Source organism: Microbacterium sp. Leaf161, from assembly GCF_001423645.1.
Taxonomy (GTDB): domain Bacteria; phylum Actinomycetota; class Actinomycetes; order Actinomycetales; family Microbacteriaceae; genus Microbacterium; species Microbacterium forte.
On sequence record NZ_LMOW01000001.1, the window covers coordinates 2,079,617 to 2,539,492 of the forward strand.

General features: G+C 67.9%; 414 protein-coding genes, 4 tRNA genes and 3 riboswitches (2 of these 421 only partly in view). Of the genes, 241 read left to right on the forward strand and 177 right to left on the reverse strand.

The features are described from left to right. The 5 genes from ASF87_RS10015 to ASF87_RS10035 form a co-directional block, all read left to right on the forward strand. Positions 1-403: the 3' portion of a response regulator gene (locus ASF87_RS10015; RefSeq protein WP_056375715.1), read on the forward strand. It extends 233 nt beyond the left edge of the window; 403 of the gene's 636 nt are visible here — the last part of the coding sequence; its start codon lies beyond the left edge, outside the window; its stop codon occupies positions 401-403. A gap of 94 nt (positions 404-497) precedes the next feature. Next, positions 498-1,259, forward strand: coding sequence for an ABC transporter ATP-binding protein (locus ASF87_RS10020; RefSeq protein WP_056375716.1), 762 nt, complete (start codon positions 498-500; stop codon positions 1,257-1,259). Beyond that, complete coding sequence (locus ASF87_RS10025) at positions 1,256-2,728, forward strand: ABC transporter permease (protein WP_056375717.1); 1,473 nt, start codon at positions 1,256-1,258, stop codon at positions 2,726-2,728. Before ASF87_RS10020 ends, ASF87_RS10025 begins: the two co-directional genes overlap by 4 nt. Positions 2,729-2,810: 82 nt before the next feature. Beyond that, the gene (locus ASF87_RS10030) at positions 2,811-3,467 is read left to right on the forward strand and encodes a 2-phosphosulfolactate phosphatase (RefSeq protein WP_056375718.1); all 657 of its coding nucleotides are present in this window, start codon (positions 2,811-2,813) and stop codon (positions 3,465-3,467) included. 137 nt (positions 3,468-3,604) lie between these two features. Then, a complete protein-coding gene (locus ASF87_RS10035) occupies positions 3,605-4,126 on the forward strand; it encodes a DUF3054 domain-containing protein (protein ID WP_082508827.1) in 522 nt (173 codons plus the stop codon). Between the two features lie 51 nt (positions 4,127-4,177). Here the strand turns inward: ASF87_RS10035 and ASF87_RS10040 are convergent, their stop codons facing one another. From ASF87_RS10040 to ASF87_RS10055, 4 genes are all read right to left on the reverse strand, one after another. Beyond that, on the reverse strand, positions 4,178-4,666 hold the full coding sequence (locus ASF87_RS10040; protein WP_056375719.1) for a SprT-like domain-containing protein: 489 nt from the start codon (positions 4,664-4,666) through the stop codon (positions 4,178-4,180). Positions 4,667-4,762: 96 nt separating this feature from the next. Next, on the reverse strand, positions 4,763-5,290 hold the full coding sequence (locus ASF87_RS10045) for a hypothetical protein (protein WP_056375720.1): 528 nt from the start codon (positions 5,288-5,290) through the stop codon (positions 4,763-4,765). A 101-nt stretch (positions 5,291-5,391) separates the two neighbouring features. Beyond that, a complete protein-coding gene (locus ASF87_RS10050) occupies positions 5,392-6,252 on the reverse strand; it encodes a spermidine synthase (RefSeq protein ID WP_056375721.1) in 861 nt (286 codons plus the stop codon). A gap of 17 nt (positions 6,253-6,269) precedes the next feature. Further along, entirely contained in the window at positions 6,270-7,520 is a 1,251-nt protein-coding gene (locus ASF87_RS10055) for an LCP family protein (protein WP_056375722.1), read from the reverse strand. A 143-nt stretch (positions 7,521-7,663) separates the two neighbouring features. Here ASF87_RS10055 and ASF87_RS10060 point away from each other — a divergent pair, with 143 nt between their 5' ends. Genes ASF87_RS10060 through ASF87_RS10080 form a run of 5 tightly spaced genes read left to right on the forward strand, consistent with a single transcriptional unit; the run spans position 7,664 to position 13,167 of the window. After that, positions 7,664-8,956 (forward strand): sugar ABC transporter substrate-binding protein, encoded by a 1,293-nt coding sequence (locus ASF87_RS10060; protein WP_056375723.1) that lies wholly within the window; start codon positions 7,664-7,666, stop codon positions 8,954-8,956. 14 nt (positions 8,957-8,970) lie between these two features. After that, entirely contained in the window at positions 8,971-9,948 is a 978-nt protein-coding gene (locus ASF87_RS10065) for a carbohydrate ABC transporter permease (protein WP_056375724.1), read from the forward strand. Continuing rightward, entirely contained in the window at positions 9,945-10,778 is an 834-nt protein-coding gene (locus tag ASF87_RS10070) for a carbohydrate ABC transporter permease (RefSeq protein WP_042539066.1), read from the forward strand. Before ASF87_RS10065 ends, ASF87_RS10070 begins: the two co-directional genes overlap by 4 nt. Beyond that, positions 10,775-12,286 (forward strand): glycoside hydrolase family 3 protein, encoded by a 1,512-nt coding sequence (locus ASF87_RS10075; RefSeq protein WP_056375725.1) that lies wholly within the window; start codon positions 10,775-10,777, stop codon positions 12,284-12,286. The genes ASF87_RS10070 and ASF87_RS10075 overlap by 4 nt, the downstream gene beginning before the upstream one ends. 14 nt (positions 12,287-12,300) lie before the next feature. Next, positions 12,301-13,167, forward strand: coding sequence for a MurR/RpiR family transcriptional regulator (locus ASF87_RS10080; protein ID WP_042539070.1), 867 nt, complete (start codon positions 12,301-12,303; stop codon positions 13,165-13,167). A gap of 7 nt (positions 13,168-13,174) precedes the next feature. On the opposite strand, the gene ASF87_RS10085 is transcribed toward ASF87_RS10080, so the two are convergent. Continuing rightward, complete coding sequence (locus ASF87_RS10085; RefSeq protein WP_056375726.1) at positions 13,175-14,095, reverse strand: sugar kinase; 921 nt, start codon at positions 14,093-14,095, stop codon at positions 13,175-13,177. A 167-nt stretch (positions 14,096-14,262) separates the two neighbouring features. On the opposite strand from ASF87_RS10085, the gene ASF87_RS10090 reads away from it, so the two are divergent. The 7 genes from ASF87_RS10090 to rpoC all read left to right on the forward strand — a co-directional run bounded on the left by ASF87_RS10090 (position 14,263) and on the right by rpoC (position 28,075). Then, a complete protein-coding gene (locus tag ASF87_RS10090) occupies positions 14,263-15,936 on the forward strand; it encodes an ABC transporter substrate-binding protein (RefSeq protein ID WP_042539074.1) in 1,674 nt (557 codons plus the stop codon). 86 nt (positions 15,937-16,022) lie between these two features. Further along, positions 16,023-17,027, forward strand: coding sequence for an ABC transporter permease (locus ASF87_RS10095; RefSeq protein ID WP_056375727.1), 1,005 nt, complete (start codon positions 16,023-16,025; stop codon positions 17,025-17,027). Positions 17,028-17,061: 34 nt separating this feature from the next. After that, positions 17,062-18,027, forward strand: a complete 966-nt coding sequence (locus ASF87_RS10100; RefSeq protein WP_056375728.1) for an ABC transporter permease — start codon at positions 17,062-17,064, stop codon at positions 18,025-18,027. After that, entirely contained in the window at positions 18,024-19,730 is a 1,707-nt protein-coding gene (locus tag ASF87_RS10105; RefSeq protein ID WP_056375729.1) for an ABC transporter ATP-binding protein, read from the forward strand. Before ASF87_RS10100 ends, ASF87_RS10105 begins: the two co-directional genes overlap by 4 nt. 44 nt (positions 19,731-19,774) lie before the next feature. Then, positions 19,775-20,389 carry a hypothetical protein gene (locus ASF87_RS10110; protein ID WP_056375730.1) on the forward strand — a complete coding sequence of 205 codons (615 nt, stop codon included), beginning with the start codon at positions 19,775-19,777 and terminating at the stop codon, positions 20,387-20,389. A 221-nt stretch (positions 20,390-20,610) separates the two neighbouring features. Beyond that, complete coding sequence (gene rpoB / locus ASF87_RS10115) at positions 20,611-24,114, forward strand: DNA-directed RNA polymerase subunit beta (RefSeq protein ID WP_042539084.1); 3,504 nt, start codon at positions 20,611-20,613, stop codon at positions 24,112-24,114. Positions 24,115-24,199: 85 nt separating this feature from the next. Next, positions 24,200-28,075: a DNA-directed RNA polymerase subunit beta' gene (gene rpoC, locus ASF87_RS10120; protein ID WP_042539086.1), complete on the forward strand. Its 3,876-nt coding sequence runs from the start codon at positions 24,200-24,202 to the stop codon at positions 28,073-28,075. A gap of 128 nt (positions 28,076-28,203) precedes the next feature. Here the strand turns inward: rpoC and ASF87_RS10125 are convergent, their stop codons facing one another. After that, complete coding sequence (locus ASF87_RS10125) at positions 28,204-28,794, reverse strand: hypothetical protein (RefSeq protein WP_056375731.1); 591 nt, start codon at positions 28,792-28,794, stop codon at positions 28,204-28,206. 85 nt (positions 28,795-28,879) lie between these two features. On the opposite strand from ASF87_RS10125, the gene ASF87_RS10130 reads away from it, so the two are divergent. Both ASF87_RS10130 and ASF87_RS10135 read left to right on the forward strand, forming a co-directional pair. After that, a complete protein-coding gene (locus ASF87_RS10130) occupies positions 28,880-29,809 on the forward strand; it encodes a PfkB family carbohydrate kinase (protein ID WP_056375732.1) in 930 nt (309 codons plus the stop codon). An 86-nt stretch (positions 29,810-29,895) separates the two neighbouring features. After that, positions 29,896-29,980 (forward strand) — tRNA-Tyr (locus ASF87_RS10135). 226 nt (positions 29,981-30,206) lie between these two features. On the opposite strand, the gene ASF87_RS10140 is transcribed toward ASF87_RS10135, so the two are convergent. Both ASF87_RS10140 and ASF87_RS10145 read right to left on the reverse strand, forming a co-directional pair. Continuing rightward, a complete protein-coding gene (locus tag ASF87_RS10140) occupies positions 30,207-32,030 on the reverse strand; it encodes a hypothetical protein (RefSeq protein WP_056375733.1) in 1,824 nt (607 codons plus the stop codon). Next, the gene (locus ASF87_RS10145; protein ID WP_056375734.1) at positions 32,023-32,931 is read right to left on the reverse strand and encodes a hypothetical protein; all 909 of its coding nucleotides are present in this window, start codon (positions 32,929-32,931) and stop codon (positions 32,023-32,025) included. The genes ASF87_RS10140 and ASF87_RS10145 overlap by 8 nt, the downstream gene beginning before the upstream one ends. A gap of 108 nt (positions 32,932-33,039) precedes the next feature. Here ASF87_RS10145 and ASF87_RS10150 point away from each other — a divergent pair, with 108 nt between their 5' ends. Further along, a complete protein-coding gene (locus ASF87_RS10150; RefSeq protein WP_056375735.1) occupies positions 33,040-33,474 on the forward strand; it encodes a helix-turn-helix domain-containing protein in 435 nt (144 codons plus the stop codon). Positions 33,475-33,492: 18 nt separating this feature from the next. Here ASF87_RS10150 and ASF87_RS10155 read toward each other — a convergent pair whose 3' ends face one another. Beyond that, entirely contained in the window at positions 33,493-34,338 is an 846-nt protein-coding gene (locus ASF87_RS10155) for a hypothetical protein (RefSeq protein ID WP_056375736.1), read from the reverse strand. A gap of 89 nt (positions 34,339-34,427) precedes the next feature. Here ASF87_RS10155 and ASF87_RS10160 point away from each other — a divergent pair, with 89 nt between their 5' ends. Continuing rightward, positions 34,428-34,655, forward strand: a complete 228-nt coding sequence (locus ASF87_RS10160; RefSeq protein ID WP_235558920.1) for a helix-turn-helix transcriptional regulator — start codon at positions 34,428-34,430, stop codon at positions 34,653-34,655. A 73-nt stretch (positions 34,656-34,728) separates the two neighbouring features. Here ASF87_RS10160 and ASF87_RS10165 read toward each other — a convergent pair whose 3' ends face one another. Then, the gene (locus ASF87_RS10165) at positions 34,729-37,512 is read right to left on the reverse strand and encodes a hypothetical protein (RefSeq protein WP_056375737.1); all 2,784 of its coding nucleotides are present in this window, start codon (positions 37,510-37,512) and stop codon (positions 34,729-34,731) included. A gap of 958 nt (positions 37,513-38,470) precedes the next feature. Between ASF87_RS10165 and ASF87_RS10170 the strand changes: the two genes are divergently transcribed. From ASF87_RS10170 to ASF87_RS10180, 3 genes are all read left to right on the forward strand, one after another. Further along, positions 38,471-39,025: a hypothetical protein gene (locus ASF87_RS10170; protein ID WP_157550042.1), complete on the forward strand. Its 555-nt coding sequence runs from the start codon at positions 38,471-38,473 to the stop codon at positions 39,023-39,025. Between the two features lie 47 nt (positions 39,026-39,072). Beyond that, a complete protein-coding gene (locus ASF87_RS10175; protein WP_056375739.1) occupies positions 39,073-40,368 on the forward strand; it encodes a hypothetical protein in 1,296 nt (431 codons plus the stop codon). A gap of 221 nt (positions 40,369-40,589) precedes the next feature. Further along, entirely contained in the window at positions 40,590-40,859 is a 270-nt protein-coding gene (locus ASF87_RS10180; RefSeq protein ID WP_056375740.1) for a hypothetical protein, read from the forward strand. Between the two features lie 94 nt (positions 40,860-40,953). Here ASF87_RS10180 and ASF87_RS10185 read toward each other — a convergent pair whose 3' ends face one another. Then, on the reverse strand, positions 40,954-41,202 hold the full coding sequence (locus tag ASF87_RS10185) for a hypothetical protein (protein WP_056375741.1): 249 nt from the start codon (positions 41,200-41,202) through the stop codon (positions 40,954-40,956). Between the two features lie 894 nt (positions 41,203-42,096). On the opposite strand from ASF87_RS10185, the gene ASF87_RS10190 reads away from it, so the two are divergent. Next, positions 42,097-44,661, forward strand: coding sequence for a helix-turn-helix transcriptional regulator (locus tag ASF87_RS10190; RefSeq protein ID WP_157550043.1), 2,565 nt, complete (start codon positions 42,097-42,099; stop codon positions 44,659-44,661). A gap of 165 nt (positions 44,662-44,826) precedes the next feature. Here the strand turns inward: ASF87_RS10190 and ASF87_RS10195 are convergent, their stop codons facing one another. The 5 genes from ASF87_RS10195 to ASF87_RS17735 all read right to left on the reverse strand — a co-directional run bounded on the left by ASF87_RS10195 (position 44,827) and on the right by ASF87_RS17735 (position 50,418). Beyond that, complete coding sequence (locus tag ASF87_RS10195; protein WP_162238682.1) at positions 44,827-47,286, reverse strand: LuxR C-terminal-related transcriptional regulator; 2,460 nt, start codon at positions 47,284-47,286, stop codon at positions 44,827-44,829. Between the two features lie 729 nt (positions 47,287-48,015). After that, positions 48,016-48,687, reverse strand: a complete 672-nt coding sequence (locus ASF87_RS10200; RefSeq protein WP_056375744.1) for a GAP family protein — start codon at positions 48,685-48,687, stop codon at positions 48,016-48,018. Continuing rightward, positions 48,680-50,047, reverse strand: coding sequence for a hypothetical protein (locus ASF87_RS10205; RefSeq protein WP_056375745.1), 1,368 nt, complete (start codon positions 50,045-50,047; stop codon positions 48,680-48,682). Before ASF87_RS10205 ends, ASF87_RS10200 begins: the two co-directional genes overlap by 8 nt. Beyond that, positions 50,040-50,210 (reverse strand): hypothetical protein, encoded by a 171-nt coding sequence (locus tag ASF87_RS17730; protein WP_157550045.1) that lies wholly within the window; start codon positions 50,208-50,210, stop codon positions 50,040-50,042. Before ASF87_RS17730 ends, ASF87_RS10205 begins: the two co-directional genes overlap by 8 nt. A gap of 1 nt (position 50,211) precedes the next feature. After that, complete coding sequence (locus tag ASF87_RS17735) at positions 50,212-50,418, reverse strand: hypothetical protein (RefSeq protein WP_157550046.1); 207 nt, start codon at positions 50,416-50,418, stop codon at positions 50,212-50,214. 169 nt (positions 50,419-50,587) lie between these two features. On the opposite strand from ASF87_RS17735, the gene ASF87_RS10210 reads away from it, so the two are divergent. Then, positions 50,588-51,694 carry an ATP-binding protein gene (locus ASF87_RS10210; RefSeq protein ID WP_056375746.1) on the forward strand — a complete coding sequence of 369 codons (1,107 nt, stop codon included), beginning with the start codon at positions 50,588-50,590 and terminating at the stop codon, positions 51,692-51,694. A 3-nt stretch (positions 51,695-51,697) separates the two neighbouring features. Here ASF87_RS10210 and ASF87_RS10215 read toward each other — a convergent pair whose 3' ends face one another. After that, positions 51,698-54,292, reverse strand: coding sequence for a LuxR C-terminal-related transcriptional regulator (locus ASF87_RS10215; protein WP_056375747.1), 2,595 nt, complete (start codon positions 54,290-54,292; stop codon positions 51,698-51,700). Between the two features lie 131 nt (positions 54,293-54,423). Between ASF87_RS10215 and ASF87_RS10220 the strand changes: the two genes are divergently transcribed. From ASF87_RS10220 to ASF87_RS10230, 3 genes are all read left to right on the forward strand, one after another. Then, positions 54,424-56,145 carry a SulP family inorganic anion transporter gene (locus tag ASF87_RS10220; RefSeq protein ID WP_235558921.1) on the forward strand — a complete coding sequence of 574 codons (1,722 nt, stop codon included), beginning with the start codon at positions 54,424-54,426 and terminating at the stop codon, positions 56,143-56,145. Between the two features lie 117 nt (positions 56,146-56,262). After that, positions 56,263-56,688 carry a hypothetical protein gene (locus ASF87_RS10225; RefSeq protein WP_056375748.1) on the forward strand — a complete coding sequence of 142 codons (426 nt, stop codon included), beginning with the start codon at positions 56,263-56,265 and terminating at the stop codon, positions 56,686-56,688. A gap of 85 nt (positions 56,689-56,773) precedes the next feature. After that, positions 56,774-57,181 carry an SHOCT domain-containing protein gene (locus tag ASF87_RS10230; protein WP_056375749.1) on the forward strand — a complete coding sequence of 136 codons (408 nt, stop codon included), beginning with the start codon at positions 56,774-56,776 and terminating at the stop codon, positions 57,179-57,181. A 54-nt stretch (positions 57,182-57,235) separates the two neighbouring features. Here ASF87_RS10230 and ASF87_RS10235 read toward each other — a convergent pair whose 3' ends face one another. Beyond that, positions 57,236-57,757, reverse strand: a complete 522-nt coding sequence (locus ASF87_RS10235) for a hypothetical protein (protein WP_157550047.1) — start codon at positions 57,755-57,757, stop codon at positions 57,236-57,238. 608 nt (positions 57,758-58,365) lie between these two features. On the opposite strand from ASF87_RS10235, the gene ASF87_RS17740 reads away from it, so the two are divergent. Both ASF87_RS17740 and ASF87_RS10245 read left to right on the forward strand, forming a co-directional pair. Further along, on the forward strand, positions 58,366-58,776 hold the full coding sequence (locus ASF87_RS17740) for a hypothetical protein (protein WP_157550048.1): 411 nt from the start codon (positions 58,366-58,368) through the stop codon (positions 58,774-58,776). A gap of 958 nt (positions 58,777-59,734) precedes the next feature. Further along, the gene (locus ASF87_RS10245) at positions 59,735-60,139 is read left to right on the forward strand and encodes a DUF1801 domain-containing protein (protein WP_056375752.1); all 405 of its coding nucleotides are present in this window, start codon (positions 59,735-59,737) and stop codon (positions 60,137-60,139) included. A 230-nt stretch (positions 60,140-60,369) separates the two neighbouring features. Here ASF87_RS10245 and ASF87_RS10250 read toward each other — a convergent pair whose 3' ends face one another. Both ASF87_RS10250 and ASF87_RS10255 read right to left on the reverse strand, forming a co-directional pair. Beyond that, positions 60,370-61,242 (reverse strand): formylglycine-generating enzyme family protein, encoded by an 873-nt coding sequence (locus ASF87_RS10250; protein WP_082508829.1) that lies wholly within the window; start codon positions 61,240-61,242, stop codon positions 60,370-60,372. A 31-nt stretch (positions 61,243-61,273) separates the two neighbouring features. Beyond that, entirely contained in the window at positions 61,274-63,613 is a 2,340-nt protein-coding gene (locus tag ASF87_RS10255) for an arylsulfatase (protein ID WP_235558922.1), read from the reverse strand. 79 nt (positions 63,614-63,692) lie between these two features. Here ASF87_RS10255 and ASF87_RS17745 point away from each other — a divergent pair, with 79 nt between their 5' ends. Then, entirely contained in the window at positions 63,693-63,851 is a 159-nt protein-coding gene (locus tag ASF87_RS17745) for a hypothetical protein (protein ID WP_157550049.1), read from the forward strand. Positions 63,852-64,804: 953 nt separating this feature from the next. On the opposite strand, the gene ASF87_RS10265 is transcribed toward ASF87_RS17745, so the two are convergent. Genes ASF87_RS10265 through ASF87_RS10280 form a run of 4 tightly spaced genes read right to left on the reverse strand, consistent with a single transcriptional unit; the run spans position 64,805 to position 67,554 of the window. Continuing rightward, positions 64,805-65,368 carry a signal peptidase I gene (locus ASF87_RS10265; RefSeq protein WP_162238683.1) on the reverse strand — a complete coding sequence of 188 codons (564 nt, stop codon included), beginning with the start codon at positions 65,366-65,368 and terminating at the stop codon, positions 64,805-64,807. Continuing rightward, positions 65,365-66,525, reverse strand: coding sequence for an RCC1 domain-containing protein (locus tag ASF87_RS10270; protein WP_157550050.1), 1,161 nt, complete (start codon positions 66,523-66,525; stop codon positions 65,365-65,367). Before ASF87_RS10270 ends, ASF87_RS10265 begins: the two co-directional genes overlap by 4 nt. A gap of 5 nt (positions 66,526-66,530) precedes the next feature. Then, the gene (locus ASF87_RS10275; protein WP_056375757.1) at positions 66,531-67,040 is read right to left on the reverse strand and encodes a hypothetical protein; all 510 of its coding nucleotides are present in this window, start codon (positions 67,038-67,040) and stop codon (positions 66,531-66,533) included. Between the two features lie 7 nt (positions 67,041-67,047). After that, positions 67,048-67,554 (reverse strand): TasA family protein, encoded by a 507-nt coding sequence (locus ASF87_RS10280; protein ID WP_162238684.1) that lies wholly within the window; start codon positions 67,552-67,554, stop codon positions 67,048-67,050. A 946-nt stretch (positions 67,555-68,500) separates the two neighbouring features. Here ASF87_RS10280 and ASF87_RS10285 point away from each other — a divergent pair. The 6 genes from ASF87_RS10285 (at position 68,501) to ASF87_RS10310 (ending at position 74,040) form a co-directional block, all read left to right on the forward strand. Next, positions 68,501-68,887 carry a hypothetical protein gene (locus ASF87_RS10285; protein ID WP_056375759.1) on the forward strand — a complete coding sequence of 129 codons (387 nt, stop codon included), beginning with the start codon at positions 68,501-68,503 and terminating at the stop codon, positions 68,885-68,887. A 75-nt stretch (positions 68,888-68,962) separates the two neighbouring features. Beyond that, positions 68,963-69,466 carry a hypothetical protein gene (locus tag ASF87_RS10290; RefSeq protein ID WP_056375760.1) on the forward strand — a complete coding sequence of 168 codons (504 nt, stop codon included), beginning with the start codon at positions 68,963-68,965 and terminating at the stop codon, positions 69,464-69,466. 27 nt (positions 69,467-69,493) lie between these two features. After that, positions 69,494-70,234 (forward strand): Ig domain-containing protein, encoded by a 741-nt coding sequence (locus tag ASF87_RS10295; protein ID WP_162238685.1) that lies wholly within the window; start codon positions 69,494-69,496, stop codon positions 70,232-70,234. 556 nt (positions 70,235-70,790) lie between these two features. Then, the gene (locus tag ASF87_RS10300; RefSeq protein WP_056375762.1) at positions 70,791-71,423 is read left to right on the forward strand and encodes a GntR family transcriptional regulator; all 633 of its coding nucleotides are present in this window, start codon (positions 70,791-70,793) and stop codon (positions 71,421-71,423) included. A 337-nt stretch (positions 71,424-71,760) separates the two neighbouring features. Continuing rightward, positions 71,761-73,500, forward strand: a complete 1,740-nt coding sequence (locus ASF87_RS10305) for a putative Ig domain-containing protein (protein WP_162238686.1) — start codon at positions 71,761-71,763, stop codon at positions 73,498-73,500. A gap of 141 nt (positions 73,501-73,641) precedes the next feature. Beyond that, entirely contained in the window at positions 73,642-74,040 is a 399-nt protein-coding gene (locus tag ASF87_RS10310) for a hypothetical protein (protein WP_157550051.1), read from the forward strand. A 488-nt stretch (positions 74,041-74,528) separates the two neighbouring features. Here the strand turns inward: ASF87_RS10310 and ASF87_RS10315 are convergent, their stop codons facing one another. Then, complete coding sequence (locus ASF87_RS10315) at positions 74,529-75,548, reverse strand: metallophosphoesterase (RefSeq protein WP_056376451.1); 1,020 nt, start codon at positions 75,546-75,548, stop codon at positions 74,529-74,531. A 349-nt stretch (positions 75,549-75,897) separates the two neighbouring features. Between ASF87_RS10315 and ASF87_RS10320 the strand changes: the two genes are divergently transcribed. From ASF87_RS10320 to ASF87_RS10335, 4 genes are all read left to right on the forward strand, one after another. Continuing rightward, positions 75,898-76,215: a CU044_2847 family protein gene (locus ASF87_RS10320; protein ID WP_056375765.1), complete on the forward strand. Its 318-nt coding sequence runs from the start codon at positions 75,898-75,900 to the stop codon at positions 76,213-76,215. 93 nt (positions 76,216-76,308) lie between these two features. Continuing rightward, on the forward strand, positions 76,309-77,445 hold the full coding sequence (locus ASF87_RS10325; RefSeq protein ID WP_056375766.1) for an AAA family ATPase: 1,137 nt from the start codon (positions 76,309-76,311) through the stop codon (positions 77,443-77,445). Beyond that, a complete protein-coding gene (locus ASF87_RS10330) occupies positions 77,438-79,774 on the forward strand; it encodes a S8 family peptidase (RefSeq protein WP_056375767.1) in 2,337 nt (778 codons plus the stop codon). Before ASF87_RS10325 ends, ASF87_RS10330 begins: the two co-directional genes overlap by 8 nt. Positions 79,775-80,348: 574 nt before the next feature. Then, positions 80,349-81,590, forward strand: a complete 1,242-nt coding sequence (locus ASF87_RS10335) for a hypothetical protein (protein ID WP_157550052.1) — start codon at positions 80,349-80,351, stop codon at positions 81,588-81,590. Between the two features lie 1,473 nt (positions 81,591-83,063). On the opposite strand, the gene ASF87_RS10340 is transcribed toward ASF87_RS10335, so the two are convergent. Further along, the gene (locus ASF87_RS10340) at positions 83,064-85,181 is read right to left on the reverse strand and encodes an MMPL family transporter (RefSeq protein WP_056375769.1); all 2,118 of its coding nucleotides are present in this window, start codon (positions 85,179-85,181) and stop codon (positions 83,064-83,066) included. A 79-nt stretch (positions 85,182-85,260) separates the two neighbouring features. Here ASF87_RS10340 and ASF87_RS10345 point away from each other — a divergent pair, with 79 nt between their 5' ends. The 4 genes from ASF87_RS10345 to ASF87_RS10360 all read left to right on the forward strand — a co-directional run bounded on the left by ASF87_RS10345 (position 85,261) and on the right by ASF87_RS10360 (position 87,598). Continuing rightward, complete coding sequence (locus ASF87_RS10345) at positions 85,261-85,758, forward strand: MarR family winged helix-turn-helix transcriptional regulator (RefSeq protein WP_082508899.1); 498 nt, start codon at positions 85,261-85,263, stop codon at positions 85,756-85,758. 94 nt (positions 85,759-85,852) lie between these two features. After that, the gene (locus ASF87_RS10350; RefSeq protein WP_056375770.1) at positions 85,853-86,119 is read left to right on the forward strand and encodes a hypothetical protein; all 267 of its coding nucleotides are present in this window, start codon (positions 85,853-85,855) and stop codon (positions 86,117-86,119) included. A 15-nt stretch (positions 86,120-86,134) separates the two neighbouring features. Then, entirely contained in the window at positions 86,135-86,998 is an 864-nt protein-coding gene (locus ASF87_RS10355; RefSeq protein WP_056375771.1) for an FHA domain-containing protein, read from the forward strand. Between the two features lie 126 nt (positions 86,999-87,124). Continuing rightward, entirely contained in the window at positions 87,125-87,598 is a 474-nt protein-coding gene (locus tag ASF87_RS10360) for a heme-binding protein (RefSeq protein WP_056375772.1), read from the forward strand. An 85-nt stretch (positions 87,599-87,683) separates the two neighbouring features. On the opposite strand, the gene ASF87_RS10365 is transcribed toward ASF87_RS10360, so the two are convergent. From ASF87_RS10365 to ASF87_RS10375, 3 genes are all read right to left on the reverse strand, one after another. Beyond that, entirely contained in the window at positions 87,684-87,986 is a 303-nt protein-coding gene (locus ASF87_RS10365; RefSeq protein WP_056375773.1) for a hypothetical protein, read from the reverse strand. Positions 87,987-88,203: 217 nt separating this feature from the next. Then, the gene (locus tag ASF87_RS10370) at positions 88,204-88,719 is read right to left on the reverse strand and encodes a gluconokinase (RefSeq protein ID WP_056376453.1); all 516 of its coding nucleotides are present in this window, start codon (positions 88,717-88,719) and stop codon (positions 88,204-88,206) included. Positions 88,720-88,729: 10 nt separating this feature from the next. Next, positions 88,730-90,139, reverse strand: coding sequence for a GntP family permease (locus ASF87_RS10375; RefSeq protein WP_442922801.1), 1,410 nt, complete (start codon positions 90,137-90,139; stop codon positions 88,730-88,732). A gap of 137 nt (positions 90,140-90,276) precedes the next feature. Here ASF87_RS10375 and ASF87_RS10380 point away from each other — a divergent pair, with 137 nt between their 5' ends. From ASF87_RS10380 to ASF87_RS10415, 8 genes are all read left to right on the forward strand, one after another. After that, positions 90,277-90,984 (forward strand): FadR/GntR family transcriptional regulator, encoded by a 708-nt coding sequence (locus ASF87_RS10380; protein WP_056375774.1) that lies wholly within the window; start codon positions 90,277-90,279, stop codon positions 90,982-90,984. A gap of 178 nt (positions 90,985-91,162) precedes the next feature. Beyond that, complete coding sequence (locus tag ASF87_RS10385) at positions 91,163-91,654, forward strand: FBP domain-containing protein (protein ID WP_056375775.1); 492 nt, start codon at positions 91,163-91,165, stop codon at positions 91,652-91,654. A 46-nt stretch (positions 91,655-91,700) separates the two neighbouring features. Then, positions 91,701-92,495, forward strand: a complete 795-nt coding sequence (locus tag ASF87_RS10390) for an enoyl-CoA hydratase/isomerase family protein (protein WP_056375776.1) — start codon at positions 91,701-91,703, stop codon at positions 92,493-92,495. A 167-nt stretch (positions 92,496-92,662) separates the two neighbouring features. Further along, a complete protein-coding gene (locus ASF87_RS10395) occupies positions 92,663-93,565 on the forward strand; it encodes a hypothetical protein (RefSeq protein ID WP_157550054.1) in 903 nt (300 codons plus the stop codon). Further along, positions 93,562-94,356 (forward strand): inositol monophosphatase family protein, encoded by a 795-nt coding sequence (locus ASF87_RS10400; RefSeq protein ID WP_056375778.1) that lies wholly within the window; start codon positions 93,562-93,564, stop codon positions 94,354-94,356. The genes ASF87_RS10395 and ASF87_RS10400 overlap by 4 nt, the downstream gene beginning before the upstream one ends. 124 nt (positions 94,357-94,480) lie before the next feature. Then, positions 94,481-95,764 carry a M23 family metallopeptidase gene (locus tag ASF87_RS10405; RefSeq protein ID WP_056375779.1) on the forward strand — a complete coding sequence of 428 codons (1,284 nt, stop codon included), beginning with the start codon at positions 94,481-94,483 and terminating at the stop codon, positions 95,762-95,764. A gap of 67 nt (positions 95,765-95,831) precedes the next feature. Further along, positions 95,832-95,903 (forward strand) — tRNA-Thr (locus ASF87_RS10410). Between the two features lie 34 nt (positions 95,904-95,937). Next, positions 95,938-96,011, forward strand: a tRNA-Met gene (locus tag ASF87_RS10415). A 4-nt stretch (positions 96,012-96,015) separates the two neighbouring features. Here ASF87_RS10415 and ASF87_RS10420 read toward each other — a convergent pair. Beyond that, entirely contained in the window at positions 96,016-96,621 is a 606-nt protein-coding gene (locus ASF87_RS10420) for a GNAT family N-acetyltransferase (protein ID WP_082508834.1), read from the reverse strand. Positions 96,622-96,746: 125 nt separating this feature from the next. On the opposite strand from ASF87_RS10420, the gene ASF87_RS10425 reads away from it, so the two are divergent. Then, positions 96,747-96,929, forward strand: coding sequence for a hypothetical protein (locus tag ASF87_RS10425; protein ID WP_056375780.1), 183 nt, complete (start codon positions 96,747-96,749; stop codon positions 96,927-96,929). A gap of 65 nt (positions 96,930-96,994) precedes the next feature. Here ASF87_RS10425 and ASF87_RS10430 read toward each other — a convergent pair whose 3' ends face one another. Next, positions 96,995-98,671, reverse strand: a complete 1,677-nt coding sequence (locus ASF87_RS10430) for an MDR family MFS transporter (RefSeq protein WP_056375781.1) — start codon at positions 98,669-98,671, stop codon at positions 96,995-96,997. Continuing rightward, positions 98,672-99,286 carry a TetR/AcrR family transcriptional regulator gene (locus ASF87_RS10435; protein ID WP_056375782.1) on the reverse strand — a complete coding sequence of 205 codons (615 nt, stop codon included), beginning with the start codon at positions 99,284-99,286 and terminating at the stop codon, positions 98,672-98,674. It abuts the gene before it with no gap. A gap of 106 nt (positions 99,287-99,392) precedes the next feature. On the opposite strand from ASF87_RS10435, the gene ASF87_RS10440 reads away from it, so the two are divergent. From ASF87_RS10440 to ASF87_RS10470, 7 genes are all read left to right on the forward strand, one after another. Next, positions 99,393-100,001 carry a TetR/AcrR family transcriptional regulator gene (locus ASF87_RS10440; protein ID WP_056375783.1) on the forward strand — a complete coding sequence of 203 codons (609 nt, stop codon included), beginning with the start codon at positions 99,393-99,395 and terminating at the stop codon, positions 99,999-100,001. Further along, complete coding sequence (locus ASF87_RS10445) at positions 99,998-101,434, forward strand: MFS transporter (RefSeq protein ID WP_082508835.1); 1,437 nt, start codon at positions 99,998-100,000, stop codon at positions 101,432-101,434. The genes ASF87_RS10440 and ASF87_RS10445 overlap by 4 nt, the downstream gene beginning before the upstream one ends. 3 nt (positions 101,435-101,437) lie before the next feature. Next, positions 101,438-102,631 carry a M20 metallopeptidase family protein gene (locus ASF87_RS10450; protein ID WP_056375785.1) on the forward strand — a complete coding sequence of 398 codons (1,194 nt, stop codon included), beginning with the start codon at positions 101,438-101,440 and terminating at the stop codon, positions 102,629-102,631. 160 nt (positions 102,632-102,791) lie between these two features. Then, a complete protein-coding gene (locus ASF87_RS10455) occupies positions 102,792-103,259 on the forward strand; it encodes an Asp23/Gls24 family envelope stress response protein (RefSeq protein WP_082508900.1) in 468 nt (155 codons plus the stop codon). 123 nt (positions 103,260-103,382) lie between these two features. Then, entirely contained in the window at positions 103,383-103,949 is a 567-nt protein-coding gene (locus ASF87_RS10460; RefSeq protein ID WP_056375787.1) for an RNA polymerase sigma factor, read from the forward strand. After that, the gene (locus tag ASF87_RS10465; RefSeq protein ID WP_042539137.1) at positions 103,946-104,569 is read left to right on the forward strand and encodes an Asp23/Gls24 family envelope stress response protein; all 624 of its coding nucleotides are present in this window, start codon (positions 103,946-103,948) and stop codon (positions 104,567-104,569) included. Before ASF87_RS10460 ends, ASF87_RS10465 begins: the two co-directional genes overlap by 4 nt. Further along, positions 104,566-104,919: a hypothetical protein gene (locus tag ASF87_RS10470; RefSeq protein ID WP_056375788.1), complete on the forward strand. Its 354-nt coding sequence runs from the start codon at positions 104,566-104,568 to the stop codon at positions 104,917-104,919. The genes ASF87_RS10465 and ASF87_RS10470 overlap by 4 nt, the downstream gene beginning before the upstream one ends. A gap of 78 nt (positions 104,920-104,997) precedes the next feature. On the opposite strand, the gene ASF87_RS10475 is transcribed toward ASF87_RS10470, so the two are convergent. Then, positions 104,998-105,843, reverse strand: a complete 846-nt coding sequence (locus ASF87_RS10475; protein WP_056375789.1) for an SDR family oxidoreductase — start codon at positions 105,841-105,843, stop codon at positions 104,998-105,000. A gap of 94 nt (positions 105,844-105,937) precedes the next feature. On the opposite strand from ASF87_RS10475, the gene ASF87_RS10480 reads away from it, so the two are divergent. The 9 genes from ASF87_RS10480 to glmM all read left to right on the forward strand — a co-directional run bounded on the left by ASF87_RS10480 (position 105,938) and on the right by glmM (position 114,449). Then, positions 105,938-106,303 (forward strand): winged helix-turn-helix transcriptional regulator, encoded by a 366-nt coding sequence (locus tag ASF87_RS10480; RefSeq protein WP_056375790.1) that lies wholly within the window; start codon positions 105,938-105,940, stop codon positions 106,301-106,303. A 99-nt stretch (positions 106,304-106,402) separates the two neighbouring features. Continuing rightward, positions 106,403-107,944 (forward strand): APC family permease, encoded by a 1,542-nt coding sequence (locus tag ASF87_RS10485; RefSeq protein WP_056375791.1) that lies wholly within the window; start codon positions 106,403-106,405, stop codon positions 107,942-107,944. A 41-nt stretch (positions 107,945-107,985) separates the two neighbouring features. Next, positions 107,986-108,834 (forward strand): tRNA pseudouridine(38-40) synthase TruA, encoded by an 849-nt coding sequence (gene truA / locus ASF87_RS10490; RefSeq protein WP_056375792.1) that lies wholly within the window; start codon positions 107,986-107,988, stop codon positions 108,832-108,834. Further along, positions 108,831-110,126 (forward strand): hypothetical protein, encoded by a 1,296-nt coding sequence (locus ASF87_RS10495; RefSeq protein WP_056375793.1) that lies wholly within the window; start codon positions 108,831-108,833, stop codon positions 110,124-110,126. The genes truA and ASF87_RS10495 overlap by 4 nt, the downstream gene beginning before the upstream one ends. A gap of 172 nt (positions 110,127-110,298) precedes the next feature. Further along, positions 110,299-111,192, forward strand: coding sequence for a hypothetical protein (locus ASF87_RS10500; RefSeq protein WP_056375794.1), 894 nt, complete (start codon positions 110,299-110,301; stop codon positions 111,190-111,192). Positions 111,193-111,269: 77 nt separating this feature from the next. Next, complete coding sequence (locus ASF87_RS10505) at positions 111,270-111,938, forward strand: endonuclease/exonuclease/phosphatase family protein (protein ID WP_056375795.1); 669 nt, start codon at positions 111,270-111,272, stop codon at positions 111,936-111,938. 178 nt (positions 111,939-112,116) lie between these two features. After that, positions 112,117-112,563: a 50S ribosomal protein L13 gene (gene rplM / locus ASF87_RS10510; protein ID WP_042539156.1), complete on the forward strand. Its 447-nt coding sequence runs from the start codon at positions 112,117-112,119 to the stop codon at positions 112,561-112,563. Positions 112,564-112,590: 27 nt separating this feature from the next. Then, positions 112,591-113,076 carry a 30S ribosomal protein S9 gene (gene rpsI / locus ASF87_RS10515; protein WP_042539158.1) on the forward strand — a complete coding sequence of 162 codons (486 nt, stop codon included), beginning with the start codon at positions 112,591-112,593 and terminating at the stop codon, positions 113,074-113,076. Positions 113,077-113,090: 14 nt separating this feature from the next. Further along, positions 113,091-114,449, forward strand: a complete 1,359-nt coding sequence (gene glmM / locus ASF87_RS10520) for a phosphoglucosamine mutase (RefSeq protein WP_056375796.1) — start codon at positions 113,091-113,093, stop codon at positions 114,447-114,449. Between the two features lie 34 nt (positions 114,450-114,483). Here glmM and ASF87_RS10525 read toward each other — a convergent pair whose 3' ends face one another. Beyond that, positions 114,484-115,428, reverse strand: a complete 945-nt coding sequence (locus tag ASF87_RS10525) for a Ppx/GppA phosphatase family protein (RefSeq protein WP_056375797.1) — start codon at positions 115,426-115,428, stop codon at positions 114,484-114,486. Positions 115,429-115,464: 36 nt separating this feature from the next. On the opposite strand from ASF87_RS10525, the gene coaA reads away from it, so the two are divergent. The 11 genes from coaA to ASF87_RS10580 all read left to right on the forward strand — a co-directional run bounded on the left by coaA (position 115,465) and on the right by ASF87_RS10580 (position 125,336). Then, the gene (gene coaA, locus ASF87_RS10530; protein WP_042539164.1) at positions 115,465-116,409 is read left to right on the forward strand and encodes a type I pantothenate kinase; all 945 of its coding nucleotides are present in this window, start codon (positions 115,465-115,467) and stop codon (positions 116,407-116,409) included. Between the two features lie 57 nt (positions 116,410-116,466). Then, the gene (gene glmS, locus ASF87_RS10535; protein WP_056375798.1) at positions 116,467-118,314 is read left to right on the forward strand and encodes a glutamine--fructose-6-phosphate transaminase (isomerizing); all 1,848 of its coding nucleotides are present in this window, start codon (positions 116,467-116,469) and stop codon (positions 118,312-118,314) included. A gap of 67 nt (positions 118,315-118,381) precedes the next feature. After that, positions 118,382-118,741 (forward strand): holo-ACP synthase, encoded by a 360-nt coding sequence (locus ASF87_RS10540; protein WP_042539168.1) that lies wholly within the window; start codon positions 118,382-118,384, stop codon positions 118,739-118,741. Beyond that, the gene (alr, locus tag ASF87_RS10545; RefSeq protein ID WP_042539170.1) at positions 118,738-119,844 is read left to right on the forward strand and encodes an alanine racemase; all 1,107 of its coding nucleotides are present in this window, start codon (positions 118,738-118,740) and stop codon (positions 119,842-119,844) included. The genes ASF87_RS10540 and alr overlap by 4 nt, the downstream gene beginning before the upstream one ends. After that, positions 119,841-120,338, forward strand: a complete 498-nt coding sequence (tsaE, locus tag ASF87_RS10550) for a tRNA (adenosine(37)-N6)-threonylcarbamoyltransferase complex ATPase subunit type 1 TsaE (RefSeq protein WP_056375799.1) — start codon at positions 119,841-119,843, stop codon at positions 120,336-120,338. The genes alr and tsaE overlap by 4 nt, the downstream gene beginning before the upstream one ends. A gap of 20 nt (positions 120,339-120,358) precedes the next feature. Continuing rightward, a complete protein-coding gene (tsaB, locus tag ASF87_RS10555; RefSeq protein WP_056375800.1) occupies positions 120,359-120,982 on the forward strand; it encodes a tRNA (adenosine(37)-N6)-threonylcarbamoyltransferase complex dimerization subunit type 1 TsaB in 624 nt (207 codons plus the stop codon). Continuing rightward, positions 120,979-121,485: a ribosomal protein S18-alanine N-acetyltransferase gene (gene rimI, locus ASF87_RS10560; RefSeq protein WP_056375801.1), complete on the forward strand. Its 507-nt coding sequence runs from the start codon at positions 120,979-120,981 to the stop codon at positions 121,483-121,485. The genes tsaB and rimI overlap by 4 nt, the downstream gene beginning before the upstream one ends. Continuing rightward, positions 121,482-122,552 (forward strand): tRNA (adenosine(37)-N6)-threonylcarbamoyltransferase complex transferase subunit TsaD, encoded by a 1,071-nt coding sequence (tsaD, locus tag ASF87_RS10565; protein WP_056375802.1) that lies wholly within the window; start codon positions 121,482-121,484, stop codon positions 122,550-122,552. The genes rimI and tsaD overlap by 4 nt, the downstream gene beginning before the upstream one ends. Next, positions 122,552-123,058, forward strand: coding sequence for a hypothetical protein (locus ASF87_RS10570; protein ID WP_056375803.1), 507 nt, complete (start codon positions 122,552-122,554; stop codon positions 123,056-123,058). Before tsaD ends, ASF87_RS10570 begins: the two co-directional genes overlap by 1 nt. 3 nt (positions 123,059-123,061) lie before the next feature. Then, on the forward strand, positions 123,062-124,144 hold the full coding sequence (locus tag ASF87_RS10575) for a hypothetical protein (RefSeq protein ID WP_056375804.1): 1,083 nt from the start codon (positions 123,062-123,064) through the stop codon (positions 124,142-124,144). Continuing rightward, entirely contained in the window at positions 124,128-125,336 is a 1,209-nt protein-coding gene (locus ASF87_RS10580; protein WP_056375805.1) for a hypothetical protein, read from the forward strand. Before ASF87_RS10575 ends, ASF87_RS10580 begins: the two co-directional genes overlap by 17 nt. 17 nt (positions 125,337-125,353) lie before the next feature. On the opposite strand, the gene ASF87_RS10585 is transcribed toward ASF87_RS10580, so the two are convergent. Further along, positions 125,354-126,562: a class I SAM-dependent methyltransferase gene (locus ASF87_RS10585; protein ID WP_056375806.1), complete on the reverse strand. Its 1,209-nt coding sequence runs from the start codon at positions 126,560-126,562 to the stop codon at positions 125,354-125,356. 143 nt (positions 126,563-126,705) lie between these two features. Between ASF87_RS10585 and groES the strand changes: the two genes are divergently transcribed. Further along, positions 126,706-127,002, forward strand: coding sequence for a co-chaperone GroES (gene groES, locus ASF87_RS10590; RefSeq protein ID WP_039394204.1), 297 nt, complete (start codon positions 126,706-126,708; stop codon positions 127,000-127,002). Positions 127,003-127,086: 84 nt separating this feature from the next. Here groES and ASF87_RS10595 read toward each other — a convergent pair whose 3' ends face one another. Then, positions 127,087-127,962, reverse strand: coding sequence for a helix-turn-helix transcriptional regulator (locus ASF87_RS10595; protein WP_056375807.1), 876 nt, complete (start codon positions 127,960-127,962; stop codon positions 127,087-127,089). Positions 127,963-128,064: 102 nt separating this feature from the next. Here ASF87_RS10595 and ASF87_RS10600 point away from each other — a divergent pair, with 102 nt between their 5' ends. The 3 genes from ASF87_RS10600 to ASF87_RS10610 all read left to right on the forward strand — a co-directional run bounded on the left by ASF87_RS10600 (position 128,065) and on the right by ASF87_RS10610 (position 131,937). Continuing rightward, positions 128,065-129,480 carry an MFS transporter gene (locus ASF87_RS10600; RefSeq protein WP_056375808.1) on the forward strand — a complete coding sequence of 472 codons (1,416 nt, stop codon included), beginning with the start codon at positions 128,065-128,067 and terminating at the stop codon, positions 129,478-129,480. Between the two features lie 100 nt (positions 129,481-129,580). Continuing rightward, complete coding sequence (gene rarD / locus ASF87_RS10605) at positions 129,581-130,519, forward strand: EamA family transporter RarD (protein ID WP_056375809.1); 939 nt, start codon at positions 129,581-129,583, stop codon at positions 130,517-130,519. 143 nt (positions 130,520-130,662) lie between these two features. Then, positions 130,663-131,937: an ABC transporter substrate-binding protein gene (locus tag ASF87_RS10610; protein ID WP_042539188.1), complete on the forward strand. Its 1,275-nt coding sequence runs from the start codon at positions 130,663-130,665 to the stop codon at positions 131,935-131,937. 190 nt (positions 131,938-132,127) lie between these two features. Here ASF87_RS10610 and ASF87_RS10615 read toward each other — a convergent pair whose 3' ends face one another. The 4 genes from ASF87_RS10615 to ASF87_RS10630 are packed head-to-tail and all read right to left on the reverse strand — an operon-like array spanning position 132,128 to position 136,203. Continuing rightward, complete coding sequence (locus ASF87_RS10615; protein ID WP_042539190.1) at positions 132,128-132,895, reverse strand: ABC transporter ATP-binding protein; 768 nt, start codon at positions 132,893-132,895, stop codon at positions 132,128-132,130. After that, complete coding sequence (locus ASF87_RS10620; RefSeq protein WP_056376455.1) at positions 132,892-133,857, reverse strand: ABC transporter ATP-binding protein; 966 nt, start codon at positions 133,855-133,857, stop codon at positions 132,892-132,894. Before ASF87_RS10620 ends, ASF87_RS10615 begins: the two co-directional genes overlap by 4 nt. A gap of 46 nt (positions 133,858-133,903) precedes the next feature. After that, positions 133,904-134,881, reverse strand: a complete 978-nt coding sequence (locus ASF87_RS10625) for a branched-chain amino acid ABC transporter permease (protein ID WP_056375810.1) — start codon at positions 134,879-134,881, stop codon at positions 133,904-133,906. A gap of 5 nt (positions 134,882-134,886) precedes the next feature. Further along, positions 134,887-136,203 (reverse strand): branched-chain amino acid ABC transporter permease, encoded by a 1,317-nt coding sequence (locus ASF87_RS10630; protein ID WP_056376456.1) that lies wholly within the window; start codon positions 136,201-136,203, stop codon positions 134,887-134,889. A gap of 299 nt (positions 136,204-136,502) precedes the next feature. Here ASF87_RS10630 and guaB point away from each other — a divergent pair, with 299 nt between their 5' ends. The 9 genes from guaB (at position 136,503) to ASF87_RS10670 (ending at position 146,451) form a co-directional block, all read left to right on the forward strand. Continuing rightward, a complete protein-coding gene (guaB, locus tag ASF87_RS10635) occupies positions 136,503-138,005 on the forward strand; it encodes an IMP dehydrogenase (RefSeq protein ID WP_056375811.1) in 1,503 nt (500 codons plus the stop codon). Positions 138,006-138,183: 178 nt separating this feature from the next. Continuing rightward, a complete protein-coding gene (locus ASF87_RS10640) occupies positions 138,184-139,242 on the forward strand; it encodes a response regulator (protein WP_235558923.1) in 1,059 nt (352 codons plus the stop codon). Next, positions 139,242-140,231 (forward strand): ATP-grasp domain-containing protein, encoded by a 990-nt coding sequence (locus ASF87_RS10645; protein ID WP_056375813.1) that lies wholly within the window; start codon positions 139,242-139,244, stop codon positions 140,229-140,231. Before ASF87_RS10640 ends, ASF87_RS10645 begins: the two co-directional genes overlap by 1 nt. Next, the gene (locus ASF87_RS10650) at positions 140,228-140,941 is read left to right on the forward strand and encodes a PHP domain-containing protein (protein WP_042539200.1); all 714 of its coding nucleotides are present in this window, start codon (positions 140,228-140,230) and stop codon (positions 140,939-140,941) included. Before ASF87_RS10645 ends, ASF87_RS10650 begins: the two co-directional genes overlap by 4 nt. Further along, positions 140,926-142,428 carry a glycosyltransferase family 2 protein gene (locus ASF87_RS10655; protein ID WP_235558924.1) on the forward strand — a complete coding sequence of 501 codons (1,503 nt, stop codon included), beginning with the start codon at positions 140,926-140,928 and terminating at the stop codon, positions 142,426-142,428. Before ASF87_RS10650 ends, ASF87_RS10655 begins: the two co-directional genes overlap by 16 nt. Then, the gene (locus ASF87_RS17840; RefSeq protein WP_164481683.1) at positions 142,425-142,568 is read left to right on the forward strand and encodes a hypothetical protein; all 144 of its coding nucleotides are present in this window, start codon (positions 142,425-142,427) and stop codon (positions 142,566-142,568) included. The genes ASF87_RS10655 and ASF87_RS17840 overlap by 4 nt, the downstream gene beginning before the upstream one ends. Then, entirely contained in the window at positions 142,565-142,912 is a 348-nt protein-coding gene (locus ASF87_RS10660) for a response regulator (protein WP_056375814.1), read from the forward strand. The genes ASF87_RS17840 and ASF87_RS10660 overlap by 4 nt, the downstream gene beginning before the upstream one ends. Further along, on the forward strand, positions 142,909-144,693 hold the full coding sequence (locus ASF87_RS10665; RefSeq protein ID WP_056375815.1) for a PAS domain-containing sensor histidine kinase: 1,785 nt from the start codon (positions 142,909-142,911) through the stop codon (positions 144,691-144,693). Before ASF87_RS10660 ends, ASF87_RS10665 begins: the two co-directional genes overlap by 4 nt. 69 nt (positions 144,694-144,762) lie before the next feature. Beyond that, positions 144,763-146,451: an ABC-F family ATP-binding cassette domain-containing protein gene (locus ASF87_RS10670; RefSeq protein WP_056375816.1), complete on the forward strand. Its 1,689-nt coding sequence runs from the start codon at positions 144,763-144,765 to the stop codon at positions 146,449-146,451. A 1-nt stretch (position 146,452) separates the two neighbouring features. Here the strand turns inward: ASF87_RS10670 and ASF87_RS10675 are convergent, their stop codons facing one another. Further along, the gene (locus tag ASF87_RS10675) at positions 146,453-147,532 is read right to left on the reverse strand and encodes an FAD-dependent oxidoreductase (RefSeq protein ID WP_056375817.1); all 1,080 of its coding nucleotides are present in this window, start codon (positions 147,530-147,532) and stop codon (positions 146,453-146,455) included. A 76-nt stretch (positions 147,533-147,608) separates the two neighbouring features. On the opposite strand from ASF87_RS10675, the gene ASF87_RS10680 reads away from it, so the two are divergent. The 3 genes from ASF87_RS10680 to ASF87_RS10690 all read left to right on the forward strand — a co-directional run bounded on the left by ASF87_RS10680 (position 147,609) and on the right by ASF87_RS10690 (position 154,405). After that, positions 147,609-148,724 carry a GuaB3 family IMP dehydrogenase-related protein gene (locus tag ASF87_RS10680; protein ID WP_042539210.1) on the forward strand — a complete coding sequence of 372 codons (1,116 nt, stop codon included), beginning with the start codon at positions 147,609-147,611 and terminating at the stop codon, positions 148,722-148,724. 57 nt (positions 148,725-148,781) lie between these two features. Continuing rightward, complete coding sequence (locus tag ASF87_RS10685; protein ID WP_082508901.1) at positions 148,782-149,540, forward strand: SURF1 family protein; 759 nt, start codon at positions 148,782-148,784, stop codon at positions 149,538-149,540. Positions 149,541-149,776: 236 nt separating this feature from the next. Then, positions 149,777-154,405, forward strand: coding sequence for an ExeM/NucH family extracellular endonuclease (locus tag ASF87_RS10690; RefSeq protein ID WP_056375819.1), 4,629 nt, complete (start codon positions 149,777-149,779; stop codon positions 154,403-154,405). Between the two features lie 89 nt (positions 154,406-154,494). Here the strand turns inward: ASF87_RS10690 and ASF87_RS10695 are convergent, their stop codons facing one another. Beyond that, a complete protein-coding gene (locus tag ASF87_RS10695; protein WP_042539216.1) occupies positions 154,495-155,298 on the reverse strand; it encodes a DeoR/GlpR family DNA-binding transcription regulator in 804 nt (267 codons plus the stop codon). Between the two features lie 249 nt (positions 155,299-155,547). On the opposite strand from ASF87_RS10695, the gene ASF87_RS10700 reads away from it, so the two are divergent. The 11 genes from ASF87_RS10700 (at position 155,548) to ASF87_RS10750 (ending at position 166,823) form a co-directional block, all read left to right on the forward strand. Further along, positions 155,548-156,843 (forward strand): ABC transporter substrate-binding protein, encoded by a 1,296-nt coding sequence (locus ASF87_RS10700; RefSeq protein ID WP_056375820.1) that lies wholly within the window; start codon positions 155,548-155,550, stop codon positions 156,841-156,843. An 83-nt stretch (positions 156,844-156,926) separates the two neighbouring features. Continuing rightward, entirely contained in the window at positions 156,927-157,850 is a 924-nt protein-coding gene (locus ASF87_RS10705; protein ID WP_056375821.1) for a carbohydrate ABC transporter permease, read from the forward strand. Positions 157,851-157,852: 2 nt separating this feature from the next. Continuing rightward, entirely contained in the window at positions 157,853-158,698 is an 846-nt protein-coding gene (locus tag ASF87_RS10710; protein WP_042539223.1) for a carbohydrate ABC transporter permease, read from the forward strand. A gap of 46 nt (positions 158,699-158,744) precedes the next feature. Further along, positions 158,745-159,608: a ketose-bisphosphate aldolase gene (locus ASF87_RS10715; protein ID WP_042539225.1), complete on the forward strand. Its 864-nt coding sequence runs from the start codon at positions 158,745-158,747 to the stop codon at positions 159,606-159,608. A gap of 30 nt (positions 159,609-159,638) precedes the next feature. After that, complete coding sequence (locus tag ASF87_RS10720; RefSeq protein WP_157550055.1) at positions 159,639-160,835, forward strand: ADP-dependent glucokinase/phosphofructokinase; 1,197 nt, start codon at positions 159,639-159,641, stop codon at positions 160,833-160,835. Beyond that, positions 160,832-161,809, forward strand: a complete 978-nt coding sequence (locus ASF87_RS10725) for a class I mannose-6-phosphate isomerase (RefSeq protein ID WP_056375823.1) — start codon at positions 160,832-160,834, stop codon at positions 161,807-161,809. The genes ASF87_RS10720 and ASF87_RS10725 overlap by 4 nt, the downstream gene beginning before the upstream one ends. A 41-nt stretch (positions 161,810-161,850) precedes the next feature. Beyond that, on the forward strand, positions 161,851-162,321 hold the full coding sequence (locus ASF87_RS10730; protein WP_056375824.1) for a DUF3817 domain-containing protein: 471 nt from the start codon (positions 161,851-161,853) through the stop codon (positions 162,319-162,321). Beyond that, a complete protein-coding gene (gene guaA, locus ASF87_RS10735; RefSeq protein WP_056375825.1) occupies positions 162,318-163,904 on the forward strand; it encodes a glutamine-hydrolyzing GMP synthase in 1,587 nt (528 codons plus the stop codon). The genes ASF87_RS10730 and guaA overlap by 4 nt, the downstream gene beginning before the upstream one ends. Positions 163,905-164,051: 147 nt before the next feature. Continuing rightward, the gene (locus ASF87_RS10740) at positions 164,052-164,990 is read left to right on the forward strand and encodes an L-lactate dehydrogenase (protein ID WP_042539233.1); all 939 of its coding nucleotides are present in this window, start codon (positions 164,052-164,054) and stop codon (positions 164,988-164,990) included. 113 nt (positions 164,991-165,103) lie between these two features. After that, positions 165,104-165,532, forward strand: a complete 429-nt coding sequence (locus ASF87_RS10745) for a YciI family protein (protein ID WP_056375826.1) — start codon at positions 165,104-165,106, stop codon at positions 165,530-165,532. A 1-nt stretch (position 165,533) separates the two neighbouring features. Then, positions 165,534-166,823, forward strand: a complete 1,290-nt coding sequence (locus tag ASF87_RS10750) for an RNA polymerase sigma factor (RefSeq protein WP_056375827.1) — start codon at positions 165,534-165,536, stop codon at positions 166,821-166,823. A gap of 78 nt (positions 166,824-166,901) precedes the next feature. On the opposite strand, the gene ASF87_RS10755 is transcribed toward ASF87_RS10750, so the two are convergent. Beyond that, entirely contained in the window at positions 166,902-167,174 is a 273-nt protein-coding gene (locus tag ASF87_RS10755; protein WP_042539239.1) for a GlsB/YeaQ/YmgE family stress response membrane protein, read from the reverse strand. A gap of 161 nt (positions 167,175-167,335) precedes the next feature. Then, complete coding sequence (locus ASF87_RS10760; RefSeq protein ID WP_056375828.1) at positions 167,336-168,262, reverse strand: Bax inhibitor-1/YccA family protein; 927 nt, start codon at positions 168,260-168,262, stop codon at positions 167,336-167,338. An 87-nt stretch (positions 168,263-168,349) separates the two neighbouring features. Between ASF87_RS10760 and ASF87_RS10765 the strand changes: the two genes are divergently transcribed. Then, entirely contained in the window at positions 168,350-169,336 is a 987-nt protein-coding gene (locus ASF87_RS10765; protein WP_056376458.1) for a glycerophosphodiester phosphodiesterase family protein, read from the forward strand. A 9-nt stretch (positions 169,337-169,345) separates the two neighbouring features. Here the strand turns inward: ASF87_RS10765 and ASF87_RS10770 are convergent, their stop codons facing one another. Beyond that, on the reverse strand, positions 169,346-169,807 hold the full coding sequence (locus ASF87_RS10770) for a hemerythrin domain-containing protein (protein WP_157550056.1): 462 nt from the start codon (positions 169,805-169,807) through the stop codon (positions 169,346-169,348). A 28-nt stretch (positions 169,808-169,835) separates the two neighbouring features. After that, entirely contained in the window at positions 169,836-170,231 is a 396-nt protein-coding gene (locus ASF87_RS10775) for a YccF domain-containing protein (RefSeq protein ID WP_056376459.1), read from the reverse strand. 98 nt (positions 170,232-170,329) lie between these two features. Here ASF87_RS10775 and ASF87_RS10780 point away from each other — a divergent pair, with 98 nt between their 5' ends. From ASF87_RS10780 to ligD, 6 genes are all read left to right on the forward strand, one after another. Continuing rightward, positions 170,330-171,340, forward strand: coding sequence for an ABC transporter ATP-binding protein (locus ASF87_RS10780; protein ID WP_056375830.1), 1,011 nt, complete (start codon positions 170,330-170,332; stop codon positions 171,338-171,340). Then, positions 171,337-172,356, forward strand: a complete 1,020-nt coding sequence (locus tag ASF87_RS10785; RefSeq protein WP_056375831.1) for an ABC transporter permease — start codon at positions 171,337-171,339, stop codon at positions 172,354-172,356. Before ASF87_RS10780 ends, ASF87_RS10785 begins: the two co-directional genes overlap by 4 nt. Positions 172,357-172,483: 127 nt before the next feature. After that, complete coding sequence (locus tag ASF87_RS10790) at positions 172,484-175,339, forward strand: lamin tail domain-containing protein (protein WP_056375832.1); 2,856 nt, start codon at positions 172,484-172,486, stop codon at positions 175,337-175,339. A gap of 157 nt (positions 175,340-175,496) precedes the next feature. Continuing rightward, positions 175,497-177,950 (forward strand): ATP-dependent helicase, encoded by a 2,454-nt coding sequence (locus ASF87_RS10795; protein WP_042539251.1) that lies wholly within the window; start codon positions 175,497-175,499, stop codon positions 177,948-177,950. A gap of 26 nt (positions 177,951-177,976) precedes the next feature. Continuing rightward, positions 177,977-179,101, forward strand: a complete 1,125-nt coding sequence (locus ASF87_RS10800; protein ID WP_056375833.1) for an SseB family protein — start codon at positions 177,977-177,979, stop codon at positions 179,099-179,101. 40 nt (positions 179,102-179,141) lie between these two features. Continuing rightward, entirely contained in the window at positions 179,142-180,194 is a 1,053-nt protein-coding gene (ligD, locus tag ASF87_RS10805; RefSeq protein ID WP_056375834.1) for a non-homologous end-joining DNA ligase, read from the forward strand. Between the two features lie 3 nt (positions 180,195-180,197). Here ligD and ASF87_RS10810 read toward each other — a convergent pair whose 3' ends face one another. Then, complete coding sequence (locus ASF87_RS10810) at positions 180,198-181,241, reverse strand: ATP-dependent DNA ligase (RefSeq protein ID WP_056375835.1); 1,044 nt, start codon at positions 181,239-181,241, stop codon at positions 180,198-180,200. A 51-nt stretch (positions 181,242-181,292) separates the two neighbouring features. After that, a complete protein-coding gene (locus ASF87_RS10815) occupies positions 181,293-182,744 on the reverse strand; it encodes a phytoene desaturase family protein (RefSeq protein WP_056375836.1) in 1,452 nt (483 codons plus the stop codon). A 41-nt stretch (positions 182,745-182,785) separates the two neighbouring features. Between ASF87_RS10815 and ASF87_RS10820 the strand changes: the two genes are divergently transcribed. Then, on the forward strand, positions 182,786-183,271 hold the full coding sequence (locus ASF87_RS10820) for a hypothetical protein (protein ID WP_056375837.1): 486 nt from the start codon (positions 182,786-182,788) through the stop codon (positions 183,269-183,271). Between the two features lie 9 nt (positions 183,272-183,280). Here ASF87_RS10820 and ASF87_RS10825 read toward each other — a convergent pair whose 3' ends face one another. After that, positions 183,281-184,225 carry an SDR family oxidoreductase gene (locus ASF87_RS10825; protein WP_056375838.1) on the reverse strand — a complete coding sequence of 315 codons (945 nt, stop codon included), beginning with the start codon at positions 184,223-184,225 and terminating at the stop codon, positions 183,281-183,283. A 123-nt stretch (positions 184,226-184,348) separates the two neighbouring features. Here ASF87_RS10825 and ASF87_RS10830 point away from each other — a divergent pair, with 123 nt between their 5' ends. Beyond that, positions 184,349-185,233 carry a helix-turn-helix transcriptional regulator gene (locus ASF87_RS10830; protein ID WP_042539264.1) on the forward strand — a complete coding sequence of 295 codons (885 nt, stop codon included), beginning with the start codon at positions 184,349-184,351 and terminating at the stop codon, positions 185,231-185,233. 27 nt (positions 185,234-185,260) lie between these two features. On the opposite strand, the gene ASF87_RS10835 is transcribed toward ASF87_RS10830, so the two are convergent. Together ASF87_RS10835 and ASF87_RS10840 are read right to left on the reverse strand one after the other, a co-directional pair. Then, entirely contained in the window at positions 185,261-186,496 is a 1,236-nt protein-coding gene (locus ASF87_RS10835) for an acyl-CoA dehydrogenase family protein (RefSeq protein ID WP_056375839.1), read from the reverse strand. Positions 186,497-186,574: 78 nt separating this feature from the next. Beyond that, the gene (locus ASF87_RS10840) at positions 186,575-187,237 is read right to left on the reverse strand and encodes a TetR/AcrR family transcriptional regulator (protein ID WP_056375840.1); all 663 of its coding nucleotides are present in this window, start codon (positions 187,235-187,237) and stop codon (positions 186,575-186,577) included. 147 nt (positions 187,238-187,384) lie between these two features. Between ASF87_RS10840 and ASF87_RS10845 the strand changes: the two genes are divergently transcribed. The 5 genes from ASF87_RS10845 to sucD all read left to right on the forward strand — a co-directional run bounded on the left by ASF87_RS10845 (position 187,385) and on the right by sucD (position 192,666). Continuing rightward, positions 187,385-187,807, forward strand: coding sequence for a hypothetical protein (locus ASF87_RS10845; protein ID WP_056375841.1), 423 nt, complete (start codon positions 187,385-187,387; stop codon positions 187,805-187,807). A gap of 29 nt (positions 187,808-187,836) precedes the next feature. After that, positions 187,837-189,021 carry a S8 family peptidase gene (locus ASF87_RS10850; protein ID WP_235558954.1) on the forward strand — a complete coding sequence of 395 codons (1,185 nt, stop codon included), beginning with the start codon at positions 187,837-187,839 and terminating at the stop codon, positions 189,019-189,021. Further along, entirely contained in the window at positions 189,014-190,429 is a 1,416-nt protein-coding gene (locus ASF87_RS18045; RefSeq protein WP_157550057.1) for a hypothetical protein, read from the forward strand. The genes ASF87_RS10850 and ASF87_RS18045 overlap by 8 nt, the downstream gene beginning before the upstream one ends. Before the next feature lie 140 nt (positions 190,430-190,569). After that, positions 190,570-191,736 (forward strand): ADP-forming succinate--CoA ligase subunit beta, encoded by a 1,167-nt coding sequence (sucC, locus tag ASF87_RS10860; RefSeq protein WP_056375844.1) that lies wholly within the window; start codon positions 190,570-190,572, stop codon positions 191,734-191,736. 27 nt (positions 191,737-191,763) lie between these two features. After that, complete coding sequence (gene sucD / locus ASF87_RS10865; protein ID WP_042539277.1) at positions 191,764-192,666, forward strand: succinate--CoA ligase subunit alpha; 903 nt, start codon at positions 191,764-191,766, stop codon at positions 192,664-192,666. 48 nt (positions 192,667-192,714) lie between these two features. Here sucD and ASF87_RS10870 read toward each other — a convergent pair whose 3' ends face one another. Both ASF87_RS10870 and ASF87_RS10875 read right to left on the reverse strand, forming a co-directional pair. Further along, entirely contained in the window at positions 192,715-193,644 is a 930-nt protein-coding gene (locus ASF87_RS10870; RefSeq protein ID WP_056375845.1) for a homocysteine S-methyltransferase family protein, read from the reverse strand. 120 nt (positions 193,645-193,764) lie between these two features. After that, entirely contained in the window at positions 193,765-195,222 is a 1,458-nt protein-coding gene (locus ASF87_RS10875) for an NCS2 family permease (RefSeq protein ID WP_056375846.1), read from the reverse strand. A 91-nt stretch (positions 195,223-195,313) separates the two neighbouring features. On the opposite strand from ASF87_RS10875, the gene ASF87_RS10880 reads away from it, so the two are divergent. The 8 genes from ASF87_RS10880 (at position 195,314) to ASF87_RS10915 (ending at position 206,152) form a co-directional block, all read left to right on the forward strand. Continuing rightward, a complete protein-coding gene (locus tag ASF87_RS10880) occupies positions 195,314-196,699 on the forward strand; it encodes a cell division protein PerM (RefSeq protein WP_056375847.1) in 1,386 nt (461 codons plus the stop codon). Positions 196,700-196,743: 44 nt separating this feature from the next. Next, positions 196,744-197,331, forward strand: coding sequence for a phosphoribosylglycinamide formyltransferase (gene purN, locus ASF87_RS10885; protein ID WP_056375848.1), 588 nt, complete (start codon positions 196,744-196,746; stop codon positions 197,329-197,331). A gap of 40 nt (positions 197,332-197,371) precedes the next feature. Then, complete coding sequence (gene purH / locus ASF87_RS10890) at positions 197,372-198,979, forward strand: bifunctional phosphoribosylaminoimidazolecarboxamide formyltransferase/IMP cyclohydrolase (RefSeq protein ID WP_042539287.1); 1,608 nt, start codon at positions 197,372-197,374, stop codon at positions 198,977-198,979. Between the two features lie 153 nt (positions 198,980-199,132). Then, positions 199,133-200,632 carry a DNA-3-methyladenine glycosylase 2 family protein gene (locus ASF87_RS10895; protein ID WP_056375849.1) on the forward strand — a complete coding sequence of 500 codons (1,500 nt, stop codon included), beginning with the start codon at positions 199,133-199,135 and terminating at the stop codon, positions 200,630-200,632. Beyond that, positions 200,629-201,126, forward strand: a complete 498-nt coding sequence (locus ASF87_RS10900) for a methylated-DNA--[protein]-cysteine S-methyltransferase (RefSeq protein WP_056375850.1) — start codon at positions 200,629-200,631, stop codon at positions 201,124-201,126. The genes ASF87_RS10895 and ASF87_RS10900 overlap by 4 nt, the downstream gene beginning before the upstream one ends. 368 nt (positions 201,127-201,494) lie before the next feature. Then, the gene (locus ASF87_RS10905) at positions 201,495-203,426 is read left to right on the forward strand and encodes an ABC transporter ATP-binding protein (RefSeq protein ID WP_056375851.1); all 1,932 of its coding nucleotides are present in this window, start codon (positions 201,495-201,497) and stop codon (positions 203,424-203,426) included. Further along, positions 203,423-205,237 carry an ABC transporter ATP-binding protein gene (locus ASF87_RS10910; protein WP_056375852.1) on the forward strand — a complete coding sequence of 605 codons (1,815 nt, stop codon included), beginning with the start codon at positions 203,423-203,425 and terminating at the stop codon, positions 205,235-205,237. The genes ASF87_RS10905 and ASF87_RS10910 overlap by 4 nt, the downstream gene beginning before the upstream one ends. Before the next feature lie 111 nt (positions 205,238-205,348). Next, on the forward strand, positions 205,349-206,152 hold the full coding sequence (locus ASF87_RS10915) for a hypothetical protein (protein ID WP_056375853.1): 804 nt from the start codon (positions 205,349-205,351) through the stop codon (positions 206,150-206,152). Positions 206,153-206,203: 51 nt separating this feature from the next. On the opposite strand, the gene ASF87_RS10920 is transcribed toward ASF87_RS10915, so the two are convergent. The 7 genes from ASF87_RS10920 to ASF87_RS10950 form a co-directional block, all read right to left on the reverse strand. Next, a complete protein-coding gene (locus tag ASF87_RS10920) occupies positions 206,204-207,637 on the reverse strand; it encodes a GH1 family beta-glucosidase (RefSeq protein WP_056375854.1) in 1,434 nt (477 codons plus the stop codon). Beyond that, positions 207,634-209,868, reverse strand: coding sequence for an alpha-xylosidase (gene yicI, locus ASF87_RS10925; protein ID WP_056375855.1), 2,235 nt, complete (start codon positions 209,866-209,868; stop codon positions 207,634-207,636). Before yicI ends, ASF87_RS10920 begins: the two co-directional genes overlap by 4 nt. Further along, entirely contained in the window at positions 209,868-210,755 is an 888-nt protein-coding gene (locus ASF87_RS10930) for a carbohydrate ABC transporter permease (protein ID WP_082508837.1), read from the reverse strand. The genes yicI and ASF87_RS10930 overlap by 1 nt, the downstream gene beginning before the upstream one ends. Next, positions 210,755-211,720, reverse strand: coding sequence for a carbohydrate ABC transporter permease (locus ASF87_RS10935; protein ID WP_157550101.1), 966 nt, complete (start codon positions 211,718-211,720; stop codon positions 210,755-210,757). Before ASF87_RS10935 ends, ASF87_RS10930 begins: the two co-directional genes overlap by 1 nt. A 58-nt stretch (positions 211,721-211,778) precedes the next feature. Then, a complete protein-coding gene (locus ASF87_RS10940; protein ID WP_056375857.1) occupies positions 211,779-213,086 on the reverse strand; it encodes an ABC transporter substrate-binding protein in 1,308 nt (435 codons plus the stop codon). Positions 213,087-213,210: 124 nt separating this feature from the next. Continuing rightward, positions 213,211-214,224: a LacI family DNA-binding transcriptional regulator gene (locus ASF87_RS10945; protein ID WP_056375858.1), complete on the reverse strand. Its 1,014-nt coding sequence runs from the start codon at positions 214,222-214,224 to the stop codon at positions 213,211-213,213. Positions 214,225-214,434: 210 nt separating this feature from the next. After that, the gene (locus ASF87_RS10950) at positions 214,435-214,893 is read right to left on the reverse strand and encodes a GNAT family N-acetyltransferase (protein WP_056375859.1); all 459 of its coding nucleotides are present in this window, start codon (positions 214,891-214,893) and stop codon (positions 214,435-214,437) included. A 180-nt stretch (positions 214,894-215,073) separates the two neighbouring features. On the opposite strand from ASF87_RS10950, the gene ASF87_RS10955 reads away from it, so the two are divergent. Then, the gene (locus ASF87_RS10955) at positions 215,074-217,293 is read left to right on the forward strand and encodes an NADP-dependent isocitrate dehydrogenase (protein ID WP_042539464.1); all 2,220 of its coding nucleotides are present in this window, start codon (positions 215,074-215,076) and stop codon (positions 217,291-217,293) included. 154 nt (positions 217,294-217,447) lie between these two features. Here ASF87_RS10955 and ASF87_RS10960 read toward each other — a convergent pair whose 3' ends face one another. Together ASF87_RS10960 and ASF87_RS10965 are read right to left on the reverse strand one after the other, a co-directional pair. Further along, positions 217,448-218,968 (reverse strand): L,D-transpeptidase family protein, encoded by a 1,521-nt coding sequence (locus ASF87_RS10960; RefSeq protein WP_157550102.1) that lies wholly within the window; start codon positions 218,966-218,968, stop codon positions 217,448-217,450. A 96-nt stretch (positions 218,969-219,064) separates the two neighbouring features. Continuing rightward, on the reverse strand, positions 219,065-219,472 hold the full coding sequence (locus tag ASF87_RS10965; RefSeq protein WP_056375862.1) for a RidA family protein: 408 nt from the start codon (positions 219,470-219,472) through the stop codon (positions 219,065-219,067). Between the two features lie 25 nt (positions 219,473-219,497). Here ASF87_RS10965 and ASF87_RS10970 point away from each other — a divergent pair, with 25 nt between their 5' ends. From ASF87_RS10970 to nagB, 5 genes are all read left to right on the forward strand, one after another. Beyond that, entirely contained in the window at positions 219,498-220,715 is a 1,218-nt protein-coding gene (locus tag ASF87_RS10970) for an alanine racemase (RefSeq protein ID WP_082508838.1), read from the forward strand. Next, positions 220,706-223,960 (forward strand): family 20 glycosylhydrolase, encoded by a 3,255-nt coding sequence (locus ASF87_RS10975; protein ID WP_056375865.1) that lies wholly within the window; start codon positions 220,706-220,708, stop codon positions 223,958-223,960. Before ASF87_RS10970 ends, ASF87_RS10975 begins: the two co-directional genes overlap by 10 nt. Positions 223,961-224,039: 79 nt before the next feature. Continuing rightward, positions 224,040-225,227, forward strand: a complete 1,188-nt coding sequence (locus ASF87_RS10980) for an ROK family transcriptional regulator (protein ID WP_042539314.1) — start codon at positions 224,040-224,042, stop codon at positions 225,225-225,227. Between the two features lie 58 nt (positions 225,228-225,285). Further along, positions 225,286-226,251, forward strand: a complete 966-nt coding sequence (locus ASF87_RS10985) for an ROK family protein (RefSeq protein ID WP_200933720.1) — start codon at positions 225,286-225,288, stop codon at positions 226,249-226,251. Further along, entirely contained in the window at positions 226,244-227,023 is a 780-nt protein-coding gene (gene nagB / locus ASF87_RS10990; protein WP_056375867.1) for a glucosamine-6-phosphate deaminase, read from the forward strand. The genes ASF87_RS10985 and nagB overlap by 8 nt, the downstream gene beginning before the upstream one ends. Positions 227,024-227,035: 12 nt before the next feature. On the opposite strand, the gene ASF87_RS10995 is transcribed toward nagB, so the two are convergent. From ASF87_RS10995 to ASF87_RS11020, 6 genes are all read right to left on the reverse strand, one after another. Then, positions 227,036-227,443 (reverse strand): NUDIX hydrolase, encoded by a 408-nt coding sequence (locus ASF87_RS10995; RefSeq protein ID WP_042539321.1) that lies wholly within the window; start codon positions 227,441-227,443, stop codon positions 227,036-227,038. Beyond that, on the reverse strand, positions 227,436-228,800 hold the full coding sequence (locus ASF87_RS11000; RefSeq protein ID WP_056375869.1) for an FAD-binding oxidoreductase: 1,365 nt from the start codon (positions 228,798-228,800) through the stop codon (positions 227,436-227,438). Before ASF87_RS11000 ends, ASF87_RS10995 begins: the two co-directional genes overlap by 8 nt. After that, positions 228,797-229,168 carry a YrdB family protein gene (locus tag ASF87_RS11005; protein WP_056375871.1) on the reverse strand — a complete coding sequence of 124 codons (372 nt, stop codon included), beginning with the start codon at positions 229,166-229,168 and terminating at the stop codon, positions 228,797-228,799. The genes ASF87_RS11000 and ASF87_RS11005 overlap by 4 nt, the downstream gene beginning before the upstream one ends. Before the next feature lie 30 nt (positions 229,169-229,198). Beyond that, positions 229,199-231,364 (reverse strand): sigma-70 family RNA polymerase sigma factor, encoded by a 2,166-nt coding sequence (locus ASF87_RS11010; protein WP_162238688.1) that lies wholly within the window; start codon positions 231,362-231,364, stop codon positions 229,199-229,201. A gap of 526 nt (positions 231,365-231,890) precedes the next feature. Continuing rightward, a complete protein-coding gene (gene nagA / locus ASF87_RS11015) occupies positions 231,891-233,057 on the reverse strand; it encodes an N-acetylglucosamine-6-phosphate deacetylase (RefSeq protein ID WP_056375875.1) in 1,167 nt (388 codons plus the stop codon). Continuing rightward, positions 233,054-234,571, reverse strand: a complete 1,518-nt coding sequence (locus tag ASF87_RS11020; protein WP_082508840.1) for a family 20 glycosylhydrolase — start codon at positions 234,569-234,571, stop codon at positions 233,054-233,056. The genes nagA and ASF87_RS11020 overlap by 4 nt, the downstream gene beginning before the upstream one ends. 52 nt (positions 234,572-234,623) lie before the next feature. Further along, positions 234,624-234,708, forward strand: a riboswitch (ZMP/ZTP riboswitch). A gap of 36 nt (positions 234,709-234,744) precedes the next feature. Between ASF87_RS11020 and glyA the strand changes: the two genes are divergently transcribed. Together glyA and ASF87_RS11030 are read left to right on the forward strand one after the other, a co-directional pair. Beyond that, positions 234,745-236,019, forward strand: coding sequence for a serine hydroxymethyltransferase (gene glyA, locus ASF87_RS11025; RefSeq protein ID WP_056375879.1), 1,275 nt, complete (start codon positions 234,745-234,747; stop codon positions 236,017-236,019). Then, the gene (locus ASF87_RS11030) at positions 236,016-236,894 is read left to right on the forward strand and encodes a bifunctional methylenetetrahydrofolate dehydrogenase/methenyltetrahydrofolate cyclohydrolase (protein ID WP_056375882.1); all 879 of its coding nucleotides are present in this window, start codon (positions 236,016-236,018) and stop codon (positions 236,892-236,894) included. The genes glyA and ASF87_RS11030 overlap by 4 nt, the downstream gene beginning before the upstream one ends. Before the next feature lie 117 nt (positions 236,895-237,011). Here ASF87_RS11030 and ASF87_RS11035 read toward each other — a convergent pair whose 3' ends face one another. Both ASF87_RS11035 and ASF87_RS11040 read right to left on the reverse strand, forming a co-directional pair. Then, complete coding sequence (locus ASF87_RS11035) at positions 237,012-237,572, reverse strand: hypothetical protein (protein ID WP_056375884.1); 561 nt, start codon at positions 237,570-237,572, stop codon at positions 237,012-237,014. A 55-nt stretch (positions 237,573-237,627) separates the two neighbouring features. Then, entirely contained in the window at positions 237,628-238,188 is a 561-nt protein-coding gene (locus ASF87_RS11040) for a TetR/AcrR family transcriptional regulator (RefSeq protein WP_235558926.1), read from the reverse strand. 66 nt (positions 238,189-238,254) lie between these two features. On the opposite strand from ASF87_RS11040, the gene ASF87_RS11045 reads away from it, so the two are divergent. Then, positions 238,255-238,731 (forward strand): DUF4188 domain-containing protein, encoded by a 477-nt coding sequence (locus ASF87_RS11045; RefSeq protein WP_042539338.1) that lies wholly within the window; start codon positions 238,255-238,257, stop codon positions 238,729-238,731. A gap of 20 nt (positions 238,732-238,751) precedes the next feature. Here the strand turns inward: ASF87_RS11045 and ASF87_RS11050 are convergent, their stop codons facing one another. The 8 genes from ASF87_RS11050 to ASF87_RS11085 form a co-directional block, all read right to left on the reverse strand. Then, positions 238,752-239,474: a DUF6882 domain-containing protein gene (locus ASF87_RS11050; protein WP_056376464.1), complete on the reverse strand. Its 723-nt coding sequence runs from the start codon at positions 239,472-239,474 to the stop codon at positions 238,752-238,754. A 22-nt stretch (positions 239,475-239,496) separates the two neighbouring features. Further along, positions 239,497-240,744 carry an MFS transporter gene (locus ASF87_RS11055; RefSeq protein ID WP_056375886.1) on the reverse strand — a complete coding sequence of 416 codons (1,248 nt, stop codon included), beginning with the start codon at positions 240,742-240,744 and terminating at the stop codon, positions 239,497-239,499. A 61-nt stretch (positions 240,745-240,805) separates the two neighbouring features. Beyond that, the gene (locus ASF87_RS11060) at positions 240,806-241,609 is read right to left on the reverse strand and encodes an HpcH/HpaI aldolase family protein (protein WP_042539342.1); all 804 of its coding nucleotides are present in this window, start codon (positions 241,607-241,609) and stop codon (positions 240,806-240,808) included. Beyond that, the gene (locus ASF87_RS11065; RefSeq protein ID WP_056375888.1) at positions 241,594-242,379 is read right to left on the reverse strand and encodes a fumarylacetoacetate hydrolase family protein; all 786 of its coding nucleotides are present in this window, start codon (positions 242,377-242,379) and stop codon (positions 241,594-241,596) included. Before ASF87_RS11065 ends, ASF87_RS11060 begins: the two co-directional genes overlap by 16 nt. A 74-nt stretch (positions 242,380-242,453) precedes the next feature. Continuing rightward, a complete protein-coding gene (gene hpaD, locus ASF87_RS11070) occupies positions 242,454-243,617 on the reverse strand; it encodes a 3,4-dihydroxyphenylacetate 2,3-dioxygenase (RefSeq protein ID WP_056375891.1) in 1,164 nt (387 codons plus the stop codon). 13 nt (positions 243,618-243,630) lie between these two features. Continuing rightward, positions 243,631-245,127 carry a 5-carboxymethyl-2-hydroxymuconate semialdehyde dehydrogenase gene (gene hpaE / locus ASF87_RS11075; RefSeq protein WP_056375893.1) on the reverse strand — a complete coding sequence of 499 codons (1,497 nt, stop codon included), beginning with the start codon at positions 245,125-245,127 and terminating at the stop codon, positions 243,631-243,633. After that, complete coding sequence (locus tag ASF87_RS11080; protein ID WP_056375895.1) at positions 245,124-245,810, reverse strand: GntR family transcriptional regulator; 687 nt, start codon at positions 245,808-245,810, stop codon at positions 245,124-245,126. Before ASF87_RS11080 ends, hpaE begins: the two co-directional genes overlap by 4 nt. After that, on the reverse strand, positions 245,807-247,348 hold the full coding sequence (locus tag ASF87_RS11085; protein ID WP_082508841.1) for a fumarylacetoacetate hydrolase family protein: 1,542 nt from the start codon (positions 247,346-247,348) through the stop codon (positions 245,807-245,809). Before ASF87_RS11085 ends, ASF87_RS11080 begins: the two co-directional genes overlap by 4 nt. Before the next feature lie 79 nt (positions 247,349-247,427). On the opposite strand from ASF87_RS11085, the gene ASF87_RS11090 reads away from it, so the two are divergent. Continuing rightward, positions 247,428-248,807 (forward strand): MFS transporter, encoded by a 1,380-nt coding sequence (locus tag ASF87_RS11090; RefSeq protein ID WP_042539354.1) that lies wholly within the window; start codon positions 247,428-247,430, stop codon positions 248,805-248,807. 114 nt (positions 248,808-248,921) lie between these two features. On the opposite strand, the gene ASF87_RS11095 is transcribed toward ASF87_RS11090, so the two are convergent. Beyond that, the gene (locus ASF87_RS11095) at positions 248,922-249,623 is read right to left on the reverse strand and encodes an IclR family transcriptional regulator (RefSeq protein ID WP_056375901.1); all 702 of its coding nucleotides are present in this window, start codon (positions 249,621-249,623) and stop codon (positions 248,922-248,924) included. A gap of 132 nt (positions 249,624-249,755) precedes the next feature. Here ASF87_RS11095 and ASF87_RS11100 point away from each other — a divergent pair, with 132 nt between their 5' ends. Continuing rightward, positions 249,756-251,627, forward strand: a complete 1,872-nt coding sequence (locus ASF87_RS11100) for an FAD-dependent monooxygenase (RefSeq protein ID WP_056375902.1) — start codon at positions 249,756-249,758, stop codon at positions 251,625-251,627. Between the two features lie 281 nt (positions 251,628-251,908). Then, positions 251,909-252,289 carry a VOC family protein gene (locus tag ASF87_RS11105; protein WP_042539360.1) on the forward strand — a complete coding sequence of 127 codons (381 nt, stop codon included), beginning with the start codon at positions 251,909-251,911 and terminating at the stop codon, positions 252,287-252,289. Between the two features lie 18 nt (positions 252,290-252,307). Here the strand turns inward: ASF87_RS11105 and ASF87_RS11110 are convergent, their stop codons facing one another. Genes ASF87_RS11110 through ASF87_RS11120 form a run of 3 tightly spaced genes read right to left on the reverse strand, consistent with a single transcriptional unit; the run spans position 252,308 to position 255,414 of the window. Next, on the reverse strand, positions 252,308-252,742 hold the full coding sequence (locus ASF87_RS11110) for an NUDIX hydrolase (RefSeq protein WP_042539362.1): 435 nt from the start codon (positions 252,740-252,742) through the stop codon (positions 252,308-252,310). 35 nt (positions 252,743-252,777) lie between these two features. Continuing rightward, complete coding sequence (locus tag ASF87_RS11115; protein ID WP_056375905.1) at positions 252,778-253,632, reverse strand: PhzF family phenazine biosynthesis protein; 855 nt, start codon at positions 253,630-253,632, stop codon at positions 252,778-252,780. A gap of 27 nt (positions 253,633-253,659) precedes the next feature. Then, the gene (locus ASF87_RS11120; RefSeq protein ID WP_056375907.1) at positions 253,660-255,414 is read right to left on the reverse strand and encodes a thiamine pyrophosphate-binding protein; all 1,755 of its coding nucleotides are present in this window, start codon (positions 255,412-255,414) and stop codon (positions 253,660-253,662) included. 204 nt (positions 255,415-255,618) lie between these two features. Between ASF87_RS11120 and ASF87_RS11125 the strand changes: the two genes are divergently transcribed. Genes ASF87_RS11125 through ASF87_RS11140 form a run of 4 tightly spaced genes read left to right on the forward strand, consistent with a single transcriptional unit; the run spans position 255,619 to position 259,630 of the window. Further along, complete coding sequence (locus ASF87_RS11125; protein WP_056375909.1) at positions 255,619-257,310, forward strand: circularly permuted type 2 ATP-grasp protein; 1,692 nt, start codon at positions 255,619-255,621, stop codon at positions 257,308-257,310. Next, positions 257,304-258,230, forward strand: a complete 927-nt coding sequence (locus ASF87_RS11130; RefSeq protein ID WP_042539371.1) for an alpha-E domain-containing protein — start codon at positions 257,304-257,306, stop codon at positions 258,228-258,230. The genes ASF87_RS11125 and ASF87_RS11130 overlap by 7 nt, the downstream gene beginning before the upstream one ends. After that, positions 258,227-259,072, forward strand: coding sequence for a transglutaminase family protein (locus ASF87_RS11135; RefSeq protein WP_056375911.1), 846 nt, complete (start codon positions 258,227-258,229; stop codon positions 259,070-259,072). Before ASF87_RS11130 ends, ASF87_RS11135 begins: the two co-directional genes overlap by 4 nt. A 48-nt stretch (positions 259,073-259,120) precedes the next feature. Then, the gene (locus tag ASF87_RS11140; RefSeq protein ID WP_056375913.1) at positions 259,121-259,630 is read left to right on the forward strand and encodes a phosphoribosyltransferase; all 510 of its coding nucleotides are present in this window, start codon (positions 259,121-259,123) and stop codon (positions 259,628-259,630) included. Positions 259,631-259,635: 5 nt separating this feature from the next. Here ASF87_RS11140 and ASF87_RS11145 read toward each other — a convergent pair whose 3' ends face one another. The 8 genes from ASF87_RS11145 to ASF87_RS11180 form a co-directional block, all read right to left on the reverse strand. Beyond that, positions 259,636-261,159, reverse strand: coding sequence for an ATP-dependent DNA ligase (locus ASF87_RS11145; RefSeq protein ID WP_056375916.1), 1,524 nt, complete (start codon positions 261,157-261,159; stop codon positions 259,636-259,638). A gap of 95 nt (positions 261,160-261,254) precedes the next feature. Next, positions 261,255-262,025, reverse strand: coding sequence for an enoyl-CoA hydratase/isomerase family protein (locus tag ASF87_RS11150; protein ID WP_056375918.1), 771 nt, complete (start codon positions 262,023-262,025; stop codon positions 261,255-261,257). A 10-nt stretch (positions 262,026-262,035) separates the two neighbouring features. After that, positions 262,036-263,217 carry a 1,2-phenylacetyl-CoA epoxidase subunit PaaE gene (gene paaE, locus ASF87_RS11155; protein WP_056375920.1) on the reverse strand — a complete coding sequence of 394 codons (1,182 nt, stop codon included), beginning with the start codon at positions 263,215-263,217 and terminating at the stop codon, positions 262,036-262,038. Further along, on the reverse strand, positions 263,217-263,711 hold the full coding sequence (gene paaD / locus ASF87_RS11160) for a 1,2-phenylacetyl-CoA epoxidase subunit PaaD (protein ID WP_042539382.1): 495 nt from the start codon (positions 263,709-263,711) through the stop codon (positions 263,217-263,219). The genes paaE and paaD overlap by 1 nt, the downstream gene beginning before the upstream one ends. Further along, positions 263,705-264,547 carry a 1,2-phenylacetyl-CoA epoxidase subunit PaaC gene (paaC, locus tag ASF87_RS11165; RefSeq protein ID WP_082508842.1) on the reverse strand — a complete coding sequence of 281 codons (843 nt, stop codon included), beginning with the start codon at positions 264,545-264,547 and terminating at the stop codon, positions 263,705-263,707. The genes paaD and paaC overlap by 7 nt, the downstream gene beginning before the upstream one ends. Further along, positions 264,544-264,849 carry a 1,2-phenylacetyl-CoA epoxidase subunit PaaB gene (gene paaB / locus ASF87_RS11170; protein WP_042539384.1) on the reverse strand — a complete coding sequence of 102 codons (306 nt, stop codon included), beginning with the start codon at positions 264,847-264,849 and terminating at the stop codon, positions 264,544-264,546. Before paaB ends, paaC begins: the two co-directional genes overlap by 4 nt. Continuing rightward, positions 264,849-265,826 (reverse strand): 1,2-phenylacetyl-CoA epoxidase subunit PaaA, encoded by a 978-nt coding sequence (gene paaA, locus ASF87_RS11175; RefSeq protein ID WP_056376466.1) that lies wholly within the window; start codon positions 265,824-265,826, stop codon positions 264,849-264,851. Before paaA ends, paaB begins: the two co-directional genes overlap by 1 nt. A gap of 87 nt (positions 265,827-265,913) precedes the next feature. Further along, on the reverse strand, positions 265,914-266,333 hold the full coding sequence (locus tag ASF87_RS11180) for a hypothetical protein (protein ID WP_042539388.1): 420 nt from the start codon (positions 266,331-266,333) through the stop codon (positions 265,914-265,916). Positions 266,334-266,450: 117 nt separating this feature from the next. On the opposite strand from ASF87_RS11180, the gene ASF87_RS11185 reads away from it, so the two are divergent. Further along, positions 266,451-268,571: a RecQ family ATP-dependent DNA helicase gene (locus tag ASF87_RS11185; protein WP_056375922.1), complete on the forward strand. Its 2,121-nt coding sequence runs from the start codon at positions 266,451-266,453 to the stop codon at positions 268,569-268,571. Between the two features lie 29 nt (positions 268,572-268,600). Here ASF87_RS11185 and paaK read toward each other — a convergent pair whose 3' ends face one another. The 6 genes from paaK to ASF87_RS11215 are packed head-to-tail and all read right to left on the reverse strand — an operon-like array spanning position 268,601 to position 275,252. Further along, positions 268,601-269,899 (reverse strand): phenylacetate--CoA ligase PaaK, encoded by a 1,299-nt coding sequence (gene paaK / locus ASF87_RS11190; RefSeq protein ID WP_056376467.1) that lies wholly within the window; start codon positions 269,897-269,899, stop codon positions 268,601-268,603. A gap of 44 nt (positions 269,900-269,943) precedes the next feature. Then, the gene (gene paaI / locus ASF87_RS11195) at positions 269,944-270,327 is read right to left on the reverse strand and encodes a hydroxyphenylacetyl-CoA thioesterase PaaI (RefSeq protein WP_082508844.1); all 384 of its coding nucleotides are present in this window, start codon (positions 270,325-270,327) and stop codon (positions 269,944-269,946) included. A 5-nt stretch (positions 270,328-270,332) separates the two neighbouring features. Continuing rightward, positions 270,333-272,414: a phenylacetic acid degradation bifunctional protein PaaZ gene (gene paaZ / locus ASF87_RS11200; RefSeq protein ID WP_082508845.1), complete on the reverse strand. Its 2,082-nt coding sequence runs from the start codon at positions 272,412-272,414 to the stop codon at positions 270,333-270,335. Then, entirely contained in the window at positions 272,411-273,340 is a 930-nt protein-coding gene (locus tag ASF87_RS11205) for a 3-hydroxyacyl-CoA dehydrogenase family protein (protein ID WP_082508846.1), read from the reverse strand. Before ASF87_RS11205 ends, paaZ begins: the two co-directional genes overlap by 4 nt. Then, positions 273,337-274,068, reverse strand: a complete 732-nt coding sequence (locus ASF87_RS11210; protein ID WP_056375927.1) for an enoyl-CoA hydratase/isomerase family protein — start codon at positions 274,066-274,068, stop codon at positions 273,337-273,339. The genes ASF87_RS11205 and ASF87_RS11210 overlap by 4 nt, the downstream gene beginning before the upstream one ends. Beyond that, on the reverse strand, positions 274,065-275,252 hold the full coding sequence (locus ASF87_RS11215; protein ID WP_056376470.1) for a thiolase family protein: 1,188 nt from the start codon (positions 275,250-275,252) through the stop codon (positions 274,065-274,067). Before ASF87_RS11215 ends, ASF87_RS11210 begins: the two co-directional genes overlap by 4 nt. 111 nt (positions 275,253-275,363) lie before the next feature. Here ASF87_RS11215 and ASF87_RS11220 point away from each other — a divergent pair, with 111 nt between their 5' ends. Beyond that, positions 275,364-275,975 carry a TetR/AcrR family transcriptional regulator gene (locus ASF87_RS11220; protein ID WP_056375928.1) on the forward strand — a complete coding sequence of 204 codons (612 nt, stop codon included), beginning with the start codon at positions 275,364-275,366 and terminating at the stop codon, positions 275,973-275,975. Between the two features lie 4 nt (positions 275,976-275,979). Here the strand turns inward: ASF87_RS11220 and ASF87_RS11225 are convergent, their stop codons facing one another. Beyond that, entirely contained in the window at positions 275,980-276,747 is a 768-nt protein-coding gene (locus ASF87_RS11225) for an IclR family transcriptional regulator (protein ID WP_056375930.1), read from the reverse strand. A gap of 159 nt (positions 276,748-276,906) precedes the next feature. Here ASF87_RS11225 and dhaK point away from each other — a divergent pair, with 159 nt between their 5' ends. The 4 genes from dhaK to ASF87_RS11245 all read left to right on the forward strand — a co-directional run bounded on the left by dhaK (position 276,907) and on the right by ASF87_RS11245 (position 282,472). After that, positions 276,907-277,899 carry a dihydroxyacetone kinase subunit DhaK gene (gene dhaK, locus ASF87_RS11230; protein WP_056376471.1) on the forward strand — a complete coding sequence of 331 codons (993 nt, stop codon included), beginning with the start codon at positions 276,907-276,909 and terminating at the stop codon, positions 277,897-277,899. After that, a complete protein-coding gene (dhaL, locus tag ASF87_RS11235) occupies positions 277,899-278,540 on the forward strand; it encodes a dihydroxyacetone kinase subunit DhaL (protein WP_157550103.1) in 642 nt (213 codons plus the stop codon). The genes dhaK and dhaL overlap by 1 nt, the downstream gene beginning before the upstream one ends. Next, positions 278,540-281,014, forward strand: coding sequence for a phosphoenolpyruvate--protein phosphotransferase (gene ptsP, locus ASF87_RS11240; protein WP_082508847.1), 2,475 nt, complete (start codon positions 278,540-278,542; stop codon positions 281,012-281,014). The genes dhaL and ptsP overlap by 1 nt, the downstream gene beginning before the upstream one ends. Before the next feature lie 168 nt (positions 281,015-281,182). Further along, entirely contained in the window at positions 281,183-282,472 is a 1,290-nt protein-coding gene (locus ASF87_RS11245) for a hypothetical protein (RefSeq protein ID WP_157550058.1), read from the forward strand. Between the two features lie 56 nt (positions 282,473-282,528). Here the strand turns inward: ASF87_RS11245 and ASF87_RS11250 are convergent, their stop codons facing one another. The 4 genes from ASF87_RS11250 to pdhA form a co-directional block, all read right to left on the reverse strand. Beyond that, positions 282,529-283,848: an MFS transporter gene (locus tag ASF87_RS11250; RefSeq protein WP_056375934.1), complete on the reverse strand. Its 1,320-nt coding sequence runs from the start codon at positions 283,846-283,848 to the stop codon at positions 282,529-282,531. A gap of 158 nt (positions 283,849-284,006) precedes the next feature. Beyond that, entirely contained in the window at positions 284,007-285,416 is a 1,410-nt protein-coding gene (locus ASF87_RS11255; RefSeq protein ID WP_056375936.1) for a dihydrolipoamide acetyltransferase family protein, read from the reverse strand. After that, positions 285,413-286,441: an alpha-ketoacid dehydrogenase subunit beta gene (locus ASF87_RS11260; RefSeq protein ID WP_200933722.1), complete on the reverse strand. Its 1,029-nt coding sequence runs from the start codon at positions 286,439-286,441 to the stop codon at positions 285,413-285,415. Before ASF87_RS11260 ends, ASF87_RS11255 begins: the two co-directional genes overlap by 4 nt. Then, positions 286,438-287,538, reverse strand: coding sequence for a pyruvate dehydrogenase (acetyl-transferring) E1 component subunit alpha (gene pdhA / locus ASF87_RS11265; protein ID WP_056375937.1), 1,101 nt, complete (start codon positions 287,536-287,538; stop codon positions 286,438-286,440). Before pdhA ends, ASF87_RS11260 begins: the two co-directional genes overlap by 4 nt. A gap of 150 nt (positions 287,539-287,688) precedes the next feature. Here pdhA and ASF87_RS11270 point away from each other — a divergent pair, with 150 nt between their 5' ends. The 3 genes from ASF87_RS11270 to ASF87_RS11280 all read left to right on the forward strand — a co-directional run bounded on the left by ASF87_RS11270 (position 287,689) and on the right by ASF87_RS11280 (position 291,181). Further along, on the forward strand, positions 287,689-288,126 hold the full coding sequence (locus ASF87_RS11270) for an Lrp/AsnC family transcriptional regulator (protein WP_042541627.1): 438 nt from the start codon (positions 287,689-287,691) through the stop codon (positions 288,124-288,126). 149 nt (positions 288,127-288,275) lie between these two features. After that, positions 288,276-289,721 carry an aldehyde dehydrogenase family protein gene (locus ASF87_RS11275; RefSeq protein ID WP_056375940.1) on the forward strand — a complete coding sequence of 482 codons (1,446 nt, stop codon included), beginning with the start codon at positions 288,276-288,278 and terminating at the stop codon, positions 289,719-289,721. Then, positions 289,718-291,181, forward strand: a complete 1,464-nt coding sequence (locus tag ASF87_RS11280) for a GMC family oxidoreductase (RefSeq protein WP_056375942.1) — start codon at positions 289,718-289,720, stop codon at positions 291,179-291,181. Before ASF87_RS11275 ends, ASF87_RS11280 begins: the two co-directional genes overlap by 4 nt. A 78-nt stretch (positions 291,182-291,259) precedes the next feature. Here ASF87_RS11280 and ASF87_RS11285 read toward each other — a convergent pair whose 3' ends face one another. The 3 genes from ASF87_RS11285 to ASF87_RS11295 are packed head-to-tail and all read right to left on the reverse strand — an operon-like array spanning position 291,260 to position 295,237. Next, positions 291,260-292,900, reverse strand: coding sequence for an amidohydrolase (locus ASF87_RS11285; protein ID WP_056375945.1), 1,641 nt, complete (start codon positions 292,898-292,900; stop codon positions 291,260-291,262). A 4-nt stretch (positions 292,901-292,904) separates the two neighbouring features. Further along, positions 292,905-293,744, reverse strand: a complete 840-nt coding sequence (locus ASF87_RS11290) for a molybdenum cofactor biosynthesis F family protein (protein WP_056375947.1) — start codon at positions 293,742-293,744, stop codon at positions 292,905-292,907. A gap of 35 nt (positions 293,745-293,779) precedes the next feature. Next, positions 293,780-295,237, reverse strand: a complete 1,458-nt coding sequence (locus ASF87_RS11295) for an APC family permease (protein ID WP_056375949.1) — start codon at positions 295,235-295,237, stop codon at positions 293,780-293,782. Positions 295,238-295,422: 185 nt separating this feature from the next. On the opposite strand from ASF87_RS11295, the gene ASF87_RS11300 reads away from it, so the two are divergent. From ASF87_RS11300 to ASF87_RS11315, 4 genes are all read left to right on the forward strand, one after another. After that, positions 295,423-296,229 carry an SDR family NAD(P)-dependent oxidoreductase gene (locus ASF87_RS11300; protein WP_235558928.1) on the forward strand — a complete coding sequence of 269 codons (807 nt, stop codon included), beginning with the start codon at positions 295,423-295,425 and terminating at the stop codon, positions 296,227-296,229. Positions 296,230-296,320: 91 nt separating this feature from the next. Then, positions 296,321-297,136 carry an SDR family NAD(P)-dependent oxidoreductase gene (locus tag ASF87_RS11305; protein ID WP_056375952.1) on the forward strand — a complete coding sequence of 272 codons (816 nt, stop codon included), beginning with the start codon at positions 296,321-296,323 and terminating at the stop codon, positions 297,134-297,136. A 183-nt stretch (positions 297,137-297,319) separates the two neighbouring features. Further along, the gene (locus tag ASF87_RS11310) at positions 297,320-297,709 is read left to right on the forward strand and encodes a hypothetical protein (RefSeq protein ID WP_056375954.1); all 390 of its coding nucleotides are present in this window, start codon (positions 297,320-297,322) and stop codon (positions 297,707-297,709) included. Positions 297,710-297,726: 17 nt separating this feature from the next. Next, the gene (locus ASF87_RS11315) at positions 297,727-299,025 is read left to right on the forward strand and encodes an HNH endonuclease signature motif containing protein (RefSeq protein WP_157550059.1); all 1,299 of its coding nucleotides are present in this window, start codon (positions 297,727-297,729) and stop codon (positions 299,023-299,025) included. A gap of 293 nt (positions 299,026-299,318) precedes the next feature. Here the strand turns inward: ASF87_RS11315 and ASF87_RS11320 are convergent, their stop codons facing one another. The 7 genes from ASF87_RS11320 to ASF87_RS11350 all read right to left on the reverse strand — a co-directional run bounded on the left by ASF87_RS11320 (position 299,319) and on the right by ASF87_RS11350 (position 305,814). Beyond that, positions 299,319-299,969: an HAD-IA family hydrolase gene (locus ASF87_RS11320; protein WP_056375958.1), complete on the reverse strand. Its 651-nt coding sequence runs from the start codon at positions 299,967-299,969 to the stop codon at positions 299,319-299,321. 48 nt (positions 299,970-300,017) lie between these two features. Next, positions 300,018-300,710 (reverse strand): ABC transporter ATP-binding protein, encoded by a 693-nt coding sequence (locus ASF87_RS11325; protein WP_056375960.1) that lies wholly within the window; start codon positions 300,708-300,710, stop codon positions 300,018-300,020. Then, a complete protein-coding gene (locus ASF87_RS11330; protein WP_056375962.1) occupies positions 300,707-302,479 on the reverse strand; it encodes a branched-chain amino acid ABC transporter ATP-binding protein/permease in 1,773 nt (590 codons plus the stop codon). The genes ASF87_RS11325 and ASF87_RS11330 overlap by 4 nt, the downstream gene beginning before the upstream one ends. After that, positions 302,466-303,326: a branched-chain amino acid ABC transporter permease gene (locus ASF87_RS11335; RefSeq protein ID WP_056375964.1), complete on the reverse strand. Its 861-nt coding sequence runs from the start codon at positions 303,324-303,326 to the stop codon at positions 302,466-302,468. The genes ASF87_RS11330 and ASF87_RS11335 overlap by 14 nt, the downstream gene beginning before the upstream one ends. 73 nt (positions 303,327-303,399) lie before the next feature. After that, positions 303,400-304,569: an ABC transporter substrate-binding protein gene (locus ASF87_RS11340; RefSeq protein WP_056375966.1), complete on the reverse strand. Its 1,170-nt coding sequence runs from the start codon at positions 304,567-304,569 to the stop codon at positions 303,400-303,402. Positions 304,570-304,607: 38 nt separating this feature from the next. Then, positions 304,608-304,997, reverse strand: a complete 390-nt coding sequence (locus tag ASF87_RS11345) for a nuclear transport factor 2 family protein (RefSeq protein ID WP_042542120.1) — start codon at positions 304,995-304,997, stop codon at positions 304,608-304,610. A 25-nt stretch (positions 304,998-305,022) separates the two neighbouring features. Next, the gene (locus tag ASF87_RS11350) at positions 305,023-305,814 is read right to left on the reverse strand and encodes a MoaF C-terminal domain-containing protein (protein WP_056375968.1); all 792 of its coding nucleotides are present in this window, start codon (positions 305,812-305,814) and stop codon (positions 305,023-305,025) included. A 215-nt stretch (positions 305,815-306,029) separates the two neighbouring features. Here ASF87_RS11350 and ASF87_RS11355 point away from each other — a divergent pair, with 215 nt between their 5' ends. Then, positions 306,030-306,422, forward strand: coding sequence for a hypothetical protein (locus tag ASF87_RS11355; protein WP_056375970.1), 393 nt, complete (start codon positions 306,030-306,032; stop codon positions 306,420-306,422). 45 nt (positions 306,423-306,467) lie between these two features. Here ASF87_RS11355 and ASF87_RS11360 read toward each other — a convergent pair whose 3' ends face one another. After that, on the reverse strand, positions 306,468-307,424 hold the full coding sequence (locus ASF87_RS11360) for a helix-turn-helix domain-containing protein (RefSeq protein WP_056375972.1): 957 nt from the start codon (positions 307,422-307,424) through the stop codon (positions 306,468-306,470). A gap of 112 nt (positions 307,425-307,536) precedes the next feature. Between ASF87_RS11360 and ASF87_RS11365 the strand changes: the two genes are divergently transcribed. Next, the gene (locus tag ASF87_RS11365; RefSeq protein ID WP_056375973.1) at positions 307,537-308,643 is read left to right on the forward strand and encodes a DUF998 domain-containing protein; all 1,107 of its coding nucleotides are present in this window, start codon (positions 307,537-307,539) and stop codon (positions 308,641-308,643) included. Positions 308,644-308,654: 11 nt separating this feature from the next. Here ASF87_RS11365 and ASF87_RS11370 read toward each other — a convergent pair whose 3' ends face one another. Continuing rightward, a complete protein-coding gene (locus ASF87_RS11370; protein WP_056375976.1) occupies positions 308,655-309,509 on the reverse strand; it encodes a MurR/RpiR family transcriptional regulator in 855 nt (284 codons plus the stop codon). Between the two features lie 78 nt (positions 309,510-309,587). Between ASF87_RS11370 and ASF87_RS11375 the strand changes: the two genes are divergently transcribed. The 3 genes from ASF87_RS11375 to ASF87_RS11385 are packed head-to-tail and all read left to right on the forward strand — an operon-like array spanning position 309,588 to position 311,627. After that, positions 309,588-310,514, forward strand: a complete 927-nt coding sequence (locus ASF87_RS11375) for a BadF/BadG/BcrA/BcrD ATPase family protein (RefSeq protein ID WP_056375978.1) — start codon at positions 309,588-309,590, stop codon at positions 310,512-310,514. Then, the gene (murQ, locus tag ASF87_RS11380; RefSeq protein WP_056375980.1) at positions 310,504-311,439 is read left to right on the forward strand and encodes an N-acetylmuramic acid 6-phosphate etherase; all 936 of its coding nucleotides are present in this window, start codon (positions 310,504-310,506) and stop codon (positions 311,437-311,439) included. The genes ASF87_RS11375 and murQ overlap by 11 nt, the downstream gene beginning before the upstream one ends. Then, a complete protein-coding gene (locus ASF87_RS11385) occupies positions 311,436-311,627 on the forward strand; it encodes a hypothetical protein (RefSeq protein ID WP_056375981.1) in 192 nt (63 codons plus the stop codon). Before murQ ends, ASF87_RS11385 begins: the two co-directional genes overlap by 4 nt. Here ASF87_RS11385 and ASF87_RS11390 read toward each other — a convergent pair. After that, positions 311,561-313,540, reverse strand: a complete 1,980-nt coding sequence (locus ASF87_RS11390) for a primary-amine oxidase (RefSeq protein ID WP_200933724.1) — start codon at positions 313,538-313,540, stop codon at positions 311,561-311,563. The genes ASF87_RS11385 and ASF87_RS11390 overlap by 67 nt on opposite strands. Positions 313,541-313,710: 170 nt before the next feature. Next, positions 313,711-314,295: a TetR/AcrR family transcriptional regulator gene (locus tag ASF87_RS11395; protein WP_056375983.1), complete on the reverse strand. Its 585-nt coding sequence runs from the start codon at positions 314,293-314,295 to the stop codon at positions 313,711-313,713. A gap of 66 nt (positions 314,296-314,361) precedes the next feature. Here ASF87_RS11395 and ASF87_RS11400 point away from each other — a divergent pair, with 66 nt between their 5' ends. Next, complete coding sequence (locus ASF87_RS11400) at positions 314,362-314,892, forward strand: hypothetical protein (protein WP_056375985.1); 531 nt, start codon at positions 314,362-314,364, stop codon at positions 314,890-314,892. Positions 314,893-315,110: 218 nt separating this feature from the next. Here the strand turns inward: ASF87_RS11400 and ASF87_RS11405 are convergent, their stop codons facing one another. Together ASF87_RS11405 and ASF87_RS11410 are read right to left on the reverse strand one after the other, a co-directional pair. Then, positions 315,111-315,434: a DMT family transporter gene (locus tag ASF87_RS11405; RefSeq protein ID WP_056375987.1), complete on the reverse strand. Its 324-nt coding sequence runs from the start codon at positions 315,432-315,434 to the stop codon at positions 315,111-315,113. After that, the gene (locus ASF87_RS11410; protein WP_056375989.1) at positions 315,431-315,802 is read right to left on the reverse strand and encodes a DMT family transporter; all 372 of its coding nucleotides are present in this window, start codon (positions 315,800-315,802) and stop codon (positions 315,431-315,433) included. Before ASF87_RS11410 ends, ASF87_RS11405 begins: the two co-directional genes overlap by 4 nt. A gap of 202 nt (positions 315,803-316,004) precedes the next feature. Between ASF87_RS11410 and ASF87_RS11415 the strand changes: the two genes are divergently transcribed. Next, positions 316,005-317,453: a glyceraldehyde-3-phosphate dehydrogenase gene (locus ASF87_RS11415; protein ID WP_056375991.1), complete on the forward strand. Its 1,449-nt coding sequence runs from the start codon at positions 316,005-316,007 to the stop codon at positions 317,451-317,453. A gap of 34 nt (positions 317,454-317,487) precedes the next feature. Continuing rightward, positions 317,488-318,534: a winged helix DNA-binding domain-containing protein gene (locus ASF87_RS11420; protein ID WP_056375993.1), complete on the forward strand. Its 1,047-nt coding sequence runs from the start codon at positions 317,488-317,490 to the stop codon at positions 318,532-318,534. 21 nt (positions 318,535-318,555) lie between these two features. Here the strand turns inward: ASF87_RS11420 and ASF87_RS11425 are convergent, their stop codons facing one another. After that, positions 318,556-319,998, reverse strand: a complete 1,443-nt coding sequence (locus ASF87_RS11425) for an XRE family transcriptional regulator (RefSeq protein ID WP_056375995.1) — start codon at positions 319,996-319,998, stop codon at positions 318,556-318,558. 109 nt (positions 319,999-320,107) lie between these two features. Here ASF87_RS11425 and ASF87_RS11430 point away from each other — a divergent pair, with 109 nt between their 5' ends. Further along, on the forward strand, positions 320,108-321,970 hold the full coding sequence (locus ASF87_RS11430; RefSeq protein WP_056375996.1) for a phosphoenolpyruvate carboxykinase (GTP): 1,863 nt from the start codon (positions 320,108-320,110) through the stop codon (positions 321,968-321,970). A gap of 151 nt (positions 321,971-322,121) precedes the next feature. Here the strand turns inward: ASF87_RS11430 and ASF87_RS11435 are convergent, their stop codons facing one another. Together ASF87_RS11435 and ASF87_RS11440 are read right to left on the reverse strand one after the other, a co-directional pair. Further along, a complete protein-coding gene (locus ASF87_RS11435) occupies positions 322,122-324,005 on the reverse strand; it encodes an ABC transporter ATP-binding protein (RefSeq protein WP_056375998.1) in 1,884 nt (627 codons plus the stop codon). A 78-nt stretch (positions 324,006-324,083) separates the two neighbouring features. Beyond that, complete coding sequence (locus tag ASF87_RS11440; protein ID WP_082508849.1) at positions 324,084-324,290, reverse strand: transcriptional regulator; 207 nt, start codon at positions 324,288-324,290, stop codon at positions 324,084-324,086. A 93-nt stretch (positions 324,291-324,383) separates the two neighbouring features. Here ASF87_RS11440 and ASF87_RS11445 point away from each other — a divergent pair, with 93 nt between their 5' ends. Next, positions 324,384-325,415, forward strand: a complete 1,032-nt coding sequence (locus ASF87_RS11445) for a S66 family peptidase (RefSeq protein WP_056376000.1) — start codon at positions 324,384-324,386, stop codon at positions 325,413-325,415. 75 nt (positions 325,416-325,490) lie between these two features. On the opposite strand, the gene ASF87_RS11450 is transcribed toward ASF87_RS11445, so the two are convergent. Then, entirely contained in the window at positions 325,491-326,951 is a 1,461-nt protein-coding gene (locus ASF87_RS11450; protein ID WP_056376002.1) for an MFS transporter, read from the reverse strand. Between the two features lie 148 nt (positions 326,952-327,099). Between ASF87_RS11450 and ASF87_RS11455 the strand changes: the two genes are divergently transcribed. Then, positions 327,100-327,597, forward strand: coding sequence for a metallophosphoesterase family protein (locus ASF87_RS11455; protein WP_056376477.1), 498 nt, complete (start codon positions 327,100-327,102; stop codon positions 327,595-327,597). Further along, positions 327,594-328,211 (forward strand): GAF domain-containing protein, encoded by a 618-nt coding sequence (locus ASF87_RS11460; protein ID WP_200933725.1) that lies wholly within the window; start codon positions 327,594-327,596, stop codon positions 328,209-328,211. Before ASF87_RS11455 ends, ASF87_RS11460 begins: the two co-directional genes overlap by 4 nt. On the opposite strand, the gene ASF87_RS17515 is transcribed toward ASF87_RS11460, so the two are convergent. From ASF87_RS17515 to ASF87_RS11480, 5 genes are all read right to left on the reverse strand, one after another. Further along, positions 328,125-328,490: an HNH endonuclease gene (locus tag ASF87_RS17515; protein ID WP_082508903.1), complete on the reverse strand. Its 366-nt coding sequence runs from the start codon at positions 328,488-328,490 to the stop codon at positions 328,125-328,127. The genes ASF87_RS11460 and ASF87_RS17515 overlap by 87 nt on opposite strands. Before the next feature lie 36 nt (positions 328,491-328,526). Further along, a complete protein-coding gene (locus ASF87_RS11465; RefSeq protein WP_056376004.1) occupies positions 328,527-330,269 on the reverse strand; it encodes a glycoside hydrolase family 35 protein in 1,743 nt (580 codons plus the stop codon). Positions 330,270-330,333: 64 nt separating this feature from the next. Continuing rightward, positions 330,334-331,689, reverse strand: a complete 1,356-nt coding sequence (locus ASF87_RS11470) for an ABC transporter substrate-binding protein (protein WP_056376006.1) — start codon at positions 331,687-331,689, stop codon at positions 330,334-330,336. 67 nt (positions 331,690-331,756) lie between these two features. Then, a complete protein-coding gene (locus ASF87_RS11475) occupies positions 331,757-332,602 on the reverse strand; it encodes a carbohydrate ABC transporter permease (protein WP_056376478.1) in 846 nt (281 codons plus the stop codon). A gap of 46 nt (positions 332,603-332,648) precedes the next feature. Then, positions 332,649-333,566: a carbohydrate ABC transporter permease gene (locus ASF87_RS11480; protein WP_056376008.1), complete on the reverse strand. Its 918-nt coding sequence runs from the start codon at positions 333,564-333,566 to the stop codon at positions 332,649-332,651. Between the two features lie 160 nt (positions 333,567-333,726). Here ASF87_RS11480 and ASF87_RS11485 point away from each other — a divergent pair, with 160 nt between their 5' ends. Beyond that, entirely contained in the window at positions 333,727-334,710 is a 984-nt protein-coding gene (locus tag ASF87_RS11485; RefSeq protein WP_082508904.1) for a LacI family DNA-binding transcriptional regulator, read from the forward strand. A gap of 65 nt (positions 334,711-334,775) precedes the next feature. On the opposite strand, the gene ASF87_RS11490 is transcribed toward ASF87_RS11485, so the two are convergent. The 6 genes from ASF87_RS11490 to ASF87_RS11515 form a co-directional block, all read right to left on the reverse strand. Next, positions 334,776-336,398 (reverse strand): MFS transporter, encoded by a 1,623-nt coding sequence (locus ASF87_RS11490; RefSeq protein ID WP_235558930.1) that lies wholly within the window; start codon positions 336,396-336,398, stop codon positions 334,776-334,778. Further along, entirely contained in the window at positions 336,395-337,171 is a 777-nt protein-coding gene (locus ASF87_RS11495; RefSeq protein ID WP_235558931.1) for an ion channel, read from the reverse strand. The genes ASF87_RS11490 and ASF87_RS11495 overlap by 4 nt, the downstream gene beginning before the upstream one ends. Positions 337,172-337,180: 9 nt before the next feature. Continuing rightward, positions 337,181-338,605 carry a DUF2252 domain-containing protein gene (locus tag ASF87_RS11500; protein WP_056376012.1) on the reverse strand — a complete coding sequence of 475 codons (1,425 nt, stop codon included), beginning with the start codon at positions 338,603-338,605 and terminating at the stop codon, positions 337,181-337,183. Then, positions 338,602-340,068, reverse strand: a complete 1,467-nt coding sequence (locus ASF87_RS11505; RefSeq protein WP_200933726.1) for a hypothetical protein — start codon at positions 340,066-340,068, stop codon at positions 338,602-338,604. Before ASF87_RS11505 ends, ASF87_RS11500 begins: the two co-directional genes overlap by 4 nt. Before the next feature lie 15 nt (positions 340,069-340,083). Beyond that, positions 340,084-341,208 carry an AI-2E family transporter gene (locus ASF87_RS11510; RefSeq protein ID WP_235558933.1) on the reverse strand — a complete coding sequence of 375 codons (1,125 nt, stop codon included), beginning with the start codon at positions 341,206-341,208 and terminating at the stop codon, positions 340,084-340,086. 63 nt (positions 341,209-341,271) lie between these two features. Continuing rightward, a complete protein-coding gene (locus tag ASF87_RS11515) occupies positions 341,272-343,842 on the reverse strand; it encodes a LuxR C-terminal-related transcriptional regulator (protein WP_162238689.1) in 2,571 nt (856 codons plus the stop codon). A gap of 155 nt (positions 343,843-343,997) precedes the next feature. Between ASF87_RS11515 and ASF87_RS11520 the strand changes: the two genes are divergently transcribed. The 3 genes from ASF87_RS11520 (at position 343,998) to ASF87_RS11530 (ending at position 345,900) form a co-directional block, all read left to right on the forward strand. Beyond that, the gene (locus ASF87_RS11520; RefSeq protein WP_056376016.1) at positions 343,998-344,255 is read left to right on the forward strand and encodes a hypothetical protein; all 258 of its coding nucleotides are present in this window, start codon (positions 343,998-344,000) and stop codon (positions 344,253-344,255) included. A 44-nt stretch (positions 344,256-344,299) separates the two neighbouring features. Beyond that, positions 344,300-344,677, forward strand: a complete 378-nt coding sequence (locus ASF87_RS11525) for an SHOCT domain-containing protein (RefSeq protein ID WP_056376018.1) — start codon at positions 344,300-344,302, stop codon at positions 344,675-344,677. Between the two features lie 137 nt (positions 344,678-344,814). Beyond that, positions 344,815-345,900, forward strand: a complete 1,086-nt coding sequence (locus ASF87_RS11530; protein ID WP_056376020.1) for an ATP-binding protein — start codon at positions 344,815-344,817, stop codon at positions 345,898-345,900. A 16-nt stretch (positions 345,901-345,916) separates the two neighbouring features. Here the strand turns inward: ASF87_RS11530 and ASF87_RS11535 are convergent, their stop codons facing one another. The 7 genes from ASF87_RS11535 to ASF87_RS11565 all read right to left on the reverse strand — a co-directional run bounded on the left by ASF87_RS11535 (position 345,917) and on the right by ASF87_RS11565 (position 351,476). Beyond that, the gene (locus ASF87_RS11535) at positions 345,917-346,276 is read right to left on the reverse strand and encodes a hypothetical protein (protein WP_056376022.1); all 360 of its coding nucleotides are present in this window, start codon (positions 346,274-346,276) and stop codon (positions 345,917-345,919) included. 55 nt (positions 346,277-346,331) lie between these two features. Then, the gene (ribH, locus tag ASF87_RS11540; protein ID WP_056376023.1) at positions 346,332-346,805 is read right to left on the reverse strand and encodes a 6,7-dimethyl-8-ribityllumazine synthase; all 474 of its coding nucleotides are present in this window, start codon (positions 346,803-346,805) and stop codon (positions 346,332-346,334) included. Then, positions 346,802-348,070, reverse strand: a complete 1,269-nt coding sequence (locus tag ASF87_RS11545) for a bifunctional 3,4-dihydroxy-2-butanone-4-phosphate synthase/GTP cyclohydrolase II (RefSeq protein ID WP_056376025.1) — start codon at positions 348,068-348,070, stop codon at positions 346,802-346,804. The genes ribH and ASF87_RS11545 overlap by 4 nt, the downstream gene beginning before the upstream one ends. Beyond that, positions 348,067-348,696 (reverse strand): riboflavin synthase, encoded by a 630-nt coding sequence (locus ASF87_RS11550; protein ID WP_056376027.1) that lies wholly within the window; start codon positions 348,694-348,696, stop codon positions 348,067-348,069. The genes ASF87_RS11545 and ASF87_RS11550 overlap by 4 nt, the downstream gene beginning before the upstream one ends. Further along, on the reverse strand, positions 348,696-349,730 hold the full coding sequence (ribD, locus tag ASF87_RS11555; protein ID WP_056376029.1) for a bifunctional diaminohydroxyphosphoribosylaminopyrimidine deaminase/5-amino-6-(5-phosphoribosylamino)uracil reductase RibD: 1,035 nt from the start codon (positions 349,728-349,730) through the stop codon (positions 348,696-348,698). The genes ASF87_RS11550 and ribD overlap by 1 nt, the downstream gene beginning before the upstream one ends. 72 nt (positions 349,731-349,802) lie before the next feature. After that, a riboswitch (FMN riboswitch) is annotated at positions 349,803-349,948 on the reverse strand. Positions 349,949-350,002: 54 nt separating this feature from the next. After that, positions 350,003-350,866 carry an Fpg/Nei family DNA glycosylase gene (locus ASF87_RS11560; protein ID WP_056376031.1) on the reverse strand — a complete coding sequence of 288 codons (864 nt, stop codon included), beginning with the start codon at positions 350,864-350,866 and terminating at the stop codon, positions 350,003-350,005. 46 nt (positions 350,867-350,912) lie between these two features. After that, entirely contained in the window at positions 350,913-351,476 is a 564-nt protein-coding gene (locus ASF87_RS11565; RefSeq protein ID WP_056376032.1) for a GNAT family N-acetyltransferase, read from the reverse strand. Between the two features lie 79 nt (positions 351,477-351,555). Here ASF87_RS11565 and mfd point away from each other — a divergent pair, with 79 nt between their 5' ends. Continuing rightward, entirely contained in the window at positions 351,556-355,119 is a 3,564-nt protein-coding gene (mfd, locus tag ASF87_RS11570) for a transcription-repair coupling factor (RefSeq protein WP_056376034.1), read from the forward strand. A 10-nt stretch (positions 355,120-355,129) separates the two neighbouring features. On the opposite strand, the gene ASF87_RS11575 is transcribed toward mfd, so the two are convergent. After that, positions 355,130-356,011: an SDR family oxidoreductase gene (locus tag ASF87_RS11575; protein ID WP_056376036.1), complete on the reverse strand. Its 882-nt coding sequence runs from the start codon at positions 356,009-356,011 to the stop codon at positions 355,130-355,132. A 154-nt stretch (positions 356,012-356,165) separates the two neighbouring features. Here ASF87_RS11575 and ASF87_RS11580 point away from each other — a divergent pair, with 154 nt between their 5' ends. From ASF87_RS11580 to ASF87_RS11590, 3 genes are all read left to right on the forward strand, one after another. Further along, positions 356,166-356,792 (forward strand): gamma carbonic anhydrase family protein, encoded by a 627-nt coding sequence (locus tag ASF87_RS11580; RefSeq protein ID WP_056376482.1) that lies wholly within the window; start codon positions 356,166-356,168, stop codon positions 356,790-356,792. Continuing rightward, entirely contained in the window at positions 356,789-359,938 is a 3,150-nt protein-coding gene (locus ASF87_RS11585; RefSeq protein ID WP_056376037.1) for an aminotransferase class III-fold pyridoxal phosphate-dependent enzyme, read from the forward strand. The genes ASF87_RS11580 and ASF87_RS11585 overlap by 4 nt, the downstream gene beginning before the upstream one ends. Before the next feature lie 159 nt (positions 359,939-360,097). Then, the gene (locus tag ASF87_RS11590) at positions 360,098-361,531 is read left to right on the forward strand and encodes an APC family permease (protein WP_082508852.1); all 1,434 of its coding nucleotides are present in this window, start codon (positions 360,098-360,100) and stop codon (positions 361,529-361,531) included. A 73-nt stretch (positions 361,532-361,604) separates the two neighbouring features. Here the strand turns inward: ASF87_RS11590 and gdhA are convergent, their stop codons facing one another. Both gdhA and ASF87_RS11600 read right to left on the reverse strand, forming a co-directional pair. Continuing rightward, positions 361,605-362,975, reverse strand: coding sequence for an NADP-specific glutamate dehydrogenase (gdhA, locus tag ASF87_RS11595; protein ID WP_056376039.1), 1,371 nt, complete (start codon positions 362,973-362,975; stop codon positions 361,605-361,607). A gap of 150 nt (positions 362,976-363,125) precedes the next feature. After that, on the reverse strand, positions 363,126-365,813 hold the full coding sequence (locus ASF87_RS11600) for a phosphoenolpyruvate carboxylase (protein ID WP_056376041.1): 2,688 nt from the start codon (positions 365,811-365,813) through the stop codon (positions 363,126-363,128). Between the two features lie 86 nt (positions 365,814-365,899). On the opposite strand from ASF87_RS11600, the gene ASF87_RS11605 reads away from it, so the two are divergent. From ASF87_RS11605 to ASF87_RS11620, 4 genes are all read left to right on the forward strand, one after another. Further along, positions 365,900-367,066, forward strand: coding sequence for a Na+/H+ antiporter NhaA (locus tag ASF87_RS11605; RefSeq protein WP_056376484.1), 1,167 nt, complete (start codon positions 365,900-365,902; stop codon positions 367,064-367,066). A 34-nt stretch (positions 367,067-367,100) separates the two neighbouring features. Beyond that, positions 367,101-367,778, forward strand: a complete 678-nt coding sequence (locus ASF87_RS11610; RefSeq protein WP_056376043.1) for a MazG nucleotide pyrophosphohydrolase domain-containing protein — start codon at positions 367,101-367,103, stop codon at positions 367,776-367,778. Between the two features lie 65 nt (positions 367,779-367,843). Next, complete coding sequence (locus ASF87_RS11615; RefSeq protein ID WP_056376045.1) at positions 367,844-369,094, forward strand: histidine--tRNA ligase; 1,251 nt, start codon at positions 367,844-367,846, stop codon at positions 369,092-369,094. A gap of 181 nt (positions 369,095-369,275) precedes the next feature. Continuing rightward, positions 369,276-370,088, forward strand: coding sequence for an SGNH/GDSL hydrolase family protein (locus ASF87_RS11620; protein ID WP_056376047.1), 813 nt, complete (start codon positions 369,276-369,278; stop codon positions 370,086-370,088). Here ASF87_RS11620 and ASF87_RS11625 read toward each other — a convergent pair. Then, positions 370,057-370,581 (reverse strand): VOC family protein, encoded by a 525-nt coding sequence (locus ASF87_RS11625; protein WP_056376049.1) that lies wholly within the window; start codon positions 370,579-370,581, stop codon positions 370,057-370,059. The two genes, ASF87_RS11620 and ASF87_RS11625, sit on opposite strands and share 32 nt — an antisense overlap. 137 nt (positions 370,582-370,718) lie before the next feature. Between ASF87_RS11625 and ASF87_RS11630 the strand changes: the two genes are divergently transcribed. Then, positions 370,719-371,522, forward strand: a complete 804-nt coding sequence (locus ASF87_RS11630; protein WP_056376051.1) for an AraC family transcriptional regulator — start codon at positions 370,719-370,721, stop codon at positions 371,520-371,522. On the opposite strand, the gene ASF87_RS11635 is transcribed toward ASF87_RS11630, so the two are convergent. Both ASF87_RS11635 and ASF87_RS11640 read right to left on the reverse strand, forming a co-directional pair. Continuing rightward, entirely contained in the window at positions 371,523-372,749 is a 1,227-nt protein-coding gene (locus ASF87_RS11635; protein WP_056376053.1) for an APC family permease, read from the reverse strand. 49 nt (positions 372,750-372,798) lie between these two features. Beyond that, on the reverse strand, positions 372,799-373,269 hold the full coding sequence (locus ASF87_RS11640) for a PaaI family thioesterase (RefSeq protein ID WP_056376055.1): 471 nt from the start codon (positions 373,267-373,269) through the stop codon (positions 372,799-372,801). 99 nt (positions 373,270-373,368) lie between these two features. On the opposite strand from ASF87_RS11640, the gene ASF87_RS11645 reads away from it, so the two are divergent. The 11 genes from ASF87_RS11645 (at position 373,369) to ASF87_RS11695 (ending at position 383,645) form a co-directional block, all read left to right on the forward strand. Beyond that, positions 373,369-373,719: a GntR family transcriptional regulator gene (locus tag ASF87_RS11645; protein WP_056376057.1), complete on the forward strand. Its 351-nt coding sequence runs from the start codon at positions 373,369-373,371 to the stop codon at positions 373,717-373,719. Beyond that, a complete protein-coding gene (locus ASF87_RS11650) occupies positions 373,716-374,735 on the forward strand; it encodes a DUF1648 domain-containing protein (protein ID WP_056376059.1) in 1,020 nt (339 codons plus the stop codon). The genes ASF87_RS11645 and ASF87_RS11650 overlap by 4 nt, the downstream gene beginning before the upstream one ends. A 37-nt stretch (positions 374,736-374,772) precedes the next feature. Next, entirely contained in the window at positions 374,773-375,705 is a 933-nt protein-coding gene (locus ASF87_RS11655) for a CPBP family intramembrane glutamic endopeptidase (protein ID WP_056376062.1), read from the forward strand. 49 nt (positions 375,706-375,754) lie between these two features. Continuing rightward, on the forward strand, positions 375,755-376,414 hold the full coding sequence (locus ASF87_RS11660; protein ID WP_056376064.1) for an O-methyltransferase: 660 nt from the start codon (positions 375,755-375,757) through the stop codon (positions 376,412-376,414). 100 nt (positions 376,415-376,514) lie between these two features. Continuing rightward, positions 376,515-377,795 (forward strand): phosphopyruvate hydratase, encoded by a 1,281-nt coding sequence (eno, locus tag ASF87_RS11665; protein ID WP_042542068.1) that lies wholly within the window; start codon positions 376,515-376,517, stop codon positions 377,793-377,795. 53 nt (positions 377,796-377,848) lie between these two features. Further along, positions 377,849-378,409 (forward strand): FtsB family cell division protein, encoded by a 561-nt coding sequence (locus ASF87_RS11670; protein WP_235558934.1) that lies wholly within the window; start codon positions 377,849-377,851, stop codon positions 378,407-378,409. A 68-nt stretch (positions 378,410-378,477) separates the two neighbouring features. Then, positions 378,478-379,020, forward strand: coding sequence for a DUF501 domain-containing protein (locus tag ASF87_RS11675; RefSeq protein ID WP_056376067.1), 543 nt, complete (start codon positions 378,478-378,480; stop codon positions 379,018-379,020). Positions 379,021-379,031: 11 nt separating this feature from the next. After that, on the forward strand, positions 379,032-380,309 hold the full coding sequence (locus ASF87_RS11680; protein ID WP_056376068.1) for a S8 family serine peptidase: 1,278 nt from the start codon (positions 379,032-379,034) through the stop codon (positions 380,307-380,309). A 39-nt stretch (positions 380,310-380,348) separates the two neighbouring features. Continuing rightward, complete coding sequence (locus ASF87_RS11685; RefSeq protein ID WP_042542206.1) at positions 380,349-381,818, forward strand: NAD(P)/FAD-dependent oxidoreductase; 1,470 nt, start codon at positions 380,349-380,351, stop codon at positions 381,816-381,818. Positions 381,819-382,101: 283 nt separating this feature from the next. Further along, a complete protein-coding gene (locus tag ASF87_RS11690; RefSeq protein WP_056376485.1) occupies positions 382,102-382,926 on the forward strand; it encodes a hypothetical protein in 825 nt (274 codons plus the stop codon). After that, on the forward strand, positions 382,923-383,645 hold the full coding sequence (locus ASF87_RS11695; RefSeq protein ID WP_235558935.1) for a DedA family protein: 723 nt from the start codon (positions 382,923-382,925) through the stop codon (positions 383,643-383,645). The genes ASF87_RS11690 and ASF87_RS11695 overlap by 4 nt, the downstream gene beginning before the upstream one ends. A 13-nt stretch (positions 383,646-383,658) precedes the next feature. Here ASF87_RS11695 and ASF87_RS11700 read toward each other — a convergent pair. Then, positions 383,659-383,731 (reverse strand) — tRNA-Leu (locus ASF87_RS11700). Between the two features lie 350 nt (positions 383,732-384,081). Here ASF87_RS11700 and ASF87_RS11705 point away from each other — a divergent pair. The 3 genes from ASF87_RS11705 to ASF87_RS11715 all read left to right on the forward strand — a co-directional run bounded on the left by ASF87_RS11705 (position 384,082) and on the right by ASF87_RS11715 (position 387,294). Further along, the gene (locus ASF87_RS11705; protein WP_056376071.1) at positions 384,082-385,329 is read left to right on the forward strand and encodes an alanine racemase; all 1,248 of its coding nucleotides are present in this window, start codon (positions 384,082-384,084) and stop codon (positions 385,327-385,329) included. After that, the gene (locus ASF87_RS11710; protein ID WP_056376073.1) at positions 385,326-386,639 is read left to right on the forward strand and encodes a D-arabinono-1,4-lactone oxidase; all 1,314 of its coding nucleotides are present in this window, start codon (positions 385,326-385,328) and stop codon (positions 386,637-386,639) included. Before ASF87_RS11705 ends, ASF87_RS11710 begins: the two co-directional genes overlap by 4 nt. 88 nt (positions 386,640-386,727) lie before the next feature. After that, on the forward strand, positions 386,728-387,294 hold the full coding sequence (locus ASF87_RS11715; protein ID WP_042542063.1) for a LemA family protein: 567 nt from the start codon (positions 386,728-386,730) through the stop codon (positions 387,292-387,294). A gap of 72 nt (positions 387,295-387,366) precedes the next feature. Here ASF87_RS11715 and ASF87_RS11720 read toward each other — a convergent pair whose 3' ends face one another. Beyond that, a complete protein-coding gene (locus ASF87_RS11720) occupies positions 387,367-387,852 on the reverse strand; it encodes a hypothetical protein (RefSeq protein ID WP_056376076.1) in 486 nt (161 codons plus the stop codon). Further along, positions 387,849-389,111: a winged helix-turn-helix domain-containing protein gene (locus ASF87_RS11725; protein ID WP_056376078.1), complete on the reverse strand. Its 1,263-nt coding sequence runs from the start codon at positions 389,109-389,111 to the stop codon at positions 387,849-387,851. The genes ASF87_RS11720 and ASF87_RS11725 overlap by 4 nt, the downstream gene beginning before the upstream one ends. 79 nt (positions 389,112-389,190) lie before the next feature. On the opposite strand from ASF87_RS11725, the gene ASF87_RS11730 reads away from it, so the two are divergent. Continuing rightward, entirely contained in the window at positions 389,191-390,387 is a 1,197-nt protein-coding gene (locus ASF87_RS11730; RefSeq protein ID WP_082508854.1) for an AI-2E family transporter, read from the forward strand. Next, positions 390,384-391,613, forward strand: coding sequence for a threonine ammonia-lyase (gene ilvA / locus ASF87_RS11735; RefSeq protein ID WP_056376080.1), 1,230 nt, complete (start codon positions 390,384-390,386; stop codon positions 391,611-391,613). The genes ASF87_RS11730 and ilvA overlap by 4 nt, the downstream gene beginning before the upstream one ends. A 93-nt stretch (positions 391,614-391,706) precedes the next feature. Here ilvA and greA read toward each other — a convergent pair whose 3' ends face one another. Continuing rightward, positions 391,707-392,195, reverse strand: coding sequence for a transcription elongation factor GreA (gene greA, locus ASF87_RS11740; protein WP_042542059.1), 489 nt, complete (start codon positions 392,193-392,195; stop codon positions 391,707-391,709). A 95-nt stretch (positions 392,196-392,290) separates the two neighbouring features. Continuing rightward, positions 392,291-392,677 carry a DUF4307 domain-containing protein gene (locus ASF87_RS11745; RefSeq protein WP_042542058.1) on the reverse strand — a complete coding sequence of 129 codons (387 nt, stop codon included), beginning with the start codon at positions 392,675-392,677 and terminating at the stop codon, positions 392,291-392,293. 69 nt (positions 392,678-392,746) lie between these two features. Between ASF87_RS11745 and ASF87_RS11750 the strand changes: the two genes are divergently transcribed. Then, the gene (locus ASF87_RS11750; RefSeq protein WP_056376082.1) at positions 392,747-393,031 is read left to right on the forward strand and encodes a hypothetical protein; all 285 of its coding nucleotides are present in this window, start codon (positions 392,747-392,749) and stop codon (positions 393,029-393,031) included. Positions 393,032-393,046: 15 nt separating this feature from the next. On the opposite strand, the gene trhA is transcribed toward ASF87_RS11750, so the two are convergent. After that, a complete protein-coding gene (trhA, locus tag ASF87_RS11755) occupies positions 393,047-393,778 on the reverse strand; it encodes a PAQR family membrane homeostasis protein TrhA (RefSeq protein WP_042542056.1) in 732 nt (243 codons plus the stop codon). A gap of 97 nt (positions 393,779-393,875) precedes the next feature. Between trhA and ASF87_RS11760 the strand changes: the two genes are divergently transcribed. From ASF87_RS11760 to ASF87_RS11775, 4 genes are all read left to right on the forward strand, one after another. Further along, positions 393,876-394,655: an isoprenyl transferase gene (locus ASF87_RS11760; RefSeq protein ID WP_042542055.1), complete on the forward strand. Its 780-nt coding sequence runs from the start codon at positions 393,876-393,878 to the stop codon at positions 394,653-394,655. 204 nt (positions 394,656-394,859) lie between these two features. Continuing rightward, entirely contained in the window at positions 394,860-396,221 is a 1,362-nt protein-coding gene (locus ASF87_RS11765; protein ID WP_056376085.1) for a PhoH family protein, read from the forward strand. A gap of 142 nt (positions 396,222-396,363) precedes the next feature. Next, positions 396,364-398,595 carry a carbon starvation CstA family protein gene (locus ASF87_RS11770; protein ID WP_056376087.1) on the forward strand — a complete coding sequence of 744 codons (2,232 nt, stop codon included), beginning with the start codon at positions 396,364-396,366 and terminating at the stop codon, positions 398,593-398,595. After that, positions 398,595-398,801 (forward strand): YbdD/YjiX family protein, encoded by a 207-nt coding sequence (locus tag ASF87_RS11775; protein ID WP_056376089.1) that lies wholly within the window; start codon positions 398,595-398,597, stop codon positions 398,799-398,801. Before ASF87_RS11770 ends, ASF87_RS11775 begins: the two co-directional genes overlap by 1 nt. A 65-nt stretch (positions 398,802-398,866) precedes the next feature. Here ASF87_RS11775 and ASF87_RS11780 read toward each other — a convergent pair whose 3' ends face one another. The 5 genes from ASF87_RS11780 to xseA are packed head-to-tail and all read right to left on the reverse strand — an operon-like array spanning position 398,867 to position 403,169. Next, complete coding sequence (locus ASF87_RS11780) at positions 398,867-400,282, reverse strand: class II fumarate hydratase (RefSeq protein WP_056376091.1); 1,416 nt, start codon at positions 400,280-400,282, stop codon at positions 398,867-398,869. Next, positions 400,279-400,968, reverse strand: coding sequence for a carbonic anhydrase (locus tag ASF87_RS11785; protein ID WP_056376092.1), 690 nt, complete (start codon positions 400,966-400,968; stop codon positions 400,279-400,281). The genes ASF87_RS11780 and ASF87_RS11785 overlap by 4 nt, the downstream gene beginning before the upstream one ends. A gap of 2 nt (positions 400,969-400,970) precedes the next feature. Then, positions 400,971-401,609, reverse strand: coding sequence for a DUF4245 family protein (locus tag ASF87_RS11790; RefSeq protein WP_082508855.1), 639 nt, complete (start codon positions 401,607-401,609; stop codon positions 400,971-400,973). Continuing rightward, positions 401,606-401,845 carry an exodeoxyribonuclease VII small subunit gene (locus ASF87_RS11795; protein ID WP_042542048.1) on the reverse strand — a complete coding sequence of 80 codons (240 nt, stop codon included), beginning with the start codon at positions 401,843-401,845 and terminating at the stop codon, positions 401,606-401,608. Before ASF87_RS11795 ends, ASF87_RS11790 begins: the two co-directional genes overlap by 4 nt. A gap of 31 nt (positions 401,846-401,876) precedes the next feature. Beyond that, positions 401,877-403,169, reverse strand: a complete 1,293-nt coding sequence (xseA, locus tag ASF87_RS11800) for an exodeoxyribonuclease VII large subunit (protein ID WP_056376094.1) — start codon at positions 403,167-403,169, stop codon at positions 401,877-401,879. Positions 403,170-403,223: 54 nt separating this feature from the next. On the opposite strand from xseA, the gene ASF87_RS11805 reads away from it, so the two are divergent. The 3 genes from ASF87_RS11805 (at position 403,224) to ASF87_RS11815 (ending at position 405,921) form a co-directional block, all read left to right on the forward strand. Further along, the gene (locus ASF87_RS11805; protein WP_200933728.1) at positions 403,224-404,303 is read left to right on the forward strand and encodes a 4-hydroxy-3-methylbut-2-enyl diphosphate reductase; all 1,080 of its coding nucleotides are present in this window, start codon (positions 403,224-403,226) and stop codon (positions 404,301-404,303) included. Continuing rightward, complete coding sequence (locus ASF87_RS11810) at positions 404,296-405,096, forward strand: IclR family transcriptional regulator (protein ID WP_056376490.1); 801 nt, start codon at positions 404,296-404,298, stop codon at positions 405,094-405,096. Before ASF87_RS11805 ends, ASF87_RS11810 begins: the two co-directional genes overlap by 8 nt. A 285-nt stretch (positions 405,097-405,381) precedes the next feature. Next, positions 405,382-405,921 (forward strand): DUF6264 family protein, encoded by a 540-nt coding sequence (locus ASF87_RS11815; RefSeq protein ID WP_056376096.1) that lies wholly within the window; start codon positions 405,382-405,384, stop codon positions 405,919-405,921. 60 nt (positions 405,922-405,981) lie between these two features. Here ASF87_RS11815 and fbaA read toward each other — a convergent pair whose 3' ends face one another. Then, positions 405,982-407,010 carry a class II fructose-bisphosphate aldolase gene (fbaA, locus tag ASF87_RS11820; protein ID WP_056376098.1) on the reverse strand — a complete coding sequence of 343 codons (1,029 nt, stop codon included), beginning with the start codon at positions 407,008-407,010 and terminating at the stop codon, positions 405,982-405,984. 182 nt (positions 407,011-407,192) lie between these two features. Between fbaA and glpX the strand changes: the two genes are divergently transcribed. Together glpX and ASF87_RS11830 are read left to right on the forward strand one after the other, a co-directional pair. Beyond that, positions 407,193-408,179 (forward strand): class II fructose-bisphosphatase, encoded by a 987-nt coding sequence (gene glpX / locus ASF87_RS11825; protein ID WP_042542044.1) that lies wholly within the window; start codon positions 407,193-407,195, stop codon positions 408,177-408,179. Between the two features lie 157 nt (positions 408,180-408,336). Then, positions 408,337-408,633, forward strand: a complete 297-nt coding sequence (locus ASF87_RS11830) for a hypothetical protein (protein WP_042542043.1) — start codon at positions 408,337-408,339, stop codon at positions 408,631-408,633. 2 nt (positions 408,634-408,635) lie between these two features. Here ASF87_RS11830 and rmuC read toward each other — a convergent pair whose 3' ends face one another. Both rmuC and ASF87_RS11840 read right to left on the reverse strand, forming a co-directional pair. Further along, positions 408,636-409,988 carry a DNA recombination protein RmuC gene (gene rmuC / locus ASF87_RS11835; RefSeq protein ID WP_056376491.1) on the reverse strand — a complete coding sequence of 451 codons (1,353 nt, stop codon included), beginning with the start codon at positions 409,986-409,988 and terminating at the stop codon, positions 408,636-408,638. A gap of 44 nt (positions 409,989-410,032) precedes the next feature. After that, on the reverse strand, positions 410,033-410,626 hold the full coding sequence (locus ASF87_RS11840) for an exonuclease domain-containing protein (protein ID WP_056376100.1): 594 nt from the start codon (positions 410,624-410,626) through the stop codon (positions 410,033-410,035). Between the two features lie 59 nt (positions 410,627-410,685). On the opposite strand from ASF87_RS11840, the gene ASF87_RS11845 reads away from it, so the two are divergent. Continuing rightward, positions 410,686-411,435 (forward strand): class I SAM-dependent methyltransferase, encoded by a 750-nt coding sequence (locus tag ASF87_RS11845; protein ID WP_056376103.1) that lies wholly within the window; start codon positions 410,686-410,688, stop codon positions 411,433-411,435. Positions 411,436-411,484: 49 nt separating this feature from the next. Then, positions 411,485-412,558, forward strand: a complete 1,074-nt coding sequence (gene ychF, locus ASF87_RS11850; RefSeq protein ID WP_056376106.1) for a redox-regulated ATPase YchF — start codon at positions 411,485-411,487, stop codon at positions 412,556-412,558. 62 nt (positions 412,559-412,620) lie between these two features. Here the strand turns inward: ychF and ASF87_RS11855 are convergent, their stop codons facing one another. Beyond that, positions 412,621-412,911: a hypothetical protein gene (locus ASF87_RS11855; RefSeq protein ID WP_228385668.1), complete on the reverse strand. Its 291-nt coding sequence runs from the start codon at positions 412,909-412,911 to the stop codon at positions 412,621-412,623. Positions 412,912-412,987: 76 nt separating this feature from the next. Beyond that, on the reverse strand, positions 412,988-413,767 hold the full coding sequence (locus ASF87_RS11860) for an alpha/beta fold hydrolase (protein ID WP_056376108.1): 780 nt from the start codon (positions 413,765-413,767) through the stop codon (positions 412,988-412,990). 84 nt (positions 413,768-413,851) lie between these two features. Here ASF87_RS11860 and ASF87_RS11865 point away from each other — a divergent pair, with 84 nt between their 5' ends. Together ASF87_RS11865 and ASF87_RS17845 are read left to right on the forward strand one after the other, a co-directional pair. After that, positions 413,852-415,618 (forward strand): GNAT family N-acetyltransferase, encoded by a 1,767-nt coding sequence (locus ASF87_RS11865; RefSeq protein ID WP_056376109.1) that lies wholly within the window; start codon positions 413,852-413,854, stop codon positions 415,616-415,618. Between the two features lie 40 nt (positions 415,619-415,658). After that, positions 415,659-415,814, forward strand: coding sequence for a hypothetical protein (locus ASF87_RS17845; protein WP_164481685.1), 156 nt, complete (start codon positions 415,659-415,661; stop codon positions 415,812-415,814). A 138-nt stretch (positions 415,815-415,952) separates the two neighbouring features. On the opposite strand, the gene ASF87_RS11870 is transcribed toward ASF87_RS17845, so the two are convergent. Beyond that, positions 415,953-417,059 carry a N(5)-(carboxyethyl)ornithine synthase gene (locus tag ASF87_RS11870; RefSeq protein ID WP_056376493.1) on the reverse strand — a complete coding sequence of 369 codons (1,107 nt, stop codon included), beginning with the start codon at positions 417,057-417,059 and terminating at the stop codon, positions 415,953-415,955. Between the two features lie 248 nt (positions 417,060-417,307). On the opposite strand from ASF87_RS11870, the gene ASF87_RS11875 reads away from it, so the two are divergent. From ASF87_RS11875 to ASF87_RS11885, 3 genes are read left to right on the forward strand one after another with little or no spacing between them, the layout of a single operon-like run. Continuing rightward, entirely contained in the window at positions 417,308-417,871 is a 564-nt protein-coding gene (locus ASF87_RS11875; RefSeq protein WP_056376111.1) for an alpha/beta fold hydrolase, read from the forward strand. A 5-nt stretch (positions 417,872-417,876) separates the two neighbouring features. Next, positions 417,877-418,413 (forward strand): isochorismatase family protein, encoded by a 537-nt coding sequence (locus tag ASF87_RS11880; protein ID WP_056376113.1) that lies wholly within the window; start codon positions 417,877-417,879, stop codon positions 418,411-418,413. A gap of 49 nt (positions 418,414-418,462) precedes the next feature. Next, complete coding sequence (locus ASF87_RS11885) at positions 418,463-420,127, forward strand: ABC-F family ATP-binding cassette domain-containing protein (RefSeq protein WP_056376115.1); 1,665 nt, start codon at positions 418,463-418,465, stop codon at positions 420,125-420,127. Positions 420,128-420,130: 3 nt separating this feature from the next. Here ASF87_RS11885 and ASF87_RS11890 read toward each other — a convergent pair whose 3' ends face one another. The 3 genes from ASF87_RS11890 to ASF87_RS11900 all read right to left on the reverse strand — a co-directional run bounded on the left by ASF87_RS11890 (position 420,131) and on the right by ASF87_RS11900 (position 421,526). After that, positions 420,131-420,475 carry a LysR family transcriptional regulator gene (locus ASF87_RS11890; RefSeq protein ID WP_056376117.1) on the reverse strand — a complete coding sequence of 115 codons (345 nt, stop codon included), beginning with the start codon at positions 420,473-420,475 and terminating at the stop codon, positions 420,131-420,133. A 134-nt stretch (positions 420,476-420,609) separates the two neighbouring features. Then, positions 420,610-420,909: a hypothetical protein gene (locus tag ASF87_RS11895; protein WP_056376119.1), complete on the reverse strand. Its 300-nt coding sequence runs from the start codon at positions 420,907-420,909 to the stop codon at positions 420,610-420,612. A gap of 77 nt (positions 420,910-420,986) precedes the next feature. Then, positions 420,987-421,526 carry a GNAT family N-acetyltransferase gene (locus ASF87_RS11900; protein WP_228385670.1) on the reverse strand — a complete coding sequence of 180 codons (540 nt, stop codon included), beginning with the start codon at positions 421,524-421,526 and terminating at the stop codon, positions 420,987-420,989. 97 nt (positions 421,527-421,623) lie between these two features. On the opposite strand from ASF87_RS11900, the gene ASF87_RS11905 reads away from it, so the two are divergent. Beyond that, a complete protein-coding gene (locus ASF87_RS11905; RefSeq protein ID WP_042542032.1) occupies positions 421,624-422,166 on the forward strand; it encodes a Dps family protein in 543 nt (180 codons plus the stop codon). A 19-nt stretch (positions 422,167-422,185) separates the two neighbouring features. Here the strand turns inward: ASF87_RS11905 and ASF87_RS11910 are convergent, their stop codons facing one another. Beyond that, the gene (locus ASF87_RS11910) at positions 422,186-422,719 is read right to left on the reverse strand and encodes a DUF6328 family protein (protein ID WP_056376121.1); all 534 of its coding nucleotides are present in this window, start codon (positions 422,717-422,719) and stop codon (positions 422,186-422,188) included. A 69-nt stretch (positions 422,720-422,788) separates the two neighbouring features. Here ASF87_RS11910 and ASF87_RS11915 point away from each other — a divergent pair, with 69 nt between their 5' ends. Beyond that, positions 422,789-423,010 (forward strand): hypothetical protein, encoded by a 222-nt coding sequence (locus ASF87_RS11915; RefSeq protein ID WP_157550060.1) that lies wholly within the window; start codon positions 422,789-422,791, stop codon positions 423,008-423,010. A 10-nt stretch (positions 423,011-423,020) separates the two neighbouring features. Here ASF87_RS11915 and ASF87_RS11920 read toward each other — a convergent pair whose 3' ends face one another. After that, entirely contained in the window at positions 423,021-423,602 is a 582-nt protein-coding gene (locus ASF87_RS11920; RefSeq protein WP_056376126.1) for a 1-acyl-sn-glycerol-3-phosphate acyltransferase, read from the reverse strand. 97 nt (positions 423,603-423,699) lie between these two features. Here ASF87_RS11920 and ASF87_RS17850 point away from each other — a divergent pair, with 97 nt between their 5' ends. Then, positions 423,700-423,843: a hypothetical protein gene (locus ASF87_RS17850; protein ID WP_164481686.1), complete on the forward strand. Its 144-nt coding sequence runs from the start codon at positions 423,700-423,702 to the stop codon at positions 423,841-423,843. A 28-nt stretch (positions 423,844-423,871) separates the two neighbouring features. On the opposite strand, the gene ASF87_RS11925 is transcribed toward ASF87_RS17850, so the two are convergent. After that, the gene (locus ASF87_RS11925; RefSeq protein WP_056376128.1) at positions 423,872-425,350 is read right to left on the reverse strand and encodes an MDR family MFS transporter; all 1,479 of its coding nucleotides are present in this window, start codon (positions 425,348-425,350) and stop codon (positions 423,872-423,874) included. A 171-nt stretch (positions 425,351-425,521) separates the two neighbouring features. Between ASF87_RS11925 and ASF87_RS11930 the strand changes: the two genes are divergently transcribed. Then, on the forward strand, positions 425,522-427,567 hold the full coding sequence (locus ASF87_RS11930) for an ABC transporter ATP-binding protein (protein ID WP_056376130.1): 2,046 nt from the start codon (positions 425,522-425,524) through the stop codon (positions 427,565-427,567). 7 nt (positions 427,568-427,574) lie between these two features. Here the strand turns inward: ASF87_RS11930 and ASF87_RS11935 are convergent, their stop codons facing one another. From ASF87_RS11935 to ASF87_RS11965, 7 genes are read right to left on the reverse strand one after another with little or no spacing between them, the layout of a single operon-like run. Then, a complete protein-coding gene (locus ASF87_RS11935) occupies positions 427,575-428,348 on the reverse strand; it encodes an SDR family NAD(P)-dependent oxidoreductase (protein WP_056376132.1) in 774 nt (257 codons plus the stop codon). Positions 428,349-428,368: 20 nt separating this feature from the next. After that, entirely contained in the window at positions 428,369-429,316 is a 948-nt protein-coding gene (locus tag ASF87_RS11940) for a glycosyltransferase family 2 protein (protein ID WP_056376134.1), read from the reverse strand. A gap of 37 nt (positions 429,317-429,353) precedes the next feature. After that, on the reverse strand, positions 429,354-430,493 hold the full coding sequence (locus tag ASF87_RS11945) for a cysteine desulfurase family protein (protein WP_056376136.1): 1,140 nt from the start codon (positions 430,491-430,493) through the stop codon (positions 429,354-429,356). Between the two features lie 5 nt (positions 430,494-430,498). Further along, positions 430,499-431,350, reverse strand: coding sequence for a carboxylating nicotinate-nucleotide diphosphorylase (gene nadC, locus ASF87_RS11950; RefSeq protein WP_056376139.1), 852 nt, complete (start codon positions 431,348-431,350; stop codon positions 430,499-430,501). Beyond that, on the reverse strand, positions 431,350-432,861 hold the full coding sequence (gene nadB, locus ASF87_RS11955) for an L-aspartate oxidase (RefSeq protein ID WP_056376141.1): 1,512 nt from the start codon (positions 432,859-432,861) through the stop codon (positions 431,350-431,352). The genes nadC and nadB overlap by 1 nt, the downstream gene beginning before the upstream one ends. After that, complete coding sequence (nadA, locus tag ASF87_RS11960; protein ID WP_056376143.1) at positions 432,858-434,195, reverse strand: quinolinate synthase NadA; 1,338 nt, start codon at positions 434,193-434,195, stop codon at positions 432,858-432,860. The genes nadB and nadA overlap by 4 nt, the downstream gene beginning before the upstream one ends. Next, the gene (locus tag ASF87_RS11965) at positions 434,192-434,908 is read right to left on the reverse strand and encodes an NUDIX hydrolase (RefSeq protein WP_056376145.1); all 717 of its coding nucleotides are present in this window, start codon (positions 434,906-434,908) and stop codon (positions 434,192-434,194) included. Before ASF87_RS11965 ends, nadA begins: the two co-directional genes overlap by 4 nt. 247 nt (positions 434,909-435,155) lie before the next feature. On the opposite strand from ASF87_RS11965, the gene ASF87_RS11970 reads away from it, so the two are divergent. The 13 genes from ASF87_RS11970 to ASF87_RS12030 all read left to right on the forward strand — a co-directional run bounded on the left by ASF87_RS11970 (position 435,156) and on the right by ASF87_RS12030 (position 451,560). Further along, entirely contained in the window at positions 435,156-436,847 is a 1,692-nt protein-coding gene (locus ASF87_RS11970) for an ABC transporter substrate-binding protein (RefSeq protein WP_056376147.1), read from the forward strand. Positions 436,848-436,885: 38 nt separating this feature from the next. Beyond that, a complete protein-coding gene (locus tag ASF87_RS11975) occupies positions 436,886-437,881 on the forward strand; it encodes an ABC transporter permease (protein WP_056376149.1) in 996 nt (331 codons plus the stop codon). Further along, positions 437,874-438,854 carry an ABC transporter permease gene (locus tag ASF87_RS11980; RefSeq protein ID WP_056376152.1) on the forward strand — a complete coding sequence of 327 codons (981 nt, stop codon included), beginning with the start codon at positions 437,874-437,876 and terminating at the stop codon, positions 438,852-438,854. Before ASF87_RS11975 ends, ASF87_RS11980 begins: the two co-directional genes overlap by 8 nt. Beyond that, entirely contained in the window at positions 438,851-439,714 is an 864-nt protein-coding gene (locus ASF87_RS11985) for an ABC transporter ATP-binding protein (RefSeq protein WP_056376154.1), read from the forward strand. Before ASF87_RS11980 ends, ASF87_RS11985 begins: the two co-directional genes overlap by 4 nt. Further along, positions 439,711-440,547 carry an ATP-binding cassette domain-containing protein gene (locus ASF87_RS11990; RefSeq protein WP_056376156.1) on the forward strand — a complete coding sequence of 279 codons (837 nt, stop codon included), beginning with the start codon at positions 439,711-439,713 and terminating at the stop codon, positions 440,545-440,547. The genes ASF87_RS11985 and ASF87_RS11990 overlap by 4 nt, the downstream gene beginning before the upstream one ends. A 126-nt stretch (positions 440,548-440,673) precedes the next feature. After that, positions 440,674-440,768, forward strand: a riboswitch (glycine riboswitch). A gap of 235 nt (positions 440,769-441,003) precedes the next feature. Next, on the forward strand, positions 441,004-442,188 hold the full coding sequence (locus tag ASF87_RS11995; RefSeq protein ID WP_056376158.1) for a glycine cleavage system aminomethyltransferase GcvT: 1,185 nt from the start codon (positions 441,004-441,006) through the stop codon (positions 442,186-442,188). Continuing rightward, entirely contained in the window at positions 442,185-442,562 is a 378-nt protein-coding gene (gcvH, locus tag ASF87_RS12000) for a glycine cleavage system protein GcvH (protein ID WP_056376160.1), read from the forward strand. The genes ASF87_RS11995 and gcvH overlap by 4 nt, the downstream gene beginning before the upstream one ends. 61 nt (positions 442,563-442,623) lie before the next feature. Then, positions 442,624-445,455, forward strand: a complete 2,832-nt coding sequence (gene gcvP / locus ASF87_RS12005; protein ID WP_056376494.1) for an aminomethyl-transferring glycine dehydrogenase — start codon at positions 442,624-442,626, stop codon at positions 445,453-445,455. Positions 445,456-445,683: 228 nt separating this feature from the next. After that, a complete protein-coding gene (locus ASF87_RS12010) occupies positions 445,684-447,357 on the forward strand; it encodes a peptide ABC transporter substrate-binding protein (protein ID WP_157550061.1) in 1,674 nt (557 codons plus the stop codon). Between the two features lie 103 nt (positions 447,358-447,460). Further along, positions 447,461-448,387, forward strand: a complete 927-nt coding sequence (locus ASF87_RS12015) for an ABC transporter permease (protein ID WP_042542011.1) — start codon at positions 447,461-447,463, stop codon at positions 448,385-448,387. Beyond that, entirely contained in the window at positions 448,380-449,324 is a 945-nt protein-coding gene (locus tag ASF87_RS12020; protein WP_042542010.1) for an ABC transporter permease, read from the forward strand. The genes ASF87_RS12015 and ASF87_RS12020 overlap by 8 nt, the downstream gene beginning before the upstream one ends. Next, entirely contained in the window at positions 449,321-450,994 is a 1,674-nt protein-coding gene (locus ASF87_RS12025) for a dipeptide ABC transporter ATP-binding protein (RefSeq protein ID WP_056376164.1), read from the forward strand. Before ASF87_RS12020 ends, ASF87_RS12025 begins: the two co-directional genes overlap by 4 nt. A gap of 2 nt (positions 450,995-450,996) precedes the next feature. Continuing rightward, the gene (locus ASF87_RS12030) at positions 450,997-451,560 is read left to right on the forward strand and encodes a hypothetical protein (protein WP_056376166.1); all 564 of its coding nucleotides are present in this window, start codon (positions 450,997-450,999) and stop codon (positions 451,558-451,560) included. Between the two features lie 15 nt (positions 451,561-451,575). Here ASF87_RS12030 and ASF87_RS12035 read toward each other — a convergent pair whose 3' ends face one another. After that, positions 451,576-452,361 (reverse strand): CPBP family intramembrane glutamic endopeptidase, encoded by a 786-nt coding sequence (locus ASF87_RS12035; RefSeq protein WP_235558937.1) that lies wholly within the window; start codon positions 452,359-452,361, stop codon positions 451,576-451,578. Positions 452,362-452,462: 101 nt separating this feature from the next. Between ASF87_RS12035 and typA the strand changes: the two genes are divergently transcribed. The 4 genes from typA to ASF87_RS12055 all read left to right on the forward strand — a co-directional run bounded on the left by typA (position 452,463) and on the right by ASF87_RS12055 (position 458,276). Further along, the gene (typA, locus tag ASF87_RS12040; RefSeq protein ID WP_042542007.1) at positions 452,463-454,376 is read left to right on the forward strand and encodes a translational GTPase TypA; all 1,914 of its coding nucleotides are present in this window, start codon (positions 452,463-452,465) and stop codon (positions 454,374-454,376) included. A 163-nt stretch (positions 454,377-454,539) separates the two neighbouring features. Then, the gene (locus ASF87_RS12045; RefSeq protein ID WP_056376169.1) at positions 454,540-455,424 is read left to right on the forward strand and encodes a hypothetical protein; all 885 of its coding nucleotides are present in this window, start codon (positions 454,540-454,542) and stop codon (positions 455,422-455,424) included. 172 nt (positions 455,425-455,596) lie between these two features. Continuing rightward, entirely contained in the window at positions 455,597-456,610 is a 1,014-nt protein-coding gene (gene glsA, locus ASF87_RS12050) for a glutaminase A (protein WP_042542006.1), read from the forward strand. Positions 456,611-456,638: 28 nt separating this feature from the next. Next, a complete protein-coding gene (locus tag ASF87_RS12055) occupies positions 456,639-458,276 on the forward strand; it encodes an MFS transporter (protein ID WP_056376170.1) in 1,638 nt (545 codons plus the stop codon). Between the two features lie 3 nt (positions 458,277-458,279). Here the strand turns inward: ASF87_RS12055 and ASF87_RS12060 are convergent, their stop codons facing one another. Further along, a complete protein-coding gene (locus ASF87_RS12060; protein WP_042542004.1) occupies positions 458,280-458,828 on the reverse strand; it encodes a helix-turn-helix domain-containing protein in 549 nt (182 codons plus the stop codon). A 93-nt stretch (positions 458,829-458,921) separates the two neighbouring features. On the opposite strand from ASF87_RS12060, the gene ASF87_RS12065 reads away from it, so the two are divergent. After that, positions 458,922-459,632, forward strand: a complete 711-nt coding sequence (locus tag ASF87_RS12065) for an AzlC family ABC transporter permease (protein WP_056376496.1) — start codon at positions 458,922-458,924, stop codon at positions 459,630-459,632. After that, a protein-coding gene (locus ASF87_RS12070) for an AzlD domain-containing protein (protein ID WP_056376172.1) crosses the window boundary here: on the forward strand, positions 459,629-459,876 show its 5' portion. Its footprint extends 67 nt past the window's final position; only the first 248 of its 315 coding nucleotides appear in the window; it begins with the start codon at positions 459,629-459,631; its stop codon lies off the right edge, out of view. Before ASF87_RS12065 ends, ASF87_RS12070 begins: the two co-directional genes overlap by 4 nt.

Genomic DNA, 459,876 nt, shown 5'->3' on the forward strand with positions numbered 1-459,876 from the left:
CGTCATGCTGACCACCTTCGACCTCGATGAGGCGGCCGCGCGCGCCATACGTCAGGGGGCGAGCGGATTCCTGCTCAAGGACGCCGACCCCGAGTTCCTCCTCGCCGCGATCCGCACCGTGCACTCGGGGTCGAGCGTCATCGCCGCGTCTGCGACCCGTGAGCTGTTCGAGCACTTCGCCGAGGAGCCGAAGCCGGTGCCCGCGCAGTTCTCCGCGCTCACCGACCGCGAGCGGGAGATCTTCGCGCTCGCGGCCAGGGGTCTGTCGAACTCTGAGATCGCCGCTCGCGAGTACCTCAGCGAGGCGACCGTGAAGACCCATATCAGTCGCATCCTGACGAAGCTCACCCTGCGGGACCGCGTGCAGCTCGTGGTCTTCGCCTTCGAGCACGGGCTCGCCTGACCGGACGAGCGCCCGCGGGATCATCCTTGCGATGTAGACGGATGCGTCGTCAGGGCGACGCGGCGGGGCACCAGCCGTCCGTAGCGTCGAAGGCATGGAGATCACGACCACCGACCTCGGGCTCGCAGCCCGCGTCCAGCACCTCACGAAGACCTACGGATCCGGCGAGGGCACCGTCCACGCGCTCGACGACGTCAGCGTCGGCATCCGCCGCGGGCAGTTCACCGCCATCATGGGTCCGTCCGGTTCGGGAAAGTCCACGCTCATGCACATCATGGCCGGCCTCGACACCCCGACGCAGGGGAGGAGCTGGATCGGCGACACGGAGATCACCGAGCTCGGAGACCTCGACCTGACGATCCTTCGCCGGCGCCGAGTGGGGTTCATCTTCCAGGCGTTCAACCTCGTGCCGACGCTCACCGCCCTCGGCAACATCATGCTGCCGTTCGAGCTCGACGGACGCCGACCGAGCGCGATCGAGAAGGCGCGCATCGATGGTCTGATCGAGACGCTCGGTCTCGGATCGCGGCTGCATCACCGACCGCATCAGCTGTCGGGCGGTCAGCAGCAACGGGTCGCTATCGCCCGCGCTCTCGCCACCGCGCCCGACCTCGTCTTCGCGGATGAGCCGACCGGCAACCTCGACTCGAAGACCGGACGCGAGGTGCTGCAGCTGCTCGCGACCGCGAGCCGCGAGCACGGGCAGTCGATCGCGATGGTCACGCACGACGCGATCGCGGCGAGCTACGCCGACCGGGTGCTGTTCCTCGGCGACGGGCGGATCGTCGCCGATCATCCGCGTCAGAGCGCTGAGCAGATCTCGGCCTACATGCTCGCCGCCGAGGTCGCGGCATGAGCGCCGTTATCGACTCTCCGGTCCGCACGGTCGTCGCTCAGACGTCTGCGACGGGTCCGCGCCTGGCATGGCTGCGCGACCGTGGCATGGGAGCCAGCATCCTGGTCGCGACGCTCTCGGCCGCCTTCGGTGTGGTGCTGGTCGAGACCACGGCCTATCTCGGAGCGGTGCTGCAGGCCGACCCGTTCATCGGCGACAGCGAGACGCTCGCGTTCGTGGTGGGGCTGCTCTCGGTGCTCCTCACGGGTGTCGCGATGTACGTCGCGGCGATCGTCACGGCGAACACCTTCTCGACGATCATCGCGGGGCGCACTCGTCAGATCGCGCTGATGCGCCTCATCGGCGCGACTGCGCGCTCGCAGCGGGCGCAGGTCGGCAGGCAGGGGTTCGTGGTCGGCGTCATCGGCGCGGCACTGGGTCTGCTCTCGGGCCTCGCGATCGCAGCTGTCGGGGTGCAGATCGGCTCCGGACTGATCGAGAACGTGCCGACCGGCTTCTCCCTCGCGCAGCCGTTCATCGCACTGCCCGTGATCGGCGTCGCCCTCACCACCTGGGCTGCGGCCTGGGCAGGATCCAGACGCGTGCTCGCCGTCACACCGCTGCAGGCGATCGGCGGATCGGTCGAGCGCAGCCACGAGGAGATGTCCCGCCCCGGACGTCACATCGGTGCGTGGGTGCTGCTGGGCGCCGGCAGCGTCCTGCTGGCGGCGGGGGTCGTCGTGGGGCTCGCGCATCCCCTCGGAGTGGTCGTCGCCTTCTTCGGTGGACTGCTGTCCTTCACAGGACTCGCGCTCGGATCGGTGCTGTTCATGCCGCCCGTGCTGCGTCTGGTGGGTCGGATGTTCGGCTCGAGTGCCACCGCACGGCTCGCGGCCCAGAATGCCCTCCGCTATCCGGAGCGCTCCTCACGCATGGTGATCGGCGTGGTGATGGGGGTCACGCTCGTCACGATGTTCGCCGTCGCTCTCGAATCGGTCAAGCAGATGCTGATCGGTCAGGTCGACGGCGAGACACCCGCCGAGTTCTTCACCCCGTTCGATGCCTTCGCGTCGGTGATGATGGTGCTCGTCGCCGTGTCGGCGGTGATCGCCGCGGTCGGCCTGGTCAATCTCCTGACGATCGGCGTCGTGCAGCGTCGCCGCGAACTCGGTCTCCTACGTTCGATCGGTCTGTCCAACGGGCAGGTGCGCCGCATGGTGCTGCTGGAGGCCGCGCACATCACGGTGGCCGCAACGGTGACCGGGTTGATCCTCGGCGTCGCCTACGGATGGATCGCGGCGCAGTCGCTGCTCGGATCGGTGCCGACCCTGCCCGACTTCGAGCCCGCCGGGCTCGTCGCACCTCACGTGCCGTGGCTGCCCGTCGTCATCATCGTCGCGGCGACCGCTGTGCTGACCCTGGTCGCTGCTGCGACGCCGACCCGTCTCGCCACGCGGGTGGCGCCGGTCGACGCGCTCGCTGCAGACTGACGGCAGCCGTGCGCCAGCACGCTCTGTGACCGAATCGGTCATCGGAGCGTTCTGGCGTATCCGGTCGCTCTAGGCTGGACGGATGCCGTCTCCGTTCGACCAGTCCACGTATCAGGTGCGCCTCGACTGGGGCGTCGAAGGGCTCGATCGCCTCGCTCCGGCCGACGTCGTCGTGGTCGTCGACGTGCTCCGCTTCTCCTCCACGGTGGCGGATGCGGTCGCCGCCGGGTCCACGGTCTCGCTCGACGACGCACGTGGGTGGTCTCGTAATGGCGCCGCGGTCGCCACCCGTGCCGGTGATGCCGTGGTGCTGATCGGAAGCCTCCGAAACGCCTCGGCGGTGGCGCGAGCGATCGCCACGCTGCAGGACCGCAATCAGGCGCGCACATCGGTGAGCGTGATCGCGGCGGGCGAGGCCGACGCCGACGGTGCAGTGCGGTTCGCAGTCGAAGACCACCTGGGTGCCGGCGCGATCATCGCTGCACTGACCGATCTGGGCATCGACCACACCGCGCCCGACGCGGCCGTGGCAGCCGAGGGGTTCCGAGCGTTGAAGAGGGCGCTGCGCCATATGGTCAGCGCCAGCGGATCGGCACGCGAACTCGCAGAAGGGGTCGCCGCGACCGATCGGATGCGGGCTTCCGGCGTGGTCCCGACGACGACGTCGAGCGCTGCCGAGCTCGATGCCATCTCTGCCGTGCCCGTGCTGCGCGATGGGGTCTTCGTCGCGTTCGACTGACCGGTTCGTTCCGGCTCGCGACGACGAGATCGCGGGAAGCCCGCGAATGTGTGCTCGCCGGCGTCGCTTCGCAGTGCGGTCGGCAACAGGCCGCGCACTCGGCACGGGTTTCGCCTCGTGCGACATAGGGTCGTGGCATGAGGTTCGTCCCCGCATTCATCGTCGATGCCGTCCTGGTGCTCGTCTTCGCCGTGATCGGCCGTGCCTCGCACGGCGAGAGCCCCGGAGGGTTCCTGATCACCGCCTGGCCCTTCATCGTCGCGCTGCTGGTGGGGCACGTCGTGGCGGCTCTGCTGCCGGCCCGGCCGCGTCGTCCGTGGTCGCTCGGATGGGGTGCCGTCGTCTGGCTCGTCACGGTCGCGGGGGGACTCCTGCTGCGGGTCGCAACGGGAGACACCGCTCAGATCGCGTTCATCATCGTCGCGACACTCGTGCTCGGAGTCTTCCTCCTCGGCTGGCGCGCCGCGGCGGCGCTCCTACGCCGGCGCGCCGGGCGCACGAGCGACAGCGGTGCGTCACCCGAACACTCCGACGACGCGGATCCGGTCGATGGAGTCGTGCACGACGAGATCGCCGAACACGAGGTTCAGGTCGAGGACGGCCCACAGGCAGAGTCAGCGCCCGGGGCCGATCCCGAGACGGGAACTCAACCGCGCTGACGGCATCGGCCTTACGCGACGTGATTCCGACCTCGCAGCGTGTCGACGCTGTCAGCGTGACATCTGGGCGGCGAGCTTCGTGTCGGCCGAGATCTCGCGACGTGTCCAGTCGAAGAGAAAACGGGCGTCGTACGAGCGCGAGCAGCGCGCGCACGACGTGGCGCGTGACGGGCGCCGGTGCCGGTACGTGACATGACCTGCGGGGCATCTGCCCACCCACGGCGCGAGCTCGACAGCGGTCTCGCCGTGATGGGTCGTTCCGCCGACATAACCCAGGTCCCGGGCCACGCGCTTCCAGGTCGCGCCGTGCGCGGCCTCATGACCGGCGAGCGCATGCGCCACCTCGTGCAGCAGCACCTGGTGGATCTCGTCGTCTTCGAACCGGGCTGCCAGATATCGCGACACGGTGATGCGTTTCTTCGTGTAGTCGCACTGCCCCGCCCGGCGCTTGGCGTGGTCGAAACCGAACGACCAGCTGTCGTCGAGGTGCATCGTGATCAGTGCTTCGCCCCAGACGCGCACCCGGTCAAGTTCCGCCATGCGATCAGGCTAAGCCATACCGCCGACATCGCCGCGTCGGACCGCTCAGCGCAGCGTCAGCCGGCTCAGCGCAGCGTCAGCCGGCTCGATGCACCGTCAGCCCGCGACGAGCTGGGTCGTACGCCGCCGCTCGGCGGCTTCGATCGCGAGCAGCACCGTCTCGAGCTCCCCGTCCTGGGCTCCCGCTTCACGACGCAGGAAGAGGGACTGCTTGAAGCTCTCGCGGGCCGTCTCGTAGTCGCCGGCTTCGTAGGCGTTCTTGCCGTGGTGGTGATGGGCGAAAGCCGCGATCGAGACCCAGCGCTGCCCTTCCGCCTCGGCTGCGCACGTGGCGAGCTCCTGTGCGGCGGCGGCGTGCGCGCCGCGGTACTGCAGGATCGTGGCGTGCAGCACCCGGGCACGCAGAACGTCCTTGCGGGTTCCGGCCATGCGAGCCTGTCGCACGGCTTCGTCAGCGAGGGGGAGGGCTTCGTCCAGGCGGTCGAGCACCTTCAGCAGCCAGACGCGCTCGAGCAGGGCCGGAAGGCTGCGCTGACCGTCGATCTCCTCCAGTCGTGCCGCACACTCATCGAGATCGACGCGCTCGCGAAGGCTCTCGTGGTCATAGCCTCTGATGAAACTCATTGCTCTCCTTCCGCAGCGTCCCCCGTCAAGTGTGCCTCGCGACGGCGCCGTCGTCGGGGCGGCACGCCCCGCGTCCTCGCATCCGATCTCGATCGAGGTGCTCAGCGGAGGAACAGCGAGGCATCCGGGCGAGGCGAGGCCACGGCATCCGCATCCGTGACCACGCGTGCACCCTGCACGAACGCGGTCACCTCGGCGCCCTGGGCGATCTTCGCCGGATGCGGTCCGGCGGCCAGCATCCTCGGCAGCCATTCGGTCGGGAGGGGAGCGGCAGACGCCGCGATCACCAGGTTGCCGAACCTGCGGCCCTTGAGCACCTGCGTGTCGGCGAGGACGCCGATCTCGGGAAGCACCTCCGCGATCGTCGCGACCTGACGTCGAGCGAAGGCGAGGCCGGGGCCGTCGGCGACGTTCACGAGCAGCACGCCTCCCGGTGCGAGCAGCTCGGCGAGTTCGCGGTAGAACTCGATGCTGGTGAGGTGGGCAGGCGTCTGGGCGCCCGAGTAGACGTCGGACACGACCAGATCGCAGCTGCCGGCGATGGCCGGCGGAAGACGGCGGACGCCTTCGCGGGCGTCACCGATCCGCAGTCTGATCGACGCGCCTCTCGGCAGCGGAAGATGCTCGCGCACGAGTGCGGCCAACGGAGCCTCGAGCTCGATCACCTGCTGCCGCGAACCGGGCCGTGTGGCCTCGATGTAGCGGGGGATCGTCAGCGCTCCCGCTCCGAGGTGCACCGCGGTGAGGGGGCCGCCCGCGAGCTGGTCGATGACTGCGCCCATGCGCACGATGTACTCGAAGTGCAGGTGCGTGGGGTCATCGAGGTCGACGTGCGACTGCGGGGTGTCGTCGACGATGAGCTCGAACCCGGTGGTGAACTCCGACGGCACGATACGGGCGATGCCTCCGTGGTCGAGGCGGGCCTGCGGGTGTTCGGTGTCCTTCGCGCGCGTCCTGCCCATCCTCCGAGACTACGCGCTCACTCCGCCTGGACGCCGACCGAGCAGGTCTCCTGGTCGAGGGTCTGCCCCGAGATCTCCGGGGGGAGGGTCGCCCGCGCCTCCGGCGCCTCGGTCGCCGTCTCGACCGGCTCGTCGACGGGCGGCGGCGTCGCGAGCTCCACGCTCCGATGCGTCGCGACGTCACCGGCGAGCGTGATGGGCTCTCCTGCGATGAGCGCCGCCCAGAGCGGGGCCGCGGCGTCGTAATCGGGTACGACCTTGTCGCTGTCCTCCGGGTCCGTCAGGTTCGGGTACTGCACGAACACGAAGTCCGAGAACTCGACATCCTTCAGGGCGAGCGCCAGCTGTGTGAGGGTCAGGGCGTTGCTCAGCGACTCGCTCGGCACGATGTTGTCGGCGACCGTGTCCATCAGCCGAAGCACCTTCGACGGGTCGGTCAGCGTCTCGGCGCTCAGGATCTTCTTGGCCAGTCGCGACATGTACTGCTGCTGATTCGAGATGCGGGCGAGGTCGCTCCCGTCGCCGACTCCGTGCCGTGTGCGGATGAATGCGAGGGCGCTGGCGCCCGACACCGTGTGCGTGCCGACCGGCAGGTCGACACCGGCGAGGGTGTCGTGGATGCCTTCACCCGCGACGCACACGTCGACTCCGCCGATCGCATCGGTGATCGCGATCACGCCGTCGAAGCTGATCTTGGCGGCGAACTCGACCGGCAGTCCGCTGAGATCGGTCACGGTCTTCGCGACGCACGAGACACCGGCGTGCTCGAAGACCTCGTTGATCCGGCCCTTCGACATCCCCGACGCGGTCGAACCGTCTTCCCTCTCGCACTCGGGCACCTCCAGCCCGAGGTCGCGGGGGAACGACACGACGGTGACTGCGCGAGGCGCCGCCGAGACGTGGACCAGGAGGGTCACGTCGTTCAGGGCTCCCTGGTCGCTCTGGGCGCATCGATCGCCGAGGATCTTCGTCGAGACCTCTCCGCACTCGTCCGTCCCGACGATGAGAAGATTGAAGGCCTCGTCGCTCGGGTACGCGCCCAGCGACGGAGGAGCCACCTCCACGTCGTCCTCGAGGGTGACCGCACCTTCGCCGACCCGGTTCAGCACGTCCGCGGCGACGAAGCCCGCCACCGCGACGGACGAGACGAGGATCGCTGCCAGGGCGACTCCGAGGAGTCTGAAGAGAGTCGAGAACGCACTGGGCGTAGGAAGATCCGCGTGGCGCGCGACCGTCGAGCGGTTCGCGTCGTCGAGGGCCCCTGACATGCCGAGAGCCTACCCGCGGAGGCCGATGTTACGGCCGCATGACGTTTCCGAGAATAACTTGCAGGGAATTAGTTAGTGATGAATACTTTTTCCTACGTGGTAGGCACCCGATGCCGCCAGGACGTTCAAAGAGGAGATCCCTGATGCACAAGCGCATTCTTCCGGTCATGGCGCTGGGCGCCGTGGCCACACTGGGCCTGGCGGCCTGTGCCGGTGGCGGAGCAGACACCGGCGGAGCCGTCGACGGAGAGGGCCAGGAGCTCACCGTCTGGATCATGAAGGGCACGAACCCCGACGCGACTGCGTTCTACGACGAGGTATCGAGCGCCTTCGAAGACGAGACCGGGGCCACGGTCAAGATCGAGGAGATCCAGTGGGCTGACGCTCACGACCGCTTCGTCACGTCGATCGCCGGCGGCACCACGCCCGACATCGCCGAGACGGGCACCACCTGGACAGCGGAGTTCGCGGACGCAGGTGCCCTGGAGCCGCTCGACGAGTACGTCGACGCTGAGAAGGGCCTGCGCGACGACCTCGTCGAGGGTCTCGCGGTCGCCGGCACCTACGACGAAGAGCTGTACGGCATGCCGTGGTACGCCGGTGTCCGCTCGATCGTCTACCGCACCGACGTGTTCGAGGAGCTCGGTCTCGAGGCTCCGAAGACGTGGGACGACATCGTCGCCGCCGGTGAGGCGATCAAGGCCGCCAAGCCCGACATGCTGCCGTTCCCCGTCGCGGGCGACGCCGAGTTCCAGGTGTACCCCTGGGTCTGGGGCGCGGGCGGCGAGGTCGCGACCCTCGACGGCAAGACCTGGACGAGCGAGCTCGACAGCGAGGAGTCGCAGGCCGGCATCGAGTTCTACACCGGACTCGCGACCGAGCACGGCTTCTCGTCGGCCGGCGCCACCACGTGGAAGGAGACGGACCTCCGTGACTCGTTCACGCAGGGGAACGTCGCCATGATGCTCTCAGGCTCGTGGACCCCGAAGGCGCTGATCGAGGCGAACCCCGAACTCGACGGCAAGATCGGCGCGGCAGTGATCCCGGGCGAGGACGGCGGAATCGCTCCGTCCGTGCTCGGAGGCTCGCACCTGTCGGTCTTCAACACGACGAAGAACGCCGACCTCGCGTGGGAGTTCGTCAAGCTGATGACCACGGGCGAGTTCGCCGAGCAGTGGGCTGATGAGACCGGCTACTTCCCGGGCGTCCAGTCGGCGATGGAAGAGGCCCTCGCCTCGACCGACCCGCTCGTCGCTCCGTTCGCACAGCAGATGGTCGAGGGCGGCGCATCCGTGCCCGTCACCCCGAACTTCGGAGCCGTCCAGGCGAAGAAGACCACCAACTCGATGATCCAGGCGATCCTCGGCGGGCAGAAGGACGTCGCCACGGCGACGAAGGATGCCGCAGCCGAGATGACCGAGCTGCTCAACAAGTAAGGCTGTATCCCTTCATGTCGATGGTGCAAGCGCCACTGCCGGCCACGAAGGCGGAGTCCCCCTCCGCCTCCGTGGCCGGCGGCCAGCCCCGGCGGCGAGGACTCTCGCTGCTCACGGCCCGCCCCTGGCTTCTTCTCGCTCCCGGGCTGGTCATCCTCGCGGTGCTCATGCTCTGGCCGCTCATCCAGGTCTTCATCTTCTCGCTGCAGGACTACGGTCTGCGCGAGATCAACACGGGCGAGAACAACTGGATCGGCGTCGGCAACTACGTCGAGGCGCTCACCAACCCGACGCTGTGGACCGTCGTCCTGCCGAACACCGTCGGCTTCGCCGCTGTCGCCGTGTTCGTCACGGTGGCGGTCGGCACGCTGGTCGCGCTCCTGCTCGCCAAGCTGGGCACGGTCTGGCGCACCATCGTCTCGAGCTGCATCATGGTCGCGTGGGCCATGCCGGCCGTCACCGGCACCTACGTCTGGACGTTCATCTTCGACGCCGACCGGGGCATCTTCAACACCACCCTGCAGAACCTCGGTCTGATGGACGAACCGGTCAACTGGTTCACCAACCAGTGGTCGTTCTACGCGATCGTGCTGCTGAACGTCGTGCACCACGGCTTCCCGTTCGTCGCGATCACGGTGCTCGCCGGTCTCCTCGGCGTCTCGAAGGAGATGCTCGAGGCGGCCGCGCTCGACGGGGCGAACGCCTGGATGCGCTTCTGGAAGATCATCTTCCCGACGCTCAAGCCCGTCTTCTCGGTCGTCATCATCCTGTCGACGATCTGGGACTTCAAGGTCTTCGCGCAGGTCTACCTCATGCCGGGCGGTGGGGGAGGCAACCGGTCGGTGCTCAACCTCGGCGTCTGGTCGTACGTCGAATCCTTCGGCCAGAACCGCTACGGGTTCGGCGCCGCCCTCGCCGTGCTGCTCACCCTCGTGCTGATCGGAATCACGATCGTGTACATCCGCTCCCTGATGAAGGAGGACGAGCTGTGAACCCCCGCCCGTCCGCCATGTCGCGCCTCGGCACCGGCATCGCGATCGCCGCCGTCCTGATCTTCACGCTGTTCCCCGTGTACTGGATGGTCTCCAGCGCGTTCGATGCCAAGGCATCCAGCGGCGGTCAGTCGCTGCTGCCCCAGGAATTCACGTTCGACAACTTCGCCTTCGTCCTCACCGACGGCGGCTTCGGCACCTACCTGCGCAACTCGGCCATCGTGGCCCTGGTGACGGTTCTGGTGAGTGCTCTGGTCTGTCTGCTCGCGGCAGTGGCGGTCGCCCGGTTCAAGTTCAAGTTCCGCACGACCATCCTGATGATGATCCTCGTCGTGCAGATGGTCCCGCTCGAGGCTCTCGTCATCCCGCTCTTCCTTCAGGTCAAGAGCCTCGGACTGCTCAACAGCATCCTCGGTCTGATGGTCGTCTACGTCGCGCTCTCGCTCGCGTTCGGGATCTGGATGCTGCGCGGGTTCGTCGCCGCGGTGCCGGTCGAGCTCGAAGAGGCCGCGTACATCGACGGGGCCAGCTGGTGGCGGATGTTCCGCTCGATCCTGCTGCCTCTCGTGATGCCCGGCCTCGTGGCCACCAGCATCTTCAGCTTCATCACGGCCTGGAACGAGTTCATCTTCGCGATGACGATCCTCGGCAGCGAGACCGACCAGTACACGGTCTCGATCGGTCTGAAGTCCTTCTTCGGTCTGCACTCCAACGACTGGGGCAGCATCATGGCCGCGTCGACGATCATCACGATCCCCGTCATGGTGTTCTTCGTGATCGTGCAGCGTCGCCTCTCGGCAGGCATGGTCGCCGGAGCGGTGAAGGGATGACCGACGAGCTCGTCCGCCTCGCCAACGCGGTGCTCTGGCCGGGGTTCCTGGGCACCGAGGCACCGGACTGGCTTCTCGCCGAACTGCGCGACGGCCTGGCGGGTGCGGTGTACTTCAGCCAGAACGTCGGTGATGGGCTGCCTGCCCTGAGCGACGAGATCCTCCGCGCGAACCCGGACGCCCTGATCGGGGTCGACGAGGAGGGCGGCAACGTCACGCGCCTCGAGTCGGCGACCGGTTCCACCCTCCCGGGGGCCGCCCAGCTCGGCATCGTCGACGATGTCGATGCGACGAGGGACTCCGGTGCGGAGCTTGCCCGACGGGTCGCCTCGGTCGGCGTCAACGTGGTGCTCGGGCCCGTCGCCGATGTGAACACGGATCCACGGAACCCCGTGATAGGGGTCCGGTCCTTCGGCAGCGACGAAGAACTCGTCGCCCGACACGTGCAGGCGGCGGTCGACGGATTGCAGAGCAATGCCGTCGCCGCGTGCGTCAAGCACTTTCCCGGACACGGCGACACGCATCTGGATTCGCACCACGCGCTGCCCGAGATCTCGCTCGGCATCGATGAGTACGAACGCGTGCACCTCGAGCCGTTCCGTGCCGCGATCGCCGCGGGGGTCGACGCCATCATGACCGCGCACATCGTCGTTCCCGCGTGGGGGGAAGAACCGGCGACGCTGAATCCCCGGGTGCTCGGGATGCTGCGCGACTGGGGTTTCGACGGTGTCATCATCTCGGACGCCCTCGACATGGCGGCGATCCGCGAGACCGTCGGCATCGGCCAGGGCGCCGCACGCGCCCTGGCGGCCGGCGTCGATCTGCTGTGCATCGGCAACCCGACGAACCGGGGCGAAGCCACGCTCCCCGATCAGGACAGACGAGACTTCCTCGCCGCTCGCGACGGGATCCTCGCGGCGGTGAGCGACGGCTCGCTGCCGCGCGAGCGACTCGCCGCTGCGGCCCAGCGGGTCGCCCGTCTGGCCGAGACCCTTCGCACTCGTGCCACGACCGCGCCTCCTGTCGACTACGACGGATCGGAGATCGTCCGACGAGCGATCACCGGCGCAACCGCGGATGCCGAGGCGCTCGCCGTCGTCGACGCCCGCCGTCGTTCGACTCTCGCCGTCGACAGCGCGTCCGCGTATGTGGCTCAGACGCTCGCAGCCGGCGGCCACCGCGTTCGTGTCGACGTCGCACGTTCGTCGATCGACGAGCAGGACTCCGCTCTCGAGCGAGCCGTCCTCGCCGAAGGGCTGACGGTCATCCTCCTGGATCGCCCTGACGCCGATGACGCGCAGCGCTCGCTGGTCGAGCGCGCCGCTCTGCGCGACCCCGAAGCCGTTGTGGTCAACGTCGGACTCGCGGCCGGGCGGCCACTGCCTCTTCCCGTCGTGGAGGTCGGATCCGCGAGCAGGATCGGTGCTCAGGCCGCCAGAGATCGACTCACCGGCGGGGCTTCGCGCCGCGCCGATCAGTCGCCCGCCAGCGCAGGCCCGCCTGACTGAGGCAGGATGACACCGTGGACGACGATGTTCTCGCGCTGGTGCGCCGATCCGTTCCTCGACTGAGTGCTGCAGAAGCACGGGTCGCGGAGACGATCCTCGGCGACCCCACGCTCGTCGTCGATCTCGCCATCAACGATCTCGCGCAGCTCTGTCACACGTCTCTGTCGACCGTGGCCCGGTTCGCGCAGTCGCTCGGCTTCAGCGGGTACCGGGAGCTGCGGGTCGCTGTCGCTCGCACGGTCACGCTCGCCCAGGCGCAGCGGGCGCGTTTCGGCCTCGACACCACGGCGATCGACCCGGACGACGAGCCGTCGGCGATCGCCGCGAAGCTCGCAGCTCAAGAGATCGACGCGATCGAGAAGACGGCGCGCGGGCTCGATGCGGACGCACTCGACCGGGTCGCGCGGGCCGTCGTGGCAGCCCGCCACGTCGATCTGTTCGGGCAGGCGGCCTCGTCGTTGACCGCCCAGGACCTTCAGCAGAAGCTCGCGCGCATCGGCTGTTCGGTCGCGCACTCCGCTGATCCGCATCTGGCCCTCACGACGGCATCGCTGCGGACCTCGGACGACGTCGTCATCGCCTTCTCGCACGGCGGCGAGACCCAGGAGGTCGTCCGCGCCGTCGAGATCGCCCGAGACGCGGGCGCGCTGTCCGTGGCGATCACGAGCGCGCCCGACTCGACGCTCGCGCTCGCCGCCGACATCGTGCTGATCACCTACGCGCAGGAGTCGCCGTTCCGGATGGCCGCGATGTCGAGCCGCATCGCGCAGCTGGCGCTGGTCGACATCCTCTTCGTGCGCGTCGTGCAGCACCGGGGCGAACCCGTGGTCATCCCGCTGCAGCTCACGCACGACGCCGCGGCGTCTCGCCGCCGCCGGTAGGGGCCGATCAGTCGATGTGATCGCGGGTGCTGACCAGCGCTCTGGTCGCGATCCTGTGCGCGCGGGCGAGGCTGCCGGTGAGGGAGAGCCCGGTCAGCACGCCGGCGAGGAATCCCGCGGCGAACGCGTCGCCGGCTCCGATGGATTCCACGACGGGGACGTCGAGCGACCTGCTGTCGGTGCGCTCCGCTCCGTCGAACGCGACAGCGCCGTCGGGGCTCGTGACGATCAGATACCTCGGCTCGGGGAACAGCTCGCGCAGTCGATCCGGCTCGGCGGTGCCGAACACCGACTCTGCGTCGGGCCGAGTGCAGAACGCGATGTCGGCGCGACGCACGTACTCCGAGATCACGGCGCGCCCTTCGTCCTGGCGTCCGCGCCAGAGCGCGGGGCGCCAGTTCACGTCGAAGCTGAGCAGCCGACCGTCGCGGGGTGCATCGAACAGCGCGTCCTGCGCAGCACGGGCGGAAGCCGAGAGGGCAGGTGTGATCCCGGAGGTGTGCACCAGTGCCGCCTGAGCGAGAAGGGCGGATGCTGCGGGGGATTCGAGGGTCGCGGGCGACAGCGCCGCGGCTGCTGAGCCCGAGCGGTAGTAGTGCATCGTCCCGTCGACCGAGCCGTCTGGGCGAGGCGACAGCTCTTTCACGTAGAGACCGGTCGGGGCTTCGGCGTCGACGTCGACGGCCGAATCGTCGACCTCGTGTCTGCGCAGCTCGGCCGTGAGGAACCGACCGAAACCGTCGTCGCCCACGCGGGACACGACAGCGGTGCGGATTCCTGCCGATGCCAGTGCGATCGCGGTGTTCCACTCCGCCCCGGCGAGCGATCGGTGAAAGGTGCGCACGTCCTCGAGAGGAGCGGCAGTGGCGGGGACGAAAGAGACGAGGCCCTCGCCGACGCAGACGGCGAGGGGAGATGTGTCGGGCACGTTGTGGACATTACCGGATGGGCACGACCACGTAACTTCCGTAACAGGAATGCAACCTGGAGGTGTTTGCATCGGAATGCGCACTGGGTAGCGTCGAGGCATCACCGTTCCGAAGTCGACGATGTCTTCGGGACGCGCACTGTAGCGCTCGACAGGAAGGTCACACAATGCACCACTCAGTCACGCGTCGGCGAGGACTCCTCGCCGTCACCGGAGCCGCACTGGCGGCGCTGGTCCTCTCGGGATGCGTCGCCAGCGAGCGCAGCGACGACGGCGGAGAGGCTGCGGGCGATGTCGACGGCACGTTCGTGTTCGCCGCATCCTCCGACCCGGCCAGCCTCGACCCGGCATTCGCCCAGGACGGCGAGAGCTTCCGCGTCTCGCGGCAGATGTTCGAGGGCCTCGTGGGCACCGAACCCGGCACGGCCGACCCTGCACCGCTGCTCGCCGAGTCGTGGGAGTCGTCGGAAGACGGCATGAGCCACACATTCACTCTGAAGGAGGACGTCACCTTCCACGACGGCACCCCGTTCAACGCCGAGGCCGTGTGCGCGAACTTCGACCGCTGGTACAACTGGACCGGCCTCGCGGCATCAGAGGCGTTCGGCTACTACTACAACAAGCTCTTCAAGGGCTACGCCGACAGCCCGGCGGACGCCGTCTACAAGTCCTGCACCCCTGACGGCGACTACTCCGTCACGATCGACCTGAACAAGCCGTTCGCCGGATTCGTCGCGTCGCTGTCGCTGCCGTCGTTCTCGATGCAGAGCCCGTCGGCACTCCAGGAGTTCGGCGCCGACGACGTGAGCGGCTCCGCCGAGGCTCCCGTGCTCTCCGAGTACGCGATGGGTCACCCGGTCGGCACCGGCCCGTACCAGTTCGACGAGTGGGCGCCGGGCGAGCAGGTCACGCTCAAGGCCTACGACGACTACTGGGGCGAGGCGGGCCAGATCGACGAGATCATCTTCCGCACGATCGACGACCCGACCGCGCGTCGTCAGGCTCTCGAGTCCGGATCGATCGACGGCTACGACCTCGTGGGTCCTGCCGACACCAAGGCGCTCGAGGACGACGGCTTCACCATGGTGTCGCGCCCTCCCTTCACGATCCTCTACCTCGCCTTCAACCAGGCCATCCCCGAGCTGCAGGACCCGAAGGTCCGTGAGGCGCTCTCGTATGCGGTCGACAAGGATGCGCTGATCAGCCAGGTCCTCCCCGAGGGCACCGAGAAGGCGATCGAGTTCGTTCCTGACACCGTCAACGGATACAACCCCGACGTCACGACCTACGACTACGACCCCGAGAAGGCCAAGTCACTGCTCGCAGAAGCAGGCTATGACGAGGCCAACCCGCTGAAGCTGACCTTCAACTACCCGGTCAACGTCTCGCGTCCGTACATGCCGGACCCCGAGCAGATCTTCACTGTGCTCTCGTCGCAGCTGGCCGAGGTCGGCGTCGAGACCACCCCGGTCTCGGAGGAGTGGGTCGAGTACCTCGACCGCACCACGGGAACGGCCGACCACGGCATCCACCTGCTGGGCTGGACCGGTGACTACAACGACACCGACAACTTCGTCGGCGTCTTCTTCGGTCAGCAGAGCTCGGAGTGGGGCTTCGACAACCCCGAGCTGTTCCAGAAGCTGAACGAGGCTCGCGGTGTCTCCAACCTCGAGGACCAGACGGCCCTCTACGAGGAGATCAACGAGATGGTCGCGCAGTTCATCCCGGGTGTGCCGATCGCGCACCCGGCGCCGACACTGGCGTTCGACCCTCGCGTCGAGAGCTATCCCGCCAGCCCGGTGAACGACGAGGTCTTCACGGACATCGTCCTCACCGAGTAGGTCTGACCGACTGAGATGCCCACCCGGGTCTCCGCGCTCGCCGCGGAGGCCCGGGCCCGGCGTACCTTCTGATCAACGGAGACCTCTTGCTGCGCACCATCGGCAGGCGACTGCTTTTCCTCATTCCCACTCTGATCGGCCTCAGCATCCTGCTGTTCGCCTGGGTCAGGGCCCTGCCAGGCGGCCCGGCCGTCGCTCTTCTCGGCGAGAAGGCGACTCCGGAGGCCGTCGCCAGGGTCAACGAACTCTACGGCTTCAACAAGCCGATCCTGGAGCAGTACTTCATCTGGGTCGGCCGCCTCCTCCAAGGCGACTTCGGAACATCGATCCAGACGAACCGGCCCGTGACGGAGGAGTTCTTCCGTCGCTTCCCCGCGACGCTCGAGCTGAGTGTTCTCGCGCTCATCTTCGCGGTCGGCGTCGGCATCCCGCTCGGCTACTGGGCGGCTCGCCGCCACGGCAAGTTCACCGACCACGCGTCGGTGGTGCTGAGCCTCGTGGGCATCACCATCCCGGTGTTCTTCCTGGCCTTCATCCTGAAATACGTGTTCGCGGTGCAGCTCGGGTGGCTTCCCTCGGACGGCCGTCAGAACCCCCGAATAGATGCCACGCACCCGACGGGGTTCTACGTCTGGGACGGCATCATCACCGGCGAGTTCGACGCGTCCTGGGACGCGCTCATGCACCTCGTCCTCCCGGCGCTGGCGCTCGGCACGATCCCGCTCGCGATCATCGTCCGCATCACCAGGGCGAGTGTCCTGGAGGTGCAGAACGCCGACTACGTGCGCACGGGCCGCGCGAAGGGTGTCGGTTCGCCGACTCTGCGCAGTCGCTTCATCCTGCGCAACGCGATGCTGCCCGTGATCACGACGATCGGTCTGCAGACCGGACTCCTCATCTCGGGGGCGGTGCTCACCGAGACCGTCTTCGCGTTCCCCGGCATCGGATCCTTCCTCGCGAGGGCGATCTTCACGCGGGACTTCCCGGTGCTCCAGGGGTTCATCATCTTCATCGCGATCGCCTACGCGCTGATCAACCTGGCGGTCGACGTGTCGTACAGCTTCATCGATCCGAGAGTGCGGGTGCAGTGATGTCCCGTCTCGTTCTCCGAAAGGGGGTGGCGTCATGACCATCTCGCTCCCACCCGCGCAAGGACCATCCGCAGCGAGCGGCGAGGTCGTCGACACCGTCGCCGTCGGCCGAGCAGGGCTCAGAGAGGGCCCTGGCGGATTCTGGCACGATGTGTTCCGCCGCCTCCGCCGCAACCCCACCGCCTGGATCGGCGCCGGCATCGTCCTGGTGTTCATCCTGGTGTCGGTGCTCGCTCCCGTGCTCGCTCCATATCCCGAGACCGCATTGCCCGGCGCGAAGTTCATCACGCCGACGCACATCCCGGGACCGGGGGAGCTGCCCGAGTTCCCGCTCGGCCTCGACCGCTTCGGCGGCGACGTGCTCTCCAAGCTCATCTGGGGTGCGCAGGCGTCGCTGCTGATCGGTGTCATCTCGACCGCCCTGGGTCTGGTCGGCGGAATGATCCTCGGTCTTCTCGCCGGCACGTTCGGCGGATGGGTCGACACGCTCATCATGCGCATCGTCGACATCATCCTGTCGGTGCCGAACCTGCTGCTGGCCGTCTCGATCGCCGCGATCCTGGGTCAGACGCCCTTCGCGGTGATGATCGCGATCGGTGCGTCGCAGGTTCCGATCTTCGCGCGCCTGCTGCGCGCGTCGATGCTGCAGCAGCGATCGAGCGACTACGTGCTCTCGGCCCAGACGCTGGGCCTCGGACGCGGTCAGATCACCATGTCGCACGTGCTGCCCAACGCGATCGGCCCGGTCATCGTGCAGGGGACGCTCACGCTGGCGACGGCTGTGATCGACGCGGCGGCGCTGTCGTTCCTCGGTCTCGGCGGCGGTCGCCCCGAGACGGCCGAGTGGGGGCGCATGCTCACCTACGCGCAGGCCGAGCTCGCCATCGCGCCGTGGCTGGCATTCCTGCCCGGTATCTGCATCGCGGTCACCGCACTCGGCTTCACCCTGTTCGGTGAGGCGCTGCGCGAGGCCATGGACCCGAGGACGAGAGCACGATGAACGCTGCGAACGAGAACCGGGCGCCGAACGCGCCCCTGCTGTCTGTCGAGGGCCTCGCCGTCGACTTCGCCACCATGGACGGCGTCGTGCACGCGGTCGAGGGTGTCGACCTCGAGATCGCTCCCGGTGAGACCGTCGCGATCGTGGGGGAGTCGGGGTCGGGCAAGTCGACGACCGCGATGGCCATCATCGGGCTGCTCGCCGGGGGCGGCCGCGTCGCCGCTGGCAGCATCCGCCTCGACGGCCGCGACATCACGCGTGCCTCCGAGAACGAGCTGCGCACGATCAGGGGGCGTGACATCGGCCTCGTCCCACAGGACCCGATGTCCAACCTGAATCCGGTCGCCAAGATCGGCACCCAGGTCGCCGAGACCCTCCTCGCGCACGGTCTCGCCACCAGGCAGAACGTGAAGGAGAAGGTCGTCGAGGCGCTCAGCGCCGCGGGCCTGCCCGACCCCGAACGCCGTGCGAAGCAGTATCCGCACGAGTTCTCGGGCGGCATGCGCCAGCGCGCGCTGATCGCGATCGGTCTGGCGTGCAAACCTCGTCTGCTGATCGCCGACGAGCCGACGAGTGCGCTCGACGTCACCGTGCAGCACACGATCCTCGACCAGATCGGTCAGATGACGCGCGAGCTGGGCACGGCCGTGCTGCTCATCACGCACGACCTCGGTCTCGCGGCCGAGCGCGCCGAGCGCGTCGTCGTGATGCACCGGGGCAAGGTCGTCGAGCAGGGGCCGGCCAAGCAGATCCTCGAGGCGCCGCAGCATCCGTACACGCAGTCGCTCGTGGCGGCGGCACCGTCGGTCGCGGCAGCGCGCCTGCGGCCGGAGGCGTTCCGTGTCGAGGATCGGCCCGCTCCGGGGGCGGATGCTCCGGCCCTGGCGGACGAGGTGACGCCCGGGGTTCCGGCCGCCGACCACATCGTCGAGTTCGAACACCTCACCAAGGTGTATCCGGTCCGAGGGCAGAAGGACGACTTCGTCGCCGTGAACGACGTCTCCCTCGCGATCCCTCGGGGTGAGACGGTCGCCATCGTGGGCGAGTCCGGGTCCGGCAAGACCACCACGGCGCGGATGCTGTTGAAGATCATCGAGCCGACGAGCGGCCTCATCCGGTACGGGGGCAAGGACATCGCGTCCCTCGACCGCGCGGAGACGAAGGACTTCCGTCAGCGGGTGCAGCCGATCTTCCAGGACCCGTACTCGAGCCTGAACCCGATGTTCACGATCGAGCGCCTGATCTCTGAGCCGCTCGACTTCTACAAGCGGGGGAGCAGCGCCGACAGGCGCAAGCGCGTTCGCCAGCTGCTCGACGACGTGGCGCTGCCGCAGTCCATGCTGCGGCGGTATCCGTCGGAGCTGTCCGGCGGGCAGCGGCAGCGAGTCGCGATCGCCAGGGCGCTCGCCCTCTCGCCCGATCTGATCGTGTGCGACGAGCCGGTGTCGGCGCTGGACGTGCTCGTGCAGGACCAGATCCTGACACTGCTCGGCGACCTGCAGACCGAGTACGGGCTCAGCTATCTGTTCATCTCGCACGACCTCGCGGTCGTGCGACTGATCAGCGACTACGTGTGCGTGATGAAGGACGGATCTCTCGTCGAGGCGGCTTCGTCGGAGGAGATCTTCACGAACCCGCGCGACCCGTACACGCGCCGCCTGCTGGCGTCGATCCCGGGGAACGAGCTCAACATCGCCTCCTGAGGCGCGGAGAGCGCGCGGTCACAGCCGGTAGATAGGCTGTGGCCATGCGCTCTCCCCTTCCGACCGCCGCAGCGGTCCTCCTCGCTGCATCGCTCGTCTTGACCGGATGCTCCTTCTCGACCACGGAGTCATCGAGCGCGACAGGCGGGGAGTCGGAGGAGTCGAGCGCGCCGAGCACGCAGGAGTCGACGGGTCTCGACGCGGCGCCTGCCACGGGAGAGACGATCACCGGAGACGGGTACACCTATGTCGTCCCCGAGGGGTGGGCCGTGCCCGATCAGGAGATCGCCGGCTTCAGCCCGGACACGCTCGCCGCGGACCGACAGGACACGGACGGGTTCGCCGACAACGTCAACGTCCTCGAGTCGCCTGCGGGCCTCGTCACTCCTGACCTCGTCGAGAGCGCCGGAGTGACCGAGCTCGAGGGAGCCGGCGCGACCGACATCGTCGTGAACGACCGGGTGACGATCGCAGACTCCGAGTCCGCTCACCTGTCGGCGTCGATGACGAGCGAGGGCACGACCTACAGCGTCGAGCAGTACTACGTCAGCACCGACGACCAGACCTACGTCGTCACGTTCTCGTTCAGCGACACGGTGACTCCCGACGAGCGGCAGGCGGTCGCCGAGTCGATCCTCGTCACCTGGACCTGGGTCTGACCGACGTCCGACGAGGCGTCCGGAGGGCGCCAATACCGCAGCATCCGAAGAACGTCAAGGATTGAGCTTGCCATGTCGCAAGTTCGCGCGTATAGTTGGTAGTTGCGCTCGCTTCTCCCTGCCCTCATATGGTGGTCGGCATTTCGTTGAGCATCCGGGCGCACACTCACCTGACGACAAAGGAATCGAGAAGCCCTGCGGGGCTCACGGAGGTTATTCCCTTGGCTGCTGCTCGCAACGCATCCACCACCACCACCACTAAGAACGGACGCGGAGCATCCCGTCTTTCGTTCGCCAAGATCTCCGACACGCTGACGGTCCCTGACCTTCTCGCTCTGCAGACCGAATCCTTCGGCTGGCTCGTCGGCAACGACGCCTGGAAGGCTCGTGTCGCAGAGGCCAAGAAGGCCGGCCGCACAGACGTGAACGAGAACAGCGGCCTCGGCGAGATCTTCGAGGAGATCTCTCCGATCGAGGACCTCGGCGAAACGATGCAGCTGTCGTTCACGAACCCGTACCTCGAGCCGGAGAAGTACTCGATCGAGGAGTGCAAGGAGCGTGGCAAGACCTACGCCGCTCCGCTGTACGTCGAGGCCGAGTTCATGAACCACCTCACGGGCGAGATCAAGACCCAGACGGTCTTCATGGGCGACTTCCCGCTCCAGACCGACAAGGGCACGTTCATCATCAACGGCTCCGAGCGCGTCGTCGTCTCGCAGCTCGTGCGCTCCCCGGGTGTCTACTTCGACAAGACCCCCGACAAGACGTCCGACAAGGACATCGTGTCGGCGCGCGTCATCCCGAGCCGTGGTGCATGGCTCGAGTTCGAGATCGACAAGCGCGACCAGGTCGGCGTCCGCGTCGACCGCAAGCGCAAGCAGTCGGTCACCGTGTTCCTCAAGGCGCTGGGCATGACCAGCGAGGAGATCCTCACGGAGTTCGCCGGCTACACCTCGATCGAGGAGACGCTCGCGAAGGACACCATCGTCACGAAGGAAGATGCGCTCCGCGACATCTACCGCAAGCTGCGTCCGGGCGAGCAGGTCGCTGCCGAGGCCGCGCGTGCGCTTCTCGACAACTTCTACTTCAACCCGAAGCGCTACGACCTGGCGAAGGTGGGTCGTTACAAGATCAACCACAAGCTCGGTCTCGACGCACCGCTGACCGACTCGGTCCTCACGGTTCAGGACATCGTCGCGACGATCAAGTACCTCGTGCGTCTGCACGCAGGCACGGAAGAGACCTTCCCCGGCATCCGCTCGGGCAAGAAGGCCGACATCCGCATCGCGACCGACGACATCGACAACTTCGGCAACCGTCGCATCCGCGCGGTCGGCGAACTGATCCAGAACCAGGTCCGCACCGGTCTCTCCCGCATGGAGCGCGTCGTCCGCGAGCGCATGACCACGCAGGACATCGAGGCGATCACGCCGCAGACCCTGATCAACGTGCGCCCCGTCGTCGCCGCGATCAAGGAGTTCTTCGGAACCTCGCAGCTCTCGCAGTTCATGGACCAGAACAACCCGCTCGCGGGTCTGACCAACAAGCGCCGCCTCTCGGCACTCGGCCCCGGTGGTCTGAGCCGTGACCGCGCAGGTGTCGAGGTCCGTGACGTCCACCCGTCGCACTACGGCCGCATGTGCCCCATCGAGACCCCGGAAGGCCCGAACATCGGTCTGATCGGTGCTCTCGCGACCTTCGCGCGCATCAACTCGTTCGGCTTCATCGAGACCCCGTACCGCAAGGTCACCGGGGGCGTCGTCACCGAGGAGATCGACTACCTGACGGCTTCCGAAGAGGTCGACTTCAACATCGCGCAGGCCAACGCCCCGCTCGACAAGAACGGTCGCTTCATCGAGAGCCACGTCCTGGCCCGCCCCAAGGGCGGCAGCGGCGAGGTCGACATGTTCCTCCCGGAGGACATCGGCTACATCGATGTCTCGCCTCGCCAGATGGTGTCGGTCGCGACCTCGCTCGTGCCGTTCCTCGAGCACGACGACGCGCAGCGCGCGCTCATGGGCGCCAACATGCAGCGTCAGGCTGTGCCGCTGCTGCGCAGCGACTCGCCGCTCGTCGGAACCGGTATGGAGGGCTACACCGCCATCGACGCCGGCGACGTGCTCACGGCTGAGAAGCCGGGTGTCGTCACCGAGGTCTCCGCAGACCGCGTCACCGTCATGCTCGACGAGGGTGGAACGCAGGATTACCACCTTCGCAAGTTCGACCGCTCCAACCAGGGCACGTCGTACAACCAGAAGGTCGTCGTCAACGAGGGCGACCGCGTCGAGGTCGGAGAGGTCATCGCTGATGGCCCCGCCACAGAGAACGGCGAGCTGGCCCTCGGAAAGAACCTCCTCGTCGCGTTCATGACGTGGGAAGGCTACAACTTCGAGGACGCGATCATCCTCAGCCAGGACCTCGTGAAGGACGACACCCTCTCCTCGATCCACATCGAGGAATACGAGGTCGACGCCCGCGACACGAAGCTCGGCAAGGAGGAGATCACCCGTGATCTCCCCAACGTCAGCCCTGAGCTGCTGAAGGATCTCGACGAGCGCGGCATCATCCGCATCGGTGCCGAGGTCCGCCCCGGCGACATCCTCGTCGGCAAGGTCACGCCGAAGGGCGAGACCGAGCTGTCGGCGGAAGAGCGTCTGCTCCGTGCGATCTTCAACGAGAAGAGCCGCGAGGTCCGTGACACCTCTCTGAAGGTGCCCCACGGCGAGCAGGGCACGATCATCGCCGTCAAGGAGTTCAACGCCGAGGACGGCGACGACGAGCTCGGCTCCGGTGTCAACCGCCGAGTCGTGGTCTACATCGCCCAGAAGCGCAAGATCACCGAGGGTGACAAGCTCGCCGGTCGTCACGGCAACAAGGGTGTCATCGCGAAGATCCTCCCGATCGAGGACATGCCGTTCCTCGCGGACGGAACCCCCGTCGACATCGTGCTGAACCCGCTGGGCATCCCGGGTCGAATGAACTTCGGTCAGGTGCTCGAGACCCACCTCGGGTGGATCGCGAAGCAGGGCTGGAAGGTCGAAGGAAACCCGGAGTGGGCTACGAAGCTCCCGAAGGACGCCTTCGAGGCCGCACCCGGCACCAAGGTCGCCACCCCGGTGTTCGACGGAGCGAGCGAGGAGGAGATCGCAGGTCTCCTCGACTCGACCATCCCGACCCGCGACGGTGTGCGCCTGATCGACTCCACCGGAAAGGCCCAGATGTTCGACGGCCGCTCCGGCGAGCCGTTCCCGGCGCCGATCTCGGTGGGCTACATGTACATCCTGAAGCTCCACCACCTGGTCGACGACAAGATCCACGCGCGTTCGACTGGTCCGTACTCGATGATCACCCAGCAGCCGCTCGGTGGTAAGGCGCAGTTCGGTGGCCAGCGATTCGGTGAGATGGAGGTGTGGGCCCTCGAGGCCTACGGTGCCGCATACGCGCTCCAGGAGCTCCTCACGATCAAGTCCGACGACATCCTCGGCCGCGTCAAGGTGTACGAGGCCATCGTCAAGGGCGAGAACATCCAGGAGCCCGGCATCCCCGAGTCCTTCAAGGTGCTCATGAAGGAGATGCAGTCGCTCTGCCTGAACGTCGAGGTCCTCTCGGCAGACGGCACGCTCGTCAACCTGCGTGACACCGACGACGAGGCCTTCCGCGCTGCGGAGGAGCTCGGCATCAACATCTCCAGCCGCTTCGAGGCCGCCTCGATCGACGAGATCTAAGGTTCAGGCCGCCGACTGAGCAGCATGCCCGGTCGGCGGCCCACCTCCCCGATTTCTTCAGAAGAATTCCTACACAGGAGAATTTGTGCTCGAGTCAAACACTTTCGATGAGCTTCGCATCGGCCTGGCCACCGCGGACCACATCCGCGCCTGGTCCTACGGCGAGGTCAAGAAGCCTGAAACCATCAACTACCGCACCCTGAAGCCGGAGAAGGACGGTCTCTTCGGAGAGCAGATCTTCGGCCCGTCCCGCGACTGGGAGTGCGCCTGCGGAAAGTACAAGCGTGTCCGCTTCAAGGGCATCGTCTGCGAGCGCTGCGGCGTCGAGGTCACCAAGTCCTCGGTCCGTCGTGAGCGCATGGGTCACATCGAACTCGCCGCTCCCGTCACCCACATCTGGTACTTCAAGGGTGTCCCTTCGCGTCTGGGCTACCTGCTCGACATGGCGCCGAAGGACCTCGAGAAGGTCATCTACTTCGCCGCCTACATGGTCATCTCGGTCGACGAGGATGCTCGTCACCGTGACCTGGGCACGCAGGAGAACAACATCCGTCTCGAGCTGAAGACGCTCGGAGACCGTCGCGACGCGAAGATCGCCGAGCGCCTGGCACGCCTGGAGGAGGAGCTCGCTTCCCTCGAGGCGGAGGGCGCCAAGGCCGACGCGAAGAAGAAGGTCAAGGACGCCGCCGAGAAGGAGATGTCGCTCATCCGCAAGGGTGCCGACGAGGCGATCGCCAAGCTCGAGCGCGTGTGGGAAGACTTCCGCACCCTCGAGGTCGGCGCACTGCGTCCCGAGGACGACGTCTTCCACGAGCTGCAGGACCGTTTCGGTCAGTACTTCGAGGCCTACATGGGCGCGGAGTCGATCCAGCGTCGCCTCGCGGCGTTCGACCTGGCAGCCGAGGCGGAGAGCCTGCACCTGCAGATCTCCGAGGGCAAGGGCCAGCGCAAGATCCGCGCGATCAAGCGTCTGAAGGTCGTCAACTCGTTCCTGGAGACCGGCATGAGCCCGGCCGCCATGGTGCTGGATGTCGTTCCGGTGATCCCGCCCGAGCTGCGCCCGATGGTGCAGCTCGACGGTGGCCGCTTCGCGACCTCCGACCTCAACGACCTCTACCGTCGTGTGATCAACCGCAACAACCGTCTTCGTCGTCTGATCGACCTCGGTGCCCCCGAGATCATCGTCAACAACGAGAAGCGGATGCTGCAGGAGGCCGTCGACGCACTGTTCGACAACGGTCGCCGTGGTCGTCCCGTCACCGGAACCGGCAACCGCGCCCTGAAGTCCCTCAGCGACATGCTGAAGGGCAAGCAGGGTCGCTTCCGTCAGAACCTGCTCGGAAAGCGTGTCGACTACTCCGGCCGTTCGGTCATCATCGTCGGACCGCAGCTCAAGCTGCACCAGTGCGGTCTGCCCAAGCAGATGGCTCTGGAGCTCTTCAAGCCGTTCGTGATCAAGCGCCTGATCGACCTCGGTCACTCGCAGAACATCAAGGCAGCCAAGCGCGCTGTCGAGCGCACCCGTCCCGAGGTCTGGGACGTGCTCGAGGAGATCATCCGCGAGCGTCCGGTGCTGCTCAACCGTGCACCCACCCTGCACCGTCTGGGCATCCAGGCCTTCGAGCCTCAGCTCGTCGAGGGCAAGGCCATCCAGCTGCACCCGCTCGTCTGCGCGGCGTTCAACGCCGACTTCGACGGTGACCAGATGGCTGTCCACCTGCCGCTGTCGGTCGAGGCTCAGGCCGAGGCCCGCGTGCTGATGCTCGCGTCGAACAACATCCTGAAGCCGTCCGACGGCCGCCCGGTCACCCTGCCTTCGCAGGACATGATCATCGGTCTGCACCACCTGACCACGGTCAAGGCGGGCGCAGCCGGTGAGGGCCGTGCATTCGGTTCGGTGGGCGAGGCGATCCTGGCCAAGGACGAGGGAACCCTCGACCTGCAGGCCAAGGTCCGCATCCGCATCCCGGGTCTGACGTTCCTCGAGGGCGAAGCTCCCGAGGGCTACGAGCGTCACGGTCTCGTCGACGCATCGCTCGGTCAGGCGATCTTCAACGACACGCTTCCCAAGGGATACCCGTTCGTCCGCGAGCAGGCTGACAAGAACAAGCTGTCGCAGATCGTCAACAAGCTGGCCGAGGAGTACCCCAAGGTCGAGACGGCTGCGTCGCTGGACCGCATCAAGGACGCCGGTTTCTACTGGGCGACTCGCTCCGGTGTGACCGTCGCTCTGAGCGACATCCTGACGCCTCCGAACAAGGCGGAGATCGTCGCCGGCTACGAGAAGCAGGCCGCGAAGGTCCAGTCCCAGTACGAGAAGGGCCTGACGACCGACACCGAGCGTCGCCAGGAGCTCATCAAGATCTGGACCGAGGCGACGGACGAGGTTCAGGCCGCGATGCGGGCGAACTTCCCCGAGGACAACACCATCAACCGCATGGTGTCGTCCGGTGCTCGTGGTAACTGGCTGCAGATCCGGAACATCGCCGGTATGCGTGGTCTGGTGAACAACCCCAAGGGTGAGATCATCCCGCGTCCGATCATCTCCTCGTACCGCGAGGGTCTGTCGGTTGCGGAGTACTTCATCGCGACGCACGGTACCCGTAAGGGCCTGGCCGACACCGCTCTGCGTACCGCCGACTCGGGTTACCTGACCCGTCGTCTGGTGGATGTCTCGCAGGACGTCATCATCCGCGAAGAGGACTGCGGCACGTCGAAGGGCCTCGAGCTCCCGATCGCCGCTCCGAACTCGCAGGGCGAGCTGGTGCGCGACGCGAACGTCGAGAACTCGGTGTTCGCTCGTACCCTGGCCTCCGATGTGGTCGACAGCAAGGGCGAGGTTCTCGCTTCTGCCGGTGACGACGTGGGTGACGTTCTCATCGACAAGCTGGTCGCGCTGGGCGTCGAGAGCATCAAGGTGCGCTCGGTTCTCACGTGTGACTCCGCTGTCGGTGTCTGCGCGCAGTGCTACGGCCGTTCGCTCGCGACGGGTAAGACCGTCGACATCGGAGAGGCCGTCGGCATCATCGCGGCCCAGTCGATCGGTGAGCCCGGTACCCAGCTGACGATGCGTACCTTCCACACCGGTGGTTCGGCTTCGGCCGATGACATCACGCAGGGTCTGCCCCGCGTGCAGGAGCTCTTCGAGGCGCGTACCCCCAAGGCTGCGTCGCCGATCGCAGAGGCCGACGGTCGCATCACGATCGACGAGACGGACAAGGCCAAGAGGCTCATCCTGACGCCCGACAACGGTGACGAGGAAGTGATCTACCCGGTTCTGAAGCGTGCGACGCTTCTGGTCGAGGACGGTCAGCACGTCAGCGTCGGTCAGCCGCTGCTGGTCGGAACGCTCGACCCCAAGGAGGTCATGCGTGTCATGGGTGCCCGCGAGGTGCAGCGTTACCTCGTCGGTGGCGTCCAGGGCGTGTACCGCTCGCAGGGTGTGCCGATCCACGACAAGCACATCGAGGTCATCGTCCGTCAGATGCTCCGCAAGGTCACCGTCGTCGATCACGCCGACACGACCCTGCTTCCGGGCGAGATGGTCGACCTCAAGCGCTACCAGGCGATCAACCGCGAGGCTGTGGCAGAGGGCAAGCGCCCGGCGTCCGGCCGTTCGGAGCTGATGGGTATCACGAAGGCGTCGCTCGCGACGGAGTCGTGGCTGTCGGCCGCCTCCTTCCAGGAGACGACCCGCGTGCTCACCGAGGCTGCGATGCAGGGCAAGCGCGACCCGCTGGTCGGTCTCAAGGAGAACGTCATCATCGGTAAGCTCATCCCCGCCGGAACCGGTCTCTCGAAGTACCGCGACGTCACGGTCGAGGCCACCGAGGAAGCCAAGAGCGAGCGCTACCCGAACCGGATCTTCGCATCCGACGGCGCGTACGCTGACGGCGACTTCGGCTACGTCGACTTCGACGCGTTCTCGACGGACGACATCACGCCGGGTACGTACAATTGACCCGCTTGCGGGTCAAGATTGAGCGAGCACGCGCGTAGCGCGAGCGAGTCGAAACACTGACGTACTGAGTGAGTGAGTGAGAAGGCCCCGGGCGATTCGCCCGGGGCCTTCTTCGTGTCCGGACGCCGTCAGTCGAAGAGGTGCGCCACGATGCTCGAGGTGTAGCCCTCGGGGGCCAGGTTGGAGTATTCGGAGTCGATCAGCACGTCGTCACGCCAGAACAGGGTGCGCCCGTCGGTGACCGGGTACTGCGTGTTCGGCCAGGTCTTCTCGCAGCGGGTGCCGCCGTCCGGCGTGAAACACGTGAAGCCCTCGTCGGCGACGAGAGCGTTCAGCATGTCGAGGGCCGGGCCGCGGTTCATCAGAGAGATCGTCGTGACGAGACGGGTGGTGTCGGCCTTCGGGTCCGCCCAGATGCAGGTCAGCGTGCCGTCGTCGCCCACTCCGGAGGGTCCGAAGGCCGCATCGTTGAGCGGGATGTCGTCGAGCTGGGCGAGCACGTCGTCCGACAGGACGGCGCGACAATCGGAGGGCAGAGCGATCGGCGTCTCGGTCGGAGTGGGGGAGGGCGACGGACTTGCAGATCCATCGGGTGAAGAACTCGACGACGGCTCCCCGGATTCGCTCGGGCCGGCGGATCCTGAGCCGGTGGAACCGCAGCCGGTGAGCAGCGTCACGAGCAGGAGAGCCGCAGCTCCGGCGGCGATTCGAGGGTTCATGCGCTCACCGTAGCGCTGATGGGATGCGGTGCAGGGAAGCCGCGCAAGCGGGCCCAGAAGCCGCTCTCGCGGTAGTGTCGGCAGAATGAGTGATGAATCCTCCCGAGCACGCGGTGCAGTCGTCGTCGGAGACGCACTGATCGACGAGATCCACGACGGCGGTGGAGTGCGAGAGCTGGTCGGCGGCGCAGCGCTGAACGTCGCCGTCGGCCTTCGCCGGCTGGGTGTTCCGACGACGCTGATCGCGATGGTCGGAGAGGACGAAGCGGGTGCGCACATCCGCGAGTACCTCGACGATCACGACGTGCGACTGATCGCCAGCGAGGCGCCGCTGGGCTCGTCTCGTGCGATCGTGCAGCGTGCGTCGGACGGCGAGCCCGTCTACGTCTTCAACGAGGCGGCGCAGAGGCGCAGCATCCGGTACTCGGGCGAAGCCGTCCAGGCGATCGCCGACTCGGGTCTCGTGGCTGTCAGCTGCTTCCCCTTCGACGTGCCTGCTGAGGTCGATGCGCTGCTCGAGGCCGTCGGTGATGCTCGACTCGCTGTCGACCCGAACCCGCGTTCGGGGATGCTGAGCGATCGTGCCGAGTTCGTCCGCGGCTTCGAGCGTGCGGCTGCCGGGGCATCGATAGTCAAGGTCGGCGCCGATGATGCGTCGCTTCTCTACGACGGCGATCTCGACGCCCTCCGGGCACGGCTGCGTGCCCTCGGTGTCAGCGCGGTCCTCGCGACCGCTGGTGCTGATGGCGCGGCGCTCGAGTCGGATGCCGGCATCGTGACGGCGCCCATCTCGACGCTGCCAGGACGCGTCGTCGACACCGTCGGAGCGGGCGATGCGACCCTCGCCGCTGTGGCGGCGGGATTGGCGAACGGCACGCCGTCCGACGCTGACGGGTGGCGGCAGCTGCTCGTTCGAGCGATGGATGTGGCCGCCGCGACCTGCCGCGCCGAGGGCGGCCTGCTGCGGACTCCGGAGTCCCTGGCCGACCCCGACCCGGGCGTCTTCGGGAGCTGAGCGCTCGATTTCTCACGCCTGCCCTCGGCAGGTATGATTATCTATCGTGCCCCCGGTTGGCTGTCGAAGTCGGACGGGTGCGCTCTGGCGAGTTACCCAAGCGGCCAAAGGGATCTGACTGTAAATCAGACTGCTCAGCATTCGGGGGTTCGAATCCCTCACTCGCCACCAGGAGTTGTTCGTACTTCTCACGAAAGTTCTCCAGGAAACTCGAAACGCAAAGAAAAACGCCCCCAAACCGGGGGCGTTTTTCGTTTGTCAGCTGCTCACAATCGTTCTGGGAGCTCTCGGCGCGCCTCAAGCACGACCGCAGGGCCCAATCAACCGACTTCCAGGCACACTGAAGCCGTCGGTGTTGCAGTGACCAACGTACTCACCTCAGGGAGAGGACCAACGTCTACGTGCGCGCGGGCCCGCGTCTGCTTCGTCGGGCCAGGCGTGCTTCGCGCAGCATGAGGCGGGTGCGTGCGGAGGTGCGTCGGCTGCGGCGGGTGCGCGCGACGGGCGGTGTGATGCCGTCTTCGATCTCGCCGGCGCGTTCGTCTCGTTCGAGGAGGAAGTCGCGGATTCGCTGCAGGTTGGCGGCGGCGATGGTCATGACTTGCAGGAACGCCTGTGCGGCGCGGCCGCGCATGCGTCGCCGGCCCGGTTGTGCGAGGGCGAAGGTCGCGGAGTCTTTGACGTAGTCGTTCGCGGATTCGACTTGGGAGCGGGCGTAGCCGAACATCGCCTCCCACTCGTCGGTGCCGTACTGGTAGTGCTGGCCGAACTTACCGTCGTCGGTGTAGTCGAAGCTGGTGCTGGTTTTGTTGGTGCAGAGCTTCCCAACGACCTGCGGTCGGTTGAGGATGGGGAGCAGGGTGCGGCCGGGCTGTGCGGCTTTCGGGTTGGGTTTCAGGTCGCAGGATGCGGTGGGGGAGCCGCCTGCGCACGGGCACTTCTTCGCGGTCTTGCCGCGGCTGTCCATCTTCTCCTTATCGGTGACGAGGAACGGTGTGCGCTGGTTGATGAGGTTCTTCCAGCGGACTCTCCTCGCGGCCTCCCGTGACTTTCGCTCCTCAGGGGTGAGGGTCGGGTCCTCCTCGTCCTGTCGGGTTCCCTTGCGGTACTCGGCGGTGGCGTTGATGAGGTCGGGGTGCTCTGCCATGGACGGGCAGTACCAGTTGCCTTCGACCATGATGGCGCCGTGCGCGTGATGCTGCATGCCGAGCGCCCATTCCTTGGTCGGGTACTGCATGACGAGTTTGATACGGAGGGCCCGGAGCGGGTTCTGGAGTTCGTCGGGCTTCCCGCCCGGGAGGTAGGCCTGGTCACTGACGAAGTGGTCGATGGTGTGTCCGCGTTCGATGAGCGAGTTCACCAGGCGCATCGCGGACGGGGCAGGCTCCTCGCCGGGGCGGTGCTGGTCGTATGCGACGATGAGCGAGGGGACGACGTCAGGCTGGGAGGGGTCGTTGGAAGTGATGACGGCGAACTCGGCTTCGAGGGAGTATTCGCGGACGCGTGCCTCTTTGAACACATCGGTAGGTTTGCCGGCTGCGGTGCGGAGGTAGAAGCCGTGGTCGGGCTCGATGGAGACCTTCTCGTGCGGCTTCTTTCGAGCGAGGCGTTCTTTGCCGATGCCGCGGGCGAACGCTTTCAGGCGGGTGGCGTCGACGGCGAGGGATATCTGCGCGGGGCGGTACTGGGCGGGGAGCATCTGGTAGGTGGCTTCGAGCATCTGGTTCGCGAAGATGTGGGCGCGGCGCGCTTTGGTCTTCATTTCTTCGTCGCGGAGCCTGCGGTCCTCCAGCGCGTCACGGTACTCCTGCACGGTCAGTCGTCGCTGGCGGGTGGGGAGCGGGTAGGCGTCGAACAGGTCGATGATGCGGCGTGTGCTGTTTCGAGCGCGCTCGAAGAGCGCTTCAGCGGGAGCGAGAGGGTCGTGTTCGATGCCGAGGATGGCGGCGGTCTTCGGCTTGAGACGGCTTCGGAGGATGTCCTCGACACGGCGGATGTGCATGGGCTGGTGCTCGCAGGCAAGAACCAGCCACAGGATGAGGGTTGCGCGGACCGTCAGATAGGGGCGGCGTCCTCCTTTGTAGGTGCGGTCCTGCTGTTCCCAGAGCAGGACAAGGTCGACGAGTCCGGACGCGTCTATGACCATGGCCGCTTGGCGGATCGTCTGCTTGGGGATGGGCCCGCGGGCGGTCGGATCGTGGCGGAGGAGCTCGTCACGCATGAGCGCCTCCGTTCCGAAGCATCGTTCTCTGTTCGCGCGCGGAGGGCATGTCGATGTAGGGGGCGAGCCGGCGCAGGAACGCGGCGTCGAGGAGGCCGGCGGCGTTCATGAGCACGGAGACGGGGGTTCCGCCGTTGACGTGGGTGACGAGCCACGTGTTTCGCATGCGCTGGGGGACGGGGCGGATGTCACCCCGGAGGTTCCGGCGGATGTCGTTGAGGCTGTGTGAGTCGCGGGCCGTGCGTCCTGGCCCGATGAGCCAATCGCTTCTTTCCGGAGCGGTGGACCTGAGCTCCGCGAGCAGTGGCGCCCACGTGTGCAGCGCGGGGACGGCGCGCGGTCGTGGCCCATGGACGGTGACATCGACGTCGCCGTTGTCCGCGACCGTGACATCGCCGGTTCTGCCAAGCATCATCTCGTTCACCGTGAGGCCACATCCGAGGCCGAGCGCCGCGATGGCTGTGGCGTCGAGGCGCTTGCGAGTGCTGGGCTGGTACGCGGCCCACGAACGGATTGTGGTGATGTCGTCGCCGCTGTACGGGATGTCGGCGGGGGCGGGCGGAGCTTGCGCTCGTCGCGGCAGCGGATCCTCGCTGAACAGGGTGCGGAGGATGGCGCCTTCGCGGGCGGCTCCTTGCGGGCGAATCTGGGTAGAGCGGTGCTGCGTGTACACGTCGATGAAGCGTGGGGTGAGGGCATCGTCCGCCTGGCCGACGAGACCGCGCTCTCGTGTCCACTGGACGTAGCCGGTGAGCGTCGCCAGCGCCTGCCGCGTCGATGCTCCCGATTGGTCTTCGATGTGGGGGCGGACGGACGCGAGGACGCTGTCGCGCATCTGCGCCCAGTCGTCCGCGGGCAGGTACGGGTTGTAGGTGTCGAGAAGGTCGGGAGTCACAGCCATGTGGGGGCTATGCGCTCGATGTGCGCGTTTTTGACACAATGTGCGCCGTGGAGACACAGGAAACCGGTTTGGTGCCGGCGAAACGCACACGGCCTCTAGAATCGAGTGGTGAGTGATGCGCCGCGAGACTGGTTGGTCGACGCAACCACGTTCGGTCGGCCGGGGTTGAGTGACTGGGTGCCGACCGCTACGCGGCGGGGCGAGGCTGAGTGCGCAGCTGCGCGCCTGCAGCACAGTGCGGCGTTCCACGTGCGGGCGTTCCTGCTCGCCGAGGATCGGACGCAGGGGTCGCTGGCCGAGGCTCTGGGGTGGCGGCGCGAACGGCTGTCGCGAGTGCTCGGTGGGCAGGTGTGGGTGACGCTCTCGGATCTCGAGCAGATCCTCCAGGCCTGTCGGTCGAGTGTGGCGGGAGTGAGTTGGGCGAGTACACCGGTGTCGGACCGTGCGACTCCGGCCCGTCAGGTCGTCGCGTCGTTCCTGCGCGAGCAGTTGCAGGCGCTCGAGGCGCCCGCACACCCGCAGGGTGGCGTGCAGCCGCGGTAACCGATGCATGTCCGGCTCTTAGATGTGCGGGAGGAACTTCTCGTAGCGGACGAGAGCGTCCATGGACTTCACCCCGGCCGCATGAAGGAGCGTGTGCATCGGCGTGCCGCGGGTGAGCTGCTCTACAATCCACGTCACCCGCATGCGCTGTGTCGTAGGCCGCACAGAGAGGCCGCTGGAGCGTTCGACGAAAACGGTGACGATGTTCGCGTGCCAGCGGGTGCCGGGTCGGAACAGCGTCGCTGACTGGTCAGTGGTGTGCTGTGCAATCTCGTTGAGCGCAGGTGCCCAGTTCGGGGTGACGGGAACCGTGCGGGGCTGAGCGCCACCGACATGAACATGCTCGCCGCCCGGGCCGACGTCGAATGCGCGGATTCTGCACAGATCGCGTGTCGGGAGTCCCGCGCCGAGGCCCAGGCATAGGAGAGCTCGGGCGGAGGACTGTCGCGCGACGGAATTTTGGAACTCGGCCCACCCGCACAGGTCTTCCACCTCTGCTGGCGTATACGGGGCGCTGGGCTGCGCAGCAGATAGGGGAGTGAGCGGCGGCAGGGCGTCCACAGTTCCGAGGGTTTCGCCGGTGCGCAGCAGGATCGCGCGTTGGCGGCCCCTCGTGGACGGTGAGGAGGTCGGCATGAGATCCACTGCATAGGCGATCACGTCGCGGCGGAACAGTGATTCTTTCGCCATCGGGAAGCCGGCGACGTTCACGCACCAATCCACGTGGTGCGCCACCGCGTTCGTCACGGCGGCGAGCGAGTAGGGCAGGATGCCGGCGACATCGCGGACAATGTCCTTGACGACCTGCTGTACCCGCAGCCAGTCTTCTGTCGGCAGGTTGGGGGTGTACTCGTCGACGTCCACGGCACCACTCCTCCCTCAGTCCAGGATCCTGTGCCGAAAGTACAGGATGCTGTGCTGTAGTTCTAGGGCGGATGCCGTGTTCTTGAGACGTGCCTCTTCCTGAACCCGATCTCACGCGCTTGCGTGCTGTGCTCAATGAGCGGCGTCACGCGGCAGGGTTCACGTTCGAGCAACTTGCTGAGGCGTCAGGCATCAGCCGGCAGACGTTGCTGAATATCTCCTCCGGAAAGTACAACGGCGACCTGCGCACCTGGCTCAAACTCAGCCGCACGTTCGGGGTAAGCATCGACGAGCTGCTCGGCGACGTGTGGCGCTAGCCTGGGGCGCCCCGCACCGAGCCTCTGGGCGCCCCGGGCAGGTGGAGGGTTCCCCGGGGCGCCGGTCTGGTGATTAGGAGCGGGAGCGGCGACGCATCAGGAAGATGCCGAGGCCCGCGAGCAGTGCCGCAGCCGCGCCAGCGACGACGAGAGTTGTGACGTCACCACCGGTCGCAATGAGCTTCTGCCCCTTGAGGTTCAGGGTCTCATCCGGGTCGCCGCAGACTCCGCGGTTCACCTCCCGGTCGAGCTCGTCATAGGTGACGGCGACGAAGTAGAGCGTCGAGTCCACGTCCGGGTCGAAAACGTGAGTCTCGCTCTTGACCTCGAGGGGGTGGTCCTCGTCATAGAAACCGCCGACGAGAGGGACGTCGGCGCTGGTCCACGCGAGGTTGTCTTCCGTGCACGCGGTGGTGCCTGCGGGGACGAGGTAGGCCTCGAAATTCATTCGGCCATTCTCGGGGACGTAGCCGGTGAGGGCCGCGGTGTCCCAGACGTTGACTCCGTGCTCGATACCGGTGGTTGCTCCGGTCTCGCTCATCGCAACCGTCTTCACGTCGAGGGCGAACGACGTCTCCTCGGCGATCCCGCACTCACCGGCGTGGATCAGTTCCCGCTCTCCGACGGGGTTCCCGTCCTCGTCGGTGCCGGGAATCGACCACAGCTTCTCCGACCACAGGTACTTCCCGTTCTCCGTGAGCTCGTGGGTGAACGAGGGGTACTGACCGTTCTCCGTCACGGTCGTGCCAAGGCTGTCCGTGTCGCTGGCCACGAGGTTTTCCGGGGAGCAGACCCAGGACAGGTCGCCGGGTCCGAACGTGACGGGGTTGCCCTCGTTGTCGAGGATCGGGTCACCGTTGGCGTCCGTCGTCGGGTAGTCGATGACCCAGGCGCCGTCCTCCTCCTGCACCATCGGTACCCGGTACAGGTCGAAGGTCAGCTGGGCGCCGTTGGCAGGCAGGTGGCCGTCGATGATGGCGGTGTCGAAGATGCCTTCACCGATGCTGCCGCCGGCCGACGCCTGGGTGGCCACCGTGGGCTGGAGGATGGTGGAGATCTCCGAGGGGACACCGTAGTTGTCCACAACGTCCACGATGTAGCCTGCGGTGTCGTCCTGGTCGACGCGGAGGATGCTGAACACCCAGACGATGCTTCCTTCGCCGGACGCCGGGACGCGAATGGCACCGTCTTCCAGGGTGGTCGGCGTCGAGATGTTCGCGTTGTCGGTGACCGTCTCGGTGTGCGTACCAAGGTGCACGGCCTCGTCGGGGATCTCGGTACCCGGGACCTCGTTGATGTCGGCTGCCGCACGGGGATCGTAGTACGCATCCCAACGGGTGACAACCGGGATGTTCTGCCCGTTCTGCTGCAGCCACAGGCCGTCAGTGGTGACCGCGGCGGTATCGGCGGCCGGGCCCGAGAGCAGGACCTCCTTGTCGACGACGTGTGTGCTCACCGTGAACTGCATTGGGGTGATGCTGGTCTCCACCGTCTGACCAAAGTTGTCGGTGAACGAGTAGTCCTCCGGCAGGTACATGCGCGTGATGGCGGACTGGTTGTCGTAGTCGATGCTCCACACCCAGGTGTAGTAGCCCGCGGCGTCCACCGGCTCCTCGCTCGTGGCCTCGTACGTCACCGTCGGGCCATCTGTGGTGGACGTGGAGACAGCCGCGTGCCCGGCGACGCGCGCGTCGGAAGGAACCGTGTCGGATTCGGCCGGCTGATCCGCGAACGGACCGTAGAGCGTGCCTTCCGCGTTCACGACGCGGTAGCTGCCGTCCGCGGTCTGCGGCCACGGGTTGTTCAGCCCCTGGCTGTCCGCGCGGGTGCGGAACGTCAGGGTGTCGGTGGCGTGCTCGCCCGGCTGCACGTATGCGGTCGCCGTCGTCGACAGGGCGGGGCGGAACAGGACGGACCGGGTGGTGGGGTCGGTGCCTGCGACACTGAACTGGGTGGAGGAGCGGGGGCCGGGGCCCGCCGTCATCTGCTGGTTTCCGGTGTTCCAGACGTGCACCGCGCCCTCCCAGCCGGTACCTGCCACGGTGAACGTGCCGGTGCCGGAAATCTTGTACGGGGCGCCGTCCTCGGTCGGCGGCACACCGGTCACCGGGTACGGGGTGTTCGCATGCATGCCGGAGAGGCTCGCCGATCCGGTCGTGGTGAAGACACCGTTGGTGAGGGTCACGGTGCCCGTGGAGCCGGCGGTGCCAGCCATGGTGATGGTGCCCAGGTAGTTGTTGAAGTTGTCTACCTGAAACGTGAGTGAGCCGGAACCGCCCTCGACAGGGCCGGCCGTCACTGTGGACGCGGCGTCGATGAGAGCCTGGGCGCGGTCAGCGACGGCCGCAGCTTCGGAGCCGCCGACGGTGCTGTACAGAACCCAGTTCACGTAACCGTGAAGATCCCACGAGCCGTTCCAGCTGTGCGAGGTGAACATCGCACCGGGGTTGGCGATGTACTTCACCGCGAAGTTGACCGCCGCCGCCTCCCGGCTGCTCGACGTCTGTCCGAACGTGGTCACCAGGTAGTTGATGCGAGCCAGGTCGTTGCTGCTGAGTGTCCTACTGCCAAAGGGGCTGGTGGAGGTGACGCTGCTCTGGTTCCCGGCGCTGCTGGTGCTTCCGGAAGGGTTGGAGACCCCGGGTTCGATGCAGTACACGATGCTGCCGTCCGGCGCGACGAATCCGCCCTGCCAGCCGATGCGGTCATCCCACGTGCCGTAGCCGGCTCCCTGTGCTGCGGCCTGGGCAGGCTGCCTAGTGGCGACGAGCGCGGTCACCGCCAGCGCGAGTACGAGGAAGGTGATGACTGTCGCCTTCAGCGCGTGGCGCAGGCGTGGTGCATGTGTGATCTCCAAGACGCATCCTTCTGAGCGGCGGACTGCGTGCAGAATCTTTGCATCGCGAGGCGTGCTCAGCCAGTACCCTGCGGCACATAACAATCACGCCGGCCCGTGTCCACGAGAACAGCGTGAACGGGACCGGAATCGCGCACCGCTGTAACGCCCCTGCTGTGGCGTCGACGCTGGCCTAGACGGACGGCCTGATCACTCCTGGATGCTCGTTTCTGCCAAGTCTGGCAAGCTCCTGCCAAGGCGACCTTGGCTGGAGCTTGCCTTACTCCGGACTGGGATCGGGGGGCCCTGGCAAGGTTGCCAAGTAGTAGATAGTTCATATGAGAGATCAAAAGTAAGTAGTAAAGATAGAGGCAACTTCTCTCTTCACATCCCTACAGGGATACCTTCCGCACTTGGTCACCTTGGCTGGAGGTCTCTTTTATAGCGTCTCAACTGGGATAAGGAGAGTTTGACAGCCTTGGCAGCGCCGTGGCACAAGCCAAGTCGCAGAACCACCACCACTGAGCCGACACGACACCGCACGGCGCGGTGCGACGCCTGCCTATCGGTGTTCGCGTCCCACGGGCCTCCGCGGGCTCTGTACTGCACCGGGCAGCGCGGAGTGCGACAGTGCCCCCCGGTACCGCGGAACACGGGAGGTTCGTGCGCTGCGAGCGTGGTCCCGTACGTCGCCTTCCCCGGGTGGCGGTGACCAGCGTGTGTCATCGGGCGGGTGGCGAGAAGGGCGCAGAGGCCTGTCAGCAGGCCCCCGCACGGTGCGTGAACCCAGCCAACGGCGACGCAGGGGCGGCGCACTCCCGGGGCGTCAGGTTCGTCTCCCCGGCCCCTGTGCGTACTCACCGCAAGGGAGAGCGCACGTCACGGTGATGGCACCGCGCACCACTTAACGACGGCGCGGCGCACACCGCACTGCCCTGCACTCGAGCGTGTGGCCGGGCCCATGTCCTCGACACTGGGCATGCCGGGTTCCGCTGCAACAAGGAGGGTTTTCATCATGCCGAGAAAGTCACGCCGCGGCAGCGTCGCGCCCATCGTCGGGTGCGCGGTGGTCGTCGCGGCCGGGCTGAGCCTCCTCGCATGCACCTGGGTGGCACCCACGGACACCGAACGCGTGCTGGGCTCGGTGAAGGTCGCCGTTCAAACAGCCACCCAGAACGCCATCGCCCCGGACCAACCTCCTCAGATCACGCTCGGCGAAGAGGGCGGTGAGCGGGAACTGGACGCCTGCACGGGCGAGTTCATCGAGATGATCGCCTACCGGGACGGCTCCGTGCCCCCGCTGTACGCTGCCCACAACAACTGCGGTGGGGACATCATCCTGGGATGGAAGCAGGGAACCATGGTCCAGATCGCGGGGGCGGACACCGTGTATCAAGTTGTTGATGAACGAGACACTCCGAAAGGCGCACCCGTCGAAGCATTGACTGGCATTGGCGGGGAGCTTGTGGTGCAGACGTGCTTCTACGGGGAGGATCGCATGAGGTTTCTTGCGCTTGCCCCAGCTGCGGCCTGACAGCACGCCAGTTTCACCATCAGACCATCTGGACAGGAAAGCACTACATGACTGACACATCGGATTTCTTCGAGGAACTGATCGACGACGCCCCTCGGGATCCACAGTCTTCTGGGTTCACGGCCTCGTTCCGCGGCTACGACAAGGCCGAGGTCGACTCGGCTCTGAGCGCGCTGCGCAATCAGCTGCAGCAGGCGAAGGCGGACCTCGCCGCCACCGAGGCGCGCCACGAAGACGCCGTCGAGGCGCTCCGCGAAGAAGAGCGCATCGCCCGCGAAGAACTCGAGGCCGAGCTTCTCGCCACCAAGGCGAAGGCCGCGGAGACCGAGCAGCAGGTCGCCACCCTGACCAACGAACTCGTCGACACTCCGCGGGCGGACGGCCAGGAGGCGCCGTCGCGCGAGCAGTTCGAGGCCATCCTCCGCGTCGCCGAAGAGCAGGCGAACGTGCTCATCCAGAACGCCGCGGTGCAGGCGGACCGACTGATGGCCGCAGCTCGCGAAGAGGTCACCACGCAGCGTGCCGAGGCGGATGCCGATGTCACCCGCATCATCGCGCACGCTCAGCACGATGCCGACCAGGTGCGCCTGAAGATCGACACCGAGTACACCGCGCACCAGGCGACTCTCGAGCGCGAGGCCGCGCACGCCGCCGAGCGGGTGCACCAGGCGACGCAGGAAGCCACGGCGATCCGCACCGAGGCCGAGAAGGGCGCTGCGGCGCTTCGCTCGCTCGTCACTCGCGAGACGACCCAGCTGCGTGCCGAGGCGGAGCGCGAGGTGCGCGAGATGAACGCGCGTGTGCTCGAGTTCGAGGAGACGCTCACCCGACGCCAGGACGATGCCCAGCAGGAGTTCCTCGTGCTGCACAACCAGGCCGTCGCCCACGCCGAGCGCATCACGAACGATGCCAACGAGCAGGTCGCCGCGTCGCTCGATCATGCACAGCGCATCTCTGCGAAGGCCGACGACTATGAGCGGCTGATGCGCTCGCAGGCGCAGACCATCGAAGCGGATGCCCAGGTGCGCGCCCGCGACACGCTCGACCGTGCGCGTGTGAAGTCTCAGAAGATCGTCGACTCTGTGACGAGTCACACCTCCGCAGTGCTGCGGGATGCCGAAGACCAGGCGCGCCAGCTGCGCTGGCAGCAGCAGCAGCTCGCCAGCTTCATGGCCGAGGTGCGCGAGCTGATCCGCCCGGACGGCATCTTCAGCGACCAGCAGACGGACGACCTCAGGCCCGCGGAGCTCCTCGGCGACGAGCCTCGGGATGACGAGGGTGATGCGTCTCGTTCTGAGAAGGAGATTGTCGAGATCGTCGACGACCCGATCACCACACTCTGACCCGATCTGCCATCACAGCAGGGGATGCGAGTCGTTGGGCGGGGGATGAGCACATTGGCTTCGAGTGGCAAGCGCAGCGCAGTGCCCACCTCTCGCACTCTCAGCGAGTAGTGCGGGAAGAGGGGGGGGCGACGCGGGCGCACTTCGTGGTGGCCGGTGCGGACGCGGACGGCTCGCACGCCTAGGAGCGTACCCACGGGCGTCCGACGTAGCATGGGGTCATGGTCGGTGTCCCGCGTCTGAGTCCTGCCGAGCTTGTGTCGGGATGGCCGGACGTCGCGACAGATGATCCGGCTGGAGAGGTCGCGCGCTGCGTCGCTCTTGAGTTGCGGTCTGCCATTGCCGTCCATGGGCTGCGCGCCTTCGCCGATCAGGTGGACCTCAACCACTCGACGTTGCTCGGCGTGCTCGCGGGGCGCACGTGGCCGAGCGTGCAGTTGATCGCGCGCATGGAGGCGGTTCTGGCCCGTCCCGTCTGGCCGCCGCGCTGATTCGTCGTCCGTGCCCGTAATTATGGTCGTTCTGTGGAGAGGGTATCCGCAGTTCTCTGTCCGAGATGGGGGTTCGAGCGGGTGGGGCCTTTGCTCAGAGGGGCAGCATCGCTCGTAGTACTGGTGTGTAGTTCGGGGGGAGCGCCCGGACCTCACCTCGCACGTGCTCCAGCTGGCCGGTCTGTGTGTCCCAGCGCACGGCTCCTCCGCCTGCGCTGAGAACGCGAGCGAGCGTGAGGGTCACCAGGTCGAACGCCTCTCCACGGCGTGTGCGGGCGAGGGTGTGATGCCACTCGATGGCAGCGACGCGAACGACGATGGTGTGACGGGGGCGGGGCAGCACTGCAGCCCACGCCAGGGTGGCGTCAAGGGGCGTTTGTTGGCATGCGCCGCACCGCCATGACTCCCGGTGCAGTGCCGCCCACTGCACCGGTTCAGACCGGTGCGGGAAAACAGTGCGAAAGCCGGCGCGCTCTGATCCGTCGAGGGGAATCTGGGTTCGCGCCGGGGGGAACGCTTTCGTGGGGCTCATTTGCAGCCGATGGTCCCGCAAGTGCCTGTGGGGCGGATGAGGAGGAAGCATCGCGGGCATACGACGGGGGGAACGGTGGCAGTGAGGGCGAGGTCCGTGGGGGGTATCGGAACGACGCGGACGGAGGCGAGGGGGGTCATGCAGCGTCCAATCTGACGGGGGCAACGTCGATGTACGGAGAAGGCGCTGCCACGGGGGAGCCGTGGCAGCGCCTGTGAAGCGGTGAGCGCGGGGGGTGTCACCGCTTCCAGGGAAGATTGACAAGAAGCCAACCCACCGGGGAGACGCCAGCTGGGGACTGGCGTCAGACTCAACTCTGCGGGTGATTGCGGCTGTCCGGCGCCCGAAGTGAGTGTTTTACGCGGGCCGTGTGCGTTGGCTAGGTGACCAGGGGCCGAGGTGAAGGGTCAATACTTTCCCTCTTGCGAGCACGGAGGGCGTCGTTCAGTGTGCGGCGGCGCGTCCTTGACGTCGCCCCGGTCGCTGGGAGCCACGTTCGGCCAGGCGTGGTTGTGGATACGCAAGGGGCGAGTTTTCTGCACTGCACTTGCTCGCATTCATACGCACCGATGGTCTTTTGCTCTGTGCGCCCACCGCCGAGTAGCCACGCTGAAAGTTCGCGCGGGCGTGGTGTGTTGGCTCTGGCCGTGCGCGTAGATCAGCGGTACCGTTCCGGAAAGGATCCCTGTGCGGAAGAGGTCGACCATGGTGGTGGGCAGAGAACGCGACCTTGCAATCGCGATGAGCGTCATCCAGGACGGGGGGAGCCTGGATGTTGTTGGTAGCCGCGGTAGCGGGCGCACCACGTTCCTGGAAGCGGTGTGTCTGCGACTCCAAAACGCCGGCTGGGTGATCGTGCGACTACGCGGAGTCGCGTCGTTGCGCCAGCACCCCCTGGCCGCGATGCAACTGGCAGGAATGGTGCGCGTGAATGACTCGCGCCCGTTGACGATTCAGAGCACCGCTGAAGCGCTGGAAGCGCAGATACGTGACAAGAAGGCTGTGATCGTCATCGATGACTGGGACGACCTCGACGAAGCGTCCTGGGGGATCGTGGAGGGAACCCGGCGTTCGCTGGGAGCCCCTGTGGTCATCTCTCGACTGCAGGGTCGGCAGGCTCGCCACACACCCTCTGGGCTTGATGCCTCCACGTTGGAACCCGCGTTCGTCATCGACATCACACCGTTGCGTTTCGACGAGCTTGAATCCGCCGTGGAGACGGTATTCGAAGCGCCTGTGGAGATCAGCACCATGCGCCGGATCTACTCCAAGTCCGGAGGGATCGTGGGGCTTGCAACCAGTGTCGTCGCTGCGGCCATCCGAGAAGGACGCATCCGCAAGACCGACGGAGCGTGGACAGCGACGCGGGATCTCTGGAGCGCGGGGCTTCGGGGGGTGGTCGAAGCGCATATCGAGAACCTCGACGAGGATGCACTGGACGCCCTGGAGGTGATCGCACTTGTCGGGGACGCCGATATCGACACGGTTCGGAAGCTTGTTGCGTGGCCGACGCTGGAGCTTCTGGAACAGCGAGCGATGATCCGAATGGTCGCCTCCGGTAACCGGCACCTCGTTACGGTCGTCCCGCCACTCCTAGTGGAGTTCTTCCGCAATGAGCCTCTTGCCGCGCGCCGGATGCGATTGCAGGCGCTGATCAGTGAACGGTTGGGCGCGGAGGGGGAGCGTGTATCTGGGCCATCTCTCAGTTCCGGAGTGTTCGCCCCGGACACGGATGCCGCGCTCGTGCGGCTCATCCATGAGCGCACCCGTACTCGACAATTGGTGACTCGCGCGGAGTGGGAGGCCCGTCCGGAACCGCATACCGCGTACGAGTACGTCACCGCGCTGATGAACGCCGGAGCACCGGACTCGGCGATCTCTGCGGTGCTGGACTGGCCAGGCGAATCCGCAGGAGACCCGCTCAGTACGGTACGTCTGGCAATACTCCGCGCGCGCTGGACTGCCAGCGTGGGTGACGTGGACGGCGCCTTGCGAGACTTGGAGACTGCCCGCACGACAGCGGGCCCCCTTGCGGGGATGCTCGCGGCCGCGGCAGTGACAGTCGAATGCGAGCATAAAGGAGTGCCGGAGGATTTCGCCGCCCGGTTGGAAGTGGACGACCTCGCCCCGGAGCCGGTACGGGCAGCGTTGTGGGACGCGCAGATCCTTGTTCTTGCCACCCTCGGCAGATTCGTGGATGCGTCCCGTGTCTTCGCGCAATATGAAGCGGACGAACGGGCTGCCGCGCATATGCCGGGAAGCGTCCGAGCGCTGAACGGGCTGGCGTTGTTGGGAGCGGGACGCCTTGAGGACGCGTTGACCTGGTCGATGCGGGGGGTGGACGAATCGTTCGGGCTGTTGGATGTGGATACCGCCCGCGCGCACGGTGCGGTCGGCGTCGCGTGCATGATCATGTCAGGGGATAACGGACCCGTCGAGGACCTGGTGGCGACTCTCGTCGCTGCGGGTCCGTTCCCTCGTATCTCGGCCGGGTACCACCGGATGCTGCTGACGATGGCAGCGGTCGTGGCCGTTCGACGTGGCAACATCGCGTTGGGGGAACGCTATATGGCCGAGATGGCGTCCCTGCCTGGCGCGAACGGTCTGCTTCCCGGCCAGTCAGTGTCGTGGGCCAACGCGCAACTTCTTGCATCCGACGGCGACACCCGTACTGCCGCCACGGTCCTGTGGGAGGCCGGGGAGGACCTGTGGGCTCGGGGCGGGCGCATGTCCGGGATCCTGAGCATGTTGAATGCGTGCGAAGTGACGCCTGAGGCGCATTGGCTGGAGGCGGTGCGCTCGCGGATCACGAAAATGGACAGTCCTTTGCTGTCCGCGCATTACACCTTCGTGGTCGCTGCCGCCGCGCAAGACGGCCCTGCTCTGGAAGCCGCTGTCGACGGGTTGGTCGCGACGGGGCGGATGGGTATGGCGTTGGCGGCGCTGCGTCGCGCGGCGCAGGCGTACCGGTCGACGGGAGATGACGCACGGGCCAGGGACGTTGATGCTCGCGCTAGCGAGTACCTCGAGTCGCTGCCGCTGCGTAGTGTCGACGTTGACCGGTTCGCCGCAACGACGGTGAGGCTGTCGGATCGCGAGGTGGAGATCGCGCGCCTGGTTGCCGAGGGGATGTCGAACCCCGCCATCGCCTCTCAGCTGGTATTGAGTGTGCGGACCGTGGAGAGCCACATGCATCGCATCATGCGTAAACTCGACCTCCCCAATCGGCAGTCCGTCGGTGACTACATACTCAGCCACCAGGGTATGTGACGTCTGCGCGCTGCTGTAACGGGTGGTCGTCACCGTCGCACGGTACCGGCATCGGCCTGCGGACGTTTCCCGCTGTCAACGGAACTGCATGGTCCTGCTGGTCGTGTGTGGCGCTCGTTGCTTCCTGATCCCGCACCGGCGGCACAGACCCCGCCCTCCCACAGCTCACAGGTGTAAACGTACGGCGTCTCGACGACTGGTCACCCCAAGCTTGCGGTAGATGGAGCGTTGGTGCGAGCGGACCGTGTTAGGGGATACGAACAGCGCGGCTGCGATCTCCTCCGCCGTCAGCGGTGTCCCGAGGTACCCGTACACTTCTCGTTCCCGGGCGGATAGCGGTTCGCCGACGACTCCACCCGACGTGTCTAGCAACCGGGTGAGGAGCTGGGCGATGAAGTCGGTGTGCGGGGTGGGGAGCGCGGCGGCCTCGGTGAGGAGCGAGCGGATCTCTTCGCCCCCCGACAGAAAAGGCGAGAGTATGTCTTCAGGGTCGGCGGCCGCGAGGGCCCGACGCAGTCGCAGGTGAGCGCGAGCGGCATCCCCAGCTGCATGGGCGATGAGCGCAGCGGTGGTTTCTGCCGAAGCGGCGACGTAACTGACACGGCGTTCGGCGGCGGTGAGACCGCTAAGCAGCTCCATGGCGAGGTCGCCCCGGCCCGCTTTCCTGGCGATTTCTGCACCGAACGTGCGCACCAGGGGGACACTGCGTTCCGCCCGGAACTTTTCGACGATGGCTATGGCATCCGTGTACTCGCGCAATCCCGCGTGCAGCGCTGCCTGCCCGAGCGCACGGTAGGTCGCCCACGGCACGCCGTGACGGTTCTCGGTGGATATCCCCGTCAACAGGGTACTCGCGGCCCGGATCTCTGCCGGCTGTTGGCCGGCGCTTGTGATCAACACGAGAAACAGGCGTGCCAGGGCCGGGTAGGACTGTTCCCCTGATGCGCTCGCTGACAGCTCGGTGAGGAGCCGTTCGGTGACAGGACGATCTGCGCGCCAGTATGCCAGGAACGCATGCGCGAATATTCCGATGCCCCCGTCAAAGCGATTCCAGTCGTCAACGGTCTCCGGGCTCAGCGGGGGGCCGGCGAGGAGGGGGTCCCCGGCAGCGAGATGCCCACCGTACGCCAATGCGAACAAGAGATTCGACCGCGCGCGATCTCGGAGGACTGACCGCCGTGTCCGGGTTGCCTCGTCAACGGCTGCACGCAACAATCGGACGGCATCCCGCGGACGCCGGCGCGTCCTCATCATGCCCCATCCTGCGATGAACACCTGATACGGATGCAGGATGCTGGTGCTGTCACCGAGCTCAAGCGCTTGCGCGGCTGCCGTCACCGCGGCGAGGAGCTCTTCTTCCCCGTCGGCGAGGAAGATCTGAGCGAACGGATGCGTGTGTCTCCACTGCGAGCTGTCGTCCTCATGGGCGACAGCTCGTGCGGCGAGCAGGCGCGCATTCTCTCGGTCTCCGAATAGGTTGATGCACGTGGCGCGGATGAGCGTGATGGTGGGGTCCTCGCGAAGGACATCGGGAACGGAGACGCAGACCTCGTGCAGTGTTCGTGCGTCGTGTTCGATGAGGAGCTGCAACCAGCTCGCGCAGATCATCTCGCGAATGAGCGTCGCGTCCTCGGTGAGAGACGCGTGAGCGAGCGCCTGAGCGGTGTCGCGGTGAAGAAGATAGCGGGCAGCTCGGCTGTGCAGGCGCTGAGCACGGGCGGGATTGGTGCGGCGGACGAGGGTGTGGCATGCGCGAGCGAAAGATTCATGCCAGCGGTAAATGGTGGTTCCGACATCGTCAACGAAACGGTCGAGGAAGATGCCGTTGGCCGCACATTCTTCGAGCAGGTGCGCAGCCGCGGGCTCGCCGGTGAGTGCCGCAGCCAGGCCGGGACCAAGCGTGAGGCTGGTCGTCGCATCCAGTACGAACTGGCGCACGGGTGGCCGCAAGCTGGGGAGAACAACCTCACGAACATAGTCCGGGAGACGTTCCGCGTGCTGGGCGCGTGCGGACGTCGTTTCGCCGGGAAGGAGTCGTAGCGCGACGGCGGCGGGCCATCCTCCGGTCGCTGCAACGACCTCGGTTGCCATGTGTGCATCGATGCTGTGATCTGCGTCGCGCAGGTGGGCGGTCGAGACGACTTCCGGCACCGTCATCGCGAGCTCCCGGGCATCTAGAAGGATTCCCGGGTGCGCCAGGAGGAGCTTCGAGAATCCGGTTTCATACCCTGCGGTTCCCGCGCAGATCACTCGGAGGCGGCCGGCGGCGACTCGAGTGAGCGCACTGATGACGTCCCCTGCCGCGTGCGGGGCGTGCTGAATATCGTCGATGACCATCGTCACCGGCGACCGCGTGGACGTCAGAAGATCGGCGGCGTTGGTCAACAAAACCGCGACGTCACTCGAGTGCGGAGAGGCCATCCATAGCGCCGACAGGGTGACGACCCGACCCGGTGGTCGCAGTGCGCGCTCCAGCGAAGCGACGATCCCCATCAGCAGCGAGGCCGACTCATCCGGTGGGCCGGGTGTCAGCGTCAACCAGGCGACCGTGGAGGTCGCGTGCGCAGCCCACGAGGCGAGCAGCACCGTCTTGCCGAACCCGGGCGGCGCGACGACGAGGGTCACGTTCGCGATACTCACTGACTCGTCGACCCGGGCGCGCAAGCGCGGACGGTCGATGACGTTTCCGGGCAGGTGAGGTGCTGAGGTCAAGTACCACGGTGTCGGGATCCAACCGCTCGCTGCGCTCGGGGTCAACGCGGGCGCGCTATCAGCCTTGAGGTCAGCGATGACGCCGGTGTGCTGGCCCCCGTCCCCGAGTGCTGTCATCGGTTCCCCGTTCCGCCCTACGACTCCTCTCGACATCGTCGCACGCCCCGCCTCGGAGCGTGTGCGGGCAAGCCAGAAATGGCCGCGGGTGCCTGGGAAGTCATCCACGATTGATGAACGCGACGAGGTGGTCTGTGTGATGTGCGGCCGACGGCCGTACGGTGAAGTGATCCCGGGTCACAGACCGGGGTCACGACGAGATCTCTCCCCGGTCTTGTCGTGAGCGGGCCGACCCGGCCCGTCTCCCGGCCCGGGTGCGACTTCGGGTGGCGCACCCGGGCCCATCCCGGATCCACGGCTCCTTACAAACTGCACACATCGGAACACCATGGCCCTCTCCGCCCAGCGAGGGTCGCGAGGCATGAAGCGGTGAGTTCCGTGAGGGAGGTCATCCTCCCCGCGGGCCGGGCATCTTCTTCCCGATATCCGGTCGGCGTGGTCGATGCGGGCCCATGACTCGGGGTACACGGTGTCACGAGTCACGTCCTGACCCACCCGGGACTTGTTCGTCGGGTGTGCATGGCGTCAGAGCGCGGAGATACCCGTGCCGATGATGTGCGCTCCGACGATCAGGAACAGAGTGGTCATGATCACGGAACTGTTCGCCGTCAACCATTCTCGGATGCGAGTGAGTACGCGCCGGGAGGTGGCGGGCGCGACGACGACCAGCACGACCGGGACGAGAACACTGAGAGATGCCAGCAGCGCGAACACCCCCACTGCCGCCCACAGCTCGGGTGACGTGGTGCCGAGTGTGCCGAGGACAGATCCTGCAGATGCAGCAACGAGCAGATTCTTCGGGTTCACGGCGGACAGCGCGAATGCGAGTGCCCCGGACATCGACGCGGAGAGGGTGTCCAGCTTCGACATCCATGCCGGCAACATCGGCGTTTTCCCGGGGGCGGGGCGGGTTCGCCAATGACGCCATCCCAGCCACAGCAGTCCCGACCCGAGAACGATCTGCACGATGCTGACGATGGTGTGGGCAGCGCTGGAGTCCGTGGCGGGTATCACGTCGGCGAGCAACGCAAACAGTCCCGTCGCCACCACGACCCCGAAGAACCAGCCGATGAGGAACACCACCCCGCGCAGCCGCGACTGCGGGGCCATGAGGATGAGGATCACCGCAACGACGGGCAGGGGGCTGATGGCGATGGCGACCGCGTTCGGGAGCACCATCCCGAGAACGTCAGGCATCAGCCTCCTCTGTGTCGAAAACGTGAGGGGGTACGGATTCTGGTGGACGGGGGAGGAATGTGATGCCGAGAGCGATGACTGCCACCCCGAGGAAGGTCCAGATGATCACGGCCGGGGACAGAGGTCGTGCGAGGACAATGATCCCCGCCCCGGCGACGGCGACGAGAGTGACGATGACGGAGGTGTGCGCGCTCACCCATGCTCCTACGCGCCCCATGTGCAGGCCGCGGGCTTCCAGTCGTCCGCATGTCCGGACCCCCGCGGCAGTGACCGCTGCCCTTAACCTTTTCGGGAAAGACGCCGGCCCGCTGAGCCACGCGACGAGGAACACCATGACGGCAAGAGAGGCGAGCGCAGTGATCATTGAGGAGAGGTTCGAGGAGGCCGCGTCGAACAGACTCTGCGCAGCCTCAGGGGTCATCGGCGTCTTCGCGCCGCTCACCGAAATGGCGAGGACGGTGCGCGCAAGGGCGAGTGCGACAGACAGGACCACCAGGGTCGCGGCGGTCATCGCCGCCGTGACGGCCACAGCCTGTCGGCGGCGCCTGGCGCACAACACGCCCGCCGTGAGGAGGAGCAGCGACACCCACGGCAGCCATGTCCCGACGATGTCAACGAGGAGGTACGCAGTGCGCACCTCCTCGAGGGAAGCGTTCTCCAGCAGAGGGACGGCCCGGTCGACGATGGGGATCGCGTCGGCGAGCCCGATGCCCGCATCCAGCAGCCGGGCGCGCACCTGCTCGACCACAGGGCCCAGTTGCACGCTGAGCGTGCCATCGTTGATGGTGAGGACGGCGTCATCCTCACCGCGCAAGGCGACAAGGAGCTGCGTGTGCGTGACCTCCAGCGTGTTCTCCCACGTGGAGGCGAATGCGTCCGAGCGGACGATGCCGTTCACGGTGGCGTCGATGAGTGACTGGGTGCCTTGCGCGGCTGGTCCTTCCAGCAGAGTCAGGGCGGAGTCCGCGCGCGGGGGGAGGTCGAGGGCGCGGATCCCGTCCATGAGATCTTTCGTGAGCGCGGGCACGTCCACTGCGTCGTTGACGGCAGCCAATGACGCATCGACGAGCACGTCTTGAACGGCGGGATCGTCGGCGAGAGGCGCGAACGTCCCCACGAATTGATCGGTGGTCAGTAGCTGCGTCTTCGCGTACACGGCAACAAGACCTGCGACGCCGGTGACGAGGCCAACGACCACCAGGACAGCGGAGGCGATGCTCCAGCCGATGCCGCGGCGGCGCGGGCTGACCGGCGGTGTCAGCGCGGTACGCAGTTGCTCGTTCTCGGTCTCCAACGTGGAGACGCGGGCGCGCAGGACGCTGATGGATTCGTCGGTGAGAGTGTCGGCGTAGTCACTCATGGAGCAGCGGATTCTTGGCGAAGGTGAAGTCGTCCGCTGTGAGCAGTCTTTGCGGGTGCATCGATCCGAGTTGCTGCAGCCGGTGGGCGACAGCGCTGCTGATGGCTGTGTGCGCAGCCGCGGCGAGTAACCCGGAGGGTCCGACGCGTCTCAGGATTGTCATGTCAGTTCTCCTCGAGGGCGGCTGGCGTGGCGAGACCCGCACGGATGAACGCGCGAACGGTGGGCGCGAGAATGAGCGTGATGTGGCCGCCACTGGCGACGACTGCGGCGGACAGGGCGCTCGCCCATCGCATCTCCAATGCCGCAGCGGAGGTGCGTCGGGGGCTTCCCGGCGACGACAACGACAAGGGCGTGGGGGCGGAGGGCATCACGTGTCCTTTTCGGTGGAGCGGGCGTCCATTGTGCGGCTCCGGGCGGGTGATACGCATCGTCCATCGATGATGATTTCCCGCCGCCATATCCGTAGGATGTGTGCCGACGACGGCGGAACACGATCCAATTGCAGAAACCCCTTCCCGCTTCTCTCCTGGAGGCACTATGCGTGCATTGACCGTAGGGTCCGACGTTCACAACCCGACCATCCCTGCAGTCCTGGACGCGCGGCGCTTCAACCGCCACACTTTTTGGTGCGGCCAGAGCGGCAGCGGTAAGACATACGCGCTGGGGGTGGTCTTGGAACAGTTGCTATTGCGCACCGAGTTGCCGTTGCTGATCCTCGATCCGAATGCGGATTTTGTGCGCATCGATGAGGTGAGAGAATCCGTCAGCTCTCACCTCAGCGAACGGCTCGGGAAGGTGGATGTGCGGGTGTTCCGTTCGGGTGCCAGCGCGACATCCGACGACCGCCTGCATGCGCGGTGGGTAGATCTGTCGACGGCGGCCAAAGCCGCCGTGCTGCAGATGGATCCGATAGGCGACGCGGAAGAATTCAACGTTCTCCTGCACGTCGACACGGTTGCAGACGGGGCGACGTTCGATGCGGGGGCGATGGTGCAGGCGTTGCGGGACAGCGGTGACCCGGCACAGGCGCGGTTGGCAAACCGGATGGAGAACCTGCAGGTACTGGAGTGGGATCTGTGGGCACGAGGTCAGGTGGCGGTCACCGATACCGTGGAGGCGCGGCCGCGGGCGACGGTGCTGGATCTGGGAGGATTCGAACATCCGGAGGAACCGAGGGTCGCGGCGTTGGCGGTGCTGGAGCACCTGTGGGCGCAGCGGGAGTCTCGCAATCCCGTGCTGATCGTCATGGACGAGGCGCACAACATCTGTTCCCCTAATCCGGTCACCGCGGTGGAGCGGGCGTTGACGGATCGGGTCATCCAGATCGCCGCGGAGGGGCGGAAGTTCGGCTTGTGGCTGTTCCTGTCCACGCAACGCCCCACGAAAATTCACCCGAATGTGCTCTCCCAGTGTGACAACCTGGGCGTGATGCGGATGAACTCTCCCCGCGACCTCGCCGAGCTTGCGGACGTTTTCGGGTTCGTGCCCGAGGAGCAGATCCGGTCGTCGCAATCATTCCGCCAGGGGCAGGCGTTGTTTGCCGGGGGGTTCATCACCCAACCGACCGTGGTGCAGATGGGCGACCGGCTGACCCATGAAGCCGGCGGCGACGTCGCTGTGCCGGTGCCCGCGGATGGGCTGTGAGGGTTACAGGGTCACGCGCAGTGCGTCGCGGCGGTTCGTGACGCCGAGCTTGCGGTAAATCGCGCGCTGGTGAGTGCGGACGGTGTTCACAGATACGAACAGGGCGGCGGCGACTTCGCTGGCGGTCATGGAGCTGCGCAAGTACCCGAGGATCTGTAGTTCTCGTGCGGAGAGGACGGTGCCGCGACGGTCGTCGGCTGGTGTCTTCTCCAGCTCGGCTAGGCGTGCGGCAACGAACTCCGGATGTCCTGTGCCTCCTCGGGCGTGGTCGGCGAGGATCTCCCGGACGCGAGGGTCTTTCGTGAGGAATGGGCGGATGATGCCTTCGTGGGTGGCGGCGGTGAGAGCCCTCTCGAGGCGGGCGTGGGCGCGGGCGGTATCCCCGCGTTCGTGGGCGACGAGGGCTGCGGTCGTCTCCGCAGACACCGCAATGTACGACACGCGTCGTTCGGGCTCTGTGAGGCCCGCCAGAAGTTCCATGGCCAATCCCAGTCGGCCGCCGCGGCGGGCGAGATCCGCGCATGACGAACGCACCACCGGGGCGTTGTACTGCGCGGTCAGAGTGTCCACGAGATGCATCGCCCGATCCATGTCGCCGGCTGCCGCGTACAGTTCTGCGCGCGCGATGGCGCGGTACGCCGGCCAGGGCACACCATGAACTTCCGTGCGTCCGATGCCGTTGAGCAGGTGTTTCGCTTCCCGCATACGTTGCTGATCCGCCGACAGGGCGGCGAGGAACGCGAGGTACACCCTGGCAACGGCGGTGTAGGACTCTTCGTGACCGTCGAGGTCGATGAGGATCCTGAAGCGGTTCTCTGCGTCAGCCAGGTTCCCCTGCCAGTAGGCGCGGAAACCGTGAGTGAATGCCCCGATCCCCCCGTCGTAGTGATCCCAGTCGTCGGTGTCACCGGCGGTGGGGGCGGAGGCGTGGGTGGCGCGTTCGGCGGCGGTGAACTGGCCGCTAAATGTCAACGCGAACTGCAGGTTCAGGTCCGCGCGGCGGGCGAGGATGGGGCGGTCGCTGAGGCGTGCTTCCTCTGCGGAAGCGCCCAACAGCCGGATCGCCTCGAGAGGCTGACTGCGCAACCGGAGGCGTGTCCACCCGAGAAGGAACAGCCGGTATGCGTGCACCTCAGGGTCGGGGGTGTCCGCTTCCACCAGTTCCTGGGCCCGGTCGACCGCGGCCTGAAGGTCGTCTTGGGTATCGGTGAGGAACAGCTGCGCAAAGGCGTCGGTGTCCGTGAACATGTCGCCTTCGGCGTGTGGCTGAGCGCGTGCGGCAGCGGCGAGAGCGCGGGCCGCGTCCCGGTCGCCGAGGAGGTTCGCGCAGCACGCCCGGATCAGCAGGATTTCCGCGTCTTCTGCGAGTGTCTTCGGTAGCGCCAGGCAGCTGGTGTGCAACGGGCGGGCGCCGTGATCGACGATGATCCGCAGCCATGACGACCGGATCAGAGCGAGGGTGCGCTGCGGGTCATCGGCGCGGAGGGAGTGACGAAGAGCTTCCACCGGGTATCGGTGGGAGAGCGTGTCCGCAGCGACCGCTTCCAGGGCGCGGCTGCGTTCGCTGTCGGCGCGCAGCACGATCCGTCGGCACGCGTCCGCGAACGCATCATGCCAGCGGTAGACCGCTGTCCCGTCACTGTCCAGGAAACGTTCCAGGAACAAGCCGGAGGCGACACACTGTTCCAGGAGCGACGCGCTGTCCGCCTCGCCGGAGAGCGCGCGGGCGAGAGCGCTGTTCAACCGTGTGCACGTGGTGGTGGTGAGGACGAACTCGCGCGTGCGGGGCGGGAGGGAGGCGAGGACCGTGGACTCGATGTAGTTGACCAGGACCCCCTCCCGCCCAAAGTCGGTGGGACCTTGCCCTCCGCGGCCGTCGAACTGTTGCAGGTGCAACGCAATCGGCCACCCCTGGGTGAGGTGGTGACGGGCGTCCGCGTCGGAGTCGCTGAGCGTCTCACCGCGCTGGCCGGCGTCGGTGACGATCTCATCGGACGTCATGGCCAGGTCGCCGGCGGTGAAGACCGAGTTCGGAGTGGGAATGCGGGGTGCGAACCAGGGCAGGATCTCTGGGGAACCGGCGATGGCGAACGTCAACCGGCCCTGCGTGAGGCGGTGCAGGACGGTGACTACACCGCTTTCCAGGATCGCCCCGGCGTGGTGGGCGTCGTCGATGATGACGGTCAACGGGGAGGGGGAGCCGGCGGCCATGGCGGCGATGCGGCCGATGAGGTCCCGGGCTGTCATGGGTGGTGCGGTCACTCGCAGCGCCCGCACCGAGGGCTGGGGGTCTGGGTCCCCCGCGAGAGCGTCGAGGGCGGAGACCACCCCCATCAGCAGGCGCTCTTCGTTGTCCCGGTCGTGAGCGGTGACCGTCAACCAAGCAGTGCTGGTCCGGTGACGGTGCGTGTAGGACGTCAGTAGGACGGTCTTGCCGTACCCGGACGGAGCAGCAAGAATCGCCACGCCTGTATCGGCGAGGACGTACTCCAGGCGGTCCAAGAGCCGCGGGCGTTCGACGGTGTGAGATGTCACCTCGGGGGCGGAGGTCAGGAACCAGGGCGACCTCACCCACGATGCACCTGGCATCAGATCCATGTGATGATCATAACCACTTCGTGGACGGTCATCAGGTGCGGATGATCTCTTTTCGCGCACCTTCCTCGCCGGGCAGGCAAGGGCGCACAGTGAGATCACGGGATGCTGCTGGTCGAACGAATGAGGTGCGGATGCCGGACAAGCTGCGAGTCGTACTGTCCATGCGTCGGGGTGCCGCACGGTACCTCACCCGATTCGGGACGCGGAAAACGTTTGGGCGGGATGTGCGCGCGGGGATCGTGCTCGGTGTGGAGAGTGTTCCGGATGGTCTGGCCGCGGGTCTGCTTGCGGGATTGAACCCGTTGCACGGGGTGAACGCCTACTTGATGGGCACGCTCGGTGGGGCGTTGGCGACGGGGTCGGTGTTCATGACCGTCCAAGCGACCGGGGCGATGGCGGTTGTCGTGTCCGATGTGGACGCGTCGCTTCCGGGGGGACTCACCGCGGCGGGGCTTTCTACCTTGGGTGTCCTCACGGGGGTGGCGATGCTGGTGCTGGGAATCTTGCGTCTCGGGTCCCTGGTGCGATTCATCCCGACCGCGGTGCTGGTGGGGTTCATCAATGCTGTGGCGGTGAATATCGTGCTTGGGCAGGTCGACAATGCCACAGGCCGGGAAGCGGAAGGGGCGAACAGGGTCCTCCGGGCCGTGGACGCGGTCCTGCACGTGCTGTCGTGGAGTCTTCCGGCGGTGACCGTCGCTGTTGTCACTATCGCCCTCGTTCTCACATTGGAGCGGACCAGGCTGGGGCCGTTGGCGATGGTCGCCGCGGTAGTACTCGGGTCCGGTCTCGCCGCTCTCCTCGTTCTCGTTCCCGGAGTTCACCCCGTCGCCGTGATCGCAGACCTTGTGGACGTCCCTCGGGCGTTACCGGGAGTGAGCGTCCCGGACCTCTCTATGGTCCTCGAGCTGATCTTGCCGGCATGCTCGTTGACCCTCGTCGGGCTTGTGCAAGGTGCGGCGATCAGCGGTTCGATTCCCAACCCTGACGGGAGGTACGCGGACGCGTCGGCGGATTTCCGTGGGCAAGGTGTCGCAAATCTCGCTAGTGGCCTGTTTCAAGGGATGCCCGTCGGCGGGTCGATGTCTGCCACCGCACTGGTGCGTGCGGCGGGCGCCGCCTCGGCGATGGCGAACATCACCGCGGCAGCGGTGATGGCGGCGACGATTCTGCTGCTGGGACCCATGATCGGTTTCGTGGCGATGCCGGCGTTGGCGGGGCTGCTGATCCTCATCGGTGTGCGTACCTTCAAACCCCGGGACGTGCTCCTGGTGTGGCGGACCGGCCCGGTTCAGGCCACGGTGCTCACGGTGACGTTCGTTCTCACTCTGCTTATCCCGTTGCAGTACGCCGCACTCACCGGGGTCGGAGTGGCGGTGCTACTGCACGTGATCCGTCAGTCGAACCGAGTCGTCGTGCGCCGGTGGGTGTTCGACGACTCGTCCGTGCTACCCCGAGAGGTGGATCCTCCGAGGGTGCTACCCGCGGGAGAGACAGTGATCCTGATGCCGTACGGGAGCCTGTTCTTCGCCGCAGCGCCAGTGCTGGAGGCGCAACTCCCCGCGGTTCCCGGGGATGCGACCGGGACGGCGGTGATTCTCCGGTTGCGGGGAACGGAGGAGATCGGCAGTACCTTCTTGCGAGTGGTGGAGGGGTACGCAGCGCGGTTGCAGACGGCAGGTGCGGTCCTGTACATCTCCGGTGTCAGCGACAGTGTCGTGTCTCAGCTGCGGGCGACGGGTGCGTTGAGTCGGGTCGGAGAGGGGCACGTGTTCCCTGCCCGTGACCGGGTGGGTGAGGCGCTATCGGAAGCGAGATTGGCGGTCGACCGATGGCGGGCGGGGCAGGGGTGACCCTCGTCCGTCGCGGATGATTCTCGCGTGCAACGGTGCCCCCTGCGCGCGTGTCCGGGCAGTCTGGTGGCAAGCGAGTGCTGCCGCCAGATCGCGGCCGCGCAGGAAAGGAATCTGATGAACCGGACACGTGTGTTCACGGCTGCTGTCGTGCTCGGTGTGCTCACCACGGTGGGGATCGCAGGGTGCGCGCCCGAGCCGTCTCAGGAGGAGAACATCACTGCCGCGTGCGACGCATTGGAGTCGTTGCGGACGACTATCGACGACGCGTCCACGGATCTGCAAGAGGCGAGCACCGTGGGGGAGGTGCGGGATATTCGGGACCGTGTGGTCGCCGCCTACGACACAGCTGACGCCGCCCTGGATGCTGTCGCATCGGATCGGGCAGACGCCGTCCAGGAGGCAGGGGAGGCGTTCACGGATGCGCTCGGCGATGTCGATGATGAGACCGACATCTCGGACGCCCGGGATGGTCTGGTCGAAGAGGCAAAGTCGTTCCAGGACGCGCGTGCCGCCGCTCTGGCCGACCTGTCCTGCGAATAGCTGACACACATCCAGCGCCGTTTCCTCCGGCGCTGACGACTAGGACGGGAAAAGCCCGTCACTGAAATGTGAAAGGAGCTCGACCGTGAGCTTGTGGGAATCTGTGTGGGATGTTCTCGTCCTGCTGTTTTGGGTGTTCGTGTTCGTGTCGACGTTGTTCGCCGCGCTGATGGTGCTGATGGACCTATTCCGTGATCGGAAACTCAACGGGTGGGCGAAGGCTGCATGGATCGTCTTCCTTGTCTTTGTGCCGCTGCTGACGTCCCTGATCTACCTCATCGCTCGGGGTGGCACGATGCCCGAGCGCATCAATGCGAGTGCCCGGGAAGCACGAGAGGCGACGGATGCATACATCCGGGACGTCGCCGGCTCCAGTCCCGCGGATGAGATCGTGAAGGCTCAGCGTCTGCGGGATGCCGGGACGATCAGCGCTGACGAGTTCGAGACGTTGAAGGCTCGGGCGCTGCGGGGTGAGCATTCCGTCGCGCAATGAGCAGTCGGGAAGAGCCGTCGACATGGGGTCGGCGGCTCTTCCCGTACCCGGCGGTCAGTGCAGGAGTGCGTTGAGGATTACGAAGACAATCCCGAACGACGCGGTCGTGAGCGCCCCGACGATGCGCCCCAGTCCTGTGCTGCCGCGTCGAAGGAACGCGACATAGCCGAGGAACCCGAGGATGAGCGTGCCCGACCATAAGGCGATGTCGTTGGCAATCTCGTCGGGAATCAGTCGGGTTGTTCCGGCGAGAAGGATCAGTGTCGGGATCGCGGAGGACCCCAGTACTCCCAGGGACGAGGGTAGCGCCTTGCGGATCGCGTCACGCACGCCGATAGTGCGGTGCGCCCCCAGTAGCGCGACCGATCCGGCATAGAGGTGCGCCGCCCAGAACACGATGACTGTCACCGCCACCGTGAGGAGGACGGCGACGGACGATTTTCCGTTCGGGGCTGACACAGCGATGAGTCCGCTGACCATGATGGTGCCGGACACGGCCGCTTCTGTCCCGAACCCCGGCCGAAGCGCGCGGTGCACCCGCAGAACCCGGTCATGCGTACTGTGCGGTTCAGCCATGTGGTCAGTGTAGAGCGCCGGTGTCGTTGCAGTGGGCGGCTACCGGCGGATGCACGCGGTACCCGAGCCGCCAGTGCGCACGAGCCGCCAGTACGCGCATGATGACACGCGCACGCCAATCACCCCCGCAACGTTCGCTTCATGTGCCGGGGACGGCGGTCCACCGGTCGAGGAGGCTCGGGGCAGATGCGGCGGGGCGCCCGGCCGTGATGCGTCATGTGGGTGTCTCTGGTCACCCCGGGCCACAGAAGGACCCCACAAGGAGCGGAAGCCGTGCGCGTGCTCGCTTTTCTCGGGGAAGGTGGTGCACCGCAGGGACTACGTGGTGAGCGCCCCCGCGCTGCCTCACTACGGGTATCGGGGTGAGGGTGTACCTAACTACGCGTGGTTGCCACTGCAATAGGACGCGAAACCCCCACGATTCGATGGTGAATCCCTAACGTCTCCTATGCCGCGGGAGCGCCCCGGCGACGGCGGCGACGGCAGATGGAGGAGTGGGAGTGGGTGGATTTCTGCGTGCCCGCACGTCTCGGCTGGCTCCCCGTGCGCTACGGCGCACGCCCAGCGCCCCGTGGGTGCCGTTGATGATTCCAGTTTGTGAACTAGCGATGAAGATCAAGTGCGTAGAAAATTCTCCCTCCAAGCTCGACGCGGCTCAGCTGCTCGTGCCTGCGGAATACCAGTCGATTTATCCATTGACGATAGGGCGGGAATATCCGGTCGTAGGAATGCTGCTCTTTTCATCTCGACTGAATCTGTTGACAGTAGATGATGATGAGTTGCCAATACTGGCGCCCGCAGCAATGTTCGCATCGGAGACCTTAGCTATCCCGGAAGGCTGGCATTTCGCCACGCGTGCGGACCTGGGGCGCCTGGACGCAGCGTGGGGCTACCCGGAGTTGGTTGCCAGCGAGGGTCACTTCGAACACCTAGCTGAGCTCGAACCGGCCGCACTACAGGTGTTTCGACGCTACGTAGACGAGGCGCTAGCCGTCGTCGCTCCGAACGAAGAGCGGTGACTTTGCCTGCTGAACGTGTACGACGGAATCAGTAGACGACGCTCCTTAGCGTAGGTGCGCTCGTGGGGTGGACGTCGGTCGCTCTTAGTGGGCGGCTGGCTGTGGATAACGCGCTGCGAGCTGCAGACGCCGGATTTCGAGCTTTTTGTTGTGTGCAGCGTGACCATCGCGTGTGTGCTGTTTGTGACGATATGGCGCCGGTATCTCTGTTTTCAGGTCGACGCTCAATCGCACGCATCTACAGGGAAACCCCCCGAATCCTGCAGGCCCGCATGGACAAACACGGAGGAGGTCTATCGAAACAGACGGTGAATGATGCGTTGTCCTATGGTCGCGGGCGCCGGCGTTCATGGCCTAGCGTGCGTCCGAGCGTAGGTCGACGTCCGTGCTGTAACCGAAAAGCGAACACCAACTGCGAGTCCCGAAAGTGACCTTGCCGTGACCGAGGAAGACATGGCTGTCGAAGTGCGCCGTGCTGGGTGTGGACTGTTTTGCGTCGGCGCTCGCTCGGCAGCAGCCAGCCGTGCGGCACTGGTGCCCGTCAAGATTCATCCGTGATTGGTGAAACAGGCGTGCTTCAGTAGGAGTCGAGAGGCGGTGAATCGTAACGTGAGGTGTGCGATGAGATGTCGCGCTGAGATTCCCCAGGTCTCATCGGTGAGAGGCCCGGGGCCCCCACGGCTACCGGGCCTCTCCCGTCTTCACCGTTGTCGCGTCCCGCGACAGGACAAAGTCGGCCCGCGCACCACACGTTGCTGATCCACGCGCGGCAGCTCGCTGGTTGGGCACGCAACCCCACCTTCGTATCGGCTCGGATGGGTACCGTGTGGCGGGCAAAGACACCCACGACGCGCGCCCGCCCGCCATGGAGCTCGGAGCATCATGAGTGGCGGGTGCCCTGGATGCGGTGGGGCTACGATTCGGCCGTAGGGCGGGGAGCAGAGCGAAAGGCAGCGGTATGGGCGCGGGACGGGTGGGGTCTTTCGACGACCTGATGCGTGAGGTGGAGTCCTCCAATGTGGTTTCCGTAGCGCGTAATCTGCGTGAGGTGATTCTCGAGGGTCTGCCGGGCGCGGTCGAGGTTGTGAGGCTCGGTGAGGGTGCCGCCTCGTACGGGGTCGGCCCGAAGAAGATGAGCGACTGTCATGTGTACGTCATGCCGCACGCACACTACGTAAACCTGGGGTTCTACTTCGGGGCGAGGCTCCCCGATCCTTACGGCATGCTAGAAGGCAGTGGCAAGAGGCTGCGGCATATTAAGGTCCGCTCTGTCGTCGTGGCACGCAGCAAACCAGTAAAGGCACTGATCGCGGCCGGTCTTGAGGAACGCCGTTTGGCGCTCGGATTCACTTCACCGGGCTGAGCGCGATCCATGGTGGACGATCTTCGACTGCTTCCTCGCGAGCCGCGGGCGGACGACGCCATCGCGGGGACCTTCTCGGTGACGCGCGGGCCGTCACTGAGTCGCGACAGCACGCTGTCGAGAGTCTGAACTGCCGTACGTGTGATCGGGGACAGCGGGATCGGAGACCGGTGACGCCTCGACGAGGTGGGGCCCTTGAAAGCCCGCACCGGATGCGTCCCTGCTTGCTGTTATTTGGGGGTGTCTGCCGCACAGCGGAATCCGATGTGGGACATTGCGGTGTCGTCGGTCTGCGGGGACCGGGCGGCGGGACGGAATCGAAGGCAGTAGTCCGGTGAACAGAGGAACGACCCACCTTTCAGGACGCGGCGTGGCGGGGCAGTGCCGCCGTCACCGACTGTGAGGAGCGGGGGGCGTCCGTCCGGGTCGACGTGCGGAGGCTGATGAAAAGGACGGTAGGCGTCGGTCGTCCATTCCCACACGTTCCCGATCATGTCGAAGAGGCCATCCGCGTTCGCCGGGTAGGCGCCGACCGGGCTGGTTCCCCCGATGCCCTGGTTGTCGTGTGGGAACCGTCCGATCCATGTGTTCGCTCGTGGCCCGTCGGCGGGGTAGGGGTCGTCGCCCCAGGCGAACGCGCGACCGGTGCCGCCGCCGGCGGCGTATTCGAATTCCGCTTCGGTGGGAAGCCGACAGCCCACCCACGCCGCGTACGCTGCGGCGTCCTCGAATGCGACGTGCACGACGGGATGAGTCGAGCGTCCGTTCAGGTCACTGCCGGGGCCTTCCGGGTGTGCCCAGGTGGCGCCCGGAACCCAGGACCACCACGCTCGCCAATCGGACAGATCGACAGGCCGTTCCGGTGCGGTGAACACCATGCTGCCAGGTGGTAGGTCCTTGTCGCCGCCGGTGAGGTGCGCGGGGACAGGGCGTTCTGCGACCGTCACGTACCCGGTCGCGGTGACGAATGCTGCGAACTGTGCGTTCGTCACTGGGGTGCGGTCGAGGTGAAAGGCTTCCACGTGCCGGAGGTGCGCGGGACGTTCGTCAAGGTAGTGACGGTTGGAGCCCATCACGAAGTGAGCTGCCGGGATCGTCACCATGTCGCGACGCACGTGTGGCGCAGTACCAGCGTCAGACATAGGCCATGTGCACGCGGCGGATCTGGCCAGTGAACGGGAACGGGGCCCGGTCGGCGTACGCGAGCGACACCGGCGACCCCAATGCCCGTCCGATGTCCAATCCATCGTTGGCGGAGAACCCGATGTTCGCGAGGAGAGGGACTGTCCCCTCCGCGACTTTCTTCCCGTTGACCTCAATGGTGATATCCATCGCCGAGTCCGGTGCGGCGGTGCGGCGTGTGGAACGGATCGTGATCGTGGCCGGGCCGCCGGGGAGGGGAGGCGTACTGATGTGAGTGCGGGAGATGAGGAACAGGTTGTATTCGTAGTGGACTCGACCCTCATCCATGTACACCGTCATGCCGCCCGCCGCCTGGCCGAGCTTGAACAGCACCCCGGACGCGTCGTGCTCGATGTCGACGTCGAACGTGACGACGCTGCTGCGGTTGCCCAGAGTGGGGGCAGCGGATTCGGGGATGCGGGTGGTGCTGTCGAACATCTCCCACTCGGTATACGGAGATTGGGGGCGGTCTTCGGGGTGCAGTGCCATGATCCACAGCCCTCCGCCGACGGGGAGCACATCGTTGCGAGCCGACTCGACCAGGAACAGTTCCTTCAGGGCAGTGAGACGCTCCGGGTGGACGGTGGCGAGGTCGTGGGCTTGGGACCAGTCGGTGTCGAGGTTGTACAGTTCCCACACGTCCTCGTTCGGGGTCCAGGTGTGGATCCCCGGGGGGAGACCCGGCTTCCACGGCAGGCGCGGTCCCCGCGCGCACGCCATCCACCCGTCGTGGTAGATCGCGCGACTTCCCATCACCTCGAAGTATTGGGTACGCACGCGCCCTGTCGCGTCGGGGTCCTCGAGCGCGTAGACCATGCTGGTGCCGTCCAGCGATTTCTGCGGCACCCCGTTCACCTGAGCGGGCGCGGGTATTCCCGTGATGTCGAGGATGGTGGGGACGATGTCGTTGCAATGGTGGAACTGGGTGCGTGGCCGAGCGTCAGGGGTGATGCGGGACGGCCAACGGATCGCGAGCGGGTTGCGGGTGCCGCCCAGGTGGGATGCGAGCAGCTTCATCCCTTTGTAAGGGGTCGACCCTGCCCACGCCCACCCGGCGTGGTACATATTGTCCACCTTCGGGGACCCCAGCACCGGCAGTCCGCCGAGTTCCTCAAGCGTGTCGATGTGCTGGGCGATGGTGGAGGGGATGCCGTTCTGGGCGAGCAGTTCGCTGATCGTGCCGTTCTGGCCTTCGGCGGAGGAACCGTTGTCTCCCCAGATGTAGAACACGAGCGTGTCATTCGTGTACCCGAGCGTGTCGAGCTCGTCGAGGATCCGGCCGACCTGATGGTCGACGTGCTCGGCGAACCCGGCAGCGACTTCCATCAGTCGGGCTTGGAACGCACGCTCCTCCTCAGGGATGTCCTCCCAGGCCGCCAGCTCCGGGTCGCGAGGGGTGAGTGCTGTGCCTGCGGGGATCCAGCCGCATTCGATGGCCCGCGCGTGCGCGCGTTCCCGGTACGCGTCCCACCCGTCGTCGAATTGGCCAGCGTACTTGTCTGCCCATTCGGAGGCCACGTGGTGGGGGCCGTGGATCGCGCCACTGGCCCAGTACATAAAGAACGGGTCCTTCGCGCGGAGCGTCTTGTGCTGATGGAGCCAGGCGATGGCGTCGTCGGCGAGGTCCTCGGACAGGTGATACCCCTCTTCCGGGGTGCGTGGGGGTAGGACGCTGGTGGTGTTGCGCACCAAGTTCGGCTCGTACTGGGACGCTTCCCCGGCGAGGAAACCGTAGAAGTACTCAAAACCCAGTCCGGTGGGCCAGTTGTCATAGGGGCCGGCCGGGTGGGTTTCGTTGCTGGGCGTGTTGTGCCATTTTCCGAACGCGCTGGTCGCGTACCCGTAGTGGCGGAGGATTTCCGGAAGTGGCGCAGCCTCCCGGGGGATGCGTCCCGAGTACCCGTCCCAGTCGTTGGCGAATTCGGCGATCTGCCCGGCACCGACCCGGTGCTGGTTCCGTCCGGTCAGCAGTGAGGCCCTGGTCGGGGAACACATGGCAGTGGTGTGGAACCGGTTGAATGACACACCTTCTTGGAGGATCCGACCCAGGTTCGGGGTCGCCACCTCGCCGCCGAGCGGTGCAGGTAGTCCCGGACCGGCGTCGTCAATGAGGACGACGAGGATGTTGGGTGCATCGTCCGGTAGGAGCGAAGGTCGCGGCCGGGGCGAGTAGGTGGAGTCTTGCATGGTGATCCCAGCCGTGCTCCCGCTGGGTGTCGGTGCGAACGGCAGGCTCTCCCCGCCGATCAGGGGGGTGCCGGACAGCCGTGTCCCAGTCATGAAGATCTCCACATCTGCAGCCGGGGCGGCCGCGTGCACACCAGCCTGCCAGTGCCTTCCGGCAATGCGCCAGGAATTTCACCACCGGAGGATGAGACCGGACGAGGCCACCACTACTTGCCCTCGCACAGCCGCTCATGCCGAGGAGTCCGTCCCGCCGGCAGTCGTCGCCGAAGGCGGCGTCGAGAGTGGCTTCGAACCGGGCGAGAGCGTGCAGGTGATCGCCGAGTATGAGGGCGTCACCTCCTAAGTCGAGTCGTCCGAGGGTAACGAAGACGGGTAAGTCCTCTTTCTAACTCTGGCTGGAGAGTCCTTAGCTGACGGGGACTCCGGGGCCGGGGGGATGAGAGAGCGGATGGCCGCTCGCCGGGTCGTGTAGGTCGTCATCGCGGAACTCGACGCGAGGTGCGGGAGGGCCGCGAAGCGCCCGGCGGTAGCCCACACCGCCCCCAGGTGGAGACGGCGCCTCAGATGGGCGTGGCCTCCACGTCCCTGTTTTCCGAGGAACACCAGCCCGAGTGCGTCTACGAAGACGTGCCCATACTCCAAGGCAAGCGAGCGGGGCACAGGGACCGTCCTCCCTGCCAGCTCCGGCTCTGGCCAGACTGCCGGGGTGAGATGGTGCCCGGCGGCGCGCAGGACTCTGTTCAGGGCTTCCATGCGGGACGGTGACGGTGTGCCGAGCGCCCAGTTCCCGAAGTCTCGCGCCAGCCACGCTCCCTCGCTTGGTTCGATATATCCGATCCGGTATGCATGATGACCGGGGCCGGCAGGTCGCGCGAATTGAGGGGTGTCAGCGGGGAACGCGTATACCCGCCCACATCCGGTGACGATAACGTCTTGCGGGCGAATGGGAGTGGACGTCGTTCGGTTACGACGGGAGCGGTGCGCGATCATCATGGGTCCTCGGGTGCGGGGATAATCGACGCTACGCCGGGGCCGTCGGGAGAATGCTCGTCCCGCTCACATTCGGTACCGGAGACGGGGGAAGGCAGTGTCGGCAGCGACAGAGACGCTGATTCTCCGGTGGCTCTACGTGCTGTCCGCCGCGGCTTAGCGCGACCGCGGGAGCTTTCGCGGCGGCGTCACAAACAGCTTGGAACGCTCTGCTGTGAGAGCTCAGCGCCCGCGGAGGAAGCGGTCCCAGTGTTTCGTCGCGCGACGTCTCGCCATGATCAGTGGGGAGCCGAACCGCCGACCCATTTAGGGCACGTCGGAGGAGTCGGATGCAGCGGAGGCGTCCGGTCCTCCTGCGCCACTAATCGGAGGGGGCACCGGTCGCCGCGTGGGGATCAACACGAGAATCAGTAGCGCGACGAACGGTGCTAGCAACCATGGAGACTGCATGACCGCCATCAACCTGCCGATGCCCGGCACGCTCCACACGACGCGCTGCACCGGTCCCTGCAGCGCGTACGGGTGAGGGTCGTCGACGGCGTTCGCGTCACCGCGGAGCGTGACGAACGTGACGCTCCGCTGTGAGGTGACTTCCTGCACCCGGTGGGTGACGAGCCTTCCGTCGTCGCGCCGCACAGTAATAACGTCTCCACCCGCGATGCTGTCCGCGGGGGTGGGGGTGGTGATGGCAGCAGACCCGGCGGGTATGGCCGGGGCCATCGACCCGGAGGAAAAAATGATCACTCGTCCACCGACACTCCAGAGAACAGCGGCAGCGACGACGCACACGACCCCGAGTACGGCTGCCACGTTCAGCAAGCAGCGTGCGGCAAGAGCGAGGCGTGCGGGGCGTCCGGAACCGGTGCTCATGGCCATCGTTTCACGATCACCGGCGTGCTGAATGTGTTGCGCGGGGTGAGGGTGCCTGAGCCTAGTTGTCCTGCGTCGTTGGACCCAGCTGCTGAGTATGCCCCGCCGTCGGCGGTGATGAGGGCGTGGTCTCCGCCGGCCGCGACTCCGCGGATGGTAGCGCCCGCGGGGAGGATCACGGGGGCAGGGGAGGGCTTGTCGGTATTGTCCCCGAGTCCGAGCTGTCCCTCCGAGTTCTCCCCCCACGCGAACAACTCGCCGGTGTCTCGCCATGTGTAGAAGGAACTGCCACCGAATGCTTGGATGCTGACCTGAGCCCCTACGTATCCAGCGGGGGCGGTGGGTTGGGTGTACATGCCGGACGTCTCGGCGAAGAGCGCTCCTCCATCGGACCAGGCGAAGGTGAAATTGTTCCCGGCGGACAGGCCAGAGACGACCGTCCCGGACGGCAGTCCAGTGGTGGTCACGCCGGAGGCGCTGCCATGGTCCTGTCCCCATGCGGTCACCCGCGTGCCGTCATCGAGGACCGCGGTGCCGTAGAAACGGCCAGCGTCCGCGGTTGTGACAAACCCCGACGCCGTGCCCTGTGCGGTGACCAATTCTGGTGTGTCGGCGGATCCGCCTCGCCCGAGCCGACCTCCACCGGGGGTCCCCCAGGAGTAGAGCTTCCCGTCAGAAGTCCACGCCAGGTAGAAATAGCCGCCGGAGGCCACACCCACGACGGTCTGCCCCACGAGCGCTGTTACCTTCTGGGGGCTGTTCGTGTTGCCGCCAATGTCGGAGTTCCCCCACGTGTACACCTCCCCGACGGAGGTGAGAGCGATGGACGTGTTGATGCCAGCGTCGGCGTCGGCGATGATCACCGGGTCGGGGAAGAGCACTTGAGAGGGGATCGTGCGTTCCTGTGTATCGCCCGTGCCGAGCTGACCGCGGTCGTTGAAACCCCAGGAGAACAGCTGCCCGTCGGATGTCCACCCCAGCGAGTAATCTTCTCCCGCGGCGAGGTCCACGAAGTCGAGAATGACTGGCTGCACGGTCATGAACGATGCATCCACGGAGCCAGGGTCTGTGAAGGCAGCCTCGGTCGAAGACACTGATCCGACCAGTACCCCGCACACCATCGCGGCCGCGGCCAGGGTGAGCGCGCTGCGTCCCATGCGGTTCACTGTGCCTGCCTTCCGCGTTTACGCGCTCTTCGGGCGAGCATCACGCCAGCGGCGATCAGCGTGCCGGCCACGAGCACGGTGATCGTAGGATCGGCAGCGCCGCCGGTGGACGCGAGTCCGTGTCCGAGGCCCGCGCTCGAGGTTTCGCAGACGGAGGCTTCGGTCGCGGTCGCGGCGACGGTCGCCGTCCCCTCGAGGCCCTGGTACTCGTTTCCGGCCTCTGCAGGAAGAGCTGCGGTCATGGTCAGGTTCACCGTCGCGCCTGGTGGGATCGCGTCCTGGTTCAGGGGGCAGGTGTCATCCATAGACAAGGTGATGTCAACGGTCAGGGGCGTGGGGCCCGCGAACAGGTCACCGTCGCGGAACTCCACGGCGCGAAGCTCGATAGGCACTGGGTTCGTGTTGTGCAAAGAAAACGTCGTGGTGATGCTGTCGCCGGGCTTCAGATCAGTGACTGTGATGCTCGGTGGGATCCAATCGAGGTTTGAGGGCGCGACGGCGGGCATCGGGCGCTCAGCTCTGTGTCGCGGTGAAAGGGAACACCACCGAGATGGACTGCCCGGCGACATCGACGGTCGCTGCCGCATCCAAAGTCACATCAAACAGCAACGTCGCCCCGTTCGCGGAGCCGCCGGAGTCGATGTCCACACCCGTGAGCTCGGCCGCTACGAGTGGGCCCGTGTACAACACCGTGGATGTTGCGGTGTCCGAGATGGTGAGCGTCAGTGCATTCTCCACAGCGGAGGCGGGGGAACCCGCCGCATTCGTGATCTGCGGGGCGGTCATGTCTACGAGCGCGTCCACCGTGCCGGAGTTGTACACCAACACCTCTCGCGTCACCGTGTCACCGGGGGCCATGTTGTCGAAGCCTGCACTGAAATCGACCAGGTACGGGGAGGGATTGCCGTCTTGGGCGTCGTCAAACTTCAAGTCCAGCGTGCCCGTCGCGTAGGTGGTCTGCACGTCCCCGCTATCGGTGAACGCGGCGAGGGTGATGCCGGCGGCGGCAACGAGGAGCACCCCGGACGCGGCGACGATTTTTACTCGGGGTGACAGTGACACACGCATGGCAGAACCCTCTCCTTTACCCGGAACTCCCCGGGGACTCGATGCGCCCATCATCTGCGTGACGCAGGTACGCGTCCAGCAACGGCGACAAGATCATCCACAACGCATGAGGCCCCGCACCCCGCTATCGTGCCGGCGAATCCCTCCCGCGCCACACGCAACGGCGAACTCGCCGACGGTCCTGCTCGGGCTCGCACACATTGCCAGAGGGAGCCGAACCCGGGCGTTCCACCACTCGTACCGTTCGTCCGCGAACCCGACTTTCGTACACGTACCGTCCGGCCCCGCGCACGCAGAAAATGACACCTGGTCTCACAACGATCCCGATACCGGAGACGCAACGCGCCGTCATCGCCCGTCTGCGGCGTTCAGAACCGCGCGGCGGGCCTCGTCAACAACGGATGAGGGATGAGGCTGCGGGGATGTGCTTGCGCGAAAAGTGCAACGCGTCTTGGCTGTTGGTACCGAGCTCGGGCACTTACTCCCTGGCGTATGCGTACCGAAGATGGGTAACGAGGTCACGGTACCTCGAGTGCCGTGCACGCGAGGAAGGGCGGCGTGGTACTGATCGTGACCCGTTCTGCGGCGGCGGGTTCGTGTCTCACCCTAAATTCTTCTACGTTGTCCCACCGATTCTGAGGCGACGCACCGGAGTGAACGTGCTGGAGTGCCGGGCTGACTGGGCGTGTCTATACAACCGGTCTTCACGGGGCTGGGGGTGCAGTTGAGGCGTGCTCAGCTGCACCAAAGCCGCCTCCCGCGCTTCCAGGCGCGCCCACTCGACAGTGAATCAAAGAATCAGCCCTTAGCCGACGGCAGGGGCCCGCTTTAGCGGGTCGTCTGCCGCCCCGAGCTGCCGGCCTCGAACCGACGCTCAAACTGACCACCAAGGAGTTTCATGTCCGTCAAAATCCGACGTCGGCGCAAAACAGCCGCCGTCCTCGCGACCGGGATCGTCGCGACATCAGCCATCGTGCTGATGCCCGGTCCGGCTGCCGCTGCCCCCGGCGATGTGAATGTGGTTCCAGATGTCAACCTGCAGGCCTGCCTGAACGTCGTCGGGCTCGGCCGCGCGGCGGACATCCCCATCACCGTGGCGGAACTCAACGGTCTCACGACTGGGGTCGCCGGTCTGGTGTGCGACGCGGCGTACGCGCCAATCAGCGACCTGGAAGGAATGCAGCACCTTGAGAACGTTGAGGGTGTCAACTTTACATCGAGCCTCCACCTCGGAGACCTCACGTCTGTCGCCGAGATGCCTAGCCTGAAGCGCTTCAGCATTTAGAAGTACCTCAGTGCCCCAGCGGTCATCGATCTCGCCCAGCTCGCGGGCGCGGCTGACACACTCACCCATCTAGCAGTGCTCCCGGCCGACCGTGCGCCCCGTATCCAGCGGCCTGAGATCCAGGGGCTGGCGCTACTTGGCGGCCTTCGGCAGCTGTCAATCCCTTTCGGCGGGCAAGATGAACTGGTCGGAATCTCGTCTCTTACTGCGTTGAACGAGTTGTACGCGACGACGAACATCCTGGACGGGGGTGACCTCGCGGCTCTGCCCCGGCAGTCGTATGCGACAATCAGTATCTCTAGCAACACCATCAACGACTTCTCTGGGCTTCCCGACCAGATCACCCAACTTGTCGCGAGTAGCCAGCGGCATATCAGCGACGAGCTGATCCTGCTGTCGGCCGACGCGGCACCCACCACCGTCGATCCTCTGGACCGCGTAACCCCGTGGGCTGGCGGTACTGCAACCTTTGCGGACGGTGTGACGCCCGACGCGGGTTCCATCACGTTTCCGAGAGACCAGATGCGCTCGGCGGATCAGCTGAAGGCGTCCCTCTGGTTCCCGTATGAAGCCGAGTAGGACATCTACGCCTCCTACGACTGGCGGGTGTCCAGCGGCGGAAAGAGCGCGACAGGCAGGACCTTCTTCCCCGTTGTGGAGGTTGATCAGGTCGACAGCGCAGCTCTCGCGGTAGGAGCATTCGATCATGTCGCGCTTGACTTCGTAGAACTGCAGTACTCCGACGCGGGGGCGGGTGACCTGTACGTGCCTGTCTCGTATGTCCTGTCGGGCACGCTTCCCGAGGGCCTTTCGCTCGACCCGAGCACGGGGCGCATCTCCGGAACCACCACTCAGACCGGTTCTTTCCCGTTAAGCGTCGAGATCGCGGATGCCGCCGGTGTCACGACCACTGGCGCGTACACGCTCACCGTCGCACCACTCGTCGTCGGTGTTCCGTCGGCACCGCCCGTCGATGACCCTGTTGGGCCCGACAATTCCACATGGGTGCCCCCCGCCGACACGGAGTACGTCACCTGGGTGGAAGAGGATGGTGAACTGATTGCCGTCGCTCAGCCCGGTGTGGTTTTCGAGAACGGTGAGACCCGAATCAACTTCGGCATAGCGCCGGACAACCACGTCGAACCCGGTCCTGCACCTGAGCCTGAGCCTGAGCCTGAGTCGGGTGTGGTCGACCCGAGTCCCGCACCGGAGTCGGGCGCTGAGGAGGGGGCGCTGGCGAGCACAGGAGTAGATATCGCTGGCCTTCTCATCCCGGCCGGCATCGGTATCGCCGCTGTCGGCATGGGCACGCTCCTCGCGATGCTGCGCGTGCGGCGCCGCGCCTAGAGTACGCGGGAAGGGGGTGGGCGTTTCACACGTCCACCCCCTTCCCCGCGTTCTTTCACTGAGAGAGACGCCGCCGAGGTCGCAGTCTCTTCTCAGACGCAAGCGTGGAATCATGCCGCGATTGCGGCGTGATGAGTCTCCTCAGCTCGAGTGGTGAGATGTTTTCGATTCCGGAATGGCGACGTTTCGTGCCGTACGCTGCAGCGAACTGCATGGCAGTGCCTATTGGGTACGGTCCCACGGTGCGGACGGCGCAACATAACACCCGCTGTAGCAGGCCGGGCTTCTATCGGCGATGGTGAAGAACGTCGCGTGACGTGCGCTTGCCGCAAGCGCAAGTCGGGGCGCCTCAGCGCGCGAAAGGCCCCTGGCCCCAGACCCAGCTCGGGTGCGTTCATCGTGTGGCGCGGCTACTGCATCCTGGATGATTCGTGCGGACTTGGCACATTCCGGCGGGTTTGCAGCGATACTCTCGTGGTCCGCGCACAGTCATCCTCCCGCACCTTCAGATCTTGTGCGTCGTAGGAGAGGTGCCTTGACTCGGAGTCTATGAATCATGCTCGGCCGTGTCCTCGACCGTACCCCTCTCCCAGACCTCGTATTCGCGCACATCAGCGAGGCGATCCGCGACGGTAAGTATTCCCCGGGGGACGCACTGAACGCCCGGCAGGTTGCGCTCGACTTACGCGTGTCCATGGCCCCGGTGCGCGAGGCGGTCATCCGGCTCCGCGATGTCGGGCTTGTGGACGTGTCTCCCGCTCGGTACACCAAAGTCGCCGATTTCTCGTCTCCGGAATCTCGCGCAGCTGTCAGTTACGCAGGCCGGCTCGCGGGACTTGCACTCAGGTATGCGCTTACCGGTGACAGCAAGGATGCGCGACGTGTGCTCGAATCCACCACGAAGCTTTTCGCTCGTGCGGACTCTCCCTCCACTCGCGCCGACGCGTCGTCGAAATTCCTCGACGCCACCACGGGCCTCATCGACCATCGACGTCAGGCGGTGCACCTCGCTGAAGTTGCGCTCCTGGCCCACTGCGTGTTGCTTAGTGCCGCGAGAACTACCGATCCCGCGTTGAAAACCGATCTCGCCCAACCCGCGATGGCCCTCGCGGCAACATTGCGAGAAGGAACCCCGTCAGATGTTGAGAGTTTGGTATGCGCCCTGTTTTCCCTCCTTGAGCGCGCGTGAGACTCGTGCCGAGTGGGCAATCACGAGGAGCGGAACGGCGTGACTCGCCCTCGTCAACACGGGGTCTAGCCGCCTTCGTCCGCCGGGTACACCACTCATCCATCATGGATGATCTTGACCGCGGAAAGTTACCGCTGAGCCCAGTTCCGGTCAGTCTGGATTCTCCAGCACTGGAACCGCGATTGAGCCGGGCACTCGTTTCGCAATGAGGTTGAGCGCAGCGCGCCTGATGCGGTCACTTAACCGGGACCCGGCAACGCTGAGCGGCACGCATATAAGTACTCAATCGATGCGGACCCGGTCTCCTCGTGTGTCAGCGATCAATACAGTTATTCCCGTGCACCGCCTATCAGGGCAAATCGAACAGAGGAAGAAGAAGATGAAGTTCCCGAAGGTTCCGATGCGACGTATCAGCGCATTAACGGGCAGCGCTCTCGCGTTGTCGGTGGCGCTCGTGGCTGGGGTCGCCCCCGCCGCCCATGCCGCCGTCAGCTATACCCCTGTTGCAGAGATTGAGACCGGCGGCGGCGGCAATAGCAGTATGGCGGTTGACTCCAGCCGGGGGCTCCTATACTCGGCCGACTACCTGCAGGAAAAGGTCACCATCATCGATGCGAACAGCAACGAAGTCGTGGGGTCATTCTCAACCGACAGCCCCCAAGGTATTGCCGTGGACGAAGCCCGAAACATCATCTGGGTTGCCAACACGAACGCGGGCACTGTCACTGCTCACGACGGCGACACCTACGCACCTCTGGTTGCCATCCCCGTGGTCGGCGCGTTCGACCTGGCGTATGACACGAGCAGTGACCGAGTCTTCGTTACCAGTCTGTTCTCCGATGACAACCTCACCGTTATCGATGCCGAGTCGTTCGTCCCGCTGGCTCCTGTCGGACTCGGCGTATGGCCCGAAGCATTGGCCACCGACCCTGTACGAGGCGAGCTGTACGTCACAAATCGTGGCGACTCCACCCTGTCGGTCGTCGACTCTACGGCGTTGAGCATTCTCCACACGGTTGCCCTCCCCGCGGCACCGACCGGCGTGGCTGTCGACACCGCACAGGGGAAGGTATTCGTTCCCCTTGCAGACGGCACTATCGCCGTCATCGACTCTGCAACCGGTGGCATCACGGGATCGATCTCCGCGCCCGGTGCTCTGCGCGGAGCAGTCGTCGACTCAGCGGCTGGCCGGCTGTTTGTCACGTCCACCGACTCGGCTCTACGAGTGTGGGACACGGTAACGAACGATTTCGTCCAGGACGTAGCGGTGTTTCCTACATGGAAGATCGCACTAAACCCGGCGAATGGCGATGTTTTTGCCTCCGGCGTCACCGATCCCGTCCACCGTGTGTCCTTGCTCACGCTGCCGGAGATCGTTTCCGACGCACCGGCGGATGCCATCATCAACGAGTCCTACTCCCACACCATCGAGACCACCGGTTCCCCGGTCATCACGGTGACGGTGACAAGTGGGGCGCTCCCGGACGGCCTCGCGCTGGACCCGGCGACGGGCGCGCTCACCGGTACGCCCACGGCCGAGGGATCCTTCTCGTTCACGGTTACTGCCACAAACCCGGCGGGCTCCGTCTCGGCCACGTACACCCTGAACATTCTCGTGCCGCCTTCGGTGACGTCGGGTGATCCGGCAGGCACCGTGGTCGGGGTCGAGTACGAACACGCCATCACAGTCGTCGGCACTGGTCCGTTCGAGTTCGAAGTTTCCGACGGTGCCCTCCCGGACGGCCTTGCCCTAGATCCGACCACCGGGATCATCAGTGGCACTGCCGGGGAGCCGGGTACTGCAACCTTCACGGTGACCATCACCGGCCCCGGTGGGGCAACCTCTGTGACGTACGACCTCGTGGTGTCCGCAGCTCCGGTTGAGCCCGGCCCCGGACCCGGACCCGGACCCGGACCGGGAACGGGCGCGGGGGAAACTCCAGCGAATGGTGGCGACGGGCTTGCTCAGACGGGTGGTGACGTGCCTCTGGTTGCTGTCGCCGCGGGTGCAGCAGCCATTGGCGCAGGACTGCTCGCGCTCGTCGCTGCGCGCCGTCGCCGGTCCACGGTCGAGTAGAGCGGAACGCCTAGCGACAGGAGGGGCCCGAGGAGCGAATCTCGGGCCCCTCCCGTGCGTAAGCCATCGATTCACGGGGGCACCAATCTGTTGAAGACACGTCTCTGCGTGGGGTGCACGGATGACGGCAGGGAGCGCACGATGAGGGACATCGATACCGCAGGCGATCACATCGGCGACATCTACGTCGCCGAGGGGCGTCACGCCATCCTGCATGCCGAAGCCAGCGACGACCTCCTGGAGGCAGAAGTTGTTCGACTTGGAGGCAGCCTGCGACTGATACGACTCCGTCGCTACGGAGCGTTGAGCGTCGGATACGGGTTTGCGTTCGTCGCGGTAGGTGGAGGGCTGTACTTGATGAACAGCGCCGACAGCTGGGGCGTCGGAGTCATCGTTGTCGTCGCAGGCGTCTTGACCCGCCACATTGCTTTGCAGATGTGGGATGACCCGAATGACGAGGAGGAGAGTCTCGAGTCGCAGATGGACACGATCCGGGAGATCCGTCACTACAGACGTAAGTTCGCGCGGTCCCCCCGCTGACGGCGAAGCGGGAGGCCGGGCCTACTTCGCCCCGCTCTCACGTCGATTGCCTGTGACGGCGACATCCGAGTGCGCTTCGGAGGGTGAAGTCAATCGTGTACGTCGCTAGGGGAGGCGCCGAGCAGGGTCAAAGCCCGCGGCAGTGCTGCAGGCTCTGTCGCCTGGGGGTACCGGCGTGACCTCGTCCGCGAGAATGCGGCCCCCGCACCCTGAGGCGCCGTCTCGCGGTGGCTAGATGAGGCACGTGATGCGCCACGGGTCGCCGCGGCCCCGCGGAGGTCTAGGCCGATCCAATGCGCGCCAGACCCACGTGTCGTGCTAAGCGCCACGGATCGTTTCGTCGAGCCGCTCGTATCATCGGTGGTGTGCGGGCGGAGTAGAGGGAGATCGTCACCGGCGTCCATGACCTCTGCCTCGGCCCAGCCGAACGTGCGGGCCATGATCGCCACCGTGCTGCAGGGGCTGATGATCCGGTTCCTCGTCGTCGGTCACGGATTGCCCGCCGTGTAGCCCTTCGGACGACGCGTGTGGCGGCGACGGACATCTTCGATGATCTCGTCGAGGGTGCGGCGTCCGTCGACATAGTCTTGGGCGTCGCGAGCGGCGGCAGGGCTCGGGGAGAGCCCGTCTAGCACTCCGGAGTGCAGCGCCTCGGCAGCGCCCTTCGCACGCTTCTCGCGAGCGAGGTAGTCGTCCTCCCACCGATCTGCCATCCCGCGGATGATGGCAAGGCTTGGTGTAGCCATTCTCAACGTCTTCATGTCGAGGATCCCGAGGTTCCAGTTCTGACCGTCTCGTCCGAGGCTCGCGACCCGCCGACCGTCCTCGGTCTTGCCCCCACCTGGCGCATGCAGGTGCCCGTGCGCGAGCAGCTCGGGGCGCACAGCATCCCAGACTTTGGAAACCTGCGCTCGAGACGCGGCGGACGCTTCGAGCGCGGCCTTCGGGAAGCCGTGCGGGTTCGTGCGCAGAATCTCCCGGACAGGACGGACAGGAGTGCCCGCCGGCGACTCGTGAGTGAGCATCAGGTCCGCTGGCCCGCCGGCGATGGCCTCCGCTACGTTCTGGTCGCTGACAGCCTCATCCGGCCACCACGTAAGTCCCTCTATCCTCGACTGTCGGTCGACGGACGCGGCGCCGCCGAGAGACAAGACACGGCGACCGCCGATGGTGAGGCGTCCTGGGCGCGGAAGGATCCACGTCAAGTCAGAGACGCGCACGGCGTCCCCTGGGTGCTTGTCGAGAAGCGGGGTGATCTGCCCGAAGTCCTCGTGGTTTCCGACGGTCACGTAGATGTGTTCGATGCTCGTGTCGGCGAAGGCTTCGTCAGTCTCGCCTGGCGGCATCTGCCAGTCGCCGAGGTGCAGGAGCGTCGTCACGTCGGGCGCGAGGCGCGGCAGTACTCGAGCGATCATTCGCGCCCAGCCGACGTTCCCGTGCCAGTCACCGCAGACAGCCACGCGTTGGTCGGGCAGCACAATGCTGGTCGCGTATTCAAGAGCTCTCATCTCCCCGCCTCCGAATCTCATGATCATTGCCGACAGTACAAGATGCTGTGCCGCCGGTCCAGGACTTTCGCCCACCACGAGTGCGACATCGTCGGCCGCGCCCTGAGGGATCGACGCAGTTGCGCCTCCGGAACGATCTCGTCACTCTGCGTGTCATCGGCGTCGATGGGCACCTCGCCAAGGATGGCGCCGTCGCTATCCTGAGTCCGGAAGCGCTGAGTTCTCGAGGCGCCATGACCTCACGGCCGAAATGACCTTCTGTCCGGAGTCGCCCATGAGGTCGGCGACGGCCAGCGGGTGCAGGCATACTGGACCTCAGCGACAGTGCAGATCGACGAAGGGGCACCTGGTGGAGCGGATCATTCTGGATGCAGCAGGCAAGCCGTGGTACGCCGTCGAGGTAGAACCGGATGTCAGCCCTCTCCGCGGTGTCGCACAGACTGCAGAGAACGTCGCAAGGGGGGTCGCAGATGTCGGCGAGGTGATCGCGCAATCCAGTCGTGAGATCCTCGAAGCGATGAGAGAAGGGCTCGGCGATGTTGCGCCCGACGAGATCGAACTCAAGTTCGGAGTGTCACTGCGCGGTGACTTGGGTATCCCGATTATCGCGAAGGCTTCGGGTGAAGCTACCTTCACCGTACGTGTCTGCTGGAAGCCAGGCACCTAAGCGTTGGTAACCTCGCATGCAGGATTTGCGGCGGGGTTACCAAATCGGCTTCTATCCTTGATATTCCGGGAATGATCCTGGTAACCTGAACCTGTGAGCGAGAAGCTTGGTTACCTGGAGCAGGCGTTGGTGGATATCACGCGCGTTGCGCTCGGCGGAGACACTGACGGTGTTCGAATCTTGAGTCGACGGCTCGCTCGACGTCCGCCAGCGGACGCGATCCACCCTCTCGAGCTCAAGGAAGAGCTCTTCGCACTGATGTCGACCGCCCCCGCCCGCCAGGTCTCGCCGCTGCGGGGAGCGGATGAGGTCGACGCGGGCGACGTGAGTTGGGTCCGGTACCCGCATGGTGTGCCCGCCCCGATCCTCAACCCCAGCGTTCGACGCTCAGTGGATCTCATCGTCGCGGAACACGCTACGCCCCAGCGGCTGGAAGAGTTCGGCCTCACACCGTCTCGTGCTGTCCTCTTCGTGGGGCCTCCTGGGGTGGGGAAGACACTCACGGCCCGGTATATCGCCTCGGAGCTGCAGTTGCCGCTCATCACGCTGAACCTCGCCTCCTTGATGTCCAGCCTCATGGGCCAGACCGGCAAAAACCTGCAGGAGGTGTTGTCGCGGGCAGCAACGGAGCCGTGCGTGCTGTTCCTGGACGAGTTCGACGCATTGGCGAAGAGCCGCGTCGACGAGTCGGATGTCGGGGAAGTGAAACGACTGGTCAACGTTGTGTTGCAACAGCTCGACCAGTGGCCGCCCGGGGGATTGCTCCTCGCCGCGACAAACCACGCTCAGCTGCTGGACCCGGCTGTGCACCGCCGGTTCGACACAACACTCGAATTCGTACTCCCTGGGTTCGATGAACGGCTTCAGTTCCTCGGGGAGAGCAGTATCCCCGCGCTCCGAGAGAGCGACGGCACCGCATTGCGGGTTGTGGCACTCGTCAGCGACGGATGGTCACTGGCAGAGCTGGAGAGTTGGACGACGCGCGCTGCACGCGGTGCGGTGCTCGCGAGTGCAGAAGGGCCTGTCGACATCGCGCACGCGATTCTTCTGTCAGCGAAGCAACGTGCCCGGGAGTGGGCATCGGATTCCCCGCAGAAAAGAGCCGAATTTTCACGGCTCGCTACCGAGAAACTCGGATGGACACAGCGGAAACTCGGCGAGTGGTTGGGCGTCAGCCATGTCACTATCGGAAAAGACCTGAAACGCTCCGGAGGGGGAAGCGATGCCTGACAACAATGTCGGTGGAAGGATCTTCGTCAACGGGGAAGAACTCTCCCAGAAGACGATCCGTGCAGCGGGCGGCGGGGAGAAGCATCACCCGCAGTCGTTTGACCAGGCTCAGCAAAGCCTCGCGCCGCAGGTCGCTCAGATTCGCGAAACTCTGGCAGCGCTGCCAGAGCACTTGCGGGCCGAACGCGTCGTCATCGAAGCGGAAGTCTTCGCGAACTACCTGGCGAACTCCTACTTCCCGGAGGACCTCGTCACCCAACTGAAGCTGAGGCCCCTCGGGTCCAAAGTCGTCGAACATGGCATCCAAAGTCTTCCCAGCACCGGTGAGACCGACGCCGTGTCCAAGTCCTTCCTCCTTTCCGCTGACGCTGAGGCAGTCGAATCGATGGAAGCAATCTTGAGCGGTAACGGGGGCACCAAGGGGGCGAAGGACGACCTGCGCCAATTCACCAAGATCGCCGTGTCTTCAGCGCACCGCGCCACCGTCGCGATCCCCGACGACGAACTCGAACCGTTCGAAGCGGTGTTGCACCCCGACCCCGACGACTCCACAGTGTGGGAACGCGCCGCTGCCTCCGAGGCCACGCTCGCGAAGTTCCAGGCGTTGGTCGAATCCGTCGGGGGACGCGTACACCTGGAAGAGAACGACACCGTCGATGGCCTCACATTCGTCGCTTTGGAGCTACCGCCGGCGCGAGTGGACGAGGTCGCGGCGTTCAATCCACTGCGATCCCTCACGCCGGCGCCGAAAGTGGTGCTGGCCAATATAGACGAGTCCGAAGAGGCGGAAAGCACCCTCCCGCTCCCGACCGGTGTGCGAGGGCTGCCCGAGGTGCTGGTCTTCGACGGCGGGGTCGATGAGACCGGACGCGTGTTCGACGGACACGTGACAGCCGTCAACCTCACCGGCAAGTCCCTAGTGCCCGAATACGCCAGGCACGGGAGCGCTGTGACCGGTGCCGTCCTGTTCGGAGACGTCGGGAACACCCGCACACTCCCCGAGCCGGCCGCGCACGTGACCCACTACCAAATCCTCCCCGGACCGGATCAGGACGCGGCCGAGTTCCCGTGGGTGCTGCGTCAGATTCGACAGGTCGTCGACACGACCGACGCCCGCATCGTGAACCTCAGCTTGGGGCCCGAGGCGCCGGTGGAGGACCGGGAACCGCACCGTTGGACGGCCGTGCTCGACAAAATTGCGTACGAGCGTCAGATCCTGTTCGTCACCGCAGCAGGCAACAACGGTGCGGCCGATGCCGCGACCGGCCTGAACCGCGTGCAGTCGCCAGCTGACATGGTCAACGGGCTGTGCGTGGGGGCATCCGATAAGCCCGCGCCGGAGAAGGATTGGGATGCGGCCCCATATTCCGGTCGCGGACCGGGACGTCCGGGCGCCCGGATCCAGCCAGCCGTACTGGCTTTCGGGGGAACACCGACGAGGCGATTCGGGCGGGTCCGTCCCAACGGCGATGTCGTCCGCGACCACGAAGGCACCAGTTACGCTGCCCCGCTGGTCACCAACGCGCTCGCGAAGATCGCCGCGCAACTCGACGGCCGCTCCGACGCGAACACCCTGCGTGCGCTCGCCGTTCACTTCGCCGAGAAGACCGACGACCATCTGCTCGTGGATGTCGGTCATGGCCGACTGACCAGCGACGTCGGTGATGTGCTGGAATGCGCACCGTCTGAGGCGACCGTCATCTACCAAGGAGTACTCAAACGCGACGAAGTGCGGGCGTATCCGCTGCCCGTCCCCAGCACCCTGAATAAAGGTCTTGTCGACATTCGGTGGAGCCTCGCGTTGAGCACTGCCACAGACAGCGCCGAGGCCGGGGAGTACTCGAAAGCCGGACTTGAGCTCGCGTTCCGGCCGCATGCCGACACCTACTCCATGCGTCGCAAGAAGGTGGGTGGCTCGGGGGACGACACGGTCCACGTCCATGTCAGTGACGAAGCGCGGGTCAAACGACTCGTCGCGGAAGGGTGGAAGCTCAGCAAGAACCCCGTCACAAAGCAGCCCAAACGTAGCTCCCGCAACGAGGGCGCCAGACGCGACCAAGGGAAGTGGGAGTCGCTGTGGCGCGCAGACACCTCGATGAGGGCGACCAGTCTTTTCGAACCCCGCATCGACATCAGTCACCTCACCCGGGAGGGCGGGCGCATCACGACGGGCACCGACGACATCGAGTTCAGCCTCGTCGTCACTGTGTCCTCGCGTGCGAAGCTCCCGATCTACACGGACGTGCAAACCGAGTTCTCCGTACTCACCGCTTTGCCGGTCGTGACCCCCATCACCGTGAACGTCGGTGACGTGCATACTCGTGTCTGACGTAACAAGAGGTGCCGCACCGCAACACCCCGTGCGACGGAGGGCGGCGGTCACCGCTGTGGCCGGGCGGGCCGACGAAGGTGGGATCCCCGAAATGTCCAGCGCCGCCCTTCAACTTGATGACGACACAGTATTCACACGGCGATACCTCCCGTCTCCGGCATCGTTCGAGGAGTAGAACGCGTATCCGGGGACTCCTGGCGGAAGATACGCGCGGCACGCTCGCTTTAGGTGGGCCGCACGGCCCTCTCGGCCCGAACGTCGTGACCCGGAAACAGCTGCCTCGAGAGATCTCCGCAGCCTACGAATCGTTGCTGCGTTCTCAGCCGCTCGCACCGCCGAGCGCGCCTTCGAGGTGTGGGGCAAACCGGGAGACTGGCATGAACGCTGTACCTAGCGGCGCAGACTCTATGTCGATGGAGAGTGCGTCCGCTGCAGCTCGGGGTTGTTCCTTTGGGCCGGCGCACCCGCACTGCCACTGGCTGCGGCTCTCGCAGATAAGGCAGTCGCCCGAGTCGTCGCCCGAGTCGTCGACGGAGCGCCGCCGCGGCGGCAAGCGAGGAACGCAAACTACATGAACCGGAAGGAACAGATGTCTGGTCCAACAAGCGCCTCAGCCACGAGCGGTTCGACACGTCAGCGTGACGGAGCGCCGGGTAGCGCCTGGCTTGGCGGTGTCGTGGTCGGGATTGTGCTGCTCGGTGGTTCCATCTGGATACCGCAATCCGACCGTGAAGCAGGTGAGGATTCCTGGTTCTGGTTCAAGCGCACCGTCGAGCAGGTGGCGGCGAACCTCGCGGTCGATGGGTGGCCGATGATCGCTGCCTCGATGGGGGCGCTCGCGCTAGTGGTGACCATCGTCGCGTTCGTGGGGTCATCGAAATGGACAGTCACCTCTGAATCGAAACGCCACACGCTTGCGGAGGCGGCGTGGGCTCTCACCCTTCTCGCGTCAGGCATTGCGACATGGGTGAGTAGTGCGGTATTCCTCATGGCGGTGCCCTTAAGCCAGCTGTCGAAGGCCGCGTCGGGAGCAGGCATGGATGGGGAGTCCTTTGGCTCGTTCCGGGACGCCTTGAGCAGCCAGTCCCGCCTCCTTGTTCTCGGCATGGTGGGTCTCGGCGTGCTGATGTCGTGCAGGTACGCGGATCGAGCGTTGAGAGCCTGGATTCGAGTCGACGACGACGACGCTGTGCAAGAACTGAGCGCGTTGGAACAGCGTCTAAGTGAACGTGTCAGTCTGCGGCAGGTCGCCTGCAGGCGGCGAGGAGAAGAGTGGGTATCCACGCGCCGCACACAAATGCTCGCGACTGCGTTAACCGTTGGCGCAGCGTTTGCGTTCGCTGGGGCCGGCGCCCTCGTGAACACCGGCGTCCGACTGATCGCTGGGCGCCCCGTCAACTTCCTCGGTCAGGTCGTCGGCCTGGCTAGCTTCCTCCTGGTCTACACAGTGATCGTGGGCACTGCGGTGTACGCATGGCGAAAATCACTGTGGACCGCGTCAAGCGATGGACAACGCTCCGCGAAGTTCTGGCAGCGCACCCGCACCCGTCTCTGGGTCGTCTTCGTCGCGGCAGGCGTGATCCCCGCGCTCGTCCTTTGGGCCTTCTTCAGTCTCGATGGGCCGTGGGGATGGGGTCGTGCCGCCTCGGCCGTGATTGTCATGGCTGCATTCGCCGGCGTCGCGGTTGTACTGGCTCGCTACCGCGGGGCGTACTCCTGGGACGATGTCGCAGTGCGGGTGGCCATCGAGGAACTGACGAGCGGCATTGACGCTGACCGGAAGAGGATCGCAGATCTTGAGAGTCGAGCATGAACCATTGGCAGCCGCGCGCTATGGGGAGTGCGGGCTTCGCGTTCACCTTCTGCGACTTCGACTTCAATCGCGCATCCCGGGCTCATGGGAGCGCCGCTGGCAGAGTCATCCCGCCGGAGGGATGGGCAATCGGAAGAGTCGGTCTGATTCATGCCCGCTGGGACGGTCACGGCCTTCGCGTGGAGGCTGATGACCTGCTAGAGGGCGGCTCAGTCGCGAGCGACCTCGTCCGGATGCTCGACGATGGTCGGCTTGTAATCGGTCACGGCATCCTCACGGCCGATTTCCGCGCGCTTGCAATGGTCACGGCGGTACCGGATTCACTTCTCGAGAGAACGGTGGACACGTTGGCGCTTGTCCATCGGCTTAGGGACGGAACATTCCCAGCAGGATGTGGGCTGGGAGACTTGGCCCGTAGCAATCTAGGGCTGCACAGATCGAAGCCCACGATGCATCAGCCAGCACCTTGGGTAAAGCGAGGCCAGCCGAGCCCAGCCTCCACTCGCGGTTCGCACGACCCGCGCGACGACGCATTCCTGGTCGCCCAGCTTTGGCTACACCTTGTCGAGAGTCGGGGGGTGTCGTGGGCCGCAGCTGAACCCGGGTGGGCCTCGAACTGGGGCAACGCATCATGGTCGGGGTCTCCCGCTGGGGAAGCAACTCTGGCATCCGAAGACCTAGACGCCCTGATTGGCCGGAGGAGGCAGATCGAGTCGGTTGAATGGAAAGAGAGGGTCCGCACAGCTGGGCAAGTGCTTCTTCCGACGACCCGCGATCAGGTTGCTGCTGCTTTGGCTGCACGAGGTGCCCGCGACCTCCCCGCCCCGGGCGCACTGGCCGGGTCAGCGACAGGAGCGATTCTCTGGGAAGAGATTGCGCTCAGCCTGCAGGGGGCCGGCGAGTTGCCAGGCGACGAACGATTGTCGGACGAGAAGAGAAGCGCCGGCTTCAACGGCATCAAGTACGAGTCAAAAAGATCCTGCAGGACTAAGCCTGGGAAGGGGCGTCAGCCCCAATGCCTGAGCAGGGGGCGCTGCGGCGGCACCGCACCTTCGAGAGTTGGTGCAGGAAGCGCACTATCTCGACGGACAGGGCGTGGAGATAAGCATCGTCGATGCCTCCTGCTGCAGATGACCTTGGTTCCTGACACTGCGCAGTTGTTGCATGCCACGAGCGGCGCAGAAATGCTGACTTCACGCGAGTGGGACGTACCCAAGCCCTAGACGAGGGGCGACAGAGGATTATCTCGCTCGACCCGGAGGATCGTTGAAAAGAAGGGGGCGCGGGAGGCGCGGAAACACGCGGCTGTACGAGATCCACGAACAACTCACCAGAGAAGTTCCTCGGCCATGCGAGGTCGACGCTGAACAGTTCGCACACGATGAGAAACGCCCCCGCACCGCGGGGGCGTTTCTCGTCTCTGTTCTGGCGGAGTCTTCTTCCGCTGCCCGGTGGCGGCGAGGATCTGCCGTCCTAGCCGACGCTCACGACGTCAGGCCTCTGCTCGGCGGAGAGTGCGTCGGCACCGTTCCGGGTGGCCTCGGCATCGGAAAGCGGCGGACGGCGCGGCCACCAGAAGCTGTCTTTGGTGATGAAGGCGAGCGCCGGGACGATGACGGTTCGCACGAGAAGAGTATCGATCAGCACGCCGATGCAGACGATGATGCCGATCTGCGTCAGCGTGATGAGTGGCAGGACTCCGAGCACGGCGAACACCGCGGCGAGCAGGATGCCGGCGCTGGTGATCACGGCGCCCGTCGCGGCGAGAGCTCGAATCATTCCCTGCGTGGTCCCGAGGTGCGCGGCCTCCTCCTTCGCTCGCGTGACGAGGAAGATGCTGTAGTCGACGCCGAGAGCGACGAGGAACAGGAAACTGAACAGCAGCACGTTCGTGTCGATGGCGGGGAACTCGAAGAGCGGTGACTGGAAGAGCCACCAGCTCAGCCCGATGGCCGAGAAGAAGCTGGCGACGACGGCGATCAGGAGCAGCAACGGGGCGACGAATGCACGAAGGAGAAGGACGAGGACGACGAAGACCAGCGCAAGGATGAGCGGGATGAGGAGCGCCTGGTCGCGAGCCTGCGCATCGGCGACATCGAGCGCCTGAGAGTCGAGGCCACCGACGAGGCCCTCGCCGGATCCGACGTCGTCGAGGGCGTCGCGCATGCGCTCCACCGTCGCGAACGCCGCCTCGGTCTCGGCACTGGCATCGAGGGTGACATCGATCCGTGCCAGCTCATCCGTCGTCTCTCCCATGGTCGCCGAATCGACGCCGTCGAGATCTCCGAGGGCAGAAGTCGCTGCATCGGCATCATCGAGAGGGACGACCACGATCGCGGGGGAGGTGGTTCCGGCCGAGAATGCGTCGGCGAGAACCTCCTGACCCTGCACCGCCTCAGGCTTCTGCAAGAAACGGTCATTCTGCGACAGCCCGGTCTGCACGAACAGCAGGCCGCTGGCCATGGCTCCGAGCGCCACGAAGCCGACGGATGCCACCAGGACCGGCCGCTTGGACACTCCGCGGCCGAGCTTGCCCCAGATGCTGCGCGAGATGGCGTCGGGCGAGTTGAACCGGGGGATGTAGGGCCAGAACAGACCGCGACCGAACAGCACCAGGGCGGCGGGGAGCACGAAGAGCGCGAAGAACATGGCGACGAGGATCCCCACGGCGCACGCCAGCCCCAGCGCACGGTTGCCGGCGATCTCGGCGAGAAGCAGAGTGAGGAGCGCGAGTGCGACGGTCGATCCGCTGGCGATGATGGCGGGACCCGCTCCGCGAAGAGCCTGTTGCATGGCTTCCCTGCGATCCTCGTGCAACCGCAGTTCATCCCGGTATCGGGCGATGAGCAGGAGTGCGTAGTTCGTTCCCGCGCCGAAGACGAGCACCGACAGGATGCCGGTGATCGACGCGTCGAGCTGGATGCCTACGGCGCCGGCCACCTGTCGCGCGACGATCCCGGCAAGGGCGTCTGCCAGCCCGATGACGACCAGTGGGACGATCCACAGCCAGGGGCTCCGGTAGGTGATCAGAAGAAGCACCGCGACGACGATGACGGTGGTGAGCAGCAGGGTGAAGTCCGCTCCGTCGAAGACAGCGGCGATGTCGACTTCGAAACCCTCTGCGCCGGTCAGATAGACGCGTACCCCATCGAGGTCTGTGGCGGAGATGTCGCGGATCTCCTGTGCGCGGTCGGACTGTGCGGCGACGTCGGGCTCCGGCTCGAGGGGCACGATCACCAGTGCGACCGTTCCGTCATCTGAGATCTGCGCGGGTGGGACGGCACCGTCGCGTGAGAGATCCGCCAGATCGCCGAAAGCCTTCTCATTGATCAGAGCGAGGGTGTCAGCGTCCAGCTCGCCATCTTCGGCGGCGAACACGACGAGCGCAGAGGTCGCCTCCGCACTCGTGAACTTCTCCAGAAGCTCATCGACCTTGACCGATTCCGCCGACGAGGGGAGCCCCACGGAAGGGGCGGTTTCGGACTCCTCGCTCCCCGCGAGCGCGAAGAGCGCGGCGGCTGAGACGGCGGTCACGACGAGGATGATCCACGACGTCTTGGCGGACGTCAGGAAACGGGTCAGAGCACTCACGAGAATTCCCCACCTTGGATAGTAGTTCGAAAGTCTAATTATATGACTATCGAAAGAGAGTAGCGATATCGTGGAGGTCATGCAAGCGAGCGAGGGTCCATCACCGGAGGCCGAGAGAGCGGCGTTCGCGCCTGCCCGACCGGCGACGGCGCTGCTGCGGGACTTCCTCGAACTCAGCGAGCTGTTCGAGTCCTCCCTCGCCGACGAGCTGGGCGTCAATCCCACCGACCTCCAGGTCATGGAGCACCTGATCATGAGCGGGCCGCTCGCTCCGACCGAGCTCGCTCGGAGAGTGGGGCTCTCTGCGGGAGCGACCACCACGTCCGTCGATCGACTCGTCGCGCTCGGGCATGTGTCTCGAGAGCCTCGGCCGAACGATCGTCGCGGCATCCTCGTCGCTCCCCGCCCCGAGTCGCGCGACAAAGCGATGGGTCGCCTGATCCCCATGATCATGGGTGTCGATGCGGAGCTGGACTCCTTTACGCCACAGGAACAGGACGTGATCACCAGGTATCTCCGACGGGTCACTGAGTTACTGCGCGCACACGCCGGCGCCGACCCGTCGGGTCCACGCTGAGATTTCTAGACAGTGTTCAGAAATCCCTGGACACCTCGGAACGGCAGGCGCATAATCTGATCCACAGGACATGGTCTTAGCAAAGGAGCACGCCATGAGCGATCCGAATGAACCGACAGAGCTGTTCGACTCGGCGTCGGGGCCGACCGGTGCCTCGATCACCGATTGGACAGACCTCGGGCGGGAGATGTGGGCCTACCTCACCGGTCGAGGAGCCGCCGTCAACTACACGTTCGACGACATGACCGTCGAAGTGCCTCGGGATATCGGGCCTGATGCGCCGCGGGCGACCTGGAAGTTCAACGGCACGCTCCGGGTCACGACCAGCGACAGCGCGTCCGGTGGCGCGGGCTCGATCTGAGCACGAGCTTCTCCGATGATTCGCCTCGATATCGACCTGCAGGTCGAGCAGGCCAGCCCCGACGGCGGCCCTCCGACACGGTTCAGCGTCAGGGCTGAGGGTCAGGAGGTCGTCGTCTCCCTTGAATCCACCCCGGGACTCGGAAGCATGAGCCGTCGAGACCTGACTCAGCTCGTGCCGCTCGCCGATGGGCTCGCGCGACGCGGAATCCGTGTGCGCGTGGAAGGGCCGCGGGGGACTCTCGTTCAGTTCGGGGATGTGAAATCGGGGCCCATGGGCCGGGCGATCGCCGGATCCTCGCACATCAAACTGGGGCATCTCTCGACGCTCCTGTCGGAGGCGCAGCATCGGGAACGCGGCAGCGGCTTCCGGCTTCCCGTCCCTCCCTCGACGCCGTTCCCCCTCGTCCCCACAGTCGCCCGGAGAGTTCGGCGGCGAGTCACGACGACCCATTACATTCCCGGCTCGGGTCGTCCGCGGTTGATCTTCGCGGTCGGCTCAGGCGACTGGAACTCCAGCAGGCCGCGTGAGTTCGCCCTGCTCCCGGGGCGCACCGTCATCGGTTCCGGACCGGACGCCGACCTCCGGTTGGAGGGACTCGAAGCCCGCCACGCCGAAGTCCGTCACAATGAGGACGACGAGTACGTCCTCTACTCGTATGCGGCGACCGGCGGCGGTCGACCGAATCTGCCGCACAGCACGGAGAACGCCAGGATCCTGCGCACCGGATCTCGCATCGAAATAGGGCCATGGCGCCTGGCGTACTACCGCGAGGAGTTCGCCGACCATGGGCGTCCCTTCGGCGGACGGCAGGGAGGCGAGTACGAGTTCCAGAAGCAGCAACCGGTGCGTCCGTACGGATCGGGCGAGCTCGGCTGACTGATTCCGTCCATCGGAGGGGAGCCGCATGGTGTTGGGGTGCTGAGGATGCGGCGCGCGCGTCGTCAGCAGCGTTGTGCGGCGGCTACAGTCTCAGGCGAACCATCTACGAAAGAGGCGCTGCTGATGACTGACCAGACGAGGCTCGCACAGCTGGAGAAGGAGCACGTCGAACTGGTCGTGCGGCGATTCGACCGAGCGGACGCGTGGCGACTCGGGCGCTCCATAGCCGAGCGCGCGCTGGCTCAGGGAGCTCCCGTCGCGGTCGATGTGCGCACTGCGTCGGGCGTCCTGTTCCACGCGTCGCTGCCTGGCGCGACGGCTGACAACGACGCCTGGGTGCAGAAGAAGGCAGCGACTGCCCTGAGGTTCGAGACCAGCACTGCGCTGCTCGAAGCACGCGTCGCCAGCGGCGGGCGTGACATGTTCGAGCCGGGATGGCTCGACGCCGTCACCTATGCCGTCGCCGGCGGCTCTGTGCCTGTCCGTGTCGAAGGGGTGGGCGTCGTCGCCGTCGCGACGGTGTCGGGGCTTCCCTCAGCGGATGATCACGACCTCGTCGTCGAGGGGATCACGGCGCTGGGACTGCTCGTCGGGTGACGGGCGAGTCGGGTGACGCAGTGAGGCTGCCCAACGTCGTCGGTGCGCGAACGCCCGATGACGACTGGGTCCATTCCGCCCGCGGTCAGGGGCCGATCTGGACCTCGACGTATGGATAGTGGCAGTCGCCGGTCGCACCGGCCTGCTCGCAGTCCTGATCGGGCGCGAGCATCAGCAGCGCTGGTCCCGTGAAATCGGGTGGCAGGTCTACCGAGACGGAGGCCGCTCCGATCTCGAGGCGTGAGCCGGTCGTCGTGTCACCACTGGAAGTGCGGACGATCAGTTCGCCCGCCCACTGCTCGTCGATGCTGCACCCGGCAGGATCGACGGATACTGTGACGGTCTGTCCCGCCCGCGGCGACGGGGAGTCGACCGTCAGCAGGATCACCGACTCCTCGCACGCTCGCGAGGAAGCGGAGGGAGCGTGCGCCCCGGTCTCGGTGCCTGGTGCGTCACTGCTCGTACCGTGCTGACTCGGACCTCCGGCGGTCTGCGGTGAACACCCTGCGAGTCCGGTACTGAGCAGGAGTGCCACGAGCAGTGCGTGTAACGGGTGCCGCATCGAGTTCCCCATGACTCTGAGTGTCGCGACCCGAGGGATCGTCTCAGTAGTCGGGGTGCAGGCGCAGCCGCGAGGCGATCTGTGCGGCCTGCTCGGCGGGCGTCAGAGCGATGTCGATCTCGATCGCCCTCTCGTCGTGTTGCAGCGGCTCCAGGGTGGCGAACTGCGAGTCGAGAAGGGTCGTCGGCATGAAGTGGCCTTCCCTGCGCAGCATCCGATCGAGGATCAGCTCGCGCTCGCCCGCGAAGTGCACGAACGTGACCGCGTCTCGGCGCAGGACGTCGCGGTAGCTGCGCTTCAGGGCCGAGCAGGTGACGATGCCGGGCTCGCCGGCCTCGATGCGCTCGTCGATCCATTCGGCGATGAGGTCGAGCCACGGCCAGCGGTCGTCGTCGTCGAGAGCATGGCCAGCGGCCATCTTGGCGACGTTCGCCTCGGGGTGTAGATCGTCGCCCTCTTCGAAGGCCCAGCCGAGGCGTCCGGCGAGCATGGCGGCGACGGTCGATTTTCCGGTGCTGGCGACGCCCATGAAGACGAGGACGGGTGCGTTGACGGACATCATGGTGCGCTCAGACGAAGAGGCTCAGGACGAGGACCCCGGCCAGGCCGGTGACCGAGATGAGGCATTCGAGCACCGTCCACGACTTCAGAGTCTGCGGGATGCTGAGGCCGAAGTACTCCTTGATGAGCCAGAAGCCCGCGTCGTTGACGTGCGACAGGAACACCGATCCCGAGCCGATCGCGAGCACGAGCAGCGCGACCATGGGCGAGTCGAGGGTCTCGGTGAGCGGCTGCAGGATGCCGGCGGCGGTGATCGTCGCGACGGTCGCCGATCCGGTGGCGATGCGGATGACCACGGCCACCAGCCACGCGAGGATCAGCACCGAGACCGAAGACCCGGAGACGAACTCGGCGATCACGTTGCCGATGCCGGTGTCGACCAGCACCTGCTTGAACCCGCCACCGGCGCCGACGATCAGCAGGATGCCGGCGATCGGGCCGAGCGACGACCCCACGATGTCGTTGATCTTCGTGCGGTCGAAGCCGGCGCCGCGTCCGAGGATGAAGAAGCCGGCGAGCACGGCGATGAGCAGTGCGATGACCGGCGTGCCGAGGAAGTCGAGAGCGAGCTTCCAGGGGGCATCCGACCCCGCGGCCGAGATGTCGGCGACAGCCTTCGCGAGCATGAGGAAAACCGGCAGCAGGATGCTGAAGAGCGTGGCGCCGAACGAGGGGCGACGACGCTGCTCGACGCCCTCGTCCTCTTCGGTGACGAACAGCTCGGGCACCGGCACATCGACCCAGCGCTCCGCGAAGCGTGCGAACAGGGGACCCGAGATGATCACGGCCGGGATCGCCACGATCACACCGAAGGCGAGGGTGAGGCCGAGGTTGGCACCGAGCGCGTCGATCGCCGCGAGAGGACCGGGGTGCGGCGGCACGAGGCCGTGCATGGCGGAGAGGCCCGCAAGCGTCGGGATCGCGATGCGCATGAGCGGCGCACCGGAGCGGCGTGCGACGAGGATGATGACCGGCACGAGGAGCACGAGGCCGACCTCGAAGAACATCGGAAGGCCGATGACGGCGCCGATGAGTCCCATCACCCAGGGCAGCGAACGCGCGCTGGCGCGGCTGACGAGCGTGTCGACGATGCGGTCGGCGCCGCCGGAGTCGGCGAGGAGCTTTCCGTAGATCGCGCCGAGTGCGATCAGGATGCCGACTCCGCCCATGGTGGTGCCGAAGCCCGTCGAGAAGCTGGTGACGGACGCGGCGATGTCCATGCCGGCGATCGCACCTGTGGCGAGCGCGCCGATGGTGAGCGACAGGAAGGGATGCAGCTTCACCCAGGTGATGAGGACGATGATGATCGCGATCCCCAGCACGGCGGCGGTGATCAGCTGACCGGCGGGGCGGTCGGGGGCTGCGGTGTCGGCGGCTGCCATCATGAGCGCGTCGGCGGCGGGGGTGAAGAGTGCCATGAGCTTCCTTGATCCGGGCGTGGTTTACGACCTTATGCCGTACATAATAAGCACGCATACCATGTCATGCGCAACATAAACGAAACAATCGTGTGAGACGTCCCACGTCACCGAGTCGCTGCGGGCATACTCGACATATGACCATCGCCGGCCCTGCAAGCCCCGTCCACGACTCGCTCGTCGCGGAGCTCGGTCGCGCGATCGTCGATGGGGAGCACCCCCCGGGCTCGCGCATGCTCACAGTCGAGCTCGCCAGCGAAAGAGGTGTCTCACGCTCCGCGGCGCGGGAAGCAGTGCGGGTCCTCGAGTCCTTCGGCCTTGTCTGGGTGCGTCGCAAGTCGGGGGTCGAGGTGCGGCCCCGTGCCGATTGGAACGTCTATGCCCCTGAGGTGATCGCGTGGCGGCTCGCAGGACCGGGCCGCGACGAACAGCTGCGCGAGCTCAGCCAGCTGCGCTCCGTCATCGAGCCACTCGCTGCCGGCCTCGCTGCAGGCACGGCCACCTCCGAGCAGAAGGTCGACCTCGTGTCGCTCGTCGTCGCGATGGGGCAAGAAGACCACGAGGCCGATCGCGAGCGCTATCTGACAGCCGACATCCGATTCCACAGGCTCCTCCTCGAGGCCTCGGGCAACGGGATGCTCGCCGCGCTCGGCGGCACGGTGGAGGCGGTCCTCCGCGGGCGCACCGCTCATTCCCTCATGCCTCACGTGGCCGACCAGAACGCGGTGCAGTGGCATCGCGATGTCGCGTTCGCGGTGGCGAGCGGCGATGCGGATGCGGCGGCTGTCGCCATGCGCAACATCGTCTCGGAGGCTGACGAGGCCATGCAACGCGCCGCTGAGTAGTCCGACCGACTGCATCGGTGTCTCGGGAGGCGGGGGAGCCGCAGACCGCCTGAGAGTCAGGATCATGAGGGGGGCGCACGCAGCGCGCGCCTGCTCGTGCACTCACCCCGGCCGCTGCGGGGGTCTCGTGATGGCGATGTGCGGACGGAGGCGGCCGAGGGGTTCATAGACTGGTCGGATGCGAGCGCTCACCGAGGCAGACATCCGTGCGTCCTTCGTCAACGCGGATGCGGACGAGCTGAGGGTCATGGAGATGCCCCTCGATTTCGTGCTGATCGACTGGGACTATCTCGACTTCTTCGCATGGCGCGATCCGAGCGCTGGGCGCCGCGGTTACGTCCTCACTCAGCGCGACGGGGAGATCTCCGGAGTCGTCCTCCGAGTCTCCGACCCCGGCCGCGGGCGTTCGGGCATGTGCAACATCTGCCACACGATGCAGCCCGGAAACCAGGTCGCGCTCTTCTCGGCCCGACGAGCCGGCGAAGCCGGGATGCGCGGAGATTCAGTGGGAACCTACATCTGCACTGATCTCTCGTGCCACGAGAACGTGAGGCTCGCACACCCCCTCGCCCCCAGCGAGGTGCTGGCACCCGGACAGGTGGACATGCGCCTTGACGGCACTCGACGGCGTATGGAGGCTTTCACCAAGCGGGTGCGGGACGAGCGCTGATCGCGGTTAGCCTGGTGGCCAACGTCCTGCGCTCGAAGGAGAAGCCATGAACGACGCCATCCTGTTCGCCGTCGATGAGGGACTGGCCAGGCTCACGCTGAACCGCCCCGCGAGGCTCAATGCTTTCAACGCCGATCTCGCGCACGCCTGGCGGGATGCGACGGCAGAGGCCACGTCGCGGTCAGACGTCACGGCGATCCTGATCGACGCGGCGGGTCCCGCGTTCTGCGCGGGTGGCGACGTGATCGACATGGCGACGACGATGGGGTCAGCCGACGACATCATCGCGCTCGCCGAAGTCATCAACACCGGCATCCGCTCCTTGGCGGAGTCCGCAGTGCCCGTGGTCGCCGCAGCGCATGGCACCACGGCGGGCGGTGGACTCGGCATCCTTCTCAGTAGTGACTACGCCGTCGTCGGATCGCGGTCTCGCCTCGGCAGTCTGTATGCGAACATCGGGCTGACCCCCGACCTCTCGGTCTCGGCCCAGCTCGCTCGAGCCGTCGGACAGCGTCGAGCGCTGCAGCTGGTGCTGCAGGACCGCCTGCTGTCCGCCGCTGAGGCCGTGGAGTGGGGCCTCGTCGCAGAGGCCGTCGAGGGGGCCGGCTCCGCGGACGAAGCCGATCTGGTCCGAGTCCGTGCCGAGGAGGTCGCACGCTTCTGGCTTGCCGGGGCGGCGGAGGCCTACGGACACGCGAAGCGACTCGTTCGCTCGCAGCCCGAGCGGACGTTCGCAGAGCAGCTGAGCGAGGAGGCGCGGTCGATCGGGGCCGCCATGGCGACGCCGGACGCCCAGGCCCGGATCGCCGCATTCGCCGCCTCCTCCGCACGCAAGAGCTGATCACTGCACGTGAGCCGGTTCGCCCCGATGTATCCACGGATCGCGCCGCCACTGCTGCCCTCGCGCCGGCGCATGCAAGGATGAACGCAACGCCGCCCAACGAGAGGAACGCGATGACGCAGCCGGAGATCTCCCCGCAGCCCCCTGTGCCGGTCGAGAAGAAGAACATGTCCCTTCTCATCAGGGGGGCGATCTGGATCGCCATCGGCGCGCTCATCGCCGCCGCGCTCGTCTGCGTCGTCTGGGTGCTGGTCGGTGATCAGGACGGATTGATCGGCCGGGCGTTCCTCACCATCCTCCTGCTCGCCGCATTCGCAGGCATCGCGATCCTCGAGGCAGGACTCGCGCCGAACCGTCCCGACTGGCTCGCCCTGTCGAGCATGGTCAGCTGGATCGTCGCTCTGTTGGTCGGAGCCGTCAAGATCTGGCTGCCGGAGGACGATCAGTTCTTCACCGGTGCCGAGCGTTTCTTCCAGCTGCTCCTGGTCGTGGGAATCCTCCAACTCGCGCTGTTGCATGTGCGGCTGTTCACGCCGGCTGCCCAGCGACACGTGACGACGTTCACCCGGATCATCTACATCGCGACGATCGTGTTCCTCGGTGGTCTTGTGGGCATGCTGATCTTCTTCCTCACGTTCCCGAACACGTTCGACTACGGCGAGCTCTACTGGCGCATCGTCGTGGCGCTCACGATCCTCGCGGCGGTGGGGACCACGTTGATTCCCCTGCTGAACGCTCTGTTCGCTCCTCGCAAGCCTGCAGGCCCCCGGGCTGCCGACGCTCACGGCGTCGCTGCCGCCCCCGCATGGCCGACATATGCCGACGGTCGCACCCCACTGCCTGTGCTGCCTGACGGCTCGCCGGACTGGAACGCTTACTACACCGGTCACCCGTCGGCTCAGGCTCCGCAGGCGCCCCGGCAGGCGCTGCCCGCACCCCCCGCCCCGCAGCCGTTCCCGGTCGCACCTTTCCCGACTGCCCCTGAGCCGTACTCGCAGGCGCAGCCCGCGCCTCCGGTGCCGCAGGCGCCCGCTGCCTATCCGCCGGCTCCGCCGTTCCCGCCGCAGTGAGCCTCGAACTCGAGCTCGTCGACCTCGCCTCTCGGATCGCACGCGAGGCCGGCGACCTGGCGCGCTTGCGTCGCGCCGAGGGCGTGCACCTCGCCGCGACGAAGTCGACGCTCGCAGACATCGTGACCGACGCCGACCGCGAGGTCGAGATACTCATCCGTGAACGGCTGCGGGTCGCTCGGCCGGGCGACGGCTTCCTCGGTGAGGAATCCGAGGCCGAGCGGGGCGAGAGCGGAATCACCTGGGTCGTCGATCCGATCGACGGCACGGTGAACTACGCCTACGGGATTCCCTCCTACGCGGTGAGCATCGCGGCGGTGCGCGGCAGCGCTGTCGCGGGGGAGTGGGAGGCGCTCGCCGCGGCCGTCTACGCCCCGGCATCCGCAGAGATGTTCACCGCGGCGACGGGCCACGGCGCATTTCTGGAAGAGACGAGGCTTTCGGTCACGACCGAGACGCCGGCCGGTGCGCTGTTGGCGACCGGCTTCGGCTATGACCCGGCGACGCACGACGGCGACCTCGCCACAGTACGCAGGATCATGCCGATCGCCAGGGATCTCCGACGCGCCGGTTCCGCCGCGCTGGACCTCGCGTTCGTGGCCGCCGGACGCCTGGACGGCTACTTCGAGCGCGGTCTGAAGCCCTGGGATCACGCGGCGGGCGCGCTTCTCGTCGTGGAGGCCGGAGGCAGCGTCTCGCTGATCGACCGGGACTCGATGAGACCCATGCTCATCGCGGGTGGAACCGAGGTCCACCGACGCGTGCTCGATATTCTTCGCGATGAAACGTGAACGATTCATGGCATTCACAGGTGGATCAGGCTAGGGTTTATCCGATCGTTACTTTCATCGGCCCGAATCGGTGAAGGTCGTAAGCGCCCCCGAGCTTGACGTTTTAAACCCGAGAGAATCTGACTTGCCCTTCGAGAATCCCCAGGCTGCCTCTGCGCCCACGCGCCGGTCCAGCCGTCCCCGCACTGCGGCCTTCGAGGCCTCTGCGGCAGGAGTGACGGAAGCCGTCTCCGAAGCTGCACCCGTATCCGAATCCGCGTCCGTCGCATCCGAGACCCCGATGTCGCGCCGCGCCGCCCGCCAACGGCTGAACACCGCAGAGGTGCTCATCACGGCGACCGCCGTCGCCGCAGCGTCAGCAGCATCCGATTCCGCAGACGTCGTCGCGGTGAAGCCGACTGAGGCTCCCGAGGTCGTCGTCGAGCCGGTCGTGGAACCTGTCGTCGAGCCTGCGGCTATGCCCGCGATGGTCGAAGACGCTGATTCAGAGCCTCTGCGCGCCGAGCGCGACGACGCCGGTGACCGCCGTCCGAGCACCGATGACGCGTTCGAGACCGCGGCCCGCGCATTCCGTCGCGTCGCCTCGGAGAGCGCGTCCGAGCCGACAGTCGAGCCTGACGCCCCTGCGGCCGAAGAGACGCCTGTCGAGCACGTCGCCCGTCGTCGTCCATCGGCGCGCAAGTTCCTCACGGTCGGTGCGACCGTCGGTGTCATGAGCCTGGCCGGACTCCTCGCGGTCGGAATGACCCTTCCGGCTGAGGCCGTCGCCGCAGTGCAGGGCTCGCCGTCGCTCGCGGCCACGTCTCTCGTCGCCGCATCGGGCTCCAAGTCGGCGGACAGCGCTGACGATGAGATCCAGGCCTTCGTCACGTCCTCCGACGTGCAGAACGAGTCGCTCGCGCGCTCCGACAGCTTCTCGACGGTCTCCTTGATCCAGGTGGCGTCCGAAGAGGGCATCAACTACTCCAACGAGGTCTTCACCAACGACGCAGAGGCCGCCATCCAGTGGCCCTTCAAGGTCGGCGTGGGGATGAGCTCGGGCTACGGCATGCGTTGGGGCCGCCTTCACGAGGGCATCGACTTCGTCCCCGGCGAAGGTGCGCCCATCCAGGCGATCGCCGACGGTGTCGTGCGCATCGCCACCGAGCAGGGTGCTGCATACGGCGTGACGGTCTACATCGATCACGTGATCGACGGACAGATCGTCACGAGCCACTACTCGCACATGCAGTACGGTTCGCTCCAGGTCAAGGCCGGGCAGACCGTGAAGGTCGGCGACATCGTCGGTCACACCGGAAACACCGGCCGCTCGTACGGCGCGCACCTGCATTTCGAGATCATCATCAACGGCAGCACCATCGACCCGCTGCCGTGGCTGCGAGAGAACGCGGGTCGCACCTCGTATTGACACCTCGATTTCATGAGGACGCCACAGTGATGGTATTCTCGTGTGGTTGCCCCGCGAGGGGCAGCACGCCCCGATAGCTCAGTGGCAGAGCACTTCCATGGTAAGGAAGGGGTCGTCAGTTCAATCCTGACTCGGGGCTCACAGCGTTCGTATCTGCGATGCGGATGCGGTGTGGCAGGGTAGCTCAGCTGGTCAGAGCGCACGACTCATAATCGTGAGGTCGCGGGTTCAAGCCCCGCTCCTGCTACAGATCAAGACCCCCGGTTTTCCGGGGGTTTTGTCGTATCCGGACTCAGGGAGCGGCCTGCCCCGACCCGCGCGCGCTCGGTGAGCTGCGCATACATGTACATGTCCCGTGGTCGCCCGTCGATCCTCTGCCAGGCCTTCAGAAGGCCCTCGCGTTCATAGCCTGCGCTCTCTGCCACGCGCCAGGATCCTTCGTTGGCCGGCTCCACATAGAGCTCGAGACGGTCGAGGCGTTCGAGAGTCGATGCCCACGACGTCAGGGTGGCGAGAGCGTCGGCCGCAAAGCCGCGCCGGCGCTGTGACGCAGCGACCCAATATCCGACGCTCGCGCGCGTGCGACCGACCGGAAAGAGACCGATGTGACCGACCGCGCGATCATCGAGGTCTGCGATCGCGAACGCGTAACCCGCGCCCGACTCGAGCCTCTGATGCTGACGACGGATGAACGCCAGGGCCGCGGTCTCGTCGGGGGTCCGCGGGACCGTGGTCACGAGCGGGATGAGCGTGTCGCGCGACGCCTCCTGCACGAGGGGGACGTCCGTGTCGCGCCATGCACGGAGCCGCACCTGTCTGCCGGAGAGAGTCGGAAGGAGGAGAGGGGCATCGCTCATGATCCGATGGTCGCACGACGGCCATCGGAACGGTTGCTGCACGGCACGACGATGTCAAGGGGATGCCGGCTCGGGGCCCGACCCGGTCACACTGATCGTCCGATACCCCGACGATAGGAGCGATCATGTCAGACCCTCAGGCAGGCCCGGACGAAGGTGCCGAGATCGACGCGACCGGCGTGGACGCCGATTTCGTGACGAACGACCCGGATCCCGAGATCGACCCTGCGACCCCCGGTGAGGATCAGAAGGCTGACGGCGACAACGCCGATCACCCTGACGAGCTCGAGGTCGGCGACCTTCCCTGACACTGCAGACACCACGGGCCCGCTCCTCGATGTGAGGAGCGGGCCCGTGGTCTGTGAGAGAGGCGTCAGCGAGCGGTCGGAGGGGCGTCGCTCTCGGCCGCGACATGCGCCTTGCCATCCGAGCCGGCGGCGGTCCGGACGGGCGTTCCTCGTTGCTCGGCTTCGAGGCGCTCGGCCTCCTCGCCGCTGATGGCCTCGCCTCGGGCGACGAGCCCGGCCTGATCAGACAGCGGGATCTGCTTGAGGAACAGCGACAGCACGAGGGCGAGCACGATGAACGGCACGAGGAACCAGAACACCGGAGCGAGAGCATCCGCGTAGGCCGTGACGATTCCGTCTCGCACCTCATCGGGAAGCACGTTGAGCGTCGCCGGGTCGATGGTCGACGCCGCCTGCGATGCGTCCTCGGGCGATGCCCCGGCGTCGGCGAAGACGCCGAGCAGGTTCTCGGTCAGGCGGGTGGTGAAGATCGTGCCGAACACCGCGGTGCCGAGCGAGGCGCCCACCTCGCGGAAGTAGTTGTTCGTGCTGGTCGCGGTGCCGATCTCGCCGGCGGGGACGGCATTCTGCACGACGAGGACGACGACCTGCATGATCAGGCCGAGCCCTGCGCCGAACACGAAGAGGAACGCGCAGATCAGCCAGATCGGCGTCTCGGCCGAGAGCGTCGTCATCGCCACCATCGCGATGCCGGTCAGGATCGTGCCGACGATCGGGTAGACCTTGTACCTCCCGGTCTTCGAGATCGCGATACCCGAGAAGATGGATGTACCGATCAGTCCGACCATCATCGGGATCATCAGCAGACCAGACGCGGCGGCCGACGTGCCGGACGACATCTGCAGGAACGTGGGCACGAAGCCGATCGCCGCGAACATGCCGATGCCGAGCACGAGTCCGATCGCGGTGGCGTTGACGAAGATCGGGTTGCGGAAGAGGCTCAGCGGGATGATCGGATCCTGCACCTTCGCCTCCGTGATCACGAAGGCTGTCGCGGCCACGACGAGACCCGCGCCCCAGGCCCAGGTCGCGAGCGAATCCCAGCCGAACTCCTTGTCGCCGCCGAAGTCGGTGAAGAAGATCAGGCAGGTGGTCGCGATCGACAGGAAGATCACGCCGAAGATGTCGATCGGCTTCTGAGCCTTCTTGCTCGGCAGCTTCAACGCGACGAGCGCGATGATGAACGCTGCGATGCCGACGGGGATGTTGATGTAGAACGCCCACTGCCACGTCAGGTGGTCGACGAAGAAGCCTCCGAGCAGCGGACCGGCCACCGCAGAGAGACCGAACACGGCGCCGAGCGGACCCATGTACTTTCCGCGTTCGTTCGCGGGGACGATGTCGGCGATGATCGCCTGCGACAGGATCATGAGTCCGCCGCCGCCGAGGCCCTGCAGCGCGCGGAAGGTGACGAACATCCAGAAGTCGGTGGCGAAGGCGCAGCCGACCGACGCGAGCGTGAACAGCGCGATCGCGACGAGGAACAGGTTGCGTCGGCCGAGGACGTCACCGAACTTGCCGTAGATCGGCATGACGATCGTGGTCGCCAGCAGGTAGGCGGTGGTGATCCAGACCTGATGGTCGACGCCGCCGAGCTGTCCGACGATCGTCGGCATGGCGGTCGAGACGATCGTCTGGTCGAGGCTCGAGAGCAGCATCCCGGCGATCAGGGCGCTGAAGATGATCCAGATGCGCCGCTTGGTGAGCAGGAACGGCGCGTCCTTGGTGGCTGTGGCGGACATTCAGTCGGCTTTCTGTGATGGTGCGAACACGGCGCGAGCGATCTCGAGGCGACGCCTGACGAGATCGCTGAAGGAATCGGTCGAGTGATGGTGCAGCAGTTGGTCCATGCACAGGCGCACCAGCGCGCCGACGGTGTGGACCATGACCTCGGCGTGCAACTCGGCATCGGCGGCGCCCTCGCCGCTTCGCCGCACGACGAGCTCCATGTCGCGACGCTCGTTCTTCGCCAGCTGCTCGAACGCGGCCTTGAGCAGCCGAGGCTCCTGCTCGATCACCGCGAACATGGCCGGCGCGTCATCGAGCGGGTTGAAGAGCTCGAATCGGGCGATCGTCAGTCGGATGAAGTCATCGAGCAGCTCGCCGCTCTGGGTGACGAACTCGGCTTCGAGAGCCTCCTGTCGGAAGTCGATCGCGGCGAACCCGAAGACGGCGTTCTCTTTGCTCTCGAAGTAGTTGAAGAACGTGCGCCGCGAGACGCCCACTTCGGTGCAGAGCTCCTCGACGGTGAAGCCGGCGAAGCCGCGTTCCGTCGTCAGGCGGCGCGCCGCATCGGTGAGCGCGCGAGTCGTCTCGCGCCTGCGCTGGTCTCGCAATGACTCTGCACTCTCATTCATAGAGTGCAATATTGCACTCCAAACCTAAGAGTGCACTGTGAGTCACACTTCACATCGTTTCGCATCCGTAATACTTACGAAACACTCCGTATCGTATCGTTGGGCCATGACCTCTGATCCGATCGAGAAGCCCGGCCGTCCCACCGACGAGGACCTCACTCGACGCATCCTCGCGACCGCAGGAGAGATGCTCGGCCGGCACGGCTATCAGGCACTCAGCGTGGAGCAGGTGTCGAAGGCGGTCGGCTGCGGCAAGACCGCGATCTATCGCCGCTACGCAGACAAGGGCGCGCTCGTCGCCGCGGTGCTCCGCTCGCAGGTCGAGATCGGAGCCATGCCCGATCGAGGAGACATCCGTGGCGATCTGCTCGAGCACGTGCTGCAGAACCAGCGCAACCAGGAGCTGTCGCCCGAGCAGAGCCACGGGCTGCGCGCCATGTTCGAGCCCGATGTCTTTCCCACGCTGTGGGACTCCTTCTTCCAGCACCGCCGTCGGCAGGGCGTCGAGATCATCGACCGCGCCATCGCCCGAGGCGAACTCCCGGAGGACGTCCACCACGACATCCTCCTCGACACGATCGCCGGGCTCACCCTGTACCGGCAGTCCGTCAAGCGCATCCACATCGATGAGCGCCACTACGTCGACATCATCGACGCTCTCGTCAGCACCCCGCCGCGTCGCCTTGCAGACGCTGATGAACAGGCTTCCCCTTGACCACTGACACTCCACCCCTCACCCGATCCCTGCCGAACGTGAGCGCTCGCGCGGTCGTCGGCTTCCTCGTCTTCTGCGAACTCGCGAGCGGATTCGTCCAGGGGTTCTACGCCCCTCTGCTCGGCGAGATCGCCGGCCATCTCCAGGTCTCCGACGCCGACATCACCTGGTTCCTCACGGTCCAGACCCTGGCCGCAGCAGTCTGCGTGCCGCTGCTCTCCAAGCTCGGAGACATCTTCGGGCATCGCCGGATGCTCCGGATCGCCGTGGTCGCGGTGCTGATCGGCACTCTCGTCACCGCGTTCCTGCCGAGCTACCCGCTGGTGCTCGCCGCTCGCATCCTCGTGGGGCCACTCGCGGTGTGGTTGCCGCTCGAGATCGCTCTCGTGCACAACCGCATCAAGGGCGAGACGGCTCGCACCTCGATCGGCCTGCTCGTGTCGTGCCTGACGGGCGGCGCCATTCTCGGGACGATCTCGGCCGGCATCTTCTCCGCGATCCTGCCCACACTCACGCTGACACTGCTGGTGCCCGTGCTGTTCGTCGCAGTCAGCGTCTACGCGGTCTTCTTCAAGGTGCCCGAATCCACGTCGCGCACCGGGGCGAAGATCGACGTCGTCGGATTCATCGGCATCGGACTCGCGATGGTCGTGCTGCTGTTCGGTCTGCGCTTGGCGTCGACTGACGGATTCGCCTCGGCCACGACGATCGCCACCCTCGCTGCGGCAGTCGTCATCTTCGTGCTCTGGGTGCTGTGGGAGCTGCGCGTCACGTCACCCGCGATCGATGTGCGGCTGATCGTCTCGCCGCGCCTCGGGCCCGTCTACCTCACGGCATTCCTGTTCGGCATGGTGATGTTCGGTGCGCAGGCTCCCTCGACGACGTTCCTGACGGCCGATCCCGATACCGCGGGCTACGGCTTCGCGGCGTCCGCGGGAACAGCGTCGGCGGTCACGGCGGTGGTGACGATCCTCGCAACCGTGGGGGCAGCGACCTTCGCGCCGATCGCGCGCCGGATCGGCATCCGTGCGGTGCTGGTGACGGGTGCGGTTCTCGCCGCGTCGGGATCTCTCATCCAGATCGCGTTCCACGATGAGCTCTGGCAGATCTTCGTGATCTCGGCGATCAACGGCATCGGCATGGGGTTCCTCCTCGGTGCGCTTCCCGCACTCGTCGCCGAACTGGCGCCGAGCGACTCGACCGGCATCGCGACCGGCGTCTACAACTCGTTGCGCACCCTCGGGGGTTCGGCCGCGGGCGCGGTGTTCGCCGTGCTGCTCGCGGGCTTCACGGCATCCGGATCCCTCAGCTCGTCGATCGGCGGCTACATCACGATCTGGAGCGTCTGCGCCGGGGCATTCATCGTCGCCGCGTTCGCGCTCGCATTCATGCGGATGCCGCACGAGACCGACCCCGCCCTCACGAAAGGCTGACCTTTGACCATCCCCGACTTCGCGGCGGATGCCGTCGCGATCCTGCCCGATCTGGTCGCGCTGCGCCGCGCCCTGCACGCCGACCCCGAGCTCGGACTGGACCTCCCTCGCACGCAGCAGAAGGTGCTCGACGCCCTCGCAGGGCTTCCGCTGGAGATCACCACCGGCACTCGCACCACCTCGGTGGTGGCGGTGCTGCGCGGAGGGCTGCCGGGGCCCGCGGTGCTGCTGCGCGGCGACATGGACGCCCTGCCGATCGAGGAGACGACCGGCCTCGATTTCGCCTCCGTCAACGGCACCATGCACGCGTGCGGCCACGACCTGCACACCGCAGGACTGGTCGGCGCGGCGAAGCTGCTCGCTGCGCGTCGCGACGAGCTGCGCGGCTCGGTGATCTTCATGTTCCAGCCGGGGGAGGAGGGGCATGGCGGAGCGAAGATCATGATCGAGGAGGGGCTGCTCGACGCTGCGGGAGAGCGACCGGTCGCCGCCTACGCGATCCATGTGGCCCCGGGACCCCGAGGCATCTTCGCGACGAGAGGCGGAGCGGTGGCCGCCGGGTCCAATCAGCTCTTCGTCACGGTGAGGGGGCGAGGAGGGCACGGATCGCAGCCGCACCAGACGCTCGACCCGGTGCCCGCGGCGGCCGAGATCGTGCTCGCGCTGCAGAGTTTCGTGACACGGCGGTTCGATGCGTTCGACCCCGTCGTGCTGTCGGTGACCCGACTCTCGGCGGGAGACGGAGCGGTCAACGTCATTCCTGAGCAGGTCGAGCTGGCGGCGACGGTCCGCAACATGTCGCCGGCATCTCTCGCGACGCTGCAGGAGGGACTGCCCCGGGTGATCGAGGGAGTGGCGACCGCCCATGGGCTGTCGGCGGAGGTCCGGTTCGACACGATGTATCCGGTGACAGTGAACGACCCGGAGGAGACGGCCGAGACGGTCGACGTCCTGCGGGGTGCGTTCGGGGAGCAGCGGGTCGTGATGATGCCGACGCCGATGATGGGGTCGGAGGACTTCGCGTTCGTGCTGAACGAGGTTCCCGGCACGTTCATCGCGTTGATGACCTCGCCGCCCGATGCCGATCCGAGCACGATCGAGTGGAACCACTCGCCGCGGGTCGTGTTCGACGACGCGGTGCTCGGCGACCAGTCCGCGGCACTGGCATCCGTCGCATTCGCCCGCACGGCGCGCTGACATCGACTCTGATCTGAGGCCGCTCCCCACTCGGGGGGGCGGCCTCCGTCATGATTCACGACCAATTTGTGACGAATCGTTCGTAGCATCCGTCTTAGTGGTGTCGCTGCACTGCGGCCCTCCCCGCTGGGGATCCCACTCACTGATGAAGGAGCACATGATGGCGAACGTCTCGAACGCACAGCAGCCCAAGGTCCAGGTCGCCCCGGCAGGTTCGACCGTCGCCTCGACCGGCCAGACCATCATCGAGAACGGCGTCGTCGCCAAGATCGCCGGCATCGCAGCTCGTGAGGTTCCCGGCGTCTACGCCCTCGGCGGCGGAGCAGCGCGCGCGGTCGGTGCCATCCGCGACGCCCTCAACTCGACGGACCTCACCCAGGGCGTCAGCGTCGAGGTCGGCGAGACCCAGGTCGCCATCGATGTGACCATCGTCGCCGAGTACCCGGTATCGCTGCAGAAGGTCGCTGATGACGTGCGCGCCGCGATCTCCGTCGCGATGAGCGAGTTCGTCGGCAAGCAGGCGGTCGAGGTCAACGTCACCATCAACGACGTGCACATCCCCTCAGACGACGACGCGAGCGACGACTCGGTCGCCGCCGACGACGGCGCGGAGACACGTGTCCTGTAGTTCCGCGAGTTGCGTGTCAACGATCGGATCAGCATCTCGTGACCACGCCGTCGGATCGTCGATCCGATCCGTCGGCGCGTCTGCTCCGAACATCACACGGGGCATGGAAGAGGGAGTCGACGCATGGCTGGGGAACGATTTCGCTCTGCTCTCGAGCAGGCTGACGACCGGATCGTCGCCGGTCGGGCGATGGACGGCGACGTGGCCGCGTTCGCGGTGCTGGTGCGCAGGTACACGCCGATGATGCGTGCGTACACGCAGCGCATGCTGAATGCCTCGGCCGATGTCGACGACATCGTGCAAGAGACGTTCGTGACCGCATGGCAGCGGTTCTCCGAGCTCGACGACCCGGCGAAGGTCAAGAGCTGGCTGATGCGCATCGTGAGCCGCAAGGCGGTGGACCGCATTCGCGCGCTGCGACCGACGCTCGACGTCGATGACATGGAGCAGGCGGCTCCCGCGCACGACGCGCCCGCGCGTGTGGTGGAGGCACGGGCGGGGATCGAGGCGCTCGGTGCGGCGTTGCAGGAGCTGCCCGCTGCTCAGCGTGAATGCTGGGTGCTGAGAGAGATGGGCGGCTACTCGTACGACGAGATCGCCTCGGAGCTCGACATCTCGGTGTCGACGGCACGGGGCCTTCTCGCTCGAGCCAGAAAGTTCATGATCGCGCGAATGGAGGCCTGGCGATGACTGAAGAGCAGAAGGCTCCCGACGTGCGTCAGCTCGGACTCGAGCCGAGCGATCTCGACGGGCACACCCTCGAAGAGCTGAGTGACTACCTCGAGGCAGGCAGGCTTCCCGTCGACCCGTCGATCGAGGGCTCGCCCGGGTGCCAGCTCGCGCTGGACGCGCTCGAGCGGCTGCAGGGTCTGGGGGGACAGCTGATCGAAGCGGATGCCGCGGCGAGGCCGGAGGTCGACGACAGCTGGGTCGACCGCATCCTCTCGGGGATCGCGCTGGATGCCCGTGCAGGACGCCGCATCCCGTTCGACGAATCCGACCCCTCCGTGGACTTCGGCATCACGGAAGGCGCGGTCCGGGGACTCATCCGCTCGGCGGAGAACGCCGTGCCCGGCATCATGGTCGGTCGGTCGACTCTCGACGGAGACGTCACCGTCGTGGGCGAGCCGATCCGGATCGCGATCGAGGTCAACGCCATCTACGGGGAGTCCATCCCGACCGCGGTCGAGCGGCTTCGCGCCGAGATCGCGGAGCGTCTGCACCGGCAGACGGACCTCACCGTGACCTCGATCGACGTCACGGTGCGAGACATCCAACGGATCAGCAGTGCAGCGGAGGAGACCTCATGAGCACCACAGCCCTACCGGGACTCGCCGAGCGGATCGAGGCGGCGGTGCTGGCGACGCCCGGCGTGCGCAACGTCTACCGAGCGGGCTCGCTGGTGTCGAACATCGTCGGAGAAGGGGCCGTGGCGATCGGCATCAGCCGGAGCGATGAGGCTCTCGTGGCCGTCCGAACGGATGACGACGGCGTCGAGGTCGAGGCATCGCTCGGTGTCGAGTACTCGGCGAACGCCCTCGAGCTGCTCCGAGATGTCCGCGCGGCGATCGACAAGGTCCTCGCGGACGACGGGCTGGGGCCCGTCGAGATCGCGCTCACGATCGCGTACGTCCACCCCCGGGAGGCATCGTCGGACTGAGTGCGCGTGAGCGCGCGGAGGCGCCGATCCTGGGTGAGGATCGGCGCCTCTCGGCTGTGTGAACGGGTGAACGGCTGATCAGGCGATCGCGCGGATGCCGTCGACGAGGGGGGTGGTCGGTCGGCCGATCAGCCGGGCGAGGGTGCCGTCCGTGTCTGCGAGCGCGCCTGCGGCGATGCCGGAGTCGAGAGCGACGACGAATCCTGCGGTGCCCTCGTCGACGCCGGCGGCCTGGAGGCCGGCGAGCTGCTCGTCGGCGGTGAGCGGCTGGTACTCCACCTCGCGGCCCGTGACCTCGGCGATCGCACCGGCGAGTTCGGTGTAGTTCCACGCGACGTCGCCGCCGAGCTCGTACACCTGGCCGATGTGACCGTCCTCGAGCAGCACGACGGCTGCCGCTTCGGCGAAGTCCTTGCGGCTCGCGGAGGCGACTCGTCCGTCACCGGCTCCGGAGGCGAGCACGCCGGTCTCGGCAGCACGGGCGACGTCGGCGGCGTAGTTCTCGGTGTACCAGTTGTTGCGCAGGATCACCGAGGGGAGGTCCGAGGCCGCGATGAGCTCTTCTGTCGCCTTGTGCTCGGGGGCGAGCACGAGATCGCTCGTCGTCGCCTTCGGAGCGCTGGTGTAGACGAACTTCGTCACTCCAGCGGCCTTGGCGGCATCGATGACGGACTGGTGCTGGGCGACGCGCTGGCCGACCTCCGAACCCGAGATGAGCAGGACGCTGTCGACGCCCTCGACGGCTGCAGCGACGGAGGAGGGGTCGGTGTAGTCCAGTCGCGCGACCCGCACGCCAAGATCCTCGGCCTTCGCGACGTCGCGCGCGCCGGCGACGATCGACTGCGGGTCGGCGCCGCGCTCGAGGAGGCTGGCGATGACGAGGCGTCCGAGGTTGCCGGTCGCGCCGGTGACGAGGATGGTCATGGGGTGTCCTTTCGTAGGTGACATGAGCGACAACCGCCCCACCCGCGACGAACATTCCAGCTGATGGGTACCGACTTTGAAGTAAGGTACGTACATGACGGTTAGTTATGCGCAGATCCGGGAGGCGACCCCGCAGATCTTCGAGCCTGGATGCAGCACCCGAGTGATCCTCGACCACGTGATGAGCAAGTGGGGAGTGCTGGTGCTCTCGTCGCTCTCCGACGGAACCCGTCGCTGGGGCGAGTTGCGCCGCGAGGTCGGCGGCATCAGCGAGAAGATGCTCGCCTCCACCCTGCGCACCCTGGCGGACGACGGGCTCGTGCGCCGCGAATCCTTCCCGAGGGTGCCCCCGCACGTCGAGTACAGCCTGACGCCACTCGGCCGCGATCTCATGCAGCGAATGCTGCCGCTCGTCGAGTGGGTCGCCGACCACGCCGATGGAATGATCGAGCGAGATTAGCTCGACGGATTCCGTCGCATCTCAGCGCCGATGACCACTGAATCCGTCGGTGAAAGAAAAGGATTGACGCGATATACGTGGTAGCCGTATGTTCTGAGCATGTCAGCTACGACGCCGATCCATCTGGAACGCCCCGACGGCAAGGGGCTCGCAACCGGTTCGCTCGGGCTGTGGGGGTCCACCGTCATCGGGCTCGCATCCACCGCACCGGTCTACTCGCTGGTGGCCACGCTCGGATTCGTCGTGCTCGCGGTCGGAGCACAGGCACCGATCGCCTTCATCATCGCCTTCGTGCCGATGCTGCTGATCGCCTTCGCCTACCGCGAGCTGAACAACGCCGTTCCCGACTGCGGCACCACGTTCACGTGGGGCACCAAGGCCTTCGGGCCCTGGGTCGGCTGGATGGGCGGCTGGGGAGTCGCGGTCGCCGGAATGGTCGTGCTCGCGAATCTCGCCCAGATCGCCTCGGTCTACTTCTGGTCGCTGATCGGCTTCGACCTCGAGAACAACGACTGGCGCATCATCCTGGTGGCCGTGCTCTTCATCGCCGCCATGACGTGGGTGAGCTGGCGCGGTGTCGAGATCGGCGAGCGCATCCAGAACGTCCTGCTCGGCATCCAGTACCTCGCACTGGCGATCTTCGTGGTGGCCGCCCTGTGGCAGTTCTTCGCAGGAACCGCGCCCGATCCCACCCCGTTCGACATGGAATGGCTCAACCCGTTCGGATTCACCTCGTGGTCGGGCTTCACCGAGTCGATCCTGCTCGCCCTCTTCATCTACTGGGGCTGGGACACCTGCCTCGCGCTCAACGAGGAGACGAAGGACCCCAAGCGCATCCCGGGTCGTGCCGCGCTGCTGACCACCGTCATCCTGCTGTTCACCTACGTCGGCGTCACGATCGCCGCCATGATGTACGCGGGCCTCGGCGACACCGGAACCGGACTCGGCAACGAGGCCAACGCCGACGACTTCTTCCTCGCGATCAAGGACGGACTTCTCGGACCCTTCGGCTGGGTGCTGGTGGTCGCCGTGATCATCTCGGCGATCTCCTCGACGCAGACGACGATCCTGCCCACCGCACGCGGAACACTCGCGATGGGCGTCTACCGCGCTCTGCCCGCGAAGTTCAAGGACGTGCACCCGACCTACAAGACGCCGTCGTTCTCGACGATCGTCATGGGGGTCGTCGCATCGGTGTACTACGTCGGCATGACCCTGATCAGCGACAACATCCTGCAGGACTCGATCCTGTCGCTCGGCCTCGCCATCGCGTTCTACTACGCGATCACCGGCTTCGCCTGCGTCTGGTACTTCCGCAAGGACCTCACGACCTCGGCGCGTGACTTCTTCTTCAAGGGCCTCTTCCCGTTGCTGGGAGGCCTCATGCTGACGGGGGCGTTCGTGCAGTCGGCGATCGACATGTGGGATGTGGACTACGGCTACACCGTGCTCTTCGGCATCGGCGGAACGTTCGTGATCGGCATCGGCTCGCTCGCCTTCGGTCTCGTGCTCATGTTCGCCTGGTACCTGTTCCCGCGTTCGAAGCGGTTCTTCCGAGGCGAGAGCCTGAACCGCGACACCCAGGTCATGGTGCCGGACGAGCCGGGCGAGGTCATCCGCTCGATCGACGGCGGGATCTGAGCGGAGCCGGATCGCGCGCGGGTACGCCCTAGGCTTTATCCGTGCGCATCCGGCTCGACATCGCCTACGACGGCACCCACTTCCGCGGGTGGGCGAAGCAGCCGACCCTGCGCACCGTGCAGGGGACTCTCGAAGCCGCGCTCGCTCGCATCGTCGGCTCCGACGTGCAGTTCGTCGTCGCAGGGCGGACGGATGCCGGAGTGCACGCCGTGGGCCAGGTGGCGCACGTCGACCTCGACGAGGCGCAGTGGTCGCGCATCGAGTCGCGTCAGGGCCGCGCCCCGCAAGACCCCGCGGCGTCGATCGCGAGGCGTATGCGCGGTGTGCTCGGCGCCTACCCCGATGCGACCGTCACCCGATCTTCCATCGCTCCCGACGGATTCGACGCCCGCTTCTCGGCGGTCTGGCGTCGCTACCGATATCGGCTCGCCGACTCGACCGCCGGCTACGACCCCCTTCGACGCCACGACACGACCGCGCACCGGGGTGTTCTGGACGACCAGGCGATGGATGCCGCGGCGCGGACGCTCATCGGGCTCCACGACTTCGCGGCATACTGCAAGCCCCGCGAGGAGGCCACGACCATCCGGACCCTCCTCGACTACCGATGGTCGCGGGACTCCGAGGGCGTGCTCGTCGCCGAGGTGAAGGCCGACGCGTTCTGCCACAGCATGGTGCGGGCGCTGGTGGGCGCATGCGTCGCCGTGGGTGAGGGGCGTCTCGACGTCGACGATCTGGTCGTGCTGCGCGACGCGCTCACCCGCACGAGCGAGTTCAAGGTGCTGGCCGCCAGGGGGCTGACGCTCACCGAGGTCGGATACCCGGCCGACGAGCTCCTGTCGACCAGGGCGGAGCAGACGCGCGCTCGCCGCGACGGCACGAGCGCATGACCCGACGCGCGGCCGTGTTCGTCGAGGTCTCGTCGCCAGGATGGGCGTTCTGGCGGGCGGCACTCGACACCTGTGTCGGTCTGAGCGTCGGCACGCTCTACACGTTCCTCGGCATCGTCGTGGTCGGCATCGTGGGGGAGGAGGCACTGTCCTCCCTGTACTGGCAGATCGACCTCGATCCGCTGTTCCGCGCGAGCATGGGGGTGATCCTGCTCATCGCCGCGGTGCTCGCGATCGTCGTGCCCTTCGTGCTGGTCGCCGAGCGGTTCGCCGCCCTCCGCGCGGTCGAGGCGAGCGCACGGGAGAACCCGGATGCCGTGCCGGAGCGATCACTGAGGACGGAGCTCGCGAAGGCCCCCGCCGCATACCTCCAGACCACGGGAACCGTGCTGTTCTGGTGTCTGGTCGGGCTCGGAGCCCTCTTCGCGCTCGCCGTCGTCTTCACAGAGGACCTGCGCGAAGACGGCGTGGTCTGGGCGGTGCTGCTCGTCTTCGCGGTGCTGGCGCTCGCCGCAGCGATGCTGCGGAGGCTGGGGCGACGACTCGTCGAACGCGACGATGCGCGGATGCGCGACCACTGGTCGCGGTGGAAGCAGCTCGTCCCTCGAGCGGAGGCGTGCGACTCGGATCGTCGCGAGGCGGCGATCCGAGCGGTCGTTCCGCAGTGGCTCTCGACTCCGAGCAGGCGGACTCTCGGTCGCGTGGCCCGGGTGCTGCTCACCGCCACACTCGTCTCCCTGGGCGCTTCCATGATCTCGGTCTTCATGCGTCAGCAGTGTCGCAACTGCGATCCGGTCTACTGGAACGAGCCGATCGAGAACGGCATCGACGTGCTGAGCCTGAGCAGCGGAGCGGCGCTCGCCGTGTGCGCAGCCCTCGGCATCCTCGCCTGGGTCGGAGGAGTGGTCCTGCAGTTCGCCCGCGAGCGCGCTCTGACGAGGTGGGTCTCGGATGGAGCATCCCGCAGTGTCGACGTGAGCCTGGTCGAGCCGCTGCTCTCCGGCACCCGATCGATGGTGCGCCTTCAGCTGGGTCTGACGGCCGTCGGCGCGGGTGCCGCCGTCGTGGGCATGGGGGCGCTCTGGGCGGAGTGGGCCGCCATGGACACGCGCGCCGTGCTTCTCACCGCCGTGGTGCTGATCGCGCTCGGGCTCGCGGTCGGGTGGGCGGATGCACGACGCAGCCGCAGAGAGCGACAGCTCGCGCGTGACGCCCTGTTCCCTGGCGACGTCGGACGCGTGGACGAAGACAAGCCCGCCGCGATCACGCGGGAGCGCCGACGCCGCAGGTGACCCGTTCGTGGCCGCCCTTCCCGGGGGCGGCCACGATGCGGCAGCACCGCCGCGGACGGCGGGCCCCCAGGCCGGGCGCGGCGGTGACGACTCGTGCAGGCCGGAGGGGTGTGACACTGCTGAACCGTATGCTGATCGTACGAAGGGCATCTTCACACTGCGGCGGGGGACTGTGACGGATCGGCTGGAGGATCAGGGCGGCGCATTCGCCGCTGCGCTCCGTGCGGCGATCTCCGACCGGGGAATCACCCTCGCGCGGCTGCGGAGCCAGCTGATCGACGACGGCAACCCGGTATCCATGGCGACGCTGAGCTACTGGCGCTCCGGTGATCGGCAGCCCGAAGGCCCGCAATCGCTGAGCGTCGTCGACGGCATAGAGGATCGCCTCGGTCTGCATCGAGGACACCTCGGGAGCCTGCTGATCCCGACCGCTCGTCTGGGGCCGATCGCACCTCCGCGTCTGCCGTTCGACGAGGAGCGCGAGCAGCGCGAGACCGAGGAGACGTTGCGAGAGCTGCGTGCCGCTCCGCAGGACGCCCTGCGCGACCTCTCGACCCACATGACGGTGTTCGTCGGTGCCGACGGCGCGGTCGAGAGGACGATCATGCGCTCGCTCGTGCAGGCGACGAGAGGCACGATCACCGAGGTGCCCCTCATCGACGTGGCGCCGATCGAGACCGATGTCATGTCGGTGATCTCCGACGTCGTCGGTGGGAGGATCGATCGGGAATACCTGCATCGGGGCCGCCTCGTGTCTGGCGTGGTCATCGCGCTCGACGAGCCGATCACCACCGGCGGAACGACGCTGTTCGAGTTCACCGAGACCTTCCCGCCCGGATATCCGCCGCGGCAGTCGGCCTGGCATGCGACGTCGAGATCGGCTCGCGAGAGCCTCATCTGGGTGCGCTTCCATCCCGACGCCCTCCCCAGCTGGTGCGAGGAGTACATCGAGACCGAGGGGGAGTACATCTCGGTGATGCGCTCGACGAACGGGGGCTCGGTCCATCTCGCTCGGCACGGGTTCGGCCCAGGGATCCTGGGACTCCGATGGGGATACGACGAGTGATGCCGAACGGGTGAACTCCACCGATCGAACGGCGATTTCCACCGGAATCCAAGACTGAGCCACTAGCGTGAGGTGCGATGAAGGTCCTCTCATACAACCTGCAGAAGCACCGCGCCGCAGGAGAACTGGCGGCGCTGGTCTCGGCGCACGATCCTGACATCCTGTGCCTCCAGGAGTGCGATGTCGCGGATCTGCCCGAGGCGATCGGCGACCTCACCATCGCCGACGCGACGCAGGGGAATCGGCTGGGACTCGCGATGTTCTATCGGGCCAGCGAGTTCCATCTCCAGGAGGTCAAGACGATCGAGCTGAAGAAGTCGCTGCACGACCGGATCGCGAAGCCCGCGCATGAGCGGGTTCTGGGTGCGCGGCTGAGAGACATCGACGCGGGGCGCGAGTTCATCGCCGCGTCGTTCCACGCGGCGCCGCTGACAGCGCTGAACTCCCTGCGTCGGCACCAGATCCGGGCGGCCCTCACCGAGCTGGCGACTCTCGGCGAAGAGCTGCCGCAGCTGATGGTCGGGGACTACAACTACCCGGTGTTCAAGGAGAACCTCGGTCAGACGATCCGCGAGCACGGGTACGCGCTGACGCTGAGCGACGACCACACCTACACCCGGTACCGCGTGTTCCGCGGACACTACGACTTCGCGACGTCCGTCGGCTTCGAGATCCAGCGGGTCACCACGCTTCCGCAGGGGATGAGCGACCATCGTCCGATCCTGGTGACGACCCGGTTCGACTGATCGCAGACCGGCTCGGTTTGGGAGAACGCCCGGAATGACGTAGGCTGTCACTTTGGTACTCGACTGCCGAGCACTAACGAACGTGAGCCCTCCACTGGCGTGTTCATCCCTGTAGGGAAGAACCACCCCGGAGTGGGATTCACGAACTTCTCCGTTCGAACAAGAAAGCAGCACTATCGTGACGCGCACTTACTCCCCGAAGGCCGGCGAGGTCCAGCGTGACTGGGTCGTCATCGACGCCACTGACGTCGTTCTCGGCCGCCTGGCCTCGCACGCCGCTACGCTCCTGCGTGGCAAGCACAAGCCCACCTTCGCCAACCACATCGACTCGGGTGACTTCGTCATCATCGTGAACGCCGACAAGGTCGCGCTCACCGGTCAGAAGCTCCAGAAGAAGCTGGCCTACCGCCACTCGGGTTACCCGGGCGGACTGAAGTCGGTCACCTACGCCGAGCTCCTCGAGAAGAACCCGATCCGCGCTGTCGAGAAGGCCATCCGTGGCATGCTCCCCAAGAACAGCCTGGGCCGTCAGCAGCTGTCGAAGCTCAAGGTGTACGTCGGTGCCGAGCACCCGCACGCCGCGCAGCAGCCGCAGACGTACACCCTCGACCAGGTCGCCCAGTAAGCGCCGTAAAGACTTAAGGACATACTCGTGGCTGACATCCAGGACACCACCGAAAACCCCCAGAACTTCTCGACCTCGACTCCCGAGACCGACGCAGTCGAGGCGGCCCCCCGCCCCGTGCTCAGCGTCCCGGGTGCCGCTGTCGGCCGTCGCAAGCAGGCCATCGCCCGCGTGCGTCTCGTCCCCGGCTCGGGAACGATCACGGTCAACGGCCGCACGCTCGAGGACTACTTCCCGAACAAGCTGCACCAGCAGCTGATCAACGACCCGTTCACGATCCTCAACCTCGCCGGCGGCTACGACGTCATCGCGCGCATCTCCGGCGGTGGCCCCTCGGGTCAGGCCGGCGCGCTGCGTCTCGGCATCGCCCGTTCGCTCAACGGCATCGACGAGGAGAACAACCGTCCGACGCTGAAGAAGGCCGGCTTCCTGTCGCGCGACGCTCGCGTCAAGGAGCGCAAGAAGGCTGGACTCAAGAAGGCCCGTAAGGCGCCTCAGTACTCGAAGCGTTAAGGTCAACCGCTCCGATGCCGATCTTTGGCACGGACGGTGTGCGAGGACTCGCCAATGGCATCCTCACCGCCGACCTCGCGCTCACCCTGGCCCAGGCGACTGCTGTCGTCCTGGGCCAGGGCCGTACTGCGGAGGCCCGCAAAGCCGAAGGCAAGCGACTCACCGCAGTGGTGGCCCGTGACCCTCGTGTCTCCGGTCACTTCCTCACGGCGGCGGTCGCCGCAGGGCTCGCCTCCTCCGGCGTCGACGTGCTCGAGGCCGGTGTCATTCCGACTCCTGCGCTCGCGTTCCTCGTCGCCGACCGTGACGCCGATTTCGGTGTGATGATCTCCGCCTCGCACAACGCGGCACCCGACAACGGGATCAAGATCTTCGCCCGCGGCGGTGTGAAGCTGCCCGACGTCGTCGAGCAGCGCATCGAAGAGGCGATGGCGGGCGAGAAGCTGCGCCCCACCGGTGCGGGCGTGGGCAGGATCGATCGATTCTCCGACGCCGAAGACCGCTACGTCGTGCACCTGCTCGGCTCGCTGCCGAACCGGCTGAACGGCATCAAGGTCGTGCTCGACTGCGCCCACGGCGCCGCATCAGGGGTGTCTCCCGAGACCTTCCGCGATGCGGGTGCCGATGTCACCGTGATCGGTGCTGACCCCGACGGCTTGAACATCAACGACGGCGTCGGGTCGACCCACCTCGACCAGCTCGCCGAGGCCGTCGTGCGGCTCGGGGCCGACATCGGGATCGCCCACGACGGCGATGCCGATCGGTGCCTGGCTGTCGATGCGCAGGGCAACGTCATCGACGGCGACCAGATCATGGCCATCCTGGCGGTGTCGATGAAGCAGCGCGGTCACCTGACCGATGACACGCTCGTCGCCACGGTGATGAGCAACCTCGGCCTGCACGTCGCCATGCGCGAGCACGGCATCACCGTGCGCCAGACCGCGGTCGGCGACCGCTATGTCCTCGAGGACATGGACCGTGGCGGCTACGCCCTCGGAGGCGAGCAGTCGGGCCACGTCATCATGAGCGAGTTCGCCACGACGGGCGACGGCCTGCTCACCGGACTGCACCTGGTTGCCGAGATGGCACGTCAGAACAAGACGATCGCCGAACTCGCGAGCGTGATGACCGTGTACCCGCAGGTGCTCATCAACGTGCGCGATGTCGACAAGGACGCGCTCGAGTCCGACGCCGTCGTGCAGGCGGCCGTGCGCGAGGTCGCAGCCGAACTCGGCGAGACCGGTCGCGTGCTGCTCCGCAAGTCCGGAACCGAGGCCCTCGTCAGGGTCATGGTCGAGGCGGCGGATGCCGAATCCGCTCAGGCGTACGCCGACCGGCTGGTCGCCGTCGTGCGGGAGCGACTCTCCCTCTGAACCGTCGAGCGCGCCGCGCGGCACCGACCACAGGTCAGCCGCGCGGCGCGCTCCAGTTCAGCTGCTCGATGTATCGCAGCAGCACCCCCTCGCGCAGCGCCCACGGAGACACCTCGAGCTCGTCGACATCGAGCGCGGTCATGGCCGTGTGCAGCGATACCGCCGCGGCGACGATCTGGAACGTGCGATCCGCAGTGATGCCGGGGAGCTCCTGTCGCGCGGACGCGGGCAGACGGGCCAGCCGCGGGATCCACGATCCCAGCGAAGCCCGCGGAAGCACCATGCGCTGGATTCCCGACCACCCCGGCACCGGGTAGCCCGCGAGTCTGGCGAGCGAGCGGATCGCCTTCGACGAGCCGACGACGTGATCGGGGCGAGGCAGCGCGGCGAACTGAGGGAGCACTTCGGCGAGCGTCGAAGTCGCGTGCTCCCGAAGACGCTCGACGTCGTCTTCACCCGGCGGATCATGCGGGAGGAACTGCACTGTCATCCGGCCGGCTCCGAGGGGGACGGATGCCGCGGCATCCGGCAGCTCATCCCCGCCCGCCGCGACCTCGAGCGACCCGCCGCCGATGTCGAGGAGCAGCAGCTGTCCGGCCGACCAGCCGAACCAGCGCCGCACGGCGAGGAAGGTGAGCTGGGCCTCGGTCTCTCCGTCGAGCACCTGCAACGGCTGGCCGAGGGCAGCCTCGATGCGGGCGATCACGTCGGCCCCGTTCCGGGCGTCGCGCACCGCGCTCGTCGCGGTGGCGAGCAGCTCGTCGACCCGCTCGGCCTCCGCGACGTCTCGCGCCCGAACCACAGCCGCCTCGAGTGCTCGTACGCCCTCTTCGGAGATCGCACCGTCGTCTGTGAGGTACCGCATCAGCCGCAGGACGGTGCGATCGCTGGTCGTCGCCAGAGGCCGACCCCCGGGGCGAACATCGGCGGCGAGCATGTGGACGGTGTTGGAACCGATGTCGAGGACTCCGAGGCGCACGGATAGAGACTACTCGTGCGCCGTTACGATGTATCCGTGACCACCGCCGACCCCACGCTGCCTCTGTCTCCGTATCGCGAGATCGGACGCGACGAATGGGCGCGATTGGCGGCGGGCCTCGATCAGCCGCTCACCGAGACCGAGGTCGTCGAGCTCCGCGGCATCGGAGACCGCCTGGACCTCGCCGAGGTGCGCGAGGTCTATCTGCCCCTGAGTCGGCTGCTCAGCCTCTACGCGACGGCCACGAAGCGTCTGGGAGCCGCGACGAGCTCGTTCCTGCAGGAGGACGATTCGACGACCCCGTTCGTGGTCGGAGTCGCGGGCTCCGTCGCGGTCGGCAAGTCGACGATCGCTCGTCTGCTGCGTGAGCTGATGAGTCGGTGGCCGGGCACCCCGCGCGTCGAGCTCGTCACGACGGACGGGTTCCTGCACTCGAACGCCGAGCTCGAGCGCAGAGGTCTGATGGACCGCAAGGGGTTCCCCGAGTCCTACGACCGGCGGGCGCTGCTCGAATTCCTCACCGAGGTGAAGAGCGGGGCCGCAGAGGTGCGGGCACCGTTCTACTCGCACATGCGCTACGACATCGTCCCCGATGCGCACGTGGTGGTCCGGCGTCCTGACGTCGTGATCGTCGAAGGGTTGAACGTCCTGCAGCCGCCGCCCGCACCGAACGATGTGGCCGTCAGCGATCTCTTCGACTTCTCGATCTTCGTCGACGCCGACACCTCGCACATCGAGAAGTGGTACGTCGACCGCTTCCTCGCCCTGCGCCAGGGAGCTTTCTCGAATCCGTCGTCGTATTTCAACGTCTTCGCGCACCTCACCGACGAGGAGGCGATCACGACCGCACTCGGCTACTGGAACGAGATCAACATGCCGAACCTGGTCGAGAACGTGATGCCGACCAAGCACCGAGCGCGTCTCGTGCTCAACAAAGGCGTCGATCACAGCGTCGAGAGCGTGCTTCTCCGCAAGCTCTGAGCAGGCCCGAGGTTTCGTTCGGAACCTTCGCAAAAGTCCCGCCTTACTCTTGACCACATGTGTGGAATCGTCGGATACGTGGGCCCGCGCCCCAGCCAGGACATCCTGCTCGCAGGGCTCGCCCGTCTCGAGTACCGGGGCTATGACTCCGCAGGCGTCGCGGTCATCGACGGCGAGGGCTCGCTCGGCATGCGCAAGAAGGCGGGAAAGCTCGCGATGCTGCGCGACTCGCTGAAGGATGCGGCCCTCGCCGACGGCAACACGGGCATCGGGCACACCCGCTGGGCCACCCACGGCGGCCCCACCGACGAGAACGCGCACCCGCACCTCGCAGATGACGACAAGCTCGCCGTGATCCACAACGGCATCATCGAGAACTTCGCCTCGTTGCGTGACGAGCTGCTCGCCGACGGCGTGGCGTTCCGCAGCGAGACCGACACCGAGGTCGCAGCAGCGCTGCTCGGTCGTGAGTACCGCAGCAACGGCGGCGACCTGCAGGGTGCGTTCCGCGCCGTGGTCAACCGCCTCGAGGGTGCGTTCACCCTGCTCGCGATGCACCAGGACCACCCCGGACTCGTCGTCGGAGCGCGACGCAACTCGCCGCTCGTGATCGGCCTCGGCGAGGGCGAGAACTTCCTCGGCTCCGACGTCGCCGCATTCATCGAGCACACGCGCAAGGCGCTCGCCATCGGGCAGGATCAGATCGTCTCGATCACGCCGGATGCCGTCACGGTCACCGACTTCGCCGGCACGCCTGTCGAGGCCGAGCCGTTCGACGTCTCCTGGGACGCCGCCGCCGCGGAGAAGGGCGGATGGTCCAGCTTCATGGCCAAGGAGGTCGCCGAGCAGCCCGAGGCGGTCGCCAACACGATCCGCGGTCGCATCAGAGGAGATCAGGTCGTCATCCCCGAGCTCGACGGCCTCGACGAGCTGTTCATCGGCATCAATCGCATCATCATCACCGCGTGCGGTACGGCCGCGTACTCGGCGCTCGTCGGCAAGTACGCGATCGAGCAGTGGGCGCGGATCCCCGTCGATGTCGAGCTGGCGCACGAGTTCCGCTACCGCGACCCGGTGATCGGCGATGACACGCTCGTCATCTCGATCAGCCAGTCCGGCGAGACCATGGACACGCTGATGGCCGTCAAGTACGCGAGAGAGCGCGGAGCGCGCACCCTGTCGATCTGCAACACCCAGGGTGCGACCATCCCGCGAGAGTCCGATGCGGTGGTCTACACGCATGCGGGCCCAGAGGTCGCGGTCGCGTCGACCAAGGCGTTCTCGGCGCAGATCACCGCTCTGCTGCTGCTCGGTCTGCACATGGGGCGCGTGCGCGGATCGGTGCAGGACGCATCCGTCGACGTCGCGGAGCTCACTGCCCTCCCCGAGAAGATCGCCAAGGTCCTCGAGAGCGAGCAGGAGCACGTCACGCAGCTCGCCGGCTGGATGGCCGACACCCGCTCCGTGCTGTTCCTCGGTCGGCACGTCGGCTTCCCGATCGCGCTCGAGGGTGCGCTCAAGCTCAAGGAGATCTCGTACATCCATGCCGAGGGCTTCGCCGCCGGAGAGCTCAAGCACGGTCCGATCGCCCTGATCGAACCAGGGCAGCCGGTCTTCGTCCTGGTGCCGTCTCCGCGCCACTCGGCCGTGGTCCACTCCAAGGTCGTCTCGAACATCCAGGAGATCCGTGCGCGCGGAGCGCGCGTGATCGTGGTCGCCGAAGAAGGCGACGCGGCGGTCCTGCCGTTCGCCGACGAGGTCATCCGGATTCCGCTCGCCGGAGCGATGTTCGAGCCGCTGCTCGCTGTCGTCCCGCTGCAGATCTTCGCCATGGCCCTCGCCACGGCCAAGGGCCTCGACGTCGACCAGCCGCGCAACCTGGCCAAGTCCGTCACCGTCGAGTAGACCCCGTCTCGGGTGTCGGGGCGGGGCAGGAGCCGAACGAAGCGGATGCCGCGACTAGGCTGAACGGGTGATCATCGGGACCGGCATCGACCTCGTGGACATCCCGCGGTTCGAGCGCACGATGGAGCGCACGCCGCGGCTGCTGGAGCGGCTGTTCGCGCCGGGGGAGCGGGCGCTGCGCCTTCCGTCCCTGGCAGCGAGGTATGCCGCCAAGGAGGCCCTGATCAAGACCCTGGGCGGCTCTGACGGGGTGCATTGGATCGAGATCGAGATCGCCTCCGAGGCATCGGGCCGCCCGCACTTCGTGCTGTCGGGCTCGACCGCCGACGTCGTCGCCGAGCGTGGGATCACCCGACTGCATCTGACCCTCACCCATGACGCAGGACTCGCCGCCGCGTTCGTCGTCGCCGAAGGAGAGCCCCTGTGACCGTTCCGTTCCGCGAGGCACGTATCGAGCTCGATGCCATCAGCGACAACGTCCGCCACTTCCGCCGTCTCACCGGCGTGCAGGTCATCGCGGTCGTCAAGGCGAACGCCTACGGTCACGGCGCCGCGGCCGTAGCCGTCGCGGCCCTCGCCGGCGGCGCGACCCGTCTCGGTGTCGCCGAGATCCCCGAGGCTCTCGAGCTCCGCCGCCAGGGCATCACGGCGCCGATCGTCGCGTGGCTGCACGCTCCGGGCGAGCGGTTCGATCAGGCGGCAGCTCATGACGTCGAGGTGGGCATCTCGTCGTTCGACCAGCTCGAGGCTGCCGGTGCCGTCGCGTCGGTCGATCGTCCGGTCGGCGTGCACCTGAAGTTCGAGACGGGGCTCTCGCGCAACGGCATCGCGCCGGCCGACTGGCGGCGCGTGCTCGCCGAGGCCGCGCGTCTCGAGCGCATCGGACGGCTGCGCATCATCGGGCTCTTCAGTCACCTCTCGAACACCTCGCCTCAGGACGACCGCGAGGCCCTGGCGAAGTTCGAGGAGGCGGTCGCCGCGGCGGCCTCGTTCGGCATCCACCCCGAGATCCGGCACATCGCGGCGACCGCGGCCGCGATCGACCTGCCGGAGATGCGACTGGATGCGGTGCGCATCGGCATCGGCATCTACGGCCTCTCGCCCTTCGAGGACCGCTCGTCGGCCGAGCTGGGGCTTCGTCCTGCGATGACCCTGCGAGGCGCGATCGCCGCTGTGCGCCGCGTGCCCGCCGGCGCAGGGGTGTCGTACGGATACGACCACCGCGCCCCGCACGACACGACGTTGGTGCTCGTGCCGCTCGGCTACGCCGACGGGGTGCCTCGCCACGCCTCCGGACGCCTGCCCGTGTCGATCGGCGGTCGTCGGTTCACCAACGTCGGCCGAGTCGCCATGGACCAGTTCGTCGTCGACGTCGGCGATTCCCCGGTGTCGATCGGAGACGAGGTCGTGCTGTTCGGCGACCCGACCCTCGGGGTTCCCTCCGCAGCCGAATGGGCCAACGCCGCGTCGACCATCGACTACGAGATCGTCACGCGCATCGGCCCGCGCGTGCCCCGGCGGTCGGCATGAGCGTCGACCCGGCCCTCCTCGGGCGCATCGAGATCGAGACATCCGATGCCATGGAGCAGCTCGGCTTCCGCATCGGCGAGCGGCTCGAAGCCGGAGATCTGCTTATCCTCACCGGTCCCCTCGGGGCCGGGAAGACGACGTTCACTCGTGGGCTCGCGGAAGGACTCGGAGTACGGGGTCCGGTGCAGAGCCCCACATTCGTGATCGCACGCACGCACCCCTCGCTCGTCGGACGCGCCCCCCTGGTGCATGTGGATGCCTACCGTCTCGGCTCGGGCGCCGAGCTCGACGACCTCGACCTCGACCTCGCACGATCGGTGGTCGTGATCGAGTGGGGACGCGGAATGGCTGAGGACCTGGCTGAGACCTGGTGGGACATCGAGCTCGAGCGCCCGGTCGGCGGCGACGACGATCTCGACCCCTCCGAGCTCGACACGGATGCCCCACGGCATGTGACGATCACGCGCGCAGGGCGCTCAGCGATCACCGGCTGAACGGCGACTACCCTGGAGAGGTGATCCTCGCCGTCGACACCTCCCTGGGCACCGCCGTCGCCCTCATCGACGACGACGGCACCCGTCTGTCCGACGCCTCGGCCGCCGACCCTCTCGGTCACGCGGAGGTCATCGGCGAGCTGCTCGTGCGAGCTCTCGGCGAGACCGGAAGCGGATCGATCGACCACGTGGTGGCGGGCATGGGCCCTGGCCCCTTCACCGGACTCCGCATCGGCATCGCGACCGCCCGCACGTTCGCGATGGGCCGCGGCATCCCGGTCGTCTCCGTGCCGAGCCACTTCGCCGCGGCGCTCACCGCGATCGATCGAGACGCCGTGACCGGGCCGTTCGCCATCGTCACGGACGCCCGCCGTCGAGAGGTGGCCGTCACCGTCTTCGAAGGGACGGATGCCGACGGCATCCCGAACATGGTCGCCGACACGGTGCTGGTCGCGCGGGTCGATGCGGACGAGCACCTCGATGGCATCCGTCGCATCGACGTCGAGACGCTGTCGGCTGTCGACCTCGCTCGCGTGGGCGCCCGAGCGGTGGCGGCGGGGCGCACGCTCGCGGGGGCCGAGCCGCTGTATCTGCGACAGCCCGATGTCACCGTGCCCGGAGCGCCGAAGAAGGTGGGGCGATGACTCTGCGTGCAGCGACGCCCGACGACCTCGACGCCATCATGGCGATAGAGCATCGCTCGTTCCCGACCGACGCGTGGAGCTCCCAGGCCATGGCGCTGGAGCTTGCGAGCCCGCACGGCCGCTATCTGGTCGACGAGCATGACGGCGCCATCATCGGCTACGGCGGAGTCCGCGCGCTGCAGGGGTCGAGTGATGCCGACATCCAGACCATCGCCTTCGACGCCGAGCACCGTGGCGCCGGTCGCGGGCGCGCGCTGCTGCGCTCGCTTCTCGACGCCGCAGCCGAACGCGGCGCCCGAGAGGTCTTCCTCGAGGTGCGCGCCGACAATCCGGGCGCCGAGGGGCTCTACCTCTCCGAGGGGTTCGAGGAGATCGGCCGCCGCCCTCGCTATTACCAGCCCGACGACGTCGATGCGATCGTGATGCGCCTCGTGCTGCAGCATCCGCGTTCCGCGCATCGGGACGAGCCCGCCGAGGATGCCGCGAAGGAGGCCTCCGCATGACCGAGCCACTGGTGCTGGGCATCGAGACGAGCTGCGACGAGACGGGCATCGGTATCGTCCGCGGACGCACGCTGCTGTCGAACACGATCGCGTCGAGCATGGACGAGCACGCCCGCTACGGCGGCGTCGTGCCCGAGGTCGCCGCCCGAGCGCACCTCGAAGCCCTGCAGCCGTCTATCGACGCCGCGTTGGCGGAGGCCGGGGTGCGGCTCGATGACCTCGATGCGGTCGCCGTGACCAGCGGACCGGGCCTCGCAGGGGCGCTCATGGTCGGCGTCGGCGCCGCGAAGGGCCTCGCCGTCTCGCTCGACAAGCCGCTGTACGCGGTCAATCACCTGGTGGGCCACATCGCCGCCGACATCCTCACCCCCGACTCCGAGCCTCTCGAGTACCCGACGATCGCGCTGCTCGTGTCGGGCGGGCACACGTCGCTGCTGCATGTGCGCGACCTCACGACCGACGTCGAGATGCTCGGCGAGACCATGGACGACGCTGCGGGGGAGGCGTTCGACAAGGTCGCCCGGCTTCTGTCGCTGCCGTACCCCGGTGGCCCCGAGATCGACCGAGCGGCGCTCGACGGAGACCCCGACGCGATCCGGTTCCCTCGGGGTCTGTCTCGCGCATCCGACATGGCGAAGCACCGCTACGATTTCTCGTTCTCCGGGCTCAAGACCGCCGTCGCACGCTGGGTCGAACGCTGCGAGGCCGACGGTGTGCCTGTGCCGGTGGCCGACGTCGCCGCGAGCTTCCGCGAGGCGGTCGTCGACGTGCTCGTGTCGAAGGCGCTCGCCGCGTGCGCGGACCTCGGCGTGCCGCGCCTGCTGCTGGGCGGCGGGGTCATCGCCAACCGACGACTTCGCGAGGTCGCGCTCGCGAGGGCCGAGAAGGCGGGCGTGACCGTGCGCATCCCGCCCCTGTCGCTCTGCACCGACAACGGGGCGATGATCGCGGCTCTCGCTGCGGAGCTGATCTCGTCGGGTCGACGCCCGTCGACGCTCGCGTTCGGAGCCGACTCCACTCTTCCGGTCACCGAGATCCAGGTCGACGAGCGCGTCGCGGTGATGTGATGAGCGACGCGCCACGCACGCCCGATCCCGTGGGCGCAGAACCAGGGTCCGATGCCGTGCTGCCTCCGACCAGGATCGAGCGCCCCAGCGGCGAGGTCGAGCATCCGTCCGGTTCGGCGCGGATTCCGGGGTCGCGCCGCGAGGGATACACGAAGCTGCCGACGGGACCGGTCGGAGTCGAACCGGTGGTCGTCAGCGGGCCCGAGGCAGACGACATTGGGCGCGGCACCGACTGGGCGCCGTCGACCGACGCGTCCGTCGTCGACGACACCCGCCTCGCGCCCTGGGCTCTGATGGCCGCCATCGTGGCCCTGGTCTCGTCCTTCTTCGTCGGCTGGGGCATACCGATAGCCATCGTCGCCGTGATCGCGTCGATCATGTCGCTGCGCCGACCGGTCGAGAGCCGCGCCATCGCACGCTGGGCGCTCGTGCTCGGTCTGTGCGCGACCGTCTACAGCCTCGGCTGGCTCGTCTGGGCCGGGATGCAGTTCGAGAGACTCGGATAGCGGATGCTCGACGCGGATGAATCCGTCGAGCTGAGGGCTCTCCAGGCGCGGGCCTACGGTCGAGCCGGTGCGCTGAATGAGGCGGAGGCCGCGCGGCTGCGCGAACTCGAGGCCGGCAAGACCCGCCCGGCGGAGCCGCCCGCACCGAGAGGACCGGAGCCGGCTGCGCCTGCACCCCCACACATCGAGCCCGCACACATCGAGCCCGCCGCGTCGACCGTCGTCGAGGGAGTCGGGACCGCGGTGTCTGAGGACCGCACCACCGCGGCGCCCCACGGCGACTCCGCCCTCGCCGCGCTGCGACGGCACGGGCGTCTTGCCGTCGCGATCACCGCAGCCTTCATCGCGGTGGGCCTCGTGCTCGGCTGGCTGATCTTCGCCGATCGTGGTCCTGCGCCGATGCAGCTCACTGCGCAGCAGGGCGAGTGGCAGAGCGCGATCGTCGCGTCGGGCGACTTCGACCCGGGTTCCGTGCGAGCCGTCGCCCAGGAGGAGGGCGTCGTGATCTGGTTCGCGACGAAGAACGAGAGCGCGGACGTGTGCCTCGTGCTCGGCCACGAGGACGCGACGGCTCCCGCGTGCACGACGCGGGACCAGGCGACGATCCAGGGTGTGAACGCGACGCTCGCGAAGCCCGTGAGCGAGGCCCAGACCTACGACATCCAGGCGCAGATGTACCTCACGCAGGATGGCGAGCCCGCGGTCATCACCCGCAGCTACATCACGTCGTCGCAGTCGACGTCGATGTTCGCCAGCGAGGCGGAGGCGGAGGCCGCGACGACGCTCGCCGCGCAGACCGGATTGGATCGCCGCACGATCCTCGTCGTCGGCTATGACGACGAGGTGCCGATCTGGACCGGGATCGACACGTCCACCCAGCGATACTGTCTCGTCTATGACGGGTCCATGCCCGACCCTCCGATGGTGTGCGACGACAGCCTGATGCTCGCGGATGCGGACCGGACGCTCGTGCTCGACGTCGCAGACGACGGCGAGACGACCCGCTATGAGTACCAGTTCGGCTACGGTCAGCAGTACCTCACCGTGACGAGGGGCTGGGAGAGCGACGATGCTGCAGGAGAGTGAGTCTGCCGAGCTGCGCGCCCTGCAGGGCAAGGCCTATGGTCGCGACGGCGGCCTGACCGAAATCGAGGCGGCCAGGCTGCGCGAACTCGAGTCCATGCGCGTCGAACCGGACGCGACGGTCCTCGCCGCAGCTGCGGCCGGCCCGGGCGCCGACGCGGTCGACGCCCCGCGTCGAGCAGAGGATGCTCCTCTCCCGCATGCCGAGCCGCCCGTCTCCGGTCCGCCGAGCGGGAGTCCCGCCGATGAGGAAGCCGGCGGGCAGCAGCCCCTCGAGGCCGGCGGACTTCGCGCAGCGATCCGACAGCACTGGAAGGCCGCTGTCGCCGCATCCGCCGCGATGCTCGCGATCGGTCTCGGCGTCGGATGGGCGGTCTTCGGGCACACCGGTGACGCCGTGGCGCTGACCTCCGAGCTGCAGCAGCGTCGCGCCGAGCTGCAGGCGGAGGGCGGGTTCGATCCCGGCAGTCTGCGCGCGATCGGACGGGACGAGGACGCCCTCGTCTGGTACGCCACCAAGGAAGACGGCGAGACGATCTGCATCACGCTCGACGCGGCAGGCAAGTCGGCGGATCAGTGTCAGCCGGCTGCGGATCTCGACAACGGGAACGGCATCGGCCTCAGTGCGAGTGTCACCGCACCCGGCGAGGGCGACGAGAGTCCGGAGGAGATCTGGGCATCCGCCGCGCGGGCGATGAACGGCGAGGTCGTCGGGATCATCCAGCGCTGGCGCTCGGACCAGAACTCGTGGCTGTCGCAGTTCCAGGGGGACGAGCGGGAACGGGCCGAGCAGCTGATCGAGGAGGGCTTCGAGGAGTACTCGTTCTCGGTCGTCGGCTACTTCCGCGATGCCCCTGTCTGGCGGGCACAGCGCCTCGAGAGCGACGACATCCAGGACTGTCTGATCATCGACGCCGTCGAGAGCGTCGAATGCCGCGTGTCGGGCGACCAGCAGTTCTCCGGCGACGGCATCGAGACCCGAGGGGTCACCGTCGACGAGACGGGGACCGTCGCCGCGGACTGGAGTGTGCGCCTCGCCTACACGCCGAGCGGTACGCCATACCTCGTCGTCTCCGGCGACAGCGCAGCAGTTGCTGCCGAGCAGACGGCGGAGCCGGGGGAGACGCTCGAGCTCGGCGGCGAGAAGCAGGATCCGATCCAGGTCGAGATCCCGTCTGACGACTCCGAGGGCTAGGGCGGCCTCGCCTGGCGCTATTCGGCGGCAGGCACCCGATCGGCGAGGATCGCGCGGCGCTGATCCCCGATGCGGGTGAGGATCAGCGTCGCCGCCTGATCGCCCCGCAGCGTCAGCTTCTTGCGGAAGGCGGCGGGGTCGATGTCCATGCCGCGCTTCTTGATCTCGAGAGAGCCGACATCGTTCGCCTTGAGGACGGCGCTGATCGCCTTGGGATTGGCAGGCATCGTCTCACGCACCCGGAACGACTGCACGAACGGACTCGTGAGCGCTGTGTCGGAGGTGAGGTACGCGATGCGCTCATCGAGCATCCCCGCGTCGAGACTGCGCGCGACGTCGCCGATCAGGCGCGCACGGATCACCGCGCCGTCCGGCTCGTGGAGGAAGGCGCCGAGCTCACGCACAGGCTCATCCTCCGCATCTGCTCCTGCGGTGAGCTCGTGCGAGCGCTCGCCGCGGATCACGAGAGCGGACCGGCGGATGCCGTCGCGAGCGAGCGCTCTCGTCCACAGCACCAGCTCGACGACGCTGCCCTCTGCGCTCACCCACTGCGCCTCGGCGTCGACGGGGAGCGAGTCCCGGTCGTGGCCGGGGCCGAGCTTGATGCCGGTCGAGGTGCGGGAGGCCACGTCGAATGCCCAGTCGAGCGGGGGAGAGTAGTCATCGGACGACACCCGCCGCGTCTCGCTGTGACCCGCGGTGCGGCGGGCCGGGTCCATCCAGATCGCCTGAGTCTCGTCGCCGTCGGCGGGCACGTGGGCCTCGGCGGTGCCGTGCGTCACGACCGCGCTGTCTCCGAAGGGCGCCAGGTTGTAGGCGGCGATCGCTGCGGTCACCTCGTCGGCATCCACGGCGATGACGTCGAGTCCGGCGCCCGCGAATGCGAGGGCGTCTCCGCCGATGCCGCAGCCCAGATCGGCGACACGGGTGATGCCGACCCGCCGCAGCCGCTGCGCGTGCCGTGCGGCGACGTTCAGCCGGGTGGCCTGCTCGAGCCCGGCGCGGGTGAACAGCATCCGCGCCGCGAAGTCGCCGAACTTGCCCCTCGCCTTGGCGCGGAGACGTGCCTGCCCCACCACGGCGGAGACCAGCTCGGGGGAGTGCCCTGTGGCGCGCAGCCGAGACACGATCCGAGCGACGTCGGCGATCTCATCGACGGGGCCGAGCTCGTCCAGCGCCTTCAGGCCTTCGGGGGTGAGCAGGGCGCGCAGCTCGGAGATCTCCACGCCTCCAGCTTAGGCGGCGGCCAGTTCGTCCGATTGGCACTCGCATTGCGTGAGTGCCAGCGGAGCGCCTAGACTGAATTAGCACTCTCGGGTTGAGAGTGCGAAAAGTCTTCCTGTCAGCGTCAAGAAAGAAGAGGTAGACCGTGTCGGTTTCCATCAAGCCGCTCGAGGATCGCATCGTCATCAAGCAGGTCGAGGCAGAGCAGACCACCGCGAGTGGCCTGGTCATCCCCGACACCGCCAAGGAGAAGCCCCAGGAGGGCGAGGTCGTGGCCGTGGGCCCCGGCCGCATCGATGACAACGGCAACCGCGTTCCGCTCGACGTCGCCGTGGGCGACCGTGTTCTCTACAGCAAGTACGGCGGCACCGAGGTGAAGTTCGGCGCAGACGAGTACCTCGTCCTGTCGGCTCGCGACGTGCTCGCAGTCGTCGTCCGCTGAGACAACGTCTTCGGAAGGCCCGGATGCATCACGCATCCGGGCCTTCCTGCGTGTCCGGACCGTGTCAGACGACCGCGGCCGGATTCAGCGCGACTGGAGCAGATCGACGGCCGCCGCGGCAGCGCTGCCGGGAGCCGCACTGTATGCGAGGATCCGCTGGCCATCTCCCTCGGGTAGGTGAAGGACCTCGTAGCCGAGCGTGAGTTCGCCGACGACAGGATGGCGGAAGCGCTTGCTGCCGCTCGTGCAGAGCTTGACCATGTGTCCGGCCCAGAGCTTCGCGAAGTCGGGACTGCTCAGGCTGAGCTCGCCGATGAGTTCGGCGAGCTGTCGGTCGTCGACGAATCGTGCGGCGACGTAGCGCAGCGATGCCACGGCCACCGCGGCCTCTTCGTTCCAGTCGGCGTACAGGTCTCGTGTGTGCGGATCGAGGAACAGCATCCGGAGGTGATTGGGGCGCCCGGCCGGCCGAGACGGCGCATCGACCTCGATGTGGCCCGCCATCAGAAGGTGGCCGGCGCTGTTCCAGTCGAGGATGTCGTTGAAACGGCCCAGCAGCACAGCAGGAACTCCCATGGCGTGCAGCAGTTGCGAGGCGCCTCGATGCGGCTGCTCGGTCTTTCGGGGACGGCGGGGAGCGGCTGATCGCGGGCGTGCGAGCGCTCGGAGATGCGTATGCTCGTCGGCATCGAGCTGGAGCGCGCGGGCGAGACTGTCGATGACCGCGTCGGATGCGTTCTGCGACTGGCCCTGCTCCAAACGGGTCAGGTAGGTGACCGAGACCCCGGCGAGTCGCGCGAGCTCCTCGCGACGGAGGCCCGGAACCCTGCGCCGGCCGAAGCTGGCAACCCCGACGTCGTCGGGGGTGACGCGATCCCGCCGGGAGCGCAGGAACTCGCCGAGCTCGGTCACCGGCCGTTCTGAGGCGATCGGCCTGGTGAACGCGGGGTGCGGATCCATGGAGCCATTCTCCACGACCGCCGCACGCGCAGCCTGTCCCTGGCGGTGCTAGTCACGAGAGGGGACTGGTTGCCCCGTGCCCCCGGGCGCAGTCTGAGCAGCGTGACTCATTCCGACTCGACTCTCCCCGCCACGGCGCCGCCGGCGACCGATCGCTTTACCCCGTCGCAGGCGCTCGCCATGGGCGTCCTTCTGACGGCGAACTTCACTCTCGCCGTCGACTTCTCGATCCTCAACGTCGCGCTGCCTCCGATCGGGCGGGAACTGGGTTTCGACACCGCGTCGCTCCAGTGGATCGTGACCGCGTTCGCGGTGTGCGCCGCGTCGTTCACCCTGTTCTTCGGGCGGGTGGCCGATCTGCTCGGGCGCAAGCGACTGTTCATCGCCGGGCTCGCGCTGCTCGGTGCGGCGTCGGTCGTCGGCGGACTCGCGACCACACCGGGTGTTCTCCTGGCCGCCCGCGTCGGCCAGGGCGTCGCGACGGCGATGGTCACTCCGGCTGCTCTCGCGCTGATGACCACGATGTTCCCCGAGGGGTGGGCGCGCTCGCGGGCGCTCGGGCTCAACGGCGCGCTCATGGCGGCGGGCTTCACGGCGGGAGCGGTGCTCGGCGGGCTGCTCACCGGAGGCGTCTCGTGGCGCTGGGCGTTCTTCATCAACGTCGCGGTGGCCGCTGCAGCCCTGCTCGTAGGGGCGTTCGTCCTTCACGAGCCGCGTCGCGTCGCACGGGCTCGGCTCGATGTCGTCGGCGCGATCACCGTGACAGCCGCTCTGGTGGCACTCGTCTTCGGCATCGACTCCGCGGGGCGCGTCGGCTGGGGCGAACCGGGCACGTGGATGCCGCTCGGGGTCTCCGCGGTGTTCTTCGTGTTGTTCGCGCTCGCCGAGAAGAGAGCGATCGAACCGCTCGTCGCACCTTCGCTGCTGAGGAGAAGCGAGATCGCCTGGGGCAACCTCGCCGGTCTCCTCGCCTTCGCCACTGAGACGTCACTCGTCTTCCTGCTGACCATCTATCTGCAGGAGATCCTCGGGTACACCCCGATCGCTGCCGGACTGATGCTCGGAGTGCTCGGTATCGGCACCGTGCTCGGTGGCCTTCTCGCGCCCCGCGTCATCGGAAGGGTCGGATCGTCGCGCGCGATCGTCGTCGGGCTGATCGTGCAGGCCGGCGCCACGTTCCCGCTCGCCTTCGCATCGGACGAGCATGCCTGGGCGATTCCGCTCCTCGTTCTGACGTTCCTCGGTGGCGTGGCGAATCTCGTCGCCATCGTCGGCTATGTCGTGACGGCGACGGGGTCGGTTCCCTCTGAACAGCAGGGCCTGGCGACCGGTCTCGTCACGATGAGCCAGCAGGTGGGCATCGCACTGGGCACGCCGGTGATGGCGGCTGTGGTCGCGGCGTTCGCCGCCGCGGGTCTTCTCGCCGGGCTGCAGATGGCGATCGGACTCAATGCGGCGATGGCGCTCTCGACCGCCCTCCTCGTCGCCGTCGTGCTCAGGGGTCGGCGAGGCCGCTGAACGGCCGGGGAGGCGCCACCGTTGCATCGATTCCTGCCAATGTCCGGTCGGCGACGGCTTCGGGTGCGATGCCGCTCATCGACGGGCATAGGGTTGTGCGGTGACCCCGACGAACGCCGCCTCCCGAGCCACTCAGACGGCGGGAGTCGCGTACGCAGGGGGTGCGTATCTGCTCTGGGGCGTGCTGCCCCTCTACTTCCTTCTGCTCGCACCCACGGGGCCGTGGGAGGTCGTCGCGTGGCGGGTGCTGCTGTCGCTCGTCTTCTGTCTGCTGCTTCTCACCGTGATGCGCGGCTGGGCGGCGTTCGGCGCGATCATCCGGCAGCCGAGGCTGCTGGCATGGACTGCTCTCGCCGGCGTCCTGATCTACGTCAACTGGCAGGTGTTCCTCATCGGCACCCTCTCGGAGAACATCGTCGAGACGAGCCTCGGGTATTTCATCAACCCGATCACGACGGTGCTGCTCGGGGTGTTCGTGCTCAAGGAGCGCATCCGCAGGCTGCAGTGGGCCGCGATCGGCATCGCCGCCGTCGCGGTGATCGTGATCGTCCTCTTCTACGGCGAGTTCCCGTGGATCGCCCTCTCGCTGACGGCCTCGTTCGGGGTCTACGGACTCATCAAGAAGAAGATCGGCCCCGCAGTCGACGCGGTCAGCGGACTCACCCTCGAGTCGTTCTGGCTGATCCCGATCGCCGTCGTGCAGCTGATCCTCGTCGCCGCCACACCCGACGGGATCACGATGGGCTCCCACGGCGTCTGGCACGCGGTGCTCCTCGCCTTCGCGGGAGTGGCGACGGCGGTGCCGCTGCTGCTGTTCGCCGCCGGCACCCGACGCATCAACCTGACCGTCATCGGGATGATCCAGTTCATCACGCCGATCATGCAGTTCATCATCGGCGCGGTCGTGCTCGGCGAACCGATGCCGCCCGAGCGGTGGGCGGGGTTCATCATCGTCTGGGTCGCCATCCTGGTGTTCGTGATCGACCTGCTGCTCGCCGCGCGGCGAGGGCGTCGGATCGCTCAGCCGGCACTGGTCTGAACTCCCGGTTCACGCCTGCGGAACTCGGTGTCGGATCGTTAACGCACCGAAACATCGGCGACCCCTACGCGAAGCCTTTCAGTCCTAGTGTTAGAGCACCCGACCGTGGTCACAATCCACGGCCAGTCACGCAAGGGAGCATCATGACCGCATTCACGCGCTCGCGCAGCGCCAAGATTCTCGCAGGAGTCGCGCTGCTGAGCGCCTCGGCGATCGTCGTCGCAGGCTGCAGCAGCACGCCCTCCGAGGAGCCGTCCGACGGCGGAGGCGGCGGATCGACGGCCGACCTCACGCTCGAGCTCGGCTCGCTGCTGCCGCAGACCGGTTCGCTGTCGTTCCTCGGCCCGCCCATGGAATCCGGCGTCGGCCTCGCCGTCAAGGAGGTCAACGACGCTGCGGCAGGTATCACGATCAACCTGACGGCTGAAGACGAGGGCGACACCGACACCAAGGCCTACGAGACGTCGATCAGCAAGCTGCAGAGCGCAGGTGTCACGGCCATCGTCGGTGCCGCGGCGTCCGGCGTCTCGCGTCTGATCCTCGACGGCAACGTCAGCGCAGGCATCCTCCAGATCTCGGCCTCGAACACCGGCCCCGACTTCACGGACTGGGACGACAACGGACTCTACTTCCGCACCGCTCCCAGCGACCTGCTGCAGGGCGAGGTCCTCGGCAACCTGATCGCCGAAGACGGGCACAAGACCCTCGGCGTGATCTACCAGAACGACGCCTACGGCACCGGTCTCTTCGAGAACATCAAGTCGACGTTCGAGAACGCGGGTGGCGAGGTCGTGGCCGACGCGTCGTACAACGTCGGTGACGGTCAGTTCGACGCACAGGTCGAGACCATCAAGGCGCAGAACCCCGACGCCGTCGCGATCGTGTCGTTCGACCAGTTCAAGACGATCGCTCCGCTGCTCGTGAACGCGGGCATCTCGCCGGACAAGTTCTACCTCGTCGACGGAAACCTGTCGGACTACGGCTCGTCGCCCGACACGAACTTCCCGTTCTCGCTCGAGGGCGCACAGGGCACCAAGCCCGGCCCGGCACTCGAGGATGACTTCACCGACCGTCTGCAGGCGTACTGGACCGGCGAGGGCAACCCCGAGGTCAACGACTTCACCTACGCGGCTGAGGCGTACGACGCCGTCGTGCTCGTCTCGCTCGCGTCGCTCGCGGCCGGCTCGACCGAGGGCGCGGACATCGCAGCGAAGATGGCTGAGGTCTCGGGTGGCACCGGCGACGGAGAGAAGTGCACCAGCTTCGCCGACTGCGCCGAGATCATCAACGGAGGCGGCACGGCCGACTACGACGGATACTCGGGCGAGATCACGTTCGACGAGAACGGCGACCCGCAGGGCGCCTCGATCGGCACGTACGTGTACGACGCCGAGAACCTGATCTCCCGCACCAACTGATCACGAGCGAAGGCCCCGGATTCAGCATCCGGGGCCTTCGTCGTGTCCCGAGCACCTGCGAAGGCCACGGGGTCACCGAGCGTGGCCGACCCTCCCCGTCCCGCAGGCCCGGACTGAGACCCGGACAGAGCCGCAGACAGAGAGAAGGGGCGGATGCCGCAGCATCCGCCCCTTCTCTCTGTCTGCCGCCTCAGGCCGCGTCGGTGCCGAGCGTGCCGAGGTAGAGGCCGATGACCTTCGGATCGTTCAGCAGGTCGCGCCCTGTGCCCTCGTACGCGTCCTTGCCCTGGTCGAGCACGTAGCCGCGGTCGCAGATCTGCAGGCAGCGACGTGCGTTCTGCTCGACCATGATCGTGGTCACTCCCGCCTTGTTGATGTCGGAGACGCGGATGAACGCGTCGTCCTGGCGCACGGGGGAGAGGCCGGCGGAGGGCTCGTCGAGCAGCAGCACCGACGGGTCCATCATGAGCGCCCGCGACATCGCCACCATCTGGCGCTCACCGCCCGAGAGCGAGCCCGCGCGCTGCTTGAGGCGCTTGCCGAGCTCGGCGAAGATGCCGGTGACGAACTCGAGGCGCTCTGCGTAGATCTTGGGGTTCTGGTAGAGCCCCATCTGCAGGTTCTCCTCGATCGAGAGCGAGGGGAAGACGTTGTTCGTCTGCGGCACGAAGGCGACGCCGCGTTTGACGAGCTTGTCTGCCTTCAACCCGACGATGCTGTCCCCGTTCAGGGTGACGTCGCCGCCGCGGATGTTGACCATGCCGAAGATCGCCTTCAACAGGGTCGACTTGCCCGCGCCGTTGGGGCCGATGATGCCGATCAGCTCTCCTTGACGTGCGACCAGGTTCGCGCCGTTGAGGATGTTCACTCCGGGGAGGTATCCGGCGTGCACGTCCTTGAGCTCGACGACGATGTCGTCGGGTGACGGCGACGACGCTGCGGGGGTGGCGGCGCTCATGCGGTGCCCTTCTGGTCGGAATCGAGGGTGCTCGTCGCTTCGAGCTCCGCCTCGGCTTCTGCTTCGATCTGCTCTCGGAGTCTGGCTGCTGCGGCATTCTCGATCACGGGGATGCGACCGGTGACGGCACCGAGATCGAGATCCTGGTGCGCGCCGAGGTAGGCGTCGACCACCGCGGGGTCTTCCATGACCTCGTCCGGGGGTCCCTCGGCGACGATGCGACCCTCCGCCATGACCACGACCCAGTCGGCGATGTGGCGGACCATGTGCATGTCGTGCTCGACGAACAGCACGGTCATCCCGAGGCCCTTGAGATCGAGGATGTGGTCGAGCAGCGACTGCGTGAGGGCCGGGTTGACGCCGGCCATCGGCTCGTCGAGCATCACCAGGGTCGGGTCGCTCATCAGAGCGCGGGCCATCTCGAGGAGCTTGCGCTGCCCGCCCGAGAGCGATGCGGCGAAGTCCTTCTCCTTGGCGTCGAGCTTGAAACGGGCGAGCAGCTCGCGCGCCTTGCCCTCGATCTCCTGGTCCTGCTTGCGCCACAGGAACGGGAAGAGGCTCGACCAGAAACCCTCGCCGCGCTGCCCCGGAGCCCCGAGCTTCATGTTCTCGAGCACCGTGAGGAGCGACAGCGACTTGGTCAGCTGGAACGTGCGCACCTGTCCCATGCGCGCCACCTTGAACGACGGGACGCCCGAGAGGCTCACCCCGTCGAACGACCAGGTGCCGCTGTTGGGTTTGTCGAACCCGCACAGCAGGTTGAACAGCGTCGTCTTGCCCGCGCCGTTCGGACCGATCAGCGCGGTGATCGCGCCGCGCGGGATCTCGACGTGATCGACGTCGACGGCGGTCAGGCCGCCGAAGCGTCGCTGCACGGCGTCGGCCACGAGGATCGGGTCGACCTTCGGCACGCCGGGGGCCGCAGGCCCCTTCGCGAGACCGGTGGTCTTGGGGCGTCGGATGCTCCCGGTTGCGGGCGCCGTCTCGGCGCTCTCGTCGGGGGTCAGTTCATTTGACAAAGGTCATCTCCCTCTTGTCTCCGAGGATGCCCTGAGGTCGGAAGATCACGAGCAGCATCAGGGCGATGCCGACGAAGATGAACACCAGGGTCGAGGCCTGGCTGTCGGACATCGGCAGGATTCCCGCCTTCGCCATGGACGGCAGCAGGTTCGCCATGAACGCGAACACGACCCAGAAGAGGATCGCGCCGAGCGTCGGGCCGAACACCGTGGCTGCTCCGCCGAGCAGCAGCGCAGTCCAGAGGAAGAACGTGAGCGAGGTCGTGTAGCTCCCGGGGACCACAGCCGAGGGGAGGACGAACACGATTCCTCCGGCCGCGCCGATCACACCGCCGACCACGAGCGCCTGCATCTTGTAGGCGAAGACGTTCTTGCCGAGCGAGCGCACGGCGTCCTCGTCTTCTCGGATGCCCTTGAGCACGCGCCCCCACGGGCTGCGCATGAGCGACCAGACCAGGAGGATGGCGACGGCGAGGACGATCAGGCCGAATACCCGGTTCCACAGGTCGTTCGCGCTGTAGGTCCACGGCCCGAACCCGTAGGTGCCCGGCGGGAAGGGGTTGGCGTCGCGGAACCCGCCGTTGAACTGCGCGAGACCGTCGGCCGAGTTGGTGTACTCGTCGAAGATCTGGGTGGTGAAGAGCAGTCGCACGATCTCACCGGCCGCGATCGTCGCGATGGCGAGGTAGTCGGCCCGCAGCCGCAGTGTCGGGATACCGAGGAGGACGGCGAACAACGCGCCGCCGACGAGGCCGATCAGCATGCCGATCCACCAGGGGAGACCGAAGGTCAGCACCGAGATGGCGTAGCCGTATCCGCCGATGGCCATGAAGGCGGCCATGCCGAAGTTGAGGAGTCCCGCGTATCCGAAGTGCACGGCCAGACCGGTCGCCGCCAGCGCGTACGCCAGGGTGACGGGGCTGAACAGATAAGCGGCTGTGTTCGAGAAGATGCTTCCGAAGTCCATGGCGATCAGCCCAACCTTTCCCTGCGTCCCAGCAGGCCCTGCGGTCTGACGAGGAGGATCACGATGAGCACGACCAGGGCGCTCGCATACTTCAGATCCGAGGGGATCCAGAGGGTGGAGACCTCGACCGCGATGCCGACGATGAGGGAGCCGACGAGCGCGCCGAACGCGGTGCCGAGGCCGCCGAGGGTGATGGCGGCGAAGATGAGCAGCAGCATCTGCATGCCCATGTCCCACTTCACACCGGGGCGGAAGTACGCCCAGAGGATGCCGGAGATCGCCGCGAGGGTGCCGGACAGGATCCAGACGTAGCGAACGACCTTGTCGACGTCGATGCCCGACGCGGCCGCGAGCTGCGGGTTGTCGGAGATCGCCCTGGTGGCCTTGCCGATGCGGGTGCGTGTGAGGAAGAACGCGACCCCGACGATCACTACGATGCTGACGACGATTCCAATCAGGTCGATGTACGACAGCGAGATCGGACCGAACCGGAAGGGCTCGGGGCTCGCTCCGGGAAGCTGGCGGGTGCCGCCGCCGATCATGTATTGGAAGGCGTAGCGCAGGGCGAGGGACAGGCCGATGCTGACGATCATCAGCTGCACGACCCCGAGCCCTCGTCTTCGCAGCGGACGCCAGATGCCGGCGTCCAGTGCCCAGCCGAAGAGGCCGCCGCCGATGACAGCCGCGATGATCCCGACCCAGAGGTCGAGATGCCAGAAGCTCGTCGTCACGAGGGCGACCAGGCCGCCCCAGGTGACCATCTCGGCGTGCGCGAAGTTCGACAGCCGGGTGGTGCCGTAGATGAGCGCGGCGCCCATCGAGGCGAGTGCGAGCAGCAGACCGAAGTTCAGACCGCCCACGAGACGCGAGAGGAGCTGATCGATGAAGGACGTCGTCATCCTCTCGCCCTCGCCGAGGAAGAGGTTGAGGATCTTGGTGCCGGTCAGACCGAACTCGACCTCGAACGACGCCGTCGTGCCGGCGATGGGCTGAGTGCCCTCCGGTAGCTGCGCCGCGTCGACGATCACACCGTCGGGGAGCGTCTCCTCGTCGACGGTGAGCGTGTAGGTGTCCTTCTCAGGCACGTACAGGCGCCACTTGCCCTCGGCGTCCGTCTCGGTCTCGCCCTCGAAGCCGCCGCCCTCGATCGTCATGACGACGCCTTCGACCGGGTCGTCGTCGAAGGTGATGACGCCGGCGAAGTAGAAGTCGGTGATCTCCTGCCCGTCGTCCGTCTCTTCGGCGGAGGCCGCTGCAGGAGGCTGCAACCACAGGAAAGCGATGGCGAGGAGCGACGCGAGCAGGATGATGACCCACCGCATTCCGCTTCGATTCGCCGAGATCGTCGGACGCACAGAACCTCCAGCCCAGTACACAGGCCATGACGGAGTTGTGCATCGGCCCTGATGTACGACGGTATGAGCGTAATGTGTCGGCTCTGTTTCAACCAAGGCACGATCTGCTCACGGTGAGAACGATCCCATCACGAAGTTGCGAATCCGGAGCGTCTCCGCGTGTCGTGCTGCGCGGGAGCGCGCGACGACCGGGAATTTCCTCAGGCTCCCGACGCTTAGAATTGGTACACCCTCGCCCCCAGATCGCGCCCGCAGGAGGACAATCCATGGACCAGCACGACCCCTTCGGCTTCGTCGGACTCACATACGACGACGTGCTGCTCCTCCCGGGGCACACCGACGTCATCCCCAGCGAGGCCGACACCTCGTCGCGGATCACCCGCCGGATCTCGGTCGCGACACCGCTGCTGTCCAGCGCGATGGACACCGTCACCGAGTCTCGGATGGCCATCGCGATGGCACGAGAGGGCGGCATCGGCATCCTGCACCGCAACCTCTCGATCGCCGATCAGGCCGCGCACGTCGACCGCGTCAAGCGCAGCGAGTCGGGCATGATCACCGACCCGATCACGACGTCGCCGGATGCGACCGTCGAAGAGGTCGACGCGCTCTGCGCCAAGTACCGCATCTCGGGCCTTCCTGTCGTCGACCCCGACGGCCGTCTCGTCGGCATCATCACCAACCGCGACATGCGGTTCGTGTCGGGTTTCGAGCGTCAGACCACCTTCGTGAAGGACGTCATGACGTCGGAGGGCCTCGTCACCGCACCGGTGGGCGTGGCCGCAGGCGAGGTCATCGCGCTCTTCGCGCACCACCGCGTCGAGAAGCTGCCGCTCATCGACGACGACGGCAGGCTCGCCGGCCTCATCACCATCAAGGACTTCGACAAGAGCGAGAAGTACCCGCTGGCGACGAAGGACGACCAGGGTCGCCTGCGCGTCGGCGCGGCCATCGGATTCTTCGGAGACGCCTGGGAGCGCGCGGAGGCGCTGCGCGATGCCGGCGTCGACGTGCTCGTGGTCGACACGGCCAACGGCCAGTCTCAGGGCGTGATCGACCTCGTCAAGCGGCTCAAGGCCGACGAGAGCTTCGCGCACATCGATGTGATCGGCGGAAACGTCGCGACCCGCGAGGGCGCTCAGGCGCTCGTCGACGCGGGCGTCGACGCCGTCAAGGTCGGCGTCGGACCCGGCTCCATCTGCACCACGCGCGTCGTCGCGGGCGTCGGCGTGCCCCAGGTCACCGCCGTGTACGAGGCATCGCTCGCGGCACGCCCCGCCGGTGTGCCCGTGATCGCCGACGGCGGACTGCAGTACTCGGGCGACATCGCCAAGGCCCTCGTCGCCGGTGCTGACGCCGTGATGCTCGGCTCGCTGCTCGCCGGCACCGACGAATCGCCGGGCGAGATCGTGTTCCAGTCGGGCAAGCAGTTCAAGCAGTACCGCGGAATGGGGTCGCTCGGAGCGATGCAGACACGCGGCAAGCAGACCTCGTATTCCAAGGACCGCTACTTCCAGGCCGATGTGCCGAGCGACGACAAGCTCATCCCCGAGGGCATCGAGGGTCAGGTGCCGTATCGCGGTCCTGTCGGGGCCGTCGCGTACCAGCTGGTCGGCGGGCTGCGCCAGTCGATGTTCTACGTCGGTGCGCGCACCATCGAAGAACTCAAGCAGCGCGGCAAGTTCGTGCGCATCACCGCGGCCGGGCTCAAGGAGTCGCACCCGCACGACGTGCAGATCGTGGTCGAGGCGCCGAACTACAAGCGCTGAGACAGAAGAGACAGAGGGCCGGATGCGACAGCATCCGGCCCTCTGTCGTGCGGCGCGGTCGTTGCGGTCTATTGATATGCCAGTATTTAGAGACACCCGCTCGACTTCCCCTCGAGCTCTCGGCGCGAAGGGCGCAGGGAGTGACATGCCGGACGCTGATCGGCAGGGGACTTCCCCAATGAGAGCCGCAGATATGCCCCAGGATGCTCCCCGCGTCCTCGTCGTCGATGACGACCCTGACGTCGCCCTGCTCGTGAAGACCGTGCTCGAGAGGCGGGCCGGCTGTGAGGTCGCGGTCGCGCACGACGGGCAGTCCGCCGTCGAGCGACTCGAGACCTTCACCCCTGACGTCGTCGTCACCGACATCGAGATGCCCGGTCTCGACGGGCTCGAGCTGCTGGCAGAGCTGCGTCGCAATGATCCCCTGCTGCCTGTGATCGTGATGACCGCGCACGTCTCGGTCGAGTACGCGGTGTCGGCCCTGCGCGCGCAGGCCGACGAGTTCCTCACGAAGCCGCTCGACAATCTGAAGCTCGTCGAGGCCGTGCAGCGGCTGGCGACCGAGGGCCGCGCGCGACGTGAAGCCGGCCGCACCAAAGAGGTCGTGCTCGCCATCGGCGCGCACCCCGACGATGTCGAGATCGGCGTGGGCGGGATCCTCGCGGCGCACGCCCAGGCCGGCGACTCGATCACCATCCTCACCCTCTCGCGCGGTGCGCGCGGTGGAGACGCCGACAGTCGGCAGCACGAGTCGCTCGCCTCGGCCGAGATCCTCGACGCGCGCCTGTTCGTCAAAGACCTCGTGGACACCGAGATCTCCGGCGGCGGTGCCACCGTGCGGTTGATCGAGGAGGTCGTTCAGGAGGTGCAGCCGACGATCGTCTACACCCACTCGTCCAACGACCGTCACCAGGATCACCGCGCCGTGAGCGAGGCGACGATCGCCGCGACCCGCAGGGTCGGCACCGTCGCCTGCTACCAGAGCCCCTCGGCCACCATCGACTTCCGTCCGACGCGCTTCGTGCGGATCGATCAGTACATCGCTCAGAAGCTGCGCCTGCTCGAGTGCTTCGGCTCGCAGACGGCGACGCGCGACTACCTGGACCCCGACTTCGTGACGGCCACGGCTCGATACTGGTCGCGTTTCGGCGGCGGAGCGGCCGTGGAGCCGCTCGAGGTCGTGCGCGAGACCGCCGAGTTCGTCGGCGCCCACGAGCTCACTCGAAGGGAGAGCTGATGACCGCGCGCGTGCTGGTGACCGGTGCAGGAGGCCCTGCCGGAGTGGCCGTGATCCGCTCGCTCCTGCGCCGATCCGACCTCGAGGTCTTCGCGGCCGACATGGACGGCTGGGCCAGCGGGATCTACCTCGTCCCGCCGACGCACCGGCGTCTCGTGCCACCGGGGCGCGACGAGGACTTCGTCTCGACGATCGCCCGCATGGTCGAGGAGGATCGACTCGACCTCGTGATCTCCACGGTGGATGTCGAGCTCGCGGCACTCGCCGGCCGACGCGACGAGCTGGCCCCGGCCGTGCTCGCCGCGCCCTCGCAGGACACGCTCTCGGTGGCGCTCGACAAGCTGGCGCTCGCCGAGCGCTGCGAGGCGACGGGGCTCACCCCGCGCACCGTGCTCGCGGGTCCCGACGCCCGGGCGGTCGACTGGGAGTTCCCGGCCTTCGCCAAGCCTCGCCAGGGTGCGGGCAGCCGTGGCGTGCGAGTCGTCCCCGACCGCGCGGCGCTCGACGCGCTGCCCGAGGATGAGGGACTCATCGTGCAGGACTTCCTCCCCGGCGAGGAGTACTCCGTGGATGTGATCGCAGACGCCTCGGGTGCGGTGGTGGCGGCTGTGCCGCGCACCCGCGCCAGGGTCGACTCGGGTGTCGCGATCGCCGGACGCACGGTGCACGACGAAGAGCTCGAGAGCGCCGCGGCGTCGATCGCTCGTGCCATCGGACTCGTGGGCGTCGCCAACGTGCAGCTCCGGCGGGACCGCGCAGGCCGTGCCGTGCTGCTCGAGGTCAATCCGCGGTTCCCGGGTGCTCTTCCGCTCACGATCGCCGCCGGCGTCGACATCCCCTCGCTCGTCGCCGATCTGTTCCTGGGTCGTGAGATCCCGTCGAAGATCCCTTTCCGCGAGGTCGCCTCGGTGCGGTTCCTCAAGGACGTGATCCTCGACGTCGACGAGGTCCTCGTCTCCGCGCACGCGGGGCATCAGGAGGAGCTGTGACTCACGCGCTGCTCCGAGGCGATCATCACGTGCATTCGACGTTCTCGGACGACGCGGTCTCGACTCTCGCCGAGAACGTCGCGGCGGCATCCGCGGCGGGGCTCGCCACCGTGCGCCTGGTCGACCATGTGCGCCGATCCACACCCTGGGTGCCCGACTATCTCGCGGCCGTGCGGTCGCTGCAGGTGCCCGACGGTCTCACCGTGCTGACCGGGGTGGAGGCGAAGATCCTCGATGCCTCGGGTGACCTCGACATCCCCGAGCTGCCCACCGGGATCGACCGCATCCTGATCGCCGATCATCAGTTCCCCGGCGTCGACGGACCGCTCGGTCCGAGCGTCGTCCGAGAGCGGATCGAGGGCGGCTGGGCTCCGGAGGACGCGCTCGATCAGCTGGTCTCCGCGCTGATCTCGGCCATGCGCCGCCACCCGGGGAACCAGCTGGCGCACTGCTTCTCGATCCTGCCCAAGATCGGTCTCTCCGAGAACGACCTCGGTGCCGATCGCATCGCGGCCTGGGCGAAGACGGCGGCCGAGACCGACACGATCGTCGAGGTGAACGAGAAGTGGGGGTGCCCCGGTATCCCGCTTCTCGACGCACTGCACGGCGCCGGCGCCGAGATCGTCGCGTCGACCGACAGCCATGTGGCCTCCGATGTCGGACGCTATTCGCGCGTGGTGGAGATCCTCGACGGATGGAGGGCTCGCTGATGCCCGAGCTGAACTGGGTCGAGACCGTCGTCGTCGTGTTCCTGCTCCTCTGCGTGCTGGTCGGAACGCTGCCTGTCATCAACACGGGCCTGCAGTTCCTCGTGCTCCCGATCCATGCCTTCCGCAACCACTACGGCAAGGCAGCTCCGCACCACCCCCGCATCGCCGTGCTGATCCCCGCCTGGAACGAGGGGCTCGTGCTCGGGCAGGCGATCGAACGCCTCACGCAGCTGGAGTACCCGGCCGACCGGCTGCGGATCTTCGTCATCGACGATGCGTCGACGGATGACACCCCGGAGGTTGTCGCGGCGAAGGCTGCGGCGTACCCCGGACGCGTCGTGCACCTGCGCCGCGACAAGGGCGGCGAGGGCAAGGCGCACACGCTGAATCACGGGCTCGACATCGTGCTCGCGGACGAGTGGACCGAAGCGGTCCTGATCATGGACGCCGACGTGATCTTCGCGCGGGACTCGCTGCGGAAGATGAGCCGGCACCTGGCCGATGAGAAGGTCGGGGCCGTCACGGCCTACATCGCCGAGGGCAGCCGCGACCGCAACTACCTCACCCGGTTCATCGCGATCGAGTATGTCATCGGACAGCTCTCGGCCCGGCGCACCCAGAACGTCGGGGGAGCGATCGCGTGCCTGGCCGGCGGCGCGCAGCTGCATTCGCGGGCGAACCTGGAGGCCATCGGCGGTCGGATCCCGACCGGCACGCTCGCCGAAGACACGATGACGACGTTCGAGGGTCAGCTGGCGGGGCGCCGTATGGTCTTCGAGCCCCACGCGGTCGTGCTCGCCGAGGAGCCCCGCACCATCGACAGTCTCTGGAAGCAGCGCCTGCGGTGGGCGAGAGGCAACGTGCAGCTGACCTCGATCTACCGCCATCTCTGGTTCCGACCCAGCCGCGTGCACAATCTGGGCAGCTTCGCATTCGGTCTCGCGTGGTTCACAATCCTGCTGTTGCCGGCGTTCATGATCCTCGCCGCCACGGCGCTGCTCGTGCTGCTCGTCCTGCACAGCGACATCGCCGAGTTCGTCTTCCGCTTCATGTGGATCTCCGCAGCCTGCATCTATCTGTTCTCGATGCTCTACGCGGTGCAGCTCGACGGGCGGATCGGCCGCCAATCCTGGCGCGAGGCGCTGATGTTCCCCGGACTCGGGGCTCTCATCCTGATGGCGATCGCGCTGTTCCCCTGGCTGTTCGAGGCGGGGCTGAGCGGTCTCGGGATCGCCGTCACGGATGAGACCCGGTTCACCTGGGCGGTCGTCTTCTACCTCTGGGGGCCGATCTCGATGCTCGGCATCTGGCTCGCTCGCGCGGTGGAGCGACTGCCAGGCGGCCGCTTCTTCGCCGGCCTCCTGCTCTACATCTGCGGGTATGGGTCGCTTCTCTGCGCCATCACCGTGGATTCGTACATCAAAGAGTGGCGCCATGCCGACGCCGCATGGATCAAGACCGAGAAGATCGGACGGGTCGACTCATGACCGAAGCACCTTCGAGAAGCGCCGAGGAGGAGGAGATCGCCGCCGATGCGCGTCGCGAGAAGCTCCTGATCCCGCAGGCGCTCCTCGCCATGGGCATCGTCGTCGTCATCGTGATCGTGCGAGAGCTGTTCCTGCGATGACCGCGCGGCCGCTGGCCCTCGTGGTCGAGGACAGCGCAGATCAGACGGCGCTGCTGAAGCGCTACCTCGACCGCGAGGGGTTCGACGTGTACGCGGCGGCGGATGCCGAGACGGCGATCGCTGCGTTCGCGACGATATCTCCGGCCGTCGCCGTGCTCGACCTGCTGCTCCCCGGCATCAGTGGAACGGAGCTGGCGCGTCTCATCAAGGCCCGCTTCCCCGACTGCTTCCTCATCGTGAGCTCGGTGCTCGATGTCGCGGACTACCCCGACGCCGATGCCGCGCTTCCCAAGCCGATCATCGGTGCGGATCTGCGAGCGCTCCTGCGAGAAGCGACACGATGACTCCGACCAGCACCGTGCAGCAGTCGTTGGAGCGCAGCTGGCGCCGCTACTTCGACAACCCGACGCCCCTGATGAAGCAGGGCCCGACGGCGATCGCGGTCGCCGTCGCGGCCGTGCTCATGTGGACCGTCCCGGGGATCCCGGTGACGGACGCGGCTGTCGCGATCTTCGGGCTCGTCACCATCGCCGCCGTCACAGCGCTTGCGGCCGTGCTCTCGGTGCGAGGTGTGTACGAGGGCTGGGTCGTGATGCTCATCCCGATGATCGACATCGTCGCCTTGGGCGCCATCAGGACAGGCACCGGCGGGCCGGCTTCGCTCTTCTCGTCCTTCGTCCTCCTGCCGGTGATCTGGATCGCGGCCGCACCGGGGCGCCGGCAGGTCGTCATCGTGGGGGTCCTGTCGTCCATCGCCCTGGTCATGCCGAACATCATCGACCCGCCCGAGGCCCCGGCCGACTGGCTGCGCGGTGTGATCGGGCCGCTGGTCTTCGCGACGGTGGGGGCCATCGTCAATGAGCTGTCGCGCCAGCAACGTCTTCGCACCACCCAGGCCGAGGCCCATGTCGTCGAGCGCACCGCCGCTCTGGCGGCCAACGAGGAGATCCTCGAGCAGCTGAAGTCGAGCGAGCAGCAGTACCGCGCGCTCTCCGAGTCCTTCACGAGCCTGTGGAACTCGATCACCGGACAGGCCGTCATCGCGACCGACAACCGTGGAACCATCACGGCCTGGAATCCGGGCGCTGTGCGGCTGCTCGGCATGGAGGTGCCCGATGCGCTCGCTGCGGTGCAGGTCGACCGGTTCTTCCCGTCGCATGCGCTCGCCCCGTTCGTCCCCGAGCATGGGCCGACGCCGGGCGATGAGCTCCACCCCGGCCTGCGCGCCCTTTTCGACGACGCTGACGCCGGGCTGCCGGTGGATTCGCACATCGACGTGGCGAGGGAGGGCGGTTCGACGGTCCCCGCCCGCGTCACTGTCACCCCGTACCAGGATTCCGACGGGTCGCGACACGGCTACCTGCTGGTGATCACCGACGAGACCCGGGCGGTCGAGGTCGCACGCATGAAGGACGAGTTCGTCGGGATGATCTCGCACGAGCTGCGCACACCGCTGAGCGCGATCATCGGATTCCTCGACCTTCTGCAGAACGATCCGGCCCAGCCCCTCACGTCGGATCAGCAGGAGTTCGTCGACATCATCGAGCGCAACGCGCAGCGGCTGCTGAATCTCGTCGGCGACCTGCTCTTCACCGCCCAGGTCGAGTCCGGTCGATTCCCGCTCGAACGCCGAGAAGCCGACGTCGCCGAGCTGGTGCGCAGCGCCGTCGCGTCTTCGGGGCCGCACGCGCAGCGGCAGGGCATCGAGATCCTCGCCGAGGTCCCGACGAGTCCGGTGCTGATGACCGTGGATGCGGGACGTATCGGGCAGGCCCTCGACAATCTGCTGTCGAACGCGATCAAGTTCACCGCGGCGGGAGGGCGGGTGACCGCGAGCCTGCGCGAGGTCGACGGAGCCGTCGAGCTCGCCGTGCGCGACACCGGGGTGGGGATCCCCGAAGACGAGCAGGGCATGCTGTTCACCCGGTTCTTCCGCGCGTCGACCGCGACCCGAAACGCGGTGCCCGGTGTCGGGCTGGGGCTCACGATCACTCGGGCGATCGTGCTCGCCCACGGCGGCTCGATGGATGTGACGAGCAGGGAGGGCGTCGGCACCGAGTTCCGGATGCTTCTCCCGGTGGCCCCTCGCACCGAGGCGATCCAGGTGGTCGGCCGTCGATCCTGACCCGCAGTCGGCTCCGGTAGCTGATAGCCTGGTCGGCTCGCCATGCGGGCGGAAGGACGGCCACGCACGGTGGGATACATAGATGTTGGAGGGGTCTCGCTGACCCTTCCTGACGGCAGACCGCTGTTGGACGAGACGACGTTCCGCGTCGGAGCCGGTTCGACGAGCGCGCTCATCGGACCCAACGGGGCAGGCAAGACGACGCTGCTCCGCATCATCCGAGGCGATCAGGCCGCAGACGCCGGGGTCGTGACGATCGACGGCGGGCTCGGTGTGATGGATCAGTTCGTCGGCCACGGTGAGACCGGCCAGACCGTTCACGAGCTGCTCGTGAGAGTGGCGCCTCGGCGCATCCGTCAGGCGGCGGTGGCTCTCGAGGCGGCGGAGGACGCGCTGATCGAACGGGATGAGCACGACACCCAGATGGCCTACGCGACGGCGATCGCGGAGTACGCGGATGCCGGCGGGTACGAGCACGAGACCGTGTGGGATCAGTGCACGGTCGCCGCTCTCGGCGTGCCGTACGAGCGTGCGCGGTACCGTGACCTCACGACGCTGTCGGGCGGCGAGCAGAAGCGGCTCGCTCTGGAGGCGCTGCTGCGCGGACCGGACGAGGTGCTGCTGCTCGACGAGCCCGACAACTACCTCGACGTGCCCACGAAGCGCTGGCTCGAGGAGCAGCTGAGACAGACGCCGAAGACCGTGCTGCTCGTCTCGCACGATCGAGAGCTCCTGGCGCGGGCGGTCGATCGCCTGATCACTCTCGAACCCGGCGGCGCCGGCGCCTCGGCATGGGTGCACGGTGGCGGGTTCGCAACCTACCACCAGGCGCGCAGCGACCGGATGGACAGGCTCGACGAACTCCGCCGTCGGTGGGACGAGCAGCATGAGAAGCTGCGCACCCTCGTCGCGAACCTCAAGGTCAAGGCATCGGCGAACGACGGATTCGCGTCGCGGTATCAGGCAGCGCAGACCCGTCTGCGCAAGTTCGAAGAGGCTGGTCCGCCGGAGGAGCGGCCGCCGGCTCAGGACTTCGACATGCGACTGCGCGGAGCACGCACCGGCAAACGCGCGGTGGTCGCGCAGCGGCTCGAGCTCAGCGGCCTGATGCGGCCGTTCGATGCCGAGGTCTGGTACGGCGATCGGGTGGCCGTGCTCGGGTCGAACGGCTCGGGCAAGTCGCACTTCCTCCGCCTGCTCGCGCGCGGAGGCAGCGACCCGGATCCGTCGCTGGGCCACGTGACCTCCACGGGGGAGCAGCTGGCTCCCGTCGATCACAGCGGGCGGGCCACGCTCGGCGCGCGCGTCGTGCCGGGGCTGTTCGCCCAGACGCATGCGCATCCCGAGTTCGTCGGCCGAACACTGCTCGAGATCCTGCACAGAGGCGACGAGCGGCGGGCGGGGATGCCGAGGGACGCAGCCAGCTCGGCGCTCGACCGGTACGGGCTCGTCCGCCAGGCCCAGCAGCCCTTCGAATCGCTCTCCGGCGGGCAGCAGGCGCGCTTCCAGGTGCTGCTGCTCGAGCTCTCGGGCGCGACGCTGCTGCTGCTCGACGAGCCGACGGACAACCTCGACATCGAGTCGGCAGAGGCCCTTGAGGACGCCCTGAAGCGCTTCGAAGGCACCGTGCTCGCGGTCACCCACGATCGCTGGTTCGCGCGCTCGTTCGACCGGTTCCTCGTGTTCGGGGCAGACGGCGAGGTCTACGAGTCCGATGCTCCGGTGTGGGACGAGCGTCGGGTGGCGCGGGCCCGCTGAGTCAGGGCGGGCGGAAAGGCGCGGACGCGAGGGCGGTCGGGTCGAGCGCGAGGTCCGCGAGGGTGGCCCCCACTCCCGGTGCGAACTTGAACCCGTGCCCCGAGAAGCCTGCACCCACCACGATCCGTCCGCGCCGATCGAGCACGAAGGCGCTGTCATCGGTCGAGGTGTAGGTGCAGCTGACGGGAACCGCGGATGCCGGGTCGAGGCCCGGCATCCACTCGCGCACGTAGTCCGCGAGAGCCCGCGCGTGCGTGACCGCGTGTGGACGGGCATCGGGGTCGACGACGTCGCCCACGCGGTGGAAGCCGACCTTGACCCCCTCGCCGGGCGTCGGCATGCCGTAGACCGTCGCGGGGTGGATGTCGGGGTCGACATAGTGATTGAACGACGGCCACACGTCGTCCCCTGTGGGTCGGAAGTGCGCGGGAAACTCCTCGGTGACCTCCAGCCGAGGCAGGCGGATGCCGGGCAACATCCGCTCGGTCCAGGCGCCGACCGCGACGACGACGACGTCCGTCCGCACCCGCTCTTCGGACAGCACGATGTCGACGCCCTCGTCGGTCTCCTCGATGCGCGCCACGGGGGTCTCCCAGCGCACCTCGCCTCCCGCGGCCACGATGCGTCGCTCGAGCTCACCCATCGCGGCGGATGCTCGGGCGACACCGGCATCGCGGGAGAACAGCACGTCGTCGCCGAACCGCATGCCCGACCATCGCGACGATGCCTCGCCGGCCGTCAGCGTCTCGGCGTGGATGCCGCGCTCGATCAGACGCCGCTGGATCACGGCGAGGTCGACATCGCCGTGGGTCACGAGGCCATGGAGGCGCAGCAGCGGCTCGCCGTCGACCTGCCCCAGGGCATTCCACCCCTCACGCGCGCGCACGAGCAGGTCGAGGTAGTGCTCTTCGTCGTAGGCATTGTTGAAGTTGCGTGTCGCGCCGTGCGAGGCCCCCTGGTGGTGTCCGCGGGCGAAACGGTCGAACACGACAGGCTTCAGCCCTCGCCGGGCGAGCTCCCACGCGGTCGCGAGGCCCATCACGCCGCCGCCGATGACGGCGACCTCCATCGAATCCGACATATTGCCTCCCGAGCTCCTTCTCAGTCTCCCAGCCGTCGGTGTCATCGCGTGCGCCCGGTAGTCTGGGGTGGTGACCATGGAGATCGAGCTCGGCCGAGGCAAGCGTGCGCGTCGCGCGTACACGTTCGACGACATCGCGGTGGTGCCCTCGAGGCGCACCCGCAACCCGGAGGACGTGTCGACGGCCTGGACCATCGACGCCTTCGGATTCGGCATCCCGGTGCTCGGCGCCCCGATGGACTCCGTCGTGAGCCCGCAGACCGCGATCATGCTCGGGCAGCTCGGCGGACTCGGCGTCCTCGACCTCGAGGGCCTGTGGACCCGCTACGAGAACCCTGAGCCGCTTCTCGCCGAGATCGCCGCCCTCGACGAGGGCGAGGCGACCGCGCGCATGCAGCAGCTCTACTCCGAGCCGATCAAGCCGGCGCTCATCACGCAGCGCCTCGCCGAGATCCGCGAGGCCGGCGTGACCGTCGCCGGATCACTGACCCCGCAGCGCACGCAGGAGTTCTACGACACCGTCGCTGCGGCCGGCGTCGACCTGTTCGTCATCCGCGGCACCACGGTGTCGGCCGAGCACGTCTCGAGCGTCGACGAACCGCTCAACCTCAAGAAATTCATCTACGACCTCGACGTGCCCGTCATCGTCGGCGGAGCCGCCACCTACACCGCGGCGCTGCACCTCATGCGCACGGGCGCGGCCGGCGTCCTCGTCGGGTTCGGCGGGGGAGCGGCATCGACCACCCGGGCCACGCTCGGCATCCATGCCCCGATGGCCACGGCCGTCTCGGACGTCGCCGCCGCCCGTCGCGACTACCTCGACGAGTCCGGCGGACGCTACGTGCACGTGATCGCAGACGGCGGCGTCGGCACCTCCGGCGACATCGTCAAGGCGCTCGCGATGGGCGCCGACGCGGTCATGCTCGGCGTCGCACTCGCCCGCGCCACGGACGCACCGGGTCGCGGCTTCCACTGGGGTCCCGAAGCGCACCACCCGAAGCTCCCGCGCGGCCGCCGCGTCGAGGTCGGCGGCATCGGCACGCTGGAGGAGATCCTCTACGGTCCTGCCCCCGTCGCCGACGGCACGTCGAACCTGATCGGGGCGCTGCGCAAGTCGATGGCCACCACCGGATACTCCGACCTCAAGGAGTTCCAGCGGGTCGAGGTCGTCCTCGCGCCCTACGAGGCCTGAGGCGCGCACGACGCTGTGACTTCTGCTGCTCTGTTCCCGCCGACCCTCCGCGAGGTCATGCTCCGGGGACGCTGGATCGGGATGCTCGTGCTGTGCCTGGTCGTCGCCGGCGTGTTCGCGTGGCTCGGCCAATGGCAGCTCGAGCGCGCCATCGAGACCGATCCGCCGCCCGCCGGAGCGACCGAGCAGGTGCGGCCGCTGACCGATGTCGTCGAGCCGGGGCAGTATCTGCCGGAGCCGCTCGTCGGGCAGAAGGTCGAGACGACCGGAACGTGGATCCCCGATGACTTCCTCATCGTGTCGAGCCGATTCAACGACGATGTCGAAGGCTACTGGGTGACCGGTCAGCTGCGAGTCGCGGAGCGCACGTCGATAGCGGTCGCGATCGGCTGGACCGCCGACCGCGCGGTCGCCGATGCGGCCGTGGCGGAGCTGAACGAGGGCGACGCAGAAGCATCGATCATCGGACGCGTCATCTCGGACGAGGGCCCCTCCCTGCCGCCGAAGGACGATCCGCAGCGCATGGACCGGATGTCGACCGCGGCGCTCCTCAGCCACTGGCACGACGTCGACGACCTGGATGTCTATCGGCCGTACTTGGCCTCCGTCACGGCGACGGCGGGTCTCACCGACATCTCGTCACCGGCGCCCGACGAGCAGTCGCCGGTGAACTGGCTGAACATCTTCTACGCGGCGGAATGGGCGATCTTCGCCGGGTTCGCGTTCTACCTCTGGTACCGACTCGCGAAGGACCAGTGGGAGCGCGAGGTCGAGGAGTTCGAGGACGCAGCCGCCGGCACCGGCGGGACTGCCTGAGTCACCGCGCATTCGCGCGATCGGCCGCGCGCATCTGAGCGCTTCTCCACGCGATATTCCACCTTCGTCAGGGGCCCTTTGGGACGTTCGGTGAGGGCTTGGTTACCAATCGGAAAACTCCGTTGAGGATGTCCGAAGGCGTCCGTATGCTCGCTCACATGTGCGTCGGCTGAGAGCTCGCACAGACGCGGTTTCACGAGAGCCGTCGCCAGACCATACCCGAGGAGACAACACAGATGATGTCCGCTCCCGACGCCGCGAACCAGCAGGTTCCCGGGTCAGATCGCAGAAGTCGGGGGCGTCTCGGCGTCCTCGCCGCCACCTGCGTCGCAGCTCTCGGCGCCAGCGCCCTGATCGCCGCGCCAGCCTCCGCAGACGTCTCAGGGACGGGGGTGGTGATCAACGAGGCGTACCTCTCCGGAGGCAGCGCCGGTGCGGCGTTCACGAACAAGTTCATCGAGCTCTACAACCCCACGGCCGCGCCCGTCACCCTCGACGGGCTCTCGCTGCAGTACCGATCGGCGACGGGAACGGGAGGCTCCAACGGCGTCGCACCGCTGACCGGCGCCATCCCCGCCGGGGGCCACTATCTCGTGCAGGCAGGCAGCAACGGGGCCAACGGCGCCGCCCTCCCCGCGGCCGATGCCGTGAGCACCCTCAACCCGAGCGGCACGAACGGCACGCTCGCACTGGTCGAGGGCACGGCGGCGGTCACGCTGACCCCCGGCTCGGTCACCGGGGTCGACGGCGTCATCGACGTGCTCGGCTACGGCACCTCGAACACCTTCGAGACCGCAGCGGCGACGCCGCCCACGGGCAACACCGACGTGAAGTCGCTCAACCGCACCGGAGGCAAGGACACCGACGACAACAAGGCCGACTTCAGCCTGTCGTCGACCATCACGCCGCAGAACGCCGGCACGGTTCCCGATCCCGACCCCGAGCCCGAACCCGAGCCCACCGAGGTGTCCATCGCCGACGTGCAGGGCACGACCGACGTCTCGCCGCTGAACGGCCAGACCGTCACGGTCGAGGGCGTCGTCACGGCCGACTACCGGACGGGCGGCTACAAGGGCGTCGTCATCCAGACCGAGGGATCCGGCGGAGCGACCGACGCCACGCCGGGAGCATCGGACGGCGTCTTCGTCTTCCTCAACGCGCTCGCGCCTACGCTCGCGATCGGCGACCTCGTCTCGATCACCGGCTCGGTCAGCGAGTACTTCGGCCAGACCCAGATCAACCCCGCGTCGCTGAACGGCATCTCGGTGGTGCAGGCAGGCGTGGGCGTTCCCGAGGTCACGCCTCTTCCCGACGCCGCAGTCGGCGCCGCCCGCGAGCAGTACGAGAACATGTACGTGGCGCCCGCAGGCACCTACCGCCTCGCGTCCAGCCACCAGCTCTTCAACTTCGGCACGCTCTGGCTGAACGCCGGAGCTGCCCTGAACGTCAAGAGCACCGAGACCGTGCGCCCCGGCGCCGAGGCTTCCGCGATCGCGGCGGCGAATCGGGCCAACCGCATCCTGCTCGACGACGGATGGTCGATCCAGGTCTCGAACAGCGGGCACCCGAACGACCAGCCGTACTTCACGAAGGACGTCGTCGTCCGCAACGGCGACACCGTCGACTTCAGCGACAGCGGATATGTGCTCCAGTACGGTTTCGACGACTGGCGTCTGCAGCCGGTCGTGCCGATCGACAGCACGTCGTCGGCCGACCTGAAGGCGGGCTTCGAGGCGACGAACCCCCGCACCGACACGGCACCGACCGTGGGCGGAGACGTGCAGGTCGCGTCGTTCAACGTGTTCAACTACTTCACGACGCTCAAGAGCGAGAACTCGAACGCTCGGGGCGCGGCGAACGCGGCCCAGTTCGACATCCAGAAGTCCAAGATCGTCGCGGCCATCAACGGGCTGGACGCAGAGATCGTCTCTCTCATGGAGATCGAGAACTCGATCAAGCTCGGCGGCTCGCTCGACGAGGCGCTCGCCGATCTGGTCGACGGACTCAACGATGCTCTGGGCAGCGAGGAGTGGGACTACGTCCGCACCCCCGACGAGCTGAACGACTCGGCGACCACGGACTTCATCACCAGCGCGATCATCTACAAGAAGGACGACGTCAGCACTGTGGGCGAGAGCCTCACTGTCACGGACGAGACGGTGTGGGGCAACGCCCGCGAGCCGATCGCGCAGGCCTTCGACATCGACGGCCGTGTGGTCACCGTGGTCGCGAACCACTTCAAGTCGAAGTCGGCGCCCGAGGGCGGTGGCGCAGAGCCCGCAGACGGACAGGGCTTCTTCAACGCCGACCGCGTGAAGCAGGCGAACTCGCTCAAGGGGTTCACCACGGAGATCGAGGAGTCCACAGGAAGCAGCGACATATTGCTCATCGGCGACTTCAACGCCTACGCGAAGGAAGACCCGATCGAGGTCTTCACGAGCGAGGGCTGGAGCGATGTCGCGCGCGAGAAGGCACCCGACGAGCACACCTACTCGTTCGACGGCGAGCTCGGCTCGCTCGACCACGTACTCGCATCGCCGTCGCTGGCCGCGTCGATCACGGGCGCGGGGGTGTGGAGCATCAACTCTCCGGAGTGGAGCGATCGCGGCTACGCGTTCGGTGCCACCGAGGCGGGCACGCCGTTCCGCTCCAGCGACCACGACCCGATCATCGTCGGCGTCTCCTCGGAGATCCCGCCGGTGAGCATCGACGTCGTCACGATCAACGACTTCCACGGTCGGATCGAAGCCGACGGCGCTGCCGCCGGTGCCGCAGTGGTCGCGGGCGCCGTCAAGCAGTTCCGTGAGGAGAACCCGAACACGATCTTCGCCGGAGCCGGCGACCTGATCGGCGCGTCGACGTTCACCTCGTTCATCAACGACGACAACCCGACGATCGACGCGCTCAACGCTGCAGGTCTCGACGTCAGCGCGGCGGGCAACCACGAGTTCGACCAGGGCTGGGAGGACCTGCGCGACCGTGTGCAGGACCGCGCGGACTGGGAGTACATCTCGTCGAACGTGTTCGTGACAGAGACCGGCGAGCCCGCGCTCGCCCCGGCCTGGGTCAAGGAACTCGACGGCGTGCGCGTCGGTTTCGTCGGGGCTGTCACGGAGGACCTCGACTCGCTCGTGTCCCCCGAGGGCATCGCCGATCTCGAGGTGCGCAGCATCGTCGACTCGGTGAACGCCGTGGCCGACGACCTGCGTGACGGGGAAGCTTCCAACGGTGAGGCGGATGTCGTCATCCTCCTCGTCCACGAGGGCGCGTCCAGCGTCGAACTGTCGAGCATCACTCCGGATTCGCCGCTGGGCGAGATCGTCTACGGGGTCGATGAGGATGTCGACGCGATCGTGTCGGCGCACACCCACCTCGCGTACAACCACGTCATCGACGGTCGTCCCGTCGTCTCGGCCGGCCAGTACGGCGAGAACCTGGGGCTCATGAACCTCCAGGTCGACCCGAAGACGAAGGACCTGATCTCGATCACGAACGAGATCAAGCCCCTCACCGCCGCCGGCCAGCCGCTCTACCCAGCGGTTCCGGAGGTCGCCGACATCGTGGCGAAGGCGAAGGCCGAGGCGGATGTGCTCGGTGCGGTGAAGGTCGGAGACATCACGGCCGACTTCAACCGGGCTCGCCAGACGAACGGCTCGGAGAACCGCGGTGGCGAGTCCACTATCGGCAACTTCGTCGCCGACGTGCAGAAGTGGTCCACCGGTGCGGACATCGCGCTGATGAACCCGGGTGGCATCCGTGCGAACCTGACATACGCGTCGTCGAATGCGAGCGACCCGAATGGCAACGTCACCTACCGCGAGGCGGCGACGGTGCAGCCGTTCGCCAACACGCTGGTGACGTTGACGCTCACCGGTGTGCAGCTGAAGGGCGTCCTCGAGGAGCAGTGGCAGCCCGCAGGGTCGGCCCGTCCGTTCCTCAAGCTCGGCGTCTCGGAGGGGCTCGTCTACACGTACGACCCGGCCGCGGCCCAGGGCTCGCGCGTCACGTCGATCACCCTCAACGGAACCGCGATCGACCCGGCGGCGAACTACACGGTCGCAGCCAACTCGTTCCTCGCCGCGGGTGGAGACAACTTCTTCACCTTCAGGGAGGGGACGGGCAAGCGCGACACCGGCAAGATCGATCTGCAGTCGATGGTCGACTGGTTCGACGCGAACAAGACGGCGACGCCCGACCTCGCGCAGCGTGCGGTGGGTGTCTCGGTCAGCGCGCCGGATGCCGACGGCTACAGCGCCGGCGACCAGGTGACCGTCGCACTCTCGTCGCTGGCGTTCAGCGCGGGGGAGCAGGCGCCGGGTGAGGTGTCTCTGTCGCTCGGCGGCACTCAGCTCGCCTCGGGTGCAGTCGACCCGACCATCGTCGACACGACCGACGAGGTGGGGCGCGCGTCGCTCAGCTTCGCGGTTCCCTCGGGCGTCTTCGGAGAGCAGCTGCTCACCGTCGCCGTCGCAGGTACGGGGACGACCGTGCAGGTGCCGTTCACGATCGCGGGTGAGGAGCCGGTCGAGTTCGCCGGCTCCATCGACCTCGGATCCTCGAAGGTGGCCGCCGGCAAGAAGCTGAAGATCACCGGTGAGGGCTACGAGCCCGGCGAGACCGTGACCGTCGAGCTGCGACCGAAGAAGGGCTCGGCCGTCGAGGTCGGCACCGTCCAGGTCAGGGCCGATGGCACCTTCTCGACGTCCGTGACAGTGCCGAAGAGCACTCAGCCCGGCAAGTACACGGTCGCCGTGTCGCAGGCGGACGGCGACGAGGCGACAGCCACGGTCACCGTCAACCGTGCGGGCGGCATCATCGGTGGCATCATCGACTGGCTGTGGGATCTCATCAACGGCTGGTTCTGACCTCGATAGGCGGCATGTCCGCCTGACTCACAAGAAGGCCGTCGGGAGCGATCCCGGCGGCCTTCGTCGTGCGTGGGCGCGGTCGCCGTTCAGGCGGAGATGACCTCGACCTCGGCCTGAGCGAGGGCGGTCGCGAACGCCGATTCCGGTGGAGTGTCCGTCACCAGGTAGTCCGCGCGGTCCAGAGTCGTCACCTGGGCGAACAGTCGCCGCCCGAACTTCGACGAGTCCGCGAGGATCGCGGTGCGATCGGCGCGCTGGATCATCTCGGCCATCATGTTCGCGTCGCCCATGTTCGAGGTCGAGAAGCCGGCCTCGTCGATGGCACCCACGGCGATCAGTGCCAGATCGCAGCGGATGTCCACCTCGGGTCCTCCCGGGGTCATCATGAACGTGACGGGCCCGGTGGTGGCCTGGGTGATCGCTCGCACAGCGCCACCGAACACGTAGAGGTCGCGGAAGGCGGAAGGGGAGATCTCGGCGGGGATCCGCAGGTTGTTCGTCGCGATCGTGAGATCCCGGTGGTTGCGGAGCGCCCGCGCGAGGGCCAGGGTGGTCGTGCCGGCGTTGAGCATCACGACTGCTCCATCGTCGATGAGTCCCGCGGCGAGGCGCGCGATCGTCTCCTTCTCCTCGGTCTGCATCCGCAGGCGGACGTCGAGCGCCCGGTCTTTCAGCTGCCCCTCCGCGCTGACAGCTCCTCCGTGTGTGCGGATGACGACGCCTTCACGGTCGAGCTGGTCGAGATCGCGGCGAATCGTGTCGATGGAGACGTGGAAATGTTCGGCGAGGCCGCCGACGGTCACCTCTCCCACCTGCTCGACATACGAGGCGAGATCCGCCTTCCGACCCGCCGGGAGGCGGCGCTTGGGCGACGGTGCGGTTGCTTCCATGCACCCATCTCTAGCACATACGAGCGAGAAATTCGGCAGAGTTCAGCAGAAAACTGCAGATTCGTTGCGGGGCGGATCGTGTCCGCAGCCCGCGCCGTGACGGCGATACGGGAACGAATCTGTGATTACATCCACCGAATAGTGCAAAGAAGTGCTTGACGTTCCGGCAAATGAACGCATAACATTGCTCAAAACCGCATGAACAAGCATCGAAGCGCGTGTGCGGCACGATCTCGAAGAGGAGAAGTGATGATCACAGTGGGACGAGGGCGACGCATTCTCAAGCTCGCCGGCGCCGCGACAGCAGCCGTGACAGTCCTGGCCGTGGCTGGGTGCGCGGCAGGCGACAGCGGAACCGACGGCGGGGATGGCGGAGACGTAACGATCGAATTCGCGCAGTGGTGGGAGCCGGAGCTCCCCGACGGCGAGTTCCGAGCGCTCATCGACGAGTTCGAAGACGCGAACCCCGGCATCACGGTCGAGCTCGTGAGCGGACCGTACGCATCGACCAAGGAGCAGCTCTTCGCCGGCGCGGCATCCGGCACCATGCCCGACGTCGTCGGCCTCGACGGCGCATGGGTCAACGACTTCGCGTCGCAGGGCGTCATCGCCGACCTGACCGCCCTCATGGAGGAGAACGACTACGACGACAGCGAGCTGGCGAGTCAGATCCAGGTCGACGGCAGCACCTACATGATCCCCGTCGTGAACTTCGTCTACCCGATGTTCACGAACGACACCCTGCTCGCCGACGCGGGCGTCACTGCTCCACCCACCACCCGTTCGGAGTTCGCGGACGCAGCCTCGAAGGTCTCGGCCCTCGGTGGCGACGTCTCGGGTTGGGTCCTCCCCCTCTCGTTGGAGGCTCCGAACGGCGTGCAGAACGACGTCATGTCGTGGGTCTGGGCCTCTGGCGGCTCGATGCTCAAGGATGGCCAGCCCGATCTGACGAACGACGACGTGACCTCGGCGGTCGATTTCATCGGCGGCATGTGGGACGACGGCTCGATCGCCTCGGGCTCCTTCACGATGAAGGAGCAGGACAAGGTCGAGGAGTTCACGAACGGCCGCGTCGGAATGATGATCGACTCGCTGGCGCACATCAACCTGATCCGCGAGACCAACCCCGATCTGCAGTTCTCGATCTCGGCGCTTCCGGCTGAAGACGGATACGACGGCGAGCGGGGCATCCCGTACGCATCCTGGGGCATCGGCGTGGCCGAGAACTCGGAGCACAAGGACGCCGCGTTCAAGCTGGTCGAGTTCCTCATGAGCGAGCAGACCAACTCCGAGCTCTCGACGATGGCCAAGGCCTTCCCCGGCAACTCGAAGTCGGTCCCTGACTTCGTGAACGACGACGAGCTGTTCAAGCAGGCGTTCGACATCTACCAGGCGGGCTACCCGGCGAATGAGTTCACCGGACTCCCCGTCGCCGAAGAGCTGATGCGTCTGCTCGGTGAGCAGCTGCAGTCGGCCTTCGACGGGCAGCAGTCGATCGACGACGCGCTCAAGACCGCGCAAGGGGCCTGGGAAGCGGAGTTCTGATCCTCCGCCTCCCCACCTGAACGGGGTGCCGCATCGCGACGAGTCCGGTGCGGCACCCGACCAACCAAGGAGCACCGGTTCCCATGAGCCTGAAGATGTCAGACGACACCGAGGTGATCGTCACAGGGGTCGCGCTGTCGCGGCGACGCCGACAGCTGCGCAAGACTACGGAGTCGTACGGATTCCTCTCGCCGACGATCATCCTGCTGTTCGTGCTGATGATCATCCCGATCGTGATGGTGATCGGGTACTCGTTCCAGGACAACGTGATCCTGAACAAGTCACCGGAGTTCGTCGGAATCGGGAACTATGTCGAGATACTCTCGGATCCCGGCTTCTGGAAGGCGACGGGCAACACCATCCTCTTCACGGTGGCGAGCGTCGCAGCGCACCTCGTGCTGGGTCTCGCGTTCGCGATGATGCTCAACAGCCCCCTGCTCGGTCGGTTCTCGCGTTCGCTCTTCCGGGCTCTCTATGTCTTGCCGTGGCTCTTCACCGTCGCGGTGATCGCCGTGCTCTGGCGCATGCTCCTCGCCCCGAACGGCGTGGTCAACTTCCTGCTCAACACCGACATCGAGTGGCTCGCCTCTCCGCAGCTCGCGCTGGGCACCATCATCTTCATCAACATCTGGGCCGGCTACCCGTTCTTCATGGTGAGTCTGCTCGCGGGCCTCCAGGGAGTTCCGGCCGAACTGCACGAGGCTGCGACCGTCGACGGCGCGAACAGCGTGCAGCGGTTCTGGAACGTCACCATCCCGCAGCTGCGTCCCATCATCATCAGCCTGGTGCTGCTCGACCTGATCTGGACCTCGCAGCAGTTCGCCCTCATCTGGATGACCACGGGTGGCGGACCGATCGATGTCACAGAGGTGCTCAGCACCTTCACCTACAAGCTCGCCTTCGCCAAATACGACTTCTCGCTCGCGGCGACCTCCGCGGTTCTGGTCCTGCTGATGTCGATGGTGCTCGCCGTGTTCTACGTCCGTCACCAGAAAGCGAGGGACTGATCATGGCTCTCACCGCCCTCGCCCAGCGCCGTGTCGCCAAGACGGGCCTGACCATCGGTCTCATCATCGGCGCGGTCTTCGCCGCCGGTCCCGTGCTGTGGATGCTGTCGAGCTCGTTCAAGTCGAACACGCAGATCTTCGAGCTTCCCCCGCGGCTGATCACCGACACGTTCTCGTTCGACGCCTACATCGCGATCTTCACGAACCCCGAGACCATGCGGTTCTTCCTGAACAGCTACATCGTGGCGGGGTCGGTCACGATCCTCACCCTGCTGGTGGCGATCCAGGCGGCCTACGCGTTCAGCCGGTTCGAGTTCCGGGGCAAGCGCATCCTGAACGTGGTGATCGTCAGCGTGCAGGCCGTGCCTCCGATCACGCTGTTGATCCCGTACTTCGGACTCATGGTCGCGCTCGGGCTGTACAACTCGTACCTCGGCCTGATCCTCACCTACATGGTGTTCACGCTGCCCTACGCGATCATCATGATGACCGGCTACTTCAACACCCTGCCGAAGGAGCTCGACGAGGCCGTCCGTGTCGACGGCGCCGGGTCCATGACCGCCCTCTGGCGGATCCTGGTGCCGATCTCGGTTCCCGGCATCGTCTCAGTCGGCATCTACACGTTCATGATCGCGTGGAACGAGTACCTGTTCGCGCTGACGCTGACCCGCACCATCGACATGCGCACGGTTCCCATCGGCATCCAGCTGCTCATGGGCCAGCACTCATACGAGTGGAACCAGATCATGGCGATGAGCGTGCTCGGGTCCATCCCCGTGCTGATCCTCTTCCTCATCTTCCAGCGGTACTTCATCAGCGGTCTCACGGCGGGGTCCGTGAAGAGCTGACGTCGCGCCGACGGACAACCGACCACCACGAAACAGGAGAAAACACGTGCTCTACACCGGCAAATCCATCCTCGATGTCGCCAACGAGAACAACTTCGCCATCCCGGCGTTCAACATCAGCGACTGGGCGATGTTCAACGGGGTCATGGACATCAGCGAGCAGAAGGCCGCCCCGGTCATCATCGCGATCCACCCCGACGAGGTGTCTCACATCACCACCGATCTGATCGCGGCGATGCACTCCCGCGCACACCGATCGAGCGTGCCCGTCGCGATCCACTGGGACCACGGCGGCAGCTACGAGCAGATCATCACCGCGATCAAGGCCGGCTTCACCTCGGTCATGATCGACGCCTCGCTGCTGCCGTTCGACGAGAACGTGGCGCTGACCCGCAAGGTCGTCGATGCGGCTCATGCCGTGGGGATCCAGGTCGAAGGAGAGCTCGGCACGATCGGCGCCAACGACAGCTACGGCGAGTCGGGTGCCGCGGAGATCATCTACACGAACCCGGAAGACGCGGTGCGTTTCGTCGAGGAGACCGGCGTCGACAGCCTCGCCATCGCGATCGGCACCTCGCACGGCCTCTACCCGAGCGACAAGAACCCCGAGCTGCGTCACGATCTGCTCGAGGAGATCAAGGCCGCGGTCGGCATCCCCCTGGTGCTGCACGGCGGTTCCTCGAACCCGGATGCCGAGCTCCGCCGCGCCGTCGAGCTGGGCGTCAACAAGATCAACATCTCGAGCGACATCAAGGTGTCCTACCACAACCGCATGCGCGAGATCCTCGGCACCGATCAGCGTCTGCGCGAACCCAACGCGATCCAGCCGGCGGCCCTCGAGGCCATGAAGGCCACGGCTGCTGAGAAGATCGACCTGTTCGGCGCAGACGGCAAGGCGTCGCTGTACTGAACCTCGGACCTCGGAAGGATGATCGGCGACGTGGACAGAACGCTCGTACTCGGACTCGGCGGGACAGTCGACTACGAGCTCACGTGGGATTCGTCGGTGTTCGACAGGCTGGCGCACGCGCACGGTGTGCGTCGGCATGAACTGACGACCACGGCGCCGATCATCGACGAACGCTCGCTGCTGGTGGCGGTGCTCGCGTTCGTCGCCTCGGGAACCGGGGCGGAGCGGTTTGTCGCCTCGTCCGAGGTGATCGAGGCGTTCGTGTCGCACTTCGCGCACACGATCACGCTCGGAGGCACCGGGGTGCGAGCCGGTCTCGTGCTCGATGCCCTCGGCATCCCGAGCGTGCAGCACCTGGTGAGCATCGACGACAACGTGCGCCGGCTGCTTCCGGAGTCGGTGTCGTACATCTGCTCGGCGACGGAGGACACCCTCGATCCGCACCTCATCGTGCAGTACCCGGTCGGCGCGCACGTGCGGCTCACAGACGGCGACGTCCTGTCGCCCGCGCCCAACCGCCTGATCTTCGCGAACGACCCGCCGAATCGGCGCATGCTGCTGGCGCCCGACCTCGCCGACGCGCTCGCGGGTGCGGGGGTGTTCCTCGTCTCGGGGTTCAACACGATGCAGGATCATGATCTGCTCGAGCTCCGGCTCGCCGAGGTGCGAACGGCGATGCAGAGCCTGCCCGATGACTCCCTCGTCTACTACGAAGACGCGGGCTTCTACACTCGGAGCTTCGCCGAGACGGTCCGGGCTCGCCTGCTGCCGCAGATCGACGTCTACGGCATGAACGAAGACGAGCTGCAGGAGTACGTCGGCCGGTCGGTGAATCTGCTCGACCAGTCCGACGTCATCCGAGCCCTCCACGAAGCGCAGATGATCATCCCTGCGCGCGCCCTGGTCGTGCACACGCGCTACTGGGCGATCGCGACAGGGCCGGATGCCGGTCGGCACCGTGCCGCGCTCGACAGCGCCGTGCGTGTCGCCGCCACCCGCTACCGCATGGGCGACCGGCTGACCGAACGCGACGTCGAGGAGACCTCAGCCCTGCCCCGCCACGAAGGAGGGCAGGCGCTCGTCGCCGCCGTCGAGGATGCGCTGCCCGATGCCGTGGGCGTCGCGGCGTTCTCGCTCGATGTCGCGTCGCCGACCACGGTCGGCCTCGGAGACACGTTCGTCGGGGGATTCCTCGCCGGAGCCGTGCGATCGAGGGAGACCGAGTGAATCCGATCCTGCTGCCGTCGAACCGACCGGCCGAGCGCTTCTACCGCGGGGGAGCGCGCATCAGCGGCTTACGGGGAGAGCGGGCCTCCGCACCCCGCGAACCCGAGGACTGGATCGCGTCGACGACCACGGTCAACGGCGAGGCGCTCGTCGGACTCACCAGACTCCCCGACGGGCGGCTGCTGCGAGAGGCGGTCGCCGACGACCCGATCGCGTGGCTGGGTGAGCGCCACGTCGCACGGTGGGGCGCCGACACGCGCCTGCTGGTCAAGCTCCTCGACGCGGGGCAACGCCTGCCGGTGCATGCGCACCCGCACGACGACTTCGCGGCGACGCACCTCGGTACCGCACACGGCAAGGCGGAGGCCTGGTACATCCTGCAGGGCGGCACGGTGCACGTCGGACTGCGAGACGACGTCGCGGCCGACGTGCTGGCGGACCTCGTCGATCGGCAGGACTCGGCGGCGCTGCTCGGCCTGCTGCACGCGGTGGACGTCCACCCCGGCGACGTCGTCTGGGTTCCCCCGGGTGAGCTGCACGCCATCGGCGCCGGCATCCTGCTGCTCGAACTGCAGCAGCCCGAGGATCTCTCGATCCTCCTCGAGTGGCACGACTACGCGATCGACGGAGCCGCGGTCGGTCACCTCGGACTCGGTTTCGAGGTCGCGCTCGCCGCGGTGAACCGCAGGGGGCGGTCGCGCAGCGACCTCGGAGAGCTCATCGGCCCCGCTCCGGTATCCGACTCGGTCTTCCCTCACCCCGCCGACGAGTACTTCCGTCTCGAGCGTGTCCCCATCGACGGCCCGACCGTCATCGACCGGGGCTTCTCGGTCCTGATCGTGAGCGCGGGCGACGTCGTGATCGGAGGCGTCGAGCACCATACGGGGGCCACTCTCGTCGTTCCGCACGCGGCCGGAGCACTCGACGCGACCGGAGTCGGCGAGCTGCTCGTGGCGCGCCCACCGACGCCCTGACGCCGGAATCGACGCGGATTCCGCCCGGGTAGACTGGAGTCATGCCCGAACCGAAAGTCGCCAGCTTTCCGGCGATCCGTGGTGCGCTGAAGTTCTACCAGATCGCGTCGATCATCACCGGAGTCATGCTGCTCCTGCTTGTCGCCGAGATGGTGCTGAAGTACACGCCGATCCGACTCGAGCTCTTCGCAGGGGGATCCGGCGGTCTGCTGTGGTTCGCACCGGTGGTCGAGGGGCCCGAGGGCCTCGAATCGACCGGCGACGGACTCAACATCTCGCTCTCGATCCTCGTCGCGCACGGCTGGTTCTATGTCGTCTACCTCTTCGCGTGCTTCCGGATGTGGAGCCTCATGCGCTGGCCGTTCCTGCGCTTCATCCTGCTCGCGCTCGGCGGCGTGATCCCGCTGCTGTCGTTCTTCATGGAGGCCATCGTCGCTTGCGACGTCAAGGCCTACCTCGCTTCGAGGGAGGCCGCCTCGGCCCCCGCCCCTGCCACGGAAGGTGTCCGGTGACCGAACAGTCCGAGACCCAGCAGCGCCCCACGCTCGTCGTCGACTTCGGCGCGCAGTACGCGCAGCTGATCGCCCGTCGGGTGCGTGAGGCCGGCGTCTACAGCGAGATCGTGCCGCACACCGCCACGGCCGCCGAGATCGCTGAGAAGAACCCGGTCGCGATCATCCTCTCGGGTGGTCCGTCGTCGGTCTACGAGGAGGGCGCTCCGCGCCTCGACCCCGCGGTCTTCGAGCTCGGCGTGCCCACGCTCGGCATCTGCTACGGCTTCCAGTACATGGCGCAGACCCTCGGCGGCGAGGTCGCGAACACCGGCCTCCGCGAGTACGGCGCGACGGATGCCGTCGTCTCGGGTGACGGCGGCACGCTGCTCGGCGGCCAGCCGGCCGAGCAGAACGTGTGGATGAGCCACGGCGACCAGGTCGCCAAGGCACCGGAGGGCTTCGACGTGCTCGCCACGACCGATGCGACCAAGGTCGCGGCGTTCGCGAACGAGGAGCGCGGCTTCTACGGCGTGCAGTGGCACCCCGAGGTCAAGCACTCCGACCACGGCCAGCGCGTGATCGAGAACTTCCTGCACAAGGGCGCGGGTCTCGCATCCGACTGGAACAGCGGCAACGTGATCGCCGAGCAGGTCGAGCGCATCCGCGAGCAGGTGGGCGACGCCCGCGTCATCTCAGCGCTCTCCGGCGGCGTCGACTCGGCGGTCTCGACCGCCCTCGTGCACAAGGCGATCGGCGACCAGCTGACCGCGGTCTTCGTCGACCACGGCCTCCTGCGCAAGGGCGAGCGCGAGCAGGTCGAGAAGGACTACGTCGAGTCCACTGGCGTGCGTCTGATCACGGTCGATGCGGCAGATGTCTTCCTCGGTCACCTCGCGGGCGTCACCGACCCCGAGGAGAAGCGCAAGATCATCGGTCGCGAGTTCATCCGCGCCTTCGAGAAGGTGCAGCTCGACCTCGTCGCCGAGGCGAAGGCCTCGGGCGGCGCGCCGGTCAAGTTCCTCGTGCAGGGCACGCTGTACCCCGACGTCGTCGAGTCCGGCGGCGGTGCGGGCACGGCCAACATCAAGTCGCACCACAACGTCGGCGGGCTGCCCGACGACCTCGACTTCGAGCTCATCGAGCCGCTGCGGGCCCTGTTCAAGGACGAGGTGCGCGCGATCGGCCGCGAGCTCGGCATCCCCGAGGCGATCGTCGGCCGTCAGCCGTTCCCCGGACCCGGCCTGGGCATCCGTATCATCGGCGAGGTCACACAGGACCGCCTCGAGATCCTCCGCGAGGCCGACGCGATCGCGCGTGAGGAGCTCACCAAGGCCGGCCTCGACCAGGACATCTGGCAGTGCCCCGTCGTGCTGCTCGCCGATGTGCGCTCGGTGGGTGTGCAGGGAGACGGCCGCACCTACGGCCACCCGATCGTGCTGCGCCCGGTGTCGAGCGAAGACGCCATGACGGCCGACTGGACGCGCCTGCCCTACGACGTGCTGTCGAAGATCTCGAACCGCATCACCAACGGCGTCCGCGACGTCAACCGCGTCGTGCTCGACGTGACGTCGAAGCCGCCGGGGACCATCGAGTGGGAGTGACGCAGGAGCTCCCGCTCGCATAGGCGCTGGTGGCACTCGACCGCGCCGGCGGGCGAGTGGGAGTGAGCGCTTCGCTCGCATGACGATGAACGGGCACGGACCATCGCGGTCCGTGCCCGTTCGCGGTATTTCGGGCAGGATGAGCGTATGACCAAGGCACGGACGAAGATCACGGTTATCGGTGCAGGCAGCGTGGGGGTGAGCGTGGCCTATGCCGCATTGATCCGGGGGAGTGCGGCCGAAGTCGCGCTCTACGACATCGCGACGGACAAGGTCGACGCCGAGGTGCTCGACCTGGCGCACGGCACGCAGTTCACGTCGGCGGCGGTGAGCGGCGGTTCTGATCTCGCCGTCGTCGAGGGCAGCGACGTGATCGTGGTGACGGCGGGGGCGAAGCAGCAGCCCGGGCAGACCCGCATGGAGCTCTCGGGCATCAATGCGCGACTGCTCGAGACGCTGATGCCACAGCTGGTCGAGCGCGCTCCGGACGCGGTGTTCATCATCGTCACGAACCCCGCCGACGTGATGACGGTCGTGGCGCAGCGCGTCTCGGGGCTTGAGCCCCACCGGGTGTTCGGCTCGGGCACGGTGCTCGACACCTCGCGTCTGCGCTGGCGTCTCGCGCATCGCGCGAACGTGAGCACCGCGAGCGTGCACGCCGACATCGTGGGGGAGCACGGCGACACCGAGTTCCCGCTGTGGTCGAACGCGACGATCGGGTCGGTGCCGATCCTGGACTGGCCTGCCGACGAGCCGTTCACCACCGAGGAGCTCGACCGCATCGCGATCGAGGTGCGCGACGCGGCGTATGCCGTGATCCGCGGCAAGGGGGCGACCAACCTCGCGATCGGCGTCAGCTGCGCCCGGATCGCCGAGGCCGTGCTGCACGACGAGCGTGCCGTTCTTCCGGTCGCGACGGTGCTCGACGGCGAGTACGGCATCCACGGAGTGGCTCTGTCGGTGCCGTCGGTCGTGGGCGCGGCGGGCGCCGTTCCGCTGGCCGAGACACCGATGAGCGACCACGAGGAAGCCCTTCTGCAGGCCTCGGCCGACGCGATCCGCGTGGCGGTCGAGGAACTCGGCTGATCGGCCTCGAGAGACTCTCGAAGTTTTTTCGGCACGATGTCGACCTGAGGCATCCCCGTTCGACGTCTTCAATGAGAGGGTCGACAGGCGGCCCCACCACCAAGGAGAACACCATGAAGTACATGCTGATCATGCGCTCGAACGACGAAGCGGTCGAGGCGTACAAGGAGATGCCGTTCGAGCAGGTCATCGAGGCCATGGGCAAGTACAACGAGTCGATGATCAGGGCCGGCGTGCTGGCTGCAGGCGAGGGCCTGAGCGACGCCGCTGAGGGATTCGTCGTCGACTTCAGCGCCGAGACGCCGCTGATCACCGACGGGCCCTACGGAGAGACGAAGGAGCTGTTCAACGGCTTCTGGATCCTCGAGGTCTCGAGTCGTGAAGAGGCGGCGGAGTGGGCGAGCAGGGCGCCGCTCGGACCCGGGTCGTTCCTCGAGGTGCGACGCGTGACCGATGAGTCGGACTTCCCGGCCGACAACGAGTGGATCGAGAAGGAGAAGGGCTGGCGCGAAGAGGAGGAGGCGCGTCGCGCACAGCAGTGAGATGACCCACTCCGACCACCGCGAGGCGGCTCGCTCCGCACCTGATGAGGGTGCGCGGCGAGCCGTCGCCGCCGTGTGGCGCATCGAATCGGCGAAGATCGTCGCGACGCTCACGCGCGTGGTGGGTGACTTCGGCCTTGCAGAGGACCTCGCGCAGGAGGCCCTGCTCGATGCTGTGCAGCAGTGGCCCGTCGACGGTGTGCCTCGCAACGGGGCCGCCTGGCTCACGGCGGTCGCGAAGCGCAGGGCGATCGATGGCTGGCGCCGCCGGGAACGGCTGGACGACCGCATGGCCGTGCTCGCCCACGACCTCGAGCGGGAGCAGGCCGAGGCGGCAGACGCACCCCCCTGGGACCCGGATGCCGTCGATGACGACGTGCTCCGGCTGATCTTCATCTCGTGCCACCCGGTGCTCTCGCGCGAAGCTCAGGTGGCGCTGACCCTGCGCGTCGTGGGCGGCCTGTCGAGCGAGGAGATCGCCCGGGCCTTCCTCGTGCCGACGGCGACCGTGCAGCAGCGCATAGTGCGGGCCAAGAAGACCCTCGCGGCGGCGAACGTCCCTTTCGAGATGCCGCCTCGCGAAGAGCACACGGCACGACTGGGAGCGATCCTGGGCGTGCTCTATCTGATCTTCAACGAGGGCCATGCGGCCAGCAGCGGGCCCGACTGGATGCGCCCTGAGCTGAGCCTCGAGGCGATCCGACTCGCACGCGTGCTGGCGGCTCTGATGCCCCGCGAGCGGGACGTTCACAGCCTCGTCGCCCTCATGGAGCTGACCGCGGCCCGATTCCCCGCCCGGGTGGACGCGCACGGCGACCCCGTGCTTCTCGCCGATCAGGATCGTCGTCGCTGGGATCGCGGACGCATCGCCCGCGGGCGCGCAGCCCTGGGTGCTGCGGACGTCCTCGGCGCGGGTCGTGGCCCGTACGGACTTCAGGCCGCCATCGCCGAATGCCATGCGGTCGCCGCATCTATCGACGAGACCGACTGGGATCGCATCGTGGTGCTGTACGAGGCGCTCGGCCGCATCGCTCCGTCGCCCGTGGTCGAACTCAATCGTGCGGCGGCCGTCGCGATGGCGACGGGGCCGGCCTCGGCCCTGCAGATCATCGACCGGCTCGCATCTTCGGGCGCGCTCGCGGGGTACCACCTTCTTCCCGCCACGCGGGCTGAGCTGCTGCTGCGGCTCGGGCGCGACGACGAGGCTCGCCGCGAATTCGCGGTGGCAGCGTCGCTCGCGGGCAACGATCGAGAGCGCGCACTACTGCGGGCCAAGGCCGAACGGCGCTGAGCACAGCCCCCATACGCAGAGAACCGCCCCCTTCTCCAGCGACGCTGGAGAGGAGGGCGGTTCCGGTACTGCGGTGTGTCAGCTGCGGGCCTTGCTGCCGCGGTTGACGACCAGGCCGTAGATCAGCAGCACGATGATCGAGCCGCCGATGGCGAGGAGCCAGGTGCCGAGGTCCCAGAACTCGGTCAGAGGACGGTTCAAGATCAGGCTTCCGAGCCAGCCGCCGAGGAAGGCGCCGACGACGCCGAGCAGCAGCGTGATGAGCCATCCGCCGCCCTGCTTTCCGGGCAGGATCAGCTTTGCGATTGCTCCGGCGATGAGGCCGAGAAGAAGGAATCCGAGAAAGCTCATGTTCAGCTCCTTTATTTCGTGAGCCCCGGGGTGCCAGGGCTCGTGTTACCCATAGTGCCCTCCCAGCTGATTATCAGCCAACCCCTTGCGCTGCGGCCCCCAGATATGCAATAAGGTCCGCCTCCCAGGGGGAGGCGGACCTTACGGCGAAGCGATTCGCGTCAGTTGCTGCCGCGGACGATCGCGATCATGCGCAGGATCTCGACGTAGAGCCAGACGACCGTGACCATGATGCCGAAGGCGCCGAGCCAGCCGTACTTGCGGGGAGCGCCGTTGCGCACGCCCTGCTGGATCTGGTCGAAGTCGAGCACCAGCGAGTAGGCGGCCATGATGACGACCAGGACACCGATGATCAGGCCGAGCGGGATGCCCATGATCTCAGCGCTGTAGAGACCGAAGGCCTGGCCCTGGGGCAGCACGCCCGTCCACATCAGGACGAGGTTGAGCAGCGAGAAGACCAGGTAGCCGACCATGGCGATCATGAAGATCTTGGTGGCCTTCTTCGACGCGCGGATCTTGCCGCTCGCGAAGAGCGCCAGCGTCACGCCGACGACCGAGACCGTGGCGAGCGTCGCCTGGACGACGATGCCGGGCCAGATGACCTCGAAGAACGCCGAGATGCCACCGATGAAGAGGCCCTCGAACGCCGCGTAGGCGAAGATCAGCGCGGGGCGGACCTTCTTGCGGGACGTGAACGAGATCACCATGGCGAGGACGAAGCCGCCGAGCGCGCCTACGATCCAGGGCAGCATGTTCGGCTGGAACCGGTCGTAGGGGTTCTGCTCAGGGGCGACGACGCCGCCGAGCGTCACGAACCAGCCGACGGCGGCGGTGACGAGCAGGATGGCGAAGAGTCCGGCGGTCTTCCAGACGGTGTCCTCGACGGACATGCGGTCGGTCTCGATCGCGCCAGCGGGGGGAGCGGCGTACATGCCCTCCAGCTGCGCGTTGGCGGCGGCATCCATCGCTCCGTGCTGGAGCGACGCGGCCTGCGCACCCTGAGCGCCCTGCGGCGCACCCGGGTAGGTCGCGACGTTGCGCGGATCCTGCTGCTGGAACGCCGGGTTGTTGAAGGCGAAGTTGCTCATGTGGGCCTCACTCCAAAGTGGGTTGTGGGTCGCTTTCCTCCACGATACCCGGAATGCCGGGTCATCAGGGTGTCCTACGCTGAGAGCGTGCCCAGGAAATCGCCTCTCGTGATCGGGCACCGCGGTGCGCCCGGTTACCGTCCCGAACACAGTCGCTCCTCCTACGAGCTCGCCCTCGCGATGGGGGTGGATGCGGTCGAACCCGATGTGGTGGCGACGAAGGACGGCGTGCTCGTCGTGCGGCACGAGAACGAGATCTCGGGGACCACCGACATCGCGGAGCACCCGGAGTTCGCCGACCGCAAGACGACCAAGCGCGTCGACGGTCAGGCGTTGACCGGCTGGTTCACCGAGGACTTCACATGGGAGGAGCTCTCGACGCTGCGCAGCCGCGAACGACTGCCGGAGGTGCGGCTGTCGAGCGCGACCTTCGACGGCTCGCAGGCCATTCTGCGGCTCACCGATGTGCTCGACATCGTGCGCGCCGGGTCGGTCGAGCACGGGCGCGAGATCGGCGTCGTGCTCGAGGTCAAGCACGCCACGTACTTCGCGGGGATCGGCCTCGCCCTCGCGCCGCTCATCGACCGTGATCTGCGCGCCGCGGGGTGGGCGAACGGAGAGCTGCCGCTGATCGTGGAGTCGTTCGAATCCACGGTGCTCGCGCAGCTCAAGGAACGCGGTGTCGCGGCATCCTACGTCTACCTGATCGAGGCCGCGGGGCGACCATACGACCTCTTCGTCGCACACGGGTCGAAGGGGCAGACGTACAAGGACGCCGTCACCGCCCAGGGCCTCGACGGGTGGGCGGGGCTTGTCGACGGCATCAGCGTCGACAAGCGGATGCTCCTCGCGCGGGGCAACACGATCGTCGAAGACGCCCATGCCAGGGGGCTCACGGTCTTCACGTGGACCTGTCGGCCCGAGAACAGGTTCCTGGCGTCGGAGTTCCGTGCAGGTGGGGGCAAGAGCGCGTACGGCGACTACGAGGCCGAGTGGGGAGTCATCGCGCGCACCGGGGTCGACGGGGTGTTCGTCGACCATCCGGATCTCGGTGTCGGGTTCTTCCGAGACTGAGCGGCGTGCTCAGAGCGGGCCGAGCACGTCCGGCACCGCGCGATCGAGATGCAGTGCGCGCAGCGGGGCCAGTATCTCGCGCTCCTCGAATCGGAAGTGCGGCTCCATGATCGCGGCGACACCGCCGAGGTGCCGTTCGATCGTCTCGGCCCTCTCGCCGTCCTCGACGGCGGTCCGCAGCGCGCCGAGCAGGTGCGCGAGCATCGAGTGATCCTGCATGAGCTTGTCGATCACGTCGCCGAGTTCGGGGTGCTCCGCACGCAGGGCCGGGAACAGGGCGCGGTCCTCGCTCAGATGGTGGCCGTCGAGCGCGGAGCAGAAGCCGATGCAGAAGAGGGCGAGATCGGAGGCGGCATCCGGGCGGTCGTCGCCCTCGTCGAGAGCCGCTCGCGTCGCCTCCAGGGCCGCTCGGAGTCGGGTGTGGGCCCGGCGCAGTTCCTCGTCCCAGGCGATCAGGCGATCGGCATCCATCCCGGCCAGTCTAGGACCGGCGTCGACGTCAGAGGGTGCGGTCGAATGCGCCCTTGCGAGACACGATCTCCTTGCCGAGAGGCATGAGCGAGACGGGCACCATCTTGAAGTCGGCGATGCCCATCGGGATTCCGATGATCGTGACGCAGAGCAGCAGACCCGAGACGATGTGGCCGATCGCCAGCCACCAACCCGCGAGGATCACCCACAGCACGTTTCCGAGGAACGAGCAGACTCCCGAGGTCGGCTTGCTGACGATCTCGCGTCCGAACGGCCAGATCGCGTAGCGGGCGATGCGGAAGGAGGCGATGGCCCAGGGGATCGTCACGATCGGGATGCACAGCAGGATGCCCGCCAGCATGTAGCCGAGGAAGAGACCGAATCCGGCGAAGATCAGCCAGATGATGTTGAGGATCGTTCGCACGTCTCGATCCTCGCACCGCAGCCTGAACATCTGCCGATTCGCTGTGTATCCGTTTCGGCCTCCCGTGATCCGGCGAGAACAGATGCGAGACTGCCCCGATGACCGGAATCATCGTCGACAGTGTCAGCAGATCGTTCGGGAGCGTGCGGGCGGTGCGCTCCGCGACATTGCGCGCCGAGCCAGGGCGGGTGACCGGACTCGTCGGCCCCAACGGTGCGGGCAAGACCACGCTGCTGCTGATGCTCGCGTCGCTCCTGGCTCCGGACGCGGGGACGATCCGCATCGCCGGAGTCGACCCGTCGGAGGACGCGCTCGCGGCGAGACGGCTGCTCGGGTGGATGCCGGACGCCCTCGGCGCGTGGCCGTCGCTGACCGCTCGCGAGACGATCACGACGACGGCACGGCTGTATGGCATCCCGGTGCCGGACGCAGCCGCCCGGGCGGCGCAGCTGCTCGAGCTCGTCGGTCTGCGAGATCTCGCCGATTCTCCGGCCAAAGTGCTGTCGCGCGGCCAGAAGCAGAAGCTCGGCCTCGCCCGCGCGCTCGTGCACGATCCGCAGGTGCTGCTGCTCGACGAGCCCGCATCGGGTCTCGATCCGGAGGCGCGCATCCAGCTGAGGACGCTGCTGCGGAGCTTCGCTGCCGAAGGACGCACGGTGCTGATCTCGAGTCACATCCTGTCGGAGCTCGAGGAGGTCGTCGACGACGCCGTGTTCCTCGTCGCGGGCTCGGTGGTCGATGCCGCGCCGGGGCAGTCGACGGGGCGTGCCTGGCGCGTCCGGCTGCTGGGGGCCGATGCCGCACGTCAGAACGCGGACTCCTGGCAGGTGGCTCAGACCCTCGGGCTGCCGATCGAATCGCTCGGAGCCGATCGCGGGGGAGTGCTCGTCGGCTTCGACTCCGAGGAGGCGGCCGCACTGGGCCTGCGCTCCCTGGTGCAGGCGGGTCTCCAGATCTCGGAATTCGCCCCCGCGCAGAGCGCGCTCGAGCACACCTTCCTCACCCTGAACGACCCGGCTGCGGCCGCAGCGCGATCTGCGGCGCAGGCTCCTCCGACGGCGCCGCCCTCCCCACCCGCAGCGACCGACAACGGGGAGGCAGGCGCATGAGCATCTCGAACATCCGCATCATCGCCCGTCTCGAACTGACGCAGAGACTCCGCAGCGTCGGCTGGTACGTGCTCCTCGGAATCTTCGGGGTGCTCCTTCTCGGCGTCACCGTGCTCGCATTCGCGGTCTACTCCTGGGCCGATTTCGTCGGCGCAGGCGTCTTCTCGATCGTCGTGAACATGGTGCTCCTGCTCGTCGTGCTCGTGTCGCCCACGCTCAGCGGCAACGCCATCAACGGGGATCGCGACGCCGCGACCCTGGCGGCCGTCCAGGTGACGGCCGCCTCGACCGGCGACATCATGCTCGGCAAGCTCGCCGCCGCGGTCGCGACGGGATTCGCGTTCCTGATCGTCGCGATTCCCTTCCTGGCGATCTCGCTGCTGGGCGGCGGAGCGAATGCCGTGGTGCTGCTCGTCTCGCTGCTGGTGCTCGTGGTGGAGATCATCGTCGTCGCGGCGATCGGTGTCGGGCTGAGCGGCCTGATCGCCCGCCCGCTCTTCTCCGTCGCGACGACGTACCTCGTGGTCGCCGGGCTCACGATCGGCACTCTGGTCGTGTTCGCGCTCGGCGGCCTGGCGGTGCGGACCGACGTCGAGCAGCAGAGCCGTCCGTACGACGCGAACGGCATCGTGGACTGCGATTCCTGGGAGACCTACACGCAGGAGGTTCCGCGCTTCGACTACGTCTGGTGGGTTCTCGCCGCGAACCCGTTCGTGGTCCTCGCCGACGCCACACCGACCGAGTTCAACGCTGACGGCTACCCCGTCGACATGTTCGGGCAGATCAAGCTCGGGGTCCGCACGGCCCAGCAGCCGCCGGTCGAGCAGAGGTGGGATGAGTGCTCCAACGAGGTGTTCGAGTATCCGACCCCCGAGAAGATCATCGCCAGCACGGTCCCGAGCTGGTTCGTGGGCCTCGGCGTGCAGATCCTCATCGCCGGCGGGCTCTTCGCCGGAGCGTGGTCGCGCACCCGGACGCCGGCCAAGCGGCTGCCTCCGGGAACGCGCATCGCCTGACCGGCGACGCGCTGCTCGGATGTGAACCGCCACCGCTCGTTCACCATCCGTGCACCTGCGGGTCGTCGGGCGGCCATGCGGCATCGCTGATGTGGAGTCATACCCGTCTGATTCCCCCAGGAGCCCCATGTCCCGCTTGAAATCCGCGGCTGCGGTCACGACGGTCTGCGCGCTCAGCGCTGCCGCTCTGCTCGCCGTGCCCCTCGCCGCCACCGGAGCCGAACTCGGCATCCGGATCAACGAAGTCGAATCCAGCGGGGGCGTTCCCGGAGACTGGATCGAGTTCGTCAACACCTCCGACGCCGTCGTCGATCTGAGCGGCTTCGTCGTGAAGGACGACGGCGACGACGAGTCGTATGTGTTCCCCGACGGTTCCCTCGTCGAACCCGGCGCCCACCTCGTGCTCGATGAGGCAGCGGACGGCGTCGGCGGCTTCGCCTTCGGTCTCGGAAAGGACGACCAGGTCCGCCTGTTCGACCCGAGCGCGACCCTCGTCGACGAGACCGCCTGGACCGCTCACGCCGCTGTCACCTGGGGTGCCCGCGAGGTGGCGGGCACGGTCGAGTGGGCCGAGACCACCGAGTCCACGAAGGGCGCAGCCAACGTGTTCGCCCCGGACGCCCCTGTCGGCGGTTCGATCGTCATCAACGAGGTCGATTCGCAACCCGCGGACTGGGTCGAGTTCCACAACTCCGGAGACGCCGCGCTCGACATCTCCGGCTATGAGATCCGCGACAACTCGGACGACCACCGCTGGCAGTTCCTGCCGGGGACGCAGATCGCCGCCGGCGGATTCCTCGTGGTCGAGGAGGGCACGATCGGCCTCGTCGACGGCGCCGAGACCGCGTTCCGCGACCCGATCGGGATCGGCAGCGCCGACCGCATCCGACTGTTCGACGCCGTCGGCGCGCAGATCGACGACACTCTTCCGTGGGAGGGCCACGCGGCGATCGACGGCGACGCCGCTGCCGCGACTCTCGCACGCTGCCCTGACGGCGAGGGCGCCTTCGTGCTGGCCCACCCGACCATGGGCGGCGCGAACTCGTGCGTGATGCCCGATGTGGTCATCAACGAGATCGAGTCCGACGGCGACGCGACCGACTGGGTCGAGGTCGTGAACTCCGGCAGCACTGCGGTCGACCTGTCCGGCTGGACGCTCATGGACGGCGATCCGGTCGGTCACGCCGCGGAGGCGACTCCGCTGCCTGCGGGAACGGTTCTCGAACCGGGCGCGTACTTCGTCTTCGACCAGCCCACGGACTTCGTCTTCGGCCTCGGCAACGGCGACACGGTCACCGTGCGCGACGCGAACCTCAACGTCGTCGACGAGCACGTGTACGACGCGCACGCGGCAGGCGTCCTCGCCCGCTGCGCAGACGGCAGCGGCGACTTCATCGACATCGCGGTCTCGACCAAGGGGCAGCACAACGCGTGCGGCAACGCGGTGCGCATCAACGAGGTCGAGTCCGACGGCGGCTCGCCGGGTGACTGGGTCGAGCTCGTCAACCCGACGGCATCCGACCTCGATGTCTCCGGCATCGTCGTGAAGGACGACGACGACACGCACTCCTACGCGATCCTGGCCGGCACCACCATCAGCGCCGGCGGACACCTCGTCATCGAGGGTGCCGACCTCGGCTTCGGTCTGGGCGACGGCGACACCGTGCGCGTGTTCGACGGCGGTCTTCTCGTCGACTCGACCACCTGGGGTGCGGGGCACGCCGCGACCACCTGGGGGCGCTGCCCTGATGCGACCGGCGCATTCGCCGCCACCGCGGAGAGCACCAAGGGCCAGGCCAACACCTGTGCAGGAGATATCGAGGTCTCTCCCTGGCCGGGTTCTGCCGAGGTCCGGGTGCTCGACACCGCGCCGACCTTCCTCGAGGACAGCTCGGGGCTCGACGTGCAGGAGACCGCCGACGGATCGTTCCTCTGGGCCGTCGACAACGGTGACGGACGCATCTGGAAGCTCGAGGCCCATGCCGACGGCTCGTTCTCGCAGATCCCCGGCTGGGAATCGGGCAAGCGCGTGCGGTTCCAGAAGGATGCCTCGGAGCCGGGCGCCGCAGGCCCCGACACCGAGGGCATCACCGTCGACGGCGACGGGGCGGTCTACGTCGCCTCGGAGCGCGACAACAGTGCCAAGGGCGTGAACCAGAACACCCTCCTCAAGGTCGATCCCGAGGCCTCTGCCGGTGATCTCGTCGCCGAGCAGGAGTGGGATCTGACCGCGCTGCTTCCTGCCGTGGGAGCGAACCTCGGCATGGAGGCGGTGCAGTGGGTGCCTGACAGCGCGCTCGAGGGCGCGCTCTTCGATGTCAACAGCGGCTCGGCCTACGACCCGGCAGACTATGCCGGTCACGGTGACGGTCTGTTCTTCGTAGCGGTGGAGGACAACGGCCACGTCTACGCGTTCGCGCTCGGCGCTGACGGCCAGGCGACCCTCGTCTCGGAGATCGCACCGGGACTCGCCGGCGTCATGGCGCTCGACTACGACAGCGTGCTCGACGTGCTGTGGGCGGTCTGCGATGACGGCTGCCAGGGGCAGTCGGCGCAGATCACGCTGAACGGCACGGCCCAGCCCGGACTCGCGCACTTCGCCCGCCCCGCCGGCATGCCGGACATCAACAACGAGGGCTTCGCGACGGCTCCGGCCTCGCTGTCGGTCGACGGTGAGCGCCCGGTCTGGTGGTTCGCCGACGGCTTCGCCTCGGAGGCGCTGCGCGTCGGCACCCTCCCCGGGGTCACCGGCGAGAACCCTGGCGAGAACCCCGGCGAGAACCCGGGAGGGGACCCGGGAGCGAACCCCGGCGAGAACCCGGGAGAGGACCCGGGTGAGAACTCCGGCGACGACAACCACGTCACCGACCCGAGCGGGCTCGCCGCAACCGGCGTCGAAGTCCCCGTCGCGATGATCTCGCTGGCGCTGATGCTCGTCGTCGCCGGCGCGCTGGTCGCCCGCCGACGTCGTCGTTCGGCCTGAAACGACGCTCCTGCACGACGGACGGCCTGGTGCACGATGACTCGTGCGCCAGGCCGTCTTCGCGCGCACCGTCGGAGAGGGCGTTCCATGCCTCGTCGTCCCTGCGGGACTTCCGCCCGACGGCAGTGTCGGTGGCGCGGCCTAGACTCATAGAGCCATGACCGAAGCCCCCCTCATCGTTCCCGGATCCGTCGGCCCCCGCTCCACGGGAGCGCAGGGACAGGACGACCTCCTCGCCGGCCTCAACCCGCAGCAGCTCGAGGCGGTGACCTATCGCGGACCCGCGCTGCTGATCGTCGCGGGCGCCGGTTCCGGCAAGACCAGCGTTCTCACCCGCCGCATCGCCTCGCTGCTGAGGGCGCGAGAGGCCTGGCCCAGCCAGATCCTCGCGATCACGTTCACGAACAAGGCGGCCGGTGAGATGCGCGAGCGCGTCGAGGCGATCGTCGGCGACGCCGCTCGGGGCATGTGGATCTCGACCTTCCACTCCGCCTGTGTGCGCATCCTCCGCCGAGAGGCCCAGCAGTTCGGGTTCACCAAGTCGTTCACGATCTACGACTCGGGCGACTCACGCGCCCTCATCAAGCGTCTGGTCAAGCAGCACGAGGCCGACGCATACGGGCTCACCCCCGGAGCCGTGCAGTCGCGCATCTCGAAGCTCAAGAACGAGCTGTCGGACGCCGACGCCTACGCACGCCAGGCGAACATGAGCGACCCGGCCGAGCGGATCTTCGTCGAGCTGTTCGCGGATTACCAGCGGCAGCTGCAGAAGGCGAACGCGTTCGACTTCGACGACCTGATCGGGCAGACCGTCCACCTGTTCCGTGCGTTCCCGCAGGTCGCCGACACCTACCGCCGTCGTTTCCGTCATGTGCTCGTCGACGAGTATCAGGACACGAACCACGCCCAGTACGCGCTCATCCACGAGCTGACGCGGCCCGTGACGGGCGAGAGCCCAGACCCGTATGCCTCCAACGGCATGATGATCTTCGAGCCCGAGACCACTCCCGAGCTCGAGGGCGCCTCGCTCACCGTGGTGGGCGACTCCGACCAGTCGATCTACGCCTTCCGCGGTGCCGACATCCGCAACATCAGCGAGTTCGAGCGCGATTTCCCCGGCGCCCGTGTCGTGCTGCTCGAGCAGAACTACCGCTCCACCCAGAACATCCTCTCCGCGGCGAACGCCGTGATCGGCAACAACTTCGACCGCAAGGACAAGAAGCTCTGGAGCGACAAGGGCGACGGCGACATGATCGTCGGCTTCACCGGGTATTCGCAGCACGATGAGGCGCAGTTCGTGGCCGACGAGGTCGAGGTGCTGCACCGGGCCGGAATGCCGTACTCCGAGATGGCGGTCTTCTATCGCACGAACTCGCAGTCGCGCGCCCTGGAAGAGATCTTCATCCGCTCGGCCGTGCCCTACAAAATCATGGGCGGCACGAAGTTCTACGAGCGCGCCGAGATCAAGGACGCGCTCGCCTATCTCGTCGCGGTCGCGAACCCTGCCGACGAGATGGCGGTGCGACGCATCCTCAACAAGCCGCGCCGGGGCATCGGCGACGTCACCGAGACGGCGATCGCCCGCTTCGCCGAAGAGCATGACATCACCTTCCGCCAGGCGCTCTCGGTGCCGGATCAGCTGGGCTTCGGCCCGAAGATCCAGGCCGGCATCGCCCAGCTCGATGCCGTGCTGGCCGAAGCGACCGAGATCATGCTCCCCGCTTCCGGCGAGGTCCCCGCGCCCACCGCCGTCGCCGACGGGCTCAGCGTGCTGCTGTCGAAGAGCGGCTACCTCGACGCGCTGCGTGCGAGCCGCGACCCTCAGGACGAGGCGCGCGTCGAGAACCTCGACGAGTTCGTCGCCGTCGCACGAGACTTCGCCCGCAACAACCCCGACGGGACGATCGTCGACTTCCTCACGGAGGTCGCCCTCGTCTCCGACGCCGACGACCTCGACGACGAGTCGGGCTCGGTGTCCCTGATGACGATGCACACCGCGAAGGGGCTCGAGTACGACGCGGTGTTCGTGACCGGCGTCGAAGAGGACCTCATCCCGCACCGCATCTCGGCCGGTGAGCCGGGCGGCCCGCAGGAGGAACGTCGACTCTTCTACGTCGGCATCACCCGCGCTCGCAAGCGTCTGCACCTGTCGCTGGCGATGACCAGGGCTCAGTTCGGAGAGGTCTCGGTCGCGATGCCCAGCCGATTCCTGCAGGAGATCCCCGCCGGGCTCATCGACTGGCGCCAGTCGCCGGGCGACGTCAACTCCCGCGGGGGCATGCAGTCCCGCGCGCTCAACGCACGCAGGGGAGGCGGATTCGGCGGCTCCGGTTCGGGCGACCGCTTCGGGGTGAAGCAGCTGCCAGGACGCGACTCTCTCAAGCCGCTGTCCACGGCGATGGACAAGTTCCCCAACCGGGTGACGGCGAAGATGCGCGACAACGGCGACCTCGAACTCGCCGCCGGTGACCGCATCCGCCACTCGGACTTCGGCGAGGGGCGAGTCGACGCGGTGACGGGCGAGGGGGCGAAGCGCATCGCTCACGTGCGTTTCGATTCCGCCGGCCAGAAGAAGCTGCTGATCAAGGTCGCGCCGATCGAGAAGATCTAGCCCTGTAGCGGGTTAGGCTGGCTGATATGGCCCTGTTCTCTCGCCGCAAGAAGTCCGCTGACGATGTCGTCGCCGACCACACCGAGACCGAGGAGTCTGTCGTCGACGCTCCGGAGGTCGCGGAGACACCCTCCGAAGCCGCCGAGGTCACGCCCACCATCGGGATCTCCGTGCAGGCGTTCCGCGGTGTCGGCGCGCAGGCCGGACCCGAGGTCGAGCTGCCCGATCCCGACGCGGCTCCCGCGGCATCCGCACCGACTGCGGCGCCTGCTCCCGCGGCGCCCGCTCCTGCGCCCGTGGCCGAGCCCGAGCGCAAGCTCCCGCTGGCACCTGCGCTGCCGCCCGAGCAGACCGAGACCGTCGCGGGCATGAAGGACAACGTCCTGCTGCGCGAATCGCTCAAGGAGGTCGAGCAGGGCGCGACGAACGAGCAGCTTCTCGGAGTTCTCCGCCAGGCGCTGCAGGGCCACATGTACATCCGGGTGAACGGCGATGCTCGGGCACAGATCAGTGAGGGCAAGCCCCTCGCGGTCGCCGTCGTGCGCGATGGTGAACGCCAGTTCATGCTGGCGTTCAGCTCGGCTGCCGCCGTGCGAGACTCCGTGCAGCTCGAGAAGGACCCGACGGCGACATCGGCCGTCGCACAACCGGTCACCTCGGTACTGCAGCAGGTGGTGTCCGGAGATTTCGCCGGCCTCATCGTCGATAACGCCTCGGCACCGCACCGCGTGGTGTTCCCGACCGAGCTGTTGCAGAAGGCTCTCGAGCAGGCGGATGTCGACATGACCGTCAAGTCGCTCATCGCCGCACCGCGCGAGCAGGACTCTGCCTCCAAGGTCGGCGAGGCGCTCGCGACGAAGCGCATGTGGGTGGCCGTCAACGAGGGCAACCCCGGCGGGCAGGTCGGCATCGCCGAAGCGCAGACGCCTGACGGCAAGCGGTTCCTCCAGCTGTTCTCGCACCCGCTCGAGGTGCTCGCGCTCGGGCGCGGCGATCGACCGCTGCCTTTCGAGCCGCTGCAGCTGGCGAAGATCCTGTCCAGCCACGTCGATATGGCCGGTGTCATCATCGACCCGGCCGGGCCCAGCATCGTGGTCGAGCGCGAGGCGCTCACCTCCGTGCTGATCCTGGCGATCGATATCGACGACTGACGGGCTTCCGCGCGTCGCACCTGCCCCCTAGGGTCGGAGCATGGCCTCAGAACGCGTGCCCCTGACCGTCATCGATCCTGATGGGGAGCGCGAGGTCGTGCTCTCCAGCCCGAACAGGGTGGTGTGGCCGAAGGACGGCATCACGAAGGCCGAGCTCGCGGAGTACTTCCAGCTCGTGAGTGCTCCGTTCCTCGAGGCGAACGGCAACCGTCCCGTCTCGCTCGAGCGCTTCCGCGACGGGCTCGGCAGCGACGGCTTCTTCTCGAAGAACCCGCCCAAGGGCACGCCCGACTATGTCGACGCTGTCACGGTGACCTACAACAGCGGGCGACGGCATCCGCAGATCGTGCTCAATCGACCGAGCGCCATCGTCTGGGCGGCGCAGATGAACACGATCGTGTTCCACCCGTGGGCGTCGCTCGCCTCCGACCCCGACAACCCGGTCGAGCTGCGGATCGACCTCGATCCGCAGCCGGGAACCGGGTTCGTCGACGCCGTTCCCGCCGCACACGCGCTGAGAGAGGTGCTCAGCGAGGTCGGTCTCGACGCGTTCGTGAAGACCAGCGGCAACCGCGGGCTGCATGTGTTCGCCCCGATCGAGCCGACGCACGAGTTCCTCGACGTGCGGCACGCCGTGATCGCGGCCGGCCGAGAGCTGGAGCGACGGATGCCCGAGCAGGTGACGATGAGCTGGTGGAAGGAGGAACGAGGGGAACGCGTCTTCATCGACTTCAACCAGGCCAACCGAGACCGCACGATGGCCGGTGCCTACAGCCCTCGCGCTCTTCCCGGAGCCACGGTCTCGACGCCGGTGCACTGGGATGAGCTCGACGGCCTCGACCCCGCCGCGTTCACCGTGCGCAGCATCCCGAAACGACTCGACGAGATCGGTGACCCGTGGGCGGGCAAGCAGAGCAGCCCGGGCCGCATCGACACCCTGCTGGAGTGGTGGGAGCGCGACCTGGAGGCGGGGCTGGGCGAGCTGTCGTTCCCGCCCGAGTTCCCGAAGATGCCGGGGGAGCCGCCGCGTGTGCAGCCCAGCAAGAAGGTCGAGGCGAACTGGGACGCGAACGGCGACCCGATTGACGAATGAGGCTCAGCCGATGACCTCGGCCAGGTCGTATCCGGCCACGGTCTCGAGCTGATCGTAGGTGCAGGAGCGAGGGTCTCGATCGGGGCGCCAGCGCTCGAACTGCACGGTGTGCCGGAACCGCGAACCCTCGAGCTGGTCGTAGCGGACTTCGAGCACGAGCTCGGGTCGCAGCCGAACGAACGACACGTCCTTCGATCCGCTGAAGCGCGAGCGCTCGCCCTCTCCGGTGACGGCATCGCCCGCATCGTCGCGCTCCACCAGCGGGGCGAGCTCCTCGACGAGTTCCCTCCGACGCACATCGCTCCATGCCGCCACGCCGCCGACCTGGCGCAGCGTGCCGTCGGAATCGTAGAGGCCCACGAGCAGCGATCCGACCCCCGATCCGGATCTGTGCACACGGTACCCGAGCGCGACCACGTCGGCCGTGCGGGCGTGTTTGACCTTGACCAGGGTGCGCTTGCCCGGCGCGTACGGCTGATCGAGCGGCTTGGCGACCACTCCGTCGAGGCCTGCGCCTTCGAACTCCGCGAGCCAGCGCACGGCCGCATCACGATCGCGGGTGGTGCGCGTGATGTGCAACGGATGCTCGACCCCGGCCATCAGCGTCTCCAAGCGCTCGCGCCGTTCGGCGAACGGGGTGCTCGACAGGTCTTCATCGTCGACGGCCAGCAGGTCGAACGCGATGAACATCGCGGGCGTCTCTGCGGCCAGCCTGGCGACTCGCGAGGCCGCGGGATGGATGCGCTGGCTCAGCGCTTCCCAGTCGAGCCGCTGCGCGCCCTCAGGCCCCGTGGCGACGACGATCTCGCCGTCGAGCAGGCACGGGCCCGGGAGAAGCCGGGGGATCGCTTCGACGAGCTCGGGGAAGTACCTGGTCAGAGGCTTCGCTCCGCGGGAGCCGATCTCGACGGTCTCGCCGTCCCAGGCGATCAGCCCACGGAATCCGTCCCACTTGGGCTCGAACAGCAGTCCGCCGGTGGTCTTCGCGGGGTCCGGGACGGATGCCGCCGCCTTCGCCAGCATGGGAGAGGGGATTTCGTAGCGCATGGGTCCATCCTGGCGGCGCCGGCGCTGCCGTAGAAGGGGGACTTCGGGATGTCAGCCGAAGAGGTCGCCGAGCGAGACGCGGGCACCCGCATCCTTCAGCGCCGTTCGGGCAGCGTGCCACCCGGCCATGCCGTTGACCCCTGGACCCGGCGGGGTCGATGCCGAAGCGAGATACACGCCGCGCATCGGTGTGCGCCAGGGCGCTGTGCCGAGCACGGGTCTGCGCAGCGCCTGCGGGATGGTGAAGGCGCCGCCCAGGATGTCTCCGCCGATCTCCGACGGGTTGATCGCCTCGCGCGACGACGCGGGCACCGAGTGGTGGGCGAGGATGAGGTCGCGGAAGCCGGGCGCGAACCGTTCGACCTGACGGGTGACGAGCTCGGTGGCGTCGAGGTCGGAGCCCTGCGGCACATGGATGTACGCCCACAGCACCGCCTTGCCCTCGGGCGCACGACTCGGATCGAAGACCGACGGCTGCACGGACAGCACGTAGGGGCGATCGCTGATGCGACCACGGGCGACGGCGTTCTCGCTCCTCCAGATCTCCGCGGCCGATCCTCCGATGTGCACGGTGGGCGACTGCCCGACCTCTGCGTTGGCCCACGGGATGGGACCGTCGAGAGCGAAGTCGACCTTCGCCGCAGCCGGTCCGTAGCGATAGCTGCGGATCGCCCGCGCGTACGACGCGGGGATGTCGGGATGGGTGAGGGTGAGCCGGGGCGACGTGTTCAGCATCAGCAGATCGCCGCGGGCGGGGTCGCCCCAGTCGAGGGATGCCAGGTCGGTGATGTGGGCGCCTGTCTCGACGGATCCGCCATGGGCCTCGATGTCGGCGACCATGCTGTCGGCGATGTTCTGCGCACCGCCTCGCGGGTACATCCATCCCCCCGCGTGCGCCTGCGCGGCCAGCAGCAGTCCGGCGGCTGCGCCGGCGAGGGAGGGGAGGGGAGTGTTCGCATGCGCCAGGACGCCCGCCATCAGGCCGGCGGCCTCTTCGGTGCGGAAGGTGCGGCGGGCCAGGGGCGTGCCCTGATCGAGCATCCGCAGTGCGAACCGGAGAGCCGTGATCGGCTCGCGAGGAACCCGCAGCATCTGATTGCCGGTGAAGTCGACGACACCCTCGACATGTGTGCTGAGCGGGCGCAGAAGCGACAGCCAGGCACGCTCGTCGGCACCGAGCGCCGCGGCGGTGCGCTCTATGTCGCGCCAGGCGATGCCGGCTCTGCCGCCGTCGAGCGGGTGCGCGTAGGAGATGTCGGGAAGGATCCATTCGACCCGTTCGGCGAGGCCGAACGCCTGGAAGAACGTCGACGACAGCGCGGCCGGATGAACCGCGGCGCAGACGTCGTGGCGGAAGCCGGAGAGGGTCGACTCGGCCGTGCGGACGCCGCCGCCGATGGTGTGCGCCGCCTCGAGGACGCGCACCTCGTAGCCCGCGCGGGCGAGGGTCACGGCCGCCGCCAGGCCGTTCGGTCCGGAGCCGATGATCGTCGCTCGTGCCATTCGGCCAGTCTTCCATGCCCGGGCGTGAGATCCTTGAGGAAATGAATGAAGTTCAGGGCCCGACCCCCACAGGCAACTCCCGTCCGTACCGAACCCTCGCGGAGGCGCTCCGAGCGCACCGCATCGCCGAAGAGAACCATGAGTTCATCGCGGCGATCACGGATGCCGTCGGCATCTCGTCCTACATCGACCGAGGCCGCTACATCGAGGCGATCCGCCGCGGCGAGGGCGCCTCGCTGCACATCGGCAAGACCTACACCAATGGCTTCGCCGAAGACGAGGTCGTCGTCGTCGGCTCCACGCCCCTGCGTCTGCGGCCGAGCGAAGGCCGTGCTCCGTACTTCTTCGTGACCCACCCGAGCGAGTTCCGTCCGATCGCTCCGGTCAAGGCGAAGCGCAGCACGACTCCCCGAGTCGCGGCGGCGCCGAAGGCCGAGCGTGCGACGAAGACGAGCGAGCGCGACTACGGCGTGTGCGACGTCTGCTTCATGGTGAAGACGCCGGCCGGGGGTTGCGGCTGCGACTGACGCCCGCGATCACGGTGCCTCGAAGGGCACGCCGGTGAGCTTCTGCGACACGTCCCAGATCCTCCGGGCCGACTCATCGTCCCGGAGACGCGAATAGAGCTTCTGAGGTGCGGGCGGGCCGCCGAGGTGACCGATCCCCGACGGCCCGTAGAACCCTCCGCCGACGGCATCCGCTGAGGTCGCCGCGTAGACCGCAGGAAGTCCCGCGGACTCGGCCGTGCCGACGATCAGGCCTCGGCGCGAGAGCGCGTCGATGATGCGGCGCCCTGACGTCTGCGTCGCGCGGCCGAGATCCGGCTGCGCGGCCAGCAGGTTCGTCGGTGCGACCCCCGGATGCGAGAGCATGCTGGCGATGCCCCATCCCTCGGCCTCGCTGCGTCGCTGGAGCTCGAGCGCGAACATCCCGAACGCGATCTTGGACTGGCTGTTCGCGCGCATCCCGTTGTACGAGCGCTCCCACTGCAGGTCGTCCCAGTTGATGCCTCCGCTGTCGGCCGCGATGCTGATCTGCGACACGACCCTGGCCGCGCCGGCCATGAGCAGGGGGAGCAGCCGTCCGACGAGCGCGAAGTGCCCCAGATGGTTGGCGCCGAACTGCAGCTCGAAGCCGTCCGCCGTGGTTCTGCGGTCAGGGGGCGTCATCACTCCGGCATTGTTGATGAGGATGCTGATCGGCTCTCCCTCATCTCGCAACGTGGCGGCGAGTGCGGCGACCGAGCCGAGCGACGAGAGATCGAGATCCCGTAGCGAGATGCGCGCATTCGGAGCCGTCTCGCGGATCCGTGCGATCGCCACGTCGCCCTTGGCCCGGTTGCGGACGGGCATCACGACCTCCGCGCCTGCGGTGGCGAGACGGGTGGCGATTCCCATCCCGATTCCGTCGCTTGCTCCGGTGATCACTGCGCGCGCGCCGTGCAACGGCGGGATGGTCGGCTCTGCGTTCTTGCGTGGCATGTTCTCTCTTCTTCCTCGTCGGCTCCGATGCTCTCCCGTGTCCGCCGTGCGAACCAGGGATCGTCGATCCGTGGATCGCAGAGGGGCCGGCTGGTAGAACGGAGTCGACGGCGGGAGAAGCGCATGGCGGTGGACCGACGGGGGCTCGCGGAGTTCCTGAGAACGAGGCGCGAGGCGCTGCAACCCGAGGATGTCGGGCTCGCCCGCGGAGAGCGGCGACGCACCGACGGCCTGCGACGGGAGGAAGCCGCTTCGCTGTGTCACATGTCGACCGATTACTACGCGCGGCTCGAACAGGAACGCGGACCTCAGCCCTCCGACCAGATGGTGGCGGCGATCGCCCAGGGACTGCACCTCTCACTGGCAGAGCGAGACCATCTCTTCGCCCTCGCCGGTCACACGCCGCCGGCGCGGGGTGCCGAGAGCGACCATGTGAGCCCGGGGATGCTGCGGATCTTCGATCGACTGCACGACACTCCCGCCGAGGTGGTCACGGAACTCGGTGAGACTCTGCGTCAGAGCCCGTTGGGCAGCGCCCTGGTGGGGGATCTCGTCGGACTCCGCGGACCTTCGCGCAGCATCGGATATCGATGGTTCACCGACCCCTCCGCGCGCTCGATCTACGACCCGGAGGATCACCCGTTCCTCTCTCGGCTGTGGGTGTCGGGGCTGCGAGAGATCGCCGCTCGTCGGGGCCCGGGATCTCGAGCGGCGCGTTATGTGGACCTTCTGACCGATCGGAGCGAGGAGTTCCGACGCATCTGGAAGAAGCACGAGGTGGGTCTCCGCCCCGGCGCCACCAAGCGCTTCATGCACCCCGAGCTCGGGCGGCTGGAGCTCACGTGCCAGACGCTCGTCGATCCGGAGCAGTCGCACTCCCTGCTCGTCTACACCGCAGCGCCGGGCAGCGAGAGCCACGAGAAGCTGCGGCTTCTCTCGGTGATCGGTGGTCAGAGATTCGTCGGCGATCCTTCACCGACCACCTCAGGCGGGAAGTCCGAGGGCTGACTCCCGACAGGAGAGCACCGCGCCGGGTCAGGCGAAGGCGCTCATCCCGGTGATGTCACGGCCGAGCAGCAGCGCCTGCACGCTCTCGGTGCCCTCGTAGGTGTGGATCGCCTCGATGTCGGCCATGTGCTGCATCACGCCGTTCTCGAGCAGGATGCCGTTGCCGCCGAGCAGATCGCGGGCGATGGCGGCCACGCGCCGTGCTGCGCGCGTGTTGTGGAACTTCGCCAGTGACGCCTGCGTGGGCCGCAGCTCGCCGGCGGTCTCGAGGTCTGCGAGGCGACGGCAGTAGAGCTGCATCGCGGTGAGATCCTCGAGCATGTGGGTGAGGCGTTCCTGCACCATCTGGAACTTGGCCAGCGGCTTGCCGAACTGGATGCGCTGGGTCGAGTACGCGAGCGCGGCCTCGTAGCAGGCGGTCGCGTGACCGAGAGCCGACCAGGCGACGCCCGAACGGGTCGCGTAGAGCACGACCGACGCGTCTTTGAAGCTCTTCGTCCCCGGCAGCACGGAGTCGAGCGGCACGCGCACGTCGTCGAGCTCTATGTGCGCCTGGTGGATGGCTCGGAGCGATGCCTTGCCGCGGATCGGCGTCCCGGTGTATCCGGGGGTGTCCTGTTCGACGAGGAAGCACCGGACGGCGCCGTGCTCGGCCGCCGTCTCGTCATCGACGCGGGCCCACACGAACGTGATGCCGCCCGAGGCGCCGTTGCCGATCCACTTCTTCGCACCGCGGATGACCCATTCGTCGCCATCGCGGCGTGCGACGGTCTCGAGCGAGACGGAGTCCGACCCATGGTCGGGCTCGGTGAGCGCGAAGGAGCCGAAGACCGAGCCGTCGGCGAGGGCCGTCAGCCACTTCTGCTGCTGATCGGGTGAGCCGAAGAGTGCGAGAGTGCGCAGCGCGAGCCCGCCCTGCACCGCGAGCACGGTGCCGAGCGATCCGTCGCCGCGGGAGATCTCCATGTTCACGAGCCCGGCGGCGAGCGGGGAGAGGCGGGTGAGCGAAGGATGCTCGATGCCGTCGACGACCAGGTCCATCTCGCCCATGCGGCGAGCGGCGTCGAGCGGGTACTCGGCGCGGTCCCAGGCCTCCGCCATCTGCGGTCCGACCTCGTCGATGTACGCCTTGGCGCGATCCCAGGCCTGGCGATCGGCGTCGGGGATGTCGGCGAAGACGGCGTAGTAGTCGCTGTCCTGGCGTCCGGTGATGTCGTACGACGAGACGCGCTCGCCGGGGAGAGGGGAGGCTGTGGTGCTCATGGTGACTCCTTCGTGACACCAAGTATCGTACTCCTCGATACTCGGTTCCACGACTCCCTCGACGGGAGTCAGGCGGGGTCAGTCGAGCTGCGTGCGCAGGCGCCGGGTGACCTCGGCGATGGGCATCGAACGGGGGAACACGGCGACGACGACATCGTCCGGCGCTTCGGTGACCGCCTCCGATGGCACGCCGTAACGGCGGCGGACGTCGGCGAGCGCCGTCTGCAACGTCGAGAGCGGCACCTTCTTCTTGCCGCGCAGCAGCTGCCGGAGCACATGGTTGTGCACCGCGGTGACGAGGGCGGAGAATCCGACGGCATCCAGAGGGTCGATGCCGGGAAGCGAGCTGCGCAGGTAGTCGTCGAACAGTCGCTCGTAGCGGAACACCGTGATGATCTCGCGTTCACGGAGCACCGGCACCTGACGCACGATCTGATAGCGCCGACGCGCGAGCTCCGGGTCGTGCGCGAAGTGGGCGAAGACCGATTCGGATGCTGCGCACACTGCGCCCCAGGGGTCGTCATGCCCCTCGGAGAGGAAGGTCCGCAGCTGCTCGAGCAGAACCTCGTGGTCGGCGAAGACGACGTCCTCCTTGCCGCCGAACTGGCGGAAGAACGTCGACCGTGAGACCCCTGCTGCCTTCGCGATCTGCTCGACGGAGGTCTGATCGAACCCCTGTGAGGCGAACAGCTCGAGCGCAGCGGCCACGACGCCGGTGCGCAGTTCTGCGGATTCATGCATGGGACGAGCCTAGACCTCGGCTTCACGCGGTGCAGACGCCGGAATACGCCGATCGCGGCGACGCGCTCTGTGCACTGTCGATAGCGTCGACTAACATGGGTCGCCGGAGGGTGGGGCGCGCTCGCGTCCCTGACGGAGGGGAAGATCATGGCAGCGCAGATCGGTGCTGACTTCGAGCAGATGCTCGAGAACATCCATACGCTGGTCAAGAGCATCGAAGCGGCCGGAGTGGGGTCGCGCGGAACGCAGATCGACGGCCTGCGCACCAACACGACCGCGCCCTACATCGATTCCGCGTCCGATTACGCCGCCGGCCTCGAAGGGATGATCGCCGAGCTCAGCGTCAACACCGCGGCCTTCCGGGATGCGCTCAAGGCCGTCGTGGACCAGAAGCAGGAGTCAGAGCAGAACCTCTCCGCGTCTCTCGCTCAGATCGCGCAGGTCGTCGACGACCCGGCACTCACGCCGACCGCTCAACTGACCAGCACCGGTTCTGCTCCGACGGAATCGGATCCGGGGGCATCCTCGGGCACGACGGAGGACGACGGCACCGAGTCGGTCACATACTGATGGGTGTTCGTCGATGGGGTGCCGTGGCGATGGCACTCGCGATCGCAACGGCAACGGCAACGGCACCGAGCGCGGCTGCCGCGCAGGACTTCTCAGCCGACGGACCGCTCTGGTATCTGGACGCGATGAAGATCCAGGCGATCCATGACGCGGGGATCACCGGTGAGGGCGTGACCGTCGCCGTTTTCGACGCAGCCCTCGACCCGGAGGTCTCCACGCTCGAGGGTGCGGACATCGAGGTGAGGCAAGCCGAGGGCTGTCCCGATCCGCTCTCGGGGAATCGCGACGACTTCGAGGGGCTGAAGCATGGGACGTCGGTGACGTCGCTGATCGTCGGAAACGGCACATCGGACTCGGGTGCGGGTCCCGTCGGGATCGCTCCCGGCGTGCGGATCCTCTATTACGGCATCCTGCAGGACTCGTGCGAGGGAGACACGTTCCCTGCTGCCCTCGACGATGCCGTCGCCCAGGGCGCGGACATCGTCACCATGTCTGGTGGGTTGAATCGACTCGCAGATGAGCTTTCGCAGGATTCCGTCGACAGCGTCGCCGCCGCACTGCGCGAGGGCGTGCTCGTCGTAGCCGGACTGCCGAACCGCGACACCGTCTGGGAGTTCGTGACGACCACCGTCAACGGCGTCGTGAACGTCGCGTCCGTCGATGCGTCGGCGCAGGCGGCGACGCAGCTCGACGGTTCCGCAATGGTCAACGAGGACGTGGACATCGTCGCGCCGGGTATCGACGTCGCAGGCCTCGGCTTCGATCAGACGTGGGGGATGTCGGCGTGGTCCGGCAACTCGGCAGCCACTCCGATCGTCGCGAGCCTTCTTGCACTGGCGAAGCAGAAGTGGCCGGATGCCAGCGGGTCGCAGCTGCTGCAGTCGATGATCCGCAACACAGGCTCAACCCCGCATGAGCTGCAGTGGTCGGACACCTTCGGGCACGGGATCATCAATGCGACCCGTCTCGTGCAGGAGGATCCCACGCAGTATCCCGATGAGAACCCTCTCTTCAAGGACGACCAGTCGCCCTCGTTCGAGGAGGTGTTTTCGACGACCGACACCGAGCCGACCGGAGAGCCGAGTGCCGAAGACGGCTCGGGTCCCGGTGTGCTTCCGTGGATGCTGGGCGGCGGAGTGGTCATCGTGATCGCCGTCGCGGCGACTGCAATACTGATCGGCCGCAAGAAGAGTGGAGGACGCGCAGATGTATGACCCCAATGTGTGCACACCGACGATGTTCGAGGATGAGCTCCGGGCGCTGTCATCGATGAGCTCGTTCACGGATCCCGAGATGGAGTCCCGCCTGCAGGCGGTGGCGGAGCTGCGGAGAGCGATCCAGGCCGTGCGGGAGATCCCCGGTTGGACCGGCGACTCGGTGGGCGAGGCGCAGGTTCTCCTGGAGCGTATGGAGAAGAACGCGACCGCCATCGAGACGGCATTGACGGACATGCGATCCGGCCTCCGCAGGGCCGCGGACAGTGCGGCGGGCGCCGCATCCGCTGCGCTGCGGCGCCTGCCGTCAGCATCTGCGGACGGATTCATCGCGGATGCCCAACGCAATCTCGCCGGGATCACCGACGGATGGGGCGCCTTCGATACCGGCGAGGCTGTGGCGCGTGAAGAGGCGCGGCTCGCCGCAGAACGGGAGGCCGCGGCGATCGAGGAGCTCAAGGCCATCCGCGGCTCGCTCACCGGAGAGGCGCGACAGAACTTCCACGATCCCGGCACGGTGACGGTCAACACCTCCTCTGTCCCCCTTCCCGTGATCGACGTAGACGGCATCGACTCCCGTGTTCCCCCGGTCGGCAGCAATGGGCCGTCGGCAGGTGGCGGCTCGCCGCAGGGCGGCACCGGCGGCGGCACCTGGACGGCGCAGCCTGGCGGCGGGTGGGTGCCCGGAGGCGACGGCGGCTCGGGCGTCGGCAATGGCGGCTCCGGCGGTGGCAACGGCGGATCGGTGGGTGACACCGACTTCGGCAACGGTGGCTCCGGAGGTGGCAACGGCGGGGGCGACGTCGGCACCGGCGGCGACGACGGCTGGGGCACCGTCGACCCAGGTGGATCCGGAAGCGGCGGGGCAGGTGACCCCAGCGTGGACTCGCCGATCGGCGGCACCCTGCCCGGGTACCCCGGCGGTGGCGGTGCCAGCGGCGGCGGCGGCGGAGGTCTGCTCACCGGCGGATCCGGTGGTTCGGGCACGCTCGGCGCAGCGGTCGTGGGTGGTGCGGGAGCCGCGGCCCTCCTGGGCACGCGCTCGGCGTCTCTCGGCGGCACGGGCGGCGCGAGCCTCTTCGGCGGGAGTGGAAGCGGCGCAGGAGCCGGTGCTGGTGCGGCCACTGCCGGACGTGGACTGCTCGGCATGAGTGGCGCGACCGGCCCCGGAGGCATCGGGGCGGCGGGATCCGCATCTGGTTCGGCATCAGGTTCTGCCGGCGGTTCGGCCGCCGGCGCGGGTGGTCGTTCGATGGCCCCCGGCATGATGGGCGGAGCAGGCGACGACGAGAAGCGGCGCGAACGCTCGGGTCTCGGCGGCCCGATCGCCCCCAAGCTCGAAGACGAAGAGGAGACAGGGCCCCGCTCGCGTTCGGCCCAGGCCGGCAGTCGCGACACGCTCCGCTGAACCCGATCTCCATACCGGTATGCGCTCCCGGCGGCCTCTTGGCCGCCGGGAGCGTTCAGTTCGAGGTAGTAGGCTGGGCGACTGGTCGATGTCTCGACATCGAGAGAATTACCAGACAGCAGCCCAGTGAAGGAACCACAGTGGATCTGTACGAGTACCAGGCACGAGACGTTTTCGAAAAGTACGAAGTGCCGGTTCTCGCCGGCATCGTCGCCGACACCCCTGAGGAGGTGAAGGCAGCCGCTGAGAAGATCGGCGGAGTCGTCGTCGTCAAGGCCCAGGTGAAGACCGGTGGTCGTGGCAAGGCCGGCGGCGTCAAGGTCGCGAAGACACCCGAAGAGGCATACGAGGCGGCCAAGGCCATCCTCGGACTCGACATCAAGGGCCACGTCGTCAAGCGCGTCATGGTCGCGCAGGGTGCGCGTATCGCCGAGGAGTTCTACTTCTCCGTGCTGCTCGACCGTGCCAACCGCTCCTACCTGAGCCTCTGCTCGGTCGAGGGCGGCATGGAGATCGAGGAGCTCGCGGTCGAGCGCCCCGAGGCGCTCGCACGCGTCGAGGTCAACCCGTTGACCGGCATCGACAAGGCGAAGGCCGTCGAGATCGCCCGTGCAGCCAACTTCCCCGAAGACCTCATCGAGAAGGTGTCCGATGTCTTCGTCAAGCTCTTCGACGTCTACAAGGGCGAGGACGCGACTCTCGTCGAGGTCAACCCGCTGGTCCGCACCGAAGAGGGCGACATCATCGCTCTCGACGGCAAGGTCACACTCGATGACAACGCCTCCGAGATCCGTCACCCCGAGCACGAAGCGCTCGAAGACAAGGACGCAGCCGACCCGCTCGAGGCCAAGGCCAAGAAGAGCGGTCTGAACTACGTGAAGCTCGACGGCGAGGTCGGAATCATCGGCAACGGTGCAGGACTCGTCATGTCGACTCTCGACGTCGTCGCCTACGCCGGTGAGAACCACAACGGCGTCAAGCCCGCAAACTTCCTCGACATCGGCGGTGGCGCCTCGGCTGAGGTCATGGCCGCAGGCCTCGACGTCATCCTCGGCGACCCGCAGGTCAAGAGCGTGTTCGTGAACGTCTTCGGTGGCATCACGGCGTGCGACGCCGTCGCCAACGGCATCAAGGGCGCTCTCGAGACCCTCGGCAGCGCAGCCTCCAAGCCGCTCGTCGTGCGCCTCGACGGCAACCGCGTCGACGAGGGTCGCGCGATCCTCGCCGAGTACGCGCACCCGCTCGTCACGCTCGCCAGCACCATGGACGAGGGCGCCGACAAGGCCGCCGAACTCGCCAACGCCTGATCGCAGAGAGACACAAGGACTAAAGAAATGTCGATCTACCTCAACAAGGATTCCAAGGTCATCGTCCAGGGCATCACCGGCGGCGAGGGCACCAAGCACACGGCGCTCATGCTGAAGGCCGGCACCCAGGTCGTCGGTGGCGTGAACGCCCGCAAGGCCGGCACCACGGTCTCGCACACCGACAAGGACGGCAACGCCGTCGAGCTCCCCGTCTTCGCCTCCGTGGCCGAGGCGATGAAGGAGACCGGCGCCGACGTGTCGATCGCCTTCGTCCCCGGTGCCTTCACGAAGGACGCGATGATCGAGGCCATCGACGCCGAGATCCCGCTGCTCGTCGTGATCACCGAGGGCGTCCCCGTCGGAGACTCGGCCGAGGCCTGGGCCTACGCGCAGAGCAAGGGCAACACGACCCGCATCATCGGCCCGAACTGCCCCGGCATCATCACCCCCGGTGAGGCGCTCGTCGGCATCACGCCCGCGAACATCACCGGCAAGGGCCCGATCGGCCTCGTGTCGAAGTCGGGCACCCTGACCTACCAGATGATGTTCGAGCTGCGCGATCTGGGCTTCTCGACCGCCATCGGCATCGGCGGCGACCCGGTCATCGGCACGACGCACATCGACGCGCTGGCCGCGTTCGAAGCAGACCCCGAGACCAAGGCGATCGTGATGATCGGCGAGATCGGCGGCGACGCGGAAGAGCGTGCGGCCGAGTACATCAAGGCGCACGTCACCAAGCCCGTCGTCGGCTACGTCGCGGGCTTCACGGCCCCCGAGGGCAAGACCATGGGCCACGCAGGCGCCATCGTCTCGGGCTCGGCAGGCACCGCTCAGGCGAAGAAGGAGGCCCTCGAGGCCGCCGGGGTCAAGGTCGGCAAGACGCCGTCCGAGACCGCCGCTCTCATGCGTGAGATCGTCGAGTCGCTCTAAGAGCTATAATCGAGGAGAAGGCCCTGGACTCCACTCCGGGGCCTTCTTCTATGCCCGGACGGGGTCTCTGCCGAGCCGCTCCCAGATCGCCGCGACGTGCCGTGAATCGGTGCCGCAGCATCCTCCGATGACGCGCACCGACGGCATCCGCTCGAGGAGCTGAGCCATGCGGTCGGCCAGTTCGACGGGGTCGCCGTCGTCGAGGATCTCCGACTCGTCGAGCTCGGCGTGCGAGAGGCGTGAGGCGTTGGGGCGGATGCCGACGATACGTGGCGCGGTGTCGGCATCCAGAGCGCGCTCGAAGTGATCCGGGTGCGCGCAGTTGAGGGCGTAACCGTCGGGCGGATCCGACGCCTCCACCTCGGCGATCGTCTCCGCGAGTGTGCGGCCTGACGCGAGCAGTCCGTCGGTCTCGACGGTGAACGAGATCTCGACGGCGATGCCTGCCTCGCGGGCGGCGTGGACGATGCCCTGCGCCTCCGCCGCGTCGTTGAGCGTGTACGCGGCGATCACGTCTGCCCCCGCCTCGACGAGGGCCCGCACCTGGTCGCGGTGATAGCGATAGGCGTCATCCGGTCCGGTCACGGGATCCCACGCCCCCGGTCGGTAGCCGTCTCCTCGGGGGCCGAGCATGCCGACGATCTGCACCTCAGGCAGGCCGGACTCGGCAGCGATCTGCTGCAGCAGCCGCACCGCATCGACGTTGACCCGATGCATGGCGTCGGCGTCGTATCCGAGTCGGGCGCCCCAGTCCGAGCTCGCACGCCAGGTGGGGGTCTCGAGCCGCAGCGGGGCGCCGTGTGCTCGGGCGATCTCGACGTAGCCGCGGTAGTACTCGCCCAGGAGCCGGCGGCCGTCATCATCGTCGAGGAGTACGAAGGCGGCGAAGTCCGGCAGATCGACGCCGTGATGGAAGATCAGATCAGTCTCCAGGCCGCCGTCTGTGACGTGACGGACCGGTACGACGGGTGCGGACATCGGTGCCTGCTCTCCTCGGGTCCTTCCGTTGTAGCACTGCGCACAGGGTGGCGCCACGGGGCCTGCACACGACAGAGGGGCGGATGCCGCAGCATCCGCCCCTCGTTGTTCCTGAGTCGCTCAGGCGACGCCGAACAGTGCCTCGATGGGTCCGCGGGCGAAGAACACGACGAAACCGGCGGCGACCACCCAGAGCAGTGGGCTGATCTTCCTGGCCTTTCCGGAGAGCGCCTGCACGAGGACCCAGCTGACGAAGCCCGCGCCGATGCCGTTGGCGATCGAGTAGGTCAACGGCATCACCGTGACCGTCAGGAACACCGGGAGCAGCACGCTGAACTCGGTCAGATCGATGTACTTGATCTGGGCCATCATCATGGCTCCGACGATCACCAGCGCTGCGGCGGCGATCTCGGTCGGCACGATCGACGTGAGCGGTGTGAGGAACATCGCCAGCAGGAACATGCCACCGGTGATCAGGTTCGCGAAGCCGGTGCGCGCACCCTCTCCGATGCCCGCTCCGGACTCGATGAACACGGTGCTCGACGACGACGACGTGCCACCACCGACGATCGCGCCGACACCTTCGACGACCAGCGCCGACTTGATGCGGGGGAAGTCCCCGTTCTCGTTCGCGAGACCGGCTTCCTTGGCGAGACCGGTCATGGTGCCCATGGCATCGAAGAAGTTCGAAAAGACCAGGGTGAAGACGATCATCACGATCGCGACGAGGCTGACCTTGCTGAAGTCGAAGCCGAAGTCGACCGCGCCGACCAGGCTCAGGTCGGGCAGGCCGAACGGCGAGCCGCTGAGCGTGGGGACCGTGAGGCCCCAGCCTCCGGCGTTGCCGTCTGCCGCGGCGCCGAGGTGCCAGATCGCCTCGACGATCACCGCGAGCACCGTGCCCGAGACGAGGCCGATGAGCAGCCCGCCCTTGACCTTGCGGGCGACCAGGATGCCGGTGACGATGAGCGTGACGATGAAGAGGACGGTCGGGACGGTCGCGACGGAGCCGCCGACTCCCAGACCGACCGGCGGGGACGCGCTGCCGGTGGCGGTCACGAAGCCCGAGTTGACGAAGCCGATGAAGGCGATGAACAGGCCGATTCCGACCGTGATCGCGATCTTGAGCTGGAACGGCACAGCGTCGAAGATCATCTTCCGAAGGCCAGTGGCAGCGAGGAGCACGATCACGAGACCGTTGATCATGACGAGCGCCATGGCCTCGGGCCAGGTGACCTGGCCGACGACCGAGAATGCGACGAAGGCGTTGATGCCGAGACCGGCAGCGAAGCCGAAGGGCAGGCGGGTGATGAGGCCGAACAGGATCGTCATCACGCCGGCGGTCAGCGCGGTCGCGGCGCCGACGGCGCTGAAGTCGAGGGTGTCGCCTGCGACATCGGCCGAGCCGGACAGGATGATCGGGTTGAGGATCACGATGTAGGCCATCGTGACGAAGGTCACCAGACCCCCTCGGATCTCGGTGCCGATCGTGGATCCGCGCTTGCTGATCTCGAAGAAGCGGTCCAGGGCGTTCGTGGGTTCGGCGGTTGAGCGGGTGGGGGACGGGGCAGTTGTCATCGGGAAACCTCCGCAGGAGACGATATCGTGTCGCGCGAGTCGCGCGCGCCCCCAGGCGACGACAGGGTTCTCGTCGTAGTCTCGATTCGATATGCAACGCCTCCTCGTCGCGCTCCTCGCCGCCTTCGATGCCGCTATCGCTGCGGCGGTCGGTCTCGTGGTTCTGCTGGCGCCGCTCACCCTGCTGTGGACGCTCTCGTTCGGGGTGACAGCCGACTGGGGAGCCCTCTGGCCGCTCACCGGGTCACTGTGGCAGTTCGGCCACGGCGTGCCGCTGAGCATCGACGTCTCGACCGAGGTGCTGCGCACCACGGGCATCGCGCCCGACGCTGCCGCTTTCACGCTCTCGGTGACTCCGCTCGCGTTCCTCGTCTTCACTCTGCTGTTCGCGGCTCGCTCCGGCGCCCGTGCCGCCCGCGCGGGGGCATGGCTGCTCGGCACGCTCTCCGGTTCCCTCGCGTTCGCGGCGATCGCGACCGGAGTCGCGCTGACCTCGCATCTCGCCGCGGTCGAGACGCCCGTCGCAGAGGGCATCCTGCTTCCGACCGTGGTCTATCTCGTGGGCGCCGCGTGCGGGGCCGTGCGCATCGCCTGGGAAGACGGCGACGGCGGCGTCCTCGACCGCATCCACGACGTCGTCGACTCCTGGGGAGACTGGGGGCCGGTGCCGAGCGCAGCGGTCCGCGGGGCGGCCTTCGCCGTGGTGGGGGTCACCGCTGTCTCGGCCGTGGCGGTGGCTGTTCTCGTCGCGGCGCGGGGCGGGGAGATGGTCGCGTTGTTCCAGGCAGCTCGCGTCGACGCGCTCGGCGCCGGAGTCATCACGCTCGGGCACCTCGCCTATCTGCCGACGATCATCGTCTGGGCGGCCTCCTGGCTCGCCGGCCCCGGATTCGCGGTGGGCGTCGGCACTGCGGTGTCTCCCGCGGGGACCCAGCTCGGAGTGGTCCCGGGCATCCCCGTGCTCGGTCTTCTTCCCGAGAGCACGTCGATCTGGATGCTCATCGTGATCATCCTCCCGATCGGAGCGGGAGCCTTCGCAGGATGGGCCGTCCGCTCGCGACTCGTGTGGGAGGGAACGCCTCTCGGAATGGCTCCTCGTGCAGTGATCGCCGCGGGCATCGGTGTGCTGACCGCCGCGGTCGCCGGGGTCGCCGCCCTGCTCGCAGGAGGATCGATGGGACCGGGGCGGCTCGCCGAAGCCGGACCGGCGGCGCTGCCCTTCGCCCTCGCTCTGGGCGGCGAGGTCCTGCTCGGTGCGGCGATCCTGCTCCTGTCGCCTCGGAACCGGGATGAGCTCGCGGAGGAGCGCACCGACCGGTGGGTCGCCGAGATGACGGCATCCGATTCCGCCTCGAGTGAGCCCGGCGAGGGGATAGTTCGCTGGCCCGATGCAGCGTCGGACTACGACACCGCGCCGCTGGATGGCGCGGCGGGATTCCGGCTGCCCCAGCGCGACCCCGGGGACCCCGTCGGCTGACACGCGGGGTCGGGCCCCGGCGCCGGCCCCGATAGACTGGGCGCGTGCTCACGGTCGCCGTTCTCATCTCGGGCACCGGCTCGAACCTTCGCGCCCTCCTCGAGGCTGCTCGCCACCCCGATTTTCCTGCGCGGGTGGTGGTCGTCGGCGCCGACCGCGAAGCCGATGGCCTCGCCCACGCCGAGGAGTTCGGCATCCCGAGCTTCACGGTTCCCTGGCACGAGCACGAGTCTCGTGAGGCGTGGGGTGAAGAACTCGGCCGACAGCTCGCGGTCTGGAATGCAGACCTCGTCGTGCTCAGTGGCCTGATGCGCCTGCTTCCCGCTGCGCTCGTCGCGGACCTCGCGCCGCGGCTCATCAACACGCATCCCGCCTACCTGCCTGAGTTCCCCGGTGCACACGGAGTGCGCGATGCGCTCGCCGCGGGCGTCTCGGAGACCGGCGCGAGCGTGATCGTCGTCGACGACGGCGTCGACACCGGGCCGATCCTCGCCCAGGAGCGGGTGCCGATCATCGCAGGCGACACCGAGCACAGCCTGCACGAGCGCATCAAGCCCGTCGAACGCCGACTGCTCATCGACGTGGTGCGCCGCATCGCGACCGGCGAGCTCTCGCTGACCTCCGCATCCTGACCCGATCCACGCACGCCCCCCTCGCACGAAGGAGCCCCTCATGGCCGGACCCCGCCACGATCATTCGCTGTACCGCGACCGCGACACCGTCCCGGTGCGCCGGGCGCTCGTCTCGGTGAGCGACAAGACCGATCTGCTCGTGCTCGCGGCGGCGCTCGCCGATGCCGGTGTGCAGATCGTCTCGACCGGCTCGACCGCCTCCACCATCCGCGAGGCCGGATTCGAGGTGACCGATGTCGCCGCCGTCACCGGCGTCGCCGAGATGCTCGACGGGCGCGTGAAGACGCTGCACCCCAAGATCCACGGCGGCCTGCTCGCCGACCTCCGCCTCGAGGATCACGAGCGTCAGCTCGCCGACCTCGACATCGCGCCGTTCGAGCTCGTCGTCGTGAACCTCTACCCCTTCGTCGAGACTGTCGCCTCGGGCGCCGAGGGCGACGACGTCGTCGAGCAGATCGACATCGGCGGGCCTGCCATGGTCCGCGCCGCGGCCAAGAACCACGCGAACGTCGCGATCGTCGTCTCGCCGCAGTCGTACCCCGGCATCATCAGCGCCATCGAGAACGGCGGCACCACGCTGACGCAGCGCCGCGAGCTCGCGGCCCGCGCCTTCGCGCACACCGCCGCGTACGACACGGCTGTCGCCTCCTGGTTCGCCGAGGGCACGCTCGGTGAGGGCGAGGACCTGCCCACCCACCTCACGATCCAGGCCGAGCTTCTCAACACCCTGCGCTACGGCGAGAACTCGCACCAGCGCGGCGCGATCTACACGCGCGTCGGTGGCCACGGCATCGCGCAGGCGACGCAGCTGCAGGGCAAGGAGATGTCGTACAACAACTACGTCGATGCGGATGCCGCGCTGCGCGCCGCGTACGACATGGTGAAGCCGGCCGTCGCGATCATCAAGCACGCGAACCCGTGCGGCATCGCGACCACCGCGCCCAACGCCCTCGACCCGATCGCGAGCGCGCACATCCGTGCGCATGAGTGCGACCCCGTGTCGGCGTACGGCGGTGTGATCGCCGCGAACGGCACCGTGACGCTCAAGATGGCCGAGAACCTCAAGGACATCTTCACCGAGGTCATCGTCGCTCCGTCGTTCGAGCCCGCAGCGCTCGAGGTGTTCAAGGCGAAGAAGAACCTGCGTCTGCTGCAGCTTCCGCAGGACTGGCAGCAGGAGCGCATGGACGTGCGCCTGGTCTCGGGAGGGCTTCTGCTGCAGGACGCCGACCGCTTCCCCGACGACATCGTGTCGGTCGCGAAGAACTGGGAGCTCGTCTCGGGCGAGCGCCCCAGCGACGAGGAGATGGAGAACCTGATCTTCGCGTGGAAGGCGTGCCGCGCCGTGAAGTCGAACGCCATCGTCCTCGCGAAGGACAACGCCACGGTCGGCGTCGGCATGGGCCAGGTCAATCGTGTCGACTCGTGCCGGCTCGCCGTCGAGCGTGCCGGTGACCGGGCAGCGGGCTCGGTCGCCGCATCCGATGCGTTCTTCCCCTTCGCCGATGGCGCGCAGGTGCTCATCGACGCGGGCGTCACGGCGATCGTCCAGCCCGGCGGCTCGGTGCGCGACGAAGAGGTCGTCGACGCCGCACGCAAGGCCGGAGTCACGATGTTCTTCACCGGAGAGCGTCACTTCTTCCACTGAGGAGTCCGGCCCCAGGGTCGCAGTACCTCCGAGACCCCTCGCGTCGACGTCGGCGCGAGGGGTCTCGCGCTGTCTGCAGGGGGTGAGACCGATGTCCACAGTGATGTCCGATTTCCGCCAGTCGGTGTCGGAGGAGCGTGACAGAGTGGAGCCATGAGCTTCCCGGTGACCGACTTCGACGAGCGATATCGCGCGATCAGCGCAAGAGACACGCGCTTCGATGGTCAGTTCGTGACCGCCGTGAGCTCCACCGGCATCTACTGCCGGCCGAGCTGCCCTGCGCGCACACCCAAGCCGCAGAACGTCACCTTCTACCCGACCAGCGCGGCGGCTCACGAGGCGGGCTTCCGGGCGTGCAAACGATGCCTCCCTGAGGCGGCCCCCGGCTCACCCGCGTGGGATCTGCGCAGCGACGTCGCTGCTCGGGCGATGCGTCTCATCGCCTCGGGCGTGGTCGAGCGCGAGGGGGTCTCCGGGCTCGCCGTGCGTCTCGGATACTCGACGCGGCACCTCACGCGGCTGCTCTCGACCGAGCTCGGTGCGGGTCCTCTCGCCCTCGCGCGGGCGCATCGGGCGCACACGGCGCGGATGCTGCTCGTCGGCACGGACATGCAGATCTCCGACGTCGCGTTCTCCGCGGGCTTCGCGAGCATCCGGCAGTGCAACGACACGATCCGCGAGGTGTTCGGCCTGACGCCGGGCGAGCTCAGGGCCCGTCGGAAGATGCCGGCGTCGGCTGCTCCCGGCGCGATCGACCTCGTGCTCCCGTATCGCGGTCCTCTCGATGCGGCCGGCGTCTTCCACTGGATGGCGGCCCGTGCGGTGTCGGGGGTCGAAGAGGCCACGGCCACGTCGTTCTCGCGTCATCTGCGCATGGCGGGCGGGCCCGCGTGGTTCGAGGTGAGGCAGGATGCGACGGAGCGACTGCACCTGCGTGCTCGCGTCGCGCAGCTCGGCGACCTCGCTCCGCTGGTGTCGACCGTGCGACGGATCTTCGATCTCGACGCCGACCCGCTCGCCGTCGACCAGGCGCTGAGCGCGCATCGGGAGCTCGCTCCGCTCGTCGCGCGCACTCCCGGCATCCGTGTGCCCGGTTCGGCGGATCCGCATGAGATGCTGATCCGCGCGATGATCGGTCAGCAGATCACGGTCGTCGCCGCTCGCACTGCCCTGACGGCCCTGACCGAGGCGCTGGGGGAGCGTACGGAGCAGGGGCTTCTGTTCCCCACGATGTCGGCGATCGCCGAGCGAGGGGCCGAGGTGCTGCGCGGGCCGGGGGCTCGTATCAGGGCGATCGTCGGTGCTGCGGCAGCTCTCGCCGACGGCTCGCTCCCGCTCACGGTCGGAGACGACGGCGTCGAGCAGCGAGCCGCCCTGCTCGCGATGCCGGGCATCGGTCCCTGGACGGCCGACTACGTGCGGATGCGCGTACTCGGCGACCCCGACGTGCTTCTCCCCGGCGATGTCGCACTGCGCGCAGGGGCCGCCGCGTCCGGGCTTCCGGGCGATCCGCGGCCGCTCGTCGCGTGGGCGGAGCGCACCGCCCCGTGGCGCAGCTATCTCAGCGCACATCTCTGGCGCGCAGCACCGGCCCGCCCTGTGCGACGGACGCGCGCGTCCCAGACCACCACCCTTGTGAAGGAGACCCCATGAACGCCATCATCCAGACCATCGAGACCCCGGACGGGCCGTTCACCATCCTCGCCGACGAGCATCAGCGAGTGCTTTCCTCGGGGTGGACTGCCGATCAGGCGACGATCGTCGCCCGCCTCTCGGCCCAGGGGCGACCGACTCAGGTGCGCGAGCGCGACACGGATGCGGCAGCCGCGGCGCTCGCGTTCTACGCCGGAGACCTCTCGGCGATCGACGCGGTCGCGGTGAAGCAGACGGGCACGACGCTGCAGCTGGCCGGATGGTCGGCGCTGCGTGAGATCGAGCCGGGGGAGCCGCTGACCTACACCTCGTTCGCGGCGCGGCTCGGCAACCCTCGGGCGGTGCGGGCCGCTGCCTCGATCTGCGCGCGCAACGCTCCGGCGCTGTTCGTCCCGTGCCATCGCGTGCTGCGCTCCGACGGCACGCTCGGCGGGTTCGCGTGGGGCCTCGACGTCAAGGCGAGTCTGTTGGAGAGGGAAGCCGCGCGGGGGTGAGTCGCAGAATCGTCGGCCGGCGCTGAAGCGCTATCGCCCGTCACCGAGACGGGCATCCCGGCATGCGATGTCGCCAGAGGAAGACGACGTCGAGGAATCGGGAATCTCTCTTGCGCTCAGCTTGTTCACAGGAATAGGCTGGTGGGCTGTCGCACCGACCGGGACGACATCGCCGAGCCTGAGGAGGACACCATGACATCGATCGCCGCTGTGCAGATCGCCGCTCTCGGCTCGACCCCGGTGCGCCCGCTCCGCTAGAGCCACTTTTCCGACGCGCACGACCTCACCGGATGCCGGACTCCGAGAGTCCGTTGCTGCGTCCGCCCCCTTCAGCAACCGCTTCCCCATACGAAACTCGTCTGAGAGACATGTCTTCCTCGCCTTCATCGCAGAACGCTTCCTCCTCCTCGTCCCTCTCCACGCCGGCAGCCCTGTGGCGCCTGAAGCCCTTCGTGAAGCCCGTCATCTGGCGGCTCGCCGGAGGTGCCGCCAGCGCCCTCGTGGCCGCGATCATCGCGCTGATGATTCCGATCGTGCTCGAGCAGATCATGCGCGGACCGGTGCAGACCGGCGCGCTCGACGCCATCGCCTGGGGTGCGCTCGCGGTCTTCGGTCTCGCCCTCGGTGAGGCGCTGATGGTGTGGCTGCGCCGCCAGTTCGTGCTCAACCCGGCGACGCAGGTCGAGTACAAGATGCGCACCGAGCTCTACTCGCGACTCCAGACGCTGCCGGTCTCGTTCCACGACCGCTGGCAGTCGGGGCAGCTGCTGAGCCGCATGATGCAGGACATCGGCCTGATCCGCCGGTGGCTGGCGTTCGGTCTCGTGCTGCTCGTGGTCAACGTGCTGACGATCATCATCGGCTCGGTGCTGCTGTTCCGCTGGCACTGGCTGCTGGGGGTCATCTTCATCGTCACCGCCATTCCGCTGTGGATCCGCGGCTACCTCTTCGAGAAGCGCTACGGTGCGCTCACGCGCCGCAGCCAGGACCAGGCCGGCGACCTCGCGACCAGCGTCGAGGAGAGCGTGCACGGCATCCGCGTGCTCAAGGCCTTCGGTCGCGGCAAGCACGCCCTCGGTCGCTTCAGTCGTCAGGCCGAGACGCTTCGCGAGACCGAGATGAGCAAGGCCGGCGCGATCGCGTCGATCTGGTTCTGGCTCGACCTCATGCCGCAGATCGCCTTCGGCCTCAGCCTGATGTCGGGCATCTGGCTCATCTCGCAGGGCGAGATCGATCAGGCGCAGCTGTTCGCGTTCTTCGCCATGGCCGTGGTGCTCCGCTGGCCCATCGAGTCGATCGGCTTCCTGTTCTCGTTCATGCTCGATGCGCGCACGGCGACCGACCGCGTGTTCGACATCTACTCCGAGACGAATTCCATCACCGACCCCGAGAACCCGGTGCACATCGCGGAACCCCGCGGCGAGCTGGCTTTCGAGGCGGCGCACTTCCGCTACCAGGACGCAGGAGAGCACGAACGCGACCTGCTCGACGGCATCGATCTCGTGCTGCGGCCGGGCGAGACCATGGCGCTCGTCGGACTGACCGGCAGCGGCAAGACCACGCTGACCACGCTGCCGACGCGCCTCTATGACGTCACCGGCGGGCGGGTCACGCTCGACGGCGTCGACGTGCGGGATCTGCCGCTCGCCGAGCTGCGCCAGCACATCGCGATGGCCTTCGAAGACGCCACGCTGTTCTCGGCGACCGTTCGTGAGAACGTGCTGCTGGGGCGCGCCGACCTCGACGTGCACAGCGAGGAGGGCGAGCGTGTGCTGCGCGAGGCTCTCGAGGTCGCCCAGGCGGCCTTCGTGGACTCGTTGCCCGAGGGCGTCGAGACCGTCATCGGCGAGGAGGGGCTGAGCCTCTCCGGTGGGCAGCGTCAGCGTCTGGCACTCGCCAGGGCCGTCGCCGCGAACCCGAAGGTGCTCGTGCTCGACGACCCGCTGTCGGCGCTCGACGTCGACACCGAGGCTCTCGTCGAAGAGGCGCTGCGGCACGTGCTGGCCGACACCACAGCGATGATCGTGGCGCACCGCCCCTCGACCGTGGCCCTCGCCGACCGCGTGGCACTGCTCGAGGCCGGCCGCGTCACCGCCGTCGGAACCCACAGCGAACTGCTGAGGACGAGCCGTCACTACCGGCACGTCATCTCGAGCCTCGAGGCCGAGGAGGCGGCGCGTACGGGCGCCATCCCGATCATCCGCGACGAGCAGGCTGAGATCGACGCCACAGTTCAGGCCGGGATCCGCGAGCATGCCGCCGACCAAGACATCATCACCGAGAAGGAGGTGCAGCGATGAGCACCGCGATCACCGGAACCCAGGACGAAGACCGCTCCAGCTACACCAAGGAGGAGAGCCGGGCCATCCGGCGTCGCTCGCTCCGACTGCTGGGCTCGCTCGTGCGTCCCCTCAAGGCGCAGATCGCGCTCGCGGCGATCGTGCTCGTGATCTCGACGGCGCTCCAGGTCGCCGGTCCGATCCTGATCAGCATCGGACTCGACCGGGCCCTGCCCGCCGTGCTCGAGCGCGCGGACTGGATGCCGACCTTCATGATCGGCGGGATCTACCTCCTCGCCGGGGCGGTCGCGGCGGCGATGATCGCCTGGTACGTCATCATCGCGGCCAAGCTCACGCAGGCGGTGCTGCTGGACCTCCGCAAGCGGATCTTCCTGCACACTCAGCGCCTCAGCCTGGAGTTCCACGAGTCGTACACGTCCGGTCGCATCATCTCGCGCCAGACGAGCGATCTCGACTCGATCAAGGAGCTTCTCGACGGCGGACTGAACGAGCTCGTCTCCGGCGTGCTGTTCGGCCTGTTCACGTTCATCGCGCTGTGCGTGTGGGACTGGCAGTCCGGGCTCATCCTCGCGATCGGCGGCGTGCCGCTGTTCTTCCTGATGCGCTGGTTCTACTCGCGCTCTCAGCTCGTCTACCGCGAGTCGCGCGTGATCAGCGCGAAGGTGATCGTGCAGTTCGTCGAGACGATGACGGGCATCCGAGCGGTGAAGGCGTTCCGCAAGGAACCCCGCAACGATGTGGCGTTCCAGAAGATCGCGGGCGACTATCGGGACGTCAACCGACGCTCGATGCTGCTGTTCGGCACGTTCGAGCCCGGTCTGATGGGCGTCGCGGCTCTGGTGCTCGGCATCGTCGTGCTCTGGGGTGGCATCCGAGTGTCCGAGGGGGCACTCACCGTCGGTGTGCTGCTGTCGGCTGTGCTGTACGTGCGCAACTTCTTCGCTCCGATGCAGGAGATCGCGATGTTCCTCAACTCCTACCAGTCCGCCACGGCGGCGCTGGAGAAGGTGTCCGGCGTGCTCGAGGAGGTGCCGACCGTTCCGGATCCCGAGAAGCCGGTCGACCTCTGGGAGTCGCGAGGACACATCGAGTTCGATGAGGTGACGTTCGGCTACAACGGTGAGAAGACGATCCTGCCGAACTTCTCGCTCGACATCCCCGCTGGGCAGACCATCGCTCTGGTGGGCACCACCGGAGCGGGGAAGTCCACGCTCGCGAAGCTGATCTCCCGGTTCTACGACCCGTCGATCGGAAAGGTGACGCTCGACGGAGTCGACCTGCGCAACCTGCACCCGAAGGATCTCCGCCGGGCCATCGTCATGGTGACGCAGGAGGCTTATCTCTTCAGCGGAACGGTCGCCGACAACATCGCTCTCGGAAAGCCCGACGCCTCGCTCGACGAGATCCGCGCGGCTGCCCGCGCGGTCGGGGCGGACGAGTTCATCTCGTCGCTGCCCGACGGGTACCGCACCGACGTCAACAAGCGCGGTGGTCGTGTGTCGGCAGGTCAGCGTCAGCTGATCTCGTTCGCCCGAGCGTTCCTCGCCGACCCTGCGGTGCTGATCCTCGACGAGGCCACCGCGTCGCTCGACATCCCCTCGGAGCGTCTGATTCAGGACGCGCTGCAGACGCTGCTGAAGGACCGCACGGCGATCATCATCGCGCACCGTCTCTCGACGGTCGCGATCGCCGACAGGGTGCTGGTGATGGAGCACGGGAAGATCATCGAGGATGACACGCCCGAGGCGCTCATCAGCGGCACGGGCAAGTTCGCGCAGCTGCACGCCGCCTGGCAGGAGACCCTGGTGTGAACGAGCCCGATTCCTGAACACCGGGGCCACGACCGATCATCGGTCGTGGCCTCGGTCGTACGCCGGGGAGACGGCGGAGCGGTGAGGCGTCGGCCTGGGTAGCATCGAAGTATGGATCCGTTGCTTCTCGCCGTCGAGTTGTGGTGGATCGCGCCCGTCGCGGCCGGCGGAGTCGCGGCCGGGGCGGTCGGGTTGCGTCGTCGCAGCACGAAGAGCGGCCGCCGGCTCGAGTACGACGCGGCCCGGCACGATCTCAAGGCCGCGCAGCAGACGGCGGTCGAACGACGGATGGCCGTGAAGTTGGCCAGGGCCGACGTCGCGCGCATCTCGGCCGAGCGCAGCGCGCGCCGTGCGACTCCCGAGCAGGTGGCCGGTGCCAAGCGGATGCTGCGCGCCAAGGAGAATGATGCCAAGGCCGCCGCCGCAGACGTGCGCGCCAAGCAGGTTCGGCTCAACGCCGCGCGCGCGGCGATCCCCGCAGCATCCGCCCCTCGTCCCCTGGAGCGTCTCCAGGCGCAGCATGAGGCGATCGTCGTGCGCTGGATGAACTATGAGACCGATGCCGGCCTGCAGATCGCGTACCCGGCGATGACGGACGTCAAGCAGCCCGCGACAGCGGCGTATCTCCGGGCGGCAGCGCATGCGGTCGAGATGCGCCGCGCCGCCACCGGACGGGTCAGCGCTGAGGACTTCGCCGCCTACCGCGACGCCGTCGCCGAACTCGAGCGCGCCTTCGAGGCTGCAGAGCATTCGGCGAGGGTTCAGGCGGGCGAGGCACCCCAGTCGTCGTCGGCCTGGCAGTACGCCGCGCAGGACATGATCAGCCGCTCCGCCGACGCGATCGATCGTGCAGCGGGCGCCGCTGCATCGGCACTCGCGGCCTGGAACGAGCGCAAGCGGCCAGGCAAGCAGTGACCGCCGCCTCCGAGGAGGAAAGGCGGCGGTCGGTGATGCTCATCCGAAGGGTCAGGCCCCGATCGTGCGTGAGGCGATGAGCTCGCGATACCAGCGCCCCGAGTCCTTGACGGTGCGTTCGAGCGAGTCGAAGTCCACGCGCACGATGCCGAACCTCTTGGCGTAGCCGTACCCCCACTCGAAGTTGTCGAGCAGCGACCACACGAAGTAGCCCCGCAGGTCGACACCCCGCTCGATCGCACGGTGAGCGGCGGTGAAGTGACGTCGCAGGTAGTCCGTGCGATCGGGATCCGGCACTGAGCCGTCGCCAGCGACCTCATCGTCGAACGCGGCGCCGTTCTCGGTGACCATCAGCGGCTGGGCAGGGAACTGCTCCGACAGTGAGACGAGCAGCTCTTCGAGTCCCTCCGGCGCGATGTTCCACCCCATCGCCGTGTAGGGCCCCGGCTGCTCGACGAACTCGACCAGCTGATCGCTGCCCGGCCACGCGGTGCCTCCGGCCGTGCCCTTGTGCCCGTCGTTCTGCTGCTTCTCTGAGACGCCGTCCCAGAGTCGCACCGTCGCGGTGGAGTAGTAGTTCACTCCGAGCACATCGATCGGCTGGTTGACGGTGGCGAGATCGCCGTCGTGCACGAATGACCAGTCCGTGACCGAGGCCGTGTCCTCGAGGAGATCCGCGGGGTACTCGCCGCGCAGCATCGGATGCGTGAACGCGCGGTTCGCCAGAGCGTCGATCCGGCGCCTCGCCTCGTCTGCGCCGTCGCCCACGCCGCGCAGCACATGGAAGTTCAGTGTCACCGAGTAGTCGGGGTCGCCGGTCGACGTGGCGCGGAGCGCCTGGATCGCGCGCCCGTGTGCGAGGTTCAGGTGGTGCACGGCCGCCAGGGCGGAGGCCGGCTCGTGGCGGCCCGGCGCGTGACCACCCTGCCCGTATCCCAGATAGGCCGAGCACCAGGGCTCGTTGAGCGTCGTCCAGGTGTGCACCCGGTCGCCGAGCGCCGCCCCCATGATCGACGCGTATCGCTCGAAGGCGTCGGTCGTCGACCGAGAGGTCCACCCGCCTGCGTCTTCGAGGTACTGGGGGAGGTCCCAGTGATAGAGGGTCGCCACCGGCTTGATGCCCCGCTCAAGCAGTCCGTCGACAAGACGAGAGTAGAAATCGATCCCCGCCTGGTTCACGGCGCCGTCCGCCGCGGGAACGATCCGCGGCCAGGCGATCGAGAATCGGTACGCCTGCAGTCCGAGATCCGACATCAGATCGAGGTCCTCATCGACGCGGTGGTAGTGATCGCAGGCCACATCGCCGGTGTCGCCGTTCCACACCTTCCCCGGCATCTTGCTGAACGTGTCCCAGATCGACGGCGTGCGCCCGTCTTCGGCGGCCGCCCCCTCGATCTGGTAGGAGGCGGTAGCCGATCCGAACGTGAAGCCCTCGGGCAGCACGAGTCCGGATCCGCGGTAGTCATCGGCAGGAGAGAGAGTCACCGGGTCACCTCAGTCAGGTCGGTTTCGTAGATCTTCTCACGGCCGTCCGGGCTCGTGACGGTCACGGACGCCGAGCCCGATCCGCCAGGGAACACCCGCAGTCGCAGGCCGTCGTGATAGTCGTAGTCGGGTCTGTCGGTGCGGGCACCCCAGGGGAGTGCCGTGCCTGATCGCACGTACAGCGGAAGCGAGTCGAAGGAGTGGGTCTCTCGGCGCCAGCCCCCGCCCGAGACGGTCTCGCCGCTGAGCAGCGAGGTCCACTCGCCCTCCGGCAGATAGAACTCGACCGATCCGTCCTCGGAGAAGACGGGCGCCACGAGCAGGTCGGTGCCGAGCATGTACTGCCGGTCGAGGTAGCCGACGGCCGGGTCATCGGGGAACTCCAGCTGCATCGGCCGCATCACGGGCAGGCCCGTCCTCGATGCGATGATTCCCTGCTGATACAGGTAGGGCATCAGCTGCATCTTGAGGTGCGTGAATCGCCTCGTCACGTCGACGGCCTCCTCGTCGAATGCCCACGGCACCCGGTAGGAGCTCGATCCATGGAAGCGCGAGTGCGAGCCGAGCAGACCGAAGGCCGTCCAGCGTTTGAACACACCGGCATCCGGAGTGCCCTCGAATCCGCCGATGTCGTGGCTCCAGAAGGCGAAGCCGCTCAGTGCGAGCGAGAGCCCGCCGCGCAGGGTCTCGGCCATCGACGCGTAGGTCGACGTCGAGTCGCCGCCCCAGTGCACCGGCATGCTCTGCCCGCCGGCGGTCGCCGAGCGCGCGAACAGCACGGCGTCGTCTGCGCCTCGCGCTTCGACGAGCACATCGTGCACGGCTCGGTTGTAGAGATCGGTGTACAGGTTGTGCATGCGCTCGGGGTCGGAGCCGTCGGCCCAGACCACCTCGGTGGGGATGCGTTCGCCGAAGTCGGTCTTGAAGCAGTCCACGCCCTGTGCGATGAGCTCGCGGAGCTTCGCCTGGTACCAGGCGGTCGCATCCGGATTGGTGAAGTCGACGAGCCCCATTCCCGCCTGCCAGAGATCCCATTGCCAGACCGACCCGTCGGGGCGCATTACGAGGTAGCCCTGATCAGCCGCCTCACGGAAGAGGGGGGAGCGCTGCGCGATGTACGGGTTGATCCAGACGCAGACGCGCAGGTCCTTGTCGTGCAGTCGCGACAGCATGCCCTCGGGGTCGGGGAACACCCGGGAATCCCAGACGAAGTCGGTCCAGTTGAACTCGCGCATCCAGAAGCAGTCGAAGTGGAACACGGACACCGGCAGCTCACGCGCCGCCATCTCGTCGATGAACGAGTTGACGGTCTTCTCGTCGTAGTCGGTCGTGAAGCTCGTCGACAGCCAGAGCCCGTACGACCAGGCCGGCACCACGGGCGGTCGTCCGGTGAGAGCGGTGTAGCGTCCCAGGACATCCTTCGGCGTCGGACCAGCGATGACGAAGTACTCGAGCACCTCGCCGGAGACGGAGAACTGCACGCGCTCGACCGACTCCGATCCGATCTCGTACGACACGTGGCCCGGGTCGTTCACGAGCACGCCGTAGCCGCGATTCGAGAGATGGAACGGGATGCTCTTGTAGGCCTGCTCGCTGGAGGTGCCGCCGTCGGCGTTCCAGATGTCGACCGACTGGCCGTTCTTCACCAGCGGACCGAAGCGCTCGCCGAGACCGTAGATCAGCTCGCCGACTCCGAGGTCGAGCTGCTCGTGCACGAAGACGGATCCGTTCGGGGTCGAGCCGCCCTGTCGTGCATTGTCGACGATGCCGGCGTCGACCTGCGCGTCCGGGGCGAGTCGCACGTATCCCTGGGCCTTGTGCGCGCTTCCGGTCACGCGTCTCCCGTCGACCTCGAATGCGAGGTCCCAGGGCGCGCCCTTCGTGATCCGTGCGACGAGCGAACCGGCATCGAGAGCGCCACCCCCCTCGGTGAGGGACACGGATGCCGCTCCGGATCCTGCCCCGGGAAGACCGAAGCCGCCGTGCCAGCGGCCTCCTTCGTGGTGCGCGATGCGGACGCGCACCACCCCCTCGGCGGGCGATGAGAGCGTGGTCGTCAGCACCGGCCGGTTCAGGGTGTCGCCGCGCTTGGCGATCACCATGGTGGGTGCTGTGATGACGATGCCGCGTCCGTCGGGGGTGTCGTCGGTCTCGGCGATGTCGTAGGCCTCCTGCGCGTACAGCGCGGTGACCCCAGGACGCAGTTGCCAGAACCCGTCGGTGAACTTCATTACTTGACTGCTCCTGCCGTGATGCCGCGTGTGAGGGTGCGCTGGAAGATGAGGAAGAAGATGAGCGTGGGGATGATGCCGAGGAGGGCGGAGGCGCTCGTGGTCGTGACGTCCATGAGCCGGTCGCCCTGCAGCACGCTGATCGCCACGGGGACCGTCTGATTCGCATTCGATGCGAGGAAGGTCAGCGGGATCAGGAACTCGTTCCACGTCCAGATGAAGAAGAAGATGAGCAGCACCGACAGGGTCGGGCGGCTGATCGGGAAGACGATCCGCCAGAGGATCTGCCAGCGACTCGCACCGTCGATGGATGCCGCCTCGAGGATCTCCTTGGGGAACGTGCCGTAGACCGACGACAGCAGGTATGTGCCGAAAGCCGCCTGGATGACCGTGAAGACGATGATCACCGACCACACGTTGTCGTACAGGCCGACGGACTTGAACATGTAGTACAGCGGGTAGAGCAGCGCCTCCTGGGGCAGCAGGTTGGCGAGCAGGAACAGCAGCACGATCCAGCTGCGCCCGCGGACGCGGCCGATGCCGATCGCGAAGGCGTTGAGCATCGAGATCACGACGGCGAGCACCGAGACGATGCCGGCGATGAAGATCGAGTTCCACACCTTCTCGGGGAAGTTCACCCGCTCCCAGAACTTGATGATCCCGCCGAAGTCCAGCGTCTCAGGGAAGGCGAGCGGACCCGATGTGGCGTAGTCGACAGGGGACTTGAACGAGTTGACCAGCACGAGGTAGAACGGCGCGATGATGAGCAGCGCGCCGATTACGACGAGCGCGAGCATGAGCCAGTCGACGGGGCGCTTCCTGGTCATCCCGCCGCGAGGGCGTGTCTGGGATGGCTTGCCGGTGACGATGGCGGTGGTGGCGTGCATCAGAGACCCGCCCTTTCCTTGCGCTCGAGCGAGTTCTGCACGCGGATGAAGATGATCGACACGATCACTACGACGATGGTCAGCACGGTGGCGATGGTCGCGCCGTAGCCGACGTTCCGCTTGGTGAAGAACTCCTGATAGGCGTAGTACGCGGGCACCAGGGTGGCACCGGCGGGGCCGCCGCGCGTGATGATGTAGACGGGGCCGAAGACTTTGAGGGCGGCGATCGTGCAGGTGAGCGTGACGACGAAGATCTCCGGGCGGATGATGCTCATCGTGATCGCGGTGAATCGCTGGAACCAGTTCGCGCCGTCGAGTTCGGCGGCTTCGTACAGCTCGGGATCGACGCGCTGCAGCGCCGCCATGAAGACGACGACGGGGTAGCCGAGCTGCACCCACACCATGACGACCATCAGCACGATGAGGGCTGACGGCATCTGGCCGAGCCAGTCGTAGGCGGGAACGCCGAACCAACCGAGGATCTGGTTGAGCGCGCCGTCGCCACCCGGCCTGACGATCCAGCCGATCACGATGCCGGCGACGGCGATGGGGAGGATCTGCGGGAGGTAGTAGGTCGCGCGCAGGAAGCTGCCGACCTTGCCGCCGAACTTGCGTCCGACCACGTCGAAGAGCAGGGCTGCGACGATCAGGCCGACGATCGTCGGCACCACGACCATGGCGATGATCATCCACACGGAGTTCGTGAACGAGGTCCAGAAGTCGCTGTCGGTGAGGATCTTCTGCCAGTTCTCGAGACCGATGAACTCGGGGGCGCGCACTCCCTTCCACTTGGTGAAGGTCAGGTAGACGTTCCAGATCAGCGGGACGATGACGACGACGAGCAGAAGCACGAAGCCGGGGAGCAGGTACAACCAGTAGGCCCCGGTCCCGCCGCGACGCTGCGGGATCGACGGCTCTTCGGGCGGCAGCTTCGTGCGGCCCTCGCGTCGGGTGACGAGTGACATGTTCATCTCCAGGAGGATGCGGGGGCGACGCCGTGCGGTCGTCGCCCCCGCGGGCGGATCAACGGAATTCGGACGTGCCCTCGTCGTACTGCTCGCCGAGGTTCGTGTTGGTGGTCTCCGCATCCTGCGTGCCCGTGATCAGACCCTGGAGCTCCTGCACGATCACGTCGTAGAAGCCGGGGGCGGGCCAGTCCGGGTAGAACGAGAGCCCGTCGGCGTCGAGCACGCCGTTGAAGGTCTCGATGAGCGCCGCGCTCTTCTCGTCGGTGATGTCGGCGGTGTCGGCGGCGACCGGAAGGCCCCCGTTGTTGCCGATGATCGCCTGGATCTCGGGGCGCATCGTGATGTCGATGAACTCGTAGGCGAGCTCCTTGTTCGCGGCGTTCTCGGGGACGACCCAGAGGTTGCCGGACGAGCCGAGCGACAGGTCGGCGCCGGGGAAGGCGGTCATCGTCCAGTCGAAGCCGGTCGCCTCTGACACGAAGCGACCGAACCACCAGGAACCCGACACGAAGATCGGCGAGGTGCCGTTGATGAACGAGACGCCGGCGTCTTCAGCCTTGACCGAGGAGACGTCCGAGGCGATGTAGCCCTTGTCGACGTAGTCCTTGAGCGTCTCGGACGCTGCAGTGACCTCCGGGCCCTGCCAGTCGACCTCGCCGTCGTACAGCTGGTAGGAGTCGACGAAGCCGCGATCGCCTTCGAGCAGCGCGAGCTGGTACCAGAGCTGTCCGAGGGGGTACTCGGCGCCGGCCTCGGCGAGCGGGGTGACGCCCTGCGCGACGAACGCGTCGAGGACGTCGACGAACTCCTCGTAGGTGGTGGGGATCTCGAGACCCGCCGCGGCGAAGGCATCCTGGTTGTAGTAGACGCCGACGAACTCGCCGTAGTTCGGGACGCCGAACCAGGTGTCGCCGCCCATGACGCCGTCTTCGGAGTATTTCGCGGTGGTCTGCAGCGAGGGAGCGAGCTTCTCATCCCACCCGTACTCCTCGACGGCGTCGGAGATGTCCGAGATCAGTCCGGTGGATGCCAGGAATCCCGCCGTCGCGTTGCCCTTGTTGAATTCCATGAGGTCGGGTGCCGCGTCGGTGTCGAGCACCTGACTGGCCGTCTTCTGAATCTGCTCGAAGGACTTCTCCTCGAACTCCACGGTCGCTCCGGTCTCTTCTTCGAAGATCGCGATCGCCTCGGCCCAGGCCTTTCCCATGGCGCTGTCCGCACCCTCGTAATGCCAGAGCTTGAGGGTGTCTCCGTCGCCGCCCTCGTCTGCCGAACCGGCAGTGCAGCCGCTCAGTGCGATGCCTGTCGCGGTGAGCGCGGCGAGAGCCGCCAGCGTCTTCGTCCTGCGTGTGGTGCGTGCCATCGTCGGCACTCCTTTCTCGGTGGCCCTGGGGCCGGACACTTCAGTGGGTCGGGTGTTCAGTTGTGATGAGGCTGTCGTCGAAGCGTTTCGACAACAGCGATGCGGCTGCGTTCTCCGCGGGCGGTCACTCCCGGGCGGGGGCGACCGAGCCGGCGACGTGGTACTCGGGGGGGATGAGATGGATCTGGGCCGGCGTGCCCGGCTCTTCCAGGTGCCGCACGGCGAGATCGACGGCGAGCTCGCACGACTTCTGCGGCACGAGCGGGATCGTGTCGACCGGAACCGCGAGCGACGACGTGTCGAACGATGCGGCGGCCGAGATCACCGACACGTCCTCGCCGACCGTCAAGCCGTGGGCTGCGATCGTCTCGAGGAGGATCTCGTGCACATCGCCGACGGCGTGCACGATGAACGCACGGACGCCGCGGCTCAATGCCAGCTCGGCGGCGGCGCGCACAGCGGACGCGTCGGTCGTCGTGTCTCCGGTCGTCGCCCAGTCGAGGTCGACTCCCCGCTGGACCGCTCGGTCCTGCACACCGAGGAGCAGTCGTCGGGGGAAGTTCGACTTGCGGTACGAGACCTCGGTCTGTCCCAGCAGGGTGACGGAGGTGTGCCCTGCATCGGCCAGTCGGTCGACGGCGAGATGCCCTGTGCCTTCGAAGTCGAGGTCGACGCAGGTCAGACCGTCCGCGTCGTCCGGGATGCCTATGAAGACGGTCGGGGAACGCAGGGATCGGGCGATCTCCGCTCTCTCGTCGTCCGGCGCCACGTCGAGCACGAGGATGGCGTCGACGAGGTTGCTCGCGGCGACGCGGTTCATCCCCTCGGATGCCTGCTCGTCGGTCAGCAGCAGGATGTCGTAGCCACGGCGGCGGGCGGCGACTGCTGCAGCAAGCACGAAGGCCATGTGCGTGGGGGCGTGGGTGTCGGCACGGAGAGGCTCGGTGAGTCCGAAGATCTGTGTGCGGCGGCCAGCCAGCATCCGTGCTCCGGCATCGGGCTCGTAGCCGAGCGTCTGGACCGCGTCCTCGATGCGCCGACGCGTCTTCTCCGAGACCGGGCGCTTGCCGCTGAGCGCATAGGAGACCGTGCTGATCGACACTCCGGCAGCCTCGGCCACCTCGTGAATCGTCGTCATCAGGACTCCATCGTCGCTATCGGTTCATCGTCGAAGCGTTTCGCTTGCGCTTCCGAAAGCGATGATAGGCAGAGTTCGATGCCGCGCGCAACACTTTTGTGGTCAGCCGCAACAAATTCGTGCTCGAGGCTGCGGGAGCGGTCCCATCACGTCACCGGACAGGGCGACGGGGCCTCGATGGGGGAGGGGATTCGAGACCCCGCCGCCGGTCTACGGAGTGACGCGGATCTGGGCGATGACCTCTGAGTACTCGGTCTCGCCGACCGGGGTGAACCCGACACGCAGGAAGAACGCCTCCGGGCCGTCTTCTCCGGCCTCGTAGATGACGTTGACGTGGTCGAAGCCGCGGTTGCGGGCCTCCTCGAGCAGGCTCTCGACCGCGAAGCGGCCGACGCCCTTGCCCTGGCCTTCAGCGTCGACGTTGATGCGCCACAGCACCGAACGGAAATGCTCCTCCGGAGCCTCGGCGTCGAAGTTGGCGCTGACGAACCCGACGACCTGGTCGTCTTCGAGGACGACCCGCTGCCAGGAGGTCTGCGGGTTGATGACCGTCGCCGCGATGCCGTAGGACACCGGAGCGAGGAACTGCTCCTGTCCGGGCTTCAGCGACAGGTTGTTCACGGCGACGATCGTCGCAGCTGAGAGTTCGACCATGCGCAGTTCGGACATAGTCACAGGCTAGCCCCTCGCGGGGGTGCCCGCGCAGAAACCTCGACTTTCGTCAGGGGTGCGCACGCGCAGAATGCCGGAAGTCGATGTCGGCGCCTCCTCGCGGCGAACGTGCGCCGGGAGCGCCTCAGGTATCTTGGTATCGAGACAAATATGCCCTCGCGAACGGAGAACCTCCTGGTGACCGACGACGCCATCATCTACACCTACACGGACGAGGCACCGGCTCTCGCCACAGCCTCCTTCCTGCCGATCATCAAGGCCTTCACGGGGCAGGCGGGCATCGAGGTCGAGACCCGCGACATCTCGCTCGGCGGACGCATCCTCGCCGCATTCCCGCAGAAGCTCGCGCCCGAACAGCAGGTGGGCGACTCGCTCGCCGAGCTCGGCGGACTCGCGACGCTCCCCGAGGCGAACATCATCAAGCTCCCGAACATCTCGGCCTCGATCCCGCAGCTCAAGGGCGCGATCGCCGAGCTGCAGTCGCAGGGATACGACATCCCCGACTTCCCGGACGAGCCGACCTCCCTCGAGGAGAAGGACGTCCGCGCTCGCTACGACCGCATCAAGGGCTCTGCGGTCAACCCCGTGCTGCGCGAGGGCAACAGCGACCGCCGAGCGCCTCTGGCAGTCAAGAACTACGCCAAGAAGCACCCGCACCGCAACAAGCCGTTCGCGGAGGGCTCGAAGACCCGCGTCGCGACGCTCGGTCACGACGACTTCAAGCACAACGAACGCTCCTGGGTCGCCGCACACGACGACGTCCTGAGCTTCCGCCACACCGCCGCTGACGGCACCGTGACGATTCTGAAGGAGGGGCTGAAGGTCCTTCCGCGCGAGATCATCGACGCCACGTTCCTCTCGGCCGCACACCTCGACGCCTTCCTCGCCGAGACGATGGAGACGGCGAAGAACGACGACATCCTCTACTCGGTGCACCTCAAGGCCACGATGATGAAGGTCAGCGACCCGATCATCTTCGGCCATGTCGTGAGGGTGTTCTTCAAGGACGTGTTCGCTCAGTATGGTGACAAGCTCGCTGAGGCGGGCCTCAACCCGAACGACGGTCTCGGGTCGATCCTCTCGGGTCTCGGCGGCATCGCCGGCGGCGAGGAGATCGCCGCAGCCTTCGACCGCGCCCTCGCCGAGGGCCCGCGCGTCTCGTACGTGAACTCCGACAAGGGCATCACGAACCTGCATGTGCCCAGCGACGTGATCGTCGACGCCTCCATGCCCGCGCTCGTCCGCAATGGCGGCAAGCTGTGGGGCGAGGACGGCGGCGAGGCCGACACCCTCGCGGTGATCCCGGACTCCTCGTACGCGAGCGTCTACCAGGCCGTCATCGACGATGTGATCGCGAACGGCCCGCTTGACCCCGCCACGATCGGCACCGTGCCGAACGTGGGGCTCATGGCCCAGGCGGCCGAGGAATACGGCAGCCACGACAAGACCTTCGAGATCGCCGCTCCCGGCACCGTCCAGGTCCTCGACAGCGAGGGCACCGTGCTGATCGAGCACGAGGTCGGCGCCGGCGACATCTGGCGCGCGACGCAGACCAAGCACATTCCGGTCATGGACTGGGTCAAGCTCGCCGTCACGCGCGCTCGCGCCTCGGGAGCGCCCGCGGTGTTCTGGCTGGACGCCAACCGCTCGCACGACGCGCAGATCATCGCCAAGGTGCACCAGGGTCTCGCGACGCTCGACACCAAGGGGCTCACGATCACGATCCTCGCCCCCGAAGAGGCCACCCGCTACACGCTCGCGCGCATGCGTCACGGCCTCGACACCATCTCGGTGACGGGCAATGTGCTGCGTGACTACCTCACCGACCTGTTCCCGATCCTCGAGGTCGGCACCAGCGCCAAGATGCTGTCGATCGTCCCGCTGCTCGCAGGCGGCGGACTGTTCGAGACCGGTGCCGGTGGCTCTGCACCCAAGCACGTGCAGCAGCTCGTCGAGGAGAACTACCTGCGCTGGGATTCCCTGGGCGAGTTCTTCGCGCTGGCCGCATCGCTCGAGCACTTCGCAGACCGCACGGGCAACGAGAAGGCCCGCGTCCTCGCGGAGACGCTGGACGCTGCGACGGGAACCTTCCTCGAAGAGGACCGCTCTCCTGGTCGCGCTCTCGGCACGATCGACAACCGCGGAAGCCACTTCTACCTGGGGCTCTACTGGGCGCAGGAGCTCGCGGCGCAGACGAAGGACCCCGAGCTCGCGGCGTCGTTCGCGCCGATCGCCGCCACGCTCGCGGAGAACGAGGAGAAGATCGTCTCCGAGCTCAACGCCGTGCAGGGCAAGCCCGTCGAGATCGGCGGCTACTACCGCCCCGACGACGCACTGGTCGAGGCCGTCATGCGCCCGTCCACGACGCTGAACGGCATCGTCGACGCACTGAGCTGACATGGACAGACGAAGGAGGGGCCGGATGCATGTGCATCCGGCCCCTCCTTCGTCGTTCTCCTCGATACGCAAGGCCGCGGCCTTCAGAGCCGGGCGATACGCAAGGCCGCGGCCTTCAGTGCCGGCTAGTCGCCAGCTCGGTCGGGAGCGAGGCTCAGTAGTGGACCGACACCTCGAGGCCGACCGGCGACCACTCGTAGACGTACTTGGCGACGTCGATCGGCATGTTCACGCAGCCGTGGCTACGCGGGTTGCCGAAGTCGTTGTGCCAGTAGGTGCCATGGAAGCCCTCGTCGCCGTTGAAGTACGTGACCCAGGGGACGTTCGGCGTCTCGGTGATCGACCCGTCCGGCTCGCGGCTCTTCATCGTCTGCTCGCGCACATGCGCGTAGACCCGGAAGTTGCCGGTGTCGGTGGGCGTCGCGCTCTTGCCCGACGAGATCGCCCACGAACGGACGACGGCGCCGTTCTCGATGAGAGTCGCCGTCTGAGAGCTCAGGTCCACATCGATCTTGCGGACCAGGTTGACCGATTCGAACGGGGTCTCGGTCACCTCGATGGGGAAGACGCCCTCGCCGGCCTCCAGCTTCGCCGCGACGTCGGATGCGAGGCTCGAGGTGTCGCCGATCGTGCGGCCGTTGGCGCCTTCGGCGACGGTGCGGAGGATCTCGCCCCCGGAGTCGACGATGTTCGTCGCGTTGACGGGTTCCCGGTTGACGGCTGCGGGAAGGGTGTCGATCGTCGCTTGGATCGCGGCTTCATTTGCGATGACGCTCAGCTCACCCTCGTCATCGACGACCGAGATCCAGGTCGAGGCGGTCGCCGGGTCGACGGGGACCGTGCGCTCTTCGCCGATGTAGAAGCCGATCGAACCCAGCATCGTGTTCAGTGAGGTGGCAACGGTCGTGGCGTCCTCGTCGGTGACGGCGGGGGCGGCTTCGGCCGGAGCGCCGGAGAACTCGAGGCTCTTTCCGCCGTCCGCGATCGTCGCGACGATCGCGGCGGTGAGGCCGTCGACGTCGACGCCCGTGCCCGGTGCCGAAGGCGTGATCGCATAGCCTCCGCCCGCGGCGTCGAAGACGACGCCGGCATCGACCGGGTCTTCGAAGCTTGCCGGCACCGCGTCGCGCAGCGCGGATTCCGCGGTGGCGGGGTCGAGAGTGATGTCCCCGGCGACGGGATCGCCCATCCATGCGGTGACGTTCCAGAGCGGACGCTCCGCGAAGGCCGCGTCGGCGAGCGCGGTCGCATCGATCGCGGCACCGAGGTCGGCTCCTGTCAGGACGATGTCGTCACCGGCTCCGGTGAGAGTGACCTCGGTCTCGGCGACGTGAGCCTGGATGGTCTCTGCGGCGGCTCCGGGAGTGAGCCAGCCGACGGGGATTCCGGCGACAGTCGTGCCCGGGGCGATCAGGATCATCGATGCGGCGCCTGCGCCGATGGCCAGGGCTCCCACGCCGAGGCCGATCCACAGGCCGAGACGCTTCTTCTTGGGAGCGGGCTCGTTCGGTGCCCAGGCGAGCTCCCGGTCGCCGCTGCTCGGCGGCTGGGAGTCGGTGGGAGCATTGCCGGAGTCGCCGGGCGCGCCGTTCTGCAGCTGGTCACCGGAGGCGGTCGCCTCGGTCAGCTTCTCGGTCTTCGCATCCTGCGCTGAGATCAGATCGGTCACGAACATCACCCCCCGGTTTCTCGCGTGTCCTTACCGATATGCTACGCGATCGCGTATAACGGGGAGGCAACGGTCCGTGGACCTGTGGAGATCCCTCTCGCGTCAGTCGGCGACGACCGCGAGGCCGTCGATCTCGACGAGCATCTCCTCGCGCGGGAGACCGGTGAAGACGGTGGTGCGCGACGGCAGGACGCCGCTGGTCGTGTGCGCGGTCACGAAGGCGCCGTACGCGTCGTTCATGATCGCGAAGTCCTCGCGCTTGGTCAGGTAGACGCGCAGCATCACGACATCGTCGAACGTCGCGCCAGAGGCCTCGACGATCGCCTTGACGTTCTCGAGGGTGCGCGTGGTCTGAGCCGCGACATCGCCCGGGAAGAGATACTCGTTCGTCTGGGGATCGACGGGACCCTGACCGGAGACCTGCACGATCGGGCCCTTGCGGATGCCCTGCGAGAAGGTGTGGGCGGGGGCGGGGGCGGCGTCGGTCGACACTCGGATCTTCGCGGTCATGAGGCCAGCCTAGTAGCCTTGTTAGATGCCTCTACAAATCCCGGATCCTGTTCTCGGCACCTGGGCGAAGGGTTTCCCTTCGCGATCCGCGGGGCTCCGGCTCTCGGAGGTCGCCGGGGCGGGTCTGCACGTCTCCGACCTCGTCACTCCGGTTCTGACGGTGCACGAGGCCGCGCTCGCGCACAACGAGTCGACCGTCTTCGCGTGGGCGGAGCGACAGGGTGTGCTTCTCGCTCCCCATGGCAAGACGACGATGGCGCCGGCCCTGTGGCAGCGACTTCTCGACGCGGGGGCGTGGGGCATCTCGGTCGCGACGCCGTGGCAGGCGGAGGTCGCCGTCGAGGCAGGGGTCTCCACCGTGCTGATCGCGAACTCGGTGACCGATGGCACGGCCGCACGTCACCTCGGCGATCTGCTCGCCGCGGATCGCGACCTCCGGATCCTGTGCTGGGCCGACTCCCTCGACACCGTCGGCATCCTCGCAGACGCCCTCGAGGGCGCCGACCGCCCGCTCGACGTGCTCGTCGAACTCGGCGGCAGGGGCGGCCGCACCGGTGCCCGCAGCGTGGACGAGGGCGAGCGCATCGCCCAGGCGATCCTCGCGGCACCCGGTCTGCGGCTCGCCGGCGTCACGGGATACGAGGGTCCGTTCGGCCCCGACCGGGAAGACGCATCGGTCGCGGCGGTCGACGCCTATCTGTCGACGCTGGTCGAGCTGCATCGACGTCTCGCCTACCCGCCCGACGTCCGCCCCGTGCTCAGCGCAGGCGGCAGCGCTTTTCCCGACCGAGCCGCGGCGGTCTTGGCCCCGCAGCGCGGGGATGCCGACATCGTGCTGCGCTCGGGGGCATTCCAGATCCACGACGACGGCTTCTACTCGCGCATGTCGCCGTTCGGTCCGCTGACATCGACGGAACCGCTGCGGTCGGCCATGCATGCCTGGTCGCGCGTCGTCTCTCAGCCAGAGCACGGACTCGCGCTGCTGGACGCGGGGCGACGCGACGTGCCCTTCGACCTCGATCTGCCCGTGCCTCAGTCGGTCACAGGACGGATCACCGCTCTCAATGATCAGCACGCGTTCCTCGACCTCGCAGACGGGGCGGGTGTCGCCGTCGGGGACGTCGTGCGACTCGGGCTGTCGCACCCGTGCACGGCCTTCGACAAGTGGCGTGTGGTGGCAGTGATCGACGACCCGGATGCAGCAGATCCGCGTGTGATCGGAGCGGTGGCGACATGCTTCTGAGCACCGAGAAGCCGGTGCGGGTCTACCGTGGCGCCACGGTGGTCGACGGCACCGGCGCCGAGCAGTTCGTCGCCGATGTCGCGGTCGAGGGATCGCGCATCGTGGCGGTGATCCGCGAGGGCGACGAGGACCGGCTGGAGCTGCCGGCGGATGCGGTCGAGATCGTCGCCACGGGGCTGGTCCTCGCGCCCGGTTTCATCGACATGCACGCACACAGCGAGCTGGCCGTGCTGCAGGGAGTCGCGCACGACGCCAAGATCCTGCAGGGTGTCACGACGGAGGTGCTCGGCCAGGACGGACTCGGCTACGCGCCGCTCGACGATGCGGCAGCAGCAGTGATCCCCGCTCAGATCGCCGGCTGGAACGGCATGCCCTCCGCTGCCCCCTGGCGCTCGATGGGAGACCTGCTCACCGCGATCGACGAGGTGTCGGTGGCCAACGCCGCCGTCCTGGTGCCTCAGGGCAACCTGCGGATGATGGTGGTGGGCCACGAGAACCGCGCGGCCACCCGCGAGGAGATCGCGGAGATGTCGGGCATCCTCGGCGAGGCGCTCGACGCGGGAGCGTTCGGGATGTCGAGCGGGCTGACGTACACCCCGGGCATGTACGCCGACACCGCCGAGCTGGAGGCGCTCTGCCGCGTCGTCGCCGAGCGTGGCGGGTACTGGGCGCCGCACACGCGAAGCTACGGCGGGGGAGCCCTCGACGCCTATCGAGAGGCGCTCGACATCGGCCGCCGCACGGGGTGTCCGATCCATCTGACGCACGCGACGATGAACTTCGCGCCGAACCGCGGGCGCGCGGCGGAGCTGCTGGCACTCGTGGACGAGGCGCTCGAAGACGGCGTCGACGTCACTCTCGACACCTACCCCTACCTTCCCGGCGCCACGACACTGGCGGCCCTGCTTCCGAGCAGGCTCGCCGAGAGCGGAGACCTGCTGGCGACCATCGCCGCCCTCGACAGGGCGGGTCGCGAGGCCGTGCGCGTCGAGCTCGAGGAGATCGGCTGCGACGGATTCCATGGCGAACGCGCCGACTGGTCGGCGATCCAGATCTCCGGCACCTCCGCGCCCGACCTCGCAGACCTCGTCGGGCGCACCGTCGATGAGATCGCCGCATCGTCTGGCAGACGCGCCGTCGACGTCGTGCTGGACACGATCCTCGAAGACGGCGGTGCGACCGGCATCCTGATGCACATCGGCGACGAGGACAATGTCCGCGCGATCATGCGGCACCCGCGGCACTGCGGCGGCAGCGACGGGATCCTGATCGGGGCGCGACCGCACCCGCGAGGCCGGGGAACCTTCCCCCGTTATCTCGGGCACTACGTGCGCGAGCTCGGGGTCCTCTCCCTCGAACAGGCCGTTCGGCATCTGTCCGGCACGCCGGCGATGCGACTGGGCCTCGACCGGGGCGACGCGCCACGAGGCGTGATCCGCGAGGGAGCGACGGCCGATCTGGTGCTGTTCGATCCCGAGACCATCTCGGCGGGGGCGACGTTCGATGAACCGCACCGCGCGCCGGTGGGGATCGACGAGGTGCTCGTCGCCGGTGTGCCTGTGGTGGCGGCGGGTCGCACTTCCGGCGCGACACCGGGTCGCGCTCTGACGATGACTCCCGCGCCCCATCGTGCGCCCGTCCCGAACATCCGCTCGGTGATCGACCCGGCTGCTGCCCCTTTCGACTGGACTGCTCGCACACCGGTCATGGCTCCTGACACGCTCGCGATCAGCGCGTCCCGTCTCGGTGACCTCCGCGAGGCTCCGGACTCGCCCCCCGCGATCACCCTGCTCGTCGACGAGTCCCTCGCAGACGAGCCGTTCGCCCGAGAGCGCCTGGGCGCAGAAGCCTTCCGGGTTACTGTCGCCGCCCATCGGATCGAGGTCGCGGGTGCCAGCCCGGCCGGGGTGTTCCGAGGCGTCACCCTGCTGAGACAGCTGCGCGAACCGGGCGCTGATCGCGCACGGATCCCCGCCGGGGTCTGGGAGTCCGCGCCCGCCTACGCCTGGCGAGGCGTGATGCTCGACGTCGCACGGCATTTCCGCCCCGTCGAAGATCTCGAGCGACTGGTCGATCTGATGGCCGACCACCACCTCACGCACCTGCACCTGCACCTCACCGACGACCAGGGATGGCGCTTCGAGGTGCCGGGGTTCCCGCGTCTGACCGAGGTGGGCGCTCGCCGAGAGGAGACGCAGCTGGGGCATGGGCCCCGCGCCACCGTGGAGGCGGGGCTGCACGAGGGCTACTACACGGATGCCGAGCTGCGCGGCCTTGTCGCCTACGCCGCAGAGAGATTCGTGACGGTCGTGCCGGAGGTCGAGCTGCCGGGGCATATCCAGGCGGGTCTCGCCGCCTATCCCGAGCTGGGCAACACCGACGTCGGCGACCCTGTCGTCGTGCCATGGTCGCGCTTCGGAGTGAACCCGCGGACGCTCGCTCCGACGGACGAGGCGCTCGCCTTCGGGCGGGCAGCGATCGACGCGCTGTGCGATCTCTTCGATTCTCCGTGGATCGGCATCGGCGGTGACGAGGTTCCGGTGACCGAGTGGGCGCAGAGCGCCGCTGCGAGCCAACGGATGCGCGAGCTCGGTCTCGCGACTCCGCACGATGTGCAGCCGTGGTTCACGGATCAGTTCGTGGCGCACGTCCGCAGCCGCGGACGCACAGCCCTCGCCTGGGACGAGGTGCTCGAGGGCGACGTCCCCGAGGGAGTGCAGGTCCTCGCGTGGCGGGGCCCCGTCGCCATGCAGGAGGCGCTGCGGCGCGGCATCCCCGTGATCGCGTGCCCCGACCTCGAGGTGTATCTCGACTATCCGCAGTCGGAATCGGGGGAGGAGCCGATCAGCGTCGGACCGCCGCTGCCGATCGAGCGCGCGTATGCGCTGCGCGTCGAGGACGGCGCGTCCGGAGGACAGGCCAACGTGTGGACCGAGCACCTCCCGACGAGAGACCGTGTCGACTTCGCGATGTTCCCCCGTCTTGCCGCGATCGCCGAGCGGCTGTGGGACGGCGGCGAACCTCCTCCGTACGAGGGGTTCGCCCGCAGGCTTCCGATCCACCTCAGACGCCTCGCGGAGTCAGGGGTGCGGTATCGTCCTCTCGACGGTCCGACGCCGACGCAGAGGCGTCCTGGAGTACCGGGGAAGCCCCTCACCCGTGAGGCTCGGCAGGACATCGTGGCGGGCCTCGTGGAGCGCCTGTCCGGGTCCCATGGCACCGCCGACGGGGTACTCTCGGCATAATGTAACGTTTCCGTAACCCTCCCTGTGCTAACTGAGGCAGGGGTTGCGAAATTTTTGTTCGTAAGGTCTACTAACAAACATGTCCGTATCGGATGGATCGCGTCCCTCGACGTCGCCAGATTACGTCGCCGCGAGCGCACACGCCTTCGGCCCGGGGCGCCACCTGCGTTCGCGATCGAAGGTGCTCCCGGAGCACGCTCGCGGCCACAACCGTGCTCTGGTTCTGCAGACTCTCTACCACTCGGGCGCGATGAGTCGGGCGGACCTCTCGCGAGAGACGGGCCTGACGCGAGTCACCATCTCAGACCTCGTCGCCGAGTTCATCGCCGACGGGATCGTCGTCGAGATGGGAGTGCGCGAGACGGTCGGACCGGGCAAGCCTCCGATTCTCATCGACATCGACCGTGTCGGTCATCAGATCATCGGGCTCGATCTCTCGGGCCCCCACGCGTTCGTGGGCGCGCTGCTCAGTCTCGACGGCGACGTGCTCGAGCGCCGCGAAGTGCCACGGCCCGAGAGTGCAGACGGTGACGCCGCCTACGCCGCCACCCTCGAACTCGCGCGCGCGCTCGCCGAGACGGCGACACAGCCCATCCTCGGCGTCGGAATCGGCAGCCCAGGTGTCGTGCGCCCAGACGGCGTCGTGCTCAGCTCGCCGAACCTGGGATGGAGCAACCTGCCTCTCGAAGCAAAGCTCGGCATCGATCTCGACCTGCCGGTGCTCGTGCGCAACGACGCCAACGCCGCGGTGCTCGCCGAATACACGTTCGGCGAGGCGAAGGCCGACTTCATGCTCATCAAGATCGGTCGAGGAGTCGGAGCAGGGGTCATCACCGGCAGCCAGCCGCTTCTCGGCAGCCGCTTCGCCGCGGGCGAGATCGGGCACGTCGTCGTCGGCACAGACGGCGGTCCCCGCTGTGCGTGCGGCAAGGACGGCTGTCTCGAAGCCTGGCTGAGCGAGACGCGACTGCGCCCGGCCATCGCGGCCGCTCCCGAGTCGCGCGACGAGATCCTCCGCGACGCCGGCACCCGCATGGGCATCGCGATAGCCCCGATCGTGGCGGCCCTGGATCTGTCCGAAGTCGTGCTCTCAGGCCCGGAGGACCTGCTCGACGGCGTGCTGATCGACGCTGCGGTCGAGACCCTGCACGCGCGCACGCTCGAGGGCGTCTTTGAGGATGCGCTCATCCGACGCACCCACCAGGAGGACATCGTTCTGCGCGGCGCCGCTGTGATGGTGCTCTCCAGTCAGCTGGGCGTCTCGTGATCTGCATCTGCGGACGCGACCGCAGCCTCGACCCGAAGACGAGCAGGAGCGCCATCCGATGACGGATGCGATCACCGTCGGCCTGTCCGGTCGGCCGATTCGAGTGGGCCTGGACGTCGGCGGAACCAAGATCGATGCCGTGGCGGTGTCGCCCGACGGAGACATCCTGGCGCGCCTTCGCCGTCCGACCGGATGGGGCGAGGAGGCGGTCGTGGTCAGCATCATCGATGCCGTCGACGCGCTCGCCGTCGACGGAGGGTTCGCCCGCTCCGCCGTCGAATCGGTGGGTGTCGGCATCCCCGGGCTCGTCGACGCGGATACCGGCCGAGTCCTGCATGCCGTGAACCTCGGTGTCGAGTCGCTGGATCTCGCCGGTCTCGCCGGTGGACAGCTGGGGATCCCGGTGCGAGTCGAGAACGATGTGAAGGCGGCCGCGCTCGGTGCTGCGGTGCTGCGCGGCGTCGACGGCTCGATGGCCTACCTCAACCTCGGCACGGGTGTCGCCGCCGGCATCGTCATCGACGGCACGATCTGGCGTGGCGCGCGGGGGACCGCCGGCGAGGTCGGCCACCTCTCGGTCGACCCGAACGGACGGCTCTGCGGCTGCGGGCAGCGCGGATGCATCGAGACCTTCTGCGGCGGTGGCGCGCTCGCCCGCGCCTGGGATCGGCCGGGGGCGTTGCCGGTGCGCGACATCCTCGACGCGGCCGAGGCGGGCGATGAGCGCGCCGCCGGTCTGCGTGCCGACCTGTTCCACGGCGCAGCGGCGGCGGTCAGGGCCCTCGTGCTCTCCGCAGACGTCGAACGTGTGATCATCGGCGGCGGCCTCACCTCGCTCGGAGAGAGACTCTTCTCAGGCGTCCGCAGAGCCCTCCAGTCCGGCGCCGAGGCGTCGCCCTTCATGCGCTCGCTGCACCTGGACGACAGGATCGAACTGCTCCCTGCCGGCTCTCCCGCCGCGGCCTTCGGGGCAGCGGTCGTCGGCGCAACCACCCCCTCTAAGGAGATCGTTTCCCATGGCTGAAGTCGTCATCGTCGAGAACGCAGAAGCAGCAGGCGCACTGGTCGCCGCCGAGATCGTCGAGTTGGTCGACGGGCGTCCGGATGCCGTGCTCGGCCTCGCCACCGGCTCGACGCCTCTTCCCGTCTACAAGGCGCTGCGTGAGAAGCTCGCGGGTCGCGATGTCTCGCAGGTGCGCGGATTCGCGCTGGACGAGTACGTGGGACTCGACCCGGCTCATCCCGAGAGCTACCGCTCGGTCATCACCCGCGAGGTCGTGGAGCCCCTCGGGCTCGACCCGCGCCGGATCCACGTGCCCAACGGCGCACAGGAGACGATCCAGCACGCGGGCGACGACTACGAGACCGCCATCGAAGCAGCCGGAGGAGTCGACCTGCAGATCCTCGGCATCGGTACCGACGGACACATCGGATTCAACGAGCCGGGGTCGTCGTTCGCCTCGCGGACACGCGTCAAGACACTCACCGTGCAGACGCGCGAAGACAACGCGCGCTTCTTCGACTCGATCGACGACGTGCCGAAGCACTGCATCACGCAGGGTCTGGGAACGATCCTGCGCGCGCGTCACCTCGTGCTGCTCGCCTTCGGAGAGGGCAAGGCTCAGGCGGTCGCGGACGCCGTCGAGGGGCCGCTGTCGGCCATCCTCCCCGGTTCGGCCATCCAACTGCATCCGCACGCCACCGTCGTGGTCGACGAAGCCGCGGCGTCTCGCCTCAAGCTCTCCGACTACTACCGCTACACCTACGCCAACAAGCCGAGCTGGCAGGGCATCTGATCCGATCGATCCTCAGGCCCGCGTTGCGGGCCACGCGAGCGGCAGCAGGTGCTCGACGCTGAGCGGCGCCAGCGGCAGCGTCTCGGCGTCGGCGGGGGTGATCCACCGCAGCTCGGCGAGCTCGGCCTGCACCACCACCTCGGCGGCGGCGATGGACACCGAGAACGCCTCGGCCACGACCCGGTGACCCGGCTCGTTCGCGGCCTCGGAGACGAACGTGCCGAGGGGCTCGAGGTCGGCCTCGTCGAGGCGCAGGCCGAGCTCTTCGTGCAACTCGCGGATCAGCGTCTGCGACGGCGTCTCGCCGGGCTCCGGTTTGCCGCCGGGCTGCATGAAGCGCGTCGTGCCCTGCTTGCGGACCACCAGCACTCGGCCGGTGTCGTCGACGATGACCGCCGCGCTGACGTGGATGTCAGGCATCGGGTGCGAACACCTTGCCGGGGTTGAGGATGCCGAGCGGGTCGAACACCCGGGTGATCTGACGCTGCAGCTCCCACTGGTCGTCTCCGAGCTCGTCGGCCAGCCAGCGGCTCTTCAGGGTTCCGATGCCGTGCTCGCCGGTCAGCGTGCCACCGAGGGCGATCGCGGCCCGGAACAGCTCGTCTGCGGCGGCCCAGACCTCAGCGGGGGGCTCGGCGCCCTCGAAGATGAAGTTCGGGTGCAGGTTTCCGTCTCCCGCGTGCGCCACCGTGGGAATGGTCATCGAGTAGGCCTTCTCGATGCGGGCGATCTCGTCGAACATCGCGGGCATCGCACTGCGCGGCACCGACACGTCCTCGATGAGGGTCGTCCCGAGAGCGGACATCGCAGGGTGCATGGCGCGACGTATCGCCAGCAGGCGCTCGCCTTCCTCTCGGTCGTGCGAGACCTGAGTCGCACCGTGGTGAGAGGTCAGGATCTCCGCGATCGTCGCCGCCTCGGCGACGGCGGCCGGGCCATCGGTTTGGATCGTCAGCTGCGCGCTTCCGGCGGCGGGGGAGGGCAGCTCCAGCAGGGCGGCGACAGCGGCGAGGCTCGCCGAGTCCATCAGCTCCATGATCGCCGGCTGCACACCGGAGGCGGTGACCGCGGCGGATGCGGATGCCGCTGTGCGCACGTCGGGGAAGATCGCCGTCACCGTGCAGGTGGCTCCCTCGACGAGCCGGCGAAGCTTCAGCGTGGCGCCGACGACCACGCCGAGAGTGCCTTCCGAGCCGATCACGAGCGAGGTGAGGTCGAGCCCCGTCACGCCCTTGACGCTGCGGTGGCCGAGGCGCATCAGTCGGCCGTCAGCGAGCACCAGGTCGACCCCGAGGACGGCGTCCTTCACGACGCCGTACTTCGCGCAGAGCAGCCCGCCTGCGCCGGTGGCGATGTTGCCGCCGACGGTCGAGATCGCGCGGCTGGCGGGGTCGGGGGCCCACCAGAGTCCGTGCTCTGCGAGGACGTCGTTGAGGTCGGAGTTGAGGATGCCGGGTTCGACGACGGCGAGCAGGTCATCGGCGCGGATCTCGCGGATCGCGGTCATACGGCGGGTGGAGAGCACGATCTCTCCCTCGCCGCCGTTCGCCGCACCGGCGAGACCGGTGCCGGCCCCGCGCACCACGACGGGCGTGGCTGTGCCGGTGGCTATGCGCATCACGGTCTGGACGTGTTCGACGGTCTCGGCATGCACGACCGCGAGGGGCTGACCTGGCGCTGCGTGCCCTGACCGGTCGGCGCGGGCTTCTTCGAGGATCGTGGCATCGGTGTCGACGATGTCGCCGAGTGCGGCGACGAGCTGGTCGAGAGCGCTCATCGGATGCGACGCCGCCCGCTCACCACTCCGGCGCCGACTGCGACCACGGCGAATGCGGTGCCGATGATCGGCTGATCCATCAGCCACCACGCGATCGTGACCCCGACGTAGATCAGCAGCTCGACGACGACCCGCAGGAACGGGTGCAGGCGCAGCACAGGACGCGGGGAGAGGAAGAGAGCCCACACCAGGATCACGACGAGGGGAGCACCGATGCCGATGACGATGTTCCAGGGGAACGGCCACAGGGCGAATCCCCACAGCGCGAGCGTGCCCACGGCGACGATCAGGACCACCGATCGGACGATGTCGAGGGCGGTGATGTTCGGGCGGTCGACGCCGGGGACGGAGGCGGGATCCTGGGACATGGATCCAGTCTATTCGCCGCAGATGGCGGGTCAGAGCGCGGGGACGGCCTCGTCTGCGGCGGGAACGGCCTCGTCGACTGCGGGCGCAGTCTCGTCGACGGGAGCGGTCTCTTCTTCGACCGACGGCTCGGCCGGAGGAGCCGTCTCCACCGGAGCGGAGGGCTCGACGGGCGCGGCCGGTTCGGGAGCCGGGGTCTCGGGAGCGACCTCTGCGTCGGGGGCCTCGACGGGAGCCACGGGGGCGGCCTCGTCCGGTGCAGCGGGTGCGGCCTCGTCCGTCGGCTCCGGTGCAGGCACGACCGTGTCGCCCGGGGTCGGGACCGCGGGCGCGTCCTCGGCGGGATCTTCGGCCGGCGCACCGCAGGCAGGCGCGAGCAGGACGGATTCGAGGGTGACCCCGAGCGCTGAGAGACTCGTGGTGACCGGCAGGACCGGACCGGCCTCCGTCACATAGTGGATCTCGACGGTCGCGCCGAGGATGATCTGCACGAGTCCGGGGCGCAGCTCGATCGTGCCGGTTCCGGCGTCACTCAGCGATGTGCTGTCGGCACCGCCGTGACTGCCACCGAGCAGGGCCTCGATGTCGGCACCTGCTTCACCGGACACGTCCAGGGTCACATAGGTGATGGCTCGAGCGTCGAGACACAGGTCGGCGAGGGTGACCACGATTGGGGTCGTGGGGACCGCCGGTTCGCCGGGGTTCTCTTCTCCGGGGGTTTCGCCGCCGGGGTTCTCTTCTCCGGGGGTTTCGCCGCCGGGGGTCTCTTCTCCGGGGGTTTCGCCGCCGGGGGTCTCTTCTCCGGGGGTTTCGCCGCCGGGGGTCTCTTCTCCGGGAGTTTCTTCACCGGGAGTCTCTTCTCCGGGGACATCGTCTTCCGGAGCCGGCTTCGATGTCTCGACCTGAGCCGACGGCGCGACGATAGCGGGCGCGATGTCCTCGGCCGGCTCAGGGGTGACGGGCGCCTCAACCGGCGGCGTGACCGGTTCGGGTTCGGTCTCCGCATCGTCGACGATCGGCGTCTTCTCGTCGGACATCGATTCGTCGGGTCCGACATCGGCACTGATCGACGAGGAGTCGCTGTCGCCGGCACTGGGCAGCGATGCCGCTGGTGACGCGCCGGTGAGGCTCGGGATGATGGTGGCAGCCGCTACGACACCCGCGACCACGAGAGCGGCTGAGCCAGCGCCCACGAGCGCGCCGACACCGCTGAAGATGCCGCCGCTGGTCGCACCACCGGCTCCGCCGCCTGCTGCACCGCCGCCTGCTGCACCGCCACCGCCCGTCGTACCGCCGCCTGCTGCACCGCTCGAGGACGCGGCTGTCGCGCCTCCCGCGACGACGACCGCGCCCTCGGTGATTCCCGAAGGCATGGCCGCGAGCGCGACGATCGGGGTGCCGCCGCCCTGCAGCGTGGCGAGATAACCTGCGGAACCCGTGATGCCGAGGACGAGCGGGAGCAGCACGAGCGCCAGCCGCTTCGACACGTCCTTGGCCTCAGCGGCGACGATCATGCAGCGTGCGCACTCTTCGAGGTGCTGCTCGAGACGGTTGTGGTCTCGATTGCTGAGGTTGCCGCGCGAGTAGGCGCCCAGATGCTCGATGGTCCACTGGCAGTCGGAGCCCGCGGCTGCGCTGCGGAGATGGGCCTGGATCCATGCTTCGCGAAGCCCTTCGCGCGCGCGGAACGCGAGCTGCGAGACGGCGCCCGCCTTCATGCCGAGCAGGGTCGCCGCCTCCTGCGGCTTCATCTGCTCGATCTCGGTGTACCAGAGCACCTCCTGCCAACGGGAGGGAAGGCTGCGGAACGCCTGCGCGGTCAGGCTGCGATCGAGGGCCTCGTTGGCCGCCTGGTCGGTGCTGTCGGGGTCGGCGACGCTGTCGAGCTCGTCGATGGCCGACTCGCGGCGAGAGCGGCCCCAGGCCGCGGCGGTGTTGCGGATGCTCGTGAACAGATACGCGCGGAACGAGCCGTTGGGCCCGCCGCCCTTGACGATCGCCTGATAGATGCGGGTGTAGGACTCCTGCACGAGATCGTCCGGGTCGATCGACGACGTGATCGACCGGGCGACGGACATGCCGGAGGGGTAGTGCCGCCTCCAGAGTTCGCCGAAGGCCGCTGCGTCACCCGAGCGGGTGCGCAGGACGAGATCGGCGTCGGCGATCGTTTCCTCGTGCGAAGTGCTGTCCTGATCCATGTCATCCATCTGTCGTGGAGCGCGGGTGCGCCTCCACATGAAGAGACGCGTGAACCCCATTTTCATCACGCGCCGTCTCCCATTCTCTCTCCAATCTCCCAGGCTTGCCACCCCTTCCGAGAAACCGGCCGCGAACTGCCTGCCCCGATAAAGTCCTGGTCACGCGCAGATCGATCGATTCTTGAGGACAACCTCAAAAAAAGATCCGGGGAACCGCGTAATGAATCGGCATCGCCTTCGTCTCATCAGGTGAGACAGCCATGGGGCTCCACCGGGGGGCGGAGCTCAGGCGCTGGTGCAAGGGGTAAGTGCACCGGCATGGCGGGTCGGGCACCTCGGGGGAGGAGCGCTCGACCCGCCAGCTCTCGCGCAGGGGAGGGAAATGTGACAGGGCCGCCGATCTGGGGAACGGCGGCCCTTCACCCACTTCGGCGGCGTGGCGGCAGAGCACCTCTGCACTTCGATTCGCTCGCGGCGTCGGATCGCGCGACATCGGGTCGCTCGACGTCAGGCTCGCGACATCCGACTACGGGCGATCGCCCACCCACACGCGCACAACCTGCAGCTGCGCGTCCAGAAGCACGGCGTCGGCGACGTATCCGACCGCGAGGCGGCCGAGTCGGTCACCATATCCGATGGCGGCCGCCGGAGTCTCGGTGAGAGCGCGCACGGCCTCCGCGAGTGGCGCCCCTGCAGCGGTCGCCCTGCGCAGCGCGTCGTCCTGAGTGAGGGTCGACCCGGCGATCGAGCCGGTGTCGTCCGCGCGCGCTATGCCGTCTTCGACCGTGACGCTCACGGCGCCCAGGTCGTAGTGGCCGTCGGCACTGCCCGCGGCAGCCATGGCGTCGGTGACGAGCGCCACGCGGCCGGGTGCCGAGTCGAACACGAGCTTGATCACGTGCGGATCGAGGTGAACGCCGTCGGCGATCACCTCGAGCACCACGCGACGGTCGCCGGCCGCGGCCAGCACCGGCCCTGGCGCGCGATGGTGGATGCCGGGCATGGCGTTGAATGCGTGTGTCAGCACGGTCGCGCCTGAGTCGAACGCGGCGACCGCTGTCTCGGCATCCGCGCTCGTGTGCCCCACCGCAGCAACAGCGCCGGCGTCGACGATCAGCCGGACCGCGTCGAGGCCACCGGGCAGCTCCGGCGCGATCGTCACCTGCCGGATCGTGCCGCGGCCGGCATCGAGCAGTCGAGCGACATCGTCGCGCGCCGGAGCCAGCAGCAACGACGGCTCATGTGCTCCGTGGTGCGCAGGGTCGAGGAACGGTCCCTCCAGATGCGAGCCGAGGATGTCGGCATCCGTCTCCATCAGGTCGGCGATCTCCGCGACGCGCTGCGCGAGGGCGTCCACCGGCGCGGTGACGAGCGAGATCACCGATCGCGTGGTGCCGTGAGAACGGTGCAGAGCACGAGCCGCGCGGATCGCCTCCGCGCCGTCGTCGAATGAGGCGCCCGCGCCGCCGTGGCAGTGGATGTCGATGAAGCCGGGCGTGAGCACGGCATCCGGTCCGGCGACGACGGTCGCATCGACGACCTCGTCTGCCCTGCTCCACGACTGTCCGGTTCCGACGGCGACGACCCGGCCGTCTTCCATCCGCACCCAGGAGTCTGCGACCTCGGTGCCGTGGTCGATCAGCCGGGCAGAGTGGATGACGAGCGATCCTGTCGCTGCGGAATCGGTGGTCATCGTTCGCTCCAGGGGATCTCGGCTGCGGGGTGGAAATCGACGCCTTCAGCCTTCCACAGCGGGGCCAGCCCGCCGAGCCGTCTGCGGAACGACTCCCAGTCTCGGCCAGAAGCGCTCTGCGGCGACCAGGCGACCTCGGCGTGGGCGGCGGCCCGCGGGAACACGAGCTGCTCGACATCGCTGAGGCTGCGGGTCGTCTCGCTCCACAGCGGAGCCTCGATGCCGAGGATCGCGGCCTCAGGCACGTCGAGCGCTGCGGTCGGTTCCCATTCGTATGCCGTGCGGACGTCGATGATCGCGGCCCAGGTCAACCCGAGCGGGAAGTCAGCGGAGTACTTCATGTCGAGGTAGGCGACGTCGGCGGTCGACATGATGAGCGCGCCGCCGCGCTCGACGAAGTGCGCGGCCTCCGCGGCATGCGATCCCTCGGGCGTGGTCTTGCCCCAGTACTGGCCGATCGTGCCCTCGGCGATGTCCTTCGCCGCGCCGACCTCGTGCCACGCCAGGGGGATCTTGCCCTCCTCGAAGACGATCGCGGTCGCGCGCTCGACGAAGTGATCGAAATCGGCCTGCGGGGTGCCGAGCGACTCGTCTCCGCCGATGTGGATGAACGGACCGGGTGTCATCTCGGCGAGCTCCCGCACCACGTCGCGCACGAACTCGTACGTGCGCTCCTCGTGGATGCGGACGCTCGAGTGTCCGACGCCCCACCCGAGGTAGGGCTCGCCGGCCACGGGGAGCGGCTGACCGAGGCGCGCCGATTCGGCGATCAGGCTGTCGTTCATGACCGGGTCCTCGACGAGCTCGGGATACGCGACGCCGATGGCGTGCGTGTGGCCGGGAAGGTCGATCTCGGGGATGACGAGCATGTGCCGCTCGGCCGCATAGGCCACGATCTCGCGATAGTCGTCCTTCGTGTAGAAACCTCCGGGATCGCCGAGCGATGCGGTCGATGACGCGAGTTCGGTGAGCTTGGGCCATGAGTCGATCTGGATGCGCCAGCCCTGGTCGTCGCTGAGGTGCAGGTGCAGATGGTTGAACTTCAGAGCGCTGGTGCTGTCGATGAACTTCTTGACCTCGGCGACGTCGAAGAAGTGCCGTGTGACGTCGAGCATCACGCCGCGGCGCTCGAATCGCGGCGCGTCCGTGATCTCGGCGTGCAGCAGCGCCCACCCCTCGTCGCCGTCTCGGAGCAGCTGCAGCAGAGTCTGCACCCCGTAGAAGAGTCCTGCCTCGTCGCCGCCGACGACCTCGACGGAGCCGGCGACCGTGAGCGTGTAGCCCTCGGGGGCGACGGCGGGGTCGACGCGCAGCACGATCGCCGAGGTCGGGTCTGTCGTGTCCGTGGAGTGGGAGAAGCGGATGCCGCTGCGTCGCTCTGCGGCATCGATCAGCTGCCGCGCGGCCGGCGAGTCACCGATGACTCGCGTGCTCTCGGAGACGGGCCACCGACCGTCGCCGGCGACGGCGGAGGAGGGGAGGGGAACAAGGGGCATGGAATGGGGAAGGACCATGAACAAAACCTACCCTGCGCCGAGTCGGCAGCACAGGGAAATCCGCTATGCTTTCTCACGTCGCGACTGGCGTCTGGGTGGACTACCACCGGGGAGCGACTGACCACGGAATTCGACCGCGCGCCTGGGCCGATAGGTATACCCCTTCGAATCCGTCGTCAGAGGAGCAAGTCATGACCGATCGTTACTTCAACGCCCCGCTCGCCGAGGTCGACCCCGAGATCGCACAGGTTCTCGACCGCGAGCTGAAGCGTCAGCAGACGTTCCTCGAGATGATCGCATCCGAGAACTTCGTCCCCGTCTCGGTGCTTCAGGCGCAGGGTTCGGTGCTCACCAACAAGTACGCCGAGGGCTACCCCGGACGCCGCTACTACGGCGGCTGCGAAGAGGTCGACGTCGCCGAGTCACTGGCGATCCAGCGTGCCAAGGACCTCTTCGGCTCGGAGTTCGCCAACGTCCAGCCGCACTCGGGAGCATCGGCCAACGCCGCCGTGCTGCACGCGATCGCCCGCCCCGGCGACACACTGCTCGGCCTCGCTCTCGACCAGGGCGGCCATCTGACGCACGGCATGAAGATCAACTTCTCAGGCCGCCTCTACGACATCGTCGCCTACGGAGTGGACCCCGAGACCTCGACGATCGACATGGACGAGGTGCGTCGCCTCGCGGTCGAGCACAAGCCCAAGGTCATCATCGCCGGGTGGTCGGCCTACCCCCGCACTCTCGACTTCGCCGCGTTCCGTGCGATCGCCGACGAGGTCGGCGCCCTGCTCTGGGTCGACATGGCGCACTTCGCCGGCCTCGTCGCCGCAGGCCTGCACCCGAACCCGGTGCCGCACGCACATGTCGTCTCCTCGACCGTGCACAAGACCATCGGCGGACCCCGTTCGGGCTTCATCCTGACGAACGACCCGGAGATCGCGAAGAAGATCAACACGGCAGTCTTCCCCGGACAGCAGGGCGGCCCGCTCATGCATGTGATCGCCGCCAAGGCGACCGCGTTCAAGCTCGCAGGCACCCCCGAGTTCAAGGAACGCCAGGAGCGCACGCTGCGCGGAGCTGCGATCCTCGCCGAGCGTCTGTCGCAGCAGGATGTGCAGGATGCCGGCATCGGAGTGCGCTCCGGCGGCACCGACGTGCACCTGGTGCTGGTCGACCTTCGTGAGGCGGAGATCGACGGCAAGCAGGCCGAAGACCTGCTGCACGACATCCACATCACGGTGAACCGCAACGCGGTGCCCAACGACCCTCGTCCGCCGATGGTCACCTCGGGCCTGCGCATCGGAACTCCGGCACTCGCGACCCGCGGTTTCGGCGACGCCGAGTTCACCGAGGTCGCCGATGTGATCGCTCTCGCGCTGCTGCCCGGGGCTGACGTCGAGGCGCTCCGTGCTCGTGTCGACGCGCTCGCCGCCGTCTTCCCGCTCTACCCGGACCTGCAGCAGTGAACGCGAAGATCCTCGACGGAAAGGCGGCGTCAGCCGCGATCAAGGCCGAGCTGACCGAGCGTGTCGCCGCACTGAAGGCGAAGGGCATCGTCCCGGGCATCGCGACCGTGCTGGTCGGTGCCGACCCGGCATCCCAGCTCTACGTCGGCATGAAGCACCGTCAGTCCGAGGCGATCGGAATGAACTCGATTCAGCGCGAGCTGCCGGCCGACGCCACCCAGGCCGACGTCGAAGCGCTGATCGACGAGCTCAATGCCGACCCGGAGTGCCACGGGTACATCGTGCAGCTGCCGCTGCCGAAGCACATCGACACGGATGCGATCCTCGAGCGGATCGACCCCGCGAAAGATGCCGACGGCCTGCACCCGACCAACCTCGGCAGGCTCGTGCTCAACGTCAACAGCCCGATCCACACCCCGCTGCCGTGCACGCCGCGCGGTGTGATCGAGCTGCTGCTGCGCAACGACTACGACCTCACGGGCAAGCACGTCGTGGTCGTCGGACGCGGGGTGACCATCGGTCGTTCGATCGGGTTGCTGCTGACGAGGCGTGACCTGAACGCGACGGTCACGCTCACGCACACCGGCACGGTCGACATGCCGCGCTACCTGCGGGAGGCCGATGTCATCGTCGCGGCTGCGGGGGTGAAGCACCTCATCCGTGCGGAAGACGTCAAGCCGGGAGCCGCCGTGCTCGACGTGGGTGTGACGCGTGAGGTCGACCCTGAGACGGGCAAGAACAGGGTCTTCGGAGACGTGCATCCCGATGTCGCAGAGGTCGCGGGCTGGGTCTCGCCCAACCCCGGCGGCGTCGGCCCGATGACGGTCGCGCTGCTCATGACCAACGTCGTAGAGGCGGCCGAGCGGCTCGTCTGAGCCGACGGGCTGTCCAACCGCAGAACCTCGGAGAGGTCGCAGGGAGTCCACGGATCCCTGCGACCTCTCTGCACATCTGCAATGCGGCGCGGATGCCGAGGCTCCGCCGTGGGGCCGTCAACCCAGTTCGTCGAGCATCCGACGCTGTTCGGGGGTGAGCCCGTCGGAGAGTTCCGCGCGCGCTTCGGCGGTGGCGGGTGACTCCGCGGAGGGGGCGGTGGAAACGGGCGCAGACTTCTTTCCCGAACCCGAGACCTTCGCCTGCACGACGTCGTACAGGTCACTCGCCTTCGCGCGGAGCCTGTCGTCGACCTGGTCGTAGATCATCCAGCCGAACAGCAGGAAGAGCGGGGGAAGCGCGTAGCTCCAGAATCCGGAGGCTCGGACGCCGCTCAGCCAGACGACGGCCACCCAGATGACGAGCTCGACGAGGTAGACGAGGACGTACTGCACGACCTTCTCTCCGGTCTTCGTGCGGTCGGCGGCGGACTTGGCCGCGGCCTTGCGGAACGCGCCGGTGAGCAGCGGCTTCACGAAGAGCGCCGCAAGGGTGAGGACGACCGCGGCCCAGAGCGCGTTGAATCCTACCGAGACCCCGGCGGACAGCAGGCCGATGAGCAGCAGGACCGCCACGTTGAACACGTAGAGCGCGGCGAATCGGACGATTCCGTTCTTCATTTGACCAGAATTCCACACTCTCGGGTGCCGCGGCATCTCCGATGGCGCAGACGGATCAGCGTGCAGGAAAGGCGCGTTCGACCGCATCCACCACCGCGCCGTAGACCGAGTCCCACGGAACCAGCGGGGGAGTCACGCCGGCGAGCTCGAGGCTCACAGCGCCGTGCACCTGTGCCCAGACGGTGAGGGCGGCGGTCGCTACGTCCGGCTCGTCGACGCGTGCCGCAAGTGCGCGCATCAGCGGAGCCATCGCCGTGCTCATGGTCGCCTCGTCGGGTCGGCAGTCCTCGGTCGCCACGCCCCCGCCGAACATCAGGCGGTAGAGCGCAGGGTTGGTCATCGCCCATGACCGATAGGCGAGTCCGAGCGCGCGCAGCCCCTCGGACTCGGCCGCAGCCTGCGCCTCACCGAACGAGGCGAAGCCGTGCTCGATGACGGAGACGAGCAGCTCGGCCTTGCCGCCGAACAGGGCGTAGACGGCCGAGGTCGACGTGCCGGCGTTCTGTGCGATATCGCGCAGGCTGATGCGCTCGGGCCCCTTGTCGTCGACCATCTCGGCTGTCGCGGCGAGCAGACGATCGCGCAGAGCGTCGTCGTACAGAGGAGGTCTTGCCATGCGATCGATCCTATCGTAACGTTGTTGCATAACGCAGTTACATAACGACGTTCCAAGGAGTGGCTCATGGCTCAGCAGGTCTTCCCCGGTCGATTCACCGCGGCCCCCGACCGATCGGATGTCACGGTCTTCCTGATCGGGATGCGTGCCAACCGCTGGTGGCAGCTCGGCAAGGTGTGGTGGACCGCCAGCAAGATGCCGCCGATGCTGCAGCACCTCGCGACCCATCCGGACGCGGGGATGCTCGGTGCGCACAGCTGGTTCGGGCGCACGACGATCCTGCTGTCGTACTGGGAGAGTCCGGAGCACCTGCAGCGATTCGCGGCCGACCGCGATGCGCCGCATCTGCAGCCCTGGCGGGACTTCATGCGGACGCTGCAGGGCACGGGAAGCGTGGGCGTCTGGCATGAGACCTACCAGGTGCCCGTCGCCGACCTCGAGGCGGTGTACGTCGACATGCCGGCATTCGGGCTGGCGGCGGCCACGGCGCATGCGCCGGTCGGCTCCGGGACGAAGACAGCGCGCCAGCGACTGGGTCGCTGACGCGCTGCTCTCGCGAGGGGTCAGGCCTGCGGGTGCAGGCTGCTCTCGATGTTCGTGATGCGCGCCTGCTCGTCGAAGCGGAACGTCGCGGTTCCTGTCGCATCGGCGACCGTGGCGCCCGAGAAGGCCTCGTCGGACCAGGTGAGGTTCCACCCGGCGAGGCGCGCGGCATCCCACACGGCCGTGCGGGCGTCGGGCAGAGCCACGGTCGAGAGGATGCGAGGGAGGACGATCGCGGCGGAGGCGACCGTGAGCGGCGGGAGCGGTGCATCGAGCAGGAACACCGCGTAGGTGCCACCGCCCACCGGAGCCAGGTAGTAGGGGGCGCGGCCGGTGAGCTCGACGGCCACCGTGCCGACGGTGTGGGCGGCGGCGGCGATCCACTCGGCGTCGCCCGCGGCGTCGGCGGGGAAGGGGAGCTCGGTCTCGCTCAGCTCGACGATGCCGTGCTGGACGCCGTAGTCGCGGAGCTGGGCTGCGACGCCGGCAGGGTCGCCCTGCGGGTGCGCCCACGCCCAGAGCAGCGATCGCGGCCCCGGAGCGATCGTCGCGACGAGGTGGGCGCGGGCGACGAGCTGGCGCGCGGAGTCGGCGTTCGACGTGAAGGTCAGCGTTCCGGCGGCCATGTCGGCATCCCAGCGGTTGTCGCCGAGGTCCTCGAGGGCGGTGGCCAGGGAATCCTGACGGAGGGCGGAGAACAGTGCAGCACGGTCTGCGAGCGGCTGGAGCGCGGCGAAGGTCATGCCCACAGTCTCGCCCGGATTGCTATGAATCCGCCAACTCCTCCTGTGCGGAGAGGGCACCTGCCGGCCGACCCATGCGCCACACGCTGGGCACGATCAGCGTTGCGACGGCGATCGACGCATAGAGGATCGCCGAGGTGACGAGCACCGTCTCGACGTCGCTGTGGGTGATCAGCCAGCCGTACACGAGAGTGCCGATCGGCATCACGACGTAGCTGCCGAGCATGTCGTAGCTCGAGACGCGCGAGAGCTTGTCTCCGGGGATGTTCTCCATCATCGCGAGATTCCAGCCGGTGCTGAAGAGCTCGACGCCGGCACCCGCGATGAACGCGGCGATCGCCAGGAGGACCACGGCCGGGTGCACCCCGAGAACAGTCAGGGGAATCGCGAACGCGGCCATGCCGATCATCCCGTAGCGCAGCGGTCGCTTCAGGGGCAGCCACATCAGGATGAGGGTCATCAGCAGGATGCCGACGCCTTCGGCGCTGACGACCCACCCCCAGCCCGCGATGCCGAGTCGCTCGTCGTTCTTCGCGATGTACGGGCCGACGACACCCCACGCCCCGATGTGGATCGCGTTCATCACCATGAACGCGATCACGATGACCCAGAGCCACGTGCGGCTCCAGAACTCCTGCCAGCCGACGCGGAGGTCGTGGAACATCGTGGTCCCGCCGCCGTGATCGGGTGGCGGCAGCCGCACCATCGCGAGAACGGGGATCGCGATGACCCATCCGATCGCCTGCACGACCATCGCCCAGGCGGGCCCTGCGGTGGCGACCACGATGCCCGCGATGATCGGCCCGCCGATCGTCGTCGCCGAGCGCACGAACGAGAGCATGGCGTTGGCCTGCTGCAGGTGCTCAGCAGAGGTCAGCTGCGGGATGATGCCCTGCATCGCCGGCAACACGAACGCGGTCGATGCGCCGTTGACGACAGAGAGCAGCGCCAGCAGCGGAACCGTGGCCGTGCCGGTGAAGAGCAGCGCGGCCATGACCCCGACCGTGATGATGTCGATGACGTAGCAGGACTGGATGATCAGCGCGCGCGGGAGCCGGTCGGCTATCACCCCGCCGAACAGCAGGAACACGATGTTGCTGACAGTGAAGGCAGCCAGCACGAGCGACAGCGATCGCGCATCGTTGTCGATCTCCAGCACCGCGAAGGCGAGAGCGATCGACGACATCGAGCCGGCGATCAGGGTGATGGCTCGGGCGAGGAAGAACCAGCGGAATCCGCGGTCCTGCATCGCGGCGAGGGCGCGGATCATGACGGCGCCTCGCTTCTCTGCATCCGTCAATCCTGCCACGCCCCTGGCCGGGCGGTCGGCGTCAGTAGCTGGCGCGGGCGGCGTCGTCGGAGGCCGGGATGAAGCGCGCGGCGAGAGCCTCGGATGCTCGTGCGAGCATCGCCACGTCGGCGCCGACGGCCACGAAATCGGCGCCGGCTGCGATGTACGAATCGGCGGTGGCGGGGTCGAAGGCGTTCACGCCCACGGGAGTGCCCGCGCCCTTGACTGCAGCGAAGACCCGCTCGACCGCGCCGACGACATCGGGGTGCGTCTGCTGGCCGAGGAGCCCCATCGATGCCGAGAGGTCGGACGGGCCGACGAACACCGCATCCACGCCGTCGACCGAAGCGATCTCGGCGGCGGCGTCGACTCCGGCCCTCGTCTCGATCTGCACGGTCAGCGAGGTGTGCCGTGCCGAATCCTGCAGGTAGCCGTCGACGCGGTTCCAGCGGGCGCTGCGGGCGAGCGCGCTGCCGACTCCGCGCACACCGTGCGGCGGGTAGCGCGTCGCGGCGACCGCGGCGCGCGCTTCATCGGCAGACGACACCATCGGGACGATGATGTTCTGCGCACCGAGGTCGAGGACCTGCTTGATCGCGACGGCATCGTTGAACGGGACGCGCACGACGGGGACGATGGGGTAGGCGGCCGCGACCTGCAGCTGCAGCAGAGTGGACTCGAGCGTGTTGGCCGAGTGCTCCATGTCGATGAGCAGCCAGTCGAGACCGGATCCGGCGGCGACCTCGGTGACGAGCGGGCTGCCCGAGCACGCCCACATCCCGACGAGCGATCGGTCGGAGGCGGCGAGCTGCTCGCGGAAGGAGGGGCTCAGATGAAGCGGCATGCGATCGTTCCCATCGGTCCGTAGTCGCACAGCACCTCGTCGCCGCGCGACACCCACATCGGGCGTGTGAACGATCCTGCCAGGATGATCTCCCCGGCCTCGAGCCGCGCGCCGTGCTGATGGAACTTGTTCGCGAGCCACGCGACACCTGTCGCCGGATGACCGAGCACACCGGCCGCGACGCCGGTCTCCTCGATCTCGCCGTTGCGCGACAGCACTCCGGGCACCCAGCGCAGGTCGATCTCGTCCGGACGCTTGCGCACCGTGCCGAGCACCATCGCGCCGTACGCGGCGTTGTCGCTGATCGTGTCGACGATCGTCCGGCCCTCGAGCTCGATGTGCGAGTTCAGCACCTCGAGCGCCGGAACCGCGTAGTCGATCGCCGCGAGTGCGTCGTCGAGCGTGCAGTGAGGACCCTCGAGCGGATGCTTGAGCACGAACGCGAGCTCGACCTCGATGCGCACGTTCGAGAAGTGATCGACAAGGATCTCGGCGCCGGACTCGTAGACGGTGTCGTCGAACATCACGCCGTAGTCGGGCTCGGTGATGCCCGTGGCCTGCTGCATCGCCTTCGACGTCAGCCCGATCTTGCGACCGACGAGACGACGCCCTGCGGCGATCTGCGAATCGCGCCACACGCCCTGGATCGCATACGAGTCCTCGACGGTGGCCTCGGGGTAGCGCGCCGTGATGCGCGGGATCACCGAGTGGTTCCGGTCGGCCTCGGCCAGTTCCGCGGCGATCTGCGCGACGGTGTCTGCTGACAGCATCCGTTCCTGCTTCCTGTGGGTGCGTTTCGTCTCGGTGCTTCGTGCCTCGCGCGACGAACGGGGCACGAAGCGTCTCAGAGCTGGTGGCCGAGCTTGTACTCGCCCTGCTTGTACTCGGGCATGTCCTTGTCGTCGTCCGGGCGGGTGTACGAGAACCCGTCGGCTCCGATCGTGACGGCCATCTCGGAGTTGTCGGTGCGAGCCACGACCGGCTGGGGGTTGCCGTCGAGGTCGAGCACGAGCGAGGCCTCGGTGTACCACGAGGGCACGACCGGATTGCCCCACCAGTCCCGACGCTGGTTGTCGTGCACGTCCCAGGTGATGACGGGGTTGTCGGGGTCACCGGTGTAGTAGTCCTGCGTGTACACCTCGACGCGGTGGCCGTCGGGGTCGCGCAGGTACAGGTAGAACGCGTTCGAGACGCCGTGTCGGCCGGGACCGCGCTCGATGGCGTCGGAGCGGCGCAGGGCTCCGAGCTTGTCGCAGATCGCGAGGATGTTGTGCTTCTCGTGGGTGGCGAAGCACACGTGGTGCATACGCGGTCCGTCGCCGCCGGTCATCGCGGTGTCGTGCACGGTCGGCTTGCGGCGCATCCACGCCGCGTAGACGGTGCCCTCGTCGTCCTGGATGTCCTCCGTGACGCGGAAGCCCAGGTCCTGCATGAACTTGACCGCGCGGGGGACGTCGGGGGTGACCTGGTTGAAGTGGTCGAGACGCACGAGCTCTCCGGGGATGTGCAGGTCGTAGCGCCACGACATCCGCTCGACGTGGTCGGACTGGTGGAAGAACTCGATCGGGAAGCCGAGCGGGTCGACCACGCGCACCGAGTCGCCGACTCCCTTGACGAAGCCGTCGGGGTTGCGGCGCACGTCACAGCCGAGCTCGGTGTAGAACGCGACGGCCCGGTCGAGGTCGGAGGCGTCACGGACGCGGTATGAGAACGCGGCCACGGCGGCGATCGGGCCCTTGCGCAACACGAGATTGTGGTGGATGAACTCCTCGGTGGAGCGGAGGTAGATCGCGTCGTCGTCCTCTTCGGTGACGTACAGGCCCAGGACGTCGACATAGAACACCCGCGAGGCGGCGAGGTCGGTCACGACCAGTTCCATGTAGGCGCAGCGGAGCACATCCGGGGGCGTGCTCTCGGGCGTCGCGACGGGGTTGTCGGTCTGGATCGGAGCCTCCTGGCTCACGTAGTAGCCCGATGAGGTCAGCGTCTTCGCAGTCTTGTCGGTCATGTCAGGTCCTTGCTCAGTTCTTGCCGAAGGTCGGGTTGTGGGCGCCGCCGAGCGTGATGTGCACGCTCTGCTGGTCGGTGTAGAAGTCGATCGAGCGGTAGCCGCCCTCATGGCCGAGGCCCGAGGCCTTGACGCCGCCGAACGGTGTGCGCAGGTCGCGCACGTTGTTGCTGTTCAGCCAGACCATGCCGGCCTCGACGGACTGCGCGAAGTTGTGGGCGCGCTTCAGATCGTTGGTCCAGATGTACGCAGCCAGCCCGTACTTCGTGTTGTTCGCGAGCGCGAGCGCCTCCTCGTCGGAGTCGAACGGGGTGATCGCGACGACCGGTCCGAAGATCTCCTCCTGGAAGATGCGGGCCTCGGGGGAGACGTCGGCGAACACCGTCGGTGCGACGAAGTTGCCCTCGTCGAACCCGTCGGGGCGGCCGCCACCGGCGACGAGGCGGCCCTCGGTCTTGCCGATCTCGACGTAGCTCATCACCTTGTCGTAGTGCTCGGGGTGCACGAGGGCGCCCACCTCGGTCGCGGGGTCGTGCGGGTAGCCGACCTTGACGCGCTTCGCCTGCGCGGCGTACTTCTCGACGAACTCCTCGTAGATCGAGCGCTCGACGAGGATGCGGGATCCTGCGGTGCAGCGCTCGCCGTTGAGCGAGAAGACACCGAAGATCGTGGCGTCGACCGCGGCTTCGAGATCGGCGTCGGCGAAGACGACGGCGGGCGACTTGCCGCCGAGCTCCATCGAGAGTCCCTTGAGGAACGGGGCGGCGTTGCCGAAGATCAGCTGCCCGGTCGAGCTCTCGCCCGTGAACGAGATGAGCGGCACGTCTGGATGCTTCACGAGGGCGTCTCCGGCGTCTTCACCGAGGCCGTTGACGAGGTTGAAGACACCCTTCGGCAGGCCGGCCTCTTCGAAGATCCCGGCCCAGAGCGAGGCGGAGAGAGGTGTGAACTCGGCGGGCTTGAGCACCACGGTGTTGCCGGTCGCGAGCGCAGGGCCGAGCTTCCACGACTCGAGCATGAACGGCGTGTTCCACGGCGTGATGAGCCCGGCGACGCCGATCGGCTTGCGATTGACGTAGTTCATCTGCTTGCCGGGCACCTTGAAGGCGTCATCGGACTGCGCGACGATCAGGTCGGCGAAGAAGCGGAAGTTCTCGGCGGCGCGGCGGGCCTGACCGAGCGCCTGGGTGATCGGGAGGCCGGAGTCGTAGGACTCGAGCTCTGCCAGACGGGCATCGCGCGACTCGACGAGGTCGGCGATCCTGTGCAGCACGCGCGAGCGCTCACGGGGGAGCATCCGCGGCCACGGGCCCTCGTCGAACGCGCGCTTCGCTGCGGCGACGGCGAGTTCGATGTCGGCCTTCTTGCCTGCGGCGGCCGTCGTGTAGGTCTTGTTGGTCACGGGGTCGAGCACATCGAACGTGTCGCCGTCGACCGAGTCGACGAACGCGCCGTCGATGTAGTGCTGGATGTGGTCGGGCAGATCGGCGGGGATGCGGGAATCGGTCATGACTCGTCTCCTGAGTTGTGGTGAGAACGGGCGTGCAGTGCGTCGAGGAAGGCGTCCCTCGTGCGCAGGCGGTGGTTGCGGGCGGCGAGTTCGATCTCGAGCGGGTCGGCGCCCGCTCGAATGAGCTCGAGGATCTGGGTGTGCTCTTCGACCGAGTGCTGGGCGCGGCCAGGCACATAGGCGAACGTCGAGTCGCGGATGCCGGACAGTCGCGCCCAGCCGCGGTGCACGAGGTCGAGCAGATGCGGGTTCGGGCACGGCTCGAAGAGCAGCGAATGGAACTGCCGGTTGAGCTCGGTGAACGCGTGCGCATCGAGGTGACCTAGCATCTGCGTCATCCGCTCGTTGACCGCCTCGGCCGCATCGAGCGTCTCGGAGTCGAGCAGCGGTGCCGAGAGGGCTGTGGCCGCGCCTTCGACGAGCCCGAGCGTCTGCATGGTGTGCGCGTACTCGCTCTCGTCGACGAGGGTGACGCGGGCGCCGACGTTGCGCTCGAAGGTCACGAGGCCTTCGGCTTCGAGGCGGCGGATGGCTTCGCGCACCGGCACGACGCTCATGCCGAGCTCTTCGGCGAGCGACCCCAGAACGAGGCGGTAGCCGGGGCCGAACGTGTGGCCGGAGATGCGTGAACGGATCCAGACGTACGCCTGCTCCGATTTGCTCGAGTTCGTGACCGTGGTCATGAGCGGGACCCGGTGTCGGACCCTGCGCCCGTCGCGGCTTCGTATCTGGCGCGCCATTCCGCATTGAGCGGGAACAGCCCGTCGACGGGGTGCCCGGCCGCGACCTGCTCGGCGATCCAGGCGTCCTCGATCTCCTGCGCGAGAGTGTCGTCGGCGATCTGCTCGGCGAGAGCGGGCGGGATGACGATGACGCCGTCGCTGTCGCCGACGATGATGTCGCCGGGCTGCACGGTCGCGCCGCCGCAGGAGATGGTGATGTCGGAGTCCCACGGCACGTGCTTGCGGCCGAGGACCGAGGGGTGCGCGCCCTGCGAGAACACCGGGAGCCCGATCTCGGCGACCGCGTCGAAGTCGCGCACACCGCCGTCGGTGACGACGCCGGCGGCGCCGCGGGCACGAGCGCGCAGCGCGAGGATGTCGCCGAGCGTGCCTGTGGTCGCATCGCCGCGGGCCTCGATCACGATGATCTCGCCCTCGTCGACGGCGTCGAACGCGCGCTTCTGGGCGTTGTAGCCGCCTCCGTGGGTCCTGAAGAGGTCTTCACGGAAGGGGACGAATCGCAGCGTCTTGGCCGTGCCGACGATCTTGCTGCCCGGGATGTTCGCGGCCACCCCGTCGATGAAGCACGAGTGGTGTCCTCGTTTGCGCAGCTGCGCCGAGAGGCCTGCGGTGGGGGCGTCGAGCAGCTTGGCTCGCAGCTCGGGGGAGAGGGCCGGCGCTGTCGCCTCGGCGGGCAGGCCGGCCTCTTCGCGTGACCCCCAGGCCTCGGTGCGCTGCAGGTCGTCGACGGCCGGAAGCGATCCGAGATCGGCGTCGAAGGGCACGTCGCCCTGTGTGACTGTGGTGACGAGTCGACCGGAGGACGGCGCGCCCGGGGCACCCGGAGCATCGACCTCGATCTCGACCACGTCGCCCGGGACGATCACGGATGACCCAGCGGGGGTGCCGGTGAGGATGACGTCGCCGGGTTCGAGCGTGAAGTGCTGAGAGAGATCCGCGACGAGCTGAGCCAGAGGGAAGATGAGTCCGGCCGTGGTGTCGTCCTGACGCAGGTCGCCGTTGACCCAGGCCCGCACGCGCAGTGCGGCGGGATCGACGGTGCGGGCGTCGATGAGCTCCGGGCCGAGAGGCGTGTAGCCGTCGCCGCCCTTGGAGCGCACGTTCGAGCCCTTGTCGTTGGCGCGCAGGTCGTAGAGCCCCAGGTCGTTCGAGGCGGTGACCCAGCCGACGTGGCTCCAGGCGTCGTCGAGGGAGACGCGACGCGCGGGGGTCCCGATCACGAGGGCGATCTCCCCCTCGAAGGCGAGGAGCTCCGTGCCGGCCGGGCGTTCGACCGTGCCGCCCGAGGCGGCGACCGAACTGGCCGGCTTGAAGAAGTAGGAGGGGGCTGCGGGGCGACGGCCGCGCTGATCGGCACGGGAGGCGTAGCTCAGGTGGATCGCGATGATCTTGCCGGGGCGGGTCATGGATGCCGTCACGGGGCGCCTCCTCGCGCTTTGTTCGACGCCTTGTGCGTCGTATTCGAAATCATATATCATCGTGTCACCCCTCGGCAAGCAACTCGAACACCTCGTGCGCGAGCCGTGACAATGCGGTCACAATCAAAGGAGACACCCCATGAGCGGGCAGTCACAGGCTGGGTTCACGCCCACCGGAACCATCGCGACACCGGCGGATCGGCGCCGCGTCGTCTTCGCCACCGTCGTCGGCACCACCGTCGAGTGGTACGACTTCTTCATCTACGCCACGGCCGTCGGCCTGGTCTTCGGGCAGCTGTTCTTCGAGCCGCTCGGAGCGAACAGCGCCATCGTCGCGTTCGCGACCGTCGGCGTGAGCTTCCTCTTCCGTCCTCTCGGGGCGTTCCTCGCCGGCCACTACGGTGACAAGTTCGGCCGCAAGGCCGTGCTCATGTGGACCCTGATCCTGATGGGTGCCGCGACCGCCCTCATCGGTGTGCTGCCGACATACGACGCGATCGGTGTCGCTGCGCCGATCCTGCTGGTGCTGCTGCGCATCCTGCAGGGCATCTCGGCCGGTGGCGAGTGGGGCGGCGCGGTGCTGATGGCCGTCGAGCACGCTCCCAAGGCGAAGCGCGGGATCTTCGGCGCATCGCCGCAGATCGGCGTGCCGCTCGGCCTGCTGCTCGCGTCGGGAGTGATGGCGCTGATGACGGCGATCGCACCGGGAGATCAGTTCCTGCAGTGGGGCTGGCGCATCCCGTTCCTCCTGAGCGTCGTCCTGATCCTCGTCGGCTACTACGTGCGCCGGAAGGTCGAGGAGAGCCCGGTCTTCATCGAGCTCGCGGAGCGCAAGGAGAAGGCGAGCATGCCGATCGTGCAGCTGTTCCGCAAGCACCTCCTGCTCGTGATCGTCGCTGCACTCGTCTTCGCCGGCAACAACGCGGTCGGCTACATGACGACCGGTGGATACATCCAGGGATACGCCACCAACCCCGAGGGCCCGATCGGCCTCGAGCGCGGACCCGTGCTGTGGGCGGTCACCGGGTCGGCCGTCACGTGGCTCATCACGACTCTCATCGCAGGGTGGCTGTCGGACCGCATCGGCCGACGCACCACCTACATCATCGGCTGGGTGATGCAGCTCGTCGGTGTGTTCGCGCTGTTCCCGCTCGTCAACACCGGCGACGTCGGGCTGCTCTTCGCAGGGCTCGCGATCCTGACGATCGGTCTCGGCTTCACGTACGGACCTCAGGCGGCTCTCTACACCGAGCTCTTCCCTGCGAGCATCCGCTTCTCGGGCGTCTCGATCTCGTACGCCATCGGCGCGATCGCCGGCGGGGCGTTCGCGCCGACCATCGCGACCGCGATCGTGCAGGCCACCGGTTCGACGCAGGCCGTCACCTGGTACCTCGCCGGCATGACGCTGCTCGGCCTCATCGCGACCCTGCTGCTGCGTGATCGCTCCGGCATCCCCCTGGGTCCGGATCACGAGGAGGAGCAGTCGGTGAGTCCGATCCGTGGGCTCGCCAAGGTCTGATCTGAATCAGCCGTCCACAATTCAGCATCGACGGTGGTGCAGGCGATGCGTCGCTCCGGTTCTTCCGGGGCGACGCGTCTGCCGTCTCCCATCCATGCTGAATTGTGAACGACGTCAGCCGTCGAGGGCTTCGCGGATCGATGCTGCAGAGCGCCGCAGACGCGCCGCGATCTCCGCGTCGTCGAGGTCGGTGGCGACATGCACGACCGCGATCGCCGCAGGGCGCTGACCGCGAAGCGCGAGCGGCACGGCGACCGACTGCACGGTGGGGATGACCTCGTCGTGACTCGTCGCATATCCGCGCACGCGCGCCTCGTCGACCTCTGCGTGCAGGGCCGCGCGGGCATCACCGGGCCATTGCGAGATCGGGAGCTGAGTGAGGATCGCCTTGCCAGGTGCCCCCACCGTGACCGGATGTCTGGTGCCCGGCCGCTGTGCGACGCTCGCGATCGCGTGACGAGGCTCGATGCTCGCGAGTGTGATGCAGTCGTCTCCGTCGAGCACGCCGAGGAAGCAGGTCATGCCGAGTTCGTTCGCGATCGCTGTCAGCTCGGGGATCGCCTCGGCCTGCAGATCGTGGGCGACGCCGGCAGCCAGCGCCGCCATGCGCGGGCCCAGCGTCACAGTGCCTGACGCGTCTCTCCCGATCAGTCGGTGGTCTTCCAGCGTGCGCAGCAGCCGGTATGCGACCGAGCGATGGACGTCGAGTCTCACGGCGATCTCGTCGATCGTGAGCGGGATCCGCGCATCGGCGAGCACCTCGAGGATCCGGATGCCGCGGCTGAGGGTCTGCGAGGCCGGAGTGCCTTCTGGCATGCGTGCGCTCCCTTGCGTTTCGGGACAGGCGTCCCTAAGCTGTGTTCAATAGTAGAACGTCGTGTTCGAATATAGAACACGATTAGTTCGATAGCAACACCCGACAGTGACGTCCGGAAGGAATCGACGACGATGCAGTTCCACCACCACGGCTATGTCTCGGGAGACCCGCGCGTGAAGGATGCCGCAGGCATCGGCACCGAGCGGCCCGCAGACATCCCCGACGAGATCGATGTGCTGATCGTCGGCTCCGGCCCCGCCGGCATGCTGCTCGCCGCCCAGATGTCGCAGTACCCCGATGTCTCGACGCGCATCATCGAGAAGCGCGAGGGTCGTCTGGTGCTCGGCCAGGCAGACGGCATCCAGCCGCGGAGCGTCGAGACGTTCCAGGCGTTCGGCTTCGCCGAGCGCATCATCGCGGAGGCCTACAACATCGGCTGGATGAACTTCTGGGGCCCGAACCCCGAGCGGCCGAACGAGATCGTCCGCACCTCGCGGACCGCCGACTACGCCTACGACATCTGCGAGTTCCCGCACCTGATCGTCAACCAGGCGCGCGTGCTCGACTACTTCGCCGAGACCGCGGCGAACGGCCCTGGCCGCATCGCCCCCGACTACGGCATCGAGTTCTCAGGACTCACCGTGCACGACGAGGGCGAGTACCCGGTCGAGGTCTCGCTGCGCTACGTGGCGGGTGAGCGGGCGGGGGAGGAGCGCACGATCCGTGCCAAGTACGTCGCCGGGTGCGACGGCGCGCGCAGCGGCGTACGCCAGGCGATCGGACGCACGCACGTCGGCGGCAGCGCCGCGCACGCCTGGGGCGTCATGGACGTGCTCGTCAACACGGACTTCCCCGACTGGCGCACCAAGTGCGCGATCAACTCGGAGGCGGGCAACATCCTGCACATCCCTCGCGAGGGCGGCTACCTCAGCCGCATGTACATCGACCTCGGCGAGGTCGCCGAGGACGACGACCACCGCGTGCGCCAGACGCCGATCGACGAGATCATCGCCAAGGCGAACGCGATCCTCAGCCCCTACACGCTCGATGTGAAGGAGGTCGCCTGGCACAGCGTCTACGAGGTCGGGCACCGGGTCACCGACGGGTTCGACGACGTGATCGACGGGTCGGGCCGCACGCCGCGAGTGTTCGTCACGGGCGATGCCTGCCACACGCACAGCGCCAAGGCGGGCCAGGGCATGAACGTGTCGATGCAGGACGGCTTCAACCTCGGGTGGAAGCTCGGGTCGGTGCTCACGGGGCGCGCGCCCGAGGCGCTGCTCGCGACGTACGGTGCAGAGCGTCGGCCCGTCGCCCAGCAGCTCATCGACTTCGACCGGGAGTGGTCGACGCTCATGGCACGCAAGCCCTCGGAGATCACCGACCCGACCGACCTCGCGACGTACTATCTCGCCACGGCCGAGTTCCCCTCGGGGTTCATGACCCAGTACACGTCTTCGATGATCACCGGCTCTGACGCGCATCAGAGCCTCGCGGTCGGCTACCCGCTCGGCAAGCGCTTCAAGTCCGCCGAGGTCGTGAGGGTCGGCGACGGCAACGCGATCCACCTCGGCCACCACGCGAAGGCCGACGGTCGCTGGCGCGTGTACGCCTTCGCGGGCCGCGATGCCGCGACGCTCGACGCGTGGGCGGCCGCGGCTGCGCCCGTCTTCGAACGGTTCACGCCCGCAGATGCCGACACCGATGCGGTGTTCGATGTGAAGGCGATCTACCAGCAGCCGTACGAAGAGATCGAGGTGACCTCGACTCCGGCTCTGTTCCAGCCGAAGACCGGTCCGCTCGGGCTCACCGACTGGGAGAAGGTCTATGCGGCGGGGCCGTCGAAGTGGACGGAGACCGACATCTTCGACGCGCGGGAGCTGTCGCGCGACGGCGTCGTGATCGTGGTGCGTCCCGACCAGTACGTCGCCGCGATCCTGCCCTTGGAGGCGACGGACCAGTTGGGGGACTTCTTCGGCGGGGCACTGCTGCCGGCATCCTGACTCTGCCGCGGGGCCCTGCGTCCTTCGGGAGGAGATATCCCCTCGGGAGGAGGATCTCCAGCGGGATCTCCTCCCGAGGCGCAGTTCTCCTCCCGAGGGCGTACGGGTGCGGCGACGCACTGGTCGGGGAGACGGCTCGCGAGGGGCGGATGCCTCGCGAGGGCCGGATGCCTCGCACGAGCGAGTCGTCTCTGGCGAGTGAGGCACCTCTGGCGAGTGTCGGAGCCCGCGCGTACTCTGAGGGCCGATGGGCGAAGTCGCCCCGACAGGAGGAGCGTGTGATGGACTGGAAGATCGAGCTGATCTTCGTCCCGGTCTCGGATGTCGACCGGTCGAAGGAGTTCTACGAGAAGATCGGCTTCCATGCCGATCACGATCAGGTTCCCTACGAGGGCCTGCGGTTCGTGCAGATGACCCCGCCCGGCTCAGCCTGCTCGATCGCCTTCGGCACCAATCTGGGCGAGGGGCTGCTGCCCGGGCAGCAGAACACGATCCAGGTCGTCGTTCCGGATGCCGATGAGGCGCTCGCCCATCTTCAGGGGCTCGGGGTCGCAGCGCAGGGTGTCGATGAGCAGGCGTGGGGCCGGTTCGTGACCTTCGACGACCCCGACGGCAACACGTGGACGCTGCAGGAGCTGCCGGACTACAGCGCTCAGGCCTGAGTTCGGCGGGCGTCGAGTTCAGCGTCCGGCGATCGAGAACAGTGCCTCGGGTGCGCCCGAGGGGAACAGCACTCGTGCGCCGGAGCGGATGTCGTCGATGGGCACCCAGCGCACAGGGCTGCCCTCGTCGAGGATGCGGAGCTCGGCGTCCAGGGGCACCGCGTCCAGCTCCGAACAGGTCACGGCGAAGACGTGGGCGATCTCGTGTCCGGGTTCGCCCTCGTACGTGAAGATGTTCTCGAAGACGCCGAGTGGCTCGGCATCCTCGAGTGTGACGCCGAGCTCTTCCATGAATTCACGGCGCAGCGCGTCGCCCGCCGTCTCGCCGAACTCGATGCCTCCGCCGATCGCGCGCAGGAAATCGAGCCGGCGCGAGCTGTCGTGTCCCTCGAGGGCGAGCAGGTGCCCGTCCTTCACAGGCAGGCCGACAGCGATGTTCCGGATGGCAGGCATCCCGGAACACTAACGCATCGCCGGGCTCGGAGGTCTCAGACGATCTGCGTCGCGCCTCCGGACACGACGATCCCGCCGCGGGGAGGGATGGTCACGGTGAGCAGGCTCGGTCGGCGCACATGGGCTCCCTGATGGATTCGCACGGTCGTCTCCGGGTGGCCGAGTGCGCGCAGGTAGGCCCCGGTGGATGCTGCAGCCGAGCCGGTCGCCGGGTCTTCGGTGATGCGACCGACCGGGAAGAGATTCCGGGCGTCGAAGTCGGCGGGGCCGACGGAATGCAGCACGGTGATGGTGCCGAGCCAGCCGTTCTCTCGCATGAGCCCGGCCACCTCGTCGGGGGAGAAGCGGAACTGGTCGAACAGCTCGCGGTCGTCGACGACCAGGATCGGATGCCAGTTCCCGGCGAACGCCTCCCTCGCAGGGAAGCGGTCGTCGAGGTCTGAGCCGGTGAGGCCGAGCATTCCGAGCAGGCGCTCGAGCACGTCGGGGTCGAGGTCGCGCACCTGGGGTTCGACGCTGGTGAACGACACGGTCACACCGCTGTGCGCGTCCACGACCGACCGCAGCGTCACGGCACCCGCGTTCGTGTCGAACACCACCTCGCCCGGTCCGTCACGCTCCGCGAGGGCGACAGCCGTCGCCACCGTCGCGTGGCCGCAGAACGGCACCTCCGCCGCGGGCGAGAAGTAGCGTGCCCGATATCGCGGCACACCGGACTCGTCCGTGCGACCGACGAGGAACGCGGTCTCTGAGAATCCGACCTCCGCGGCGATCTGCTGCATCCGCTCGTCCGTCACGCCGCCGGCATCGAGCACGACTCCCGCAGGGTTGCCGCCCTCCGGAGTCGCGGCGAAGGCGCTGTATCGCAGGACACTCAGATCATCCGTCATGACGAGGAGCCTAGCGATGCCTCGGGGTCACGAGTTCACGCGGATGATCTCCTGCTGGTAGGGCGCGATGACCTCGCCCGAGATCCGGAGGTCGAGCAGCAGGAAGCGCCGTGTCGCGGCATCCTCCTGCGCCCACGTGCCGAGCCGCTCGAGGTCGGCGAGCGACCTGACGACGACGCCCTCTGCGCCGACCGCAGCGCCGAACGCCGCGAAGTCGACCTCGGGGATCAGCATCGGACCTTCGGCGAGTCCCTTCAGCCCGTAGAGGTTGACCTCGGCGCCGTAGGCGGCGTCGTTCCAGATCACGGCGATGCCGCGTCCCGCTGCCGCGCGGACGGCGGACTCGAGGTCGGCGATCGCCATGAGCCCGCCTCCGTCGCCGGAGGTGAGGACGACCGTCGAATCCCGGCGGGCGAGAGCCGCTCCGACGACGCTCGGCCAGCCCTGGCCGATCGACTGGAAGGCGGTGCCGACCATCATCATCCGATCGGGTGCCTCGACCGGCCAGTACATGTTCGCCCAGCCGATGAAGTGACCGCCGTCCGAGACGACGACCCGGTCTGCGGGCAGCAGCTCGGCGATGCGGCGCGCGGCCGAGCGGGGGTCGAGGCGGCCGTCGGGGGCGAGTTCGTCTCCCTCGTCGTAGGCTCGGGCGGCCGCGACATCGACGGTCTCGCGCCACGGCTGCCCGGGCACGGCGTCGGATGCCGGCGTCGACGCGCCGCGCATGACCGCCGTCGTCTCGGCGGGGCGGGCCGCTGCTCCCCAGTCGTGCTCGGCTGCGGGGCTGAGAGCGGAGCCGAGCGAGCCGACCCTGGCGACCAGCGCCTCCGCGGCGAGACGGGCGTCGGCACGAACGAAGCCGCCGACGTGCGGGTGCGTGGCCGCCGGCGCGATGTCGACCTGGAAGACCCTGGTGCCGGGCGCGAAGAGTTCACCGAACCGCATCGTGAACTGGTTCAGTGACGCGCCGAAGACGACGGCGATGTCTGCCGTGCGCACGAGCTCCATCGCGCCGTCCGCGCCGAATCCACCCGTGACTCCGAGGTCGTACTGCGTCTCGGGAAAGACACCGCGACCGAGAGCGGACGAGGCGGTCAGTGCGCCGGTCAGCGCCGCCAGTTCGCCGAGCGCCGAGCCGGCTCCGGCCAACCAGGCGCCGCGGCCGGCGAGCAGGAACGGGCGCGATGCGCCGCGCAGCGCCTCGGCGATCTCGTCGAGCGTGCCCTCGGCGAACTCCCCGCGCGGAGCGAGCGGCGCCGGGATGCCGGGCGCGGGCGCCTCCGGCACAGGGCCGGCCTCGAGCGATGCCACGTCGTAGGGGATGGCGAGCACGACGGGCACGCGGTAGGTCAGGGCGTGCTCGATCGCGATGACGGTGGTCGCTGCGGCATCGGCGCGTCCGACCGTGTAGGTGCGGGCACCGACGGCGGATGCCAGGGCGATCTGGTCGACGTCCCACGGGCGGGGCCCGGAGGTCGGCTCGTCGCCCACCACGAGCACGAGCGGCACGTGGGCCTGCACGGCTTCGGCGAGGGCCGTGAGTGTGTTGGTGAAGCCTGCGCCGTAGGTCGACGTGCCGGCGGCGATCCGCCCGGAGGCACGGAAGTGCGCATCGGCGGCGACCACGGCGCCCTGCTCGTGCCGGACGGCCGTGAAGACCGCGTCCGTCCGGGTCTCGATCGCGTCGAGGAAGTAGGCGTTGCCGTTGCCCATCACGCCGAAGACGGCGTCGATGTGCTGAGCGAGAGTGAGTGCGACGTGCGCGGAGACGGAGGGCATGCGAAAGCCTTTCGAGACAGGGACGGAGAACATTCGTATTCCGTATGTGTCTCGCCCCCGCGTCGTCGTGGGGAGCTTCGTGCCTCTTTTTCAGGCACCGGCGTCGGAGAGCGCCGGACGGGTAGATCCTATCGCGCCCAGGCCGACGCGTCGCCGACTTGCGCGCGTAACACCGCCGAAACGGCGACGCGGAAACATGCGGTCATGGAGTCACTGTTCGACGGATACACCTCGCGCCGGTCGCCGCGCAGAGCAGGCGCCGCACCGTGGGACGAGATGTTCCCCTCAGACGCGCCATCCGGCGGTGAGGGCGTGCGTCTGCCCTACCAGGACATGTATCCGGCTCTCGCGGCCATGGACGACGCAGAGCTGAGGGCGCGCACCGACGCCCTCGCCAGCTCGTATCTCGCACAGGGAGTCACGTTCGATTTCGCCGGGGAGGAGCGTCCGTTCCCGCTCGATGTGGTCCCTCGCGTGGTCGCCGCCGATGACTGGCGCTACGTCGAGTCAGGGGTGAAGCAGCGCGTGCGGGCTCTCGAGGCATTCCTCGCGGACGTCTACGGTCCGCAGCTCGCGGTGCAGGACGGCGTGATCCCCGCGTCGCTGATCAGCTCGTCGGCGCACTTCCACCGTCAGGCGGCCGGGATCGTCGGGGCGAACGGGGTGCGCATCCACGTCGCCGGCATCGATGTCATCCGGGACGAGCTCGGAGCCTGGCGCGTGCTCGAAGACAACGTGCGCGTGCCGAGCGGCGTGAGCTACGTCCTGGCGAATCGGCGCGTGATGGCGCAGACGCTTCCCGAGCTGTTCACGAGTCTCCGGGTTCGCCCGGTCGTCGACTACCCGGGCCGCCTCCTGCAGGCGCTGCGTGCCGCGGCCCCTGACGGCGTCGATGACCCGACGGTCGTGGTGCTGACCCCCGGCGTCCACAACTCGGCCTATTACGAGCACACCCTGCTCGCGCGCATGATGGGCATCGAGCTCGTCGAGGGGCGCGACCTGTTCTGCTCGGGCGGGCGGGTGTGGATGCACACGACCGCCGGCCCCACGCGGGTGGACGTGATCTACCGGCGAGTCGACGACGAGTTCCTCGACCCGCAGCACTTCCGCCCCGATTCCGTGCTGGGCGCCCCCGGGCTGATGCTCGCTGCTCGCCTCGGCAATGTCACGCTCGCCAACGCGGTGGGCAACGGCGTGGCCGACGACAAGCTGGTCTACACGTACGTCCCCGACCTGATCCGCTACTTCCTGGGCGAGGAGCCGGTGATCCCGAACGTCGACACCTGGCGGCTCGAGGATCCGGGTGCGCTCGAGGAGGTGCTCGACAGGCTCGACGAGCTGGTGGTGAAGCCGGTCGACGGCTCGGGAGGAAAAGGGCTGGTCGTCGGGCCCGACGCGTCGCGCGAGACGTTGGAGGCTCTGCGCAAGTCGTTGCGGGCCGACCCTCGGGGCTGGATCGCCCAGCCGGTCGTGCAGCTGTCGACCATTCCGACACTCGTGGAAGACGGATTCCGCCCGCGGCACGTCGATCTGCGTCCCTTCGCCGTCAACGACGGGCACGACATCTGGGTGCTGCCCGGCGGTCTCACCAGGGTCGCTCTGCCCGAGGGACAGCTCGTCGTGAACTCCAGCCAGGGTGGCGGCTCGAAGGACACCTGGGTGCTGGACCCTTCGCTGTTCACCGGGCCGACGACGACCGTGGAGGGCGATCCCGATGCCGCGGCGGACGAGGTGTCGCTCGCCACCGGGGCGATCGCCGTCGTGGCGCCGGCGCGCGAAGAACCGCACCCGCCGTTCCTGTCGTCGCCGCAGGACGAAGACCTCGAGCTGCGCCATCACCAGCAGCAGCAACAGCAGCAACAACAGCAACAGCAGCGGGGAGGAACAGGATGCTGAGCCGCATCGCCGAGGCGCTCTTCTGGATCGGCCGCTACGTCGAGCGGGCCGATGGCACCGCGCGCATCCTCGACGTGCACCTGCAGCTGCTGCTCGAAGACCCGTGGGTCGAGGAGGACACGGCCTGCCGTGCGCTGCTCTCGGTGATGGGAACCACAGCGGATGCCGACACCGTGCTGAGTCGAGACGACGTGGTGCGGCTTCTCGCGCTCGACCGCGAGCACTCGGCGTCGATCGCCCACTCGATCGCATCCGCCAGGGAGAACGCCCGGCGCGCCAGGGAGATCATCTCGACCGACCTCTGGGAGACGCTCAACGAGTCGAATGCGCGCATGCCTCGTCGTATCGCCTCGGACAAGACGCATCCGTTCTTCCGCTGGGTGCGCGACCGCTCGGCGCTGGCCTTCGGCGTCGTCGACTCCTCGACGAGCCGTGACGAGGCATGGCACTTCTTCGTTCTCGGCCGGTCGATCGAGCGCGCCGACATGACCGCGCGTCTGCTGGCGACGCGATCGCTGACCGAGGCCGGTGGTCCGAGCTGGACGACGCTGCTGCGCAGCTGCGGCGCATACGAAGCCCATCTGCGCAGCCACCGAGCGGTGCCGACAGGCGCGTCAGCAGTGGAGTTCCTGCTGATCGACCGCCTGTTCCCCCGATCGGTGCTCTCGAGCATCCTGCAGGCCGAGGAATGCCTGCGCGGCATCGATCCGGCCGGCGCATTCGGCGTGCCCGACCGGGCTCATCGCGTGCTCGGTCGCATGCGGTCGGAGCTGGAGTACCGACCGATCGGCGACACCGTGCATCGTCTGTCGGAGAGCATGGAGGAGGTCCAGGTGGGGATGTCAGTGGCGAGTGACGCGATCAGGGAGCGGTACTTCCCGTCGATCGCGATGCCGGTGTGGATCGGAGAGGCGCTGTGAGCCGCCTCAAGATCGTGCATCGCACCGGCTTCCGCTACGAGCAGCCGGCGACGGCGTCGTACAACGAGGCGCGCATGCTGCCGCACTCCCGAGAGGGGCAGTTCGTGCTGCATGCGACGCTCGACATCTCGCCGACGGCCACCCAGCACTCGTACTCCGACTACTGGGACACGCGGGTCTCGACGTTCGAGCTGCTGACTCCTCATCAGGTGCTCTCGGTCACCGCGACGAGCGTGGTCGACGTCAGGCCGCTCCCGACGGCGACCGCCGGAATCGACTGGGATGAGCTCGAATCCCGGATCCCGCAGTCGCTCGCTCTGGCCGAGTGCGTCGCGCAGACTCCCGCCACCGCCCCGGATGACGAGATGCGCGATCTCGCCCTGCACTTCGAAGCGGAGGGCGGCGGAGTGGACGAGACCGCCCTCGACATCTGCCGCGCGGTCGGGGAGGCCATGGAGTACCGCAGCGGCGTCACCGGCGTGAGCTCGACGGCTCGTGACGCCTGGCCTGCGCGATCAGGTGTCTGCCAGGACATCGCTCACGTGGCTCTCGGGGTGCTGCGCGCAGCGGGGATTCCGGCACGCTATGTGTCGGGATACCTGCACCCCGACCCGACGGCCGCGATCGGGCAGGCCGTGACGGGGGAATCGCACGCCTGGGTGGAGTGGTACTCCGGGGAGTGGCGCGGATACGACCCCACCAACCTCGTCGACATCGGCGAATCCCACGTCTATGTCGGCCACGGCCGCGACTATGCCGATGTCGCTCCGCTCCGCGGGGTGTATGCCGGACCCAGCGCGTCGGAGCTGTTCGTCTCGGTGGAGATCACGCGCCTCGGCTGAGGCGACGGCATGGCCTGACGACGCACGGCAGTGGGGAAGAATGAGACGATGACGGATGCATCGATCGAGCGCGAGACGCTCACCTGGGACGGCTTCGGATCCGCGACGCGAGATCTCGCGCGCAGCATCCTCGAGAGCGGTTTCGTGCCCGAGGTCGTGGTGGCCATCGCCCGCGGTGGTCTGCTTCCCGCCGGTGCCATCGCGTACGGCCTCGGTGCCAAGAACTGCGGCGCGATCAACGTCGAGTTCTACACCGGCATCGGCACCGTGCTCGATGCCCCGGAGGTGCTGCCGCCCGAACTCGACATGGCCTATCTCGACGGTCGTCGCGTGCTGCTCGTCGACGACGTCGCCGACTCGGGCCGCACGCTCGCGCTCGCGGTGCAGCTGCTGAAGGACAAGGGAGCCGACGTGCGCTCGGTCACGATCTACACGAAACCGTCGACCATCATCCAGCCCGACTACGCGTGGAAGGACACAGATCTGTGGATCAACTTCCCCTGGTCGTTCCAGGGCACGGTGCGTGAAGAGGACCTCGGGCTCGCGCCGTCGGCCTGACCTCGTCAGCCGCGCTGCAGTGAGCGGAGAGTCTGGATCGTGTCGGCGTCTGCGACGCTCTTGTCGGGGCGGTAGGCCTTGACGCGGGCGAAGCGCAGCGCGATGCCACCGGGGTAGCGCGGAGAGCGCTGGACGCCGTCGATCGCGATCTCGACCACGAACTCGGGGCGCAGGAACACCGTGCTCTGGGTGCGCCGTGTCTCGAGTGGCGGAAAGTTCTCGGTCTGCCAGCGCAGCAGATCGTCGGTCAGACCCTTGAACGTCTTGCCGACCATCACGAGCCCGCCGGGCTCGCCGAACTCTCCGCTCGGATCGAGAGCGCCGAGATGGAGATTCGACAGCCACCCCTGTCGTCGACCCGAGCCCCACTCTGCTGCGAGCACCACGAGGTCATAGGTGAGCACGGGCTTGACCTTGACCCAGGACTTGCCGCGTCTGCCCGCTGCGTAGGGCGCATCGACGCCCTTGACGACGACGCCCTCGTGCCAGGCCGCCAGCGCCTCTCGTGACAACTGCTCAGCAGCCGCGGGGTCGTCGGTGACGATGCCAGGCATGCGCCACTCGCCGACGGCCTTCTCGAGTTCGGTCAGACGGGTCGAGAGCGGCTCGTCGAGCAGGTCGCGTCCGTCCACGTGCAGGAGGTCGAAGAACCAGGGGCGCAGCACGAGCTCGCGCGACACGTCGGCTCCGAACCGAGACATCGTCTCCTGGAACGGGCGGGGGCCGCCGTCCTCATCGAGCGACAGGGTCTCGCCGTCGAGGATCAGGTCGTGGGCGGGAAGACCACGCACGATCTCGACGATCTCGGGCACACGGTGCGTGATGTCGGCGAGGCTGCGGGTGTACACGCTCACGTCGTCGCCGCTGCGGTGCACCTGAATGCGTGCACCGTCGAGCTTGTATTCGACGGACGCCCTGCCCGTGACCTCCAGGGCCGCGGTCGGAGTCGCCGCGGTCGAGGCCAGCATCGGCAGAACAGGCCGACCGACGACCAGGCTCACGGCATCGAGCTCGGCCTCTGTGCCGGTGAGCGCGAGCAGCGCCGTCTCGCCGAGGTCACCCGAGAGCATGGCGGCACGACGCACCGTGGCAGGTTCCCGCCCGGATGCCCGGGCGATCGCATCGAGAAGCACGCCGCCGAGCGCGCCGGTGCGCAGCTCACCCAGCATCGCCCGAGAAAGCAGATCCCACTCGTGCGCGGTGGCTCGCGCCGCCAGCGACGCGAGCGTGGCAGTGCGCGCCGCAGCGGAGCCGGAACCCGACGTCCCGGCGAGAGCCTCGAACCCCTCGTCGACGTCGCCGATCGACAGGGTCGGGGTCTCTGCGTGCGAGGCATCGAGGGCGGCGACCCCGCGCCAGCCGACCCCGAGACGCCCCTGTCGGGGATTCGCCAGGAGGATTCCGACGACGACGGGGATCTCGTCACGGTCGGCACGCGCAAGCAGCTGCGACAGCGCCTCGATCTTGGCGAGGCGCGATGAGGTCGCGGTGACGGTGTCGGCGGTGGAGACGAGCTCCGAGAGCATCATGGATGCAGTCTGTCATCGGCATCCGACATCGGGGATGCCCTTGCATCCGTCCTCGATGCGGCGCTATGACACCGGATCACCGGACGGAGATCGCCTCAGCGCCCGCGGAACTCGGGCCTGCGCTTCTGCTGGAAGGCCGCGAAGCCCTCGCGGTAGTCGTCGGTGTCGCACAGCGCGGCCTGAGCGGCGTTCTCGAGGTCGATCGAGTCCCACAGCGCCAGCCTCTCGTCGCGGATGCGCGAGACGAGCTGCTTGCTCGCGAGGAACGCGGCGGTGGCACCGCGCGCGGCGATGCCGGCGGCATCCGTCGTCGTCTGCAGCACCTCGTCGTCGGGCAGGACGCGTGAGAAGAGCCCCGAGGTCACGGCCTCGGCGCCGCTCATCAGACGCCCTGTATAGATGAGGTCGAGCGTCCTGTGCGCGCCGAGGCGCTCGACGAACAGGGCGTGTCCGCCCGAGTCGAGCGTGGCGCCCAGCGCCGCGAACGGCGAGCCGATCTTCGCCGACTCCGCGACGTAGACGACATCGGTGGCGATCAGCAGTCCGAGTCCGACGCCCAGGCATGCACCGTGGGCGACCGCGAACGTCGGAGCGGGAAAACGCGCCATCCGCTGCAGCAGGGGAGTCACGAGCCCGCCGAGGTAGCCCATCACGTCGTCGTCGCGAGGATCGACGGCCGAGATGTCACGACCGGCGCAGAACGCGCGCCCCGCGCCCCGGAGCACGAGTGCGCGCACGCCGGCCGAGTCGGCCTCGTCATATGCACGGCCGAGATCGCGCAGCGCCTGCTCGTCGAGCGAGTTCAGCTTGGCCGGTGCGTTCAGGACGATCGTCGCGACGTCGTCGGCGATGGTGAGATCGATCATCGGATGCTCCTCAGACGTCGTAGTCGACCACGACACGGTCGCTCGTCGGGTGCGACTGGCAGGTCAGCACATAGCCGCGTTCGAGCTCGTCCGGCTCGAGCGCATAGTTCTCGGTCATCGTCACGCTGCCTTCGATGACCCTGGCGCGGCAGGTGCCGCACACTCCGCCGGCGCACGCGAACGGGGCGTCCGGCCGCACCCGCAGAGCTGCGTTCAGCACCGACTCGTGCGCGTCGACCGGGCTCTCGACGGTCGACGAGACGCCGTCGAGGTTCACCTCGATGCGGATCGTCTTCGCGCCCGCCCGCACCTCGACCGGGCGCGCGGCGCGCACAGGTTCGTCGCCGGTGGTGAAGAGCTCGAACCGGATGTGCTCCCGGGGCACGCCGACGTCGGCGAGCACCTCGCGGCACAGATCGACGAGCGAGAGAGGACCGCAGAGGAACCACTCGTCGACGTCACTCGGGTCGATGAGCATCCTCAGGATGGTGCGCAGCTTCTCCTCGTCGATCCGCCCCGACAGCACGGGAGCCGTGCGCTGCTCACGCGAGAGCACATGGTGCAGCGTCACTCTCGTCGGATATCGGTCCTTGAGGTCGGCGAGCTCTTCGAGGAACATCACGTCGAGTGTGGATCGGTTCGTGTAGAGCAGTGTGAAGCGCGACGAGTCCGAGCGCGTCAGCACTGTGTGTGCGAGCGCCATCAGCGGGGTGATGCCCGAGCCCGCGGCGATGCCGACGACGTGGCGATGATCGAGATCGTCGAGCCCCGAGGTGAATGTGCCCTGCGGACTCATCACATCGATCTCGAACCCGGCGTGCAGCCCGGTCTGGGCCCACGTGGAGAAGAGGCCGCCCTCGTCGCGCTTCACGGCGACGCTCAGCCGGGTGGGCGTGCCCGCCGCGATCTGCTCGGCTGTGCGGTGCTCGGGCGCGCGGCACAGCGAATACGATCGGCGCACCTCGGTGCCCTCCAGGGTGGTGCGCAGCGCCACGTACTGGCCCGGCAGGTGGTCGTAGTCGTCGGCGAGCTCGGCGGGAACCGTGAAGGTGACCTCGACCGAGTCCTCGGTGAGCGGCCTCACCTCTTCGACCGCGAGAGTGTGGAACCGCGCGCGCTTCTTCGCGGCCGATGCGGAGGGCGAACGAACGGATGCCGGTGCGACGGCACCGGACGGGGCGAACAGCGACATCAATGCACCTTGAAGTGGTCGAAGGGTTCGAGGCATGCGCGGCACTCGAACAGCGCCTTGCATGAGGTGGAACCGAAGCGCGAGACCTCCCGGGTGTCGAGCGAGCCGCACCGCGGGCAGCGCACGCTGATCGCGAGGCGGATCGGGCCGGACGACAGAGCGGAGCGCCCCGAAGGAGGCGCGATGCCGTACTGCGAGAGCTTCTGCTTGCCGGCATCCGACATCCAGTCCGTCGTCCACGCGGGGGAGAGCACGAGACGCACCTCGACCTGCGAGTAACCGGCCGCGGTGAGGGCCAGGATGACATCGTCGCGGATCGTGTCCATCGCCGGGCACCCGCTGTAGGTGGGGGTGATGTCGACTCGCACGACGTCGCCGTCGACGGTGACGGCACGGAGCACTCCGAGGTCTTCGATCGTGAGCACGGGGACCTCGGGATCCGCCACGGCAGCGGCGATCCGCCAGGCGTCGGTCTGCAGGGTGTCGGTCACCATGACGCCCCCGGATGACGTCGCGCGAGTACCTGCATCTCGGCGAGCAGATGGCCCATCGGTGTCGCGTGCGCACCTCGGCGCCCTCCCGCTGACGATGCCGCCACCGAGGGCGCAGTCAGATCCGCCTCTGCGAAGACGGTGTCGACGACCGCGTCGAAACCGGCGCGAAGGGCGGACGGGCGCACGGCGGCATCGCCGAGACGATCGATCAGTGGCTCATCGCGGAAGAGCTCATCGACATACGGCCAGACGTCGCCGAGCGCGCGCATGATCCGCTGCCGTGATTCGTCGGTGCCTCCGGCGAGACGCAGCACCCACTGCACCGAGTGGTCGCGGTGGTAGTCGACCTCCTTGAGCGACTTCTCGGCGATCGCCGCGAACGTCTCGTCTGTGCTGGCCCGCAGCGCCGAGTAGAGCTCGAACATGTAGGTCGACACGACGAACTGACGTGCGATCGTCTGCGCGAAGTCGCCGTTGGGCTGCTCGACGATCCAGGCGCTGCGGAACTCCGGCTCGTCGCGGAAGTACGCGAGGTCGTCCTCGGAGCGTCCGTCGTAGGAGCCGGCGAAGTGCAGGAACGAGCGGGCATGACCGAGCAGATCGAGGGCGATGTTGCCGAGCGCGACATCCTCTTCGAGTTCGGGCGCGCGGGAGATCCACTCGCCGAGCTGCTGCGAGAGGATCAGGGCGTCGTCGCCGAGCCAGAGGGCGTACTCCGCGATGTCGGCGGATGCCGCGGCGGCGCCCGCTCCCGTGATCTCCTCGCTCAGTCGGAGCTCGTCGACCGAGACGTCGCCGTGCAGGTCGCCGTGCAGGTCTGCGTGGATGTCGTTCACAGGTGCGGCACCCCCTCGGAGGCTGTGTAGTAGACGGCGTGCCGGTAGTTCTTGCCCGCGGGGCTCTCGAAGTAGGCGCCCTTGGCGTCGGGGTCGCTCGTGGTGATCGCGTCGGCGGGCACGGCCCAGATCGACACGCCCTCGCCACGGCGCGTGTAGAGGTCGCGGGCGTTGCGGATCGCCATGTCGGCATCCGGGGCGTGCAGCGATCCGACGTGCACATGGCTCAGGCCGCGGTTCGCCCGGACGAAGATCTCCCAGAGGGGCCAGGGTTCGCGTTCGTCGGCACCGGGCGTCGCCATCACGCCGCCGCCTTCGTCTTCAGCGCCTGCTTGCGGGCGTACTCGGCTGCGGCCTCGCGCACCCACGCGCCCTCTTCGTGCGCCGTGCGGCGGCGCTCCAGACGCTCGGCGTTGCAGGGGCCATTGCCCCGCAGCACCTCGAAGAACTCGTCCCAGTCGATCTCGCCGATCACGTACTGGCCGGTCTCATCGTCGAAGCGCAGATCGGGGTCGGGCAGGGTGACCCCCAGGATCTCGGCCTGCGGCACGAGCATCCCGACGAAGCGCTGGCGCAGCTCGTCGTTCGTGAAGCGCTTGATCTTCCACTTCATCGACTGGGCGGAGTTCGGCGACTGGTCATCGGGCGGGCCGAACATCGCCAGGCTCGGCCAGTACCACCGGTTCACGGCATCCTGCGCCATCCGCTTCTGCTCGTCGGTTCCCTGCATCAGCGAGAGCAGGATCTCGAAACCCTGACGCTGGTGGAACGACTCCTCCTTGCACACGCGCACCATGGCGCGGCCGTAGGGGCCGTAGGAGGCGCGGCACAGCGGCACCTGATTGCAGATCGCGGCGCCGTCGACGAGCCACCCGATAGCGCCCATATCGGCCCAGGTGGGGGTGGGGTAGTTGAAGATCGAGGAGTACTTGGCCTTGCCGCTGATGAGCTGGTCCATCATCTCGTCGCGGGTGATGCCGAGGGTCTGCGCCGCCGAGTAGAGGTACAGGCCGTGGCCCGCCTCGTCCTGCACCTTGGCCATCAGGATCGCCTTGCGCTTGAGGCTCGGCGCCCGGGTGATCCAGTTGCCCTCGGGCTGCATGCCGATGATCTCGGAGTGCGCGTGCTGCGAGATCTGACGGATCAACGTCTTGCGGTAGGCGTCGGGCATCCAGTCGCGCGGCTCGATGCGCTGCTCGTTCGCGATGAGCTCGTCGAACAGGCGCTCGTCGTCTGAGAGCTCGCCATCGACGAGGGAGAGATCTGCGGGGCTTGTCATCATCGACTCCTCGGTATCCGATCCGCTTTACTGACCGGTCGTTAGGTAATTCTGACATGCCGGTCCGCCGTGCGCAACAAGCGGCGCTCAGCGCGAGCGGGAGACCAGGTCGAGAAGGGCGAGCCCGTAGGCCTCCGAGGGGTCCGGATGCTCGAAACGCAGCGTCTCGCCGGCGATCTCGACATCGACGACGAAGGCATCGGGAAGGCGGGTGAGTGCCCGGAACGTGCCCCGCAGCAGTTCGCGCAGCTGATCCTCGCGGGGCAGCCACACCGCGTCCGCGAGGGTGACCGCGTCGAGCGCCCACTCTGTGGTGCCGTTGAAGGCGAGGTCGGTGCCGCTCGGAGTCTGCCTCGCCTCGATCGTCATGGCGCTGACCGTGAAGACGTCGGCCTCGGCTTCGAGCTCGACATCGTTCGGGAGGTCGAGCTGAAAGCGATCGCCCTCGGATGGATGCCACACGAGCCCGGCATCGCGCAGGGATACGGCCAGTTCTCGGGTGATCATCGTTCCACGCTAGACGACGGGGTGAGGACGCGGCGCGGATCTCACCAGTGGATGACGATGCCCCCGGGTGTCGGCGGCCTCGGGCGCGACGTCGGTGGCATGAGGCACAGTGGAGACATGACTTCCCCCTCTGCTGTCGACACCCGCACTGCTGCGCTCGCCGCCTTGCGCGAACTGGTCGGCCGCCCCGACGCCGATTTCCACGACGGCCAGTACGAGGCGATCGAGGCGCTGGTCGAGGGGCGCCGCCGCGCGCTCGTCGTGCAGCGCACAGGCTGGGGCAAATCGGCGGTGTATTTCGTCGCGACGCTGCTGCTGCGTCGGCAGGGGGCGGGACCGACCGTGCTCGTCTCGCCGCTGCTGGCTCTCATGCGCGACCAGATCGCCGCCGCCGAGCGCGCAGGCGTCCGAGCCGTGGCGATCAATTCCACCAACGCGCACGAATGGTCGGAGGTGATGCAGCAGCTCGACCGAGACGAGGTCGATGTGCTGCTCGTCTCTCCCGAGCGACTCAACAACCCGGCGTTCCGCGAGCAGCAGCTGCCGGCGCTCGTGCGACGGATCGGCATGCTGGTGGTCGACGAGGCGCACTGCATCAGCGACTGGGGGCACGACTTCCGTCCCGACTATCGTCGGCTGCGCGATCTCATCGAGCAGATGCCGCCAGAGGTTCCGGTGCTCGCGACCACGGCGACCGCCAACAGCAGGGTCGTGGCCGACGTCGCCGAGCAGCTCGGCGCGGGAGGCTCATCGGGCGACGGGGCCTCCGAGGTGCTCACGATCCGTGGCCCGCTCGCCCGCACCTCGCTGCGGCTCGGGGTGCTGCGTCTGCCGACCTCGGCGAGCCGGCTCGCCTGGCTGCTGAGCCACATCGACGACCTGCCGGGGTCGGGCATCATCTACACGCTCACCGTCGCTGCCGCGGTCGACACCGCTCGGCTGCTGCGCGACCACGGCCACGACGTGCGTGCGTACACGGGGCAGACGGACACCGACGAGCGCACGGAGTCAGAAGGGATGCTGAAGCGCAACGAGGTCAAGGCCCTCGTCGCGACGAGCGCGCTCGGCATGGGCTTCGACAAACCCGACCTCGGATTCGTGCTGCACCTCGGCGCGCCGTCGTCGCCGGTCGCGTACTACCAGCAGGTCGGTCGCGCCGGGCGCGCGAGCGAGAGCGCAGACGTGCTCCTGCTGCCGGGCGTCGAAGACCGCGATATCTGGCACTACTTCGCCACCGCGTCGATGCCCGACCGTGAGCGCGCCGAGAGGGTGATCGCTGCGCTCGGCGATCAGCCGATCTCGACGCCGGCGCTCGAGGCGATGGTCGACATCCGCCGCACACCTCTCGAGCTGCTGCTCAAGGTGCTCGATGTCGACGGCGCGGTGCGACGTGTGCAGGGCGGGTGGGTCGCCACGGGCGAGCCGTGGAGCTACGACGCCGAGCGTTACGAGCGGATCGCGGGTGAGCGCCGAGCCGAGCAGCAGCACATGATCGACTACGAGCAGACCGACGGATGCCGCATGGAGTTCCTCCAGCGCTCGCTCGACGACGACACGGCAGCGCCCTGCGGCAGATGCGACAACTGCGCCGGCATCTGGTTCCCGAGCGAGATCGGCGAATCGGCGACGACTCGGGCCGCGGAGTCGCTCGACCGAGTGGGCGTTCCCGTCGAGCCGCGCCGGGCCTGGCCGACCGGCGCCGACAAGCTCGACGTGCCCGTCAAGGGGCGCATCGCGGCGGGTGAGCAGGCGGGAGAGGGGAGGGCGCTCGCCCGGCTCACCGACCTCGGCTGGGGTGGCACCCTGCGCGAGCTGTTCGCCGCCGGAGCGCCCGATGCCGCCGTGACGCCCCAGGTGCTCGGCGGCTGCGTGCGAGTGCTCGCCGACTGGGGCTGGACGGAGCGCCCTGTCGCGGTGGTCGCGATGCCTTCACGGTCGCATCCGTTGCTCGTCGATTCGCTCGCCCGAGGGATCTCCGACATCGGACGACTGCCGTATCTCGGCGCGCTCGAGCCGGTGGGCGGCGGCCCCAGCGGTCAGCCGGGAGGCAACAGCGTGTTCCGTCTCGCAGGTCTGTGGGACAGGTTCAGCGCGCAGGGCCTCGACGTCCCCGAGGGGCCGGTTCTCCTCGTCGACGACCTGGCCGACAGCCGGTGGACTCTGACGGTCGCCGCCCGCACACTGCGCCAGGCCGGCGCCACAGAGGTGCTTCCGTTCGTGCTCGCGCTTCGCGGCTGAGGTCGGCGATCCATTCCGATGGGAAGACTTCACCGCAGGTCGTAGACCCGCTTGTACTTGCCCTCGCTGCGCGGCAGAGTGCCCGGCTCCTCGACCTTGACGTCGACGCTGGTGCCGATGTGCACCTTGATGCGATGTGTGAGCACTGCAGCGGCGGCGTCGCACTCCTCGATGCTCAACGACGGGTGCCGCTCGATGCGCACCGTCATGGTGTCGAGCTGGCCCGCACGGTGCAGCTCCAGCACGAAGTGCGGTGTCAGGGTCTCGATGCCCATCACGAGCTCTTCGATCTGTGTGGGGAAGAGGTTCACTCCGCGCAGGATGATCATGTCGTCATTGCGCCCGGTGATCTTCTCGATCCGCCGCAGGGCGGGATACGTCGTTCCGGGCAGCAGGCGGGTCAGATCCCGTGTGCGGTAGCGGATCACCGGGAAGGCCTCTTTGGTGAGCGAGGTGAAGACCAGTTCGCCCAGTTCGCCGTCCGGCAGGCGGTCGCCGGTGTCGCCATCGATGATCTCCGGAAGGAAATGGTCTTCCCAGATGTGCGGGCCGTCTTTGGTGAGCACGCTCTCGCTCGCGACGCCCGGCCCCATGACCTCGCTGAGCCCGTAGATGTCCACGGCGTCGATGTTCAATCGCTTCTCGATCTCGCGGCGCATCTCGTTGGTCCACGGTTCGGCTCCGAGCACGGCGACCCGCAACGAGGTCCGCGTCGGGTCGACGCCTGCCGCCTCCATCGCATCGGCGATCGTGAGCAGGTAGCTCGGCGTGCAGAGGATGGCGTCCGGCTCGAAGTCGGCGATCAGCTGCACCTGGCGCGCGGTCTGACCACCGGAGACGGGGATCACCGTGGCGCCGAGTCGTTCGATGCCTGCGTGGGCACCGAGCCCGCCGGTGAAGAGTCCGTAGCCGTAGGCGTTGTGCACCTTCATGCCCGCGCGGATGCCCGCGGCGTGCAGCGACCTCGCGATGAGGTCGCCCCATCTGTCGAGGTCGCCCTCGGTGTAGCCGACGACGGTCGGTCGGCCGGTCGTGCCCGACGACGCGTGGATGCGGCGCACGTCGGCCATGGGCACCGCGAACATCCCGAACGGATAGCTCTCACGCAGGTCCGACTTCGTGGTGAACGGCAGCCTCTGCACGTCGTCGAGAGTGCGGATCTCGTCGGGGTGGACACCGTGCTCGTCGAACTTGCGACGGGACGTCGGCACGTTCTCGTAGGCGTGGCGCACGGTCCACTGCAGGCGCTGCAGCTGCAGTCGGGCGAGTGCAGTGGGGGAGTGCAGCTCGATCTCGGTACCGATCTCGGCACGGGGGTGGGTAATCATCGTCGACTCCTTCGTCGCGGGCAGGGCCATGTCAGGTGTGCCGGTCAGCCCGGGTGCGATCGGTTCGTCGTGAGCGAGCGGCCGCGCACCTCGGCGACGACGTCGCCGGACTCATCGATCACCGTGACGTCGTAGATGCCGTTGCGACCGCTGACGACGCGGCGGATCGCACGTGCCGTCAGCCGCTGCCCCGCGACCGTGGACTTCAGGAAGGTGATGTCCGCGCCGCCCGCGACCGTGACCCGCTCGTCCTCGTTGCAGGCGATCGCGAAAGCCGTGTCGGCGAGGGTGAACACCAGGCCGCCGTGCGTGATCGCGAAGCCGTTCAGCATGTCGTCGCGCACCGTCATCGACACCACGGCCTCGCCGGGCTCGTCGAGCTCGACGGTCATGCCGAGCATCGCCGACGCGGCATCGCGCTGCATCATGGCCCTCATGCTGCCGCGACCTCGGAGGTGGGCTCCTTGCTGACCAGCGTGAGCACGTCGTAGGTCGCGACGAGCTCGTCGGCCTGGTTGCGGATCACCGCATCCCAGCGCACCTCGCCGTATTCGTCGGTCTCGCGCGGGGTGATCTGCTTGGCGGTGAGCTCGACGCGGATCGTGTCACCGGGGGAGACCGGCGTGATGAACCGCAGATTCTCGAGACCGTAGTTCGCGAGCACGGGGCCCGGTTCGGGGTCGACGAACAGACCGGCTGCCCACGAGACCAGCAGGTACCCGTGTGCCACACGGCCGGGGAAGAACGGGTTCGCTGCGGCCGCTGCTTCGTCCATGTGTGCGTAGAACGTGTCACCGGTGAAGTGCGCGAAGGTCTCGATGTCGTCGAGGGTGACCTCGCGCGATGCCGAGACGATCTGATCTCCGATCATGAGCTCTGCGAGCGATTTGCGGAACGGATGCCGGCCGCCGCTGTGCGCGGCGGCCCCGGCGTGCCAGACACCGGTGAGCGCGGTGAGCATCTCGGGCGATCCCTGCACCGCGGTGCGCTGCATGTGGTGCAGCACCGCGCGGATGCCGCCGAGTTCCTCCCCGCCGCCGGCCCGACCGGGCCCGCCGTGCACGAGATTCGGCAGGGGCGACCCGTGACCGGTCGAGGAGCGCGCGTCGTCGCGGTCGAGCAGCAGCATCCGACCGTTGAACGGCGCGATGCGCGTGGCAAGCTCGACTGCCTGCACCGGATCGTGCGTCGCGATGCTGGTGACGAGCGAGCCGCCGCCGCGGGCGACGAGTGCGGCGGCCTCGGCGATGGTGTCGTAGGTGAGCAGGGACGACACCGGGCCGAACGCCTCGACGGAGTGCGCGGCCTCGGACTGCGGGTCGTCGAAGCGCAGCAGCAGCGGCGAGACGAATGCGCCGTCGGGCGAGAGCCCCGTGGTTCCGTCGACGAGGCGCACCTCGGGGGCGTCCGTCGACCCGACCACGATCTGTCCGCCGGCATCCTGCAGCTTTGCGACCTGACGCAGCACCTCATCGCGCTGTGCGGTCGAGGCGAGGGGGCCCATCGTCGCGCCCTCGGCGCGGGGGTCGCCCAGCACCGTCTTCTCGGTGATGCGCGCCTGCACGGCGGCGATCACGGCATCCGCCGAGCCGGTCGGCACGATCGCGCGACGGATCGCCGTGCACTTCTGGCCGGCCTTGGTCGTCATCTCGGTGACGAGCTGGCGGACGTAGGCGTCGAACTCCGGGGTGCCCTCGACGGCGTCGGTGCCGAGCACCGAGGCGTTGATCGAGTCGGTCTCGGCGGTGAACCGCACTCCGCCGGTCTGCACGGCGGGGTGGGCCTTCAGGCTCTCGGCTGTCGAGGCGCTGCCGGTGAAGCCGACGATGTCACCGAGCCGAAGATTCTCGAAGAGGTCGGGGACGCTGCCGCTCACCAGCTGCAACGATCCGTCCGGCAGCAGGCCCGACTCGACGAGGATGCGCACCATCGCCTCGGCGAGATATCCGGTCGGGGTTGCGGGCTTCACGAGCGTCGGCATGCCGGCGAGGAAGGCCGGTGCGAACTTCTCGAGCGACCCCCACACGGGGAAGTTGAAGGCGTTGATCTGCACGGCCACTCCCGGCAGCGTCGTGTAGACGTGGCGCCCGAGGAACGAGCCGTCTTTCGAGAGCGGCTCGACGGGGCCGTCGACGTGCACGCGGCTGTTCGGCAGCTCACGGCGACCTTTGCCGGAATACGAGAACAGCACGCCGATGCCGCCGTCGATGTCGACCCAGGAGTCGCTCTTCGTCGCGCCCGTGCGCGCTGACAGCGCATAGAGCTCGTCCTTGCGCTCGGTGAGCGCCAGGGCGAACTGCTTGAGCAGCACCGCGCGCTGATGGAAGGTGAGCGCACCGAGGCTCCTCTGCCCCACGGATCGGGCATGCGCAAGCGCCCCCGCGAGGTCGAGGCCGTCGGTGGAGACGAGCGTGACCACATCGCCGGTGGACGCGTCACGGACCTCGGTGACTCGTGCGGGCGACGTCGGCGTCCACCACTCGCCCTGGATGTAGCTCGGCAGATACTCGGTCATCTCTCCTCGTTCCATACGTAGAACCCTTCGCCGCTCTTGCGGCCGAGCTTTCCTTCGGCGACCATCCGCCGCAGCAGATCCGGCGGAGCGAACCGCTCACCGAGAGTGCGTTCCAACTCCTCGGCGATGCCGAGCCGCACATCGAGTCCGACGATGTCGGTGGTGCGCAGCGGCCCCATCGGATGCCGGTATCCGAGCGTCATCGCCGCGTCGATGTCGGCGGCCGACGCGACGCCCTCTTCGAGCATCCGGATCGCCTCCAGGCCGAGCATCACGCCGAGCCGAGACGATGCGAACCCGGGGGAGTCGGTGACGACGATCGGGGTCTTGCCGAGGGAGCTCACCCATCCGGCCGCGTTCTCGACCACCGCGGCGTCGGTCGCTGCGCCTCGCACGATCTCGACGAGCGCAGACGCGGGCACAGGGTTGAAGAAGTGCAGGCCGAGGAAGCGCTCCGGACGGAGGCGGCTCGCGGCGAGATCGTCGATCGAGATCGACGAGGTGTTGCTCGCCAGGGTGGCGCCGGCGGGCATCGCCGCCTCTGCACGGGCGAGGGCCTGTTCCTTCAGGTCGCGGTCCTCGGGAACGGCTTCGATCACGAGGTCGACCGCGGCGAAGGCGGCGATGTCGAAACCGGTCGTCAGGCGGCCGGTGATCTCGACCTCTTTCAGAGCGGGATCGCGGTCGACGGATCGGCGGATGCTGTCAGCGATGCGGACCAGTGCCGCATCCGCGCTCGCCGCGTCACGTTCGACGACCGCGACGCGGGAACCCGCGAGCAGGAACGCGTGCGCGATGCCGGCGCCCATTCGCCCTCCGCCGAGCACGCCGACGGCCGCGGGTACGTGGTCGGGGCGTCTCGTCTCGCTCCGCTCGCTCGACGACCGGGTGTGGGCGTCGCTCGAGGACGGGGGCTGCTCGCTCATCGGTTCTTCCTCTCGAGGAACGCGGTCATGCGGCGGTGCTTCTCCGGCGATTCGAAGAGCTCGGCCTGCAGCTCGAGCTCGATCGCGGGATGACCTGCGCGCGGCGTGCCCAGCGCGAGCTTCGTGTATCGCGTCGCCAGCGGGTCGTTCACCGCGATCCGGTCGACGATCCCGTGCGCCGCCGCGAGCAGTTCCTCTGCCGGATGCAGCGACGAGACCAGTCCCCAGCGCAGCGCCTCCTCTGCATCGAGCGCTCGCCCTGTGAGCAGCAGCTCGCTCGCTCGCGCCGCGCCGATGATCTCGGGAAGCCGCCACGTCGCACCGGCCGCGGCGATGATGCCGAGTCCGGTCTCGGGGTTGCCGATTCGGAGGGACGGCGTCGCGATGCGGATGTCGGCGGCGTAGGCCAGCTCGGCTCCACCCCCGAGCGCGTAGCCGTCGATCGCCGCGATCACCGGCATCGGCAGCTCGTTGATGCGGATGAACGCGGTCGCGTTGATGCCGCGCCTGGCGTCATCTGCGGTGCGATCACGCAGCTGCGCGATGTCGGCGCCCGCCGCGAAGACACCGCCGGTGCCGGTGAGGATCAGCGTGCGGGGGGTCTGTTCGAGCATCGCGCACAGCTCGTGCAGCGCGTCGACCGTCTCCTGATCGATCGCGTTGCGCTTCTCGGGGCGATCGAGCGTGGCGATGACCCTGTCGTGCTGCTCCTCGATCTGCAGGCTCATGCCAGACGCTCGACGATCATGGCCGTGCCCTGTCCGACTCCGACGCACATCGTGGCGAGGCCGTATCGAGCGCCCTCGCGTTCGAGTCGACCGAGCAGGGTCACGATCAGGCGGGATCCGCTGGAACCGAGAGGATGCCCGAGCGCGATCGCACCGCCGTCGGCATTGACGATCGCCGGGTCGAGGCCGAGGCGACGGATGCAGGCGAGTGATTGCGACGCGAAAGCCTCGTTCAGTTCGACGGCGCCGAGATCGGCGATCTGCAGCCCCGCCTTCGCGAGCGCCTTCTGCGTCGCGGGCACGGGGCCCAGTCCCATGATCTCGGGTGCGAGCGCGGCGGTCGCCGAGGCGACGATGCGTGCGCGCGGTCGCAGCCCGTGTCGCTCGACGGCATCGGCGCTCGCCACGATGATCGCGGAGGCTCCGTCGTTCAGCGAGCTGGAGTTGCCGGCGGTGACGACCTCGCCGCCTGCGACCACGGCGCGCAGCTTCGCGAGTGCGTCGAGGGTGGTGTCGCGTCGCGGCCCTTCGTCGGTCTCGACGATTCCGCGGCCGGTCTCGACTCCGACGATCTCCGGCGCGAAGCGCCCCGCATCGATCGCTGCGATGGCCCGCAGATGGCTCTGCAGGGCGAAAGCATCGGCATCCGCCCGACTGATGCCGTCGACGCGTGCGACTTCCTCTGCCGTCTCGGGCATCGAGAAGGTGGCCTTCGCGCGCGCGGCGAGGCGCGGATTGGTGAAGCGCCATCCGATCGACGTGTCGAAGGCCGCGCCGGGCTTGGCCCATGCCCGCTCGGGCTTCGCCTGCACCCAGGGGGCTCGTGTCATCGACTCGACGCCACCGGCGACGATGAGGTCGGCTTCGCCCGCGCGCACGGCGTTCGCGGCGAGCGCGATGGCCGACATCCCCGAGGCGCAGAGCCGGTTCACGGTGAGCCCGGGGATCGAATCGGGCAGGCCGGCGAGGAGCACGGCCATGCGGGCGACATTGCGGTTGTCTTCGCCCGCTTGGTTCGCGGCGCCGAGGATGACCTCGTCGATCGCCTCGGCGGGGATCCCCGACCGGGTGACGGTCTCGCCGACCACGAGGGCTGCCAGATCATCGGGGCGGATGCCGGCGAGCGCGCCTCCATAGCGACCGACGGCGGTGCGGACCCCGTCGACGAGATAGGCCTCGGACATCGTCATCCTCTCGAACGCCCACGCTGGCGATAATTTCAGACCGATCGGTCAGGAATACGATCTCAGATCCTCGGACGGATGGCAACTCACCGGGACTGACAGACTGGAGCCATGGCGCAGCTCGGATTCGACGCGCCGGCCCCCAAACGCGGCCGGCCAGGCTATGACCGTGAGCAGGTGCTCGCTGTCGCGGTCAAGGTGTTCAACGAGCAGGGCTACGACGCGACCAGCGTCGCCGATCTCAGTGCCACGCTCGGCCTCACGAAGTCGGCGCTGTACCACCACTTCGAGTCGAAGTCGGCGATCCTCGAGCTCGCGCTGAACGATGCCCTCGACGCCCTCGAGTCCGTCGTGGACGACGCGACGGCGCGGCATCCGCTCGCCTCCGATCGCCTGCGATCGATCATCCGTGGGGCCGTGCGTGTGCTCACCGAGAAGTTGCCGTCGGTCACACTGCTGCTGCGTGTGCGCGGCAATGGCGATGTCGAGACCTCCGCGCTGGTGCGACGACGCGCCTTCGATCAGCGGGTGACGGCGATCGTCGCCGAAGCCCAGGCCGAGGGGCTCATCCGCGACGACGTGGATGCCGCGGTCGCGACCAGGCTCATCTTCGGCATGATCAACTCGGTCGTCGAGTGGTATCGCCCCGGCGGGCCCGTCGACCCCGAAGAGCTCGGCGAGGACATCCTGCGGGTGAGCCTGGACGGACTGCAGTCGCGCTGACCGACTAGTCGTCGGCCGGAGCCACTCGCGGAGGCCAGCTGGTCGCTCCGAGCTCGCGCGAGATGTTGCGGGCAGTCTCTCGGAGCGCGTTCAGCACGGCGTCGGAGGCGGGAGACTGCGAGGTGGGCATCACGACCGCGACCGCGGCGACGATGTCGTTCGATGCGTCGGCGACCGGTGCGGCGACGGACGATTCTCCGAGCACCGCTTCGTCGGTCTCGGACGCACTGCCTCGTTCGGCGATCGCGGGGAGCTCGAGCATCAGTCTGGCGATGTCGGTGATCGTGTCGCCGGTGAGACTGTGCAGTGGCCGTTCGAAGACGGTGCGTTGGAAGCCGAGGTCGTGTGCGAGCAGCACTTTTCCCATCGCCGAGGCGTGAGCGGGGATCGCGACGCCGGTCTCGAGCATCTGCTGGCTGTCGTCCGGGCGCAGATCGTGGTGGATGACGAGCACCTCGTGAAAATGCGGAGCACCGAGCCGCACCGGAAGATTGGTGCGCCGCGCGAGCTCCTGCGTCCACCGCATCGCCCGTGCCCTGACATCGAGCGTGTCGAGGTAGACGTTGCTGAGGCGCAACAGCGTCGGGCCGAGCATGTAACGCTGCCCGCCGCGCTCTTTCGCGACCAGCCCGTGCTCCCGCAGTGATTTGACGATCCCGTGCACGGTCGATGGCGGAAGGCTCAATGCGAGAGCGAGATCGGTGATGCCGAGATGGCGCGCGCCCTGCAGCAGCTCGAGGACCTTCGCGGCGCGGTCGATGGCCTGGATCACGGTGCGTCCTCCCTCCGGCTCGTCATCGAGCCGGGCCGTCGTGTCGTCTGTCCGAGTCGATCTTGACAACTCGACTGCGCCCGAGCATATTCGACATTGACGAATAACTTTCCAATATTGCGAAAGATCGCCACCGCAGAGATCAAGGGAGATCGAACGATGAAGAAGCTCATCAACAACCCCGCCGATGTGCTGGTCGAGTCGCTGCGAGGCGTCGCCCTCGCGCATCCCGAGCTGTCGGTCGACCTCGAGACGCACGTGATCACGCGCGCGACGCCGAAGGCGCAGGGCAAGGTCGCGGTGGTCTCCGGTGGCGGGTCCGGACACGAACCGCTGCATGGCGGCTACGTGGGGGTGGGCATGCTCGATGCGGCGGTCGCCGGCGAGCTGTTCACCTCACCGACGCCCGACCGCGTGCAAGCGGCGACCAAGGCCGTCGACCGCGGCGCCGGCGTGCTGCACATCGTCAAGAACTACACCGGTGACGTGCTGAACTTCGAGATGGCCGCCGAGCTCGCATCGATGGAGGGCATCGAGGTCGGCACCGTGATCGTCGACGACGACGTCGCCGTGCAGGACTCTCTCTACACGGCCGGGCGTCGTGGTGTCGGACTGACCGTGCTGCTCGAGAAGCTGGTCGGCGCGGCGGCCGAAGAAGGACAGGATCTCGCCGCGGTCGTCGAGCTCGCGACGCGCATCAACAGTCAAGGCCGCTCGATGGGGATGGCGCTCACGAGCTGCACGGTTCCCGCAGCGGGCAAACCCACGTTCGACCTGCCCGAGGACCAGATGGAGATCGGCATCGGCATTCACGGCGAACCCGGTCGGCATCGCGAGCCGCTGGCCCCCGCATCCGAGATCGCCCGCCAGCTCGTCGAGCCGATCCTCGCCGACCTCGACGCTGCCGGACCCGCGATCGTGATGCTCAACGGCATGGGCGGATCGCCGCTGATCGAGCTTTATCTGATGTACGGCGAGGTCGCGTCGTTGCTCGAGAAGGCGGGGGTGCAGATCGCTCGCAACCTGGTCGGCGACTACATCACGTCGCTCGACATGGCCGGGTGCTCGCTCACGGTGCTGAAGGCCGACGATGAGCTGCTGCGACTGTGGGATGCCCCGGTGAACACGCCAGGACTGCGATGGGGAGCATGATGGCGGCGATCGACACCGCGGCCCTCGTCGACTGGATCCGGCGGTTCCGCGACGTGGTCGCCGAGAAGCGCGAATGGCTCACCGAGCTCGACTCGGCGATCGGCGACGCGGACCACGGCGCGAACATGGCCCGTGGCATGGACGCGGTCGTGGCGAAGCTCGACTCGGCGGTGCCGCCCACCGTCGACGAGCTGCTCAAGACCGTCGGCATGACGCTCGTGAGCTCGGTCGGAGGTGCCAGCGGGCCCTTGTACGGAACCCTGTTCCTGCGCATGGGGATGGCGGCCGGCCCTGTGAACGAACTCGATGCCGCCGGGCTCGCAGCCTCGCTGCGAGCGGGTCTCGACGGGATCGTCGCGCGAGGCAAGGCCGAAGCCGGCGACAAGACCATGTTCGACGCGATGGCGCCCGCCGTGGATGCACTCGATGCGGCGATCGCAGGCGGGGCGGATCTCGCAGCGGCGACGGCTGCGGCTGCCGATGCTGCGGCTGCGGGGCGTGACGCCACGGAGCCGCTGGTGGCACGCAAGGGACGCGCGAGCTACCTCGGTGAGCGCAGCGCAGGTCACATCGATCCGGGTGCGGCGTCCACGACGCTGCTGTTCGAGGCGCTCGCCCAGGCCACCGCGGAATCGTCCTGATGGTCGGCATCGTCGCCGTCTCCCACAGCGCTCGACTCGGGGAGGCGGCCCTGGAGCTTGCCCAGCAGATGGTGCGAGGCGGGGGAGCGCGCGTCCTGGTGGCGGCCGGCGCGGGGACGGATGCCGACGGCGCAGCCGTCCTCGGAACGGATGCCGTCGCGGTCGCCGCGGCCATCGACGAACTGGCGGCCGACTGCGACGGCGTGCTGGTGCTCATGGACCTCGGCTCGGCGGTGCTGAGCGCGGAGCTGGCGCTCGAGCTGCGCATGAGCGACGTGCCCGTTCGCCTCACGCCCGCGCCGTTCGTGGAAGGGCTGCTCGCCGCAGTCGTGTCTGCGGCGGCGGGCGCATCGCTCGAGGTCGTGGCTGAGGAGGCGTCCGCTGCGCTCGGCGCGAAGACCGGCCAGCTCGGCGACCCGGACGAACCTGGCGCGCTCGCCGCGCCGACGCTCGCACCGACGCTCGGGCCGATCGACGCGGTGACCCGCGTGGTCACCGTGCGCAACCCGCTCGGCATCCATGCTCGTCCGGCTGCGCTGATCGCCGAGGCCTCCGCAGGGGCGGATGTGCGGCTCACGCGGCTGCCGGATGGGCCGGAGGCCGCGGGCGCCAGCCTGTCGAGACTGCTGATGCTCGGCGCCAGGCAGGGCGACGAGGTGCGGCTGTCCGCGACCGGGGCGGACGCCGAGCTCGCCATCCATCGACTGGTCGCGCTGTTCGACGAGGGGTTCGGTGAAGGAACCGCGGTCGCCGCGCCCCCGAGAGAGGTCGTGCGCACGCGGTCGACCGAGTCGGCGGTGAGCGCGGCGCCCGTGGTGTCCGGGACGGTGCTGAGCGGGCGAGGCGTGAGCGCCGGGCGGGCAGCAGCGCAGGCCGTGCTGCTGGCTGCGCCACTCGACGAGCCCGACCCGGGCCTGACGGTCGATGCGGCTGACCGTGAGAGCGAGGTGTCGGCGATCGAGTGGGCAGCCGTCGCGGTGGCGGATCAGCTCCGCCGCCGCACATCGGCGGCGACCGGAGAGGCTCGAGCGATCCTCGATGCTTCGCGTCTGCTCGCCTCAGACCCCGAGCTCGTCGCAGATGCGACGTCGCTCGTCCGATCGAAGGGGCGCACCGCCGCCCGCGCCGTCTGGGAGACGGCTCTCGCGCACGAGAAGGCGGTCAGAGCCTTGGGCGGTCGGATGGCCGAGCGTGCCGCCGACATCCGTGACGTCCGAGACCGGATCATCGCCGAGATCCTCGAGGTCGAGATGCCCGGTGTTCCGGAGCGGGATGAGCCTTTCGTGCTCGTGGCCACCGACCTCGCACCCGCCGACACGGCCGCCCTGGACGGCGGCAACTGCGTCGCTCTGGTGACCGAGCAGGGCGGGCCCACATCGCACACCGCGATCATCGCCCGCTCACTCGGAATCCCCGCGGTCGTCGGGGTCGGCGGGGCCACGGGCATCGCATCCGGCGCCGACCTGCTCGTCGACGGCGACCGGGGCACGGTCGAGGTCGACCCGAGCCGTTCCAGGATCGCCGAGGCGCAGGCCGCGTCGATCGTCGTGCCTTTCGACGGAGAGGGCGTGCTCGCGGACGGGCGCCGGATCGCACTGCTCGCCAACGTCGGCGGCGCGGCCGAAGCGGTGGCGGCTGCGGCATCGAAGGCAGAGGGAGTGGGTCTCTTCCGCACCGAGTTCTGCTTCCTCGACCGCACCGATGCGCCGTCGGTCGACGAGCAGGTCGACGCCTACCGAGGCGTCCTCGCGGCTTTCCCGGGGCGGAAGGTCGTCGTGCGCACGCTCGACGCGGGCAGCGACAAGCCGCTGCCGTTCGCCAACGCCGACACGGAGGAGAACCCCGCTCTCGGAGTCCGCGGTCTGCGGATCGCACGGCGATCACCCGCGCTGCTTGATGATCAGCTGCGGGCCCTCGCGCTCGCGGCAGCGGCGGAGTCGGCGCTCGTCGAGGTGATGGCTCCGATGGTGGCCACGGTCGATGAGGCGCGCGACTTCGCAGACCGTGCGCGGGCGGCCGGGCTCGAGAAGGTGGGAGTGATGGTCGAGACGCCCTCCGCCGCGCTCCTCGCCTCTGAGATCCTCGAGGTCGTCGACTTCGTCAGCATCGGAACCAATGACCTCGCCCAGTACACGCTCGCCGCGGACCGACTGCTCGGCGAGCTGGGCGACTTGAACGATCCGTGGCAGCCGGCCGTGTTGCGATTGATCGGCCAAGCGGGTGCTGCCGGACGCCGGTGGAACCTGCCGGTGGGCGTGTGCGGCGAGGCCGGTGCCGATCCCACTCTGGCCGCGGTGCTGGTCGGCCTCGGGGTCACCTCCCTGTCGATGACGCCCCGCGCGCTGGGCCGTGTCGCGGCGGCGCTGGCAGACGTCACGGGTGATCAGTGCGATGCCGCCGCGGTAGCGGTGCTGAGAGCGGCGACCGCGGCCGATGCCCGCGCCGCTGCGGCCGCTGCGCTCAGCGGCGACTGAAGGGTTCACGTCGTCCGACTCCGATCAGGCGGATATATGCGATATCCGGCATGCTCTTCCTCTCGTTCTGATCTCGACATGCGCGCGCCCCTGGTCGAAGGTGCCGCGGCGCCTTAGGCTCCGGGGAGGGGGCGCCCGCAGCGGCGCATGACGAGTCGGAGGATGCACATGACTGTCTTCACCACGTGTCGAGCGCGAATGATGCTCGCATCGATCGGGATCGGCGCGCTGGTGGCTCTGAGCGCCTGCGCCCCGACTCCTCAGGCCTCGCCGTCGCCCTCGCCCTCGCCGTCTCCGTCGACCGCGTCCCCCGAGCCCTACGCTGGACCGATCGCGTTCGTCGGAGACGAACTCGACGCGTTCGCGCTCACCCCTGAGGAGATCGTGGGGATCGTGCCGGAGGCCACCGAGGTCGGTGATCCTTCGCCGATGCTCGAACAGGTGTCGGATGGTGGAGGTCTCGCTGCGGACCCGCCGATCTGCGATGCCCTCTACGCCGAGCAGTCGCTTGGCAGCGTCGGGGCGAGGACGGTCGAATGGCAGGTGCCGACGGATCCCGCCAATGGGTTCGGCCGGCTGACGATCATGCAGTTCGCTGATGAGGCCCAGGCCGAGGGGCGAATGGATCAGCTGCTCCAGGCTGCCGAGCAGTGCGCCGAGTTCGCCAAAGAGGGAACCATCACTTTCGATGCCGCGATTCCGGAACCCTCCGAGGATGTCCGAGCCTTCGCGGGGTCGTTGGTCGACGCGGGGCTCGACTGGCGGTCGTTCGGCGCATTCGCGTCGACCGGAAACGTGATCGTCCAGCTCTGGCAGCCCTTCAGCGGTGATCGCGGCTTCGACGCTGAAGCCGCCGCCCTGCTGCTGCAGACCCGCGCCGACGAGGCGAGGTCGGGGCTGATCGACGAGCTCACCGAGAACCCGCCTGTCGCCGAGACCGATCCGTCGGGAGACCCCGGAGCCGTGTGGAGCGAGTGGCAGATCGGTGTCGGCGGGGTGGGCCCGCTCCGCCTCGGCGACTCGGTCGATGCCGCTCTCGCCACAGCGGGCGAGGATGCGCAGGTCATGGAGCCGGAGTACGACGGCGGACCGTGGAGGCTCGTCGCGCCCGGGGGCGCGGGGTCCATCCTGGTGCAGCCCGTCGAGGCCGGTGACGCGGTGTGGTCGATCACCGTCGGCAGCGATCGCAGCCTCGATGAGTCGGTCGACGACGGAGCGGCGCTGCCGCACCGGGGAGACATCCGCCTCGGCGCTCCCGTGGCGGATGCGATGGCCGCCTACCCCGGGGGCACCGTCGTCGATGTCGCGGCGTCAGGCGATGACTTCTACGCCGTCGCGACGCGTGACGGCCAGGTCTTCCGGTTCCAGGCCGACCGCGATGTCGTCGAGGAGGGGTCGATGATCGTCGGCATCACGGTCGAGGACGCCACAGCCCGCACGCCGCTCGTCTTCGGCTGACGGCGGGCCGGTCGTTCCACCGACCGACCCGCCGCCCGGCCGTGTCAGCGGCTCCGTCAGGCGTGCAGGTCGACGCCCTTCGTCTCCTTCACCACCGTCACTGCGATGAGGGAGATCAGTGCTGCGGCGGCGATGTAGACGCCGATCGTCCACGCCGCGCGGAACTGGTTCATCAGCGTCTCTGCGATCATCGGAGCGAACGCTCCGCCGAGAATGGCGCCCAGTGCATATCCGATGGAGACACCCGAGTAGCGGACGTTGGCCGGGAACATCTCGGCGTAGAGGGCCGCCTGCGGGCCGTAGGAGAGCCCGAGTGCGAACGTCATCACGAACAGTGCCACGAAGTACCAGAAGATGTTCGCCGTATCGATCAGGAACCACATCGGCACAGCCCAGAGCGCGAGTGCGATGTAGCCGATCTGGAAGGTGCGGACCCGCCCGAGACGATCGGAGAGGTGACCGCCCCAGAGCGTGAAGATGAGCCATCCGAACGAGGCCAGCGTCGTCGCCAGCAGCACGGGAGGACGCTCCATGCCGAGAGCGGTGACAGCGTAGGTGGCGAAGAACGCGATGAGCAGGTAGCCGGCGGCGTTGTTTCCGATGAAGATCAGTGCGGTGAGAACGACCTGCTTGGTGTTCTTGCGGAACAGGCGGCCCAGCGGTGCCGAGGCCTCCTGACGGCGGCGCCGTAGATCTTCGAAGACCGGGCTCTCATCGACTGCGCGCCTGATCACGTAGCCGACGGCGATCAGCACGATCGACATGAGGAACGGGATCCGCCAGCCCCACTCGAGGAACGCCTCGGGTGACATCGAGCTCGTCAGCACCCAGAGTGTCGCTGTCGCGAGGATCATGCCGATCGGAACACCGATCTGCGGGAAGGCGCCGAAGAGTCCGCGTCGGCTCGTGGGCGCGTGCTCGACGGCCATCAGCGCCGCGCCGCCCCATTCACCGCCGGCCGAGAACCCCTGCAGGATGCGGAGCACGATGAGCAGGATCGGAGCCGCGACACCGATCGCCGCGTAGGTCGGCAGCAGGCCGATCAGGGAGGTGGAGAGCCCCATCATCACGAGCGTGAAGACGAGCATCCTCTTGCGGCCCAGCTTGTCGCCGAGGTGCCCGGCGACGATGGCTCCGAGGGGGCGGAAGAGGAAGGAGATTCCGATCGTGGCGAAGGACAGGATCTGCGCGAACCCCTTGTTCTCCTCGGCGATCGGAGCGAGGAAGAGCGGAGCGAGCACGAGGCCCGCGGCTTGCGCGTAGATGAAGAAGTCGTACCACTCGATCGAGGTGCCGACCAGGGTGCTGGCGAGCACCCGCCGTTCCTCGGCGGGCATTCTCGTTCTCGTGCTGTCTGCGGAGACTGCTGACGTCATGCGAACTCCATTGTTCTGCGGGTGGGGGAGAGAGCGACGACGTGCCGCTCCGAATCACTTACCGAATGATCGGTCAGTAATTGACGAGAGTAGCGCACGCCGACCCGCGGCCCAAGCACTGCGTCCATGGCGGCGCAGGAGTGCGACGTGCGTGGCCCTCACACCCGCCCGAATGCACGCAGCGGATGCTCGATGAGCTCGGTCACTCGACGCAGGAAGCCGGCGGCGTATCCGCCGTCGCACACCCGGTGGTCGAACACCAGCGAGATCTGCACGATGCGGCGGGGGACGATCTGCCCGTCGATCACCCACGGCCGCTCGATGATGCGACCGATTCCGAGGATCGCGACGTCGGGGTGGTTGATGATCGCGGCTGAGCCGTCGACCCCGAGTCCGCCGTAGTTGTTCAGGGTGAACGTCGATCCGCGCAGGCGCTCCGGCGGCATCGACCCGGATCGGGCTGCAGTCGTCAGGTCGCGCAGCGCCGCGTCGAGCTGCTCGACGGAGAGCTCGTGGGCGCGGGGGACGACCGGAACGACGAGCCCGCGTGCGGTGTCGGCGGCGACGCCGAGATTGACGCCCTCGAACGAGATGAGCTCTGAGGCATCGTCGCTCAGTCGAGATGCCAGCACCGGATGATCCTCCAGGGCGAGCAGCACGAAGCGCGCGATGAGGGCTGTGAGCGAGGGGGCTCTGCCGCCCTCGGGAGCCATGCCGGCGCGCAGCGTCCACAGCTCGGTGGCGTCGACGTCGACCCACACGGTCGCCTCGGGGATCTCGGAGCGGCTGCGGCTGAGTTTCGCGCTCACGGCGCGGCGCAGAGCCGACAGACGCTCGCGCGAGACCACGGCGAGGCCGTCGAGGCTCTGCCCGCTCGCGCTGCGATGCTGTGCGGCTGCGCCGTCGACGGCATCGTCGACGGCCGCGGCCAGGACGTCGGCGCGGGTGATCGAGCCGTCGTGTCCGGTCGGGGTGATCTCGTGCACGTCGAGCCCGAGATCTCGCGCCAGGCGGCGGACGAGCGGTGAGCGCACGGCCACCGTGCGCCGCGAGGCGGTCGTCGGCGGGGCGGGAACGCCAGGCTCCGTCGGCGTCGGCTCGGGCAGCGTCGCTTCTGCCGAGGGAGCGGCATCACGGACGCCCGACGTCGGGACCACGGTCGCCCGCGCACGACGACGACCGGTCGTCACGCGGTCGGAGGTGCCGTAGCCGATCAGGACGTTGCCCGAGCCCGCCCGCTCCTCTTCTCGGTAGGCCGCGTGCTCTGCGGCATCCGACCCGTTCGGTGCGCCCGAGTCGGTCGTGCTCGCCGGCTGCGTCGCATCGGAGACCTCGAGAACCGGGGCGCCGACGTCGATCGTCTCGCCAGGCTCTCCGTGCAGGGCGGTCACGACTCCCGCGAAGGGGGAGGGCAGCTCGACGATGCTCTTGGCCGTCTCGACCTCGGCGATCGCCTGGTCGGTGACGATGGTGTCGCCGACCGCGACCAGCCACTGCACGAGGCCCGCCTCGGTCAGGCCCTCGCCGAGATCGGGGAGCCGGAAGACGCGGGTGGTGAGTGCGGTCATGACGCGTCCTCCCAGTGCAGCGAGTCGATCGCGTCGAGGACGCGGTCGACATCGGGCAGGTACCAGTGCTCGAGCTTCGGCGGCGCATACGGGGTGTCGAAACCGGTGACACGTCGCACCGGCGCCTCCAGATATTCGAAGCAGCGCTCGAACACCCGTGCCTGGATCTCGGAGGCGACGCTGGCGAAACCAGGGGCCTCGGCGATCACGACCGCTCGTCCGGTCGCACGCACGGCGGCCATCACCGTCTCGTCATCGAAGGGAGACAGCGAGCGGATGTCGATGACCTGCACGCTGCGCCCCTCGGATGCCGCGACGTCTGCCGCCTCGAGAGCGAGCGGCACCGAGGCGCCATAGGCGATCAGGGTGACATCCGTGCCGTCGCGGGCGACCCTGGCGGTGCCGATCTCGGCGAGCACCGAGGTGTCGACCTCGCCCTTCGTCCAATACAGCTTCTTCGGTTCGAGGAAGATCACCGGGTCGGGCGAGGCGATCGCCGCTCGCAGCATCGAGTACGCGTCCTGCGGCGTCGACGGACTCACGACCGTGAGCCCGGGGGTATGGGCGTAATACGCCTCGGACGAGTCGCAGTGGTGCTCGACTCCGCCGATGCCGCCGCCGAACGGGATGCGGATCACGAGCGGCATCCGCACGGCGCCGCGCGTGCGGTTGCCGAGCTTCGCGACGTGGCTGACGATCTGCTCGAACGCGGGAAGCGCGAAGGCGTCGAACTGCAGCTCGACGACGGGCCTCATGCCGTTCATCGCCATGCCGACGGCTGTGCCGACGATGCCGGATTCGGCGAGTGGGGTGTCGAAGCAGCGATCCTCGCCGAACCGCGCGGTGAGCCCGTCGGTGATCCGGAAGACGCCTCCGAGCGCGCCGACGTCTTCGCCGAACACCACGACCTCCGGATCGCTCTCGATCGCGTCCGCGAGGGCGAGATTCAGAGCGGCGGCCATGCTCATGGTCGATACGGCCGCGACACGCATGTCGACGCGGACGTCGTCGTGGGCGATGGTCATCGTGCACCTCCTGCGGGTTCGTGCGTGCGCTCGATCTCGCCCCTCAGCAGGTGCCACTGTTCTTCTCGCTGCGGCGAGCGAGACTCGGTGACGAAGCGGAAGAGGTCTTCGGGGTCGATGTCGGCATCCGTGTTGAGCGCCTCCCGCATCGCCGCGGCCGTCTGCTCGGCGCGGTCGGCGTACTCCGCCTCGAGCTCTTCCGTGAGCGCGCCCGTGCCGGTGAGGTACGTGCGCAGACGTGTCAGCGGATCACGCGCGACCCACGCCTGGACCTCCGCGCGCTCGCGATAGCGGGTGTCGTCGTCGGCGTTCGTGTGCGCCTGCATCCGGTAGGTGTGCGCTTCGATGAGCGTCGGTCCGCCGCCGGCGCGCGCCCGATCGACCGCATCGCCGAGCACTGCCAGCACTGCGGCGACGTCGTTGCCGTCGAGGCGCTGCCCCGGCATCCCGTAGCCGATCGCCTTGTGGGCGAGGGAGGGCGCCGCGGTCTGACGACTGAGCGGCACGGAGATCGCGAACTCGTTGTTCTGCACGAAGAAGACGACGGGCACGTGGAAGACCGCGGCGAAGTTCATGGCCTCATGGAAGTCGCCCTCGCTGGTCGCGCCGTCACCGCACAGGGCAACGACCACGGTGCTCTCGCCGCGCCTCTTCGCGGCATACGCGAAGCCGACCGCGTGCAGGAGCTGCGTGGCGAGGGGAGTCGCCTGAGGAGCGACGTGGTGCGCCCGCACGTCGTAGCCCGAATGCCAGTCGCCCTTGAGGAGCACCATCGCGTCGGCCGGGGCGACGCCGCGCGCGACGACCGCCACCGAGTCGCGGTACGTGGGGAAGAGCCAGTCGTCATCGGAGAGAGCGAGAGCGACGCCGATCTGGCAGGCCTCCTGACCGTGCGATGACGGGTAGACGGCCAGGCGACCCTGCCGCACGAGAGCGCTGGCCTGGTCGTTGATGCGTCGACCCTCGACGAGACCCCGATAGGCGGCGAGCAGGGCTTCGGCGTCCGGCAGCGCGTAGCGCTCGTCCTCGACGACCCTGCCGTCTGCATCGATGAGCTGGATCGCTGTGTCGCGCGGCAGCAGATCTGCGTGTTCCATCCGTTCGCCCTCCTTGCCGAACCCGATGAGGACAGCATGCGCCCCGGCAGACAGTCGTCCAAGAACAATCGGCAGATCGTGGACGATTGCGGCCGGGTTGCCCATCTGTACGACGAAATGTCAGAATTCAGGCACGGACGAAGGGGTTCCATGATCACGCTCGACGAGACCGACCACGCGATCCTCGCGGAGCTGAGGGCCGATGCGCGTGCGTCCATGACCGCCATCGCCGAAGCGGTGCACATCTCGAGGGCGGGCGCGCATGCGCGGATCAAGCGCCTCACCGATGCGGGCATCATCACCGGATACTCGGTGCGCACGGATCCGGTGCTGCTCGGCCACCACGCCAGCGCATACGTGACGTTGGCGATCGAGCAGGCGACGTGGCAGGAGGTCAGCGCCCGGCTCCGCGCCATCCCCGAGATCGAGCACATGGCACTCGTCGGCGGCGACTTCGACGTCATCCTGCTCGTCCGAGCAAGCGACGCGCGCGACCTCCGCCGGATCGTGCTGGAGGACATCCAGGCGATCCCGTCGATCAGGTCCACCCGCACCACCCTGATCTTCGAGGACTTCACCCTCGTCTGATCCGGTGTCCGAGCGGGCGGACGCCGAGGTCATCCCTTCGCACTCGGACATCTGCGGCGCACTCCTCGACAAGTGGGCCGCCCGACGCCGTCCGACAATGAGACGACTGCCAGTTCCTTGGCACGCGTCCCGCTCGAAGGAGAGTCCCGATGTCCGAATCCGCCGCATCCGCAGCCACCGCGCTGCTCGACCGCATCCAGGCGCCGGAGGGCGCCGGACGAGACATCCCGGATGCCGCCACACGTGACGTCATCGGTCGTGCGCCCGAGCATTCGGTCGGTGACCTCGACGAGGCGATCGCGCGGGCGCGGGCCGCGCAGCCCGGCTGGGAGTCCCTCGGGCACGCGAAGCGCAGCGAGCTGCTGATCGCGGCCGCCGATGCGATCGACGCGAACGCCGAAGCGCTCGCGCACCTGCTCTCGCGCGAACAGGGCAAGCCGCTGAACGGCCCCAACGCGCGCTTCGAGCTCGGTGCCTGCTCGGCGTGGCTGCGGACCAACGCGACCATCCCGATCGAGTCGCAGGTGCTCGTCGATGACGAGACCCTGCATGCCGAGCTCGTCTACAAGGCCGCAGGGGTCGTGGGCGCGATCGGTCCGTGGAACTGGCCGCTGATGATCACCGTCTGGCAGATCGGTCCGTCGCTGCGGATGGGCAACACCGTCGTCGCGAAGCCCAGCGAGTACACCCCCCTGAGCGTGCTCGCGATGCTGGCCGTGATGAACGACGTGCTGCCCGCCGATGTGCTCATCGGCGTCTCCGGCGACCGCGAGGTCGGCGCCCGCCTCGCCTCGCACCCCGACATCGACAAGATCATGTTCACCGGATCGACAGCCACCGGGCGCCGCATCATCGAGAGCTCGGCCGGCAACCTCGCCCGCCTCACCCTCGAACTCGGCGGCAACGATGCAGGCATCGTGCTGCCGGGCACCGAGGTGTCGGCCATCGCCCAGGACCTCTTCTGGGGGGCGTTCATCAACACCGGTCAGACGTGCGCGGCGATGAAGCGCCTCTACGTGCACGACTCGGTCTACGACGAGGTCGTCGACGCGCTCGCCGAGATCGCGGCGTCCGTGCCGATGGGCAACGGGCTCGATGAGAACAACGTGCTGGGTCCGCTGCAGAATCGCGCACAGTTCGACATCGTGTCGCGGCTGGTCGAAGACGCGAAGGGCCGCGGCGCGCGTGTCGTCACCGGTGGCGAGGCGGCACCCGAACTCGGCGAGCTGTTCTACCGGCCCACGATCGTCGCCGACATCGACAACGACGCGGCCCTCGTGCAGGAGGAGCAGTTCGGGCCCGCGCTACCGGTGATCAGGTACAGCGATGTCGATGAGGCGTTCTCCTTCGCCAACTCGGTCGACGTCGGTCTCGGCGCATCGGTCTGGTCGAGCGACCCCGAGGCCGCTCGCGAGGCGGCGACGCGAATGGAGTCCGGCACGGTGTGGATCAACTCGCACGGCGGGCTGCACCCCATGGTGCCGTTCGGCGGGGTGAAGAGCTCGGGCTACGGCCTCGAGTTCGGCGTCGAGGGCCTCAAGTCCGTCGCCGTGACCCAGGTCGTCTCGGGCCCGGGGCGGAAGGCTCAGGCATGAAGTCCGCGATCGTCGTCGGGGCAGGAACCTCGGGCGCGATCGTCGCACGCCGGTTGGTGGATGCGGGAGTCGAGGTCACGCTGATCGAGGCCGGAGGGTACGACTCGAACCCCGCGATCCACGACCCGTCGAGGGCGGGGGAGCTCTGGCACTCGGCCGATGACTGGGACTTCTTCACCGTGCCGCAGGAGCACGCCGGCGGTCGCCGGCTGCATCTTCCGCGCGGAAAGGTCACCGGAGGGTCTCACGCGCTCAACGCGATGATCTGGGTGCGCGGCGCAGCCTCCGACTACGACGCATGGGAGCGCGCGGGAGCGACGGGGTGGGGATGGAGCACTGTCGAACCCGTCTTCGACGCGCTCGAGCACGATGTGCTGCCCGTCACCGACGACTACGAGCTCTCGCCGATCCAGGCGTCGATCATCGACGCGGCGGTCGAAGAAGGGCTGCCCCGCAATCCGAACTACAACGGCGGCACCCTCGACGGCGTCTCGCAGCAGCAGGTGACCATCCGCGACGGGCGCCGGGTGAACACATGGATGGCCTATGCGCAGCCGGTCGCCGACACGCTCACGGTCCTCACCGGACGCGAGGTGCATTCGGTGATCGTCGAGGAGGGGCGCGCCGTCGGCGTCCGGCTCGGATCCGGCGCCGACTCCGAGGATGTCTTCGCCGACGAGGTCGTGCTGTCCGCCGGTGCGATCGGATCGCCCGTGATCCTCCTGCGCTCCGGCATCGGCCCCGCCGCCGAGCTCGCAGCCCTCGGCATCCCGGTCGTGCTCGATGCGCCCGGCGTGGGCAAGAACCTGCACGACCACCTGCTCTCACCGGTCATCTTCACGACCGAGCGGCCGGTGGGGCCGCCGCAGCCCGGCGTCTCGGTCACGCAGTCGCACCTCTTCTGGCGCAGTCACGACGACCTCGCAGAGCCCGACACGCAGCCGATCCACTTCTCGGTGCCGATGTGGGGAGACCTCGAACCTCGCGGAGACGACGGATTCACGCTCATGGCCGGCCTGGTGACGCCGCACAGCCGGGGCACGCTCACCCTGTCCGGCCGCGACCTCGACGACCCGCCGCTGATCGATCTCGCTGCGCTCGCGGACGAGAGGGATGTCGCCTCGCTCGCGGCATCCGTGCGTCAGTGCCGTCGGATCGGCGGGCAGCCCGCGCTCGCCGACGCGTGGGGAGCGACCGAGGTGTATCCGGGCCCCGACGTGCCGGACGAGGGGATCGAAGACTGGGTGCGCCGCACCGCCATCACCTACCACCACCAGGTGGGGACCTGCCGGATGGGGGCGGATGCCGACGCGGTCGTCGACCCGCTGCTGCGCGTCCGCGGCCTCGAGGGGCTGAGCGTGATCGATGCATCGGTGATCCCGACCGTTCCGACGGGCAACACCAATGCGCCCGCCGCGATGATCGGCGAGCTCGGGGCGAGGTTCCTGCTCGGACGCTGACGGCTGTGCACGCTCGAAGAGCCCCCTCCTGCGACGTGCAGGAGGGGGCTCCGGCGTCTCGTCGGGCGTGCGTGTCTGTCAGCCCGCGGTGTAGACCTCGCGACCGGCGAACCACGTCGAGCGCACCGGGGTGTGCACGATCTCGTCGGCGGGGCCGGCGATCGCATCCCGGGCGAGCACGACGAAGTCCGCGGACTTGCCAGGCACGAGCGACCCGGTCTCCGATCCGAGACCCATCGCGGTCGCGGCGTTGATCGTGAAGACCTCCAGCGCCTCCTCGGCGGTGATCGCCTGCTCGGGCCAGAGGACGCCGGGTGCGCGACCGAGAGGGTCGGCGCGCGTCACGAGTCCCTGAAGTCCTTCGAGCGTGTTCGGAGACTCGCTCACCGGCCAGTCCGAACCGCCGGCGACCAGCGCTCCTGCATCGATCAGGGCGCGGTTGGGCTGCGAATGCTCGGCTCGATCACCGAGCACCTCGGTCAGCGCCTGAGGGATCACGCCGGGGAACCAGATGAACGGCGAGATGTCGGCCGACACATCGAGGGCTCGCAACCGGGGGATGTCGTCAGCGGCGAGGAACTGGCCGTGCGCGATCTGGATCGGGGTGGTGTAGCCGTCGGCGCGGATGCGTGCGGCGACGTCGAGCACGAGACGCGCCGACCCGTCACCCGTGCAGTGCACCTTGGCGCCGAGTCCGCGCTCCGCGACCGACCGCAGCCATGTGTGCAGCTCGTCGAAGTCCATCGCCGTCTCGCCGTGGAAGTGGGCGCCGTGCACGGCATCCGCCACGTACGGCTCGAGAAACGACGCCGTCCGCGCGGGAGGCACCCCGTCGAGGAAGATCTTCACGAAGTCCGGACGATGGTGCGGGGTTCGGTACTGCTCGCCCAGATCGATGAGCGCCGCGCCGATCGGATCGAACCCGAAGATCTCGTCGTTGATCAGCAGCGACGAGACGACCCAGGCGCAGAGCTCCTGGGACCGGTCGAGTGCCGCGAGCGCGGCGAGGATGTCTGTCGACACCCCGGCATCCTGGAACGTCGTGATGCCGAAGGAGTTGAGGATCTCGACGCCACGGCGCGACGCGGCGATGTGCTGCTCGGTCGTCAACCCGCCACTGCGGTCGTAGGCCTCCTGCACCGGGATGCCCGCCGCCTCGAGCAGCACCCCGGTCGGCGTCCCGTCGTCGGGATCGAGCAGAGTGACGCCGCCGGAGGGGATGCCGTCGGCGGTGATGCCGGCGAGCTGCAGAGCCCGGGTGCTCGCCCACCTGTTGTGCCTCGAGTCCTCGACCAGCACCACCGGTCGCCCTCCGGCCGCCTCATCGAGACGTTGCCTGGTCGCGGTGTTCGCGAGGGTGGGCAGCAGCGTGGTCGACACCGGGCCGCCCACGATCCACGCGTCAGGCGGCAGCGTCTGCGCCTTGTCGCGCACGAGATCGAGGATGTCGTCGAGGGCGAGCGACGGCGGCAGCGAGAGCTCGAACAGCTCGGTGCGGCCGGCCAGGGCGTGATGATTGTGCACATCCACGAAACCGGGGTAGACCGCGGCGTCGCCGACGTCCAGCATCCGCGTGCCCGGCCCGCGGTGCGCCTGCATCTCGACCCTGGTCCCGACGCCGAGGATCCGTCCGTCGCGCACGGCGAACGCCTCGACGACCGGCTTCCGACGATCCGCCGTGCGGATCACCGAGCCTGTGACGATCAGCTCGGCCGCCACTATCTCAGACCGCTCCGAACAGGGCGGGCTCGAGTCCCTCTGCATGATGCGTGGTCGAGAGCAGTCGGCCGTGCGCGCCGAACGTGAAGTGCGTCGGCACCTCGCCTGACTCGTCGAGTCCGAACAGCACGCCGTGCGAGCGGATCGCGTTCACGTCACGGTGGTCGGCGATCGTGACAGACGCGCACGGGATGACCTTCTCGCGCCACGCGAAGACGTAGATGCCGGGGCGCACCTCCCAGACGCTGTTCTCGTCGGTGTCGGCGAGGCCTCGTTCGGGGCCGGCGAGGCACTGCCACGAGTACCAGCGCTCCGAGAGGTAGACGTGCTCGTACGCGTGCTCCTCGCTGTAGACCCACTCGACCCGGCGGCCGATGAGAGTCGTCGTCGGGGCAGGCTCGGCGCCCGTCACGGTCGCGCCTTCGATGATGCTCGGTGCGAACACGTGCTGCACGCGGGTGCGCCCCTGTTCCGGCGCAGGGAGGATCACCGAGATGACGGCGAGGGCGCGCCCGTGGCGGAGGTCGACGACCAGCGACACGGCCTCGTTCGGCAGGTAGCTGTGATGGAACTGCACGAAGTACAGGTCGTCGTCGACCTCGAAGGCCTCGTAGTCGTCGGTGTCGGTGGCAGGCGCCGTCGAATCCTCGGCACCGGGGCGGTAGTCCCACGTGACCGTGGTGTCGGCGAAACGGTGCGAGATGCGGGTTCCGCGCGCGTCCTCGACCGTGATCTCCCGGCCGCTCAGCGCGGTCGTGTGCGGGGCCTTGTTCGCGTCGAACCCGGGGGCGAGGCCCTCGAGCGGAAGCCAGGTGGAGGTGTCGGCGGGGTTCAGGGTCGTCATGTCTCTCCTCGAGATGGGTGGGGGTCTGGCGAGCGTCAGCGATCGCTGAATCGCTCGAGGTCGGATGCGAGGCCCTCGTACACGGCGGGCCTGGAGCGCTTGAGATAGGCGCCGTAGACGATGCCGCCGATGAGAGCCACGACGAGCAGCAGCGGCATGAGGCGGATGGCGAGCTCTTCGGATCCGGCGACGATGTTGAAGTTCACGATCGCGAGCACCGAGATCGCTGCGATTCCGACGAACCCGATGCCCGGAGCGATGAATGTGCTCCACCACCGCGGGTCGCCGGAGCGACGGAAGTACACGACGATCGAGATCGCGGCGAGTCCCTGCAGGATCAGCACGCTCAGGGTGCCGAAGCCGAGCATGGCCGGCACCAGGGTGAGGATCGGGTCGGCACCGGCGATCGCGAAGATGATCGCCACGACGGCTGCGAACGAGGCTTGCACGATCCCCGCGAGCTGCGGGGCGCCGTTGCGTCGCGTGCGGGCCAGCGCGTGCGGAAGGATCCGCGAGCGCCCGAGGGAGTAGAGGTAGCGGGTGGCGGAGTTGTGGAACGCGAGCATCGCCGCGAACAGGCTGACGAGCAGCAGGATCATCATCACCGTGGTCAGCGGACCGCCGAGGTACTGCTGCGAGAGGGTGAAGATGAGGTCGCCCGTCGGCAGGTGCTCGAGAGCTGTGGCCTGTGCCTGCGCGACGCCGGTGGCGCTCACCACCGCCCATGTGGTGACGCCCAGGATCACGCCGATCGCGATGATCGAGGTGTAGGTCGCGCGCGGGATGGTGCGCAGCGGCTGCTTCGCCTCCTCGCTGAACAGGGCGGTCGCCTCGAAACCGAGGAAGCCCGTCGCGGCCAGGAGCAGGCCGATCGGCAGGGAGCCCGAGAACACGGCTTCGGGGCTGAAGGCGGCCACGTCGTATCCCGTCTGCACGAGCACCGAGACGTCGAAGACCACGAGCATCAGCACCTCGAGCACGAGGCACACCCCGAGGATCTTGGAGCTGAAGTCGACGCCGACCCTCGCCAGCACGAAGCAGACGACGATCGACAGCAGACCCCAGATCAGCCAGTGCACGTCGAGGCCCGTGAGGTCGCGGATGATGTTCTGCATGAAGAAGCCGCTGGTGCCGATCGTGCCGACCACGAAGAAGTTGTAGCCGAGCGTGGCGATGAGGCCCGCGACGAGACCGCCCGTGCGACCGAGGCCCTTCACGACGAAGGCATAGAAGCCGCCGGCGTTCACGAGCTGCTTCGACATCTGCGCGTATCCCACGGCGAACAGCAGCAGGATCGCGGCGACCAGGAAGAAGGCCATCGGTGTGCCGCCACCGTTTCCGAGGGCGATCGCCAGGGAGGCGACGACCACGATGCCCGTCAGCGGTGCGACGGCGGCGAGCACGAGGAAGACGATCCCGGCGACGCCGAGCGCGCCGGGTCGAAGAGAGGTGTGGTCCTGCTGCGTCGTGGACGCAGATATCGGGTCTGCCACGTCGGCTCCTTTGCTGGGTGACGGCCGTGTCGAACGGCATCGAGGATGAGGGGGATCGTCGATAGAGCGAGTCTGCTCGCGCCGCGAGTCCGGCGGTTGACCCTGAGCGAAGGACGATGGTGCCAGCGCGCACAGCCGTCCATGCCGTGTTCCCGGCTTGCGCACGGCGGAGCAGGATGACCGTGATGACACCGCCGTCCTTGAGGAGCGCCGCCCGGCGCTGCCGCGGAGTCTCGGGGGAGATCATGGACCTGCAGCTGAGCGGCACGACCGCGCTGATCACGGGAGCAGCGAGCGGCATCGGGCGTGCGACGGCGCTCGCGCTCGCCGCGGAAGGGGTGCGTGTGGCCCTGCTCGATCGCGATGGTGCTGCGCTCGCCGAGACTGCACGCGGATGCCGTGACGCCGTGTTGCGCGTGGCTGATGTCACCGACCAGGCACAGGTGGCGGATGCGGTCTCGACCTCCGTCGAAGAGCTCGGTGGGTTGGATGCTGTCGTCTGCTGCGCTGGGATCTCGGGCCCGGTCGGGTCGCCCATCGATGAGATCTCGCTGCTCGAGTGGAACACGGTGTTCGCCGTCAACGTCACGGGCGCGTTCCTCGTGCTGGCGCGGGCGCTCCCCGCGCTGCGCGCTTCGGCCGCCGCATCCGTCGTGCTGCTCGCGAGCGACTCCGCGTTCGTGTCATCGCCGGGCATGGCGCCGTACTGCGTGTCGAAAGCGGCGCTCGTCCAATTGGGCCGGTCGCTGTCGGTGGATCTCGCCCGAGACGGCATCAGAGTGAACACGGTGGCGCCGTCGATCGTCGACACGCCGATGAGTCGGGGCGACCTCGGCGCCGATGCGTTCGTCGATCCGTCGTTCGCGGTGCAGACGCCCGAAGACGTCGCCTCTCACGTGCTCTACCTCGTGTCACGACGCAGCGGAGCGATCAACGGCACGACGATCGTCAGCGACTTCGGGTACTCGGCCCGATCAGGATTCCCCGCCTGATGACCTCGGGGGCAGCGGATGGTGCGTGAGCGCGTGGACTTGCGCGTGAGCGCGTGAACTGCGCGGGAGCGCATCAGGAACAGGAGCAGACATGGGCATTGCAGTCGGATCGACGGTCTCGGGGCGCGTCGTCGTCATCACCGGCGGCGGAACCGGCATCGGAGCGGCGGTCGCCGAGCGGTATGCCGCAGAGGGGGCGCACGTCGTCGTGGTCGGGCGGCGGCCTGAGCCGTTGCGCGCAGTGGCGGATGCGGTGGGCGCTCACCCGATCGTCGCGGACGCCGCCGACACGGCATCCGCCCAGGCTGCGGTGGCTGAGGTGCTTGCGACGTTCGGGCGGCTCGACGTGCTGGTCGCGAACGCCGGCGGACACGGTTTCTCACCCGTGGCCGACACCGACGACGACAGCTGGGACGCGGCGATCCGCGCCAACCTCACCACGGCGTTCGTCATGGCGCGAGAGGCATTGCCGTCGCTGATCGAGGCGAAGGGGCAGATCGTGATCGTGTCGTCGCTCGCCGGTCTCTTCGCTGGTCCGTCTGTGGCCGGATACACGGTGGGCAAGCACGCTCTGATCGGTCTGACGCGGACCCTCGCCCGCGACTACGGACGACGGGGTGTGCGCGTGAACGCGGTGTGCCCAGGGTGGGTGCAGACGCCGATGGCGGACGACGAGATGGACGAGTTCGCCACGCAGGCGGGCCTCGGGTCGCGCGAGGAGGCATATGCGACCGTGACGGCGGATGTGCCCTTGCAGCGACCGGCTCGCCCCGCCGAGATCGCATCGGTCGTGCGGTTTCTCGGGTCGGGGGAGTCGTCGTACGTCACGGGTGCCGTGATCGTGGCGGACGGCGGATCCCACGTGGTGGATGTGCCGACGATCGCGTTCGACCGGGCGGGGATGTAGGGAGCATCTGTTCGCTCTCGTTCCTGGTTCGGTCGCTCCCGCTCCAGATGCGTGGTCTCTCCACAGCCTGGGGCGACGACTCGCGCCGCATAATTCCGGTAGGCCGGGATTCTTGGTCTGATCTGGGGTAAACGCGGGACGTTTCGGCTCTTGAATGTCGGTGGTTCCCGGTTGACTGGGGGTATGAACAGCGCTGCGGAGCTTTTGGATCGGGTCGTCGCCGACCTGGATGCGGTGCTGTCCGATGACGGGTTGGCGGGGTTGTCGGATGCGGAGCGGGTGGCGGTGTTGCAGGGTGCGGGGGCGGTGTTCCGGCGTGCGGAGGCGGTGATCGTGGAGTCGGTTGCGACGGCGGACACGGGGGACTTCGCCCATTCGGCGGGCTGTCTGGGTTTGAATGAGCTGCTGCAGCGGACGGTGGGTGTGGATGTGCGGGGTGCGACCCGGGTCGACAGGGTGGTCGATCTGGTGCGGCGGCCGCTGAGTCTGGCGGGGGAGAGGATGCCGGCGCGGTGGGCGGAGATGCGACTACCCGGGTCGACAGGGTGGTCGATCTGGTGCGGCGGCCGCTGAGTCTGGCGGGGGAGAGGATGCCGGCGCGGTGGGCGGAGATGCGACTGGCGCTGTTGGACGGGGTGGTCGGGGTCGCGGGGTTTCTGGCGGCGACCACGCCGATCGAGCGAGTGTGGGATCGGCTCACGGTCGATCAGCGGTTGGCGGCGGATGTTGCGTTGGCGGGGTGCGCGCGCGGTCATGGCCTGGACACGGAACCCGGCGACGACTCGACCGGTGACGACCCGGACGTGGACGAGCATGCGGACGGTCCGTCACCGACGGCGCAGGATCTGAAGGCTCTGGCGGAGGATCTCGCGTCGATGTTCGACCCGGATGGTGAGGAACCGAAAGACGAGGACGCTCGGCGTCGGCGGGGGATCACGATCAGCCGGTTGAAGGATGGCATGCACGCGATCCGCGGCTACCTGACCCCGGATGCCGCCGCCCAGCTGCAGCTCATCCTGGACGCGATCCTCAACCCCAAGGGTGACGGGCCGCCGATGCCCGGGGTGTTCTTCGCCCCGAGCGGGAGCTCCGATGCCGACGCGGATTCTTCGGACGCCGACTCTTCGCCTGCTGGTGCTGATGCGGGCTCGAACGCTGACTCGGATGCAGGGGAGGACCCGTTCAATTCGGATGAGCGCAGCGTGCTCGATGACCGCACCGCGGCGCAAAAGCGCCACGACGCTCTCGCCGCAGCGCTCGGGATCGCTGCCCGGCACAAGGACATGCCCACCCTCGGCGGCGCCTCACCGGTCCTCGTCGTGACCGTCGACGCGACAGACCTCGCCCACCACACCACCGGTGCCACCTTCGGAAGCGCCACCTTCGGAAGCGCTGCCTTCGGAGCCGCTGCGTCTGGAGTGAGTGGCACTGGCGGGTGGGCGACGATCCCCGGGTCCGGTGCGCACGTCCCCGTCTCCGTCGCGGCGCAGGTCGCATGCAGCGGGGCGATCCAACGCGTCCTCATGGACGAGGGTCGGATCATCGGGATCACGACCACGGATCGGGTGTTCACCGTGCATCAGCGTCGGGCGATCATCGCCCGCGACAAGGAGTGCCTGATCCCGGGATGCCATGTGCCGGCGTCGTGGTGTGAGATCCACCACGTCACCGAACACGCCAGGGGCGGCCCGACGCATACCGATAACGGTGTGCCGTTGTGCTGGTGGCACCACCGCTCCCTCGGCACCTCGGGGTGGGAGATCCGCATGGACGAGGGTCTTCCGCAGGTGCGCGGACCGGCATGGTGGGACCCCGCACAGCACTGGCGCACCCCACGAATCAGCGCCGCGCAATTCGAAGTTCCCGCGCGCCTCGCCCGCACCCGATGACATGGGCGAAATCAACCACACCGCCACGACCGGTCAGAGCACGCCTCAACGGTGCTCGGCCGAGGGGCCACTCGCGAGCCTCCGACGTGTCGGGTCTCAGCGCGTCGTCGGAGCGGCGTCACGCCGCACTGCCGATGCGATGATCTCGCCGAAGCGCCGAAGCGCCGAAGCGCCGAAGCGCCGAAGCGCCGAAGCGCCGAAGCGCCGAAGCGCCGAAGCGCCGAAGCGCCGAAGCGCCGAAGCGCAGCAGCGTCAGCGGGTCCCTGCGTCACCGCCGTGCCCACGCCACCGCGTCACCGAACGGTGAGCTCGAACCCGTCGGCGGTCGGAACCACGGTCACCTGTGTGAGGTCGTCGACGTGGAAGGTCGGCTGGTGAGACGTCGCGTGAGAGCCCACGCCGATGATGCGCATCCCTGCCGCATGGGCGGCCTGAATACCCGCGCCCGAGTCCTCGAACACGACGCAGTCGGCGGGGTCGACACCGAGAAGCTTCGCGCCGAGGAGGAAGCCCTCGGGGTCCGGCTTCGACGCCGATACGTTCTCGGCCGTCACCGTCAGAGACGGCACGGCGAGCCCGGCCTGTCCCATGCGGGCATTCATCAGCGTCACGTCGGCGGACGTCACGATCGCATGCGGATAGGGGCGCAGAGCCTCGAGCAGCACGTCGGCGCCCTCGATCGCGATGACGCCATCGACGTCTTTGCTCTCGTTCGCCAGCATCACGGCGTTCTCTCGGATGTTGATCTCGTGATCACGCTCGGGAAGCATGATCGCCATGCTCTGATGTCCCTGTCGGCCGTGCACCACGCTCAACACGGTCTCCGGAGCGATACCGTGCGGCGCGGCCCATGCCAGCCACAGCCGTTCCACGACAGCGGTCGAATCGACGAGAGTGCCGTCCATGTCGAGCAAGACGGCGCGGGCGCTGATGGTCTCGGTCATCCCCTCAGGCTACTGCGCAGCATCCGAAGTCCGAGGCGCACGACCGCATCACCCTCCGAGGTACGCGCGATGCAGCAGCTGCGAGTCCTCTTTCAACGCCTCCGCCGTTCCCTGGAACGAGACGCGGCCACCGGCGACCACCACCGCCTCCCGAGCGAGCCCGAGGGCGAGCTGCGTGAACTGCTCCACGAGCAGCACGCCGACGCCGGACTCGGCGATCGACTTCACGATCGGCATGAGCCGCATGAAGACCACCGGCGCGAGCCCGAGCGACATCTCATCGATCAAGAGGATCCGGGGCTTCGCGGCGAACGCACGGGCGAGCACCACCATCTGCTGCTCGCCACCGGACAGCAGAGCGGTGGGGGAGTCGATGCGCTTCTCGAGTTCGGGGAACTGCGCGAGCGCAGCATCCAGTTCCGCAGGCGTCCGCGCAGTGAGCGAGATGTTCTCACGCACGGTCAGCGAGGGGAACACAGCCCGCCCCTGCTCGATGTGCACGATGCCGCGGCGAGCCCTCGACACCCGGGACAGCTTGTCGATCGGCTCGCCGTCGAGCATCAGCGCCCCCGCGGAGTGCGGGGTCACGCCAGACACCGATTCGATCAGGCTCGTCTTGCCCGCCCCGTTCGGGCCGACCAGGGCCAGCACCTCTCCACCTCTGACCGTGAGGCTCACGTCCGAGATCACGGGTCCTGCGCCGCGACTCACGGTCAGCGAATTCAGCACGAGTTCGCTCACTTCAGCATCTCCGTCTCTCCCATGTATGCCTTCACGACCTCCGGGTTCGCGAGCACTTCTGCCTGCGGCCCACTCGCGAGCACCCGACCGAAGTCGAGCACGGTGAGCATCGGGCACACCGAGCGCACCAGATCCAGGTCGTGCTCGATGATGATCAGCGCCACGCCGTAGCGAGTGGGCAGTTCGCGCAGCCGTGCCGCGAGAGCGAGGTGCTCGTCGTGCGACAGGCCGGCCGCCGGTTCGTCGAGGATCAGCAGTCGTGGCCGCGAGATCACGTTCGCCGCCACCTCGACGAGCCGTCTGGTGCCGACATCGACGCTCGACAGCCGCGCACGCGCCGGGGGGCATCCGAAGAACTCCAGCACCTCGTCGATGTCGGAGGCAGCCAGTCGCCGCCGCGCCACGAACCTGACGTATGCGCCGACGGTGAGCGCCGGCGGCACCCTGTCCTGCTGGAAGGTGCGGCGCAGACCGAGTCGTGCGCGACGCGTGGGCGAAAGGCCGGCCAGGTCTCGATCTCCGAGCAGCACCCGCCCTCCGTGCTTCGGCAGGAACCCGCTGATCGCATCCACGAAGGTCGACTTGCCCGCTCCGTTCGGGCCGATGAGTCCCATGATCGACGCCGCGGGCACCTGGAACGACACGTCGTCGAGTGCCTTGAGCGCGCCGAACTGCACCGTGAGCCCCTCGACCGTCAGCACGGGTGCGCCGTCCAGCGCGCGCTCGTCGACGGTCGCGGTGGTCGTGGTCGTGATGACCGTGTCGCCCGCCTCGGCATCCGGAGGCAGCGCCGTCAGGGTCGCCGACGCCGTCTTGCGATCCGCGCGTTTCCAGAGGAGGGTGCGGATGCCCTGCCCGAGGTTGGTTCCGCTGGTGATCGCCTGCACGCCGAGCACTCCGAAGACGACGAATGCCCAGTCCTGCGGCACTCCCCAGCGCTTCAGGAGCTCGGGGACGAGCACCCAGAGGATGCCGCCGAGGATCGCCATGTCGATCAGATGCGCTCCCGACATGACGGCGAGCACGTAGAGGGCGAGGGACTGCAGCGGGGTGAAGCTCGATGCGAACGGAAGCTGCACCTGACCGGCGAGCAGCCCGCCGGCGATGCCGCCGAGTGCGGCCGAGACGGCGAACGCGGTGAGCTTCGCGCTCTGCACGCTCTGACCGGCAGCCGCGGTGCCGCGTTCCGAGAAGGCGACGGCCTTCCAGCTCGATCCCCAGCGTCCGCGCTGCAGGAAGAACACGCCCAATGCGCAGACGGCGAGCACCACCACGGAGAGGAAGAAGAACTCTCGGTCGTTCGAGAACATCGTGGGGCGCTCGACGGCCGTGCCGTCGGCGGAGCCGGGGAACTGGATCTGCACGAGGGTGACGTCCGCGGCAGCGGCGAAGCCCAGGGTGACGACGGCGAGGTTGACCCCGCGCAGCCGCAGCGCCGGGAGGCCGACGAGGATGCCGACGAGGCCCGCGGCGATGCCGCCCATCACCAGCCAGACGACGAAGCCGCCCGGGGCCTGCATGACGTTCAGCAGGGACACGATCCAGGCGCCCACCGCGGCGAAGGTGAGTTGGCACAGCGCGATCATTCCGGCAGACCCGGTGACGATGCCGAGTCCCAGGATCGCGATGGCCGCGACGACCGCGCTGATCGCGAGGAAGACGAAATAGCCGGGAAGCGCCGTGCTCAGGACGGCACCCGCCCCGACCGCGACGGCGGCGACGGCGAGAGGCCAGGACAGACGGAACCAGGGACGATCAGCGAGCGGCATCCCACACCTCCTTGCGCTGCGTCCACAGGAGCAGGACGACGATGAACAGGAACGGGAGGAAGTTGCGCACGAGCGCGACCTCGTCGATCTGCGCGACGAGACCGCCGAGCACACCGAGCACGACTCCGCCGACGACGGCGAGATCGAGTCGGCGGAAGCCCCCGAGCAGCGCGGCGGCTGCGGCGGGGACGATGAGCATCGCGAGGCTGGTCGCGTCGTTCGACTGCGACGGCGCGACGATCATGATCGCGATCGCGCTGATCACGCCGGTGACGAACCACACGGCGATCGACAGCGGGCGCGATCGGATGCCGAGGAGTTCGGCGGTCGTCGGGCGTTCCGACAGCGCGCGCAGCTGCGTGCCGACCCTCGTTCGGCGCAGGACGATCCGCACCGCGACCGCCGTCACGATCGCCATGACGACTGTGGCGATCGTCACCTGGCTGATCACGACCCCGCCGAAGGAGAACGCGGGGCCGGCGATGATCGGCGTGAACGGCTGCGGCTTGTTGCCGAACAGGATGAACGACATCGAGATCAGCAGGAGCAGGGGTCCGACGGTCATCGCCGATCGGGTCGTGGTGGAGGCCTCGGAGAGCCAGGTCGCGGCGATCCATCCGATCGCGGCTGAGAGCACCCCGCCGAGGAGCACGCCGAGTACGGAGCCGAGCCAGATCGGCAGCCCCAGCTCGCTGACGAACCATACGGCGCTGAAGGCGCCGAACATCCCGGTCGCGGCCTGGGCGAAGTTGACGACACGAACGAGGCGTGACATCAGGGTCAGGCACACTCCGAGGACCGCATAGAGACCGCCGGCGGCGAGACCGGCGATGGCGCCTTGCAGCATGAGGCGTCCTTTCTGGTGTGAGGGGGAGGAGGACCTGCCGCCGAGAATGCGCTCGGCGGCAGGCGAGGGGCGGCTACTCGCCGATGCGGAGCCAGTCGTCGGCGACCTTCTCCCAGGCGTTCGTGCCGGATTCGAGGATGATCGGCCAGCCGGCGGTGTTCTGCGTGCCGAAGGCAAAGGGCGTTCCGACCATGGGGTTCTCGATCGGTTCCATCCCTCGCAGCGCCTCGGTGACGGTCTCGCGTGTGATGTCGCCGTCGATGCCCTCGAGCACCTCGATGAAGTACGTCGCCGCGAGGTATCCGCCCTGGCTGAACGAGGTGAGGGGGATGTCGTTCGCTTCCATCAGCTCCCGCCAGTCGGCGTTGATCTCGTCGTCGTCCGTGAACGGGTAGAACTCGGCGGGGACGTAGATGCCGGCGCCCGCATCGTCGATCGCGTCGGCGAAGTTCTCGCTGTAGACGCTGGTCAGGTAGAGCCAGGTCACGTCGTCCCATCCCTGGGCGTTCGCGGCCTTGACCTGGCCGATCGCGTCGGGTTCGACCGGGTTGATCGCGAGTGCCTTGCACCCCTGCTCGCGGGCCTTCACGATGTAGGGCGTGTAGTCCGATGCGCCGTAGGGCACGGTGTCGTCGACGTACTTCGGCTCCTTGCCGGTGATCTCGGTCCATTTGTCGATCGCGGCCTGGTAGGTCGGGCGCGTGGAACCTGCGATCTCCAGCAGGATGCAGATGTCATCGAGCCCGAGCACCTCGGAGCCGTACTGCAGGGTGAGGGTCATGTCGTTGAACGGGCCGACGTTCGCGGGCGAGATGTTGTTGCTGGCGAAGCAGCCGGTGTCCACCCCGATGCCGGGAAGCGACAGGATGTCCTCCTGCTCGTAGTACTTCGCGTTGATCTCGCACTCGATCAGGCTCGCCGATCCGACCAGGGCGACGGCCCCGTCGCTGCCGACGAGCTCGCGGGCGGATGCCGTGGCGGTCGCCGGGTCTCCCTTGTCGTCGAGGGTCTTGTACTCGATGGTGCGTCCGTCGAGGCCGCCGGCCTCGTTGAACGCGTCGAACACGGCGGCCGCCGCGAGGGATGCCTCGGGGAACGTCGCCGGGCCGCTGATCGTGTTCACGGAGCCGACGACGATGGGGGCGCCTTCGCCGCCTCCGCTGCCGTCTCCGCCGGCGCAGCCGGCCAGGGTGAGGGCTGCCACGGCGATGAGCGCCGCAGTGCCGGATACTCGCTTGTTCATGTGATTCCTGCCTCTCGTGTGCTTCGGGTCTGCTGCGGTCAGTCGCGGAGTGCGCGGTTGACCAGCTCGGTGTCGGTGAACTGCTCGAACGCGACGACCCTGTGATCGATCAGGCGCCAGACGTGCGCGACGCGGGCGGCGAAGAATCGGCCGGTCGCTCGGTACGTACCCGAGTAGGTGCCGATGCCCACGACCACGTCTCCGCCGTCGATGACCTCGTCGATGGCGACCGTGTAGTCGTCCCACTCGTCGTGGATGCGCTGGAAGACACCCGCAGCCACCGCATCCGGTCCCAGGTATGTGCCGGCGTAGGGGAAGCCGGCGGCCTCGGTCCAGCTCACGTCGTCGGCGAGGGGCGCGAGCATGCCGTCGAGGTCGCCGCGATCGCTCGCCGCGTAGTGCGCGGTGATGATGTCTGCGTTGCTCATCGGAGTCCTTCCTGAAAGTCGTCGGTCAGACGGGCTGAGCGTCGGGGTACTCGACGGACCCGAGCGGATAGATGTGGCCGCCGCCTCGTGAGTGCTCGGCGTCGCCGTCGCCGTTCAGGCCGAGGAAGATCCCGGTCGTCATCAGCTGGTAGCCGAGGTCGTGCAGCCAGACACTCGCGACGGCGATGCGGAACTCGCGGAAGCAGAACAGGTAGAGGCCGTCGGCGAACTTCCAGACCGTCGAGAGGTCCATGTCGCCGTGACCGCGCTGCACACCCTCCAGGCACTGCCATGCATAGCGCTGGCTCGAGATGTACACGTGCTCGTAGAGGTGGTGCGGGCTGTATCTGTAGACGTTGCGCTTGCCGATGAGGTCTCGGCTCGGCCCGGGCACGGAGCCCGTCGCAGTGCCGCCGTCGGTCGTCGCCGCCCAGAAGTCCTGCCCGACCTGCGGGGTGCCCTCGACGGCCTCGGCCGCGATCCGCGACCGCACGACGGTCGCCCGGTGCGTCGTCGTCGAGTACACGACGGTGATGGCCTCGCGCTCGCGACTCTCGAGCGGGATGTTCACGAACACCACATCGTCGCGCACGGCCACGGCGTCGTACGGGTCGGTGCCCGACTCGCCGAACGCCGACCACGTGACGGCGATCGCGTCGAACGTCAGCGAGAGCGTCGAGCCGTCATCGAGGGCGAGCGTCAGCGCGGTGCCGGACAGCGAGGCGTTCGGCAGTCGGAAGGTGTCGATGCCCGCGGCGAACTCGTCGTAGGTGCGCCATTCGTCGAGGGCGGAATCGGTCGTGACAGGGGCGGTCATGAGGGTCCTGACGTCGCATCAGCAGAGCATCTTCGCTCCGGGCACCGCATCGTCGCGGTGCGCTTGCCCCATGCTCCGGCGGCGCACGGCATCCGCTCAAGAGAGGCGGTGCCATCGCGCGCCGACAGTCAACCGGCGTGCCCTGCAGAGCAAGGATGAGGCGGGAGTCTGCCGTGCCGTCGTCCTCGCCGCACTCTCGGGTGTCAGGATGAGGCATGCGAACAGAACCTCGGGCAGCCCTGTCGCCGGCGGTCAAGGCGGTCGCCTGGACGGCCTCCGTCTTCTTCGCTCTGCTCCTCTTCGCCGTGGCGTGGGTGTGGTGCGGAATGTCCTACGAGGAGCAGTTCAGCGAGCAGTCCAAGGCCGTCAGCGCCGGGTCGACGATGCAGGGCTGGGGACTCACCGTCGGCCTCGTACCGGTGCTGGTGTTCCATGCCCTGGTCGCGATCGGAGCGTTCTTCGCCGTCCACGACGGTGGACGGCGCGGAGTGCCGGCAAGTCTGGCGCTGGCGGTGGTGCTCGTCCTTGCGGTTTCGCTGCCGGGTTTCGTCGCGGTGCAGCTGCTCTACGGAGGCACGATGTTCGCACCGCCGGTCTACGTTCCCTGACAGGCCGTACGCCGAGCGTCGTTCGCCGGGCTGAACGGTCCCGGGTCAGTGCGCGGCGCGGTACTCGCTGGGGGAGATGCCGAAGGCGGTCTTGAATGCGCGACTGAAGTGCGCCGCATCGACGAAGCCCCACCGGGCGGCGATCGCGGCGACGGGACGATCGGCGAGCATCGGGTCGAGCAGATCACGACGGCACTGCTCGAGGCGGCGCGTGCGGATCCACGTCGAGACGGTCACGCCCTGCTCCTGGAACAGTCCGTGCAGGTGGCGGGTCGAGATGAAATGCGCCGACGCGACGGTCGCAGGTCCGAGGTCGGTCGAGGCGAGGTTGCGGTCGATGTACGAGCGGATGCGCTGCACGAGAGCGCGATGAGGATCGGCCGACACTTCGTCGAGGCCGAGTTCGCGGGTGAACACCGTCGTGACGAGGTCCAGCGCGCTGTGTGCCAGCCGGGCTCCCGTCGTTCCGGCGAGCTGATCGAGGTTGCCGGCGAGCTGCGTGAGATAGGGCACGACCATCCCGCCGAGACCGCCCTGACCCGAGATCCGCACAGCGGTGAGCTGCCCGATCATGTCGGAGGGGAGGCTGATCAGATGCTTCGGGAACATGACGACCATCGTGCGGAAGTCGTCGTCGAAGACCAGGGAGTACGGACGATCGGTGTCGTACACGGCGAGATCCCCGGCCTGGAGCACGGCTTCCCGGTCGTCCTGGATCAGCATCCCGGTGCCTGCGAGCATGAGGCTGAGCTTGAAGTACGACCGGTCGCTGCGCGCGATGAGCTCGGGCGTTCGCTCCACGACGTGGGACGTGGCGCGCACCTCGTTCACGTGCACCTCATCGACCGACGCGCCGCGGATGATCCCGCGGAAGTGGTCGGGCCCGGCGGTCGAGACCTGCAGCGGCACGAAGGACTCCGAGACGGCGGCGCGGAATTCGCTGATGTTGCGCGCGACGAGCGTCGACACCGATTCGGCGGGGGCGGCGAGTGCACCGTTCATGACTGATCACCTCGGGTGGTGGAACGACGACGTTGTATACGATCCGTGCCGTGATGTTATCACCGGCACCGTCCAGAGGGCGAGGCTTCTATGATGTGGGCGGAGGCCAGCGATGCGATATCTCGGCGACAAGGTCATGCAGGTCCTGCGTCAGCTGCAGGGACCCGACACGGCGGATGCGGTGTTCGAAGCCACCGCGCTGATCGTCGGGGCGGTGTTCTTCGTGCTCGGGTTCGCGATCGGGTGGCCGGTCTTCTGGGGCCAGGAGATGGCGATCAGCGGCACCGGCTCGATCGGGGCGTTCGCAGCCTATGGCGGCGCGATCACCGCCGTGCTGGCCTTCGCGCTCGGCCGCCTCGTCGTCAGGCCCGCGACGATCGCGCCAGACGGAACCCGCGACGGGTTCAGCGTTCCGGGGGATCGGTTGCGCTGGTACGACCTGGCCGCGATCGCCTTCGCGCACGCAGCGATCGCCTACCTGGGGTGGCTCGGCATCGCCGAACTGCTCGAGCGCAGCTTCACCGACGCCCCGGTCTTCGCCTTCCCGGGCGCGATCCTGGTGGCTGTGGCGTTCGCGCTCACCGCCTATGTGACGTTCCTCAGCGCCGTGGCGCTCACGCCCACAGTGCTGTCGCTCGTGCTCGCGGTGTTCCTCGTGGTCGGCGCATTCGCCGCGATGCTCGCCTCCAGCGATGTGTACTGGTGGCAGGACAACCTCTCGGCGCTCGGCATGAGCACCAACAGCGCTTCGGCCGCCTTCAACATCACACTGATCATCGCCGGCGTCATGGTCACGACGATCGCGCGCTACGCCACGGCGGGGCTGCCGGTGGACGATCCGATCGATCGGCGCGGCCGCTTCATCGTGCGCGGCGGTCTGATCCTGATGGGCATCTTCCTCGCGTGCGTCGGGATCTTCCCCGTCGACGAGTTCTTCCTCGTGCACAACACGGTCGCCACCGGCATGGTCGTCGTGTTCGCGGTCGTCGTGGTGGGTCTGCCGTGGTTCCTGCGCACGATCCCTCGGGTCTTCGTGGCGTTCGGCTGGGCCTACGTGCTGGTGATCATCCTCCTCGCGTCGTTCTTCGCCGTCGGCTACTACAACCTCACAGCGGTCGAGCTGATCGCCGCCGTGCTCATCTTCAGCTGGATCATCGTGTTCCTGCGGACGGCTGGATCGGTCGATCCGGAGCGTCGGCACGAGCCGGTTCCGGCCTGAGAGCCGCCTCTTCAGCGCAACGGCTGCGTGGCGTCGGCGGTGCGCTGGAGGGCGTGGATCGTGTGCGCATGTCGGCGCTGCGCGACGCCGACGAACAGGCAGTCGACGACGGCGAGCTGCGCGATCCGGCTGACCATCGCCCCGGCGCGGAGTCGCGGCTCGCGAGCACGAGTCAGCAGGGCGTGATCACAGCTCTCGGTGACGGGTGACGATGATCCTCCCGTGACACCGATCGTGACGCCGGCCGCAGCGCGCGCGGTCTGCAGGAAGTGCACGGTCTCGCGGGTCGTCCCCGAGTGCGAGAAGCCGATGGCGACCGTCTTCCTTGCTCCGAGCGATGCGGCGGCGCTCGCCTCGTGAGAGTCGGTGAGCACGATCGCCGCGTGTCCGATGCGGAGCAGCTTGCGGCCGAGGTCGGCAGCTGCCTGCCCGCTCGCTCCGATGCCGAAGAGCAGCACGCGATGGGCGTCGTCGATCGCTTCGACCGCAACGGCGAGGCTGTCGTAATCGAGGTTCGCGATCGTCTCCTCGATGGCCAGCAGCTCCAGCGCCGCGAGCTTCGCCGTCGCTTCGCGCAGCGTATCGGCCGCGGAGATCTCGGAACCGAAACCGGATGCCGCAGGGAACTGCACCGACTCGCGGCCGAGCTCGGTGGCCAGCGCCATTCTCAACGCGGCGTAGCCGTTCACCCCGATCGTGCGGCAGAAGCGGACGACCGAGGCCACCGAGGTGTCGCATCTCGCCGCGATCTCGGTGATCGTGCTGTCGACGACGAGGGTCGGATCGTCGGCGATCGTCCGAGCGATGCGCGCCAGCGACGGCGGCAGCTTCTCGGCCGCTGTCGCGATGGTCGTCTGGATGCTCATGGCTCTCCTGGCGGGGGGCGGATATCGGTCGTGTGAACAATTCTTTCATGCCCGACTGCTGGTGCGTAGACTATTTCCATGTCTTCTTCGCGAGCCCATGTCGCCGTCGACCTCGGCAAATCGCGATGCCGTGCGGTGATCTCGGGGCCGTGGGGCGCGGACGATCTCCGCCCTCAGCGCCGGCCCGTGTACGACGGCATCGGGGCACCCGGTCTTGCGGCCGCAGACGGCGTCGCCGCAGCACTCGCCGCGATCCTCCCGCTGAGAGAGCGACTCGATGAGCCGATCTCAGACGTCTCGGTGGGCGCTGCGGGAGCCTGGGCGGCCCCCGAGGCCGCATCCGAGCTCGCACATGGCCTCGCCCGAGCGATGCAGGTGCCGGTGTCCGTGACCTCCGACGTCGTGTCCGCCCACGCAGGAGCGCTCGGTGGCGGGGCAGGCGTGCTCCTGATCGCCGGGACCGGCGCAGCGGCCCTCGGCATCGACGGCGAGGTGGCCACTCTCGTCGACGGGTGGGGACCCGAGCTGGGGGATTTCGGCAGCGGATCCTGGTTCGGGCGAGAGGCGCTGCGCGCTGTCCTTCGTGCCTCGGTCGGCCTCGCACCCACGACAGTGCTCACGGATGCCGTGGGAGCGACGATCGGCGGCCCTGCAGCGATCCCCGCCTGGCTCGCGATCGACGGCCCGCTGCCCCGTCGCCTCGCGGCACTCGCGCCGCTGGTGCTCGATGCGGCAGAGAGCGGCGACCCCGTCTCGGTGGAGATCGTCGCCGAGGGCGTCCGTCTCCTGGTCGCATCGGCGGTCGCCGCGTCTGCGGGCAGCCGAGATGTCGCCCTCCACGGCGGACTCACCGCACATGTCTGGTTCCGCTCGGCACTCGACCGGGCGCTGGGCGCCGCGGGCCGCGCTGTCGCCGCCTCAGCCGGTGACGCCATCGACGGAGCGCTCCTGCTCGCGGAGCGCACTGATCTTCCCCATGAAAGGTTCGTGCATCGTGCCGAATGAACACGCCAGACTGACCGCCCTCCTCGACGTCCTCTCGACGCTCGGCACGGAGGCGTCGACGACGGAGCGGGGCGATCTCGACCTGCTCGAGACCGCCGAGCTCGTGCGGCGGATGAACGCCGAGGATCACCGTGTCCCGACCGCGGTCGGAGAGCGCAGCGTGGAGATCGCTGCAGCCGTCGACGGCATCACCGAACGCTTCCGCGCCGGCGGGCGCCTCATCTACCTCGGGGCGGGCACCGCGGGCCGCGTCGGAGTGCTCGACGCCAGCGAATGCCCGCCGACCTTCGGTACGGACCCCTCGATGGTCGTGGGGCTGATCGCCGGCGGGGAGACGGCTATCCGCGCTGCGGTCGAGAACGCCGAGGACGACGACGAAGCCGCGGCGGCCTCGCTGCAGGAGCTCGGGCTCACCGAGCGCGACACGGTCGTCGGCATCTCGGCGTCCGGTCGCACCCCCTACGTCGTGGGAGGCCTGGAGTTCGCGCGGGGCATCGGCGCGCTCACCGTCGCGATCGCCTCGAACCCGGCATCCGAGATCGGGGCTGTCGCCGAGATCGCGATCGAGGTCGTCACCGGGCCGGAGTTCATCTCGGGTTCGACGCGCCTGAAGTCGGGAACCGCGCAGAAGCTCGTCGTGAACATGCTCACCACCCTGTCGATGATCAAGCTCGGCAAGACGCACCACGGCGTGATGGTCGACCTGCTGGCCACGAACGAGAAGCTGCACGCGCGCTCGATCCGCACGGTGACCGAGCTCACCGGAGCCGGGGTCGACGAAGCCTCCGATGCGCTGGACGAGGCCGGCGGCTCTGTGAAGCTGGCGATCCTGATGATCTCCACGGGGGCATCGGCGGATGACTCGGCTCGGGCGCTCGACGAGGCTGACGGAATCCTGCGCGTCGCGATCGCCCGACTCTCTTGAGGGGCACGTTCGCCGCGTGCTTCCGCCAGGGGCTGCCGGATGACGACGACGCGCTGACCTCCGACGACGACGCGCTGATCGCCGACGACGACGCGCTGACCTACGACAGCGACGCCGAGGGTCAGTGGTCGCAGGTGCAGGATCCGCCGCCTCCGCAGCATCCTGCATCCGCAGAGACGTGCGCCTGAGACGACTCCGGGACGCCCATCGCGGGGTTCTGATCGAGGAACCCGTTGGGCTTGAACCAGAATCCGGCGTAGTCGACGGGCATGATCGGCCAGTCCTCGGGGCGAGGGAAGTGCGTCAGGCCGAACGTGTGCCACAGCACGATGTCCTCGCCGTCGAGCGATCGGTCTCCGGCGGTGTATTCGGGCAGGCCGGAGCCGCCCTGATGCGCGTTCGGATACCGGCCGGCGGGCCAGATCTGCCCCTGCTCGTGCTGCGTCGCCCACAGGTGCCTGGTCGCGAAGGCTGCTCGCGCCGCCACGGATGACTCGGGGTCGGCCATCAGCAGTGCGGTCGGCTGGGGGATCAGGTGGTACGCGGTCGGGCGCCCGACATGGTTCGTGCGCGATGTGCTCTGCACCTCCCAGGCGCGCGCGACGGACGAGTCGGCATCGCGCTGAGCGGCGGACTCGGTGGAGAGCTGAGTCTCCGACCAGGTGAACGCGTTGCCGAACGGGTTGTCGGGCCCCATGGGGATGCGCTGAGCGTCGATCTCGAACAGGCGGTTCTCGTCGCCGTCGATCGCGACGTCGAGTCGAGCGCAGAACAGGTGCTGGTGCACGGGGGCGAACACCCCTGGGGCGAGCTCGGTGGCGTGCTTCTGACGCACGCCGGGTTCGCCGGCACCTGCGAACACGATTCCCGTCGCCTTGGCCACGACCTCGATCGAGCCGTCGAGATAGAAGTGCCAGTAGAAGCCGTAGTCGTAGTTGCCGATCGTCGAGAAGTACGACACCACGAAGCGTCGCGAGCGGCGCACATCCGAGCGTCCCGCAAGGTCGGTGTGCTTCCAGAGGATGCCGTAGTCCTCCTCGTGCATGCAGACGACGTTGGGGATGCGCACGGGGTGGCCGTGGTCATCGGCGACGTAGCCGTCGAGGTAGCGGATCACGCCCAGGCAGTCGCAACCCAGCTCGAGGTGGTTCGCGTTCTTGCCGAGCAGGTACTCACCGGCATCGAAGTAGCTGATCCAGAAGCGACCCGGTGCGGTGTCGCCGTAGGGCACGACCATCTCGGGCACGCTCGCTCTGCTGAGCACCGAGCGTCCGTCGAACGCGACGTCGTGCAGCACGAGCCCCTCGCGGGCATTGAAGCTGACCCTCATCGACCAGTTCTCCCACTCGACCAGAGATCCGGTGACGGCGAAGCTCGGACCCTCCGGCTGGGTGATCTCGATGGGCTTGAGCGTCGTGCGCGCCGCGCCCTGCACCTCGGGGTAGTAGTTGCCGTGACCCGCGGGCACCGGCACATCGCCCTCGTCGTCGATGCGGATGACGCTGCCCGCGGTCAGATCGATGTGCACCACGAGGCCTTCGACCGGATGCGCCCAGGGGGAGTCGTTCTCGTCGTACTTCAGGAACGTGAGGGAGCGGATGACGCGGCGACCCACCTCGTCGGCACGGCCGGTGTAGCCCGGGGCGAGCGGGCCGCAGAACGCGAACTCCATGTGATCTGCGAGTCCGCGGCGCGTCATCGCCGCCTGCCACTCGGGCGAAGCCTTCGCGATCGCCGCCGCGCGCTCGTACTCCTCGAAGAGGTACTGCGGCTGGCCGTAAGGGGGCGCGTCGTTGGGCACCCTTACGTTGCGCACGACCTCGCCGCGGGTGATCGAGACGACCACCTCGGTGGCGACGCCGGTCGCGGTGTCGAGCAGGGTCGCGTCGATCCGCCGGTCGATGGGGGAGCCGGGCGTCCACGCGGCGAGCTCCTGCTTGGTGGGCTCGTCCGGCAGGAGCATCGGCACGCGAACCGTCTCGCCGAGCAGCCCGGCGGATTCGAGCACGGCGCGGGCTGCGGCGATCTCGGCGCCGGTGAGCGGGTCGAGCGGATGCGGCATCGGGATCCGGTCGATGGAGACGGGCTGGGGGTGGGACATCGTCGTACCTCACTATTTCGAGCGAGCGCTCAATAAACGGATTGGCTCGATGGTACGACGGTGTGGCGGGGTGCACAAGAGCCTGCTGGCGATCGACTCTGCGCGGAGCGCGGAGCGCGGGGTGCGGGGTGCGGGGTGGGCGCGCGGGGTGCGGGGTGGGCGCGCGGGGTTCAGGCGCGCCAGGGCGAGAGGATGCTGTCGAGCACTGCGAGATGCGCCTCGGCGCCGCGCGGCTCGGTGACCTCGAGCACCTGCTGCCCGTACGTGATCGATCGGAGCAGCGACATCACCGCATGCTTCGGCGTGGCATCCGACAGCTCGCCGTCGACGATCGCCTCATCGATGGCCTCGCTGATGCGGTCCTGCCAGGTCGCGAGCGTGGGGGAGCCGGCGTCCGGGGAGGACGCGAGCGTCGCGAGGCGTCCCCAGAATCCGACGACCACGTACGCCTCGGTGCGTGTCTCCGCCTCGACGGGAAGGACTTCCCGCATCAGGGCGTCGAGTCTGGTCAGCCCGCGGAGCCCCGCGGTCACCGATCGGATGCGCTCGTCCGTGCGCCGGGTGATCTCCGCCGCCGCCGCGCGGATCACGTCGTCGAATCCGTCGAAGTAGTGCCAGAGTGAGCCGGTCGCGACGCCGAGCTCCTTGGCCACGGCGCGAGACGACACCGCCTCGTGCCCGTCGCGGGCGGCCACGGCGAGCAGCGCCTCGGCGATCTGCCGGCGGCGCTCATCGTGGTCTACGACGCGGGGCACATGCCCATCCTGACGTATCTCTCGCAGGTATCGCTATTTTGAGCGGTTGATCAATATGATGCGTGTGTGGATCACCTCCTCCCCGCAGCACCGTGGCTGATGGCGCTCGCCGCCGTCGTCTCGGCCGCGGCGTGCGTCGCGGTCTGGCGGGCAGTGCCCTGGCAGGGCAGGCAGAGCGCGCTGATCATGGCCGGCGCGATGCTCGTCATCGCAGTGAGCGGCGGTGACGCGATGATCGGTCTCGTGCTCGGGATCGTGCTTCTCGTGTCTGCCATGCTCGGCACAGCAGGCGTGCGGGGAACGCCGGCGGCGGCCACCTGCTGCCACCGCGCGCTGGTGTCGCTGGTGATGGCGATCTGCTCGTTCGAGAGCCTGTCGACGGGCGAGGCGCTGGTCGAGTCGGGCGGCCACGGCGGCCACGGTCTCGACGGACTCCTCTCGGTGCTCGTGATCGCCGGGGTGATCGGAGTGGTGCTCTGGACGGTCGTGTCCGAGTGGGTGCTCGTGCCCGTGCATCAGGGCCGGACCGCCCGCCTGCTCGCGGTCGAGTCATGGGCGATGGCGGCGGGAGTCAGCGTGATGTGCGTGGGGTTCTGACGTCGTAGATGCTCCGTTAGCCTCGCACCATGGACGGATCGCTGCCCACCGCTGCAGAATTCGCAACAGGCATCCTCGCGGTTGCGGCCGATGGCACCGCGAGCGGGCTGTTGATGGCTGCGGTGCTGGGCGTCTTCCTCGGAATCATCGCGGTGTTCGTGACGTGGTACCTGATCATCGACCGCCGTCTTGACGCGCAGGGCCGCAGGCGGGAAGCGTCAGTGCGATCCGCCGAATTCGATCAGCAGCACACCCAGAGTGATCAGGGCGACGCCGATCGCCATCAGCACCGAGAAGTGGTCCTTGAAGATCACACGGCCGAGGATCGCCGTGATGGCGACGCCGGCCGCTGACCACACGCCGTAGGCGACGCCCACAGGCATGCCCATGGCGAGGATGGCTCCGAGCAGGGTGAAGGCGGCGAGGTAGCCGACGACGATCACGGGGATCCACCGCCTGCGACGGAGACCCTCCGATGCCCGCAAGCTGAGAGTCGCGGTCACCTCGCTCGCGATCGCGAGGGCGAGGAGCAGCCAGGTCATGCTCCGACCTCCGCGGATGTCTCGCGCTTGTGCGACCCGAGCTCGACGAGCAGCACGCCGACCACGATCGCGCCGATTCCGACGATCTGCACCGGCCCGAGCAGCTCGCCGAACAGCACCGTGCCCATCACGGCGGTGAGGACGACGCCGATCGCCGCCCAGATGCCGTATGCCACGCCTACCGGCATCCCTCGATCGAGCACGATCGACAGCAGCCAGAGGGACCCGGTGTAGCCGATGACCACGGGGATGAGCCACAGCGGGTGAGTGAATCCCTCGGCGGCGCGCAGCGACAGTGTGGCCGTCACCTCGAGGACGATGGCGATCAGCAGCGGTGGCCACGCCGACGGGCGGGAGGGGGCGGTCATCTGGAGCCTTTCGACGCGGGGCATGCCCGGGGAGAACGCCTCAGATGCTCGCAGGATTCCCTGTCGCGCAGGTGAACGGCGGGCGGAGGTCTCGATTTCTGAACCCCGCAGCGCGGCGCGTACCCTGGAGGCATCCCCCGAAGCTCACCCGGCAATCTCGCGCGCCGGCGACCTCGGCGCGCTCACACATGCAAGGACGCAGATGAACGTAACCGCCGCACCCCATGACGACTGGACGGCGAGAGAAGAGCTGGCCGAGCGGATGATCCCGCTCATCGGCGCACTCAAGCGCGAGCGTGACGTGGTCACCTCGCTCCACGGACACCGACTGCTGGGGCTCTCCGCCACCGGCATCGTCGAGGTGCACGACCGAGTGGCGCAGCTCGGGCACGAACGGCTCGCAGTGGATGAGACCCTCGCGGTGCTCGAGGGCGTTCATGACCTCGCCCCGGGTGCATCGTCGCTCGACCTGGCGCGCCTCGTCGCAGGTCACGCCGACAGCGACCTGCCTCTCGACGTCTATCTGGCCGACGCCCTCGCGCCCGCGGTCGGTGCGGTCGCCGCGGCGCCCACCGATGTCGTGCTCTACGGCTTCGGACGAATCGGACGCCTGCTCGCCCGCATCCTCATCGCGCACAACGGCGGCGGCAGCGGTCTGCGGCTGCGTGCCATCGTCGTGCGCCGAGGCTCGGAGAACGACCTCGTCAAGCGCGCATCGCTGCTGCTGCGCGACTCGGTGCACGGCCGCTTCGCCGGTTCCGTCACGGTCGACGAGGACGCCGACCAGATCATCGCGAACGGCACCCGCATCCAGGTGATCTACTCCGACGACCCCGCGACGATCGACTACACGGAATATGACATCCACGACGCGATCGTCGTCGACAACACCGGGCGCTGGCGCGACGAGGCGGGTCTCAGCCGCCACCTCGAATCCACGGGCGTCGCACGCGTGCTGCTCACCGCCCCGGGCAAGGGCGCACTGAAGAACATCGTGCACGGCATCAACGACGGCACGATCGAGCCCGACGACCGCATCATCACGGCGGCCTCGTGCACCACGAACGCGATCACGCCCGTGCTCAAGGCGGTCGACGAGGCGTACGGAATCGTCCGTGGACATGTCGAGACGGTGCACTCGTTCACCAACGACCAGAACCTCATCGACAACTTCCACAGCGGTGATCGCCGGGGTCGCTCTGCGGTGCTGAACATGGTGATCACCGAGACCGGAGCAGCGAAAGCCGTCGCACGAGCGCTCCCCGAGCTCGAGGGCAAGCTCACCGGTTCCGCGATCCGGGTGCCTACGCCCGACGTCTCGCTGGCCGTGCTGCACCTGAGCCTCGAGCGCCCTGCAGTCAAGGACGAGCTCAACGACTACCTGCGTCGGGTCTCGCTGCACTCGAAGCTGCGTCAGCAGATCGACTACGTCGAGAGCCCTGAGGTCGTGTCGACGGACTTCGTCGGCTCGCACCGCGCGGGCATCGTCGACGGACTCGCGACCATCGCCAACGAGACGGACGTCGTCCTCTACGTCTGGTACGACAACGAGTACGGATACTCGTGCCAGGTGATCCGCGTGCTCGAGGTCATGGCCGGCTCGCATCCGATCGTGCTCCCCGAGCGCCGAGAGGTGACGCTGCACGGGTGAGAGCGCTGTCGGCGGCACCGGGCATGATGAGGGCATGAAGTCCGCATCCCTTCTGTCCGAGCGTCTGCGCTCGCACCGACTCACGGCTCCCGCGGCCTCGGTGACCGACGCCGCGGCGCACATGCTCGCGGTGCAGAGCCAGGACTTCACCGCCGGACGCTGGGCGCTCGCTGCGCGCACACGCAGAGAGCCCACGCTGCACCTGGTCGATCGCGCCTTCGACAGGGGAGAGCTGGTGCGGGCGTGGACGATGCGCGGAACCCTGCACATCATCTCGGCCCGCGATCTGCGCTGGGTGCTGTCGGTGACCGGCGACCGACAGCGCCAGCAGGCGGCAGGCAGGCGACGCGATCTCGGGATCGACCGGACGATGGTCGACGCCGCCGTGGCTGCAGTGGTGCCGCGGCTGAGCGACGGCGGCCTCACGCGCGCCGAGATGTTCGAGGTCTTCTCCGGTATCGGCATCGACCCGAGCGGGCAGCGCGGCATCCACCTTCTGAGCGAACTGACCCTCGACGGCCTGATCTGCCAGGGACCGGTCGTCGCTCGAGAGCGGGTGAGCCGCGAGCAGCGCTTCGTGCTCGTCGAACAGCACATCCGCGAGCATGCGGTGCCGGACGACCCACTCGCAGAGCTCTTCGTGCGCTACGTCGACGGGCACGGGCCGGTCGGGGTCGCCGACTTCGCCTGGTGGTCGGGGCTCACGCTCGGCCGGTCGCGAGAAGCGCGCAACAGAGCCGCGGGCAGGGTGGTCGAGATCGAGGAGGGCCTGTTCGTGTCGGGCGCTCGCCCCCGTCGCTCGTCATCGGCCGCCGACGTGCTCGCGCTCGGAGCTTTCGACGAGTACTACATCTCGTATGCCGACCGCACGGCGGTCTGCGCGCCCGAGCATCTCGCGCTGGTCGGACCGGGCAAGAACGGCATGGTGCGGGCGACGATCATCGCTGACGGTCGGGTGATCGGATGCTGGACTCACGCGAGCGCCTCGCTCGGCTCAGCTCCCGAGCTCTTCGTGGCGGATGCCGATGACGAGGCGGTGCGCAGCGCTCTCGCGCGATTCACCCGATTCCTCGACGGCTGATCCGGCCTGCCGCGGCTCAGCTCACTCGCTCGCGTGGCGCCCGAGGAAGTTGTAGACCTCGTTGTCGTCGACGCCGGGGAACGCCCCACGGGGCAGCGGCGAGAACATGTGCGTGTGCACGCGGGCGCTGGGCCAGGCCTTGCCGTTCCACCGGTCGGTGAGGTCGGCGGAGGGGCGGCGGCAGCATGCCTCATCGGGGCAGGTGGAGACCGCGCGGTCGGCGGTCTCGCGTCCGCGCCACCAGCGGGCGTCGTCGAAGGGCACGCCCACCGTGATCGAGAACTCGCCGTCGGTCGATGCGCCGGTCTGCGTCGAGCACCAGAACGTGCCGGAGGGCGTGTCGGTGTACTGGTGGTGCTCGTTCGTGCGGTTCTGCTGCGTGAACGCCGCCCGTGCCTGGAACTTGCGACACACCCGCTGCCCCTCGACGGCGCCGGTGACATCCATCGGCAGTGGTAGATCGTCGTTCTCGTAGACGCGTGTGATCGCGCCGGTGGCATCGACGCGGAGGAAGTGCAGCGACATCCCCAGGTGCTGCGTGAGCAGGTTGGTCATGCGCATCCCGGCGGCTTCATGGGTCACGCCGAACGCATCGCGGAAGTCCTCGACTGCGAGGTTGCGGTCCTTCTTCGCCTGCTGCAGGAAGGCGACCGAGGCCGTCTCGGGCATCAGGCACGAGGCGGCGAAGTAGTTGATCTCGAGCCGCTGCTGCAGGAAGTCGGCGTAGTCGGTCGGCGGCGTGTGGCCGAGCAGGCGGTGCGCCATGGCCTGCAGCGCCATGGATCGCAGGCCGTGGCCTCCGGGGATCGACGCCGGCGGCAGGTAGATCCGCCCGTTCTCGAGGTCGGTGACCGAGCGCGTCGAATGCGGCAGGTCGTTGACGTAGATCAGCTCGAAGCCGAGCTTCTCGGCCATGATGCTCACCGTGCGGTGCGTGAGTGCCCCCTGCACGTGACCGGCCGACCGCAGCTGCTTCTCAGCAAGCCTCTCGATGTCTGCGAGGTAGTTGTTCTGCTCTCGCATCCGCAGGCGCAGTTCCGTGTTCGCGCGCCTGGCCTCTTCGGGAGTCGCGATCGCCTCGCGCTCCCGGCGCTGCAGCTCACGGTGCAGGCCGAGCAGCGACTCGATGGTCTCGTCGCTCATCCCCTTGGTGACGCGCACCGGGGCGATGCCGAGCTGCCGGAACACCGGGCTCTCCTGGGCGCGCTCGAGTTCGATCTCGAGAGCGGCGCGTCGGTTCGGCGGCTCGCCGGAGATGAGGTCGGTGACCTCGGTGCCCGTGGCCAGCGCGATGGCCTGCAGCAAGGAGAGCTTCGGCTCTCGCTTGCCGTTCTCGATCAGGCTCAGCTGCGAACCCGCTACGCCGACGAGCGCGCCCAGCTCATCGAGCGTGAACCCCTTGTCGAGGCGGTGGTGCCTGATTCGGTGGCCGAGGGTCGCGAGGTGGATGCCGGAAGGAGCCATTCCTTGATCCTAGCTAAAGAACTTCAATTCTTATCGTACGAAATGACGAAAAGTCGGGTGCGAACCAGAAGAAGATGGAGGAAACGCCCCTCACTTCAAAGGAGTAGTCATGGCGATCGCCGAAGTCTTCACCCCTCGAGCATCATCTGTCGCACCTGTGCGCACCTTCGGGACGGCTCCGACGTATGACACCCCTGCGATGGCTGAGCTCGCCGCCTGGGTCGATGAGATCGCCGCTCTCACACAGCCGGCGTCCATCCACTGGGTCGACGGCTCGCGCGCCGAGAACGACTGGCTGCTGCGGGGGCTCGTCGACGAGGGCAAGCTGATCAAGCTCAACCCCGAGTGGCGTCCCGGTTCGTACCTCGCCCGCTCGCACCCCAGCGATGTCGCCCGCACCGAGGGCCGCACCTACATCTCGTCGGAGAACGAGGAAGATGCCGGTCCGACCAACAACTGGGCGCCTCCTGCGCAGATGCGCGAGAAGATGACCGAGATCTTCGAGGGCTCGATGCGAGGCCGGACGATGTTCGTCGTGCCGTTCTCGATGGGGCCGGTCGGTGGGCCGCTCTCGCACATCGGCGTCCAGGTCACCGACAGCGCCTACGCAGTGGCCTCCATCGGCATCATGACTCGCGTCGGTGACGCGGTGACCCGACAGATCGCCGAGGGCGCGCCCTGGGTCAAGACCGTGCACTCGGTCGGGGCACCGCTCGCGGAGGGAGAGCCCGATGTCGAGTGGCCCTGCAACGACGACAAGTACATCGTGCACTTCCCGGAGACGCTCGAGGTCTACTCGTTCGGCTCCGGCTACGGCGGCAACGCGATCCTCGCCAAGAAGTGCTTCGCATTGCGCATCGCCTCGGTCATCGCCCGTGACGAGGGCTGGCTGGCCGAGCACATGCTGCTCATCCGCGTGATCGATCCGGAGGGCAAGGCCTACCACGTGGCTGCGGCGTTCCCGTCGGCGTGCGGCAAGACGAATCTCGCCATGCTGCGCCCGACCATTCCGGGGTGGCGCGTCGAGACCCTCGGAGATGACATCGCGTGGATCCGGCCGGGCGAAGACGGTCGCCTCTGGGCGATCAACCCCGAGGCAGGGTTCTTCGGCGTCGCGCCGGGCACGGGTGAGTCGACCAACGTCACGGCCGTCGAGACGCTCTGGGGCAACACGATCTTCACGAACGTCGCGCTCCGCCCGGACGGGGACGTGTGGTGGGAGGGCCTGACCGATCAGGCTCCGCCTCACCTCACCGACTGGGAGGGCAACGCATGGACGCCGGACTCCGGTCGCCCCGCCGCGCACCCCAACTCGCGCTTCACGGTCTCGGCTGCCCAGTGCCCGCAGATCTCGGAGGACTGGGAAGAGGCGGTGCCGCTCGACGTCATCCTCTTCGGCGGACGACGTGCGACCAACGTGCCGCTCGTGGTCGAGGCCACGGACTGGACTCATGGCGTGTTCCTCGGATCCAACATCTCGTCGGAGCGCACGGCGGCCGCCGAGGGCACGGTCGGCGAACTGCGTCGGGATCCGTTCGCGATGCTTCCGTTCTGCGGCTACAACATGGCCGACTACTTCGGCCACTGGCTGAAGGTCGGACGGGGCCTGCGGTTCGACCGCGCACCCCGCATCTTCCAGGTCAACTGGTTCCGTCGCGGTTCGGACGGGCGCTTCCTGTGGCCCGGATTCGGCGACAACTCGCGCGTCGTCGACTGGATCATCCGTCGCGTGTCGGGCGAGGTGTCGACGATCGACAGCCCGATCGGTCGCCTGCCGCTGGTCGAGGACCTCAATCTCGACGGCATCGACGTGTCGGAGGCCGACCTCGAGGAGCTCTTCTCGATCGACACCGAAGCCTGGAAGACCGAGGCCGACCTCACCGAGGAGTTCTACGACACCTTCGGAGACAAGGTGCCTGCCGCGCTGCGCGCCGAGCTCGCCTCGCTGCGCTACCGCCTCGACAAGGCCTGACAGACCGGGCGCCGGTTCGGGGGAGCCGGCGCTCTACACTCCAGATCCCCCTACCCCCAGACCGCGAAGGCGGGATGGCTGAGGCGAACCCATGGCTGAGTGGTCTCTGACATCCCGCCTTCGCGCATGTGTGTGCGCGAGGTGACCCTGGTCAGGCGAGGAGCTGGTGCCGCGCCAGATCGCGGTAGAGCGGCGTCGACTCGATCAGCTCGGCGTGAGTGCCCTGACCGACCACGGCGCCGTCCTGCAGCACCACGATGAGGTCGCTGTCGACGACGGTCGACAGCCGGTGAGCGATGACGATCAGCGTGCGATCGGTCGACACCGCGTCGATGGCTTCGCGCATGCGCTGCTCGTTCACGCCGTCGAGAGACGACGTGGACTCGTCGAGCAGCAGGATCGGCGCATCGGTGAGCAGTGCGCGGGCGATCGCCAGACGCTGACGTTCTCCGCCCGAGAGCATCACGCCGTCTTCCCCGACGGGGGCCTCGAGTCCCAGCGGGTCGCGCTCGAGCACGTCGCCCAGGTTCACGGCGCGAAGCACCTGCTCGCAGTCCTCATCCGAGGCGTTCGGCGAGGCGAGACGCAGGTTGTCGCCGAGGGTCCCGGCGAGCGTGGGGGCATCCTGCTCGACATAGCCGAACTGCGCGCGCAGCTCGTCGCGCGGATAGGTGCGCGAGTCGTGGCCATAGAGGCGGATCGACCCGCCCGTCGGGTCGTAGAAGCGCTCGACGAGGGAGAGGATGGTGCTCTTGCCTGCACCGCTGGGGCCGACGAGCGCGACGCGAGCACCGCGAGGCACTGCGAACGAGACTCCGCGGAGAACCTCACGCTCTGCCGTGACAGCCGAGTCGTCCGTCGGCTCGAGGTGCGCATCGGCGAGAAGCGTCTGCGCCTCCTTCGCGGCCGCCAGGCGTGCGGCGACCACGTTCTCGGGGTAGCGGAAGCGCACGTCGCGGAACTCGATCGCGGGGGCGAGGGGGTCGGCGGTGTCGCGCGGGAAGGATGCGGCGATCTCCGCATCGTGCTGGGTCTCGATCGGCAGGTTCAGCACTTCCTGGATGCGACCGAGAGCACCGAGCGCCTGGTTCACCGAGGTGATCGCGCCGAACGTGGTCGCGAGCGGCATCACGAGCATGAACAGGAACAGGATGAACGTGATCAGCGACGCGATGGTGATGGTGCCGGCCGCGACCCTGAAGCCGCCGACGCCGAGCACGACGAGCAGTGAGACCTGCAGCGCGACTCCCGCGATCGGAACCACGAGTGAAGAGATCTTGGCGATGCGCACGCCGATGCCGTAGGCCTCGGAGGCGAGGGCCGACACCGTCTCGGTCTCGCGTTCCGTCGCCCCGGAGGCGCGCACGGTGCGGATCGAGCCGACCGCGCGCTCGACGCCCGAGGCGAGCTCGCCGACCTTCTCCTGCTGGGCGGTGGATGCCGTGCGGATGCGGCCGCTGAGCGCCGTGACGACGACGACCGAGGCGCCGATCACGACGACGATGAGCAGCAGCAGCACGGGGTCGATCACGAGCATCGCTATGAGAGCGCCGAGGAACAGGATCGCGCTGCCGACGGCATCCGCCAGTCCCTGCGTGAGCACGGCGTAGAGCAGCGTCGTGTCGGTGCCGACGCGCGACACCAGGTCGCCGGTGCGTCGGGCGTCGAACTCGCTGATCGGCAGGTGCAGGATGCGCGAGATCAGCTTGCGCCTGCTGGAGTACACGACCGCGGTGCCGGTGCGCTGCAGCAGGTAGTGCTGGTATCCGGAGATGATCGAGGACACGATCACGAGACCGACGAGGGCCCAGACCAGGATGCCGAGTCCCCGATCGGACTGCACGGCTTCGATGAGCTGACCCACCAGCAGTGGTTGGGCGAGCGACGTGGCGGCTCCGAAGACGCTGAGCACCGCGACGACGATGAGCGTGCGCTTGTGCTCGAAGAGGAAGGGGAGGAGCTGGCGGAAGGTGGCGCGCGGACCGTCGTGCTGCGCGCCGCGTCCGCGTCGGCGTGATGTCGCCGTGCTGGACATGCGGAACCTCGTTCTGAAAGGGGGTAGTTCGACCGTACTTCGTGCGAGGACGGATTCTGTGGATGGGCTGTATGCGTTTCAGTGCTTGCCGAATCGGCGGTGCGCCGCCTGCTTCGAGACGCCGAGTGAGCTCGCGATCGCCTGCCACGAGTACCCGAGATTGCGCGCGCGTCTCACCTGGGTCTCTTCGGCGCGGGCCAGTTCACTGCGCAGGGCGGCAAGGCGGTGGAGCTCGGACAGCGGCTCGCCGCCGTCATCCTGGGCGATCGTGGTCTTCATGGTCATTGGGAACCTCCAGCGTCAATATTGGTTGACGCTGCGGGAGATGTCAACATAAATTGACGGATCTCGCGGCGTGCGTGATGCGAGACTGGGCCGATGCTGTCTGCATCGAAACCTGTCCCCGGCGACCGAGTCGCCGTCCTGTCGCCCGCTTTCGCCGCTCCTGCGGTCGCCCCCGAGATCCACGAGCAGGCTCTCCGGCGACTCGAGCAGCTGACCGGACTGATCCCGGTCGAGTATCCGACCACCAGGCAGCTCGACGCGAGCCCTGAAGCCCGGGCCGCCGACGTCAACGCGGCCTTCGCCGACCCCGGCATCCGCGCGATCCTCGCGACGATCGGGGGCGATGACCAGATCCTGGTGGTGCCGCACCTCGACGCCGCACTTGCTCAGGCCGATCCCAAGCCGTTCCTGGGCTACAGCGACAACACCAACATCCTCAACTGGCTGTGGGGGCTCGGCATCCGCGGCTACTACGGAGGGTCCACGGCGGTGCACCTGGGGCCTGGGCCGGCGGTCGACGACGTGCATCTGCGCTCACTGCGCGCTGCGCTGCTCGACGGCGGCACGGTCGAGATCACCGAACCAGGCGAGTCGGAGGACGTGGGAAGGCGCTGGACAGACCCCCTATCGCTCACTGAGTACGGCGACCGGATCGCGACAGATGAGTGGGCCTGGGCCGGGCCGGCATCGCGCGTCGAGGGACGCACGTGGGGCGGGTGTCTGGAGAGCATCGACGCGCTCGCGCTCGCAGACCGGCTGCCCACGACATACGACCTGCGCGGAGGCATCCTGCTGCTGGAGACCAGCGAGGAGCGTCCGCCGGCGAGCTGGGTGGCACGCTGGATGCGTGGGTTGGGAGAGCGCGGGATCCTCGATGCCGTCGCGGGCGTGGTCGTCGCGCGTCCGCCGGTGAGCGACTTCGAATTCCTGCCGTCGCCGGCAGAGGCCGATGCGCTGCGCGCGGCGCAGCGAGACGCCGTGATCGAGACGGTCTCGCGGTACAACCCCGATGCGGTCGTCTGCGTGGGTGTGCCGTTCGGTCACACGCGGCCCCAGTGGATCGTTCCCTACGGAGGGACGATGGTGCTCGACGGGTCGACGCGCACGGTCACCGCCTCCTACTGAGCCCGACGACCACCCCGAGCACCCGAAAGGGCGGCACCCCCGAGGAGGTGCCGCCCTTTCGCGTGAGGTGACGTGTCAGAGTTCGACGGCTGCCGCGACTCCGAGATCCTCTTCGTAGTCGTTGTCCTTCGTCTCCTTCGACAGGAGCAGCGCGATGAACGTCAGCACTCCCATCGCCGACAGGTAGAGACCGACGAGCCACGGGGCGCCGTCGCCGAGTTCCCAGAGCCACAGCGCGATGAGCGGGGCCACTGCGGCGCCGAGGATCGAGGAGACGTTGTACGAGATCGCGGAGCCCGTGTAGCGGACGTTCGTCGGGAACAGCTCGGGAAGCAGCGCGCCCATCGGACCGAACGTCGCGCCCATGAGCATGAACCCGAACACGAGGAACGCCTGCGCGAGTGCGCCCGTGAACTTCGGGTCCATCGCAGGCAGCAGGAAGGCGTTGAACGTGAAGCCGAACACGATGATGAGCCCGGTGACCCACAGGAGCAGCTTGCGTCGGCCGATCGAATCGGCGATCGGCCCGGAGAGCAGGGTGAAGATGCCGAAGAACACCACGCCGACGATCTGCATCAGCACGAAGTCGGTGTAGGCGAATCCGAGACCCGGATAGAACTGCGCGGCGAAGGCCGACGCGTCGAAGTCCTTGCCCGTCGCCTCGGCAGCGGCCTGCGCGGCGGCGGACGCCGTCTCGAGCGTGGCCGGCTTGGTGCCGTACGCCAGGGTGAAGTTCGTCATCAGGTAGAACAGCACATAGGTCGCCAGCATGATGAACGTGCCGAGGATCAGCTGCTTCCAGTGGTGGCGGAACACGGTCGCGAGGGGCAGCTTGCGGATCGCCCCCTTCTTCTCGGCCTTCTTGAAGGTGTCGGACTCGACGAGCTTGAGTCGGACCCACAGGCCGATGATGACCATGACGGCAGAGAAGAGGAACGGGATGCGCCAGCCCCACGACAGGAAGGCTTCGGACTTGAGCGCGGGGTTCTCGGAGTGCGGCAGCAGCCAGTTGATGCCGAGGAAGAGGAAGTTGGCGATGATGAAGCCGAGCGGCGCTCCCAGCTGCGGGAACGTGCCGTACCAGGCGCGCTTGCCCCGGGGTGCGTTCTCGGTGGCGACCAGCGCGGCCCCCGACCACTCGCCGCCGAGTGCGAAACCCTGAGCGAGACGCAGGATGAGCAGCAGGAGAGCTGCCCACCAGCCGATCTGCTGGAACGTGGGTAGAAGCCCGATGATGAACGTCGCGATGCCCATCGTGAGCAGAGAGGCGACGAGCGTGGCCTTGCGGCCGAACTTGTCGCCGAAGTGACCGAAGACCACCGCGCCGATCGGGCGGGCGACCATCGCCGCACCGAACACCGCGAACGACGACAGCAGAGAAGTGGTGTCGTTGCCCGTGGGGAAGAAGAGCACCGGGAAGACGAGCACGGCCGCTGTCGCATACGCGTAGAAGTCGTAGAACTCGATCGTGGTGCCGACGAGGCTCGCCGTGATGACGCGCGAGCGCGGATTCGCGGGCGCTGTGGTCGTACTCATGCTGCTCCTTAGATCCATGGCCCGGTATACCAAGGCACCGAGAGATCCTACGCCTTCCTGAACGTTTGCTGGGTGCGCATGACGTTCGCCGGGCACGCGTGCGTAGAGTCGGAGGCGGATGCTGATGCCCAAGGGCGAGGGGAAGACCGTGACGACGAGACTGCTGCTGATCGCCGACACCCACGTTCCGAAGCGGGCGAAGCGGCTTCCCGAGGCGGTGCTGCGGGCGGCCGACGACGCCGACATCGTGATCCACGCGGGCGACTGGGTCGACCTCGCGACGCTGGACCTGCTCGAGTCCCGTGCGCGGGTCCTGCATGGCGTCTACGGCAACAATGACGGCCCCGATCTGCGCGAGCGCCTGCCCGAGATCGCTCGCTTCACGGTCGAACAGGCCGAGGTGGCGGTGGTGCACGAGACCGGCCAGCGGCAGAAGCGCGAGGAGCGGATGGATGCCGCGTTCCCCGGCGTGGATCTGCTCGTGTTCGGGCACTCGCACATCCCGTGGGACACCGTCGCCCCGTCTGGGATGCGTCTGCTCAACCCGGGTTCGCCGACGGACCGCCGCCGCCAGCCGGTGTGCACGATGATGTCGGTCACGATCGACGAGCGGCGAATCGATGTCACGCTGGTGCCGCTCGTATGAGCACCCCACCTCGCGGAAGCGACGACGCTGCGGTTCCCTCGGTATACCGCGCTCCGATGCGCTCGCGCGACGACGACGTGAGCGACGGACCGGCTGTCGAGCGGGCGCTGGAGCTCGGCGTGTGCGGAATGGGCGGCAGACTCGACGACGCACCGCACTCGATCGCCGATGCGCTCGCCGCGGTGGACGCGGTCTACGGAGAACGGATGGCACGCCGACTCGAGCGGTTCGCATCGGTCGCCGAGGGCGTGTTCGTCTGGACGCGCGACGCCGATGGCTTCCTGTGGCTGGGACGGATCACCGGACCGTGGCGCTACGACGCCTCGGCCGGCGCACGAGATGTCGACCTCGTGCACGTGCGCGCGTGCGACTGGCTCGATCGTCCGGTCGAGGCGGCCGCGGTGCCTTCCGGAGTGCACGAGACCTTCGCGCGCGGCGGTCGCAACTGGCAGAGCATCACCCGAGCCGACGCCGCTCGTCTCACGGCAGCCGTATGGAAGTCCCGGAGGAGCCGTGAGCGAGGCGGTTCAGTCGGTCTGGCGCAGCTCGCGGAGGATCGCGTCGTATCGGGTGAGGAACGCCCGTTCGTCGAGTCGCTTGCGTCGCATCCATGACGTGACCTCGTCGTTGCGCTTGCTCGCATTGCACGACCCGCACGCAGGAACCACGTTCTCGACCGTGTATCGCCCGCCGCGCGAGATCGGCATCACGCAATCGCGTTGCAGTGCGATGTCGCCCGCTCCGCAATACGCGCATCCTCCCCAGGCCTCTCGCAGCGAAGCCCACTGCTCGACGGTGAGGTCGTTGTCCGCCCGCGCCACGCGGCCCTGGCGCCGCTTGGCATAGCGCGCGCGAGCGGCAGGTGAGGGAGTGGAGAACCTTCGACGCGGCACAGACACACGGTACCGGGTCGAGTGGCCCCCGGAAGGCTATTCCTCGGTGTCGCCGAGGTCGAGCGACGGGACGAAATCGGCGGTCGCGTCGAGCAGATGCTCGAGTTCGAGGACGACGAGTCGGTTCGCTCCCGTCTTCGTGGCGGGCGCGGGCACGAAAAGGGTGCGCTGCGGGCCGTTTCGCCAGTATCGACCGAGGAAGAAGCCGTTGACGAACGCGTAGCCCTTGCACCAGGCGGCGGTGTCGAGGAACAGGTCTGCGGGGGAGCCGAGGTCGAAGTCCGCCACCCACGCCGATGGGCCGGTCGTCGCCGCGACAGACGACTCCGCGGCGCGGGATCCGATCTCCGCAGCCAGGGCCGCGACGTCGAGCGGTGTCGAGTGCCAGCCGGTCAGCGCAACACCGTCGAGCGAAGGAGCTCCGATGAGGCCCTTCTGCTCGCCGAGACGGTGGTCGTAGTTCACCCTGCCGCCCTCTTCGACGAGGATGCTGAGCGTACGCCCCGCGGGGATGCGCAGAGAACGGTCATGACGTGTGCGCGAGAGCGTGCCGACGGGCTGACCGTCGACGCTCACCCAGGCGAGGTCGCGAACCTCCTCGAGAACGAGCTGCCCGCCCCGGCCCTCGGGCAGGGAGACGTCGTAGCGGACCAGGGCGCTCAGGTGCTCCAGCTCGTCGAACGTGAGGGGCTCTGATGACGCGGGGGCGCTCGTCACAGCATCCGCCCATGGGCCCGCCGCGCTCAGCGGCACCGAGAGGACCGGCGCGGGGCCGGCCGCGGCCGGAAGCTCATCCGGCACCGGGGCGTACTTCGCGATGACGTCGCGGAACGCGAAGAACTTCGCGGTCGGGTTCCCGGCCTCGTCCAGAGGCGCGTCGTAGTCGTACGACGTGACGATCGGCAGGTAGCGCCCCTTGTGGTTGGCGCCGTTCGTGAGGCCGAAGTTCGTGCCGCCGTGGAACATGTAGATGTTGACCGACGCGCCGGCAGCGAGCAGCTCGTCGAGGTCGGCGGCCGCCGCCGTGACCTCGGTGGTGTGATGCACGCCGCCCCACCAGTCGAACCATCCGTCCCAGAACTCCGAGCACATCAGCGGACCCGTGGGCTGGTGGCTGCGCAGGGTCGCGAGGCGCTCCGCGCTGCGCGAGCCGAAGGAACCGGTCTTGTGCAGCTCGGGAAGGCTGCCGTCGTCGAGCATCTGGTCGGTGGGCTGGTCGACGGTGGTGAGGGGCACCGTGATGCCCGACTCGCGGGTCAGCGCGACGAGCGCCTGGAGGTAGGCCTTGTCGGAGCCGTACGCGCCGTATTCGTTCTCGATCTGCACGAGCACGACCGAGCCACCGCGGTCGATCTGCCGCGGAGCGACGATCTCGTAGACACGTCGCAGGTACTCGCTTACATCGGCCAGGAAAGTGGGTTCGGAGGAGCGCAGCTCGCGCTCGCCGGCGGTGAGCCAGTTCGGCAGACCGCCGTTGTGCCACTCGGCGCAGATGTAGGGGCCGGGGCGGACGATCGCGTCCATGCCCTCTGCCTGGATCAGGTCGAGGAAGCGCCCCAGGTCGTTCCACCCCGTGGCATCCCACTCGCCCCGGCGGGGTTCGTGAGCGTTCCAGGCCACGTATGTCTCGATCGTGTTGAGCCCCATCAGGCGGGCCTTGCGGATGCGGTCCTGCCACTGGTCGGGGTGCACCCGGAAGTAGTGGATGGCGCCGGCGATCACCTGGTGGGGGAGCCCCGCGCGGAGAAAGTCGGTCTCGCCGATGGAGAAGGAGGTCACGATGTGGTGCTTTCGATGGGAGGGCCGGACGGGGAGGGAGTCCCCGTCCGGCCCGGACGTGCGATTACTTGTTGACGGCGAAGCCCTGCGAGTTGCCGTACTCGACCAGCGCGTCCTGCCAGGTCACCAGCCCCTCGTTCAGGTCGGTGCCGTTCTGGTACGACTGGCCCACGGTGTCGCCGAAGATGCTGTTGCCGTAGACCTGGTAGGGCAGGTAGCTCCAGCCTTCGACGACGTCGTCGGCCGCAGCGGCGAGGACCTCGTTGATCTTCTGCCCGCCGAAGTACTCGGGAGCGTCGGCGAGGAACTCCTCGCTCGAGAGCTCGGCTGTGGTCGACGGGAATCCGCCCGACTCGAGGAAGGTCGAGATGCTGTCCTCCGAGTTGTTCAGCCACCACAGGAAGCCGGCTGCGAGCTCCGGGTTCTTGCTCTGCGTGGTCACGGCCTGGCCGCCGCCGCCGTTCTCCGCCGTCGCCGGGGTGCCGTCGTAGGTCGGCATCGGCGCGACGCGCCAGTCTCCGGCTCCGTCGGGAGCGCCGGTGATCAGGTTGCCGGGCATCCAGGCGCCGATCACGAGGGTGGCGAGGCTGCCGTCGCCGAGAGCACGGAACCACTCATCGCTCCAGCTGCCGTAGGGGGCGAGCAGATCCTCCTCGACGAGGCGGTTCCAGTTCTCGGTCCACTTCTTCGAACCGTCGTCCTGCAGGTCGATCGTGACATCCGTGCCGGAGGTCTCGAACGGCTTGCCGCCGGCCTGCCAGATCATCGAGGTCGCGAAGCCGGCGTCGCCGGTGTCGTTCGTGATGTAGGCGTTCGGGTTCGCGGCGTGGATCGCCTTCGCCGCCTCGTAGTACTCGTCCCAGGTGGTGGGCACCGTGACGCCCGCGGCGTCGAACACGGACTTGTTGTAGAACAGCGCCATGGGGCCGGAGTCCTGCGGCAGTCCGTAGATGGCGTCGCCGTCGGTGACGGAGTTCCACGTCGAGGCGGTGTAGTCGTCCTCGAAGTCGGCGAAGCCGTACTGCGAGAGATCGACGAACGCATCGGTGAGGGCGAACTGGGGGAAGGCGTAGTACTCGATCTGCACGACGTCGGGGGCGCCGGAGCCCGCCTTGATGGCGTTCTGCAGCTTGGTGTACTCCTCGTTGTTGGTGCCCGCGTTGACCACGTTCACCGTGACGTTGGGGTACTCCTTCTCGAACGCCTCGACCTGGGCTTCGGCCGAGGGGGTCCACGACCAGTACGTGATCTCGCCGCCCTTCTCGAGAGCGGCCTCGACGGAGTCGAACGAGCCGTCGCCGGCAGCGCCGCCGGAGCCGGTGTCGCCGGTGCTGCAGCCGGCCAGCGCCAGCGCTGCCACGGTTCCGGCCGCGAGCACCGTGAGGGTGCGCCGTGCGGCGGGTGAGGGAAGGTGCTTCATTGCTGTGTCCTTTCGGGGGTGCGGTCCAGCATCGGACCGACGTGTGCGGTGCGGAGGGATGCCGGGGCTACTGCTTGACGCTTCCGGCGGTGAGACCTGACTGCCAGAACCTCTGCAGCAGCAGGAAGGCGATGACGATCGGGATGATGGTGAGGAGCGAACCCATGATCACGAGGTTGTAGATCGGCTGCGACCCCGCGCCGATCGCCTGGTTGCTCCACTGGTTGAGGCCGACGGTGAGCGGGTACCAGTCGGGGTCGGACAGCATGATCAGCGGAAGGAAGTAGTTGTTCCAGGTCGCGACCACGGTGAAGAGGGTGACCGTCACGATTCCGGGTGCGAGCAGTCGCATCGAGATGGTGAAGAAGGTGCGGAACTCACCGGCGCCGTCGATGCGCGCCGCCTCGAGCAGCTCGGTCGGCACCGAATCCGAGGCGAAGACCCAGATCAGATACAGGCCGAACGGGCTGATCAGCGAGGGGATGATGACGGCCCAGGGTGTGTTGGTGAGCCCCAGCTCGCTGAAGAGCAGGAAGGTCGGCACGGCCAGTGCGGTGCCCGGCACGGCGACTGCACCGAGCACGACGGCGAACACGGCGCGGCGGCCGGGGAAGCGGTATTTCGCGAGTCCGTAGCCGGCCATGGTCGCCAGCAGGGTCGCACCACCGGCTCCGACGACCACGTACAGCAGCGTGTTGCCGAGCCAGCGCAGGAAGATGCCGTCCTGGTACGAGAACGTGGCCACGAGGTTGTCGAAGAACGCGAAGTCGTCGGAGAACCACAGACCGAACGAGCTGAAGAGTCCCGACTGCGTCTTCGTCGAGCTGAACAGCAGCCAGACGAGCGGCACGAGCGTATACAGCGCGTACGCGACCATCACGATGAGCAGCGTCTTGGACTTGCGCGGATTCATCAGATCGTGGCGCTTCTGCGAGGGGCGGGCGAGGGGGAGTGCCATGTCAGCGCACCTCCGACTTCGAGCCGCGCAGTTGCACGACGTAGGCGATCACTGCGGTGATGACGCCCATGATGATGGCGATCGTCGCGGCGTAGTTGAACTGCTGTCCGGCGAACGAGAGGTTGTACGCGTACATGTTGGGTGTGAAGTACGTCGTGATCACGTTCGGTGCCAGAGGTCGCAGGATGTTGGGCTCGTTGAAGATCTGGAAGCTGCCGATGATCGAGAAGATCGTGGCGATCACGAGAGCACCGCGGACGTTGGGGATCTTGATCGAGAAGATCGTGCGCCAGGCGCCTGCTCCGTCGAGCGACGCCGCCTCGTACATGTCGGTCGGGATCGTCTTCAGCGAGGAGTAGAAGATCAGCATGTTGTAGCCGACGAACTGCCACGTCACGATGTTTCCGATCGAGACCAGGATCCACTCCCGCGCGAACGGGGTGATGAGGTCGCTGCCGAGCAGATCGTTGAAGTTCGATGTCAGACCGAACTGGTCGCCGTAGATGTAACCCCACATGAGCACCGCCACGACGGCGGGCACCGCATAGGGCAGGAAGATCAGGATGCGGAAGAAGGATGCTCCGCGCAGGCGCGCGCTGTCGAGTGCCAGGGCCGCGGCGAGGGCCAGGACCAGCATGATCGGCACCTGCACGACGAGGAACAGCACGACGCGGCCGAACGCCTCCCAGAACTGCGGGTCGGTGAGGGCGCGCACGTAGTTGTCGAACCCGACGAACGCGGTGCCCCCGATCAGCTTCTCCTGGAAGAAGCTGAGGTACAGCGCGTAGGCGAGCGGTGTGAGGAACACCAGGGCGAACACGACCATGAACGGGCCGACGAAGGCCCATCCCTTCCAGTCGCGCTTTTCACGCCGGCGGATGCCGTGGTCCGCCAGGGCTGCGGAATCTTGAGTCGTCATTGACGAGAACCTTCTTAGAGATCGGGCGCTCACAGCGCCGTGTGTCAACGTCAACATATTCGATGCGCTGCTAGTGTGTCAACGTCAACACATGAATGGATGAATGCTCGTGACCTCGGAACAGTCGGCAGAGCCGCCGCAGCGGCGGCGAGACCCCTCCATGGAGGACGTGGCCCGAGAGGCCGGAGTCTCCGGGCAGACCGTCTCGAGGGTCGTGAACGCGCGCGGCTACGTCGGCGCCGCCACCAGGGAGCGCGTCGAGGACGCCATGCAACGGCTCGGCTATCGGCCCAACAGCGCAGCCCGCGCTCTGCGCTCCGGCCGATTCCGCGCGATCGGCGTGATCATGTTCTCCTTCAGCTCATACGGCAACCAGCGCACCCTCGATGCGATCGCGGTGCGCGCCTCGCAGATGGGGTACGCGTTGACGCTGATCCCGGTGGAGTCCAGCGCCCGTGACACCGTTGCTGGCGCCTTCCGACGCCTCGAGGAGCACGCGGTCGACGGCATCATCATCGTGATCGAGGCGCACCAGCTCGATGAGGCCGAGGTGGAGATCCCCGACGGGCTGCCCGTCGTGCTGGTCGACTCCAACCGTGGAGCGAGTCATCCCTTCGTCGACACCGACCAGGCGCAGGGCGCGCGGCTCGCGACCGAGCATCTGCTCGACCTCGGCCACACGACCGTCTGGCATATCGCAGGTCCGGCGAAGTCGTACTCCGCCGAACGTCGTCGCGAATCCTGGCGGCGCACCCTCGAATCCCGCGGGGTCGTCGCGCCCGAGCCGCTGCAAGGCGACTGGTCTGCCGAGTCCGGCTACCGCGCGGGGCTCCGGCTGCGTGACGACGATGCCGTCACCGCGGTCTTCGCCGCGAACGACCAGATGGCGATCGGCGTCGTGCGGGCCTTCCGTGAAGCCGGTCGCGATATTCCGGGGGACGTCAGCGTGGTCGGCTTCGACGGCCTGCCGGATGCCGCGCAGCTGTGGCCGCCGCTGACCACCGTGCAGCAGCATCCTGAGAAGGTCGGCGCACTCGCGGTCGACGCGCTGCTCGCCGAGCTCGACGGGGGAGAGCGCACGCAGACTCCCCTGGTCGGCACCGAGCTCGTCGTCCGGGAGAGCACGGCCCCACCTCGCGCCTGACCGCGCCCACCTCACGCCTGACCGCGCCCACCTCACGCCTGACTGCGCAGCGGGTGCGCCGGCGGTCAGGACTTCTCGGCCGCGCCGGTGCTTTCTCTTCGCCGGATCGACACGTGCGCCGGGATGCCGCGTGAGAACAGGATCGACAGCAAGCTGATCAGGATCAGTCCCACGAACGACACGCGCAGCGACGAGAGCTGCGACTCTCGGTAGATGTCGGCGAGTTCGCTCGAGTCGTCGTCGCTGAGGCCGGCCGCCTCGCCGATCCCGGCGACGTCGGCTGCGGGCACCACCGTGACGCCGCGGTCCGTCGCAGCGCTCACGGTCTCGCGCACGTCGCTCGGAAGATCGCTCGCGGCGACGCCCGACGCGAAGGAGGTCGACAGCGCTCCGATCAGGAGCGATCCGATCAGCGCGGTTCCGAGCGATGAGCCCAGATTCTGGAAGACGCCCTGCAGCCCGCCGACCTCGCTCGTGTCCTTCTCACCGACGCTCGACATGTTGACATTGCCGAGCTGCGAGGCAAGGAGCCCCAGGGCGCTGCCGGCGAGGAACATGCCGGCCGCGAACAGACCGCCGCGGAGGTCCTCGGTCACCGCACCGAGCAGCAGCACGGCGCTGAGCACGAGGGTCGACTGCCCTACTCTCACGATGCGGCGAGGGGACCACCTGCGGGACAGCGCGGTGCCGACGATCGAGAAGAGGATCAGCGAGACCGAGAGCGGGAAGATCTTGAGGCCCGTCTCGAGCGCGTCGTATCCGAGCGTCATCTGCAGGTACACCGGGACCATGAAGAACAGCCCGGCCGTCACGGCGTACTGGGCGCCGAGCACCGAGAGCCCGCTGCGCAGAGTCGTGATGGAGAACAGATCCGGTTGCATGAGAGGAGAGCGGCCGTCGCGCATCAGCCGTCGTTGCCAGCTGATGAAGAGCGCGATCAGAGCGGCTCCGAGCGCGATGCACCAGGTCGTCAGAGAGACGCCGAGGGGCGCGATGGGGACGCCCGCGATCTCCGGCGTGTACAGGGGGACCACCCATCCCCAGGTCTTGCTCTGCAGCATGCCGAAGACGATCAGGACGAGGCCGGCCGAAGACAGCAGGACGCTGCCGATATCGATGCGGATGCTCTGCCGTGGGGTGGAGTCGGTGATGATGCGAGCGCACAGGACGACGCCCAGCATGATCACCACCTCGGCGACGAAGACGAACCGCCAGCTGGAGTACGTGGTCACCGCCCCGCCGATGAGCGGACCGGCCGCGACCGCCGCACCCGACACGGCGCCGATGACGGCGAAGGCGGTGACGCGCTCAGCACCTCGGTAGTTGTCGGCGACGAGTGCGGCGATCGCGGGGATCACCAGCACCGCGCCCAGCCCCTCGATGATCGACCAGCCGAGGAAGAGGAACCCCACGGACGGACTCAGCGCGGTGATGAGGGAGCCTGCGGCGTAGACGCACGAGCCGATCACGAAGGCGCGGCGTCGTCCCCACACATCGCCGAGCTTGGCGCCGAGGAGCATGAACGCCGCCATCGTCAGGGTGTAGAACGTGATCGCCGCCTGCATCGCCGTCACGGACGTGTCGAGATCACTCACGACCGTCGAGATCGATACGTTCATGACCGTTCCGTCGAGCACCATGACGAACTGCGCGGAGCCGAGGACGATGACGACGTTCCACTTCTTCACGAGGTCTCCTCGGGCGCGGGTGCGGGTGCAGGTGCGGGTGCAGGTGCGGGTGCAGCTGCGGGTGCGGGAGCTGTCTCGTACGCGGGACGGCGGTTTCCGCGCATGATCCGCGCCACGGCCGTGATCAGGAATAGCTGCCCTGTGATCGCCTCGGCGACGGCGATCCCCTGCACGGTGGGGCTCGCCGGCACGATGTTGCCGTAGCCGGTGGTCGTGAGGGTGGTGAACGAGAAGAACAGCTGGCTCGAGAGCGAGTCGACGACCGTCGGGCCGAAGGTCGGCGCGACGGTCAGAAGTGCGACGAGGTTGTAGACCAGGGCGAAGAACATGCCCACCAGGGCGTACGCCGAGATCGCGGCGAGCAGAGCCTCGGCGTCCAGGCCCCGGCGCCGCACCTGGTGTCGGATGATCGCGACCGGCGCGATGAGGAAGGCGAGCATCGAAGCGGCGGACAGCGAGATGTCGAGGGCGTGTCCCTTGAGGTCGAACACCGACACCACGACCGCGGCGATGCCTGCCGCCGCGAGCACGATCCAGGCGATGCGCTGCACCCGAGTATGCGCCTCGGTCACTCGAAGCACGACGGCGACGGTGACCAGCTGCAGCACGAACGCCGGTGGGCTCGGGTCGGTCGTCCCCTGAGCGGCGCACAGCACATAGCTGAGCACGAGGAGTGCGAGCACGAGCCAGTACCCGGACGGCCGGCCGACCACCTGTCTCGCGACGTGTGAGCCGAGGGGCGAAGGCTCACGCATCGTGTCTCCGGATTCCATGGAGGCGCCTCACACGGTTCCGTGCTCGTTCGGCAGACGCCCCGACGCCAGAGCTGCCTTCAGCGCCAGGAAGTCACTGTGGTTCTGATCCGCGTAGGCGACGGCGAAGTCCGCGATCGCCTCCTCGAACGTGTCGCTCCGCCCCAGATACCCCGCGATCTGCACCCGGTCGCCGGATCGGGAGTGGGCTCGCGCCAGTGTCTCGCCGCAGATCCGCGCATATAGGGTCGCACCCCGCACGCTCATCGTCTCCGGATCGATGCCTCCTTTCCCGTCCTGCAGCTGCCGGATGTAGAAGTCACGGTGCTGCCCGTCGAGGCCGACCACGGATTGCCATCCGAGGAAGATGTCGCTGGATGCCTGCATCAGTCGCTGCCCCCGCACGACGCGCTCTGCGTGGTCGTCGAACTCGCTCGGACCGAGGAAACGCTCGAGGACGGACGCCTGCGCCTCCTTGGCCTGGAGGAGCAGCGGGTCGTCGTCGTCGCGCCCGCTGAAGAGGATCACCCAGGCTCGCGTCCCGACGCTTCCGACACCGACCACCTTTCGCGCCATATGACGGTACCGGTACTCGGCGAACGGATGGCGTTCGCCGACGAGCGTCGTCCGATACGCGCCGAGCACCTGATGCATGACATCCGCTTCGTCTGCGGCACGCCCCGCTTCGCGGATGAGATCCTCGACGGGGACGATCAACGGCGGCGCCGCGACGATGCGCAGGCGGCCGTCGACGATGCGCACCAGCTTCTTGAAGGCCTTCCGATGATCGCGTTTTCGCGCCTTCTCGATCGTCGCGTCCAGCCGACGCACCTCCTCGTCTCCCACCAGCTGGTCGAGCTGCGCCTGGCGGATCGACGCTCTCGCACGCTCTGCGTCGAGTCGGTCGTACCAGGCATCGAGCACTCTCGACGTCGCTGCCCTCCTCATCGCCGTCCGGTAGCCGTGCGCCGCGGCCACGATGCAGGCGCGCTCCTCCTCGGCGCTGAATCCGCGTTGCCTGCCGGCCACCGCGAAGCTCGCGGCGAGCCGTTTCACATCCCATTCGAACGGGCCGGGAAGCGTCTCGTCGAAGTCGTTGATATCGAAGATCAGGTGCCGCTCCGGGGTGCTGAACAGGCCGAAGTTCGACAGGTGCGCGTCTCCGCAGAGCTGCGCGATGATCCCGGTGTGCTCGGAGGAGGCGAGATCCGATGCCATGAGCAGCGCCGCGCCGCGGTAGAAGGCGAGCGGCGACACCGCCATCCGTGCGCACCGCACCGGCGTGAGCTCCTGAACCCGTGACCGTCCCTGCTCCTCCAGCAGCGCGACGGGGTCCGGCCGGTCCGGGGCCGGTGACCACGCACCGAGATGCGCCCGAGGCACCCGCGATCGAGCGGCGCGTCCTTTCTCGCGTCGCTCTGCGAACGGCTTCGCGACCTCAGCCGGCCGGGTCATGAGCTGGCCGGACCAAGGGGGTCGGCGGGGGCGAGGGCCGCCTTCTCACCCGCGACGTCGTGGAGCGCGTCGTCCTCGGACGGCACGACATCGATGACATCGGCATCGGCATCGGCATCGGCATCGGCATCATCCGACGGCGGACGTTCGACCACCTCGAGTATCAGGACGGCGAGGAGCGACAGCGCCAGTGTCCACAGCACGAGCGCGGGGCTGAGCGGCCGCACGAGCAACACGACCGCCGCACCCGCCACGATGATCACGCCCCTCAAAAGAGCGCGTCGCGAGTGCAGCCACGCGCCGACGCGCCCGGTGCTCAGACCGCGCCGCTCCAGGGTGCCGCGTAGCGAGGCGGCACCCCCGTGGACGACGGCTCGAAGTCGTCGAGGAACGTCGAAGGGGCCGGCGAACCACGCGACCACGGCGGTGACGAGTGCGAGCACGAGCACGGCCACGGCGGTGTCGCGCATGGCGCCGCCGACCAGTTCGTAGATCGCGCCGCCGGCATCCGCCGGGATGCCGTTGCTGCGCAGGGCCGCGTCGAAGAACACCCTGCCGACGGCGAGGCCCGCGAGCACGATCAGCATCACGAGACCGAGGGAGAGCGCCGCGGTCACCAGCGCGACCGAGCGTCGTCGCGCGACGACCACCCCGGCGGCGAGGAAGAGGATCGCCACCCAGGGCAGCCACAGCCCGGCCGCCACCATGAGCTCGTAGGCGAGCTGGACGGACGCGAGGGAGTCGACCTGCGCGACGGTGATGGTGCGATCGACCGTCGGGATCGATGCCGCGAACCCGACGCCCTGGTCGACGAGCACGTCCTTCGCGGCGTCGATGATCGGCGCCAGCTGGATCCCGATCGTGCCGTCGGACCCGAGCGCGATGGTCGCATCGGGATCGTTCTGCAGCGCGGACACCACCTGCGAGTGGCTGATGCGAAGCGCGGATGCCCAGACGTTCGCGAACGCCTCGGACTCGACGAAGCGCTCGACCACGGTGCCCACGAGCGATTGGAGTCCCTGGGCGGCTGGGCCCTTGAGCAGCTCCAGCGCGCGAGTCGCCGCGGGGCCGGTGCCGAGCTCGATGACGCCGTCGATCACGTCCGTGGTGAGGGTCGGTATGTCCACCTGCCCCTCGATCGCCTCGACCACCTGATCGGTGACCGCGGACCGCACCGCAGGATCGCTCGCGAGCACGGAGTAGCTCGCGACGAACCGGTCGGTGTCGGTGAGCTGCACGTTGCCCCAGGCGGCCACCAGGGCGACGGGTGCGATGAGCGCACCCAGCACGATGAGGACGGTCGCCGAGAGGGTGCGTCCCCGCCCGCGGGATCGGCGGCGCGACTCGACCGGACCGGGCGTCGGGGCGGGGGCGACCGCCGGGATGCCGCCGCGGAGCGCGCTGTTCTCGGCTTCGAGGGCAGCGAGGCGCCGCTGCAGCTCCTGGACCGTGGACCGTGCCATGGGGGTTCTCCTTCCTCAGACTTTCGCGTTCTGACGCGGGATGTGGACCTGCTTGATGACCAGCAGGATCGCTGCGGTGATCGGGATCGACACCAGGGCGCCGAGCAGACCGAGCAGGGCCCCACCGATGAGCGCCCCGATGATGACGAGCGATCCCGGCACCGCTATCGCCCTGTTCATGATCCGCGGAGTCAGCAGATATGCCTCGAACTGCATGTAGATCAGGTACAGCACCGAGAAGATCAGCGCGAGCAGGGGATCCGTGAACAGCGCGACGACCGAGGCGAAGATCCAGTACGTGACCGGACCGATGAGGGGTATCAGCGTGATCAGGAAGGCAGCCAGCCCCATGAAAGCCGGGGCCGGGAGTCCCAGGATCAGATGCAGGAGGGTCGCGAACACCGCATTGCAGGCGGCGAGTACGACCATTCCGATGAGGTATCCGCCCACCGAGTCCGTGATCTGCTCCGTGAGCGATCGGAGTCTCGCGCGATCACGTGCGGGTGCGAGCGAGTAGAACGCGGACTTGATCGACGACAGCGACGCGAGGAAGTACAGCGTGAGGACGACGACGATGATCACGCCGGAGACGGCGTTGCCCACACCGAACCCCACGGCAAGCACCCCGCCTCCGACGGCGAGCAGGTTGCCCGGATCCGCGAAGAACGCCGCGATCTGATCGAGTGCGGTTCCGAGGACGTCTCCGACCTGCGCCTCGAAGGCTGCGTACGCCTCGGAGGTGCGGAAGTCCGCGATGGCCGCGGGGATGGAGCGGGCGAACTCGCCCAGCTGCACCAGTGAGGGCGGGAGGATGAGCCCGATCACGACGGCGAGGAAGACGAGGAACCCGCCCGAGACGATGAGCAGTCCGCGCGTTCGCGACACCCGATGCGCTTCCAGCCAGCGGATCACCGGGTCGAGGCCGAGCGCGACGAAGATGGCGATGGCGATGTAGATGAGGATCGTGGCGACCGAACTCGCGGCGACGCCGAGGACGAACGCGCCGAGACCGCCCAGGACCAGCGCGAAGCCGAACAGCAGGGGGCGGGTCACGGTGATCTGGATGCTGCGCGGTCGCACCCCACGAGTGGCGCGCCGAAGCTGAGGGGGTGACTCCTCGGGCACGCTCGCATCGCTCACGGTGCCACTCTCGGGCGCAGGGCGCACGGCCGCGTCACCCTTTCAGGGCGATATACCGCGTCGTCAGATCAGTCCGAGATCCTGGGCGCGTGCGACGGCGGAGTTGCGGTTGGGGACCGCGAGCTTTCGGTAGATGTGAGCCATGTGGGTCTTGATGGTGTTGGGCGACACGTAGCAGCGGGCCGCGAGCTCGATGTTGGTCATCCGGGTCGGCAGGTACGCAAGTATCTCGAGTTCGCGATCCGTGAGCTGCTCGGCCAGCTCGGGCGAGGATGAGCGGGCGCGACGGAGCAGGCTCGCCCGTTCCAGCACCCTGGCGCGGAACGGCGTCGAGGTGCCGGGGAGGTCGGTGATCAGACGCATGACCTCGGGGCCGGCTCGCACGAAGACGGCGACCAGATCGTGTTGTGAGGCCAGCTCGAGGGCCCGGTGCATGGCGTCGGCGCCCGCGCCGGTGCCGCGCTCGCGGGCGTCGAGCCACGAGCGGAGGATGAGCTGCTCCACGCCGGTGAGAGGCACCGACTCAGGCGGCTCCGGGGAGACCGCATCGAGGTGGGCGCGAGCGAGGTCGGGACGGTTGCGGGTGAGCGCGGTGGCGATCGCCTCGAACACCAGAGGAGACCAGCGTCCTGCCGACGGATGACGCAATCCACCGTTCGACGCATGTGCGAGGCGCAGTGTGCGAGCCTGCTCGGCCTCGAGCGCCGCCGCGACGATCGGCGGCGGCGTCGACGGAACATGATCGACCGGGTCGACGACGTCTCCCTCGCTGAGAACCCTCGTGAGGTGCGCGATCCACATGAGCTGAGTGCGGTGGTTCGCGGCGGCGCGGAGTGCGCCCTCGTGCAGGGGTGTGGCGGCGGCAGACGGGGTGCCCCGCTCGACCGCTGCGAGCGCCGCAGCCAGGAAGGCGTCTGCCGGTGACGGATGTGCGAGCAGGCGGGTCTCGGCGGCGAGGTCCAGTGCCTCCTCCGAGATCGCCGCGGCAAGACGCAGCCGTCCGGCCCACGCCTCCAGCAGCGCGAGCGAGCCGAGGAGATGGATGCGGTACAGGCTGTACTGGGCCCCTGGCTCGGCCAGCGCCTCGTCGAATCGTCGTCGCGCAGCGCCGAGATCACCGGCGAGGAAGAGCGCGCGGCCCGCCGAGGTCAGCGAACTCGCGCGCAGCAGGTGCGGGTGCGTGAGACCCAGCAGCTCGGGCGGGTGCAGATCCGGATTCTCGCGGAGCAGCGTCACCGCTGATTCGGCAGCCTGCAGGGCGACGCGGGGATCAGGCCGGAACTGCACCCGCGCGGCGAGATACGTGTGGATGATCGCCGATCGGCCCGGTGTGAGGGTCGGCCGATCGGCCTGTTCGCGGAGCACGTCCTCGGCTCGGGCCGCATCCCCGTTCATCATCATCAGCATCCCGCGCAGGATCTCGACGTCAGGACGGGTCGCACGGAACTCTCCCGGCAGCGCATCCAGCCACCGGCTGACCGACACGGTGTCGTTGCGTTCGAGCATCTCGCGGCCGCATCCGGAGATGACGGTCGCCGCACGCTCCCACGATCCGGCTTCGAGGAGGTAGGCGATGGCCGACGACGCATCGCCCCGCGCGAGATGCCAGTCGGCCGCGGCCGTGCGGATCTCGGTCGCCGCTCCGGGGCGCTCGGCCTTCAAGCGGTAGCGCAGGAGTTCTCGGAACATCGGGTGGAAGCGGAACCACTCCCGATTCCGATCGAGGGCGACGAGGAACATCGACTCTCTCTCGAGCTCCTCGAAGAGCAACGTCGCGTCGTCGACGGACAGGATCGACTCGACGAGTTCTGCCGACATCCGGTCGAGGACCGACAGGCGCAGCAGCAGCGATCGGCGCTCGGGAGGCTGCTGGGCCAGAGCCTGTTCGCTCAGATACTCGGAGATGAGGCGATCGGTGCCGCGCAGCTCCCTCGCGAACTGCTCGGGATCGGCTTCGCTGCGCAGACCGAGACCGGTCAGCACCACGCCGGCGGCCCACCCCTCGGTGCGCTCCATGACTGCTGAGAGAGTGCGGGGGCTGACGGGAGCGCCGATGATCCGCTCGAGCAGCGTCGCACTCGCGGCCTCATCGAGCGCAAGGTCGCTCTGTCGCAGCTCGATCAGCGAGTGGCTCAGCCGGTGGCGCCCCCAGCCGAGGCCGTAGTCGATACGTGACGAGAAGATGAGGTGGGTGTGCTCGGGAACGTTGTCGGCGAGCCACCAGAGGTCTGGCAGCAGCGGCGACCCGGCGAGGTGCTGCAGGTCGTCGAGCACGAGCACGACCGGGGGATGCTCGCGGAAGACTCCGAGGAGAGACTCGAGGACGGGGCGCCCGAAGGCTCGCGCGGTGACTGCGTGCGGTCGTCCGAGATCCGTCGTCCCATGGCCGGGAGGCAGCGCCGCGCTCAGGAGATGGTCGAGGAGACGGCGCGGATCGCTGTCCGCCTGCTCCAGCCCGATCCAGATGACACGCACGTCGGGGTGCGATGCCGCCCACTGCGACAGCAGCACCGTCTTGCCGGAGCCGGCCGGGGCGACGACGACGCTGAGGGGCGCGTTCAGCGTCGCGTCGAGTCGGCTACGCAATCGTGGTCGCTCGACGGCGTGGGCCGGCGGGGGAGGTATGGCTGTCATCGGCGATTCCGCTGTCAGTATGGCAGGGCGCGGTCGCATCATCCACAGCCGGTTCAGATCATCCGCAGAGGATGAGGACGGCCGTGATCCGCGCGTGCATCATGGGACGATCGCGCTCGCGCCGATGTTGCTCGTGCTCCAGAGAGGCTGCCGTCATGACCCGGGTCTTCGAAGTGCTCGTCCGAGGACGGATGAGCCCGCAGCTCGCACAGGCGCTGGACGGCTTCACGGTGCAGGCCCGACCAGGCGGACTCACGAGCATCCTCGGACCGGTCGATGATCAGCCGCGTCTGCTGGGCCTTCTCGGGGCTTTCGACGACCTCCACATCGAGGTCATCTCGGTGAATCCCGTCCCCGCGGTGCAGGACGGGTCACCCGGGCAGGGTGACGCGGGCGCATCCGCACGTGGCTAGCTTCGGAGCTGGTACTCACCACCTCCGATCGAAAGGGATCGCGCATGTCCATCTGGGATCTCGTGGCCTGGTTCTTCTGGTCCTTCGTCTTCATCTCCTACCTCATGGTCGTCTTCACGATCATCGGAGACATCTTCCGAGACAGCTCTCTCAACGGGTGGCTGAAGGCAGTGTGGATCATCTTCCTCGTCTTCCTCCCGTTCCTGACATCACTCGTGTACCTCATCGCCCGCGGGCAGGGCATGGCGCAGCGGCGCGGCGAGCAGATCGCCGAACTGCACGCGGCTCAGACCGCCTACATCCGGGAGACCGCGGGGTCTTCGCCGGTCGACGACATCACGAAGGCACGAGGTCTGCTCGACTCGGGCGTGATCACCCAGGCCGAGTTCGAGACGCTCAAGGCGAAGGCGCTCGCGTCCTAGCCGATCCGGGGAGGGGCCGACGGGCGGAGGACGTCCGTCGACCACCTGGACGGGCGAGCCGCGTCACCCGAGAAGTGTGATGACCCCGTCGGGAGTCCGAGGCAAGCTGGAGGCCGACGAAGTGCGGGAGGCCGAGCATGACCGAACTGACCATAGGCACGATGACGGATGATGCCGGAACGTCTGTGCAGCTGGACGCACGCCGCTTCAACCGACACACGTTCTGGTGCGGCCAGAGCGGCAGCGGCAAGACATACGCGCTCGGCGTCGTGCTCGAGCAGCTCCTGCTGCACACCGAACTGCCGATGCTCATCCTCGATCCGAATGCCGACTTCGTGAGGCTGGCGGAGACGAGAGCAGGCGCTTCGACCGAGCATGCGGCCGCCATCGCGCAGACCGACATCCGCGTGTTCCGATCGGGTCACGGAGAGGGCGACAAGCTGCACGCCCGATACATCGATCTGTCTCCGGCCGCTAAGGCTGCGGTTCTGCAGATCGACCCGATCACCGATGCCGAGGAGTACAACGTCCTGCTCCACTGGCCCGTCAGCACCACGGAGTTCGACGCCGACGACATGCTGAGACAGTTCCGCGCGACAGGAGACCCGGCGCATATCCGGCTCGCGAATCGCATGGAGAACCTGCAGGTGCTCGAGTGGGACCTCTGGTCCAGAGGAGCGGGGTCCGTCGTCGATGTGATCGCTGAACGGCCGAGGGCCACCGTCCTCGACCTCGGGGGATTCGACCACCCTGCGGAGCCGAAGGTGGCGGCGCTCGCCGTGCTCGAGGCGCTGTGGATGCAGCGAGAGAGCCGTCGGCCGCTCCTCATCGTGATCGACGAGGCGCACAACCTCTGCTCACCCGAGCCGCGCACCGCTGTCGAGAAGGCGCTCACCGAGAGGCTCGTTCAGATCGCGGCCGAGGGACGCAAGTTCGGCCTCTGGCTCTTCCTGTCGACGCAGCGCCCGACCAAGATCCACCCCAACGTGCTCTCGCAGTGCGACAACCTCGGCCTCATGCGCGTGAACGCCCCGCGGGACATCGCCGAGCTGGCGGACGTGTTCGGCTTCGTCGGGGAAGACGACATCCGCCGTGCCCAGGGATTCGCTCAGGGACAGGCGCTGTTCGCCGGCGGGTTCATCGCGCAGCCGACGTTCGCGCAGATGGGGGAACGGCTGACCGAGGAAGCGGGCGCAGACGTGCGAGTACCGCTGCGCTCGTGACCGAGTGATCCGCGGTTCAGCGCCAGATGGCCGCGATGCCTGCGTTGAGCGCCGTCAGGATGCCGACGAGCCAGAACATCGCGACGGGCACGGATCCGGACTTGCGCTGCTTCGAGGTGCCGATGCCGAGGAGCGCACCGATCACGAGGAGCACGACGAGCTTCGTGCCGATCTTGGCGTAGTTCATCTCGACGCCCTCGGGGAGACCCCACGGTGCTGCGAGTGCGAGGCCCGCGACCGCGGCGATCGTCATGCCGATGCTCATCAGACGGGTGAACTCGCGCTTGCCGCCGAAGGCCTGCACCGCCCAGGCGCCGAAGAGCACGGCGAAGCCGATCAGGTGGACGAACAGAACGACGTGACGCAGAGTCTCCATACCCTCACGCTAGGAGCACGCGGGGTGCGCGCGCCAGCAAGGGCAGGCTGACCTCTCAGCCCCGCAGCGCGCGCACGAGGAGCGCGGTGCGCAGCGCGGCATCCGCAGCCTCCGCGCCCTTGTCCTCCTTCGAGCCCTCGAGACCGGCGCGGTCGAGGCCCTGCTTCTCGTCGTCGAGCGTCAGCACGCCGAAGCCGACAGGCTTGCCCGCATCGAGCGAGACGCGAGTCAATCCGTCGGTCGTCGCGGCCGAGACGTACTCGAAGTGCGGGGTTCCGCCGCGGATGATCACGCCGAGGGCGACGACGGCGTCCGCCCCGCCCGCGAACGCGGCCTGAGCGGCGAGAGCGAGCTCGAACGAGCCCGGGACGCGCACGAGTCGGTAGGCGGCGTCGGCCTCGTCGAGGACGCGCTGCGCACCGGCGATCAGGCCGTCGGTGATGACGTCGTGCCAGGTGCCGGCCACGATGACGACTTTCAGTCCACGTCCGTCGATCTTCTCCGTCTTGGGTGCTCCTGCGCCGCTCATGCGTCGTCCTTCCGTCCGTCGGCGAGAGCCTCTGCGAGCTCCGCCTCTCCGATGATGTGACCCATCCGGTCACGTTTGGTCTCGAGGTACTGGTGGTTGTTCGGCCCGACGCCGACGATCAGCGGCACCTGCTCGACGACGTCGAGCCCGAGGCCGCGCAGCTGGTTCACCTTGTCGGTGTTGTTCGTCAGCAGGCGCACCTTCGACACTCCGAGGTCGGCGAGGATCCCCGCCGCGGCCGCATAGTCCCGGGCGTCGGCCGGGAGCCCCAGCGCGAGGTTGGCGTCGACCGTGTCGAGGCCCTCCTCCTGCAGGCTGTAGGCGCGGAGCTTGTTGATCAGGCCGATGCCCCTGCCCTCATGGCCCCGCATGTAGATGACGATGCCGCCGTCCTGCTCGATCGCGTCGAGCGCGGCGTCGAGCTGGGGACCGCACTCGCACTTGAGCGAGCCGAAGGCCTCGCCCGTCAGGCACTCCGAGTGCACACGCACGAGAGCGGTCTCGGTCGGCTCGCCCGACACGACGGCGATGTGATCGGTGCCGGTCACCCGGTCCTTATAGGCCAGGAACCGGAACGTGCCGTGCGTGGTGGGCACGGTCGCATCCGCGCGCAGGCTCACGCGCCGGCTGGCGCGTTCGGGAGACCAGCCGGTGGGGTCGATCTCGTTGAGGTGGGCGATGAGCTGCTCGATCGTGATGACCGGCACCCCGTCGCGTGCGCCCAGCTCGATGAGCCCGGGAAGCCGCATCATGCTGCCGTCCTCGGCGACGACCTCGGCGATCGCGCCGACCGGGCGCAGACCCGCGAGCTTCATCAGATCGACCGCGGCCTCGGTGTGACCGCTGCGCTCGCGCACGCCGCCGTCGACCGCGCGGAGAGGAAGCACATGTCCGGGGCGGATGATGCTCGTCGCGGTCGACTCGGGGTTCGCCAGGACATTCAGCGTGTGGGCGCGGTCGTGTGCGCTGATGCCGGTGGTCACGCCCTCTGCCGCGTCGACGCTCACCGTGTAGGCGGTCGAGCGTGCGTCCTCGGACGCCGCGACCATCGGCTGCAGGTTGAGGTTGTCGGCGAGGTCAGCGGGCATCGGCGCGCAGATGAAGCCGGATGACCAGCGAACCGTCCAGGCGACCCATTCTGGTGTGGCGAGCTCTGCCGAGAGGATGACGTCGCCCTCGTTCTCGCGGTTCTCATCGTCTGCGACGAGGACCGGTCGCCCGGCGCGCAGGGCCTCGAGGGCCTCGGGGATGGTGGAAAGGCTCATCGCGAGCCTCCTTCCGGTGCTGCCCTGAACGCCAGCAGACGTTCGACGTGGCGGGCGAGGATGTCGGTCTCGAGGTTCACGCGGTCGCCGACCGCGCGCGAGCCGAGGGTGGTGGCGGCGAGAGTCTCGGGAATGAGCGAGATCTCGAACCAGTGGACTTCGACGTCGACGGGGCTGACCGCGCTCACCGTGAGCGAGGTGCCGTCGACCGAGATGGAGCCCTTGTCGACGACGAGCGGCGCGAGGTCGTCTGGCAGCGAGACGCGCAGGACGCTCCACTGTTCGCCGGGGCGCACCTCGAGCACGCTGCCGACACCGTCGACGTGCCCCTGCACGATGTGACCGCCGAGGCGGGCGCCGACCGGCATCGCCTTCTCGATGTTCACGCGAGTGCCGACGGTCGCTCCGCCGAGGGCGGCGACGTCGAGGGTCTGCTTCATCACATCGGCGTCGAAGGTGTCGGCTGTCGAGTCGACGACCGTGAGGCAGACGCCGGAGACCGCGATGGACTCGCCGTGCACGGCGTCGGACACCGCCTTGGGGGCCCTGACCGTCAGACGCCACCCGTCTCCGGCTGGCGCGATCGCGGTGATCTCGCCGATCTCCTCGATGATTCCGGTGAACATCAGGCGGCTCCTTCTTCGATGGTGAGCACGGGGTGTGCGACGGCGAGCAGGTCGGCACCGAGGGGCAGCCACTCCTCGATCGTCAGGCGCATGGCGGCGTCGATGGTGCCGACGCCGATGTCGGTGAGCGCCAGTCGATCGCCGCCGAGCAGCACGGGCGCGATGTAGGCGAGCACGCGGTCGGCGAGCCCTGCTGCGATGAAGGCGCTCGCCAGGGTCGGGCCCCCTTCGACGAACACGCTCTGGATGCCGCGCGAGTGCAGGTCGGCGAGCACGGCGCGCAGGTCGTGCGTGTCGAAGAAGACCGGCGCCTTCGGGTGCCGACGGATCGCCGCGTCGTCGGGGGTCGAACGCGAGCCGATCACGACCGGGATCGGCTGCCGGTCGTAGAGGGCATCGCCGTCGCGGGCCGTCAGCGAGGGGTCGTCGGCGAGCAGGGTGCCGGTTCCGACGACGATCGCATCCGCAGCGGCTCGACGTCGATGGACGTCGTCCCTGGCCTGCGGTCCGGTGATCCACTGGCTGCTGCCGTCGGATGCCGCCGCACGACCGTCGAGGGACTGGGCCCATTTCACCGTGACGTGCGGGCGCCCCAGGCGCTGAGCGGTGAGCCAGTCCCCGATGATCGCGTGCGCGGCATCGGCCTGTTCGCCCGAGTCGACGCTCACCCCGGCGGCGCGGAGACGCTCGCCGCCGCCGCCCGAGACCTCGCCCGGGTCGTCGAGTGCGTAGACGACGCGCGAGACGCCCGCGTCGATGAGCGCGACGGCGCACGGGCCGGTTCGCCCGGTGTGGTTGCAGGGTTCGAGGGTGACGACAGCGGTCGCGCCGTCGGCCGCGCCGGGTGCGAGCTTCGAGAGCGCATCGACCTCGGCGTGCGGCGTGCCTGCGCCGTGGTGCCAGCCTTCGGCGATGATCTCGCCCTCGGGGGAGAGGATGACGGCGCCGACCTGAGGGTTCACGCCCCGTGGGCCGAGCGTCGCGAGCTCGAGCGCACGGGTCATCGCCCGACGTTCCGCCTCGTTCACTGCCATCCGTGGTCCTCTCTGAGGCTCCGGGGATTCTCCTCTTGAGGAGACGTCGGCAGAACGCGCGCGCGGCGGCGCACCGTGCTGCCTCCCTTCCGGACTAGCGAGGCTGGGCCTCGCACCACCGTCGGTCCCGGAATTCCACCGGATCGGCATCTCGGAGAACCGAGACGCTCGCGGACTGTCACCGCCGGTTCGGATTCTCACCGACCCCGGAGCACGTTGATGCTCTGAGTGTACTCAACACATCCGACTGCGTTTCATTCCGCGTCGAAGTGCTACTTGAGCAGCCGCGACAGGCGGCGATCGGCGAGCGGCTTGCCCCCGGTCTGGCAGGTCGGGCAGTACTCCATCGAGCGGTCGGCGAAGAAGACGCTGCGCACGGTGTCGCCGCACACCGGACACGCCTCGCCGCGACGAGCGTGCACCTGCATACCCCGGCGCTTCGCGTCTTTGAGGTCGGCCGGCGGCTTGCCGGAGGCCTCGGCCACGGCATCCGTCAGCGTCGTCCGCATGGCGGCGTACAGCCGATCGATCTCGTCGCCGCTCAGCGTGGCGGCGATCGCGTACGGCGACATGCGCGCGGCGTGCAGGATCTCGTCGGAGTAGGCGTTGCCGATCCCGGCGATCACGCTCTGGTCGCGCAGCAGCCCTTTGATCTGCGTCCGCCTGCCGTCGAGCAGCCCGGCGAACACATCACGTGTGAAGGTCTCCTCGAGTGGATCCGGGCCGAGGCGGGCGATGCCAGGCACCTCTTCCGGGTCGCGGACGACATAGACGGCCAGCGACTTCTTCGTGCCCGCCTCGGTGAGGTCGAAGCCGCTCTCGTCGTCGAGGCCCACCCGCACGGCGATGGGTGACTTGCCGGGCTTGATGAGCGTCGTCGGCAGTGTCTCGTACCACCGCAGCCAGCCTGCCTTGGCGAGATGGAACACGAGGTGCAGGTCGTCGCCGCACGAGAGCACGATGAACTTGCCTCGGCGAGATGCTGCGGTGATCTTTGCCCCGTGCAGAGCAGTGTTGGGCGGGTCGTAGGTCTTCAGAGCAGCTATCGCGCCCACGCTCGTCCGAACGATCGTGCGCCCCACCGCGCGTTCGGCGAGAAAGGCGGTCAGGCCCTGGACCTCCGGCATCTCAGGCATGCGCTCATCCTGCCACCGACGTCGGACACGCGGCTAGGGCGCTTCCTCAGAGGATCGGCCAGTCCACCGGGGTGCGATCGTCGGTCGCGAGGAGCCCGCCGAACCATCCGTCGTCACGCCCGCGGTCGCTCGTGAGCGCTTGTCGCCCCAGACCCTCATACCGGAACCCGAGGGCGCGGGCGGCTCGGGCCGACGGGACGTTGCCCGCGACCGCACGCCAGCCGAGGCGGGCGAGGCCGAGCTCGTCGAACGCCCAGTCGACGACGGCGCGCGCAGCCTCGACGAGGTAGCCGTTGCCGCGGGCGGATGCCGTGACCCAGTAGCCGATCTCGGCGTCCCCGCCGGTCGAGTGCTCGACGATGCGGTGCAGTCCGATCGAGGCCACCAGCTCGTCGTCGCGATAGGCGCACCAGATCGCCTGACTGCCATCGGCCCACCACTCGCCGATCAGGCGGACGTACCCTTCGCCGTGCTCGCGCGTGTACGGGCTCGGCACGGTGGTCCATCGAGGGATCTCCGGATCCTGACAGGCCGCGGTGATCGCGTCGATGTCAGACTCGTCCGGCACGTGCAGGACGAGGCGCTCGGTGGTGAGAGTGACCGGTTCCATCCCGGCATCCTACGGGTCTCGCAGCGCGGGTCGGGACGATCCCGATGCCGGTGTCTGCGGCCGCGGCTAGGCTTGTCCGGTGACTGTGCCGGGGATTCTGCGCGCCTTGGAAGAGGCGTCTCTTTTTCGTGACGCCCTGAGTTGGGCCCAGACCGATGCCGATCTCGGCCTCGTCGACGGGCTCGACGCTCCGGCGCTCGCGGGTCTGCTCGAGAAGCGCCGGGCAGCGGGGCATCCCGCCGCGCTCCTGACCGTCGTCCCGACGGGCAGGCGGGCCGAGAGTCTCGCTGCCGCGCTCATCGCGTACATCCCCGATGCCGAGGTCGTGACCTTCCCCGCGTGGGAGACGCTGCCGCACGAGCGACTCAGCCCCAGCACCGACACGGTGGGTCAGAGACTGCAGACCCTGCGTCGCATCGCGGAATGGTCGGGCGATCACCCCCTCGTCGTCGTGGCCTCCGTGCGAGCCGCCCTCCAGCCGATCGCGGGCAACCTCGGTGAAATCGCGCCGCTCGAGCTGCGCACCACGAGCCGCGGTCACGAACTCGACCACGTCGTCGAACAGCTGGTCGAGCGCGCCTATTCGCGCGTCGACATGGTGTCGCGGCGAGGCGAGTTCGCCGTCCGAGGCGGCATCCTCGATGTGTTCCCCCCGATCTCGGAGCATCCGTTCCGCGTCGAGTTCTTCGGCGACGAGATCGACCAGATCCGCTCGTTCTCCGTCGCTGATCAGCGCTCGCTCCCGGGCGACGTCGACGGCGTCGATCTGCCGCCGAGCCGTGAGCTGCTGCTGACTCCTGACGTTCGCGATCGCGCGCGAGCGCTGATCGGCGGGTTCCCGGCGATCGCGGGGATGCTCGAGAAGATGGCCGAGGGAATCCCGGTCGAGGGCATGGAGTCTCTTCTTCCGGCGGTCTCCGGTCCGCTGAAGTCGCTCGCGGAGTACCTGCCCGAGGGCGTCGCGACGGCCGTCGTCGACCCCGAGCGGTCGAGCGCCCGTGCGATCACACTGGGCGAGACCAACCGCGAGTTCCTCGACGCGGCCTGGAGTGCGGCGACCTCCGGCGCGTCGGCTCCCATCGACCTCGGCGCCGGCGACTTCCTCACCATCGCCCGGCTGCGCGAGGTCGTCCGCGATCGCGGCGGCGTCTGGTGGCGACTGAGCCCGTTCTCGATGGGCGGCGAGGACGCCGAGACCATCGACGCCTCGGTCATCCCGTCGTTCCACGGCAACGTCGACGGTGCGATCTCGTTCGTCGAGGCGAAGGTCGCAGACGGCTGGCGGGTCGTCGTGATCGCCGCCGGAGCGGGCCTCGTCGACCGTGCCCGCGACGTGCTGTCCGACCGAGGGATCGCCGCCCGCATCGTGTCCGAGCTGACCGACGCGCCTGACACCGGCGTCGCGACTCTCGTCACCGGCTCGGTCGAAGCCGGATTCCAGATCCCCGAGGCCAAGCTCGCCGTCCTCACCGACAACGAGTTCTACGGGCGCACGATCGGCGGAGACCAGCGCGTCGTGAAGAAGCTCGCGTCGCGCCGCAAGAACGTCGTCGATCCGCTGCAGCTCAAGCAGGGCGACTACGTCGTGCACAACACGCACGGCATCGGCCGCTTCGTCGAGATGACGCAGCGCGAGGTGTCGACGGGTGGACGAAACGCGACGAAGTCCGTGCGCGACTATCTCGTGCTCGAGTACGCGCCGTCGAAGCGCGGCTATCCCGGCGACAAGCTCTACGTGCCCACCGACCAGCTCGATCTGCTCTCGAAGTACGTCGGCGGCGAGGGGCCGACCCTGTCGAAGATGGGCGGCAGCGACTGGTCGCAGGCGAAGGGCAAGGCTCGCAAGGCCGTGCGCGACATCGCCGTCGAGCTGGTCAAGCTGTACTCGGCGCGGATGAGCGCGAAGGGTCATGCGTTCGGCCCGGACACCCCCTGGCAGCGCGAGCTCGAAGAGGCGTTCCCGTTCGCCGAGACCCTCGATCAGCTGCAGACCATCGACGAGATCAAGGCCGACATGGAGCGGCCGATCCCGATGGACAGGCTGCTGTCGGGCGACGTGGGCTTCGGCAAGACCGAGGTCGCCGTGCGCGCGGCGTTCAAGGCGATCCAGGACGGCAAGCAGGTCGCGATGCTCGTGCCGACGACGCTGCTCGTCAAGCAGCACCTCGAGACGTTCACCGAGCGCTTCGCCGGATTCCCCGTCAAGGTGCGTCCGCTGTCGCGCTTCCAGACCGACAAGGAGGCGCGTCTCACTCTCGACGGCCTGCTCGACGGCACGGTCGACATGGTGATCGGCACCCACCGCATCCTCACCGATCAGGTCATGTTCAAAGACCTCGGCCTGATGATCATCGACGAGGAGCAGCGCTTCGGCGTCGAGCACAAGGACACCCTCAAGAAGATGAAGACGAATGTCGACATCCTCGCGATGAGCGCGACGCCCATCCCGCGCACGCTCGAGATGGCGGTCACGGGCATCCGCGAGATGTCGACGCTCGCGACGCCGCCGGAGGACCGGCATCCGATCCTCTCGTTCGTCGGCCCCCGCAGCGACAAGCAGATGGCGGCGGCGATCCGTCGAGAGATCCTGCGCGAGGGTCAGGTGTTCTTCGTGCACAACCGCGTGCAGTCGATCCAGCGTGTCGCGGCACAGCTCGCCGAGCTCGTGCCCGAAGCGCGCATCGCCGTGGCGCACGGTCAGATGGGCGAGCACGCGCTCGAGCAGGTCGTCGACGACTTCTGGGAGCGCAAGTTCGACGTGCTCGTCTCGACCACGATCATCGAGACCGGTCTCGACATCGCGAACGCGAACACGATCATCATCGACAGGGCCGACAAGTACGGGCTGAGCCAGCTGCACCAGTTGCGCGGCCGTGTCGGTCGAGGACGCGAGCGCGCCTATGCGTACTTCCTCTATGACGAGATGAAGCCCCTCAGCGAGACGGCGGCCGACAGGCTGCAGACGATCGCAGTGAACAACGACCTCGGATCCGGAATGCAGGTTGCGCTCAAGGACCTCGAACTGCGCGGTGCCGGCAATCTGCTGGGCGGCGAGCAGGCCGGACACATCGCCGGCGTCGGATTCGACCTCTACCTCCGGATGATCGGCGAGGCCGTCGCGACGTTCCGCGGCGAAGACGTCGAGTCGGGCCAGGAGCTGCGCCTCGAGCTGCCGTTGGACGCGCGCATCCCCGAGTACTACATCGACAGTGAGCGACTTCGTCTCGAGGCCTACCAGAAGCTGTCAGCAGCGTCGACGGCGACGGCGAAGGACGACGCGATCGATCTCGTCATCGACGAGCTCACCGACCGCTACGGCACTCCTCCCGACGAGGTCACGGGCCTGATCGCCGTCTCCCGCCTTCGCCGTCGCGCAGCCAGAGCAGGGCTCTCCGACGTCGTGGTCATGGGCTCGAACCTGCGCATCGCGCCGGCTCGACTCGAGGACTCGATCAAGGTGCGCCTGCAGCGGCTGTACCCCAAGGCGAAGCTTGTCGGCGGGGGAGAGGCGCTCGTCGTGCCGATGCCGACCGTGCCCGCCGCCGTGGGAGTGGGACTCGAACCGCTGCAGGCGGCCGAGCTGCTCGACTGGGTCGACCAGCTCTTCACAGCGATCTTCCCCGAGCCGGCGAAGGTCGAGTGACGGGAACCGGCTACAGCGAGAATCCGCCGTCGGTGGTCAGCACCTGACCGACCACCCACGAGCCGGCGTCCGTGCACAGCCAGCCGATCAGGCGGGCAGGGTCGTCGGGGCGACCGACACGGCCGAACGGTGTGCCCGCGATCCAGTCCTCGACGCCCGACAGATCGCGATCCGTGGTGTCGGCATCGAGGTAGCCCGTGTTCACCGGACCCGGATTGACGGTGTTCAGCACGATCCCGACATCGAGCAGCTCGGCGGCAGTCGAACGGGTGATCCCCGCGAGCGCGGCCTTGCTCGTCGCGTACGAGATCTCGCCGCGCATCGCCCCGTGCCCCTGACCCGAGGTCATCCAGACGACGCGAGCGGTCGGCTTCTCGAAGGGGCCGAGCGACGGGATGCTGTCGCCGGGGCGACCGATCGGAGTCTCTGCACCGCCGAGTTCTCGGCGTACTCGATTCGCCAGCCCGGCTGTGAGCAGCAGCGAGGCGCGGGTGTTGGCCTGCCAGTGCGCGTCGAGTCGGTCGGCGGTCATGTCGAAGATCGTGCCGTCGCCGCCGCTCATCGCCTGGTTGCAGATGACGATGTCGAGCCGACCCGAGAGCGCTGATGCCGCGTCGAGCAGAGGGTCGATGCTGGCCGGGTCGCGGAGATCCGCCTGGCCGTCGCCCATCACGGCCCCGGATGCGAGGGAATCGTGGATGCCGGCGCGAACCGCGTCGAGGTCGTCCCCGCCCCACGGGTGGTCGAGATCATGGGGGCGGAAGTGGTGGAAGAACACGTTCGCGCCGAGGGACGCGAGCGTCGTCGCGGTCGCGAATCCGATGCCGCGTCTGCGGGAGACGCCGGTCACCAGAGCAGTGCGTCCGAACAGGGGAAGGTCGTGGGAGTGCATGGCGATTCGCCTTTCGATCGATGGAGCCCCGGGCACGCCGAATGGCGGTCAGAGGCGGGGGAGGGATCGATTCAGCTGCACTTCATGGGCGTCAGCGTAGCAGGAGGCTCGGTCAGCCTTCTCGACACGTATGCGGCGGCGCTACGCTGGCGTCATGTTGTACGAGCACCTCGGGGCTCGGCCCCGGATCCATGACACCGCCATCGTCGCTCCCACCGCCGTGATCTCCGGAGACGTGACCATCGGCCCTCACTGCCAGGTGCTCCATGGCGCCGTGATCACCGCAGAAGGAGGGCCGATCACGATCGGCGAGCACGTCATCGTGATGGAGAACGCGCTCATCAGGGCCACGGCCGCGAATGCCGTGCACATCGGTTCGCACACGCTCGTCGGAACCCTTGCGAGCATCGCGGGGGCGACGGTCGGCGAGGAGGTCTTCTTCGCGTCCGGCGCGCGCATCTTCAACGGAGCGCTGGTGGGCGATCGATGCGAAGTCCGTGTGAACGCCATCGTGCACCGACGAGCGGTGCTCCCGGCCGGAACGGTCGTGCCGATCGGCTGGGTCGCGGTCGGAGATCCCGTGCAGCTCCTGTCTCCCGACAGGGAGGAGGAGATCTCCGCCGCACAACCCGAACTCGACTTCCCCGGGCACGTCTTCGGCGTGGATCGCGACACCCCCGACCTCATGGTGCAGCTCACCGAGCGCTACGGCAGCTCGCTGGCCCGGCACGCCGACGATGTGCGTCTCGACGCCGACGGCCGCGCGGCGGGTCGCGGGTGAGTGACGGCGCGGGGCTCGTACGACCGGACGTCAGCACGGACGACGCCGCGCTGATCGCTCGCGAATGCTACGGAGTCGAGGCGGTGGCGACCGAGCTCGGCAGCAATCAGGACCGCAACTTCGTGCTGGTCGAACCGGACGGATCGCGCAGCGTGCTGCGCGTCGACAACCCGGTGTTCGGCGATGACGCGAGAGCCGCACAGCACGCAGCGCTCGACGCCTACCGCGCGGCCGGCGTGCGGGTTCCCGCCGTGCTCCCCGGACTCGACGGTCAGCTCACGCAGCGCTGGCGGGGATTCGCGGTGCGGCGCAGCGAGTTCGCCGAGGGTGAGCCCATGGTCGATGCGGGCTATCTGGCACCCGTCGTGCTCGCCGAGTTCGGAGCCCTGGCAGCGGCATCCGTGAACGCGCTCGCTGGCCTCGCGCACCCGGGGCTCGAGCGCGACCAGATGTGGGACATGCGCGTCGCGTACGAGCAGATCAACGTGCTCGCCCCGGCGGTGACGGATGCCGAGCTGCGCTCGCGTGTGCGCACGGCCGCGGACGACGCGCAGAAGGCGCTGTCGATCGTGGCTGCTGCGTTGCCGGTTCAGCCGATCCACGGCGACCTCACCGACGACAACGTCACCGGGACGCGCGGTGACGATTCCCGACTGCACCCGCGCACCGTGCTCGACCTGGGCGATCTGGGGCTCGGCTGGCGGGTCGCCGAACTGGCCGTATGCGTCTCGTCGATGCTGCACCACGAGCCCGAGCGTCCGCTCCGTGCTCTCGACACCGTCGCCGCGTTCCATGCCGACGCACCGCTCGCCCGTGACGAGGCGCTCGCGGTATGGCCGCTGGTCGTGCTGCGAGCCGCACTGCTCGTCGCCAGCGGCTGGAGGCAGCTCGAGATCGACGGCGACAATGACTACGCCCGCGAGCGGATCGCGGGCGAGCAGGCCATCTTCGATGCCGCGACTGCCGTTCCGCTCGCCGAGGCGACCGAGTTGGTGCTCGCCCGCCTCGGGTTCGAGTCGCCGGAGTTCGAGGCGCCAGCGGGAACCGCCTCGCACCCGGCGGTGCCAGAGCCGGAGGCTCCAGAGCCGGATACTCCAGCGTCGGAGACTCGAGAGCCCGAGGCGCAAGAACCCGAGGCCGCAGTGGCGGAGACTCCCGAGCCCGAGAAGAGCGAGCCCGAGGCTTCCGAGCCCGGGACTCCTGAGCCCGGCCGTTCGCCGTTCGCCGCTGCTGACGATGAGCGCCCCGAGCTGTCGACCCTTCTTCCGGAGCTCGGCGGTCGCGTCGTCGTGGTCGACCCCGGTGTCGAGGCCGAGGGGCTGGACGCAGGCCGGTGGGCGCATCCCGACGCCGAGGCGCTCCTCGTCGCCGAGGCCCACGCGAGGGGTGCGCGAGCTGCCGTCGTGCCCTACGGCGTGTTCCGGCTCACTCGCACGGCGGTCGACACCGCGAGCGTTGCGGCCACCTGGCCGATCGAGACCGAAGTGCACGTCGCCCCTGGGCCGTCGTCGCGGATGATCGCGCCGGCAGAGGGCGAGCTCAAGATCACAGAGGGTGGGGTGCGCATCGCGCTCGACACCGGGTGGGTGCTCGAGCTCCGGGGCGCCGACCTCGAGCCGAACCGCAGCGGCCGAGTCGAACGGGGCGAGAGCATCGGCAGGCTCGCGGCATCGTTCGAGAACAGGACGATCGTCATCGGCCTCAGCCGAGCCGATGCTCCGCCGCTTCCGGCGCGGCGGCCGGATATGCCTGCTGCCGCCCATCTCGTGGCACCTGATCGCGTCGCGGCGTGGTGCCGCTTCACTGCTGACCCTGCCGCGTTGCTGGGGCTCGCCTCCCATGCGCAGCGCGACGAGGCCGCCCAGGAGCTCGAGCGCAGGGAGCGCATCTTCGCGACCGCGCAGGAGCGCTATTACGAGCATCCGCCGCAGATCGAACGCGGCTGGCGGCACCATCTCGTCGACACGACCGGTCGCAGCTACGTCGACATGGTGAACAACGTCGCTGGACTCGGACACGGCCACCCCCGGGTGGCGGCCGCCGCGAATCGGCAGCTGAAGACGCTCGCCACCAACTCGCGGTTCCTGTTCCGCGGGCTCGCCGAGTACAGCGAGAGACTGATCGCGCTGATGCCCGAGGGGAGTGGTCTCGACACGGTGCTGCTGGTGAACAGCGGCTCGGAAGCGGTCGATCTCGGCATCCGTCTGGCGCAGGCGGCCACTCGTCGACGCACCGTGGTGGCGCTCCGAGAGGCCTACCACGGGTGGACGATGGCAAGCGATGCGGTCACGACCAGCGCCTACGACAACCCGCATGCTCTCGAGACGCGGCCCGACTGGGTGCACATCGCCGACGTGCCCAACCGGTTCCGCGGCACCTACCGCGGACACGACACGGCCGGCCGCTATCTCGCCGATCTCTCCGCAGACCTCGACGGTCTCGTCGCGGACGGCAGAGAGCCCGCGGCTTTCCTGTGCGAGTCCGTGCTCGGAAATGCCGGGGGAGTGCTCCTGCCCGACGGCTACCTGGCGGGCGCCTACGAACTCGTGCGCGCGCATGGTGGTCTCTGCATCGCCGACGAGGTGCAGGTGGGCTTCGGCCGCATGGGCTCGACGTTCTGGGGGTTCGAGCAGTCCGGAGTGGTCCCCGACATCGTCACGATCGCCAAGCCGATGGGCAACGGCTTCCCGATCGGCGGCGTGATCACATCGAAGCGGATCGCCGACGCGCTCAGCAGCCAGGGGCAGTTCTTCTCCTCAGCGGGGGGCAGCACCCTCAGCAGCAGCGTCGGCCTCGCCGTGCTCGATGCCATGGTCGAGGACGACCTGCAGCGCAATGCGCTCGAGGTCGGACGGCATCTCGCAGACGGTCTTCGCGCGCTCGCGGAGCGGCATCCGCTGATCGGTCCCGTCCACGGCGAGGGGCTCTATCTCGGCGTCGAGCTCGTGCGCGATCGCGAGACGATGGAGCCGGCGGATGCCGAGGCCGCAGCGATCTGCGAGCGGATGCGGGAGCTCGGCGTGATCGTGCTCACGACCTCCGAGCGCTCGAACGTGCTGAAGATCAAGCCTCCGCTCTCTCTGACGATCGAGAGCGCCGACCACGTCGTCGCGATGCTGGACCGCGTGCTCGCAGACGGTTGGTGATCGAGGGGCGGATCTTCGAATCGAGTCGGTTCGCGGCATGTTAAATGCGTATTTCGAATCAGATCTGCTCTTCCGCTGAGGAATATCCCGGGTACATACTGAGCGTCAGCGTCGGATCGCCCGAAGTCCGACCCATGCGCTGTTCCCGAAGGAGTACTCATGGCCACGCCCATCAAGACGAAGCCGCTCGCGCAGGGTGGCGGAAGACTGCGACGCAACCTCGGTCTCTGGGCGATCGTCGGTCTCGGTCTCGGCTACATGACGCCGACCGTCGTCTTCGACACCTTCGGCATGGTGGCTCGCGACACCGATAACGTCGTTCCCGCCGCCTACCTCGTCGCCCTCGTCGTGATGGTCTTCACGGCGATCAGCTACGGCAAGATCTCTCGCGCCATCCCGAGCGCCGGTTCCGCCTACACCTACGTGCGCGAATCGATCCATCCGAACCTCGGCTTCATGGTCGGCTGGACCTCGCTCATCGACTACGTGCTGCTTCCGATGGTCAACTGCCTCATCATCCGCAGCTACCTCGAGGCGCTGTTCCCCGACATCCCCGGCTGGATCTGGGTGGTCCTCTACTGCATCCTCGTCACGAGCATCATCTACATGACCATGCGCGGCACCTCGAACATGAACATGATCCTGCTCGTGTTCTCGATCGTCGTGATGGTCGTGTTCGTCGTCATGGTCGTGGCCCAGCTGATGCGTGGTGAAGGCGCGGGGACGATCGCGTCGGCAGCTCCGTTCATCCACGACGGGGCGACGGTGAGCGCGGTGCTCATGGGCGCCACGATCGTCTGCTTCTCATTCATCGGCTTCGACGCGGTCACCATGTACGCCGAGGAGGCGAAGGACCCGAAGATCATGCCCAAGGCGATCCTGCTCACGGTGCTGCTCGGCGGAGCGATCTTCCTCGTGGCCGCGTACGTGACGCAGCTGCGGTTCCCGGACTGGAACGAGTTCGCCCCCGGCGGCGACATGCAGTACGTCGAGGACTCGACGCTGCCGATCATCGGCAACCTCGTCGGCGGCAACGTGCTCATGGCCGTGCTGACGGCTGCGGGCTTCTGCGCGACCCTGGCATCCGGGCTCGCCTCGCACGCATCGGTGTCACGCATGCTGCTCGTGATGGGACGCAACAACGTGCTGCCGCAGAAGGCCTTCGGGTATATCAACCCCCGCACGCACACGCCGACCTTCAACATCGTGCTGGTGGGCGCGATCTCGCTGCTCGCCATCCCCTTCACGCTCGAGCTGATCGCGGCGTGGATCAACTACGGCGCCCTGATCGCGTTCACCTTCGTCAACATCTCGGTGATCGCATGGTTCGCGATCCGCAAGGGTCGGCGCCACACGCCGCGCGATATCTTCTCGTATATCGTGATGCCGGCAATCGGCATGCTGCTCACTGGACTGCTGTGGGTGAACCTGCACGCGGACGCCCTGACCGGAGGCCTGATCTGGACGGCGCTCGGCCTGATCTACCTCGCCGTGATCACGAGGGGCTTCCGCAAGAAGGTCGTCGCGTTCGACGAGAACCAGGCGGTGACCGGATTCAACAAGGTCGTGAAGGTACCGGTCGACGAGAGCTGACGACGCGGGATGCAGAAGAGCCGCCACCCGTGAGGGAGGCGGCTCTTCACACGTGCGCGCGACGCGAGTGCGGTCAGATCACGCCCTGCGCGAGCATCGCGCCGGCGACGCGCTCGAAGCCGGCGATGTTCGCCCCGGCGACGTAATCGCCCGCGACGTCGTAGCGCTCTGCGGCGTCGAACGCGGCGCTGTGGATGTCGGCCATGATCTCGCGCAGCTTGTTCTCGCTGGCGTCGAAGCTCCACCGCTGACGCGATGCGTTCTGGCTCATCTCCAGCGCGGAGGTCGCCACGCCTCCGGCGTTCGCGGCCTTGCCGGGCGCGAAGAGCACGCCGGTGCCCTGGAAAGCCTCGACGGCGGCGGGGACGCAGGGCATGTTCGCGCCCTCCGAGACGGCGCGCACGCCGTTGGCGATGAGCGCCTCGGCAGCGTCGAGGTCGAGCTCGTTCTGCGTGGCAGAGGGCACGGCGATGTCGACGGGAACCTCCCAGACGCTGCCGCCCTCGACGAAGCGCGCGCCGGGGCGACGGTTCGCGTACTCGACGATGCGGGCGCGCTCGACCTCCTTGATCTGGCGCAGCAGGTCGACGTCGATCCCGGCGTCGTCGACGACGTATCCGGAGGAGTCGGATGCCGTGACAGCGGTCGCGCCGAGCTGCGACGCTTTCTGGATCGCGTAGATCGCGACGTTGCCCGAGCCCGAGACGCCCACGCGCTTGCCGTCGAGCGAGTCGCCGTGCACGCCGAGCATCTCCTGCGCGAAGAACACGGCCCCGTATCCGGTGGCCTCGGTGCGCACCTCGGCGCCACCCCAGCCGGTGCCCTTGCCGGTGAACATGCCCGACTCATGACGGTTCGTGATCTTGCGGTACTGGCCGAAGAGGTAGCCGATCTCGCGGCCGCCGACGCCGATGTCTCCTGCGGGGACGTCGGTGTGCTCGCCGAGGTGGCGGTAGAGCTCGCTCATGAACGACTGGCAGAAGCGCATGATCTCGGCATCCGACCGACCGTGCGGGTCGAAGTCGGAGCCGCCCTTGCCGCCGCCGATGCCCTGTCCTGTCAGCGCGTTCTTGAAGATCTGCTCGAACCCGAGGAACTTGATGATCGACAGGTTGACCGAGGGGTGGAAGCGCAGACCGCCCTTGTAGGGGCCGAGAACGGAGGAGAACTGGATGCGGTAGCCGCGGTTGACCTGCAGGCGACCGGCGTCGTCGACCCACGGCACCCGGAACAGGATCTGCCGCTCGGGCTCGACCAGACGGTCGAGGATGCCGCCGTCGACGAACTGCGGGTTGCGTGCCAGCACAGGGGCGATCGAGTTCAGCACCTCGTGCACGGCCTGCTGGAACTCGGGCTCGTGCGGGCTGCGGGCGAGCACCGTGTCGAACACGGGCTGCACGGACTCTGCGAGCGGGTGGAAGTCGGCGGATGGAGAAGAGGTCACGCGAAAGAGCTTTCTGATCGGGGGATGGTGCTGCGTGCGATCGTGTCGCGTGAGGGTACGCCGGATCGGGCGGAGTTTTCACTCTAGCGGGCACGCCGATGTGAGGACCTTCACACCGGCATGCGCTCGCTCAGGCGCGATGGGCGTCGATCACCCGGTGTTCTGCAGACCGGCCGCGACGCCGCTGACCGAGAGCAGCAGCAGGCGCTTCTGCTCGTCGTCGGCTCCGGATCCGGTCGCCTCACCGGGGTCGCGCAGGGAGCGCAGTGCGCGCAGCTGCAGCAGTGACAGCGCGTCGACGTACGGCGTGCGCAACTGCACCGCGCGCTGCAGGATCGGCTTGTTCTCGAGCAGCCCGACGCCACCGGTGAGGCGGATGACCCATTCGCGGGTGAGCGCGAGCTCGTCCAGCACGAGCTGGGCGAGATCGTCGCGGTCACCGAGTGCGAGGTACTGGCGGGCGATGCGCTCGTCGGTCTTCGCGAGGCTCATGGCGACGTTGTCGATCATGGTGCGCAGCAGCGGCCAATCGCGGTAGGCCTCGATGAGTCGTGCCTCGTCGCCGACGGCGGCGAGAGCCGTGCCGAGGCCGAACCAGCCGGCCAGGTTGATGCGGGCCTGGGTCCAGGCGAACACCCACGGGATGGCACGCAGGTCTTCGAGCGACTCGACCGACAGCCCCCGCCTGGCAGGACGCGAGCCCAGGGCGAGCAGACCGATCTCCTCCAGAGGAGTCACCGTGGCGAACCAGGGAGCGAAGCCCTCGGCCTTCACGAGCGAGAAGAACCGCTCGCGTGACGAGGCGTCCATGACGGCGGCGATGTCGGAGAAACGCGCCGCCGCGTCGCTCGTGTGCTTCTCGACGCTCGGCGAGGACGCGAGCAGGGTCGCCGCGGCGACCTGGTCGATGTGCCGCATGGCGATGGCAGGCTCGCCGTACCGGGCGAAGATGACCTCGCCCTGCTCGGTCAGCTTGAAGCGCCCGTCGACCGAGTGCGGCGGCTGCGCGAGGATCGCCGAGTTGGCCGGTCCGCCGCCGCGTCCGAGGGCGCCGCCGCGTCCGTGGAACAGCGTCAGCTCGATGTCCGACTCCTGTGCCCACTGCGCGATCTTCTCCTGCGCCTCGTACAGCGCGAGGTTGGCGGCGACCGGGCCGACGTCCTTCGACGAGTCCGAGTAGCCGAGCATGACCTCGAGTCGGTTCCCGGTCGCTGCGAGGCGAGCCTCGAACTCGGGGAAGGTCACCGCCTCGGCGAGGATGCCGGGAGCCGCCTGGAGGTCGGCGAAGGTCTCGAACAGGGGCACCACGTCGAGCACGGGCGCATCGTCGCCGAGCGCGTGCGCCGCGAGCCTGTGGACGTTCGCGAGGTCGGAAGCGGCCTGCGTGAACGACACGACGTAACGACCGGCGGCACGGAGTCCGCGGTCGCGCTGGATCTCGGCGATCGCGCGGAAGACCTCGAGCACCTCTTCGGTCTGCGTGCTGATCGCCTCGCCGCTCTCGAGCTCTGCGAGGGCCTTCGCGTGCACCTGCGAGTGCTGGCGCACCTCGAGCTCGGTGAGGTGGAAGCCGTACGTCTCCACCTGCCAGATCAGGTGCTGCACGCCTCCGAAGGCGTGGCGCTTCGCACCCGCATCCGACAACGACGACTGCACCACGCGAAGGTCTTCGAGCAGCTCCTCCGGGCGGGCATACCCCTCTTCGTCGCCGTGCCTGGTGGCTGCGACGCGATGTGCCAGGGCGAGCAGCACCCGTCGGTGGGGCTCGCCGGGGGAGCGGGCGGCCAGTTCGTGCGCGACCCGCGGCTCGGCGGCCGCGAACGAATCCCAGAGCGCCGAGACGGCGTCACTCGGGGGAGTGTCCTCGGCGCTCAGGGTGAGCGTGCGGCCGATGCGCTCGAGCGCGCGCTCGAGACCGCGCAGCACATGGTCGGAGGCGATCTGCGACGCCTCTCGGGTCACGGATGCCGTCACGAACGGGTTGCCGTCGCGGTCGCCGCCGACCCAGGAGCCGATGCGCACGAAGGCCGGGACGACCGGTGCACTCGAGCCGGAGTCGTCACCGCGCAGTGCGTCGTCGATGCGGCGATACACGTGCGGCACGGTGGTGAAGAGCGTCTCGTCGAACACGCCCATGACCGTGCGCACCTCGTCGGTCGGCGACGGCTTCTCGGCTCGCAGCGGTGCCGTGCGCCAGAGGGTGTCGATCTCCTCCAGCATCCGACGCCGGGCGCGGTGCTCCTCGGACCCGCCCTCGCTCGCCGCATCGTGCTGCGTGAGCAGATCGGAGAGGCGGCGGATGCTCGACGACACGGCGCGACGGCGCGCCTCGGTCGGGTGGGCGGTGAACACCGGGTGAAAGCGCAGGCCCTCGAGACGACGGCGAGCCTCGTCATCGCCGACCTCGGTCTTCAGGCGCGCGTACGCGGTGGCGACCGTGTCTGCGGCATCCTCGCGACCGGGCTGGCCGGCGCGCTCGCGCAGAACCCGCACGCGCTGGTGCTCCTCGGCGAGATTGACGAGGTGGAAGTAGCAGGTGAACGCGCGGGCGACCTCGTCGGCGCGCGCGATCGAGAACGACTCGGCGATCGCCGCAGCGCGGTCGAAGGCGTCGGACGTCTCCTCGTCATAGGCCTGGATCGTCGCCAGTCGCAGTCGCTCCACGTCCTCGAAGAGGTCGTCACCGCCCGACTCGCGCAGAACCTGGCCGAGAAGGGCGCCGAGCATTCTCACATCGGTGCGCATGGCATCAGGAATGCCGCGGCCTGCTTCGAAACGGCCGATGATGCGGATGGCCGAGGTGTCAGTGGGCTCGGGGAAGGCGTGTTCGGGGGTCACCGTTCGAGAGTATCCCGGCTCGGGGCCGTGCTCTGAACGCATGACGATGTGAGACGCGCGAGGCAGCCGCAACTACCATGGGGGCGATGCGCATCTCCGCGAACCCCCTCCGTGGTCAGCAGTTCCCCGCTGTCCTCCTGCTCGTCGCGGCAGGACTGGGAATCCTGCTGGCGAACCTCCCTTCGCACGATGCGCTCGCCGCAGTCCTCGACTTCCATATCGCGATCCCCGGCACCGTCCTCGACCTCTCGGTCGAGCACTGGGTGTCCGACGGGCTGCTCGCGGTGTTCTTCCTCGTGGTGGCGATCGAGCTGCGGCACGAGCTGACCCACGGTGAGCTCGACTCGCCGAGCAAAGCCGTGCAGCCGGCCATCGCCGCCGCAGGTGGTGTGCTGGTGCCGATCGCGGTCTACCTCCTCATCGCGGGCGACTCGGCGACCGCCACCGGATGGCCCATCCCGACCGCGACCGACATCGCGTTCGCGCTCGGCGTCCTCGCCATGTTCGGCCGCGGACTTCCGTCGAACGTCCGGGTGTTCCTGCTCGCGCTGGCGATCCTCGACGACATCATCGGCATCATCTTCATCGCCGTGCTGTTCGCGCACGACGTGCAGTGGCTCTTCCTCGCGCTCGCCGTCGCCGCCGTCGTCGCCTTCTGGCTGCTCAGCGGGCTGCTGCACGCCAAGGGGCATCCGGCGGTCGCCGTCGCGATGGTCGTGGTCGGCATCGTCGCCTGGGGCCTGGTGGCGTCCTCGGGGATCCATGCCACGATCGCGGGCGTGATGCTCGGGCTCGTGATGTCGCCCGTTCCCGCCGCACGCACCCGACACGCTCTCGAGCCGACGGTGAACGGCGCGATCCTGCCGATCTTCGCGTTCGTCGCCGCCTTCGTCGTGATCCCCGCGCTCTCGCCGACAGAGCTGTCGCCCGCCTTCTGGGGAATCGCCGTCGCACTGCCCGTCGGCAAGATCATCGGCATCTCCGTGTTCGGGTGGCTGGCAATGCGGATCCGTCCCCGAGGCGCGGCGCCCGCCCTGCCGTTCGCCGACATCGTCGCCGCCGGTGCGCTCGGTGGAATCGGCTTCACCGTCTCGCTGCTGCTGGCGAACCTCGCCTTCGCGACCGACGCGGGCATCCGCGACCAGGCGATCCTGGGCGTGCTCGTCGGCTCGCTCGTGGCGCTCGTGCTGTCGGGGATCATCGTCTCACTGCGTGCACGCGCGTACCGACGCCAGGGCGTCGTGACATCGTGATCACGAGACAGGGACGAGGAAGGCAGCCACAGTGATGTCTGAGGAAGGGCCAGTGAGCGCAGAGTCGCACCGCGACCCGCTGCGCGCCGCCGCCGAGACGATGCGCGAGGTGCGAGAGCGGTGCGTCTGGTCCCAGCAGATCACGCACCGCGATCTCGTGCCGTATCTCATCGAGGAGTCGCACGAGGTGATCGACGCCGTCGAGAACGGCACGCGCGACGACCTGCGCGAAGAACTCGGCGACCTGCTCTGGCAGGTGCTGTTCCACTCCGCGATCGCTGCGCAGGATGCTGACGACCCGTTCGACATCGACGATGTGGCCGCCACACTGACCGAGAAGATGGTGCGGCGGCATCCCCATGTCTTCGCCGGTGAGGTCGCGACGACGCCTGAAGAGGTCCTCATGCACTGGAATGCCGCGAAGGCGGCGGAGAAGCGCGCGAGACGCAGCGTCCTCGACGGGATTCCACGCGGGATGCCGGCGCTCGCGCTGGCGCAGAAGATCGTCGGTCGAGCTGCGGGGGCCGGTGTCGTCGCCGCGACGGATGCAGCGGCGGGTGCCGCGAGGCCGTCCTCGGAGGCCGAGCTGGGCGACGCTCTGCTCGCTCTCGTCGCGGTCGCCCGCGCCGAGGGCTGGGATGCGGAACGGGCACTGCGAGAACGACTCAGAGCGGTCGAGGCCGAGGTCCGCGAGGCGGAATCGGGGGCCTGAGGCCGCAGCCCGCCCCGCCGACCTGGAAAGATGGAGTCGTGGCTACTGTGAACCCGCCGCGCGGAATGCGCGACATCCTCCCCGCCGACAAGGCCCGCCGCGAGCGCGTCCTCGCCGTCATCCGCGATCGATACCGCACGCATGGCTTCGACGAGATCGAGACCCCGGCGCTCGAGGAGTACTCGCGACTGCACGCCGGCATCGGCGGAGACAACGAGAAGCTCGCATACAACGTGCTGCGACGCGGCCTCGACGCGGAGGCGATCCGTGAGGGCGCCGGCGACCAGAGCGCGTTGGCAGACCTGGGTCTGCGCTACGACCTCACGGTTCCCCTCGCGCGCTTCTATGCGAGCAACCGCGGGCAGCTTCCCGGTGTGTTCCGCGCCATCCAGATCGGGCCGGTCTGGCGCGCCGAGCGCCCCCAGAAGGGCCGCTACCGCCAGTTCGTGCAGTGCGACATCGACATCATCGGCGACGACTCCTCGCGGGCAGAGGCCGAGCTCATGGTCGCCTCGCTCGACGCGGTCGACGCGCTGGGCCTCGAAGGAGCGACCGTTCGCATCAATGATCGACGTGCGCTCGACTGGATGCTCGACAGCTTCGGCTTCACGGGCGAGGAGCGCCCCGGCGTTCTCATCACGATCGACAAGCTCGACAAGATCGGTCCAGACGGCGTCGCTGCCGAACTGCGCGAGCGCGGCTCGGCAGCGGCGGCCGTCGACGCGTTCGAGGCGTTCCTCCTTCGTCCGCAGACCATGGAGTACAACCCGTTCGGCGAGCGGCAGATCCGCAAGGCGCTCCCCGAGAACGCTCCGGAGGAGATCGTCGGGCACCTCGTCGGCATCGGCGAGGCCGTCGCCGCCGGTCGAGGTGCGACCGACATCCCGCTGGTCTTCGATCCGTTCCTCGTGCGCGGCATGGGCTACTACACCGGCACGATCTTCGAGCTCGCGCATCCGTCTGTGTCGTACTCGCTCGGCGGCGGCGGCCGCTATGACGGCATGATCGGGCGGTTCCTCGGTCAGCAGGTCCCTGCCGTGGGTTTCTCCCTCGGCTTCGAGAGGCTCGTCGATCTCGTGACGGCGGGAGCGGATGCCGGCGAACGCGCCGTCGTGCTCATCCACGACGCCGACGTGCCGGTCGCCGAGCTCGTCACGCACAAGGCGGGGCTCGTGGCATCCGGGGCCAGGGTCAGGCTCGAGCGGCGCACGAAGAACGTGAAGGCACTGCTCGAGCGCTCGGCCGCCGACGGATACACCGAGTTCGCGACCGTCGCGACGGGCGCCGCCGAGCTGGAGCTCAAGCCGCTGGCCTGAGGCGCCGCTCTTCTTTCGCATTCCGGGCACGGCTTTCGAACTCTGGGTCCGTCTGCAGGAAGACCGCACGGGATGCAGGGGCAGACCGCTGGCTTCGTCCTGCGGACGTGCCCCGGTCCTGCAGACGGACACTGCGGATGCCGTTCACTCGGCGTTCACGACGGTCGGATCGAATCAGAGCATGAGTCGACAGCATCTCGTCGCCTTCGCCGTGATCGGTGCTGCATCGGTCTCGGCCGCCGTCGGCATCCGGTTCGTGCTCGCGCGTCAGGCGGCGATCGCGCGTCGGCGCATCGGCAAACCGCTCGGCGAGCAGTCGATCGATGCCGATCGCGTCTGGCGTCGTGCGCTCGACGGCGATCCTGTGCAGCTTCTCGTGCTGGGCGACTCGGTGGCGGCAGGTCTCGGCGCCGAGCGCCGCAAGGAGACCCTCGGCGGACGGCTCGCGAAAGGCATGGCACGGCGCATGCGGCGGCCCGTGCGCCTGCGCACCGCCGCGGTCGTCGGTGCGGAGTCGCCCGATCTCGCCGCTCAGCTCGCGGGTCTGCCCGATGACTACGCACCGCACGTGGCTGTGATCGTGGTCGGAGGCAATGACGTCACGCACCGCCTGCCGATCGCCGTCTCCACACAGCACTTACGCGACACGATCGTGCACCTGCGCCGCCAGGGCGCCGAGGTCGTCGTCGGCACATGCCCCGACCTCGGCGCGCTGCGCCCCGTGCCGCAGCCGCTGCGGAGGCTGATCTCGAGCGTGTCGCGCAGGCTGGCCGAAGCGCAGGCCGAGACCGCACGCTCGGCCGGGGCGCGGCCCGTCGATCTCCGCCGAGCCGTGGGCCCGATGTTCTTCGACGATCCCGATGCCATGTTCAGCCTGGATCGCTTCCATCCGAGCCCGCTCGGCTACCGGCGCACGGCCGAGGTGCTGCTCCCCGCCGCGTGCCTCGCGGCGGAGGCGGCTCTCAGCTCGCGCCGTCAGACGGTGCCGCGCTGAACGACGCGGCCCAGTCGGCGACGCGACGCGCGCTCTCGTCGTCCGAGAGGTCTTCGACGCGGGTCATCACCGACCACCTCACGCCGAAGGGGTCGCGGATGCTCGCGAATCGGTCGCCCGAGACGAAGGCGGACGGAGCTTCGCGCACGGTCGCTCCCGCGGCGACCGCCCGCTCGACCACGGCGTCGACGTCCGAGACGTAGAGGCCCATCGAGTAGCAGTCGTCGTCACCCGACGGTGCGGGAACCAGGTGATACTCGGGGCTCGGCTCGCCCAGCTGCAGGCGACCGAGGCCGAAGTCGAGGTCGGCGTGGGCGACGACGCCCCCGAACTCCGTGACGTCGACGACGCGGGCGCCGAAGACCTCTCGGTAGAAGTCGATCGCCTCTCTGGCTCCGGCGATCGCGAGGAACGGAGTGAGCGAGGTAGCGCTGTGCGGGCGGCCGTCGGTGGTGTGTTCGCCGGTCACGCCGGTCGTGTTCTCGGTGGTCATGCGTTCACGGTACGGAGCCCTCGGGGTGTGCGCTTGAACATCGACGACAGACTGCGCAGCGCGCCCTCTGTCTCGCGGCGCAAGGGTCGTAGGGTCGAGGACATGGATGTCGAATACCTCCCGAGCGACGAGTAGACATGCGTCCGACCCGTGGAGTGCTCTACCCGACCCGGCTGCCCGAGTTCCATCGGCTGCCGCCCGCGGCGGCCGCGCGGGATCTCGCCGTGTGGTTCTGGATCCCGGAGTGGTCGATAGAGCCCGGCCGGTCATCGCGGCAGGAGATCGTCGGCTACCCGGCGCTCAACCTCGTGGTCGAGCAGGGCGCGGTCACCCTGTCGGGTGCGACGACGCGGGCATCGCATCGCGACCTGCGCGGAACGAGCTGGGCGGTCGGCGCGCTGTTGCGGCCGGCCGCTGTGGCAGCGCTCGTCGACGACCCGGCTGCGCTCGTCGACACCGAGACGATCATCGATGCGCCTGACCTGGCGGATGCGATCGGTGCCGCCATGAGCACGGGGGAGGGGCGCCGTGAGCGCGCCGTCGCGGTCTTCTCCGACTGGCTCGTGCGCCGGGTCGGGGCTGTCGACGATGCCGCGCGGCACGCGAACGCGCTCGTCGAGGTGCTCATGGGGGATGATGCCGCCGGCAGCGTCGAAGAGGCGGCGATGCGCCTGGCGGTCTCGGTGCGCACACTGCAGCGGATGGCCCACCGACACGTGGGCGTCTCACCGGCGGCGATGATCCGCCGGCGTCGCCTTCAGGAGGCCGCCGAGCGGCTGCGCCTCGATCCGGGGATCGAGCTGTCGGGCCTCGCGGCAGACCTCGGCTACGCCGATCACGCGCACCTCACACGTGACTTCCGCAGCATCCTCGGCATGGCTCCTCGCACGTACCGTGCGGGAGCGTCTGAGCAGTCCCCGGACGAGACTGCGCAGATGTGATCACCGCGACAGTCTGAGGCGGGTCATCCGATAGAGCACTCCGATGAGCACGACCGCGGTTCCGATCGCCGAGGCCACGACGGGCAGCGTGTTCACGAGCAGGAGGCAGCCCAGAGCTCCGATGACCTGCAAGGCGCGGGGATAGAGGCGAGCCGCCGCCTGCTGTCGGAACGCTGCGGCGTTCGCGATGAGGTAGTACAGCAGCACCCCGAACGAGGAGAACCCGATCGCGTCGCGAAGGTCGGCGATGACCACGATCCCGACGATGATCAGCGCGATCGTGATCTCGGCACGACGCGGCACCTGCCAGCGCTCGTCGACCTGCGCGAGGAACCGCGGCAGGTCTTGCTCGCGGGCCATGGCCAGGGTCGTCCGCCCGATGCCGGTGAGCAGCGCGAGCAGAGCGCCGAGCGAGGCCGCCGCCGCCGCGATGCGGATGACCGGGGTGAGAGCCTGCCACCCGGTGGCCGTGGCGACATCGGCCAGAGGCGTCGTGCTCGTCGCCGCCTCGCCACCGAGGACGAGGACGACCGTGATCGCGACGAGCGTGTAGACGACGACCGCACCGCCCAGCGCGAGGGCGATGGCGCGCGGGATCGTCCGGGCAGGGTCGACGACCTCTTCGCCCATGGTCGCGATGCGCGCGTACCCTGCGAACGCGAAGAAGAGCAGTCCTGCGCCCTGCAGCACACCGTATGCGCTGGCGTCGGGAAGAGGGGCGGGGGTCGCCGTAGACGATCCCCCGAGTCCGGTGGCGGCGACGAGCGCGAGCCCCAGCAGGGAGCACGCGACGAGCACCCGGGTGACGAGCGCGGTTCGCGTGACGCCGAAGCAGTTGACGGCTGCGAGCGCGACGACTGCTGCCACGGCCACCGGCACCTGCCAGCCCTCGGGCGCCGCGTAGGCGGCGAAGGTCATGGCCATCGCGGCGCAGCTCGCGATCTTGCCGATCACGAAGCTCCAGCCGGCCACGAAACCCCACCACGGACCGATCTCTGCTCTGGCGTACGCATAGGTGCCGCCGGCAACGGGGTGCGCTGCGGCGAGCTGCGCCGACGCGGTGGCGTTGCAGTAGGCGACGATCGCGGCGATCGCCAGGGCGATCAGGATGCCGCTGCCGGCGACGCCCATCGCAGGTGCCCACACCGAGAACACGCCCGCACCGATCATCGAGCCGAGTCCGATGGCGACGGCGTCGCCGAGTCTCAGGCGGCGTGCGAGGGGCATCCCGTCATCGTGTCATGCGAGGGTGAATTTCCGGTGACTTCCTCGCTGCTCAGCCGCGAGCCGCGGTCACGCGCTTCTTCTCGCGGATGTAGACCTCGCGTCGCACTTTCGCGACGACATCGCCGTCGCGGTCTGTGATCACGGTCTCGAACCACTCGAGCACCTTCGTGCCGCCGTGCGTGCGCTCGCGGATCTCCTCGACCCGCTCCCTGCTGACCTCGAACTCGGCTGTGAGGATCCCGCGGCCGGGCTTGAGGAACTCGATCTCGCCGCGGGTGTCCCACACCACGTAGTCGCGTCCGAGCTGGTGCATCACGAGCATGAAGAAGTACGGGTCCGTCATCGCCGACATCGAGCCGCCGAATGCCGTCTTGACGTAGTTGCGTGTGAAGACGTTCACGTGCAGCTCGACGGTCGCGTGGGTCCAGTCCTCGCTGAAGCGACGGATGCGGATGCCGCTGAAGAGATTGGGGATCCACAGGCTCATGCCGGTGGCGAGACGTCGGGGAGTGATGCGCATGAGGTCAGTGTGGACGATGCGGTCAGGGAGACGAAGCTTGCTGGAGGGTTCAGACAGTTGTTATAGTTATCCTATAACTAGTAGAAATTGAGGACCGCGATGCTGATTCGAATCGATGCCGACAGCGCTCGGCCGCTCTTCGATCAGGTCGCGGCGTCCGTCCGTGCCGACGTGCTGACCGGGCGGCTCGTGCCCGGTGATCGGCTGCCGGCCGCGCGCGAGCTGGCAGACGCACTCGAGATCAATCTGCACACGGTGCTCCGCGCCTATCAGCAGCTCAGAGACGAGGGCCTGATCGACCTGCGTCGCGGCAGGGGGGCAGTGGTCGCAGCCTCCGCCGCACCTCTGGCCGAGCTCTCACAGGACATCACCGCGCTCGTCGCCCGCGCCGCCTCGCTCGGCGTCTCCTCCACGACCCTGGCCGCCCTCATCAAGGAGACCGACGCATGACCCCCGAGATCCGCAGAGCCCGCGCCGCCTTCTGGTGGGTGGGGGTGATCCTCCCTCTCGCGTTGATCGCTCTCGCGAGCATCGTCGTGCTCGCCTGGCTCCCCGAGATGCCAGACCCTGCGGCGATCCACTGGGGTCCCGATGGGGTCGACGGCTTCGCCCCTCCGTGGACATTCCTCGTCCTGTTGATCGGTCTCGGCGGAGGAATCGTCGTGCTGTTCGCGTTCATCGCGCTGTTCTCCCACCGACTCCCGCAGCGGGGAGCTGCCGCGCCGATCCCGCAGCCGCAGTGGTCCGCGACCGCGCGGCTGCTCGGTGCGACGAGCCTCGGCATCGCGGGAATGATGGCGACGCTCGCCATCGTCACAACCGCCGTGCAGCGCGGGCTCGCCGATGCCGCGGACGCGGCCGACATCACGCCGTGGGTGCCCGTGTTCCTCGTCGTCCTGGCAGTCTTGAGCGTGGTGGGCTGGTTCCTGCAGCCGAAGACCGCGGTCCCCGCACGTCCGTCCGATGCTCCGGCGCCACCGCTGCCCCTGGCCGATCACGAGCGTGCGGTGTGGATGCGAAGCGTGTCCATCGCGCGGTCGGGACAGATCGTGCTCGGCATCGGGGTGTTCTTCGCGATCGCGATCACGGTCCTGCTGCTCGCGCAGGGGATCGCCGCGGGATGGATCACGGCGGCGGTCTCGCTCCTCCTGGTGGTGGTCGTCGTCACGGGGCTGTCCTTCCGCGTCCGTGCGAGCCCGGCCGGGCTGCGTGTTCGCTCTGCGGCAGGATGGCCGCGTCTCGCCATCCCCGCCGACGAGATCGCGAGCACCCGTTCGATCCAGGTCGATCCGTTCGCCGAGTTCGGCGGCTGGGGATACCGCATCGGCACCGACGGACGGCGCGGGTTCGTGCTGCGCGCCGGTGAGGCCCTCGAGGTGACCCGCACGAACGGGCGGGTGTTCGTCGTCACGGTCGACGACGCGGGCACCGCGGCATCCGTCCTCGCCGCAGCCGCACGCCGATGACCGCACCCCTCGGCGAACCCGAACAGGGAGAGAACCCATGACTCGCATCCGAGCCACAGCCATCACCGTCTTCGTCGCACTCGCGTGCGGACTCGCGTGGGTGGTCGCCCTCCCTCTCTGGCTGGGCGACGGACTCGCCGAGCCGAGCACCTGGTTCCTCCTGCCGGTGATGATGCTGACCCCCGCGATCGCCGCACTGGTGGTCACCTTCACGATGCGATTCCCGTCGAGGGGCGAGCGGGCGCGATTCCTCGGGCTGTGGCCGCTGCGCCCGGCCAAGCGGGTCGTCTGGCTGATGGTGGCCGGCTGGCTCGTACCGCCCCTTCTCGTCGCGCTCGGCATCGTGCTCGCGGCAGCGCTCGGGTTCGTGCAGCTCGACCTGACCTTCGCCGCGTTCTCCGCAGAGGTCGCGAAGGCGCTCCCCGCCGGTGCGCCGATGCCGCCGATCGAGGTCGTCGTGATCTCGCAGATCGTGATGATCCCCTTCGGCGCACTCCTCAACAGCGTGCTGGCGTTCGGCGAAGAGCTCGGATGGCGCGGATGGCTGGTGCCCGCGCTGCGTCCGCTCGGCACCTGGCCCACGCTGCTCCTCAGCGGCGCGATCTGGGGTGTCTGGCACAGCCCGCTGATCCTGCTGGGCTACAACTTCGGGCGCACAGACATCACCGGTGTGCTCTTCATGATCGGCGGCTGCATGGCCTGGGGCGTTCTCCTGGGCTGGCTGCGCCTGCGCTCTGCCTCGGTCTGGCCGGCTGTTCTCGCCCATGGCTCCCTCAACGCCGCCGCCGGACTGATCGTCATCTTCGCCGCATCGCAGCCCGATCTCGCGCTCGCCGGACCGCTCGGCGTCGCGGGGTGGATCGTCGCGGCAGCGGTCATCGCCGTCCTCGTCGTCACCGGGCAGTTCCGTGAACAGCCCGAGCTCGCGGACGCGCCCGGCCGACTGCTGTCCGCTCCGCGCGTGGGGTAGCCTCCGCAACCCTCTTGACGCTCCCGAAACGTCACGGTTTGCTGAGGGCATGGATTCCACTCCCGCAGCCTGGTCGAATGCCGACGCCTACCTCGCAGAGCTGCTCGTCGGTCACGATCCGCACCTCGAGTCGGCGCTGTCGGCTCAGCGCGATGCCGGTCTTCCCGAGATCGAGGTCGCGCCCGTCGGCGGCAAGCTTCTCCACCTCCTCGCGCGCATCAGCGGCGCTCGCCGCGTGCTCGAGATCGGCACGCTCGGGGGCTATTCGACGATCTGGCTCGCTCGGGCCGTGGGGCCGGAAGGCCGCGTCGTCACGGTCGAGGCCGAAGCCGACAATGCCGCCGTCGCCCGGGCGAGCATCGATGACGCCGGTGTCGGAGAGCGTGTCGACATCCGGATCGGCCGGGGTGCCGACGTGCTCCCGACGCTGGTCGGCGGCTTCGACCTGGTGTTCATCGATGCCGACAAGGAGTCGAACACCGTCTACCTCGACTGGGCGGCGAAGCTGGGGCATCCCGGAACCGTCATCGTGCTCGACAACATCGGACGGGAGGGCGAGATCGTCCGTGCGGACTCGACCGACTCCAAGGTCGTCGGCACCAGAGACGCGCTGCGGATGCTGGGGGAGGATCCCCGCTTCGACGCGACCGCCCTGCAGACGGTCGGCGCCAAGGGCTGGGACGGCTTCGCCCTCGCCGTCGTGGTGTGAGCCGCCGAGACGGACCCGGGAGGTCGAGCGCGAGCGGGCTAGACTGGGCGCGGATCGACGACGCTCCACACAACCTTTTCTCTGAGCAAGGAGCACATCAGTGGCACTGATCGAGGCTGTAGGCGCACGCGAGATTCTCGACTCGCGCGGTAACCCGACCGTTGAGGTGGAGGTGCTCCTCGACGACGGTGTGGTCCAGCGGGCGGCCGTCCCGTCCGGTGCATCCACCGGCGCATTCGAGGCGTACGAGCTCCGCGACGGCGACAAGAGCCGCTACGGCGGAAAGGGCGTCCTCAAGGCGGTCGACGCCATCATCGACGAGCTCGGCCCGGCGCTCGAGGGTGTCGAGGCGAGCGAGCAGCGCATCGTCGACGCGATCCTGATCGAGACCGACGGCACCGACAACAAGCAGCGCACCGGCGCCAACGCGATCCTCGGCGTCAGCCTCGCGGTCGCCAAGGCCGCGGCCGACTCCGCAGACCTGCCGCTGTTCCGCTACCTGGGCGGCCCGAACGCGCACCTGCTGCCCGTTCCGCTCTTCAACGTCATCAACGGCGGCGAGCACGCCGACAACGGCATCGACATGCAGGAGTTCTTCCTCGCCCCGATCGGCGCCGAGACCTACTCCGAGGCACTCCGCTGGGGCGTCGAAACCTACCACGTGCTGCGCGGCGAGCTGAAGGCCGCCGGCTACGCGACGGGTCTCGGCGACGAGGGCGGCTTCGCCCCCGATCTGCCCAGCAACCGCGAGGGTCTCGACTTCCTCGTCAAGGCGATCGAGAAGGCCGGCTTCACGCCGGGCACCGACATCGCGCTGGGCCTCGACGTCGCAGCCACCGAGTTCTTCAAGGACGGCGTCTACCGCCTCGACAACAAGGACTGGAGCGGCCCCGAGCTGATCGAGTACTACGAGGGCCTGGTCAACGACTTCCCGATCGTCACGATCGAGGACGCGCTGGCTGAGGACGACTGGGACAACTGGAAGCTCCTCACCGACGCTCTCGGCTCGAAGGTCCAGCTCGTCGGCGACGACCTGTTCGTCACGAACCCGACCCGTCTCGCCGACGGCATCAAGCGCGGCGTCGCCAACTCGCTGCTCGTCAAGGTCAACCAGATCGGAACGCTCACCGAGACGTTCGACGCGGTCAGCCTCGCGCAGCGCTCGGGCTACACCGCCATGCTGTCGCACCGTTCGGGTGAGACCGAGGACACCACGATCGCCGACCTCGTGGTCGCGACGAACGCGGGTCAGATCAAGGCTGGTGCGCCTGCTCGCAGCGAGCGCGTCGCGAAGTACAATCAGCTTCTGCGCATCGAGGAAGAGCTGGGTGACGCGGCTGTCTTCGCCGGCCGTTCAGCGTTCCCGCGCTACCAGGGCTGAACACAGCAGAGACAGACACACGCCGCCTGAGCGGCACGTACGGAGGAGGAGCCGTGGCACGACGACCGGCTCCTCCTTCGGCGTCTTCGGGCGCATCCCGCACCACGTCGGCCGCGAAGTCGACCCCGCGTCCGTCCGCCCGTCGGCCCCGGGGAGCCGCGAATCGAGGCTCCCAGGAGCGTCGGGTCGACGTGCGCGAGTGGGCCTCCGGCATCCGTCTCTCGGCGTTCTCGGTCATCATGCTGTCGCTCGTCGTGCTCGGGGCGTGGGTGCTGGTGCCGACACTGGGCACCTTCATAGACCAGAGGCAGAAGATCTCGGCTCTGGAGCAGTCGATCCAGGTCTCCGAAGACCAGATCGCGGCGCTCGAGAAAGAGCGTGAGCGTTGGAGCGACCCGGCCTACATCACCACCCAGGCGCGTGAGCGCCTGTACTACGTCAAGCCCGGCGAGGTCGTGTACCTGATCGACAACGATCTCGACCCCGCGGCGCTCCCGCAGCAGCAGGGGCCGGTCAGCGACACGCTCGAGGAGACGCCCTCCGACTGGATGCCGCAGCTGCTGCGCACGCTGACATCCGCGGGGCTGAGCGACACGGCGGCAGTCAGCCGCTGACCGTCGGCGCCGCCGACCGGGGAGTGCGCTCCGAGCATCCTCCCGGTCGGCTCCCGTACGCTGGATGGGTGACCACGCCGCCATTCCCCGCCCCCACGACCGCCGAGCTCGCCGTGGTGTCGGCCCAGTTGGGCAGGACCGCCCGTGGCGTCGTGGGAATCGCCGCCCGCTGCGAGTGCGGCAACCCCACGGTCGTCGCCACGACACCCAGGCTCCCGGACGGAACACCGTTCCCCACGTTCTACTACCTGACGCATCCGGCCGCGACGGCCGCGATGTCGACCCTCGAGGCCACGCAGGTCATGCCAGAGCTCTCCGCGCTGCTCGCCGAGGACGAGGGCGTCGCCGCGGCGTACCTCGCCGCGCATGAGGCGTACCTCGCCGACCGGGCGCAGTTCGGCGAGGTCAGCGAGATCGATGGGATCTCCGCCGGCGGCATGCCGTCGCGCGTCAAGTGCCTGCATGCTCTGGCCGGTCACGCTCTCGCGGCAGGTCCCGGCGTGAACCCGATCGGCGATGCGGCGCTCGAGCGCTCGACGTGGTCGCCGGAGAAGTGCCGGTGCGACGACCCCGGTGCGGCCCTGCGTGACGTCGAGGCATCGACCGCATGAGGCGGCCGCGGATGCTGCGCAACGGCGTCGCGACGGCGACGATCGTGGCATCCGTCCTGCTCCTCGGCGCGGCAGCGACCCCGCCGCCGGTGCCGGACGACCCCGCAGATCCGGATCGCGCCGCTCAGTACTGGCTCGACGGAGCCGGCATCCGCGACGCCTGGCAGACCACTCGCGGCGACGGGGTCACGATCGCCGTCATCGACACCGGGATCGGCAAGGTCCCTGGCGTGTTCGATGACGCCGTCGTCGGTGGCACCGACGTGTCTGGCACCGGAACCCCCGACGGCCGTACCCCGGTGGGTGCCATCGACGGCAATCACGGCTCGTGGGTGGCCTCGCTCGCCGCCGGACGCGGCTCCGCCGACGGCAAGGGCATGATCGGAGTCGCCCCCGAGGCCGATCTGCTGTCGATCTCCGTGGGCTTCGGCGCCGCCGCCGCAGTGCCGTTCACCGAGCAGGTCGCGAAGGCCATGCGGTGGGCGGTCGACCATGGGGCCGACATCATCAACCTCTCGTTCACCACGAACACGCTGGACTGGGACAGGAGCTGGGACGACGCGTTCCTCTACGCATTCGAGCATGACGTTGTGGTGGTCGTCGCCGCGGGAAACCGGGGGAGCGGCACCAACATCATCGGCGCTCCCGCGACGATCCCCGGCGTGCTGACGGTCGGCGGAGTCGACCAGACGGGGACGGCGAGCATCGAGGCGTCGACCCAGGGGATCACCATCGGGATCGCCGCGCCCAGTGAGGGGCTGCGGGGCGTCTCGGCGGACGGCACCGTCGTGCCCTGGAGCGGCACGAGCGGTGCGGCGCCCATCGTCGCGGGCATCGCGGCGCTCGTCCGGTCTGCGCACCCCGAGCTCGATGCCGCCAACGTCATCAATCGCATCATCAAGACCGCGATCAAGGTGCCGGGCATGGCCGACCTCCCCGATCCTCTCTACGGCTACGGGCTGGTGGATGCCGACGCGGCGATCACCGCGGACGTGCCGAAGGTCTCCGAGAATCCGATGGGCGACCTCGCCGAGTGGGTCCGCCTGTTCCGACGCGCAGAGAGCGTTCCGCAGCCCGAACCCACCGCCGCGCCGGTCGAGGTGCCGCCCCTGCCGGATGCCGACGCGCCGACCGAGCCCGGTTCACCGCTGCTTCCCAGCGCTGATTCGCTGCGCTACGGTACCCTGCCGCTCATCGCGCTCACAGTCCCTGGTATCCTGATAGCGCTTGGCGTCACCGCAGCTGCCCGGCGCATCCGATCGGCGCGCGCTCGCACGCCACATCCCTGACTCCCGAGGAGTTGTCCCCCTGTGCCTCAGAACAGCACTGTGCCCAAGATTCTGATCGTCGGTGGAGGCTATGCAGGCTTCTACACGGCGTGGAAGCTGGAGAAGCACCTTCGCAAGGGTGAAGCAGACGTCACCATGGTCGACCCGCTGCCGTACATGACGTACCAGCCGTTCCTTCCCGAGGTCGCCGCCGGCTCGATCGAAGCCCGCCACTCGGTGGTCGCGCACCGACGTCACCTCAAGCGAACGAACGTGCTCACCGCCAAGGTGACGGGCATCAACCACGCTGAGAAGGTCGCGACGATCACCCCTCCGGTGGGAGAGCCGTACGAGTTCTCGTACGACCAGATCGTGGTGACCGCGGGCGCGGTCTCCCGCACCTTCCCGATCCCCGGCATCGCAGACAACGCGATCGGTCTGAAGACCATCGAAGAGGCTGTCGCCATCCGCGATCGCCTGATGTCGAACTTCGACAAGGCGGCCTCGCTGCCCGCCGGACCTGCGCGCGATCGTCTGCTCTCGGTCGTCGTCGTCGGTGGTGGCTTCGCCGGCATCGAGGTCTTCGCAGAGCTCCGTTCGCTCGCGTCGTCGCTCGTGGGCAAGTACCCGCAGATCAGCTTCGAAGACACGCACTTCCACCTCATCGAGGCGATGGGCCGCATCATGCCCGAGGTGTCGCTGCCGACGAGCGAGTGGGTCCTCAAGGACCTGGCGAAGCGAGGCGCCAACGTGCACCTCGACACGCAGCTCACCAGCGCCGTCGACGGCAACGTCGAGCTGTCGACCGGCGAGGTCATCCCCACCGACCTGATCGTCTGGACCGCCGGTGTCATGGCGAACCCGACCGTCGTGCGTGGCGGCGATCTGCCCATCGAAGAGCGCGGCCGGATCCAGACCCGCGCAGACCTCCGTGTCGGCACGCCCGAGGCCTTCGTCGAGGGCGCCTGGGCCGCCGGTGACGTCTCGGCCGTTCCCGACCTCTCGGGTGGTGGCGTCGGCGGCTTCTGCGTGCCGAACGCGCAGCACGCCGTGCGTCAGGCGAAGCTCCTCGCGAAGAACCTCGTCGCCGTGCTGCGTGGTGAGGACCCGAAGGAGTATTTCCACAAGAACCTCGGTGCCGTCGCCGGCCTCGGGCTCTACAACGGTGTCTTCCAGTCCGGCAAGATCGCGCTCAAGGGCTTCGTCGCCTGGGTCGCGCACCGTGGCTACCACGGTCTCGCGATGCCGACGTGGGAGCGCAAGTTCCGCGTGGTCTGGGGCTGGTGGAACAACCTGTGGCTCGGCCGCGACCTGGTGAACCTCGAGACGGTGCAGAACCCGCGCTACGTCTTCGAGGAGTTCGCCGCGCGCCCGCGTCCGGCCGCTGACGCTCCGGCTCCCGCCGTCACGGCTCCGGCCGCTCAGGCGACCGCCTCCGACAAGGCCGCCGACGAAAAGCCGGCAGGTCAGAAGACCGCCGCCACGAAGCCGGCCGCGAAGAAGACCGCTGCGACGGCTGCCGCCAAGTAGTCATCCCCTCGAACGCCCCGACTCCTCGGAGTCGGGGCGTTCGTCGTCTCTGGCGAGGGCGTGTCTTGCACCGGCCTCATAGGCGCGCTTGCTAGCCTCGGCAGCGCAAGGGGAGTACTCCCGTCTGCGGTGGCGTCGTCATTACGGACACGAAGTCGTGTTCCGGCCCACCGGCCCGTGAGGGTGGAGGAGACCTGGCGTCCGTATCCGCGGACGACCATGGACCCTCACTGCCCCGCTGTCGAGTTCCGTGGTCGTCCACACCCACGAAGGAACCGTCACCATGGGAAAACTCAACCGACTGCTCGGGATGGCCGCTCGCGCCCTCGATCTCGACGAGAACGGATCCCGCACGGATCGCACCGGTTCGCAGGCAGCGACGCCGTCTTCACCGGTCGGGCGTCAGGCCGGAACCGATCGCTACTCGCCCCCGCCCGCGCGTCCGTCGGGCCGGGATCCCTACTCGCCGCCTGCGGCCGGCGCGCGCGGTGCAGCCGGCGCGCGCGGTGCGGCCGGTGCGGTGTCGGATGCCGACCGGGCAGCCATCGCGCGGTACGACTACCTGCTCGAGACTGCCGATCCGCACCGCGTGGAGCAGATCCATCGCGAGGCCTTCGCGCGCCTGACTCCCGCGCAGCGGGCGCAGGTGCAGGAGCGCATGAACGCAGAACTCGCTCCGGGCGAGCACCCCGCATCGTCATCGGCCGATGATCTCGCCCGCGCCGCCGGTCGGTCCGAGGCGGCCCGTCCGGGGCGCATGCGCGGCATCCTCTCGCGCGTGCGCGGGTTCGGTGCTGCCGGTGCGGTCGGCGGAGCCGCGGTGGGCGCGCTGGGGGTCGTCGCGGTGGGCGCGGTCGGCAGCGCCGTCGCCGCTCCTCTCCTCGAGCAGGCTGCCGGTCTCGGAGTCGACTTCGACGCCCTCGCTCAGGGCGTCGACGTCGAGGCGATCGCGAGCGGCCTCGGCGGCGAGGAGCTTGCGGGAGCGGCGGAAGGCGTTCTCGGGTCGGCGGGCGAGACCGTCTCGGGCCTCGGCGACACGGCGAGCGAATGGGGACAGCGGCTCGGTGATCTCGGCATTCCGGGCATCGGCGATCTGTTCGGCCGATGAGCACCGCCGGCATGAGCGTCGCCAGCATGACCGTCGCCCCGTCGGCGTCGGATCACGGGTTCTCCGGCCTCACCGGATTCGCCGCTGACGTTCTCACCCAGCTCGGCGACATCGGGGTGGGTGTGCTGGTGTTCCTCGAGGTGCTCGTCCCGCCCATTCCCAGCGAGGTGATCCTGCCCTTCGCGGGCTATCTGAGCCAGAGCGGCGAGCTCACCCTCGGATGGCTGATCGTCTGGAGCACTGTGGCGTCGTGGATCGGCGCACTCCTGCTCTATTGGCTCGGTGCGGCGATCGGCATCGATCGGGCGGTACGGCTCCTCTCCGCCACCAAGCTGGTCAGCCGTGCGGACCTGGATCGCGGAGTGCACTGGTTCCGGCGAAGCGGCGGGTGGACGGTGCTCGTCGGCCGGATGGTTCCCGGCGTGCGCAGCCTCATCTCGATTCCCGCGGGCGCGACTCGCATGAACCTGACCCGCTTCAGCGTGTACACGATCGTGGGCAGCGGCCTGTGGAACACGCTGCTCATCGGGGTCGGTGCGCTGCTCGGCACTCAGCATGAACAGCTGGAGCACCTGCTCGGCTACCTCGACTACGCCGTGTACTCCGCGCTCGCCATCGCCCTGGCCGTGCTCATCGTCCGACGCGTCCGTGAGGCACGTGCCTCAAAGGCGCGGAGCACGCATCCACGCGATCTCGCGGACCGGCTCATGGAGGACTGAGCAGAGCACGACGTGCCCCCGCTGGGACTCGAACCCAGACTGAAGCGATTTTAAGTCGCCTGCCTCTGCCATTGGGCTACGGGGGCTCCATGCCGTGACTGGCTCAGAGTACACGGGGGTCGCGTCTGGGTGCACGACAGACGCGGTGCCACGCTCGCCGTGCTGCCCGAGCCGCGCGAGGGGAGGCGGGCGCCCCCCGCGCCCGCCTCCCCGTGATGCTGATCGGACAGCATCGCCGCCCCCCCGGCGACCGGCCGGGCATGGCCGGTGAGACCGCCGCGAATGGCGGCCTCAGAGATCAAGACGGCGATCCATGCTGTTCATTACGACGATCGCCGCTGATGTATCGGGATTTCCAGATACGGGTCGCGACAGGCAGTGCAACTCGATCTCAGAAAGACTGAATCCGAGTCCGCCCACCCCATAGGGTGGGGGAGTGCTCGACCTCACCGCCGATCTGAGCCCCGATCAGGAACGAAACGCCGTTTCCCCCGAGTGGCTCGACCCGTCACGATACTGGCCGCGCCTGTCTGCGGCGACCGGCCATCTGCCGGCTCCCGTGGCGGTGATCGATCGAGAAGCTCTGCGCTACAACGCCCTGGATCTGCTGGTTCGCGCGGGCGGACTGCCGATCCGCGTCGCGTCGAAGTCCGTGCGGGTGCGCTCGGTGCTCGACGCCGTGCTGCAGCTGCCCGGGTTCAGAGGGATCCTCGCCTTCACGCTGGCCGAGGCTCTGTGGCTCGCCGAGACGCACGATGACATCGTCGTCGGCTATCCGACGGTCGACCGCGCGGGACTCGCACAGCTGTTCGAATCCGAGGAGGCGGCGCAGCGGATCACGTTGATGGTCGACGATCCGGCGCACCTCGATATCATCGACAGCGTCGCGCCCGCAGGCAGCCGCCCGGACATCCGGGTCGCGGTCGACGCCGACGCATCACTGCGATCCGTCGCGCTCGGCCACATCGGGGTGCGACGGTCTGCTCTGTTCACCGCGGGCGAGGTCGCCGCCTTCGCACGCAAGATCGTGCGCCGCCCCGGGTTCCGGCTCGTCGGACTTCAGATGTACGAGGCTCAGATTGCGGGCCAGGGAGACAACGCCGGAGCGGATGCGCCGGTGATCCGTCTCATGCAGGCGCGTTCCCGATCCGAGCTGCGTGAGCGTCGAGCCGCGATCGTCGGCGCCTTGTCAGAGGTCGCATCGCTCGAATTCCTCAACGGCGGCGGAACCGGTTCGCTCGAGTTCACCGGCAGCGACGAGTCGCTGACCGAGGCGAGCGCGGGCAGCGGACTGCTCGGCGGGCATCTCTTCGACGGCTATCGATCATTCCGTCCCGCACCGGCGTCCGCCTTCGCGTTCGACGTGGTGCGGCGCCCCGCGGCCGACATCGCAACCGTGCTCGGCGGCGGATGGATCGCTTCCGGTCCCGCTGTCGCGTCGCGGCAACCGCTGCCCGTCTGGCCGCAGGGGCTGCGCACGCTGTCCCGCGAGGCCGCGGGCGAGGTGCAGACACCGCTGCAGGGCCGCGAGGCCGAGCGGCTCGGAGTGGGCGACCGTGTCTGGTTCCGCCACGCGAAGAGCGGCGAGCCTGCCGAGCGCATCGACAGCTACCAGCTCGTCTCGGGCGATGAGATCGTCGACGAGCTTCCGACGTATCGCGGCGAGGGGAAGGCGTTCCTGTGACCCGGATCGGGGGCACCTGGCAGAACTGGGCGAGGTCTGCGCAGGTCACACCGCTGCGCGTCGAGCGCCCGCGAACCCCTGAAGGCGTGCAGCGCGCGGTCCGCGCCGCGGTCGCGCAGGGGCTCACGGTGAAGGCGGTCGGCGCGGGACACAGCTTCACGGGCATCGCCGTCGCTCCCGGCGTGCTCCTGGAGCTCGACGACATGCAGGGCCTGGTGTCGGCGGACGCGGCCACCGGACGAGCGACGCTGCTCGCGGGTACACGACTGCACCGCATCCCGTCGCTCCTCGCACCGTTCGGCCTCGCGATGGAGAATCTCGGCGACATCGACCGGCAATCCATCTCGGGTGCGATCTCGACGGGGACGCACGGCACCGGCGCCGGCTTCGGCGGCCTCGCGACCCAGGTCGTCGGCGCGACGCTGGTGACCGCCGCAGGGGAGTTCCTCCGGGTGGACGAGGGACAGAACGCAGACCTGCTCCCCGCGATCGCGCTGGGTCTGGGCGCACTCGGCATCCTGGTCGAGGTGACGCTGCAGTGCGTGTCGATCTTCCTCATGGAGGCGATCGATGAGCCGGAACCGCTCGACGACGTTCTCGAGACCCTGCACGACAGGGTCGAGGCATCGGACCACTTCGAGTTCTACTGGTTTCCGCACACCGACATCGCCCTGACCAAGAGACAGACGAGGGTGCCGGAGTCGACGAGGCGGCAGCCGCTTCCCGTCCTGGGGCGCTGGATCGACGAGACGGTGCTCTCGAACGGCGTGTACCGAGCGGTGTGCGCGACCGGACAGGCGATGCCGGCCATCACCCCGCCCTTCAACAGGCTTGCGGTGAAGCTCACGGGCGACCGGCGGTACACAGAGCTCTCGCATCGAGTCCTGACCCAGAGCCGTACTGTCAGGTTCCGTGAGATGGAATACGCGGTGCCCGCCGAGAACGTCGTGCCGGCGTTCCGCGCGGTCCGCGACCTCATCGAGCGACGCGGGTGGCGCATCGAGTTCCCGATCGAGGTGCGCTTCACGGCGGGGGACGACAGGTGGCTGTCGACGGCATACGGCAGGGCGAGCGGATACATCGCGGTCCACCGCTACTGGCGCGCCGACCCGTCCGCCTACTTCGAGGCCGTGGAGCAGATCATGCTCGAGCACGGCGGGCGCCCGCACTGGGGCAAACTGCACACGCAGACAGCCGAGCAGCTGCAGGAGCGCTATCCCCGTTTCGGCGATTTCACCGCGCTGCGCGACCGGCTCGACCCCGAGCGTCGGTTCACCAATCGGTACCTCGATCGGGTTCTCGGCGCATGATCCGGGTTCTGCGCCTGACCGGCGCACCCAGTCGACGCGCAGGCTGCGCCGATAGGATGAGACAAACACGAGGAAGGGTGGGCCTCTGATGGAATGGCTCGTGCCGGTACTGATCGTCGTCGGTGTGATTCTGCTCATCGGAATCTACCTCTGGGCGACCTACAACTCGCTGGTGCAGCTGAACGTCCGCGTCGACGAGGCGTGGAGTGGCATCACGGTTCAACTGAAGCGCAGGGCAGATCTGATACCCAACCTCATCGAGACGGTCAAGGGTTACGCCTCGCATGAGAAGGCGGTCTTCGAGAACGTCACTCGTGCGCGAGCGGAGACGCTCTCGGCCGGCAGCCCGGGCGAGGCAGGAATCGCAGAGGGGCACCTCCAGCAGGCGCTTCGCAGCCTCTTCGCGGTCGCGGAGGCCTATCCGCAGCTGCAGGCGAGCCAGAACTTCCTGCAGGTGCAGCAGGCCCTCGTCGACACCGAAGACAAGATCCAGGCCGCGCGCCGCTTCTACAACGGCGGGGTCCGCGAGCTGAACACGAAGATCAAGGTCTTCCCGAACAACCTCTTCGCGAAGGGGCTCGGATTCACCGAGCGCGAGTTCTTCGAGGTCGCCGACAGCGGCGCGATCTCCGAGCCGCCGCGCGTGCAGTTCTGACCTGCGGGAAGGCCCGATGCGCATCGTCGCATCGGGCCTTCTGCGTATTCGGGCGCTGACCCGGAGCGCTGCTCACCACACGTCGAGATCGACGTCCCCATCCTCGACGCTCGCGTCGCCGCGGAGTGTCCACGACTCCGTTCGATAGGTCTCGGTTCGCGCACTGCCGTCTTGCCCGGTGCCCGACACGGTCGCGACGAGGATGCCGCCTTCGGCGATGAATCCGTCATCTGTCAGCTCGAGCACCGGCATCCGCTCGACGCGGAAGCGGACGTCGTCGACCGTGGCGAACTCGGTGCCCCACGGGATCCTGATCCCGCACCCCTCCGGGACGACGCCGTCGGTGACCACGGCGGAGGTGCAGTCCTCGAGGTGATCGTCGAGCGCCCGCTGCGCCAGAGCCCGCGGATCGGCATCGGGTGTCGGCGAGCTCGTCGCGGTCGGCGTGGCCCGTGCCGAGGGGATGTCGCTCGACGCCTGCCAGAGCCACACGGCTGCCCCCGCGACCAGGAGGGCGGCGACACCGCCCCCGATCGTCCACGCGAGGCGGTGATTCACTCGGATGCCTCTCTGGCGTGCACATGGCGACGCACGGATGCGTCTGCGCGACCGGACAGCGCCGCATGCAGAGCCTCGGACGCGGTGCCCCAGCGCGAGACGGAGACGTGCGCCAGCCCCTGCCATGCCGCCGCGAGGGCGAGCTCAGCGGCGATCTTCTCGGCATCCGCGCCCGGCTGGCCCTGAGGCTCCCACCAGGCCGATTGCACCTGGAGCGTCGACGTCGCGCGGTCGGCCTTGAGATCGACACGCGCCACGATGCGGTCGCCGACGAGCACGGGCAGCGAGTAGTACCCGTATCGCCGCTTCTCGGCAGGAACGTAGATCTCGATCCGGTAATCGAGCTCGAAGGCGCGCAGAGCCCTGTCACGGAACCAGACCACGGGATCGAAAGGCGTCAGGAGCGCGGCGGCGTCGATCCTGCGCGGCAGCACGGCGTCGCGGTGCCTCCAGCTGGGCAAGGGGCGACCGCCGCGGTCCCAGCCGCGCACGGAGACCGGAAGGATCTCGCCTGAGTCGACCAGATCCGCGATCGACTGCGACACCGCCGCTCGGTCGCGGATGCGGTGGTAGTCCGCGAGGTCCGACTGGGTCGCGACCCCCGACGATCGTGCCGCGCGCCGGGTGAGCTCGCGGATCGCGTCCTCCCGGGGCACGTGCTGCGACAGGATGGCGTCGGGGATCACCTGCTCGGCGAGCGCGTACGTGCGCTCGAAGCCCTTTCGACCGCTGATCGCCACGTCGCCGGTGCGCCACAGGTGCTCGAGGGCGAGCTTCACCTCATCCCAATCCCACCATGTGCCACGCTCGCGAGGAGCGTCGTCGCGGAGGTCGGCCGGTCGCAGCGGCCCCCTGGCTCGGAGCTCATCCTGCACCCAGCGGAGGGTGCGCGTGTTGGTGCTCATCCAGGAGTCGGGCGCCGCCCACCTGGCGCGGAACTGGTCCATGCGGAATCGCCACAGAGGCCAGTCCTCGATGGGGATGAACGTCGCCTCGTGAGCCATGTACTCGACGTAATGGGTCGTGCGCGAATGGAAGACGCGATCGAAGAGCGCCGGTTCGTAGGCACCCAGGCGCGAGAACAGCGGCATGTAGTGCGACCGTGCGAACACGTTGACCGAGTCGATCTGCAGCACGCCGAGACGATCCATGACGCGGTGGATGTGCCGGGCCGACACCGAGTCCGGGCGTGCACGAGAGAAGCCCTGCGCGGCGAGCGCGATGCGACGGGCCTGGGCGGCGCTGAGGGTGTCGGTCACCTCGTCAGGGTAGCGCCGAGCGCCGACATCCGCGCCCGGCCCGTCACGACGGTCGGCGGCTGCGCCGTAGACTTGGGCGATGAGCGAAGAGCAGCGTCCGCGGCTGAGAGACCTCTTCCGTCCGCGCCCCGTCTCCCTTGATCGCACGGTGACCACCGAGGCCGACGAGGCGGTCCCCCGAGGGCTGCGCGTCACGGCGGCATACTCGTGGCGGATTCTGCTGATCGCCGCGGTGGTCGCCGGATTCATCTGGCTCGTCATCGAGCTGAAGCTCCTCGTGATCCCGCTCATGGTCGGCATCCTGATCACGGCCCTGCTGTGGCCGGGATTCCAGTGGATGCTGCGCCACCGCTTCCCGCGGTGGCTGGCCGTCGCCCTCTCGATCATCGGCACGCTCGCGATCGTGTCCCTGCTCATGTGGCTCGTGATCTGGCAGGTCCGTGCGCAGCTGCCCGACGTGCAGGAGCGCAGTGCGCAGGCGGTCGACGAGTTCCGTCAGTTCCTGCTCACCGGACCGCTGCACCTCAGCGACTCGCAGATCCAGGGATACATCGACCAGGCCCTCCAGGTCGTCAACGAGCAGACTCAGACGCTCCTGAACGGTGCGCTCGCAGTGGGCACGACCGCGGCGCACGTCGTGACCGGTGCGGTCCTCTCGCTCTTCATCCTGATCTGCCTGCTCGCCGATGGCCGGGGCATCTGGGAGTGGACGCTGCGCCTCTTCCCGCGCGCCGCTCGCCCCGCCGCCGACGCCGCCGCGAGCAACGGCTTCGCGACGATCGTCAACTACGCCCGAACCCAATTGCTCGTCGCCGCGATCGATGCGGTCGGCATCGGCGTCGGCGCCGCTCTGCTCGGCGTACCGCTGGCGATCCCCGTCGCCGTGCTCGTCTTCCTCGGTTCGTTCGTGCCGATCGTCGGTGCCGTCGTGACCGGCGCGATCGCCGTACTGCTCGCGCTGGTCTACAACGGCCCCTGGATCGCGCTCGCGATGCTGGCCGTCGTGCTCGGCGTGCAGCAGCTCGAGGGTCACATCCTGCAGCCGATCCTGATGGGCTCGGCAGTGAAGGTGCATCCGCTCGCCGTCGTCCTGGTGGTCGCCGGGGGCTCGATGGTCGGCGGCATCCCCGGCGCGCTGTTCGCGGTGCCTCTCGCGGCCTTCGTCAACGTCGCCGCGGTGACAGTCAGCACCGGCGCCTGGCGCACCGGCGATAGACCGAACGCAGATCTTATCTGGAGCACAGTGCCGCGCGAGCGCACACGGAGGAATCGATGAGCGCAGTCCCCAGCCTGACCGAGTTCGAGAACGCCGCTCAGAGTCTGGCTGAGGTGATCACGCGGACGCCGACCCTGCCCTCGCGCGCCCTGTCGGACGTGCTCGGCGCACCGGTGGTGCTCAAGATGGAGAACCTGCAGCGAACGGGATCCTTCAAGATCCGTGGTTCGGCATACCGCCTCTCACAGCTGAGCGCCGAGGAGCGTTCGCGCGGCGTGGTCGCAGCGTCCGCCGGAAACCATGCACAGGGCGTCGCCCTCGCGGCTCAGGCGCTCGGAATCCAGGCGACCATCTTCGTGCCGCTGGGCATTCCCGTGCCCAAGCTGCTGGCGACGAGGAGCTACGGTGCCGAGGTCGTGCTCGAGGGGGAGACCGTGGCGACCTCGCTGCGACTCGCCGCCGAGTTCGCCGAGCGCACGGGGGCCGTGATCATCCATCCGTTCGACCACCGCGACGTCGTCATCGGGCAGGGCACACTCGGACTCGAGCTGCTCGAGGACGCTCCCGATGTCGACACGATCGTGCTGGGAATCGGCGGCGGGGGACTCATCGCCGGCGTCGCGGCCGCGGTGAAGGCCAAGGCTGCCGAACTCGGACGCACGGTGCGCATCATCGGCGTACAGGCCGAGAACGCCGCGGCGATGATCCCCTCGCTGGAGGCCGGGTATCCCGTCGACATCGAGACGAAGCCGACCATCGCCGACGGAATCCTGGTGGCGCGACCGGGAGCCATACCGTTCGAGATCATCAAGGACCTCGTCGACGAGGTGGTCACCGTCACCGACGACGATCTGGCGCGCGCCATCCTGGTTCTTCTGGAGCAGTCCAAGGTGATCGCGGAGCCCGCCGGAGCCGTGGGGGTCGCGGCGATCCTCGCCGGCAAGGTGAAGGCGAGCGGCACGACCATGGCCGTCGTCTCCGGAGGGAACATCGACCCGCTGCTGCTGCAGCGTGTCGTCTCGCACGGCCTCGCGGCCTCGGGTCGTTACCTCACGATCCGCATCCCGCTGCCCGATCGCCCCGGTCAGCTGGCGCGAGTCTCGGAGCTCATCGCCCAGGCGGGGGCCAACGTCATCGAGGCCATGCACACGCGGCACGGGCACGGCCTGCAGATCAGCGAGGTGTTCCTCGAGCTCAGCGTCGAGACGCGCGGTGCCGAGCACTCCGAGCACACCCTCGACACGCTCCGTCACGCCGGCTTCCAGCCGATCGTCGTCCCGGACTGACGCGACGCGCACTCACAGCCCTGACAAGCAGATGCCCCGTCCAGTCGGACGGGGCATCTGCACGTCAGGGCACGAGCCCGATGCTGACCGGTGTCAGCCCGTGTAGGTGTCGACGTTCACGATCTCGACCGAGATCGCGCGGCCGTTCGGAGCCTCGTAGGACGACTTCTCGCCGACCTTGAGTCCGAGGATCGCCTGTCCGAGCGGGCTGGCCTCGCTGTAGACGTCGAGGTCGCTGCCCACGGCGATCTCGCGGCTGCCGAGCAGGAAGACCTCTTCGCCGCCAGCGACGATCGCGGTGACGACGGTGCCGGGCTCGACGATTCCGCGGCTCGCGGGCGCCTCACCGACCTTGGCCGTCTTGAGGAGGTTCTCGAGGGTGCGGATCCGCGCCTCCTGCTTGCCCTGCTCGTCCTTGGCGGCGTGGTAGCCGCCGTTCTCCTTGAGGTCGCCTTCTTCGCGGGCCGCTTCGATGCGCTTGGCGATCTCTTCGCGACCGGTGGTGGAAAGGTGCTCGAGCTCGGCGACGAGCCGGTCATACGCTTCCTGCGTGAGGAAGGGAACCTGAGCGTCAGTAGACATGACGAAGCTCCTTCGGTAGGTACCCGGCGACGTTCCGCGGGGGATATGCCAAGACGCCCCGGCACGTGCCAGGGCGTCATCTGTCTGGCACGAGTCTAGGCGACCCAGCAGCTGTTCACCAAACCTGTCGTCGCGGCTGAGACGGTGGGGACCGTGGCCGAGAGCGCCTGCGAATGCGTGTCTCCCGCAGGGATCTCGACGACCTTCCAGCCGACCACGCCGAACTCCTCGTCGAGCGCCTCGACGACGCAGGCCACGTCCTTGCCCTGCACTCCGGTGATCTGGAAGCGCACGGTGACGCTGTGCTCGTCGACCAGGTCGAAGCCGAGGTCGTCGGAGTCGACGGCGTTCATCTGCGACGTGACGATCATCCAGCCGAACGCGCCGACGAGAAGTGCGGCGATGGCGATGACGATGATCCACGGACCCCGTCGGGTGCGGGTGCGGCCATAGCGGTCGTCGAGCTGTTGTGCGGTCGTCACGGGGTGGGTCTTCCGGTCGTTAGGCTGGTAACTCCAGGTTATGCGACCTGCGCATGAAAGGCAGACTCCATGCTTGCTCTGACCGAGACCCCGATGCCGACGCCCACGATGACCGTGGCACCGGAGCTGGTCACGCCCGGATTCGTCGGCTTCGCCGCCGTGGTGATCATCCTCATCGCGGTGATCCTGCTGATCCTCGACATGAACCGTCGGATCCGTCGGGTGCGGTACCGCGAAGAGGTCAGGGACGAGCTCGATGCCGAAGAGGCCGCGCTCGCGGCCGACGAGGCGACCGAGACGGATGCCGATCTGCCGATCGTCCGCGAGGGCGACGACGACCCTGAGAAGCGCTGACCGGACCGGAGCGGTTCAGGCCCCGAGCGACGGGGACAGCGGCGCCAGCGCGATGAGCAGGCACGCGACCCAGTGGCACAGGAACGCGAGCACCGTGCACAGGTGGAAGATCTCGTGGAAGCCGAAATGGCCCGGCCACGGGTTCGGCTTCTTGAGCGCGTAGACGATCGCCCCGCCGGTGTAGAGCAGGCCGCCGACGATGACGAGCGCCATCATGGTCGCGTTCGCGACGAACAGATCGGCGAGGTACATCACCGCCGCCCATCCGAGCAGAAGATAGAGCGCGACGTACAGCCACCGAGGGGCATTGATCCAGAACACGCGGAACAGGATGCCGACCAGCGCACCCGACCAGACGAAGACGAGGAGCAGCGCGCCCTTGCCCGGGGGGAGCGCCAGCACGGCGAGCGGGGTGTACGTCCCGGCGATCAGGAGCAGGATGTTCGCGTGGTCGATCCGCTTGAGGATCATCTTGACCTTCGGACTCCAGTCGATCCGGTGATACAGCGCCGAGTTGCCGAACAGCAGCAGCGATGACGCCATGAACACCGCCGCAGCCCACTTCGCGGCGCCACCCTGAGCGACGACGATCAGCACCACACCGGCGACGATGGCGATCGGGAAGGTGGCCGCATGCAGCCAGCCTCGCCAGGTGGGTTTGATCTCGGCAGCGGCGACGTCGTGCGCGGCATCCTCCAGGAGGGGCAGCTGGGGGACGTCGGGTACCGAGGAGTCGGGAGTGCTCACGCCCTCACTCTATGCGGGCGACCACGCAGCCGAGCGTACATATCCTGAGGATCGATCCTCGGTCCCGAGACCGCCGACACGATAGCGTAGGGAGGTGATGTCACGCGATGTTCAGGGGCGGGGGCCGCTGTACCGGCTCTATACCAGCAGACTTCGCCGACACCTCGACCCCGAGTCGGTTCCGCACCACGTCGCCATGATGATCGACGGCAATCGGCGTTGGGCGCGTCAGCTGGGCTATGACACTCCGGCTGAGGGTCATCGGGCCGGTGCCGCCAAGATGCGGGAGTTCCTCGGATGGTGCGACGAGCTCGGCATCCGCGTCGTGTCGCTCTATCTTCTGTCGAGTGACAACCTGCTCAAGCGCGACTCGGCCGAGCTGGCCGACCTGATCGAGATCATCGCGGAGCTCGCCGAGGCTCTGTCGCGCGAGGGCAACTGGCGAGTGAAGCACGTCGGCCGCTCGGACATCCTCCCCGCGGAGCTCGCGAGAGTGCTCGACGACGCGCAGGAGCGCACGCGCGACCACACGGGGCTGCACGTCAACCTCGCGGTCGGCTACGGCGGTCGAAACGAGATCGTCGACGCCGTGCGCAGCATCGTCACTGCGCATCAGGCGTCCGGAGGGACGATCGAAGACCTCGCCGCGCATCTCACACCCGAGATGATCGGCGAGCATCTCTACACCGGTGGCCAGCCGGATCCCGATCTCGTCATCCGCACGAGCGGCGAGCAGCGCCTGAGCGACTTCCTGCTGTGGCAGAGCGCGCACAGCGAGTTCTACTTCGTCGAGGCGCTCGGGCCGGATCTGCGCCAGGTCGACTTCCTGCGAGCGATTCGCGACTTCGCCGACCGCGATCGGCGCTTCGGACGCTGAGACGGTGCATCAGGGGGCCGGTCACGTCCCGTTAATCAACACGTAACGAACTGGTGGCGTGTCGAGCCAGGCGAATGTCGGCACCTGGTCGTAGCTTCTAGGCATCGGGCAAGGCGCCCGTCGGGTCGGCCTCAGGTTGACGACTCGTGACCCCCTGGTCGACTCGTTCGAACAAACCGGGATTCCCCGGGTCGGGAGTGGGTCGTGACCTCACGTACAGCGCAGCAGTCCACCCGTAAGACGACGACGCGAGCAGCGTCCGCTGATCCTGATCAGGATCTCCGGACCTACGTGCTCGACACGTCCGTCCTGCTGAGTGATCCTCAGGCCTTCTTCCGGTTCGCCGAGCATTCGGTGGTCGTCCCGGTCGTGGTCATCACCGAGCTCGAGGGCAAGCGCCACGACCCCGAGATCGGCTACTTCGCCCGTCAGGCGCTGCGTCACCTCGACGACCTGCGCATCGAGCACGGTCGTCTGGACTTCCCGGTCGAGGTGGGCGAGGGCGGCACACTCCGCGTCGAGCTGGCCAACACCGACTCGTCGGTGCTCCCCGCCGGGATCCGGCTGAGCGACAACGACACCCGCATCCTCTCCGTCGCCATGAACCTCGCACAGGACGGGCAGGACGTCACGATCGTCTCGAAAGACCTTCCGATGCGGGTCAAGGCGGCGTCCCTCGGCCTTCGCGCAGAGGAGTACCTCGCCGAGCAGGCCATCGACTCGGGCTGGACCGGCATCACCACGCTCGACCTGTCGGGCGATGAGATCAGCGACCTGTACGAGAGTGAGGTGGGCATCAGTGAAGACGCCAGAGGCCTGGCGGTCAACACCGGGCTCATCATCCACTCCGAGCGCGGGTCCGCCCTCGGCAGGGTGACCGGCGACGGCGAGTACAAGCTCGTGCGCGGCGATCGCGACATCTTCGGGATGCACGGGCGATCCGCCGAACAGCGGATCGCGATCGACCTGCTCACCGACCCGGACATCGGCATCGTCTCGCTCGGCGGGCGTGCGGGCACCGGAAAGTCGGCACTGGCGCTCTGCGCGGGTCTCGAGGCGGTGCTCGAGCGGCAGCAGCAGAAGAAGATCATCGTGTTCCGACCGCTGTTCGCCGTCGGGGGCCAGGAGCTCGGCTACCTCCCCGGCGACCAGGGCGAGAAGATGGGCCCGTGGGGGCAGGCGGTCTTCGACACGCTCGGCTCGGTGGTCTCGGGCAACGTCATGGAGGAGATCGTCGAACGGGGCATCCTCGAGGTGCTTCCGCTCACGCACATCCGCGGTCGGTCGTTGCACGACGCGTTCGTGATCGTCGACGAGGCGCAGTCGCTCGAGCGCAACGTGCTGCTGACGGTGCTCAGCCGCATGGGGCAGAACTCCCGAGTGATTCTGACCCACGACGTCGGTCAGCGCGACAACCTCCGCGTCGGACGCCACGACGGCATCGCCAGCGTCATCGAGACGCTCAAGGGGCACGACCTCTTCGCCCACGTGACCCTGATGCGCTCGGAGCGCTCCGCGATCGCTGCCCTCGTGACAGAGCTCCTGGAGGGGGGCGAGCTCAGCTGAGCCGACGCTTCGACAGCGGATGCCGTGGTCTCACGGCATCCGCTGTCGTGTATTCCGGAGGATGCGTCGGCGATTCGCTTCCGTCTGCGCAGACGTCGGCATACGCTCGTGGCACCGAACGCAGACGATGGAGTGATGCGCGATGAGTGATGCGACGAAGACCGTAGAAGACGACCAGCTGCCGCCCGTGGCGGTGGACGAGAAGCCGCGCTGGACACCGCTGAAGATCGTGCTCTGGGTGGCGATCGCGCTGCTGGGTGGCATCGCCTGGACGATGCTCGCGATCGTCAGGGGAGAGACGGTGAACGCGATCTGGTTCGTGTTCGCTGCGGTCTGCACCTACCTCGTGTTCTACCGCTTCTACTCGAAGTTCATCGAGCGAAACCTGGTCAAGCCGAACGACCGGCGAGCGACCCCTGCCGAATACAAGGCGGACGGCAAGGACTACGTCGCCACGGATCGTCGGGTGCTGTTCGGCCACCACTTCGCCGCCATCGCCGGCGCCGGCCCACTCGTCGGTCCTGTGCTGGCCGCCCAGATGGGCTACCTCCCCGGCACGATCTGGATCATCGTCGGAGTCGTGCTCGCGGGTGCGGTGCAGGACTACCTCGTGATGTTCTTCTCGATGCGGCGAGGCGGACGCTCTCTCGGTCAGATGGCCCGCGACGAGCTGGGCCGATTCGGCGGCACGGCGGCGATCATCGCGACGCTGCTCATCATGATCATCATCACGGCGATCCTCGCCCTCGTGGTCGTGAATGCCCTCGGGGAGAGCCCCTGGGGCGTGTTCTCCGTGGCGATGACGATCCCGATCGCGCTGTTCATGGGTGCATACCTCCGATGGATCCGCCCCGGCAAGATCACGGAGGTGTCGCTCATCGGCTTCGTGCTCCTGATGGCTGCGATCATCGGCGGCGGCATGGTCGCCGAGACCGACTGGGGTCAGGCGATCTTCACGCTCGACCGGACGACCATCGCGTGGGGCATCATCATCTACGGCTTCATCGCGGCGGTGCTGCCGGTGTGGATGCTGCTGGCTCCGCGCGACTACCTATCGACATTCATGAAGATCGGCGTGATCGTGGCACTCGCCGTCGCGATCCTGTTCGTGCGGCCCGAGATCACGGTCCCGGCCTTCAGCGAATTCGCCGCGGGGGAGACGGGGCCGGTCTGGGCCGGAGCGCTCTTCCCGTTCCTCTTCGTGACGATCGCCTGTGGGGCGCTGAGCGGATTCCACGCGCTCATCGCCTCGGGCACGACGCCGAAGATGATCGAGAAGGAGAAGCAGACGCGGTTCATCGGCTACGGCGGGATGCTCATGGAGTCGTTCGTCGCGATCATGGCGCTCGTCGCCGCGATCTCTATCGACCGGGGGCTGTACTTCGCGATGAACTCCTCGCCGGCGGCGACGCTCGGCACGGTCGAGGGCGCGGTCGCGTTCGTCAACAGTCTCGGCCTGACCGGAGTGAACCTGACACCCGAGATGCTGACGAGCACGGCAGAGGCGGTGGGAGAGGAGTCGATCGTCTCCCGCACCGGCGGCGCGCCGACGCTGGCTCTCGGTCTCGCGCACATCATGCAGCAGTGGATCGGCGGCACCGGGATGATGGCGTTCTGGTACCACTTCGCGATCATGTTCGAGGCTCTGTTCATCCTGACTGCGGTGGATGCCGGCACCCGCGTCGCGCGCTTCATGCTGCAGGACTCGGTCGGCAACGTCTTCCCTCGCTTCAAGGACACCTCGTGGCGGGTGGGCGCGTGGATCTGCACGGCCGTCATGGTCGCGGGGTGGGGCGCGGTGCTGATCATGGGGGTCACGGATCCTCTCGGCGGCATCAACACCCTGTTCCCGCTGTTCGGCATCGCCAATCAGCTGCTGGCGGCGATCGCCCTCTCCGTGGTGCTCACGATCGTGGCGCGCAGACGCACCTTCAGGGTTCTCTGGGTGGTGGCGCTGCCGCTGGCATTCGTCACGGTCGTGACGGTGACGGCCTCGCTGCAGAAGATCTTCTCGACCGTGCCGCAGGTCGGCTACTTCGCGAACCATGTCGCCTTCCGCGACGCTCTCGCGGCGGGGGAGACCTCCTTCGGCACGGCGACCAGCGTCGCCGCGATGGAAGCGGTCGTCCGCAACACCATGATCCAGGGCATCCTGTCGGTGACGTTCCTCGTGCTGTCGGTGATCGTGATCACCATCTCGATCATCAAGGTCATCCAGGCCGTGCGCCCCGGGCCCGTCATCGACCAGGAGGACCCGGAGGTGCCGTCGCACCGCTTCGCACCGGCCGGTCTCATCGCCTCGTCGGAGGAACGCGCCGTCGAGAAGCAGTGGAACGCACTCCCTTCGTCCGCTCAGCCCACGAGGGGGCACTGATGGCCGCCGTGGTATCCGACCATGTTCGGCGGGCCTGGCACGCGGTCGCCTGGTACGTGAACGGCATGACCGGGCAGTCGCGGTACGCGTCCTACGTGGCGCACGAGCGGGAGCGGCATCCCGAGAGAGAGCCGCTCAGTGAGCGGGAGTTCTGGAGGGCGCACTACGCGCAGCAGGATGCCGACCCGGGTGCCCGCTGCTGCTGACGCCGTAGACGACGGATGCCGCAGGGACCGAGTCCCTGCGGCATCCGTGTGTCAGCGTGTGACGATCAACCGGGGTGGGTCATCGAGAGCAGGTCGAGCTTCTCGTCGAGCTGCTCGAGCGTCAGGTCGCCGCGTTCGACGTATCCGAGGTCGATCACGGCGTCGCGCACCGTGATGCCCTTCGCGACCGAGTGCTTGGCGATCTTCGCCGCGGCCTCGTAGCCGATGAGCTTGTTGAGCGGGGTGACGATCGACGGGCTCATGCCGGCGAATGCCGCCGCGCGGTCGAGGTTCGCCTGCAGGCCGTCGACGGTCTTGTCGGCGAGCACGCGCGAGGCGTTCGCGAGCAGACGGATCGACTCGAGCACCGCCGTGCCCATGACCGGGATGGCGACGTTCAGCTCGAAGGACCCGGACGCGCCGGCCCAGGCGACGGTCGCGTCGTTGCCGATCACCCGGGCGCACACCATCAGCACAGCCTCGGGGACGACCGGGTTGACCTTGCCGGGCATGATCGACGATCCCGGCTGAAGGTCGGGGATGTGCAGCTCGCCGAGACCCGTGTTGGGGCCGGAGCCCATCCAGCGCAGGTCGTTGTTGATCTTGGTCAGCGAGACCGCGATCGTGCGCAGCGCGCCCGAGGCTTCGACGAGTCCGTCGCGGTTCGCCTGCGCCTCGAAGTGGTCCTTCGCCTCGGTGATCGGCAGCTCGGTCTCGGCGGCGAGCAGCTCGATGACCTTCTGCGGGAACCCGAGCGGCGTGTTGATGCCGGTGCCGGTGGCGGTGCCGCCCAGCGGGACCTCGGCGACGCGGGGGAGCGCAGACTGCACGCGCTCGATGCCGAGGCGCATCTGACGGGCGTAGCCGCCGAACTCCTGGCCGAGCGTGACCGGGGTGGCGTCCATGAGGTGCGTGCGACCGGACTTCACCGCGTCCTTCCACAGCTCGGCCTTCGCCTCGAACGCCACGGCGAGGTGGTCGAGAGCAGGGATGAGCGTGTCGATGAGCGCCTGCGTGACGGCGATGTGCACGGAGGTCGGGAACACGTCGTTCGACGACTGCGAGGCGTTCACGTGGTCGTTCGGGTGCACGTTCGCACCGAGGATGCGGGTCGCGAGAGTGGCGAGCACCTCGTTCATGTTCATGTTCGACGACGTGCCGGAACCCGTCTGGTAGGTGTCGACCGGGAACTCGGCGTCGTGGCTGCCTGCGGCGACCTGGTCGGCGGCCTGCGCGATCGCGTCGGCGATGGCGCCGTCGAGGGTTCCCAGCTCCTTGTTCGCGAGTGCAGCGGCCTTCTTGATGCGCGCGAGCGCGGCGATCTGGGTGGACTCCAGGCCCTTGCCCGAGATCGGGAAGTTCTCGACGGCGCGCTGGGTCTGTGCGCCGTAGAGCGCGTTCACGGGAACCCGCACCTCGCCCATGGTGTCGTGCTCGATGCGGTACCCCTGCGCGTCTGCGCCGCTGTGCTGGTCGGTCATTCCGAACCCTCCTTGGTTGCGGGGCTGTGCCCCTCGGTGTCGTTTCCGTCTGTGTCGATTCCGACCGTGATGACGGGCACCGCTGTGCCCTCGGCCAGACGGTAGTTGGCGCCCACGATGCCCAGGCGGCCCTCTGAGACGGCGCTGGAGATCACCTCCGACGACTGCAGCAGATCGCGCACGGTGTTGCGCAAGTGCTCGGCGCCGACGAGATCGGCGTCGATCTCGGCGACGGTGGTGCCACCGCTCTCGGCCAGCACCTTGCGGGCCGCCGGGACGATCGGGGCGATGAGCTTCCAGATGTGCGGCGGCAGGGGAGCGGCGTCGATGGCCGTTCCGTCGATGGCGGCGCGAACGGCGCCGCACGAGTCATGGGCGAGGACGACGATCAGGGGCACGTTCAGCACGGCGACCGCGTATTCGAGGCTCGCGACGATCGACTCGCCGATCACCTGACCGGCGTTGCGCACGACGAACAGGTCGCCGAGTCCGAGGTCGAAGATGATCTCCGCGGCGAGGCGCGAGTCCGAGCAGCCGAACAGCGTCGCGACCGGATGCTGTGCCTCGGCGAGGTGCTTGCGTCGAGCCACGTCCTGATTCGGGTGCTGAGGTGCATCGGCGACGAATCGCTGATTGCCGTCCTGCATCTGCTTCCAGGCAGCAGCGGGCGTGAGCGCGTGGGTCATGGTCACTCCGAGAGGTCGCGGATCTGGGGGACGAGAGACTCGGCGAGTTCCGCGGTCGAATCGGCGGAACGCGAGCCGTAGAGCAGCAGGTAGTCGTCACCCGCCTGGGTGCCGATGGCGTAGGTGATGTTCTGCTTCGCGCCCGCATCGCCGAGGTTGTAGACATCCCATTCGAGGCCGCCGATGGATGTCGTGTCGGTGGGCGCGGTGCCGTTGAGACGCTGAGGCGCCCATGAGGAGTCGGCGTCGAAGGCCTGCGCGAGCTTGATGAATCCGCGCTCGTCCTCGGCGGACGGCGCCAGGGTGACGTCCCAGACCACGGTGGCGGCGCTCGTGAGCTCGGCGGTGTTGACCCGCCAGAAGTCCGCCAGATCGGGCACGATCACCGGGCGATCCATGGTGGATTCCACGTCGGCGGCGATGCCGACCACGTCGATCTTCTGCGTGGTCGCAGGCTCTCCGCGAGGAACGGCCAGCACGATCACCGCGACGATGGCGAGTGTGACGATCAGCGCGGCGACCAGACTGCGCACGGTCTGGCTCGAGCGGTAGGCCTTGCTCGATGCGGCCTTGCGCGCGGCGGTCTCCTCAGGAGTCTCCGGACGTCCCAGCTCGGCGACGATGGGGGCCGGCTTGTTCACGATTCGTCTCCCTCGGCGGTGCCGGTCGACGTGGCGCGCGCGGCCTCGAGGCGACGCTTCGCGCCGAGCAGCCATTCCTCGCAGCGAGCGGCGAGGGCTTCACCGCGCTCCCAGAGTGCGAGCGACTGTTCGAGGGTCGGAGCGCCCTGTTCGAGTTCGGAGACGACCTTCACGAGCTCATCGCGAGCGGCCTCGAATGACAGGGTGTCCACGGGGGTGTCATTCAGCGCACTCACGCCTCCATCCTACGCGGTGCGCAGGGTGCCCTCAGCCGGAACGAGGCACCGGTGCTTCCTCGATCTCGCCTTCGGAGCGTGCCGCGATCGAGCCGCGGTCGACGGTGATCGTCAGGCTGCTGCCGGCCGGCGCGTCTGCGGCGTCTCGGAGGATCACTCCGCCGTCGAGGTGGGCGATCGCGTAGCCGCGCGACAGCGTGGCTGCAGGAGAGAGCGCCCTCAGCGAGGCCCGAAGTTCGCTGGTCGCGCGACCGGCCGCATCGTGTTGGCGCCTGATCGTGTCGCGGCCGCGCGAGAGCAGCAGCCACACGTCTTGGGAACGCGACTCGATGATCGGGTCGGGAGAGCGCAGAGAGGGGCGCGAGCGCAACTGCTCCAGCTGCGCGATGTCGTGCGAGAGCCGCTGCGTGAGCCGCGTCGTGGCTCTCGAACGCAGCTGCGCGATCAGCGCCCGCTGCTCGCTCACGTCGGGGACGACGCGCTTCGCGGCATCCGTGGGAGTCGAGGCGCGCAGATCGGCGACGTCGTCGAGCAGCGGGTGATCGTTCTCGTGGCCGATCGCGCTGACGATCGGCGTGGATGCTGCCGCCACGGCCCTCACGAGACGCTCGTCGCTGAATCCGAGAAGCGTCTGCGGGTCGCCCCCGCCCCGGGCGATGACGATCACGTCGACATCGGGGTCGGCGTCGAGACGCGCCAGCGCCGCGAGCGTCTCCGGCACGCACCGGTCGCCCTGCACGGCGGCGTACTCGGTGCGGAACCGCACCTGCGGCCAGCGGAGCTCCGCATTGCGGTGCACGTCCTTCTCGGCATCGGACTTCTCGCCGGTGATCAGCCCGATCACGTGCGGGAGGAAGGGCAGGCGCTTCTTGCGTCCCGGATCGAACAGTCCCTCCTGGCGCAGCTGCAGACGGAGTTTCTCGAGCTTCTCGAGCTGGTCGCCGAGACCGACGTGCTTCATCGCGGAGACCGCGAAGCTGAAGTCGCCGGCCTTCACGAAGTAGTCGGCCTTGACCGCGGCCACGACATGATCACCCACTGCCAGGTCGCCGGGGATCCGCGGGCGCACACTCGACCAGATCCGGATCGAGATCTGCGCGTCCGAGCGGGTGTCCTTGAGACGGGCGAAGATGTTGCCGCCGCGGACGTTCCAGGACGTGATCTCGCCCTCCACCCACACGGTGTTCCACCGGGCCACGAAGTCGCGGATCGTGGCGTTGAGGCGTGCGACCGATGTCGGAGCATCGGCCGATGAGTCGCGCGGAGCGACCGCATCCGCCGGGGGAGTCTCGCCGGATCCCGTCGAGGCTTCGAAGACCGTCATCCGCTCAGTGCACCTTCCCGCTCCTGCTCAGGTTGTCGACGGTAGAATTCAAGAGTGACCTCGACTGCCGTTCATCTGCCCCTTCCGCGCGTTCCACGAGTACGTGGGGCGGCCGGGCGGCTTCAGGATAACCCGGTCGTCGGGAACAAGCGCGTTCTGCTCGCCGCTCCGCGCGGATACTGCGCCGGGGTCGACCGCGCCGTGGTCGCCGTCGAGAAGGCGCTCGAGCGCTATGGCGCCCCTGTCTACGTGCGCAAGCAGATCGTGCACAACATCCACGTGGTGACCGAGCTCGAAGACAAGGGTGCGATCTTCGTCGAGGAGGTCGACGAGGTCCCCGAGGGCGCGCATGTCGTCTTCAGCGCGCACGGTGTCTCACCTGCCGTCGTCGCGGCGGCATCGGATCGCGGACTGCACGCGATCGACGCGACCTGCCCTCTGGTCACGAAGGTGCACCGCGAGGCCGTCCGCTTCGCCCGCGACGACTTCGAGATCCTGCTCATCGGCCACGAAGGCCACGAAGAGGTCGAGGGCACTGCGGGGGAGGCGCCCGAGCACGTGACGATCGTGAACTCGCCGGCCGAAGCCGACACCGTGCAGGTGAAGGATCCCTCGAAGGTCGTCTGGCTCTCGCAGACCACGCTCTCGGTCGATGAGACCATGGAGACGGTGAATCGCCTGCGTGCGCGGTTCCCCGAGATGCACAATCCCCCGTCCGATGACATCTGCTACGCGACGCAGAACCGTCAGGTCGCCATCAAGAAGGTCGCGGCGAATGCCGACCTCGTGATCGTCGTCGGTTCGTCGAACTCGTCGAACTCGGTGCGCCTGGTCGAGGTCGCACTCGAGTACGGCGCGAAGGCCGCCTATCGCGTGGACTACGCCGAAGAGGTCAAGCAGGAGTGGCTCGACGGCGTCGCCACGGTGGGCGTCACCAGCGGCGCTTCCGTTCCGGAGGTCCTCGTGCACGAGGTGCTCGAGGCGCTCGAAGGAGCCGGGTACCGCGACGTCGAAGAGGTCAAGACGGCGGAAGAGGACCTGATGTTCTCGCTGCCGAAGGAACTGCGGCAGGATGCTGCGGGCCAGCGCGATGCGCGTGCGCTGGGAGGTCGTTCCTCCGGTGGGAATGCGTGACAGTGGCGCCACGGAGGCGGCACCGACGCTGATCGGCTCGGTTCAGCGTGCGCTCCGGCTGGTCGACATCGTGGCGAACTCGCCACGACCCGTGCCGGTCAAGAGTCTCGCGGCGCGAACGGGTCTCACCCCCGGGACGACGTACAACCTCGTGCGGACGCTGGTGCATGAGGGGTATCTCGTGAGCGAGCCCGACGGTCTGGTCCTCGGCGAGAACTTTCCCGCATTCCGGTCGCGGTCCGATGCGGGCGGCGTGTTCTTCGCCCATGTCCGCGCGGCGCTGCGCCGCGCCACCGAAGAGGTGGGCGCCACCGCCTACCTCTCCCGCTACGAGAATGGCGAGCTGCACCTCGTCGACATCGTGGATGCTGCTCGCAGCCCGCGGATCGACCTGTCGGTCAGTCTCGACTCGAGCGCGCACGCGACAGCGCTCGGCAAGCAGATCCTCGCGGACCTGAGTCGCGATGAGCGGATGGACTATCTCTCGCGCCACCCGCTGGAGCAGCTCACGCCCCGCACGATAAGGGACCCGCAGGCTCTGCTGACGGCGCTCGAGCGTTCCCGCGGATTCGCCGTGGACTGTGAGGAGTACGCGATCGGAAATGCCTGTGTCGCCGTTCCGGTGACCGCTCCGAACATCAGGGCGTCGCTCGCCGTCTCGCTTCCGGTAGGCCATCCGCGGCTCGATCGCGGCCTCGTCGAGAAGCTCCGACTGGTGGCACGGCGGTTGTCGCTCCATCTGGGTGCGGAAGCGCTGGGCGGCAGTGCCTCCCGTCTCGCGACGTCGTTCTGACGCTCGCCGCTTACAGCACCTGCGTCTCTTCACTATCTGAAGAAGTGCCACTGGTGCTCGGGCACACGCTTTCCATAACATGTGAGAAGTAGTCGTCTGTGCAATCGGCGCTACTGGTGGTGGAACGTCCCCAGCGTTCCTCGATCCACTTGGATGACGAACGTCCCCAGCGTTCCGAGTCCGCGGCCCCGAGGAGTCCCCACTCCTCCGGGGCCGCCATCATGTGCGGGGCGGTTCAGACGCTCCCTGGGAACACCTCCTAGTCGATCGGACTAGCATGCTGGGATGACGGACCAGCGGCCCCAGTACGGCGAAATCGCGACCCTCGACGAGCAGCGCAGGGCAGCCGGGCTGCCCCCGCTGGGCGAGGTTCCGACCGCCGATGTCGGTGCACCCTCGAGCCGGCCCGCTCAGACTGGCAGCGCCCCGACCGGTTCGGCCGCCGCGCGTCCGCGTCCGGTCGACCGATTCGTGACGATCGCCCTGCTCGCCTACGGTCTGGTGAACGTCGTCATGACGGGCCTGTCGTACCTCGACTTCTCCACGGCGATGAATCAGATGATGAGCGTGCTCGGTGTGGACGGAGAGTTCACGAACTTCGCGCAGGGCAGGACCTGGGGCACGATCGCCGCGATCGTCCTGGTGGTCGGCTGGTCGCTGACCGCGTTCTTCTCGATCCATCGCCTTCGCACCGGCAAGCGCTCCTGGTGGGTGCCGCTCGCCGGCGCGGCGATCACTCTGCTCGTGGCGTCCGTCTGCGCCTCGATCCCGCTGATGAACGATCCCGCCTTCATCGACTTCGTCGCCAAGACAGCCGGCCAGTGACCGTCTGAACGAAAGATGCCCCCGGCCGATCGGCCGGGGGCATCTGTCATTCGGAACGGATCAGCTCTTCGACTGACCGTACGAGCCGAGCTGACGCGTGGACTCGATCACGCGAGCGGCCATGGCCGTCTCGGCGATCTTGCCCCAGGCGCGCGGGTCGTACTGCTTCTTGTTGCCGACCTCGCCGTCGACCTTCAGGACGCCGTCGTAGTTCTTGAACATGTAGTCCGCGATCGCACGGGTGTACGCGTACTGCGTGTCGGTGTCGATGTTCATCTTGATGACGCCGTTGGCCACCGCGAGGGCGATCTCGTCGTCGGTCGAGCCCGAGCCGCCGTGGAAGACGAGGTCGAGCGGCTTCGGGCCGGTGTTGTACTTCGCGGCGACCTGCTGCTGGATCTCGCCGAGGAGTTCGGGGCGCAGCTTCACTCCGCCGGGCTTGTACACACCGTGGACATTGCCGAAGGTGAGAGCGGCGATGTAGCGACCCTGCTCGCCGAGGCCGAGAGCCTGCACGGCCTGGTCGACGTCCGCGAAGGTCGTGTAGAGCGCGTCGTTGGAGCCCTCGTGCGCGACACCGTCTTCCTCGCCGCCGACGACGCCGATCTCGACCTCGAGGATCGCGTTGATGTTCTTCATGCGGGGGAGGAGATCCTTGGCGATCTCGATGTTCTCCGCCAGGGGGACAGCCGAGCCGTCCCACATGTGCGACTGGAAGATCGGGTTGCGTCCGGCCTTGACCTCTTCTTCAGAGGCGGAGATCAGCGGCTCGACGAAGCCGGCGAGGGCATCCTTCGGGCAGTGGTCCGTGTGGAGCGCGACGGTGATCGGGTAGTTCTTCGCGACCTCGGTCGCGAAGCGGGCGAAGGCCAGTGCGCCAGTCGCGCGTGCCTTGACCGTGTGGCCGGCGAAGTAGTCCGCTCCACCGGTGGTGACCTGGATGATTCCGTCGGAACCTGCCTCGGTCAGGCCCTGGAGGACCGAGTTGATCGTCTGCGAGCTGGAGACGTTGAAAGCCGGGTACGCGAAGCCGCCGGCCTTCGCGCGGTCGAGCATTTCGGCGTACTGATCCGGGGTGGCGACGGGCATGAGAACTCCTGCGATTTGGGAAGCCGGGACAGCAGTCACTCTATCGGGGCTGACTGTCGGATGCTGTCGGAGCGGACCGGCCGACCACCTCCTCCTGCGCCCACGTTAAGAATCGCACTTCCTTCGTCGCCGCCTGACCGAAAACAGGCGTTTCACGCCCGCCCGATGGTTAGGCTGACCGCATGGTTAGTCTTACAGCGGATCTGAGCCCCCTTCGTCCCGATCGAAATCTCGCGATGGAGCTGGTGCGGGCCACTGAGGCAGCCGCCATCCGTGCCGTCCCCTTCATCGGTCGTGGCGCGAAGGAAGCGGCCGACGGCGCAGCCGTCGACGCCATGCGTGCGTTCCTCGGAACCGTCGCCTTCCAGGGTCGTGTCGTGATCGGCGAGGGCGAGAAGGACAACGCGCCGATGCTCTTCAACGGCGAGGAGGTCGGCACAGGCACTGGCCCCGAGTGCGACATCGCGGTCGACCCGATCGATGGCACGTCGCTGACAGCCGCGGGGCGCCAGAACGCGCTCTCCGTCATCGCCGTCTCCGACCGGGGCTCGATGCTCGACGCGTCGTCCGTGTTCTACATGGACAAGCTCGTCACGGGACCCGCCGGCGTCGGAGTGGTCGACATCCGTCTTCCGATCGGTGAGAACATCCGCAAGCTCGCCGGGGCCCTCGGAAAGCCGGTGGACGAGATCGTCGTATCGGTGCTGAACCGCCCGCGTCATGAGCAGCTGATCCAGGAGATCCGGGATGCCGGGGCCGGCACGCGACTGATGAGCGACGGTGACGTCGCCGGTGGCATCAACGCGGCCAGGCACGCCGCCCGCACCGACATGTGCGTGGGCGTCGGAGGCAGCCCTGAGGGAATCGTGACGGCGTGTGCCATCAAGGCGCTCGGCGGGCACATCCAGGGGAGACTCTGGCCTCGCGACGACGACGAGCGCCAGCGAGGCATCGATGCCGGACTCGACATGGACAAGGTCTATGAGGCCAACGACCTCGTGCGCGGAGACAACACGATCTTCGTTGCCACGGGTGTCACGGATGGGCAGCTCGTGGCCGGCGTCCGCCGTGAGCACGGGTACATCTACACCGAGAGCGTCGTGCTGCGCGGTGCGTCGGGAACCCTTCGGAGGATCGCCTCGGAGCACCTCGTCTCGAAGTGGCTCTGATCTCTCAGATCTGAGCGGAACCGGTCATCGTTACCGACCCGGTACCGCCGTGCGCAGCGCCGAGCCGAGGTTTCCCGCGCGTCCGTGTCACAATTGTCACTGGATTTGTCGCCGTCGACGGAGCCGCCAGGCACCGCAGGCACAGGAGGGCAGACCGATGACAACGCAGCACACGAATGGTTCCAAGGCCGCGCCGACCAAGATCGTGACGACGCCCACCGGTCGCATCATGCGGATCAATGTCGATGAGGCCGGTGTGCCTCTTCCGACGGGGACTCCGGCGCCGCCTGTGGTCAAGACCGCTGTCGCAGACCCCGCTCGTCGCGCTGACGTGCTGTTCCGAAAGCGCCTCGATGAGGGGCACGAAGTCAGCTCCTGGTGGATGATCGGCGCTTTCGTCGTGACCAGCGGTCTCGTCATCCTTCTTCTCAGCGGCGTACCGGGCGTCGCCTGACCTCAGTTCCGGGTCCCTTCGGGGTGGATCGCCCCGGAGTCCGGCCCCGGCTGTACTGACTCTCCGTTGCCGAGACGAGAGCGGACGTCTCCGACGTCGGCCTGAATCGATGAACCCGGCTCTCCGGACGCCTTGTCGTAGGCGTGGTGGATGCCGACGTTCGAGTCGAGTTCCTTCTCCGAGTCGATCATGAGCTCGGGCGCGGTGAAGCGTCGGGTCTGCGCGGTGACCGCAGGTGCGACCGAGTCGAGTGTCGACGAGCTGATGCCGGGGAACTGCCGAGCTGTCACGAGCACCCTGCTCTCGAGTGAGCCGGCGAACCTGTTGTAGCTGTCGACGGTGCGCTCGAGCGCACGGCGCAGGTCGTCGGCATGCCCGGCGAGCACCCCGAGCCGGTCGTACAGCTGCGTTCCCAGGTTCAGAAGCGCTCGTGCTTCGGTCGACACTTCCTGCTGCGTCCAGCTGTAGGCGACCGTCTTGAGCACCGCCCACAGGTTCACGGGCGACGCGAGGGCGACCCTCTTGCTGAAGGAGTAGTCCAGCAGCGTCGGGTCTTCGTCGATGGCCGCCGCGAGGAGCGACTCGCTCGGCAGGAAACAGATGACGAACTCGGGGCTCGCGTCGAGACCCGACCAGTAGGCCTTCTTCGCGAGTGCGTCTATGTGGGCGCGCACCGCCTTCACATGCTTCTGCATGTGCGCGCGTCGCTGGGCCTCGTGCGCATCGCCGATCGGCAGCGCCGAGGCCTCGAGATAGGCGTCGAGCGGCACCTTCGCGTCGACCGCGATCGACGTGCCGCCGGCCAGGCGGATCACCATGTCGGGGCGGCCCTGGCCGCGGTCTGACGAGATGGTCGACTGCAGGTCGAAGTCGACGTGACGGATCAGCCCTGCGGCCTCGACGACGCGGCGCAGCTGGGTCTCGCCCCAGACGCCGCGCGTGGCTGTCGACCGCAGCGCCCCGGCGAGTGATTCGGTGGTCGATCGCAGCGCCTCGTCGGACTCCTGAGCGCGCCTGAGCTGCTCGGCGAGGGAACCGAACTGCGCATGCCTCTCCTGCTCGATGGCCGCGACTTTCTGCTGCATCTGCTGCAGGCTCTCGCGAACGGGGGCGAGCGCCGTGAGCACCGCATTCTGCTGCTGCACACGCTGCGCCTCGGCGCGCTGCTCGAGTCGCGCGTGCTCGACGGCATCCCGATACAGGTCGTACTGCCGGTCGCGATCGTCTCGGGCGGCGGCGAGCTCCGCCTCGATGCGGGCGAGATCCGCCGCACCGCGCGAGCCGTGGAGGAACCATCCCACTGCGACGCCGGCCACGAGCGCGGCCAGGAGGAGAACGAGCGTGAGAGCATCCATGTGCTCCATGATGCGCTCGGCCACGGACATTCGTCCGGTGCGACTCAGGCGACCGCGCGCTCCGGAGTGGCGACGACCGGATCGGTCACACGCAACGCGAGCGCATCGGCCAGGGAGAAGACGTCGGACGCGCCGTGCCGGCGGGCGGCATCGATGACGATGTGCGCGCAGGCGAGCGCGTCAGCGAGCGCGTCATGGTGCGAGAATCCGGTGAAACCGGCGGCCTCGGCGGCCTTCGGAAGTCGGTACGACTCGAGCTCGTAGGTCTTGCGCGCCACCTGCAGGCTGCACAGCGAGCGATACGGCGGGCAATCGCCACCCGTGGCCTCCGACGCGCGGCGGAGCACATTGAGGTCGAAGCCCGCGTTGTGCGCCACGAGCACGTCTGCACCTGCGAAGGCGCACAGACGGTCGAACTGATCCGTCCAGCTCGCGGCGTCCCGCACATCGTGCGCCCGGATGCCGTGGATCTTCGTGTTCCACTCCTGGAACTCGTCGTGCCCGGCGGGCGGGCGGATCAGCCATCCGGCCGTCGCGACGATCCGGCCATCGCGCACACGCACGAGGCCGACGGAGCAGGCGGAGGCGGGGCTGGAATTCGCCGTCTCGAAGTCGATAGCGGTGAAGTCCAGTGGCACATCCCCACTCTCTCCCGGCATCCGAGACGCTCCCGGATGACTCGCCGTAGGCTGGCGACATGAGTACCGAGCGAGCGACATCCTTCGGCGCCGAAGCCGCGAACTATGAGGCCGGGAGACCCGACTATCCCTTCGAAGCGGTCGCGTGGATGCTCGAGCCGATGCCGCACGGTTCCCGTCGCATCGCCGATGTCGGCGCGGGAACGGGCAAGCTCACTCGCGTGCTCGCTCAGGCGCCCGACGCCGAGGTCGTGGCCGTCGACCCGGACGCCACCATGCTCGAGACCCTGCGTCTGAGCGTTCCCGGTGTTCCCACGTTCCAGGGGACCGCCGAGCGGATGCCGTTGCCCGACGCGAGCCTCGACGCCGTCGTGCTCGGTCAGGCGTGGCACTGGGTGCAGCCGGCGGCCGCGTCTGCCGAGCTCGGACGAGTCGTCCGCACCGGGGGAGTCCTCGGGTTGATCTGGAACATCCGCGACGAGCGCGTGGAGTGGGTTCGTCGCCTGACGGACATCATGCACAGCAGCCCGGCCGAGAACATGGTCAACGGCCCCGGGTCCGACGGCCCCCGCATCGAGGCGCCCTTCACGCACGTCGAGAAGCAGCAGTGGGAGTGGAGCCGCCCGATGAGCAGGGCGAGACTGCACCAGATGGCGCTCTCACGCAGCTACCTCATCACCGCTCCCGCCGACGAGCGCGCGGAGATCACGCGACGGATGGATGCCCTGTTCGACGAGCTGGGGCTCGAAGGCGAGTCGACGATCGACCTCCCCTACGTGACGCACGCGTTCCGCGCCGTGCGCGCCTGACCGGCATCCCGGAGGGGCTGCGCATCTGCGCCAGGTAGACTCGACCCCCGTGGCTCTCACTATCGGAATCGTCGGCCTGCCCAATGTCGGCAAGTCCACCCTTTTCAACGCTCTCACCAAGAACGACGTGCTCGCGGCGAACTACCCGTTCGCGACGATCGAGCCGAACGTCGGGGTGGTGAACCTGCCGGACCCGCGGCTCGACAAGCTCGCCGAGATCTTCGGCAGCGAGCGCATCCTGCCGGCAGCGGTGTCGTTCGTCGATATCGCCGGCATCGTGCGCGGCGCGAGCGAGGGCGAGGGTCTCGGCAACAAGTTCCTCGCGAACATCCGCGAGGCCGACGCGATCGCCCAGGTCGTGCGCGGTTTCGCAGATGACGATGTGGTGCATGTCGACGGTGCGGTCAACCCGGCATCCGACATGGAGACCATCAACGCCGAGCTCATGCTCGCCGACCTCGAGACCGTCGACAAGGCGATCACGCGGTACGAGAAGGAGGTGCGCGGCAAGAAGATCGAGCCCGTCGTCCTCGAGACCGCCAACGCGGCCAAGGATGCCCTCGAGCGCGGCGTGCTGCTGTCCGTCGCCGGCATCGATCTGACTCCGATCCGCGAGCTCGGGCTTCTCACGGCCAAGCCGGTCATCTTCGTCTTCAACGTCGACGAGGGCGTGCTCACGAATGATGCCCGCAAGGCGGAGCTCGCCGCTCTGGTCGCTCCGGCGAAAGCGATCTTCCTCGACGCGAAGATCGAGTCCGAGCTGATCGACCTCGACCCCGAGGATGCCGCAGAGCTGCTCGCGTCGACCGGCCAGGACGAGTCCGGTCTCGACCAGCTCGCCCGCATCGGCTTCGACACCCTCGGTCTGCAGACTTACCTCACGGCCGGCCCCAAAGAGGCGCGCGCGTGGACGATCCCCAAGGGATCCAAGGCGCCGCAGGCTGCCGGCGTCATCCACACCGACTTCGAGAAGGGCTTCATCAAGGCCGAGATCGTCTCGTTCGACGACCTCGTCGAGACCGGCTCCGTCGTCGAAGCCCGATCCAAGGGCAAGGCCCGCCTCGAGGGCAAGGACTACGTCATGCAGGACGGCGACGTCGTGGAGTTCCGCTTCAACAACTGAGGCGGGTCCGGCCGAGCGCTGAGGAGATTGAGGGCGGCTCGTACGACGCCGCGCGTCGCGAATCAGATCTCGTCGCCACGCAGAGCGCGCACGGTCCAGCCGACCCGCACCAACGCCTCCGCAAGGCGGTCGGCGGCAGCCCGCGCGACGTCGAAGCTCGCATCGGAGCAGACGTCGACGGCGATCGGCGGCGGATCGGCGAAGCGTGGTATCTGCACCTCCGCCCAGGCGTCGGGCGAAAGCGGTACCCGAGGGGACGCGGTGCGTGCGTCTCTGATGGCACTGTCCGACGCGAAAGCGATGACGTCCAGCGCATGGAGCTTGGTGATCGGCATGTCCACGACGATGGTCACGACGAAAGCCGCGTTTGCGGTATCCCGGAACTCTGGCCTCACCGCATGAAGGTATCACTCGGCGCGAACATCCGGTCTAGCCGCGACGCTCGACGTCCTGACGCAAGACCTCGGGCCAGGCTTCGACATCTCTCGGGGTGCGGGCGACCGACAGGGTCGTCTGCGGGAGCAGCTCTGCGAGGGATTCCGCGGTCGACAGCGGGTGGCCGGGATCATGCACCCACGCCAAGATCGTCGTCGGCACATCGATCCGCGCGACGGCCTCAGGGGCAGGGAGGTCGCTGAGGCCCGCGCCGCGCAGCAACGACGGCAACAGAGCGTCAGCGACGTCGGGCCATGTCTCCGGCGCGCCGACGGTGGCCGGGGGCGGAACTGATCCCCGAGTGGCGGCGTGGAATGCTTCCACACCGTCAGACTCGATGAGCGCAGCCGCTGCTCGGTAGTTCGCGGCCTGATCGGGTCTGGTGTCCCATGCGGTGGGCGGCACCATGAGCGTGAGCCCCGTGAACCGGTCAGGCTCGAGCGACGCGGCGTGCAAGAGAGTCGCGGCGCCCATGGAGGGGCCGACTCCATGGACGCGTTCGCCCGGGAACCAGTGATCGAGCAATCGCAGAAGATCCTCGGCGAGGTTGTGCCAGCGGTAGTCCTCGGGGACCTTTCGCCCCGTCGACCTGCCATGGCCGCGTGCGTCGTATCGCAGCAGTCGCGTTCCGCTGAGCCCTCGACCCAGGTCGAGATTGAGCACTCGATCGCGGGCACGGCTCGACGTGAGGCCGTGCAGCTGGACCACCGGGTGTCCGCCTTCATCGCTCAAGGACACAGCCAGCTCGGCTCCGGGCACCTCGAAAGTGGGCATCGGGCTCCTCGATCGGTGACTCACCGCGTCGGCTCGGGCAGTCGTGGAGTTTTCAGGTTATCTGGGGCCGCTAAGGTACTGCCCATGCGACTGACCAACGTCACGCACCTCCGCCTCCCGTTCGGACGGCTCTGGGGGTACGACGTGAGCGCGTCTGGGCTCGGGCGACCCATCCCCGTGTCATTCGATCAGCGACTCCATGTCGGAGCAGGCGACCGATCGGGCTCATGGATGGCATTGTCCTTCCGGCTGCCTGCAGCGACTCGACGCGAGTCGATCGCCGATGCCTGGCTGACTGTCGTCGCTCGCCACGGCACGCTGCGATCGGCATTCGCGCCCGGTGCTGACGGCGATCCCGTGCTTCACGAGATCGAGATCGGCCCCGGAAGCTGGGTCGAGCATCAGGTGGCCCCCGGCCAGGCTGTCAACGAGGCCTTGCGGGACATCCTCGACGCGGCATGTTCGCCGTACCAGCATCCTTCGCATCGCCTGTGCGTGTTGGAGACCGCTGCGGGGCTCACGGTCGTGATCGCGGCGGACCACGCGCACGTCGACATGTGGTCGATGCTGGTGATCGCGCGCGACCTGTTGTCTGCGCTCGACGCCGAGAGGGCAGGCGCGAAACCGATGCCGGGGGCGGCGCCGGCGTTCGTCGAACACACGCAAGCATTGCTCGATCGGGATGCTGCGCCAGACCACGTTCGTCAGCGATGGAAAGACATCATCGAGGACAGCGGTGGTGTGATGCCGCAGTTCCCGTTGCCGCTCGGCACGCCCGAGCCGCATCGTGAGCGCGTGGAAGTGCGCGATGTGTTCGACGTCGACGATGCGGCAGCCTTTGCCGTGCAGGCGCGTGACGACGGCGTCTCGACCCTCGCACGCGCGGTGGTCGCGATGACCGCGGTGACGCGCGAGCTGGCGGGCACCCCGCTTCGAGCCGTGTTTCCCGTGCACAGCCGCTTCGAGAACACGTGGCATGACTCGGTCGGCTGGTTCATCACCAACTCCGTCCTCGAGTCGGACGTCGCCGAGCCGCGCGCGGCGGCGGCCGCGGTGAAAGAGGCGGTGCAACTCGGTGCGTGGCCGCTCGCCGACGTACTCGCCCCGTGGGGTGGCATGCCCGTAGCGCCTGGGATGTTCGCGATCTCATGGCTGGACCTGCGCAGGCTGCCTGTGCGAATCGACTCCGTCGCGCTCGACGCCCAGTATGTCAGCGCGGCGACCGACACCGACGGCGTCATGCTGTGGTTCATCCTCGATGAGTCGGGCCTGCACCTGCGATGCCGCTATCCCGATACCGCTGAGGCTCGCGCCAACGTCGGCGGGTGGCTCGACCTGCTTGTGGCCAGACTGCAGGCGGACGCGCGGTCCTCTGTCCGTGGGCGACTGCAGGTCGCCGACCGGACCTTCCGGCTCGAGCGTGCGAGCCGCGATGACATCGAGGCCATCGCCGCACTGCTGCTCGATGATCAATTCGGCTCGGACCGTGAGAGCGTCGAGCTCGAGCGATATGAAGCCGCCTTCAGCGCGGTCGCTCGCGACAGTTCCCACTATCTGGGGGTTGTCCGCGACAGTGCCGACCACATGGTCGCCACGATGCAACTCACCGTCATCCCCGGCCTCTCGCGCGGTGGTTCGACCCGATTGCAGATCGAGGGACTGCGGGTTGCGCCGGGGGAGCGGTCACGGGGCTTGGGCACGGCGATGCTCGAGTGGGCACACGAATTCGGTCGCGCGCGGGGCGCGCGACTGGCGCAGGTGACCACAGACGAAGCACGGGATCGGACTCGCGCCTTCTATACCCGACTCGGATATCAGACTGCCCATGTCGGGCTGAAACGGCACATCTAGCGGCGTACGCTAGCCGTGTTGCCGACCGAAGGACTTCGCCGTGTCTGATCACAACGCGCACATACCCGCCCCGGACGAGCCGTCAGTCCCGGAACTCGAACTCGACGAGACCGTCGCGCCGCGACCGGAGGAGGAGATCGCCGATGTGCTGCGGACGGAACCCGACCTCGAAGACCGCAGCGATCGTTCCGAGTGAGAAGGCGTCTGAGGCTGGGGTGAGGCCGTGGCGCGTGCCTGGCACGCGTGGTCGCGCAAGGCCACGCTCACGGTGACGATCTCGCCTCGGACCCGGTGACGGCGGCTGCCGTCGCCGTCTGCGAAGCTCGGACCCTCGCTACGCGACGAGTGGGTGCGGGTAGGTGCCGTCTCGGCCCTGGAAGCTCAGGATGCTGGGGTTCTGGATCACTCCCTGGCGGATCTCGATCGCGCGTGTGAGCGTCGAGTTCTCGGCCCATGCCTCGGGACCCGAGAGCACGGTGCGGAGGAAGGGCAGCAGCGCCTCGCTGATGTCCCACGTGGCGGAATTCCACAGGTATGACGGGCTGTGATCGACAGCGTAGTAGTTCACGCCCTGACCCACCGTGAACATCGGCTCCTCGAACGACGTCGGGATGGCCCATTCGAAGCCCATGCCCTCGTCGCAGGAGACGTCGATGATCAGGCTGCCCGATGCGAATCGGTCGAGGTCCTCGGTTCGGAGATACGTCAACGGCGCTGCGACGTCCTGCAGGGTGCAATTGACGACGATGTCGTAAGTCGCCAGGAAATCGGGGAGGAGCACGGGGCCGTCGTCCGTCTCGACTGTGCTGAGGTGCGTGGGCCCGTCGTCGGTGTTGAGCTGGGTGAGGTGAGAGTTGTGGATGGGGGAGCCCACCGCCGCTGCCCCGCGCTGCGTGAGGACTTCGATGTCGTGGACTCCGTGCGCGTTCAGTGCGGTCACTGCACCTCGTGCGGTCGCGCCGAAACCGATGACGACGGCGCGAAGTCGCGGCCCGTAGTCGCCGGTCGAACCGACGAGGCTCAGAGCATGGATGACCGAGCAGTAACCGGCCAGCTCGTTGTTCTTGTGGAAGACGTGCAGACTCATGTCGCCCTGTGAGGTCCAGTGGTTCATGGCCTCGAACGCGATCAGTGTGAGGCGGCTGTCGATCGCGGTCTGCGTGAGTGCCGCATCCTGCACGCAGTGCGGCCAGCCCCAGAGGATCCGCCCCTCGGCGAGCTCGGCGACGTCTGCGAGCTGCGGTTTGGGCAGCAGCAGGACGTCGGCGGAGGCGAGCACCTCGGCGCGATCGGCGACGCGTCCCACGCGGGTTTCGACGTAGCCGGGCTCGAGCTGGAAGTCGGTGCCGTAGCCGCGCTCGACGATCATGCGAGCACGAATATCTGCGTGGATGCGGTCGAGGTGGCGAGGATGGATGGGGAGGCGTCGCTCGTTCTCCATCGAGGAGTTCGCCAGCACACCGAGGGTCAGAAGGCCCTGGGTCGCGGTCGAAGTCGAGGGTGACGTGCGAACTGCGGACGAGCGTGTCGTGTCGGACAACGGGTTCCCATCTTCGGGGAACCAGGGTCAGCTCCTGCCCTGACTCTATGCCCCTGGGCGGCGGGGCGTCGCGCGGGGCCGATCTTCGTATCCTGCTCGGGCTACGCTTGATGTCGATCCCTGACACTCGAACGAGGAGCCGCGCGCCCATGACCGATACCCAGATCTTCGAGCCAGAGGGCCGCGCCATCCCCTTCGTGGACGAGGGAGACGGCCCCGTGAAGCTGGTTCTGATCCAGGAGCAGGGGCTCGCCGCCGACGTTCTGGGCGTCGCCGCGCACTACCTCGCCGAGGAGGCGGGCTTCCACGTGCTGCGGATCGGACACCGGTCGGAGCCCGAGGCAACGCTCGACGAGCGCGTCGAGGACGTCATCGCCGTGATCGATCACGTGGGCATCGAAGACACCTGGGTCGGCGGTCACGGCTTCGGCGGCACGATCGCACGCGCGCTGGTGTCAGCGCACAGCGACCGGGCCAACGGCCTGCTGCTGCTCGGTGTCGAGGACGTCGACATCGCGGTCGCACCGGCGATCCCCGTGCTCATCGTGCAGGGGACCGAAGACACCGACACCCCCGCAGCGAACGCCGACGCACTGCAGGCGACGATCCCTGACCGGTCGAGCATCAAGACGATCGCGGGCGACCACCTGTTCCCGATGCACCACCCGATCGAGACCGGCGTGATCATCGAGGAATACCTGGACTGGGACTGACTCCGATGGCAGCATCTGGCCGCACCGTCGTCCTCGCGATCGATCTGCAGGCCGGAGTGACACCCGGGTGCTTCGACGAACAGGGCGTGCTCTCCCGCGCCGCAGCCCTGGTCGACAGAGCTCGCGCAGCCGGAGTGCCCGTCGTCTGGGTGCATCACGACCCCGTCGGCACGGGCACGCCTGAATGGGAGCTGGCGGCTCCGCTGCATCGCGCAGAGGGCGAGCCCCTCGTGCGCAAAAACTACCGGGACTCGTTCGCCGATACGACCCTGCGAGCGACGCTCGACGAGCTGGGTGCGACGCGTCTGGTGATCACCGGCGCGCAGTCCGACTTCTGCGTGCGCACCACCACGCAGCGCGCAGCAGCCGAGGGGTACGACGTCACGCTCGTGAGCGACGCGCACACCACGGTCGACACCGAATGGGACGGCGTGCCGATCTCGGGCGAGCAGATCGTCGCACACACCAACATGTACTTCTCAGGACTGCGGTATCCGGAGCAGGAGTTCGGGATCGCGACGCACGATCAGGTCGTTCTCTGACGACCCGACCCGAGTCTGAGATTCCCTCGCCGCCTGAGATGATGGTCTGATGACCGCCACCCTCGTCGCCCAGAACCTGGCAGGCGGCTACGGCCACCGCATCCTCTTCGAGGGGCTCGATCTGACGGTCGCTCCTGGCGACGTGATCGGCGTCGTCGGGGCGAACGGGGCGGGCAAATCGACGCTTCTCCGCCTTCTCGCCGGGGTGGACGCGCCGATGGGAGGGTCGATCTCGCTCGCACCCACTGACGCGTTCGTCGGGTGGCTGCCACAGGAGCACGAGCGAGTAGAAGGTGAGACGGTCGCGGAGTACATCGCGCGCCGCACCGGGTGCGCGGCGGCGACGCGAGATATGGATGCGGCTGCGGCGGCGCTCGGCGACCCGACGCTCGCGCCGGCGGGCACAGACCCGGCAGACACCTACTCTCAGGCGCTCGACCGGTGGCTTGCAAGCGGGGCGGCCGATCTCGACGACCGCATCCCTGCCGTGCTCGCCGACCTCGGGCTCCCGAGCGGCAGCGGTGTCGCGGCTGATGCGCTCATGACCGGGCTGTCGGGTGGTCAGGCTGCTCGCGTCGGCCTCGCGGCGTTGCTGCTGTCGCGCTTCGACATCGTGTTCCTCGACGAGCCGACCAACGATCTCGACCTCGATGGGCTCGATCGACTCGAGTCGTTCGTCCGCGGACTCCGTGGTGGTGTCGTGCTCGTCAGCCACGACCGCGAGTTCCTGGCGCGCAGCGTGACTCGTGTGCTCGAGCTCGATCTCGCACAGGGATCGAATCGCCTCTACGGCGGCGGCTACGACGCCTTCATCGAAGAACGAGCCGTCGTGCGCCGGCACCTGCGGGAGAGGTACGACGAGTTCGCCGACAAGAAGGCCGACCTCGTCTCGCGTGCCCGCACCCAGCGCGAGTGGTCGAGCCAGGGTGTGCGCAACGCGATGAGGAAGTCGCCGGACAACGACAAGATCAAGCGCAAGGCGTCGGCCGAGTCGAGCGAGAAGCAGGCGCAGAAGGTGCGTCAGATGGAGAGCCGGATCGCGCGCCTGGATGAGGTCGAGGAGCCCCGCAAGGAGTGGCAGCTGGAGTTCACGATCGGTTCGGCGCCTCGATCGAGCAGTGTGGTGTCGACGCTCAGCGGTGCAGTGTTCCGGCAGGGGACCTTCGCCATGGGGCCGCTTTCGCTGCAGATCGATGCCGGCGACCGCATCGGCATCACCGGCCCGAACGGTGCTGGCAAGTCGACGCTGCTGCGAGCTCTTCTCGGGCGGCAGGAGCCGGTCGAGGGGACGGCGAGTCTCGGAAGCAGCGTGCAGATCGGCGAGATCGATCAGGCCCGGTCCTCGCTCACCGGCGACACAGCTCTCGCGGACGCGTTCGAGGCTCTCGTGCCCGAGCTGACATCGGTGGAGGTGCGCACCCTGCTGGCCAAATTCGGCCTCAGAGCCGACCACGTCACCCGCCCCGTCGGAGCCCTGTCTCCGGGCGAGCGCACCCGGGCGGCGCTGGCGCTGCTGCAGGCGCGCGGAGTCAACCTGCTGGTGCTCGACGAACCCACGAACCACCTCGATCTGCCGGCCATCGAGCAGCTCGAGCAGGCGCTCGAGTCCTACGCGGGCACGCTGCTGCTCGTGACTCACGACCGGCGGATGCTGGAGGCCGTGCAGACGAACCGTCGATGGAGCGTCGAGAACGGCCAGGTGAGCGAGGTCTGAGGCTCAGCGCCCCTGACGCTTCTTGTAGGGCTTCGGCTGCCCCTTCACGACGGGCGCACGGCCTTTGCCCTTCGACGCCTTGGCCTTGCCGCCGGCCGGGCCCACCGTCTTCGGCGCGGGCGGGGGAGCAGCGGCCACAGTCGCCTGAGCCTCGACGAGGAACAGCTCGCCGACGCTCGTCAGCCGCGGTGTCCCTTCGCGATTGATCAGGGTGTGCCCCACCTCGTCCTCGAGCTTGTCGAGAGAGGTGTAGAGCGATGCCAGGGGGATGCCCAGCTGCTTGGCGGCTCGGGGGAAGTGCAGCGTCTCGGCGGCGACGACGTAGCGACGGAGCAATGCCAGCTTCATGCGGGTGAACGATCCTTCTGAATCCGCGACGATCGCGGGTCCTCACCTAACCTACGCGAGGCGGATGCACGGCCGCCCCACACATACACGGATGCCGCGGCTCGATGAGCCGCGGCATCCGGTGATCCTGTCGTTCAGGCGACCTGCGGAAGAACCGCGAAGGACACAGAGCCTTCGTCGTCGACACCGGCGTCGAGCACCTTGTCATCAAGCGCTGCGGCAGCGGCCTCGTCGAGGAAGAGTCGGGTGCCGGCGACCTCGACCACCCGGTCGTCGGGCTCAGGGTCCGGGGTCACGAGGACCGCGAGGCGTGCGCCTCCGTCCGGGCCGGCAGTAGGCGTGGAATGGATGCGAAGGCCTGCGTCGGTGGCGTCGGTCTGACGGTTGACGAGGGTGTTCACGATTGCGGTGGCGTTATCGGTGAGGGTGAGCACGAGACTCTCCTTCCGGTTGCGGTCACGCCGCGGGTGCGACGTGTCCGGGCTACGATTCCGCACACCCCTGGGGCGATTCAACCCGACGCGCCCGGTTCGGAGGGGTCTCCCACCTGATGCAGAGGTTTTCTCAGGAACACCTGCTCGGTTCCGTCGCCCTGGGGCACCCGCTCCGCCTCTTCATAGCCGCACGCCTTGTAGAGACGTATGTTCGCCTCGCTCAGGCTGCCGGTGAAGAGCTCGGCTTCACGGGCCGTCGACGAACGCTCGGCCGCGTCGAGCAGCGTGCGTCCGATGCCCTCGCCCTGCATGTCGGGGGCTATCGCTATCCGGCCGATCAGCAGCACTCCGTCGGCTTCGACGAATCGGATCACTCCCACCAGACGGCCGTTCTGGCGGGCTGTCAGCCCCCTGCTCGACCGCAGCTCGGCCTCGACTTCGGGCAGGGTCTGGGTCAGCGGAGGCATGTCGGCGCTGCCGTAGATCTGCGCCTCCGAGACGAACGCCGCCCTTTGAAGGGTGAGCACCTCGCCCGCATCCGATTCTGAGACGGGCCCGATCACCACGTCCGATGCGTTCTCGTCGATGTCCGTCTGTGCTCTCTCTGATTTCGTCACTGCGCCACGATCTGATGAGACCGGGGGGACTGTCAACCCCCTCGATCCGGGCGCGCCGCGGAGCTAACCTCGCAGTTCCCAACCCCAGGAGGACTCCATGGCTGAGAAGACCGCGTCCAAGACCGGCACCGCATCCAAGCGCGGAGCGAAGACGACCAGACGACAGAACGCCGAGAAGGGATTCACGGCATCCACGACGCTCGCCGCCAATCTGCAGCTCGTGCTCGTCGACCTGATCGAGCTCTCGCTGCAGGGCAAGCAGGCGCACTGGAACGTCGTCGGCCGCAACTTCCGGGACACGCACCGACAGCTCGATGAGATCATCGACGCCGCGCGCACGTTCAGCGACACGGTCGCGGAGCGCATGCGCGCGCTGCACGCCGTGCCTGACGGGCGCACCGATACGATCGCCGAGTCGACGTCGCTTCCTGCGTTCCCGATGGGCGAGGTCTCGACGACCGACACCATCGATCTCGTGACCGCGCGTCTGGATGCCGTCGTCGGAACGATCCGCGACGTGCACGACGCGGTAGACGAAGAAGACCCCACGTCCGCCGACATCCTGCACGCGGTGCTCGAGAGCCTCGAGCAGTTCGCATGGATGGTCAGCGCCGAGAACCGCACCCCGGCCGGCCGCTGACGTCTGCGGAGGCCTCGCTTCAGGTCTCGTCGTCCGCCCCGCCTCGCTCGGCCTCGCGCCGCACGAGGCGGGGGAGGACGAGCCACAGGAGGAGCACACCCGCGAACGAGGAGACGAGTGCGATGAGCCCCGCGGCGCGATCGACGGTGAAGTCGATGATGAGAGTCGTGACGCCGATCGTGAGCGCGGCGATCGCCACGAGATCGATCTTCACGATGCGAGCGGCCACCCGCACGAGTTCGGGCTTGCGGCGCCGACCGAACAGCGCTCGATGCATGCCCACCGGCGCCAGTGCGAGAATCGTGGCCACCGCGGCGAGCCCCACCAGCACCACGTACACATCTCGCTGGAACTCGTCCATGTCCTCGAATCGAGGAGTGAACGCCACGGCGAGCAAGAACCCCGTGAGGATCTGGGTGCCGGTCTGCATCACGCGCAGTTCTTGCAGCAGCTCCTCCCAGTTGCGGTCGGCTCGCTCGTTGCGCGTCTCATCGCGCCCGTCGCGGCGGTCATCGAGTTCCGCTGATGGCACGGGTCGGTCATCGGGTTCCATGCGGCCAGTCTCGCGGGATTCGTCGCATCCTGTCCAGCCGCTTGTGCGTCGACCGAGAAGGAGATCATGATGACGCTTCCGCCGATCCGGGAATGGTGGTCGGAGCTGTCGCTCGAGGCGCGGGTCGACGTGCTCGGCGAGTCGGCACCGCAGCTGAGCGAACGGGCTCGAGCGGAGATCCGGACGATCACGGGGGCGGTGGTCGGCATGACCGAGACGCTCTCGGACGAGGACCTCGAGTACGCCCGCTCGGAGACACGCTCCGAGATCGCGGACGACGATTCCGACTGAGCCGACGCGCTCAGCTGTCTTCGACGGCCTTCTCCTCGCGCAGTCGGGGTGTCGTTCGGCGTTCCGGACGCAGGCCGGCCTTGTCGGCATAGAACGCGCGGATCCTGTCCATGTCGGCGGCGACGTCACCCGTCAGCTCGAGGGTGGGCCCGAGACCGGTGGTCATCGTGGTGCGGTCGACGAATCCGAGAGTCACCGGCATTCCGGTCTCTCTCGAGATCCGGTAGAAGCCGGATTTCCAGTACTCGTTGCCCCCACGGGTGCCGTCGGGCGTGATGACGAGACCGAAGACGCTGCCGGAATGCACCTGCGCGACGACGTCATTGACGACTCGTGCAGGGTCGGCTCGATCGACTGGGATGCCGCCGATACTCCGCATGATCGGTCCCCGCCACCCCCGGAACAGACTGTTCTTTCCGAGCCAATGCACCTCGATGTCGAGCTGCCACGCGATTGCCAGCATGAGGACGAAGTCCCAGTTCGACGTGTGCGGCGCACCGATCAAAATGGTGGGTCGCACAGGCGTCGCCTCGGCAGTGAGGGTCCAGCGGCTGACTGCCCAGAAGAGGCGGGCGAGGAGTCGTTTGAGCACTCGTCAACCGTAGGGCAGAACTCCTGGTGAGCCACTGTCGTCGGGCGAAGGAGGGCCGTTTCGAGCCATCTCGTCGCCACGGGCGTACGATCGAATGATGGCCAAGACACAGGACTCCGCAGAGCAGGACGCACCGACCGTGCTTCAGCCGCTGACCGGAACTCCGAACCTTCTCGATGACGACGCCGCCGGGTACTGCAGCGGCGGCGTCTGCCACTTCCCTGCGCCGAAGACGCAGTAGCGATCAGACGCCGCCGCAGCGGCGACGGTCAGTGCCCGCCATGCATCGCGTCGGCCAGATCGTCTGCGGGCTTGCGGACGAACGCGCTCAGCGCGACGGCGGCGAGCGAGATGATCGCGGCGATGAGGAACGCCATCCGAGCGCCAGGTGCTCCAGCCGCGGCCGTCTCCAGTCCCTCGGCCTCTCCTGCGTGCAGGATGGCGGAATAGGTGACGGTGAGGACGGCGACGCCGGCGGCCCCGCCGACCTGCTGGAGAGTGTTCAGCACCGCGGAGCCGTGCGAGTACAGCGAGCGCGGCAGTGATCCGAGCGATGCGGAGAACAGGGGCGTGAAGGACATTGCGAGCCCGACCGACATCGCGGCCTGCACGATGATCAGCACCCACCACACGGTGTGTTCTCCGACGGTCGAGTAGTAGAACAGCGCTGCCGACACGAGGATCGTCCCGGGGATCAGCAGCGGGCGCGTTCCACGAGCGTCGTACACGCGGCCCATGACGGGGCCGAGCAGACCCATCAGCACGGAGCCGGGAAGCAGGATGAGACCTGCTTCGAGGGCGTTGAGTCCGGCGACGTTCTGCAGGTACTGCGGGAGCAGCGTCAGCGTGCCGAACATCGACAGCGCGAGGATCGCCATGATGATGACCGCGAACGTGAAGTTGACCGAGCGGAACACCCGCAGATCGAGCAGAGCGTCATCCATCCGCTGCAGCACCAGCTGACGCCAGACGAACAGCGCGAGGGCGACGGCACCCACGACGAGCGCGATCACGCCGCTGGTCTCGCCGGATCCGCCCTCGCCGCCGAACTGGCTGAGACCGAAGACGATTCCGCCGAAGCCGAGTGCCGCGAGCGGGATGGAGAGCACGTCGAGGGGAACCTTGCGCGTCTCTCCGAGGTTCGTCATCCACTTGACCCCGATGAAGAGCGAGATGAGGGCGATCGGCAGGATGATCGCGAACAGCGCGCGCCAGTGGAGCGTCTCGAGGACCGCGCCGGCGAGCGTCGGGCCGATCGCGGGAGCGAGCGAGATGACGAGGCCGACCCGGCCCATCATGCGACCACGCGACTGCGGCGGGACCACGTTCATGATCGTGGTCATGAGCAGCGGCATCATGATTCCGGTGCCGGCGGCCTGGATGACTCGACCCACGAGCAGGACCCCGAAGCCGGGCGCCACGAGGGCGACCAGCGTGCCGAGCGAGAACGAGACCATCGCCGCGATGAAGACCTGGCGGGTCGTGAAGCGCTGCAGGATGAACCCGGTGGTCGGGATCACGACGGCCATGGTCAGCATGAACGCGCTCGTCAGCCACTGGCCGAGCTCGGGCGGGATGCCCAGATCGGCGTTCAGATGCGGGATCGCGATCCCCATCGTCGTCTCGTTGAGGATGGCGACGAACGCGGCGACGAGAAGCAGCCAGATCACGCGCATGTCGCTGCGAGCGATCTCACCGCTCGCCGCAGCCGGGGGCGTGGTGATCGAACCGGTGTCGACGGCAGACATACGGCCTCCTGGGCAAGAGAGAATGAGGGAAGGCGCGCGAGTGCGCGTTGGACATTCAGCGTAACCACAGCTTCGGACATTCCATTCCGGATCCGGGCGAATCCGCTCTCAGCGGAGGCTCAGCCGCGCCGGATCGGTCCCGATGTCGACCTCGCTGACTACGCTGGCGAGATGAGCATGGGTGGCGGACGCGGTGGATTCCGCGGGGTGGATGAGACCGCGCAGCGTCGGCTCAACGCAGAGGCGCCGCGGATCAGCGGCCTGGGTGCCAGAGTGATCGCCCTCTTCCGGCCCTACCGATGGCGCATCTTCTGGACCGGCGTGCTGGTCGTCATCGGCGCCGCGATCGCGGTGATCCCTCCGCTGATCGTCCAGCGCATCTTCGACGACGCCCTTTTCCCGGTCGACGGCGGGGGGCCGCGGCTGCAGCTGTTGATCTGGCTCGTCTCGGCGATGGTCGGATTCTTCCTCGTCTCGGCCGTGCTCGGAGTGGCTCAGACCTGGCTCACCTCGACGGTCGGCAACAGCGTCACCGGCGACCTCCGTGTGCGCCTGTTCGAGCACCTGCAGGCGATGGAACTCGGCTTCTTCACCCGGACGAAGACAGGCGTGATCCAGTCCCGCCTGCAGAACGACGTCGGCGGCGTCTCAGGGGTGCTGACGAACACCGTCACCAGCATCCTGGGCAATGTCGTCACCGTGATCGCGTCGCTCGTCGCGATGATCCTCATCGACTGGCGTCTCACTCTGATCGCCGTCGTGCTGATGCCGTTCCTGATCATCGTCCAACGCCGCGTGGGCCAGGTGCGTGCGCGCATCGCGGGAGAGACGCAGGAGTCCCTCTCGGAGCTCACCTCCATCACGCAGGAGACGCTGAGCGTCTCGGGGATGCTGCTGTCGAAGGCGTTCAACCGCCAGCGCACGGAGTCCCAGCGATACCAGGCCGAGAATCGCAACCAGGTCACGCTGCAGGTGCGGCGAGCGATGAGCGGCCAGGGCTTCTTCGCCGTCGTCCAGGTGCTGATGGCGAGCGTGCCTGCCGTGATCTACCTCGTCTCGGGCTACCTCATCGCCGGCGGCAGCGGCGCCATCACCGCCGGCACCGTCGTGGCCTTCACGACCGTCCAGGCGCGTCTTCTGCAGCCGCTGATGGGACTCATGCGGGTGTCGCTCGACCTTCAGACATCATCCGCGCTGTTCGCGCGCATCTTCGAATACCTCGACCTCGTCCCCGAGATCCAGGACGCTCCGGATGCGATCGCCGTCGCCGAAGCCCCGGGGCCGCGCGGACGGATCGAGTTCGCGGATGTCGTCTTCCGCTACCCGGACGCGGCGCCCGACGCTCGACCCACTCTGCAGGGCGTGTCTTTCGTCGCCGAACCGGGACAGCACGTGGCATTCGTCGGTCCGTCCGGCGCCGGTAAGACGACGGTGCTGTACCTCGCTCCGCGGCTGTACGAGGCGCACGGCGGCGCCGTGCTCTTCGCGGGCGCGGACGTGAAGACCCTCACGCAGGAGTCCATCATCGATCAGGTCGGCATCGTGTCTCAGGAGACCTACCTGTTCCACGCCACGATCCGCGAGAACCTGCTCTACGCCCGCCCGGAGGCGACCGACGAGGAGATGATCGCGGCCTGCACCGCGGCGAACATCCACCACATCATCAGCGGGTTCGAAGACGGCTACGACACGGTGGTCGGGGAGCGGGGATACCGTCTCTCGGGCGGTGAGAAGCAGCGCATCGCGATCGCGCGTGTGCTGCTGAAGGATCCGCCCGTGCTTCTGCTCGACGAGGCCACCTCCGCTCTCGACACCGTGTCGGAGCGGGTCGTACAGGAGGCACTGGACGAGGCCGCGAAGGGGCGCACGACGCTCACGATCGCGCACCGTCTCTCGACGATCATGGGTGCAGATGTCATCCACGTCGTCGAGGCGGGGCTGATCGTGGAGTCGGGAACACATGCCGAACTCCTCGCTCTGGGCGGTCTCTACGCCGAGCTCGCCGCGCAGCAGGTCGCCGCATCACGCGTGCTCGACACGGAGATGGTCATCGAGACGGCGGTCACGGGAGGCATGCGTGCCGCTCTCGCCGACCGCAGAGCGGACCGGGCTCCGGAGGATTCGGCCGGAGCGGATGCGGTCGATGCGCTCACCGCACCGGTTCCGCTGCTCGATATGCCTCGCGCGGACGAGCGGGTGTACCCGGCCGAAGGGTGAGACGCGGTCAGTGCACCGACAGGCCGCCGTCGATGAACAGCGACTGCCCGGTGACATAGCTCGAGCCGACGCCCGCGAGGAACACGGACGCCGCCGCGAAGTCAGCCGGCATTCCGTTGCGCCCGATCATCGTCCGGGCCGCCAGCGCCGCGATCTGCTCCGGGTCCTCCTGCAGGCGTGCGTTGAGCGGAGTGAGCACGAATCCGGGAACCAGAGTGTTGCTCGTGACTCCGGTGCCGCCCCATGCCTCGGCCTCCGAGCGCATCAACGACTCCACCGCTCCCTTCGACGCTCCGTAGACGCCGCTGCCGACGAAGGCGCGATGCGCCTGCTGCGAGCTGACGTGGATCAGGCGCCCGAAACCGCGCTCGGCCATGCCGGTGGCGTAGCGCTGTCCGAGCAGGAACGGGGCGAGCGCATTGACCGTCATCGTCGCATCCCAGTCTTCCTCGGAGATCTCGGCGTACGGCGGGCGGATGTTGATCCCGGCGGAGTTCACGAGGATGTCCGGCTCGCCGAACGGCTCGGCGGCGGCTTCGGCGAGGTCTCGTATCCCTCCTCGGGAGCCGAGATCTCCGACGACCCCGGCTGCCCGGCATCCGGCGATCGTGAGCTCGGCGACGGTCTCGGCGATCCGGGCTTCGCCGCGCGCGACGATCACCGTGGCGGCCCCCGCCCGCGCGAGTGCGGTCGCGATGCCTCGTCCGATGCCCGAGCTGCCGCCCGTGACGACGGCTGTGCGGCCCTCGAGCGAGAAGAGGTCGGCGAGGTACTGGTTCATCGGTCTCCAGGTGGCGAGGCTCACCATGCCAGGGCGGCGGTGAGGGCGGGGTCGGGGCGGGCATCGGCGTGCTCGGGAAGTGCTTCGATCTCGGCGACGAACGCGTCGATCTCCGCTGAGTACGCGGGATCGGCGTGGGTGCGTGCGATCTCGAGCAGTGGAGGCACATCCATGGCGAGGATCAGTTCGAGCCGCGCCGTGACGGCAGCCTGGGCGCCCGCCTCGTGCAGCACTCGGATTCCCCCGCGCAGAGCGTCGAGGTAGTCGCGCAGCACCGGGAGCTGCGCCCGGCCCTGCGTGATCGAGGTGCCGTCGGCCCGCAGACGCCAGTGCACGACGGTGTCGGGGATGACGTCGAAGCTGCGCGCGCGGGTGTACATGAGCTGCGCGACCACCTGGTCTTCGTACGCCACGCCCTCGGGAAACCTCAGGTCGCTCCAGAAGGCGGTGCGGCTGACCTTCGACCACGCGACGATGTTGGCGCTCGCGCGGGGGTGCTCCATGATCGTGGTCCGCAGCCGCGCAGGAGACGTCGCAGCCGACACCCATGGCTGCACCCGCCCGGCGGCATAGCGCTCGCCGTCGAAGCGCGATCGCACGTACGCGCCCGCGACGAAATCGCTGCCGGTCTCGGCGATGGTGCGGAGGAGGCGCTCGAGCGCCGTCGGGGTGAGCTCGTCATCGCCGTCGAGAAACCCGACGAAGGGGGTGTCGACCAGCTCGAGGCCCACGTTGCGTGCAGCGCCGAGCCCCCGGGACGCCTCGTGTCGCAGGCTTCGGAACCGCGGATCCGACGCGGCGGCTGCGGCGAAGATCTCTCCAGTGTCGTCGACGGAGCCGTCATCGATGAGGAGAGCGCGCCACCGGGTCTCGGACTGCGCGCGCAGCGAGTGGAGTGCGGCGGGAGCGAACGCGCCGATGTCGCGGCCGGGGACGATCAGGGTCACGATCGGAGCGGTGGCGGTCACCAGCCGAGTCTATGGCCGCATGCGCAGCTCTCGCCGTTCAGGAGTGGGCGACCGCGCGCACCGACTCGGCCACCAGCGCGCCGAGCCGCTCGGGCAGATCGGAGGGCAGCATCTCGCGTCCGAAGGTGAAGCGCACGGAGGTCTGTGCGACCGCAGGGGATACCCCGCACGCGAGGAGCACATGCGAAGGGTCGTCGCTTCCGGCAGCGCAGGCGGAGCCGCTCGACGACACGACTCCCCGTCGCTCGAGCTCGAGCAGAACCGCCTCGCCGCTGACGCCGGTGAACGTGAAGCTCGCCGTCGCGGGAAGCCGCGCCACCGGGTCACCGGTGAGCGACGCCTGCGGCACGAGCGACTGAACCACCTCGACGAATCGTCCCGTGGATGCGCTGAGGCGGGCGTTCACCTCGTCGCGCTCCGCTTCGGCGAGCTCCAGCCCAGTGGCGAGGGCCACCGCCCCCGCGACGTTCTCGGTGCCGGAGCGGCGACCCCGTTCCTGGCCGCCACCGTGCATCAGGGGTTCGAGAGCGACGCGTCCGCGCACGCCGAGCGCCCCGATCCCCTTGGGGGTCCCGAGCTTGTGCCCGGCGACCGCTATCGCATCCGCCCCGAGATCGGCGAGCGGCAGCCACCCCGCCGACTGCACAGCGTCCACATGCAGCGGTACGCCGGCATTGCGGGCCGCCGCCGCGAGTGAGGGCACGTCCTGGATCGTGCCGATCTCGTTGTTCGCGTGTCCGATCGCCACCAGTGCGGTGTCCTCGCGCAGCGTCTCCTTCAGCGCAGCAGCCGAGATCCTGCCGAGGGCGTCGACCGGAGCGGCCGACACCTCGACCCCGTGGAAGCGACGCAGGTAGTCCGCGGACTCGAGGATCGACTCGTGCTCGATGGGCGAGACGACCAGATGTCCGTGGCCCCGCGCGAGAGCCGCGAGCACGATCCCCTTCACCGCGAGGTTGTTCGATTCTGTGCCACCGGAGGTGAAGATCACGTCGCCGGAGCGCATCCCGAGCACCCGCGCGACCCGCGAGCGCGCGTCGTCGAGCGCGCTCGCCGCAGCCTCGCCGTACGTGTGATGGCTCGACGGGTTGCCGAACACCCCGGCGAGGAACGGGCGCATCGCGTCGAGCACCTCCGGGCGAACCGGGGCAGTCGCGGCGTGGTCGAGATAGAGCATCTGCGTCAGTCGATCCGCACGTCCAGGCCGAGGTCGAGCGCCCTGGCCGAGTGCGTCAATGCGCCGACCGAGATCACGTCGACTCCCGTCGCCGCGATGCCGCCGACCGTATCGAGATTCACCCCGCCCGAGGCCTCGACCTGCGCACGGTCGCCGATCAGCGCCACTCCTGCGCGCAGCTCATCGAGCGAGAGGTTGTCGAGCAGCACGGTGTGCGCGCCGCCGTCGAGCACAGCCGGGATCTGATCGAGCCGATCGACCTCGACGACCACATGGGTGGTGTGGGGCAGGCGCGAGAACGCGTCGCTCAGGGCGGTGGCGAGGTCGACTCCCGAGCGCTTCAGCACCGCGAGATGGTTGTCCTTGGCCATCACCGCGTCGGACAGGGAGTGGCGGTGGTTGTGTCCGCCCCCCGAGAGCACGGCATGCCGTTCGAAGGCGCGGAGCCCCGGGGTCGTCTTCCGGGTGTCGGCGATGCGTGCCGATGTTCCCTCGATGGCGCGCACGTACGCGGCGGTGACCGTCGCGATGCCGCTCATCCGCTGAGTGAAGTTGAGTGCGATGCGCTCGGCGGTGAGGATTCCGCGGGCGGGGCCCGACACCGAGGCGAGCACGTCACCCGCCGCGAACGCGTCGCCGTCGCCCACGTGCACATCGGTCGAGATGGTCGGATCGGTGAGATGGAACGCAGCCGCGAAGACCTCGCCCCCGCTGAAGATCCCGGCTTCTCGAGCGACCAGGTCGGCGGTGGCGGTGGCGTCCGAGGGCAGCAGAGTCGTGCTGGTGAGGTCGCCCCAGGGAGCGTCCTCCTCGAGCGCAGCGCCGACGACGCGGGTGATGTGGGCGGGGGTGAGCATCAGACGGTCTCCAGGAGAGGTGCGGCGACGGATTCGCGGAAGTGCGCACCGATCGAGTCGGTGCGAGCGAGAGCTGCGGATGCCGTCGCGTCGGCGAGCAGGAGCAGGTTCGCGTCCTCGCGCTCGGCGACGGTGGTGGGATCGGGAGCGGTGGCGAGCCAGCGACGCAGCGTGATCAGGGCGTACCGGAGACCGTCCTCCGAGCGCAGCAGACCCACGTGGTCCCACATCAGTCGCTGGAGTGCTGCCCGACTGAATGCGGTGCCGTGATCGTCCACGTCTGAGTCGGGGCCATCGCCGTGCGTCGGGTCGTTCGCCTGCCCGCCACGCACGGTCATCGGAGGATGCTGCCAGGGCGCCTCGAGTGCCGCTGCCGCGCGAGCGCCGAAGACGGCACCCTCGAGAAGGGAGTTCGAAGCGAGGCGGTTCGCTCCGTGCACGCCCGTGCGCGCCACCTCGCCCACGGCCAAGAGGCCCCGGATGGATGTGCGGCCGTCGAGGTCGGTGGCGATGCCGCCCATCAGGTAGTGCGCTGCCGGTGTCACGGGAATCGGCTCGGAAGCCCAGTCGAAACCGCGTTCGCGTGTCACCCGATCGATCGTCGGGAACCGATGTGCGAGCCGGCGTCTTCCGATCATCGTCGCGTCGAGACGCACGGGGGAGCCTTGCCGGGCTGCCTGGCGGGCGATCGCGCGTGCGACGACATCGCGCGGGGCGAGTTCGCCGTCGGGGTGGCTGTCGAAGACGAATCGCCGACCGGCCCCGTCGATCAGGGTCGCGCCTTCGCCGCGAACGGCTTCGGAGACCAGGAACGCGGGCCCCTCGCCCAGGATCGTCGGATGGAACTGCACGAACTCGAGGTCCGCGACAGCCGCGCCGACACGGAGAGCTGCAGCGATGCCGTCGCCGGTCGCCCCCAGGGGGTTCGTGGTGTGCGCATAGAGGCGACCGGCACCGCCCGTCGCGATGATCACCGCATCTGCGGAGAGGTCGGAGGCCACGCCGTCGACCACCACGCGGATGCCGCGCGCGATGCCGTCTTCGACGAGCAGGTCGGCGAGGAACGCGCTTTCGACCACGGTGACGTCGGTGCTGCGAACAGCAGCCACCAACGACTGGGCGATCGCCGCCCCGGTGGCATCGCCGCCGGCGTGCACGATTCGGGCGTGACGATGAGCAGCCTCGCGTCCGAGCAGGAGCTCGCCGTCCGGCGAGCGGTCGAATGCGACGCCCCGGGCGATCAGCTCGGCGATCCGGGCCGCGCCGTCGCGCACGAGAACCCCGACGGCGACCTCATCCGAGAGGCCTGCCCCCGCTTCGATCGTGTCGGCCGCGTGCTGCGCCGCAGAGTCGCCGGTGCCGTAGATCCCGGCGACGCCGCCCTGCGCGTACCCCGTGGAGCCGTCGCCGATCGCTCCCTTCGTCACGAGGGTGACCGAGTGCCCTGCCTCTCGCGCATGCAGCGCCGCGGTCAGTCCGGCGATCCCCGAGCCGACGACGACGACGTTCATCGTGCGCTCGTCACCACGGGCGGCTTCGCCGCCAGCATCCGCTCGAGAGCGATGCGTGCGGGGTCGGCCACATCGGCCGTGACCGTGATCCGGTTCGGCGTGCGACCCGCGACGAGCTCTTCGAGCACCCACGCGAGGTACCCGGGGTGGATGCGGTACATCGTCGAGCAGGGACACACCACCGGGTCGAGGCAGAAGATCTCGTGCTGGGGGAACTGCGCGGCGAGGCGGCGGACGAGGTTGATCTCTGTACCGATCGCGAAGGTCGTCGGCGTGGTCGCAGCGGCGATCGCTCGGCGGATGTAGTCGGTCGAGCCCGCTTCGTCGGCCGCGTCGACGACGGACATGGGACACTCCGGGTGCACGATCACTCGCACGCCGGGGTGCTCGGCCCGCGCCTGGTCGATCTGGTCGACGGTGAACCGACGGTGCACCGAGCAGAACCCGTGCCAGAGGATCACTCGGGACTCCACGAGCTCGGATGCGGAGGAGCCGCCGAGCGCCTTGCGAGGGTTCCACATCGGCATCTGCTCGAGAGGCACGCCCATCGCCTTCGCGGTGTTGCGTCCGAGGTGCTGGTCGGGGAAGAACAGCACCCGCCGCGCGCGCTCGAACGCCCACTCGAGCACGGTCTGCGCGTTCGACGAGGTGCAGACGATGCCGCCGTGTCGGCCGACGAAGCCCTTGATCGCGGCGGAGGAGTTCATGTACGCGACGGGGATCACCGGCACGCGGCCGTCCTCATCCTGCGCGTCGAGGTCGCCGAGAACCTCTGCGAGCTGCTCCCAGCAGTCCTCGACCTGGTCGATGTCCGCCATGTCCGCCATCGAGCATCCGGCGGCGAGATTCGGCAGGATCACGGCCTGATCGGGGCCGGAGAGCAGGTCGGCCGTCTCAGCCATGAAGTGCACGCCGCAGAAGACGATGGCCTCGGCATCCGGCCGCTCCTTCGCTGCGGTCGCGAGCTGGAAGGAGTCGCCCACATAGTCGGCATGCCGCACCACCTCTTCGCGCTGGTAGAAGTGCCCGAGGACGACTGCGCGGTCGCCGAGCACCGCCTTCGCCGCGCGGATGCGCTCGTCGAGGTCGGCCTCGCTCGCCTCACGGTACGCGGCGGGGAGCTCACCCTGACGAGGTGCTCCGGTCGGGATGACGTCGCCCATCGACGACCCTGGGCCGTAGCCGGGGCGGGAGTCGAAGTCCCAGGGGCCAGCGGCGAGGTCGGTCGTGCATGTCGCGTCGGTCGAAGCGCCCGACACGATCGACTGGATCGCGTGGTCGACGGAGGCGTCGAACGGCTGCACGGCCGGTGTCGGAACGAAGGTGATGCTCATCGGGTGCTCGTCTCCTCAGGGCCGAGCGGGCCGTGATCGGCGAGCTCGACATCGGTGTTGTAGCGGTACAGGCGGGCGGGGCGGTGGTTGCCGGTGCGGAAGCGGTCTGTGGGCAGGAGGTTGCCGGCCGACTCGACCTGACGGCGGAAGTTGGCGGGATCCAGGTTCTTGCCGAGGATCGCCTCGTAGGCCTCGCGAAGGTCGGCCAGAGTGAATTCGGCGGGGAGGAAACCATGGGCGACACGGCTGTAGCCGACTTTGCTCCGCAGCCGCCACAGGGCGTACTCGACGATCTTCGCGTGGTCGAAGGCCAGCGCTGGCAGCTCGTCGAGCCCGAACCACCGCACGTTCTCGGGGGCGCGACCCGATGCGCGGTGAGTCGAGCTCTGTGCGTCGACGTCGTCCTGGCGGAGCAGCGCCCAGTACACGATCGAGACGACGCGTGTGGGGGAGCGGTCGACCGCCCCGAACGCATAGAGCTGCTCGAGATAGCTCGGGGTCAGTCCGGTGGTCGCCGCAAGGGTTCGAGCTGCGGCGTCGACGGGTGATTCGGTCTCGGTGAGCCACCCTCCGGGGAGGGCCCACTGTCCGGCGAAGGGTTCGCGGGTGCGCAGCACGAGAGGCAGCGCCAGCACCGCCGAACCGTCGTCGGTGCGCCGAAGAGTGAGGATCACCGTCGATACGGCGACGTCGATACCTCTGCTTTGGGTCATAAGTACCTTAACCTCCTGATTCGATCTTAGTGTCATAGGGACTGTTAGTGCACCTTCATGACTCGATGATCCCCGAGGCCGAAACGTTATATACCAGCGTTCTGACCTCTTGTCGCTATGAATGGGATTTGTTAGGTTACTGTCCTAACAAATCCCTTCCCGGGATCTGTTACGAGCCCCATCCCGGGGTTCGTCTCCACACCCGGAGAAATCCCTCCTGCAGTGCAGCACCGAGAGGAAATACAGAATGATCCGTAACGGAAGGCGCAAGATCGCGCTCACCGCTGTGGCGGGGGCATCCGTCCTCGCCCTGGGTTTGACAGCCTGTGGCGCAGGCGGCGGCAACGAGGGGAGTGGTGGCGACGGCGACCGGGCTCTTCGCGTGTGGGCCGGCAGCCAGACCCCCATCACCGCGAACTACAACCCGTTCGCCCCGAACGTGCTCCACGGTGCGACGGGCCCGATCTACGAGACGCTGTTCTTTTACAACAAGACGACTGACTCCGAACCGGTCGGCCTGATCGGCGACTCGTTCGAGTACAACGAAGACGGCACCGCGATCACGATCACCATCAAGCCCGACCTCAAGTGGAGCGACGGAGAGCCGCTCACCGCAGCGGACGTCGCGTTCTCGTTCACCTACGAGGCCAACAATCCCGGAGGTAACGGCCTCGTCTCGGCCGAGGCGACTGACGACACCACCGTGGTCCTCACCTACTCGAGCGCTCAGTACACCACCGAGTACCAGCGTCTGGGGTCGACCTACATCATTCCTGAGCACATCTGGGCGGATGTTTCGGATTTCGCCAACTTCGCCAACGAAGAGCCGGTCGGCTCGGGTGCCTACGTGGTCGAGAAGACGACGAGCGAGTCGTACACGCTCGTCGCCAACGAGAACTTCCGCGATGCCGACGAGCTCGGCGTCAAGAAGGTCCAGTACATCGCGGTCGACAACAACCAGACCGCTCAGGATTTGCTCGCCGCAGGGAAGCTCGACTGGACGTCCATGTTCATCCCGAACCCGGACGATGTCACCTCGAACGGGGTGATCGACTGGATCAACACCCCGCAGGACCCGACGGTGCTCTACACCTGCTCGAACGCTGATCTCGGCTGCACAGGTCCGCAGACCGATGTCGCCGTGCGTCAGGCGCTCAACGTCGCGATCGACCGCGCGGCGATCAAGGACAAGGCGTTCGTCGGCCTGACGGGCGACGTCTCGCCGACGTTCGCTCTGCTTCCCCGTGACGAGAAGTGGGTCGCGGATCCCGCCAACGAGATCAGCCCCCAGGAGGCGGACGCCGCGGAGGCGGGTGAGATCCTCGAGGCCGCCGGTTACACGAAGGACGGGGATTTCTACGCGAAGGACGGCGTGCCGCTCGAGCTCAGCCTGATCTCGGTCGACGGGTGGACCGACTACAACGATGCGGCCAAGCTGATCGCCGAACAGGCCGAGGCTGCCGGCATCAAGATCACAGCCTCCACGGTGCAGTGGCAGGAGTTCGTCGATGCTCGTCAGGGAGGCGAGTTCCAGCTGATCGTCGGCGGCGTCGTGGGCACCTCTGTTGCAGACCCGTTCCAGATCTACCGCGATTGGTTCGGAGGCACAGCAGTCGAGTCGACCAGCCCGGTCGGCACGGAGGTGCCCCCCGGGCGGTGGAACTTCAGCCGGTACAGCAACCCCGTCGTCGACGCAGCCGTCGCGGACGCGACCAGCACGAACGACGAAGCTGAGAAGCAGGCGCTCTACGGCACGATCCAGACCGAGATCGTCCGTGACCTGCCCTACATCCCGCTCGTGATCAACGCGACACAGACGTTCTACAACTCGAGGGACTTCACCGGGTGGGTCACGGAGGACGACCTCTACTCGTTCCCGGCCCCCTGGGAGAAGGTTGCGTCCGGCTACGTCCTGACGCAGCTCGAGCCGGTGAACTAAGCACATGAAGTCGGGGAGCAGGAAGCAAGGTCAGTGACATGAAGTTCTATGCACGAAGAATCGGGTTCTACGCGTTCACGCTGTGGGCCGCGATCTCACTCAACTTCCTGCTTCCCCGGCTCATGCCGGGGAACCCGGCGGACATCATGATCGCCAAGATGCAGCGAGCAGGCGGCGAGGTCTCCGAGACCACGATCCGCAACATCAAGCTGCTTCTCGGCGGTGATGACTCCTCCCTCTGGGAGCAATACATCGGGTACTGGGGTCGCATGTTCCAGGGCGACCTGGGCATCTCCGTCACCAAGTTCCCGGCCCCGGTGAGTGAGCTGATCGGGCAGGCCTTGCCCTGGACGCTCATCCTCGTCGGCACGGTGACCGTGATCTCCTTCATCCTCGGCGTCGTACTCGGCGCCTGGGCCGGATGGAAGCGCGGAACCTGGGTCGATCACCTGATCCCCGCGACCACCGTGCTGCAGTCCATCCCCTACTTCTGGATGGCGCTGCTCCTCGTCGCGATCTTCGCAGTCGGGCTCGGCTGGTTCCCGATCTTCGGCGGTTACGACGTCTTCGAGTTCCCCGACGGCCCAGAGCCCACGTGGGCGTTCTTCACGAACGCGCTCTCGCACGCGATCCTCCCCGCCATCACCATCGTCATCTCGTCGGTGGGCGGCTGGATGTTCGGGATGCGCAACATGATGGTGCAGACCATGGCCGAGGACTACGTGCTCACGGCCGAGGCGAAGGGGCTTCGGCCCCGCCGCATCATGACCACGTATGCCGCTCGCAACGCGGCGATCCCGTCGATCGCGGGTTTCTCCATCACCCTCGGATTCGTGGTCGCAGGCTCCATCGTGATGGAGCAGGTGTTCACCTATCCGGGCATCGGCAAGCTGATGTTCCAGGCGGTCACGAACAACGACTATGCGCTGATGCAGGGGCTCTTCCTCGTCATCACCATCACGGTGCTCGCCGCCAACTTCATCATGGATCTCGTCTATGGCTTCATCGACCCGAGGGCGCGCCAGAATGTCTGACTCCGAGAACGCAGTGCTGATCATGAAGGATCAGCCCACGACCCAGCCGGCGAGCACCATCTCGCTGGCGACCCAACGGGGGCGCAAGCGCCGCCGCGTGCTCCCGATCACGTCGCCGAAGTTCGTCGTCGGCGCCGTCCTCGTGCTGTCGATCGTGCTCTTCGCGATCATCGCCCCGATCTTCTCGCAGGATCCGCGAAGCACCGACAACCCGGCCCTGCTCCCTCCATCGCCGGAGCACTGGCTCGGCACCACCAAGCTCGGCAACGACATGTTCGCCCAGCTCGCGATCGGCGCACAGGGTTCACTCCTGGTCGGCGTCGTCGCCGGCGGCATAGCCATCGTCCTGTCTCTCCTCTTCGGGGTCCTCGCCGGATACCTCGGCGGATGGCGCGAGGATGCGCTCGCACTGCTGACCAACGTCATGATCGTGATTCCGGGGCTGCCGCTGGTCATGGTGATCGCGTCGTTCGTGCCGGAGCGCAACTGGCAGCTCGTCGCCTTCGTCCTCGGCATCACGTCCTGGGCCGGCGCCGCGTACGTGCTGCGTCTGCAGACTCGATCCCTGCGCACGCGCGACTACGTCTACGCGTCGAAGGTCGCGGGGGAGAGGTCCTTCCGGGTGATCCTGGTCGAGATCATGCCGAACCTGCTGCCGCTGCTCACGGCGCAGTTCCTGTTCGCCATCATCTTCGCGATCCTCGGTGAGGCCGGTCTCTCGTACCTCGGTCTCGGTCCCACCTCGTCGATCACCTGGGGGACCATCCTCAACGATGCGCAGTCGGGCCAGGCGCTCGGACGAGGTGCGTGGTGGTGGTTCGTACCCCCGGGGATCATGATCGCCCTGCTCGGCGCCGGGCTCGCGCTCATCAACTTCGCGATCGATGAGGTCATCAACCCTAAGCTCCGTAACGCGCCCGATGCGGCGCGCCGCGTGCGCAAGGCGGCCAAGACGAAGGGAGTCGCCGCATGAGCGCTCCGGATGCGGTGCTGACCGCACGCAACGTGTCGATCGAGTACGAGGTCGACCCGCCCGTGAAGGCGGTTCGCAACGTCTCGCTCACTCTCAACCGGGGAGAGATCCTGGGGCTGGCCGGCGAATCGGGCTGCGGCAAGACGACCCTCGCCTACGGCATGAACCGGCTGCTCAAGGCGCCCGCGCTCATGACGAGCGGCGAGATCGTGTTCCACGACCGCGACGGGCACGACATCGATATCGTCGCGCTCGACGGCGACGGTCTGCGCGCGTTCCGCTGGGACAAGATCTCCATGGTGTTCCAGGGGGCGATGAACTCGCTCAACCCGGTGATCAGCGTCAAGGCGCAGATCTTCGACATCTTCGACACCCATCGACCAGGCATGTCCAAGAGGGACAAGCAGGCGCGGGCCGAAGAGCTGCTGACTCTCGTCGGGGTCGACCCGTCGAGGCTCACGAGCTTCCCGCATGAGCTCTCCGGCGGCATGCGTCAGCGCATGATGATCGCCATGGCGCTCGCGCTGGATCCGCAGGTCATGATCATGGACGAGCCCACCACCGCGCTCGACGTCGTGGTGCAGCGCGGCATCATCCGCGAGATCATGCGGCTGCGCGAGCGGCTCGGCTTCGCAGTGATCTTCATCACCCATGATCTGCCGATGCTGATCGAGATCAGCGACCGGATCGCCGTGATGCTGCAGGGCCAGATCGTGGAAGAGGGCACGGCCGAGGAGATCTACCGCACGCCTCAGCACGAGTACACGAAGAAGCTGCTGTCGAGCTTCCCGAGTCTGACCGGCGAGCGCGGAGACTTCGTCCGCACCGGCAACCAGCCCAGTCAGGAGGAGATCCGATGAGTGCTCCCACCCTCGAAGCCCGCAACCTGGTGAAGGACTTCACCCTGCGATCCGGGCTCAGGACATCGACCCTCCACGCGGTCAAGGACGTCTCGTTCACGATCGAAGCGGGCAAGACGGTCGCCCTCGTGGGCGAATCGGGGTCGGGCAAATCGACCATCGCGCGGATGCTGATGAAGCTCGAGACGCCGACCAGCGGGCAGATCCTGCTCGACGGCAAGGATGCGGGCATGCGGGGCCGCGCGGTCGAGGACTACCGCTCGCAGGTGCAGATGGTCTTCCAGGATCCTTTCGCCTCGCTGAACCCGTTCCACACGATCGTCCACCACCTGGAGCGCCCGATCAGGCTCCACCACCCCAAGCTCTCCGGTGGGGAAGTGCGTGCGCGCGCCATCGAGCTGCTCGAGCGCGTGCGGCTGTCACCCGGCGAGAGCTTCGCCGAGCGGCGCCCGCATGAGCTGTCCGGAGGTCAGCGTCAGCGTGTGGCGATCGCGCGGGCGCTCGCGCCGGGGGCACGCTTCATCGTCGCCGATGAGCCCGTCTCGATGCTCGACGTCTCGATCCGGCTGGGCGTGCTCAACCTGCTGGCCGACCTGCAGCGGGAGGAGAATCTCGGCGTGCTCTACATCACGCACGACCTCGCGACGGCTCGGCACTTCAGCGACGAGGTCATGGTGCTCTACAAGGGCGACGTCGTCGAGCGCGGGCCCGCTGACGAGGTCATCCTCAATCCGCAGCACGAGTACACGAAGACGCTCCTCGGGGCGGCGCCGGAGCCCGAGAACCTCGGCCGCCTCCGGGATGAGGTCAGGGCGGAGCTCGCCGGTCGCTGAGCATCCGTTCCGGTCCCCCTTCGTGCCGCCGGCCACTCGTTCGCGCGGCACGAAGGGCGACCGGAACGGCATCCGTCTCGGAGCACACGACCCGCTAGACTGATCGCACAAGTGAAGACAGGCCGAATGACCCACGCGGGAGAGCCCCGGCGAACGCAGCCGGGCACCGAAGGAGCAAGCCTCCCCGCCAATCTCTCAGGTACGCGTACCGCGCGGTTCCGGCCACTCTGAAAAGCGATTTCCAGCGAAGCGAGAAATCGGGTTGAGCGAGGCCGCCGGAGGCGCCCGAGTCGAAACCCCTGGGGACATGCATTCTGCGCGTCTCCGTGTCTTCGCCGGCGGTCCGCCGACGGTGAAAGCCCAGTCTCTGGGCGAAGCTCTCAGGCCCATGACAGAGGGGGAGTTCCGAGGAACGGCGTCTGCGCTGTTCCGCCCGACCCAGCCCGGGAGAACTCCATGTCCGACCCTCGCTACACCCCGCTCCGTGAGCGCCATGAGGCGCTCGGCGCCTCGTTCACCGACTTCGGCGGCTGGCAGATGCCTGTGCGCTACACATCCGACCTCGCCGAGCACCACGCCGTGCGGCAGGCCGCCGGGATCTTCGACATCTCGCACATGGCCGAGTTCCTGGTCACCGGCGACTTCGCCGGCGAGTTCCTCGACTACTCCCTGGCCGGACGACTCTCCGCGATGCCCGTGGGCAAGGCGAAGTATTCGCTCATGCTCGCGGACGACGGCGGGATCATCGACGACGTCATCGTCTACCGGCTCGCCGATGACCGCTTCCTGGTGATCGCGAACGCGGGCAACCGCGGATTCGTCGACTCGGCGTTCGCGTCACGAGTGCGCTCGTTCCCCTCGCGGATCGAACGTGAACGTGCGCCGCTCGCCGCAGGGGAGGACCGCACTTTCGAGGGCTTCCTCGGAGATCGCGGGGTCGACGTCGAGGACGTCTCCGACGAGTACGCGCTGCTCGCCGTGCAGGGCCCCGCATCCGAGGCGATCGTCTCGTCGACGGCCGGCATCACCGACCTCAGTACTCCGTGGGCGGAGCAGAAGTACTACGCGTGGGCCGACGCGATGTTCCTGGGGGCGCCGCTTCTCCTCGCCCGCACCGGGTACACCGGCGAAGACGGCTTCGAACTGCTCGTGCGTGTCGCCGATGCCCCTGCACTCTGGGACGCACTCACCGAAGCCGGACAGAAGCACGGACTCGTGCCCGCCGGCCTCGCTGCGCGCGACACTCTCCGACTCGAAGCGGGCATGCCGCTCTACGGCCACGAGCTCTCCCGCGAGACGAAGCCGTCGCAGGCCGGGCTCGGTCGCGTCGTCGTGTCCGACAAAGAGGACTTCATCGGCAAGGGAGCGGTGGATGCCGCATCCGACGCTCCGGTTCTCGTCGGTCTCGTCGCCGAGGGCAAGCGCGCCGGACGGGCGGGCTACTCCGTGGTCGACGCAGACGGTGTCGTCCTGGGTGAGATCACGAGTGGCGCCCTGAGCCCGACACTCGGCCATCCGATCGCAATGGCCTACGTCGCCCCTTCTTCCGCTGCGGCGGGAACCGCAGTATTCCTTGATGTGCGGGGAACCAGGATCCCCGCGACCGTGACCGCTCTGCCTTTCTACCGGAGGACCAAATGACCGACCTCAACGCACTCAGCTATACCGACGAGCACGAGTGGATCGCCGCTGACGGCGACACCGTGACCATCGGCATCACCGACTATGCGGCCGACAAGCTCGGAGACGTCGTCTTCGTCGAGCTCCCGGCTGTCGGCACCGAGGTCACCGCCGGTTCGGTCGTGGGCGAGATCGAGTCGACCAAGTCGGTCGGCGAGCTCTACGCCCCGGTCACGGGCACGATCGTCGAGATCAACGACTCCGTCGTCGACGACCCCTCGCTCGTGAACGCCGAGCCGTTCGCCGGAGGCTGGCTCATCAAGGTCTCCGTCGGTGCCGGTGCGCTCGACGGCCTGATGGATCGCGACGCGTACGTCGCTCTCACGGAGGGCTGATCGACCAGTGGTCTCTTTCGCCGATCGTCATATCGGAACCACCGCCGCCGCCCAGCGTCAGATGCTCGATGCCCTCGGCGTCGAGTCTGAGCTCGAAGACTGGAGCCCCGTCGAGGCGCTGATGCGCCAGGCCGTGCCCGCCTCGATCTTCACCCCCGCCTCCACGGACTCGGTCATCCCGCGCGCGGCGAGCGAGACCGAGGCGCTCGCCGAGCTGCGGGCGATTGCCGCTCGCAACACGGTGAACCGGCCGATGATCGGCCTCGGCTACTACGGCACCGTCACCCCTCAGGTGATCCAGCGCAACGTGCTCGAGAACCCCTCGTGGTACACCGCCTACACGCCGTACCAGCCGGAGATCTCGCAGGGTCGTCTCGAGGCGCTCATCAACTTCCAGACCATGGTGGCCGAGCTCACCGGTCTCACCACGGCCAACGCGTCGATGCTCGACGAGTCGACCGCTGTCGTCGAGGGGATGCTGCTGGCACGTCGCGCATCCAAGAAGGCGTCGAACGTCTTCGCCGTCGACGCAGATGCGTTCCCGCAGACCAAGGCGCTGCTCGAGACCCGCGCCGAGGCCGTGGGCATCGAGCTCGTGACGGTCGACTTCGCGGCCGGCGAGGAGCTTCCCTCCGAGCTTTTCGGTGTGTTCGTCCAGTACCCCGGCGCCTCAGGGCGCGTCTGGGACCCGAGTGCCGTGATCGACGCCGCGCACCTCGCCGGCGGGCTCGCCGTCGTCGCAGCCGACCTGCTCGCTCTCGCCCTCATCTCGTCGCCCGGTTCGCTGGGTGCGGATGTCGCGGTCGGCACCACGCAGCGCTTCGGCGTGCCGATCGGCTTCGGAGGGCCGCACGCGGGCTACATGGCCGTGCGTGCAGGACTCGAGCGGCAGCTGCCGGGGCGCCTTGTGGGCGTCTCGGTCGATGCGGACGGCAAGCCGGCGTACCGACTGTCTCTGCAGACCCGCGAGCAGCACATCCGCCGGGAGAAGGCGACCAGCAACATCTGCACCGCGCAGGTGCTGCTCGCGGTCATGGCATCGATGTACGCGGTGTACCACGGACCCGACGGGCTCAAGGCGATCGCTCGGGAGGTCGCGGCCAAGACCGTGATGCTGCGCGACTGGCTCGTCGACGCAGGCTCTGACATCGTCCACGACTCGTTCTTCGACACCCTGCAGGTGCGGGTGCCCGGGCGCGCGGCGGAGTATGCGGAGCAGGCTCACCACGGTTTCGGCATCCTGCTGCACGCCGCAGATGCCGACACGATCGGGATCTCGGTCGACGAGACCACGACGGTCGCCGAGCTCCACCAGGTGGCTCAGGTGTTCGGTGGGGCCCGTGAGCGCGCCTTCGGGTTCTTCGGCTCAGGATCGCAGGGCGGCCTTCCCGGCGACCTGCTCCGTCAGGACGACTACCTCACGCATCCGGTCTTCCACGCTCACCGCAGCGAGACCGCGATGATGCGCTACCTCAAGAGCCTGGCCGACCGCGACTACGCGCTCGACCGCGGCATGATCCCGCTCGGCTCGTGCACGATGAAGCTCAACGCGGCGACCGAGATGGCGTCGATCACGTGGCCCGAGTTCGCGGGCATCCACCCGTTCGCCCCGGCATCCGACGTCGAGGGGTACCTCGACATGATCACGCAGCTCGAGGCGTGGCTCGCCGAGGTCACCGGATACGACGCCGTGTCGCTGCAGCCGAACGCGGGTTCGCAGGGTGAGCTCGCGGGCCTGCTCGCGATCCGCGGCTACCACCTCGCGAACGGCGACACCCAGCGCACCGTGTGCCTGATCCCGTCGTCCGCGCACGGCACGAACGCGGCGTCGGCGGTGCTCGCCGGAATGAAGGTCGTCGTCGTGGCCTGCGACGAGCTCGGCAACGTCGACCTCGGCGACCTGCGGGCGAAGATCGCGGCGCACGCCGACGAGCTCTCCGCTCTGATGATCACCTACCCGTCGACCCACGGCGTGTACGAGCAGGACGTGGTGGAGATCACGACCACCGTGCACGACGCCGGCGGACAGGTCTACGTCGACGGCGCGAACCTCAACGCGCTGCTCGGCTACGCCCGCTTCGGCGATCTCGGCGGCGACGTCTCGCATCTCAACCTGCACAAGACGTTCGCGATCCCGCACGGCGGTGGCGGCCCTGGCGTGGGTCCCGTCGCTGCGAAGGCGCACCTCGCTCCGTACCTGCCGTCGCACCCGCTCGCTCAGCGCGCGGAGCATGCGGGCGGATTCGTCTTCGACGGTGGCGCCGTGTCCGCCGCGCCGTACGGGTCGGCCGGCATCCTTCCGATCTCCTGGTCGTACGTGCGCATGATGGGGGCGGACGGCCTCCGCCATGCGACCGCAGCGGCCGTGCTGTCGGCGAACTACATCGCAGCGCGCCTCGGCGAGCACTTCCCGGTGCTGTACGCGGGAGAAGACGGTCGGGTGGCGCACGAGTGCATCCTCGACCTGCGGCCCCTCCGAGAGGAGACCGGAGTAACGGTCGACGATGTGGCCAAGCGACTCATCGACTACGGCTTCCACGCACCGACCATGTCGTTCCCCGTCGCGGGCACGCTCATGGTGGAACCCACGGAGTCCGAGGACCTCGGCGAGATCGAGCGGTTCATCGAGGCCATGATCATGATCAAGGCCGAGGCGGATGCCGTCGCCGCCGGGCGCTGGCCCGCAGACGACAACCCGCTGGTCAACGCTCCGCACACCGCGGTCTCGCTGATCGCGGGGGAGTGGAACCACGCCTACACGCGAGAGGACGCGGCCTACCCGGTGCACGCTCTCGTGGCAGGCAAGTACTGGCCGCCGGTGCGCCGCATCGATCAGGCGTATGGCGATCGCAATCTCGTGTGCGCCTGCCCGCCGATCGAGGCGTTCGCCTGAGACGACGAATTCTGACGAGCGACGGCGTCGCGTCCATCCGGACGCGACGCCGTCGCTCGTTTCCGTGCATTTCCGCGTGTTTCAGGGATGTTTCAGTTGATCACCACTCAGTAACGGTTCATTAGCCGAGAGCGGAGTCCCCTGAATCGCGGGTTACAGTCAACTATCCCTACGCGTTCGACGATGAGCGCGCAGTCTGATGAATACCCGTCCACAGGAGGACACAAAGTGAAGCGCAACAAGATCGCCCTTGCGGGCACTGCGTTGTTCGCGATCGGCGCCCTGGCGCTCGCGGGCTGCGCGAGCGGTGGAAGCGACGACGGCGACGGCGGATCCGGTGCAACCGGTGACGCGGACGCCATCATCACGACGAACGGCTCGGAGCCCGAGAACCCGCTGATCCCCACCAACACCAACGAGGTGGGTGGCGGAAAGATCCTCGACGAGATCTTCGCCGGTCTGATCTACTACGACGCCGACGGCAAGCCCGTCAACGACGTCGCTGAGGAGATCACCACGGAGGACCCGCAGAACCTCACCGTCAAGATCAAGGAAGGCCTGACCTTCACCGACGGTGAAGAAGTCACCGCCGACAACTTCATCAAGGCGTGGAACTACGGCGCTCAGGCTGAGAACGCTCAGCTCTCGGGCTACTTCTTCGAGGACATCGAGGGCTTCATCAACGACGCCGGTGACCCCGCGAACCCCGATGACGACATCTTCGGCGCGCAGGGCGACATGGCCGGCCTCAAGCAGGTCGACGACTACACCTTCACGATCGCGCTGAACAAGCCGGCCTCGGACTTCGCTCTGCGTCTCGGATACTCGGCCTTCTACCCGCTGCCCGACGCCGCCTTCGAGGACATGGAGGCCTTCGGCCAGTTCCCGATCGGCAACGGCCCGTACATGATCGACGGCGAAGACGCGTGGCAGCACGACGTGCAGATCGACCTCGTGCGCAACGACGACTACGACGGCCCCCGCAAGGCGGCCAACGGCGGTCTGACCATCAAGTTCTACGCCACGCAGGAAGCGGCATACGCCGACCTGCTGTCGAACGAGGTCGACGTCATCGACGCGATCCCGACCAACTCCCTGCCCGTCTTCGCAGACGAGCTCGGCGACCGCGCAGTGAACCAGCCGTCGGCTGTGTTCCAGTCGTTCACCATCGGTCAGTTCCTCCCGCACTTCAGCGGCGAAGAGGGCCAGCTGCGTCGTCAGGCGCTGTCGATGGCCATCAACCGCGAAGAGATCACCGAGACCATCTTCTCGGGCACTCGCACCCCGGCAGCCGACTTCACGTCGCCGGTCATCGCGGGCTGGTCCGACTCGGTTCCCGGCAGCGAGGTCCTCGACTACGACCCCGAGAAGGCGAAGGAGCTGTGGGCCGAGGCCGACGCCATCTCGCCGTGGGACGGCGAGTTCAAGATCGCTTACAACTCCGACGGCGGGCACGACGCCTGGGTCGACGCGGTGAGCAACAGCATCAAGAACACGCTCGGCATCGAGGCATCGGGCGACCCGTACCCGACCTTCCAGGATCTTCGCACCAAGATCAACGACCGCTCCATCACCACGGCAGCGCGTTCGGGCTGGCAGGCCGACTACCCGGGTCTGTACAACTTCCTCGGACCGCTCTACGCAACGGGCGCCGGTTCCAACGACGGTGACTACTCGAACCCCGAGTTCGACGACCTCATCAAGGCCGGAATCAGCAACCCCGACGCCGACGCGCAGATCGAGGACTTCAGCAAGGCTCAGGAAGTCCTCTTCCAGGACCTTCCCGCGATCCCGCTGTGGTACTCGAACGTGACCGGTGGTTTCAGCGAGAACGTCGACAACGTCACGTTCGGCTGGAACTCGGTTCCGCTGTACTACGAGATCACGAAGGCCGGCGAGTAAAGTCTGACGGCACTTCACCTGTGAGGCGGTGACGATTCTTCGTCACCGCCTCACAGGCTTGTGTTCGCACGGCTTTCTCTGCCCTCTAAGAAGGGACAAGCGGATGCTCGGTTACATTCTGAGACGTCTACTGCAGGTGATCCCGGTCTTCTTCGGAGCCACCCTGCTCATTTACTTCCTCGTGTTCGCCATGCCCGGCGACCCGATCCTCGCCCTGTTCGGCGACAAGACGCCGAGTCCGGCAGTCGTCACACAGCTGCGCGAGCAGTACCACCTGAACGATCCGTTCATCGTGCAGTACTGGTACTACATCACCGGCGTGTTCCAGGGCGACCTGGGCACAACCTACTCCGGTCGGCCGGTTTCCGCAGTGCTCGCCGCCACGCTTCCGGTGACGGGCCGCCTCGCGGTGATGGCGATCGCCATCGAGTTCGTGCTGGCGATCATCATCGGCACCATCTCGGCGCTGCGCAAGGGCAAGCTGTTCGACAACATCTCGCTCGTCGTCGCGCTGGTCGCGATCGCGATCCCGATCTTCGTCGTCGCGTTCCTCGCGCAGTATTTCCTCGCGATCCAGCTCGGATGGTTCAAGCCCACTGTCGGAGCCGACAACGACTGGGGCGGTCTCTGGCTGCCGGCGATCGTGCTCGGCTTCAGCCTCTACGCCGTCAGCATGCGTCTGATGCGCAGCTCCGTCATCGAGACCCTCAACCAGGACTGGGTGCGCACGGCATACAGCAAGGGCCTCTCGCGCAACCGCGTTCTGCCCGTGCACGTGCTGCGCAACTCGCTGATCCCCGTGATCACCAACTCCGCCACGAACTTCGGCGTGCTGCTTGTGGGTGCCACCGTCACCGAGGGCATCTTCAACGTCCCCGGTGTGGGGAACACGCTGTTCCAGGCGATCCAGCGCGGCGAGGGGCCCACGGTCGTCTCGTTCGTGACCGTGTTCGTCATCCTGTACGTGTTGGTGAACCTTCTCATCGACCTGCTCTACGGTCTGCTCGACCCGAGGATTCGCTATGCCTGATCCCACCTCTCAGAAGCACTACGTCGCTCCGATCGAGACGGAGTCGATCGCTGTCGACGCCGTCCGCATCTCCGACAAGCCCAGCAATCTGTGGCGAGACGCCTGGTTCGACGTGCGGCGTCGACCGCTGTTCTGGTTCTCGATAGTGCTGGCGCTCTTCTTCCTCGTGATGGCTTTGTGGCCGACACTGTTCACCGCCACACCTCCGAACGACGACTGCCAGCTGGCGAACAGCAACGGCGGTCCGACCGACGGCCACCCGCTCGGGTTCACGTTCCAGGGCTGTGACATCTACGCCCGCATCGTCTGGGGTTCGCAGACCTCTCTCGCAGTCGGCCTCATCGCGACCCTGATCTCGTCGATCCTCGGACTGATCATGGGAGCCCTCGCGGGCTTCTACGGCGGCTGGCTCGATGGCCTGCTGTCGCGCATCGGCGACATCTTCTTCGCGATCCCGTACATCCTCGCGGCCGTGGTCGTGATGACCGTGTTCCGGGACTCCCGTTCGGTGTGGACACTCGCATTCGCCATCGGAGCATTCGCGTGGGCCTCGACGGCTCGCGTCGTACGCGCTGAGGTGCTCCGGGTGCGTCAAGCGGACTTCGTGATGGCCTCGCAGGCACTCGGGCAGTCCAAGTTCAAGATCCTCTTGAACCACGTCGTCCCGAACGCCATCGCACCGCTCCTCGTCGTCTCGACCCTCGGACTCGCCGCGGCGATCGTCGCGGAGGCGACCCTGTCGTTCCTCGGCGTGGGGCTCGGCAGTGACGTGATGTCGTGGGGTAACGACATCGCGAAGGCTCAGGCCTCGCTGCGTGTCGCGCCGATGGCACTCATCTATCCGTCGATCGCGCTCACCCTCGCGGTGCTGGCGTTCGTCACCCTGGGCGAGCTCATCCGAGACGCCCTCGACCCGAAGGCGAGGGCACGCCGATGAGCGAGCGAATCACCGAACAGGTCCCGCTGCTGAGCATCCGCGACCTCACGGTCGCGTTCCGCACGCAGGAGGGTCTGCGCGAAGTGCTCCACGGAGTCAGCTTCGACGTCATGCCCGGCGAGACCGTCGCGATCGTGGGCGAGTCCGGCTCAGGAAAGTCCACGACGGCCACGGCCATCGTGAACCTGCTCCCGGGAACCGGCGAGGTCACCGCCGGGTCGATCACCCTCGAAGGTCGCGAGCTCACGACACTCAACCGTCGCGAGATCGAGGCCGTGCGAGGTCGGGACATCGGCTTCGTGCCGCAGGACCCGATGTCGAACCTCAACCCTGTCTGGAGCATCGGCTTTCAGGTCAAGGAGGCGATCCGTGCAAACGGCATCGCCCAGGGGCGCGACGCCGCCAAGGCACGCACCGTCGAGGTGCTGCAGCAGGCCGGACTCGCCGACGCCGAGAAGCGTCTGCACCAGTTCCCGCACCAGTTCTCCGGTGGCATGCGTCAGCGCGCGCTGATCGGGATGGGCCTCGCGGCCGACCCGAAGCTGCTCATCGCCGACGAGCCGACCTCGGCTCTCGACGTGACGGTGCAGCGCGTGATCCTCGATCACATGGCCTCGCTCACCCGGGACAAGGGCACCTCGGTGCTGCTGATCACGCACGACCTGGGGCTCGCGGCCGAGCGTGCCGACAAGATCATCGTGATGAACGGCGGCAACATCGTCGAGGCCGGCCCCAGCCGCGAGATCCTCGAGAACCCGCAGCATCCGTACACGAAGCGTCTGGTCGCCGCGGCGCCCAGCGTGGCATCTCAGCGCATCCAGGCGGTGGTGGAGGACCGGGGTATCGAGACGCTCGAGGATCTCGCGGACATCCCGCCGACGGTGCGGGTCGCGGGGCTCACGAAGGACTATCGGATCCGCCAGGGCGGCTTCCGCAGCGAGGCGTTCCGAGCGGTCGACGACGTGTCCTTCGCCATCCCTCGCGGCAAGACGCTCGCACTGGTGGGGGAGTCGGGTTCCGGCAAGTCCACCGTCGCGAAGATGGTGCTGAAGCTCGAGGAGCCGACCAGCGGCGTGATCGAGATTGACGGCCAGGACGTGTCGAAGCTCTCGAACGCCCAGGCGTTCGGACTGCGTCGGCGCATGCAGCCGGTGTTCCAGGACCCGTACGGCTCGCTCGACCCGCTGCGCAACATCGGCAACACCATCGCCGAACCGCTGCAGATCCACGGCGTCGGCGACCGCGCGTCACAGCGTGAGCGGGTCGAGGAGCTTCTCGACCAGGTCTCGCTGCCGCGCGTTCTGGCGACCCGGTATCCGAACGAGCTCTCGGGCGGACAGCGTCAGCGTGTTGCCATCGCGCGTGCGCTGGCGCTCAAGCCCGACATCATCGTCCTCGATGAGGCCGTCTCGGCGCTTGACGTGCTGGTGCAGGATCAGGTGCTGCAGCTGCTCGCCGAACTCCAGTCGGAGCTCGGGCTCACGTATCTGTTCATCACGCACGACCTCGCCGTCGTCCGTGTCTCGAGCGATCTCGTGTGCGTCATGGAGAAGGGCAAGATCGTCGAGCAGGGCACCGTCGACGAGATCTTCGCCAACCCGCAGCAGGAGTACACGGATCGTCTGCTGAAGGCGATCCCGGGTGCATCGATCACCCTCGGCGGTCACTGAGAGTGAGCACCGAACCTCGACCGGAGGCCGCACGGAGATTCCGTGCGGCCTCCGGGCCTGTCTCCCTCGTCCTCTGCTCGCTGCTCGCGCTCTTCCTGCTCGGCGATGCGGTCGTGCGCGCGGGATGGGGGCAGATGCTGCTGCTCGCCCCCTGGGTGCTGCTCGGTCTCTGGGTCGTGTACGAGATCGCCTTCGTCTCGGTCGTGCGTGTCGACGGCGAGGGAGCGATGGTGCAGAACATGCTGCGCCGGACGACCTTCGGCTGGAGCCGCGTCCGCGACATCGACCTGCGCTGGCAGCTCGTCTTCTCGCTCGAGGACGGCACGGAGCTCTCGAGTTACGGGGGGCCTGCGAGAGCGCGTCCGATTCGGCGCCAGGTGCGCGAGGACGACGAGGCCAAGGCGCCGGCCGGCCTCCGCGAGCTCACCGACATCCGTGACCGCTGGCAGGCGGCTCCCTCGACCGCGGACGCGCCGATCCGCCGCACCTGGGACTCTCAGGCGCTCATCGCGCTCGGCGTCATCGTGATCTGGGCTGTGGCGTCGATCCTCATCGCGAACGCCTGATCGCGCGGAGCTCCGTCAGCCGGGAAGCCCGAAGAGCATCGGCCAGGTGGCCGCCGCCCAGGGGTAGCCGACGAACACCGTGGCGTCGATCAGGAAGTGCGCGACGAGGAAAGGCATGAGCCGTCCGCTGCGCTGGAACAGCCACCCGAAGAGCAGCCCCATCGCCAGGTTCCCGATGAAGGCTCCAGGACCCTGGTACAGGTGGTAGCTCGCGCGCAGCACGGACGTGGTGAGGATGATCGCCCATGGCCCCCAGCCCAGCTGCCTGAGTCGGGCGAAGAGATATCCGAGCACGACGAACTCCTCCTGCAGTGATGCGCGGGCGGCCGCGAGCAGAAGGACCGGGATCGTCCACCAGTGGGTGTCGAGCCCCGCGGGGTTCACCGCAACGAAGAGTCCGAGGGCGCGCCCGGCGAGATACAGACCGAGACCCGGGATGCCGATGGCTGCGACCAGGAGGATCCCGCGACCCGCATCGGCTCCGACCCGGGTGCCGTCCAGACCGAGCCTGCCTAGATGCGGTCTCGACGACTGCCACAGCAGGAAGCAGACGAGCAGCACCGGGACGAGGGAGAAACCGATCGACAGGACCTGGTAGATCAGGTCGAAGATCTCCCTGTCGCTCCGGGACGGATTCAGGGTCGCGGTCTGATCGGCCAGCGGCGTCTCGTCGGTGAGCCGGTAGGCCAGCTGCACGATCGCATACACCGCGGACTGACCGAGTCCGAGGGCGAGGACGATGGCGATCTCCCACCACAGACGAGCGCGCGAGGGCGGGGGAGAGAGGTCGACGACGGTCACGCTCCCGATCGTACTTCGAGCGCTCAGGAACGAGTCGTCGGCATACGATAGTCTGGAACGTCGGCTTCTCGACAAAAACCCACACTCTTTAGGACATCTGCATGGCGCACGCCCTCCGTTCTGACCTCCGCAACGTCGCTATCGTCGCTCACGTCGACCACGGTAAGACCACCCTCGTCGACGCCATGCTGCGTCAGACGGGCTCCTTCGGCGAACACGCGCACGTCGATGAACGCGCGATGGACTCCAACGATCTGGAGCGTGAGAAGGGCATCACGATCCTCGCCAAGAACACGGCGATCACCTACAAGGGCAAGCATGCTCAGGGCAAGGAGATCACGATCAACGTGATCGACACCCCCGGCCACGCCGACTTCGGTGGAGAGGTCGAGCGCGGCCTGTCGATGGTCGACGGCGTCGTGCTGCTCGTCGATGCCAGCGAGGGGCCGCTTCCGCAGACCCGCTTCGTGCTGCGCAAGGCTCTCGAGGCCAAGCTTCCGGTCATCCTCCTGGTCAACAAGACCGACCGCCCCGACGCTCGCATCGCCGAGGTCGAGGAAGAGGCCCACGACCTGCTGCTCGGCCTCGCGTCCGACCTCGTCGACGACGTGCCCGACCTCGACGTCGACGCTCTGCTCGACGTCCCCGTCGTCTACGCGTCCGGCCGTGCCGGCGCCGCGTCGCGCAACCGTCCGGCCGACGGATCGCTGCCCGACAACGACGACCTCGAGCCGCTCTTCGAGGCGATCCTCGAGCATGTTCCCGCTCCGGAGTACGACGACGAGCACCCGCTGCAGGCCTGGGTCACGAACCTCGACTCCAGCCCGTTCCTCGGCCGCCTCGCGCTTCTCCGCGTCTTCAACGGCACGCTGAAGAAGGGCCAGACCGTCGCCTGGGTCCGTGCGGACGGCACGCACCAGAACGCACGTATCACCGAGCTGCTCAAGACGCGCGCGCTCGAGCGCTACCCCGCCGAGTCCGCCGGCCCCGGCGACATCGTCGCCATCGCCGGCTTCGAGAACATCACGATCGGCGAGACCATCGCCGACCCCGAGGACGTCCGCCCGCTTCCCGCGATCACGGTCGACGACCCCGCCATCTCGATGACGATCGGCACGAACACCTCGCCGCTGATGGGCAAGGTCAAGGGCCACAAGCTCACCGCTCGAATGGTCAAGGACCGTCTCGACAAGGAGCTGATCGGCAACGTCTCGCTCAAGGTGGTCGACATCGGACGCCCCGACGCCTGGGAGGTCCAGGGCCGCGGCGAGCTGGCTCTCGCCATCCTGGTCGAGAACATGCGTCGCGAGGGCTTCGAGCTCACCGTCGGCAAGCCGCAGGTGGTCACGAAGAAGATCGACGGCAAGACCTACGAGCCGTTCGAGCACCTCACCATCGACACGCCTGAGGAGCACCTCGGCGCGATCACGCAGCTGCTCGCGAACCGCAAGGGCCGCATGGAGAACATGACGAACCACGGCACCGGCTGGGTGCGCATGGAGTTCATCGTCCCGTCACGCGGTCTGATCGGATTCCGCAGCGAGTTCCTCACCACGACCCGCGGCACCGGAATCGCCAACGCGATCTCGCACGGCTACGAGCCGTGGGCAGGGTCGATCACGACCCGCCAGAACGGCTCGATCGTCGCCGACCGCTCGGGTGTCGTCACCCCGTTCGCGATGATCGCCCTGCAGGAGCGCATGTCGTTCTTCGTGCAGCCCACGCAGGAGGTCTACGAGGGCATGGTCATCGGCGAGAACTCGCGTGCCGACGACATGGACGTCAACATCACGAAGGAGAAGAAGCTCACCAACATGCGTGCGGCGAGCTCCGACACCTTCGAGTCGATGACCCCTCCGCGCCAGCTCACCCTCGAGGAGAGCCTCGAGTTCGCGCGTGACGACGAATGCGTCGAGGTCACGCCCGAGGTCGTCCGCATCCGCAAGGTCAACCTCGACGCCAACACGCGCGCTCGCGACACCGCGCGCCTGAAGCGTCAGGACGCCGGCTCCTGAGAATCGTCTAAGAGAAGGGCCCTGTGCAGCCATAAACGGCTGTACAGGGCCCTTTTCTCACGAAACGTCCAGGCGGGTCGTTGCAGAATCGTTACCTTGCGCCTGGGGCAATCTCCCGATGAGTGTCCTGTGACGGGCGTACGACGACCCGAAAGTCGAACCCATGCTTCAGAACACCCGTGCGCTTCGGCGCGCCCACGCGGCGGCATCAGCCCGCAATGCGATCACGGCACGTCGCCCCAAGCTGATTCTCGGAACGATCACCGGCGGTGTACTCGGCCTCGCCCTGACCGTCGGCATGGTGTCGGCGCCCGCGGCCGGTGCCGAGGTGCCGGACGCCGTCGCCGGCGTCACGTCCTTCGTCACCGGCGACACCGAGCAGCCGGCGAAGAGCGCCGACGACTCAGCCCTCACGATGGTCGCCGCTCAGGACGCCATTGCTGCGGCCGAGGCGCTGAACGCCGAGGTCGCGGCATCGGGTCTCGACCTCGGCGCCGCGCCCTCCGCGGTCGATACCTCTGACGTGACCGCCTGGGTCGATCAGCTCGCCGACCGTGACGAGTTCTCGAACAGGCAGCTCACGAGCCTCACTGCGTATGCGGTCACCGGCACGGACGAGATCGTCGCTGAGACCGCCGCCCTGCAGGAATCCTACGTGGCGGCTCAGCAGGCCAAAGCCGCTGCGGACGCGGCTGCCGAGCAGGCGGCCGCTGAAGCCGCCGCACTCGCTCAGACGAACACCGTCGACGGCGCGAAGGCCGCGGCGCGCGACATCGCGTCAGGTCAGTACGGGTGGGGCGCCGACCAGTTCTCCTGCCTGGATTCGCTGTGGACGAAAGAATCCGGGTGGAACTACCAGGCGTACAACGCCTCGGGCGGTGCGACGGGGATTCCGCAGGCTCTGCCCGGAAGCAAGATGGCGTCTGCCGGATCCGACTGGCAGACGAATGCGGCCACGCAGATCCGCTGGGGTCTCGGATACATCTCCTCCGTGTACGGCACCCCCTGCAGCGCTTGGGGGCACTCCCAGTCCGTGAACTGGTACTGAGCCTCCGCCGCCCGACCGGCACCACCGAGACCCACCCCGCATGCGTGCGGCGGTGGGTCTCGGCGTTCCAGGGCGCAGCCTGAAACCGGCGCTCAGTGCTCTAGGCAGAGCGAGGCATTGCCACTACGGTGAGCGGTGACGGCTGGGGGGTCGTGGACTCGGAGGAGAACGCATGGACGTCGCGGCACTGACAGACATCCCACAGCAGGTGTCGACCGGCGCCCTGCCGGGGTGGGACCGCGTCGACGAGCTCGTGCGCGAAGCCCACCGCCGCTATGCGGACGACCGCACGGGTGCAGTCGCCGATTACATCCCCGTGCTCGCGGAGGCCGACCCCGAGCTGTTCGGTCTCGCGGTCATCGAGGTCGATGGCGGCCTGCATGACGCCGGAGACGCGCTGCATCCGTTCTCGATCCAGTCGATCTCGAAGATGTTCGTGTATGCGCTGGCCATCCAGGAGCACGGCCATGAGCGGGTGCGCGAGATCGTGGGGGTCAACAACACCGGGCTCGCCTTCAACTCGCTGATGGCGCTCGAGCTCAACGCGGGGCATCCGATGAATCCGATGGTCAACGCGGGTGCGATCGCCACCACGGCGTTGATGCCGGGGCAGACGTCCGTCGAGCAGTGGGAGCGCGTCCGGGAGGGGTTGTCGGCCTTCGCCGGACGCCCGCTGAGTCTTGACGGGGTCGTCTATGCGTCCGAGGCGGAGACGAACGAGCGGAACCGAGCGATGGGGTGGCTGCTGCGAAGCTACGGACGGCTGACCGGCGACCCGGATGACGTGGTCGACGTCTACACGCGTCAGTGCGCGCTCAGCGTCACTGCTCACGACCTCGCGGTGATGGGCGCGACGCTCGCAGACGGCGGCGTGAACCCCATCACGGGTGAGCGCGTCGTCTCAGCGGACGTCTGTCGCGACACTCTCGCCGTGGTGGCGTCGACCGGCCTCTACGAGACTTCGGGGGAGTGGCTGTTCGAGATCGGCCTGCCGGCCAAGTCGGGGGTCGCCGGAGGCATCGTGGCTGTCGCCCCCGGCAAGGGGGCGGTCGCCGGATTCTCACCTCGCCTCGACCGAGCCGGCAACTCTGTGCGGTCGCAGCTCGCGATCGGCCACCTCTCGCGCGCACTCGGCCTGAACCTGTTCGCTTCCGCGCCGTCGGCGACCCCTCGCTCGACGGACTGACCCCTCTCACCGCTCGGAGGACCCCGTCATGACACACACCGCTCCGGCTCCCACGAAGACCTCCTGGATGCCGCTCGTCAGCCTCTTCCTCGCCCAGGTGCTCATGTCGTTCAACGTGGCCGCCCTTCCGATCTCGCTCGGCGGCATGGTCAGCGAGTTCGGCGTGCCGCCGACTGTCGCCAGCACGACGATCGTGATGTACGGGCTCGCCGTGGCCGCACTGGTGATGACCGGCGCGAAGCTCGGCCAGCGCATCGGGTGGGTGCTCATCTTCCGGATCGTGATCGGCCTCTTCGCCGCATCCTCGGTGCTCATGATCTTTTCGCCGAGCGTGGGCTGGGCCATCGCCGGGCAGGCGGTCGCCGGCGCTGCTGCGGCGATCATCGTGCCCTCGATCGTGGCGCTGATCGCCGAGAACTATCGCGGAGCGCAGCAGGCGACCGCGATCGGTGCGATCGGCTCGGCCAGGGCCATCTCCGGGGTCACGGCCTTCCTGATCGGCGGCACCCTGGGAACGCTCGTCGGATGGCGTCCGATGTTCTTCATCGTGTTCGGCATCGCGGTGGTGGTGTTCGCCTTCAGCTTCACGCTTCGCGGCGATCGCGGCGACGCGTCGATCCGCATCGACCTCGTGGCGTCGCTGCTCATCGGTGCGGCGATCGTCCTCCTCACCCTCGGCTTCAACAACCTCAACGGGTGGGGCGCCGTCGCCGCGACGGAGGCTGCGCCCTTCAGCATCCTGGGGCTCTCGCCAGCTCCCGCCTTCGTGGTCGTGGGAATCGTGCTCGGGCAGTGCTTCTTCGTGTGGACGCGGAGGCGTATGGCCGAGGGCAAGGTGCCGCTGATCGACCTCAGCATCCTGGACTCATCGAAGGAGCGAGCGGCCGTCTACGCGATGTTCATCGTCGTGGCTCTCGAGGCGTGCGTGAACTTCACCATCCCGCTGTACATCCAGATCGTGCAGGGGAGGACGCCTTTCGACACATCCCTCGCGATGATGCCCTTCAACCTGACGGTCTTCATCACGGCCACCCTCGTCGTCCGCTTCTACAAGCGCTACCCGCCGCGGGTGATCGGCGTCTTCGGGTTCATCCTGACCACGGTCGCGCTCGTCTGGCTGTCCGTCGTGGTCAACAACAACTGGGAGACCCTGCCCACGATCCTGGGGCTGATCGTCTTCGGCATCGGCCAGGGCGCGCTCGTGACGCTCGTGTTCAACGTGCTCGTCACCTCGGCGCCCGCCGAGCTCGCGGGGGATGTCGGTTCGCTCCGAGGCACCACGCAGAACCTCGCCTCCGCGGTCGGCACCGCTCTGGCCGGCGCACTCCTCGTATCGCTCCTCGGATTGAGCATCGGTCGTGCGGTCGTCGAGCATCCCGAGCTGCCGCCCTCGCTCGTCGCGCAGGTCGACATGGACAACCTCAACTTCGTCAGCAACGACGACCTCCGCGCCGCCCTCGAGCAGACCGATGCGACCCCCGAGCAGATCGACGCGGCGGTGGCCGTCAACGAGGAGTCTCGTCTGGGCACGCTGCGACTCGGGCTGCTCCTGCTCGCCGGCCTCAGCGCGGTGGCGATCCTGCCCGCATCGAGGCTTCCGAAGTACAAGCCCGAGGAGATCCCCGACCCGTCACCGGTCTCGGGCTCGGGTCCGGGGCCGGAATGATGCTCAGCGGAGTTCGGAGATGAGAACAGCGCTTGTACCGGCGACGATCGCCTCGAACACGTGAGGTGCGTCTCCTGCGTACGAGAGGTAGTCGCCGGGGTTCAACAGCACAGGGGCATCCGTCGGTCCGATCAGAGCTTGCCCCGAGATGAGGACCACGTGCTCGGTGGTGCCCGGATGATGCGGATCGGAGCGCCGCGGATCACCGGGTTCCGCCTGGATCAGGTACACATCCCTGCGGGCGCCCGGCGGGCTCGCAGACAGCAGCGTCGCGCTGTACGCCGCCGCTGACGACGGCACACCGGCGAGGTCGTCGGCGCGGATGAGCGTCGGTGCGTTGATCTGCTGGTCGACGAGCACGGCGAAAGGCACCCCGAGCGCGACACCCAGAGCCCACAGCGTCTCGACGCTGGGATTGCCGGAGCCTGATTCGAGTTGCGAGACAGTCGCCTTCGAGATCCCCGCCCGACGCGCGAGCTCGGAGACGGACAGCGCGGCTCTCTCACGTTCGTTGCGCACGGTACGGGCGATGCGGGTGCGGAGATCCTCCATCTGTTCAGTATGTCAAACGATCGTTCGCTTGACTATCCGTGAGACGTTGTTCAGAATGATGATCATGTGTTCACTGCAGCGAACGATGTCGCAATGAGCGCTGAGCGCGAAGTCTGGCGCGAGGCGCTGGGCGTGGTTCTCGCGACCAGCGCCTATGGCGTCTCCTTCGGCGCGCTCGCCGTGGCATCCGGTCTGGATGTCTGGCAGACGTGCGTGCTCAGCCTGCTGATGTTCACGGGCGGATCGCAGTTCGCATTCGTCGGCGTGTTCGCCGCCGGAGGCGTGTCGGCGCTTCCCTCGGCCATCGCCTCGGCGACACTGCTCGGGGTGCGCAACGTGGCGTACGGCATGCGGATGTCTCCGATCGTCGGAACCACGCCCGCCCGTCGAGTGGCGGCGGCGCACTTCACGATCGACGAGTCCACCGCGGTGGCCATCTCGCAGAGAGATCCTCGTCTGAGGCAGGTCGGCTTCTGGGTGACCGGCATCGGGATCTTCATCGGATGGAACATCACGACGTTGATCGGCGCTCTGGTCGGCGACGTGCTCGGCGACCCGAAGACCTGGGGGCTGGATGCTGCCGCTGCCGCTGCGTTCCTGGCTCTGCTCTGGCCGCGCCTCAGGGAGCGCCAGGCGATCGCGGTCGGTGTGGCCGCAGCTGTCGTGGCCGCGTCGCTCACGCCCCTGATCATGCCCGGTCTGCCCGTGCTGGTCGCGGCTGTCGTCGCGATCGTCGTCGGCTGGTTCAACTGGCTGGGACGAGTCGACGGCTCCACGGCCAGCTCCGGGGAGGTCGACCGATGAGCGTGTGGAGCGCGATCCTGCTCGCTGCGGTGATCTGCCTGGCGCTCAAGGCCAGCGGTTACCTCGTGCCGCCGAGCGTGCTCGAGGCGCCACGACCGGCTCGCATCTCCGATCTGCTGACCGTGGCGCTCCTCGCCGCACTCGTGGCTGTGCAGACTCTCGGAGCGGGGCAGGCCGTGGTCGTCGATGCACGGGTCCCCGCTCTGCTCGTCGCGGCCGGTCTCCTGTGGTTGCGTCAGTCGTT

Bases quoted from the DNA above. Each gene is read 5' to 3' on its own strand.
- ASF87_RS10780 (WP_056375830.1), top strand. From the start codon at position 170,330: ATGACCGGAATCATCGTCGACAGTGTCAGCAGATCGTTCGGGAGCGTG.
- ribH (WP_056376023.1), bottom strand. From the start codon at position 346,805: ATGAGCGGCGCAGGAGCACCCAAGACGGAGAAGATCGACGGACGTGGA.
- ASF87_RS11310 (WP_056375954.1), top strand. From the start codon at position 297,320: ATGAACAGCGCTGCGGAGCTTTTGGATCGGGTCGTCGCCGACCTGGAT.
- ASF87_RS11505 (WP_200933726.1), bottom strand. From the start codon at position 340,068: ATGGCACGGTCCACGGTCCAGGAGCTGCAGCGGCGCCTCGCTGCCCTC.
- ASF87_RS11045 (WP_042539338.1), top strand. From the start codon at position 238,255: ATGGCTCAGCAGGTCTTCCCCGGTCGATTCACCGCGGCCCCCGACCGA.
- ASF87_RS10945 (WP_056375858.1), bottom strand. From the start codon at position 214,224: ATGACGACGATTCACGAGGTGGCCGAGGCTGCCGGAGTGTCGATCAGC.
- ASF87_RS10900 (WP_056375850.1), top strand. From the start codon at position 200,629: ATGAACGCCATCATCCAGACCATCGAGACCCCGGACGGGCCGTTCACC.
- ASF87_RS11535 (WP_056376022.1), bottom strand. From the start codon at position 346,276: ATGGAGACTCTGCGTCACGTCGTTCTGTTCGTCCACCTGATCGGCTTC.
- ASF87_RS10370 (WP_056376453.1), bottom strand. From the start codon at position 88,719: ATGTCCGTCAACGCACCCGTCCTCGTCTTCATGGGCGTCGCCAGCACC.
- ASF87_RS11975 (WP_056376149.1), top strand. From the start codon at position 436,886: ATGAAGTTCTATGCACGAAGAATCGGGTTCTACGCGTTCACGCTGTGG.
- ASF87_RS10930 (WP_082508837.1), bottom strand. From the start codon at position 210,755: ATGCACGCCACCACCGCCATCGTCACCGGCAAGCCATCCCAGACACGC.
- ASF87_RS10375 (WP_442922801.1), bottom strand. From the start codon at position 90,139: ATGGCACTCTTCACCCCCGCCGCCGACGCGCTCATGATGGCAGCCGCC.
- gcvH (WP_056376160.1), top strand. From the start codon at position 442,185: ATGACCGACCTCAACGCACTCAGCTATACCGACGAGCACGAGTGGATC.
- ASF87_RS10065 (WP_056375724.1), top strand. From the start codon at position 8,971: ATGTCGATGGTGCAAGCGCCACTGCCGGCCACGAAGGCGGAGTCCCCC.
- ASF87_RS11420 (WP_056375993.1), top strand. From the start codon at position 317,488: ATGAAGTCCGCATCCCTTCTGTCCGAGCGTCTGCGCTCGCACCGACTC.
- ASF87_RS17730 (WP_157550045.1), bottom strand. From the start codon at position 50,210: ATGACAATCCTGAGACGCGTCGGACCCTCCGGGTTACTCGCCGCGGCT.
- ASF87_RS11145 (WP_056375916.1), bottom strand. From the start codon at position 261,159: ATGATGCTCTCGGAGCTCGTCTCCACCGCCGACACCGTCACCGCGACC.
- ASF87_RS10910 (WP_056375852.1), top strand. From the start codon at position 203,423: ATGAGCACCGCGATCACCGGAACCCAGGACGAAGACCGCTCCAGCTAC.
- ASF87_RS11830 (WP_042542043.1), top strand. From the start codon at position 408,337: ATGACAACGCAGCACACGAATGGTTCCAAGGCCGCGCCGACCAAGATC.
- ASF87_RS18045 (WP_157550057.1), top strand. From the start codon at position 189,014: ATGTATGACCCCAATGTGTGCACACCGACGATGTTCGAGGATGAGCTC.
- ASF87_RS11480 (WP_056376008.1), bottom strand. From the start codon at position 333,566: ATGACGACTCAAGATTCCGCAGCCCTGGCGGACCACGGCATCCGCCGG.
- xseA (WP_056376094.1), bottom strand. From the start codon at position 403,169: ATGACGGTCTTCGAAGCCTCGACGGGATCCGGCGAGACTCCCCCGGCG.
- ASF87_RS10850 (WP_235558954.1), top strand. From the start codon at position 187,837: ATGGCACTCGCGATCGCAACGGCAACGGCAACGGCACCGAGCGCGGCT.
- ASF87_RS11280 (WP_056375942.1), top strand. From the start codon at position 289,718: ATGAAGTCCGCGATCGTCGTCGGGGCAGGAACCTCGGGCGCGATCGTC.
- ASF87_RS10680 (WP_042539210.1), top strand. From the start codon at position 147,609: ATGGAGATCGAGCTCGGCCGAGGCAAGCGTGCGCGTCGCGCGTACACG.
- ASF87_RS11035 (WP_056375884.1), bottom strand. From the start codon at position 237,572: ATGAAGAACGGAATCGTCCGATTCGCCGCGCTCTACGTGTTCAACGTG.
- ASF87_RS11460 (WP_200933725.1), top strand. From the start codon at position 327,594: ATGAGCACCCCACCTCGCGGAAGCGACGACGCTGCGGTTCCCTCGGTA.
- ASF87_RS11770 (WP_056376087.1), top strand. From the start codon at position 396,364: ATGAGTGATGCGACGAAGACCGTAGAAGACGACCAGCTGCCGCCCGTG.
- ASF87_RS10485 (WP_056375791.1), top strand. From the start codon at position 106,403: ATGTCAGCTACGACGCCGATCCATCTGGAACGCCCCGACGGCAAGGGG.
- ASF87_RS10035 (WP_082508827.1), top strand. From the start codon at position 3,605: ATGAGGTTCGTCCCCGCATTCATCGTCGATGCCGTCCTGGTGCTCGTC.
- ASF87_RS11980 (WP_056376152.1), top strand. From the start codon at position 437,874: ATGTCTGACTCCGAGAACGCAGTGCTGATCATGAAGGATCAGCCCACG.
- ASF87_RS10310 (WP_157550051.1), top strand. From the start codon at position 73,642: ATGAGGGACATCGATACCGCAGGCGATCACATCGGCGACATCTACGTC.
- ASF87_RS10245 (WP_056375752.1), top strand. From the start codon at position 59,735: ATGGGCGCGGGACGGGTGGGGTCTTTCGACGACCTGATGCGTGAGGTG.
- purH (WP_042539287.1), top strand. From the start codon at position 197,372: ATGGCCGGACCCCGCCACGATCATTCGCTGTACCGCGACCGCGACACC.
- ASF87_RS11090 (WP_042539354.1), top strand. From the start codon at position 247,428: ATGAGCGGGCAGTCACAGGCTGGGTTCACGCCCACCGGAACCATCGCG.
- ASF87_RS11660 (WP_056376064.1), top strand. From the start codon at position 375,755: ATGGATTCCACTCCCGCAGCCTGGTCGAATGCCGACGCCTACCTCGCA.
- ASF87_RS10455 (WP_082508900.1), top strand. From the start codon at position 102,792: ATGGCGAACGTCTCGAACGCACAGCAGCCCAAGGTCCAGGTCGCCCCG.
- ASF87_RS11180 (WP_042539388.1), bottom strand. From the start codon at position 266,333: ATGATCACCCGAGAACTGGCCGTATCCCTGCGCGATGCCGGGCTCGTG.
- ASF87_RS11495 (WP_235558931.1), bottom strand. From the start codon at position 337,171: ATGGAATCCGGAGACACGATGCGTGAGCCTTCGCCCCTCGGCTCACAC.
- ASF87_RS10770 (WP_157550056.1), bottom strand. From the start codon at position 169,807: ATGGATGCCGATCGCCTGATCGCCTGGGACGAGGAACTGCGCCGGGCC.
- ASF87_RS10575 (WP_056375804.1), top strand. From the start codon at position 123,062: ATGCTCGACGCGGATGAATCCGTCGAGCTGAGGGCTCTCCAGGCGCGG.
- ASF87_RS11615 (WP_056376045.1), top strand. From the start codon at position 367,844: ATGCGCGACATCCTCCCCGCCGACAAGGCCCGCCGCGAGCGCGTCCTC.
- ASF87_RS10315 (WP_056376451.1), bottom strand. From the start codon at position 75,548: ATGAGAGCTCTTGAATACGCGACCAGCATTGTGCTGCCCGACCAACGC.
- ASF87_RS11330 (WP_056375962.1), bottom strand. From the start codon at position 302,479: ATGCCGCTCGCTGATCGTCCCTGGTTCCGTCTGTCCTGGCCTCTCGCC.
- ASF87_RS11255 (WP_056375936.1), bottom strand. From the start codon at position 285,416: ATGACCGCACTCACCACCCGCGTCTTCCGGCTCCCCGATCTCGGCGAG.
- ASF87_RS11085 (WP_082508841.1), bottom strand. From the start codon at position 247,348: ATGATATATGATTTCGAATACGACGCACAAGGCGTCGAACAAAGCGCG.
- ASF87_RS11865 (WP_056376109.1), top strand. From the start codon at position 413,852: ATGCGACTGACCAACGTCACGCACCTCCGCCTCCCGTTCGGACGGCTC.
- ASF87_RS11345 (WP_042542120.1), bottom strand. From the start codon at position 304,997: ATGAGCAACGCAGACATCATCACCGCGCACTACGCGGCGAGCGATCGC.
- ASF87_RS10815 (WP_056375836.1), bottom strand. From the start codon at position 182,744: ATGGCACGAGCGACGATCATCGGCTCCGGACCGAACGGCCTGGCGGCG.
- ASF87_RS10105 (WP_056375729.1), top strand. From the start codon at position 18,024: ATGAACGCTGCGAACGAGAACCGGGCGCCGAACGCGCCCCTGCTGTCT.
- ribD (WP_056376029.1), bottom strand. From the start codon at position 349,730: ATGGCAGTGAACGAGGCGGAACGTCGGGCGATGACCCGTGCGCTCGAG.
- ASF87_RS10430 (WP_056375781.1), bottom strand. From the start codon at position 98,671: ATGTCCGCCACAGCCACCAAGGACGCGCCGTTCCTGCTCACCAAGCGG.
- ASF87_RS10880 (WP_056375847.1), top strand. From the start codon at position 195,314: ATGCAACGCCTCCTCGTCGCGCTCCTCGCCGCCTTCGATGCCGCTATC.
- ASF87_RS10350 (WP_056375770.1), top strand. From the start codon at position 85,853: ATGAGCGATCCGAATGAACCGACAGAGCTGTTCGACTCGGCGTCGGGG.
- ASF87_RS10360 (WP_056375772.1), top strand. From the start codon at position 87,125: ATGACTGACCAGACGAGGCTCGCACAGCTGGAGAAGGAGCACGTCGAA.
- ASF87_RS11140 (WP_056375913.1), top strand. From the start codon at position 259,121: ATGACGGATGCATCGATCGAGCGCGAGACGCTCACCTGGGACGGCTTC.
- ASF87_RS11370 (WP_056375976.1), bottom strand. From the start codon at position 309,509: ATGAGCATCCAGACGACCATCGCGACAGCGGCCGAGAAGCTGCCGCCG.
- ASF87_RS11635 (WP_056376053.1), bottom strand. From the start codon at position 372,749: ATGCCCCTCGCACGCCGCCTGAGACTCGGCGACGCCGTCGCCATCGGA.
- ASF87_RS11205 (WP_082508846.1), bottom strand. From the start codon at position 273,340: ATGAGCGAGCAGCCCCCGTCCTCGAGCGACGCCCACACCCGGTCGTCG.
- ASF87_RS11780 (WP_056376091.1), bottom strand. From the start codon at position 400,282: ATGACCGACCAGCACAGCGGCGCAGACGCGCAGGGGTACCGCATCGAG.
- glyA (WP_056375879.1), top strand. From the start codon at position 234,745: ATGACCGATCGTTACTTCAACGCCCCGCTCGCCGAGGTCGACCCCGAG.
- ASF87_RS10915 (WP_056375853.1), top strand. From the start codon at position 205,349: ATGGATCCGTTGCTTCTCGCCGTCGAGTTGTGGTGGATCGCGCCCGTC.
- ASF87_RS11440 (WP_082508849.1), bottom strand. From the start codon at position 324,290: ATGACCATGAAGACCACGATCGCCCAGGATGACGGCGGCGAGCCGCTG.
- ASF87_RS10830 (WP_042539264.1), top strand. From the start codon at position 184,349: ATGGCGGTGGACCGACGGGGGCTCGCGGAGTTCCTGAGAACGAGGCGC.
- ASF87_RS11350 (WP_056375968.1), bottom strand. From the start codon at position 305,814: ATGACCGCCCCTGTCACGACCGATTCCGCCCTCGACGAATGGCGCACC.
- ASF87_RS10250 (WP_082508829.1), bottom strand. From the start codon at position 61,242: ATGGTGACGATCCCGGCAGCTCACTTCGTGATGGGCTCCAACCGTCAC.
- ASF87_RS10785 (WP_056375831.1), top strand. From the start codon at position 171,337: ATGAGCATCTCGAACATCCGCATCATCGCCCGTCTCGAACTGACGCAG.
- paaI (WP_082508844.1), bottom strand. From the start codon at position 270,327: ATGATGCAGCGCGATGCCGCGTCGGCGATGCTCGGCATGACCGTCGAG.
- ASF87_RS12020 (WP_042542010.1), top strand. From the start codon at position 448,380: ATGCCTGATCCCACCTCTCAGAAGCACTACGTCGCTCCGATCGAGACG.
- ASF87_RS11605 (WP_056376484.1), top strand. From the start codon at position 365,900: ATGCGCATCTCCGCGAACCCCCTCCGTGGTCAGCAGTTCCCCGCTGTC.
- ASF87_RS11185 (WP_056375922.1), top strand. From the start codon at position 266,451: ATGACTTCCCCCTCTGCTGTCGACACCCGCACTGCTGCGCTCGCCGCC.
- nagA (WP_056375875.1), bottom strand. From the start codon at position 233,057: ATGACCACCGATTCCGCAGCGACAGGATCGCTCGTCATCCACTCTGCC.
- ASF87_RS10030 (WP_056375718.1), top strand. From the start codon at position 2,811: ATGCCGTCTCCGTTCGACCAGTCCACGTATCAGGTGCGCCTCGACTGG.
- ASF87_RS11500 (WP_056376012.1), bottom strand. From the start codon at position 338,605: ATGACCCGGCCGGCTGAGGTCGCGAAGCCGTTCGCAGAGCGACGCGAG.
- ASF87_RS11425 (WP_056375995.1), bottom strand. From the start codon at position 319,998: ATGGCTCCTTCCGGCATCCACCTCGCGACCCTCGGCCACCGAATCAGG.
- ASF87_RS12055 (WP_056376170.1), top strand. From the start codon at position 456,639: ATGACACACACCGCTCCGGCTCCCACGAAGACCTCCTGGATGCCGCTC.
- ASF87_RS11775 (WP_056376089.1), top strand. From the start codon at position 398,595: ATGGCCGCCGTGGTATCCGACCATGTTCGGCGGGCCTGGCACGCGGTC.
- ASF87_RS10130 (WP_056375732.1), top strand. From the start codon at position 28,880: ATGAGTGATGAATCCTCCCGAGCACGCGGTGCAGTCGTCGTCGGAGAC.
- ASF87_RS10385 (WP_056375775.1), top strand. From the start codon at position 91,163: ATGCGAGCGCTCACCGAGGCAGACATCCGTGCGTCCTTCGTCAACGCG.
- ASF87_RS11095 (WP_056375901.1), bottom strand. From the start codon at position 249,623: ATGCCAGAAGGCACTCCGGCCTCGCAGACCCTCAGCCGCGGCATCCGG.
- ASF87_RS11560 (WP_056376031.1), bottom strand. From the start codon at position 350,866: ATGCCTGAGATGCCGGAGGTCCAGGGCCTGACCGCCTTTCTCGCCGAA.
- ASF87_RS11100 (WP_056375902.1), top strand. From the start codon at position 249,756: ATGCAGTTCCACCACCACGGCTATGTCTCGGGAGACCCGCGCGTGAAG.
- ASF87_RS10790 (WP_056375832.1), top strand. From the start codon at position 172,484: ATGTCCCGCTTGAAATCCGCGGCTGCGGTCACGACGGTCTGCGCGCTC.
- sucD (WP_042539277.1), top strand. From the start codon at position 191,764: ATGTCGATCTACCTCAACAAGGATTCCAAGGTCATCGTCCAGGGCATC.
- ASF87_RS11515 (WP_162238689.1), bottom strand. From the start codon at position 343,842: ATGACAGCCATACCTCCCCCGCCGGCCCACGCCGTCGAGCGACCACGA.
- ASF87_RS11630 (WP_056376051.1), top strand. From the start codon at position 370,719: ATGCGTCCGACCCGTGGAGTGCTCTACCCGACCCGGCTGCCCGAGTTC.
- ASF87_RS10125 (WP_056375731.1), bottom strand. From the start codon at position 28,794: ATGAACCCTCGAATCGCCGCCGGAGCTGCGGCTCTCCTGCTCGTGACG.
- ASF87_RS11880 (WP_056376113.1), top strand. From the start codon at position 417,877: ATGGCAGCATCTGGCCGCACCGTCGTCCTCGCGATCGATCTGCAGGCC.
- ASF87_RS10470 (WP_056375788.1), top strand. From the start codon at position 104,566: ATGAGCACCACAGCCCTACCGGGACTCGCCGAGCGGATCGAGGCGGCG.
- ASF87_RS10045 (WP_056375720.1), bottom strand. From the start codon at position 5,290: ATGAGTTTCATCAGAGGCTATGACCACGAGAGCCTTCGCGAGCGCGTC.
- ASF87_RS11935 (WP_056376132.1), bottom strand. From the start codon at position 428,348: ATGAACCAGTACCTCGCCGACCTCTTCTCGCTCGAGGGCCGCACAGCC.
- ASF87_RS11120 (WP_056375907.1), bottom strand. From the start codon at position 255,414: ATGCCCTCCGTCTCCGCGCACGTCGCACTCACTCTCGCTCAGCACATC.
- ASF87_RS11525 (WP_056376018.1), top strand. From the start codon at position 344,300: ATGTCCATCTGGGATCTCGTGGCCTGGTTCTTCTGGTCCTTCGTCTTC.
- ASF87_RS11320 (WP_056375958.1), bottom strand. From the start codon at position 299,969: ATGACCGAGACCATCAGCGCCCGCGCCGTCTTGCTCGACATGGACGGC.
- ASF87_RS11680 (WP_056376068.1), top strand. From the start codon at position 379,032: ATGCTGCGCAACGGCGTCGCGACGGCGACGATCGTGGCATCCGTCCTG.
- ASF87_RS10995 (WP_042539321.1), bottom strand. From the start codon at position 227,443: ATGCCTGACATCCACGTCAGCGCGGCGGTCATCGTCGACGACACCGGC.
- gcvP (WP_056376494.1), top strand. From the start codon at position 442,624: ATGCTCGATGCCCTCGGCGTCGAGTCTGAGCTCGAAGACTGGAGCCCC.
- ASF87_RS11530 (WP_056376020.1), top strand. From the start codon at position 344,815: ATGACCGAACTGACCATAGGCACGATGACGGATGATGCCGGAACGTCT.
- ASF87_RS10675 (WP_056375817.1), bottom strand. From the start codon at position 147,532: ATGTCGGATTCGATGGAGGTCGCCGTCATCGGCGGCGGCGTGATGGGC.
- ASF87_RS11055 (WP_056375886.1), bottom strand. From the start codon at position 240,744: ATGATCCGCGCCCTCGCCGCGATGCAGGACCGCGGATTCCGCTGGTTC.
- ASF87_RS11885 (WP_056376115.1), top strand. From the start codon at position 418,463: ATGACCGCCACCCTCGTCGCCCAGAACCTGGCAGGCGGCTACGGCCAC.
- ASF87_RS10495 (WP_056375793.1), top strand. From the start codon at position 108,831: ATGACCCGACGCGCGGCCGTGTTCGTCGAGGTCTCGTCGCCAGGATGG.
- paaK (WP_056376467.1), bottom strand. From the start codon at position 269,899: ATGATTACCCACCCCCGTGCCGAGATCGGTACCGAGATCGAGCTGCAC.
- ASF87_RS10090 (WP_042539074.1), top strand. From the start codon at position 14,263: ATGCACCACTCAGTCACGCGTCGGCGAGGACTCCTCGCCGTCACCGGA.
- paaE (WP_056375920.1), bottom strand. From the start codon at position 263,217: ATGTCGCTGTTCGCCCCGTCCGGTGCCGTCGCACCGGCATCCGTTCGT.
- ASF87_RS11485 (WP_082508904.1), top strand. From the start codon at position 333,727: ATGGAGGACGTGGCCCGAGAGGCCGGAGTCTCCGGGCAGACCGTCTCG.
- ASF87_RS11415 (WP_056375991.1), top strand. From the start codon at position 316,005: ATGAACGTAACCGCCGCACCCCATGACGACTGGACGGCGAGAGAAGAG.
- ASF87_RS10580 (WP_056375805.1), top strand. From the start codon at position 124,128: ATGCTGCAGGAGAGTGAGTCTGCCGAGCTGCGCGCCCTGCAGGGCAAG.
- ASF87_RS10700 (WP_056375820.1), top strand. From the start codon at position 155,548: ATGATCACAGTGGGACGAGGGCGACGCATTCTCAAGCTCGCCGGCGCC.
- ASF87_RS10950 (WP_056375859.1), bottom strand. From the start codon at position 214,893: ATGTCCGAACTGCGCATGGTCGAACTCTCAGCTGCGACGATCGTCGCC.
- ASF87_RS11065 (WP_056375888.1), bottom strand. From the start codon at position 242,379: ATGCTGTCAGCAGACACCGTCGCGCAGATCGCCGCGGAACTGGCCGAG.
- ASF87_RS11580 (WP_056376482.1), top strand. From the start codon at position 356,166: ATGTTGTACGAGCACCTCGGGGCTCGGCCCCGGATCCATGACACCGCC.
- ASF87_RS10175 (WP_056375739.1), top strand. From the start codon at position 39,073: ATGACTGACACATCGGATTTCTTCGAGGAACTGATCGACGACGCCCCT.
- ASF87_RS10505 (WP_056375795.1), top strand. From the start codon at position 111,270: ATGAAGGTCCTCTCATACAACCTGCAGAAGCACCGCGCCGCAGGAGAA.
- ASF87_RS10235 (WP_157550047.1), bottom strand. From the start codon at position 57,757: ATGGCTGAACCGCACAGTACGCATGACCGGGTTCTGCGGGTGCACCGC.
- ASF87_RS10625 (WP_056375810.1), bottom strand. From the start codon at position 134,881: ATGGACTTCGGAAGCATCTTCTCGAACACAGCCGCTTATCTGTTCAGC.
- ASF87_RS11990 (WP_056376156.1), top strand. From the start codon at position 439,711: ATGAGTGCTCCCACCCTCGAAGCCCGCAACCTGGTGAAGGACTTCACC.
- ASF87_RS11565 (WP_056376032.1), bottom strand. From the start codon at position 351,476: ATGGAACCGGTCACTCTCACCACCGAGCGCCTCGTCCTGCACGTGCCG.
- ASF87_RS10745 (WP_056375826.1), top strand. From the start codon at position 165,104: ATGAAGTACATGCTGATCATGCGCTCGAACGACGAAGCGGTCGAGGCG.
- ASF87_RS10270 (WP_157550050.1), bottom strand. From the start codon at position 66,525: ATGGGACGCAGCGCGCTCACCCTGGCCGCGGCCGCGATGGTGTGCGGG.
- ASF87_RS10965 (WP_056375862.1), bottom strand. From the start codon at position 219,472: ATGACCGCGAAGATCCGAGTGTCGACCGACGCCGCCCCCGCCCCCGCC.
- ASF87_RS11430 (WP_056375996.1), top strand. From the start codon at position 320,108: ATGGCGATCGCCGAAGTCTTCACCCCTCGAGCATCATCTGTCGCACCT.
- ASF87_RS11985 (WP_056376154.1), top strand. From the start codon at position 438,851: ATGAGCGCTCCGGATGCGGTGCTGACCGCACGCAACGTGTCGATCGAG.
- tsaD (WP_056375802.1), top strand. From the start codon at position 121,482: ATGACCGAGCCACTGGTGCTGGGCATCGAGACGAGCTGCGACGAGACG.
- ASF87_RS11040 (WP_235558926.1), bottom strand. From the start codon at position 238,188: ATGGCAAGACCTCCTCTGTACGACGACGCTCTGCGCGATCGTCTGCTC.
- nadC (WP_056376139.1), bottom strand. From the start codon at position 431,350: ATGCTCACCCCCGCCCACATCACCCGCGTCGTCGGCGCTGCGCTCGAG.
- ASF87_RS17840 (WP_164481683.1), top strand. From the start codon at position 142,425: ATGACCGAAGCACCTTCGAGAAGCGCCGAGGAGGAGGAGATCGCCGCC.
- ASF87_RS11845 (WP_056376103.1), top strand. From the start codon at position 410,686: ATGAGTACCGAGCGAGCGACATCCTTCGGCGCCGAAGCCGCGAACTAT.
- ASF87_RS11130 (WP_042539371.1), top strand. From the start codon at position 257,304: ATGCTGAGCCGCATCGCCGAGGCGCTCTTCTGGATCGGCCGCTACGTC.
- ASF87_RS11275 (WP_056375940.1), top strand. From the start codon at position 288,276: ATGTCCGAATCCGCCGCATCCGCAGCCACCGCGCTGCTCGACCGCATC.
- ASF87_RS10705 (WP_056375821.1), top strand. From the start codon at position 156,927: ATGAGCCTGAAGATGTCAGACGACACCGAGGTGATCGTCACAGGGGTC.
- ASF87_RS11390 (WP_200933724.1), bottom strand. From the start codon at position 313,540: ATGTCCCACCCCCAGCCCGTCTCCATCGACCGGATCCCGATGCCGCAT.
- ASF87_RS10025 (WP_056375717.1), top strand. From the start codon at position 1,256: ATGAGCGCCGTTATCGACTCTCCGGTCCGCACGGTCGTCGCTCAGACG.
- ASF87_RS11305 (WP_056375952.1), top strand. From the start codon at position 296,321: ATGGGCATTGCAGTCGGATCGACGGTCTCGGGGCGCGTCGTCGTCATC.
- ASF87_RS10730 (WP_056375824.1), top strand. From the start codon at position 161,851: ATGCCCGAACCGAAAGTCGCCAGCTTTCCGGCGATCCGTGGTGCGCTG.
- ASF87_RS10905 (WP_056375851.1), top strand. From the start codon at position 201,495: ATGTCTTCCTCGCCTTCATCGCAGAACGCTTCCTCCTCCTCGTCCCTC.
- ASF87_RS11000 (WP_056375869.1), bottom strand. From the start codon at position 228,800: ATGAGCGCTCTCGACCAGCTCGTCGCCGCACTCGGCGACATCGTCGAC.
- glmS (WP_056375798.1), top strand. From the start codon at position 116,467: ATGTGTGGAATCGTCGGATACGTGGGCCCGCGCCCCAGCCAGGACATC.
- ASF87_RS10075 (WP_056375725.1), top strand. From the start codon at position 10,775: ATGACCGACGAGCTCGTCCGCCTCGCCAACGCGGTGCTCTGGCCGGGG.
- rmuC (WP_056376491.1), bottom strand. From the start codon at position 409,988: ATGGATGCTCTCACGCTCGTTCTCCTCCTGGCCGCGCTCGTGGCCGGC.
- nadA (WP_056376143.1), bottom strand. From the start codon at position 434,195: ATGAGCATCACCTTCGTTCCGACACCGGCCGTGCAGCCGTTCGACGCC.
- ASF87_RS17850 (WP_164481686.1), top strand. From the start codon at position 423,700: ATGGCCAAGACACAGGACTCCGCAGAGCAGGACGCACCGACCGTGCTT.
- ASF87_RS11270 (WP_042541627.1), top strand. From the start codon at position 287,689: ATGATCACGCTCGACGAGACCGACCACGCGATCCTCGCGGAGCTGAGG.
- ASF87_RS11355 (WP_056375970.1), top strand. From the start codon at position 306,030: ATGCGAACAGAACCTCGGGCAGCCCTGTCGCCGGCGGTCAAGGCGGTC.
- glmM (WP_056375796.1), top strand. From the start codon at position 113,091: ATGCCGATCTTTGGCACGGACGGTGTGCGAGGACTCGCCAATGGCATC.
- ASF87_RS12065 (WP_056376496.1), top strand. From the start codon at position 458,922: ATGAGCGCTGAGCGCGAAGTCTGGCGCGAGGCGCTGGGCGTGGTTCTC.
- ASF87_RS10840 (WP_056375840.1), bottom strand. From the start codon at position 187,237: ATGCATGAATCCGCAGAACTGCGCACCGGCGTCGTGGCCGCTGCGCTC.
- ASF87_RS10040 (WP_056375719.1), bottom strand. From the start codon at position 4,666: ATGGCGGAACTTGACCGGGTGCGCGTCTGGGGCGAAGCACTGATCACG.
- ASF87_RS10345 (WP_082508899.1), top strand. From the start codon at position 85,261: ATGCAAGCGAGCGAGGGTCCATCACCGGAGGCCGAGAGAGCGGCGTTC.
- dhaK (WP_056376471.1), top strand. From the start codon at position 276,907: ATGAAGAAGCTCATCAACAACCCCGCCGATGTGCTGGTCGAGTCGCTG.
- ASF87_RS11870 (WP_056376493.1), bottom strand. From the start codon at position 417,059: ATGGAGAACGAGCGACGCCTCCCCATCCATCCTCGCCACCTCGACCGC.
- ASF87_RS11815 (WP_056376096.1), top strand. From the start codon at position 405,382: ATGACGGACCAGCGGCCCCAGTACGGCGAAATCGCGACCCTCGACGAG.
- ASF87_RS10145 (WP_056375734.1), bottom strand. From the start codon at position 32,931: ATGGCTGTGACTCCCGACCTTCTCGACACCTACAACCCGTACCTGCCC.
- ASF87_RS11340 (WP_056375966.1), bottom strand. From the start codon at position 304,569: ATGAACAAGCGAGTATCCGGCACTGCGGCGCTCATCGCCGTGGCAGCC.
- ASF87_RS11860 (WP_056376108.1), bottom strand. From the start codon at position 413,767: ATGCCCACTTTCGAGGTGCCCGGAGCCGAGCTGGCTGTGTCCTTGAGC.
- ASF87_RS10835 (WP_056375839.1), bottom strand. From the start codon at position 186,496: ATGAGCACCACAGCCTCCCCTCTCCCCGGCGAGCGCGTCTCGTCGTAC.
- ASF87_RS12060 (WP_042542004.1), bottom strand. From the start codon at position 458,828: ATGGAGGATCTCCGCACCCGCATCGCCCGTACCGTGCGCAACGAACGT.
- ASF87_RS10330 (WP_056375767.1), top strand. From the start codon at position 77,438: ATGCCTGACAACAATGTCGGTGGAAGGATCTTCGTCAACGGGGAAGAA.
- ASF87_RS10610 (WP_042539188.1), top strand. From the start codon at position 130,663: ATGACCGCATTCACGCGCTCGCGCAGCGCCAAGATTCTCGCAGGAGTC.
- ASF87_RS10020 (WP_056375716.1), top strand. From the start codon at position 498: ATGGAGATCACGACCACCGACCTCGGGCTCGCAGCCCGCGTCCAGCAC.
- typA (WP_042542007.1), top strand. From the start codon at position 452,463: ATGGCGCACGCCCTCCGTTCTGACCTCCGCAACGTCGCTATCGTCGCT.
- ASF87_RS10975 (WP_056375865.1), top strand. From the start codon at position 220,706: ATGCTTCTGAGCACCGAGAAGCCGGTGCGGGTCTACCGTGGCGCCACG.
- ASF87_RS11005 (WP_056375871.1), bottom strand. From the start codon at position 229,168: ATGTCCCAGGATCCCGCCTCCGTCCCCGGCGTCGACCGCCCGAACATC.
- ASF87_RS11300 (WP_235558928.1), top strand. From the start codon at position 295,423: ATGACACCGCCGTCCTTGAGGAGCGCCGCCCGGCGCTGCCGCGGAGTC.
- ASF87_RS10190 (WP_157550043.1), top strand. From the start codon at position 42,097: ATGGTGGTGGGCAGAGAACGCGACCTTGCAATCGCGATGAGCGTCATC.
- ASF87_RS10935 (WP_157550101.1), bottom strand. From the start codon at position 211,720: ATGTCACTCGTCACCCGACGCGAGGGCCGCACGAAGCTGCCGCCCGAA.
- ASF87_RS12025 (WP_056376164.1), top strand. From the start codon at position 449,321: ATGAGCGAGCGAATCACCGAACAGGTCCCGCTGCTGAGCATCCGCGAC.
- paaZ (WP_082508845.1), bottom strand. From the start codon at position 272,414: ATGACCGAGTATCTGCCGAGCTACATCCAGGGCGAGTGGTGGACGCCG.
- ASF87_RS11730 (WP_082508854.1), top strand. From the start codon at position 389,191: ATGAGCGAAGAGCAGCGTCCGCGGCTGAGAGACCTCTTCCGTCCGCGC.
- ASF87_RS11010 (WP_162238688.1), bottom strand. From the start codon at position 231,364: ATGGATCAGGACAGCACTTCGCACGAGGAAACGATCGCCGACGCCGAT.
- ASF87_RS11150 (WP_056375918.1), bottom strand. From the start codon at position 262,025: ATGATCGATCTCACCATCGCCGACGACGTCGCGACGATCGTCCTGAAC.
- ASF87_RS11435 (WP_056375998.1), bottom strand. From the start codon at position 324,005: ATGTCCAGCACGGCGACATCACGCCGACGCGGACGCGGCGCGCAGCAC.
- ASF87_RS11945 (WP_056376136.1), bottom strand. From the start codon at position 430,493: ATGCTCTATCTCGACCACGCCGCGACTGCCCCGGTTCGCCCGGAGGTG.
- ASF87_RS11115 (WP_056375905.1), bottom strand. From the start codon at position 253,632: ATGACGGATGATCTGAGTGTCCTGCGATACAGCGCCTTCGCCGCGACT.
- ASF87_RS10465 (WP_042539137.1), top strand. From the start codon at position 103,946: ATGACTGAAGAGCAGAAGGCTCCCGACGTGCGTCAGCTCGGACTCGAG.
- ASF87_RS10220 (WP_235558921.1), top strand. From the start codon at position 54,424: ATGCCGGACAAGCTGCGAGTCGTACTGTCCATGCGTCGGGGTGCCGCA.
- ASF87_RS10205 (WP_056375745.1), bottom strand. From the start codon at position 50,047: ATGAGTGACTACGCCGACACTCTCACCGACGAATCCATCAGCGTCCTG.
- ASF87_RS10285 (WP_056375759.1), top strand. From the start codon at position 68,501: ATGTCCGTCAAAATCCGACGTCGGCGCAAAACAGCCGCCGTCCTCGCG.
- ASF87_RS11690 (WP_056376485.1), top strand. From the start codon at position 382,102: ATGGGAAAACTCAACCGACTGCTCGGGATGGCCGCTCGCGCCCTCGAT.
- ASF87_RS10210 (WP_056375746.1), top strand. From the start codon at position 50,588: ATGCGTGCATTGACCGTAGGGTCCGACGTTCACAACCCGACCATCCCT.
- ASF87_RS11575 (WP_056376036.1), bottom strand. From the start codon at position 356,011: ATGCACTCCCACGACCTTCCCCTGTTCGGACGCACTGCTCTGGTGACC.
- ASF87_RS11750 (WP_056376082.1), top strand. From the start codon at position 392,747: ATGCTTGCTCTGACCGAGACCCCGATGCCGACGCCCACGATGACCGTG.
- ASF87_RS17740 (WP_157550048.1), top strand. From the start codon at position 58,366: ATGAAGATCAAGTGCGTAGAAAATTCTCCCTCCAAGCTCGACGCGGCT.
- ASF87_RS11365 (WP_056375973.1), top strand. From the start codon at position 307,537: ATGCGATATCTCGGCGACAAGGTCATGCAGGTCCTGCGTCAGCTGCAG.
- ASF87_RS10180 (WP_056375740.1), top strand. From the start codon at position 40,590: ATGGTCGGTGTCCCGCGTCTGAGTCCTGCCGAGCTTGTGTCGGGATGG.
- ASF87_RS11450 (WP_056376002.1), bottom strand. From the start codon at position 326,951: ATGAGTACGACCACAGCGCCCGCGAATCCGCGCTCGCGCGTCATCACG.
- ASF87_RS10570 (WP_056375803.1), top strand. From the start codon at position 122,552: ATGAGCGACGCGCCACGCACGCCCGATCCCGTGGGCGCAGAACCAGGG.
- ASF87_RS11650 (WP_056376059.1), top strand. From the start codon at position 373,716: ATGACCCCCGAGATCCGCAGAGCCCGCGCCGCCTTCTGGTGGGTGGGG.
- ASF87_RS11520 (WP_056376016.1), top strand. From the start codon at position 343,998: ATGACCCGGGTCTTCGAAGTGCTCGTCCGAGGACGGATGAGCCCGCAG.
- ASF87_RS10390 (WP_056375776.1), top strand. From the start codon at position 91,701: ATGAACGACGCCATCCTGTTCGCCGTCGATGAGGGACTGGCCAGGCTC.
- ASF87_RS10760 (WP_056375828.1), bottom strand. From the start codon at position 168,262: ATGAGCAACTTCGCCTTCAACAACCCGGCGTTCCAGCAGCAGGATCCG.
- nadB (WP_056376141.1), bottom strand. From the start codon at position 432,861: ATGAACGTCGTCGTCGTCGGCTCGGGGATCGCCGGACTGACCGCGGCG.
- ASF87_RS10215 (WP_056375747.1), bottom strand. From the start codon at position 54,292: ATGGATCTGATGCCAGGTGCATCGTGGGTGAGGTCGCCCTGGTTCCTG.
- ASF87_RS11930 (WP_056376130.1), top strand. From the start codon at position 425,522: ATGAGCATGGGTGGCGGACGCGGTGGATTCCGCGGGGTGGATGAGACC.
- greA (WP_042542059.1), bottom strand. From the start codon at position 392,195: ATGTCTACTGACGCTCAGGTTCCCTTCCTCACGCAGGAAGCGTATGAC.
- dhaL (WP_157550103.1), top strand. From the start codon at position 277,899: ATGGCGGCGATCGACACCGCGGCCCTCGTCGACTGGATCCGGCGGTTC.
- ASF87_RS10845 (WP_056375841.1), top strand. From the start codon at position 187,385: ATGGCAGCGCAGATCGGTGCTGACTTCGAGCAGATGCTCGAGAACATC.
- ASF87_RS11590 (WP_082508852.1), top strand. From the start codon at position 360,098: ATGGCCACGCCCATCAAGACGAAGCCGCTCGCGCAGGGTGGCGGAAGA.
- ASF87_RS10425 (WP_056375780.1), top strand. From the start codon at position 96,747: ATGTCAGACCCTCAGGCAGGCCCGGACGAAGGTGCCGAGATCGACGCG.
- ASF87_RS10980 (WP_042539314.1), top strand. From the start codon at position 224,040: ATGTCCGTATCGGATGGATCGCGTCCCTCGACGTCGCCAGATTACGTC.
- ASF87_RS11110 (WP_042539362.1), bottom strand. From the start codon at position 252,742: ATGCCTGCCATCCGGAACATCGCTGTCGGCCTGCCTGTGAAGGACGGG.
- ASF87_RS11375 (WP_056375978.1), top strand. From the start codon at position 309,588: ATGTCTTCTTCGCGAGCCCATGTCGCCGTCGACCTCGGCAAATCGCGA.
- ASF87_RS11640 (WP_056376055.1), bottom strand. From the start codon at position 373,269: ATGCGCATCACTCCCCGACGTCTCGCCACCGGCATGAGCCTGTGGATC.
- ASF87_RS11655 (WP_056376062.1), top strand. From the start codon at position 374,773: ATGACTCGCATCCGAGCCACAGCCATCACCGTCTTCGTCGCACTCGCG.
- ASF87_RS11625 (WP_056376049.1), bottom strand. From the start codon at position 370,581: ATGACCACCGAGAACACGACCGGCGTGACCGGCGAACACACCACCGAC.
- ASF87_RS11360 (WP_056375972.1), bottom strand. From the start codon at position 307,424: ATGAACGGTGCACTCGCCGCCCCCGCCGAATCGGTGTCGACGCTCGTC.
- ASF87_RS10055 (WP_056375722.1), bottom strand. From the start codon at position 7,520: ATGTCAGGGGCCCTCGACGACGCGAACCGCTCGACGGTCGCGCGCCAC.
- ASF87_RS10140 (WP_056375733.1), bottom strand. From the start codon at position 32,030: ATGCGTGACGAGCTCCTCCGCCACGATCCGACCGCCCGCGGGCCCATC.
- ASF87_RS11410 (WP_056375989.1), bottom strand. From the start codon at position 315,802: ATGACCGCCCCCTCCCGCCCGTCGGCGTGGCCACCGCTGCTGATCGCC.
- ASF87_RS11050 (WP_056376464.1), bottom strand. From the start codon at position 239,474: ATGACCTTCGCCGCGCTCCAGCCGCTCGCAGACCGTGCTGCACTGTTC.
- ASF87_RS10755 (WP_042539239.1), bottom strand. From the start codon at position 167,174: ATGAGCTTTCTCGGATTCCTTCTTCTCGGCCTCATCGCCGGAGCAATC.
- ASF87_RS10100 (WP_056375728.1), top strand. From the start codon at position 17,062: ATGACCATCTCGCTCCCACCCGCGCAAGGACCATCCGCAGCGAGCGGC.
- ASF87_RS10355 (WP_056375771.1), top strand. From the start codon at position 86,135: ATGATTCGCCTCGATATCGACCTGCAGGTCGAGCAGGCCAGCCCCGAC.
- ASF87_RS10170 (WP_157550042.1), top strand. From the start codon at position 38,471: ATGCCGGGTTCCGCTGCAACAAGGAGGGTTTTCATCATGCCGAGAAAG.
- ASF87_RS10940 (WP_056375857.1), bottom strand. From the start codon at position 213,086: ATGGCACGCACCACACGCAGGACGAAGACGCTGGCGGCTCTCGCCGCG.
- ASF87_RS11290 (WP_056375947.1), bottom strand. From the start codon at position 293,744: ATGACGACCCTGAACCCCGCCGACACCTCCACCTGGCTTCCGCTCGAG.
- hpaD (WP_056375891.1), bottom strand. From the start codon at position 243,617: ATGACCGACAAGACTGCGAAGACGCTGACCTCATCGGGCTACTACGTG.
- ASF87_RS10825 (WP_056375838.1), bottom strand. From the start codon at position 184,225: ATGCCACGCAAGAACGCAGAGCCGACCATCCCGCCGTTGCACGGCGCG.
- ilvA (WP_056376080.1), top strand. From the start codon at position 390,384: ATGAGCGCAGTCCCCAGCCTGACCGAGTTCGAGAACGCCGCTCAGAGT.
- ASF87_RS10440 (WP_056375783.1), top strand. From the start codon at position 99,393: ATGACCTCTGATCCGATCGAGAAGCCCGGCCGTCCCACCGACGAGGAC.
- ASF87_RS11875 (WP_056376111.1), top strand. From the start codon at position 417,308: ATGACCGATACCCAGATCTTCGAGCCAGAGGGCCGCGCCATCCCCTTC.
- ASF87_RS11620 (WP_056376047.1), top strand. From the start codon at position 369,276: ATGAGTCGACAGCATCTCGTCGCCTTCGCCGTGATCGGTGCTGCATCG.
- ASF87_RS11080 (WP_056375895.1), bottom strand. From the start codon at position 245,810: ATGACCACGGTCACGAACTCGAGCAAATCGGAGCAGGCGTACGTCTGG.
- ASF87_RS11890 (WP_056376117.1), bottom strand. From the start codon at position 420,475: ATGAAGCTGGCATTGCTCCGTCGCTACGTCGTCGCCGCCGAGACGCTG.
- ASF87_RS10460 (WP_056375787.1), top strand. From the start codon at position 103,383: ATGGCTGGGGAACGATTTCGCTCTGCTCTCGAGCAGGCTGACGACCGG.
- hpaE (WP_056375893.1), bottom strand. From the start codon at position 245,127: ATGACCGATTCCCGCATCCCCGCCGATCTGCCCGACCACATCCAGCAC.
- ASF87_RS11995 (WP_056376158.1), top strand. From the start codon at position 441,004: ATGTCCGACCCTCGCTACACCCCGCTCCGTGAGCGCCATGAGGCGCTC.
- ASF87_RS11215 (WP_056376470.1), bottom strand. From the start codon at position 275,252: ATGTCCGAGGCCTATCTCGTCGACGGGGTCCGCACCGCCGTCGGTCGC.
- ASF87_RS10615 (WP_042539190.1), bottom strand. From the start codon at position 132,895: ATGAGCGCCGCCACCCCCGCAGCGTCGTCGCCGTCACCCGACGACATC.
- ASF87_RS11405 (WP_056375987.1), bottom strand. From the start codon at position 315,434: ATGACCTGGCTGCTCCTCGCCCTCGCGATCGCGAGCGAGGTGACCGCG.
- paaA (WP_056376466.1), bottom strand. From the start codon at position 265,826: ATGACAAGCCCCGCAGATCTCTCCCTCGTCGATGGCGAGCTCTCAGAC.
- ASF87_RS10710 (WP_042539223.1), top strand. From the start codon at position 157,853: ATGGCTCTCACCGCCCTCGCCCAGCGCCGTGTCGCCAAGACGGGCCTG.
- ASF87_RS12015 (WP_042542011.1), top strand. From the start codon at position 447,461: ATGCTCGGTTACATTCTGAGACGTCTACTGCAGGTGATCCCGGTCTTC.
- yicI (WP_056375855.1), bottom strand. From the start codon at position 209,868: ATGAAGTTCACCGACGGGTTCTGGCAACTGCGTCCTGGGGTCACCGCG.
- ASF87_RS11315 (WP_157550059.1), top strand. From the start codon at position 297,727: ATGCCGGCGCGGTGGGCGGAGATGCGACTGGCGCTGTTGGACGGGGTG.
- fbaA (WP_056376098.1), bottom strand. From the start codon at position 407,010: ATGCCCGTCGCCACCCCGGATCAGTACGCCGAAATGCTCGACCGCGCG.
- ASF87_RS10660 (WP_056375814.1), top strand. From the start codon at position 142,565: ATGACCGCGCGGCCGCTGGCCCTCGTGGTCGAGGACAGCGCAGATCAG.
- rimI (WP_056375801.1), top strand. From the start codon at position 120,979: ATGACTCTGCGTGCAGCGACGCCCGACGACCTCGACGCCATCATGGCG.
- ASF87_RS10690 (WP_056375819.1), top strand. From the start codon at position 149,777: ATGATGTCCGCTCCCGACGCCGCGAACCAGCAGGTTCCCGGGTCAGAT.
- ASF87_RS11245 (WP_157550058.1), top strand. From the start codon at position 281,183: ATGACTGTCTTCACCACGTGTCGAGCGCGAATGATGCTCGCATCGATC.
- pdhA (WP_056375937.1), bottom strand. From the start codon at position 287,538: ATGGAACACGCAGATCTGCTGCCGCGCGACACAGCGATCCAGCTCATC.
- ASF87_RS11260 (WP_200933722.1), bottom strand. From the start codon at position 286,441: ATGACCATCGCCCACGACGACGTCCGCGTCGACATGCGTGTCGCGGCC.
- ASF87_RS11125 (WP_056375909.1), top strand. From the start codon at position 255,619: ATGGAGTCACTGTTCGACGGATACACCTCGCGCCGGTCGCCGCGCAGA.
- ASF87_RS10895 (WP_056375849.1), top strand. From the start codon at position 199,133: ATGAGCTTCCCGGTGACCGACTTCGACGAGCGATATCGCGCGATCAGC.
- ASF87_RS11810 (WP_056376490.1), top strand. From the start codon at position 404,296: ATGCGTGACAGTGGCGCCACGGAGGCGGCACCGACGCTGATCGGCTCG.
- ASF87_RS10970 (WP_082508838.1), top strand. From the start codon at position 219,498: ATGCCTCTACAAATCCCGGATCCTGTTCTCGGCACCTGGGCGAAGGGT.
- ASF87_RS10395 (WP_157550054.1), top strand. From the start codon at position 92,663: ATGTCCCTTCTCATCAGGGGGGCGATCTGGATCGCCATCGGCGCGCTC.
- ASF87_RS11470 (WP_056376006.1), bottom strand. From the start codon at position 331,689: ATGAAGCACCTTCCCTCACCCGCCGCACGGCGCACCCTCACGGTGCTC.
- ASF87_RS11250 (WP_056375934.1), bottom strand. From the start codon at position 283,848: ATGACGTCAGCAGTCTCCGCAGACAGCACGAGAACGAGAATGCCCGCC.
- ASF87_RS10795 (WP_042539251.1), top strand. From the start codon at position 175,497: ATGACCGAAGCCCCCCTCATCGTTCCCGGATCCGTCGGCCCCCGCTCC.
- ASF87_RS11760 (WP_042542055.1), top strand. From the start codon at position 393,876: ATGTCACGCGATGTTCAGGGGCGGGGGCCGCTGTACCGGCTCTATACC.
- ASF87_RS10200 (WP_056375744.1), bottom strand. From the start codon at position 48,687: ATGCCTGACGTTCTCGGGATGGTGCTCCCGAACGCGGTCGCCATCGCC.
- ASF87_RS10800 (WP_056375833.1), top strand. From the start codon at position 177,977: ATGGCCCTGTTCTCTCGCCGCAAGAAGTCCGCTGACGATGTCGTCGCC.
- ASF87_RS10435 (WP_056375782.1), bottom strand. From the start codon at position 99,286: ATGAATGAGAGTGCAGAGTCATTGCGAGACCAGCGCAGGCGCGAGACG.
- ASF87_RS11915 (WP_157550060.1), top strand. From the start codon at position 422,789: ATGACGCTTCCGCCGATCCGGGAATGGTGGTCGGAGCTGTCGCTCGAG.
- ASF87_RS10380 (WP_056375774.1), top strand. From the start codon at position 90,277: ATGACCATCGCCGGCCCTGCAAGCCCCGTCCACGACTCGCTCGTCGCG.
- ASF87_RS11020 (WP_082508840.1), bottom strand. From the start codon at position 234,571: ATGGTCCTTCCCCATTCCATGCCCCTTGTTCCCCTCCCCTCCTCCGCC.
- ASF87_RS17745 (WP_157550049.1), top strand. From the start codon at position 63,693: ATGAGACCGGACGAGGCCACCACTACTTGCCCTCGCACAGCCGCTCAT.
- ASF87_RS11695 (WP_235558935.1), top strand. From the start codon at position 382,923: ATGAGCACCGCCGGCATGAGCGTCGCCAGCATGACCGTCGCCCCGTCG.
- ASF87_RS11610 (WP_056376043.1), top strand. From the start codon at position 367,101: ATGTCTGAGGAAGGGCCAGTGAGCGCAGAGTCGCACCGCGACCCGCTG.
- ASF87_RS10740 (WP_042539233.1), top strand. From the start codon at position 164,052: ATGACCAAGGCACGGACGAAGATCACGGTTATCGGTGCAGGCAGCGTG.
- ASF87_RS11970 (WP_056376147.1), top strand. From the start codon at position 435,156: ATGATCCGTAACGGAAGGCGCAAGATCGCGCTCACCGCTGTGGCGGGG.
- guaB (WP_056375811.1), top strand. From the start codon at position 136,503: ATGGACCAGCACGACCCCTTCGGCTTCGTCGGACTCACATACGACGAC.
- ASF87_RS10655 (WP_235558924.1), top strand. From the start codon at position 140,926: ATGGAGGGCTCGCTGATGCCCGAGCTGAACTGGGTCGAGACCGTCGTC.
- ASF87_RS11550 (WP_056376027.1), bottom strand. From the start codon at position 348,696: ATGTTCACCGGAATCATCGAGGAGATCGGCGAGATCACCGCGATCGCG.
- ASF87_RS10695 (WP_042539216.1), bottom strand. From the start codon at position 155,298: ATGGAAGCAACCGCACCGTCGCCCAAGCGCCGCCTCCCGGCGGGTCGG.
- ASF87_RS10630 (WP_056376456.1), bottom strand. From the start codon at position 136,203: ATGCGGTGGGTCATCATCCTGCTCGCGTCGCTCCTCGCCATCGCTTTC.
- ASF87_RS11715 (WP_042542063.1), top strand. From the start codon at position 386,728: ATGGAATGGCTCGTGCCGGTACTGATCGTCGTCGGTGTGATTCTGCTC.
- paaD (WP_042539382.1), bottom strand. From the start codon at position 263,711: ATGGTGACCGACACCCTGCAGACCGACGCCTGGCGGATCGCCGCTGCC.
- ASF87_RS10050 (WP_056375721.1), bottom strand. From the start codon at position 6,252: ATGGGCAGGACGCGCGCGAAGGACACCGAACACCCGCAGGCCCGCCTC.
- ptsP (WP_082508847.1), top strand. From the start codon at position 278,540: ATGGTCGGCATCGTCGCCGTCTCCCACAGCGCTCGACTCGGGGAGGCG.
- ASF87_RS11475 (WP_056376478.1), bottom strand. From the start codon at position 332,602: ATGAATCCGCGCAAGTCCAAGACGCTGCTCATCGTGATGGTCGCGTAC.
- ASF87_RS10060 (WP_056375723.1), top strand. From the start codon at position 7,664: ATGCACAAGCGCATTCTTCCGGTCATGGCGCTGGGCGCCGTGGCCACA.
- ASF87_RS10645 (WP_056375813.1), top strand. From the start codon at position 139,242: ATGACCGCGCGCGTGCTGGTGACCGGTGCAGGAGGCCCTGCCGGAGTG.
- ASF87_RS11210 (WP_056375927.1), bottom strand. From the start codon at position 274,068: ATGAGCCTGCAGATCGAGGAGCAGCACGACAGGGTCATCGCCACGCTC.
- ASF87_RS10265 (WP_162238683.1), bottom strand. From the start codon at position 65,368: ATGAGCACCGGTTCCGGACGCCCCGCACGCCTCGCTCTTGCCGCACGC.
- ASF87_RS11220 (WP_056375928.1), top strand. From the start codon at position 275,364: ATGGCGCAGCTCGGATTCGACGCGCCGGCCCCCAAACGCGGCCGGCCA.
- ASF87_RS10820 (WP_056375837.1), top strand. From the start codon at position 182,786: ATGAATGAAGTTCAGGGCCCGACCCCCACAGGCAACTCCCGTCCGTAC.
- ASF87_RS17735 (WP_157550046.1), bottom strand. From the start codon at position 50,418: ATGCCCTCCGCCCCCACGCCCTTGTCGTTGTCGTCGCCGGGAAGCCCC.
- ASF87_RS12045 (WP_056376169.1), top strand. From the start codon at position 454,540: ATGCTTCAGAACACCCGTGCGCTTCGGCGCGCCCACGCGGCGGCATCA.
- ASF87_RS10665 (WP_056375815.1), top strand. From the start codon at position 142,909: ATGACTCCGACCAGCACCGTGCAGCAGTCGTTGGAGCGCAGCTGGCGC.
- ASF87_RS10110 (WP_056375730.1), top strand. From the start codon at position 19,775: ATGCGCTCTCCCCTTCCGACCGCCGCAGCGGTCCTCCTCGCTGCATCG.
- ASF87_RS11335 (WP_056375964.1), bottom strand. From the start codon at position 303,326: ATGCTGCAAGGCGCCATCGCCGGTCTCGCCGCCGGCGGTCTCTATGCG.
- ASF87_RS11645 (WP_056376057.1), top strand. From the start codon at position 373,369: ATGCTGATTCGAATCGATGCCGACAGCGCTCGGCCGCTCTTCGATCAG.
- nagB (WP_056375867.1), top strand. From the start codon at position 226,244: ATGGCTGAAGTCGTCATCGTCGAGAACGCAGAAGCAGCAGGCGCACTG.
- ASF87_RS10685 (WP_082508901.1), top strand. From the start codon at position 148,782: ATGCTCCGGGGACGCTGGATCGGGATGCTCGTGCTGTGCCTGGTCGTC.
- ASF87_RS11910 (WP_056376121.1), bottom strand. From the start codon at position 422,719: ATGGAACCCGATGACCGACCCGTGCCATCAGCGGAACTCGATGACCGC.
- ASF87_RS10595 (WP_056375807.1), bottom strand. From the start codon at position 127,962: ATGGATCCGCACCCCGCGTTCACCAGGCCGATCGCCTCAGAACGGCCG.
- ASF87_RS11060 (WP_042539342.1), bottom strand. From the start codon at position 241,609: ATGCCGCTTCATCTGAGCCCCTCCTTCCGCGAGCAGCTCGCCGCCTCC.
- tsaE (WP_056375799.1), top strand. From the start codon at position 119,841: ATGAGCGTCGACCCGGCCCTCCTCGGGCGCATCGAGATCGAGACATCC.
- ASF87_RS10225 (WP_056375748.1), top strand. From the start codon at position 56,263: ATGAACCGGACACGTGTGTTCACGGCTGCTGTCGTGCTCGGTGTGCTC.
- ASF87_RS10985 (WP_200933720.1), top strand. From the start codon at position 225,286: ATGACGGATGCGATCACCGTCGGCCTGTCCGGTCGGCCGATTCGAGTG.
- ASF87_RS10810 (WP_056375835.1), bottom strand. From the start codon at position 181,241: ATGCGCTACGAAATCCCCTCTCCCATGCTGGCGAAGGCGGCGGCATCC.
- ASF87_RS11785 (WP_056376092.1), bottom strand. From the start codon at position 400,968: ATGACCCACGCGCTCACGCCCGCTGCTGCCTGGAAGCAGATGCAGGAC.
- ASF87_RS11925 (WP_056376128.1), bottom strand. From the start codon at position 425,350: ATGTCTGCCGTCGACACCGGTTCGATCACCACGCCCCCGGCTGCGGCG.
- ASF87_RS11905 (WP_042542032.1), top strand. From the start codon at position 421,624: ATGGCTGAGAAGACCGCGTCCAAGACCGGCACCGCATCCAAGCGCGGA.
- ASF87_RS10875 (WP_056375846.1), bottom strand. From the start codon at position 195,222: ATGACAACTGCCCCGTCCCCCACCCGCTCAACCGCCGAACCCACGAAC.
- ASF87_RS11965 (WP_056376145.1), bottom strand. From the start codon at position 434,908: ATGACCCAAAGCAGAGGTATCGACGTCGCCGTATCGACGGTGATCCTC.
- ASF87_RS11445 (WP_056376000.1), top strand. From the start codon at position 324,384: ATGCTGTCTGCATCGAAACCTGTCCCCGGCGACCGAGTCGCCGTCCTG.
- ASF87_RS10275 (WP_056375757.1), bottom strand. From the start codon at position 67,040: ATGCCCGCCGTCGCGCCCTCAAACCTCGATTGGATCCCACCGAGCATC.
- paaB (WP_042539384.1), bottom strand. From the start codon at position 264,849: ATGGCGACGCCCGGTGCCGACGAACGCGAACCCTGGCCCCTCTGGGAG.
- ligD (WP_056375834.1), top strand. From the start codon at position 179,142: ATGGCCTCAGAACGCGTGCCCCTGACCGTCATCGATCCTGATGGGGAG.
- ASF87_RS10870 (WP_056375845.1), bottom strand. From the start codon at position 193,644: ATGTCCGCACCCGTCGTACCGGTCCGTCACGTCACAGACGGCGGCCTG.
- ASF87_RS10750 (WP_056375827.1), top strand. From the start codon at position 165,534: ATGACCCACTCCGACCACCGCGAGGCGGCTCGCTCCGCACCTGATGAG.
- ASF87_RS10960 (WP_157550102.1), bottom strand. From the start codon at position 218,968: ATGTTCGTGACCGATCTGATCTCAGCGCAGGATGCGAAGACCGAGAAG.
- ASF87_RS10335 (WP_157550052.1), top strand. From the start codon at position 80,349: ATGAACCGGAAGGAACAGATGTCTGGTCCAACAAGCGCCTCAGCCACG.
- ASF87_RS10640 (WP_235558923.1), top strand. From the start codon at position 138,184: ATGAGAGCCGCAGATATGCCCCAGGATGCTCCCCGCGTCCTCGTCGTC.
- glpX (WP_042542044.1), top strand. From the start codon at position 407,193: ATGGTTAGTCTTACAGCGGATCTGAGCCCCCTTCGTCCCGATCGAAAT.
- ASF87_RS10300 (WP_056375762.1), top strand. From the start codon at position 70,791: ATGCTCGGCCGTGTCCTCGACCGTACCCCTCTCCCAGACCTCGTATTC.
- ASF87_RS11545 (WP_056376025.1), bottom strand. From the start codon at position 348,070: ATGAGCCTTTCCACCATCCCCGAGGCCCTCGAGGCCCTGCGCGCCGGG.
- ASF87_RS10480 (WP_056375790.1), top strand. From the start codon at position 105,938: ATGACGGTTAGTTATGCGCAGATCCGGGAGGCGACCCCGCAGATCTTC.
- ASF87_RS10475 (WP_056375789.1), bottom strand. From the start codon at position 105,843: ATGACCATCCTCGTCACCGGCGCGACCGGCAACCTCGGACGCCTCGTC.
- ASF87_RS11105 (WP_042539360.1), top strand. From the start codon at position 251,909: ATGGACTGGAAGATCGAGCTGATCTTCGTCCCGGTCTCGGATGTCGAC.
- glsA (WP_042542006.1), top strand. From the start codon at position 455,597: ATGGACGTCGCGGCACTGACAGACATCCCACAGCAGGTGTCGACCGGC.
- ASF87_RS10420 (WP_082508834.1), bottom strand. From the start codon at position 96,621: ATGAGCGATGCCCCTCTCCTCCTTCCGACTCTCTCCGGCAGACAGGTG.